The sequence below is a fragment of the Microbacterium sufflavum genome (assembly GCF_023091155.1).
Lineage (GTDB): Bacteria > Actinomycetota > Actinomycetes > Actinomycetales > Microbacteriaceae > Microbacterium > Microbacterium sufflavum.
This window is the reverse complement of record NZ_JAHWXK010000001.1, coordinates 1,112,560-1,564,022: the sequence shown is the minus strand read 5'-3', so window position 1 is coordinate 1,564,022 and position 451,463 is coordinate 1,112,560. Positions and strand designations below refer to the sequence as shown.

The following is a 451,463-nucleotide window of genomic DNA, read 5'->3' as shown; positions in this document are numbered from 1 at the left end:
CATCCGCCGCACCGCCCCGACGCTCACCGGCTGATCGATCCCGTCCACCTGCGCCGACCCCGACCCCGCCTCCAGATCCCCCAGACCCACCCGCACCACCACCGTCGCCCCGGCCAGCGGCAACCGCGACGCACACCCGAGCACGTGCCCCGCGAACGCCGACAACGCATCCGCCTGGATCATCGGCACCGTACGACGGTCCGCATCCGGAGCCCCCGCATCCGGCGCCTCGTGACGCGCCGCGAACGCTGCCGACACGAACCCCCGGATCGCCGCCACCACCGGCGCCGCCGTCTCCGCATCCAGCACCGCGTTCAGATGCACCATCCCGTCACGCTCGAACAGCGTCAACGACCGACGCGACCGCTGCTCCTCCGCCCGCGGCTCCGCCCCATCCGGATCGACCCACGCCTCCGCCCGCACCACCAACCGCCGCACCTCATCCACCGACAACCCCGCCGCCTGCTCCACCAGCACCCGCTCGGCCTCCGCCACCCGAGCAGCACCCACGGCCACGCGGCACCGGTCGAGCATCGCGACGATCAGCGCGGCCGCCGGCGCACCGAGCGCACCCGCAGCCAACGCCTCCCGCACGGACGGGCACTTCGCCGGCAGTCGCTGCCCCAGGAGGTCGGCGCGCGGGGCCGTGGCCTCGCCCACCGCCACCAGTCGCGCCGCCTCTCCCGTCGAGACTCCGGTCGTCGCGGCGATCAGCCTCGCCGGGTTCCGATAGCCCTGCTGCTTCGCCAGGCTGCCGGCACCGAGCTCAGGCCGCGACTCCCGCGCGATGCCCGCTCCCACCGACACGTGCACCGCGTCGAGGCGTCTCCGCAGCACGCCGATCGCGTCGTTCACCGCGATCAACTGCTCGCGGTTCAGGTCCATCGGATCGCCCGCGCCACCCCACGCGGCGTCGAGGCGGGACATCGCCTCGTGCAAACCGGAGAGTGTGGACATGCCCCGATTCTACCGTCGACGGCGGCGAGTTTCGTATCTTTGTTCGAATCGAGAACCGGGATATCGGGGGGCGTGAGGGCCACCGACGCCCTCCACGAACCGCACGGTGGCGCCCGACGGAACGAGCTCGCAGACCACGCCCTCGCGACCCGATCGTCCCCGCCGGAGCACCCATCGATAGCATCGGCGGCATGGACTGGCGTGACGACCGCATCCGCTCCGCCGCGCGGGGAGAGAACCCGACGCTGCTCGCCGAACTGCCCGGCGGCTACGCGGTGATCGGCGATGTGCAGTTCCTCCCCGGCTACTGCGTGCTGCTCGGCACGGATCCGGAGGCCACCGCGCTGGCGGACCTGCCGCGGGAGGAACGGGTACGGTTCCTCGCCGCCGTCGACCTCCTCGCCACGGCCGTGGAGCACGCCTGCAGAGAGGTCGATCCGGCGTTCCGTCGCATCAACATCGACATCCTCGGCAACAACGACGCCTTCGTCCACGCCCACATCTGGCCCCGCTACGAGTGGGAAGCGCCCGACCTGAGGTCCTGGCCCGTCTGGCGCTACGACCCCTCGAACTGGCACGACGCCGCCACCCGCCTCGGCCCGCAGCACGACGATCTCCGGGCCCGCATCACGGCCCACCTCCGACGCCTCGCCGCCGCCGACTCGATCTCGATCGCGCGCCGCCCCGCCCCCTGACGCGATCCATCCCCCGCTCCGCCCCTGTCGCGGCCTCACAGACGCACCCCGGACCACCTCGCCCGGCACGTCTCCGACCCCGCACACGGGCCGCACCGAACCACTCGGGCTACTTCACACTCCCCTGCGTCAGCCCGCCGACGAGCCACTTCTGCAGGAACAGCGCGAGCAGGTAGATCGGGATGAGGCCGGCGAGGCTGGCGGCGGCCATCTGCCCGAACATCACCTCGCGGCCGCCCTGCATGAGCGCGATGCCGACCGGGAGGGTCTGCGAGTCGATGCTCTGCGTGAGCAGCAGCGGGATGAGGAAGTCGTTGTACGCGAGGATGAACACGATGATCGACACGGCCACGATGCCGGGCGCGGTGAGCGGGAGGATGACCGCCCACAGGGTGCGCAGCGGTCCGCAGCCGTCGATCTGCGCGGCCTCGTCGACCTCGAACGGGATCGCGCGGAAGAACCCGTCCAGCAGCCACACGGCGACCGGGGTGAGCAGCAGGCCCTCCACGATGCCGAGCCCGATCACGGAGTCCATCAGCCCGGCGGTGCGCACCAGCACGAACAACGGGATGATCGCGACGATCGGCGGGGCGACGTAGGCGGAGACGATCAGCCCGAGGGTCTGCTTCCCGCCCGCGCGGAGCCGCGCCATGGCGTAGTTGGCGGGGATCGAGACGACGAGCGACACCAGCACCGCCACGAGCGCGGCACCGAGGGAGTTGCGCAGGTAGGTGAGGATGGGCCAGTTCTCGAACGCGCCGACCCAGTTCTCGAACGCGAGCCGCGAGGGCAGGATGCGGGTGGACAGGATGTCGTCCGGGCTCTTGAACGACATGCCCACCATGTACAGCACGGGCAGCAGGGCGAGCACGATCGCGACGAGGATCACGACCCACTTCACGACGGTGACGAGCACGGACGGGCGACCGGGGCGCGAGATGCTCGAGGTGCGGCTGCGGCGACGACGGCGGCGCGCGTCCGGCACGACCAGCGTGACGGTCGCGCTGTCGGAGGCGTGGTCGGAGGTGCGGAGTGTGAGCGACATGTCAGCTCTCCCTGTGCAGGCGCTGCCGGACGGCGTTGAGCGGCAGGATGACGATGGTGACCAGCACCAGGAACGCGATGGTCTGCGCGGCGGCAGCCCCCACGTCGAAGGTCTGCAACCCGGTGCGGTAGATCTCGAAGCTGCTGACGGTGGTGTCGAAGCCGGGTCCGCCGCCGGTCATGATGAACACCAGGTCGAACACCTTGAACGACACCACGAGCTTGAGCAGCAGCACGGTGACCAGGCTCGGCAGCACGAGCGGGAACGTGATGCGCCAGAACGTCTGCCACACCCCGGCGCCGTCGACCTGTGAGGCCTCGTAGACCTCGGTCGGCAGGGTCTGCAGCGCGGCGAACACGAGCAGCACGCAGAAGGGCGTCCACTGCCACGCGTCGACCACGATCAGCGAGACCATCGCCGCCGGGCTCGAGCCGAGGAACAGGAACGGCTCGGCGCCCGGGCTGAACGACTGACCGATGTTGTTGAGCAGCCCGCCGGTGGGGGCGAGCATGAGCTTCCAGATCACGCCCGCCATCACGGGCGGCGTCATCAGCGGCAGCAGGAGCAGCACCCGGATGATCCGTCCGCCCTTGACGGCCGCGTCGAGTGACAGGGCCACCACGAGACCGGCGACGAGGGCGATCAGGGCGGACGGGATCGCGAAGAGCAGCGACCTGCCGAGGGACGGGAGGGTGACCCCGTCCCCCAGCAGTGCCGCGAAGTTGTCGAACCCGACCCAGTCCGCGAACGGACGCCCCAGCGACGAGTCGGAGAACGACGCGGCGACGATGTAGGCGAGCGGGTAGATCGCGATGATCACGATCGCGAGGATGGCGGGCGCCAGCAGGGCGCGGCCCGTCCACGACGCGCGTCGGGCGCGGCGCCGGGAGGTGACGGGTTGCGACATGAGCTGTCCTTTCGGGTTCGACGAGGCGATCAGTCGGCCAGGGACTGCCAGGTGTCCCAGGTCTGCTGCATCGCCTCTTCCGCGGTCAGGCTGCCCTGCAGCATGAGCGCGAGGTTGTCGCTGAGCGACTGGATCATCTCGGGGGCCTGCGGCGAGGTCGGCCAGGACTGCGCGTTGGGCAGCACCTGGGCGGCGACGGCCGACACCTCCGGCGCGAACTCGATGTACTCCGGGCTCTCCAGGGTGGAGGTGCGCGTGGGGTCGACACCGGAACCGGTCGTGGTGATCAGCTTCTCGTTCGTCTCCTTCGACGAGGCGAACGCGACGAACTGCTTCGCGAGGTCCTCGTCGCTGGCGTTCGGGCTGATGCCCATCGCCCAGCCGGCGTTCAGCGCTCCGGAGACCTTGCCCTCGGGTCCGACCGGCAGCGGCGCGACGCCCCAGCCGTCGACGATCTTCGACTGCTCCGGGTCCTGCGCGAACACGCCCAGGTCGGTCCAGAACTCGATCATGCCGACGGAGCCGGAGAGGAACTGCGGCAGCGCCTGCTCGAACCCGATCTCCAGCGGGCTGGGCAGCGCCGAACCGGAGGCATCGAGCATCGACTGTGCCGCGGCCACCGCGTACTCGGTGTCGAGCTGCGGCATCTGCGGGTCGATCGGGTCGGGCGACATGGTGGCGAGACGGTTGAAGAAGGTCGAGCCGATGTTGAACGCGCTCTTCGAGCCGAGCAGCGCGTTGCCGTACACGCCGTTCGCCTTCTCGGCGTCGGTGATCTTCTGCGACACCTCGACGTACTCGTCCCACGTGGTCGGGACCTCGACGCCGTTCCGTTCGAAGATCGCCTTGTTGTAGAAGAGCACGTGCGTGTCGCCGTCGATCGGCAGCCCGTAGGTCGCGTCCTCGTACTGCGAGTAGGGGCCGAAGATCGCCTCGATGAAGTCGCCCGAGTCGATGTCCTCGTCGGACTCCACCCAGTCGGTGATGTCGGCGAGCGCCCCGGCGTCGGCGAGCGCGCCGACCGACGTGTACCAGTACTGGATGACGTCGTAGTTGTTGGTGCCGGACTGCGCGTCGAGGATCGCCTTGGTCTGGATCTGGTCGTAGGGCACGACCTCGACCTCGACCTCGACGCCGGTGGAGGCCTCGAAGTCCTCCTCGAGGATCTTGCCCGCGCCCTCCTGCGGGGCGGCGATGAGGACCTTGAGGGTCTTGTCGCCGCCGTCGCCGCCGGAGCCCCCCGCGTCGCCGGAGCAGCCGGCGAGCACGAGGCCCGCGACGGACGCCAGGGCGATGACGGGCAGGGCACGGCGCGTCAGCCGCGCGGGGGATGAGGAGCGTCGTTGCACACTCATGGTGCTGTCCTTTCGATGATCTTTCTCGGGTGAGGGGTTCGTGCTCGGGTGAGGGTGATGCGGGTTCAGGGCGCTCAGGCGTCGGGCGTCCAGGGGCGGTCGACCTTGTCGCCGTCGACCCAGGGGGTCTTCACGAACACGGCGCGGAAGGTCTCGTCGAACGGGTTCCGCACGAAGTGCTCCTCGTGCGGCGCGGCGCGCAGCACGTCGCCGGTCTCGACGACGCGACGGGTGTCGCGGTCGAGCCAGATCTCGGCGCGCCCCTCGATCACCACGAACGACTCGGTGTGGTGCTCGTGGAGGTGGTTGGCGAACTCGTCGCCGGGCCGCAGCACGACCACGCCGAACGCCGCGTCGTCGCCCTGCGCGAGGTAGCCGGGGCCCCAGTCGCCGAACCGGAGGGCGGCCTCGGCGCTGCGCAGCACGTCGGCGCTCATGCGAGCACCCGCGTCTCGGTGGCCTCGCGGAACAGCTCGTAGGCGTCGGCGGGGTCGGTGTCGTCGTGCACCACGGCCCGCACGGCCTGCATCATGGCCGCGGGGTGGGCGCTCTGGAAGATGTTGCGGCCCATGTCCACTCCGGCGGCCCCCGCGCGCACGGCGTTCGAGGCCATCGTGAGGGCGTCCAGCTCGGGCAGCTTCTTGCCTCCGGCCATGATGACGGGCACCGGGCACCCCGCGACCACGTCCTCGAAGCCCTCCTCGCAGTAGTACGTCTTCACGAGCTGGGCGCCGAGCTCCGCGATGATGCGGGTCGCGAGACCGAGGTAGCGGGCGTCGCGCACGAGCTCCTTGCCGACCGCGGTCACGCCGAGCACCGGGATGCCCGCGTCGTAGCCCTGGTCGACGAGCGTGGTGAGGTTGCGGATGCTGCGGCTCTCGTGCTCGCCGCCGACGAACACCTGCACGGCCACGGCGTCGGCGTGGAGGCGCACCGCATCCTGCATCGCCATCGCGGTGTACTCGTCGGAGAGGTCCTTGAGGATCGACGGGCCGCCCGAGGCGCGCAGCACGAGTCCGGCCCTGGTCGCCGGCGGGATGGAGGTGCGCAGGGCTCCGCGGGTGCCCATGAGGGCGTCGGCGTGCGCGGCCAGCGGCGCGATGTTCAGGTCGATGCGCTCCAGCCCCGAGGTGGGTCCCTGGAAGTAGCCGTGGTCGAACGCGAGCATCACGGTGCGCCCGGTCTGCGGGTCGAGGATGCGGGACAGGCGGTTCTGCATGCCCCAGTCGAGGTTCGCCGCTCCCCGGATGTTTTGCGTGAAGCGGACGGCGGGCTGGTCGGCGTGGAACTGCTTCGCGGAGGCGTTGCCTTCGAGGTCTGCCATGGGGTGTCTCCTTCGGTGTCGGGTGGTCGTCGTGGTCGTCAGCCGGCGTGACCGGCGGTCGAGAGTCGGGCGGGGGGCGGGTCGAGGGGGCCGCGGGCGGCGCCGGGCGGCGTGAACAGCGGGGGCAGGTCAGAGCCCGAGATCGACATCACGTCGCGGTAGACGCGGTGCCAGCGGGCGGTCACGGCGCGGTACCGCTCGTGCTCGGCGGGGTCGACGCGCTCGATGCGGTCGGGCTCGCCCATCGGCGGGAGTTCTGCGCCGACACCTCGGGCGGCCAGCCGGGCGGCACCGTACGAGGTGGCCTCGGGTGCGGGTGTGACGCGGGTGTCGAGCCCGGTGACGCCCGCGATGACACGCGGCCACAGGGCGCCCGCGCTGGATCCCCCGGTGAACGTGACGGCGCCCTCGGCGACCGCACGCCCGGCGGTGAGCGACGACAGGATCTCGAGGTGCGCGCTGGCGACGATCGCCGCGGACTCCTCGATCGCCCGGATGAACGCGCCGCGCGAGGAGCGTGCCGCGTCGTTGATGTCGAAGCCGACGAACGCGGGGGCCGCGTGGTGCCAGGCGTCGGCCTGCATCACGTTCGCCATGGTCGCGACGACGCCGTTCGCCCCCGCGGGGACCTCGGCCGCCCACTGCTCCATCACGGCGAATGCGGAGGTGCCGGACGCGCGACCGAGCTCGGCGGCGTCGGGGCACATCGCGTCGCGGAACCACCGCATCGCGAGGCCGGAGAGGAAGCCGATGCCCTCGACCATCCAGGTGCCCGGATCGACGTGGCACAGGGTGCGCAGGCGCCGCTCCGGGTCGATCAGCGGCTCCGTGGTCACGGCCGTGGTCTGCCAGAAGGTGCCGGCGACGATCGTCGGCAGCCCCTCGCGCGCCGCGATGCCGTGCAGCGCGAGCTGCGTGTCGGCGCCGCCCGCGACCACCGGCGTCCCCGCGGGCAGCCCGGTCGCGGCCGAGGCCTCCGCGGTCACGGCACCGACGACCTGCCCGCACTCGACCACGGGCGGCAGGATGCGACGGTCGATGCCGACGAGTCCGGCGAGCTCGTCCGACCAGTCGCGCGCCCGCAGGTCGAACAGGGCCGAGCTGGAACCGCTGGTGGGCTCGGTCACGAACGCCCCGGTGAGCCGCGTGGTGACCCAGTCGCTGAGCATCCCGAAGTGGCGGGCGGCGGCGAGCACGTCGGGCTGGTGGCGGGCGATCCACCGCAGCCGGGCGGGGGCCGTGATCGACACCCAGTCGCCCGCGGTGCGGTACACCTCGTCGGCCACGCCCTCGGCCACCAGCTCCTCGGCCTCGGCGCGCGCCCGGCCGTCGGTGTTGGGGCACGCCCACAGCTCGCGCCCCTCGGCGTCGGACAGCACGAAGCCCTCGCGCATGCTCGACGCGGCGACCGCGGCCACGCGTCGCTCGCCCAGCCGCGCGACCACCTCGGACACGGCGCCCGCGATGGCCGTCCAGCCGCCATCGGTGTCGAACACGGTGCCGCCGGGGTGACCGGGCACGGCGACGTGGGTCCACTCGCGGGCGGCCTGAGTGACCAGGCGACCCTCGATGTCGAAGGCGAGGGCACGCGCGGAACCGGTGCCCGCGTCGATCGCGAGGAAGACGTCGCTCAGCGCTCCCATCGCAGCTCACCTCCCGCGAGGAACCGCTCGATCTCGGCGGCGAGCATGTCGGCGCCGCGGGCGAGGGTCTGGTGAGTGGCGCCGGCGAGGTGCGGGGTGAGGATGAGGTTCGGCTGGGCGACCAGGTCGCGCCACGGACCGTCGGGCTCGTTCACGTCGAGCGCGACCCCGGCGAGGTGTCCGCTGCGCAGCCCGTCGAGCAGCGCCTGTTCGTCGACGAGCGACTCCCGGGCCGTGTTGATCAGGAACGACCCCTGCGGCATGCGGGCGATCTGCTCGGCGCCGATCAGGTGGCGGTTGTCGGCGGTCGCCCTGGCGTGCACGCTCACGACGTCGCTGCCGGCGAGCAGCGCGTCCAGGTCGGACACGATGGTCGCATCGGTCACCGTCGCCGGATCGACGTAGGGGTCGTACGCCGCGATGGTGGCGCCGAGCGCCCTGGCCCGCGCGGCGACGAGCCGGGCGACGTTGCCGTAGCCGATCAGCCCGAGGCGCAGGCCCTTCACCTCGCGCCCGAACCACCTGGCGCCCTCGAACGTCGACTCCGCGAGCGGCCGCCCCTCGGCCACGCGCTCGTCGACGTCGCGCAGCGATGCGGGCACGTTCCGCACGATCGAGATGAGGAACCCGATCGTGAGGTCGGCCACGGCGTCGGCGTTCTTGCCCGGCGTGGTGGTCACGCGCACGCCGCGCTCGCTGGCCGCGGTGAGGTCGACGTTGACGGGTCCGCCGCGCGCGCAGCCGAGCAGCCGCAGCCCGGGGAGCGCGGCGAGCACGTCGGCTGTGAACGGCGCGGCATGGAAGGCGACCACGTCGTATCCCTGCGCGAGCCGCGCGACCTCGGCCGGGTCGCCCTCGAACTCGTGGATCGACGACGCGTCCCACGTCGGCTCCGCGATCGTCATGGTGGCCGTGTGCACGGGGATCCCCCGCTGCGCGAACGCGCGGGTGAACACCTCGGCGGTCATGTAGCTGTCGCCGATGACGAGGATGCGGTGGTCGGTCATGTGCGGGTCTCCCGGTGGGGTCGGTGGGGCGGGTGCGGGTCAGCGGAGGGCGGCGGGGTAGCGGCCGGACGCGGTCTCGTTCGAGATGCCGGCGGCGTCGAACCCGGTGTCGACGCTCACGCGCAGACGGTCGGTGCGCACGGATGCGCGGGAGAAGTCGATGGGCTGTCCGCCCTGGTCGTACGCGACGGCCTCGACGACGACGATCGGGTGTCCCGGCTCCACTTCGAGCAGCCCGGCCAGCATGCGGTCGGCGGACACGGCCTCGATCGTGCGGTGCATGCGCGCGATGCGCACCCCGGTGACCCGGGTGATGGCGGCGTACAGGCTCGCGCGCGGGTCCCGCAGGTCGGGCAGCACCCCGGCGAACCGCGTCGGGAGGTAGTTGATCACGTGCACGGCCGTGCGAGCGCCGACGGCACGCACGCGCTCCAGCACGAAGCCCATGCCGTCGGCGGAGTCGCGTCCGACGACCGCGGCCGCCCACGACGGCAGCGGCTCGATGCCCGCGCGGAGGATCTCCGAGCTCAGGGCGCTGCGGCCGTCTTCGCTGTATTCGCCCAGCAGGCTGGGGGCCGAGGGCAGCGTCCAGGCGGAGGGGCCCTGCGCGCGCTCGACGAAGGCACCCTTGCCCTGCTGGCGGGAGATGATCCCGGCGGTCTCCAGTCGCGACAGCGCGTCGCGGACCGAGGTGCGGGAGGCGGCGAAGTGGGCGCGCAGCTCGTTCTCGCTGGGCAGGCGGTCGCCCGGACCCCAGGTGCCGTCGGCGATCTGCGCCTCGACGGCGCGCATGATCTGGAACCAGATGGGTGCCGTCGACGTGCGGTCGAGCGGCGGCAGGGTGAGCGGGGACATTCCGGCCTCTTCGGTGAGCGGGTGCGGAGACCTCGGCGTCTCCGAGCCGGACGACTCCTGTCCGGACATGTATCGATCATCGCGGAGCACATGTCTCCTCTGAAGAGACAAGTCAGAACTTCGCCGCCGCGATCCCCTCCCGGCTCTTTATACGGGCGCGATCAGGCTTTTCCTCGCGTCATCCGCCATCGACGACCGCGCTCGTCCCGCCCGGCCCCGCCCACTCGACCCTCCCCGTCGATACAAGTCCTCCCCCGTCCGCGTCTCGTCACCCCTCAGGGACCCCCGCCCCCTCCCGTGCGGCGGGGTGAGATCAGAGCGCGAGGTGAAGTCGCAGCGCCTCGTCGAGCGCGCCCATCAGCTCCGCAGGCACCCAGCCGACGGGGCGCACGATGCGGGCCACGGCGATGGTGCGCACCTGCTCGGCCTGCGCCTTGCTGTCTCGGTCGAGGCCCGTCGCGGCAGCGGGCAGCAGGACCTGGAAGGGCCACTCGCGCTCCGTCGCCGTGGTGAGCGGCACCACGGTGACCGTGGCGCCCGGGCGACGGATCGCCACCGCGTTGGCGGTGTTGTTGCTCACCACGACCGCCGGCCGCGTCTTGCGCGCCTCGGAACCGATGCCCGGGTCGAACGAGGCGAGGACGATCTGTCCGCGGCGGAGCAGCGCGACCGCGGTGTCACTCACGCCGAAGCCAGGCCATCGTCGGCGGCGGAGTCCCACTCCTCGTCGTACCCCTCGCCGTAGGCCTCGGCATAGGCGTCGGCGAGCCGGCTCTCGCGGAGGAGCCGAACCGCGTCCTGGATCGCCGCCGACCGGGACGGGTAGCGCCCTTCGAGCGTCTGCGCGTCGAGGAAGGCGAGGTCGCCGTCCGGCAGACTCAGGCTGATCTTCGCGGTGCTCACGCGGCCATCCTACCCCGGTAGCACCACGGGTACCACCGCCCCCATGCCCGGTGCGGGACGGAAAACGCACCCCCCGGCGCCTTCCGGGGCGCACTTTCGATCCCGGACGCGCACCCCCGGCCCGCCGCCCGGATGCGGGACGGAAAACGCACCCCCGAATGGCTCCGGAGGTGCGTTTTCGATCCCGCGCGGGGGCGCAGGCGGGCCGGGGGTGGGGTCAGCGCTTGCCGGCGATCTGACGGCCGACGATCTCGCGCATGATCTCGTTCGTCCCGCCGTAGATGCGGTGCACGCGCGCGTCGAGGAACGCCCGCGCGATGGGGTACTCGGTGATGTAGCCGTAGCCGCCGTGCAGCTGCACCCCGGCGTCGAGCACCTCCCACTCGCGCTCGGTCGCCCAGAACTTGACCTTCGCGGCCTCCTCGGCCGACAGCTTGCCGTCCTTGTAGGCCAGTAGCGCGCGGTCGATGTAGGCCCACAGCGCGTCGACCGTGGTGGCCATGTCGGCGATCTGGAAGCGGCTGTTCTGGAAGTCGATGATCCGCTCGCCGAACGCCTCGCGGTCGCGGGTGTACGCCACGGTCCAGTCGAGGGCGGCCTGCGCGGCCGCGGCACCGGCGACCCCGATCGACAGGCGCTCGAGCGGCAGGTTCATCATCAGCTGGATGAAGCCCTTGCCCTCGACGCCGCCGATGAGGTTCTCCTCCGGCACGAACACGTCGCTGAACGACAGCTCGGCGGTGTCGTGCCCGTGGAAGCCCATCTTGCTGAGCTTCTTGCCGTGCTCGAAGCCCTCCATGCCGTCTTCGATCAGCACGAGACTGAAGGCGTCGGGGCGGTTGCCCTCGCCGGTCTTGACGAACGTGACGACCAGGTCGGCCGTGGCGCCGGACGAGATGAACGTCTTCGCGCCGTTCACGAGGTACCCGCCGTCAACCTTCTTGGCGGTGGTCTTGATGCCGCGCAGGTCGGAGCCGGCGCCCGGCTCGGTCATGGCGAGCGCACCGACGACCTCGCCGGTGGCCATGCGCGGCAGCCACTTCTGCTTCTGCTCCTGCGTGCCCATGTGCACGAGGTACGGCACGGCCAGGTCGTCCTGGATGCCGAAGGCTCCCGCGAGCGAGCCGGCGCCGGCGGCGATGACCTCTTCGTTCACGATCGCGCGGAAGCGGTAGTCCTGCAGCATGCCCGCGCCGCCGAACTCCTCGGGGACCGACAGGCCGATGATGCCCGCCTCACCCGCGGCGCGCATGGTGTCGCGGTCGACCTCTCCCGCGGCGTCCCACTTCTCGATCGCCTCGCCCGTCACGTGGCGCTTGACGAAATCCTTGACGAGGTCCCGGAAAGCCTCGTGGTCCTCTTCGTAGATGTCGCGTTCCATGCCGTCCTCCCGAACGTGTCGTGCCTCATTGCTCCGGCGATTCTACGGCCGACGGCGGGCCCGGCAGGGGACATTGTGAGAATGCATCCCACGGATCGTGACACTCGGTACCGGGGTTGTGGGAAGCCTCAATCGGCTCATCGACGGCGCGCCGGGACGCGGCGGGATCGCCGGCCGGGAGACTCGGGGCATGCAGGAAGTCTGGCCGTACATCACCGCCCTGTGGTTCACCGTCGCGCTCCTCGCCGGAGGATTCGCCCGCACGCGGGGGCGCTCGGCGTGGGTGTGGTTCCTGCTGACGCTGTTCACCGGACCGATCGCGGCGTTCCTCCTCGTCGTCTGGCCATCCGTCGAGACGCGCAGCCCGCGCTGAGGGCAGCCGGGCGTCAGTGCGCGTAGTCGGGCGCCGCGGGAAGCCCGAAGAACTCCTCGAGCGTGTGATACCCGCCCTCGTGGTACGCCGCCGCGAGGTCGACGCCGACGTACCGCAGGTGCCACGGCTCGGGTGCGTAGCCGGTCACGGGCGTGCCAACCTCTTCGTAGCGCACGATGAAGCCGAACTCCCAGGCGTGCGCGGCGACCCAGTCGCTCTGGCCCGTGCCGCCGAACCCGTCGAGGCCGCCGCAGCCCGCATCGCACGCCACCACATCCAGCGCCAGGCCGGTCTGGTGCTCGCTGTGCCCGGGGCGCGCCGAGCCGGCGTCGGCCTCGGCCTGCCCCTGGGCACGGACGTGCGAGTCGTAGGTCGAGACCTGGAGCCCGTACGAGCGGTAGCCGTTGTTCGCGCCCAGCCGCCCGACGCCTGCCGTCTGAGCGGCATCGGCCATCGCGCCAACGGCGGCGGCCACGTCGGGGCGCACGAGGCCGGAGGGCGTGGTCATCTGCAGGGGCACGGCGTCGAGGAGCGCCGGCTCGTAGTCGGCCGGGGTCAGCGGAAGACCCTTGTTCACGACGACCCAGACGCGGGCGGGGTCGGTCAGCGAGATGCACGGCGCGTTGCCGGCGACCACCGCCTCGCGGAACGCCGCACCGCCACCGAACCCGGCGATCGTCGCCGCGTCGTCACCGTTCGCGATGGCCTGCTGCACCCCGGGCTCGGCGCACGGGTCGGCCGCGGGGATCGCCGCCGTCCGCACCGCCGGCACCTGCGCGACCGCGACGGGCCGCGGCATCGCGTCGGCCGCCGACGAGGGGAGCACGGGCGTCGAGGCGATCGAGAACAGCACGCCGAGCGCGGCGACGGCCAGCCCCACGGGCAGCGCGGGACCGGAGATCGGGGAGCGCGGAGCCGCATGCTGGGCAAGCGGCGGAACGGTCATTGCCTCATTCTCTCATTCGAAGATCTCTGCGATGCCCGCTTGTGCTTTCTTCGTCTTTCTGTTCGAATGAGGGGATGCGGTGGCAGGGGCAGAAGCTGGGCGACGTCGACGAGGCGGCGCTGCCCGGGCTGGAGGAGCGCCGCGGCGTGCTGCGCACCGTGAAGACCCCGGCGTTCGAGGGCATGACCTTCCATGAGGTGCTGTCGAAGTCGGCTCTCAACCACGTGCCCGGCGCCTCGCGCATGCCGTTCGCCTGGACCATCAACCCCTACCGCGGCTGCTCTCATGCCTGCACTTACTGTTTCGCCCGCGGCACGCACGAGTACCTCGACCTCGACGGCGGCGCCGACTTCGACTCGCAGATCGTGGTCAAGGTCAACGTGGTCGAGGTGCTGGAGCGAGAGCTGCGGCGGGGCAGCTGGAACCACGAGACCGTGGCGCTCGGCACGAACACCGATCCGTACCAGCGCGCGGAGGGCCGCTACGCTCTCATGCCCGGCATCATCCAGGCGCTCGCGACCTCGGGCACGCCGATCTCGATCCTCACCAAGGGCACGCTGATCCGCCGCGACATCCCCCTGCTGGTGAAGGCGGCCGAGCGGGTGCCGGTCGACGTGCAGATGTCGATCGCGATGTACGACGACGCCCTGCAGAAGGCGATCGAGCCGGGAGCACCCACCACCCAGGCGCGGCTCGACACGGTGCGCGCCCTGGCCGATGCCGGGTTCCCCGTGACCGTGTTCCTCATGCCGATCCTGCCGCACCTCACCGACTCGGTGGAGGCGATCGACACCGGCCTCCGCCGCATCAAGGAGTCGGGGGCACGCACCGTCATCTACGGGGCGCTGCATCTGCGGCCGGGGGTCAAGCCGTGGTTCTTCGAGTGGCTCGAGCGCACGCGCCCCGACCTCGTGTCGTCGTACCGCGGGCTGTATCCCGGCGCATCGGTCGAAGCCCCCAAGCCGTACCGCCAGTGGCTGGCACGGCGGGTGCGACCGCTCATCCGCCTGCACGGCCTCGACGCCCGGCACGAAGACGATTACCCCCGCCGCGGGTTGCGGCCGGGGCAGGGGCACACCGCGTCGAGCACGCCACCGGCCGGCACGGTCGCCTTCCGACAGACCGGGCCCGCCGCGACACCCCCGCAGCCGATGCTGTTCTGAGCCGTCCGGTCGGGAGGGCCTCCGGGGCCGCGTAGGCTCGGGGGTCATGGCGATCGGTTCCACCCTCCACACGTTCGACGTGCAGCTCGCCGACACCGATCGCGGGGTCTACAACGACTACTCGCTGCGGGTGGCGCGGCACCCCTCCGAGACCGACGCCTACATGCTCACGCGGGTGCTGGCGTACGGGCTCGAGTTCGGCGAGGGCATCGCGTTCGGCGGCAGCGTGTCCGACACCGAGGAGCCCGCGGTGCTCGTGCGCGACCTCACCGGGCGGATCGTCACCTGGATCGAGGTCGGCGCGCCCGACGCGGAGCGCCTGCACCACGCCAGCCGTCTCGCCGAGCGCACCGTGGTGTACACGCACCGCGACCCCGCGAAGGTGATGGCGCCGTGGGCGGACAAACGCATCCACCGCGCCGAGGACATCCGCGTCCACAGCTTCGACCCCGGGTTCATCGACACCGCGACGCCGCACCTGGAGCGCCGCAACACCCTGACCCTCACCGTGACGGAGCGCGTGCTCTACCTCGACCTCAACGGCACGAGCCTGGCGACCGCGCTGCACGAGCACGAGCTCGGCTGACACCCCGGGTGATACCGGGCTGCGAAGCGCGGAAAGGCCCCGGAGACCGAGGTCTCCGGGGCCTTTCCGATCCGAAGGCGATCAGGCGGTGAGGTCGGCCGTCGACGGCTGACGCCCGGCGATCTCCTCGATCACGTCGTCGTCCAGGCGGGCGTTCTCGAACGGCGCCTCGATCTCGGCACGCTCCAGCAGCTCGTTCATGCGACGCTGGCGCTGACGCGTGATCAGCGTCACCACGCGACCCGAGCGACCGGCGCGGCCCGTGCGACCCGACCGGTGCAGGTAGGTCTTGTACTCGTCGGGGGCGTCGGCCTGCACGACCAGGTCGATGTCGTCGACGTGGATGCCGCGCGCCGCGACGTCGGTCGCCACGAGCACGTTCACGCGACCCGAGGTGAGCTTCTCCAGGTTGCGCGTGCGCTTGGCCTGGTTCAGGTCGCCGTGCAGCGACACCGCGGGGATGCCGGCGTCGTCGAACTGCTCCGCCAGCATCTCGGCGTAGGCGCGGGTGCGGGCGAACACGAGCGTCTTGCCCTCGCGGTCGACGAGCGACGTGAGGATGTCGGCCTTGTCGCGGTGCTCGATCACCAGCACCCGGTGCTCGATCGTGCTCGACTCCTGGTCCTCCCCGGCGACCTCGTACACGGCCGGGTCCACGAGGAACTCGTCGACGAGCGCGGCGACCTCGCGGTCGAGCGTCGCGGAGAACAGCAGCTTCTGGCTGCCCTCGGCGGTGCGGCGGAGGATGCGCTGCACGGGCTCGACGAACCCGAGCTCGCACATGTGGTCGGCCTCGTCCAGCACCGCGATGCGGCAGTCGGACAGGTCGAGCTTGCCCTGGTTCATCAGATCCTCGACGCGTCCGGGCGTGCCGATCACGATGTCGACGCCCTTCTTGAGCGCACCCACCTGGCGGCCCTGCGGCACGCCGCCGTAGATCTGCGTGGTGAACAGTCCGACGCTGCGGGCGATCGGCTGGATCGTGCGGTCGATCTGCAGCGCGAGCTCGCGCGTAGGGGCGAGGATGATCGCGCGCGGGGCACGACCGAACTCGCGGCGCTTGCCCGCCTGCGACTGGAGCACGCGCTCCACGAGCGGCGCGCCGAACGCGATGGTCTTGCCGGAGCCGGTGCGACCGCGGGCGAGCACGTCGCGCCCCTCCAGCACGGCCGGGATGCTGGCCGCCTGGATCGGGAAGGGCGTCTCGGCGCCGAGGTTCTTCAGCGTCTCGGTGATGTTCGAGCCGAGCCCGAGGTCGGCGAAGGTCACGTTCTCGACCTCGACGGCCTGCACGGCCTGCGCTTCGAGGCGCTCGTGCACCACGTCGGCGCCCGGGGTGAAGGCGTCCTTGGGCTTGGCGTTCCAGTCGCTGCGGCTGGGGCGCTCCTCCCGGCGCGGACGCTCGGTGCGGTAGGCGCCACCGGTCGAGGCGCGGGGACGCTCCCGCTCCCCGTCGAACGCGCGCTGCGTGCGGTCGCGGTCGAAGGCCCGGCGGGCGCGGTCGGCGTCGTACGAGCGCTCGGGGCGCGAGGGACCGCGGTCGTTCGAGCGGCCCCGGTCGTCGCGGTCGTCGCGGCGCGGACGCTCGTCGCGGTCGAACCGCGCGCGGTCCGCACCCCGGTCGGCGTAGCGCGGACGGTCGCCGCGACGGTCGTCGAACCGCCCGGCGCCGCGGTCGTCACGGCGGTCGGTCGAGCGGGCCCGGTCGTCGCGGTCGTACCGGGGACGGTCGCCGCGGTCGGTCGAGCGGGCCCGGTCGTCGCGGTCGTACCGAGGACGGTCGCCGCGGCGGTCGTCGAACCGCGGGCGCCCGCCGTCACGGTGGTCGTTGTCGCGGAAGCCCTGACGCTGCTGGCCGCCGCGGTCGTCACGGCGGTCGTCGAAGCGGCCCGCACCGCGGTCGTCGCGGTAGGTGCCGGGACCGGTGGGGCGCTGGCCGCCGCGGTCGTCACGGCGATGCGGCGCCTCGCGGCGACCGGACTCGGCGCGGTTGCGGATTCCGCGGGCCTCGTCGCGGCCCGCGCGCTCCTGCGAGGTCCAGCGGCGCTTGGGCGCGCCCGACTCGGTCTCCTCCGGGCGGTAGCCGCGGTGGTTGGGGCTGCGGCTGCCGGGACGACGGTCGTAGCCGGCGGTCGAGCGGCGGTCGCTCGCGTCGGCCCTGGTACCGCGCTCGTCGCGCGCACCGTCACGCGCGGGCGCACCGCGGTGCCGCTCGTGGAAGGAGGTCTTCTTGGCGCCGTAGCGCGGCTCGAAGTTGGCGGCGGCGCGGCCGCCCTTGGGCTTCTTGTTCTTGGGCATGCGGGGGGGTGTCCTTCTGCGTTCTCGCACGAGAACAGCGCTGCGCACGCGCGCAAGCACTCCGACGGATGCGGAGTTCCGGACGATCTGCGGCCGGGGCCATTCCTGTGATGGTTGATTCACGTCGATCGACGTTCACCATCGGCCCCTGGACTCACACTTCACACACTGAAAAACGTCCGCGCCCTGCGCGGGTGTCCGAAGCCGACCATGCCAGTGTACCGGCCGACCCTGGGAGCGACCCGCGCCCCACTACGATGACGGGGTGACCCCCGTCTCCCCCACCGGCCTCCAGGTGCACCTCGGACTCGGCGAGGTGACAGCGCAGATCGCCCAGGTCGGCGCGTCGCTGCGCTCCCTCCGCATCGGCGAGGTCGACCTCGTGCCCCCGTACCCGCTCGACGCCCCCACCCCGTCGTGCTCCGGCGTCGTGCTCGTCCCCTGGCCCAACCGCATCCGCGACGGCCGCTGGGACGACGAGGGCACGGTCCGCCAGCTCACGGTCTCCGAGCCCAAGACGGCCAATGCCAGCCACGGCCTGCTCCGCTTCACGCCGTACGCGGTCGAGCAGACCGACGCCGCGGCGACCCTGCGCGCCACGGTGTATCCGCAGACGGGTTACCCGTATCTGCTCGAGACCTCGGTCGCCTACGTGCTCACCGCCGACGGCATCGAGGTCACGCACACCATCACGAACTGGTCGGAGTCCGCGGCGCCGGTCGCGCTCGGCACGCACCCGTTCGTCACGATCGGCGACGTCGACCCGCACGAGCTGGTGCTGCGGGTTCCCGCGCAGACCGCCTTCGAGACCGACGACCGCCTGCTGCCGGTCGGCACCCGGCCCGCCGATCCGGCGCTGCGCACGGGGCTGCGCCTGGGCGATGCGACGCTCGACACCGGGCTGACCGATCTCGACCGCGACGCCGACGGCCGCGTGCGCCACACCCTCACCGCGCCCGACGGCCGCACCGTCACGCTGTGGCAGGGCGAGGGCTTCGACGTCGCCCAGGTGTACACGGCGCGGAACTACCCCGGCACGCCGCTCGCCGTCGCGATCGAACCGATGACGGCCCCCGCCGACGCGTTCAACAGCGGGATCGGGCTGCGCCGCCTGGCTCAGGGCGAGACCTGGACGCTGGAGTGGGGCATCACGTTCGGCTGAGGCCGACGCACCTCCTCCGATCCGCGCGCGAAGGGCCCCGATCCCCATCGTCTGATGTGCATCGGGGCCCCTTCCGCGGAGTCGTGGCGCGCTCTACTCGCCGTGGTGGTCGCGCAGCTCCCGGCGACTGACCGGCGTGCCGTCCGCGTGGACCGTGGCTCCCGAGATGACGGGCTGCGCGGCCGCTCCGGTGGGCGCGACGGGTGACGCCGGGGCGTCCGGGCCGGAACCGTCGTCGCCCGTGCCGCCGTCGCCCCGCCGTGCGCGGCGCCGCTCCTTCGCGCCCTCGACGAGGTTGTACAGCGTCGGCAGCACGATGAGCGTGAGCACGGTCGAGGAGATGAGTCCGCCGATCACGACGATCGCGAGCGGCTGCGAGATGAACCCGCCGTGACCCGTGATGCCGAGCGCCATCGGCGTCAGCGCGAGGATCGTGGCGAGCGCGGTCATCAGGATGGGGCGCAGACGCTTCTCGCCTCCCGCCATCACCGCGTCAGCGGTCGACAGCCCCTTCTCTCGGTACTGGTTGACGAGGTCGACCAGCACGATCGCGTTCGTGACCACGATGCCGATCAGCATCAGCACGCCGATCAGCGAGGCCACGCCCAGGGGCACGCCCGTCACGATCTGCAGCAGGATGGCGCCGGTCGCCGCGAACGGCACCGACACGAGCAGCAGCAGCGGCTGGCGCAGCGACTTGAAGGTCGCGACCATCACCACGTACACGATCAGGATGGCCGCGAGCATCGCGAGACCCAGCTGCGAGAACGAGTCGGCCTGCTGCGAGGCGACACCGCCGACCTCGGCCGAAGCACCGTCGGGCAGGTCGACCGCGGCGATGGCGGCGCTCACCGACTGCGTGGCCACCGCGAGGTTGTCCGACGCGGGCGGGACCGTGACCGTCGCGGTCCGGCGGCCCTGCTCGGTCGTGATCGAGGTGGGGCCGTTGCGCTGCTCGACCGTCGCGATGTCCTGCAGGGGCACGATGCCCGCGGCGGTCGGGATGGCGAGCTGCTGCAGCGCCGCCACGGTCGTCGGCGGCGCGGGGTTCACGAGGTACACCGTGAGAGCGGTGTCGTCGATCTCGACCGACCCGATCTGCTGCGGGCGCATGGTGTTCGACACGATCGAGCCCACCGCGACCTCCGACAGCCCGACCTGGGCCGCGGCCTCCCGGTCGACCACGACCGCGATGTAGGGCAGCGCCTCGGCGAGGTTGTCGGTCACCTGGCCGATGCCGTCGCGCCCGTCGAGCTCCTCCACCAGCGCGGAGGTGGCGGTGGCGAGGTCGTCGCCGTTCGAGGCGGTGACGGTGATCTCGATGTCGCTGGAGCCGAAGCCGGCGGAGGAGGCCACGGTGACGTCTCCGACCTCGTCCCCGAGGCCGTCGATCGCGTCCTGCACCTCGGCGCGCAGCTTCTCCTGGTCGGCGTCGCCGTCGGTGAGCACCGAGTAGGTGATGCCGGCGCCGCCGGAGAAGGCGTCGCGCAGGGCGGAGCCGCTCGACCCGATCGAGGCCTGCACGTGCTCGATGCCGTCGATGTCGAGCAGCGCCTCCTCCACGGGCGCTGCCGCGTCGGACTTCGCCTCCAGGCTCGCGGTCGGCCCGAGATCCTGCGTCACCGTCATGGTGTTCTGCCCGGAGTCGCTGAGGAAGTTCACCTTCATGAGCGGGGCCGCGGCCAGCGTCGCGCCGAGCACGACCACCGCGAGGACCACCGTGAGTCCGGAATGCTTCAGCGTCCAGCCGAGGATCGGCCGGTAGCCGCGCTGCAGCGCCGTCGGCGGCGCGTCGGGGTGCTCGGGGTCGATCGCGTTCCCGTGCTCGTCGAGCAGCGGCTTGCCGGGCTTGAGGAACCAGTACGCGAGCACCGGCACGATCGTGAGCGCGACGAGCAGCGACGCCACCATCGCGATCGTCACGGTCATCGCGAACGGCCGGAACAGCTCGCCGACCATGTCGCCGACGAACACGATCGGCAGGAACACCGCCACGGTCGTGATCGTCGACGCGGTGATCGCCGCGGCGACCTCCCGCACCGCGAGCCGGATCGCATCGCCCTTGTCGGCGTCGCCGACGTAGTGCCTCTTGATGTTCTCGATCACCACGATCGAGTCGTCGACCACACGGCCGATCGCGATCGTCAGCGCCCCGAGGGTCAGCACGTTGAGCGAGTAGCCGAACGCCTGCAGCCCGATGAACGTGATGAGCACGGAGGTCGGGATCGAGATCGCCGTGACCAGGGTCGAGCGCACCGAGAGCAGGAACACGAGGATCACGAGCACGGCCATCACGAGGCCGAGCAGGCCCTCGGTGGCGAGCGTGTCGATGGACTGCACGATGAACGGCGCCTGGTCGAACACGACCGTGAACTCCGCGTCGGGCAGTGCCTTGCCGATCTCGTCGAGCGCGGCGATCACGCCCTGCGACACCTCGACCGTGTTGGCGGCGGGCAGCTTGGTGATCGAGATCGACAGCGCATCCTTCCCGTCCACGCGGGAGATCGAGGTGACCGGGTCGGACGCCTGGGTGACGGTCGCGACGTCGCCGATCGTGAGGGAGGTGCCGACGAGGGGCAGCGCGGCGATCTCGTCGACCGAGGTGATCTTGGCCCCGGTCTGCACGGTCAGCGTCTCGCCGTTCTCGGTGATGTCACCACCGGGGAACAGCGTGCCGTTCTGCTGCAGGGCCGAGCTGATCGCCTGCGTGCTCTGCCCCTCCGCGGCCAGGCGGCCCACGTCGGGTGTGATGGTGATGCGCTGGCCGACCCCGCCGACGATCTCGGCCGCGTTGACGCCGTCCACGTCCTCCAGGTCGGGGATGGCGACGCTCTCGAGCTGGGCCTGCGCGTTGTCGGCGTCGTCGAAGCCGGTCACGGCCACCTGGATCACCGGGAAGTCGTCGATCGACACCGACAGCACCTGCGGCGTGACGTCCTCCGGCAGCTGCGAGGAGATGCGGTTGATCGCCTGCTGGATCTTCTGTTCGGCCGTGGCGAGGTTCGTCCCGTACGCGAACATCGCCTGCACGATCGACGCATTGGTCGTGCTGGTCGCGGTGGTCGACTCCAGGTCGGGCACGCCCTGGATCGCGGACTCGATCGGGGTGGAGACGTCGTTCTCGACCACCTCGGGCGAGGCGCCGGGGTACGTCGTCATGACCACGAGCGCGGGCAGCTCGAGCGAGGGGATCAGCTCCTGCTTGAGGTTGGTGAGCGCGAGCCCGCCGAACACGGCCGCGACGATCGTCACGAGCGCGATGAGGGCGCGGTTCTTCAGGCTGAGGATGGCGAGTTTCGACAAGGCGTGTTCCTCGGTGTCAGGGGGTGGCTGTCGCAGCGGAGGGGGTGGAGAGGGGATCTCCGAGGATCCGCGCCAGTGCGGTCTCGAGGAAGGACTGATCGAGGCGGTCGTCGCGGATGTGCGTGCTCCACATGACCCCGTCGATGAAGATCATCGCCGCTTTGGCGCGGTCGGCGCCATAGGTCGGCTCGAGCAGGTCGACCAGGCGGTCCGACAGGTGGCGGGCGAGTTCGCGCAGTCGCGGGTCGTGCACGGCCGCGGTGACCACGGCGCGGTCGGCCTGCACGGCGTGGCCGTCTTCGGCGCTCCGGCACACGAGGGCCGCGATCACCCCGGGCCCCGCTCCCTGCTCGGCGAGGGTCTGCCGCACGCCGTCGAGCCGGGACTCGATCTCGTCGGCGAGGGCGCGGAACGCGGCGCCGCGGAGGTCGTCGAGCGTGGCGAAGTACTGCGTCGTGGCGCCGAGCGGCACCCCCGCCCTGGCGGCGACCATGCGGTGCGTGATGGCCTCGGCGCCGACCTCGACGATCAGCTCGGCTGCGGCGGTCACGATCTCCCGGCGGCGCGCTTCGGGGTCGCGCCGTCGACGCCCGGTCTCCGCCATCCCGCACCTCCCGCACACCCGTACATGTACGTTTGTACATTCGCTCCGGTGTGAGGAGCCTGAGAGCCGCGGCTCCGCGTCGGCTCAGGCCGCGGCGGTCTCGACCTGTCCGCGCTCGAAGTAGGCCACGAGGTCGGGGTCGAGCGGCGGCACCGCGATCGCCGAGCCGTCTCCGCGCAGCGACGCGGTCGCGAGGATCCCGGCCGCCACGGCCTCGCGCGCTGCAACCGGCGAGGTCGCGGTGAGCCCGCCGTGTCGCACGAACCGGAGGAACTCGGCGACGAGCAGGGCGTCCGCCCCGTCGTGGCCCGCGTCCGGCACCTCCGGCACGATGAAGGTCTCGTCGGCCGGGGCCGCTCCCGCGTGCCGCCGGTTCCACAGCCGCACCTCGCTGCCGGCCACGTCGCCGAGGTTCTCGATGCGGCCCTCGGTGCCGATCACCGTGTAGTTGCGCCAGTAGTCCGGCGTGAAGTGGCACTGCTGGTACGACGCGAGGATCCCGCCCTCGAGCTGCAGGTTCACCATCGAGATGTCCTCCACGTCGACCACGGGGTGCAGCCCGGTGAGCGCCGTGGGCGGCCAGTTGTCCATGCTGAACCAGTCGGGCATCCGCTCCCCCGTGCGGTCACGGCGGTCGGCGATGTCGCCGTACACGCTCAGCCCGCCCATCGCCGCGACCCGCTCCGTGTAGGCGCCGGCGAGCCAGTGGATGATGTCGAGGTCGTGGGCGCCCTTCTGCAGCAGCAGCCCGGTGGTGCGGCTGCGGTCGGCGTGCCAGTCCTTGAAGTAGAAGTCCCCGCCGTGGCCGACGAAGTGCCGCACCCACACGGCCTTGACCTGGCCGATGCGCCCCTGCCGGATCAGGTCGCGCATCAGGGTGATCACGGGCATGTGACGCATGTTGTGCCCGATGTAGAGACGGGTGCCGGTGCGCCGCGCGGTGGCGAGCATGCGGTCGGCGTCGGCGAGGTCGATCGCGAGCGGCTTCTCGCAGAACACGGGCACCCCGGCCTCCAGCGCCCGGATCGTCAGGGCGGCGTGGGTGTCGTCCGGCGTGAGCACCATGACCGCGTCGACGCCCGAGGCGAGCAGGTCGTCGAGCGAGTCGGTGATGAGGGCGTCGGGCACGAGCGCGCGGGCGTCGTCCCTGGCGCGGGGCGAGAGGTCGCACACCGCTGTGATGCGGGAGCCGTGACCCGGGCGGTGCACCTCCTCGTGGAGGGTGGAGCGCGCGCCGAAGCCGATGATGCCGATGTGGAGGTCCAACAGAAGTCCTTCGTGAAAGTCGATGCAGAGAGGGGTCGCGGTTCAGCGGGCGCGCGGGGCGGGGGCGTCGAGGTCGGTCGAGCCGCCGGGGACGAGCGACCACGGGAACTCGTGCAGGGTTCCCGGCGACGGATCGCTCTCGAGGGCGCGGTCGACGATGATGCGCGCCTGCCGCTCGTAGAAGTCGGTGGGGCCGACCGTGGTCAGCGTCGGGGCGATGAGCCGGGCGTCGGGGGTGTTGCCGACGCCGATCACCGCGACGTCGTGCGGCACCCGCAGCCCGAGCATGTGGGCGGCGTTGATCGCGGCGATCGCGGCGAAGTCGGTCGTGGCGTAGACGGCGTCCGGGCGATCGTCCCGCGACAGCAGCTCGATGGCCGCGGTGAACGCGCTCGCCTGGGTCTCCGCGTAGGTCACGGTCCACTCCGGCGTGCGCTCGATCCCGGCCGCCGCGAGCTTCTCGACGTAGGGCGTGTACCGCGTCACCTGCGTCCCCGCGAGGCGCACGGCTCCCTCCGCGGCGATGCAGCCGATGGCGGTGTGCCGTTCCAGGAGGTGGTCCATCGCGAGCTCGCACCCGGGGATCGCGTCGGAGCGGATCACGTCGAAGCCGTCCGGCTCCAGGTGCTCCGAGAACACGACGAGCCGCTGTCCGCGCTTGACGAGGTCGCCCAGCCGCCGGGCGTCCTCCTCGTCCAGGCCCACCCCGTCGAGGTAGGCCACGTCGCTCTCCACGCGGTCGAGCGCGGCGTGCCAGTCGCCGTCCGCGAGGATCAGCGTGGTCAGGCCGTGCTTGTTGGCCTCGGCGTTCACGGCGTCGGCCACCGCGAGCGACCACGGGTCGCTGAGCATGTGCAGGGAGAGCTGCACCATGCCGCTGCGCCCGGTGCGGATGGCCCGCGCCGCGGTGTTCGGGCGGTAGTTCAGCTCCTCCGCCGCGGCGAGCACCCGGGCGGCCGTGGCCTCGGCGACACCGGCGCCGCTGGCACCCGCCCGTCCGGAGAACACGTACGACACGGTCGCGGTCGACACCCCGGCGCGCTCGGCGACCATCCGCAGGGTCGGGCGGCGGGCCGGGACGTGTTCACGCTGTGCCATGACTCAGCCCTTCGTCCCGCTGAACGCGATGCCCTGGATGAACTGCCGCTGCAGGATCATGAAGGTCACCAGCATGGGCAGCGTCGCGAGCAGGGCGCCCGCCATCAGCACCGGGTAGTCGGTGCCGTGGATGCCGACGAGCTGGGAGAGCCCCACCGACAGCGGCATCTTCGCGGGGTCGGTGGTCACGATCAGCGGCCACAGCAGATCGTTCCAGGACCACAGCACGGTGAACACCACAAGTGCGATGATGCCAGGCTTCGCGAGCGGAACCATGATCCGCCAGAAGGTCTGCCACGGATTCGCGCCGTCGATGCGCGCCGCCTCCTCCAGCTCGGCGGGCATCGACAGGAAGAACTGCCGCATCAGGAAGGTGCCGAAGGCGCTGAAGATGCCGGGCACGATGAGCGCCTGGAGCGTGTTGAGCCAGCCGAGCGACTGGATGATCTCGTACTGCGGCAGCAGGTAGAGCTGCGACGGCACCATCAGCACCGACAGGAACACGACGAACAGCGCGTTGCGGCCGGGGAACGGGATGCGCGCGAAGGCGTAGCCGGCCATGGTGCACAGCGCGACCTGCCCCACGGTGCGGCCGACCGTCAGCAGCACCGAGTTGAGGAACATCTGGCCGAACGGGATCGAGTCGAACACCTCGGCGAAGTTCGTGAAGACCCACTCGCGCGGCAGGAACGAGGGCGGCACCTGCACCGAGTCGGACAGCGTCTTGAACGACGTCAGCAGCTGCCAGACGAACGGGAACACCATGAGCACGGCGCCGAGGATCAGCACCACGTGCACGATCCACAGCCCGCGGTTGCGGGGGCGTCCGGCGCCGCGCGAGCGCGTGGACGGGGCGCCGACCACGGCCCGGGTGTCGAGGGAGACGTCACTCATAGTGCACCCACTTCTTCTGGAGCCGGAACTGCACGATGGTCAGCACGAGGATGATGAGCAGCAGCAGGAACGCGACGGCGGCCGCGTAGCCGCGGTCGTTGTCGAGGAATCCCGCTTCGTAGAACAGGTAGACGACCGTGCGGGTGTTCGGCATCGCGGGGTTGCTGCGGCCGAGCATCATGTAGACGAGGTCGAACACCTGGAGCGCGCCGATCACGCTGATCACGCTCACGAAGAAGATCGACGGCGACAGCAGCGGGATGGTGATCGAGAAGAACTTCCGCACGGGTCCGGCGCCGTCGAGGTCGGCCGCCTCCATGATCGTGTCGGGGATGCCCTGCAGCCCGGCGAGGAAGATGACGATGTTGGTTCCGAGTCCGGCCCAGATGCCGACCACGGCGATCGCGACGAGCGCGGTGTTCGGGTCGGTCAGCCAGCTGCGTCCCTCGATGCCCACCGCGGCGAGCGCGGCGTTGAGCACGCCATAGTCGCCGTTGTAGATCATGCGCCACACCAGCGCGATGGCGGCGGGCATGGTCACGACGGGGATGAAGTAGAGCGTGCGGTAGGCGCTGCGTCCCTTCAGGCCGGTGGTGTTGAGCAGGGCGGCGATGCCGACGGCGATCGGGATGCCGATCAGGGCGATCACGGTGTAGACGGCGGTGTTGCGCAGCGCGCCGAGCAGCTCGGGGTCCTGGAGGAGTCGCGCGTAGTTGTCGAAGCCGATCCACTCGGAGCCGCCGAACGGGCCCGACTTGGTGAACGAGATGATGAGCGTGCGCACGGTCGGCCACAGATAGAACACGGCCAGGCCGAGGGCGGTGGGGCCGAGGAACACCAGGGCCCACCAGGGCGAGGCGCCGGGGGTGCGGCGCCGGCGGCGGACACCGGAGGGGCGGGCCTCCGGCGTCCGCTCGGCCGTCGGCGCGACCGCGCGGGGCGCGATGACGGTCATGCGCTCACTCCTGCTCGGCGTCCAGCGCGGTCTGCATCTGTGCGGCGAGGTCCTTCAGGCCGTCCTTCGGGGTGACGGCACCCGACCACACCTGCGACAGCACCTCGCTCTCGATGCTGGTCCACGCCGAGGTGTTCTTCGACACGGGGTAGGGCACGGCGGTGTCGAGCGCGTCGATGTACACCTGGAGGTCGTACTGCGGGAGGGCGTCGACCCAGGCCTGCTGGGTGCCGTTGAACGCGGGGATCACGGTGCCGGTCTCGGCCTGGATCTTCGCGGCCTGCTCCCCGCTGGCGAAGGCGGCGAAGTCCTGGGCGGCGGCGAGGTGCGGGCTCTTGGCGTTGGCGACGTTGCCGACGCCGTGGATCACGCTCTGGTTGCCCTCGGGCCCGGCCGGCAGCGGGGCGACGTCGACCGTGCCGCCGATGTCGGCGTTGTCGGCGTAGGCGATGGCGGCCCAGGAGCCGTTCTGGAACATGGCGACCTTGCCGGAGAGGAAGAAGTCCTCCGGGTTGGTGTCGGTCATCTGCTGCGCGGTGGGTGAGGACCCGTCCGCGATGAGGTTCGTCCACAGCTCGATGCCCTCCAGCGCCTCGGGCGAGCCGTAGCCGCTCTCGGTCCCGTCGGCGGAGATGACCTCGCCGCCGGCCTGGGCGATCGAGTTGTAGAAGTTCTCCTGGCCATACTGGCTGGCGGCGATGCCGTACTGGCCCGTGGCGGGGTCGGTGAGCTTCGCGGCCGCGGCGGTGAAGTCGTCCCACGTCCAGCCGGCGCTCGGGTACTCCACGCCCGCGGCGTCGAAGAGCGCCTTGTTGTACCAGAGGGCGACGGTGTCGAAGTCCTTCGGGGCGCCGTAGAGCTTTCCGTCGTAGGTGTACAGGTCGACGAGACCCTGCGGGTAGTCGGAGGCGTCGACGCCGTCGAGCGGCGCGAGCTGGCCGTTGGAGGCGTAGAGCTGGAAGTTGGGGCCGTTCATCCAGAAGACGTCGGCGGCGGATCCTCCGGTGACGGCGGTCTGGAGCTTGGTGAAGTACTCCTTGTAGGGCGTGACCTGGATCTCGATCGAGACGTTCGGATGCTCCTCGGTGTAGGCGGCGGCGATGTCCTCCATGGCCGGCTTCTGGTTCTCGTCCCAGATGGCGTAGCTGAGGGTGATGTCGCCGTCGGACGACTCCCCGGTGGCGGAGGAGGAGCAGGCCGACAGCGCGAGGACGGCGGCCGCCGAGGCGGCGATGGCGCCGAGGGCGCGACGGGTGGTGCGGGGCATCGAGGTCTCCTTTGACGGGTGCACGAGCGGGTGGAAAGCAGTGTTAACCGTTTAGCGTTAAACGATTAGCACGAGAGTAGCGGCGCCCACCGACACTCCGCAAGGGCGGATCAGAGAAGCGCGCCGAGGCCCAGGCCGAGCACGGCCGCGAGCAGCCCGAGCAGCAGCATGCCGACCGCGTCGAACACCGCCGCGGGCTTCGCGCCGTCGCGCCACAGGGCCACCGCGTCGAGCATGGCCGTGCTGAACGTGGTGTAGCCGCCCAGCAGCCCCGCCCCCAGCACGAACGCCTGCTCGGGCAGCGCGGCCGTCACGAGGCCGAGCGCGAACGACCCGCTCAGATTCACCGCCAGGATGCCCCACGGGAAGCGGCGCCCCGCGAGCCGTGCCACCCCGAGGTCGAGCAGGTAGCGCAGCACCGCGCCGACGCCGCCCGCAAGCGCCGCCGCGAGGAACAGCAGCGGGCTCACGACGCCCCTCCCCGCCGGGGCCGTCCGAGCCGCAGGCCGAGCGCGGCAGCAGCGAGCCCGAGCACCAGGCTCCCGGCGGCGTAGGCGGCCGCGAGCAGCGGGGCCGTGTCCCACAGCGCGACCGTCCCGGTCATGAAGGCGCTGTAGGTCGTGAAGCCGCCCAGCACCCCGGTGCCGAGCAGCAGCCGCAGGTCGGCCGAGGCGGGGAGCCGTGCCGCCACCACCCCGATCAGCAGCGCCCCGAGGAGATTGGCGAGCAGCACCGCGAGTGGGAATCCCCCGGGGTCGGGCAGCGCGAGGCCGAGCGCCAGCCGCGCCGCCGTGCCGACCGTGCCGCCCAGGGCGACGAGCAGCACGCGGCGGAGGTTCACGTTGGCCACTGTACTGCCGCATGACAGCGCGACCGTCCGTTGTCAAGCCGCTGGGAGCCCGGCCGCCGCCGTCGTTCACTGGTCGCATGATGCCTCTCTGGAAGGTCGACCAGGCCGCGCCCCTCGGCACCCCCTTCGACCCGGGTGCACGGCACGACGTGATCATCGTCGGCGCGGGACTCACCGGGCTCTCCACCGCGGTCATGCTCACGCGCGCCGGTCTCGATGTCGCGGTGCTCGAGTCGGGCGCGATCGCCGAACTGGCGTCCGGCGGGAACACCGGCAAGCTGTCGCTGCTGCAGGGGAAACAGCTCGCCACGATCCGGCAGCGCCACAGCGCCTCGCTCGTGCAGGCCTACGTCGACGCGAACCGCGCCGGCATGGACTGGCTCACGGGCTTCGCCGACAGCGCCGGGGTGTCGTACACGCAGCGCACCGACCACACGTACGCGCAGAGCGCCGAGGGCATGGAGTCGGTACGCGACCAGCACGCCGCAGCGCGCGAGGCCGGGCTGCCGACGCGGCTGCTCACACCGCACGAGCTGTCGACGCCGTTCCCGGTCGCGGGCGCGGTCGCTCTCGATCACCAGGTCACGATCGACCCGGTCGCCGTGGCCGACGCCCTGGCGAAGGAGTTCGTGGCGAACGGCGGCACCCTCCACACGGGCGTCCGGGTCACCGGGGCGCATGCCCTCCCCGACCCGCGGGTCGAGACCGCCGCCGGGCCGATGTTCGCGGAGCACATCGTCCTCGCCACCGGAACCCCGATCCTGGACCGCGGTCTGTACTTCTCCAAGGTGGCCGGGATGCGCTCGTACTGCGTGTCGTTCCGGGTCTCCGGGGGCGTGCCGGAGGGCACGTTCATCTCGGCGGACAGTCCCACGCGGTCGATCCGGCCGGTATCGCACGCCGACGGCCCCGGGGACACGGCGCAGCTCGTCGTGGGCGGCAACGGCCACCCGGTGGGGCGCTCGCACGGCGAGACCGCGGCCATCGACGACCTCGTGTCGTGGACGCGGCTGCACTTCCCCGACGCGGAGGAGACGCATCGCTGGTCGGCGCAGGACTACCAGTCGCACAACCTCATCCCGTTCGTGGGGGCGCTGCCCCGCGGACTCGGCCGCATCCGGTTCGCGACGGGGTACGCCAAGTGGGGGCTGTCGAACGCCCCGGCCGCAGCGCTGCGGCTCACCGAGGAGGTCATCGGCACGAAGCGCAGCGAGCGCCCGTCGTGGATGATCCGCATCGGCACGCGGCTGACCGTTCCCGCCGACCTGGCGCGGGGCGCGGTCGAGGGCGCCAAGGTGGCCGCGGCGGCGACCAAGGGCTGGGTGGATGCGGAGGCCACGCCCGTGCCGGTGCCGCAGCCGGCGGAGGGCGAGGGCGTCGTGGCGAACCGGGGCGGGCGACCCGTGGCGATCTCGACGGTCGACGGCGTCACCCGTGCAGTGAGCGCCGTGTGCACGCACCTCGGCGGGGTGCTCGACTGGAACGACGCGGAGTGCACGTGGGACTGCCCGCTGCACGCCTCCCGCTTCGCCGCGGACGGCACGCGCATCGAGGGGCCGGCGCTGGAGGACCTGCGGTCGTTCCCGCGCACGACAGAGCCCTGAGCGTCAGCGCAGCGAACTTCTCCCCTCGTCGCCTCGCACCCGCGAATGGCATCAGGCGTGAGCCACGGGTCGTAACGCCCATCGGCTTGTGGCTGGTGCACCGTCTCCACGCGACGAAGAACCGCCGAAAACGGTGCTGCCATCCTTCCGGCGCGATTCGGTTTCGGCAGGGGGTTTCGGCGGAACATTCTTGCGTGTCGTGCACCTGGTCGTCGACGTCGATGAGGCTGCCGGAAACGATCGTTTACGGCAGGCCGATCGAGCGGGATTCCGAGGCCTCAGGCCGAGTCAATACGTCGCTCTAGAGTTGGCCCAGCAACTGCACGAACTCATCGGCCATGGCGAGCTGTTCCGTGAGCTTCTGACGGCGCTGGTCGGCGCCGTCGCGGATGTCGTCGATCCGGGCGCGCAGCGCGATATCGCTCGGGGCAATGGTGAGTGCGTCGACAACGTCGAGGAGTTCGCGCATCTCGTCGAGGGTGTAACCCAACGGTTTCATTCTGCGGATGATGAGGATGCGTTCGACGTCTTTCTCGGTGTACAGCCGAAACCCGCCCTCCGTGCGTGCGGACGGCTGCACGAGCCCCACGTCGTCCCAGTGTCGAAGTGAGCGGAATGAGAGCGCCGTACGCTCGGCCACCTCGCCGATCCGCATCGTTTCGACGGTCACGTGTTCGTCTTCCACTGATTTCCCCACAACACTCACGTTACGTTAGAGTCTAGATCGGCGCGGCTCTCGCGCCCGCTCCCTCATCTTCCCGTGTCGGCCTGACCGACGCCTGCGCGCCGCTGCGCTCCCATTCGTTTCCCGTGCTCTCACGAGAGAGCCCAACACCCGGAGGGCACATGACTGCCGTCACTCCCACCCGCGACTCCGCGTCGCGCTACCGCATCGAACCCACCGTCATGCAGGCGCTGCGCAGCCCGCGCCTGCTCACTCGTGAAGTCCTCGCCGGCCTCGTCGTCGCACTTGCCCTGATCCCGGAGGCCATCGCGTTCTCGATCATCGCGGGCGTGGACCCCCGGGTCGGGCTGTTCTCGTCCTTCATCATGGCCGTCGCGATCGCCTTCCTCGGCGGACGGCCTGCCATGATCACCGCGGCCACCGGAGCAATCGCGCTCGTCATCGCGCCCGTCGCTCGCGAGTACGGCATGGACTACTTCATCGCCACGGTCCTGCTCGGCGGACTCATCCAGATCGTCCTCTCGTTGCTCGGTGTCGCCAAGCTGATGCGGTTCATCCCGCGGTCGGTGATGGTCGGCTTCGTGAACGCCCTGGCGATCTTGATCTTCACTTCGCAGTTCCCTCAGCTCATCGGCGTTCCCTGGTTGGTCTACCCGCTCGTCGCGGGCGGCCTGCTGGTGATGTATCTGATGCCGCGGATCACGAAGGTGATCCCGGCACCACTCGTCGCGATCGTGCTGCTCACCGCGGCAGTCGTGGTCTTCGCATGGAACGTGCCGAACGTCGGCGATCAGGGAGAGCTCCCCGAGAGCTTGCCAGCGCTGTTCATTCCGAACGTGCCGCTCACCTTCGAGACGCTGCAGATCATCGCTCCCTACGCGCTGGCTATGGCCGTGGTCGGCCTACTCGAGTCGCTCATGACCGCGAAGCTCGTCGACGACATCACCGACACCCACTCCCGCAAGACCCGCGAGGCGCTCGGCCAGGGCGCCGCGAACGTCCTCTCTGGCGCGTTCGGCGGCATGGGTGGCTGCGCGATGATCGGCCAGACGATGATCAACGTCAAAGCCTCCGGTGCGCGCACCCGGATCTCGACCTTCCTCGCCGGTGTCTTCCTGCTGATCCTCGTGCTTGCACTCGGCGACGTGGTCGCGATCATCCCCATGGCAGCACTCGTCGCCGTGATGATCCTCGTCTCGATCGCGACCTTCGATTGGCACAGCATCCGCTGGAGCACACTCAAGCGCATGCCGAAGAGTGAGACGGCGGTCATGCTCATCACCGTCATCGCCACCGTCTGGACCCACAACCTCGCAGTCGGCGTCATCCTCGGCGTCATTGCCGCGATGATCATGTTCGCCCGCCGCGTCGCGCACTTCGTCAGCGTCACCCGCTCCGTCAACGCTGATACCGCCACAGCGCACTACGCCGTCGACGGAGAACTCTTCTTCGCCTCCAGCAACGACCTCACCACCCAGTTCGAGTACGCCGACGACCCCGACACCGTGATCATCGACATGAGCCACTCCCACGTCTGGGATGCCTCCACCGTCGCTGCCCTCGATGCCATCGTCACCAAGTACGAAAACCATGGCAAGACCGTCACCATCGAGGGCCTGAACGACACCGCGGCAGCGTTCCACGGTCGCCTCACCGGCAACCTTGGCGCCGGGCACTAGCACCAATAGAGAAGAGGTAGGGAGCGCGGTGAGCGCTGGCTCCTACCTCTTCTTCCCTGCGTCAGTGGCGATCAGGTGAGTTCGCTCACCAGTTGCGCGATGCGGGCGCGGATGTCGTCACGGATCGGACGGACGGCCTCGATGCCCTGCCCGGCCGGGTCGTCGAGCTTCCAGTCCTCGTACCGCTTGCCTGGGAAGAACGGGCACGCGTCGCCGCAGCCCATCGTGATCACCACGTCGGATGCCTGCACCGCTTCGGACGTGAGTACCTTGGGCTGCTCGGCGGTGATATCGATACCGAGCTCACCCATCGCCTCGACCGCCGTCGGGTTGATCTGATCGGCGGGCATTGAGCCGGCCGAGCGGACCTCGATGCGGTCGCCCGCGATGTCGCGCAGGAATCCGGCGGCCATCTGGGAGCGTCCGGCGTTGTGCACGCAGACGAAGAGGACGGAGGGCTTGGTGATCGTGTCGGTCATGGTTGCTCCTGAGAGTGAGATGTCGGTCAGTTGAGGAGGTCGTCGACGAGGGCCCGCACACGTTCGGCGATGTCGTCACGGATGGCTTCGACGCCTTCGCGTGAGGCGAGGGCCGGGTCTCCGACGGCCCAGTCGTCGTAGCGCACGCCGGGGATGATCGGGCAGACGTCGCCGCAGCCCATCGTGATGACAATGTCGGCCGCGCGCACGGCGTCGTCGGTGAGCGGCTTCGGGAAGCGCTCTGCTGCCTGATTGCCTTCGATCTCGGCGAGGATCGAGCGCACATGCGGATGGATGACGTCCGCCGGAGTGGATCCTGCCGAGCGAGCGACAACCTTGCCGGCGGCGAGCTTGTTGACGAGCGCTGCGGCGAGCTGCGAACGCCCAGCGTTCGCGACGCAGACGAACAGCACCTGAGGCACCGACGCGTCACGGTCACGGGTGAGGTCGGCGAGACGTTGACGGGCAAAGCGCTCGGTGAGAGGCACCAGAGCCGAGGTGACGCGGGCCGACCGGGCAAGCGACGTGTACGACTCGCGGACGATCGACAGCACGACATCCTCATCGAGTTCAGGAACCTCACCTGCCAGCTCCTCAGCGAGACGCGTCACCCGCGCATCGAAGTCGGGGCGAAGCTCCTCGTCCCCCGCGTCAGTGCCGTCCGGATGGGCGATGGACGCGGGAGCGAAGGAGTCCAGGAGTGCGGTTACCGCGGCGCGGCGGTTCGGATTGATCCGGTACCAGACCCATGTTCCCCGTCGCTCGGAGGTGAGCACATCGACGTCCTTGAGCACCTTGAGGTGGTGAGACACCGTCGGCTGGGCAACGTCGGCGAGCTCGGCGAGATCGCACACGCACGACTCGCCGCGCGGGTCGGACGCGATGGCCGACAGCATCCGCAGCCGTAGCGGATCCGACAGAGCCTTCAACGTCGCCGCCACCGCGGAAGCTGCTTCCAGCCCGATCGCATGAGTGGCGACGGGACTGCAGGTGTCGTCTGCGGTTGCCAGGGTGACGTTCATGACGAAATCCTCTCAGCGGTGTACGGGTCGGTGTGGAACCAGCGGCGGGCCGCCCAGAGTGAGACGTAGACGAGCCCGACCAGGACCGGCACCTCGATCAGGGGGCCGACGACTCCGGCGAGGGCCTGACCGGACGTCGCACCGAAGGTGCCGATGGCGACGGCAATGGCGAGTTCGAAGTTGTTGCCGGCGGCAGTGAATGCCAGTGTCGACGATCGTGCGTATCCGAGCCCAAGGGCCTTGCCGGTGAAGAGGCCTATGAACCACATGACGCCGAAGTACACCAGCAACGGGAGCGCGATCCGGGCGACATCCCACGGTCGGCTCGTGACCTGCTCACCCTGCAGGGCGAACAGCAGCACGATCGTGAACAGCAGACCGTAGAGCGCCCAGGGGCCGATCTTCGACAGGAAGCTGTCTTCGTACCAGTCGCGTCCCTTGGCGCGTTCACCGATGAAGCGGGAGGCGAATCCCGCGACGAGGGGGATCCCGAGGAAGATCAGCACGTTCAACGCGATCTGCCAGACCGAGATATCGAGGCCCTGGGAATCGAGGCCGAGCCAGCCAGGGAGGACCGTGAGGTAGAACCAGCCGAGCAGCGAGAAGGCGATGACCTGGAAGACGGAGTTGATGGCCACGAGCACCGCTGCGGCTTCGCGGTCGCCGCAGGCGAGATCGTTCCAGATGACGACCATGGCGATGCAGCGCGCGAGCCCCACGATGATGAGGCCGGTGCGGTACTCGGGCAGGTCGGGTAGGAACGCCCACGCGAGGGCAAACATCAGCGCCGGCCCGACGAGCCAGTTGAGGACCAGCGACGAGATCAGGAGTCTCTTATCGCCGGTGACGGCGGCGACCTTGTCGTAGCGGACCTTCGCGAGGACCGGGTACATCATCACCAGTAGGCCGAGGGCGATCGGGATCGATACCCCGCCGACCTCGAGGCTGGCCAGGACGCCGGAGACACCGGGGATGAAGCGGCCGATGACGATGCCGCCGACCATAGCCAGGCCGATCCAGAGTGGCAGCCAGCGGTCGAGGGTCGACAGGCGGCGCGTGGCCGGGGCTGTGGTGGGTACGGTTGCGGTGCTCATGCGAGAAGCGCATCCATCTTCTCGGCGATGGCGGGCTTCGGGTGGGCGCCGATGAGCATGTCCACTCGTTCGCCTCCCGTGTAGAAGCCGAGGGTGGGGATGGAGGTGACGCCGATTGCGGTGACGGTCTCGGGGTTCTGGTCGGCGTCGAGCTTGACGATCTTCACGCGGCCGTCGTATTCGACGGCGAGTTGGTCCAGGATGGGCGCGACCTGCTTGCAGGGCCCACACCAGGTGGCCCAGATATCGACGACGACGGGGATCTCGGAATTGAGGACCTCGGCCTGGAAGGTGGCGTCGGTGGCGGTGATGGGTGCGCTCATGCGTAGACCTCCTCAGTCTCGATTGATACTGGTGCGGTCTCGTCGAGCGCAGCGAGGTAGTGCTGGGCGTCTTGTGCTGCGGCGCATCCAGTACCGGCGGCGGTGATTGCCTGGCGGTACGTGTGGTCGACGAGATCGCCGGCAGCGAAGACGCCCGCCAGGTTCGTGCGGGTTGAAGGGTGCTCAACGAGCACGTAGCCATCGGCATCCGTCTCGACGAGCCCGGTGACGATCTCGGACCGCGGATCATGACCGATCGCGACGAAGACTCCTGTGGCCGGCAGCTGCCGCTCGGCGCCGGCGACGGTATCGCGCAGTGTGACCGCCTCCACCTTCTCCGCGCCGATGAGGCCCACGACCTCGCTGTTCCAGACGACCTCGATCTTGGGATGGTCGAGCACCCGCTGCGCCATGATTTTCGAGGCCCGGAACTCACCGCGATGGTGCACCACGGTGACTTTCGATGCGAAGCGGGTCAGGAACAGTGCCTCTTCCATCGCGGAGTCCCCACCGCCGACGACGACGATCTCTTGGTCGCGGAAGAAGAACCCGTCGCAGGTGGCGCACCAGGAGATGCCGCGGCCGGTGAGTCTCTCCTCATCGGGAATACCGAGCTTGCGGTAGGCGGACCCCATCGTCAGGATCACCGCGCGGGCAAGGAAAGTCTCACCAGAGCCTGTCTCGATCGTCTTAATGGAGCCGTCAAGGTCGACGCGGACGGCGTCGTCGAGGAGAATACGGGCACCGAAGCGTTCGGCCTGCGCGCGCATGGCCTCCATGAGCTCGGGGCCCTGCACGCCCTCGACGAAACCAGGGAAGTTCTCCACCTCGGTCGTGGTCATCAGTGCGCCGCCAGCAGTCACCGAACCGGCAATCACTACCGGAGCGAGACCAGCACGCGCGGCATAGACGGCCGCCGTGTACCCCGCAGGGCCGGAACCGACGATGACTAGCTCAACCTCTTGTATCGACATGCGTCTATATTGACGCACCTCGATATGAAAGGGCAAGCCGCGGCGCGGTTGTTCACCGATGTGTCATGAGAGCGATCGCCCCGACAGGGACACACGTCAGCGATGCCCCGCACCTCGATCACCGACACCGCCGGCAACTCCCGCCAGAAACGTCCGCCGGATCCGCGTTTCGGTAAGCCTTTGCGGCAGGACAAATCTGCTCACTTCGCAAAGCTGCCGCAAACGATCGTTTCCGGCAAGCCCGCTTAGAGCCCGGAGAGGAACGCGTCGACTGTGTCGGCGAAGCCTGAATGATCCTGCGGTCTGTGATTCGTGCCGGAGAGCTGAACGTGTCTCGCACCCTCTCCTACCAAAACGCCCGCTATCGCCTCGTACTCCGCGTTCCATCCTCCCGTGATGACAAGGGTGGGCACTCCGTTGATCGCGGAGCTTGTCACTCCGAATCCCCACGGGGGCTGCTTCGCTTCAAATCTCGCGGCGACCTCCCGCTCCGCGTCCCAGCGAGAACGGTCGGCGGGGCCTCCGAACATGAGCGGCCGGACGATGGACCAGTAACCGAACAGGTCGCCTCTGCGAGAGAGGGTTCTGGCGCGAGTCATCGCGTCGATGTGGCGTTCGATCGCCGCATCGCCCCTGGCGACGTCATACAGTCCAGGCTCCAGCAGAACGAGTGCGCATGGAGCAATCTGATGCGCCTGCAGAGCGAGGAACACGGGCACGGCGCCGGCGGAGTGCGCAAGAACGACCGCATCGCGCGGTGTGAGCGCAGAGAGAGAAGCAACGTTCGCGTCCATCGGTCCAGTGAAGTCAAGACACGCGAACTGCGACCCCTGGGTGGGGATTGAAGGCCAGGCATCAGTGCCCTGGCGACCCGCGCCGTGTACATACACTCGCATCCGCCCAGGGTACTCGCGGCCTCCGAACATCCCTGCCACAACCGGCTTACGGCAATCGGTAGTGGTGCGCCAACCAGGCGCATGGGAGCTCTACGCCCGAAACGAGCGTTTTCGGAAACCGGCTTCTCGAGCCGCGTGCAGGCTCGGTCTCGGGCCACCGACTGGGTAGCCCCTGGCCACCTTCGATCAAGCCCTGTTTGTTTCCCCTACGAGACGACTCTCGGTCGCCATTGCGGCTCGCGCCGCATCTTCACGCCGCGCGGCCATGCTTTGACCCTGCGGCCGGGGCCGGGGGCCGGGAACGTCACTGTCGTCCGGGGCGCGTTCGGCCTTGACGGCCACCGTGCCGATGAGGATCGTCCATCCAGAGAACAAGCGGATGCCTACCCCGCTTTGGCGTCGCGCAGCGGCTCGTCCCACCCCTGCTGCGGGGTGTCGCAGCTCTCGCGGAACACGTACTGCGACGCGAGCTTGCGCTGGCTGCTCGACCAGTCGATCGCCGGGCGCCGCTGCTCGGGCGGCAGGTACCCCAGCCGGTACACGGCCATGAGCTCCAGGTCGTCGGGCACGCGCAGCAGTGACACGATCTCGTCCCAGCGCCCGGGCACCTCCATCGGGAAGGAGATGAACTGGATGCCCATCCCGAGCTCGACCGTGGTGAGCCACACGTTCTCCATCGCGGCCCCCATGCTGAACACGGAGTAGAACGACGACAGCTGTCCCGGCCGGTATTCGCTGCGGTCGAGCATTACCCCGAGCAGCAGCGGCGACCCTGCCACGAGCTTGCGGTTCTCCGAGCCGAGCGTCTTCGGCACCCCGAACGTGTTCATGAGCGTCTGGCCCCGCTTCGTGAACACCTGCGAGGTGAACGGCCGCAGCGGAGCGGGGAGCTTGTCGAACAGCATCCCGCTGCGCTTCTGCTCCATCTCCTCCTCGCTGAACCGGAAGTACGGCTTGTAGCGCTCGAAGAAGGTGCCGTTCGACATCGCCTCGGTCATGCTCTCGCCCGAGATGCGCGCGATCTGCTCGATGGTGTCGCGGTTCTCGATCACCACGAAGCGCCACGGCTGGCTGTTCAGCTGCGACGGCGCCCGCCCTGCCGCCTCCAGCAGGATGCGCTGGTGCTCCTCCGACACGGGGTCGGGCAGGAACGGGCCGTTGGTGGTCTTGCGGCGGCGGATGGCGTCGAGGAGTTCCATGCGTTCACTTCCGGTCGGCGGAGCGGGAGAGCAGCAGTCCCGCGAGGACGAAGGGCGCGGCGGCCAGCGCCACGAGCGGGTGGCGGCGCGTGTGCGTGCCGAGGTACGGGATCGCGGCGAGCGGCGCGGCCGCGGGGAGCAGGGCGAGGGCGGCGCGGCGGCTGGGGCGACGCGGCTCGCCCCACAGCCCGGCGCTGGCGGCGAGCGCCGCGGTCGCGCAGGTGGCGATGTAGAGCGCGTGGTGCAGCCACCGGAAGTTCCGGGTGTCGACCAGGCGGAGGGCGACCGAGGCGCCGAGGGCGCAGTTCGCCGTGTAGGCGGCGGCCGCGGCGACGAACAGCGGCGCGGCGTTCGAGCGCCGACGTCGGTGGACCATGACCCGACCCTACGCCCGGGCGTCGCCGCGGAGCGCCCCCTTGCGCGCCGCCGTCCGGATTCGGTACGGCGGCCGCCCTCGACCGCGCGGTAGCCTGGGATCCCGTGCCCGAGGCGAGGAGGTGGTGTCCGTGTTCACAACGACGTCGGTGCTCCTCCGAGGAGTCGCGGTCGGGCGATAGGTCGCCCGGGAGTGCCGCAGTTCTGCCGCATTCCCGAAAGGTACGACCATGACCATGCACTTCACCTCGGCGCCGCATCTCAGCGACGGCGTCATCGAACGGGAGTTCGTCCTCGGGGGCGTCCCCGGCGTGCTCTGGACCCCCGTCTCCGCCTCTCCCGACACCCCCGTTCCGCTCGTCCTGCTGGGCCAGCCCGGCGGCTTCGGCCTGCAGCGAATGCGCTCCCGTCTCGCCGGCCGGGCGCGGGCGTGTGCCGCGCAGGGGTTCGCCGCCGTCGCGATCGAGCTTCCCGGTGCGGGCGAGCGCACACCGCTCGCCGGTGCCGCCGAGGCCCGCGCAGACCTGGTCCGCGCACTCGACGAAGCGCGCGCGCCAGGCGACGAGCTGATCGATCGGCTGATCCTGCCGCTCGTCGACGCGGCGGTGCCCGAGTGGCAGCGGACCATGGACGCGGTGCTCGCGCTGCCGGAGATCGGCGAGCGCGTCGGGATCTCGGGCGGGGTGATCGCGGTCGCGACGCGCCTGGCCGCTGTCGACCCGCGGATCGTCGCCGCGGGCCTGTTCGCCGGGAGCTACGTGCCGCGCGCGACCTTCGCCGAGGCCCGACGGATCACGATCCCGGTGCACGTGCTGCTGCAGTGGGACGACGAGGGTAACGACCGCGCGATGGCGCTCGAGCTGTTCGACGCGTTCGCCTCCTCGGAGAAGACGCTGCAGGCCAACCTGGGCGGCCACACCGGGGTGCCGGCCTTCGCTGCGGACGACGCCGCTCGCTTCTTCGCCCGTCACCTCGGCGCGGCGTCCGGCTGAGCCTGTGCCCGGCGCCCCGCTCCCGGTGACAGGAGCGGGGCGACGGGCCGGACCCGCTAGAGGTTGCCGTCCGCGTAGATGCGGAGGGCGTCGCGCACGAACTCGGCGCCGCGGGTGCCGCCGTCCGAGGTCGCGTAGTTCGCGCCGAAGCGCGGGTCGGCGACGTACATCTCGCCGAGCCCGGTCACGTACGCCTTCACGTCGCCGCCGGGCGCCGCGGCGGGTGTGCCGGGGATGCCCGTGAGCCACTCGACGTGACGTCGCGCGAGCTCCTGCGCCTCGGGGGACTCGGGGTCGGCACCGCTCTCGGCCGTGGCGACCCAGTCGCGTCCGAGGTCGGACACGCGCTGCTGCCAGTCGGCGCGCTCGGCGTCGGTCATCCCGCGCCACCAGCGGTCGCTGTCGGCGTAGGCCTGACGACCCCAGCGCTCCTCGACCTCCTCCTTGTACTGGGTGTGGTCGAAGCCGTCGAACATGTTCTCTGCCATGAGGTTCTCACCTCCTCTCAATGCCGTGATGGTGGATTCGACCGACGCGATCTGCCGCGCCAGCCGGTTCTGCTCCGCGCGCAGCAGCGCGAGGTGGGTCTCGAGGGCTGCGGCCTCGGTCGGTGCGGCGTCGGCGCGCAGCACGTCGGCGATCTGCGGCAGTCCGAGTCCGAGCTCGCGCAGCAGCAGGATGCGCTGCAGCCGCACGAGCGCCTCGCCGTCGTAGTGCCGGTAGCCGTTCGCGGCGATGCGCGAGGGCGGGAGCAGGCCGATGTCGTCGTAGTGACGCAGCGTCCTGCTCGTGGTGCCCGCGAGCCGTGCGATCTCCTGGATCGACCAGTCCGCCTTCGTCATGTCTCCTCCTCTCGGTGTGATGTCTCCACGGTAGAAGTTGACGCAACGTCAATGTCAAGCGGTCGTGGCGGTCACCCTTGACACATCGAGATATATCGTGTTCACTGAGGGACACACGATATATCGTGATTCCGACTCAAGGAGAAGCACATGACCGAGAAGTGGCTCATCGCCCCCGGCGAGGAACGCGTCATCGACATCGAGTCGGCCACCCGGCTCAAGATCGGCCTGGTCGGCGGACAGGTCGACGTCATCGCCCACGACGAACCGGGCATCCGCATCGAGGTGCACGGCGTCACCACGAAGGACCTCCGCATCGAGTCCCACGACGGCGAGGTCGAGATCGACCACCCGCAGCTCGGCTGGGACAACTTCCTCGAGGTGTTCCGCAACTTCGGCTCGGGCGGCCCGCGCGCCGAGGTCAGCGTCGCCGTCCCCCGGTCGATCGCCCTCACCCTCGGCGTCGTCAGCGCCGGCGCCCTCGTCTCCGGCATCCGCAACGACGCCCGCCTCAACACCGTCTCGGGCGACATCATCGTCGACACCCTCATCGGCGACCTCAGCGTCAACTCCGTCTCCGGCGACGTGCAGGTGCGCGGCCTCACCGGCTCCATCAACGCCAACAGCGTCTCGGGCGACGTCGCGGTGACCGGCACCGTGCGCAAGGCGGTCGTCGACATCGTCTCCGGCTCCACGACGATCGACGCCGCGGGCGACGTGAACACCATCACCGTCAACTCGGTGTCGGGCGGCACCACCGTGCGCCTCGACGAGTCGCTCGCCGCGAACTACGTGATCCGCTCGCTCAGCGGCCGCCTCCTGATCGACGGCGTCGAGCGCAGCTCGTCCGGTCCGAGCAACTACACCGGCACCACGGGCGAGCTCGCCGGGCGCTTCGTCGACCTGCGCGCCAACTCCGTCTCCGGCGGGGTCACGGTGCTGCGCCGCACTCCGGCCTCGATCGCCGACGACCCCGAATGGGAGGAAGCATGACTCCCGCGGTCTTCTCGCACGGCGACCTGCGGCTGTACCTGCTGTCACTGCTGGCCGAGTCGCCGCAGCACGGCTACGGCATCATCCAGTCGCTCACCGATCGCACGGGCGGCACCTATACGCCCAGCGCCGGGACCATCTACCCGCGCCTCGCGAAGCTGGAGGAGGAGGGCCTCGTGACCAAGTCCGTCGACGGCCGCACCACGATCTACGCGATCACCGAGGCCGGACGCGCCGAGCTCGCCTCGCGCGAGGCCGACCTCGCGGGTATCGAGGCGGGCATCACCGACTCGGTGCGCCTGATCGCCAACGAGGTGCGCCAGAGCGTGCAGGAGGCGATGAAGAGCCTGCGGGCCGACCTCGCGACCGCGGCGAAGGACGACAGGGCCGCGGCGAAGAGCCGCCCCCGGACGGAGACCGACGACGCGCGCCTCACGAGCCGCGACGAGCTCCACCGCGCGGATGCGATCATCAACGCGTTCCGGGCACGCGTCCGCACCGACCTGCGCACGCACGTGGCGAAGGGCGGGCTGCTCCCCGCGACGATCGTCACCGAGCTCGAGAACGCCCTCGACGAGGCCGCGCGCGGCGTCACCGCGGGCCTGAGCCGGTCGGGATCGTGAACACCCCGCCGCCGGTGGACCCGCCCGCGCGTCCGACACCGGCGGCGGATCGGTCCGCTCCGCAGCTCCCGGCGCCCACGACCGCGGCAACGGCATCCCCGCCGGAGCGCCCCCTCGCACCGGCACGCGGCATCGTCATCCACACGGGCTGACGCGAGAGGGCCCCGTCGACAACGGTCGACGGGGCCCTCTCGCGTCTGTCCGACTACTCGGGCCAGATCTCCTTCTGGTCGTCGGGCACGAGCTCGCCCAGCGGCACCACGAGCACCGAGCGATGCTGGCGATGCGTGAGACGTGCCGCCACCGAGCCGGTGAAGAACTCCCGGATGGACTCGCCGAGGCCGCGCTTGCGCGTGCCGACCACGATCAACTGCGCATCGAGCTTGTTCGCGAGCTGCTTGATCGCCAGCGCCGGATCGCCGACGAGCTGACGGGCGGTCCAGGTGATGCCGCGGTCGCGCAGCTGGGTGGCAGCGGCAGCCTCGACCGCTTCGAACTCCGCCGCTCCCGCGTCGAAGTTGATGTCGATCGGCGCCGAGTGCACGTAGCCGTCGGGGTCCTCGTAGGTCACGAAGCGGGTGACGTCGACGTGCGCGACCACCAGCGGCGCGTTCAGCAGGCGGGCGAAGCGGACGGCCTCGTCGAGCACGCGCGGATCCTGATCCACCTGGATGCCCACGATCACCGCCTTCTGCAGCGCTGCGTTCTGCGTGGCCTCATCGGAGGGGTTCGAGGTGCTGTCGGTCATGAAGATCGCTCCCTTCGGCGGCCCGGCACCGGCCAGGGCGTGTTCCCCGCATGCTATTCTGAATGCTACTCTTACCGGCCGCGAGCCGGTGTCGTGAATGACTCGGGCGCCCGTCTGCCCGCAGCTTAACTCGTGAGGGGGTCTCAGGCATGGGCCGTGGCCGTCAGAAGGCGAAACACACAAAGATCGCCCGCGAACTCAAGGCGTACAGTCCGTCGGTGAACTACTCGGCGCTGGAGCGCGAGCTCGGGCATTCGAGCGACTCCGACGAAGACGCCTACGTCGACAAGTGGGCCGATGAGTACGCGGACGAAGACGAAGACGAACTAGAGAAGGCCTAGCCTCCCGGTTCGAAACACCCGCACCTCGTGCGGGTGTTTCGTCGTGTCCGGGCGGTTACGGGTGCAGGAGTGCGGTCAACGTGCCGGTGAGCACGAGCACCGCCAGCAGCAGGACCCAGCCGAACAGCACGACGAGGTTGAGCGCGATGCCCCACGCCGCGATCGCGTGCCCCCGTGGCTCGCGCTGCCGACCGAGGAGCCCGGCGATCACACCGACCAGTGGCGGGAACAGCGCGAAGCCGCACACGAGCGAGACGACCGCGATGACGACGCTGGAGATGCCGAGGAAGCGCTCACCGGGTTCGTCCGGCTGCGGGGTCGCCGCACCGGTCCTGACTCGGGATGGTGATGTCATGTCCATCGGGCACACTGCTTTCCGGCGGCCACAGACCGCGCTGCACAACGAGAGGTAACACGTTAGGTTACCCCTTCGCCCCGCTCCTCCGCTTCCCAGTGCTGACGCCGGTTCGCGCAGACCAGCCGACGCGTCAGAGCCCCGCGGTTTTCCCAGGGCGGGGACGAGGACTCACGAGCAGTAAAGTTTTACATCATGGAGCGCGCGCGATTGCACTGGTGGATCTTGGCCTTGGCGGCGGCTGGCGCTCTTCTCGGCCTCTTCAGCCCCTGGGCCTTTCTCATCGAAGGCGCCTTGCTCATCCTGGTGATCCATCGCCTCACACGGCGGCCGCCTCGATCAGAAGCGGTCGTCCTCATCGCAGCCGGCGTCATTCTCGCCCTCGTCCTGGTGACGTTCGCGGCGATCGGCATCGCTACCTACTTCTACGAGGGGGTCTCCCACGGGACCTCGGTGCCGATCCGCTAGCGGCGTCACCAGTGGCCGTGCCGGCGCTCCCACTCGTCTTCGATCGTGCGGCGGCGACCGGCGACGATGCCCGCGGGGATCGACACCACGAGCACCGCGGCGACGACCAGCAGCGGCACCTGCCACCCGCCGGTCGTCTCGTGCAGCAGCCCCACCAGCAGCGGGAAGACAGCCGCGATCGCATAGCCGATGCTCTGCACGAACCCGCTCAGCGCGACGGCGCTCTCCGGCGTGCGGGCACGGATGCTCAGCAGCACCAGACTCAGCGGGAACATGATGGCCGTGAGGCCGAAGATCGCCACCCACAGCGGCAGCGCCACGGTCGGCAGGAGCAGCAGCCCGAGCAGCCCCACCAGTCCCGCCGCGACCGCCACCAGGAACAGCGGCCGCGTCGCCTGGAACCGCACCACGAGCACGGGCACCAGCATCGAGCAGGGCAGCCCGACCAGAGCGAACAGCGACAGCAGGAAGCCCGCGGTAGCCGGGCTGACGCCACCCAGGTCGACCAGGATCGTCGGCAGCCACGCGAACGCCACGTACGCCATGGTCGACGAGGTGCCGAACACGAGCGCGAGGGCCCACGCCAGCGGCAGCCGCCAGAGCCGCCCGAACACGCGCGGGCTCGCCGACTGGGTCGTGATCGGTCCGGTCGAGGCGGCGACCGCGTCACGCACATCGTCCACGCCGTCGGTCGGGTCGGGCGTCAGGAGCTCGGTGGGCATCGGACGATCGCGCTCCCCGCGCGTGCGCACCAGCAGCGTGACCCAGGGCACCAGCGCCAGCGCCGCCACCACGCCCCACATGCCGAGGGAGATGCGCCAGCCGAGCGAGTCGGCCACGGGCACCGCGACCAGCGGCGGCAGGAACGTGGAGACCGCGAGCGTGGTCGAGTACGCGGTCATCATGACGCCGAGACGGTCGGCGAAGTACTTCTTCACCAGCGGCGGCAGCAGCACGTTGCCCGAACCGACGCCCGCGAACACCACGGCCGTCGCCGCGAGCAGGCTCCACGAGTCCGGGGCCAGACCACGCAGCAGCATCCCGGCCGCCATCAGCACGATCGCCACGACGGCCATCCGCTCCAGGCCGAACCGACGCTCGAACAGCGGCGTCAGCAGGCCGAACAGCGCGAAGCACACCGGCGGCGCCGCCCCGATCAGCCCCACGATCACGGACGAGACCGGGAAGTCCTCCGCGACGTGGTCGAGCACGGGAGACAGCGAGGCGACCGCGGACCGCAGCGAGAACGCGACCAGCACGATCCCGACCAGCGCGAGAGCCCGACCCTGCCAGAGCGGCCGCGCGCTCGGCGCCGTCATGAGGTCTGCGACCCCTCCACCCAGGCGAGGTATTCGTCGGTGACGGTGCCGGTGACGTATCGGCCGTCGAAGCAGCTCATGTCGAGATCCTCCAGCACGGAGCCCTCGGTGATCGCGGCCTTCAGGTCGTCGACCTCCTGGTACACCAGGTGGTCGCAGCCCAGCTCCTCCGCGATCTCGGGGATCGTGCGGCCGTGCGCGATCAGCTCGTGCCGCGACGGCATGTTGATGCCGTACACGTGCGGGTGCCGCACGGGCGGGGCCGCCGAGGCGAAGGTCACCGAGGAGGCGCCGGCGTCGCGGGCCATCTGGATGATCTCCTTCGACGTGGTGCCGCGCACGATCGAGTCGTCGATCAGCAGCACGTTCTTGCCCTGGAACTCGGCCGACATCGCGTTGAGCTTCTGGCGCACGCTCTTCTTGCGCACCGCCTGCCCCGGCATGATGAACGTGCGGCCCACATAGCGGTTCTTGTAGAAGCCCTCGCGGTACTCGATGCCGAGCTTGCGGGCCACCTCCATCGCGGCCGGGCGCGAGGAGTCGGGGATGGGCATGACCACGTCGATCTTGTCCATCGGCACGTGCTTGGCGATCGTGTCGGCCAGCTTGTCGCCCATGCGCAGGCGCGACTCGTAGACCGAGATGCCGTTCATGATCGAGTCGGGGCGGGCGAGGTACACGTACTCGAACGCGCACGGCGCGAGATGCGTCTCCGTGGCGCACTGCCGCGTGAACAGCTCGCCGTCGTTCGTGATGAACACGGCCTCGCCGGGCTCGACCTCGCGCACGACCTCGTAGTCGGCGTTCTCCAGCACCAGCGACTCGCTCGCGACGACCCACTCGTCGCGTCCCTCCGCGCCGGGCACGGTCGACGGACGGCGGCCCAGGATCAGCGGCCGGATGCCGAACGGGTCGCGGAACGCCAGCAGACCGTAGCCCGCGATCACCGCGATCACCGCATACGCGCCCTCGATGCGCTCGTGGGTGCGGGCGACCGCCTCGAAGATGCGCTCCGGGTCGAGGTCGACCGTCGACGTGGTGGCCTGCAGCTCGCCCGCGAGCACATTGAGCAGCAGCTCGGTGTCGCTCGACGAGTTCAGGTGACGGCGGTCGCGCTTCGCCATCTCCGCCGTGAGCTCACGGGTGTTCGTGAGGTTGCCGTTGTGGATGAGGATGATGCCGTACGGCGCGTTCACGTAGAACGGCTGCATCTCCTCCTCGCTCGACGCGGTGCCCTTGGTGGCGTAGCGCACGTGGCCGAGGCCGACGTTGCCGAGCAGCGCGCGCATGTCGCGGGTGCGGAACGCCTCGCGCACCATGCCCTGCGCCTTCGCGTTGTGCATCACGCCGTTGGCCTCCGCCGTGGCGATGCCCGTCGCGTCCTGCCCGCGATGCTGCAGCAGCAGGAGCGCGTCGTAGATGTCCTGATTGACCGGGGCTGTCCCCACCATTCCGACGATGCCGCACATGGGGTGTTACTTCGCTCCGTCCGCGTAGGCGCCCATCAGGCGCACCGCTCCACCGTCGACGCCCTTGGCGCCCTGCTCGAACTCGCCGGTCGGCCGCGGGCCGAAGCCGACGGTGCCGACCTGCCACGCGGGCATGCCCTCGGCGTCCAGCGCCGCGATCGCCGCGTCTTTCTTGTCGCCGGCGACCACCGCGAGGAAGCCGACGCCCAGGTTCCAGGTGCCCTCGGCCGACTCCAGCGTCGACCCGGCGATGTCGCTCAGCACGCGGAACACCGGGCTGGGCGACCACGTGCCGCGGTCGACCTCGGCCCAGCTGCCCTGCGGGAGCACGCGCGCGAGGTTCGCCGCGATGCCGCCGCCGGTCACGTGACTCAGGGCGTGCACGCCGCCCGCGAGCTGCTCGATCAGGCGCAGCAGCGGCAGCGTGTACAGGCGGGTGGGCTCCAGCAGGGCCTCGCCCCACGTGGTGCCGAAGTCGGCGGCGGTGTCGGCGTACGAGATGCCGGCGCCCGTGATGATGTGACGCACGAGCGAGTAGCCATTGGAGTGCAGGCCGCTGGAGGCGACCGCGATCACCGCATCGCCGTCCTGCACGCGCTCGGCGCCGAGGATCGCATCCGCCTCGACCACGCCGGTCGCGGCTCCCGCCACGTCGTAGTCGCGCGGTCCGAGAAGTCCGGGGTGCTCGGCCGTCTCGCCACCGACCAGCGCGGTGCCGGTGGCCGCGCACGCCCCGGCGATGCCGCGGACGATGTCGGCGATGCGCTCGGGCACGACCTTGCCGCACGCGATGTAGTCGGTCATGAAGAGGGGCTTCGCACCCACCACGACGATGTCGTCGACGACCATGCCGACCAGGTCCTGCCCGATCGTGTCGTGCTTGTCGATCGCCTGGGCGATCGCGACCTTGGTGCCGACGCCGTCGGTGCTGGTCGCCAGCAGCGGACGCCGGAAGTCGCGCAGCGCGCTCGCGTCGAAGAGGCCGGCGAAACCGCCGACGCCGCCGAGCACTTCGGGTCCGTGCGTCGCGCGCACGGACGACTTCATCAGCTCGACCGCGAGATCGCCGGCAGCAGTATCGACACCGGCTTCGGAATAGGGGTTGGTGGGGGAGGCAGCCACTCGAACAGCCTACCGCCCGCAGCCCTACCGGATCTCCAGAGCCTCGGCCCGCTGCGCGGCCTGCCGCACGCGGAACCACATCGTGAGCTCCATGAGCGCCCGGCCGATCATGTCGTGGTCGCCGACGCGCAGATCGTCGAACGAGTCGCGGTACCCCTCGGCCAGGCGCGGCTCGGCGGCCACCATCGGCTGATACCCCATCGTCCAGTCCGCGAACCGGCGCTCGTGCAGCGGTTCGCGCAGGAGCACCCGCACGTCGTGGTGACGCGGATCCTCGGCGATGCGGGTCATGAGCGCCTCGACCACGCCCTCCTCGCCCTCGAGGATCTGCACGAACTCGCCCTCGCGGTACAGGAGGAGACCGGTGATCTCGCGCGCCTGGTTCGCCGCGCGGCTCGAGGCGAGCAGGGCCTCGAGCTCGTCGTCGTCGAACGCGCGGGTGGCGGTGCTGCAGTAGACGAGCGAGAGCAGCGCGTGGTCGGTCGTCATCCGAGGTGTCCCCCTGCGGCGGTGTCGTCCGTCATGGCCTCGGTCACCGCGGCGATGGCCGTGTGATGGTCGGTGAAGTCGCCGATGATCTGTGAGGCGGAGTCGAAGGCGCGCCACAGGCCCCCGGGCTGGCGGTCGACGTAGCCGAGGAAGGTCCCGGCGTGGCTGCCCACGTAGAACCCGTCCGCGACCGACGCCCACAGCGCCTTCGACGGTGTGTGCGCGGCGCCCTCCTCGGGCACGTCGAGCGTCTGCGGATGCGACACGTCAGACTCCGCGGTCCAGGTCGAGGTCGATCGCCGGCAGTCCGTCGTCGTCGACATCCCCGTCCTCGGCCGTCGGCTTCGGGTAGAAACGGTGCTCGCGCAGGGCTGCCGCGTCCGCGGAGAAGTCCGGGTCGTCGCCGTTCGACGACTGCGGACCGACCAGGAGGTCGTTCCCGACGCCGACGATCAGGTCGGCGCTGTCCTTCTCCCCGTCCACGTGGATCGGGATCTGCACGGCCGCGGACTCGCCCTCGCTGGCGAGGGAGGCGGCCAGGGTGACCAGGGCGTCCGCCACGTCGTCCGTCGTGACGACCTGCTGCCCGGCGTAGGAGACGAGTTTCATGATCATGACCCTGTCATGAGGGAGCCGGTCGGAGAACGGGCTTGCGCCCGGAGCCCCCGACCGGCTACAGAGCCCGGGGGTCCGGTGCCGTGCCGCGGCATCGGACCCCGGGGGAGCGCTCGCCGATCAGCTTCCGGTGACGGTGTCGCGGGCGTCCTGCGCACTGCCCTTGACCTCGTCCACCGCGTGGGTCGCGTCATCGCGGATGTGCTCGGCGGCACCGGCGGCCTCGTCTTTCACGGCCGCGAACGCCTCCTGCGCCGGCTCCTTGAGATCCTCGCCCACGGTCTTCGCGACCTCGGTGACCTCGTCGACCAGCGGCTGGGCCTTCTCCTTCAGCTCGCCCGCCAGCTCCTTCTCCTTCGTGGAGGACGGGATGACGGCGGCGACGACGAGCCCGGCGGCGAAGGCCATGAGCCCCACCGCGAGCGGGTTGCCCTGCGCCTTCCCCACGGCGTGCCGGCCGGCATCCGCCACCGAGGACGACGCGTCGCCCACGTGACCGCCCGCGTCGTCGGCCACGCCCATGACGCGGTCGACCACGGAGCGCGCGGCACCCTTCATCTTCTGCGTCTGCCGGTGCACGACCTTCGAGGGGGTGACCTTGTCGGCGAGCGCGTCGACGTCCCTGCCGAACTCCGCCCTGGTCCGCTCGATGTCCGCGCGGATCGCGTCGGGTGAATCGCTCATTTGTTCTCCTCATTCCTCTTCACGGCATCGGGGATCCGCTTGAGGCTGTCCACCGTGCGCGGCGCCCCCTCGATGCTCTTCAACTGCGTGCGTCCCGCCAGGAACAGGACCAGGGCGACCAGCGCCCAGATGACCGCGACGATCACGGCCGACCAGCCGAGACCGGTCACGTAGTAGCCGAGACCCCACCACAGCGCGACGGAGAGGAAGAAGACGGCCATCATCGCGCCGTAGCCCGCCCCGCCGAGCATGCCCGCTCCGCGGCCGGCCCGCGTCGCGGACTGCTTGAGTTCCGCCTTCGCGAGTTCCAGCTCCTGTCGCATCAGCGTGGACAGGTCGCTCGTGACCTCGCTGAGCAGGTCGCCCAGCGAGGTGGTCTCCGCCTTCTGCTCCGAAGGCGTCGGGGTGGCGTCGGTCATGGTCGCTCCTCGTCACCCGGTGCGCGGTTGGCCGCGTCCGTCCTGTCGTAGAGCGGGGTGTCGCCGCGGTCCTCGTCACGGGTCACACCCCAGGGCGCGGTACCCGCATCGATGCCGCTCATCCCATCGGGGGCACCCGGCACGGTGCCGTCGGTCGGCAGTGGCGGCTGGCCGAGCGTGGTGCTGCCGCCCGTGTCCGAGGCTCCGGCCGCACCGACACCGGCACCCGCGCCCGCGCTCGTCGCGGAACCGGGAACCGTCGCCGGCGTCGTCGCCGCGGGGTCGAGGTTCGGGGTGGCTCCCGCTCCCGAGAGGCCAGAGGCGGTCGCCCCCGGCACCGCGGTGGTGGAGGCGGCGCCGGCGGTCGGCGTCGACGTGTCGGAACCCGACTCCGCCGCCCCCTCGGACAGCGCCCGGGTCAGGCGTCCCACGACGAGTCCGGCCACGGCGGCGACCGCGATGAACGTGCCCGGCTTGGCCCGCGCGTACGACTTCACCTCGGTCAGCAGCGACCCAGGGTCACGGTCGCCGATCCAGCCGGCGATGCCCTGGATGCGGGTGGAGGCCTGACGGACCAGATCCGCCGCGACCCCGCCCTCGGCGTTCTGCGCCATCGAGCCGAGCTCTCCGCCGACCGACCGCAGCCCGTCCGCGACGCGACGCTGCTGGATCGCCGCCTGCTCCGACAGCTCGGCCGTGGTCTGGTGGTACAGGTCGCGGATCTGGTCCTTCGCCTCGTGCGCGACAGCGCCGGCCTCGGCCTTCGCGGTCTCGACGACCCCCGCCGCCTCGTCCTTCGCGGTACCGGCGACCCCGGCCGCCTCGTGCGCGGCGGTCTTCACGGTCCCCGGCGACTCGTCCGTGCCGCCGCCGGCGACACCCTGTGCATTGCTCTGCGACATCGTTCTTCCTCTCGACTCCGCGCCGACGGCCGCCGACGTGCAGGCAGGTCTACTCCCCCCTCCGGGTATCACGGCGAGGGTTGACGCGGCTCGTCCAGGGGTTTACCTTGCGAGGACGCCGAGCCCGGTGCACCGCCCCCTACGATGGGCGCATGGCCGACAAGCCGCAGTGGCTCATCCGCGAGGACGCGAGCGTCCCCGTGCTGGTCGCGCTCGCCCTGCGGCAGCTGCTGGGCATCCGCGCGCCGGAGGACCTGCCCACCCTCCGGGAGCTCCCCGTGCGAGCGCCGGATGCCGTGGACGCCTCGCCCGCCATCGAGGCGCAGTGGCGCGACTACTGGGACATGACGGTCGAGCCGCGGGCGCATCACTCCGGGGTGCCGCTCGAGCTCATCGACGGGTTCGAGACGCTCGTCGCGCTGCCCGCGACCGGGGCCGACGAGCTCGCCGCGGCGATCCGGCCGCACGCCGCGACCGCCCTGCGCTTCGCCCACGCGGCGCACGACCGCTACGTCGGCGCCATGACCAGCCACACGGGCGGCGACGCGTACCGCGCCTATGCGAGCGCGATCGCGGAGTTCGAGCGGGAGATCGGCCGGCGCGCCCACTCGTTCGAGCTGAACGTGCAGGTGCTCCCGCTGTCACAGCGGGGCATCTGGTGGATCGGGGCACTGTCGGTCGCGGTGACCGACGGCCTGCGGCGTGACGTGGTGGCGTTCGACGCGGCCATCCGGCCCGTGATCGCCGAGCTGGCCTGAGCTCAGTCCTCGCCGTCGACGACGGTCTCGCGGTCGACCTTCACCACGCGGTCGTGGCGCCGCGCGACCCGCTCCAGCACGAGCCCAGCGACCCCGCCGAGCGCGAGACCGATCGGCACGGTCCACAGCAGCAGGAACCCGAACACCTGACCGGGGGGATACACCACGTCGAGCGCCTGCGACTCGTCGTAGCTGCCCATCATCGTGAGGATGCCCGCGACGACGACCCCGAGCACGACCCCGATGCCCATGAGCACGCCGTACCGCGGCACACGGCGCACGGTCACTTCGACGGTCTGGTGGGAATCCTGGGGGGCCATGTCTCCATTGTCCCACCGTCCGGGCGGGTCGGGCACCCGGCCCCCTGCGCTCCCGCCCTCCCCCGGTCGTCCGGGAGAGGGCGGGTGCGTCCGCGGCTCAGCCCTCGGTGGTCTCCGGCGCGGCCTGTGCCGTGCGGCTGCGGCGGGCGATCAGCACGCCTCCCCCGGCGGCGAGCGCCACGACGACGAGGCCGCCGACGATCCACGGCCAGACCGGTGCACCCTCCGTGTCGGCCGGCTCCGTCACCGCGGTGACCGCCGCGCTCGCCTCCGCGTCCGCCTCCGGCTCCTCCGCCACGGCCGTGCCGCACGCGGTGTCGACGGGGATCACGGCGGTCACCGGGTCGAGCTGCTCCCCCGCCTGATACGTGCCGAAGGCCGCGGCCCCCGCCTCGGTGAGCGTCGTGGCCACCGCGTCCAGCCGGAGCGCGCCGTCGACGACCGCGGCGTCCGCGAGCGGGAACTCCGCGAGTCGCACGCCCTGCTGGTCGACGCTCTCCCCGGCCTGCGTGGTGCCGGTCACGTCGAACACCAGGTAGCCGGTGTCGCCCGCGAGCTCGACCCTGGCGTTCCCGAGCGTCGTGTTCAGCGCACCGTCGTGACCCGTGAACGCGATGCTGCCGCCGTAGGTGACGAGCCCGGTGAGCGCGGTGCCGTCGAGCGAGCCCGCACCGTTCTCCCACACGAAGTCGGGGTAACGGTACGCCACGTCGGTCAGGGTCCAGCCACCCTTCGCAATGCCCTCGATGTAGGTGCGGAACGACTCCTTGTACCCCCAGTTCAGCGTCGCCGCCTCGACCGTGCACGCGCCGATGGCGGCGGTCGCGCGAGCGAGGGTGAACGCGAGACCGCGGTCGACCGACCCCTGGAACGTGAGCGTGTGCGCGCCGTCCTCGAGCGCGGCGGGCAGGGCGCCCGACCAGGTCGCGACACCCGAGGCATCGGCGGTCACGGTGTCGAGCAGCACGGGCGTGGAGTACACCACGACCTTGATGCCCTCCTCGTTGGGGCGGAACCCGGAGGCGGTGACGGTGGCCGGCTGCCCGGACGCGAGCGCGGCGAGGTTCTGCTCGTCGACGTCGATGCCCTCGCTCGCCGGCGGGGTCGCGGGGAGCGCTGCCCGCTTCACGACCGCGGCGGCGGCGACGGTGCCGGTCGACCCCGAGGGTGCCGCGGCGGCCGAGCCGATCGTGAACGTGACCGGGTCGAGCGTGGTGGAGTAGCCCGAGAGCACGCGGTCACGACCGGCAGCCGTCAGCGTGGCGGGGGCGCCCGAGTAGGTCACGGCTCCGTTCGCCGTGATCCGGGCCGCGCGCGTCAGGTCGAGCGTCGCGAACGGCACCTGCGCGCCGCCGCTGCTCACGTACACCGTCGCTGCTCCCGCCGAGGTCGCCCGCACCACGGGGTCGGAGACCGTGACGTCGAGCACGCCGTGGTGACCGGTGAAGCGCACGGCGCCGCGGTAGACCACGCTGCCGAGGCCGGTGCTCGCGTCGTAGTCGCCGCCGACGGTCTGCCCGAACTGGAACTGTCCGCCGGAGCGCGTCGCGCCGCCGGACACCTGGATGGCGCCCTGCGCGATGGGACCGGCGACGTAGTTCGCGAACGACGTGGAGATGGCCCAGCGCAGCGAGCCGCCCGGCACGCTCACCGGCGGCGTCGTCGGCGTCACGGGCGGCTTCGGCTCCGCCGGCTCCTCCGGCTCGTCGCCGAGCAGCGCCGTCCACTGCGCGTCGGTGATCGTGACCGCGGCGCGCGCGTGGATCGTGGCGTCGTTCGGCATCGTGTGCTGCTTCCACACGATCACCTCGTAGGTCTGGGTGCGGTCGAGGTTCTTCGCGGCGGTGTTCAGGTCGACCGTGAACGCACCGGCGTCGATGTTCCGCACGTACTGCATCGCGAGGAAGCCGCCGCCGGCCGTGACGTCGGCCTCGGTCCCCGCCTCGATGAGCGCCACGTAGGCGCCGGTGACCGCGCCGAGCTTCGCCGCGGCTGCCGTGACGGTCAGGCCGTCCTTCGCGGTGGCGGACTCCACCGACGCGGTGAGCGTGGGGGCGATGCGGTAGTCCAGGGCGACGCTGCGCTCCTGGTCGGCGTTGCGCACACCGCCTGCCGCATAGGTGTAGACGCCGTAGGAGCCGGGGGTCGCGGGCGTGTCCTTCAGGGTGAGCGTCACCTGGAACGAGCCGTCGGTGGAGATGTCGACCCACTGCGCACGGATCGCGCCCTGATACTGCGCGGGCACCTGGTCCAGCACACCCTCGGCGAGCGCCCAGGCCTGGGCACCGACGGAGCGTGTCGACGATGCGGCGCCCGTGGACGGCTGCCAGTCCGCACCGAAGTTGCCGAACACCACGTAGGTGCCCTGCGGCAGGTGCGCGGGGATGGGCACGCCGCGCCCGCCGACGTTCGCGGTCGGGTCGTAGCCGCTGCCCTTCACGACGATCCGGTCACCGGCCCTGAGCGCGACGCCGGTCGCGGGGGTCACGCCGTCGGCGAGGAACACCTCGATCGCCGCGGACGGCTCGCCCTCTCCGGGATCGGTACCCGGATCGGTACCCGGATCCGTCTCGCCCGGGTCGGTCTCGCCCGGGTCGGTCTCCCCGGGATCGGTGCCCGGGTCGGTCTCACCGGGGTCCGTCTCTCCCGGGTCGGTCTCACCGGGATCGGTGCCCGGGTCGGTCTCCCCGGGATCGGTGCCCGGGTCGGTCTCGCCGGGATCGGTCGGCGTGGTGCCGAACAGGGCATCCCACTGTGCCGCCGAGATCGCCACGTCGCCGCGGCCGTAGATGGTCGTCTCGTTCGGGTTGGAGTGCTGCTGCCATACGAGCACCTCGTACGCCTTCGTGCGGTCGAGCGATCCCACGGCGGCGGTGAGGGCGAAGCTGCTCGCGCCGCCCTCCACGCGCGGGAACGGCAGCGCGAACGCGGCGTAGCCGCCGGACCCGGTCAGACCGCTCTCGGTGCCCTTCACGATGAGCGCGGCGTAGGCGCCGGTCACGTCGGGCAGACCGCTCGCCTGCACCTGCACGGTGAGACCGGCGGTGTCTGCGGAGGTGACGGTGGGGGTCACGGTTCCGCCGGCGGCGTGCGCGGGTGGGACGATCACCGCCCCGGCGGCGATGAGGAGGACGGAGATCAGGGCGGCGAGCAGGGCGCGCAGGCGCGGGCTCCCGGGGGATGCGATGGCTGTGTCGTTCACGATTCTCCACGGCCGCCGGGCGCTCGGGAGCGCTCCGGCGAGGCCGCACGGGCAGTCGGGCGAGGATGGGATGTTGGTTAGGCTCAGCTAAGTAAGCCGTCGATCCCGAGCGTAGGGCGCTCGCCACGACAGCGTCAAGTTTTAGGATAGCCTTGCCTAATGCGACGCCTCTCCGCCCTCGTCCTGGCTGCCGCTCTCGCCGTCGGACTCGCCGCCTGCGCCGACCCCGACGCCACCGCCGCGGCCCCGCCCGCCGTCGACGACACCTGCCCTCAGGCCTCGGTCCCCCTCACCGAGCTCGACCTCGTGGACGACGTCCGCACCGCCACGGGTCCCGCGACCGCCTGCCTCGCCAGCCACGCGATCACCCCGGTCGACGACCGCACCGCGCCCCAGCTGCCCGTGACGGTGACCGACAGCGAGGGTCGGACGGTCGAGGTGACCGACGTCGACCGCATCCTCCCGATCGACATCTCCGGCACGATCGCGTCCACGGTGTTCGCGCTCGGCCTCGGCGACCAGGTGGTCGGCCGTGACTCCTCGACGCTGTTCCCCGGCACCGAGGAGCTGCCCGTGGTCACGAAGACCGGCCACACGCTCAACCCCGAGGCGATCCTCGGGCTCGCTCCCACCGTCATCCTCACCGACACCACGATCGGCCCGAAGGAAGTCCGCCAGCAGCTCCGGGACGCCGGGATCGCGGTCGTCGTCATCTCGGGCGACCGTCGCCTCGACACCACCGATGCGCTCGTCACCGAGATCGCCGCCGCGCTCGGGGTGCCCAGCCGCGGCGCCGAGCTGATCGAGCGCCTCGATGCGCGGGTGGCGTCCGTGCTCGGCGAGATCGCGCAGGTGACCCCGGCCACACCGGAGGACCGCGCCCGCATGCTGTTCCTCTACGTGCGCGGCAGCGCCAACGTCTACTACATCTTCGGCGCGGACTCGGGGGCGGACTCGCTCATCGATGCGGTCGGCGGTGTCGACGTCGCCTCCGAGATCGGCTGGGAGGGCATGAAGCCGATGACCGCGGAGGCCCTGGTCGCCGCGCAGCCGGACGTGCTCGTCATGATGACCGACGGCCTGGAGTCCGTGGGAGGCATCGACGGGCTGATCGAACGGATCCCCGCCGTGGGACAGACCCCCGCCGGGGCGAACCGCCGGGTGATCGACATGGCCGACGCGGAGATCCTGAGCTTCGGTCCCCGGTCGGCCGACGTGATCGGCGCCCTCGCCCGCGCGCTGTACACCGCCGAGCCGCCCCAGTGAGCGGCGAGGTCGTCACCCCTACGCCGGCGCGGCACCGCGGACTGCGCTTCGGGCTGGTCGTCACGGGGCTCCTCGTCGCCCTCGCCGTCACGTGCGTCGTCTCGATCACCAGCGGTCAGTACGACCTGTCGCCCACGGCGTTGCTGGGCGTGCTGCTGCGGGGCCTCGGCATCGACACCGCCTGGGTGCCGGACGCCGCCACGGACTACGGCGTGATCTACACGCTGCGACTGCCGCGCCTGGTGCTCGGCCTGCTCGTGGGCGCCGCGCTCGCGGTGTCCGGCGTGCTCATGCAGGCGGTCTTCGGCAACCCCCTCGCCGACGCGGGCGTGGTGGGCGTCTCGTCGGGCGCGGCGCTCGGTGCGGCGGCCAGCATCACGTTCGGCCTCGCCACGTTCGGCATGTGGACCACCCCCGCGTTCGCGTTCCTGGGCGGGCTGGTCGCGGTCTTCTCCGTGTACCTCCTCAGCCGCTCGGGCGGCCGCACCGAGGTCGTGACCCTGCTGCTCACCGGCATCGCCATCAACGCGATCGCCGGGGCGGGCATGGCGTTCTTCACCTTCCTCGGCACCACGTCGACGCGCGAGCAGATCGTGTTCTGGCAGCTCGGGTCGCTCAACGGGGCCCTCTGGTCGAACATCCAGCTCGTGGCGCCGCTCGTCGCGATCGGCGTCGTGGTCGCCCTGATCGTCGCGCCGAGCCTCGACCTCTTCGCCCTCGGCGAGCGCACCGCCCGGCACCTCGGCGTGCGCGTGGAGCTGCTGCGCCTCGTGGTCATCGTGACCGTCGCACTGCTGGTGTGCGCCGCGGTCGCATTCGCCGGGATCATCGGTTTCGCCGGCCTCGTCGTGCCGCACCTCATGCGCATGATGATCGGACCCGCACACCTGCCCCTCGTGATCGCCTCGGCCCTCGGCGGCGCGCTGCTCATCGCGGTCGCCGACCTCGTCGCCCGCACGGCCGTCCCCCTGGCCGACCTCCCGATCGGCATGATCACCTCCCTCGTGGGCGGGCCGTTCTTCCTCTGGCTGCTGGTGCGCACGCGCCGTCGCTCGGGAGGGTGGGCATGATGCCGCGGCTGCAGGGCACCGGGCTCACGGTGCGCGTGGGCGAGGGACGCACCATCCTCCACGACGCCTCGATCGACGTGCACGCGGGCGAGGTGCACGCGCTCGTCGGACCGAACGGCGCGGGCAAGTCCACCCTGTTCGGCGTGCTGGCGGGCGACGTCGCCCCGGCCTCCGGGGTGGTGCTCCTCGACGGCCGCCCGCTGCGAGACCTGCGGCCGCGTGCCCTCGCGCAGCAGCGGGCCGTGCTGCTGCAGGAGAACACGGTCACCTTTCCGTTCACCGCGGAACAGGTCGTGCGCATGGGCCGCACCCCGTGGGCACGCACCCCCGCGGCCGACGACGACGACCGGATCGTCGCGGACGCCATGACGCAGACCGAGGTCACGGCGCTCGGGCCCCGCGCGGTGCCCTCCCTCTCCGGCGGCGAGCGCGCCCGCGTGGCCCTGGCCCGGGTGATCGCCCAGAGCACCGGCGTGCTGCTGCTGGACGAGCCCACCGCGGCCCTCGACCTCAAGCACCACGAAGACGTCATGCGGCTCCTCCGCGCCCGCGCCGCCGAGGGGGCCGCGGTGGCCATCGTGCTGCACGACCTGAATGCCGCGCTCGCGCACGCCGACCGCGTGACCCTGCTCGCGGACGGCCGCGTCACCGCCAGCGGAGCCCCGGCCGAGGTGCTCACGGCCTCCCGGATCGAGCGGATCTACGGGCAACCCGTCGACGTGTTCCCCCACCCGGCCACGGGCGTGCCCCTCGTGGTCGCGCGACGCTAGGGCCGCAGCGGCAGCACCCCGGCGAGGTCGGCCCTGGTGCCGGAGGCGTGCACCCGACCGGACTCGGCCGCGGCGGTCCAGGCCTCGGCCCCCGTGGCGACCGCGATCCAGGTCGCCGCGTCCATCTCCACGACGTTCGGCGGGGTGCCCCTGGTGTGCCGCGGGCCCTGGATCACCTGCACGGCCCCGAACGGCGGCACCCGCACCTCGACGCTGTTGCCCGGTGCCTTCTCGTCGAGCAGCTGCAGCAGATACCGCACCGCGGTCGCGAGCGACGTGCGCGGGGGCCTCTCGCCCGCCGCCTCCGCCGCCCGGACGGCGTCGAGCGCCGCACGACCGTCGATGATGTCGATCTTCCTCGCCATGGCTCCACCCTAGAACCGCGGCCCCCGCACCCGGCCGCGGCCTAAGCTCGGGGTATGAGCATGCACCCCCAGGGCGCGCGCGCCGAGCTGCTCGCCGCCGCCACGGATCACACCTGGGGCGTGCCGATCCCGCCGCTCGCCGACCCGCGCACCGCGCACGACGCCGCCGTGCTCATCCTGTTCGGCGTGCTCGACCGCACCCCGGCCCCCGCCGCCGACGCCGCCGTCTCGCGCGACCTCGACGTGCTGCTGCAGCGCCGCGCCCCCACGCTGTCGTCGCACCCCGGGCAGGTATCGTTCCCCGGTGGTCGCGTCGAGCCGACCGACGCGGATGCCGTGGCCACCGCGCTGCGCGAGGCCGAGGAGGAGACGGGACTCGACCCCGCGGGGGTCGAGGTGCTGTCGACCCTCCCGGTCATCCCGCTCGCCGCGAGCAACCACCTCGTCACGCCCGTGCTCGCGTGGTGGCAGTCGCCGTCGCGGGTCGTCGCCGTCGATCATGCGGAGACCGTCGAGGTGTTCCGCGTGCCGGTGGCCCAGCTGCTCGACCCCGCGACCCGGTTCACCTCGACGCTGTCGCGGATGGGCCGCACGTTCCGCGGCCCGGCGTTCGACGTGGACGGCACCATCGTGTGGGGGTTTACGGCCATGGTGCTCGATGCCCTGTTCGACGCCACCGGCTGGACGGTGCCGTGGGATGCGACCGTGGAGCGGCCCATCGAGCTGTGACGCGCGGGCGGCCGAAACCCGCCGTACCGGCCTCGGTAGGCTGGACGGGTGAAGATCCTCGTCCTCGGTTCCGGTGCCCGTGAGCACGCGATCATCCTCGCCCTGCGCGCAGAGGAGGTGGAGCACGAGATCGTCGTCGCCCCGGGCAACGCCGGCATCGCGCACGACGCGACGCCCGTGTCGGTCGACCCGCTCGACGCGGCCGCGGTCACGGCGTTCGCGAACGAGCACGCGGTCGACCTCGTCGTGATCGGGCCGGAGGCTCCACTGGTCGCCGGTGTCGCCGACGAGCTCCGCGAGCGCGGCATCCCCGTGTTCGGACCGGGCAGGGCCGCGGCGCAGCTGGAGGGGTCGAAGTCGTTCGCCAAGCGGGTCATGGACGCCGCGGGCGTGCCGACCGGGCGGGCCGTGCGTGCGGCGACGACCGCTGAGGTCGAGGCCGCGTTCGACGACCTGGGCGCCCCGTACGTGGTCAAGGCCGACGGGCTCGCCGCGGGCAAGGGCGTGATCGTGACGGACGACCGCGCCGAGGCGCTCGCGCACGCCGCGCAGTATCTTCCCGCCGGGCCCGTGCTCGTGGAGGAGTTCCTGTCCGGTCCCGAGGTGTCGCTGTTCTTCCTGAGCGACGGCGACACCGTGCGGGCGCTCAGCCCCGCGCAGGACTTCAAGCGGGCGTACGACGGCGACGCCGGTCCCAACACGGGCGGCATGGGCGCGTACTCCCCGCTGCCGTGGCTCGCGGAGCAGTTCGGCAGCGAGCAGGCCTTCGTCGAGGAGGTCACGCGCGACGTGGCGCTCCCCGTGGTCCGGCAGCTCGACGCGGAGGGCACGCCGTTCATCGGGCTGCTGTACGCCGGGCTCATCCTCACCCCGAACGGCGTGCGGGTGATCGAGTTCAACGCGCGCTTCGGCGACCCCGAGACGCAGGTCGTGCTGCCGCGGCTGCAGACCCCGCTGTCGCAGTTGCTGTTCGCCGCGGCCTCGGGCACGCTCGAGGATCAGCCGGAGCCGGAGTTCCGTGACGACGCCGCCATCACCGTGGTGCTCGCGAGCGAGGGCTACCCGGAGTCGCCGCAGACCGGCCGTCCGATCGAGGGCCTGGACGCGGCGGCCGAGGTCGAGGGTGTGCGCCTGGTGCACGCCGCGACCGCAAGCCCCGACGCGCCCGGAGGCTCCCTCATCGCCACGGGCGGCCGCGTGCTGAACGTGGTCGCCGTCGCCCCGGACTTCCGCACGGCGCGCGACCGCGCGTACGACGCGATCGCGCGCATCCGACTCGAGGGCGCGCACTTCCGCAGCGACATCGCCGCCCGCGTCGCCGAGTAGCGCGCGGCCCCGCGGGAGGGAGCGTTCGCGACAGGGGTCGCGCGAATCCTGCCGTTCTGCGGGGACCGGCTTGACACCGCCGACTTTCTTCAAGAAAGTGACGGCATGCCCCTCCGTTCCGACTGGTCGTCCGCGACGTGCCCGATCGCCCGCTCGGCCGACGTGCTCGCCGACCCCTGGGTCCTCCTTCTTCTTCGAGAGCTGTTCTCCGGCCGCACCCGCTTCGACGAGCTGCGCGCGGCCACGGGTGCCGCCGACTCCGTGCTGTCGCGCCGGCTCACCGCCATGCACGACGCCGGGCTCCTGACCCGCGAAGACCCGAGCGAGGCTCGCAGCGGCTACCGCCTGACCGACGCCGGACTCGCGACGCTGCCGATCCTCCACGCGTACGCCCGCTTCAGCCGCACGACCGATCCGGACGGCCCCTGGGGGCTCGAGGTCTCGTGCGCGCGCTGCGGTGACACCGCCGTCTCCGTGGACTGGTGCGCGCACTGCGGCGCCCCGCTCGACGCGCACAGCACCCGGTGGGCCCGGCGCAGCATGGGCGGCCAGCCGTTCGCGCTGCACACCGGGGCGAACGCATGACCGCCGAGTCCGTCGACGAGCCCGTACAGGACCCACCTGCACGCCGTCGCCGCCTCCACCCCGCCTGGACGGTCGCGCTCGTCGCCCTCATCGCCCTGATCGGCGCCGCGGGGTTCCGGGCGGCGCCGGGCGTGCTCATGGTGCCGCTGGAGGAGGAGTTCGGCTGGACGACGGCCGAGCTGTCGCTCGCGGTCTCCGTCAACCTGCTGCTGTACGGGCTGATCGCCCCCTTCGCGGCCGCGCTCATGCAACGCTTCGGCATCCGCGCGGTCACCGTCACCGCCCTGTTCGTGATCGGTGCGGGCGCCGCCCTGAGCGTGCTCGTCGCCACCCCCGCGCAGCTCATCCTCACGTGGGGCGTGCTGATCGGACTCGGCACCGGGTCGATGGCGCTCGTGTTCGCTGCGACCATCACCGACACCTGGTTCGCGACGCGCCGCGGTCTCGTGTCCGGCGTGCTCACCGCGGGCAGCGCCACCGGACAGCTGATCTTCCTGCCGGTCATCGCGGCCGCGGCGGAGGACATCGGCTGGCGAGGGGCGTCGTTCATCATCGCGGGCGGCGCGCTCGCGGTCGCGCCCCTGGTGTGGATCTTCGTGCGCAACCGCCCGAGCGACCTCGGCGTCGGACGGTACGGCGAGCCCGCGCCCGCCTCCCCACCGGCACCCCTGCCCCGAGGCAACGCCTGGGGTGCCGCCGCCCTCGCCCTCCGCACGCTCCGCGAGGCCGCCCGCACCAAGACGTTCTGGGCCCTCGCGATCGGCTTCGCGATCTGCGGCGCGACCACCAACGGCCTGATCGGCACGCACTTCATCCCCAGCGCGCACGACCACGGCATGCCGACCACGACCGCCGCCGGACTCCTGGCCGTGGTCGGGATCTTCGACATCGCGGGCACCGTGTTCTCCGGCTGGCTGACCGACCGCGTCAACCCGCGCATCCTGCTCGCCGCGTACTACGCCCTGCGCGGGGTGAGCCTGCTGTTCCTGCCCAGCCTGCTGTCGGCCGAGGTGCAGCCCAGCATCATCGTGTTCATCGTGATCTACGGCCTCGACTGGGTCGCCACGGTGCCGCCGACGATCGCGCTGTGCCGCGAGGTGTTCGGCGACCGCGGCCCGCTGGTGTTCGGCTGGGTGTTCGCCGCCCATCAGATCGGTGCGGGCATCGCCTCGATCCTCGCGGGGCTCGTGCGCGACCACACCGGTCAGTACACGGTCGCGTGGTTCGCCGCGGCCGGCCTCTGCGCCGTCGCGGCGCTGGTCAGCGCGACCATCCGTCGCCACCCCGCACCCGTCCGCGAGTAGCCCGCTCCTTTCGCGGAACGACGCGGATGCGTACGGTCAGAGCACCTTCGACAGGAAGTCCTGCAGGCGCTCGTTCTTGGGGGAGCCGAACAGCTCGGCCGGCGCAGCCTCCTCGACCACGACCCCGCCGTCCATGAACACCGTGCGGTCGGACACCTCGCGCGCGAAGCCCATCTCGTGCGTCACGAGCACCATGGTCATGCCGCCCTCGGCGAGGTCGCGGATCACCTGCAGCACCTCGCCGACCATCTCCGGGTCGAGCGCGCTGGTGGCCTCGTCGAACAGCATGATCTCGGGGTCCATCGCGAGCGCACGGGCGATGGCGACCCGCTGCTTCTGGCCGCCGGAGAGCGATGCGGGCTTGGCGTCCGCCTTCTCCGACAGCCCGACGCGCTCCAGCAGCGACAGCGCCCGCTCGCACGCCTGGGCCTTGGTCATGCGGCCGAGCTCGACCGGCGCGAGGGTGATGTTCTCCAGCACGGTCATGTGCGGGAACAGGTTGAAGTGCTGGAAGACCATGCCGATGCGCTGGCGCACCTCGTCGAGCTTGACGCTCTTGTCGGTGAGGTCGACGCCGTCGATGACGACGTGCCCCGAGGTCGGCTCCTCGAGCTTGTTGAGGCAGCGCAGCAGCGTGGACTTGCCCGAGCCGGAGGGCCCGATCACCGCGACGACCTCGCCGTCGTCGACCGTGAGGTCGATGCCCTTCAGGACCTCGTTGTCGCCGAACGACTTGTGCAGGTTCCTGACGTCGATCTTGCTCATGCGTTGAGCGTCCTCTCCAGGCGGTTCGCGAGCAGCGTCAGCAGCGTGATCACGACGAAGTAGATGATGGCGACGATGGTGAGCACCTGCGCCGACAGGTAGGTGGAGGCGATGATCTGGCGCGACACGAAGGTCAGCTCCGCGAGGCCGATCACGCTGATGAGCGAGGTGTCCTTGAGGGTGATGATGCCCTGGTTCACGAACGAGGGGATCATGATGCGGAACGCCTGCGGCAGCACGACCTTGCGCATCGTCTTCCAGTGGCTCAGGCCCAGCGAACGCGAGGCCTCGGCCTGACCGGGGTCGACCGCCTGGATGCCGCCGCGGATGATCTCGGTCATGTACGCACCGGTGTTGAGCGACAGGGTGATCGCGCCGGCCACGAACGGGTCGAACTTCAGGTCGGGGATCAGCTGCGGGATCGCGAAGAAGACGAAGAACGCCTGGATCAGGATCGGGGTGCCGCGGAAGACGTACACGTAGGCCGTGGCGACCCAGCGGAACGGCGCGAACTTCGAGATGCGCCCGAAGCCGAAGATGATGCCGAGGATGAAGGCCGCGACCACCGCGACGATCGTGGCGAGGATCGTGAGCCACAGACCCTGCATGAGCGCGGGCCAGTACTTCACCGCGACGGAGATGATGTCGGTGGGCTGCGCGCTCGGCTCGCCCTCACCCGAGGCGAGGTACGTGTCGACGATCTCGTCGTACTCGCCCGAGTCCTGGAGGTTCGCGAGCCCCGCGTTGAACATCTTCAGCAGCTCGGCGTTCTGCCCCTTGTTGACCGCGAAGCCGTACTCGCCGCCGAGCTCCGGGTCGCCGATCAGCCGGAAGCCCGACCCCTGCTGGATGCCGTACGCGAGCACCGGGAAGTCCTCGAAGTAGCCGACGGCCTGCCCGGCCTTCACGGCGTCGACCATGTCGGTCGTGTCCTGGTACGGCGTGATGCGGAAGCCGTACTTCTCCTGGTTCTCCTCGGCGAAGGTCTGGCCCTGCGTGCCGGTCTTGACCGCGACCGCCTTGCCGTCGAGGTCGTCGAGCGACTCGATGTCGCTGGACTCCAGCACCCCCAGCTGCACCCCGCTGGTGAAGTACGGGTCGCTGAAGTCGAACGTCTGCTGGCGCTCCTCGGTGATCGACATGCCGGCCATCACCGCGTCGACCTGGTTGGACTGGAGGGCCTGCACGGCGGCGTCGAAGCCCAGCTGGCGGATCTCGACCTCGAAGCCCTGGTCCTTCGCGATCGCGCGCAGCAGGTCCATGTCGATGCCGACGAGCTCGCCGTTCGCGTCCGTGAACTCGAACGGGGCGAACGTGGTGTCGGTGCCGATCACGTAGGTCTCGCCCTCGGCCGCGGCGGGCGCGGCTCCGGCGAGGAGCGCCCCGGCGGCGACGAGCGCGGCGAGCGCGGAGGCGGTCGCCGTCCGGGCGAAGCGGCGCAGGCGGCGCGCCGTGGAGGATGGATTTCGGCTCACGTCGAGTGCTCCTCGGAGGTTCGGATGGGGCGACCCGGCGGCCGCCGACCATCCACCCTAACCCTGTGAACCCGCTGAACCGGAACGCGGGAGTCCGTGGAACCCGCGCGAGGAACCGGCTCACGACACGGCGAGGCGCCTCCCGGTCTCGGGGTCGAAGCAGTGCAGGCGCGCGCGGGTCAGGTCGACCACCACCGCGTCGCCGACGCCGTAGGAGCCGAACCCGGGGACGCGCACGAGGAACTCGACGTCGCCCATCGTGAGGTGCACGTCGGAGACGTTGCCGAGCGGCTCCACCGCGACGACGGTGCCGTGCGGCTGCTCACCGGCCAGCGGTCGCCGCAGGTCGCACTCCTCCGGGCGCAGTCCGACGCGGATCTCCTCGGGCAGCGCACCCGACTCCACGCCGAACGCGGTCCCCGGGAGCACGTGCCTGCCACGCTCGCCCCGCTTCGCCGTGAACAGGTTCATGCGCGGTTTGCCCACGAACGACGCCACGAACTCGGTCGCCGGCTCGTGGTACACCTCGTACGGGCTGCCGTACTGCTCCAGCCGTCCGCGGCTCATCACGGCGATCCGGTCGGAGAGCGTCATGGCCTCCTCCTGGTCGTGCGTGACGTAGACGCTGGTCGCGCCGAGCTCGCGGTGCAGCACCTTGAGCTCGCTGCGGGTCTGGTCGCGCAGCAGCGCGTCGAGGTTCGACAGCGGCTCGTCGAACAGGAACACCGCGGGGCGCCGGGCAATGGCGCGGGCGAGGGCGACGCGCTGCCGCTGTCCACCCGACAGGCTCTTGGGCTTCACGTCGAGCACGTGGGCGATGTCGAGCCGTCGGGCGGCGTCGCGCACCCGACGGTCGATCTCGTCCTTGGCGACCTTGCGCATGCGCAGCCCGAACGCGATGTTCTCGTAGACGCTCATGTGCGGATACAGCGCGTAGTCCTGGAACACGAACGCCAGGTCGCGCTTGTCGGGGTCGAGGTCGTCGACCCGCCGCCCGTCGATGAGGATCTCCCCGCCCGAGATGTCCTCCAGTCCGGCGATCATGTCGAGCGTGGTGGTCTTGCCGCAGCCGGAGGGACCGAGCAGCGAGACGAAGTGCCCGTCCTCGATCACGTAGCTGAGGTCGGAGACCGCCTTGCGGGCCTCGTGCCCGCGCCTCGGGCGTCCGTACGACTTCTCGACGCCCACCAGTTCGATCTGTGCCATGATCAGCCTTTCACCGCACCCTCGGTCATACCGCGGATGATCCATTTCTGTGCCACGAGGGTGAGGATCAGGACCGGGATGGCCGTGATCACTCCCGCCGTCGCCGCGGACGTGTAGTCCATCGCGAACAGCCCCTGGAACGCCGCGGTCTTCACCGGCAGGGTCACGGCGTTGTTCGACGTCAGCACCTTCGCCAGGAAGAAGTCGCTCCAGCTGGTGATGAACGCCAGGATCGCGGTCGCCGCCATGCCGGGCGCGGCGAGCGGGAAGGCGATCCGGTACATGATCTGGAACCGGTTGCACCCGTCGATGCGGGCGGCGCGTTCCAGGCTCGGCGGGATGTCCTCGAAGAACCCGACCAGCATCCAGATCACGAGCGGCAGGATGAACGCCGTGTACGTCGCGATCAGCCCGAGCAGCTGGTCGTAGAGGCCGACCGAGCGCAGCAGGATGAACAGGGGCACCGCGAGCACGATCACGGGGATCGCCTGCACGGTCATCATGCTCAGCAGCAGCGGCTGGCGACCGCGGAACTTGAAGCGGGCGATCGCGTAGGCGCAGGCCGCGCCCACGGTCATGCAGATGATCGTGGTGGAGATGCCGACGATCGCGGAGTTCGCCATCGGGGTGAGGAAGCTGCCGTCCGACAGCAGGCGCACGTAGGACTCCACGGTCAGCAGGGACGGCGACAGGTCGGGGGTACGGCCCTGCAGCGCGCTCGACGGATACACGCTGAACACGAACATCCACAGGAACGGCGCCAGGAAGAACGCCATCACGAGCACGAGCAGCACCGCGCACACGACGGCCGTGAGGCGGCGGCGTCCGCGTCGCGACACCCGGCGCCCGCGCGGGCGGGCGGTGGTGACGAGGGCGGTGGTGGTCAGGTCAGGCATGCGCCTCTCCCCTCTTGCGACGGAACCCGCCGAACAGCAGGATCCAGAACACGGCCACCACGAGCACGAGGATCATGATCCCGACCGCCATCGCCGAGCCGTAGCCGCGGTCCAGGTTGCTGAAGTTCACCAGGTACGCGAGGAAGTTGATGGTGGTGGTGCCCTCGGCCGGGCCGCCGGAGCCGCCCGTGAGCACGTAGATGGTGTCGAACACCTTGAGCGACCACATCGACTGCACGATCAGCGCGAACATCAGGGCGCCACGCATGTTGGGCACGGTGATGCGCCAGAAGGCCCGCCACGGTCCCGCGCCGTCGATCGCCGCCGCCCGGTACAGGTTCGACGGGATGCCCTGCAGCGCCGCGAGCATCAGCAGGCACAGGAACGGCAGCAGCTTCCACATCTCCGCGAACACCAGGATGTTCATCGCGAGCGCGGGGTCGGACAGCCACTGCACGTTCTCCTCCGTGAGACCGAGTCCGCGCAGGATCGTGTTGGCGATGCCGGTGCTGCCGTCGAAGATCAGCTTCCACATGATGCCGTTCACGACGGGCGGCACGGCCCACGGCACGAGCAGCAGCACCCGGGCGAGCGTGCGTCCGCGGAACTCCCGGTTCAGCAGCACCGCAATCGCCACGGCCAGCGCGACCCCGCCGATCACGGTGATCACCGAGAAGTACGCCGTGCGCTCCATCGCCCGGTGCACCGCGGGGTCGGTCAGCAGCTGCCCGTAGTTCTCCAGCCCGATGAAGGGGTGCTCCATGCCCAGCTTGTCGTTCCACTGGTGGAACGACATGAACACGGCGTAGCCCATCGGGTAGCCGAGCAGCATCGCGATGATCAGCACCGCCGGCGCGATCAGCAGGAGGCCGAAACGCAGATCCCGCCGGCGGCTCCTCTCCAGGAGGTTGACGCCCATTCCCCGAGCCCTACTTCAGGTACTTCTTCACGAGGTCCTCCGCCGTCTTCTGCGCCGACTCCAGCGCCTCCTTGGGGGAGGTCTTGCCGTTCATGGCGTTGATGAGCTGCACGGAGAGCGCCTGGTCGAGCTCGTTCGACCAGGGCGTGCCGTAGCGCTTGGTGACGTACTCGGTGGACTGCTCGTAGGTGGACAGGATGGGCAGCGCCTCCCGCGCGGCGGGCTCGGCCAGCACCGTCTGCGAGACGGGGAACCAGCCCTCCTTCTCGACGATGTCGGTCTGCACCTTCCCGGTGGTGACGAACTGCAGCCACGCCAGGGCCGCTTCCTTGTTCTTCGAGAACTTGCTGATCGCGAAGCCCTCGGAGCCGTCGATCGACGCCGACCGCACCGACATGCCGGGGAGCAGGCCGTTGCCCACCGTCGCGGCCGAGGTCGCGGCGCCGGCGGCCGTGGCGACCGCGTACTGGAACGGCCAGTTGAACACCATGCCGGTGCTGCCGCGGGCGAAGAGGTCGGCGAGGTCGGACGCGTTGGTGATCTGCAGCGAGGAGGGGTCCATCACCTTGTGCACCTGCAGCAGCTCGACCATCTTCGACAGCGCCTCGACGCCCGCATCACTCGCGAAGGTGGGCTTGTAGTCGGCGTCGTAGAACTCCCCGCCGTTGAGCAGCAGCGCGCGCAGGAAGTTCTGGTACGCGCCGGCGGGGTTGCCCATGTCGCACGCGTAGCCGTACTGCCCGCCGCCGGTGAGGGCCTTGGCCGCCGCGACGAACTCGTCCCAGTTCGCCGGGCCCGTCTCGGGGTCGAGCCCGGCCCCCGCGAACAGGTCCTTGTTCCAGAACATGGTCTGCGCGCTGACGAACTTCGGCAGGCCGTACACCTTGCCCCGCCACGACACCGCGTCGAGCGCCGGCTGGATGAGGTCGTCCGGCACAGCGGAGGGGTCGAGCTCCTCCAGCCATCCGGCCTGCCCGAACTCGGCCGACCAGCCGGCCCACGTCATCACGACGTCGAACGACGAGTCCTGCGCCGCGAACATCGTGGCCATCTTGTCGTGCAGGTCGTTGAAGTTGCCCTGCTGGTAGGTGACGACCTTGATGCCGGTCTGCTTCTCGAACTCGGCGATGGCCCAGTCCTTGAAGATGCTGTTGGTGTTGTCGTCGAGGATGCTGATCTGGCCGGAGGGCTTCCCGGAGCCGGCCGTGAGCGGTCCGGTGCTCTGCTGCCCTCCGCCTCCGGGGGTGCAGCTCGCCAGGGCCATGGCCCCGACGGCGAGGCCACCGAGCTGGAAGATCTGACGCCGGGAGAAGCCCCGGCTCATCGACGGTGATGCGTTCATTTCCTTGCTCCTTCGTGCAGTTCCGGACGGGTGTCGCGTGGTTTCGGGTCTCGCGGTGGTGCAGGTGAAGCGGGGTCAGACGGAGATGGAGACGACGTCGCCGGTCTCGAGGGCGGTGTGCACCGCCTCGATCGCGGCGGTGATGAGGAGGCCGTCGCGGGCGTCCGGCACGTCGACGGGCTCCCCGCGGAGGAGGCGGACGAAGTCGCCGACCATGTCGATGGGCACCCCGTGGATGCGGCCGGCGCGCTCATGCACAGCCGACTGCACGAGCTGCCCGCGCTGCGCGTCGTAGACGATCACACCGTCGTCGGCGCCGTCGATGTGCACGACCTGACCGGCGGACTGGATCTCGTAGCGGAAGTCGAACACCGACGGCATCGACTCGGGCAGCACCCACGACGAGTTGAGCGCGACGTGCGAGCCGTCGGCCATCGTGAACACGGCGTTGACGCGGTCCCACGTGTCGATGCCGGCTTCGGTGAGGCGGTCGCGCGCGCCGACCGCGTACACCGACACCGGGTGCGTGCGGCCGATCCAGCACGCGAGGTCGAGCGAGTGCGGCATGAGGAACCACGCGGGCGAGCTCTTCGAGGACCACGACAGCATCTCGGTCGGCACGAAGATCGTGTCGTTGAGGTTGATGATCTGGGCGCTGATCCTCGGGTCTCCGTCGGCGCCGAGACGGGTGCGCACCGCCGAGTACCGCACGTTCCAGCGGTTCTCGAAGCCGACCATGACGCGCACCCCGGCGGCGTCGGCGGCCTCGAGGATCGCCCGCGCGTCGTCGACCTCGGTGGCCAGCGGCTTCTCGATCATCAGGTCGAGACCGGCCTGGGCGCAGAGCACCGCCGCCTCGCGGTGGGCGAAGTCGGGGGTCGCGATCACGACGCCGTCGAGGTCGGGGTGGGCGGCGAGCAGCTCCTCGGTGCTCGCATAGCCCGGAACGCCCAGCTGCGCGACCATCGCGGACAGCACGCCGGGGCTGCGGTCGCAGATCGCGACGAGCTCGGACTGGGGGTTCTCCTGCAGCGCCCTGGCGAACATGCCGCCGCGGATCCCGCCGCCGATGACTCCGACTCGTGCCGACCTGCTGTGGTTCACTGCCAACCCCACTTCGTCATGGATGCCCGCGCGCCGCGAGGTATGTATGACACTAAACCATACATTCTTCCTTGTAAACTGATCCGCAGACGGAGCCATCGCCGCCACCCGTCGCGACCGGAAAGGCAGGTGCCATGGCACCGTCAGGCAAACCGCAGGCCGACCTGGTGTTCTCCGACCAGAGCTCGCGCCGTCCGCTCATCACCACGAGCGCGATCGGAGCCGCGAACCGCCGCCGCGTGCTGGAGACCCTGCACCGCCTCGGCCCCTCCAGCCGCGCGCAGCTGGCCCGCTCGCTCGGCGTGAACCGAGCCACGATCGCCACGATCCTGCAGCCCCTGCTCGACTCCGCCACCCTCGTCGAAGGCGACCCCGTCGCGCCGTCCGAGGCCGGAGGCAAGCCGGCCCGACCGCTCTGGTTCCGCGGCGACGGCCCGTGGCTCGGCGCCGTGCACCTCTCCCCCGACTTCGTCGTGGCCGCCCGCATCGCCTTCGACGGCACGATCCACGAGATGCACCACGCGGCGTACAGCCGCGACGCGTCGACCGACGAGATCACCGCGTGCCTGCACCAGGTGACCGACGGCTGCTTCGCGGGAGAAGCCCTCGTCGGCATCGGCGTCGCCGCGGCGGGCATGGTCGACACCAGCACGGGCAGCGTCATCTCGATGCACCTCACCCCTGGGCTCAACGGCCTCCCGGTCGTCGCGCTGCTGGAGAAGCGCTTCGGCGCCACCACCCTCGTCGACCACCACCCGCGCGTCCAGGCACTGGGCGACCGGTGGTTCGGGCTGGGGCGGGAGATCCAGGACTTCGCATCCGTGTACACCGGTGAGGCGCTGGGCTTCGGGATCGTGCACGGCGGCGAGGTGCTCCGCGGCGAGAACGGTGCCGGGGGCGAGTCCGGCCACACCATCGTGCAGCTCGACGGCGACGAGTGCCGGTGCGGACGGCGCGGCTGCTGGGAGACGGTCGCCACGCTGGGCTGGCTGCGCGACCGGGCCGCGGCCGTCGGCCTCCCGCACGCCGACACCCTCGACTCCCGCAGCCTCGCCGCCCTCGTGGCGGACGGCTCGGACGACGCCGCGGCGCTGCTCGACCTGTACGCCCGCAACCTCGCGATCGGCATCGCGAACAACGAGCAGATCCTCGCGCCAGGGCACTACATCATGCACGGCGACGCCTGCACGGGCGGCGAGGCGCTGCGCACGGCCCTGCAGACCTGGGTCACCCGGCTGGCACCCGAGCGCGGACAGCCGCCGACGGTGTTCTTCGCGGAGGACCCGGACCAGATCACGCTGCTCGGGGGCGCCGGGCTCGTGCTGTCCTCGGTCTTCAGCACCCAGGCCTGACCCCGGGGCGCAGCCGGAACGGGGGAGGGCGCGACCCTCCCCCGGCTCACGCGGGAGGGGCGGGGGCCGCGGTGGCCGGAGCCGCCGCGTCGTCACGGTCGTAGCGACCGAGGAACAGCGCGGCCACGAGCGCGACGACGATCACGGCCGCGGGCAGCAGCAGCGCCTGCGCCATACCTGCCGCGAAGCCCTCCGCCACCTGCGGCGGCAGCGACCCGCCCCCGCTGATGCCCGCCGGCGCGTCCGACAGTCCGGGCAGGTTCGCCTCCAGCCGCGACTGCATGAACGCGGCGATCGACGCCGAACCGATCACCGAGCCGATCGTCCTGGTCGTGTTGTAGATGCCCGCGCCGGCACCGGCCTGCCGCGGCGGCAGCTTGCGCGTGGCCGTGGTCGCGAGCGGACCCCACATGCCCGCGTTGCCGATGCCCATCAGGGCCGACGGCAGCAGGAACATCAGGATCGGGGTGTCCATGGTCGTCAGCGCCGAGTACCAGAGCAGCGCCCCACCCACGCAGAGCAGTCCGGGGATGAGGATCACCCGGGGGTCGACGCGGTCGAGGATCTTGCCGGCCACGGGAGCCAGCACTCCCGACAGCACCGCCATCGGGATGAGCAGCATGGCCGCCTCGGTCGGGGTGAGCCCACGGGCCGTCTGCAGGAAGAACATCATCGGCAGCGACATGCTGGTGACCGTGAAGCCGACCGCGGCGATCGCGACGTTCGCGCCCGAGAAGTTGCGGTCGCGGAACAGCCCGAGCGGCACGAGCGGCTCACTCCGGGTGCGGGCCTGCTGCACGATGAACAGCGCCAGCACCACGACGCCGGCGATGATCAGGCTCCACACCGAGATCGGACCCCAGATCACACCCCAGTCGAACTTCTCGCCCTCCTGCAGCCCGAACACGATCAGGAACAGGGCCACGGCGCTCAGCACGACACCGACGAGGTCGAAGCGGTGCGGGTGCGTCTTCAGCCTCGGCACCAGGATCCACGCGAGCACGAACGCCACGACACCCACGGGCAGGTTCACGAAGAAGATCCACTCCCAGCCGAGGCCGTCCACCAGCAGGCCGCCCGCGAGCGGACCGACGAGCGTGGCCACGCCGGCGGTCGCCCCCCACAGCCCCATCGCCGCACCGCGCCGCTCCGGCGGGAAGGTGCGCGTGATGACGGCCATGGTCTGCGGCGTCATGAAAGCGGCGCCGAGGCCCTGCACGGCACGCGCCGCGATCAGGCCCTCGAGGGTGGTGGACAGCCCGCACCACAGCGACGCGAGCGTGAACACCGCGAGCCCGATCAGGTAGATGTTCTTCGGGCCGAAGCGGTCACCGAGGCGTCCGGTGATCAGCAGCGGCACCGCGTAGGCCAGCAGGTAGGCGCTGGTGACCCACACGACGTTGTCGAGGTTGTTGGTCTGCGGGTCGAGCGCGGCCTTGATGGCCGGGTTCGCGACCGACACGATCGTGGTGTCGACGAGGATCATGAAGAAGCCGATGACGAGCGCCCACAGGGCGGGCCACGGGCTCTTCGGCGCGTGACCGGCCGCGAACGGGCCGGTCTGAGGCCCTGCGGCCTGGCGGGATTCGGTCATTGCTGTGCAGCCTTTCGCTGAGCGCGGTAGCGGTCGGAGTCGTCGAAGGCGTCCGGCCCCCAGGGGAGATCGTCGCCGTCGAGGCGGGTGAGCAGGGAGTCGAGCCAGCGCAGCTCCGCGTCGAGCAGCGCCTCCTGTCGCTCGATCTCGACGAGGACCTGGGCGGGGACACCCTTGGTGCGGGCGCCGCGGAGCCCGTCATGGTGCAGCGCGTGCGAGTCCCGGAGGGCGGCGCGGCGGTCGTGGAGCAGCGCGACGACATCGGTGCGTTCGAGGTTGTGGGCCTCGGCGAGCGCGACCCGGGCGTCGACCTCGCGATCGATGCGGGGCAGGGCGCGACGCACCCAGGAGACCACCGTCTCGCGCCCCGCGTCGGTGAGCGTGTAGGTCGTGCGCTCCGGCCGCTTTCCGTCGCGGTCGGTCCCGACCTCGGCGAGCAGCCCCGCCCGCTGCAGCCGGGCGACCGTGTGGTACAGCGTGCCGTTGGTGACGGTGATGAGCCGATCGTCGTGCCGAGCGCGCAGCAGCCGGACCATCTCGTAGGGGTGCATGTCGCTCTCGCGCAGCAGCGCGAGCACCATCACGCCGAGCGGCGTGAGCGCGTCCACCGGGTCCTTCGCCATGTCCCCACCTCGATTAGTCCATGTGGACTATACGCCCGATCAGGCTCCCGTGCCACGTCGTGCGCGGCGATACCGGTTCCGGGTGTCTCACCCCAGCCGACGCAGAGCGGAGCCCTTGTGCGCCGCACGATCGCCGCTCTTCTCCGACTCCACGAGATACGCCGGCTCCTCGTCCGAGGCGGTGAAGTGCTGCCCCGCGAACGTGAAGTCCTTCGTCCGCTTCTCGACCACCGTGCCGCGCGTGCGCCCCTGCGACGTGTTCCAGCTCACCCGATCGCCTTTCGCGAGATCCTTCGTCATACCCGCTCCCTTCGATGCGGCGATCCTCGCCCCGGGAGCACGCGGCCCGCGCTCCCCTTGACTTCTGTGCGGGCGCCGCCACGGGAGACCGGGATAATGGGCGGGTGAGCACACCCACGGCAGGCACCGCGCAGAGCATCCCCGGTTGGCGACACCTCTACTCCGGCAAGGTCCGCGACCTCTACGCCTCGGAGGACCCGGCCGACACCCGCATCCTCGTCGTCGCCTCCGACCGGGTGAGCGCCTTCGACGTGGTGCTGTCGCCCGGCATCACCGACAAGGGGGCCCTGCTCACCCGCCTCAGCCGCTGGTGGTTCGCCCAGCTCGACGTGCCGAACCACCTGGCCCCGGGCGAGCTGCCCGAGGAGGTCGCCGACCGCGCGATGCTCGCCCAGTCGCTGGAGATGCTCCCGATCGAGTGCGTCGTGCGCGGCTACATCACCGGCTCCGGCTGGGCCGAGTATCAGGAGCACGGCACGGTGTGCGGCATCACCCTCCCGGACGGCCTGCACAACGGCGACCGGCTGCCCGAACCGCTGTTCACCCCCGCGTACAAGGCGCCGATGGGCGAGCACGACGAGAACATCACGTTCGACCGCGTCGTCGAGCTGGTCGGTGCCGAGCGAGCGGCCGAGCTGCGCGACACCTCCCTGGCCGTGTACGCGAAGGCGGCGGCGATCGCCGAGGAGCGGGGCCTGATCCTGGCCGACACCAAGTTCGAGTTCGGCACCGATGCCGACGGCACCCTGCGCCTCGCCGACGAGGTGCTCACCAGCGACTCCTCGCGGTACTGGGACGCCGAGGCCTGGCGCACCGGCACCACCCCGGCCGAGCGGATGGCGAGCTTCGACAAGCAGATCGTGCGCGACTGGCTCGCCGCGAACTGGGACAAGCAGGGCGAGCCGCCCGCGCTGCCCGACGAGGTCGTCGCCCGGACGACCGCGCGCTACCGCGAACTCATCGACCGCCTGGGCGCCTGAGCCGGACTACTCCACACGTCGCACGTCGGTGGGGCTGACGTCGTCACCCGCGTAGAGGAGCGGCTGGCCGATCGGCGCTCAGGCAACACTCAGGAATCGGTAGTGTTTCTTCAGCACTCCCGCCACCCCCGAACCCTGAGGAGCCCGCATGGCCCTGTGGAAGCTGCACGGAAACGGACGCACGGTCGAGGCCGGCGCGGTCGTCCGTCCCGACGAGCGCCTGAGCTGGTCCGCCACCGTCGCGATCGGACTCCAGCACGTCGTCGCGATGTTCGGCGCCACCTTCCTCGTGCCGACGCTGACGGGCTTCCCGGTCTCGACGACCCTGCTGTTCAGCGGCCTCGGCACCCTCATCTTCCTGCTCATCACGAAGAACCAGCTGCCCAGCTACCTCGGCTCCTCGTTCGCGTTCATCGCCCCGATCACGGCCGCCGTCGCCGCGGGTGGCACCGGCTCGGCGCTCGCGGGCGTCGTCGCGGTCGGCGTGCTCCTCGCCGTCGTCGGGCTCGTCGTGCAGTTCGCCGGGCTGCGATGGGTCGACGCGCTCATGCCCCCGGTGGTCGCAGGGGCCATCGTCGCCCTGATCGGCTTCAACCTCGCCCCCACCGCGTGGAGCAACTTCCAGCTCGACCCGGTGACCGCGACCATCACCCTCGTCGCGATCATCCTGTTCGCGGTGCTGTTCCGCGGCTTCCTCGGCCGCATCTCGATCTTCCTCGGCGTCGCGGTCGGCTTCATCTGGGCCGCGTTCACCGGCTCGTTCGACGTGCCCAACGCCCTCCGCGGCGGCAAGACACCGGCCGAGCTCATCGCCGAGGCACCCTGGGTCGGCCTGCCGCACTTCCAGCTCCCCGACTTCGTCGAGCCGGGCACGTGGTCGACCATCGCGATGTTCCTGCCGGTCGTGCTCGTGCTCATCGCCGAGAACGTCGGCCACGTGCGCGGCGTCGCGACCATGACCGAGGACCCGTCGATCAACAAGCACACCGGCCGCGCACTGATCGCCGACGGCGTCGCGACCACGATCGCGGGCGGCTTCGGCGGCTCGGGCACCACGACCTACGGCGAGAACATCGGCGTGATGGCCGCGACCCGCGTGTACTCGACCGCCGTCTACTGGGTGGCCGGCCTCTTCGCGATCCTGCTCGCGTTCTCCCCCAAGGTCGGCGAGGTGTTCAACTCGATCCCCGCCGGCGTGCTGGGCGGCGCGACCACGGCCCTGTACGGCCTGATCGGCATCATCGGCATCAAGATCTGGGTCGACAGCCGCGTGGACTTCTCGCGCCCGGTCAACCAGTACACGGCCGCGGTGTCGCTCGTGATCGGCATCGCCGGGTTCTCGATGCAGCTCGGCGACTTCGCGTTCGGCGGCATCGTCCTCGGCACCGTCGCGGCGCTGCTCATCTACCACCTGGGCAACCTGATCGCCCGCGCCCGCAAGACCGGCGCCGACGACCCGAAGCCCCTTGAGCCCGTCGGCCCCCTGGGCGGCGACCCCGCGTAACGCCCGGGGTCCCGTCCCGTCCCGTCCACTGTCGGGATCGAAAACGCACCTCCCACGCACGTCGGAGGTGCGTTTTCGCACTCCCACGCGCCGGTCGGGCGGGGGCGGGGCGGGCGGGGGCGGGAGGACGGGGGACGGGAGGGCGGGGGACGGGAGGACGGGGGTCAGGCGATCGTGGCGAGGACGGCGTCGGGCGCGACGGTCGCGCCGGTCTCCGCGCGGCGGGTGAGAGTGCCGGGGCGGTGCGCGGTGACCGTCGTCTCCATCTTCATCGCGTCGAGCACGGCCACCGGGTCGCCCGCCGCGACCTCCGCGCCGTCGTCGAGCAGCCACCGCACGAGCGTGCCCGGCGCGGGAGTCCGGAGCTCGGACGCGTCCGCCGCAGGCTCCGGTGCCGCCTCCGTCGCCGGACGGCCGATCCCCGCCAGCAGCTCCGCGGGCAGCCCGAGCACGACCCGGCGGCCATCGACCTCCACGGGGAACCGCTGCAGCCCGGACACCGGTGCGACCGCCGGTCGCGGCTGCGCGTCGAGCGCGGGCAGCAGCACCGTCTCGATCCACTGCGTGTGCACCCCGAAGGTGTCGGTCGCGAACGCGGGGTCGTCGATCGCGCGGAGGTCGAACGGGATCACGGTCGCCGGGCCGTCGACGGCGAGCTCGCGCAGCGCCCGGCGTGCTCGCACGAGGGCGGCCTCCCGGGTGTCCGCGTGCACGATGAGCTTGGCGATCAGGGAGTCGAACGCGGGCTGCACCACGTCGCCCGCCTCGATGCCGCTGTCCCATCGCACGCCGGGGCCGCCGGGGATGCGCAGCGCCTCGACCCGCCCCGGGCTGGGAAGGAACCCGCGACCGGGGTCTTCCGCGTTGATGCGGAACTCGAACGCGTGACCCGACGGCCGCGGGGTCTCGGTGAACGACGGCCCCTCGCCGAACGCGATGCGGAACTGCTCGCGCACGAGGTCGGTGCCCGTGACCTCCTCCGTCACCGGATGCTCGACCTGGAGGCGCGTGTTGACCTCGAGGAACGAGATCGTGCCGTCGGCCGCGAGCAGGAACTCCACGGTGCCCGCCCCGCGGTACTGCACCTCGGCGCAGATCGCCCGCGCCGCCTCGTGGATCGCCGACCGCTGCTCCGGAGCGAGTGCGGGTGCCGGTGCCTCCTCGATCAGCTTCTGGTTGCGCCGCTGCATCGAGCAGTCGCGGTCGCCCACCACGACCACGCCGCCGCGGCCGTCTCCCAGCACCTGCACCTCGATGTGCCGGGGGCGCTCCAGGAACCGCTCCACGAAGCACTCGCCGCGACCGAACGCGGCCACGGCCTCCCGCGTCGCCGCCTCGAACGCCGCCGCCACCTCGGACAGCTCCCGCACGACCTTGAGGCCGCGGCCGCCCCCGCCGAACGCGGCCTTGATGGCGATCGGCAGCCCGTGCTCCTCGGCGAAGGCCACGGCCTCCTCCGGGCCGGAGAGCGGCTCGTCGGTGCCGGCCGCGAGGGGTGCGCCGACCCGCTGGGCGATGCGCCGCGCGGTCATCTTGTCGCCGAGGGCGTCGATGCTCTCCGGCGACGGGCCGATCCACACCAGCCCCGCGCCCTCGACAGCCCGCGCGAACGCCGCGCTCTCGGAGAGGAAGCCGTAGCCGGGGTGCACCGCGTCGGCCCCGCTGCGGCGCGCGGCGTCGATCAGCGCCTCGACCGATAGGTAGGTGCTCGCGGCCGTGTCACCGCCCAGGCCGACGGCCTCGTCGGCGAGCCGCACGTGCAGCGCATCCGCATCCTGATCGGCGTACACGGCGACCGACGTGTATCCGGCCTCGGCGCAGGCGCGGATCACGCGCACCGCGATCTCGCCGCGGTTGGCGATGAGCACACGGGTCATGGGGTCTCCTTCACGATGAAGCGCACGTGCACCCCCGGCGGGAGCTGCGCGGCGAGGTCGAGGCTGCGGTCGGTGAGTGCGCCGATGATGGGGTAGCCGCCCGTGAGCGGATGATCGGGGAGGAACAGCACGGGCTGACCGTCCGGCGGCACCTGGATCGCGCCGGTCACCGCGCCCTCGCTGGGCAGCTCCCCGCCCACGGCGCGCTCCAGCGGCACCTCGCCGTGCAGCCGGATGCCGACGCGGTCGGAGCGCGGCGTCACCGTCCACTCCTGACCGGTGAGCGCGGCGACCCCGGCCGCGGTGAACCAGTCGTCGCGCGGGCCGAGCGTGATCTCGAGCGCCACGGTGTCGCCCGGGGCGGGAAGGTCGCGCGGCAGGACGACCGGATCCACCGAGCTCACCGGGGCCGTGCCGATCGGCACGACATCGCCCGCCGCGAGGGGCCGCGGGCCGAGCCCGGCGAGGGTGTCGCTGGCGCGGCTGTCGAGCGCCGGGGCGACGTCGATCCCGCCGCGCACGGCGATCACGAAGCGCAGCCCGCGCTCGGGGTGACCGAGGGTGAGCTCGTCGCCGTCGACCGTGGCGAACGGTGCCCCGGGGGCCATGTCGCGCGGCACGCCGACGGCGTCCGTGAGGGTGAGGACCCCGGTCGCTCCGGCCACCGCGGCCACCCCGGCTCCGTGGAACCGCAGCACCGCACCGCCCACGCACTCCAGGACGGCAGCGGCGGAGGGGTTGCCGACCGCGCGGTTGGCGTCGCGCAGGGCCACCCGGTCCGCGATGCCGGAGGCCGAGACGCCCAGGGCGGCATAGCCCGCGCGACCCTCGTCCTGCACGAGCAGCTGCAGCGACGAGCGCACGACCTCCACCGCGGGGGCCCCGGGAGCGCGCGCCCCCTGGGTCGCGGAGGCTTCTCCGCCGCGCGGATCCGCGCCGCCGGCGCTCTCGGCCGACGCGACGACCGCGGCCCGCTCAGCCCGCACGAACCGCACCCGCCGCCCGGGTGCGAACAGTGCGGGAGGGTCGCGGTCGATGTCCCACATGGCCAGGTCGGTGCGGCCGATCAGCTGCCAGCCGCCGGGGCTCTCGCGGGGGTACACGCCGCTGAAGGCTCCGGCGAGCGCGACCGAGCCCGCGGGCACGCGCGTGCGCGGCGACGAGCGGCGCGGCACGTCGAACAGCGCGTCGTCGCTCACCGCATAGCCGAAGCCGGGCGCGAAGCCCGAGAACGCGACCCGCCAGTCGGCCGCGAGGTGACGCGCGACGAGCTCTTCCGCCGACACCCCGAGCAGCGTCGCCGTCTCGTCGAGGTCTTCCCCGTCGTAGCGCACCGGCACCTCGACCTCGCCCGCATCGGGGAGCTCGGCGGCGTCGACCTCGGTCGCGGCGAGCACCCCGGCGAGCGCGGCGGCCGTGGTGCGCAGCGGGTCGTAGCGCACCAGCACCGTGCGCGCGCCGGGGATGCGCTCGACCACGCCGGGCACGCCGTCCCACGCGAGGTTGAGTCGCATGGCCTGTTCGAGGTCGTCCGCCTCGACCAGGAGCGCGCCGTCGGAGGCCGTGAGGATGCGCATCAGACCCGGTACTCCGCATCCGGCACGTCGGTCACGAACATGTAACCGGGAGCGTGTGTCACGGCGAACGGCGGCTTCGACGCCATGATCGCCGCCTGCGGGGTCACACCGCAGGCCCAGAACACGGGGATCTCGCCGTCGCGCAGCTCGGGGGCGTCGCCGAAGTCCGGGGTCGACAGGTCGGTGATGCCCAGCGAGGCCGGGTCGCCGATGTGCACGGGTGCGCCGTGCACGGCCGGCGTGCGGGCGGAGATCTGCACGGCGTCGGCCACGCGGTCCGCGGGGATCGGGCGCATCGACACGACCATCTCGCCGCGCAGCCGTCCGGCCGGCGCGCAGTCCACGGCCGTGCGGTACATCGGCACGTTGCGCCCGAGCTCCTGGTGACGGATGGGGATGCCCGCCTCGACGAGACCGGTCTCGAACGTGAAGCTGCAGCCGATGAGGAACGCGACGAGGTCGGGCTGCTCGGCCCACGCGGCCGTCGCGTCGGTCACCTCCTCCGCGAGCTCGCCGTCGCGCCAGATGCGGTAACGGCCGATGTCGGTGCGGATGTCGCTGCCCGGCGCCAGCCGTGACTCCACCTGGCCCTGCTCGATCACCTCGAGCACGGGGCAGGGCTTCGGGTTGCGCTGCGCGTACAGCAGCGTCTCGAACGCCCAGTCGGCCGGCACGGCGATGAGGTTCGCCTGCGTCAGTCCCGGCGCGACGCCGCTGGTGGGCGCGGAGTGTCCCGCCCGGTGCGCGGCGCGGGCGGCGCGCGCAGCGGTGAGCTGGTCGGGGGTCGCGAGCACGGCCATGTCAGACTCCGGCGAACGGGGCGATCGTGATGCCCTCGGCCTGCAGCAGGCGCTTCGTCTCGGCGGCCATCGCGACCGAGCCGGGGCTGTCGCCGTGCACGCAGATGGACTGGGCGGACACCGCGACGTCGGTGCCGTCGATCGCCCGGATCACGCCGTCGGCGGCGAGGCGCACCATGCGCTCGGCGACCGCGGTCGGGTCGTGCAGCACGGCGCCCTCCTCGGTGCGCGACACGAGCTGTCCGTCCGGCTGGTAGGCGCGGTCGGCGAAGGCCTCAGCGGCCACCGCGAGCCCCGCCCGCTGTGCGACGTCGAGCACCACGCCTCCCGCGAGCCCGAGCAGCACGAGCGAGGGGTCGACCGCACGGATCGCCGCCACCACGTCTTTCGACTGCCGCTCGTCGCGGGCGATCGTGTTGTAGAGCGCGCCGTGGGGTTTGACGTACGAGACCCGACCGCCCACCGCGGCCGCGAGCCCCAGGAGTGCGCCGAGCTGGTACTCGACGTGGGCCTGGAGCGTCGCGGAGTCGATGTCGACCTTCGTGCGCCCGAAGTTCTCGTAGTCGCGGTAGCCGGGGTGCGCGCCGATCACGACGCCTCCCGCCACGGCCGCAGCGAGCGTCTCGCGGATGCCCTCGGGGCTGCCGGCGTGGAAACCGCACGACACGTTCGCACTCGTGACGATGCGCAGCATGCTGGCGTCGTCGCTGACGATCCGGTCGGGGACGTTCTCGCCGAGGTCCGAGTTCAGGTCGATGGTCGCCATCGTCACGCTCCGATTCCGAGGAAGGCGAAGATGGGGCCGATCGAGACGGCACCCATGTACCAGGTGAGGGCGGTCACGACGGTACCGGCGATCAGCAGCCACATCGGGTACTTCCGGTCGCCGAGCAGGTCGCGCCGGAACCAGCCGATGTACATGAACACCGTGAGGCCGATCGGCAGGATCAGGCCGTTGAAGCCGCCGACGAACACGAGGATCGCCGCGGGGGCCGTGCCGATCGCGAGGTAGACCCCGAGCGAGACGACGATGAAGGCGACGGTCGCGAGCTGCAGGGGCCAGCCGCCGTGCAGCTTCGCGGTGAACGTCGACAGGAACGTGGCCGAGGTGTAGGCGGCGCCGATCACGGAGCTGATTGCGGCGGCCCAGAAGATCGCGCCGAAGATGCGCAGACCCGCGTCGCCCAGCACGGCGCCGAACGCCTGCCCGGCCGGGTTCGCGGCCTGCGACGAGAGGTCGAGTGCCACACCGGAGGCGACGACCCCGAGGATGGCGAGGAACAGCACGTACCGCATGATGCCGGTGACGAGGATGCCGTTGGCCGCGGCGCGCATGACGGGCTTCGCGTACTGCGGGCCGACGTGGCCGGAGTCGAGGTAGCGGTGCGCACCGGAGTAGGTGATGTAGCCGCCGACGGTGCCGCCGACGATGGTGGTGATGGTGGCGAAGTTGAGCTGGTCGGGCACGAACGTCTGCCGCAGCGCGTCGCCGATGGGCGGCTGGGCGATCAGGGCGACGACCACGGTCATCACGATCATGCCGATGCCGAGGACGATGAGCACGACGTCCATCACCTTGCCGGCCTTCTTCACCAGGAAGATGATGATCGCGAGCGCCGCGGTGAGTGCGCCGCCGATCTTCGGGTCGATGCCGAGCAGGGCGTTGAGACCGAGGCCACCCCCGGCGATGTTGCCGATGTTGAACGCGAGGCCGCCGATCACCACGAGCACGGCGATGACGTGCCCGGAGAACGGGATGGCGCTGTTGGCGAGCTCGCCGGCGCGCTTGCCCGAGGAGGTGATCATGCGCCAGATGTTCAGCTGCACCGCGATGTCGACCAGGATCGACACCAGGATCGCGAACGCGAACGCGGCCCCCATCTGCGCCGTGAAGGTGGCGGTCTGCGTGATGAAGCCGGGCCCGATGGCGCTCGTGGCCATGAGGAAGATGGCGCCGATGACGGCACTGCGTCCCGCGCGCTTCTTCGCGTGGGCGGCGCGGGCCTCGTCCTCCGGGGAGAGGGCGGCGGTGGACTGCTCGGACATAGGGGGGTCCCATCGTCGTTGGTGGGTGTCGGATCGATACCCAGTGTAGAACGGACAGACACCGATTGTTCAACAATCATGTTTCCGTCGTGCTACAGCGCGATTGCCGTCGTGTGATTCCCGCCGAGACCCGATCCCGGCCCGCCGCCCGCCCCGCACCTACGATGAAGGCATGAACCAGCAGGGCCCGCTCGCCGACGTGCTCCGTCAGCTCATCATCGACGGCGACGTCGCCCCCGGCTCCCGCCTGTCGGAGTCCGCCCTCGCCGAGCGCTTCGACGTGTCGCGCAACACGCTCCGCGAGGCGTTCCGGGTGCTCGCGGAGCAGGGCCTGGTCGAGCACGTCCCGCACCGTGGGGTCTCCGTGGCTTCCCCGTCGATCGCCGACGTGATCGACATCTATCGCGCCCGCCGCATCATCGAGTGCACGGCCCTGCGCCAGTCCGAGCCGGAGCACCCCGCCGTGCAGCGCATGAGGGAGGCGGTCGCGGCCGCCGAGGCCGCCGTGGCCGACGTCTCCCGCGACGACGCCGCCGCGTGGCGCACGGTCGGCAGCGCGAACATGGCGTTCCACGTGGCGCTGGTCGACCTCGCCGACAGTCCGCGCCTGGCTCGCACGTACCGCAACGTCGCGGCCGAGCTGCGTCTGGCCTTCTTGAAGATCGACGACCCGCGGGCGCTGCACGAGCCGTTCGTGCGCAAGAACCGCGCCGTGCTCGACACCTTCCTCAGCAGGGGCGCCGAGGCGGGCGCCGCCGAGCTCGAGCGCTACCTGGTGCAGTCCGAACGGGTGGTGCTCGGCGCGTTCGCACGCATGCACCTGGACTGACGCACCGGGCGCCGAGGTCAGGCGTTCGGGTCGGGCCGGAGCGCCCAGGTGGCCCGGGGCCGGGGCTCGCCGGTCCCCGGCGGCACGTCGAGGGGCATCGGGGCCGCCGGTTCCGGCAGTCCGTAGCGCCGGTGCAGCCAGCGCCGCGCCTCCTCCAGCGGATACGTGTCTCCGAAGACGCAGTACTTCACGAACACGCCCTCGAGGGTGCTGCGGAGCATGACCTCCTCCAGCGCGGGGTCGTCGGCTCCGCGCGCGCGGAACACCTCGCGCACAGCGTCCTCCGCCGCGGTCGCCGCCTCGGCGTGACGCTGCTCCGATTCCGCGAAGAGCCGGTGCGTGGAGGGCTGCTGCTGCATCGCGAGCACGGCGCGCTGGAGCGGCATCGCGAACGCGGTGGCCATGAGGGCGCCGTCGATGATCGCGGCCAGCATCTCGTCTGGGGTGCCGTCCACCCGCGCGAGCCCGAGCACGGTCTCGAACCAGCGGTCGATCACCGCGGCGACCAGCTGCTCCTTGCCGCCGAAGTGGTAGTTGACCAGGCCCTGGGCGACGCCGGCTCGCGAGGTGATCTGGGCGATGCTGGCACCGGCGACTCCGCGCTCGCTGAAGACCGCGATCGCCGCCTGCAGGATGTTCTCGCGGGCGCGCTCGCGCGCCTGGCGGTTCTGCTCGTCGGTTCGGGCCATGCGGCGACCACCTCCCGGGGTCACAAGAATATCGCCGCTCCGTGTAGCGTGTACGTTGAACGTCTGTTCAGTTCATGCGTTCGCGGGGTTCGCCCCCACCCGACGCACGGGTGCATCCCTGGCCATGAGGGGGCGTCAGGGCCGCACCCGTGCGCGCGTCAGGCCGAGCCGCGCACCACGAGCTCGGTGGGCAGGATCGTCGTCTGCGGCGGGTCCTCCCCCGCCAGCCGCGACAGCAGCACGCGGGCCATGGTCTCGCCCTGCGCATACATCGGCTGGCGCACCGTGGTGAGGGCCGGATCGGTGCTGACCGCCACCGAGGAGTCGTCGAAGCCGACCAGGGCGATGTCCTCCGGCACCCGCACCCCCGCCGCGCGCAGCGCCGTGAGCGCTCCGCGTGCCATCAGGTCGCTCGCCACGAAGATCGCGTCGGGACGACCGGACGCGAGCAGCCGACGAGCCGCCTCCGCACCACTCGCCTCACTGTAGTCGCCCTCCTCCTCGGCGCACGGCGCGAGACCCGCATCCACGAGCGCATCCCGGAAGCCCTGCACGCGGTCGGTCGAGGAGATCATCGACAGCGGACCGGAGATCGTGGCGATCCTGGAACGCCCGATGTCGATGAGCCGCTGCGTGGCCACGCGCGCCCCGGCCACGTTGTCGACATCGACCACGTAGTCGCCCGCGCTGCGGCGCACCGGCCGCCCGCCGAACACGACCGGGACCGCATCGGCGATCCGGTCAACAAAGCCGTCGCTCGCATGGTGCGACACGATGAGGGCGCCGTCGACGCCACCGTTGCGCACGAAGCTCGTCATCTTGTCGCCGGGGTCATCGCTCGCGATCAACAGGTTGAGCAGGTAGTCGGAGCTGCCGAGCGCGCCGGTGATCCCGGCGACGATGGCCGCGAAGAACGGGTCGCCGAAGAACCGCGTCGTGTCTTCCGGCACGATCAGCGCGATCGCGTGCGTCTGTCGCGAGGCGAGAGAGCGGGCCGCCCGGTTGGGCACGTAGTTGAGGTCGTCGATCGCGGCGCGCACGGCCGCGAGGGCCTCGGGGCTCACCGCCGTCGAGCCGTTCACGACCCGCGACACGGTCGAGCGGGAGACACCCGCCGCGGCCGCGACCTCTTCGATGGTCGCCCTGGGCGACATCACCGCACGCTCTCTTCCATGGCCCTATTGTCGACCACGCGATGCCCCGCCGGAGACCACGGATCGCCGGGCGACGCCGCGCCGCCCGCCCCGATCAGGCCCTGGCCGGCTCACCGGGGACGGGCACCAGCTCCCTGGCCGCGATGATGCGACGGTACTCGTGGGCCGAGTCCTTCAGCGTGCGCTCCTGGGTGTCGTAGTCGACGCGCACGATGCCGAACCTCTTGTCGTAGCCCCACGCCCACTCGAAGTTGTCGAACAGCGACCAGTAGAAGTAGCCGCGCACATCCACGCCCGCCTCGACCGCATCGAGCACCGCGTCCAGGTGCAGGCGCAGGAACTCGGTGCGGTCGGCATCGTGCACGCGCGTCTCACCGTCCTCCACCACGGGCTCGTCGTCGTAGGCGGCGCCGTTCTCCGTGACGTACAGCACGACCCCGGCGGGATCGGCGTACTCGGCCCACACGCGCTGCAGCAGTCGCGTGAGCCCCTCCGGCTGCACCTCCCAGTGCTGCGCCGTGCGGGGCAGCCCGCGCTCGACCGCGTGGATACCGTCGCTCGACGGGTACGGGCTGCGCGTGGGCCGGGAGGTCGCCGGGCCGCCCTCCTCGGCGGTCGCGGTCGTCGCGGGCACCGTGCCGGAGACGAGGTCGCCGTGGTAGTAGTTCACGCCCTGCGTGTCGATGGGCTGCGCGATGGTCTCGAGGTCGCCGTCGCGCACCGCGGCCTCGAACCGCGCGACCGCCTCGGGGTCGACCGCGCGGATGTCCTCGACGACGTCCGCCGGGTAGGAGCCGCGGTAGATCGGGTCGAGGAACCAGCGGTTGAACTGCCCGTCCAGGCGCCGGGCGGCATCCACGTCGGCGGGGTTCTGCGGGTCGGCGGGGTCGGCGACGGTGTGGTTCAGCGTGATGCCGAGGTTGAGCGACGAGTCGCGCCCGCGCAGCTCCTTCACCGTGGCGCCGTGGGCGAGCAGCAGGTGGTGCGACGCGAGCAGCCCCTCCGCGATGCTGGTGTGCCCCGGCGCGTGCTCGCCGCCCGTATAGGAGAGGAACGACGAGCACCACGGCTCGTTCAGCGTCGTCCACACGTTCACGCGGTCGCCCAGCGCGTCGTGCACGGTGCCCGCGTACTCCAGGAAGCGGTCGACGACGTCGCGGTTCGTCCAGCCCCCGCCCTCCTGCAGCGCCTGCGGCAGGTCCCAGTGGTACAGCGTGAGCCAGGGCAGGATGTCGGCCGCGAGCAGCTCGTCGACCAGGCGGCTGTAGAAGTCGACGCCCGCCCGGTTCACGGCCCCGCCGTCGGGCCGCACGCGCGACCACGACGTGGAGAACCGGTACGTCTGCAACCCGAGGTCCTTCATGAGCGCGACGTCCTGCGGGTACCGGTGGTAGTGGTCGCACGCCACATCCCCGTTGTCGCCGCCGACCACCGCGCCGGGCTCGCGCGCGAACGCATCCCAGATGGAGGCGGTGCGTCCGTCCTCGAAGGCGGCGCCCTCGATCTGGTAGGCCGCCGTCGCCGCGCCGAAGAGGAAGTCCGAGGGGAAGGCACGCGTCATAGGGGTCATCCTTTCACCGCGCCCGCCATGATGCCACTGACCAGCTGCCGCCCCGCCGCCACGAAGAGCACGAGGAGCGGGAGGGTCGCGAGCACCGCACCGGCGAGCACGATCGAGTAGTCGATGTAGTAGCCCGACTGCAGCTGGCTGAGGGCCGTCTGCAGCGTGGGGTTCTGGGGGGAGAGCACGATCAGGGGCCACAGGTAGTCGGTCCACGCGGTCATGAACGTGAACAGGCCGAGGATCGCCATGGCCGGACGGGCGGCGGGCACCCCGACCGTCAGGAACGTGCGGAACTGTCCGGCGCCGTCCATGCGGGCCGCCTCGATGAGCTCGTCCGGGATCACGTCCACCAGGTACTGCCGCATGAAGAACACCCCGAACGCGGTCACCAGGGTCGGCACGATCACCGCGCCGATGGACCCGGTCCACCCGAGCTCGCGCATCAGCATGAACAGGGGGATGATGCCGAGCTGCGTCGGGATCGCCATGGTCGCGATCACGAACACCATCAGCCCGTCGCGTCCCCGGAACCGCAGCTTCGCGAAGGCGTAGCCGGCGAGGGTGGAGAAGGTGACGACCGAGAGCGTGATGATCGAGGAGATCAGGACCGAGTTGCCCAGCGCGAGCCAGAACGGGATCGCGTCGAACACCTTGGCCGCGTTGGCGAGGAAGTTCCCGCCCGGGATCAGCGGCAGCGTCTCCCCCCTGGTCGCGTTGGTGCCGCTGGCGACCACGAACGACCACCACAGGGGGTAGGCGCTGCCGAGCACGAAGGCCGCGAGCAGCCCGTAGGTGAGGAATCCCGGGCGGCTGCCGATGCCGGCGGTGCCGGATGCGGCGCCCCGACGGCGGCGGATGCGCTCCGGGACGCTGAGGGCCTGCGTGGCGGTCATCGCGCCTCCTCCTTGCTGGTGCGGGCGCGACGGCGGGCCGCGCGGTTCTTCGGGGCGTCGCCGGTGGAGATGCGCCGCGAGACGAGGAAGTTGATCAGGCCGATGCCCACGATGAGCAGGAACAGCAGGATCGCGACCGCGGAGGCCTCGCCCAGGTTGCGCCGGAAGAAGGCCAGCTCCCACAGGAACAGCACCGTGGTCTGGAACTGCCGGTCGCTGCCGCCGATGCCGCCCGCGGTGGAGACGTCGAACAGCCGCGGTTCCGCGAAGATCTGCAGGCCGCCGATCGTGGCCGTGATGATCACGAAGATGAGGGTGGGGCGGATGGTCGGGATCGTGATGGAGAAGAAGCGCCGCGCAGATCCGGCGCCGTCGAGCGCGGCCGACTCGTACAGGTCCCGCGGCACGGCCTGCATCGCGGCGAGGAGGATGAGGGCGTTGTAGCCGGTCCACCGGAAGTTCACCATCACCGCGATCGCGATGTGCGACAGGACCGTGTCGTGCTTCCACTGCTGATCCGCGATGCCGATCAGGTTCAGCAGGTTGTTGGCCAGGCCGTCCGCCTCGTTGAAGATGCTCGAGAAGATGATGGCCACGGCGACCGGGGTCACCACGAACGGGATGAGCACGCTCATGCGCCAGAACGTCGGGGCGCGCAGACCGCGGTCCAGCAGGTAGGCGATCAGCAGGGCGACCGCGAGCTGCGGGATCGCGGAGAGCAGGAAGATGCTGAGCGTGTTGCGGATCGAGTTCCAGAACATGCCGTCGCCGAGGATCTCGACGAAGTTGCCGAGCCCGACGAAGTCGCCCTCGCCCTTCAGCAGGTCCCACTCGTGCACGGCCACCCACACCGTGTACAGCAGGGGGAAGAGGCCGACCAGTCCGAACAGCAGGAAGAACGGCGAGATGTAGAAGTACGGCGACGCGTTCTGGTCGAAGCGGGAGAGGCGGTGCCGCCAGGGCCGCTTCGCACCGGTGTCGGCGGGCGGACGCTGCGACGACGCGGGCACCGTGTCGGGGCGGTCGTGCGTGAGTGTCATGGGGTGTCCTCGTTCGGTGGGGGCGCCCTTCGTCTCGCTCGGCTCGCTCAGGAACCGGAGGCACCGGTTCCTGAGCGAGGAGCGCCGGCGACGAGACGAAGGACGCCCCGGGTGATCAGCCGACCAGCTCGTTCAGCAGGCCGATGGCCTGGTCCCACGCGCCCTGGGTGTCGGTCTCGCCGCGGTCGAGGCTGCTGAGCGCCGGACCGAACACGTTCTCCTGGATCACGGAGTCGTCGGCGCCCTTGAACTGCGCGACGACGCCCTTGGCACGCTCGGCGAGGATCGCCCCGGTCGGCGCGTCGTTGAAGAACGCGTTGGGGGTGGCGTCTGCGGCGAGGGTCTCCTGCGCCTTCACGGTCGAGGGGAAGTTGCCCGCGGCGGCGGACTGCTTCACCTGCTGCTCGGGCTGCGTGAGCCAGTCGGCGAGCTCGGCCGCCGCCTTCTTGTGCTGCGAGGTCTCCGGGATGGAGAGGAACGCACCACCCCAGTTGGCCGCGCCACCGGGGAACACGTCGGCGAAGTCCCAGCCGGTCGAGGCGTCGCCGCCGCCGGCCTCGATCTGCCCCTGCACCACGCCGAGCATCCAGCCCGGGCACACGAACGTCGCGAAGGTGCCGTCGACGAACGACTTGCCGCCGTTCCAATCCCACGCGGTCTGCGCGGCGGACTGGCCGCCCTCGGTCGCGGCGCCCAGCAGCTCGAAGCGCTTCTTCAGCTCGTCGTTGCCCTCCACGTTGAGCTCGCCGTCGGCGGTGTAGTAGCCCTCGTCGAGCTGGTTGACCATGGCGTTCCACACGAAGCCGGAGTGGTCGTACCAGGCCTTGCCGGTCTTGGCCGTGTAGTCGGCGCCCACCTGGAAGTAGTTGTCCCAGTCGCCGTTCAGCAGCTCGGCGACGGACTCGCGGTCGCTCGGCAGACCAGCGGCCTCGAACGCGGCACCGTTGTAGCAGATGCCGCTCGGGCCGATGTCGGTGCCGTAGCCGATGACGCGGCCCTCGGCGTCGGTGGCCTGGCCGTACTTCCAGTCCACCCAGTCGTCCTTGCGGTCCTCGATGCCGTAGTCGCGCAGGTCGACGAACGTGTCGGACACGTCCATGATCGCGCCGAGCCAGCCCTCCTCGATCGCCACGATGTCGCTGAGGCCGGAGCCGGCGGCGATCTTGGTGAACGCGTCGGTGCGGGCGTTGCCGCCGGTGTCGATGTTGGTGGCCTCGATCTTCACGTTCGGGTGCGCCTTCTCGTACTCGTCGTAGAGGTCGTCGTAGCCGAAGGTGCCGAACGTGGTGACGGTCAGCGTGATCTCCTCGTCGGCGCTGCCGGCGTCACCGCCGCCGTTGCCGCCGGAGCAGCCGGCGAGGGCGAGGGCGGCGACGGATGCCAGGGCGACGGGCGCCAGGATCCGGGTGCGGGCACGTGTGTTCACAGTTCACTCCTTTGTGGGTGGTCGTGCGGTGTGGTGCATCGGGATGGCATGGGAGCGCTCCCACGGCCATGGTGTGCAACCATATGGGAGCGCTCCCACAGTGTCAAGCGCGGAAGCACCCGGGAAGGCGGCGTACCCTTGACCGGTGCCCGAAGCCACGCTCTCCCCTGCCCTCATCCGCGCCGAGTCGCTCATCCGCAGCATCCCCGACTACCCCGAGCCCGGGATCGTCTTCCGCGACATCACCCCCCTCCTGGCCGACGCCGAGGCACTGCGGGTCACGACCGAGGCGATCATCGAGCCCTTCGCCGGGCAGTTCGACGTGGTCGCGGGCATCGAGGCGCGCGGCTTCATCCTCGCCGGCGCCGCCGCCATCGCCGCCGGGGTCGGGCTCATCCCCATCCGCAAGGCCGGCAAGCTCCCGCGTCCCGCCGCCTCGGTCGACTACGCCCTGGAGTACGGCACCGCCACGATCGAGATGCACGACGACCTCCCGGCGGGCTCCCGCGTGCTGCTCATCGACGACGTGCTCGCCACCGGAGGCACCCTCGCCGCGGGCCGACAGCTCGTCGAGCGTCTGGGCAGCCACGTCGCCGGGATCTCCGTGCTGTTCGAGATCGACGGCCTCGGCGGCCGCGACGCGATCGGCGACCTGCACACCGTCTTCCACTCCGCCTGACCCCGCGGGGAGCGCCGGTGCGAGGGCAGTAGACTGGGGACGCCCGTCCACCCGCGACTCCTGGAGCCGTCATGCCCACCATCGTCGTCGACGTCATGCCCAAGCCCGAACTGCTCGACCCCCAGGGGAAGGCCGTCTCCGGCGCTTTCGCCCGCCTGGGCGTGGACGGCTTCACCGACGTGCGCATCGGCAAGCGCTTCGAGCTCACCGTCGATGGCGAGGTCACCGAGGAGGTGCTCGCCGAGGCGAAGCGCCTCGCCGACGAGGTGCTCTCCAACGCCGTGATCGAAGACGTCGTCGGCATCGAGGTGGCCGAGTGACCACGCGCATCGGGGTCGTCACCTTCCCCGGCTCGCTCGACGACGTCGACGCACAGCGCGCCGTCCGCCTCGCGGGCGCCGAACCCGTCGCCCTGTGGCACGGCGCACACGACCTCGAGGGCGTCGACGCCCTCGTGCTGCCGGGCGGTTTCAGCTACGGCGACTACCTGCGCGCCGGGGCCATCGCCGCCCTCTCCCCGATCATGACCGAGGTCAAGGAGGCCGCCGCGAAGGGCCTGCCCGTGCTCGGCATCTGCAACGGCTTCCAGATGCTGGTCGAGGCGCACCTGCTGCCCGGCGGACTGATCCGCAACAACCACCAGCATTTCGTGCGCCGCGACCAGCGCCTCACGGTCGAGAACGCCGACACCGCGTGGACGAACGCCTTCCGCACCGGCCAGGAGATCGTCATCCCGCTGAAGAACGCCGACGGCGGCTACATCGCCGACGAGCAGACGCTCGACCGCATCGAGGGCGAGGGCCTGGTGGCGTTCCGCTATGCGGGCGTGAACCCGAACGGCTCGCTGCGCGACATCGCCGGGCTCACCAACGAGGCGGGCAACGTCGTGGGGCTCATGCCGCACCCCGAGCACGCCACCGAGCCGGGCTTCGGCCCCGACACGACCGCGGCCATGCGCAGCGGCGTCGACGGCCTAGGCTTCTTCGCGAGCGCGATCGCCGCGGTCGCCCGCGTCGCCGCCTGACGCACGGGCGCACGCCGAAGCCTCAGCCGCGCGACCTCTGACGCACGGGCGCCCCGCAGGTCGGCCGCGGTGTCACTCGCCCGAGGACGCGGCGGCCGCGGGAAGCGCGAACGGGTTGTCGGCGGCTGCCGCCAGCAGGTACCACGCGGTCGTGCCCGTGTGCAGGCTCGCGTAGTAGAGGTCGCCGAAGCCGGAGTCGAGTCCGTCGGTCGAGGTCGCCACGATGCCCTTGCCGTCGCCGTTCACCGCATCGCGCTGCGCCAGGCGGATGTCCGCGAGCAGCTCGTCGGCCTGGGCGGCGTCACCCGCGGCATCGCGCATCCGGAGTGCCAGGGCCAGGTGCCCGCTGCCCTCGAACCACGCCTTGGACACGTCCACATCGCTGATCGAGGGGCCGCGGTACGGGCCGTCCGTGGCCATCAGGTGCCCGAGCGTCCAGTCCAGGGCGGCACCGTAGCGGGCGTCCCCCGTGCCGAGCGCGCTCCAGGTCTGCGCATCGAGCGGGACGGGACGGGTGTTGACCGTGCTGCCGTCGAGCAGGGTGCCGGTGTCGACGTGGCCGTCCGCGCTCTGCATCGCGGCGACGAATCCGGCGGCGACGGCCGAGCGCTGCGCCCACACGGCGTCGCCCGTGAGCTGGGCGAGCTGGGCGAAGAACCCGGCGACGTCGGTGTTGTGCTCCGTCGACTTCCACTCCAGGGAGGCCCCGGTGTCGGTCTGGCCTCCCGTGTAGCCGTACGGCGCCCTGGTCATGTCAGCGGTGTTGTCCTGGATCCAGTTCGCGGTGCGCAGCGCGCCGTCGAGGTACCGCTGCTCGCCCGTCGCGTGGAAGAGGCGCGCGAGGGCCATGCCCACCCAGGCCTGGTTGCCGGTGAAGCTGCCGGGCCCGGTGATCTCGACGCGCCCCTGACGGATGCCGTGGGGCTCGTAGGAGGCGCGCGTGCGCCCGTCGCCGATCGGGTCCTCCTCCTGCACGAACAGCAGGGTGTCGCCGATCGCGCGGGCGCGGCGCAGGTCGTCCGGCAGGCCGCGGGCCGTGTAGGCGATCACGACCAGCGCGTCGTCGTACACGAAGGAGGGGGTGAAGTCCCACGTCGGGGTGGTGAAGAAGCCGCCCTGATAGCTGCGCGGGAGGCAGTGGCCCGCGCCGTCGCAGAACTCGTCCACCCGGGCGTCGAGGAACTCGTAGGCGAGTGCGACGGATGCCGCGGGGTCGGCCGTCACGTCGGTTCCGGTCTCGGCGCGCGGCGCACGACTGTCCGACATCGCGGGTGCGGCGCCGAGCAGGACCACGGCGGCGACGAGCGCGGCGACGGCGCTGATCGGGGCGGAGCGGCGCACGGCGACCAGGGGCGACACGACACGAGCGGTGCCCGGTCGGCGCGGGGGACGGGACGGAGCGGGGGGCACGGTACCGAATGTGCCAGATCGCGACACGCCGCTGAAGAGCCTTTCGTCCACATCTCCCGTGCGATATGGCGAGGGCCCGCGCGTGTAGCAAAGCCGGCCCGGGCGTGCAAGGCGTTTGCGGCCTCTCGGTACCGATCCGACGATGGGAGCCAGTCCACGATCCCCCGGAAAGGACGACCATGTCCCGCGACCAGTACACCTTCACGAACCCCGCCGAGCTCTACGCCGACATCCAGCCGCAGAAGCAGCACATGCCGGAGCCGGGCCTCGACGCCGACCTGACCCCGAAGGCCGACCTCGGCGAGGACACCTACCGCGGCACGGGGCGTCTCACCGGACGCAAGGCCCTGATCACCGGGGGCGACTCCGGCATCGGCGCCGCCACCGCGATCGCGTTCGCCAGGGAGGGCGCCGACGTGGCGATCTCCTACCTGCCCGAGGAGGAGGCGGACGCGAGCCGCATCGCCGGACTCCTCCGCGACGCCGGAGCGACGGTCGCCACGATCCCCGGCGACCTGCGCGACCCGGAGTACTGCCGCACGCTCGTGGCCGAGGCCGTGGCGGCCCTGGGCGGGCTCGACATCCTCGTCAACAACGGCGGCAAGCAGGTGTACCGCGAGTCGCTGACCGACCTGACCGACGAGCAGTTCGACGACACGTTCAAGACCAACGTGTACGCCATGTTCTGGATCACGAAGGCCGCGCTCCCGCACCTGCCCGCCGGGTCGACCATCATCAACACCACGTCCATCCAGGCGTACTCGCCGTCGGACATCCTGGTCGACTACGCCTCCACGAAGTCCACGATCAACGCGTTCACGAAGGGTCTCGCCCAGCAGCTCGCGCCGAAGGGCATCCGCGTGAACGCGGTGGCGCCGGGCCCGATCTGGACGCCGCTGCAGCCCAGCGACGGACAGCCCCAGGAGAAGATCGAGAAGTTCGGCGAGGACACGCCCCTCGGCCGCATGGGGCAGCCGGCCGAGCTCGCGCCGGCATATGTGTTCCTCGCGTCGCCGGAGTCGAGCTACGTGATCGGCGAGACGCTGAACGTGAACGGCGGCATGCCCACGCCGTGACCGTGCCCCCATCGCCCGGCCACTGTCGGCGACGGGAGCCGCCGGGCGATGGAAACAGCACGCCACCGACCGGGTACGCGGACTGCTCCGAACCGATTCGATCCGCGTGGTGGTGAGAGTGTAAGCGTTTGCAGTAGCCTGTTCGCATGGCACAGCTCGAACAGTTCGCAGCCCCCGGTACCGAGTGGTGGCGCAGCGCCGTCATCTACCAGATCTACCCCCGCTCCTTCGCGGACGCGTCGGGCGACGGCATCGGCGACCTGCCGGGGATCACGCGCCGGCTCGACTCCCTGCAGGAGCTCGGCGTCGATGCGATCTGGCTCAGCCCGTTCATGACGAGCCCGCAGCGCGACGCCGGCTACGACGTGGCCGACTACCGCGACGTCGACCCGCTGTTCGGCACCCTCTCCGACTTCGACGACATGCTCGCCGCCGCACACGACCGCGGCATCCGCGTGATCGTCGACCTGGTGCCCAACCACTCGTCCGACCAGCACCCGTGGTTCCAGGCGGCCCTCGCCGCGGGACCGGGCAGCCCGGAGCGCGCGCGCTACATCTTCCGCGACGGCAGGGGCGAGAACGGCGAGCTGCCGCCCAACAACTGGGAGTCGGTCTTCGGCGGCGGCATGTGGCAGCGCGTGACCGAGGCCGACGGCACGCCCGGCCAGTGGTACCTGCACATCTTCGACGCCACGCAGCCCGACTTCGACTGGAACAACGAGGAGGTGCAGGAGGAGTTCCGCTCCATCCTGCGCTTCTGGCTCGACCGTGGGGTCGACGGCTTCCGGGTCGACGTGGCCCACGGCATGATCAAGACCGAGGGGCTGCCCGACTACACGCCCCCCACCGACGCCGACTCCATGGGCGGCGGCGAGTCGAACGTGCCGTACTGGGGCCAGGACGGCGTGCACGAGATCTACCGCGACTGGCACCGCGTGCTGGCCGAGTACGACGGCGACCGCGCGCTGTGCGGCGAGGCCTGGATGCCGACGCTCAAGGAGACCGCGCTGTGGGTGCGGCCCGACGAGATGCACCAGACCTTCAACTTCCCGTACCTCATGACCGAGTGGGACGCGAAGGCCCTGGGCGATGTGATCCGCGAGTCGCTCGACGAGTTCGGCGCGGTCGGCGCCCCCAGCACCTGGGTGCTGTCGAACCACGACGTCGTGCGCCACGCCTCGCGCCTGGCCCTCACGTCCGAGAACCCGCAGGGCGAGGGCATCGGGCCGAACACGCCCGACAAGCCCGACACCGCGATCGGCCTGGCGCGCGCCCGCGCCGCCACGACCCTGATGCTGGCCCTCCCCGGCTCGGCGTACCTGTACCAGGGCGAGGAGCTCGGGCTGCCCGAGGCCATGGAGATCCCGGACGAGTTCCGGCAGGATCCCACGTGGTTCCGCACCAACGGCGAGCGCTACGGCCGCGACGGCTGCCGCGTGCCGCTGCCCTGGGAGGCCGAGGCCCCCGCGTTCGGCTTCAACGACACCGGGCTGTCGTGGCTCCCGCAGCCCGCGGACTGGGCGGCCCATGCGCGCGACGTGGAGGAGGTCGACCCCGCGTCGACCCTCGCCCTGTACAAGCGCCTGCTCGCCGGGCGCCGCGAACACGGCTTCGGCACCGGCTCCCTCGTGTGGGAGGACGCGGGGCCCGACGCGGTCGCGTTCCGCCGCGGCGAGGTGCACGTGCTCGCCAACCTCGGTACCGCCGCGCTCCCCCTGCCGGACGGCGCCCTGATCGTGCTGCGCAGCCAGCCCTTCGACGGCCCCGACCTGCCGGTCGACACCGCCGTCTGGTACACCACCGCGGCCTGACCCGCCCGTTCCCGTCGCGGTCGCAGACGCTGCCCGCAGCGCGCGACCGCGACGGAACAGGAACCCCAGGAGGACCCATGGCGAGCATCGACGAGGTCGCCCGGCTCGCCGGCGTCTCCACCGCGACCGTCTCCCGCGCGCTGAGCGGACGAGGGCAGGTCTCGGAGTCGGCGCGCGAGCGCGTGCGCGCGGCCGCGCAGTCGCTCGGCTACGTGGTGTCGTCGCGGGCCTCGAGCCTCGCCTCGGGTCGCACGCGCAACATCGGCGTGGTGGTGCCGTTCCTCGACCGGTGGTTCTTCAGCACGGTGCTGTCGGGGGTGTCCGCCGCACTGATGCGCGCCGGCTACGACATCACGCTCTACAACATCACCGCCGACGAGGACGTGCGCCGTGACGTGTTCGGCACATTCCTGCGACGGCAGCGCGTGGACGCGGTGATCGCCGTGTCGATCGAGCTCGACGAGGACGAGACGCAGCAGCTGCTCGACCTCGGGCTGCCCGTGATCGCGATCGGCGGCCCGAACCCGAAGCTCGACACGCTCACGGTCGACGACGTCGCGGTCGCGCAGCTCGCCACGGAGCACCTCATCGGACTCGGCCACACCCAGATCGCGCACATCGGCGCGAACCCCGAGTTCGACCTCGACTTCCACATCCCCACCAACCGCCGACTCGGGTTCGAGCGGGCCCTCGCGACGGCCGGGATCCCGCTGCAGCCGGCGTTCCTGGAGCCGGCCGACTTCACGGTCGAGGGCGGCTACCGGGCCGCGAAGCAGCTGCTGGGCCGCCCCGGCCCGCGCCCGACCGCGGTGTTCGCCGCCTCGGACGAGATGGCGATCGGGGCGCTCCTCGCCGCCCGCGACCTCGGGTTCCGCGTGCCGGAGGACCTGTCGATCGTGGGCATCGACGGCCACGAGCTCGGCGAGTTCTTCCGCCTCACCACGGTCGACCAGTTCCCCCTCGGGCAGGGCGAACGCGCGGCGGACGCCGTCCTGGCGAAGCTCGCCGATCCCGAGGCCGTACGGCCCCCGGCCGCGCTGCCGTACGAGCTCAACGTGCGCGGCACGACCGCCCGCCTGGTCTGACCCGCTGCGGCCACGACGGCCCCCGCGGGAATCACCCTGGTGATCCTGCGAGAGCCACCTGTCCCCCCCCTTTGCGCCCTCGATACCGTGCCGAGCAGACACGTGTTCCGACCGGAGGGAGACATCATGGCTCGGGAGTTCCAGGGGAAGATCGAACTCGACATCCGCGACTCGACGCCTGACTGGGGGGCGTACGAGCTCACCAAGGCGCCGGAGGGTGCGCCGAACGTGCTGGTGATCCTGTTCGACGACACGGGTCTCGCGGCGTGGGAGCCGTACGGCGGGCGCATCCACATGCCCACGCTCCAGCGCCTCGCCGACAACGGCCTCACCTATTCGCAGTGGCACACGACCGCCCTGTGCTCGCCCACCCGGTCGACGTTCCTCACCGGACGCACGCACCACCAGAACGGCTACGCCACGATCTCCGAGACCTCGACGGGGTTCCCTGGCTACAACGGGCACATCCCGAAGTCGAACGCGCCGCTCGCGCGCATCCTCCGCGACAACGGCTGGTCCACGTACTGGGTCGGCAAGAACCACAACGTGCCGATCAACGCGATCTCCAGCGGCTCGGACCGCAGCGAATGGCCGCTCGGGCACGGCTTCGACCGGTTCTACGGCTTCATCGGCGGCGAGACCAACCAGTGGTACCCCGATCTGGCCGTCGACAACCACTACATCGACCAGCCCTCCCAGCCCGAGGACGGGTATCACCTGTCCAAGGACCTCGCGGATCAGGCGATCCGGATGCTGCGCGACACGAAGCAGTCGAACCCGGACAAGCCGTGGTACCTGTGGTTCTGCCCCGGCGCGAACCACGCCCCGCACCACGCCCCGCAGGAGTACATCGACAAGTACCGGGGCATGTTCGACGACGGCTACGAGGCGTACCGCGAGTGGGTGCTGCCGCGCATGATCGAGCGCGGCATCCTGCCGGAGGGCACGCAGCTGACCGACATGAACCCGATGACGCCCGGCACGTTCGCCGAGGTCGACAGCGTGCGTCCGTGGGCGGAGCTGACCGACGAGGAGAAGGCGCTGTTCTCGCGGACCGCGGAGGTGTACGCGGGGTTCAGCGAATACACCGATGCGCAGGTCGGCCGCATCATCGAGCACCTGGAGAAGTCGGGACAGCTCGACAACACGCTCATCATCTACGCGGCAGACAACGGCGCCTCCGGCGAGGGCAGCCCGAACGGCTCGATCAACGAGAACCTGTTCTTCAACGGCTACCCCGAAGACGTCGCACGCAACCTGACGATGATCGACAAGCTCGGCGGGCCCGACGCCTACAACCACTACCCGACCGGCTGGGCGATGGCGTTCTCCACGCCGTTCCGCATGTTCAAGCGCTACTCCTACGCGGGCGGCTCGGCGGACCCGCTGATCATCCACTGGCCCGCGGGGATCACGGCGCGCGGCGAGGTGCGCAGCCAGTACCACCACTGCACCGACATCGTGCCGACGATCCTGGAGGCGTGCGGCGTCGAGGCGCCGACCGTCGTGGACGGCGTGGAGCAGACGCCGATGCCCGGGGTGCCGATGAACTACTCCTTCGACGCCGCGGACGCCCCCACCACCAAGCAGACGCAGTACTACGAGATGCTCGGCACGCGCGGTATCTGGAGCAAGGGGTGGAAGGCCGTCGCCGAGCACGGCCCCGTCCCGATCGGCCTGGGGCACTTCGACGAGGACCGCTGGCAGCTGTTCCACGTCGACGAGGACAGGGCGGAGGCCGTGGACCTCGCCGAGCAGTACCCCGAGAAGCTGGAGGAGCTCACGGCGCTCTGGCTCGAAGAGGCCAAGAAGTACGACGTGCTGCCCCTGAACGACCTGGGCGTCGCCGACTTCATCAAATACGAGTACCACCTGCCGGTGCCCGCCGACGGCCGCTTCACCTACTACCCGGAGACGACCGAGGTGCAGGAGCAGCTCGCCGCGCGCACGCAGCAGGTGTCGTTCAAGATCCTCGCCGACGTGGACTTCACCGCGGCGACCGAGGGCGTGATCGTCGCCCAGGGCTCGCGCTTCGGCGGCTACAGCCTGTACGTGCAGGACGGCACGCTGTCGTTCGTGTACAACTTCCTCGGCATCCCGCCCGAGCAGCGGGTCGGCACCGCCGCGCCGACCGAGGGCCGCCACATCGTCGGCGTCGGCTTCGAGAAGGAGGGCAGCGGCGACCACGGCGAAGCGCTCGGCACGCTCACGCTCTACGTCGACGACGAGGCCGTCGAGTCGATCCCGATCCGCACCCAGCTCGGCCGCTACGCCCTCACGGGCGAGGGACTGAGCGTCGGCTACGACTCGGGCGACACCGTGACCACCGCCTACCCCAACCGCTTCGCCTTCACGGGCGGTGAGATCCACCAGGTGGTCTACGACGTGGCCGACGACCACTACGTCGACGTGGAACGGGAGTTCGCCGCGAAGCTCGCCAGCGACTGAGGCCCCGCGACTCCGGCGCGCTACCGCACCGTGCCGTCACGCCAGGTGCGGTAGCCGCCGTCGAGGTTGCGCACGTCGCGTCCGTGCTGCCGCAGCAGCCGCGTCGCGATGTGACCGCGGAGCCCCACCTGGCAGTGGACGACCAGCGGCCCCGCCGGCAGCTCGTCGAGGCGGTCGCGCAACTCGTCCAGCGGGACGTTGAGCGCGCCGGGGATCGCGCCGGCCGCGTGCTCCGCGGGGGAGCGCACATCGATGAGCACGGCCCCCGCGCGCACGGCGTCGTCGAGCCCGTGCCACTGCACGGTGGGGGTGGTGCCGGTGCGCGTGTTCTCGGCCACGTAGCCGAGCATGTTGACCGGGTCCTTCGCCGAGCCGAACTGCGGCGCATAGGCGAGCTCGAGCCGGGCGAGACCCGCGGCCGTGACGCCCGCCTGCATCGCGGTGGCGATCACGTCGATGCGCTTGTCGACCCCGTCGCGACCCACCACCTGCGCGCCGAGGATGCGGTCGCTCGCCGGGTCGGCCAGCAGCTTCATCGACAGCGTCTCCGCACCGGGGTAGTAGCCCGCGTGCGAGCCCGGGTGCACGTGCACGACGTAGAACTCACGACCGGCGGCGCGGAGCTGCCGTTCGCTCCAGCCGGTCTTGGCGAGCGCGAGCCCGAACACGCCCACGATGCCGGTGCCGACGGCCGGTGACGCAGCCTCGACCCGGCCCGCGATGACGTCGGCCACCATCCGGCCATGCCGATTCGCGAGTCCCGCCATCGTGATGAGTGCGGGGCCGCCGCCCACCAGGTCGCTCTTCTCGACACCGTCGCCCACCGCGAACACGTCGGGGGCGCTGGTGCGGCAGGCGTCGTCCACCGCGATCCCGCCCGTCTCGCCGATCCGGATGCCCGCGTCCCGCGCGAGCCCGACCTCGGGCACCACTCCCGACGCGTCCACCACGAACTCGGCGGCCACGACGGTCCCGTCGCTCAGGGTCACGGCACCCGGCGCGGACGCGGTGATCTCGACGCCGAGCCGTACGTCCACCCCGCGCACCCGCAGCTCCTCGGCGAGCGGTGCGACCATCTCGGGGTCGAGCGGGGAGAGCAGCTGGGGCCCGCGCTGCACGAGCGTGACCGCGGCGCCACGGGCGACGAGGTTCTCGACGGCCTCCAGCCCCGTGTAACCGCCGCCGACCACGACCACGGGCAGCCCGGATCGTGCCGCGGCGTGGATCGCGTCGGCATCGTCGACCGTGCGCAGGCTGCGCACGGGCGGTCCCGCGTCGGGCTCGTCGCGGCGCGGGCGGGCTCCGGTGGCGAGCACGAGGCGATCGTACGGCTGGCGCATCCGCTGCCCGTCGGGCCCTTCGACCTCGACGACGCGGCGGTCGGTGTCGATGTGCACGACCTCGTGGCGCACGCGCACGTCGAGCCGGAAGCGGCGGTGCAGCGACTCGGGGGTCTGCAGCAGCAGCGCCTCGCGGTCCTGGATCACCCCGCCCACGTAGTACGGGAGGCCGCAGTTGGCGTAGGACACCTCGGGTCCGCGCTCGAAGACGACGATGTGCGCGGACTCGTCCAGTCGGCGCAGTCGGGTGGCGGCGGACATCCCGCCCGCGACCCCGCCGACGATCACGACCGTGAGGGGCGCGGCGCTCATCGGCCGAACAACCGCGACAGGAAGCCGCCGGTGGGCTGCTCGTCGGCGTGCCCGCCGCACCAGTCCGACCTCGGTACGGTCTGGCGGACGGCGTCGACGTGCTGACCACATCCCGCCCAGGTGGTCTTTCCGCAGGTTCGGCAACGGACGGCTCGGCACATGGGTGACTCCTCTCGATACCCCGGTGGGTATCCATCACTATACCCCCGGGGGTATGATGGAGTTCTCAGCCGACGATCAGGGAGCCGCCATGTCCACCACCGATGCCGAGACGCAACGCAAGATCGCCAACCGCCTCAAGCGCGCACAGGGTCAGCTCGGCGCCGTGATCGCGGCCGTCGAGGCCGGCAGCGACTGCCGAGCGGTCGTCACGCAGCTCTCCGCCGTCACCTCCGCGCTCGACAAGGCGGGCTTCCAGATCATCGCCACCGCGATGAGGGACTGCCTCGACGGCCCGGAAGAGGAGGACGGCGTCTCCCTGCCCGAGCTCGAGAAGCTGTTCCTCTCGCTCGCCTGACGGCAGGCCGGACCGCCGCCGGGCGGTCGGGGTCAGACGGCGGGGACGTGCGGCAGGGCGTGGAACCGGCGGTCCACGTACACCAGCGGGCGGGCGGGTCGCCCCGGCAGCACCTCCAGGACCTCCGCGATCACGACCGTCGAGGAGCCGACGGGCACGGTGTGCAGCGGGCGGCAGCGCAGCGCGACCCTCGCCTCCGGGAGGTGCGGCTCGCCGGTCGGCAGCGTCGTCCAGCCCTGCTGCGACGTGAACCGCTCGGCACCGCTCACGGCGAAGCTCTGCGCGAGGTCGGAGTGCTCGTCGTCGATAAGGTGCACCACGAAGCTCGGCGCGGACAGGATCGCCCCGGCGCTCCCGGTCGCCCGCGTGACGGAGAACATGATCGCGGCGGGATCGACCGCCACGGACGACACGCTGGAGGCGGTGAGGCCCACCGGACCGTCGGGGCCCTGGGCCGTGATGATCGCGACACCGGCGGGGTGCGCGCGGAACGCGGCCTTGAGTCCCTCGCCGACGGCGGACGGGACGGGGGCGGCGGGGTGGGGGCGGGGGTCGATGGTCATGCGGGGAACTTCCGGGTCACCCTTCCACCGTAAGACCTCAAGCGCGCTTGAGCTCAAATCGAGCGAACTCGTCCGTCCACCCTCCGCCCCACCGCCTCAGCCGATGCGGAACCCCGCCGCCCGCAGCACCTCCTCGCGCGAGCTCGGGCCGACCAGCAGCGTGAACGCGCCGGGCTCCACCCGGCGCAGCCCCGCGGCGTCGACGATCGTGCACTCGGCCGCCGGCACCTCCACCCGCACCCGCACGGACTCCCCCGGCGACACGTCGACCTGGCGATACGCCTTGAGCTCCCGATCGGTCCAGCTCACGCTCGTGACCTCGTCGCGCACGTACACCTGCACGGTCTCGCGCGCGGGCCGGGCTCCCGTGTTCGTCACGGTCACGTGACCCACGACCGTGTCGTCCGGGGTGAGAGCCTCCGCCTCCAGCTCCAGGTCGGAGTACTCGACCGTGGTGTACGAGCGCCCCTCGCCGAACGCCCAGGCGGGCGACTGCGTGAGGTCGGCGTACCGGTCGCCGTGCTGTCCGCGGATCTGGTTGTAGTAGGTCGGCTGCTGTCCCACGTGGCGCGCGAACGAGATCGGCAGTCGGCCGGACGGCTCGACCAGGCCCGCCATGACCTCGGCGAGCGCGCGACCACCCTGCATCCCGGGGTTGGCCGCCCAGATCACGGCCGCCGCGCGCTGCGCCGACGCCGGGAGCACGAGCGGCTTGGACGCGAGCAGCACGATCACGACCGGCGTGCCGGTGTCGATCAGCGCGTCCAGCAGCGCGTTCTGGCCGCCGATGAGCTCGAGCGTGGCCGTCGAGCGGCCCTCACCCACGAGCTCGATCCGGTCGCCGACCACCGCGACCACGACGTCGGCGGCCTCGGCGTCGGCCACGGCCTCCGCGATCAGCGCCGCGTCGGGCGCGCACGACCGCACCACCGGCGGCCGCGGCTGCTTGTCGGGGAAGTGCGTGCCCCGCGGGTCGTCCTCGAGGGTGAGGATGTCGGCGCCGCGCGTGTGCGTCACGCGCCAGCCGTCCACCGCGCGCAGCCCGTCGAGCACGGTCGTGATCATGTCGCGCGGCTGCCCGTCGAGCCACCCCGCCTGACCCGAACCTCCCGCCCAGTCGCCCAGCTGCGTCTGTGCGTCGTCGGCCAGGGGTCCCGTCACGGCGATGCGCAGCGGGGCGGCGGGGTCGAGCGGCAGCACGCCGTCGTTCTCCAGCAGCACGAGGGAGCGTCGCGCCGTCTCCAGGTTCAGCTCGGCGTGCGCGGCGCTGCCCACCACGGACGACAGGTCTGCGCGCGGCAGTCGCGGATCCTCGAACAGCCCGAGCTCGAACTTGAGCGTGAGGATGCGGGCGACCGCGTCGTCGAACGCGTCGTCGGGCAGCAGCCCCTGCGCCACCGCGTCGAGCGCGCCCTCGAAGAACCCGGGCGTGGTCATGACCATGTCGTTGCCCGCGCGCACCGCGGCCGCGGCCGCCTGGGTCAGGTCGGGCTGGATGCGCTGCTCCCACACCATGCGCCCGACGTTGTCCCAGTCGGTGATGAGGGTGCCGGTGTAGCCCCACTCGTCGCGCAGCACGTCGCTGAGCAGCCAGTCGTTCAGGGTGATCGGCACGCCGTCGGTGGTCTGGTAGCCGAGCATGAACGTGCGGCAGCCCTCGCGGGCCACGCGCTCGAACGGCGGCAGGAACCAGGAGCGCAGCTTGCGGCGCGAGATGTCGGCCTCGCTCGCGTCCCGTCCGCCCTGCGTCTCGGAGTACCCCGCGAAGTGCTTGGCGGTCGCGAGGATCGCGGTCGGGTCGTCGAGCCCGTCGCCCTGGTAGCCGCGCACCATGGCGCTCGCGAGCTCGCCGATCAGGAACGGGTCCTCGCCGAACGTCTCGTTGATCCGGCCCCACCGCAGGTCGCGCGCGATGCACAGCACGGGAGAGAAGGTCCAGTGGATGCCGGTGACCGCGACCTCCTCCGCGGTGGCCCGCGCGACACGCTCCAGCAGCCCGGCGTCCCACGTCGCGGCCATGCCCAGCTGGGTGGGGTAGATCGTCGCACCCGGCCAGAACGAGTGGCCGTGGATGCAGTCCTCGCCCACGAGCAGGGGGATGCGCAGGCGGGTCTGCGCCGTGAGCTCGTTCGCCCGCACGATGCGCTCGGGAGACGTGTGCAGGATCGAGCCGACGTGACGCCGCAGCACGTGGTCGTCGAGGTCGTCACGGGCGTCGAGCTGCAGCATCTGCCCGACCTTCTCCTCCACGCTCATGCGGGAGAGGAGGTCGGCGACGCGCTCGGGGATCGGCAGGGAGGGGTTCTGGTACGGGAGGGTGGTCGTCGGGAGCAGAGAGGTCATCACTTCGTGTTCTGTGTCGTCGTATCGGTGGTGTCGGTCGTCGGCAGGGGGACGGAGCGCACGGCCGTGACCGGCGCGTTCACGTCGAGCCCCTTCTTCTTCATGGCCCGTGCGCGCTCTCCGGCGGAACGCAGCCGCGGGTTCACATACTCGTCGATCCCGAAGTTGATCAGCGACAGGGCCACGCCGATGATGGCGATGCAGAGCCCCGCGGGCACGTACCACCACCACAACCGGGGGAAGGCGCCGTTCTGCTGCGCCCAGAACAGGATCGTGCCCCAGTTGAGGTTGCTCACCGGGATCACCCCGATGAACGCGAGCGTCGTGAGGCCGAGGATCGCGGCGGTCACGGTGCCGACGAAGCTCGACGCGATGAGCGCCATCAGGTTCGGCAGCATCTCGACCGTGATGATGCGGCGCAGCGGCTCGCCGTTGGCGCGGGCGGCCTGGATGAAGTCGCGGTTGCGCAGCGACATGGTCTGCGCCCGGAGCACGCGCGCACCCCACGCCCACCCGGTGAGCCCGAGCACGGCGGCGATCACGATCAGCGGCGGGTTGTCGAACTGCGACGCGATGATGATGATCAGCGGGATGCCGGGGATCACGAGGAAGACGTTCGTCAGCGCCGACAGCGACTCGCTCTTCCAGCCGCGCACGTACCCGGCGATCACGCCGACCGTGATGGCGATGATGGTGGCGATGAACGCGGCGAGGAAGCCGACGACGATCACCCCGCGCGTGCCGTAGATGATCTGGCTCAGCACGTCCTCCCCCATGTGCGTCGTCCCGAGCCAGTGCTCCCACGACGGCGGCTGGCGGAGCGCGGTGCGGTCCTTCTGGGTGGGTCCGTACGGGGCGATCCACGGTGCCAGGATCGCGACGAGCACGAAGATCCCGAGGATGATGAGCCCGGCCAGGGACTTCGGGTTGCGGAACATCGCGAACGCCTGGCCGAGCTGCGACCGGAACGTCGCGCGGTGCGGGTCGCCCGACGGCGCGGTGCGCAGGGTCGCGGTCTCCGGCATGCCCGAGGCGACCGGCGAGCCGTCGGGGGCGGTGCCTGCGGCGGTGGTGGGAACGGTCATGTCAGGCCTCCGTCTGGCGGGTGCGCGGGTCGAGGTAGGCGTAGACCACGTCGGCGAGGATGTTGGCCACGAGCACCGACAGCGTGATCACCAGGAACACGCCCTGCATGAGCGCGAAGTCCTTGGCGTTGGTGGCGTCGAGCAGCAGCTTGCCGACACCGGGATAGCTGAACACCATCTCCATGACGATGGTGCCGCCCACGATGAAGCCGATCGACAGCGCGAAGCTCTGGATCTGCGGGAGCACGGCGTTGCGGGCGGCGTAGGCCCACAGCACGCGCCGGTTCGGCATGCCCTTCGCCTGCGCGACCGTGATGTAGTCGTCGTCGAGCACGGTCAGCATCATGTTGCGCATGCCGAGCACCCAGCCACCCAGCGAAGCCACCACGATGGTGAGCGCGGGCAGGGTGCCGTGCATGATCACCTGCCCGATGAAGTCCAGGCTCCACTCCGGCGACTGCCCCTTGTCGTAGGCGTGCGACGACGGGAACCACTTGAGCGTCGACGAGAAGACGGCGATCGCGATGAGCCCGAGCCAGAAGTACGGGATCGTGTTGAAGAAGGTGGTCACCGGGATGATCGCGTCGAGCTTGCTGCCCCGCTTCCATCCCACGATGGCCCCGGCGACCGTGCCGATCGCGAACGAGATGATCGTCGCGATGCCGACCAGCCCGAGCGTCCACGGGAGGGCGGAGGCGAGCACCTCGGCGACCGGACGCAGACCGTGCAGCGTGGAGATGCCCAGGTCGCCGCGCAGCAGCATGCCCCAGTACTCGACGTACTGCTGCCACACCGATTTGTCGGAGTCGATGCCGAGCAGGATGCGCAGGGCGTCGGCGGCCTCCGGGCTCACGTTGGGGTTGCGCGCGAGGTACGAGCTCACCGCGTCGCCCTTCATGAGCCGGGGCAGGAAGAAGTTGATCGTGATCGCCGCCCACAGGGTGAAGAGGTAGAAGCCCGCGCGCCCGGCGAAGAAGCGCCACGGCACGCGACGCCGGCCAGGGTCGACCGCCGTCGCGGTGGTGCCGACCTCGAGGGCGTCGCGCGCGACGAGGTCGTTGTCGTCCAGCTGGGGGAAGGCGGTACTCACCGCACACCTCCGTTCGTGGTGGCGGCGAAGTGCTTCTCCGGGTCGGGAGAGGCGGCGCGCAGCTCGCGGGTGTAGGGGTTCTGCGGGTTCAAGATGACGTCGTCGGCGGTGCCGTACTCGACCACGCGGCCCTGGTTGAGCACCATGATCTCGTCGCTGAAGTGGCGGGCGGTGGCCAGGTCGTGCGTGATGTAGAGCACGCCGAGTCCCTCGTCACGCTGCAGCTCGGCGAGCAGGCTCAGCACGCCGAGACGGATCGACACGTCGAGCATCGACACGGGCTCGTCCGCCACGAGCAGCGACGGGCGGGAGGCGAGGGCGCGGGCGATGGCCACACGCTGCCGCTGGCCGCCCGACAGTTCGTGCGGGCGGCGGTCGATCACGGCGTCGGCGTCGAGCCGCACGCGCGCGAGCAGGCGCCGCACCTCGGCATCGGTGTCCTTCTTCGGCACGACGTCGTCGAGGCGGATGGGCCGCTCCAGGTGGTAGCGGATGGAGTGGGAGGGGTTGAGCGAGGCGAACGGATCCTGGAACACCATGCGCAGCTGCTGGCGGTAGCTCCGCAGACCTCTGCCGCGCCGTGGGATCGGGGTGCCGTCGAGCAGCACCTCCCCGCTGGTGGGGGTCTCGAGCTGGGTGAGGATCTTCGCGATCGTGGACTTGCCGCTGCCGGACTGCCCGACGAGTCCGATCGTGCGGCCGGACTCGAGGGTGAAGCTCACGTCGTCGAGGGCCTTGATCTGGCCGGCGCCGCGCACGGTGTAGCTCTTGGTGACGTGTCGGAACTCGAGCGTGGTCATCGCACCAGCACCCCTCTCTCGCCGGTCAGCCGGGGGAACGACGACAGCAGCCGCCGCGTGTACTCGTGCTGCGGCGCGTTCCAGATGCGCTCGGCCGTGTCGAGCTCGACGATCTCGCCCTCGCGCATGATCGCGATGCGGTCGCTGATCTCGAGCAGCAGCGGCAGGTCGTGGGTGATGAAGACGACCGAGAACCCGAACTCGCGCCGCAGCTGCGAGATCTGCTTCAGGATCTCGCGCTGCACCAGCACGTCGAGCGCCGTGGTGGGCTCGTCCATCACCATCAGCTGCGGACGCAGGGCGAGCGCCATCGCGATCATCACGCGCTGGCGCATGCCGCCCGACAGCTCGTGCGGGAAGGACCGGTGGCGCTGGCGGCCGACCTTCACGATCTCGAGCAGCTCCTCCGCCTCGGCCCTGCGCTGACGCCGATTCATGTCGGGCCGGTGGATCTCGAACACGTCTTCCAGTTGCGAGCCGACCGTGGCAACCGGGTTGAGGGCGTTCATCGCGCCCTGGAACACCATCGACACCTTGTCCCAGCGGAATCGCTGCATCGCGTCGACGTCGAGCGCGTTGATGTCGATGTCCGCTCCGGAGGCATCGTGGAAGGTCACACTGCCCCCGGTGATGACGGCGGGAGCACGCAGCAGCCGCTGCACGCCGTAGGCGAGCGTGGTCTTGCCGCAGCCGCTCTCCCCGGCGAGCCCGAGGATCTCGCCGCGCTGGAGTTCGAGGGTCACGTCCTTCACCGCCGCGACGGGCGGATCGACGTCGTACACGACCGAGAAGTCGCGCACGGTGAGCAGGGGGTCTGGCATGGGGTGTCCTTCGTGGGAGGCGTCCGTCGTCTCGTCGCTCCGCTTCTCGCTCAGGAACCGGTCGCCGAGGGCGAACCGGTCCCTGAGCGGTCGGAGCGAGACGACGGGTCTACTCGGCGGGCTTCAGCTTCGTGAGGATCTGCACGATGTTCGGCTGCGTGGGGTCGGCCGACGCGTACGTGTCGGTCTCCGACGGCCAGCCGACGTAGTTGCGCGTGTTGAACTCGCCCAGCAGCGGGTGGGCGCCCAGCGGGATGGCCGGCACCTGCTCCGAGAAGATCGTCTGCAGCGTGTCGATCGCGGCGGTGCGCTCCTCGTCGGACGAAGCGTTCGCGTACGTGTTCAGCGCCGTCGTCGCGGCGGGGTCGTCGAAGCGGCCGAAGTTGAAGCCGGCCTTGCCCTCGGGGGAGATCCACCGCGGGTCCATGGTCGAGGTGTACAGGCCGTAGGCGGTGCCGCTGTCCTCCAGCCAGTGGATGATCGCGGAGAAGGTGCCGTTGTCGCGGGGGTCGGCCCAGCCGCCCCAGTCGGGCATGTCGATCTTGACCTCGGCGCCGATGCCGTCCTTCACGTCTTCGGCGATGAGCTCCTGCGCGGTGTTCCAGTCGCTCCAGCCGGACGGGACGGAGAGCGTGAACGACACGGGCGTGCCGTCCGGGTCGATCAGGGCGTCGTCCTTCCAGGTGTACCCGGCGGTCTCGAGCAGGTCGCGCGCCTTGTCGGCGTCGACCTTGTAGTCCACGCCCTGGAACTCGGGCTGGATCTCGTCCTCGAGGATCGACGACAGGCCGGTGACCGACCAGACGGGCTCACTGGCGCCTTCGCGGGCGATGTCGACGTAGGCGTCGCGGTCGATCACCCAGGCGAGCGCCTGCCGGAAGGCCGGGTCGTCGAACGGCTTCTGCTGCAGGTTCATGAACAGCGTGGCGGAGCCGGTGGTCGGGGAGGCGAGGAACTGGTTGTGCTCGGGGTCGGCCGAGAGGAACTGCTCCTCGATCTGCGGGATGAACGCCTGGGCCCAGTCGGCGTCGCCATTGGCGAGAGCCGTGGTGAGGGCGGTGTTGTCGCCGTAGGAGACGTAGTGCAGCTCGGGCACGGCGAGGTCGCCGGCCCAGTAGTCGTCGCGGGCGTCGAGCGTGACCGACTCGGTCGACCAGTTCGCCATCGCGTAGGGGCCGGTGCCGACGAGGTCGTCGCCCTTGACGGGGTCGGTGGCCGGGTCGTCGAACTTCTCCCAGATGTGCTTGGGGACGATGGGCACGTGCAGCACGCGCGCCTGGTTGACGTACTTGGAGTCGCCGAAGCTCAGCACGACCGTGTCGCCGTCGACCTCGGCTCCCTCGTACTTGAGGCCGGCGGTGTCGAGCGCGGGGATCGAGGCGGTCTCGAAGGAGAAGACGATGTCGTCGGCGGTGAACGGCTCGCCGTCGCTCCAGGTGACGCCCTCGCGGGGGACGACCGTGAGCTGCGTGTAGTCGTCGTTCCACTCGAGGCTCTCGGCGAGCCACGGCGTGGTACCGCGGTCTCCCGTCTGGTTCACCAGGGCCAGGGTCTCGAACACGACCTTGGCGTAGCCGTACTTCGACGCGGCGGAGTCGCCGACGAACGGGTTGTTCGACTCGGTGGTGATGGCGCCGTCCGGCTTGGCGATGGTGAGGGCGGCGCCGCCGGCTGCGGTGTCGTCCGACCCTCCGGACGAGCATCCGGCGAGGGCCGAGACCCCGAGTGCGGTGATCGCGGTGGCGGCGATCAGAGACGTTCTGAGCTTCATTGCTTCTCCTTGGGCACGGTCGTTGTGCGGCGGCGGTTTGCTTACTGTCGAGAAAGTAAGCTGAGGTGAGGTTACCGAGGAGTAAGTTGGTTGGCAAGCGGGGCCGGTTGAGGAGAGGACGACGCATGTCGGAGAGCGATCACGCCGTGCGGGTGCGCCCGGCGACGCGGGAGAAGCGCGAGCAGATCCTCAAGGCGGCCATCGAGATCTTCGGCAACAAGGGCTCGACCAACGGCACCCTCGCCGACGTCGCCGAGCAGGTCGGCATCACGCACGCCGGGGTGCTGCACCACTTCGGCTCGAAGCAGAAGCTGCTGCTCGAGGTGCTGGCCTACCGCGACCAGGACGACGTCGCCGGGCTCGCCCAGAAGCACATCCCCGACGGTCCCGAGCTGTTCCTGCACCTCGTGCGCACGGCCCTCACGAACGAGAAGCGCCCAGGCATCGTGCAGGCGTACACCGTGCTCTCGGCGGAATCGGTGACCGACGACCACCCCTCCCGCCCCTACTTCGAGGACCGCTACACGACCCTCCGCCGCGAGGTCGCCGCCGCCTTCGGCGAGCTCTGCGCGCAGGAGGGCGTGACCGAGCCCGACACGATCGCGGCGGCGTCGGCCGCGATCCTCGCCGTGATGGACGGCCTGCAGCTGCAGTGGCTGCTGCACCCGGACGCGGTCGACCTGGCCGACGCCAGCGCCTTCGCGATCCGCGCGATCGTGAACGGCGTGCTCCACCCCGGGCCGGAACTCGAGTCCTACGCCCGGCCCTGACCGCGGGCTAGGCTCGGCCCATGGCCATCGATCTCGAAGCGCTCTACATCGACCTCCACCAGCACCCCGAGCTCTCGTTCCAGGAGACGCGCACCGCGGGCATCGCCGCCCAGCACCTGCGTGACCTCGGGCTCGACGTGGAGGAGGGCGTCGGCGTGACCGGCGTCGTCGGCGTGCTGCGCAACGGCGACGGCCCCGTGGTGTGGGTGCGCGCCGACATGGACGCCCTGCCCGTGGAGGAGCAGACCGGCCGCGCGTACGCGAGCACCGCCAAGGGCGTCGACCCGTCCGGCACCACCGTGCCCGTCATGCACGCGTGCGGCCACGACATGCACGTGACCGCGATGATCGGCGCGGTCGAGAAGCTGGTGGCGGAGCGCGAGGACTGGTCGGGCACGCTCGTGGTGCTCATCCAGCCCGCGGAGGAATACGGTGCCGGCGCCAGGGCCATGCTCGACGACGGCCTGCTCGCCCGGTACCCGAAGCCCGACGTGGTGCTCGGCCAGCACGTGACCCCGCTCCCCGCGGGCGTGATCGGGGTGCGCAGCGGCACGCAGATGGCCGCGTCGGACGGCCTCACCGTCACCCTCCACGGCCGCGGCGGCCACGGCTCCCGGCCGCACGCCACGATCGACCCCGTCGTGATGGCGGCCGCCACGGTGATGCGCTTGCAGACCATCGTGTCGCGCGAGATCGACCCGCAGGGGGTGGCCGTGGTCACGGTCGGATCGATCCACGCCGGCCTCAAGAACAACATCATCCCGGCCGAGGCGAAGCTCGAGCTCAGCCTCCGCTACCCGAACGACCAGGTGCGCGAGAAGGTGCTCGCGAGCGTGGAGCGCATCGTGCGCGCCGAAGCCACCGCATCCGGCGCCGAGCGGGAGCCCGAGATCCGCACCGACCACACCCTGCCCGCCACGATCAACGACGAGGAGGCGACCGAGCGCGTCACGACGGCACTCCAGCGTGCGCTCGGCGAGACCGCCGTGATCGACCCCGGCATGTTCACCGGCAGCGAGGACGTCTCCTGGTTCGCGCGGGACGCGGGCGTGCCGCTCGTGTTCTGGTTCTGGGGTGGCGTGGATCCCGCACGGTTCGCCGAGGCCCTCGCCGCCGGCCGCCTGGAGCAGGACATCCCCACCAACCACTCGCCGTTCTTCGCCCCCGAGATCCACCCCACGATCGAGGTCGGCGTCACGGCCATGTCGGCCGCCGCGCGCGAGTTCCTGGGCGCGTAGCGGGGCGACACCCGAGCTGGGTGGCTCCGGAGCGGGGCAGCTCGTTCACCGACGCGCGGGGGCTGCGACGCACGGCGACGCGGATCAGTGGCCGCGGATCAGATCCCGCGCACCGTGACGCGCTCGCGGCCGAGCTGGCTGCTGCGGTTGTTGAGGCACCGCGTGCACAGCAGCTCCACGCGGCGCGGGTGGCCGCCACCGCAGACGCACTCGGTCGTCACCCGCCACGCGGCCGCCCTGCCGCACGGCACCGGGGCGTCGCGACCGGTGTCGACGGCGGTGTGAGGGGTGTCGGACCCGGTGTGCGGACACTCGCAGCGCGGACCCTCGTCGAGGTCGGGCAGGAGCGCCGGGTCGGTGTGCGGACGGTCGTCCGTCGCGGGCGACGTGCGGGCGGGCGAGGCGGCGGAGGTCATCGCCGTCATGCTCCCACGATCCGCGGCACGGCGCGACGGGTGCCCGGGTCACACGCCCACGATGCGCGGAGCCGGCGGGGGCGGCGGGGCGAGCTGCCGGCGCGGGACGCCGTGCGCCTCGCGGTGCAGGCGCTCCATGCGGCTGTCGAGCTCGGCGGCCGCATCCGCCGCATCGGTCAGGCTCTGCACGAGGTGCGAGGGCACCTGGTTGGAGAACTTGTAGTAGATCTTGTGCTCCAGGCTCGCCCAGAAGTCCATCGCGATCGTGCGGAACTGCACCTCCACCGGCACCGAGAGCGCGCCGGTCGACAGGAACACGGGCACCTCGATGATCGCGTGCAGGCTCTTGTAGCCGTTCGCCTTCGGCTGCGCGATGTAGTCCTTCACGGTGCGCACGGTCACGTCGTCCTGCGCGGTGAGCAGGTCGAACAGCCGGTACACGTCGGCGACGAAACTGCACGTGACCCGCACCCCGGCGATGTCGGTGATCTCGGCGCGGATGCGCTCGAAGTCGGGCTCGTCGATCCCCTTGCGCGCGAGCTTCTCCACGATGCTGTCCGGCGACTTCAGGCGGCTCTTCACGTGCTCGATCGGGTTGTAGGCGTGGTCGTGCGTGAACTCGTCGCGCAGGATCGAGATCTTCGTCTCCACCTCCCGCATGCCGAACTCGTACTCGCGCAGGAAGCGCTGCAGCTGATCGCGCAGCTCCTTGGCCTCGCTGATCATGGCTTCGTCGACCGGGATCACGCTCATGGGATCGACGTTATCGATCCGTGATCGGAAAGCGCTGTGGATTATCACGGTCACGCGGGAGCGTCCGGCGCGTCCCGACCGAGCCCGGCCTCCCTCGCACGCACGATCAGCGCGCTGCGATCGGGCACCGCGAGCTTCGCGAGGATGCCGGACAGGTAGTTGCGCACGGTCTTCGACGACAGCACGAGCCGCCGGGCCACCGCCTGGTTGTCGAGGCCGCGGGCGATGAGGTCGAGCACCTCGCGCTCGCGGTGCGTCAGCTCGGGGAACACCACGGGCCCGGTCGTGCGCGCGCCCGACAGCAGGTCGATCGCGCGGCGCCCCACCTCGGCCGTGAGCAGCACGTCACCCGACGCCACGGCGCGCAGCCCCCGCTCGATCTCGTCCGGCAGCGCGCTCTTGAGCAGGTAGCCCCTGGCTCCGGCGCGGAGGGCGGCGAACACCGAGTCGTCATCGCCGAGCATCGTCACGATGAGCACGCCGATGCCCGGGGCCACCCGCACGATGCGCCGCGTCGCCTCGATGCCGGATCCCGCCCCGAGATCCACGTCCATGAGCACCACGTCGGGCTGCGCGGCCAGCACACCGTCGACCGCCTCGTCCTCGGTGCCGGCCCTGCCCACGACCCGGAACCCCTCGATCGACTCCAGGAAGCTCGACATGCCGAAGGCGAAGACCGGGTGGTCGTCCACCACGAAGATGCGCACGGCACTGTCCGCCGCGTCCACCGCGCTGGACTCCTCTGGCATGCCGCTCACGCTAGCGCTCCCGCCCCGCGGCGCACCACCGCGGGCCCACGCTGCTCCGGGGGGCGACGTGCGGGGAGGGACACCCGGCGGGAGCAGCCCCCGCTCCCGCCGAGTCCGCCGTGCGAGCCCGCAGCCCGCCGGCGGTCGCCTCGCCCGCACCGGTCCCCATGATCCCGCTGCGGCGACCGCGACCCGGTCCCCTCGTGCGCTCGTCGACCCGATCGACCGCGCATGGTCCCCTCCTCCTGCCGACCCGCGTCGGCACGGTGTCCTCCACCGCCACCGACGCTAGGGGTCCCTGCGTCCCGGCTCCGAGGGCACCGTGTCCCGACCGCCCGGGAGATCCGCCCCGGGACGCCCCGCGACCCTGGTCAGGCCGCGCCCCCTCCGGCACACTGAGGCTCGGAGAGGAGCGCCGATGAGCGGAGCCGCCGCCCCCACGGCGCGAGCGCACGGACCCTCGCGCGTGCTCGGAGTGGCGACGACGGCTGCGCTCCTGCTGGCGTCGTGGGGTCCCGCGCTGATCGGTGCGCTGCTGTGCCTGCACTCGTCCGGCGGCATCGAGGCCGTCGGCACGCTCAGCGCCGCCCTGGCGTTCGGCGGTGCGGCCGCACTCCTGCCCGTCCGCGGCGGTCACGGCGGTCGCGGCGGCCCCCTGCTCCCGCTCACCCTCGCCACGACGGGGGTGGGCGGTGGGGCGGCCACGCTTGCGGCGGGACTGCGCGCGGCCGGGGTCGACGGCGGGCTGTGGCTCGACCTGCTGGGCGTGGCGTGGATGCCCGGTGGTCTCACGGTCGCCGGGGCGCTGGGGGCGGCGGTGCTGCTCCACGCCCGTACGCTGCTCGCGGCGGGCGCCGCACTGTCCACGGCCCTCGCGGTGTCGAGCGCCGTGGAGCTGGACCGCGGGACGCCGCTTCCGTTCACGGCCGCCCTGTGGATCGTCTGGCTGGCGCTGGCGCTGTGGTCGGGTGCGACGATCCTGTGGGTCGCCCGGCGACGCTCCTCCCCCGACCGGGAGGCGGCCGTATGGCTCGCGATCGCCCACTTCGCCCTGCTGCTGTGCGGCGTGGGCGGCTTCACGGTCGCGACGGACGGCGGCGGCTCCCTGCTCGGCACCGCGTTCGCCGCGGCCGTGCTGCCCGCGTGCGTGCTGTTCGCTGCGGCCTCGTTCGTGCTCACCGCGATCGCCCGCGCCCCCGACGCCGTGGAGCCGGCGCGGGCCCGGTTCGCGGTCGGAGTGCTCCTGGTGTCCGCCCTGCTGGCCGCCTACGGTGCGGTCGCCGCGACGATCGCGCAGCTCGCGCCACTGCCGCCCACGAGCGCGGGCATGGTCGCCGTCGTGCTGATCGCGGTCGGCGCGGAGCCCGTGCGCCGCGGCGTGCAGCGCGCCGTTGACCAGCTGCTGTACGGCCGCTCCGCCGAGCCGCGTGCACTGCTGCGCACCGTGAGCACGGAGGCGGGCGGCGGCAGCGGCCGCGCGTCGCTGGAGGTGCTGGCCGAAGCGCTGCGCCGGTCGCTCCGCCTCGGCGGGGTCGCGATCGCCTCCTCCGGCCCCGAGCACTCCCACGGACAGGCCGGCACGCTCGATCCCGCAACGCGGGAGGTGGTCGCCCTGCTCGCGGCCGGCGGCGCGTGCGGGACGGTGGAGGTGAGCGGCACCTCCGGTCGGCGCGTGGAGCCGCGCAGCCTCGCCGCGCTGCGCCGCATCGGCGGCGTGCTGAGCGTGGCGGTGCTGCTGGCCGACGCCGACGAGGGTCTGCGCGTGGCCAGAGACGGCGCGCGGCGGATCGCGGCCAGCGAGCGGCGGTTCGCGCGGGCCGAGATCGAGGCAGGACTCGAGCCCGTGCTCGCCCGGGTGCGCCGGGCCCTGCGCGCGCTCCCGGACTCTCCGCGACCCGACCTCGTGCTGCGTGATGCCTCGGCCGCACTGCAGGCGGCGACCACCGAGGTGCGCGACCTCGCCCGCACCCTGCTGCCCGGGGCGCTCGACGCCGGCGACCTGACCGGCGCGCTGAGCGAACTCGCCGCGCGCTTTCCGGAGCCGGCGCTGCACGCCGAGGTGCGGCGGGCGCCCGAACACCCCGAGCACCTGTACCACCTGGTCGCTGAGGCGATGCTGCGTGCCCGCCGGGAGGGCGGGGTCGAGCGGATCGAGGTCACGGTGGGCCCCGCCGACCGCGCGGTGCTGCGGGTGGTAGGGGCCGCGGTGCGGGTCGACCCGATCGTGCGGGCGCTGCACGCCAGGGTCGCCGAGCGCGTGCCCGGGGAGGAGCCGACCGGGCGCCGCGCGGTCACGGTGACGGCGGTGCCCGCATGACAGGCGGCGGTGCTCGGCGCCTCGCGGGGGTCGCGGTGCTCGCGAGCGCCTGGGGTCTGGCGGCCGCGTCGATCCTGCTGGCGTGGCGGTTCGAGCTCCCGGCGGCCCCCGTCGCCGGCACCTTCCTCTCTCCGGCCCCGCCGGCCGCGCAGGCCCGGTTCGACGACATCGGCCTCACGGTCGCGGCGGTGTACGCGCCCCTGGCCGCGGTGCTCCTGGTGCGTCGTCCGCAGCCGGTCGCCGTGCTGCTCGCGGTGCACGCCGTGGGCTCGGGGCTCGCCGCGTTCGGCGTGCAGTACGGCCTCTTGGCGGTGGAGAGCGGCGGGCTGCCCGGGGGCGCACTGCTCGCCTACGCGGGCGGCTGGGCGTTCGTCCCCGGCACCTTCCTGACCGCGGTCGTGCCGCTGCTGCTGCTCCCCGGCCGGCGCGCCGCCCTCGACCGTGGGCTGCTGTGTCTCGTGGTGACGGCGGCCGGCGTGGCCACCGTCGCGTCCCTCACCCAGCAGGGCGCCGGACCGCTCGACAACCCGCTCGCCCCGGACTGGCCGTGGTACCAGGCGATGCTGCCCGGCGCCTACGGGGCCGCGGCCGCCGTGACGCTGTGCGCCTCGACCGCGGTCGCCGTGATCGTGCTGAAGCGGGCACTCCGGTCACCGCGGTCGCAGCGGTACGCCCTGATCTGGCTGCTGGTCGGGCATGTGTTCCTGACTGCCTCCTACGTGGTCACGGTGCTGCCCGCCTCGCTCCAGCTCGCAGCCCCGCTGTGGGTGTTCGGCACCATCGCGCCCATCGTCGGGCAGATCTTCTATCCATCGGCGGTGCTCGTGATGGGTCTGCAGCATCGGCTGCGCGGCGTCGACGTGACAGTGAGCACGGTGCTCACGACCAGCATCCTGGCGGTGCTCGCCGCGACGGGCTACCTGCTGATCGTGACAGCGATGGAGACGGTCGGCCCTCCGACGCCACTGGCCGTGTTCGCCACCGCGGCGCTGGTCGCGATCGGGCTGCTGCCGATGCGGCGCCTCATCCGCCGGCGGGTCGACCGCCTCGTGTACGGCGACGCCGGGGCGCCCGAGCGGCTCGTGGACACGCTGGGGGCGGAGGTGGGCGAGATCGCCACCGGCGCGGACGGCCTGCGCGCCCTGGCGACGGCGCTGCGGGCCACGCTGCGCCTCGGTTCGGTGCGCCTCCGGGTCGCGGCGGACGACGCGGGCGGTGACGGCGAGCACCTCGGCACCACGGACGTCGTGGTGGGGGATCCCCGCGGCACGACCACGGCCTTCGCGGTGGACGGCGACCCCGGTGTCGTGCTGGAGGTGACCGGGGAGGTCGACGGGGTGCCCGTCGGGCGCAGGACCACCGAGGCGATCGCGGATCTGGGCCCGGTGATCGGCGTGGTCGTGCGGCTCGCGGAGGCATCGACCGCCCTCGCCGAGGCACGGCGGACGGCGGCGGAGGCGCAGCACGCGGAACGACGGGCGCTGCGCCGGGAGCTGCACGACGGGCTCGGGCCCGCGCTGTCCGGAGCGGGGTTCTCGCTCGCCGCGGCCACCAACCTGCTCGCACGGGGTGACCGGGCGGCGGCGGAGGAGACGGCCGCCCGCGTCGCCGAGCTGCTGGAGGCGCAGACGGCGACCCTCGCCCGGCTCGCCCGCGGCGGCACGACCCCGGTGCACGACCTCGACGGCGAGCTGCGGCGCCTGGTGTCCGCACTGGGCGCGGCGGGGGCGGCCGTGCGTCTCGTTCCGGGTGCCGACCCCGATCTCGACCCCGCCCGTGCGGGCATCCTGCTGCGCATCGCCGCGGAGGCACTGCTCAACGCCGTGCGGCACGCCGGCGCGCGCGAGGTGGTGGTCACGCTCGGCGGCCCCGGCGAGCGGCTGCTGTGCGTGCAGGACGACGGCCGCGGGCTCCCCGATCGTCGAGGGGCCGGCGTGGGGCTCGCGTCGATGCGGGAGTGGGCGGACGAGGCGGGGTTCCGCGTGGGCTGGGACCGACCGCCGGGCGGCGGCACCCGGGTGAGCGTGCACGCCGCCGCGGTCAGCCCCGGCTGAGGCCCGCCGTCACGACCTGCCGGGCAGCGGGGTGCCGGTGGCAGCCGCCCGGTCCGTCGCGGTGTCCCCGGACGAGACCCCGCGGCGCCCCAGCAGCATCCACAGCGAGGCGAACGCGAGCCCGAGGCCACCGACCGGCCCGGCGAGCCCCGGGACGCCGGTGAGGATGTACCCCGCCGCGATCAGCAGCACCAGGGCACCCAACAGCGTCCCGAGGACCCGCGAGGCCGATCGCTCGAACCAGGCCATGGCGGCGAGCGCGGCCAGTGACACGAGCACACCGAACCACGGGATGAACGCGCCGAAGTCGGTGAGCGCGTAGAACACCAGCAGACCCTCGTCGCCGAAGCTGCCGAACTCCGGGCCGCCGTGGCCATACAGCCCGAGCGTCCCCTTCCACGCGTAGCCGAACGTGAGCCCGGCGGCCGAGGTCACGAGTCCCGCGGAGAACACGCGCGCCGCGACCGAGGTGGATCCCCGTTCCACTCGCACGCGCCAGGCTCCGTGCAGCACCAGGAGGCACGCCACGGCTGCGAAGCCGAGCAGAAAGCCGATCTTGTTGCCCACGGGGTCGAGCGCCGGCATGTCTTCGGCCGCCGCGGAGAGGATGCCGCCGCGGGCGTAGTCGGCCTCCGACCACGGTCGCACGTCGAACACCACGGTGGCGGTGACCCCGAGCAGGCCGGCGGCCACACCCCAGAGCAGCCACAGTCGGCCGCCGCGGCGGGTGGGTGGTCGGTGTCCGCGGGGGCGGGTGGCGGTGTCGGTCATGGGTGGCTCCTGTTCGCTCAAGGCGCCCGGACGGACGCACCGTCACTCTGCGCCGTCCCGCGTCCCGGGAACGAGGGTCGTCGATCACGGATCCGCGGGCGATCGACCGGGCGGCGGGGAGGGCGACCGGTCAGGCCGACGCGGCGGGCGCCGACGCCTGCCGCTCCCGCGCGTCCTCCACGTCCTGCCCGGAGAGGAGCCCGGGGAGCCCGCGGCCGCGACGCGTGGTGAACAGCAGCACGACCGCGACCGGGTAGAGCACCGAAGAGATCAGGTCGAACGGGAAGCCGAGCAGGGCGAGCGCGCCGATGCCGCCGATGCCGCCCGCCCACCGCAGCAGGCGCGCGAGCATCATCGGCAGGCGCGAGCCGGTGTAGCGCAGCTGCACCGCGACATCGCCGACCGAGCGACCGGTGACGAGGATCAGAACGAGCCACAGGCCCGAGGCGGCCACCGTGCTCACCAGCTCCGACGCAGCGCCGTCGAGCACCGCCGCCCGGTCGTCCACGACGTACGCGAGCCAGAGCTGCACGGTCACGGCGACGACAGCGCTCACGAAGAAGTACGCCAGACCGTCGCACAGCATCGCCAGGGCCCGGCGTCCGCGCGTGACCGCGCGCGGCTGATCCGCATCCGCGGCGGCGCGCGAGCCGCGCAGGGCGCGCGGCACGACGAGTGCGAGCGTGCAGCCCACGACCGCGCCGATCGTGTTGGTCATCAGGTCGCCGACGTCGAAGAACCGGTACGCGCACGGGTACAGTCCCCACACGCCGGTCAGCTGCGTGGTCTCGACCAGCAGCGAGAGCCCGAGACCGGCGAGCAGGGCGACCACGACCCCGCGGCCGGCCAGCACCCGCACGAACGTCCCGAGCGGGAGGAACAGCAGCACGTTGAAGGCGAGCTGCAGGAACGCCGGGTGACGCAACGGCTGGGGAGACGCGAACGCGCGCTGCAGATCGTGCACGACCGACATCGGGTCGATGATCGCGCCGACGCAGCGGATCGCGTCGGGGTCGGGCAGAGGCAGCAGCGTGTACGTCCAGATCGCCCAGAAGTAGATCAGGGCGGCGAGCCACAGCATCGTCCGTCCGAAGCTGAGCCTCCCGCGGCGGCGGTAGCTGATCGCGACGAACGGCACGAACAGCACGATGCCGACGGCCATTCCGATCGCGATCGCGATGACACCCAGAACGACCTGCTCCCCCATGGAGAACAAGGCTACGCGGTGCCCGTAAGGATTCCGTCAGGGTGCGGAATGCGACCGTAGGGATTCCGTAAGGATCTTGTGAGGGCGCCGCGCGCGGGCGTAGTGTCGCCGGACGTGTCAGAAGAAACCCGACTCGGCGCGGACGCGCCGCCGCGAGCGAAGCGCATCCTCATCGGCGACCCGCTGACGAGCGAGCAGGTCGACGAGCAGCTGCTCCCCAAGCGCATGGCGCTGCCGATCTTCGCCTCCGACGCACTGAGCTCGGTGGCCTACGCGCCGCAGGAGCTCGTGATGATCCTGCTGATCGGCGGGCTCACGTTCCTGTCGTTCACGCCGCTCGTCGCGATCGCCGTCGTGGTGCTGCTGCTCGTGGTGGTGCTCAGCTACCGTCAGCTCATCAAGGCCTACCCCTCGGGCGGCGGCGACTACGAGGTCGCGTCGAAGAACCTCGGCGAGATCCCCGGCGTGATCGTCGCGGCGGCACTCCTGGTCGACTACGTGCTGACCGTCGCGGTGTCGGTCGCCTCGGGCGTGGACAACATCATCTCGGCCGTGCCGGGGCTCGACCCCTTCCGCGTCGAGCTCGCGGTGGGCTTCGTGATCCTCATCATCATCGTGAACCTGCGCGGCGTGCGCGAGGCGTCGCTGGTGTTCGCGATCCCGACGTACGTGTTCATCGGCTCGGTCGGCATCATGATCGTCACGGGCCTGATCCGCACGGTCTTCGGCGACGCCCCCGTCGCGTCCAGCGCGGACTTCAGCGTGCAGGCGGAGAGCCTGAGCCAGGCGGCCGTCATCCTCCTCATCCTGCGCGCGTTCTCGAGCGGATGCTCCGCGCTCACCGGCGTCGAGGCCGTGTCGAACGGCGTGCCCGCGTTCCGGGCGCCCAAGGTGCGCAACGCCCAGTCCACGCTCGTGCTCATGGGCACCATCGCGATCTGCCTGTTCTCCGGCCTCACCGCCCTCGCGCTCATCACGGGCGTGCACTACGCCGAGAACCCGTGCGACCTGATCGGCTTCGACTGCACCACGCCGCAGCCGAGCCTGATGGCGCAGATCGCGGCCGCGACGTTCGGCGGCGGCAGCATCCCCTTCTTCATCGTGCAGGCGGCGACCGCGTGCGTGCTGCTGCTCGCGGCGAACACGGCCTTCAACGGCTTCCCGCTGCTGGGCGCGGTGCTCGCGCGCGACGGCTACGCCCCCAAGTCGCTCAACACCCGCGGCGACCGCCTGGTGTTCTCGAACGGCATGATCCTGCTCGGCATCGCGGCGATCGCGGTGCTGGTGGTGTTCCAGGCCCGGCTGACGACACTGATCCAGCTGTACATCATCGGCGTGTTCGTGTCGTTCTCGCTCGGGCAGATCGGCATGGTGCGCCACTGGCGACGCGTGCTGCGAGAACCGGCCGCGGGACCGCGAGACGGCGCAGCGGCGACCGACCGCCGCTCGGCGAAGGTGGGCCTGCTGATCAACTCGGCCGGGGCGACCCTCACGGTGCTGGTGCTGGTCATCGTGACCATCACCAAGTTCACGCACGGCGCCTACCTGGTGTTCTTCGCGATCCCGGTGCTCGCGTTCCTCATGATCGGCGTGAAGCGGTACTACCGCGACGTGGAGCACGAGATCGCGATCGACGACACCACCCGCTTCGGGGCGTCGGGCGACGTCGCGATCGTGCTCGTGAACCACCTGCAGAAGCCTGTCATGAAGGCCATCGACTACGCGATCGCCGCGAAGCACGACAAGACCCTCGCGGTGCACGTGGCGGTGTCGGCCGACGACGCGGCGGCGCTGCAGCGCGAGTGGGCGGAGCGCCTCGTGCCGGTGCCCCTCGTGATCGTCGAGTCGCCGTACCGTTCGTTCGCGCAGCCGGTGACGCAGTTCATCCGCCAGTACCGCGAGAAGCACGGCTCTTCGGTCGTGACCGTCTATCTTCCGCAGTACATCGTGGGCCACTGGTGGGAGTCGTTCCTGCACAATCGGCGGGCCCGACGCCTGGCCAACCAGCTCATGCTGGTGCACGGCGTCTCGATCACCCTGGTGCCGTGGCTGCTCGACTCGTCCGAGCTCATCTACGGTCGCCGCTCCCGCCCGCTTCCCGGCCAGGAGCGCGCCGGCCGCCCGGTCGTGGTGTCGGGCCGCCGCGCCCACCGCCCCGCCGGTCCCCCCTCGACGGACTGAGTCCGGCGGGTTCCGCGCGCGCCGGCTCAACCGAGAGCGCCGGGTCGAGGCCGCACCTACCATGCTCCATGGCAGTCATTTCGGATCACACTGTCGTCATATGAGGTAGTCTGGAGGGGTGAAATGAGCGCGCGCACTGCCCACGGGAGAAGAACGATGTATCTCGTGCTGGCTCTCGCCGTGATCAGCGCCGCCGGGAACGCGGTGGTCTACGAGTTCCTCTCCGGGGAGAATCCGATCTTCCTGCTCAACGTCGCGATCTCCCTGCTCGTCGCGGTCGCCCTGCTGTTCCCCGCGCTGCGCCGGAAGCTCTGGCCGCGGAAGTGAGGAGTCAGGACCCGTCGACGACGGCGCCGAGGATGCCCGCGGCCTCGGCGTACCGGGAGGGATCGGCGTTCGCGTAGGTGAGTCGCACGTACGCGCCAGCGGGCTCCGCCGGGAACCACTCTCCGCCCGGGGCGATGAGCAGGCCGCGGAGCTCGCACTCCCGCACGACCCGGCCGACGTCCGTCCCCTCCGGCAGCCGCGCCCACAGGTTCAGGCCGCCCGCCGGCACGTTCTCCACCGTCACCGCGGGCGCGTGCGCTGCGAGGCTCGACACCAGCAGGTCACGGCGCGTGCGCAGCTGTTCGCGGAATCCGCGCAGGTGCGTGCGCCAGGCCGGCTGCGTCACCACGTCGAGCGCCGCGGCCTGCAGCAGCCCGCTCACGTACATGCCCTCGGCAGCCCGGTCCACGAGGATCCGCTCGCGCGCCGGGCCGCGGGCGATCACCGCCGCCACGCGCAGCGCGGGCGAGACGCTCTTGGTGAGCGAGCGCACGTACACCACGTGACCGTCGTCGTCCGCCGCGGCGAGGGGACGCGCGCCGGCGTCGATGCCGAGGTCGTGCGCCCAGTCGTCCTCGATGAGGAACGCCCCGTGCCGCCGCACGATCTCGAGCACCGCCTCACCCGTCGCGGCCGACCAGCGCGCGCCGCTCGGATTCGCGAACGTCGGCTGGGCGTAGAACGCCCGCGCTCCCGTCCGCGCGAACGCCCGCTCCACCTCGTCCGGGTCGGGGCCGGCGGGTCCGGAAGAGATCGGCACCAGTGCGACCCCCGCTTGCTCCGCCGCGAGCAGCGCACCCCAATACGTGGGCGACTCGATGAGCAGCGGCCGCCCGGTTCCCACGACGGCCCGGAAGATCGAGCTGAGACCGCTCTGGCTGCCGGCCACGACCAGCGCGTCCCTGGGTGAGGGTGCGGCGATGCCGGAGGGGACGGTCGCCGCCAGCTCCGCGGCGAACCATGCCTGGAGCTCGGGGAGACCGGCGGCCGGGGAGCGCGTCACCGCGGCGGGGGTGCGCGACGCCCGGACGAGCGCCTGCCGGACCAGGCGCTCCGGCAACAGCTCGGGCGAGGGATAGCCCGAGTGCAGGCCGATGACGTCCGGGGCGGCGGTGCGCTGCGTCGCGGAGAGGCCAGAGGAGCGCATGGGGGCGGTGCCGAGCGCGGCGGTCTGCCAGCTGTGGTCCAGCGCTCTGGGGGCCCGCGCGGCCCGGACGAACGTGCCGACCCCCGGCCGCGTGTCGATCAGACCGCTGCGCGCGAGCTGCTGCACGGCGCGCTGCACCGTGACCGGGCTCGCCCCGTACTCGGCGACGAGCGCGCGACTGGACGGGAGTCGGGCACCGGGTGCGGCCGACGCCACCCAGGCCCGCAGTCCACGGACGATGCGCTCGGTGCTATCCTGACCCATGAAAGAACAGAGTAGCGCTACTGCCCTTCGTTCGACAGCGCTATCCAGATATGCGGGACCGGGCTGGGGGCTCCTGGGCGTGATCGCCTTCTCCTTCACGCTGCCCTTCACCCGCGTCGCGGTCGCCGGACTCTCCCCCCTGTTCATCGGGTCGGCGCGCGCCGTGGTCGCGGCCGCCCTCGCCGCGGGCGTGCTCACTCTCGCGCGGTCCCGCACACCCACGGCCCGACAGTGGGCACGCCTCGCGGTCGTCGCGGGCGGCGTGGTCGTCGGCTTCCCGATCCTCACCTCCTTCGCCCTCACCACGACGCCCGGAAGTCACGCCGCGGTCGTGATAGGCCTGCTCCCCGCCGCCACCGCCGTCGCCGTCGTGGTGCGCACGGGAGAGAGGCCGGCGCGGTCGTTCTGGGTCTTCGCGGCCGCCGGCGCCGCGTGTGCCGTCGTGTTCGCCGTGGCACAGGGCGGGGGACTCGGCACTCTCCACATCGCGGACCTGCTGCTCTTCGGGGCCGTGCTCGCCGCGGCCGTCGGCTACGCGGAGGGCGGCCTGCTCGCGCGCGAGCTCGGGTCGTGGCAGACGATCTCCTGGGCGCTCGTGCTCGCCGCTCCCCCGATGGCCGCGCTCGCTGTCGTCGCCGCGGTCGCGCAGCCGCCCGCCGCGACACCCGTGCAGTGGCTCGCGTTCGCCTATCTCGCCGCGGTCAGCATGTTCCTCGGCTTCTTCGCCTGGTATCGAGGACTCGCGATCGGGCCGATGGCGCAGGTGAGCCAGATCCAGCTCGTGCAGCCGGTGATGGGTATCGCGTGGGCGGGGTTGCTGCTGCACGAGCAGATCGGCTGGCCCACGGTCGCGGGAGGACTGGCCGTGATCGCCTGCGCGGCCCTCGCCGTACGCACCCGGCAGTCCGGGGTCGCGCGGCGCGGAGCCCACCCTAGGCTGAGGGCATGACCGAAGGCGTTCCCTGGCCCGTCCGTACCCCCCGACTGCAGCTGCGTCCGTGCACACCCGACGATCTCGACGCGATGTGGGAGTGGCGACGCCTGCCCGAGGTGAACCGCTGGTTGGGCCTCGCGCCCGACACGATCGAGGCGTTCCGCGAGCGCCACCTCGAGCCCGCCCGACTGGCGTCGCTGTACCTGATCGAGCGCCTGCCCGAGCACGAGGGTGACGCCCCCACCCCCATCGGCGACCTCATGATCCGCATCGAGGACGCCTGGGCGCAGCTCGAGGTCGCCGAGCGCGCGAAGGGCGTGGAGGCCGAGCTCGGCTGGGTGCTCGACCCCGCCTCCACGGGCCGCGGCTATGCGACCGAGGCGGTGCGGGCGGCGATCGAGGTGTGCTTCGGCCCGCTCGGCCTGCGCCGCGTGCACGCCGGCTGCTTCGCCGACAACGAGCCCTCCTGGCGGCTCATGGAGCGGCTCGGCATGCGCCGCGAGGAGCACAGCCGCAAGACCGCCCTGCACCGCTCGGGCGAATGGCTCGACGGCATGAACTACGGTCTGCTCGCCGAGGAGTGGCCGGTAGGGAGCTGACCCCCGGCACTAGCCGGCGACGAGGGCCAGCACGGCGACCGCGGCGATCACCGTGGGCACCGCCGCCACCGTCCCCCACGCCATGAAGCGGCTCCAGCGGATCTCCACGCCGAGCGCGGTGATGCGGTGGTGCCACAGCAGCGTCGCGAGCGAGGCCCAGGGCGTGATCAGCGGGCCGAGGTTCACGCCGATCAGCAGCGCCATGAGCGCGACGGGGTCGCCCGCCGCGGGCTCGAGCACGAGGTAGGCGGGAAGGTTGTTGATGGCGTTGGCGCTCACGGCACCGAGCGCCGCGAGCCGCAGGAGGTCACCGAACCCGTCGCCCGCGATCGGCGCGGTGAGCACGTCGAGCACACCCCGCGCGTGCAGCGTCTCCACCAGCACGAACAGCGCGGCGGCCAGCGCGACCGCCTGCCAGGGCACCAGTCCCCACCGCAGAGCCCTGCGCCGCCGCACCGCGAACACCGCCACGAGCGCGACCGCGGCGACCGTCGCCGGGATCCACACGTCGTGGCTCAGGGCGAGCGCGGGCATGAGCACCACGAGCACGCCCGTCGCGGTCCAGAACAGCACCGGATCGGCGGGGCGCCGGGGCGGGGGCGTGCGGTAGCGCGAGAACACGGTGCGCCGGTGCACGAGGGTGAGCAGCAGCACGGGGACGAGGATGCCGACGAGGGTCGGCGCCCAGCTCAGCGCGACGAACGCGGCGGGCCCGTCGCCGATCTGCCGCGCCGCGAGCAGGTTCGTGAGGTTCGACACCGGGAGTGCCAGCGAGGCCGTGTTCGCGAGCCAGACGGTCGCCAGCGCGAACGGGATCGGCGGGACACCGATGCTCTGCGCGAGCACCACCACCACGGGCGTGACGATCACGGCCGTCGTGTCGAGCGACAGGAAGACCGTGCTCACCACGGCGAGCGCGATCACCAGCAGCCACAGCAGCGCCACCCTGCCCCGACCCCACCGGGCGAGCCGCTGCGAGACCACGTCGAACACCGCCGCGTCCCGCGCGAGCTCCGCGACGATCGTGATCGCGACGACGAAGCCCAGCACCGGAGCGGTCCGCAGCCCGAGCGCCTCGGCGTCGTCGCTCGGCAGGAACCCGGTGACGACGCAGACCGCCGCGACCGCGACGAGGGCGAGCACCAGCACGGCCCCTGGCCTGATCCGGTGCGCGCGCGTCCCCACCTCGCGAGCATAGGGCCGGGCGTGAGAAAGCCGCATGCATCGGCGGACGTGGCGTAGGGGAACCGTGAGGATCGACGGAGGCGGCGACGCCCGGGAGTTGGATCGGGGTCGTGCTCGACATCATCTACCTCGCGCTGACCCTCGCGCTGTTCGCCCTCGTGTCCCTCGTCGCGAAGGCGGTGGACCGCGCATGATCGTGTTCGAGATCATCGCCGCGGTGCTGGCCGTCGCCGCGATCGTCTACCTCGTCGTCGCCCTGGTCGCCCCGGAGCGGTTCTGATGGACGCGACGATCATGTTCGGGGTGCTCCAGGTCGCGGCCGTCGTGGTCGTGCTCGTGCTGCTCTACCGCCCCCTCGGCGACTACATCGCCCACGTCTACACCTCCGCGAAGGACCTGCGGGTGGAGCGCGGACTGTACCGCGTGATCGGGGTCGACCCGCGCTCGGAGCAGACCTGGCGCGCGTACGCCCGGAGCGTGCTGCTGTTCTCGCTCGTGGGGCTCGTGCTCGTCTACGCGCTGCAGCGACTGCAGGCGTTCCTCCCGGAGTCGCTCGGTCTGCCCGCCGTGCCCGAGGGCCTCGCGTTCAACACGGCCGCGTCGTTCGTCGCGAACACGAACTGGCAGTCGTACTCGCCCGAGCAGACGATGGGCTACACCGTGCAGCTGGCCGGCCTCACGGTGCAGAACTTCGTGTCGGCGGCGGTCGGCCTCACGGTCGCGATCGCGCTGGTGCGGGGTCTGTCCCGCCGCGGCTCCGCGACGATCGGCAACTTCTGGGTCGACCTGACCCGCGGGCTCGGGCGGCTGCTGCTGCCGCTCGCCCTGATCGGCGCGGTCGCCCTGCTGGTCGGCGGCGTGATCCAGAACTTCGCGGGCTTCACCGACGTGACCACGGTGTCCGGGGGCGCGCAGACGATCCCCGGCGGACCCGTCGCGTCGCAGGAGGCCATCAAGCTGCTCGGCACGAACGGCGGCGGCTTCTTCAACGCGAACTCCGCCCACCCGTTCGAGAACCCCACCGGGTGGACGAACCTGATCGAGGTGCTGCTGATCCTGGTGATCCCGTTCGCGCTGCCGCGCACCTACGGCCGCCTGGTGGGCGACCACCGCCAGGGCTACGCGATCGTCGCCGTGATGGGCACGATCTTCCTCGCCTCGACGGTCGCCCTCTCGGCACTGGAGCTCGCCGGCCGGGGCGCCGCACCCGAGCTCGCGGGAGCCGCGATGGAGGGCAAGGAGCAGCGCTTCGGGATCCTCGGTTCGACGCTGTTCGGCAGTGCCAGCACGCTCACCTCGACGGGCGCCATCAACTCGATGCACGACTCGTACACGGCGCTCGGCGGCATGATGCCGATGCTGAACATGATGCTCGGCGAGGTCGCCCCCGGCGGGGTGGGCTCGGGGCTGTACGGCATGCTGGTGCTCGCGATCGTCGCGGTCTTCGTGGGCGGGCTGCTGGTCGGCCGCACGCCGGAGTGGCTCGGCAAGCGCATCGGCCCGCGGGAGATGACGCTCGCGAGCCTGTACATCCTCGTGGTCCCGGCGCTCGTCCTCGGCGGCACGGCCCTGAGCTTCGCGATCCCCGGCATCCGGGACGACGTGGAGTCCACGAGCATCCTCAACCCGGGCGTGCACGGCATGAGCGAGGTGCTGTACGCCTTCACCTCGGCCGCGAACAACAACGGCTCCGCCTTCGCCGGGCTCACCGCGAACACCCCGTGGTTCAACACGGCCCTGGGCGTGGCGATGCTGCTCGGCCGCTTCCTGCCGATCGTGCTGGTGCTCGCGCTCGCCGGGTCGTTCGCGGCGCAGGAGCGCATCCCCGCCACGACCGGGACCCTGCCCACCCACCGGCCGCAGTTCGTCGGCCTGCTCCTCACGGTGACCGTCGTGGTCACCGCCCTCACCTACTTCCCCGTGCTCGCACTGGGACCGCTCGCCGAAGGACTCTGACATGACCCTCCTCACCACGCCGTCCGCGCCCGAGAGCGCCACGGCCCCCGCCCCCGCTGCGACACCGCGGTCGTTCGGCTGGTCGCAGCTCGTGCAGGCGCTGCCCGGCGCCGTCCGCAAGCTCAACCCCGCCACGCTCGTGCGCAACCCCGTGATGCTGCTGGTCTGGGTGGGCGCGGCCTTCACGACCGTGCTCGCGATCGCGGAGCCCTTCCTGGGCGGACCGGCCGACTCCGGTGGCTCGCCCGTTCCCCTCGCGTTCACGTGGGGCATCGCGGTGTGGCTGTGGCTCACGGTGCTGTTCGCGAACGTGGCCGAGTCGGTCGCGGAGGGCCGGGGCAAGGCGCAGGCCGCGAGCCTGCGCAAGACCCGCACCAGCACGATGGCCCGCCGCGTGGTGCGCCACGATCCCGCGGCGGATCCTGCGGCCGAGCGCGCCGAGACCGTGGAGGTGTCGTCGGCGGAGCTGCAGCGCGACGACGTCGTGATCGTGACCGCGGGCGAGCTGATCCCGGGCGACGGCGACATCGTGGCGGGGATCGCGACCGTCGACGAGTCGGCGATCACGGGCGAGAGCGCCCCGGTCATCCGCGAGTCCGGCGGCGACCGCAGCGCCGTCACCGGCGGCACCCGGGTGCTGTCCGACCGCATCGTGGTGCGCATCACGTCGAAGCCCGGCGAGACCTTCGTCGACCGGATGATCGCGCTGGTCGAGGGCGCGAGCCGTCAGCGCACCCCGAACGAGATCGCGTTGAACATCCTCCTCGCGAGCCTGTCGATCGTGTTCGTCGTGGTGGTGCTGGCGCTGAACCCGATCGCCTCGTACGCCGCCTCCCCGGTGAGCATCCCGGTGCTGATCGCTCTGCTCGTCTGCCTCATCCCGACCACCATCGGCGCGCTACTGTCGGCCATCGGCATCGCCGGGATGGACCGCCTCGTGCAGCGCAACGTGCTGGCGATGTCGGGCCGCGCGGTCGAGGCCGCGGGAGACGTGACCACGCTGCTGCTCGACAAGACGGGCACGATCACGTACGGCAACCGGCGCGCGCACGAGGTGCTGCCGCTGACGGGCGTCGACGCGGAGGAGCTGCTGCGGGTCGCCGCCCTGTCGTCCCTGGCCGACCCCACGCCCGAGGGCGCCTCGATCGTCGAACTGGCCACCGCGCGCGGCCTCCGGGTGGAGGCGCCGGAGGACGCCGTGGTCGTGCCGTTCACCGCGCAGACCCGCATGAGCGGACTCGACCTCTCCGACGGCACCGAGATCCGCAAGGGGGCCGGCTCCGCGGTGTCGGCCTGGCTGGGCCGCGGGACCGACGCCGAGCTGACCTCCCTCACCGACGGTGTCGCGAGAAGCGGCGGCACACCCCTGGTCGTGGCGGTGCGCGCCACCGGCGAGGACGGGCGCGTGCTGGGCGTCGTGCACCTCAAGGACATCGTGAAGGACGGCCTGCGCGAGCGCTTCGACGAGCTGCGCAGCATGGGCATCCGCACGGTCATGATCACCGGAGACAACCCGCTCACCGCGCAGGCCATCGCCGCGGAGGCCGGGGTCGACGACTTCCTCGCCGAGGCCACCCCCGAGGACAAGCTCGATCTCATCCGCCGCGAGCAGCAGGGCGGGCGGCTGGTCGCGATGACCGGCGACGGCACCAACGACGCCCCCGCGCTGGCACAGGCCGACGTGGGCGTGGCGATGAACACGGGCACGTCGGCAGCGAAGGAGGCGGGGAACATGGTCGACCTGGACTCCGACCCGACCAAGCTCATCGACATCGTGCGGATCGGCAAGCAGCTCCTCATCACGCGCGGCGCGCTGACCACATTCTCGCTCGCGAACGACATCGCCAAGTACTTCGCGATCATCCCGGCGATGTTCATGGGAGTGTTCCCGGGGCTCGCGGCGCTCAACATCATGCAGCTGCACTCGCCCGCGTCTGCGGTCACGAGCGCGATCATCTTCAACGCGATCGTGATCGTCTTCCTCATCCCGCTCGCCCTGCGCGGGGTGGCATACCGCCCCGCGAGCGCCTCGCAGATCCTGCAGCGCAACCTGCTCGTCTACGGCCTCGGCGGCGTGATCGCGCCGTTCCTCGGCATCAAGCTCATCGACCTCGTCGTGAGCCTCCTCCCCGGCTTCTGACCCCCGCGCGAAAGGCACACCTTGTCCTCCACCACCCGCACCACGATGCGCACCGCCGGGGTCGCCGTCCGCGCGATGCTCGTGCTCACCCTCGTCCTCGGCGTCGGCTACACCCTGCTCGTCACCGGCATCGGTCAGCTGCTGCTCCCCGCACAGGCGAACGGCTCGATGCTGCCCGACGACCGCGGCAGCGCCCTGATCGGACAGTCCTTCACCGACGCCGACGGCGAGGCCCTGCCGCAGTACTTCCAGTCGCGCCCGTCCGCGGCGGGCGACGGCTACGACGGCACCGCCTCGGGCGGCAGCAACCTCGGACCGGAGAACCCCGACCTGGTCGCGTCGATCGCCGAGCGCACGGCCGAGGTCGCGGAGCGCGAGGGTGTCGACCCGTCCCTGGTGCCCGCCGACGCCGTGACCGCCTCCGGCTCCGGTCTCGACCCGCACATCAGCGTCGCCTATGCCCTGCTGCAGGTGCCGCGGGTGGCCGCCGCGCGCGACCTGCCCGAGGACGAGGTGCGTGCGCTCGTGGAGTCTAGGATTCAAGGGCGGGACCTGGGGTTCCTCGGCGAGGAGCGGATCAACGTCGCCGAACTCAACCTCGCACTGGACGACCGGGAGGGTGAATGAGCGCAGCGCGCACGGATCGCCCGCCGGAGCACCAGCGCCGGGGGCGCCTGCGCGTGCTCCTGGGCGCCGCCCCCGGGGTGGGCAAGACGTTCGAGATGCTCGCGGAGGGGCGGCGCCTGTTCGACGAGGGCCGCGACGTGGTGATCGCGGTCGTGGAGACCCACGGCCGGGCGGCCACCGCGGCCCTCACCGCCGGGCTCCCCGAGGTGCCGCGACGCGTGGACGAGCACCGCGGGGTGGTGCTGACCGAGCTCGACCTGGACACCGTGCTCGACCGCGCACCGGAGATCGCCCTGGTCGACGAGCTCGCGCACACGAACATCCCCGGTTCGCGCCACCCCAAGCGCTGGCAGGACGTGGAGGAGCTGCTGCGGGCGGGCATCGACGTGGTGACCACCGTCAACGTGCAGCACATCGAGTCGCTGAACGCCGTGGTGGAGAAGATCACCGGCATCGCGCAGCAGGAGACCATCCCGGATGCCGTGGTGCGTGCAGCCGACGAGGTCGAGGTGGTCGACCTCGCCCCGCAGACCCTGCGCGACCGGCTGTCGGCGGGCCTGGTGTATCCCGCGGAGCGGATCGACGCGGCACTGTCGAACTACTTCCGTCTGGGCAACCTCACCGCGCTGCGCGAACTCGCACTGTTGTGGCTCGCCGACGAGGTCGACAGCGCGCTGCGCAGCTACCGCGCCGAGCAGGGCATCGAGGGCTCCTGGCAGGCGCGCGAGCGGGTGGTCGTCGCGCTGACCGGGGGCCCGGAGGGCGAGACGCTGCTGCGCCGCGGAGCCCGCATCGCCGCACGGTCGGCCGGGGGCGAGCTGCTCGCGGTGCACGTGACCGCCCAGGACGGCCTGCGCGGCGAGACCCCGGGCGCCCTGGCCGCACAGCGCGCGCTCGTGGAGTCCCTCGGCGGCACGTACCACCAGGTGGTCGGCGACGACATCCCCGGCACGCTCGTGGAGTTCGCGCAGGGTGCCGACGCCACGCAGCTCGTGATCGGCGTGAGCCGCCGCGGCCGCCTGACGGCCGCGCTGACCGGACCGGGCATCGGCTCCGAGGTGATCCGGCGTTCGGGCGACATCGACGTGCACATCGTGACCCACGCGGCCGCGGGCGGGCGACTCGCGCTGCCGCGCATCACCGGCGGGGCGCTGGGGTGGCGGCGCCAGGCGCTCGGTTTCGGCGTCGCGCTCGTGTTCGGCCCCCTGCTGTCGTGGCTCATGTTCACCTTCCGCAGCCCGGAGTCGATCACCGCCGAGGTGCTCGCGTATCAGCTGCTCGTGGTCGTGGTGGCGCTGATCGGCGGCATCCGGCCCGCGGTGTTCGCCGCCGTGCTGTCGGGCATCACGCTCGACTTCCTGTTCGTGGCACCGCTGTTCACGATCACGATCGCGCATCCGCTGCACGCCCTCGCGCTCTCGCTCTACGTGGTCATCGCGATCCTGGTGAGCATCATCGTGGATCAGGCCGCCCGCCGGGCGAGGACGGCGCAGCGCGCGACGGCCGAGGCGGAGCTGCTGGCGGCGGTCGCGGGCAACGTGCTCCGCGGCGACAACGCCGTGCTGGCGCTCGTGAGCCGCACACGGGAGGCCTTCGGGCTCAGCGGCGTCCGGTTGCTCACGCCCGACGGGCAGGTGCTCGCCAGCGACGGCGAGCCGGTGCCGGACGGCCGCGCCACGACCATCCCCGTGGGTGCGGCCGGCGGCGGGCCCCGCGCCCTGCTGGAGCTGAACGGCGAGCCCCTCGCGGGTCCGGAGCGCCGGCTGCTCGACGCGATCGTGGCGCAGCTCGCCGCGGCGATCGAGCACACCGACCTGCGGGCGACCGCGCGCGAGGCGGAGGCGCTGGCCGAGACCGACCAGGTGCGCAGCGCCCTGCTCTCGGCGGTGAGCCACGACCTGCGCCGGCCCCTGGCGTCGGCGGTCGCGGCGATCGGCGGTCTCCGCGCCGCGCAGGGCCTGTCGGCGACCGACCGCGCGGAGCTCCTCGCCACCGCCGACGAGAGCCTCGCGACCCTGTCGACTCTGGTGACCGACCTGCTCGACGTGAGCCGGGTGGAGGCGGGCGTGCTCGCGGTCTCGGCCTCGCGCGTGGACGCGGCCGGTCCCGTGCTCGCGGCGGTCGACGAGCTCGGTCTCGGTCCGTCCGAGGTCGACCTCGCGCTCGACCCCGCCCTGCCCGCGCTGTTCGCCGACCCGGTGCTGCTGCAGCGCGTGCTGGTGAACGTGATCGCGAACGCCCACCGTCACGCCCCCGAGGGCAGCCGGGTGCTGGTCACCACCAGCCGTCTGGGTGAGCGCGCGGAGATCCGCATCGTCGACCGGGGCGCGGGCGTGGCGCCCGAGCGCCGCGACCGCATCTTCCAGCCGTTCCAGCGCTTCGGCGACACCGACAACACGACCGGCCTCGGCCTCGGGCTCGCGCTGTCGCGCGGGTTCACCGAGGGCATGGGCGGTACCCTGACACCCGAGGACACGCCGGGTGGCGGACTCACGATGGTCATCTCCCTGCCGCTCGCCGCAGGGCCTGCCGACACGGAGGACACGGAGTGAAGCTCCTCATCGCCGACGACGACCCCCAGATGGTGCGGGCGCTGCGCATCACGCTCGCCGCGCACGGCTACGAGGTGGTCGTCGCCGCGGACGGCGCCGCCGCGATCGCCGCCGCGGCGCAGTCGCACCCCGACCTCATCATGCTCGACCTCGGGATGCCGCGGCTCGACGGCATCGAGGTGATCCAGGCGCTGCGGGGGTGGACGACCGTGCCGATCATCGTCGTCTCCGGTCGCACGGGTTCCGCCGACAAGGTCGAGGCGCTCGACGCCGGGGCCGACGACTTCGTCACCAAGCCGTTCCAGGTGGACGAGCTGCTGGCGCGACTGCGCGCGCTCTCCCGCCGCGCGGTGGCCGCCAACGGCGAGTCGGTCGTGGCCTTCGGCGACGTGGTGGTGGATCTGGCGACCAAGACGGTCACCCGCTCCGGTACCCGCGTGCACCTGACGCCGACCGAGTGGCGCATGCTGGAGCACCTGGCACGGCACCCGGGGGCGCTAGTCACCCGGCAGGATCTGCTGAAGGAGATCTGGGGCAGCGCGCAGGTGTCCGACTCCGGCTACCTGCGCCTGTACATGTCGCAGTTGCGCAAGAAGCTCGAGAGCGAGCCCTCCTCGCCCGTGCACCTGCTGACCGAGGCGGGCATGGGCTACCGGCTGGTGCTCTGAGGCGCGAGGGTCGCCGGGGTCGCTCGACGCCGGCGCACGACGGCCACGACCCCCACGAGCACCAGGACCGCGGCCACCACGATCGCGGCGATGGCGGTCGGCGTGCTCTGCGGCTCGCCGGTCAGACGACCGACCGCGAGCCAGGCGAGCCCCCACGCGGTGGCGAGGGCGGGCGCGAGACGCCCGGTGAACCACGCGCTCGCGGCACCGATGAGCAGCACCACGGCGAGCACCGCGATGGCCCACACCTCCGCCTGCTGCTCCGCGCTCTCCGGGACGGTCTGCGTGAGCCAGGCGGCGGTGTTGGCGACGGTGGCGATCGTGACCCAGCCGAAGTGGAGCCCGTTGGCGCCGTCGGTGAGCACGCGGTCGACGGCGCTGCGGGCGGGCAATCGTCCCAGCAGCACGATCACACGCGCGAGCACGGCGAGCAGCAGCGCGATCACGAGCACCGTGAGCCACAGCGTGAGGTAGCGGGCGGTCACGAGCCACAGGCCGTTGAGCACCATCGACAGGGCGATCCAGCCGCCGACGGCCTCCTGCCGGGGGTCCTGGCGGCGGGCGGGGAGGGCCTGCCACGCCGTGTAGGCGAGCAGGCCGAGGTAGATGAGCGACCAGATCGAGAACGCCGGTCCGGCGGGCGCGAGATACGAGCCCTGAGCGGACAGCGCACCGTTCTGCAGTTCGTCGACCGAGGTGCCGCCGAATGCGCCGGCACCGATGGCGGCGGCGATCAGCATGAACACGGCCGCCGCGATCACCAGGCTCTGGCGGAGGATGCCTTTCGTCGAAGTCTCCATGCCGCGACTCTAGGGTGACGGCACCGCCGCCGCAGTGCCCTTGACAGCCCCGCCGCCGATCGCTAACCAGGTAAGAGACTTGTGCCACCCCGCGTCATTCACCCGGCGGGTAAGATGTTACGTTTGACAGCACTCTGTTCCGCACGACCTGGGGGTGACCGCCGTGAGGATCGCACTCGTCTGCGACTACGCACTCGACCGCATCGGAGATGCGCAGGCCGTCGTCCTGCGCGAGGCGGAGCTGCTGCGCTCCGCGGGCGACGAGGTGGTGGTCATCGGCGCCGCGCAGCCGGGGAGCGCGCCACGCCCCGTGCCGCCGGGGGAAGCACCGATCCTGATGGCCGCCGCGTGGGTCATCCCCGGCGTCGAGATGCCGGCGATCCGCAACAGTCGTGCCCTGCGAGCGCGGCTGCGGCGCCTGTTCCGGGAGCGGTCGATCGACGTGGTGCACGTGCACTCGGAGTTCGGCCTCACCGCCGCGGCGATCCGGGTGGCCCAGGAGCAGGGCATCCCCGTCGTCCACACGGTGCACACCTTCTTCTGGCAGGGACCGGACCTGCGACGATTCGACCGGGTCGCGGCGGCGGCCGTCCGCGGACTGGCCCGCGTGCTGCGCGGACGCCCTCCTCGCACCGCCCTCGCCGACACCCCGCGCGCGATCGATGCCGCGGTGCGCAGCGTCACGCTCGACGCCGCACTGGAGGCCGACGCCGTGATCTCGCCCTCGGCGCATCAGGCCGAGGCGCTGCGGATCGCCGGGCTGCCGGAGGTGGAGGTGGTGCCGAACCCGATGCCACCGCGCGCGATCCCCGGGGTGCCGCTCCAGGCGGTCGAGCTGCCGCTGCAGGTGCTGTGGGTGGGCCGGCTCACCCTCGAGTCGGGGATCCTGGAGTTCGTGCGCGCGGTGCGACGGGCCGGGGAGGACCTGCCGCCGGGGTCGCTCGTGGCGCGGATCGCGGGAGACGGACCGCTGTACGCCGAGGCGCGCGAGGTCGCGGGGACCGCGGCGCCAGACAGCGGCAGCAGCATCCAGTTCCTCGGTCGCGTCGAGCCGGAGAGCATCCAGCCCCTTCTGCGTGACTCGCACCTGCTGGCCGTCACGTCGTTCGGGCTCGACCCGCAGCCGGTCGTGGTCGCGGAGGCGTTCCGGGCGGCGCGGAGCGTGCTGTACGTCGACCCTCGGCTGCGGGAGGGCCTGGCCGAGGCGGGGATCCTGTGCGGCTCACCCGATGCGAAGGGCATGGCGGCGATGCTGCGCGAGCTCGTGCACCACCCCGGGATCGTGGTCGAGCGCTCGCTGCGCACCGTGACGGCGTCGCACCCGTTCCAGCCGGAGCAGCACCTGCGGGGCGTGCGCGAGGCCTGGGATACGGCGGCTCGGCGGGCGGCCGACGACGACACCTGACGAGAGGTGCCGAAGCTCAGGCGGTGGCGAACGCCGCGTCGATGAGCACCTCGGCTGCCCGGCGCGCGTGCACCGCCGCCTGCGGGTCGGCCGAGATCGCCGCGGTGCTCTGCGCCCCCTCGGCGAGGATCGAGAGCTGGGCGGCCAACGCGGCCGGGGCACCGGTGTCCGCGACCAGCGCGGCCATGTACTCCTGGAACGAGGCCTTGTGCGCGCGGACGATGGAGGCGACCTCGGGGTTCGTCCCGCCGAGCTCGCCGAATGCGTTGATGAACGCGCAGCCGCGGAAGCCGTCGCTGCAGAACCAGTCCTCCAGGTAGCCGTAGACGGCGAGCAGCCGCGCGCGGGGCCCGTCGCCCGCGGCGGCGACAGCGGCGGAGAGACCCGACTCCCATTCGGTGTGCCTGCGGGCGAGGACCGCCGAGACGATATCGGTCTTGGCAGGGAAGAGCGAGTAGAGGCGACGCAGCGACACGCCGGCGGCCGTGCGCAGCTCGTCCATGCCGACGGCCGCGTATCCCTTGCGGTAGTAGAGCTCCTCCGCGGCGGAGAGGATGCGCTCGCGAGCGTCGTCTTCGGTCATGTGCAGAAGTCTACTTGACATGAGAACGCTCGTTCTCTAGATTGGACACATCGAGCGAGAACGATCGTTCTCACCGGAACCGAAAGGACCAGGATCATGGGCTACATCACCGTCGGGAACGAGAACAGCACCCCGATCGAGCTGTACTACGAGGACCAGGGATCCGGGCAGCCCGTCGTGCTGATCCACGGCTACCCGCTCAACGGGCACAGCTGGGAGCGCCAGACGCGTGAGCTGCTCGCCCAGGGCTACCGCGTGATCACGTACGACCGCCGCGGCTTCGGTCAGTCCTCCAAGGTGGGCAGCGGTTACGACTACGACACCTTCGCCGCCGACCTCAACACCGTGCTCGAGACCCTCGACCTGCGCGACGTCGTGCTCGTCGGCTTCTCGATGGGCACCGGCGAGCTCGCCCGCTACGTCGGCCGCTACGGGCACGAGCGCGTCGCCAAGCTCGCCTTCCTCGCCTCGCTCGAGCCGTTCCTCGTGCAGCGCGACGACAACCCCGAGGGCGTGCCGCAGGACGTGTTCGACGGGATCGAGGCCGCCGCCAAGGGCGACCGCTACGCCTGGTTCACCGAGTTCTACAAGAACTTCTACAACCTCGACGAGAACCTCGGCACCCGCATCAGCCAGCAGGTCGTCGACGCCAACTGGAACCTCTCGGTCACCAGCGCCCCGGTCGCCGCCTACGCGGTCGTGCCGACGTGGATCGAGGACTTCCGCGGCGACGTCGAGGCCGTGCGCGCGGCCGGCAAGCCCACGCTCATCCTGCACGGCACGAAGGACAACATCCTGCCGATCGACGCGACCGCCCGCCGCTTCCACCAGGCCGTCCCCGAGGCGACGTACATCGAGGTCGAGGGCGCGCCGCACGGCCTGCTCTGGACCCACGCCGACGAGGTCAACGCCGCCCTGAACGACTTCCTCGCGAAGTAAACCCCCTCCCCCCCTCCTCCACCCACCCACCCCGGCTCGGGGATCGAGAACGCACCTCCGGACACCCCCGGGGGTGCGTTTTCGTTCCCGCCTCCGACCGAACGCGGGGGCGGGCGGAGGCGGGATCAGAAACGCGCCCCCGAACCGGCCCGAGGGTGCGTTTTCGATCCCGCCACGGGACGAACGGACAGGGCGGGCCGGGGAGCGGGGTCAGGCGTCGCGCGAGCGCCAGAGCAGCCAGACGAAGTACGGGGCGCCGATCAGCGCGACCACCAGGCCGGCCGGCAGCTGCGCGGGCGCGATGACCGTGCGACCGATCGTGTCGGCCACCGCGACCAGCAGCCCGCCCAGCAGCACGGCGACCGGGATCACCCGCGCATGCCGCGCCCCCACCAGCGCCCGGGCGGCGTGCGGCGCGACGAGCCCCACGAAGCCGATCACCCCGATCGCCGTGACGCTCAGCGCGGCGAGCACGGCCGCCACCGCGAGCAGCAGCAGGCGCACCGGCTCCAGCCGGATGCCCACCAGCCGCGGCGTGTCCTCGTCGAGCGACAGGACGTCGAGCTCGCGGCGGCTCGACACCACGAACGGCAGTGCGATGACCAGCACGATCACCAGCGGGAGGATCTGCTCCCACGCGCGACCGTACGTCGTGCCGGACAGCCACGTGTAGATCCGCGGGGTGTCCCACGGGTTCGACCGCAGCAGGAAGAACGTCGTGAGCGAGACCGTGAGGTACGACACCCCGATACCCACGAGCAGGAACCGGTCCGCGCTCAGACCTCCTCGCCACGACAGGAGGTAGACCAGGGCGAACGCGAGCAGCGAGCCCGTCACGGCACCCGCGATCATGCCGCCCGTCGACGACGCCGCGCTCGTGATCACCAGCACGGCCCCCAGCCCGCCGCCACCGGTGACCCCGAGGATGCTGGGGTCGGCGAGCGGGTTGCGGCTCACCCCCTGGATCAGCGTGCCGGAGAGGGCGAGCGCGCCTCCCGCCACGACCGCGGCCACGACCCGCGGGGCCCGCTCGTCCAGCGCGAACGCGATCGGCGGGGCCGCCTGCCCCTGCAGCCACAGGGCGATGTCGCCCGTCAGCAGCCACGTGTGACCGGCGAGCAGCCCGAGCAGCAGCACCCCGGCAACCCCGAGCGCCACGACCACCAGGGTCACGCGGAAGCGCACGCGGCTGCGCACACCGAAGCGCACGCGCGGCGGCTCGCGGGTGGGGCCGGCGTCGCGCAGCCGTCGGGCCATGAGCACCAGCACGATCGCGCCCAGCAGCGTCGTCGCGACCCCCGTCGGGATGAGGATCGCGGCCTCGGCGCCGATCAGCGCCCGCAGCAGGGCGTCGGCCAGGATCACCACGATCGCGCCGAGCAGCCCCGCGGCTGGGATCAGCAGCAGGTGCCGGTTCAGGCTGGGCACCACGCGGGACAGCAGCCGCGCGAGCACCGGCGCGCACAGTCCGACGAAGCCCATCGGTCCCGCGAGCGTGACCGACACGGCCGTCAGCGTGACCGCGAGGAGGATGCTGATCGCCCGCGTGGAACGGATCGGCACCCCGAGCGACGAGGCCGTGTCATCGCCGAGCGCCAGGATGTCGAGGCGTCGGGCGAGCACCAGGGCCAGCACGGTGACGACCACCACGACCGGGGCCGCCTGGAGGAACGCGGTCAGCCCGAGCTGCGACAGGCTCCCGCTCCCCCACGCGAGCAGCCCGGTGGTCTCCTCGTCGAACAGGATCAGCAGGGTCGAGGTGCCCGCCTGGAAGGCCAGCGCCAGGGCCGTGCCGGCGAGGATGAGGCGCGTGGTGGACGAGCCGGCACCGCCCGCGAGCCCGAGCACGATCCCGGCCGCCACGAGCCCGCCCGCGAACGCCACCGCTCCGGACGCCCACACGGGCACGGCGATCCCGAACGCGGCGAGCGCCGTGACCGCCAGGTACGCTCCCGCGGTCACCCCCAGCGTGTCGGGCGAGGCGAGCGCGTTGCGGGCGAGCGACTGCAGCAGGATCCCCGCCACGCCCAGGGCGACCCCGACCGCGACGCCCGCGGCCAGGCGCGGGATCCGCGAGCCCCACAGCACGTCGGCCGGGGGCAGCACGGCCCCGCTCGTGCCCTGCGTGAGATGCCAGCCGGCGACCGCGACCAGCAGCACCGCGAGCAGGACGAGCACCCCGACCCCCGTCAGGAGGGCCTTCGGCCCGCGGCCCTCCGCCTCGACGGAGACGGCGGTCGCGCGACGCTCCGGCGCCGCGGGATCCGTCGTGTCGTCGAGGCGGAGGGTCTCGGTCACTTCGAGAGCACCTCGACGAAGCCGTCGACGATCTGCGCGGTCGAGCGGGGGCCGCCGAACGTCCAGATGCCCGCGGGGAACGCGGTCAGGCGGCCGTCGGCCACGGCGGGCAGCGAGGTCCAGGCCGGGTTGTCGGCGAGGGCGTCCATGATGTTCTCCGAGTCGGGGTCTTCCGTACCCGTGTAGAACAGGCTGGCGTCGCCGACGGTGGTCATGCCCTCCACGTCGGTCTGCCCCAGGCCGTACACCGGGTCGACCGTCCCGGTCCAGGCGTTCACGAGTCCGAGCTGCTCGCCGACCTCGCCGACGAGCGAGCCCTGGCCGAACGGCCGCAGGGCGACGTTGCCGCCGTCGACCCAGCCGTCGAAGAACACGAAGTCGCGTGTCGCGAGCTCGCGGTCCGCCAGCTCGGCCTTCGCGTCGTCGAGGTGCTGCTGGAACTCCGCGGTCACGTCGTCGGCGCGCTCCTCACGACCCGTGACCTGCGCGATCAGGTCGAGCGTGTTCAGCATCTTCGCGATGGGGTCCTTCGCATCGGCGCCCACCGTCGCGAGCACCGGCACGTCGTACTCCTCGAGCTGGGCCACGATCGGGTCGTCCGTCCCGCGCACCTCGACGATCACCAGGTCGGGGTCGGTGCCGAACAGGGTCTCCAGGTTCGGCTCCTGCCGCGTGCCCACATCCACCACGTCGTCCGGCAGCTCCTCCGCCGACACCCACGTGGAGTAGCCCTCGGCGTCGGCGACGGCGACCGGGGCCACGCACAGCGTCAGCGCGTCCTCGATCTGCTGCCACTCCAGCACCGCGATGCGCTCGGCCGGCCGGTCGAGCTCGACCGTGCGGCCCAGGTCGTCCGTCACCGAGACGGCACCGGTCGAGGTCGAGGTCGCGTCGTCCGCGCAGCCCTCGCTGGTCGAGACGGGCGCTGCGGCGTCCGAGGCGGACGGCGTCTGCGTGGTGCCGCACCCGGCGAGCGCGAGGGTCAGTGCACCACCGAGGGCGAGCACGGCCAGGGGGGTCTTCTTCATCGGGTGTTCCTCCAGGGGTGGGGGTGGATCAGAGTGCGGTGCCGGCGCGATGCCGGGCGTGATGGCGGCCGCGCGGTCGCACGCGCACCAGCCCGGTCTCGTCGTCGACGACGGTGTCGATGCGCAGCCCGTAGACCTCCGACAGGTTCTCGCCCGTGAGCACCTCGACGGGGGTCCCGGCGGCGTGCACGCGCCCGCGATGCAGCAGCACCACGTCGTCGGCCACCGAGGCCGCGTGGTCGAGGTCGTGCAGCACCACGCCGAGGGCGGTGCCGTGGTCGTCGGCGAGCTCGCGCACCAGGTCGAGCGTCTCCACCTGGTAGCGCAGGTCGAGGTGGTTGGTCGGCTCGTCGAGCAGCAGCACCCCGGTGTCCTGGGCCAGCGCGGTCGCCAGCCACACGCGCTGCAGCTCTCCGCCCGACAACTGGTCGACCGGGCGGGCGGCCATGTCGGACAGCCCGGTGAGCGCGAGCGCGCGGGCCACGGCTGCCCGGTCGGCCTCGGTGATGCCGGCGAAGCGACCGCGGTGGGGGTGCCGCCCGTACGCGACCACGTCGGACACCTCGATGCCGGACGGGTGGGGACGCGACTGCGACAGCATCGCCACGGTCTTCGCGAACTCCTTCGCCGACAGGGCGGCCGCATCCCGCGGCTCGTCCCCGCCGACGCGCACCGTGCCGCCGTCGATGCGGTGCAGGCGGGCGAGGGCGCGCAGCACGGTCGACTTGCCGCTGCCGTTCGGACCGATCAGCGCCGTCACCCGCCCGGGGGCGAGGCGCAGCGACACGTCGTGCACCACGCGGGAGCGGCCGTAGCCGAGCACCAGGGAGTCGCCCTGCAGGGCGGGCCGCCCGTCGGTCGCGGTCACGTCAGCCCCGCATCGCCACGCCGCGGCGCCAGTAGCCCATGAACGCGACCTGGCGGCGGTCGATGCCGAGGTCCTTCACCAGGTGCCGGCGCAGGGTCGTGACCACGCCGCTCTCCCCCGCGATCCAGAAGTAGCGCTCCACCGGGGTCGCGGTCGCGGGGTCGATGTCCTCGCCGAGACCCGAGTACTCCGGCGTCTCCCACAGCAGGTCTTCCGTCTCGACGTCCTTCACCCGGATCTCGTCGGTCGCGTCGGCGTCTCCGAGGTAGCCGAGCACCGCGGGGATGAGCCGGAGGCCGTGCGGCTCACCCACGTCGCGGGGCAGCCAGTGCACCTCCACCCCGGCGGGCGGGTCGATGCGCAGCACGTCGGCCGGCGACGGCACCTCGATGAACGCGACGCCGCGGAGGTCGCGCGGCGCGTCCTCCAGGATGCGGGCGATCGCGGGGGCGGCCGTCTCGTCGCCCGCCAGCACCACGGAGTCGGCGCGACCGGGGCGGTACTCGGCACCGCCGTGCGGAACGACCCCGCGCCGCGGACCGACGAGCCACAGCTCCTGCCCCACGGCGGCCGTGCTCGCCCACCGCGATGCGGGCCCGGTGAGCCCCGGCTCCAGGTGCAGCACGAAGTCCACGTCCACCTCGGTCGTGTCGTCGGCGGCCACCCGCAGCTCGCGCACCGAGTACGTGCGCATCGCGCCGCGCTCGGCCTCGGGCACCGCGAGGTAGGAGCCCCACCAGTCGTCCGTAGTGCGGTCGATCTCGGGCAGCACCCCGGAGGCGGGCGGGAACACGAGCTTGATGCGACTGTCGAACACGGCGCCGGGGGTGCCCAGTTCACGCAGGTCGTCCCCGCCGAGGGTCACCCGCACGAACGAGGGCGACACGCGTTCCACGGCGCGCACCTCGGCGCGGGTGAGGAGGTAGGTCGGGCGTTCGGTCGTGGTCGTCTCAGCGGACATGATGCCTTCCGATGGGGGTGACCATCGGCTTCCCGGAGACCGGGTCGACGGTGATCTGGTTGGGCAGCCCGAAGACCTCTTCCACGAGCTCGGCGGTCACCACGTCCTGCGGCGACCCCGTGGCGTACACGCGGCCGTCCTTCATGGCGACGAGCTCGTCGGCGTAGCGGGCGGCGAGGTTGAGGTCGTGCAGCACCATCACGATCGTGGTGCCGCGGGCGACGCTCAGGTCGGTGAGCAGGTCGAGCACCTCGACCTGGTGGGCGACGTCGAGGAACGTGGTCGGCTCGTCGAGCAGCAGGATGTCGGTCTCCTGCGCGAGGGCCATCGCGATCCACACGCGCTGACGCTGTCCGCCGGAGAGCTCGTCGACGCTGCGGTCGGCGAGATCGCTGATGCCCGTGGCGTCGAGCGCATCGGCGACGACCTCGTAGTCGTGCGCACTCCAGCGCGACAGCGCCCGCTGGTGCGGGTGGCGTCCGCGCCCGACGAGGTCGGCCACCGCGATGCCCTCCGGGGCCACCGGCGACTGCGGCAGCAGCCCGAGGATGCGCGCGACCTCCCTGGTGGGGCGGGTGTGCACGGACGTGCCGTCGAGCACCACCTGGCCGGCCACGGGCGACAGCAGCCGGGCGAGGGCGCGCAGCAGGGTGGACTTGCCGCAGCCGTTCGCGCCGACGATGGTCGTGATCTTGCCCGGGGCGATCTGCAGGTCGAGCCCCTCGACCACGGTGCGGTCGCCGTAGGAGAGCGTCACGCCCTCGGCGGACAGGGTGTGGGCGGCGGTCACAGGGAGCCTCCGGTGCGGTTGGTGCGGATGAGGAGGTAGATCAGGTACGGCGCGCCGACGACGCCGGTGACGACGCCGACGGGGTAGCGCGTGCCGAGCGCGAACTGGCCGATGAGGTCGCCCGCCAGCACCAGCACCGCGCCGACGAGACCGCTGGGCAGCAGGAGGGTCGCGCCCGGTCCGGTGAGCCGGGCGGCGATCGGTCCCGCCATGAACGCGACGAACGCGATGGGGCCGGTGGCGGCGGTCGCGACGGCGAGCAGCGCGACGGCACCGAGGATGAACACCACGCGGGTGACGCCGACGCGCACGCCGAGGCCGGCCGCGGAGTCGTCGCCCAGCTGGAGCGCGCCCAGGGCCCGCCCCTGCGTCAGCAGCAGCGGCACCAGCACGACCGCGGCGATCGCCATCGGCAGCACCCGCTCCCACGAGGCGTTGTTGAGGCTGCCGGTGATCCACTGCATGGCGGTCTGGATGTCCCAGTTCGCGGCGCGGGAGAGCAGGTAGGCGATGACGCTCTGCAGCATCGCCGCGACCCCGATCCCGATCAGGATCAGTCGGGCGCCGGCGAAGCCGCCCTTGATCGCGAGCAGGTAGATCGCGAGCGCGGTGACGAGGGCGCCGGCGAGTGCGAGCAGCGACACCATCGGGCCGTTGAGCGAGAGCACGACGATCCCGAAGACCGCGGCCGCCCCGGCGCCGTGCGAGATCCCGATGATGTCGGGGGAGGCGAGCGGGTTGCGCAGCATGGTCTGGAAGGTGACGCCGGCCATGCCGAACGCGAGCCCCGCGAGGATGGCGAGGATCGCCCGCGGCAACCGCAGGTCGCCCACGGTGAACGACGCCCCCGGCACGGTCTCGCCCAGGATCACGCGGATCACCTCGTCGAGCGGATAGAACGTGTTGCCCACCATGAGCGCGACCGTGAACAGGGCGAGCACGACCACGGCCAGCGCGACCGTGACGAGCGCGTGCCGGCGGTGACGGGCCCGGCGTCCGGCGATCACCCTGGCCGTGCGGGCGGCCGCGGACTCCTCCGCGCGGACGAGCGTGTGCTCCGTGGCGCTCACAGCTCCCTCACCCTCTGTCGGCGGACGATCCAGATGAAGAACGGCGCCCCGATGATCGCGGTGATGATGCCGACCTGGATCTCGTCCGACGACGGCGAGATCACCCGGCCGACGATGTCGCTCGCGGTCAGCAGGGCCGCTCCCGCGAGGGCCGAGAAGGGCAGCAGCCAGCGGTGGTCGGTGCCCACGAGCAGGCGGCACAGGTGCGGCACGATGAGCCCGACGAAGCCGATGGGCCCGGCGATCGCGGTCGCGGCTCCGGCCAGGATCACCGAGCCGAGCGCCGAGACCGCGCGCGTGCGCGCCACGCGCTCGCCGAGCCCCGTGGCCATGTCGTCGCCGAGTGCGAGGGAGTTCATGCCGCGGGCGGTCAGGAAGCACAGCAGCGCGCCGACCGCGAGCACGGGGGCGGTGATCGCGATGCGCGGCCACTCGGCTCCCCCGACCCCGCCGATCTGCCACGACTGGAAGGTCTGCAGCAGGTCGACCCGCGGCAGCATGACCGCGCTGATGAGCGAGGCGAACGCGGCCGAGGTCGCCGCGCCCGCCAGGGCGAGCTTGAGCGGGGTGGCGCCGCCGCGGCCGAGCGACCCGACGGCGTAGACGAACACCGCGGCGGCCGCGGCGCCGGCGATCGCGAACGCCATCTGGCCGTACGGGTTGCTCAGCCCGAAGAACGCGATGCCGAGCACGACCGCGAACGACGCCCCGTTCGAGATGCCGAGGATGCCGGGCTCGGCGATGGGGTTGCGGGTCACGGCCTGCATGGTCGCCCCGGCAAGCGCGAGCGCGGCGCCCACGAGCAGCGCGAGCACCGTGCGCGGGAGGCGCTTGATAACCGCGGCCTGCCCGATCGTGTCGGACTGTCCGCCCAGGGCGGCGAGGATGTCGTCGAGGGAGACCGCGCGTGCCCCGAACGACACCGAGAGCACCGCCAGCACCAGCAGCACCACGACCCCGGCGCACAGCCAGAGGGTGCGCGCCAGCACCGGGCGCCGCAGGGCGGCGGCGTCCGGTGCGAGCACGGGTGCGGAGATCACGGTGACTCTCGGCGGTGGTGCGACGCGGTTACGGCGCGAGCGGTGCGGCCAGGATCGCCAGGTAGTCGTCGAGGCCCCACGGGATGGACAGCGGCGACGGGTTCGCCGAGGCGGCGATGGGCGTGGCGTTGGGCAGGATCGCGACGCGGCCCTCGGCGATCGCGGGGATCTTCGACAGCAGCGGGTCGGCCTGCAGCGTGGCGAGGGTCGTGTCGTCGCCGTAGGTGACCAGCACGTCGACGTCGTCGAACTTCTGCGCCTCCTCGGCGCTCACCTCGAGGTTGAACTTGTCGCTGCCCACGCTCTCCTCCACGATCGCGGGGAACGGCAGGCCGAGGGAGTGGAGGTACCCGGGGCGCGTGTCCGCGGCCGTGTAGTAGCCGATGGTGCTGAGGTCGCTCGGGTCGAAGTACGCGAACAGCACCTTCTTGTCCTTCAGCACGCTGTGGGCCTCGAGCGCGGTGTCGGCGTCGGCGTGCAGCTCATCGATCAGTGCCTCGCCCTCGTCCTTCAGCCCGAGCGCGGTGGCGTTCATCTCGATCATGTCGTCGACCGACGTGCCCCATTGGACCTCGGGGTAGGCCACGACCGGCGCGATCTTGGAGAGCGTGTCGTACTCCTCCTGCGTCAGGCCGGAGTAGGCCGCCAGGATCACGTCGGGCTCGGTGTCGGCCACGGCCTCGTAGTCGATGCCGTCGGTCTCGTCGAACAGCGCCGGGCTGTCGCCGCCGAGTTCGTCGAGCTTCTCCTCGACCCAGGGGAGGATGCCGTTGTCGTCGTCGTCTCCCCAGGTGGCCTTGCTCATGCCGACCGGGACGATGCCGAGCGCGAGCGGGACCTCGTGGTTGGCCCAGGCGACCGTGGCCACGCGCTCGGGCTTCTCGGTGATCGTGGTCTCGCCGAAGGCGTGCTCGATCGTGACGGGGAACGCGTCGTCGGAGGCGGGGTTGCCGCCCGAGGAGGAGGTCGACTCGGGGGCCGAGGACGAGCAGGCGGCGAGCGACACGGCGAGCGCGGCGGCCGCGCCGATGGCGAGCAGGCGAGAGATGCGCACAGGCGTTCCCTTCGGGATGGGAGGAGGGGTGGCGGCACGAGAACGCGCCCGGCCTTTGGTAAGCCTCGCCTAATCTAACCCGAAGTTAGGTCATCCTCAATTCGATGACACCGCACGGAGGTCCGGAGGGATGCGAAAAGCCGGTCGGATCCGATGGATCCGACCGGCTTCAGGAAGTCAGCGCACGCTCAGAGAGCGCGGATGTTCGCCGCCTGCATGCCCTTGGGGCCACGCTCAGCGTCGAATTCGACCTTCTGGTTCTCGCGGAGCTCCTTGAAACCGGAGCCGGCGATAGCCGAGTAGTGGGCGAAGAGGTCTTCCGTGCCGTCATCAGGAGCGATGAAGCCGAAGCCCTTCTCCGCGTTGAACCATTTCACAGTGCCAGTGGCCATGTGTTTTCTACTTTCTGTTAAGCCGGCCGCTGACGCGGCCTGCACCGCACCGGAAGATCCGACACGCGTGCTCGGTCACGCTACCACGGCGGACCTGCCCGACGTCGGGTCGAGGGCCTGCCGTGTGAGCGCCGCCTCCGTGCGCGTGCTGACCCCGAGCTTGCGCAGCACCGCCGACACGTGCACGCTCACCGTCTTCACGCTGATGAACAGGCGCTCCCCGATCTGACGGTTGCTGAGCCCCTCCGCGATGAGGTCGAGCACCTGCTGCTCCCTGGCGGTCAGCAGTTCCGCGTCGGCGGGCGCTGCTCCGGCACGCAGGCCCGCGGCGTCGGCGAATCGTGCGATGGCGGCCCGCAGCGGGGCATGGTCCCACTCCTCCGCGAGCGCGACGGCCTCGGCGACCACGGCGGAGGCGGCCGCGCGCTCGCCGTCTCGCACGTGCACCTGCGCGCGCTCCAGGCGGAGCACCGCGCGGAAGGTCACCGGCACGTCGTCGCCGTCAGCGCGGCGCAGCGCCTCCTCCACCTTCTCCGGTCGCGGGTCGAGCAGGGCATCGAGAATCAGCCCCCAGGCGTCGTGCTGCAGCTGGTCGGGCTGCGCCAGCCAGGCGTCGCGGATCGTGGCCGAGGCCGCCTCGACGTCGACCCCCCGGGACCGCAGCTCCGCGATGATCGCCCCGCCCTCCAGCAGCAGCCGACGCTGATGCAGCAGCGCCGGCTTCTCGTCGTGCACCATCGCGAGGATCGCGTCGAGCGCACCGGTGAGGTCGCCCTCGCTCTGCGCCACCGCGACCGTCATCGTCACGAGGTCGTACCAGATCTGGCGCTCAGAGCCGCCGGTCTCCTCGAACGCCGGCCGCCACTCGCGCAGCATCTCCGCCGCCTCGGTCGACCGGCCGCGCCACGCCAGCACCCGCACGCGCGTCATGCTCATGTACATGCGGAACACCCGCAGCGTGCCCTGCACGAAGTCGCGCGACAGCATCTCCTCGACGCGGTCGATCTCGCCGAGCTCGAGCAGCGGGACGATCATGTTCTGCGCCATGATCGTGCCCGACGTGCGCTCGACGCGCAGCTCCCGCGCGCGGCGCAGCCCCGCTTCGGCCACCGCGACCGCCTCCCGGTACCGGCCGAGCAGCGTCAACAGGTCGGAGTAGTTCACGCGGTAGCGCATCTCGGCGGTCGAGCCGTCTGCCAGCACCCTCGCCCGTTCGAACTCCCGCACGCCCGCCTCGACGGCGCCGAGGTGCGCCAGTGAGCCGCCGCGCATGTTCGCTGCGATCGACTGCTGGTCGCGCGACCCCGCGGCCGCGGCCCGGCGCTCGGCCTCGTCGGCGAGCCGGATCGCATCCTCCCGGTCGCCCGCGATCATCAGGCGACCGGCGAGCTGGTTGAGCAGCTCGGCGCGGAACGCCTCATCGGGCACGTGCTCCTCTGCGATGGCCAGCGCCTCGCGGAGCAGCGGCACGGCCCCGAGCCGCCCCAGGTTCACCAGGAACAGCGCCTTGTTGCGCAGCAGACGGGCGTGCAGTCGCGGGTCGACCGTCGTCGCATCGACCTCGGCGAGCGCGACGTTGGCCACCGCGAGAGCGCGCTCCCCGTCGCCCGCGTTGCGCAGCACCGACCCGAGCACGTGCAGCAGTTCCAGGCGCCCGAACCCCGTCGCGGCGGCGGCGTCCGGCACGAGCGGCCACAGCTCGAGCACGAGCTCGCCGAAGCGCGCAGCACTCGCGAAGGCATACTGCGCCTTGGCCTGCCGCATGGCCTCAGCGGCGGCCGTGATCGCGCGACGGTCGTCTTGCGCGAGCTGCCAGTGATACGCGAGCGCGGCGGCATCGCCCCGGTCGGCGGCCCCCTCGCTCTGCTCCTCCAGCGCCTCGGCGTAGGCGCGGTGCAGGCGGGCGCGCTCCCCCGGGAGCAGATCGTCGTGCACGGCCTCACGCAGCAGCGCGTGCCGGAACCGGTAGTCGTCGTCTTCCACCACGATGATGCCGCTGCGGGCGGCCTCGCGCAGGGCCTCGTCGAGACGCTCCTCGGGCAGCCCGGCCAGGCGCGTGACGAGCGGGTGGCTCAGGGGACGCTCGGCGCCGGAGATGACCCGCACCACACGCCCTGCGTCGTCGCCGAGACGGTCGAAGCGTGCCAGCAGCAGGTCGCGCAGGCTGTCCGGCAGCGGGCCCTGGGAGCACCCGGCGATCTCCTCCACGAAGAACGGCACGCCTTCGGCCCGCACCTGCAGCCGCTCGAGCGCGGACGGCGACGGAGCGCGCCCGGTGATCTGCTCGACCAGCTCGCGGACGGCCTCGTCTTCCAGGCGCGACACCGTCAGCCGCTCCAGCAGCCGCGCCCTCGTGGCCTCGCCGATGAAACGGCTCACCGCGTCGCCGCGACGCACGTCGTCGGTGCGGCAGGTGATGAGCAGCAGGATGCGACCGCGGTTCCACGCCCGCAGCAGGAACGACAGGATGGCCAGGGTCGAGTCGTCGGCCCAGTGCAGGTCTTCCACCACGAGCACCTGCGGCGACTCCTCCGCCGCGGCCTCGACCAGTGACGCCACGGCGTCGCGCAGACGCTCCGGGCTCGTGCGCTCGCGGTCGGCGGGGGCGTCGACGAGCTCGGGCAGCAGCATCCCGAGCGCCTCGATGCCCACGCCGACGACCGCTCGCACGCGCTCGACGCCCATCCGCGCCACGATCGAGCGGAGGATGCCGGTGAGAGGGCCGAACGGCATGCGCGACGCGCCCAGGTCGAGGCACCATCCGACATGCACGTCGGCGGCGTTCGCGACCTCGGCGCCGAACTCGCGCGCCAGGCGGGACTTGCCGATCCCGGCCTCGCCCTCCACCAGCACGGCCGCGGGCACGCCGTCGCGCGCTCCGTCGAACAGACGGCGCACCTCGGCGAGCTCGGCGTCTCGCCCGACCATCGCGGCACTGGGGGCTGGGGCCATGCCTCCATCGTCCCACCCACCGCCGACATCGGGGTCGCGGTGCGGGAACGGCAGCAGGACCGCGTCGGTCACCGGGCGACCGCGGGCTCGCACGGTCGGCACTCGCGCTCCGCGACAGCCGTGCGCGAGACGACCCCGCGCTGCACGAGGCGACGCAGCAGCCGCCGCACGGGCCCGTCCGCCCGCGGCACGATCTGGTCCGCGTGCTCGATCAGGCGGCGGCGCTGCTCGACGGCCGTCGCGATGCGCTCCTGCTCGTGAGCGGTCACCTGCTGGGTCAGATAGGGGTGCTCGAACATGATCTCTCCTCGGCGGTTCGGTGTATCCCTACACTCCGCTCTGAGGCCCCACCGCCACATCGGACGGATGCCCTATCTTCCGCACACCCCGGCGCGACACCCGCCTAGGGAGTGGCGACGACGGAGGCGGTCCGCGCGACGGGCATGCCGTCGAAGGGAGAACTCATGCGGCGGGCGGCCCGCTCATGACCGCGTGGACGGCGAGACGCAGGGTCTCCTTCTCGGCATGGACGCGCACCGTCTCGGAGGGCAGCGCGCGTTCCGTCGCGATGCCCGACGTCACGGTGGCGAGGAACCGCGCGCGCTCCTCGATCCCACCCGCAGCGATCGCACCCTCGTCGACCAGGGTCGTCAGCCACTGCTCGATGCGGTGGCGCCCCATCCGTTCGAGCGCGAGGTAGGTCGCGGCTTGGTCCTCGGAAGGAGGCGTGGCGACGTACGCCTCGTAGAGCGCTCCCCACTGCTGCCTGGCGCGTTCGCCCACGCCCACGTGGGAAAGAAGCAACTGCAGGCACGCGGTCAGGCGCTCTTCGGGCGTGAGGGAGCGATCGTCGATGGGGTCGTCGGGAATCTCCACGTCGTACATCCCCGCGACCACCGTCTCGATGAGCTCCCGCTGGGTGGGGAAGAAGTGCCGCAGCGAGCCGGTGCTCACCTGGGCACGCGCGGCCACGCCCCGCACGCTCAGTCGAGCCGTGGGGTTCTCGCCGAGCATCGTCGCCGCCGCGATGAGGATCTTCGAGCGGGTCCCCGGCTCCTTCGATTCAGCGCCCATGCCCGCCTTCCGCAAACCATCGATCTATCACAGTGTGATAGCTTAGCCCCTCGTTCACTAGCACGCTGTACTAATCGAGACGAGGACCGCGACGATGGGAATCGCGAACTGGCGCAACCGCCGCGTCCGCCACGGGTCAGGAGAACCACTGCGGCGGTACCGCTGGTGGCAGATGTTCAGCCGATCGCTGCGCTCGATCACCCTGGCGTCACCGGACGGCACGGCATCCATCTACACCGTCGACGTGCGCCACGGGGGTGACATGAGCGACGGGCAGGTCCGCGCCCGCCTCTACGTCGACGGCGCACTCCGGTCGTACGCGAAGATGCCCACCCGCTTCGCGGTGCCCGGCGGCCACATCGAGGTCGCGATCACCGGCTTCGGGCTCAAGCGGTGCCACTACGTGCGCCCAGACGGCACCGAAGAACAGCTGTCACCCGATCCGCGATCGGCCGAGGGGCGCCGCGCCCGCCTGCACCACCGGCATCCCCGGGCGAGCCGTGCGATCGGCCTCATCTCCCTCACCCTCGTCGTCGTCGGACTCTGCGTCGAGGTTCCCCAGATCATCGAGGCTCTTTCGCAGATACCGCTGATCGCCGCATCGGTGGGCACCTTCACGTCCCCCATCCAGCTCCCCCTGCACATCAATCTGCTCATCGGGCTCGCGGCCGTCGCCGGCAGCACGGAGCGGGCCCTGCGGATGCGATCGAGCTGGATCGATGAACTCGCCAGTTGAGACCCCACGAAAGGAAACACCATGAGGAACCGCTCGCCGATCCGCAGCCGACGGAGGAACGATCATCGACGGCGATGGGTGGCACCGGTCGCCGCTGTCACCGCGGTCGCATCGCTGCTGCTGGCCGGCTGCACCGCCGCGACGCAGGACGACCGGGACGCCGCGCCCGAATCGGAAGCCGTGCAGGACTCGGACCTCGAGCGGTACAGGGGGCAGGAGCTCGACTTCGGGGCCTGCGACCCCGCGCTCGTGAGGTCGCAACCCGCCGTCCCTCAGGTCATCGATGCGGCGGAGAGCGCCGAGTGCGCGATGCTCACGGTGCCCCTGGACTACGAGGACCCCGCAGGTGAGACCATCGAGTTGGCGGTGGCCCGCATCGCAGCCACCGGCGAGGACCGCATCGGCTCGGTCGTGCTGAATCCCGGCGGACCAGGCGCGGCGGCGACGACGTTCGCCCCTCTGGTGGCCGCCCTGTGGTCGGGCGGGCCGCTCACCGACCGCTTCGACATCGTGGGCTTCGACACCCGGGGGGTCGGCCTCAGCCGCCCCGCCGTCGATTGCTACACCGACGACGAGCGAGACGCCGACGCTCCCCTCGCGGCACTCGGAGAGTGGACGGACGATTCCGCCCGCGAGATCGTCGAGAAGTGCGCTGATGGCACGGGCCGAGGCGACGTGCTCGCGCACCTCGGAACCCGCGATACCGCTCGCGACATGGACATCCTCCGAGCCGCGCTCGGCGACGAGAAGCTCACCTTCGCGGGTGTGAGCTACGGCACGCGCCTCGGAGCGGTCTATGCCGAGATGTTCCCGCAGAACGTCCGCGCCCTCGTCCTCGACGGCGCGGTCGACCCGCTCAAGAACACCCGGGAGCGTCGGATCCACCTCAGCGAGGGGCTGCAGGCGTCCTTCCAGCGCTTCGCCGACTTCTGTGCGGCCCAGGCCGATTGCCCTCTCGGCGCCGATCCCGCACGGGCGACGAGCGAGGCGCAGCGGCTCCTGCGGCCGCTTGTCGATGAGCCGCTGATCGCCGCCGACGGCCGCGAGGTCGGCTTCCTCGCCGCCGGCGAAGGCATCGTCGCCGGGCTGTACTCCGAGGCGAGTTGGCCCGCGATCGTGGCAGGGCTGGCGGAGCTGAAGGCAGGTCGGCCGGATGCCCTGCTCGCGCTGCGCGACGGGTCATACGGCCGCTCCGAGAGCGGCGAGTACACGAACTCGTACGAGGCGCTCTTCGCGATCAACTGCCTGGACGAAGAACGCTTCACCGCCGAGGAGATGGCGAGGCTCGGCGAAGACCTCAACGATGCCGTGCCGTTCCTCGACCCGGGGACCGCTCCCCCCACCCAGGACGGCTGCGAGTACTGGCCGTCCGAACCGACACTCGGCTACCCCTACGCGACGGACATCGACGGGCTTCCCGAGGTGCTCGTGGTGTCGGCCACGGGAGATCCGGTGACCCCTCACGACGGAGGCATCAGCCTCGCCGACACCCTCGGCGCCCGACTGCTCACCGTCGACGGCAACCAGCACGGCACCATCGTCTCCCGCAACGAGTGCATCGACGGGATCGTCGCCGACTACCTCGTCGACCTCGAACTCCCCGAGGACGGAGCGCGCTGCGCGCTGTGATCTCCTCCCTGGCGACGCCTGGTCCCTCGCCTGCTGCTCGCGCACGGCGAGGGACACGGGCACACCTCTCACCTGCTGTCGATGTGACCGATCGGATGGCCGCAGTCCGTGAACGCGGCGCGAGCAGCGGGCCAGCTGGTGTCGTCGACGTGCAGAGCGGTCCGCAGGTAGGCGGTGCTCATCCGCTGGATGACGGCGACCCGCTCGGGGTGCTCGTCGGTGGTCTCGGCGACGTCGTACCCCACGATGCCGCCGAGGGAGTGCTCGGCACCGTGGAGCGTGAGGAGATCCGTCGCACCGGGGCTGTGCGTAAAGGCATCGGTGAACCAGTCCGGTCCGCGGCTGGACATCGCGGACTGGTCGTGGTCTCCGGCGACGACGAGGGTCGGCGTGCGAAGCTCCCCGAAGGACGGACGCATGAAGGGGAAGTTCGTCCGTGCGAAAGGGTGAAGGTGGTCGCCGCCGACACCGGTCGCCGCGAACAGGATGCCTGCGGTGACGCGTCGGTCGGACATGTCGTCGCCGACCGTGCCCGAGTCGTCGAGGATCCGCGCCCCGAGCACGGACTGCGCGGTCTGTCCGCCCCAGGAATGACCGGTCGCGGCGACGCGCGTGCGATCGATGCGGCCGGAGAGACCGGGAACGGCGGCCTCGATGGTGTCGAGCTGGTCGAGGATGCGAGTGAGATCCGTGATCCGTTCGGTCCAGATCGTGGGGAACACCGGGTGATCGAACCCGAACCCGTTGCGGCGCGAGTCCAGATGCGTCGGCTGGATCACGACGAACCCGCGGGAGGCCCAGAACGCGGTGAGCGGCGCATACCCATCGAGGTTCCAGCCGTTGCCGTGGGAGAACAGCACGACGGGAAGGTTCGATCCCGTCGCGGGAGCGGACACCCGCACGTCGAGGGGAACCGCTCGGCCGGGCGCGGACACCGCCACGGGAGCGACGGAGACGACCGCGCCTCCGGCACCGATGATGCCGTCCAGCGTGTCGACGATGGATGAGGTCACGGCGAGTTCCTTTCCGAGGGTGCAGCGCTCTGCGATAGTGGATATCGGAGCGCTGTTCCGCAACATTACGGAACAATGCTCCGTAATGCAAGCGAGCGCCGTCGAGGGAACCGGAGCAGGACATGAGCGAGGTCGAGAGCGAGCCGTCGCACGATGCGCGGCCGCAGCGAGCGGGCCGCCCGCGCCGGAGCGAGCAGGCTCTGCTCGAGGCGGCGGCAGCAGTGTTCGTGACGTCCGGGGTCGATGCTCCGGTCCGAGAGATCGCAGCGAAGGCGGGAGTCGGCGTCGGGACGATCTATCGTCACTTTCCGACGCGTTCCGAGCTGGTGGTCGCGGTGTACCGGCACCAGGTCGAAGCGTGCGCCGACGCCGGTCCCCGCCTTCTTGCGGAGAGCGCGACCCCCGAAGCCGCCTTGCGGGCGTGGGTCGCCCTGTTCGTGGAGTTCCTGGTCACCAAGCATGGCCTGCCCGGCGCACTGCAGGGCGACAGCGCCGGATCCGACGCCCTGCACACCTCCTTCGTCGACCGTCTCGTCCCGGTGTGCGCCTCGCTCCTGGAGGCAGCGCGCGGGTCCGCGGAGGGGACGCCCGCGATCGATGCGTACACCGTGCTCCGAGGCATCGGGAACCTCTGCATCGGCGCGACCGGCGACGCGCGGTACCGGGCTGCCGACCTGGTGCAACTGCTCATCTCCGGGGTGCTCGCACCCGAAGCTCGCTGACCCCCTCGTCGAGCCGGCGTCAGCCCGCGCGCAGCGGCGAGCGCCGGGCCGAGGGACGCGACGCCTCCGGCACCAGGATCGCCAGCACGCGCACGAGCGTCGTCAGCCACAGCAGCCCCAGCCCGACCACGATCGCCTCGAGCGCCGTGACCGCGTACAGCCCGAACGGCAGCCACAGCACGACCGCCACCACCACGAGCACGCCCACCGCGATCGACGTCGCCACGAGCGCCGTCGGTCGCCCCGGTACCGCGACCGTGGTCAGTGCCGCGGCGGCCAGGAACAGCACGAGCGCCGCGAAGGCCGCGATGTCGTGCGGCAGGGGTGCCCGGTACAGGGGCAGCAGCCCCACGGCGGCGAGCGCCGCACCCGCGGCCGCCCACAGGCCCACGATCACGGCGATGCGCGGCAGGGCGTCGTCGCCCCGCAGGCGGTGCAGATCACGGCCGATGTACGCGCCGACCGTGGCGACGAGCAGCCCGGCGACCACGAGCGTGCCGTTGAACGCCCACCCCACGCCGAGCTGCGAGAAGTTCTCCTCCCACCACCGCGGGTCGACCGCCGTCACCATCGCGAACAGCGTGCCGATCACCAGGAAGCCGAACAGGAGCCCGGCGAGGTCGGCCGTGCGCAGCCCGACCCCGGCCCCGAACGCGAACCGGCCACCCACGGCCGCCGCGACCCCGGCGAGCAGACCGCCGCCCACCGCCCCGAGCTCGAGCCCGCGCAGCCCGACGGCCAGCACCTCCGCTGTGAGCAGCACGCCCATCACGGTCACGGCGCCGAACGCGAGCGTGAGTGCGCCTGCCGAGAGGTGCGACACGATCACCTGCCAGCGCGGCATCCCGGTGGTCTCGCCGCGACGGTGCCGCAGTGTGCTCACCGCGAAGGCCCCCGCGGCGATCACCCCGGCGACCACGGCGACCGGCATCGCCAGCCCCGTCTCGCCGGTCAGCGGCCTGGACGCCCCGCGCAGCACGACGAGTCCCGCGCCGACGCCGAGCACGAAGCACACGGCGGTCGCCGCGACCGCTGCAGCCTCGGCGCGCAGCCTCCGGTCCCTCTCCATGCGCTCATGCAAGCACGGGGCGCCGACGTGCGCACCCCCGACTCCGCGCACGCCGGACACGCGACGAGGCCCGGAACCCCGCGTGCTGCGGTGCTCCGGGCCTCGTCGATCTCCGGTCGCGCGCCCTCCGGTCGCCTGCGGATCAGGCGTCGACGTCGCCGCGCCAGGCGCCCGTCTCGACGCCGCGCCCCTCGATGAACTCCTTGAAGTTCTTGAGGTCTTTCTTCACGGCGTGCGAGCCGGCGCCGACGAGCGCGCCCACCTTCTCCAGCAGCCCCTCCGGCTCCCAGTCGAGCTGCACCGTGACGCGGGTCGACGTGTCGTCGAGCTTGTGGAAGGTCACCACGCCCGCGTGCTCGGTCTCGCCGCCGACGCTGTTCCAGGCGACGCGCTCATCCGGGTGCTGCTCGGTGATCTCGGCGTCGAACTCGCGCTCCGCTCCACCCACGTTCACCTTCCAGTGCGTGTGGGTGTCGTCGGTCTGCGTGATGGACACGACCTCGTCGAGGAACTTCGGGAAGCTCTCGAACTGCGTCCACTGGTTGTATGCCGTGCGGACGGGAACGTCGACGTCGATGGTCTCGATGATCTGCACCATGGGATGCTCCTCTGCTGTTCGTCGTTCGTGTGCTTCCATTCAGGCGTCACGAGCCGGTATCGGCCACGGGGTTGACATCGCAGCGCGGATCGACGACTCTCCTCAGCTCGACGTCATCCGGCCGAAGGTCGCCTCGATGTCGGCCATCTCCATCTCGGCGGTGGCCTGGATGAGCGCCTGCAGTTCGGCGTCGGCACCCGGCGCGAACTCCTCGGGGCGCTCGGGCGCGATGACGGACGGCACGCCCTCCGGCGCCTGCTGGTCGGCGATCAGCTCGGTGCCGTCGCCCGACGGCGACATCCCCCGGAAGATGCGCCCGGCCTCGGAACGGTCGTCCAGGTCGAACGAGTACTGCTTGCTCTGCAGACCGAGGTCGAGCAGCCGCTTCACCTCGGGGAAGCTCTCGGCGTTCGTCTTGGGGATCGGCAGGCTCGTGCGCCAGTTCACCCCCAGGGTCTCGAGCGCCTTCGCATAGGCGTTCTCGTGCGCCTGGTCGCGCACGATGAGGTACGAGATCGTGGAGCGCGCCGTCTTGTTCGCCGTCATCTCGTACAGGCGGCACTTCTGCAGCCTGCCGGTCGACTCGAGCATGAGGTTGTAGAGCAGGTCGAGCACGAGGTTGCCGGAGTTGTACACGTAGCTGCCCATCCACGGGTTCCCCGCCGCGTCCACCGGCAGGGCGCCCTGCGCGCCGACCAGGTAGTGGTGGATGTTGCTGTGGTCGAGCGCGATCTCGAGCGGCACCGCACCGCCGGCTCCCGGGGCATCCACGGGGGCGTCCTTCTTGCCCTGGTACGCCGGGGAGCCGTCGAGCAGCCGGGAGATCGTGGTGCCGATCAGCTCGACGTGGCTGATCTCCTCGGTGCCGATGCCCTGGATGAGGTCGCGGTACGGCTTGCCGGCGGGACCACGGAAGTTGATGCTCTGGAACAGGTACTGCATCATCGTGCGCATCTCGCCGAACTGACCGCCCAGACCCTCCTGCAGCGCATTGGCCGCCGCGGGGTCCGGTTCGTCGACCTCGATGTCGTTGATGAGCTGCTGCAGGTGGAAGTACATGTCGGCCTCCTCGCCGGGTCGCTTGTCGCTGGGGTGGCCCACTCTCCGCCTGGCCGGCGGATCGGTCACCCCGATGGACGGGTCCGCAGTCGGCGCGTATCATCCCGCGCCCGCGGGCGCACTAGCGTGGAGGCCATGCGCATCCCCGCCGCGATCCGCGCCTCCCAGCGGTCACCGCTGCTGCAGGTCGTGAAGTCGGCCGCGGCCACGATCGCGGCCTGGCTGATCGCGGGCTGGGCCTTCCCGGGGCAGCTGCCCGTGTTCGCGGCGATCGCGGCCCTGCTGGTGGTGCAGCCGAGCGTCAACCAGTCGCTGTCCAAGGCGCTGGAGCGCAGCATCGGCGTGATCGTGGGGGTGGTGATCGCGGTCGCGCTGGGGCTCCTCCTCGGCTCACCGAGCTGGATCGTGCTGCTCGCGATCGTGGTGGCGATGCTCGTCGCCTGGATCTTCCGGGCCTCGCCGGGCACCGGCAACCAGGTCGCGATCTCGGCGATGCTCGTGCTGGCCCTGGGGTCGTCGAGCCCGGAGTATGCGATCGCCCGCATCGCCGAGACGCTGATCGGCGTGGTGATCGGCATCGTGGTGAACGCCCTGATCGTGCCGCCCGTGCTCGTCGAGCCGGCACGGCGCGATGTCGGGCTCCTCGGGCGCGAGCTCGCGGCGAGCCTGGACCGCCTCGCCGATGCCCTCCCCGAGCCGCAGACCCCCGCGCGACTCCAGGAGCTCATGCTCGAGGTGCGGCTGCTCCGCCCGATGAAGGATGCCGCCGAGGCCGCGATCGCCGCCGGGGAGGAGTCGCTCACCCTCAACCCGCGCCGCTCGACCCACCGGGCCGACCTGGCGGAACTGCGGCAGCTGCTCGACCGCCTGTCCCCCATCGTCACGCAGACCATCGGGATGACCCGCGCCTACTTCGACCACTACGACGACCGCCTCGGCGAGGAGCCGGCGGTGGCCGCGATCGCGGAGCAGCTGCGCCGGGCCGGGCACGACGTGCGGCTCGCGGTGCAGTCGTCCGCCCCGGCGCCCGAGCCCGAGGCGCTGACCTCGGCGATCCCGGCCCTCACGGCGCCGCTGGTCATCCGTCCGCCGTCGTCGCAGCACTGGATCCTCGTCGGGTCGCTCATGGAGGACCTGCGGCGGATCCGCGGGGAGCTGCTCGACGAGGAGTGACCGCGCGTACCCTGTGAGCATGGCCGGTATGACCGTGGACGCCGCCGTGGCCGAGCTCGCGGCGCTCGAAGACCCGAAGCAGCGCGCGGCGAACGAGAAGCGCGGCGACGACCACGGCATCAACCTCAGCCGGATGCGCGCCCTGGCCAAGCGGATCGGGACCGACCAGGCGCTCGCGACCGCGCTGTGGGCGACCGGCGACACCGCCGCCCGGCTCTTGGCGATCCTGATCTGCCGGCCGCGGGACTTCACCGCCGACGAGCTCGACGCCCTGCTGCGCGACACGCGTCCGCCGAAGGTCAACGACTGGTTCGTGAACTACGTCGTGAAGAAGTCGCCGCTCACGGAGGAGCTCCGCACCCGCTGGTTCGACGACCCGGATCCCACCGTGGCCGCGGCCGCCTGGTCGCTCACGACCGTGCGCGTCGCGAAAGACCCCGACGGGCTCGATCTCGACGCGCTGCTCGACCGCATCGAGCGCGACCTCGCCGACGCGCCGCCGCGCTTGCAGTGGGCGATGAACGAGACGCTCGCGACGATCGGCATCTTCCACCGGGAGCACCGCGCCAGGGCCATCGACATCGGCGAGCGCCTGCGGGTGCTGGCGGACTACCCCACCGCTCCCGGCTGTACCTCGCCGTTCGCTCCGCTGTGGATCGCCGAGATCGTGCGGCGCCGCGAGGGCTGACGCTCTGGCGCGGCGTGGCGGGACCCGGTTCGCGCAGTGGCGGGTAACGTTATACACTTTTCTGATCGCGTGCACTCTGGGGGTGACCGCACTGGGCGGTCTCTGGTGCGCGCGGTGAAAACCACACACTGGGGAGAACCATGGCCACGCAGGATGAGCTGAACCAGCTGATCGACGACATCGCCCACGACATCAACGGCTTCATCGGCGCATCGATCGTCGACCTGGAGTCGGGGCTGCCGATCACGTCGAGCTCGACCCGACCGGACTTCGATCTCGATGTCGCGAGCGCCTTCAACGCCGAGATCGTGAAGAACAAGAACCGCACGATCGAGGCGCTCGGCCTCGACGCCCACCTGGAGGACATGCTGCTCACGCTCGACACGCAGCTGCACCTCCTCAAGCTCATCGACGGCGGCATGTTCCTGTACATCGCGGCCGATCGGCAGGCGACGAACCTGGCGATGCTGCGCTCGTCGGTGAACCGCCACGTCACGGCGCTCGCCGCTTGACCGAGGAGGCCGTCGGGAGCGGCCTCGGAAGCTCGCGGCCACGCAGGGCACACTCCTCGGAGAAGCCGCTGAGGCGCTCTCGTTGGCGACGAGCAGACATGCCGACCCGATATCGCATGATCTTCGCGGGGCTCGTCGGCGCCGGCAAGACCACCGCGGTGCGCGCTCTGAGCGACGTGCCGCCGGTCGACACCGACGTGCCGATGAGCGCCACCGCGGCCCAGGGCGAGGACAAGACGACGACCACGGTCGGGCTCGACTTCGGCACGTGGCGGCCGACACCCGAGGTCTCTGTCGCGCTCATCGGCGTACCGGGGCAGCGCCGGTTCGCCGCAGCACGACCGAACGTGTCGCTGCCCGGCACCCGCATCCTGCTCTGGGTGCGGGGCGATCAGCCCACCATGACCTCCGACACGGCGGAGTGGTTGCGACTGTTCCCCGCCGAGCTGCATCGGCTGATCATCGTCGTCAGCCACAGCGACCACCGATCGATCGGCTCGATCCGTCGGGCTCTCGCCGACGTGCTGCAGCAGTACGCGGTGCCACCCTCGCGTGTGCTCGCGGCCGACGCCCGCGACCGCGACAGCGTGATGCGCGTCGCCAGCGCTGCGCTCGACCTTCCGGAGGAGAACTGATGAGACCACACGGTGACGCGGAGGCCGCTCCGCACGACCCGTCACGCATGCACCCCGACATCGCCGGCAACTGGGCGCTCTGGTCGGGCATCGTGAACCAGTCCGCCATCACCCGGCTGGAGCAGCTGAAGAGCCGCTTCCCCGAGCTGACCTCGGCCGTCCTCGGCACCGCCGACGGCCTGCACATCGCGTCGATCGGACTCGACCCGCAGTCGGGCGAGCACCTCGCGGCCATGAACGGTTCGCTGTTCGGCGTGGCCCGTGCCGAGGCGGAGATCATCTCGGGCGGTACCGAACCCACGCTGTCCGCGATCGTGTCGCTGTCGGTGGAAGACAGCCAGATGGCGCTGCTGAGCTTCATCCTCGCACCGTACGGGCAGCTGCTGCTGTCGGTGTCGGCCGCGGAATCGCAGCTCGGCGCGGTCATCGTGCACGCGCGGTCCACGGCCTACGAGCTGCTGACCGCACTGGGCGTGACGGGAACGGGAGTCTGATGCAGATGCGATGATCGAGGGACCATGACTTCCCCGCCGCGGCTCGAGCCCGCCACCGTTCCCGACGCGGCCGATCCGGACGCCGTGTACCTGACGTTCGTGGAGTGGGTGGAGTCGACGGGCATCCGGCTCTACCCCGCCCAGGACGAGGCGCTCATCGAGATCGTCTCGGGGAACAACCTGATCCTCTCGACGCCCACCGGAACCGGCAAGTCGCTGGTTGCGGTGGGGGCGCACTTCGCCGCGCTCGTCGGCGACCGTCGGAGCTTCTACACGGCGCCGATCAAGGCGCTCGTGAGCGAGAAGTTCTTCGCCCTGGTCGACGTCTTCGGCGCCGAGAACGTCGGCATGATCACGGGTGACTCCTCGGTCAACGCGGACGCTCCGATCATCTGCTGCACCGCCGAGATCCTCGCCAACCTCGCCCTGCGGCACGGCAGCGACGCCGACGTGGGGCTGGTCGTGATGGATGAGTTCCATTTCTACGCCGACCCGGAGCGCGGGTGGGCGTGGCAGGTGCCGTTGCTGGAGCTGCCGCAGGCGCAGTTCGTGCTCATGTCGGCGACCCTCGGCGACGTGACCGCGCTCGCTGCCGACCTGACCCGGCGCACGGGCAGGGAGACCTCGACGGTCACGGGTGTCGAGCGCCCGGTGCCGCTGCACTTCTTCTACGAGACGACGCCCATCCACGAGACGATCGACGACCTGCTCGCCACCGGGCAGGCGCCGGTCTACATCGTGCACTTCTCGCAGTCGGCGGCCATGGAGCGCGCCCAGGCGCTGTCGAGCACGAAGGTCGCGTCGCGCGAGCAGCGCGACGAGATCGCGGCCCTGATCGCCGAGTTCCGCTTCACCACGGCGTTCGGCAAGACGCTGTCGCGGTTCCTGCGCGCCGGGATCGGCGTGCATCACGCGGGCATGCTCCCGAAGTACCGCCGCCTGGTCGAGCAACTCGCCCAGCGCGGACTATTGCGGGTGATCTGCGGCACCGACACGCTGGGGGTCGGCATCAACGTGCCCATCCGCACGGTGCTGCTGACGGCGCTGACGAAGTTCGACGGCACGCGAATGCGGCAGCTCAACGCGCGCGAGTTCCACCAGATCGCCGGGCGGGCAGGGCGGGCGGGTTTCGACACCGCGGGCACCGTCGTGGCCCAGGCCCCGGAGCACGAGACCGAGAACCTCGCCGCGATCCGCAAGGCCGGAGACGACCCGAAGAAGAAGCGGAAGATCATCCGCAAGAAGGCACCCGACGGGTTCGTGTCGTGGGGCGAGCCGTCGTTCCGCAAGCTCATCGACGCGACACCCGAGACGCTGACCTCGCACATGCAGATCACCAGCGCCATGATGCTCAACGTGATCGCGCGCGGCGGCGACGTGTTCGCCCACATGCGCCGCCTGGTCTACGACAACCACGAGACCCGCGTCCGACAGCGGGAGCTGGCGCTCCGGGCGATCGGCATCTTCCGCACGCTGCGGGAGTCGGGAGTCGTGCAGCGCACTGCCGACGGCGACATCCGCCTCACGGTCGACCTGCCGCCGAACTTCGCCCTCAACCAGCCGCTGTCGCCGTTCGCCCTCGCCGCGTTCGACCTGCTCGACCCCGACCCGTCCGCGGGGACCGGCACGGGCTCGTACGCGCTCGACATGATCTCGATCGTGGAGTCGACGCTCGACGACCCGCGCGCCGTGCTCAGCCAGCAGGAGTTCCTTGCCCGCGGCGAGGCGGTCGCGGCGATGAAGGCGGAGGGGATCGAGTACGACGAGCGGATGGAGCTGCTGGAGCAGATCACCTACCCGCGCCCGCTCGACGAGCTGTTGGACGCCGCGTTCGAGACGTTCAGCGCCGCGCAGCCGTGGATCCGCGACTTCTCCCTCCGCCCCAAGTCGGTCGTGCGCGACATGTACGAGCGGGCCATGTCGTTCGGGGAATACGTCGCGTTCTACAAGATCGCCCGGTCGGAGGGCGTGGTGCTGCGCTACCTGTCCGACGCCTACCGCGCGGCATCGCAGACGATCCCCGAGGAGCGCAAGGACGAGGACCTCCGCGACCTCATCGCGTGGCTGGGCGAGCTCGTGCGCCAGATCGACTCCAGCCTGCTCGACGAGTGGACCGAGCTCGCGACGGGCACCGACAACGGCCGCTTCGACCCGCACGCGCCGGACGAGCCGATCGTGCCGCCCGCCCCGAAGCGCCTCACCGCCAACACCCGGGCGTTCCGCATCCTGGTGCGCAACGAGCTGTTCCGTCGCGTGCAGCTGGCCGCGCGGGAGGACGTGGCGGCGCTCGCCGAGCTCGACCCCGGCTTCGGCGCCGACGCCTGGTCGGACGCGCTCGACGGCTACTTCGCCGAGCACGACGAGATCCTGACCGGTGCCGACGCCCGCAGCTCCCGGCTGCTGCTGCTCACCGAGGGCCCGACGGCCTGGACCGCGCGGCAGATCCTCGACGACCCCGCGGGCGACCACGACTGGGGCATCAGCGCCACGATCGACCTCGCCGCCTCAGACGAGGCCGGCGAGGCGGTCGTCACCGTGACCGCGGTCGACCGGCTCTGAGCCGGCGCGGGACCGACGGGCGTCAGGCCTGCATCACCGCGAGCACGTTGCCCGCCGGGTCGCGGAACCACGCGATGTCGGGCCCGCGTCCGTCGCCGCGCACGATCCCGCGGTCGTCCGAGGGGAACACGTCGTCGGGGTAGATCTTCGTCTCGACCCCCTTGGCGCGCAGCTCGTCGACCGCGGCATCCACATCCGCCACCGGGAAGTTCAGGATCGTGAAGCTCGCCGGCTCGTGGTTCGGTTTGTCGTACACGAGGATGCTGCCGCCGCTGGCGAGCCGCAGCTCGAGGAAGCCCATTGCATTCCGGGCGACCTCGAGCCCGAGGGTCTCGCCGTAGAACCGTTGCGCCGCGTCGAGGTCGTCGACACTGAAACCGCTGAACGCATCCTGCACCGTGAACGCCGTCATGTTCCCAGGATCCGCCGTCGCAGGACCCCTGTCGACCCCCTTCACGACGCAGCCCGCACCAGTCGCGTCACGAGATCGACGTAGGGCACGCCCGCGGCGGCGAACATGCGCGGCACCTGTGACGCCGCGGTCATGCCCGGCATGGTGTTGACCTCGTTCAGCACGGGCCCCCGCTCCGTGAGGAAGAAGTCCATGCGGGCCACCCCGTCGCAGCCGAGGGCGTCGAACACGGCCACCGCCGCCCGCTGCAGGGCGCTCGTCTGCGCGGCATCCAGCTGCGCGGGAACCGTGAAGCGGGCCGAGCCGTCGTACTTGGTCGCGGTGTCGAACAGTCCTGGCGCGTGGATCTCCAGGGGCGGGGCCGCCCACCGCACGCCGCCTCTCTCGCGGATCACGGCCACGTCCACCTCCCGGCCGCGCACGACCTCCTCGACGAGGATCCGCCGGTCGAAGCGCGCGGCCTCCCGCAGCGCCCCCAGCAGCTCGCCCTCCGCCGACACCAGGCTCACACCGTGACTCGACCCGGCCGAGACAGGTTTCACCACCACGGGCTCGTCGAACTCCGCGTCGCCGATGTCGGCCGCCCCCACCAGTCGCCCCCGCGCGGTGCCGATGCCGACCGCCTGGGCCACGAGCTTCGTGGTCCACTTGTCCATGCCGATCGCGCCCGCCCGCAGCCCGGAGCCGACCACGCGCACCCCGGCGAGTGCGCACAGGGCCGCGAGCGCACCGTCCTCCCCGAGCACCCCGTGCACGGCGGGGAACACGACGTCGACCGTGGCCAGGAGCCCGAGCGCCTGCTGCAGCGACTCCGCCGCGCTCCCGGCCGTGGGCAGCGCGTCGGACCGCCACACGCCGTCGCAGCCGATGGTCGCGCACACCACCTCGTGGTCGCCGAGTCGCAGCGCTGCGGCGACCGCGGCCGCCGACGCCAGCGACACGTCGTGCTCGGAGTTCTGCCCCCCGCCGATCACCAGCACCCTGGTCGTCATGCGATCCCCCTCTCCACGCGCGGGCCGATGCCGGTGACGATGGTGTGCGGGATGGTGCCCGCCCACCTCGCCCAGTCCTGCACCGACGGCACCGCGCCGCCCTCCGGTCCGAACACGGTCGCGACGGCCCCGCGGGGCACCGCGGTCGCTCCCGTGTCGATCACGATCTGGTCCATCGACACCCGCCCGACGACGGGGTGCCTGCCGCCGTCGAGCTCCACGCCAGCACCGGGCGCGAGCTCGCGCGGGATGCCGTCGGCGTATCCGACGCCCACGACCGCGAGGTGGGTCGCCCGATCCGTCACGTGCGCGCCGCCGTACCCGACCGCGGTGCCCGCCGGCACGAACGCGCTGTGCACCACCGCGGCGGTGAACCGCGCCGCGCCGGTCAGCACGGTGGTGAGCGATGGATCGATGCCGACGAGCCCGGCCCCCACGCGCACCAGGTCGAAGTGCGTCGCCGGATCGGTCAGCGCGCCGGAGGTCGCGGCGAGGTGCACGAGCACCGGACCGAAGCCGGCGCGGAGCACCGCGTCGCGGCCGTGCCGCATCCGCAGCACCGCCGCGGCGTTGGCGGCCGGATCGGCCTCATCCGCGCGCGGCAGATGCCCCATCACCCCGACCACCTCGACGCGGCCGCGCGCCGCCCTGGCCAGCCGCAGCAGCTCCGGCCAGTCGGCGAGCGGGCAGCCCCCTCGCGCCATCCCGGTGTCGAGGTGCAGGTGCACCCGCACCGGGGCGACCGCGTCCGCGATCAGCGCCCGCAGCTCGTCGACGGAGCCCACCGCCACGTCGATCCGGTCGAGCGCGGCCGCGACCGCGTCGATCCCGCCCGGGTTCAGCCACGACAGGATCGGGACGGCCAGGCCGGCCGCTCGCAGCGCACGGCCCTCGGCGACGTCGGTCACCCCGAGCCACGTCGCACCCGCGGCGACGGCAGCCTCGGCGACCGCGACCGCCCCGTGCCCGTAGCCGTCGGCCTTGACCACGGCCATGATCTGCGCGGACGTCGACTGCCGCACGCGCGACACGTTCTGCGCCACGGCCTCCGGGAGCGTACACAACCGCGGGCGCGAGAGGCGGGACGGCGGCGTGGAACGGACACCGGAGGGGACGGAGACGGGCGCGGCATCGCGCCTGGGCCGGGCAGGCGCAGGGCGGACGGGCGCGGGATGGGCGGGCGCAGGAACGGCCGGCGCGGATGCGACAGACGCGGACGCGACAGACGCGGACGCGACAGACGCGGGCGCGACCGACGCCGGCCCGACCGACGCCGGCCCGACCGACGCGGGCGCGGAAGCAGGGGCGACGGCGGAGTCGCGCACGCCCCGGGCCGTCACCCGGGTCACGAGCGCATCCTCGGGTCTTCGGTGGGATCGGCATACATCTGCGGGCAGCCGTCCGCCGCAGCGTCGGGGCGCAGCTCGTAGTGCCAGGACTCGTTCGCATAGGTCTGGCACAGGCCGTAGCGCCAGCCGCGCTGCGCCAGCCAGTCGAGTGCGGGCAGCGGTCCCAGGTCGACCGCGTCACCGGACACGTGCGCGGAGGTCTGCGGCGTGGCGACCCAGCGGCGCGCCTCCGCCTCCGAGCCGTACTCGGCGATCGCGTCCTGCAGCATCCGCTCCTGCAGCTCGGCGGAACGCCAGCCGCTGTTCACGCGGAACCCGACGCCGTCGACCTCGGCATCGCTCGCGGCCCGCTGCAGGGCGGCGAGCAGATCGGGGTCGAGGTTGCCGACGCTCGGCCGCTCCACGTCGAACACGGTCGGCTGGTCACCGTCGGCGATCGTGCCGTCCGCATCGCCGTGGTCGGTCCCCGCGCCGCCGGAAGACAGATCGGGGAACGGGGTCGGCGCCGGAGACGGGACGGTCCGTCCGGCGTCGGCGGAGGCGGCGGCCAGCGACTGCTGCACCGCGAGCGCGCCGAGGACGACGAGGGCCAGCGCCAGCAGCGCCGCACCGAGACGACGGCGACGCGACCGCGGTGGTCGGGGGTTCGTGCGGGTGTTCATGGTTCCAGTGAAGGAAGCGCGCGGTTGCGAAGGCGTATGCGCTTTTGCATACGTTCGCGATATACCGCGGTGCGTAGGATCACAGCCATGCGTGTGCTGATCGTCGAGGACGAGCCCTACCTCGCCGAGGCCGTCCGCGACGGGCTGCGCCTGGAGGCCATCGCGGCCGACATCGCGGGCGACGGCGACACCGCTCTGGAACTGTTGAGCATCAACTCGTACGACATCGCCGTGCTCGACCGCGACGTGCCCGGCCCCTCCGGCGACGACATCGCGCGGTGGATCGTCGCGTCCGACAGCGGCATCCCGATCCTCATGCTCACCGCCGCCGACCGGCTCGACGACAAGGCCACCGGGTTCGAGATCGGCGCGGACGACTACCTCACCAAGCCGTTCGAGCTGCGGGAGCTGGTGCTGCGCCTGCGGGCCCTCGACCGCCGCCGCCAGCGCTCCCGGCCGCCCGTGCTCGAGGTCGCTGGTCTCCGGCTCGACCCGTTCCGCCGCGAGGTGTACCGCGACGACCGGTACGTGGCCCTCACCCGCAAGCAGTTCGCGGTGCTCGAGGTGCTCGTCGACGCACAGGGCGGCGTGGTCAGCGCCGAGGAGCTGCTGGAGCGCGCGTGGGACGAGAACGCGGACCCGTTCACGAACGCCGTGCGCATCACGGTGTCGTCGCTGCGCAAGCGTCTGGGCGAGCCGGGCATCATCCGCACCGTTCCCGGCGTGGGGTACCGGATCGAGGCAGACGCTGATGCCTAGGCGCCGGGGGATGAGCGCCCGGCTGAAGCTGACCCTCAGCTACGCCGGGATCGTCGTGGTGTCCGGGGTGCTGCTGCTCGCGGCCGTCGCGCTGTACCTGCTGCGGTACATCCCCGACGTGCAGATCATCGCCGACATCCGCGTGCCCAATCGCTCCGACCTCATCCGCGCGTTCGTGCCGGTGGCGATCGCGGTCATGGTCGCCCTGCTCGCGATCGGGCTCGGCGGCGGCTGGCTGCTCGCCGGACGCATGCTGGCGCCCCTCGAACGCATCAGCGACGCCGCCCGCCTCGCCGCCCAGGGGTCGCTGTCGCATCGGGTGCGCCTGGAGGGGCCGCGCGACGAGTTCCGCGACCTCGCCGACGTGTTCGACGGCATGCTCGAGCAGCTCGAGGCGCACGTGGCCGAGCAGCAGCGGTTCGCGGCGAACGCCTCGCACGAACTGCGCACGCCCCTCGCGATCTCGCAGACGCTGCTCGAGGTCGCCCGCGACGACCCCGACCGCGACGCGGAGGAGCTGATCGCCCGCCTGCGCGAGGTGAACACGCGCGCGATCGCGCTGACCGAGGCGCTGCTGCTGCTCAGCCGTGCGGAGCAGCGCACGTTCCCGCGGCAGCTGGTCGACCTGTCGCTGCTGGCCGAGGAGGCGGTGGAGGCGCTGCTGCCCCTGGCCGACCGCCGCGGGGTCGCGGTCGAGGTGGGTGGGGCCGCCGCGCCGATGCTCGGGTCGTCCGCCCTGCTGCCCCAGCTCGTCACGAACCTGGTGCTCAACGCGATCGTGCACAACCTGCCCAGCGGCGGGGCGGTGGCCGTGCGCACGCACATGATGCCGCAGGCCGTCGCGCTCGTCGTGGAGAACACGGGCGAGCGCCTGTCGGAGCACCGGATCGCGACGCTGGTGGAGCCGTTCCAGCGCGGGTCCGAGCGCACGCGCGACGACCACGCCGGTGCGGGGCTCGGGCTGGCGATCGTGCAGCGCATCACCGAGACGCACGGCGGCACCCTGGTGCTGACGCCGCGCGCGGAGGGCGGCCTCGTCGTGACGGTGTGGTTCCCCCTCCCGTACCCGCGCTGACCGCCGGGCCGCGGCGGTCTCGCTGCACCGCGTCTGCGCGATAGTGTTTCGCCATGATGCCCGAAAAGCCGCGCGAACGCGGTGCTCTCTCCCGCCGCACGATCGTCCACGCGGCGTGGATCGCACCGGTCATCGCGTTCTCTGCCGCTGCTCCCGCCGCAGCCGCCTCGCTCGGCACCCCGGAGCTGACGCTCAGCGCCTTCGCCCTCGACGCGAACTACGCCTGGGGCACGGTCACCCTCTCCCGCCCCGGCACCGCCGATCTGACGCAGACGTTCGACTTCCAGGGCGACGGAGCCTCCGGCTGGGAAACGATCTACACGGGACAGTCGACGAACTCGTCGGGCTACTACGCCAGCACGCTCCCGCGGTCCGTGATCGGCGCGTACACGCAGCTCCGCGCGGTCGCCAGCGTCACCGGGTACGGCCCGGTCTCGAGCGCCCCCGTCGCCCTCTCCGACATCTGGGCCTGAGCCGTCCGGAGGGTCACCAGGGGCTGGGCTCGTAGTCCTTCAGGAAGACGCCGTGGATGTCCTCGCCCGCCTCGCCGCGCACGATCGGGTCGTACACGCGGGCGGCGCCGTCGACCAGGTCGAGCGGCGCGTGGAAGCCCTCTTCGGCCAGCCGGACCTTCGTGTAATGCGGACGCTCGTCGGTGATCCAGCCGGTGTCGACGGCGGTCATGAGGATGCCGTCCTTCTCGAGCATCTCCCCCGCGCTGGTGCGGGTGAGCATGTTCAGCGCGGCCTTCGCCATGTTCGTGTGCGGATGGCCCGGTCCCTTGTAGCGGCGGGAGAACTGCCCCTCCATCGCCGACACGTTCACCACGTACTTCCGGTGCGCGGACGACGCGGCCATCGAAGCGCGCAGACGGCTGATCAGCAGGAACGGCGCCGTCGTGTTGGCGAGCTGCACCTCCAGCATCTCCAGCGGATCCACCTGGTCGACCGACTGCACCCAGCTGTTGACGCGGTTCACGTCGGGCACGAGCCCGCCCGCGTCGATCGCCGTGCCGTCCGCATGCTTCTCCAGCGACGACGAGCCGGGGGCCATCGCGAGCCGGGCGAGGTCTTCGGCCGTGAGCGCCTGCCCGCCCTGCTCCGCGACCGTGCCGCCGAGCGCCGCGACCGACAGCAGCGGGTGCGCATCCACCGATGCCTGCAGCGCCTGCGGATGCGGATCGGCGGTGTGGCCGAAGGTCTCCATCTCCGGCAGCGGCCCGTCGGGCAGGGGCTGCAGCTCCGCGTCGGCGAGCAGCGAGTACGCGCCCGGTGAGCGGCGCACGGTCTGCGCGGCGTTGTTGATGAGGATGTCGAGCGGGCCCTGAGCGGCGACCGAGTCGGCGAGCCCGATCACCTGGGCGGGGTCGCGCAGGTCGATGCCGACCACGCGCAGGCGGTGCAGCCAGTCGCTCGCGTCGGGCAGGGCCGAGAAGCGGCGCACGGCATCGCGCGGGAACCGGGTCGTGATGGTCGTGTGCGCCCCGTCGCGCAGCAGCCGCAGCGCGATGTGCATGCCGATCTTGGCGCGACCGCCCGTGAGCAGGGCGCGCTTGCCGGTGAGGTCGGTGCGGGCGTTGCGCTTGCCGTGGCTGAAGCGCGCACAATCCGGGCACAGCTGGTGGTAGAACGCGTCGACCAGCGTGTACGGCTGCTTGCAGATGTAGCAGTTGCGCGGCTTGAGCAGCTCCCCCGCGATCGGGGCGTCGACCACGCTCGACGCCAGGTCGTTGCCGCGGGTCTCGTCGTCGATGCGGTCGGGCGCGCCCGTGGCGGTGCGGGCGACCACGGCCTTGTCGGCCTCGGCGATCGCATCGCGGATCTGCTTGCGGCGCACGCGCTTGACGTCTTTGAACATCGCGGCGGTCGCCTGGCGCACGGCGATGAAGTCGGGGTGCTCGTTGTCGATCGTGTGCAGCTCGCGGAGCACCCGCAGCGTCGTGGCGAGGTCGTCGGGGTCGATGCCGGGGCCCAGGTCGGGGGTGGCGTCGGGGGCATCGGTCATTGTGCCGATTTTACGCGAGTGTCCTGGGCGTCCACCTCCGTGAGGTCGGCCGTGAGGATCCACCTCTTGATATGCAAGTGAGGGCTTGCCTATTATGACGGCATGAGCGATCTGTTCCACGCCCTCGACGACGAGACGAGGCGTCGCATCCTCGACGAACTCTCGGCGCGCGACGGACAGACCCTCTTCGAGATCTGCACCACCCTGGCGATGCGACACGGCGTGACGTCGACGCGTCAGGCCGTCTCGCAGCACCTCGCCGTCCTCGAGTCCGCCGGGCTCGTCTCCACCGCACGGCGCGGTCGTTCCAAGTTCCACTACTTCCACCCCGAGCCCCTCGCCCGCATCGCCGAGCGGTGGCCGCAGAAACGGAGCACCCCATGAGAATCGAACTGACCAGCATCTTCGTCGACGACCAGCGCGCGGCCCTCGCGTTCTACACGAACGTGCTCGGCTTCACGAAGAAGCACGACATCCCGCTCGGCGACGCCGCGTGGCTCACGGTCACCTCACCCGAGGTCCCGGACGGGCCCGAGCTGCTGCTCGAGCCCTCCGGCCACCCCGCCGTGAAGCCCTACCGGGACGCCCTCGTGGACGACGGCATCCCGCTCGCGCAGTTCGCCGTGGACGACCTCGCGGCGGAGCACGAGCGGCTGACCCGACACGGCGTCGTGTTCACCCAGCCCCCGACCGACATCGGCACCGCCTGGGTCGCGGTCCTCGACGACACCTGCGGCAACCTCATCCAGCTGGTGCAGCTGAAGGCCGCCTGAGCGCCTAGGCGATGCCGCCGCCGTCGACCACGAGGGCTGCGCCCGTGACGTAGGAGGAGTCGTCGCTCGCGAGCCACACCACGGCCTGCGCGACCTCCTCTGGCTCGCCCATGCGGCGCAGCGGGCGGTCGGCGGCCTCGGCCAGGAAGGAGTCTGCGTCCTGCGCGAGCTGGCGCGCCTCATCCCGCAGCATGCCCGTGTTCACGTCGCCCGGGTTGACCGAGTTCACGCGGATGCCGGCAGGCCCGTGGTCGATCGCGAGCGCACGGGTCATGTTCACCACGGCGCCCTTGGACGCGCAGTACGACAGGGCGCGGCCGCCGCCCTTCAGACCCCAGCCCGAACCGGTGTTGACGATCGAGCCGCCGCCCGCGGCCTCCATGATCGGCACGACGTGCTTGCACATGAGGAAGATGGCGCGCACGTTCACGCCGAACACGAGGTCCCACTCGTCGACCTCGATCTCGACCGCGGTCTGGCGGCGGATGATGCCGGCGTTGTTGAACACCACGTCGACCCCGCCGAACTCCTGCACGGCGGTCGCGACGACCCGCTCGATGTCGGGCTCGCGGGACACGTCGGCGGCGACCGCGACCGCCGTGCCACCGGCATCGCGGATCTCGGCGGCCACGGCCTCGGCCGCCTCGGCGTTCAGGTCGACCACGGCGACGGCGGCACCCTCCGCCGCGAGCGCGAGGCAGGTGGCACGGCCGATGCCGCCCGCGCCGCCGGTGACGATGGCCTTCTTGTTCTGGAGTCGCATGGGGGTCCTTTCGGGGGTCAGACGGGGGAGAGTTCGGGTGCGGTCACAGGGTAGAGACTGCTCGTGCCGACGCCGGTGACGACGCGGATGTGCCCGGCGAGCCGGGCGTCCAGCACGGGATCGCCCGTGTCGACGAGCAGGGGCCGGCCGTGCAGGTCGACGAGCTTCTGCTCGGGCGCGACGACCAGCAGGGGGTCGTCGCCGAGCGCACGGAGCACGGCCGCGGAGAGCTGCTGGTTGCCCCGGCCGAGCAGGAACCCCTGTCCGCCGATCACGGTCACCACGGCCTGCGCGGCGCCGAGCGCGAGTTCGTCCCGCAGCTGCCGTTCGCTCGCGCCGCGGACGAGGAGCCGCCCGTCGAGCACGACGTCGACCCCGAGGGGCGTGCCGTCGAGGCCGAGCTGCCGCGCGATCTCGGCCGTGGTGCCGCCGGGGCCGAGCAGGTAGCGCACGCCGGGCTGCATCCGGGCGACCGCGCCGCGGGCTGCGGCCTCGACGGCGGCGGCCTCGGTCGCGGGGGTCGGGGCCTTGCGCGCCTGCGTGCGACCGGCGTGCACGGGCACCCGCACGAGTCCGTACAGCGTCGGCTCGACCCTGGCCCGGCGCATCGCGGCCTCGTCGATGTCGAGCACCTCGCGCTCCGCCGTCGGGAGCCCGCCGTGGTCGATCCAGTCGGCCGCGAGGGCTCCGGCCGCGCGCGGGCTCACCGCGAACACGGGCGAGTACATCTTCACGCCCGCGGGCACCCCGAGCACGGCCGGGGTGCCCGCGCGACTGCGGAGTTCGGTCGAGGTCCGGCCGGGAGCGGGAGCCACGGTCGCGCGACCGTCGGGTTTCTCCGGAGTTGTGAGCGCCGCCGCGAGGTCGAGCCCCGCGACCGCATCGCGCAGTGTGCCGTCACCCCCGACGACGAGGATCAGCTCGACCCCGTCCGCCGCGAGGGCCGCGACCGCCCGGGACGTGTCGGCGGCCTCGGTCCGGACGGCCTCCGCGGGGGTGGAGAGCACGCGGGGCCGGAGCCCGGCGGCGCGCACCGCGTCGGCACCCAGGACTCCTGCGGCCGTGGCCACCTCGAGCCCCGGGTGCCGCGCGGCCAGGGTCGTCAACGCCGAGGCCGCGCGCTCCTGCACACGCGAGCGCGCTCCGCGCTCGACGGCGAGGCGCTGCACCTCCGGGCCGTCGGAGCCCGCGAGACCCGCGGGTCCGCCGACGCCGGCGACGGGGTTGACGACGAGACCGATCACGACGCGGCGGCCTCCGCGGCGAAGTACTTGCGGCGGTACGCGCGCCACGTGACGGCCCAGCGCTCCGGGTCGTCGAGGTCGTCGTGGTGCGTGTGGTGCACGGTCTGGTTGTGCGGGGCGGTGCGCACGACCTCGGGGTTCTCCCTGGCCTCGCGCGCGACCTCGGCCAGCGTCGCGGCGTACTCGTCGAGCTCGCTCATGGAGTACGACTCGGTGGGCTCGAGCGTGAACGGCTGCGGCACCACGTAGGGGTGGTGGCTCGTCCAGTAGTGCATGCCGAAGTCGGTCATGCGCACGCCGATCTCCTCGGACGACACACCGGTCTCCCGGTAGAGCTCCTCCCACGAGTACCGCACCTGCTCGATGCGGCGGCGGCCGGTCGCGTACGGCGCCGAGGCCCCGGGGATCGCGAGCACCTTCGCCATCAGGTAGTTGTTGTTGAGCACCGCGGTCTCGGCGGCGGCGAGCAGCCCGTCCGCGCCGAGCGCCATGATCCACGAGTAGGCCTTCACGAGCGCGGGGATCACGCCGAAGAAGGGCCCGACCGCGCCGATGGACCGCTCGCCCGCCTCGGCGACCGCGAACGTCCCGTCGTCCTCGCGCACCACGCGGGGGCCCGGGAGGAACGGGGCGAGGGCCGCGCTCACGGCGTTGGCGCCCGAGCCGGGGCCGCCGCAGCCGTGCGGGGTGCCGAACGTCTTGTGCAGGTTGAAGTGGCACACGTCGAACCCGGCGTCGCGAGCCCGGGTGATGCCGAGGATGCCGTTCGCGTTCGCCTGGTCGTACGAGGCGAGGGCGCCCACGGCGTGCGCGGCGTCGACCCACTCGCGGATCGCGGGGTTGTAGATGCCCGTGTCCTCGGGGTTCGTGACCATGATGGCCGCCGTGCGCGGGGACAGCGCCGCCTTGAGCGCGTCGAGCGACGGGTAGCCGTCGGCGTCGGGATACACCGTGATGACCTCGTAGCCCGCAGCCTTCGCGGCTGCCGCGTTCGAGGGGTGGCTGAAGATCGTGGTGATGACCTCCCGGCGCTGCTCCGCCTCGCCGTTCGCCTCGTGGTAGGCGCGGATCATCGCGATGTTCGACCAGATCGCCGCGGAGCCGCCCTGCGTGTGCAGCGAGACCTCGTCCATGCCGGAGATCTCGGCGAGCATCCGCTCCAGCCGCCACACGATCTCCAGCACGCCCTGCGCGTCGGCCGGGTCCTGGTGCGGGTGCATCGCGGTCAGCTGCGGGGTGCCGGCGAGCTGGTCGTTGATCTTGGGCGCGTACTTCATGGTGCAGGTGCCCTGACCGATGTCGACGTTGAAGTCGGCGCCGAGGTTCTCCTGCGACAGGCGCAGGTAGTGCTTGAGCACGCGCATCTGCCCCATCTCGGGCAGCGCGGGAGCGGCGGGGCGGCGCAGGGCGGGCGGCAGGTCGGCGACCACGTCGCCCACGGCGCTGCGCACCTCGGGCTCCACGGCCGAGACGAGCACGCCGCGCTCGCCCGGGGTGGAGAGCTCGAAGACGATCGGCTCGTCCCATCGGGCCTGCTGGAAGCGGCGGAGTGCCGGCTTGGGGGCGACGGGGAGGCTCATCGGTTCTGCTCCTCTGCGAGCTCGGGGGCGACGACCGCGGCGAGCGCGGACGCGAGACGGTCGATGTCGGACTGGGACGTGAGCTCGGTCACGCAGACGAGAAGGCGGTGCTCGTCCACGACCACGCCGGGCTCGATGCCCTGGGCACGGAGGGCGGACACGACCTCGGCGGCCGGCACGGGCAGCGTGACGGTGAACTCACGCAGGTGCACGGCGTCGTCGTCGAGCGTGACCCCGGGCAGCGCGGCCAGAGACTGCTGCGCGTAGCGGGTGCGGGCGAGCAGTACCTCCCCCAGCTCGGCCATCCCGGCGGGTCCCATCAGCGACAGGTACACCCCGGCGGCGATGCCCCAGAGCGCGGCGGCCGTGCCGACCCACTCCTTCCCCTCCTCGCGGTGCGCGAACGAGGTGCGGTCGTAGGCGACGTCGCCGAACCCGTACTCTCCGGGCACGTCGGTGGTGGCGAGACCGAACAGGCGCGACGGCATCTCCATCACGAACCGGGGGTCGTCGTGCACCGCGATGAAGCCGCCGTGGGCTCCGCCGAACCACTGGTGCAGGCCGAGCGACTGGATGTCGCCCGTGACGATGTCGGCTCCGGCGAGCGCGGGCGGCGCGAGCACGCCGTAGCCGATGGGGTCGGTGCCCACCACGAGCACGGCGCCCGCAGCGTGCGCGGCGTCGGCGATCTCGCGGAGCGCGGCCTCGACCGCGCCCGTGGCACTGGGAGTCTCGACCCAGACCGCGGCCACGTCGTCGCCGAGGGCCGCGCGGACGGCGGCCACGTCGGCGGTGCCGTTCACGGTGGGGAGGTGGTCGAGGGTCAGGTGCGCCCGGATGTAGTCGTGCACCTTCGAGGTCTTCGCGGGCAGCACGTCGCTGGCGACCAGCACGCGCGGGCGTCCCGTGAGGCGTCCGGCCATGGCGAGCCCGGTCGCGGTGGCCTGGTAGCCGTCGTAGGTCGGCACGTTCACGACGTCCATCTCCAGCAGCTCCGCCATGAGCGACTGGAACTGGAACAGCGCCTGGAAGCGGCCGTGGTCCTCGTACGGCTCTCCGGCGTAGGCGGTCAGGAACTCGCTGCGGCCGATCACCTCGTCCACGACCGCGGGCACGTAGTGGTTGTAGGTGCCCGCGCCGAGGAAGCTCAGGCGCTCCTGCGTGGAGCGGTTCTTCGCCAGGAGCCCCCGGACGTGCCGCGCGAGATCCTGCTCGGCGGCGAACGGCGCCGGCAGGTCGAGCGGGCGGCCGAGCCGCAGCGCCTCCGGCACGTCGGCGTAGAACTCGTCGACGGTCTCGGCGCCGACGGCCGCGAGCATCGCGGCGCGCGACTCGGGTGCGGTGTTGGGGATGTACGGATGCACGAACGGGGCGGTCATGCGTCCTCCTTCACGGGGATGGGGGTGGCGGTCGGGATGGTGTCGGCGCGGGGCGAGGCGAGCACGGCGACGCCGTAGCGGTCGAGGTCGAGCCGGTCGCTGTGCCGGGCGCCGGTGAGCAGGTCGACCCCGGGGCCGGGCAGCTCGACGGCGACGGGCGCGCGTCCGTGGTTGAGGTAGAAGGTGTAGTCGGTGGTGTCGTCCGCGCGGGTGACGACCTCCACGTCGAGGTCGACGTGGTCGCGCGCCGGAAGACCCGCGGTGCGCAGCACGTCACGGAACAGCGGCAGCATGCCGTCGTGGTCGATCATGGCGCTGACGTACCAGGCGGAGCCGCGGCCGACCGGGCGACGGGTCACGGCGGGGAGCCCCGCGAGCTCTCCGCTCGCGTACGTGCCCCGGACCTGCACGTCGTCGTCGGCCTCGATCCACTCGCTCCAGCTCGGGACGGTCAGGGTCTCGCCCGCGTAGGCGATCTGCTCCGTCTCACCGTCCGCGAGCGGCCACTGCTCGTCCACCTCGATGCCGAGCAGCGTCCGCAGTGGGCCGGGCGCACCGCCGTCGTGCACCTTCTCGGTCGCGTCGACCACCCCGGAGAACGGCCCGACGACGAGGTGGCCGCCGCGCTCCACGAAGGCCGCGAGCGCGTCGGCGTGCTCCTGTTCCGCGATGTACAGGTTCGGCACCACGACCACGTCGTAGCGGTCGAACGGACCGGCGGCACGCACCGCGTCGACGGGCTGGCCGAGGGCGTACAGGGCCCGGTGCCAGGCGCGGGCCTGCTGCGCCCACTGCAGCCGCTGCGAGGGGAGCGACTCCGCGGCGCTCGATCCCCACCAGGAGTCCCAGTCGACGACGAGGCCGACGCGGGAGCGCACCCGGGTGCCGCGCACGGCCTCCAGCTTCTGCAGTTCGAGGCCGAGGGCCTTGGTCTCGCGGAAGCTGCGCGATCTCTCGCCGCGGTGGCCGAGCATCGAGGAGTGGAACTTCTCCTGGCCATACTTGGCCTGCCGCCACTGGAAGAACATCACGGCGTCGGAGCCGTGGGCCACGGCCTGCAGGCTCTCCACGCGGATCTTGCCGGGGGCCTTGGGCACGTTCACGTCGCGCCAGCTGGTGGCGCTCGCCGACGACTCCAGCAGCAGCCACGGCTGCCCGTCCTTGAGCGCCCGCATGAGGCCGTAGTTGAGGGCCGCACCCACGTGCGAGGTGGGGTCGGCGGGGTCGGGGTAGGCGTCGTCGGTCACGACGTCTTCCACCGCGGCGAAGTCCCAGTAGTCGAGGTCGCGGAACATGCTCATGAAGTTCGTGGTCACGGCGATTTCGGGGGTGACCTCGCGCAGCACGTCGATCTCGATCTGGAACAGCTCCAGCAGCGCGCCGGAGGAGAACCGTTCGAAGTCGAGCAGCTTGGTGGGGTTCACCGGTCCCGGCGCGCGCTTGGGGGTCTCGATGTGCTCCCACGACGTGTAGCGCTGGCCCCACACGTTCACGCCCCACGCCTCGTTGAGGCCGTCGAGGTCTCCGTAGCGCTCCTGCAGCCAGCGCCGGAAGTGGCGGGCCGACTCGGGGCACCAGCACCGCGAGGTGTGGTCGCCGTATTCGTTGGAGATGTGCCACATCGCCAGGCCGGGGTGCTCGCCGTAGCGTTCGGCCATGGCGCGGGCCATGCGGGCGACGTTCTCGCGCCAGATGGGCGACGAGGGGCAGTAGGTCTGGCGGGACCCGAACTCGAGGCGGTGTCCGTCGGCGTCCCACGGCGCCATCTCCGGGTGGGCACGCAGCAGCCACGAGGGCGGGGTGGCGGTCGCGGTGGCGAGGTCGATCGCGATGCCCGCGTCCCACAGCAGGTCGATGATGCGGTCGAGCCACGCCCAGTCGTACACGCCGGGCTCGGGCTCGAGCTGCGGCCAGCTGAAGATCGGGAGGCTCACCATGTTCACGCCCGCTTCGCGCATCAGGCGGATGTCCTCGTGCCAGGTCTCCTCCGACCACTGGTCGGGGTTGTAGTCGCCGCCGAACGCGAGCGCATCCAGGCGCACGCGGCGGAGCGGCTGGTCGGCGCGGGGTCCGGACACGGAGGCTCCTCTCTGAGTCACGGGCCGCCGTGTCGGCGCTCTGGCGCATTCCGACGTCCCGCTGTATTCTGTATACAACACACTAGGTCGCCGTCCGGCCGGGCGTCAACCCATAGGCTGACGGGCAGGCGGCAGAAGGGGAAGGTCATGGCGATCGAACGCAAGAACCTGCGCTCGCAGGTGCGCGAGGAGCTGCTGACCCGTATGCGCGCCGGACTCGTGCAGCCGGGCGAGGGCATCAACGAGGTGCAGCTCGCGACCGAGCTCGGAGTCAGCCGCACACCGCTGCGCGAAGCCCTCATCGCCCTCGAGTCCGAGGGGCAGATCGAGAGCGAGAACGGCAAGGGCTTCCGGTTCGTGCCGCTCAGCGCGTCGGAGTTCCGCGACCTCGCACCCGTCATGGCCGCCCTCGAGAGCCTCGCGCTCGAGCTGAGCCCGCCCGACGAGCTGCGGACGATCGGCGCCCGGCTCAAGGAGATGGCCGACGCCTTCGCCGACGAACTGGTCGAGCACCAGCTCGTCATCACGAAGGACGACGAGTGGCACAGCCTGATGCTCTCGGCGTGCCCCAACACCCGGCTCCTCGCGGTGATCGACAGCGTGCGCAGCTCGTTCCACCGCTACGAGTCGCTGCTCGTGCCGGAGGATGTGAAGGTCGAGCGCGTCGCCGCCGAGCACGCCGAGATCGCCCGGCACCTCGCGGCGGGCGACGTGCCCGCCGCCGTCCAGGCCCTCAAGCTGAACTGGACGAACGGCATGCAGCGCATCCTCGACAACGCCACCAGCAGCTACTTCACCGCCTGACCCGGCCACGGCTCACCGCGACAGCGTCACGGCGAGGTCGATGAACAGCGCCGCCGACCAGCCGAACGCGGTCGTGGCCGTGCGTGCCTTCTGACCCGTGCGCGGGTGGAAATACTCGTGCGGGCCGCCGCCGTGGATCACGAGCGCCACGGTCTGCTCCCGCAGCTGCCGTGCGCGCTCGGCGAAGCCGGACGCCTCCAGGCCCTCCGCCACGAGAGCGGCCGTGTTGACCCACACCGGGCCGCGCCACATCCGCTCCTCCGAGAAGTCGGGGTCGGATGCGGCGACCGTCGGCAGGCCCCACGGCAGCGCGAACCGCTCCGGGTCGTCCACCGCGGCACGCAGCGCACCGGCGATCTGCTCCGGCAGGGTTCCGGTGAGCAGCGGCATCAGGCCCACGACGGTGTCGCTCGTGAGCGTCTCGCCGCCGCCGAACGCGAGGAAGCGTCCGCTCTCGGGGTCCCACATGCGCAGCAGCAGCTCCTGCGTCGCCTCGGCGCGCTCGCGGAACCGGCTCACGTCGGCGCCGGGCTCGTATCGGGAGAGCAGGTCGGCGAGCTCGCGGTCCTGCCGCACGAGGTAGGCGCCCAGGTCGGGGGCGGCCGTGGGGAGCGGGCCGTCGAAGATCGGGCTGTCGTCGAGCCCCGAGGAATAGGGGTGTCCGTACTCGGGCATGCCGTCGTGGTCGAGATCGCTGCCCGCGAACCACCAGTCCTGCGAGCGGACGACCGTGGCGAGCTGGCGCCGTGCCCACTCCGGCGCGTCCTCCACCTCCAGCACCGCGCGCAGCGCCCATGCGGCGAGCGGCGGCTTGGTCAGCGGCACGGGCGCCGTGGGGTCGGCGATCTGCGAGCCCGCGCGGCGCAGGTTCGCGCGGTCGCTCTCGGGCAGGTCGTCGCTCGTGGCGAGCACGCCCTCCTCGTGCACGACGTCGGGGAGCTGTCCGTCTGGCTGCGGGAACCGGAACGCGATGTCGAGCTGCTCGCGCGCGAGCGCGGGGTCGCCGTGGCGGAGGCCGACGGCGATGAAGTACGCGTCCCACTGCCACAGTCCCACGTAGCCGATCTTCGACGGCACGATCGCTCTGGCGTCGCCGAGGGAGGGCAGCTCGACGATGTTCGCGCCGAGCACCCACCAGCAGAAGGCGGTCATCTCCTGCAGGTCGTCGCGCACGCGCGGACACCGGGCGAACCAGTCGTCCCAGACGTGGGCCGTGGCGGCGAGGGCGGCCCGGTGATCGCCGGACTCGACCGTGACCGAGCGGTCGGGAGCGACGCGGAGGCGCAGTCCCTCTCCGAGCGCATGCTCCTCGCTCCGGCCGTCCGGGCGCGTGAGCCGCACGCGCAGGCCGGGGTCGCCGCCGATGCTCAGCGTCGCCGGGTCGGCGAAGGTGAGCGTGGCACGCTGCGTCTCCGCACCCGCCCCCGGTTCGTGAGCGGGCGTAGCGAGACGAGGGGCCCCGAACGCGATCCTCTCGGGTCGCACGTCGGCCACCGGCAGCACGGCGCCGTCCGCGTCGAGCACCTCCACGAGGTCGAGCACGCGGCACTCCGACAGCCGCCGCTCGTACTCCGAGGTGTGCACGCGCACGCCGTCGACCTCGCCGAACACGAGCACCCGCGACCGGGGCAGCGTGAACGGCGCGGTGATCAGGTCGAGGTGCCGGCCGGCGAGCCCGGCGAGGTCGAGGTCGTCGGCCATCATCGCCCGCCCAGGCCCGACGCGGCCATGCTGTTGAGGATCTTCCGCTGTCCGATCACGAACACGATCAGCATCGGCACGGTCGCGATGGCCGAGGCCGCCATGACCAGCCCGTAGTTGATCGAGCCGAACTGCCCCTGGAACGAGGTGAGCAGCAGCGGCACCGTGAACAGGTCGGGGGTGTTGAGCAGCACGAGCGGGAACAGGAACGCGTTCCACACGCCGAGCGCCGTGATGATGCTGAGCGCGGCGAGCCCCGGCTTGAGGTTGGGCAGCACGATGCTCCAGAAGATGCGCCACCGGCCCGCGCCGTCGACCAGCGCCGCCTCCTCCAGCTCGCGCGGCAGGGCGAGCACGAACTGCCGCATCAGGAACACCGCGAACGGGTTCGCGATCATGCCGGGCACGATCAGCGCCAGGTGCGAGTCCACCCACCCGATCTGCGACATCAGCAGGTAGAAGGGGATGAGCGTGACCTGCGCGGGGATCATCTGTGTCGCCAGGAACACGATGAACAGCACCTTGCTGCCGCGGAAGCGGATGCGCGCGAACGCGTAGCCAGCCATCGATGCGGTCAGCAGCGTGCCCACCACGACCAGCACCGCGATGTAGGCGCTGTTCAGATACGCCTGCCCGAACGGCACCGCGTTCCAGGCGTCGGCGTAGTTCTCCACCGTCCACGGGTTGGGGAGGAACTCGAGCGGGTTCTTCAGCAGCTGCGGCAGCGTCTTGAACGACGTCAGCAGCATCCACACGAACGGGAACACCATCGAGATGCCGGCGATCGTGAGCACCACGTGGAGCGCGGTGGCTCCGAGGCGACGGCGGGCGCGGTCGGCGCCGGGCCCTCCGCGGCCGCGGCGACGGTAGCCGGGGGCCGTGAGGGCGACGGTCGAGTCGGTCGCGGGGGCGGCCGGCTCGATGAGCGAGGGCGTCTGGAGGGTCATGCCGGGTCATCCTCGTAGTGGACGAACTTCTTCTGCGCGCCGAACTGGATCGCGGTGATGACGAGGGTCAGCACGAGCAGGATCACGCTCGCGGCGCTCGACGGACCGAACTCGAACCGCCCGAAGCCCAGATCGAAGATGTGGTAGACGATCGTGCGGGTGGCGTTGTCCGGGCCGCCGCCGGAGACGAGCACGTAGACCGTGTCGAACGTCTGCAGCGACGAGATGAACGCGATCACCGACGAGAAGAACACGATCGGGGAGAGCAGCGGCAGGCGGATGCCGGTGAACAGTCGCCAGGCGCCGGCGCCGTCGATGCGGGCGGCCTCGATGACCGAGGGCGAGATGTTCTGGAGCCCGGCGAGGAAGATCACCACGTTCAAGCCCATCGACGACCAGATCGTGACGATGCAGACCGCGAGCAGCGCGAGCTTGGGGTCCTGCAGCCAGTCGGGCGGGGTGATGCCGAACACGTTGGCGATGGTGGTGGACAGCAGGCCGTCCGCGCGGAACATCTGCTGCCAGATCATGGCGACCGCGACCGTCGACGTCACGACGGGCGCGAAGAACAGGATGAGGTAGAGCGTGCGGGTCTTGAGCCTCTCCAGCGCGACCGCGACGATCACGGCGAGCGTGAGGCCGATCGGCACGGTGATGACCGCGATCAGCAGGGTGTTGAGGATGGCGCGGCCGAGGAGCGGGTCGGTGAGCTGCTCGGCGAAGTTCGCGAAGCCCACCCACTCCAGGTCGCTCAGCCCGTCCCACTCCGCGAAGGCCAGCACCAGGCTGGCCCCGAACGGCAGGATGACGAACAGGGCCATGCCGAGCAGCTGCGGGGCGACGAACACGTAGCCCCAGCGGCGGTCGCGGCGGCGCCACGCGGCCTCGGGGCGCAGGGGCGGGGCGGATGCCGCAGGCTCGGCCTGCGGCATCCGTCCGTTCTCGGTGATCGCGGTCACCGGTCTACTTCTCCGACCGTTCCGCGACCACGTCGGCGATCGTGTCGAGCGTGGTCTGCGCGTCGACCTTGCCCTCGTAGAGCTTCTGGAACTCCTCCGCGATGGCGACGGGCAGCCCGGGGATGCGTGCCTCGGCGGGGTAGTCCTCGAAGCCGATGTCGCGCATGTCGAGGAAGGTCTGCGCGTGCGCGGGGTAGTCACCCTCCAGCACGACCTCGTCGGCACCCTTGATGGACGGGACCGCGTTGCCGCCGCCCTCGAGGCGGAAGGTCTGCCCCTCGGCGGACAGGAACTCGGTCCAGAACGTGAACGCGGCGTCCTTCACCTTGGTCTTGCCGTTGATCGCGAGGAACGACGTGGCGACGCCGGTCGGGGCTTCCGCACCGTCGGGGGTGGGCCAGCGCACGATGTCGTAGCTGTCCTGCTCGCCCGCCGCGCTCACGGTGCCGATCGTGTAGCGGCCCTGCACGAAGAACCCGGCCTTGTGCGTCACGAACACGCTGTCGGCACCGGCGCCGTCGGGGAGGGTGTCGGCGACCACGAAGGTGCCGTCCTGGAAGAGGTCGCCGAACTGCTGCATGGCCTCGACCGTGTCGGCGTCCTCGTTGGCGACGAACGTCCCCTTGTCGTCGTACGGGGCGTCGAGGCCCTGCGACGACAGCCAGCTCCAGTGGGTGGCCCAGTAGTTCCAGTACATGGTGCCGGTGAGGCCCGCGTCGTGCAGGGCCGCGTTCATCTCGAGGAACTTGTCGGTGGTCCACTCGCCGTTCTCGGCCAGGGTCGCGGGGTCTTCGGTGATGCCGGCCGCGGCGAGCGCCTGCTTGTCGTACCAGAACACGTCGGGGTTGGAGTCGTTGGGCGCCGCGTAGACCTCGTCGTCCTTCTCGGCCGCACCGAACAGGCCGGGGAAGAAGTCGTCGTAGGCGGTCTTGCTGTCCTTCGAGTCCATCAGCTCGCGCAGCGGCATGAGCCGGTTCGAGTCGACGAACTGCCCGATCATGTCGTCGCCCACGTAGAACACGTCGGGCGCGGTGTTGCTGGTCAGCTGGGCGAGCAGCTTGGAGTGGTAGTCGCCGTAGCCGGCCACGGGCTGCAGTTTGACGGTGATGTCGGGGTGGCGCTCCATGAAGTCCTTGTTGAACTCCTCGTAGCGGGTGAGCTCCTCCGGAGTGCCCCAGGTGGACCACACGACGGTGGCCTTGCCGTCGGCGTCGACGCTGCCGCCCCCGCCGCCACCGCTGCACGCGGCGAGTCCGAGTGCGAGCGCTCCGGCGGCGCCCAGGGCCAGATACCGTGTCGCAGCACGTGCCATCTCGCTACCTCTTTCATCGTTGAAGTTCGGGTCGGATCACCCCGCGGGGCTCTCCAGTATTCTGTATACAGAACGCAATCCTGTCAAGGGTGAGCCATCGCCGCACGACGAAGGGGCGGACCCACCCGGATCCGCCCCTCCTGTCCCGTGGCGGTCAGTGCCCGGCGGCACCCACCACCACGAACTCGTTGGGGACCACGTCGAGCGTGGCCTCGGCCGCGACCTCTCCCGTGTGCAGGTCGACCGCGACGATGCGCTTCTTCGCCGGCTCGGTCACATAGGCGATGTCGCCCACCACCCGCAGGCCCGGGTGCGGGTCCTGCCACTCGGCCGGGCTCTCCCACGCGTCGATGACCGACCAGGAGTCCTGCACCGCACCGGACTCGTCGAGCACGGCGAGGCTGCCGTCGGCGCCCAGCACCACGATGTCGTCGTGGGCGCTGCGCCCCACACCGCGCCACGTGTACTCGGCCGGGGCATCGACCACCGAGAGGCTCGCGGCCGCGGTGTCGACCAGCACCAGCTGCGACAGGAAGTAGCCCTCCTGGTCGGGATCCGTCTTGTAATCGCCGACCGCGACGGCGCTGGTGTCGGTCACGTAGGCGTTGCCGGTGCGCCCGAACTCGTCCGGGGCGTCGAGCTTGGTGAAGGCGCCGTCCGCGAAGAGCAGCACACCGTCCTCGCAGCCGAACATCACGACCTCCCCCTTCAGCGCGCCCTCCCCGTGCACGCTCGGGCACCGCTCGTCGCGCGCGAGCTCGGTGCCGTCCGCCGCCAGGTGCCGCACGCCGCTGCGGGCCTCGGCCGTGCCGATCGTGGACAGGACGGTGCCGTCGGACAGCTCGATGGCCACGCCGTGGTGCGCCGCCTCCGACGCGATGGTGTCGAACTCCGGCAGGGTGCCCGTGCCGACCGCGTCGGTGTCGAACACGAGCACCTCTCCGGTGCCGTCGTCGAACAGCGCGGTGCGGCCGGCGTGCGGGGTCGCGTGTCCGGCGGCCACCGCCTCGAACACCTCCCCGGTGAACTCGACGGCCCCGGAGGCGAGACCGGTGTCGAGCACGTGGAAGCCGTCCTCGGCCGTGACGAACACATGGCCGTCGTGGTCGCCCGCGCCGTTCACGCGCAGGAATCCGTCGAGCTCGGCCTCGCCGACGGTCTCGAGGGTGTCGCCGTCGAGCACGACCACGCCACCGTCGTAGGTGAGGGCGACGCGGGTGTCCGCCTCGTGATGGTCGTGCTGCTCCGGCGCGGCACCGGTGGTGTTCTCGGACGCCGGGGGAGCTCCGGCGCATCCGGCGAGGGCCACGGCGGCGATCGCGCCGAGGGCGCCCAGCGCGAGGCGGCTGCGGGGTCGGGACATGGGTTCGTCTCTCTTTCTTCTCAGGGTGCGCGGATGCGCGGCGGCGCGGGGGCGCCGAGGACTCTGGGTCAGCCGACGAGCTGGAGGAACGCGGCCTCGAGGTCGCTGAAGGTACGGGTGATGCGCGCGTCGCCGTTGTCGATCTCGTAGATCGTTCCCGCGGCGGGATCGGCGACGTAGACGCGTCGTGCGGACACCCGCAGCTCCACGCGGTCTCGCAGCGCCGGGTCTGCGATGGTCGCCGCGAGCAGGGGCTCGGTGCGGGCCAGCACGGATCCGTCCGGCGCCAGCACGCGGAGCCGTCCCTCCGCGTCGACCGCGACCGTGCGACCGGCGTCGTCTCCGAGGGCGACGGCGCGGATGAGCGGGACGTCGGAGGGGATCAGCGTCCAGGTGCGCTGACGGACGTCGAGCAGCCACGCACCGTCGTCACCGGCGACGCCGGCGAGGTCCGGCCGGTCGGCGCGACCGTCGAGCCGCGTCGCCGCGGGGGCTCCGGCCGGATACGGGATCGCCTCGCCGACGATCTCTCCGCCCACCTGCCGGGTGAAGAGCACCGTCCCTTCCGCGCACGCGAAGACCGCGCCGACGCGGGTGAGGTCGGCGTCGGAGACCGCGCCGCACGGTATCTCGGCCGCGGCGGCAGGGGCGCCCTCGCCGTCGACGATCCGGATGGTGCCGGAGGCGGTGGGCACGAGGAGCCGGTCGGCGAACGGGAGGACCGGGCCCGCGTGCGTCAGGTCGAGCCGGGCGGTGTCGAGTCCGCCGGCGAGGTCGTCGTGCGGGAGCACGACGACCTCCGCGCCGCCGAAGCCGATCGCCGTGCTCTGACCGGCCCCGCTCACCCGCACCTCTCCGTGGCCGTCCAGCGAGCCGACCTGCCGCGGCTCGCCTTGGAACGAGTGCGTGTGGTCGCCGTGCGGCACGGTCCAGCGCCCGGTATCGACCACGTCCACGGTCGCCTCGTCGCCGTCGGTGCGGGCGAGGAACACGAGGCGCCCATCGCCCGACACCGCGGCCCTCCCGGCCCCGGCGTCAGTGAGGACGACGCGCTCTTCGCTGTCGAGATCGAGAAGGGTGAGGGCGCCCCGCTCGTCCGCGACGGCGAGGGCGAGGGCGGGCGCAGCGACCTCCGCGGCGCCGCCCGAGTCGATGCCGTGCGCACCGGGATCCGCCGTCGCAGCGGGCGCGACCGGGGAGGCGCACCCGGCGGCGAGGAGGACGAGGAGGGCGGAGGGGGCGAGGGCTGCCCGCCGGAGGAGTGCGAGGTTCATGACTCTGTCACCTTATTGAGAACGATTCTCAATCTCAAGTCAGCAGGTCAGGGAGCGGGCCTGCGGCCCGTCCGGTGCGACGAGCGAGCGGACGAACGTCCGAGGCGGGGCGTAGGGTCGCACCATGAGCAGCGCAGAACCCCTCCCGCGGCACGGCGTCATCCCCTCCTACCTGCTCGCGCGCCTCGCCGAGTCCGGCCGCTTCCCCAAGGCGGCAGCCGCCGCCCGGCAGACCCTCACGGCCGGTCGTCCACCGTTCCGCGTACGCATCGACCTCTCGATCGACGAGAACGGCGACCTCGTCGCCCAGCTGTCCGACGCGCCGAACCGCACGATCAGCGACGCCGGCAACACGCAGCAGCTGCCGGGCGCCGTGGTCCGCGGCGAAGACGACGCGCCGGTCGACGACCCCGCCGTGAACGAGGCCTTCGATGGCCTCGGCGCCACGTTCGAGATGCTGCTGGCCGCCTTCCAGCGCAACTCGCTCGACGACGCGGGGGCGCCGCTCGACGCGACCGTGCACTACGGCGTCGACTACGACAACGCGTTCTGGGACGGCGAGCGCATGGTGTTCGGCGACGGCGACGGCGAGGTGTTCCGCGGCTTCACCGGCTCGCTCACCGTGATCGGGCACGAGCTCGCACACGGGGTCGTGCAGCACACCGCGAACCTGGAGTACCAGGGCCAGCCCGGCGCCCTGAACGAATCGATCGCCGACGTCTTCGGCGCGCTCACCGAGCAGTACGCGCAGGGCCAGACCGCGGCGCAGGCGAGCTGGCTCATCGGCGCCGAGATCTTCACCGAGGCCGTGCAGGGCTCGGCGCTGCGGTCGATGATCGCCCCCGGCACGGCCTACGACGACGATGAGCTCGGCAAAGACCCGCAGCCCGACCACATGAGCGGCTTCGTCCGCACGACCGAGGACAACGGCGGCGTGCACATCAACTCGGGCATCCCCAACCGCGCGTTCGCCCTGTTCGCGCGCGACCTCGGCGGCAACGCCTGGGAGCGCGCGGGAACCGTCTGGTACCGGGCGCTCACGGGCGGGCTGTCGAGCACGGCCACGTTCACGGAGTTCGCCGACGCCACGGTGGCCGCGGCCGTCGCGGTCGACGAGGAGACGGCGGCCGCGGCTCGACGGGCGTGGAGCGCCGTGGGAGTCTATGAGCATGAGCGAGGACCCGGCACCTCCGAGTGACGCCCCCGTCGTGATCGCCGTCGTGCGATCGGGCGGCATCGCGGGCATCCGTCGCCAGTGGCGTGTGGAGGCGGAGCCGTCCGACGCGGACGAGTGGATCACGCTCATCGACCTCTGCCCGTGGGACCAGGACGCCGACGCGTCACCCGGGGCCGACCGCTTCATGTGGAGCATCCGCGCGCGCACGCCCTCCGAGCGCCGGGAGCGCGAGCTGCCCGACTCCGCGCTCGAGGGCCCCTGGCGGACGCTCGTCGAGGCCGTGCGCGCCGCCTCGACCCGCGACCCCGCCTGAGCCCGGCCCGCGGGCAAGCGATCAATCCCGTGTGAATGCGACCGCGGGTCGTGCGGCCGGGGTCATGATGGACTCCATGGGACTCTTCCAGCAGCGACCCGAAGAAGAAGAGCAGCAGTGGGCTCTGCCGTCCGAGCCGCTCGAACGCTCCGACGCCGACCTCCTCGACACGGCCCCCGCGGTGGACCCTCTCACGCTCGGCCTCGGCGCCCCGGCGTCGGTGAGCTCGATCGTGTTCCCGGTCGCGCCGCCCGCGCCCGAGGCCGCCACGGTCGAGAACAGCGACCCCGAGGACTGACCGCGCTGCCCTCTCGCGCGGCCGCGTCGGCCCCCACCGATACGGTGGAAGGATGACCATCACCGCCGCCGCAGACGGCTCCGCCCTGGGCAACCCCGGCCCGAACGGCTGGGCCTGGTACATCGATGACGCCAACTGGGCGGCCGGTGGTTCCCCGCACGGCACCAACAACCAGGGCGAGCTGCGGGCCGTGCTCGAGCTCCTCCGCGCGACCGCCGGCACCGACGAGAAGCTGCTGATCGAGTGCGACAGCCGCTACGTGATCGACTCCGTGACGAAGTGGATGCCGGGGTGGAAGCGCCGCGGATGGCGCAAGTCCGACGGCGGCCCCGTGCTCAACCGCGACCTGCTGGAGGGCATCGACGAGGCGATCCGCGGACGGGACGTGGAGTTCTCGTGGGTCAAGGGCCACGCGGGGCACCCCTTGAACGAGGCAGCGGACGAGCGCGCGAACGCGGCGGCGAAGGCGTACCAGCAGGGGCAGGAACCGCGCCGGGGCCCGGGCTTCACCCTCGCGACCGACGCCGGTGCCGCGGTCGCCGCCTCCGCCCCCGTCGCCGCGCACGCCGCGACCACCTCTTCCCCGGCGGCCGCCTCTCCCGAGAGGACAGCCCCGGCCGCGAAGACCAGCTCCGTCGCGACGGCGACCTCCGCTCCGGCCGCGGGTTCCGACCGCATCACCGGGGCGCCCACCGCCTCCGGCCCCGCCGCCACCCCCGTCTCCGAGTCGTACGCGGAACCGCTGTGGGCGGAGCCCTCCGACCTGCTCGACGGCCTCGACCGCCCCGACGACGACCCGATCGAACTGCGGATCCCGCTGTCGTCCGATGAGCACGCGCGCCTCCGCGACCGCGCCGAGGCGCAGGGCGTCTCGCTCGAAGAGGCCCTGCGTCGGCTGATCTGAGCGCACGGCGCAGCCACCCGCGACGCGGCGAGCGCTCGGGTGGACTCCGTAGACTCGGCGGATGATGGTGGGGACGGTGACGCGGCGGTGAGGACCCGTACGGTCTTCGGCCTGCTCCGTCTGAGCGCAGCCGCCATCTGCCTCGTCGCCCTCATCCACCGCATGGCCTGGGGCCTGGCGTCGCACACCATCGCGAGCCAGAACTTCTTCGCCTACCTGACGAACCAGTCCAACCTCGCGTTCGTGGTGCTGCTCTCGATCGCGGGGGTGCTCGCCCTGCGGCGTGCGCGAGACCCGCGTTGGCTAACGGTGGCGCTGGCGCTCGTGCTGACGTGGACGATCACGGCCGGCCTGGTGTTCGCGATCCTGGTGTGGCAGGCGGGCGTGCGCGGCATCCGCATCGACGTGCCGTGGTCGGATCAGGTGCTGCACTTCTACCTGCCGGCGGTCACGGTCGCGGCCTGGGCGCTGGCTCCGGGGCATCGGGCCGTGCCGTGGCGTGTGGTTCCGATCACCCTCGTGTATCCGGTGCTGTGGGGTGTCGCGACGCTCATCCGTGGCCCGCTGATCGGCTGGTATCCGTACTACTTCCTCGACCCGCGGCAGGTGAGCGGTCCGCCCGAGTTCGTGATCTCGTGCGCGGTGGCCCTGGCATCGTTCAGCATCGTCGCGACCGCCCTGGTGCTGATCAGCCGGATGCCGTTGCCGCGGCGGTTGCGCACCGACGCGGATCCCGGGCCCGACGATCCCCCGGACGACGACCGCGGCAGCCCGGCCGGTGCGGTCGATGCGCGCGAGCGGGTCGGCGCGTCGGCTCAGACGTAGACGGTCAGCGACGCCAGCGCCGCGTCGAACGCGTCGTCGTCGCTGAGCTCCGCGAACTCCGCGGCGGCCGCACCCCCGACGATGCCCACCAGCACGTTCTCGCCCGTGACGGGGCGCAGATTGATCCAGGTGGGGATGACCGCGTCGGTGCCGACCGCGTGCCACACGGCCTCGTCGTTCTCCCAGAACGCCTCGTCCCACCGCAGCCACACGGTCTCGATGGCCCCCATGCCGAGCGCCGAGATGGCGCCGCGGTTGGCGAAGGGCAACGGCGGGTCGAACTCGATGCTGCGGTCCTGCAGCACCCCGAGCGGCACCGTCACCACCACCCGGTCGAACGAGAGGGCCTCCCCGGTGCCGAGGCGCACGCTCACCCCGGTGTCGTCGTAGGCCAGGCGGGCAACCGGGGAGTTCAGGCCGACCTGCACTCCGTCGAGCGCGTGCTCCACGAACGGCACGAGGCTGTCGCGGGTGGCGGCCGGGTCGCCCGTGGGCAGCGGCGGCGCGAACCAGCTGGAGAGCTCGTCGGCTGCGGCACCCGTGCGCGCGGCGAGGATGTCGAGCAGGGCGGCGGTCGAGGGATCCGCGGGGTCGATGCCCGCGGCGGTCAGCGCGTCAGTGACCGAGACGTCTTCCGGGGCGGCCTGGGCGGCGGCGATGGCGGTGGTGACGGGCACGGGGTCGACGGGTTCGATGTCGCCGTCGGGGGTGCGCCACAGCGAGCCGGTGAGGTCGACGGTTCCCACGTCGCCGGCGCGCAGCCGGTCGAGCACCTCGGCGTCGTCCTCGCCGAACAGCCAGGCGCCGAGCTGCACGGGCACCGGCCAGGAGTCGTCGCTGCGGGTGAAGACGCGCCCGCCGACGCGGTCGCGCGCCTCGAACACGGTCACCTGCAGGCCCCGGTCGGCGAGGAGGGCGGCGGCAGTGGCTCCCGCGAGGCCCGCGCCGATCACGGCGACGCGCTCCCCCGATCCCGCGGCATCCATCAGCTCGTCGACCACGCGCTCCCCCGAGGCGATGGCTCCGCGCACAGTGCCGGGGGCGTCTTCGTCGGTGGCCTCACCCGCGAAGAAGAGGCGATCGTCGACCGGGCGGCCGAGGGCGGCGCGGGCGTCGGCGAGCACTCCGACGGGGGTGAAGCTGGCAGCTCCCAGGGCGAACGGGTCGGTGGTCCAGGTGCTGCGGATGCTGCCGGCAGGGGCCGGGACGCCGGGCGGCGGCTCGGGCTCACGCGTGCGGGTGGGCGTCGGCGTGGGCTTCGGCTCCGGCGTGCAGGAGGCGAGAAGCACCGAGACGGCACCGGCTCCGGCGCCGAGGAGCAGGGTGCGGCGCGTGATCCTCATCGTGCCGCCACTTTATCCCGCTCCACCCCGGTCCGCCGCCGCACCTCCGCGACGGGCGGTCCACAACTCCCCGGAAACGGCGAGCAGGGACGCGGAATCGGCCGGATCCACGAGGGACCCGGCCGATTCCGAGGAGTCGTGGACGACGCGGCGGTCAGACCGCCAGCAGTTCGCGTTCCAGGCGGGCGAACGAGGCCTCCATGCCGTCGGCCATGCCGGTGGCGAGGATCATGTCGCGCGTCTCCTTGTCGGGGTACTCGATGAGCACCGTGACGAGCGTGGCGCCGTCCTCCTCGTAGAGGCTCAGGTCGTTGACGGTCTCGGTGGGCATGCCCTGCATGCGTTCGGTGGTGACGGCGCGGCGCGGGGCGTCGATCAGCAGCGCCTCACCCTCGAACCCGAACGGCTCGCCCTCGGTGTCGCCGACCGGCGCCCATGAGTTGCGGTACGACTGGCCGACCTCGGTGGCCGCGATGCATTCGGTCATCTCCCACCCGTCCGGGCCGAGCATCCACTGGCGGATGAGGTCGGGCTCGAAGTGCGCGCGCCACACCAGCTCGCGCGGACCCTCGACGAGCCGGGTGATGCGCACGTGGGTGTCGTCGAGCAGCTCCACCCGGGTGCCCTTGCCCTGCGCGTAGTCGCGGAGGTCCTGCAGCACGGCGTCGAGCTGGCCCATCGCCATCTTGATGCCCTCGACCTGACCCATCTCGACGACCTGTTCGAGCGCGTCGACCGAGTCGAAGTGGCTCGTGGTGACCATGCGGGTGCCCTCGGGCGTGGAATCGAACGTGAAGCTCATGCGCTGCGCGGGGAAGCCGTCGAGGGGCTTTCCGTGCTCGTCGGCGAAGGAGTCGAGCACCTCGAAGCGGTGCGGTTCCTCGATGGCGAGGAACTCCCAGACGCCCGTCGACTTCTCGCCGCGCGGTCCGTTCATCGTGTAGACCGCGCGGCCGCCGACCGTGTGGTCCCACGCGGTGAAGGTGGCGGGCCAGCCGGGAGGACCCCAGAAGCGTTCGAGCTGGCGCGGATCGCTGTACGCGTTCCAGACCCGCTCGATGGGGGCGGGGAAGTCGGCCGTGACGGTCATCGTGAGGTCGTCGGCATCGGTGGTGACGTCGGTGGCGGGCATGTCAGTCTCCTGGGTTCTCTCGTGCGTTGTCGGTGGTGTCGTTGTCGGGGCGACCGGCGGGCGTCTCGGCCAGCAGGTCGTCGAGCCGGGCGATGCGCGACCGCCACAGCTCTTCGTAACGGGCGAGGAGCGCCCTGGCGCGGGCGATCATCTCGGGGTTCGCGCGGACGAGCCGCTCGCGTCCCTCGGCGCGCTTGACGATGAGGTTCGCGGCCTCGAGCACGGCCACGTGCTTCTGGACAGCCGCGAACGACATCTCGTATTCGGCGGCGAGGGTCGAGACGGACTGCTCCCGCTCGATCGTCCGGCGCAGGATGTCGCGCCGGGTCGACGTCGCCAGTGCGTGGAACACACGGTCGACCTCCGCTTCGCTCAGTTCTGTTCGTGCAACCATTTGGTTGTACGTTATGCCTGGCGTGCGGGCGTGTCAAGAGGTATGTGTGGCGACGTCGCCCCGGGTCGTCGTCGTCGGTGAGGCGACGCTAGGATCGAGCCATGGAAATCGACGAGGTCGACAGAGCGTAGGCGCCGGCCATCTGGCCACATCCCGCTGCGCCCCCTTCCCTCCCGCGACGAGCCGGGCCATCGCCCGGTCGTCGACCACAGCATCCGCCGCTGACGCGCATTCCGTTCGCGAGCACGGATGGGCATCGAACGTCCGCGTCGCGCGCCGTTCGGTCGCACGGGGCCGCATCCCGCTGAATCCTCAGCGCGCCCATTTCCGACCCCGCTGACCCCGTCAGCAGCCCGCACCGGGCAGAACACGAGAGATCCTCATGTCGACCTCATCCGTCATCACCCTTCAGAACGTCTCCTTCGAGTGGCCGGACGGCACGCTCGCGCTCGACGACGTGACCGGCAGCTTCACAGCGGGCCGAACCGGCCTCATCGGCAGGAACGGCGCCGGAAAGTCCACCCTCCTCCGCCTCATCGCCGGCGATCTGACGCCGTCGCGCGGTCGCATCCACACCGCCGGCGACGTCGGCTATCTCCCGCAGATGCTGACGCTGGGACACGACGCGACCATCGCCGAGCTCCTCGGGGTGCACGACATCCTCGCTGCGATCCGCGCCATCGAGGGCGGCGACGTCGACGTGCGCCACTTCGACACCATCGGCGACGACTGGGACATCGAGCCGCGCGCGAACGAGGCCCTGAGCCAGCTGGGGTTCGCCGACACCGCACTGGATCGGCGCGTCGGAGAACTGTCCGGCGGCGAAGCGATGTTGATCGCCATCTCAGGACTGCGTGTGCGACGTACGGCGATCACCCTGCTTGACGAGCCGACGAACAACCTCGACCGTCGGACCCGCGGGCGGTTGGCGGAACTCGTCGACCAGTGGCCGGGAACGCTCATCGTGGTGAGCCATGATGTGGAACTGCTCGAGCACATGGACGCGACCGCGGAGCTGCACGCCGGGAACCTCTCGGTCTTCGGCGGCCCGTACAGCGAGTTCACCGCGCACCTGGAGCTGGAGCAGGCGGCCGCGAGCCAGGCCGCACGGACCGCGCAGCAGGCGTTGAAGGTGGAGAAGAAGCAGCGCATCGAAGCGGAGACGAAGCTCGCCAGGCGTGAGCGCACCGGCAAGAAGACGCAGGCCAGCGGCGGCATCCCGAAGATCATGGCCGGCAACAGGGCGAGCAAGGCGCAAGCCGCCGCCGGATCGATGCGGACGACCCTGGACGACAAGGTGCGCAGCGCTCAGGCTGCCGTCGACGCGGCCGACGCGCGCGTTCGCGCCGAGGAGCACATCCATCTCACCCTGCCTGACCCCGATGTTCCGCGTGCGCGCCGTATCGCCGAGCTCACCGACGGCGAGACGACGATCGTCATCCAGGGACCAGAGCGCGTCGCGCTCGTCGGGCCGAACGGAGCCGGCAAGTCGACGCTGCTGGAACGCCTTCTCCGCGGTGAGCCCGTCTCGGCGGGGCGCCCGTCCGGGTCGCTGCTGACGGACCGGGTCGGCTACCTCCCGCAGCGACTCGACGGACTCGACGATGCGCAGTCCGCGTTCGCGATCATTCAGCGCGCCGCTCCCGCCTCCGCGCCGGATACCGTGCGCAACCAGCTCGCGCGCCTCCTCATCCGTGGCGCGGCCGCCGACAGACCCGTCGGAACCCTGTCGGGCGGTGAGCGCTTCCGTGTCAGCCTCGCCCAGCTGCTCCTCGTCGAACCGCCGGCTCAGCTGCTCATCCTCGACGAGCCGACGAACAATCTCGATATCACGAGCGTGGATCAGCTCATCGAAGCGCTCGGAAGCTACCGCGGCGCCCTCCTGGTCGTGAGCCACGACGCCGACTTCCTGAGACGTCTCGGCATCGAGCTGCTGATCGAGATCGACGAGCAGGGCCGACTCCGTCGAGCGTCCGTGTGAAGCTCAGGCGGACGCGCTCGCGGGGGCGTCGCGGTGACGAGCCCGGAACTGTGCGGCCTTGACGCGGTTGCCACAGGTGCGCATCGAGCACCATTCCCGGCGACCGCCCCGCGAACGGTCGACGTACACCTGCGTGCAGCCCGGCCGCCCGCACTCGCGGAGCAGCGCGGCGTCGTCACCGCCGAAGAGCTCGACGGCGTTGCGCGCCACCGTCGCGAGCCCGTTCGCGGCCGATCCCTCTCGCCGGGTGGAGGCGTCGTCGAGCATCAGCCGCACGGGGGCGGAGCCGGCCCAGCGGTTGAGCACGCCGACGGCCACACTCGGCAGTCCGTGCCCCTGCAGTCGTGCGAGAGCGCAGTCGTAGATGGCTTCGCGCAGCTCGATCGCGCGCTCCAACTCCGTCCGGCTGGCCGCGGGCGCCTCGCCGATGACGCCCGCTTCGACGAACCAGGCGTCGAGCGCGGGCCCGTCGGCGAGCATCTCGCGCGGCTCCGGATCGCGGCGCGCGCGAAGCGTGCCCACGAAATCGAGAGCGAGAGTCCCACAGGGGAAGGCGTGCATCACGTAACCACTCTAACGGGTATCGAGCGGATCGGGGTAACCAGCTTGACAGGTTACTCGGGCACTGTCAGAGTGTAACCATTCCAAACGGTTACTCTCCGAAAGGCCCCCGATGTCCGTCACCCGTTTCCAGGTGTCCTCGCCGCTCTCCCCCACGGCCGCCATGGCCGTCCTCACCGACTTCAGCCCCGCTCGCACCGATGCCTGGTCGGGCATCGAGCCCGAGCACTTCCACGTGCACGACCGCGGAGCGAACTGGGCCGAGGTGACCGAAGGCAACGACGCCGCCTGGGAGCGCGGACGCTACGAGTGGGACACCGCCGCGGGCTCCGCGACGATGGTCACCCACGACTCCAAGCTGTTCGGCGCCGGCGGCGGCTGGGACTTCCGCTTCACCCCCGCGAGCGGCGGCACGCTCATCGACGTCACGCTGACCAGAACCCCTGCCGCCTTCGGCCCCCGGGTGCTCGCCGCGCTCCTGCCCCTCCTCGGCACCCCCGGCCTCAAGAAGTCGTTCACCTCCGCCTTCAGCGCCCGCTGACCGCGCCCACCCGCAAGAACAGGAACAAGCACCATGGAACTCGCCCTCGAGATCGTCGTCCTCCCCGTCTCCGACGTCGACCGCGCCAAGGATTTCTACACCAGAATCGGTTTCCGCGAGGACGCCGACTTCGCCACCGATCGCGGACTGCGCGTCGTGCAGTTCACCCCACCAGGATCGAGCGCCTCGATCATCTTCGGCGAGCAGCTCACGTCGGCTCGGCCCGGCAGCGCGCGCGGGCTGCATCTGGTGACCTCCGACCTCGCGGGTGCCCGGCAGGAACTCGCCGACCGCGGGATCGACATCACCCCCATCTGGCACGACGCCGACGGCGTCTTCCACTGGGCCGACGGCCACAACCGCGTCGACGGGCCGAACGAGGAGCACGACAGCTACGCGTCGTACGCCTCGTTCGACGACCCCGACGGCAACGAGTGGATCATCCAGCAGGTGATCGACCGACTCCCCGGGCGCTGATCGATGGCCGAGTCGATCGACACCGAACGCGCAGCGGGCGTTCTCGAGGAACTGCTCCGCACGACCGCTGCGGCCCACGGCATCTACGAGCGCGAACAGCTCGGCGGCGTCTACGACGAGCAGTGGCCCACCTGGTACGCGTCGTTCCTCGCGCGGGCGCTCGCGGAACACGGATACGCCCTGACGAGGTAACCAGGAGGACTGGAGCCTGTCTCGCCGGAGGTGTCGAAATGCGCGGGTGCCGTTCGTGGTGTGAGTATCCGGAGTCCTCGGGCTCCCCTCACCCCGGAAGGCGGCACCCGTGCATACTGATCCGATGATGGCGCTGCTGCTCCACGACACGGCAACGCACCAGGGGTCCGTCGCGTGGCAGAGACGAGCGGCCCTCGCCGATCGCCGGATCGCCGTCCCGCCCGCGCCTCGCGGGAGCGGTGCACGACTCGCTCCGATCCGGCGCGTCTTCGCGGCCCTGTCGACGCGGAGGGCATCGTGACGCCGACGCCCTCCCACGCGGGGGCGGCCAGGACGGCCATCACGCGGACGCATCGGGAGGAATGGACCCGGATCGTCGCCGGACTGGCGCGCCGCTTCGGCGACCTCGATCTGGCCGAGGAGATGGCCGCGGAGGCGTTCGCGGCAGCCGTGGAGCACTGGCCGGCGCACGGCATCCCGCCGAACCCGGCCGGCTGGGTGACGACCACCGCGAACCGCCGTGCGATCGATCGGCTCCGTCGCGAGGCACGTCGCGACGAGAAGCACCGGGAGGCGATGATGCTGCACGACACAGACCCGCCGGCATCCGCGGGCGTGGTGGAAGACGATCGGCTGCGCCTGCTCTTCATCTGCTGCCACCCGACGCTGCCGCTGGAGGCCCGCGTCGCCCTGACGCTGCGCATGGTCGGCGGCCTCAGCGTCGCGGAGATCGCCCACGCGTTCCTCGTGCAGGACACCACGATGGGCCAGCGCATCTCCCGGGCGAAGGCGAAGATCAAGGCCGCCCGGATCCCGTTCACGATCCCGCGCGCGGAGGACCTCCCCGCCCGCACCGACGCCGTCCTGACCGTGCTGTATCTCGTGTTCAACGAGGGGTATCTCGCGTCAGGCCCGGACTCGCCCCCGCTCCGGCGGGACCTGACCGCCGAGGCGATCCGCCTCACGAGACTCGCCCACGACCTCCTCCCCGACGACCCGGAGGTGACCGGGCTTCTCGCCCTCATGCTGCTCACTGAGGCGCGAGCCGCCGCACGCGTGTCCCGCGACGGCGAGCTCGTGCGGCTGGACGAACAGGACAGGACAGCGTGGGACCGGTCCGCCATCACGGAGGGCCTGCAGCTCCTGCACTCCCGCGCCGACGAGCGGGAGGCCGGGCGTCCGGGACGGTATCTGCTGCTGGCCGCGATCAACGCAGTGCACGTCACCGCCGCCGACGCGCGGGACACCGACTGGGATCGGATCGTGTCGCTGTACACGCGGCTCGAGCAGATCGATCCGAGCCCCGTCATCACCCTCAACAAGGCGATCGCGGTCTCCGAGTTCGACTCCTCGCAGGTCGCCCTCGCGATGATCGAGCCGCTCGCCGAGACGCTCGACGGCCACCACGCCTTCCACGTCGCGCGTGCCGAGCTGCTGCGTGCGCTCGGCCGACCGGCCGAGGCCCGCTCCGCCTACGACCGCGCGATCGCCCTCGGCGGCAACACCGCCGAGACCGCGCACCTCATCCGCCGCCGCACTCACCTCACAAGAAACGGAGACACCCCATGAGCAGCACGTACCTCGTCATCCACATGTCCGATTCCACCGGGACCCCGCTGGCCCGCGCGGAGGATCAGGAGATCCTCGAACGCTGGGCGACCGAGGGCGACGCGGCGGGGCGCCTCGGAGACGGCGGCCCGGTCGCCGGACCCGAACAGGCGAAATCCGTCGCGGTCCGCGACGGGAAGACGATCATCACCGACGGCCCGTTCCCGGAGTTCAAGGAGTGGTTCGCGGGTTACGACCTCGTCACCGCCGACTCGATCGACGAGGCCGCCGCCTTCATGGCGAAGCATCCCGTCGCGATCGCGGGCCGGATCTACATCCTGCCGCTGGTGAAGCTCCCCTGGGACGAGTCCTGACGTGCCCCGGTTCGCGATCCTGATCTACGCCGGCGACTCCCGACACGCCCCCACGGCGACCCCGGAGGAGCTGCAGGAGTGCGATGAGCACTTCGACTCCCTGGTCGCGTCCGGCCGCATGCGGGCCGCGTACGCGCTGACCCCTCGGTCGATGGCGCGCACGCTGCGGGCGGACGGCCCGACCGACGGGCCCTACGGGTCGGGGGACGTCGTCGCCGGGTTCTACATCCTGGATGCCGCCGACATCGACGAGGCCATCCATCTCGCTCGGACGGACCCGTCGTTGCTGTCCGGCGGGGGCGTCGAGGTGCGTCCGGTGCACACCGGCGGTTCCGTCACGCCCCCGGCGTGATCTCCGTTCACGGGCCCCCTCCCTTCCCGAGCGACGCCAGGGCGACCGGGGCGACGAGCGGGGCGATCACTCAGCCGCCGCGGGCCGCGCCGCGTGGCGCGCGGCGATCGTGCGCGCGGCCTCCTCGACGACCCGTCGCTGCTCGGCGCCCGTGATCGACCAGGTGCCGTGCACGAGGCGCGGCCAGAAGACCTCGGAGGCGATCATCCCGAGGAACTGCGCCGAGGTGCGGTCCGGTTCGGGGATGTCCGCTGTGCCCGCCGCGTGCGATGCCCGAAGGAAGCGCCCCAGCGCCTCCAGCACGGGGAGCGTGCCGAAGTCGAAGGTCCGCTCCCGCACCTCGGGGAACTTCGGCGACTCGGCGATGACGGTCCGCATCAGGTCGACCATCTGCGCACGGGTCACCAGTTCCGCGTAGGCGTGCCCGAGCGCCACGAGCCCCTCCTCGAAGTCGTCCGTCGACACCTCCACGGGGTCTGGGTCGCGCGCTCCTCCGGCCGCGAGCACCGCCGCCTCGAACAGCGCCGCCTTGGTCGGGAACTGCTTGAACAGCGTGGCGGTGGAGACCCCTGCTCGCTCGGCGACGCGAGCCAGCGACGTGCGGTCATATCCGGATTCGAGGAACAGCGGTGTCGCGGCGGCGAGGATCGCCTCCCGGTTCGTCGCCGCCAGCGCTCGGTGATAGGAGGAGTCGCCGCGAGTCATGCCTCCAGTATCCCATAGTAGTGAGCGCATTGACTTCCCTCTCCACTCCACATACGGTTTGAGGCAAGTCACTCAACTCATCTCTTCGAAGGAGCACTCATGGCCACGGTGATCGTCCATGCCACCGTCACACTCGACGGATTCCTCGCCGATGCGGACGGCGGTGTCGACTGGATGTTCGGTCGACCATCCGCCCCCGAAGACGACACCGTCGTCGAGCGCGTCACGAGCCGCATCGGAGCCATCGTCGGCGGCGCGAACAGGACGCAGACGATCGACGACGGAGAGATCCCCTACGGCGGCATGCTCCGAGTGCCGGTCTTCCTCATGACGCACCACCCCCACGAGCCGATCGAGCGCGACGGCATCACCTACACGTTCGTCGTGGACGACATCGCCGAGGCCGTCGAGCGCGCCTCGCAGGCCGCCGGCGACGGGTGGGTGAGCCTGCTCGGCGGAAGCATCTCGCGCCAGTGCCTTCGCCTCGGGCTGGTCGACGAGATCCATCTCGACGTGGCACCGGTACTGCTCGGCGACGGCATCTCCCTGTTCGCGGGCCTCGGGCAGCGCATCGAGCTGGAGAGGCTGGAGACGTCGGCGTTCGCGAGCGAGGCTCATCTGCGCTACCGAGTCCTCCGCTGACTTCCATTCACGTGAATCCACCTCCGATATTCCGGCGTAGGCTGGAGGGAAGGACGGACCGTCCGAGAAGATCTCCCGGCACCGCGCCCGCCCGGAAGAGGAGTCTCTCGTGGCTCAGTACGACGTCTCGAACCGCTCGGCGATCGTGACGGGAGCAGGCAGCGGCATCGGCCGCTCGGTCGCGCTGCTGCTGGCGCAGAACGGCGCGTCGGTGGTCGTGAACGACCTGAACGCGGAGCACGCGCAGGCCGCGGTCGACGAGATCCGCGCCGCGGGCGGCACCGCCGAGGCCTCGGTCGGCGACGCGACCGACCCCGCCTGGATCGCCTCGTCGGTCGAGCTCGCGAACTCCCTCGCGCCCCTGCGCATCGGCGTCAACAACGCCGGCATCGGCGGCGCCACCGCCCCGACGGCCGACTACGAGGAGGACGCGTGGGACAAGGTCATCGCGATCAACCTCAACGCCGTGTTCCGCAACATGAAGGCGCAGATCCCGTCGATCCTCGCGAACGGCGGCGGCTCGGTCGTGAACATCGCCTCGATCCTCGGCAGCGTCGGCTTCGCGGGATCGCCCGCCTACGTCACGGCCAAGCACGGCGTGGTCGGCATGACCAAGACGGCCGCACTGGAGTACTCGGCGCAGGGCGTGCGCGTGAACTCGGTGGGCCCCGGCTTCATCGACACCCCGCTGCTGGCGAACATGGGCGACGAAGCGAAGGAGTTCCTCGTGTCGAAGCACCCGATCGGTCGGCTCGGGCAGGCCGACGAGGTCGCGAACCTCGTGGTGTTCCTCGCGAGCGACGCCGCGAGCTTCATCACCGGCAGCTACCACCTGGTCGACGGCGGCTACACCGCCCTGTGACAGACGGAGCGGCATCCGGCGGCCGGGAACCCGAATCCCAGGCGGCCGGATGCCGCTCGATGGCGAGGCGGAGCCCCCGCTCCGTTCTCGCCGAGGCCATCACCGCACGTGGTCCGAGAGCCCTTCGAGAGGACCACGATGGACGGTGAGGCTGGCTTGCATCCTCCGTTTTCAGGCGGTCATCGCGTGCAGCTCACGCGATGCCAGCTCGAGCGACAGCTCGGCGTCGGTGAGGTCGAGGCCTCCGGTGGAGCTCGCGGCCTGCATCAGGCGCGCCAGGAGCGGTCGGTGCAGCTCGACCGTGGAGTCGAGGGCGAAGCGCACCGGGATGGACGCGTGCATCCACAGCGTCTCCGACTGTCCGTCTCCCGTGGGCACGGTGAGAGCGAACGGCTCATTGCGGCGGAGCTTGGTGACGGTTGCGGCTCGGAGATGCGCGAGCACCTCGTCGTCGATCTCGATCGGAGCGGTGGCATTCGCGTACGTCAGGGTTCCCATGATCTCTCCTCGTGCAGAAAGCTGGACGAGGATAGTTTACTAGTTTAACTAGTTAAATCAAGTCGGGTCAGGGGAGGTCGCCGAGCTCGTCGGTCAGGCGGCGCAGGAACCGCGAGATCGCAGCCGCCTCCTGCTCGGTGAACTCGCCGGCGAGCGCCGCCACCCGCACCGACAGCTCGTCGCCCTGCGAGTGGAGGTCCCGCAGGGAGGGACGCAGCACCTTGGACCGGGCATCCAGCGGATGCGGCGCGACCACGATCTGCCCACGCTCCGACAGGCGGCGGATCACGCTCGTCACCGCCGCAGTGCTGATGCCGAGGAAGCCGGCGAGGTCGCGGGGGGTGAGGGGACGCTCGGCCGGCGCGGTGCCGATAAAGTGCATCGCGGCCCGGTCGGTGTCGTTGGGCTCGCGACGGGCGGCGAGGCGGCGGTTGAGCTGGGCGTCGGCGCGACGGAAGTCGTCCACATCGCGCGCGAGCGACGACGTCGCCACATCCGTGCTGGTCTTCCCCATGCCGAGTACTCCTTCCCCGCAGCCCATGGTACCTCGACAGTCTGACAACGAGGCAGACTAGCGATTATTCCGCGCGATCGGGCACTTCCGGGATGCGATGATGGAGACATCGCCCCCGAAAGGATGCCATGCCCGAGCGATTCAGTCTCGAGGAGGCGTCGTACATCAGCTACGCCGATCTGCTCGAACGCCTGGAGGAGCGCTTCCCCTCCGTCACGCGACGCCGGATCGAGCAGATCATCGGCGCCGAGACCGACGCCATCACGGGCGGCCTCCTGCGCATCGTCCCGGCCGAGGTCGAGACGGGCGCGATGGAGATGCTCGAGCGGGAGGCCGGGTCGAGCGACGAGGGGGAGGTCGCGTGACCGACAGCAGAGGCGAGTTCCACGCCTCCGGATACTGGTACCCCGAGAGCGACACCGCCTCCACCGTCGACGTGCTGAACATGCTGCGCCGCTACCGCAGTGCCGAGACCGCCATGCGCGCCCGCACCCGCGCCTCGATGGGCATGAACGAGACCGACCTCGTGGCCCTGCGCTTCCTGCTCCGCGAACAGCGGGCCGGGCGCATCGTACGACCGATCGACATCGCCCGGATGCTCGACATCTCCACGGCATCGACCACCACGCTGATCGACCGCCTGGAGCGCGGAGGTCACGCGCGCCGCGAGCCGCATCCGACCGACCGTCGCGCGGGCATCGTCGTCCCCACCGTCAGCAGCGATGAAGAGGTGCGCGCGACGCTCGGCGCCATGCACCGCCGGATGCTGAGCCTCGTCGATGAGCTGTCCGACGCCGAACGCGGCACCGTGATGCGCTTCCTGGTCGGCATGACGGCCGCGATCGAAGAGGCTGCGGAGACCGACGGGGAGCATGGCGACGCCGAGGCCGCGAAGGAGATGGCCTAGAGCCCTTCCGCGATCTGCTTGATCGCGGCGAGGCGTCGGTCCCACTCGCGGCCGATCGCGTCCAGCGCGGTGGCGGTGGCCGACAGCTCGGCGCCGATCACGCGGAACCGCACCTCGCGGCCGACGCGCACCGGCTCGACCAGCCCGACTTCCTGCAGCACGCCGAGGTGCTTCGCGATGGCCTGCCGCGAGACGGGCAGCCGCCCGGCGAGGGCGGACGCGGAGGCGTCGCCCTCACCGAGCGCGGTCAGGATGCTCCACCGCGTCTCGTCGGCGAGGGCCGAGAGCACGGGCAGAAGGGTCGGCGCCGTCACGTGCGGTCCTCGACCAGTGCGACGAGCTTGTCGAGCTCGAGCTCCCAGCCGGTGCGGTGCGACTCCAGGTTCGCGCGCGGGTCGGACGTGCGGTCGAACCCGCTCTCCACGACCGTGAGCTGCGTGCCGCCGTCGACCTCGTCGAGCGTGAAGGTGAAGACGGTGGAGGTCGCCTCGTCGATCCGCTCGGGCAGGCTGCCGAGCGCGTCGTCGTTGTTCCACCGGTAGGTGATGCGGCGCGGGGCGTCGAACTCCTCCACGCGCAGCGGGATCACGTCGTAGTCGGGGAACGTCATCGTCCCGGTCGCGCCCACCCCGGAGCCCGCGAGCTCTGTGCGACCGAACCAGCGCGACACGTGCTCCGGCTCGGCCACCGCCTGCCAGACCTTGCCGATGGGGGCGTCGATGCGGATGGTCCGACGGACGGAGAAGGCTTCCTCGTCGACCACCGCTGCGTCACTGCGAGTCATGTCCACCATGATGGTTCCTTTCTCGGGTCGGCGTCGGAATGACGACGACTGCAACTCTAGCGTTGCACAGCGCCCTCTCTCTTGCAACCCTTGTATTGCAGATCAGTCGCGCGGTCGCCGCCCGTCGAGGAAGCCCGACAGCAGCACCGCGAGCAGGGCCGCCGCCGGGGCGACGATCAGCCCGGCCGCCAGGCTCTGCGTCTCCGCGAGATATCCCACGAACGGCGGCGACAGCAGGAAGCCCAGGCGCAGCAGCCATGACACGAGCGTCAGCCCCACCCCCGGACGCAGTCCCGGCAGCTCGTCGGCGGCGTGCATCGCGGCCGGGATGAGCGTGGCGATCCCGAACCCCACGGCGGCGAACCCCAGGATCGTGCCGGGAACGCTCGGGAAGGCGAGCGCGAGCGTCATCCCGACCGCCGCGATCAGGCCACCGACCGCCGCCACCGCGCGCTGCCCGAACCGATCGGTCAGGGGGTCGCCCAGCAGCCGCCCGATGAACTGCGCACCGACGAGGGCGATGAAGCCGAGCGGGGCGATCGCGGCGGCAGCCCCCAGCGAGTCGCCCAGGTACAGCGTGGCCCACGAGTTGCCCGCATCCTCCGCGACCGCTCCCGCCATCGCGATGAGGGTCAGCGCCACGATCGCGACGATCGTCCGCGGCGGCACACCTCGGCGCACCTGCCCCGCCAGCTCGCCCGGCTCGGCCGCGGCCTCCTCCGCGTCGTCGTCGCGACCAGGGAGGCAGAAGCCCAGCGCCACGAGCGCGACCGCGGCGAACAGCGCCGTCGAGATCCCCAGGTGCACGGCGAGCGGCAGGTGCAGCGCGATCGCCCCGGCGGCCATGACCCCGCCCAGCACGGCACCGATCGACCAGATCGCGTGGAAGCCGTTGATGATCGAGCGGCCGTAGCGCTTCTGCACGCGGAGGCCGTGCGCGTTCTGGGCGACATCGGTGATCGCGTCGGAGGCTCCGCCCAGCAGCAGCGCCAGGGCGAACAGCACTCCCGACGGCGCGAGGGCGGCCGACAGCAGCCCGAGGCTCGTGAGCACCGTGCCGATCACGGCGACGCGGGCCGAGCCGAACCGCCGGATCAGGACGGCCGCGAGCAGCCCTGCCGCGATGGCTCCCGCGGGGAAGGCCGCGATCGCGACGCCGTAGCCGAGGTTGTCCAGGCCGAGGGCCGACTTGATCTCCGGGTAGCGCGGGAGGATGTTTGCGAACAGGGCGCCGTTGGTGAGGAACAGCGCCGAGACGGCGATCCTGGCGCGGCGCGTCTGCCGGTCGGGCCGCGTGCGTCGAATCGATTCGATGGAAGTCACGAGTACGACCGTACCCCGTCTGGCGCCCCCTCGGCGACCGCCCGCGATCGAGGCCGCGAGCCGGACGATTATCCGCGCATCGCGACCGCCGCAAGCCCGTTCCGATCGTCCGCTCCCCCGCCTACGCTCGGACCATGAGCGAGCTCACCCAGCCCACCGGGCGCGAAGAGATGCTGCGGGCCGTCCCCCGCGCCGACGGTTCCGCTCCCCGCGCCCTCGTCCTCGGCGCCACCGGCTACATCGGCGGCCGCCTCACCCCCCGCCTGCTCAACGCCGGCTACCGCGTGCGGGTGCTCGCCCGAGACGCCGCGCGCGCCGCGTCGTTCACCTGGGGGGACGACTGCGAGATCGTCGAGGGATCCGCCGACGACGCCGACGCCGTCGCCCGCGCGATGGACGACGTGGACGTCGTGTACTACCTGATCCACTCGATGTCCGCGGGCAAGGGCTTCGAGGAGAGCGACGAGCGGGCCGCGCACACGGTCGCCCGCGCCGCCGCCGCGGCGGGAGTGCGGCGCATCGTCTACCTCGGCGGACTGCACCCCGACGACGTGACGCTCTCCCCCCACCTGCGCTCCCGGGTGCGCGTCGGCGAGATCCTGCTCGACTCCGGCGTGCCGACCCTCGTGCTCCAGGCCGGGGTCGTGATCGGCTCCGGCTCCGCATCCTTCGAGATGATCCGCCACCTCACCGACGTGCTGCCCTACATGCCCGCGCCGAAGTGGGTGCGCAACCGCATCCAGCCGATCTCCGTGCGCGACGTGCTGCACTACCTGCTCGGTGCCGCCCGCCTCGACCCCGACGTGAACCGCGCGGTCGACATCGGCGGCCCCGACGTGCTGCGCTACGGACAGATGATGAACGGCTACGCGGTCGAGGCGGGGCTCCGTCAGCGTGCGATCGCCGCGCTGCCCGTGCTCACGCCCGAGCTGGCCTCGCACTGGGTGAACCTCGTGACGCCGGTGCCGCGATCGATCGCCCGACCGCTCGTGGCATCCCTGCAGAACGAGTGCATCATGAAGGACCACGCGATCGACGAGCTGATCCCGCGGCCGGACGGCGGCCTCACCCCGTACCGCCGCGCCGTCGCGCTCGCCCTCGGCCGCGTCGACGCCGACGCCATCGAGACCAGCTGGCAAGATGCGGAGGTGTCCGGCGCGCCCAGCGACCCGCTGCCGAGCGACCCCGACTGGGCCGGACGCACCGTGTTCACCGACGCCCGCTCGGTGCGCACGCACGCCTCCGTCGCGGAACTTTGGCGCGTGATCCTGGGCATCGGCGGCGAGAACGGCTGGTACTCCTCGCCGCTGCTGTGGGCCGTGCGTGGCTGGATGGACCGCGTGGTGGGCGGCGTTGGTCTGCGCCGCGGCCGCCGCAGCCGCACCGCCGCTCGGGTGGGCGACGCGATCGACTTCTGGCGCGTCGAGGCCGTGGAGCAGACCGACGCCGGGCACCTGCTGCGGCTGCGCGCCGAGATGAAGGTGCCGGGGGAGGCGTGGCTCGAGCTGCGGGCGGTGCCAGACGGCGCGGGTGCGCGGTATGAGCAGCGGGCGATCTTCTTCCCGCGCGGCCTCACCGGACGGCTGTACTGGCTGGCCGTGCTGCCGTTCCACGGCCTGATCTTCTCGGGCATGGCCGCCCGCATCACCGCCGCCGCAGAGACCCCGGCGGCCGCGGAGACCCCGGCCGACGCGGAGACACAGGCGGACGCGGAGACCCCGGCGGACGCGGACACCCCGGCGGACGCGGAGACCCCGGCGGACGCGGAGACACAGGCGGACGCGCCGCATCAGGCGTCCTGAGCCACGGCCGCCCTCACCCGCGCGGTCGCCTGAGCCGAGGGACCCGGGTGCCGTCGCGCGCCCGGGCCCTCCGCGGCGTCAGCGGACGGGCGGACCCTCGGCCCCGGGCTGCGCGGCCTCGTCGGGCTGATTCAGGGTCTCGTCCATCGCGGCGTCCACTGCGGCTTCGACGTCGGCCGGCGGGACGATGTCGATCGCCTCGGTCGCCGCCTCGTACACCTCGGCGAGGGTGTCGTCGACCGTGTCCTCGTCGATCCATGCCAGGTCGTCCTCCGAGTGGTCGTACTCGACGGGCACGAGCGCGAAGTCGTCGCCGTACTCCTCCAGTCCGGCCATCACGCTGTGCCGCACGGCGGCGCGGGCGTAGCGGTCGCGCAGGATCATCGGGTCGCGCCGCAGATCCTTCATGAACGCGATCATCATGAACGCCATGATGATGGCGAACGGCAGGGCCGCGATGATCGTCGCGTTCTGCAGCGACTGCAGGCCGCTGCCCTCCGCGCCGCTCACGAGCAGCACCGCGGCGATCACGCCGACCAGCACACCCCAGACCACCGCGACCCAGCGCGACGGCTCTGGGCGCCCCTGCTGGGAGAGCGTGCCCATCACGAGCGAGGCGGAGTCGGCGCCGGTGATGAAGAAAATCGCGATGAGCAGGATGAGCACGATGCTCGTGACGAGGGGGAACGGCAGGTTCTCCAGCACGCCGAACAGCACCTCCTCGGGCGGGTCGACCACGAGCCCGGCGCCGTTCATCTGCTGCTGGATCGCGGTGGTGCCGAAGATCGCGAACCACACGAGCGAGATCGCCGACGGCACGACGATGACCACCGACACGAACTGGCGCAGCGTGCGCCCGCGCGAGATCTTCGCGATGAACATGCCGACGAAGGGCGACCACGAGATCCACCACGCCCAGTAGAAGATCGTCCAGCTCGACAGGAACGCCTCCGCGGCCTCACCCTGCGAGGCCGAGCGGCCGATCATGGTCGGCAGGTCGCCGAGGAACTGCACCGCGACCGACGGGATGACGTTGAGGATGAGCAGCGTCGGCCCGACGAAGAACACGAAGAACGCCAGCAGGATCGCGACGACCGCGTTGATGTTCGACAGCGCGCGGATGCCCTTCGAGACCCCGGAGACGGCCGACGCGATGAAGCACGCCGTCAGCACGGCGATGACGGCGATCAGGATGCCGTTGCCGAGCGGGCCGATGCCGCTCACCAGCTCGACGCCGTGGCCGATCTGCAGCGCACCGAGCCCGAGAGACGCGGCCGTGCCGAACAGCGTCACGATGATGGAGAAGATGTCGATCGTTCGGCCGACCGGGCCCGTCGTGCGGTGCTCGCCGAGCAGCGGCGCGAAGATCGACGAGATCAGCGGGGTGCGACCGCGGCGGTAGGCGCCGTAGGCGATGGCCCCGCCGACGAGCGCATAGAACGCCCAGGCCTGCGGGCCCCAGTGGTAGAGCACCTGCGTCTGCGCGGTGTGCATAGCCTCGAGCGTGTTCGCCTCGACCGTTCCGGGTGGCGGGTTCTCGAAGAACGTCAGCGGCTCCGCGGCGCCCCAGAACACCAGCCCGATGCCCATGCCGGCCGCGAAGAGCATCGAGATCCACGAGAACATCGAGAACTCGGGCTCCTCGTCGTCACGACCCAGAGGAATGCGCCCGTAGCGGCTGAAGCCGACGAACAGCATGAACACGAGGATGATCGTCGCGATCGTGGTGAAGAAGAAGCCGAAGTACTCCACGACCCACGCGAGCACGGTGCTGGTGGTGCCTGCGAGGTTGTCGCCCGCGAACACGCCCCACGCGATGAACCCGAGGGCGAACGCCGCCGCCACACCGAACACGAGCGGGTCGGTGCGGTAGGTGCGACCGGTCTCCTCGACCGAGACGCCCGGCACGAGCGCGGGGTGCACGCTGCGCGGCGGAACCGTGGTGATGTCGCGCACGATCTTGCGCGCGGCCTCTCCCGCGGTGCGGTGGGTGCCGGTGGGGGTCTGCGGACCGTCGGAGGGGGAATGCTTCTCGACCGGGTTGTCCATGAGAACCCATCCTCCCATGCGGGCCGCCTCGGCCAGGGCCGCCTCCGCCGGAGCCGCCGCGTTCTCCTGCGGCCGGGCGGGTCTAGCGGCCGCGGCGCCCCGCGAAGAGCGCCCCGAGCAGAGGCAGCACGGAGACGCACAGCAGCGTGATCCCGAGCGGGGGCACCGGGGCGACCAGCAGCGCGCCGCCCACGAGCATCGCGGCGAACAGCACCCCGGAGGCGATGCGGCGCGCGATACCCTCCAGCCGATCGAGGCGCCGCTCCAGTCGCGAGGTGTCGAACGACACGGTGCCGTCGTCGATGCGGGTGATGATGCGGTCGATGCGCCCAGGGAGGCGCCACGTGGTCGCGGCGTTCTCCATCGCCTGCTGGGCCATGTCCTGCATCAGGTTGCCGGACTCGTCGCGCAGCAGCCGAGCGGCGTAGGGCTCCGCCGCATCCCACACGTTGAACGCGGGGTCGAGGCCGCTGCACATGCCCGAGGTGAGCGACACCGCCCGGATCAGCAGCAGCAGGTCTTCCGGCAGCTGGAGCGGGAGGCGGCGCACCATGTCGCCGAACTCGTCTGCGAAGTCGGTGAACTCGCGCGGGTCGACGCGGCTCAGCTCCGCGAAGCCCATGCCGCCGAAGCGGGCGAACAGGGCCGTCAGGGCGCGCTCGAGCTCGGCGGTGTCGGCGGTGGGCAGCAGCACCCCGATCTCCTTCGCGGCGGCCACGAGTCCGCGACTGTCGCGCGCGGTGACCGCGATCAGGAGCATCCGCAGCCCCTCGCGGAGGTTGTCGGGGACCTCGGCCATCATGCCGAAGTCGATGAACGTCAGACGGAAGCCCCCGTCCGTGGGAACCGGGGTGACGAAGATGTTGCCGGGATGCGGGTCGGCGTGCACGAAGCGATGCGTGAACACCTGGTCGAACATGACCTCGGCGAACGCGTCGGCGACGGCCCGCGGTTCGATGCCGGCCGCCCGCAGCGCCTCGGTGTCGTTGATCTTGATGGCGGTCACGTCGGACAGCGTCAGCACGCGGCGGGTCGTGCGCTCCCACACGATCTCGGGCGCCGCGACCCGGGGGTCGTCGGCGAAGTTCTCGCGGAACCGCTCGGCGCTGCGGGCCTCGTGCAGGTAGTCGATCTCCTCCAGGCTCGTGACGGCGAACTCCTCCACGAGGGCGGGCGCATCCACCCGGTCGGCGACGATGCGCACCCGCGTGAGCCAGCGGGCGACCCGGCGGAGGGCAGCGAGGTCGACCGCGACGATCTCGTCGATGCCGGGGCGCTGCACCTTGACCACGACCTCGTCGAGCCCGGTGTCCTCCGCGTCGAGGGCCGAGAGCCGCGCGCGGTGCACCTGACCGAGCGAGGCCGCGGCGACGGGGGTGTCGTCGAACCAGGCGTAGGCGCGCTCCAGGGGGATGCCGAGCTCGGCCTCCGCGAGCGCCCGGATCTGCGGCGTGGGCACCGCGGGCACCTCGTCCTGCAGTCCCTCCAGCTCCTTCGTGATCTCGGGCGGGAGCACGTCGAGGCGCGACGACATGAACTGCCCGACCTTGATCATGAGTCCGCCGAGCTCGACCGCGAGGGTGTGGAAGCGCCGGGCGAAGCGCTGCATCCGGCGCGGGCGGGTGCGCTCCGCGACCGCGGCGAGCCCGAAGCGCGGAAGCACCAGCTCGAACCACCAGATCTTCACGAACTCGCGGCTCGCGAACGACAGGATGCGGCGGTACCTGGCGCGATGGACGCCCTGGGCTACCGCTTCCGTCATCGCGTCATCCTTCCGCCGTTCCGCGCCGGATGCCGCACGACGCGGTCAGTCCTGGGCAAGGATCGTGTACAGCCTACGGCGGGCGTCGTCGAGCACCTCGATCGCCTGCTGCACCTGCTCCGCCGAACCGCTGCGACCGACCTGCGCGGCCGCGGCGGCCAGGTCGACGCCGGCCTTGGGCAGCGCGCTGTAGCGGGGGTCGCGTCCGCGGTCCTTGTCGGAGGTGGACACCCACGGCGCCGGGGTCTCGGTGGTCTCGTCGGCGACGGCGCGACCGGCCTCGGTGAGCGCATAGGTCTTGCGGCCGTTCTGCTCCTCCGCCTCGATCAGCCCTTCGTCGGCGAGCAGCTGGAGCGTGGGGTACACGGAACCGGCGCTGGGCTTCCAGGTGCCGCCGCTGCGCTCGGCGATCTCGTTGATGATCTGATAGCCGTGCATGGGGCGCTCGGCGAGGAGCGTGAGCACGGCGGTGCGGACGTCGCCGCGCGCCATGCGGGAGCCGCCGGACGGGCGCGAGTCGAACGACTTGCGGAGCTGGTCCATCGCCTCGAAGAGCGCGCCGGCCGGACCGTGGGGTCCGCCGAAGAGGTTGCCGAGGCCGGACGCGAAGTCACCGGCACCGCTGCCGCCGGTGTTCCCGGTTCCGCCGAACGGGTTGGAGGGGAATGCGTTGCTCATGATGACCTCCCAGTCGTGAACGATAGTTAACGATATATCGCTCACGCTGGGCGTGGGGTGGGAGTTTCGACCGGCGCGAGCAGGGCCGCGCCGGTCGCCGTCGCGTCCACCCCGAACTCGGCCGGAAGGACGCGGGCCCGCGCCGGGCCCGGCATCGCCACGGCCCGATAGGCCCGCGCCACCTCGTCCAGATACCGCTCACCGATGCCCGCGACACCCCCGCCCACCGCCACCGCCTCGACGTCGAGCAGCGCGTTGGCCGCGGCGAGAGCGCGCCCGAGGAACTGCGCCCCCTGCGCGATCACCTCCGCCGCCGTCCGGTCGCCCGCACGGGCCAGGGCATCCACCTCGCGCAACGGGAGCGGTGTCCCGGTGCGCTCCCGGTACGTCCGTTCGAGTCCGGGCCCCGACGCCACGGCCTCGACGTGCCCGGGCGCCCCGCAGCCGCAGCGCCTCCCGGCGAGCTCGGCCGGCAGCGCCAGCTCGGTGTGCCCGACCGATCCCGCGGTGCCGGTCGCCCCGGCGCGGAGCCCGTCCGGGAGGACCACGGCCCCGCCGATGCCCGTGCCCACCGCGACCATCAGCAGCCCGCCCGCTCCGCGACCCGCTCCCTGGGCGGCCTCCGCGACCGCCGCCGCGTGCACGTCGTTCACGACCGCGACCGCAACCCCCGTGGCGCGCTCGAGTGCCGAGCGCAGCGGGAACCCCGCCCACCCCCGGATCGCGTCCGTGGCCGAGGTGATGGATCCGTCGGGGGCGACCACGCCGGCCGTGCCGACACCGACCGCCGTCACGGGTTCGCCGTCGGCGACCGCGCGGACCGCCTCGACGACCGCCCGCACGATCGCGTCCCCGCCCTCGCGCGCCGGCGTCGCACAGCTGCGCACGGGCGTCACCCGGCGACGGCCGCCCGCGGGATCGGGCTCGAATCCGGCGACCGCGATCTTGGTGCCGCCGATGTCGACCCCGACGATCACACCCGCTCCCCGGCTTTCGGGGTCGCCGCGACGAACCGGCGCGTGAGCGCGATCGGGTCGGTGATCGCCCCGCCGACGACCACGGCGAAGGCCCCCGCGTCGAAGGCCGCGCGCACCTGCTCCGGTGTCTGGTAGCGGCCCTCCGCGATGGTCGGGATGCCGGCCGCGGCGAGCGCGGCGACGAGATCGAGGTCGGGTCCGTCCTGCCGCGGCGAGTGCGGCGTGTAGCCGGAGAGGGTGGTGCCGACCACGGCGGCGCCCGCCTCCCACGCCCTCCTGCCCTCCTCCGCGGTGGAGACGTCGGCCATCACCGGGAGCCCGGTGGCCTGCGCGATCCGGCCGAGCAGGCCGAAGTCCGTGCCGAGCTGCTCGGTCGTGGCGTCCACCGCGATGACGTCGGCCCCCGCCGCGGCGAGGCCCTCCGCAAGAGCGACGTCGGGCGTGATCACGTTGCGCACGCCGTTCCACACCTTGTGCAGTCCGATCAGCGGCACCGCCGTCGCCGACCGCACCCGGCGGAGGTCCTCCGGTCCGTTCAACCGCAGCCCGCTGGCACCGCCGAGCAGCGCCGACTCCGCGAGCGCACCGATCACGTGGGTGTCGCGGGCCGGGGTGCCCGCTGACGCCTGGACCGAGGCGACGAGGCTGTCACGGAGCAGTTCGAGGGTGTCGTGTGTCACTTGATCGCTCCTGCGCTGACGCCGCCGATGAAGAACTTCTGGCCGATGAGGAAGATCACCACGGCCGGCAGCGTGAACATCACGCATGCCGCCATGAGCGGCCCCCACGCCACGTCGTTCTCCCCGAAGAAGGCGTACAGACCGATCGACAGCGTGTACGTCGACTGGTCGTTGAGATAGATGAGGGGATTGAGGAAGTCGGTCCACGCCCACACGAACTGGAAGATCGCCGCGGTGACGATGGCCGGGCGGGCCAGGGGCAGCACGATCGTCGCGTAGGTGCGGAACTCGGAGGCGCCGTCGAGGCGCGCGGCCTCGATCAGCTCGTCGGGCACCGCGAGCAGGAACTGCCGGATCATGAAGATGAAGAACGGCGTGCCCAGGAAGGCCGGCACGATCAGCGGCAGGTAGGTGTTCGTCGCCTCGAGCCCGTTCCACACCAGGAACAGCGGGATGAGGGTCACCTGGGGCGGCAGCATCATCGTGGCCAGCACGAGGATGAGCAGCGGGCGGGCGCCGCGCCATTTCACCTTCGCCAGCGCATAGGCCACCAGCGGGCACGAGATGACCGTGCCCAGGATGCTCATGCCCGACACGAACAGCGTGTTGCCGAGGTAACGCCACACGGGGATCTGCGCGAACGCCTCGGCGAAGTTGTCCATGGTCCACTCGGCCGGAAGCAGCGTGGGCGGCGAGGAGAACACGTCGCCCGGCGTCTTGAACGCGGTCGACAGCATCACCAGCAGCGGGAAGAGGAACAGCAGGGCGAGCAGCGCCACCGACACCTGCTGCCGGACGCGGCGCAGCGTGCGGCGCGTGCGGCGGGGCCGGCGGGCGGGGGCGGAGATCTCAGCGTGTGCCATCGTGCACCCACTTCTTCGACGACGCGAGCACGATGAGGCTCACGATGAGCGTGACGATGAACAGCGTCCAGGCCATGGCCGAGGCGTAGCCCATCTTCAGGAACACGAACGCGTTCTGGTACAGGTACATCGCGTAGGAGAGCATCGACTGCCCGGGCCCGGAGCCGGCCTGATTGAGCCGCTCCTGCGACAGGATGTAGGGCTGCGTGAAGATCTGCAGGAAACCGATGATGCTCACGATCACCTGGAACAGGGTCACCGGAGACACCGTCGGCCAGGTGACGCTCGTGAACCGGCGCCAGACTCCCGCACCGTCGAGCTCGGCCGCCTCGTACAGCTCCTTCGGCACCTCCTGGAGGGCCGCGAGGTAGATGATCATGGTGCCGCCGACGGTCCACAGCGACATCATGATGATCGCGGGCTTGGTCCATTCCGGCTGCTGCAGCCACGCCGGCCCTTCGATGCCGAACCACGACAGGAAGTGGTTGATGAAGCCGTACTGGGCGTTGAGCAGCCAGCGCCACAGGTAGCCGCCGACCACCACGGGCACGATCGAGGGCAGGTACACCAGCGCGCGGTACAGCGGCTGGCCGCGGACGGGGGTGTTGAGCAGGTGGGCTCCGGCGAGCGCGATGCCGATCGCGAGCGGCACCCCGAACACGGTGAGCACGGCGGTGTTGGCGAGCGACTTCCAGAACACCCCGTCCGCGAACATCTGGGTGTAGTTGTCCAGGCCCACCCACTCGGGCGCCTGGAAGAGGTTGAAGTCGGTGAAGCTGTAGTACGCCGAGGCCACGATCGGGTAGGCGAACAGGAACAGGAAGCCGACGATGAACGGCGCGGCGAAGGCGAGGCCGATCAGCGTCGTGCGGCGGCTGCGGCGCCGCCGGACGGGGGCGCCGGGCCCGGCGGGAGTCGTCTCCCGCCGGACCCGGGGTGTGGTGGCCGTGGTCACGGAGCGCCGCTCACTTCGAGGAGTAGGAGGACATCCGCTCCTCGACGGTCGCGATCGCCTCCTCCGGGGTGGCCGTCAGCCGCACGACCTCGTCGAACGCGGTGGCCAGGTCGGTCGCGTACTCCGCGCTGTACGGGCGGCTCGCGAGGGACTTGGCGTTCGGCGAGGAGGCCGCCTCGGCCCAGACGCCGAAGTCCTCCAGCTCGTCGAAGGCCGCGCTGCCGGCGAGGGAGGAGCGGCCGGGGAGGTTGCCCAGCGCGACGGCGAACTTCTCCATCGGCTCGTCGCTGACGAGGTAGGCGAGGAACGTCGCCGCCTCTTCCTTGTGCTTCGAGTTGGCGGGGATGAACAGGGTGCTCGCGGTCACCTGCGTGCTGTTCTCCAGCTCGGGGGTGGCGGCGGGGATGGCGGTGACGCCCCATTCGAAGTCGGGGGCGATCTTGGCCGCGCTGGCCGAACGCCACTCGCCGTCGATGATCATGGCGACCTGGCCGCTGAAGAACGGGTCCTGCGCCGAGAGGTACTCGCCCTGACCGGAGACGAACGTGGCCATGGCGTCGGCGCCCACCGGCTCGATCACGTTGTCCTGGTACCACTGCAGCGCTTCGAGGTTGCCGTCCTCCGCCGGAGTCGGGCCGTCCTCTCCGTCCCAGCTGCCGCCGAACGCGTAGCCGAGAGTGGTGAGCGTGGTGCTGTCGTTGGCGGAGCCCAGGCCGAGCTGGGTGATCTTGCCCGAGGCGTCCTTCTTGGTGAGCTTGGGGATGGCGGCGGCGAGCTCGTCCATGGTGGTGGGCGGGGTCACGCCCGCCTCCGCGAGCAGCTGGGGGTTGTAGAGCAGCTGGAAGCTGTGGATGGCGATGGGCAGCGAGTAGATCTTGCCGTCGTAAGTCATCTGCTCCATCGCGCTGGGCACGAAGTCGTCGACGTCGATGTCCTCCGCGGCGATCGCGTCGTCGAGCGGGGCGAGGATGCCCTTCGAGGCCCAGGCGCCGACGGTGTTCCCGAAGTTGTCGGAGATGTCGAACGAGCCGTTGGACGACGACATCGAGGTGAGCTGCTTCTGGGTGTCGGGGCTGGAGACGCCCTTGACGACGATGTCGTCCTGGCTGGCGTTGAAGTCGGCGATGATCGCCTCCAGGGCCTTGGCCTCCTCCCCTCCCCACAGGTACGAGAACGTGATCTCGGTGGGGCCGTCGGCGTCGCTGCCGCCTCCCGCGCATCCGCTGAGGGCCACGACCGTCGCTGTGGTCAGTCCGGCGGCGACCAGGGCGCGCCGGCGCATGTGCTGCTTCATGTGCATGGGGAGTTCTCCGCTCATCGTTGACCTTGCAAAAGGATTGGAATAGACCAATTCGGAACCGCTGAGAACAGACATTGACACACCTGGGGGCGGTCGTCAAGATTGGGTTAGTCCAAATGAGGGGGAAGCCATGACGATCGAAGGTGTGACGAAGCACGAGCGGGTGCGCCGGCATCTCGAGGAGGTCATCCAGCAGGGCCTGGCGCCGCACGAGAAGCTGCCGACCGAACGCGATCTCGCCGAGTCGCTCGAGGTCAACCGGCAGACGGTGCGCCGGGCGCTCGACGAGCTGGAGCGCGACGGGCTGGTCTACCGGCTCCAGGGCGCCGGCACCTTCGTCAGCGCCTCGCGCATCAGCAAGGCGTTCGAGCTCACGTCGTTCTCCGAGGACATGCTCGCCCGCAACATGCGGCCAGGATCGCTGTCGGTCGACGTGTCCACCGCCGCGGCGGGGCAGACCACCGGCTACGCCTTGAACCTCAGCCCGCAGTCGCCGGTGGTGCGGATCCGCCGCGTGCGCACCGCCGACGACATCCCCATCTGCCTGGAGGTGTGCTCGATCGCGGCCGACGCCGTGCCGGGGCTGGAGGAGGGCATCGTGGGCGACTCGCTCTACGAGGATCTGCGCACCCGGTTCGGCATCTCGGCGGTGCGCGCCGACCAGGAGATCCACGCGGTCGTGCTCGACGAGGAGCAGGCCGCGGCCCTGCAGACGCCCCCGTTCTCGCCCGCGTTCCTCGTCAAGCGCACCACCTACGACGCCCGCAGCCGGCCGCTGGAGTACGCCGAATCGGTGTATCGGGGCGACCGCTACTCCTACCTCCTCTCGATCTCCCGCCCCTGAGCGTTCGCGCTCCCGACCGGCAATCCCTTCACCGACGAAAGGCTCCTCGTGTCCGACCCGACCCTCCGCCCGCGCATCGCCCTGCTCCCCCTCGACGATCGGCCGGTGAACGTGAAGCTGCCCGGCGACGTCGCCGCGGTCGCGGGCGTGACGCTCGACGTGCCGCCCGCCGAGATCCTCCCCGCATACCGGACGGCGGGCGACGCGGACGCGCTCGGCGCCTGGCTGCGGGAGCGCGCGGCCGACCCGGCGACCGTGCACCTCGTGGTGTCGGTCGACATGCTGCTCTACGGCGGACTCATCGCGAGCCGGACGAGCCACGACACGACGCGTGACGTGCTGGCGCGTCTCGACGTGCTGCGCGAGGTGCGGCGGATGCGCCCCGAGCTGCCGATCTCGGCCGTCTCCCTGGTCACGCGCGCCAGCAACTCGTACTCCGCGGCCGAGGAGCCGGAGTACTGGACGGCGCACGGCAAGGAGATCCACGCCCTCGGGGGCGACGCCCACCGGCTGCTCGGCGAGACCGACGTGCTGCCGCTGGAGGATCTGACACCCGTGCCGGCCGATGTCGTGTCGGACTACGCGACGCGGCGCCTGCGCAACCACATCGTCAACCTCTCGACCCTCGGGCTGGTCGAGGACGAGACGCTCGACTTCCTCGCCATCACCGCCGACGACACCGCGCCGTTCGCGGCGGGAAGCGCCGAGCAGGTGTGGCTGCGGCACTGGATGCGGATGCTGCCGTCGGGCCGTCGCGTGCTCATGTACCCGGGCGCCGACGAGGTGGGGGCGGCGCTCGTCGCCCGAGCTCTCGCGGGGAACGCCGGGGTGACGGTGTCGTTCGCGGTGGCGTGCGCCGACGCCGCGGGGATGGAGCGGATCCCGCCGTACGAGAACATGTCGCTGGCGGCCTCGGCGAGCCGGCAGATCCGCGCGGCCGGTGCCGTCGAGGTGGCGGCGGACGCCGACGTGACCCTGGTGCTGCACGCCCCCGACCCCGACCGGCACGACATGTTCCGCGGGCGGCCCGATGTGGTCGACACCGCGGCCGTCGCCGGCACCGTCGCCCTGGTGCGGGAGCGGCTGGAGGCGGGCGAGCGGGTCGCGCTGGCCGACGTGCGGTATCCGAACGGGGCGGACGAGGCGCTGGTGCGCGCGCTCGCCGACGCCGACCTGCTCGGGCGGCTGGAGGCGTTCGGCGGCTGGAACACGGCGGGGAACACGCTCGGCAGTGTGGTCGCGGTCGCGGCCGCCGCAGTGGTCGGCCGGGCCACGGGGTCGTTCGACGAGCGGGCGGCGCGGATCGCCCTGCTGACCCGGCTGCTGGACGACTTCGCGTATCAGGCCGTCGTGCGCACGGACTCCGGGCCGTCGCTGTTCCCCGACATCTACCCGATGGCGGACGACGCGCGGGTGGCCGAGGCGTCGCGGGTGATCCATGCGGAGCTGACGGCGCTGCTGGAGTCGATGCTCCCCGCCGACGGCGTGCGCATCGACGAGCTGACCCTGCCGTGGCGGCGGTCGTTCGAGATCGGCCTCGTGCTGCGGTAGCTCCGGGCGGCCGGCGTTCGCGCTTGCCTCATCGAACGATTAACGATAGATTTCTGTTGTTTCTCGACGGGAGGTGTCGCATGGCCAAGGGAACGACGATCGCGCTGCAGGTGGTGATCGCCCTCGCCCTGCTCGGGTCGCTGGTGGTGCAGACGGTGATCGCGCCGCTCGTGTACGCCGACCTGGAGGGGGAGGCGACGTGGGCGCGCATCACGCTGGTCGCGATCCTGGTGCTGGGCGTCGCGACGATGCAGGTGTTCGGGGTGTGCGTGTGGATCCTGCTCCGCAAGGTGCGGCGGGGATCCCTCTTCTCGACATCCTCGTTCCGCTTCGTCGACACGATCATCGGGGCGATCCTGGCGGCGGCGGTGCTCGCGTGGGTGCTCGCGGCCCTGCTCGCCCCGGGCGAGATGGCACCCGGAGTCGTCGCGCTGATCGGCGGTGCGGGAGTGGTGCTCGCCGGGATGGCGTTGCTCGTCGTGGTGATGAAGGCGCTGCTGCGGCAGGCGATCGACCGCGACGCGGAGGCACGGGCTCTGCGGTCCGAGCTCGACGACGAGGTGATCTGATGCCGGTGGTCGTCGACATCGACGTGATGATGGCGCGCCGGAAGATCGGTGTCGGCGAGCTGGCGGAGCGCATCGGGATCACCCCCACCAACCTCGCGGTGCTGAAGAACGGCCGCGCGAAGGCGGTGCGGTTCACGACGCTCGATGCGCTGTGCGTGGCGCTGGACTGCCAGCCGGGCGACCTGCTGCGGTGGGTGCCGGACGACGGGGCGCCCGCGGACTAGCCCGGCAGTACGGAGTCGAGCAGCCCGGGGAAGCGGGCGTCGAGGTCGTCGCGGCGGAGGGTGAGGGTACGGCGCCGCCCGTTGGGCTCGTTGCGGATGACGCCGGCCTCGCGCAGCACCTTCATGAAGTGCGACTTGGTGGACTTCGGCAGGTTCGGGTCAGTCGCGTGGCAGGAGGCCATGTCGAGGGGACCGTCGGCGAGCTGGCGCGCGATGGCCAGTCGCTCGGGGTCGCTGAGCGCGAAGAGCACCTCGGTCAGCTGGATCTCGGAGCGCTCCGGGTGGGGCAGGTCGCCAGGCATGGTTCGAGAATAGTTGAACAATGGTGCGAGGGCGAGTACGCTCCGAGAGTTCGATGATTCTCGAACTGTCAAGGAGCCGCGCATGACCACCACCGAGCCCATCGTCACCGCCCCGCCCGCCGCGCCCCGGCACCCCCGCCCGACCGCGACGCGCACCCGGCTCGGGTTCGTGCTCGTCGTGGTCGCGCAGATCCTGATGATGGCGGGAGCGAGCGCACCCTCGCCGTTCTACCCCGTGCTCGCGCACGACATCGGGTTCGCGCCGGTCGTGATCAGCGCGGTGTTCGCGGTGTACGCGGTCGCACTGCTCCTGACGCTCCTCACCGCCGGGTCGCTGTCGGACCACGTGGGGCGGCGACCGGTCGCGGTCGTGGGGTTCCTGCTGCTCGCGGGGAGCATGTTCCTGTTCTGGCACGCCGACGCCGTGTGGGTGCTGTTCGTGGCGCGGATCCTCCAGGGCGTCGCGAGCGGGGCACTGATCTCGGCGCTGTCGGCGACGGTGCTCGACTTCGCCCCCGGGGGTCGAGCGAAGACGGCCGCGCTGTGGAACGCGCTGAGCCCCGGCATCGGACTCGCGCTCGGCGCGCTCGTGTCGGCGGTCATGCTCGACCTCACCCGGGAGGCGCTGCTCGACGTGTTCGCCCCGCTCACCACGGTGTACGTGCTGCTCGCAGCGCTGTTCCTCGTCGTTCCGGAGACAGCTCCGCGGCGGCCGGGCGCGTGGGCGTCGCTGAGCTTCCGCCTGTCGATCCCCGCCGCGATCCGGGGCGACTTCTGGCGCGGAGCCCCGGCCGTCGTGGCGGGGTGGGCCACGGGCGGGCTGTTCCTGTCGCTCGGCGCGAACATCGTGGCGCGTGAGCTCGGCGGCGTCGCGCACCTGTGGCAGGGCCTCGGCGTGGTGCTGCTCGCCGGGGTCGGGGCGGTCACGGCGTTCGCGATGCGCGGGCGCTCGGCGCACACGAGCGTGCTGTTCGGCACCGCCGCGCTCGGCCTCGGCACGCTGCTGTCGCTCCTCGCGCTCGGGGTCGGCTCCCTCCCCTTCTACCTGGGCGCGGCCGCGGTCACGGGCATGGGCTTCGGCACGGCGTTCTCCGGTGTGGTCGCGTCGCTCGCACCGCGCATTCCCGCGACCGAACGCGCCGACACCTTCGCGGTGCTGTACGTGCTCGCCTATCTCGCGTTCGGCGTGCCCGCCGTGGTCGCCGGGTCACTCGTCGGCGTGGTCGGGCTGGAGGCGGTGTGCGTCGGGTACGGGGTGGTGGTGATCGGGCTCGCCGCGGTGGCGTTCACCCTGCGGGTGCGGGCGGGGCGGTAGCTCCGGGCGGTCAGGGGGTCGTCATCGGGGTGGTCGACACGTCGATGATCCCGAGCGGGAAGGGGCTCACGACGGACCAGGACCCCGAGGTGAACTGCTCGAGATCGATCGACTGGAACCACACCTGCGACACCACGACGGCGATCACGACGAGCACGCCGGCTCCGTACATCGCGCGCTCCAGCGTCCGCAGTGCCGCACGCTCGTCGGCAGCCTTCGTCACGCGACCGAGCGCGATCAGGAAGATCGCTGCGAGGGCGACGTAGACCAGCACGTTGGACTGAAGCGCCATCGAGACGCAGACGGGGGCCTGGTCGACCGACCGACCCTCGGAATCGACGAAGCCGCCGCTGCCGTCGTAACCGCCCGGGCAGTAGCTCTTGCTACCCGTCATGAAGGCGGAGTAGACGACGCCCGCGACCACCATCCAGATCAGAGTTCGTCGAATGCCCGCGATCACCACGGCGCCCGGGAGCGCAGAGGCGGCGGTCTCGATGTGCTGCGACGGTGGCGGCGTGAGCGACACGGGGTCTCCTTCGCGGTCGGTCCCCTTCATCATGTCGGAGGTGGCGGCGGAGAGGAAGGGTCCAGGTGCGCACGCAGCGGCCCCGCGCGCCCGGAGGCGACGCGCGGGGCCGACTGCCGCACCTCAGCGGCGGCGCCAGACCGCGACGGTTCCCGCGCCGATCACGGCGAGCGCGGCGGCGCCGAGGAAGAGCCAGGAGAAGCCGCCCGTCATCGCCTCGGCGGCAGGGACACCGGCGGCATCGAGCGCCGAGGTGCGCAGTCCCGCGATCGTTCCGAGGACCGCGAGGCCGACCGCACCCCCGATCTGCTGGCTGGTGTTGATGAGTCCGCCCGCCAGTCCCGCCTCTCCCCCGTCGACCCCGTCGACCGCGAGCTGGGTCGTGGCGACGAACGCGCCCCCGAGTCCGATGCCGATCAGCAGCGTCGGGCCGAGCAGGTGGACGAGGAAGACCGCGTCAGACGGAGCGAGCGCGAGCCACACGAGCCCACCGGCGAGCACGAGGAGCGAGGCGGCGAGCACGCGTCGAGCGCCGGCACGACCGATCAGCGCCGGGACGACGCCCGCGACGACGACCAGGGCACCGGCGAGCGGCAGCTGGGTGAGGCCGGTCGTGAGGGCGTCGTACCCGAGCACGGCCTGCATGAACACGGAGAGCGCGAAGAACAGCGCGACCATGGCGGCGCCGCCGAGCAGCATCACGACGTTGCCGAGGGCGAGGTCGCGGTTGCGGAACACCGCCAGCGGGAGGAGCGGCTCCGGCGCGCGACGCTCGATCAGGAGGAACACGGCGCCGAGCACGAGCGCGACGGCGAAGAGCCCGAGGGGCAGAGGGTGGACGAAGCCGAGCTGCTCGACCGCGCTGAACGCCCCGACGAGGGCGACGAGTGCCGCGGTCACGCTGATCGCACCGGCCGCGTCGAGGCGACCGGAGGCGCGGACCGTGTCGCGGGTGATGAGGAGCGGGACGGCGATGAGCACGACCGCCCCGACCGGGACGTTCACGAAGAACACCGACTGCCACCCGAGGGTCGCGGTGAGCACGCCGCCGAGGAGTACGCCGGCCGCGGAGCCGATGCCCGCGACGGCACCCCAGACGCCGAGCGCTCTGGTGCGTTCGGCGTCGTCGGGGAAGAGGTGCGTGAGCAGGGCGAGGGCCGCGGGGGCGAGCAGCGCGGCGGATGCCCCCTGGAGTGCGCGCGCGGCGAGGAGCATCTCGGGCACGACCGAGAACCCCGCGAGCGCCGAGGCGACGACGAACCCCGCGGTGCCGAGCAGGAACACGCGGCGGTGGCCGTAGCGGTCGGCGAGCCGCCCGCCGAGGAGCAGGAGGCCGCCGAACGCGAGCACGTAGGCGGTGATGACCCATGCGAGCGCGGCCGTGTCCATGCCGAGCTGCTGCCCGAGCACCGGAAGGGCGATGTTGACGATGGAGGCGTCGAGCACCACGAGGAACTGCGCGAGCGCGAGCACGCTCAGGGCGAGCCAACGGCGGGTGCTGCGCAGAGGGGCCGCGGCGGAGGTGAGCGGAGTGAGGGTGGTCATGGTTCTCTCTTCTCTGTCGTGTCGGTCGATTGTCGGGTTCGTGGAGAGTGATTGCTCACTCACTCCTGTAGGCATGCGAAAGGGCGCGCCCTGCGGGGGCTCACTCGGGGTGGGTGATGCCCGCGGTCAGGAGGGCAACCCAGTCCTCGGGTCGGCCGTCGAGCTGCGTGGTGACGATGAGATGGCAGAGCTGCCCGTAGGCGATGAAGCGCTGCACGTCCTCGTCGCTGCCGCCGGAGCGGGACTGGACGTAGGTGGTGATGCGCCCCAGTCCGGCGCGCAGCGCTTCACCGATCACCTCGATGTCGGCCACGGACTGCGCGTGCACCTGGAGCATGAGCAGCGTGCGGTCGGAGATGAGGTGCGCGTAGGCATCGCCCATCGCCTCGAGCACGGTGGCGGGCTTCTGGTCCTTCGCGGCGTCGGCACCCTCCTCGAGGGCGACGAGGATCGCGTCGAAGCACGCGTCGAGCGCCGCGACGAAGAGCGCCTCCTTGCCGGAGTACAGCTTGAACACGTAGGCCGGGGAGATCTTCGCCTCGCCCGCGACATCGGCCACCGTCGTGCCGTGAAACCCCCGGCGCGCGAACGCACGCAGAGCCGCGGCAGCCACGAGCGGGCGGCGTGCGTCGGCCGTGGAGAGGACGGAGCTTCGGGTGGCGGGCATGAGAGTGACTGTACACTCACTCTTGCGGGCGGGGCAAGAGGTGTCGTGGTTGCGCGGGGCTGAAGCGGCAGGGCGATGGGACTTCCCAGTCGGTGTGTCCGCATAGGCTGGATCGTCTGCCTCTTCCTCTGAGGCACCTTCCCCCTGGAGCCCCCATTGTCTGCAACGACGGCCATCGACCGCGCCCGCTATCGCGACCACCCGTCGGTGCTCACGGCGCTGAAGAACCCGCGGATGCTGACGCGCGAGGTGCTCGCCGGGCTCGTCGTGGGGCTCGCGCTGATCCCGGAGGCGATCGCGTTCTCGGTGATCGCGGGGGTGGACCCGAAGGTGGGACTGTTCTCGTCGTTCATCATGGCCGTGTCGATCGCGTTCCTCGGCGGGCGCCCGGCGATGGTGACCGCGGCGACCGGGGCCGTGGCGCTCGTGATCGCGCCGGTCGCGCCGACGTACGGGCTGGACTACTTCATCGCGACGGTCATCCTCGCCGGGATCTTCCAGGTCGTGCTCGGAGTGCTTGGGGTCGCGAAGCTCATGCGATTCATCCCCCGCAGCGTGATGGTCGGGTTCGTGAACGCGCTGGCGATCTTCGTGTTCAGCTCGCAGTTCCCCCAGCTGATCGACGTGCCATGGCTCGTGTATCCGCTCGTGGCGCTCGGGATCGTCGTGATGCTGGTCATGCCGAAGCTCACGAAGGTCGTGCCGGCGCCGCTCGTGTCGGTGATCATCGTCACCGGGGTGGTGCTCGCGTTCGGCATCACGGTGCCCACGGTCGGCGATCAGGGCGAACTGCCGCGCAGCCTGCCGGAGCTCTTCATCCCGAACGTGCCGCTCACGTGGGAGACGTTCACGATCATCGCGCCGTTCGCCCTCGGGGTGGCGCTGGTCGGACTGATGGAGTCGCTGCTCACCGCGAAGCTCGTCGACGAGATCACCGACACCCACTCGAACAAGACGCGCGAGTCGTGGGCGCAGGGCGTCGCGAACGTGCTGTCGGGGATCTTCGGCGGCATGGGCGGCTGCGCCGTGATCGGGCAGACCATGATCAACGTGAAGGCCTCGGGCGCCAGGACCCGCATCTCCACGTTCTGCGCCGGGGTGTTCCTGTTCCTGCTGGTGGTGGTGTTCGGCGACTTCGTCGGGACCATTCCGATGGCGGCACTCGTGGCCGTGATGGTGATGGTGGCGATCGGCGCGTTCGACTGGCACTCGATCAAGCCGTCGACGCTGAAGCGGATGCCGAAGAGCGAGACGTTCGTGATGCTCGCGACCGTTCTGTTGGTCTTGGTGACGCACAACCTCGCGGTCGGGGTTGTGGGTGGCGTGCTGGTCGCGTCGGTGCTGTTCGTCCGGCGGGTGGCGCACTTCGTATCGGTGACGCGTTCGGTTGCGGGCGACGTGGTGACGTATGTCGTGGATGGGGAGCTGTTCTTCGCGTCGAGCAACGACTTGACGACGCTGTTCTCCTACACGGACGACCCATCCCGCGTTGTTGTTGATCTGTCGGGATCGCACGTGTGGGATGCGTCGACCGTCGCCGCGTTGGACGCGATCGAGACGAAGTACGCGGCGTTGGGGAAGACGGTGGAGATCGTCGGGATGAACGACTCGAGCGGAACCATGCACGGGCGGCTGACGGGCGGGTTCGAGTAGAGGCCCCCGGGTGACGGAGCGCTGCTAACGTCAAGCAGCTGTGGCTGCATACGTACGTCCCCGGTTTAGGCCATCATCGTGAGTGGTCCATCAGCGGGCCGACGACGAACGGGGCATGAGGATGGACGACGGGGACCTGTCCGAGATTGAGTTGGTCATCGATGGGGATGGAATCTCCCTGATCGGCCGGCGCGAACTTGTCGAGGAGTTTATTGAGGCCAACAAATTACGGTCTCGCGAGCTGGATCTGTCCAAGCTCAAGACCGCATTCGGAGCCGGGGCGGCTGTCATGAAGGCCGGCTCCGAAATAGCGGCGAACTCGGGGCGCTGGATGAAGCTAACCGAAGAGTCGTGGGCCGCCGCGCAGGCCCTTCCCAAGGTCACAAACTCGACGAGCAAACAGCTGCATGCAACTCTTCGGGCACCTAATGGTCAGTTCGCGAAGAACCTGCAGTTCCTCAAGACACCAGGGTCGATCCTCACAAACCCTGCGATGCTCGCTGGTGTCGCCGGAATCATGGCACAGGTTGCGATGCAACAGACCATGGACGAGATCACTGACTACCTCGCCGCAATCGATCAGAAGGTCGATGACGTACTGCGCGCGCAGAAGGACGCCGTGCTTGCGGACATCATCGGCGTGGACATGATGCTCGAAGAGGCACTCACGATCCGCAAGGAGGTCGGCGGCATCTCCGAGGTGACCTGGTCGAAAGTGCAAGCGTCCTCGATGACGATCGCCCGCACGCAGGCATACGCCTTAAGGCAGATCGAGGCGTTAGCGGGGAAGCTCCAAAGCAAGTCTGTCAACGAACTCGCTGACTCGTCCAAAAAGATCGACGGCGAGGTACAGGAATGGCTCGCCGTCCTCGCACAGTGCTTCTATCTGCAGGAGGCGATGGGAGTGATCGAACTCGACCGGGTCCTCCAGACATCCCCCGAGGAACTGGAGCAACACCGAGTTGGCCTGCAGAGAGCTCGCATGAACCGTGCGGAACTGATCACTCGGACCACGCGACAGCTACTCGACCGGGTCGACGAGGCCGCAACTCTGGCGAACTCGAAAGTCCTGTTCAACCCGATCGAGTCTCCGGCCATCGTGCGCTCCAGAAACAAGGTGAGCGACTCTGTCGGCACCTTCCACGAGCGACTCGGGATCGAGGCGTCAGCGGAGGTGCGAGAGTCGCGACGCTGGTCGTCAGCGGCCACGGACACTCGCGACGACCTACTCAAGGCCGGCGCGGATGGATTGGACGCCGCGTGGCGCATTGGCGCGGAGAGCATCCAGGTCGCCGGGCGGGTCGGCGCCGAAAGCGTGGACAAAGCAAAGGAGATCGCTGGGTCCTTCGCAGACCTTGCTGGACGCACTTTTCGTCGGCGTTCACCGAAAGACACGGCGGGCGAGTGAGTGACCAGGCGGGGCACGGGACTGGAGAATTGATCTCAAAGACCTTCCTCAGCACGTTCGCGATGCCGAAGCCCGTGCGGATCACGGGTCGGAGTTCGAGCATCACGAACTCGTTCGTGAACGGCATCATCCCTGTGGTCGCGCCAACCGAGGCAGAGGTTCGCGCAGCCCTCGAGATTCTCGGCATGCTCGATCGTGTGAGCTGCAGCTACTGCGGCGACACGAGCACGGAATGGGACCATCTTCGTCCTCTGGTGAGCAACCAGCGGCCGACGGGATACATCTCCGAGATACACAATCTCGTACCCGCCTGCGGCAAGTGCAACCAGAGCAAAGGCAATAAGGACTGGCTGACCTGGATGCGCAGCTCGGCCCCGCTCTCTCCGAGATCTCGCGGTGTCGCCGACATTGAAGATCGCATCGCTCGCTTACAGGAATACGAGCGCCAAGCATCCCCGACCCGAGTCGACTTCGAAGCGGCCGTCGGCCCCGACCTTTGGCAGCGGCACTGGGCGCACCACAAGCACCTGCTGGAGCTGATGCGCGTGGCCGATCAGGACGCGCAGGAGATCAGAACCCGCGTGCGGGAAGCCCATGAGGCCAAGAGACAGACGGCGACCTGATGGCGTCCGTGATCACGTGGCTCGACGTGTCGGCAGACGAGCAGCGACGGATGCGAGAACTCGCGGCGATGTTCACGCAACGAGACAGCCGGGACGAGCTGGGCATCGGGCAGCTCCGCGACGGCATCGGCGACGCGCTGTTCCCCGGCACGTCGACCCTGCACACCCGCGCGCGCTACCTGCTGTTCGTGCCGTGGTGCTTCCAGCACGCCGCGCAGTCGAGGTCGCGGGTGAAGGGCGGCACACGCCAACCCGACGCGACCGAGCTTGACCTCATCGACGCCCTACGGTCGTCGCGCGATGCGGATGGGCTGCTCGGCGAGCGGGCGGGCCGCGACCTGCGGAACCTGCCGTCTTCGGTGTACTGGTCGATGCTGCAGCGGTACGGCATCCTCACCCGACCTGCAAGTCGTGCGGAGGCGTTCGAGGCGTCGACCGCGCACGTGCATGTCGACGACGACGGTCTGACGACGACGAGCTCCCTGTGGTCGGCCCCGCCGATTCCGAAGGACTTCCCCGAGGAGGTGGCAGCCGGCTTCGCACTCACCGCGGAGGAGGCCAGCTGGCTACGGGATCGCGTGCTCGAACACGCCCCCGGAACGATGCTGGCTCACCTGGTGCAGCATCGACCGGACGACAGCACGGCCCCGTGGCGCGATGCGGCTGCCACCCGTGCACCGCAGCGCGCGGCGACGGTGCTGCACCACGCGCAGCACTTCGCGACGATCCTCCACGGCGCGCAGCTGCTCTACAATCTGCTCCTGGCCGAAGAGGCGGACCGGGCAGAGCTCCGCGACGACTACCGTGATCGCCTCGCCCGGTGGCCCGCGGAGCTTGCGGCAGGTTACGACGAGTGGCGCCTCGACGACTTGCTCGGCGTTCTCCGTGAAGAGCGAGGCAGTCGACTCCCGGTCGCACCGGCCGCGCAGCGGTTCGTGCAGAACTGGACGACGCTCGTGCAGCGCAGCGATCCGAACTCGCTCGCCGATCTGCCGGAAGCACGAGCGATGATCCGGGAGCGGGAGAAGATCAAGGGTGCGAAGACGCGGCTCGGCAACCCGCGACGGCTCGAGACGTGGAAGGGGGCGTCGGGCACTGCGCTGCTGACGTTCCGTTGGGCGACCGTCCGACAGTTCACCCGCGACATCCATGAGGGGCTGGCCCGTGCTTGAACCCGACTCCCGCTCGCTGCTGTCCGAGCTGCTGCGCCCTCCGGCCGGATTCCATCTGTCGCACGCGGTGGGCACGAGCTTCACGATGACGCTCGAAGCGGCCCTCTCGATCCCTCTGGCGTTCGCGGGTGCGGTGGAGGTCGACGACGAGGTCGGCATCCTCGGGGCCGTTCGGCGGGCCACGCAGCGCATCGACCTGTTCGCGCAGGCCGGATGCTTGGGACTCGGCACGGCGAGCGAGCTCGTCACGGTCCTCGAGCCGATGGTGCACCCGGTGCGGATGCCGGGGAGCCGCCTGTTCCACCCGAAGGTGTGGTTCCTGGAGTTCGAGCGGGAGGGGGAGCGCCGCTACCGCTTCATCTGCAGCAGCCGGAACCTCACGAACGACCGCACGTGGGATGCCGTCGTCTCCCTCGACGGCGTACCCGACGAGGATCTCGATGCGGAGACCGTCCGTTCGAACCACGCGATGGCCGCCGTGCTGCGCTGGCTGATCGACGACGGTCGTACGGCACCGGCGCTCGCGCCCGCGCGTGCGGCCCGCATCGCACGGCTGGCCGAGGCGTGGGCCGGCATCCGCTGGGAGCACCCGGACCACGTGCGGGCGCTTCGGGTGCACGCCTTCGGGATCGGGCTGCCGTCGAGCGACGCGGAACCGCGTCTCAGCGGCATCCGCACCGCCATCGTCTCCCCGTTCGTCACCGATGAGGGCGTGCGGATCCTTCGGGCCCGGCCAGGCGGCGAGACGACTCTGCTCAGCCGTCCCGAGGCGCTGGACCGGCTGCACCCCGAGACGCTGCAGGGACTCTCGCTGCGGGTGCTCGACGAGATGGTGGATCTGGCGCTCGCCGACGCCGAGACCTCGGCTGTGTCTGCCGGAGAACTGCGCGGGCTGCACGCGAAGGTGGTGGTGCACGACCACGCCCACAAGCAGTCGACGGTGCTCGTGGGGTCGGCGAATGCCACCGGGCCGGCCTGGTCGAACAACGTCGAGGTGATGGTCGAGGCCGAGGGGCCGAAGTCGCACTTCGGCGTCGAGGCAGTGCTCGGGTCGCTCGCCCCGCTGATGGAGGAGTACGCGACCGCGGGCGGCGCCGAGAGCAGCCAGGAGGAGGAGGAGGAGGAGGCCGACCGTCGGCTGGAGAACGCCCTGCGGGAGGTCGCCCGCGCCCGCCTCGCGCTTCGGGTGAACGCGGAGGGCGAGTACACGGTTACCGTCTGGGCGGAGGCCGCACCGACCGCGGACGACCGGTACACGCTGACCTGGCGGATGCTGTCGCAGCCGGAGCCGATCCCCGGACCTCTGCCGACCGCCGACGACCCCTACGAGTCCCCGGCTCTCCGCCTGGAGCAGATCACTCCGTTCGTGGCGATCGCGCTCACGGATGGTGACGGCCGCCGGCGCGAGACCCTGGTGGTCGCCGACCTGCTCGACGACGTACCTGGTCGGGGCGACGCGATCGTCGCCGCCCACCTCAGCGAGCCGACGGCAGTGGCGCGTTTCATCCGGCTCATGCTGCAGGACGGCAGCCTCACATCGATCGGGACCGGCGGCGGTGGCGCGTTCTCTTCGGCGTTCGGCGCGGGGGTCGCGGATAGCGGCGCAGGACTGCTGGAGCTTCTCGTGCGCGCGTCGGCCACGAATCGGTCGGGGCTCGTGGACGTGGAGCGGGTGCTGCGGCATGTGCCGGAGGATGCGCGCGGCAGCGCCCTGCCGCCGGGGTTCGCCGAGGTGTGGGCGGCTGTGACGGAAGCGGCGGGTGTGGAGCGATGACGGGTCTCGACGTCGAGGCGGTGATGCGCGGGCTCAAGGGCTTCCAGCAGGACGCAGTGGAGCATGTGATCGACCGTTTCTACGGGTCAGGGCGTGTCGACGGCAGCGGGCGGTTCCTCGTCGCGGACGAGACCGGGTTGGGCAAGAGCGTGATCGCGCGGGGGATCATCGCCAGGGCGATCCAGGAGTTGAACGAGGTCGACGCCGTGAAGCGCATCGACATCGTGTACATCTGCAGCAACGCCGACCTCGCCAACCAGAACCTGCAGCGTCTGAACGTCACCGGCGACAAGCACCTCGCGATGGCAACGCGGCTCACGCTGTTGGCGCGCGAGAGCCGCAAGCTCGCAGCCGCCGACGACACGAGCCGCAAGAAGGTGAACCTCGTCTCGTTCACCCCGGGCACCTCGTTCAAGGAGGGCGGCTGGCGCTCGGGCAACGGCGACGAGCGGGCGCTGCTGTGCGTACTGGCGGAGGATGTGCTCGGTGTGGACGAGGACGAGCCGACGCGCTGGCTCTTCCAGGGAGCGGTGCAGTCGGCGAGGAACTTCGCGGGGCGTGTGCAGTGGACGCGAGACCGTCTGGGCGAGGAGGGCGCCGATCACGAGATCGCCGGGCGCTACCAGGAGGCCATCGTCAAGGACGAGCTGTGGGCGCGGTTCCTCGAGCTCCGCGAGGAGGTCCGGACCCTGGGCGAACGCCCGACCCGCGGTCGACTGTGGCACGAGGTGATGGAGCTCGTCGCGAAGCTACGTCGGCATCTGGCGCGGGCGGGGGTGGACGCCCTCGAGCCCGACCTCATCATCCTCGACGAGTTCCAGCGTTTCCGCCCGCTCCTCGATCCGACGACCGAGGGCGGTGAGCTCGCCCACGACCTGTTCAACGCCGATGGCGCCAAGGTCCTGCTCCTCTCGGCGACGCCGTTCAAGCCCTATACGACACAGGCCGAGGCTGGCGAGGACCACCATGCCGATTTCCTCAAGCTCATCGAGTTCCTCACCGACGAGGACGACGCGCGTGTCAGAGCGGTCAAGGATGCGCTCGACGCGCACCGGCTCGCCATGATCACCGACGGCGATGCCGAAGCTTCCGCGCGCCGGGTGCGGGAGGTGCTGCTTCCGTATCTGTCGCGGTCGGAGCGGCCGCCGCTGGCGCGCAATCAGGACATGGTGATCGACCGTCCGCTCGACGGCGGGGTGCCGACCGCGGCGGAGATCGCCGACTGGTCGGCGCTGCATCGGCTCGGCACCCACATCGGGGCGCGGGTGGATCTGGAGCAGTGGAAGTCGATCCCGCACTTCGCCTCGTTCATGGACACGTACAAGTCGGGGAGCAGTGTTCGGGACGCGCTCGGCCGGGACGATGTCGCCGTCCGCGAACTGTTGGCGGCAACCCGAGGGCTGACGCGGGACGACGTGAGTGCGCGGGAGGAGCTCGATCTCGGCAACGGACTGCTGCGCGCGTTGGCCGCCGACACGATCGGGGGCGGCTGGTGGAAGCTGCTCTGGATGCCGCCGTCGATGCCGTATCTGCGGCCGGGCCCCGTGTTCTCGAGCGTGGGGGATGTCACGAAGCACGTCGTGTTCTCGGCGTGGAACGGGGTGCCGACCGCAGTCGCTGGTCTGCTCAGTCACGAGGCTGCTCGCCGCGCGTATGCGGGTTCGGACCGGTCGACGGATTCGTCGAGCAGTCGGTTGACGTGGGCGATGAGCGAGGCGGGGCGACCATCGCAGATGAACTCGCTGGCGTTGTTCTGGCCGCATCCGACACTGGCACAGTCGTGGGATCCGCTGCGGGCGGCGCGTGCGGCTGGCGGGCTCGTCGATGCGGAGGCGTTCACGGCGAGCACGGCCGCCGAGGACGACGCTGCCGAGCCCTCGCACGCCTTCTTCGCGACAGCCGGTGCCGTGCCGGCGGGCGTGAACGCATCGTCGGTGCTGCGGGTGCTCGACGCGCGGTCTGGCCGTTTCGCGGACTATGTGCGGGCGGCGGTCGACGCGATGGATGAGGACCCCGGCGTGCACCGCGACCTGGCCCGGTTCGGCGCGCATGCTCCGGGGTCGATCGCGTATCGAGCGTTGCGCGGTGCCGCGTCGGCGGATGCAACGGAGGCGGGTGTGTGGCATGCGGCGTGGGTGCTGTCGCTCGGTCTGCGTTCGCTTTTCGCCCGGCCGGACACCGCGGCACTTCTCGACACCGTGGGCGACCCGGGCGCGCACTACTGGAGCGCCGTGCTGGACTACTGCGCGGACGGGAACCTGCAGGCGGTCATCGACGAGTACGTCCACCAGTTGCGCAGTGACCTCGGTGGGGGGCTGCTCGATGACGACGGGCTGTGGAAGGTCGCGACGAGTGCGGCATCAGCGGTGCGGACGAACGCGGCGACGCTGCGCGGGCACGAGGCGACTGCTGAGCGTGCACAGATCCCGTTCGCGACGAGGTTCGCGGTGCGGTACGGCGGCGCGGGCACGGACGCCGACGAGAAGGTCGCGGCGCGTCAGAGCGAAGTGCGAGCCGCGTTCAACAGCCCGTTCGCCCCGTTCGTGCTGGCGTCGACGAGCATCGGCCAGGAGGGGATCGACTTTCACTGGTGGAGCCATGCCGTCGTGCACTGGAACCTGCCGTCGAACCCCGTCGACTTCGAGCAGCGCGAAGGCCGGGTGCACCGGTTCATGGGCCACGCCGTGCGCAAGAACGTGGCCGCCGCGCACTGGGAGGACGTGCTGTCCTCGACGGAGGGGGCGTGGGACGCCGCGTTCACCGCCGCGCTCGCATCACCCGACACCGAACGGCTCGGCGAATTCGCGCCGTGGTGGGTCTACGAGGGGGACGCCCGGATCCACCGGCGGATCGCCTCGTTCACGTTGAGCCGCGACCACGACAAGTACGAGCGGCTGCTGGACGCCTTGACCCTGTACCGCCTCACCCTCGGGCAACCCCGACAGGAGGACATGCTGCGGCTGATGCAGCAGGGTGGCGTGGACCGGGACCTTGAGGCCGGGGCACTCGATCTTCGGCCACCAGGGAACGGGTGACAACCATCGACGGTTCGGCCGCCCCTTCTCCACCCGGGTAGATCAGTCGTCCCTTCGGATCGCATGGTGCGGGGGCTACCACACCCGACGCATGAGGAAGCGTTCAGGGGACGTCGACAGCATCTGTTTCGGATTGGTTGGTGGCGCCCGCGACTGCCCGCGCAACCACCGCCTTGGTCAGCAAGTCACTCTTCGCCACGCGATCGACCTGCCAAGAGTTCTTGTCGGCGATGCGTTGGATCTCTTCGCTGACGACAGCAAGTCCAGCCTTTACGTCGTCGGCGTCTATGGAGAGCGGTGCCTGCGAAAGGGTCTTTAGCTGGCTCGGGTTGTAGATCTGCGCGCCCAGCGCCTTCGTCACGAGATAGCTGCTGATGTAGAAGCGGGTGTTCGTCCTAGTCGGCGCATCGGCGACGCCCTCAGTCAGAAGGAGCGAATCGACGCGCCGCTGGACAGCAGCAATCCAGAGGTAGACATCCAGGCTCAATGACACGCTGAACACCGCGGCATAGTCCGCTTCATTGTTGAGCAGCGTTGAGGGACGCGCGCGCGCATCATCCGGACGGCTGAGACCGATCGCCATGACCGCCTGGCCCAGGGTGGGGATGCTGATGATCTTGTCCGCGGGCTTGCCGGCGTTCTTGTAGAAGTTCTTCCGTCGGTCGTAGTACCAGCCTCTTGCGGCGAAGTGCGACTCGATCTGCCGATGGAGATCCTCGGTCGCGTGAAGCGATGCGTCAGGAACCTTCGTCTGGCTGTTTGTAGCCCTGATGACGTCATCACGCGTCGCCTCGTCCAGGGTTTTGATCACGCGGACCTGTACAGATCGGCGCTTGTGCCGATCAAGGTCCGCACCCGTGGCCGTGAGCACGTCATGAATCGCGTGCGACGTCTGCATCCCGTTGACGATCTGGACGCCCGAGAGAGTGAACGTCTTCTCACCACCGATATTGACTGCCGAACAGAGGATCGTGACTCCATTATTGAGCCACCAGAAGTCCCTGTCGTCATCAGCTTCCAGCGTCGCCTTCATCTGCCTGTTCACGGTAACTGCGCCTTGGAAGTCTCGAACGTTCCAGTCGAAGAGATGCCCCCGCAGCGCCCCATTGTCATCTGACAGGAACCGAAAGTACTCCGGCAGCGCGACTAGGCCCGCGTAGGAGTCCCCTTCCGAGATGTAGTCCCTGAATCGGAGCTGAAGATCGTATTCCGGCGTCGCGCTCGCCATCGCCCAAAGCTCCTTGGCGCCCACGACGCGAACATCAACTTCAGCACCTGGGACCAAAGCGCCGAGTTCCGTGCGTACATCGACCATCTTCTGCGCCACGCCACCAGAGACGCTCGCCGTATCGCCGCGTGAAACGTACGCGAACGTAATCGAGATACGCGGAGACCGGATACTCAGCAAAGTCCACGCCCGAGTGAAGATGCGCACGCGCTCGATTACATCAGCCGAGTAGATCCCAACGAGCTGCTCGTCAGTGAAGTTCAGGTCGAGCAGCTTCTTCATACTCGCCCCGGCCTTATCAAAGGCGTCTTCTCCGAACCCCTCGGACCGTTTTGCTTGGATCAACCAAAGTGAGAGCTCAGCACCCTTCCGAATCTCACTCGGCTTGAACCCATCCTCGAAGATCTCCGCGTCTTCGCTGAGGAGACGGCCATCGAGGAAGGTGTACACGGCGTCCAGCCCACCGTCTAGACCACCTCCAATGCGCCCCGCCTCTACTTCCTCGTCACTCATGTTGTTGCCACTGAGCACCGTCGCTGCAGCGAACAGCTCGAACGCAACGTCGTCTGGCAACGGCGCATCCCGACTGTCCTGCGCGGCCTTGATGAACTGATCGACAAGCACAACCTCATTGCTCATTGCCGTCGACGACCTTTCTGCTTCTTGCTTCGGCGACGAGAAGGACGCGCTCAACAGCGAGAACGCGATGAGAATCAAGTTCTCTGGAAACGAGCCGGAGACGCAACGTCACCCTACCTCTCACGACGCGCCTCCTTGGGTCTCCGTCGCCTTCGTCCCTTCGACCGCCATCCAAGCGATGAGGCGCACGTCGTCGAGCGCGATGGGCGGAAGCGGTTCGACTTTCTCTGCGGGCTGGATGCCGAACCCGTCGAGCACCTGGATGATCGCGTCGACAACAGCCTCGGGCTTGCCGGGGGTCCGAAGTGCGGCCCGCATGGCCTTCCTCGCCTTGGCGGTAGGCACAGTGTTGAGGCGCTTGATGGTCTGGAGCTGTGCGGCGCCGAGGTAGCCGCCCTTGTTCAGGATGACCTCTCGCGCGTCGCGGAAGGCTGCCGGGATCTCGGCGGCGAGGGCGTTCGGGTCGGTGGAGCGCATCCACTCGTCGTGCGCATCCTCCTGTGCGAGCGCCCATGCCTCGTAGGCAGCGCGGAACGCCTCGTCGGGCAGAGAGCGCGGCCTGTCAGGCCTGCCGGGGTCAGCCGTGACGAGCGAGATCAAGGTGTCGTCGACCACGATCCGACCATCCTCGTCGGCGACGGGCTGCCAGGCGTTGTCGGCATTCACGTTGCGGAACCAGATGTGGCCGCTGTCGCCCATCTTCATGCAGAACACGAAGGAGCGGCCGGAGACTGCTGGGTTCACGAACCCGCTGCCGATACCGTACGGCAGGTCCTCGAGCCGTCCGCGGAGCGCCTGGTCGGCGTCGAGCGCGTTGGCGAGGCGTCTCCGGTACTCCTCCCCCGATCCCGCTGCCGAGCCGCCGCCCTGCTCGATGAGTTCCTCGATCTCGCCGACAATCGCGTCGGGGTCGTAGTGCTCCTGCGGCGGGTAGTGCGAGACGCCGGGGAGCACCTTGCCCGCGCCGATGGCCGCGTCCGCCTGCCGGAGCTTGCGGATCAGGGTCTGCTCCAGCCCGAGGAACTCGTCGAGATGCTCGGCGGGGAAGAACACGTCGAGTTCGATGGACTTGTGCTGGCTGCCGATGCGGTCGACGCGGCCGTGGCGCTGCACGATGCGCATCGGGTTCCACGGCAGGTCGTAGTTGACGATGTGCGCGGCCTGCTGGAGGTTCACGCCCTCGGCGAGCACGTCGGTCGTCAGCAGGATGTCGTAGAGGTCCGCCTCGATGGGAGTGCCGTCGTCGCGGAGCTGGCCGGCGGTGCGGGGCGCGAAATTGGCGACCGCCTTCGCACGGGTTGGCTGGTCGATGCCGCCGCGCTTGCCCGAGGCGAACTCGCCGATCACCGCGGGCGCGACGCGGCCACGGTAGGCCGCGAGCGGCGAGCCGTCGGGCACCGCCTCCAGCGCAGCGATGAGCCGCTCGTGTAGGTCGCGGATGGTGTCGGCGTACGTGGAGAAGACGATGACCTTTCTCCGGTCGCCGCTCGGCGCGTTCGTCACGGCGGGCTTCTCGGCCTCGGCCGCGATGCGCTCCAGCTCGGCGAGCAGTGCCGCGACCTTCGGCTCGCCGTCGTGCGCCGCCGCCTCGGCGAGTGCCTGGAGATGACGGATCAGCAAGAGGTCCCGCTCGACATCCGATGCCAGCAGCTCCGCGTCGTACAGCTCTGCGGCAGTGGCCTGATGCTCGGTGTCCTCGTCGAGCCCGGCGACGATCTCGTCAAGATCCTCCGACTCGGAGTTGACATAGTCGCGCAGCGCACCGCCGACGAGCACGGTGCCCTTGCCGAGGGCGGAGAGGAACGCCTCGTGCGTCTGGATGAGCACGCCGAGCGTGCCGGCCAGTGCGGTCGGCGAGGATTCGAGGCGCTTGAGCAGCGCGGAGCGCAGCAGCCCCATGTTCGAGACCTCCGTCTTGTTCAGGTCCTCGGTCCTCAGATACCGGCTCGGGACGTACCGCGCGAGCAGCAGACGGCCTGGGTCGCTTCGGCGCACACTGAACGACGCGACGTGTGCCTCGTTATCCGGGATGTCGAGCGCGTAGGTGACCGCATCGACCAGCACTTCGCCGGGCTCGTCGAGCTGATAGTCCACGCGACGCACGTCGGCGTCGGGGAACTCGACCGGGATCTTCTTGCCGCCCGGCCCGGCGATCGTCTCGCCGCGGTAGTTGTCCTTGACGAACTTCCTGGTGCGCCGCACCGCGACCTGATCCATCAGGTCGAACAGGTGCGCGGGCGTCAGCGCCTCCGGGTCGAGCGCCTGTGCATCGCGGATGTACTTCCGGATCGACGGGATGCCGATGGAGGCGAAGCGCGCATCGTCGCGGATGAAGTACTTGACCAGGGTCTCCAGGTCGATGAGCGAGTTGTTCACCGGCGTAGCGGTCAGCAGCACGACCTTCTTCGGGTGCCGCCCCGCGAGGATGATCCGATCCAGCGCCTCCGAGCGCGCAGCTCCCGCGTTCCGCAGGTTGTGCGCCTCATCCACGATCACCAGCGCAGCGTCCTCGGCACGCTCGTAGAACCCGAGGTGCTCCGGGTGCCCCGGGTCCATGCGGCTGCGAATCTCCTCATAGGAGTGCACCGAGACGCGGCGAGAGATGTCATACCGCTCCAGCACCGGGTCCCACACCGATGCCTTCAGCGCTGCGGGAGCTGCGACAAGCACGCGCTGACGCTGCTGCTCCGTGGCCGCTGCGATCACTTCGAGCGCAAGGAAAGTCTTACCAAGACCCACTTCGTCGGCCACCAGCACGCCGCCGATCTCCTCCAACAGCCGCCGCATCCGCTTCACGCCGTCGGCCTGGAACCGGGTCAGCTCGAAGCGCGTCGGACCAGCCTGCTCATCGTCGAGGTGCTCGCCGTAGCGGGCCAGCAACATGCGGAGGAAGACGCTCCACGGGGTGTGCTCGGCCCACAGCGGCTCGTACAGACCCGCCAGGTCGAAGACTTCGGAGTCGGCCCAGCACTCCTCGAACCAGTCGATCACCTGCGGCGTCGACCCGTGCTGCCCAGACGCGCCGACGTTCAGCTCGGCGTTGCGCGTGAGCCCAGCGTAGGTCAGGTTCGACGACCCCGCGAGATACGCGGGATGCGTCGGGTGGTGGCTGATGAATGCTTTGCCGTGCAGGAACCCGCCCGTATAGCGGCGGATCTCCACAATCGGCTCACCGCGCTCGTCGGCGGCACGCAGCCACGCCACGAGCCGCTGCGCCGACTGGGTAGCCCGAAGCTCGAACCCGAGCGCGTCGCGCTCCGCCTTCAGCCAGCGCACATGGTCGGTCAGCGCCGCATCGAGTCGCTTCTGGAGCGTCGCGTCGGCATCCACCGGCAGCAGCGGATCGGGCACCGGGTCGGCCCCGAGCAGGATGCGGATGCGCGGCAGCTTCTCCAACTCATCAGCGAGCAACAGGAACCCTGCCGGGTTGATGTAGGCCGTCGCAATCGCGGCGCTCGGCGGCACCGCAAGCGCCTCCCGGTTGACCCGGAACAGCCGACGCACCTCCTCGCGCACCGTCATCGGCGGCGCGATCCGGTTCGTCGCAAAGACCGGAAGCTGGTCGGTCATGCCGCGTCCTTCCACTGCTCGTAGTACGCGAGCACCCGTTCCAGCCGCGCGGCGTAGTCCCAGCCACGATGGAACGTGGCAAAGACGTGCTCCACCTGCTCCGGCGTCAGCCCGTAGAGGATCGACACGAGTGCGTCTAGTTCCGCGATGAGCTCCGACTTGACAGGTTCGGTGTTAGCGGTGCCGACCTCAACGCCGACCTCAACGGCCCATGCCTGGTAGCGCTCGTCGACCGCGGCAAGACGACCTGAGATCTCGATTATCCGCCTACGCAAGGGGGAGTTGTCGTCCGGCCGCGGTACAGGAGATCCAAGTAGGAACTCCACTGTGGCATGGGTCTCCACCATCTGACGCGCATACCAGTCGAACGGTAGGGATGAGAGCACACCCAGCACATAGGCCTCATCGCGGGAGGTTCCTCGCCGGAAGAAGAGGTAGTACGCCTGGTGCACCATGACGATCCGCGGCGGGACCATCGCCGCAATGAGGGTGCGTTGATTCGTGCGGTTGGTCGTGTCGCGCCAGGCGATTCGCGGACGATGCATCGGCAGAGTTTCTGAGTCGGACGCCCATGTATCCGGCATGCCAAAGAAAGCTGACCGCCGAATACGCACCTGATTCGCGCGACGCTCCTGGAGCTCTCGGTTCATACGGTCGGGGTCCGCCCATGCATAGACAGAGCCCGTGCTCGGATTCCAAAGATCGAAGGAGTCACCTTTATAGACGGGGATGAAATCGGCCGGCTTCGCGCCGAGGGTGAACCGGTGCTTGTCGTCAGTGGCGTTCCATTCACGGAGCCCTCGGACGCTAAACATGTCGTCTTCGTGATCGAGACGCGGCTGCGAGCGTAGTGCGAAGAAGACCTCGGAGCTTGCCGCATTCGGCAACAGCGGAAATACGCCTCCGGGCGACCATGAAAGCAATGCAGCCACGTCGACGGGAGCCGTCTCGTGGAGCGCACTCTCAGTGAATGCCTGAGCTGAAGTGAAGGGCCCACGGATGACGGCCGACTTCGCGCTTTGCGTATGGTCCGCGAGGATCGATATGGCGGCAACGGTCAGCCGTTGATCGATTCCGGGGAAGACCCAGCCCCCCGTGTTCGCGAGCACCGACACGTCCGTGAACGTCCCGTGCTTAAGCATGGCCAGCCGCCAATCCTTCATCCCCGATGCTTCAAGCGCCTTCCGCGGGAGAACGATGCCAACCCGCCCATCGGTACGCGCCAACTGCCAGAATCGCCAGGCGAACGCCTTGTACAGGTCCGGCCTACCGGATGTCATCCCTGGAAACGGTCCTCGTGCGAGCACCGTCTGCACGCTCTTCATGGACGTTGTGGCGAGGTCATATGCTGACACCAGATCTGGACGCTCAGCACGAATCTTCTGGACAAGTGTCTCGGCGTCCTCTTGTGCCAGTCCCCGGAGCCCAGGGTAGGTAAGCGCATACAAGGAGTGCTCCTCGACCTGAAGCTTCTCCCACGGCGGATTCCCGACCAGCACATCGAAGCCGGGCCGCTCACGAAGGAACACCTCGGGGAAGAGATAAGGCATGTGCGCAGGCTGGAGCGGATCGACGGCTTCGCGCACCTCGCGCATCGCCGCGAGAGCTACGAACTGCTCGGCGTCCCACGCCTCGTCAATCGTCACGCCAAGGCGCTTGGCGACGGCCACGTCGAAGATCGCCTTCGCCGGGGTCGCTGCCTCGCGTGCCTTCGCCAGCGTCTCGGCACCGGCCGCGACCTCCGATTTGTCGGCCTCTGAGGCGTTCGCGTAGTCGATGAGGAGGTCGCGTGCGGACGTCAGCGGCTCGCGGATGATCTGCTCGAACAGGCCGTCGGCTTTCAGCGCGACCATCGCCTCGTCGATGGTGCCGATGCCAGTGAGGGAGTTGGCGAGGACGAGTCCATGGTCGAGGCTCGACATCGGCAGGCCGGGCACGAAGGTGTGAATCCAGAGCGCGAGCTGTGACAGCTCGACGGCCAGCGGGTTGATGTCGAGGCCATAGATACAGCGACGTGCCACCTGACGGCGAAGGAGCTGGCCGTCCGTGATCGCCTTCGCGCCGTCCGTGTCCTGTCCGAGCGCCTCACGCGCCTTCTCCGCGAGGCGTGCGAGTTCGGCACGCACGCCCGGCACCTCGGTGGCGGTGAGGAAGTCGCGCATACCGCGCTCGATCTTGTCTACGGCGGCGACGAGGAAATGGGCGGATCCCATCGCCAGGTCGGCGACGCGGAAGTCGAAGAAGGCGTCAGAAGCTTGGCGTTCCTTGCCCTCGTCCATGAGGGTCTTGATCCGGTCGAGGTGGGCCTTCAGCGCGGGCTCGACCGACCGCTCAATGAGGTGATCCACGACGATCTTCGGCGTGTAGTACGAACCGGTCGCCTTGCGCTCCCCCGAGGCGGAGTGGAAGTACGGGCGACCCGCGGGCGCGACGACCTCATCGCCATCCTTCGCGGGAACGTATGCGCCGTTCCGGTCGACGGTGAGGTTCTGCTCGGCGAGCGAGAGGCTGGATTCCAGCAGACCCTCGTAGATGGTGCCGAACTCGCGCACCTGGAGGCTGCGGAAGTCGACCGGCCCCCAGGTCCGGTCGACGGTCTCCTCGCTAAGGAGTTCCTGGAGGGCCGGGCCGATCACGCTGTCGGTGAGCTTGACGCGCGACAGCAGCGCGCCCTCTTCGGTAGCCGGGTCGAACAGGCTGCCGCCGTAGGCGGGCACCTCCCAGCGGGAGTTGCCATGGAAGATGACCTCCCACACCTGCGTGAGATCCGACCAGATCGCTGCCGACTCAGTGGAGAACTGGTCGGGGCCGGTGCCGATCTCGCGGGTGATGAACGCTTGGAGCGAGTTGGCGTCGTAGTGATCGTTGCGACCCGCGGGCAGCAGCTCGGTCGCCTCCCCGTACGCCTGGAAGAGCAGCCGGAACAGGATGCGCATCGTCAGGCGGTACGCCATCTGAAGACCCTGAGCGTCGAGCGCGAGCCCGAGCGACGGGAGCTGATCGGCGATGGCGAGCGCGACCCGAGGCACCACGCCTTCGTACACACGGTCGCGCAGGCGCGTGCCGAGGTCGGCGGCATACTTGCCAGAACCATCGAGGATCTGCTGCGCGGAGCCGCCCGCGTCGAGCGCCTCGGCGGAGAAGATCAGTGTGAGCAATGCAGCCTGCTCGGGCGCGAGCAGATCGAGATCCAGCTCGAAGTAGGTCTCGGACTGCCCGCGCTGGCCGACGCCGACACCGTCGCGTCCTGGGTAGAGCCGCAGGGTGGACTTGCGCAGCGCGATCACCCACGGCACGTCCTCGCGGCCAGCGATTTCGAGCGCCTTGGCGACGGGTGTGAGCTGGTACGTCGTGGACTTCTGATTGAAGTGCTCGTCGTCACGCAGAAGCACCGCGACGGCGCGGCGTGGGCCGCTGGAGGTGCGCAGGACGAGCAGCCGCTCCGACCCCGCGGGCTCGGTGTCGAACCCGAGCGCGGTGACCAGCTCGATTCCGCGCTTGGGCAGGATCGGCGTCGCCTTCTTGCCCGCCGACTCCCAATCCGGGCGGCGAGGCACATCGCGGTTCAGGTGGTAGGTGGCGAACAGGAAGTGGTTGGAGAAGCCGTCCGTGCCCGCCGAGGACATCGCCTCCTGGATGGCACGAATACGCCCGTGGGCGGCGAGCCCGTTCCCTTCCTCCAGCACAGACTGAAGCTGTCTCTCCGCCTGACCGACCGTGATGGGGCCGATGGGCGGGGCGTCCGCGGACGGGTAGTGAATCCATACGCCCTCCGGCGTGACGGCTGCGACGATGAAACCCATCGGAGCCCGCGTGCCGCGCGACTTCCACAGGTCATCGAGCACGCCCTTCGTCGGCCGCGTGGCCAGGCGGGCGATACCCACCTGGATCGCTCCTGCCCCGGCGTCATCCCGGCCGAGGACGACGATGGCGTCGGCCGCGCCCGCTGGCGCATCCGCCCACGCGACCGTGCTCGACCCGTCAAGCTGCAATGCCGACACGTTCCCTACTCTCTCCACGCTCATCCGAGATGTCCCGGAAACCACTCGGCAGCCGTCACCGTCGCCACCCGCTGCAGACCGTCTGCGTCCCCGACGACCAGGACATCCCCATACGTCGTGACCCGAAGCATCGCGCCGTCCGCGAGCCCCTGGGCGAACGGCGCCTTGCGGCGTTCACCCGAGTCGAGGGCGGCGATCTCGTCGCCGTCGACGGCATAGAAGTGTGGCGTGAAGAACCCGCGGGCGATATCGCCGTCCGGGTCGGGGCCGAGGTAGCCAAGCAGCCGCGGGGTAGCCCCGATGAACCCGCCCACGGCCCCGTCGCGGTCGATCCACAGTTCGCGGCCCCTCGGCTCGACAGCAGTCCAGGCACGCACCTTGCCTGCGAAGTCTCCGACAACCCCGGAACGCACGGACTCCATCGTGTCGGGATGCACGACGTCGCCCGCACGAGTCATGCGATAGCGCAGCTCGGGGATGGGACCGATCCAGGTGCCGCCGATGCTCGGCCGGGGCAAGTCGTCTGGCGCGTCGAACGGTTCAGGCTCGGCGACGGTAGGAACCGTCGCAGGCACACTCGACGCGGCATCCGCGGAATAGCGCCCCGTGCGCAGGTCGCTCAGGCGCTCGATCAGCGCGTCGATACGTCCGGCGATATGCATGTCGCTGGACTGCACGAATCCGCGCACGACCTTCGCCGTCTCTTCGAGCTGGGCGGTCGTCGGATCGTCGCCGAAGTGGAACCACATGTTCCTCGTGGCGAGGATCTTCTTCGCGGCGGTCTGCTTCTGGAACTGTCCGCCGAACACGCTCAGATACGGCGAGTCCTGCTCGTGGATGTAGTCGCGGAGGATCACACCGGGGTCCTGCGGCTCGAAGCGATGGTTGGGTCGCCAGTTCTTCGGGTCCGAGTCCTTCAGTTCGCTGATCCGGGCCGCGAACCACTGCGGCCCCAACGACTCGCGTAGCGCGAAGTGGCTCGTGACGTAGAGATCCCACCCGAATGCGCGCATAAGGGTGAAGTAACCCTTGATGAGTTCGCCAGGCGTCTCGTCCTCGGGCAGCGCGATGGAGACGTCGACGCCACTCATGCGTTCGGGCCTTCCACCGATTCCTTGCCATAGCCAGTCATGATCGGCACGACACGCGTGAGCGCGTAGGCCGCGAACAACGCCGTCGGATCGGAGATGGCCACCTCGATGGCCGGCTCGGTCTTGAAGCGTGTCGCGCTCGGCAGCAGGACGCCATACGCGCCCGTGCGCGTCGCGCCAAGGTCGGCAAGCATCACCTGCGCATCGCCGCCCGCCCAATCGCTGATCTGCGCCCACTCGACCGCAGCGCCGGTTGCTCGCCCGGTCTTCCCATATCGCAGCGCACGAATCCGCGCGACCAGCTTGTCGCCCACGAGCTTCGGCGAGATCGCCCCTGCATCCTCCAACCGCTCATAGTCCGACGGGCCAGCGAGCAGCTCGGCGAAGCCGAGCGAAATCTCGTCGCTGTCGTCCCAGCGAACCAGCGAGACCTGTGCGCGAAGACCGTCGTCGGCCTTGAGGTTGGCGAGGACGGCGTGGGCGGGGCGCTCCTGCCTATCGCCATGCCACTGGCTGGGCGGGACGACCGCAATTGCATGCTCGCCATTGAGCACTTCGACGCTCACCGGCCCAATCGTGAACTTACTCACGCTTGTTCCCCGCCTCCTGTTAATGCACCGCTCCCGACTCGCGGGAAAGTCTCTCAAACTATTGCAGACCTCGGACATTTGAAAGTGCCAACTCCCACGACGGTTCCAGGGGAGCATCGTGTTCGGACGTGATCACCTAAAGCGATGCCCGCTGCATGGATCGCGGGCGGGGCGCGGCGACGGTTTCATTTGTGCGGTGGGAACACCGGACCGACTCATGCTTAGGGTGCGATCCGATTCTGATTAAACCGCTCCCCCGAGCTCACCTGCTGCGCCACGCGCCGTAGCGCCAACAGCAGCGGCTCCACCAGCACCGACCCCAACACCACGTACCGCACCGCCGCCTCCGCGGACTCCCCCGGCACCCCTGCGATCTCGGCATCCGCGATGCGCCGCGCCGACCGCAGGTACTCGCGCATCACGGCCTTCGGCACGACGAAGCCCGCGCGCTCCAAGCCATCCAACGCCCGGGCGACCGCGTGCAGCACCGCCTCGTCGCACATCCCCGGCTTCCACCCGAGCCCCTCGACCAGGGCTTCAGCCTCCGCCAGATCCACAGACTCCTCCACCGACGGGGTGATCGCGGCGTGCGCGGTCCCCAGTAGCTCGTGCGGATTCGCGGGCGGGTCGTCCAGCGCGCCGAGCACCCGGCGCGTCTCGGCGATGCTCACGCCGGCGTCGAGCAGCGCCCGGATCACCCGCAGCCGCTCCACGTGCTTCTCGCCGTACGCGGCCTGGGTCGGCGAAGACCGCTCGCCCTCGGGGAGCAGCCCCTCGCGCAGGTAGTACTTGATCGTCGGCACGGTCACGCCGGTCTGCGCCGACAGTTCGGAAATCCTCATGGCCACCTCTTGACATCGATAGTAGCGCTATCCAGTATGGATAGTGAAGCTATCCAATCGAAGGAGGCACCATGTCCCAGGTCGTCACGGGTCGCATGACCCACCACCACGACGGCGAGCTCGTCGTGTTCCACATCGGGATGCAGATCAACCGCTGGTGGCGGCCCGACCTGTGGCTGCCCGCGTTCGTCGCGATGCCCCGGATGCTCCGCGAGCTCAGCACGGACCCCGACTCCGGGCTGCTCGGCTACCAGCTGCTCCTCGGATCGGGCGGCCCCTACGTCGTGCAGTTCTGGTCGTCGGTCGAGAAGCTCTACGCCTACGCCTCGAACCCGAACCAGGAGCACCGCCCCGCCTGGACCGCCTTCAACCGCGCCGCCCGCAAGGCCCCCGGCGCCGTCGGGGTGTGGCACGAGACGTTCCTGGTCGACACCGCCGAGAGCGTCTACGTCTCCACCAAGCGCATGGGACTCGCCGCCGCCACGCAGCACGTCGAGGTGCCCCGCCGCCACGACCGCGCCCAGGCGCGCTTCACCGACGGACGGACGGAGGCGACGAAGCCGCTGCCGTTGGAGAATTAGACGCCCGCTTGCACGCCAGACCCGTCACCCACCGACGGAGTGCCGGTCAGCTGTTCCAGACCGCGCTCCGGAGTCCAGCACCAGGCCTGTTTCATCGGATCCTCGAATGTGATGCTGGTCACCGCGTATCGCTCCGCGTAGAGAAGCGGTTCGTAGGCGAGAGCCGATCGCGCAACCTCCGGTTCCGCCCACGGTTTCGGCGAACCCGCGTCCGTACTCCTCAGCACGTACGACCCCGGCGGCAACGAGGTGAAGGTGATCGCGCCGCCGGCTCCCCTGGCGTTCGAGTTGCCGCGTGTCTCGATCCGCACGCCCCGGAAGACCGTCGCACCCTGCCCAGCGTTGGTCACGTACACCCCGAAGCACTTCTTCCTACCCTCGTGCCAGACGACCCACCAGGCCTGCAGCTGCCGCGCGATGCTCGCGTGCTCTCGCGACTCCTCGCGCACTCGAGCTTCGTCGGCGAAGGTCCTGGCATCCCTCCGCGCCTGATCGGCCGTGGCGTTGGCAGCTCGAGCTGTCCTCAAGGCGCCGAGGCTGACCCCCGCCGCGACGATCGCCCCGACCGCGCCGAGTCCTTCGAACCAGCTACCGAAAGGGATGCCTGCGAAATCCAACATCCACCGACGATAGGACGTTCACTTCGTCGATCGAGCGAGCGACCCGATATGGAGGGTGTGGCCGCCTCGAAGCACACACCGACCGGCGCCGCAACGTATATTGCCGCCCGCCGTCGGCGCGGGTAGCGTGCCACTGGTCCCCTCGGCAGACAGGCGCTCCACCCGGCGCCGCCCCCGGCCGCGGACGACCCCGCGCGTGCACCCGCGTGCGGCACAGGACCTCGCGCAGCACCCTGCGCGAGCCCGACCGGAAGGCGATGATGCCCGACACCTCGAAGACCCCGTCCCGCTCGGTCTGGCGGCGCAAGCCCGTCAGCGACATGACGGAGGAGGCCGCGCGCAGCGGCCTGCACAAGTCGCTCGGCCTGTGGCAGCTCACGGCGATCGGCGTCGGCGGCATCATCGGCGTCGGGATCTTCTCGCTCGCCGGACTCGTCGCACACGGCGACGCCGCCAACCCGGGTGTGGGACCGGCCGTGCTCATCTCGTTCCTCATCGCCGGGCTCGCCTCCGCGGCCGCCGCCCTGTCGTACGCCGAGTTCGCCGGCATGATCCCCCGCGCCGGCTCCGCCTACAGCTACGGGTACGTCGCGCTCGGCGAAGTCGTCGGCTGGTTCATCGGCTGGGACCTCCTGCTCGAATACGTCGCCATCGTCGCGGTGGTCGCCATCGGCATCTCCGGCTACCTCGACGCGTTCCTCTCCGGGTTCGGCATCCACCTGCCGCTCTCCGTCACCGAGACCGCCGACGTGCCGGGCGGCGCCATCAACGTGCCCGCGATCGTGATCTGCCTGCTCGTGACGTTCCTCCTCAGCCGCGGCACCCAGACGTTCGGACGCTTCGAGCTCGTCGCCGTCGCCATCAAGATCACGCTGATCCTCGGCATCGTCGGCCTCGGCATCTTCTACATCAACACCGAGAACTACGACCCCTTCATGCCCAGCGGCTTCGGCCCCGTCTTCACCGGCGCCGCCACCGTGTTCTTCGCTGTGTTCGGCTACGACGCCATGAGCACCGCCGCCGAAGAGGCCAAGGACGGCCGCAAGCACATGCCGAAGGCCATCATCCTGTCGCTCATCATCGCGATGCTGCTGTACGTCGCCGCGACCCTCGTGCTCACCGGCATGCAGAACTACACCGAGATCGACCCCAAGGCCGGCTTCGCCTCCGCGTTCACCGGCGTGGGCCTGCCCGTCGTCGCCGCCATCATCTCCGTGTTCGCGGTGCTGTCGATCCTCACCGTCATGCTCACCTTCCTCCTCGGCGCGACCCGCGTCTGGTTCTCGATGAGCCGCGACGGACTCCTCCCCGGCTGGTTCAGCAAGGTCGACCGCCGGGGCGTGCCGCAGCGCGTCACCTGGATCGCCGGCATCGCCTCCGCCTTCTTCGCCGGCGTCTTCCCCATCCGCGCGGTCGCCGACCTGACGAACATCGGCATCCTCGCCGCGTTCGTCGTGGTGTGCGTCGCGGTGATCGTGTTCCGCTACACGAAGCCCGACGCCCCGCGCACCTTCCGCCTGCCCTTCATGCCGGTGGTCCCGATCATCGGCGTCGGCTTCTCCCTGTTCCTCATCTCCCAGCTGCACTGGGAGACCTGGCTGCGCTTCGCCGTCTGGCTCTTGATCGGCCTGATCATCTACTTCCTCTACGGCCGCCGCCACTCCCTCATGAACCCCGACAGCCCCCGGCACCGCGCGGAGAAGAAGTCGTGAGCGGGAGCCCGACCCGCGGAACCGCCCGGGAGCGGGGAACGGTCGTCGCGCTGGTGCTGCTCGGCACGGCGCTTCCGACGGTCGCGACCCTCCCGCTGTTCCACGACGTCGCGTGGGTCCTCTGGCTCGCTGCTCTGATACTTCTCGGAGTCGCGTTGGCTGTGGTGGGAAAGGTGCTCCGCAGACGCGGCTAGCCAGAAGCGATCACTCGTTCGTCTCCGAACCGCGGCCGCTATTCCGTCCCGGACGCGGATCCCATCCTGATCGCCGAGTTCACGTACAACCCCGCCACGAGAACCAGCACGACACCTCCCACGAAGACGAGTGGCGGATTCGGGAACTGCCCCGCAGCGATCGACGCGCACGCTCCCTGCGCGAAGAAGAACAGAGCAAGCGCGATGCTCATGCGGCGGGCGTACGTCATCCTCCACCACGGTCTCCTGGCGTCCGACTCTGCCGGCCCGCGAAATGTTCGCGCCGACACGATCGCCGCGGAAACGAGCGCCACGACGGCCCAGATGACGCCGAGCTCGAAGCTGACGACGCTCAGAGGGACAAGGACAAGCGGAATTCCGATCACGACGACGAGGACATATCCGACCTGCCCCGAGGGCTCCTTGATGCGCATTGCTGTCTCCCTTCCCCCGACCGCGGTGAAGGGCGTGCTCGCGAAATCTGACGCGACGCATCCCCGCACAGCCCCCGCGATCGATTCGTCATGAACGCTGGCACAGGGGTCGATGCGGAGTCCAGAAAAGTGCACACCCTCCGGCCGTTGTATATCGGTGGTGGTGGCTCAGCCCTGGGCAATCCCGCGGAGGAGCAGGAGCACCGTCTCCTCCACGCGCTCGGCGCTCAGGGGCTGACCGATCAGTGCGGCGTACGAGGCCATCGCGATGAACTGATCCGCGATCGCGGCGGCATCAACGTCCGCCCGCACGTCTCCGTCCGCCCGTCCACGCGACATCCGCTCCGACACCCACTCGCGGATCGGCGCCGCGAGCTTCTCGTTCAACACCAGCCCGAGGTCGGGGTCGGCCGCGGTCACCTCGATCAGCGCCCGCGCGAGCGCCACCCCCTGCGGCCGGGCGAGCCCCGCGGACACCGCCGTGAACCAGGCCCGCAGATCCGCGCCGAGGTCGTCGGTCATCGGTACCGCCACATCCGACCCGGGCAGGGTGCCCTCGAGCAGCGCCTCGCCGAGGATCGCGGCCTTCGTCTTCCACCAGCGGTAGATGGTCTGCTTCGACACCCCGGCCGCCTCCGCCAGACCCTCGATCGTCACGGCCTCGTAGCCGTCCTCGGCGAGCGCGCGACGCATCGCGTCCAGCACGGACTGGCGGGCTTTCTCGCTGCGAGGACGGGGCACCCATCGAGCGTACAGAGGCGTACACTGGAACATAAGTAGACGCACCGTTGCGAAACCCGAGCAAGGAGAAAGAGCATGGCCCTCACCGCACACTCCACCATCGGCGACTGGATGAACGACCCGACCGGCGGCCCGCTCATCCGGGGCCTCTTCGAGCAGACGGGCGCCGACCCCGAGCTCCTCACCCCCGTGCTCGGCCTGCCCCTGCAGCAGCTCGTCGCCATGAGCCAGGGCCAGCTCCCGCAGTCGGTCGTCGACGACCTGGTGCGCGCCGCCAACAACGGCGAGATCCCCGAAGACGACGCCTCCGAGGGGTGGACCGAGAAGGTCACCGCGGGCCGCTTCGCCGGCAAGACCGTGATCGTCACGGGCGCCGCCTCCGGCATCGGCAAGGCCACCGCCTCCCGCATCGCCCGCGAGGGCGGCCGCGTGATCGCGAGCGACATCGCCGCCGAGAAGCTCGACGCCCTCACGGCCGAGCTCCCGGAGGCCGACATCGTCACGGTCGCGGGCGACCTCACGAAGCAGGAGGCCATCGACGCGGTGCTCGCCGCCGCGGGCGACCGCATCGACGGCCTCGCCAACGTCGCCGGCATCAACGACGACTTCTCCCCCGCGGGCGAGACCCCCGACGCGGTCTGGGACCGCGTCATCGCGATCAACCTCACCGCCCCGTTCAAGCTCATGCGCGCGGTCATCCCCGTGATGGAGAAGGCCGGACACGGCGCGATCCTCAACGTCTCGAGCGAGGCCGGCCTCCGCGGCAACGCCTCGGGCAACGCCTACACCGCCAGCAAGCACGGCATCATCGGCGTCACCAAGTCGGCCGCCTTCATGTACGGGCCGAAGGGCATCCGCGTGAACTCCGTCGCCCCCGGCGGTGTCGCCACCGGCATCCCGATGCCCCCGCACATGTCGGAGTACGGCTCCGGGCGCCTCGCCCCGTTCCAGCAGGCCATCCCCACCGTCGCGACCGCCGAGCACCTGGCCGCGTCGATCACGTTCCTGCTGTCGGACGACGCCGTGAACATCAACGGCGCCATCCTCGCCTCGGACGGCGGCTGGTCCGTCCAGTAACGCGACTGCGTGAGACCGACGCCCCCGCCGACCCGAACGGCGGGGGCGTTACTCGTGTGCGGGCGCGGGTCTGATGCGGCGGGTGAGAGCGGCCTGCGCCCGGGTCGAGGTGCACTGTCGTTACGATGCCCGGATGACGTACCTCGACCTGTGTGAGCGCTTCATCGAGCGGGAGTTCCCGGCGGCGGAGATCGCGGTGATCGGCGGCAGCACGGCCCGCGGCGACCGGACGGCCTCCAGCGACATCGACCTCCTCGTGATCGGCGACGCGCTGTTTCCGAACGGCGGGACGAGCCTGGCCGCGACCTACCGCTTCGAGGGAGAGATCTTCGAGGTGTTCGCGTACACGCACGACGGCTACCGGGAATGGGCGCGCGGCGGGATCGATCAGCACCGGCCCGTCATCGTCCACATGCTCGTCGAAGGCGAAGAGGTGCGCGGCGGCCAGGCCCTCACCGCCCTCCGCGAGGAGTGGGGCGCGCGACTCGCAGACGGCCCGACCATGGACGAGCATGAGCTCGCGCTGCGGCGCTACATGATCACCGACCTGCTCGACGATCTGCGCGACGCCACCGACGAGCTGGAGCGGAACGTCATCGCCTGGACGCTGTTCTCCCGGGTCGCGGAGCTCGTGCTGCTCACCGAACGGCACTGGATCGGAACGGGCAAGTACCTCCCGCGGCGGCTCCGCGACCTGGACCCCGCCCGCGCGGAGCGCCTCGCCGCACCCCTGCTCCACGGCGACCTCACCGCGTTCGCGGCACGCGCGGACGAGGAGCTCGCCCGTGCCGGGGGTCGGGTGCAGGACGGCTTCGTGCGCTGACGGCTACACCACCCCCACGAGCTCGTCCCGCACCCAGGACCGCAGGGTCGTGGGGGTCGTGGTCACGAGCGAGCGCGGTTGCTCCGGGGTGAAGTCGTCGCGCAGCCCGGTGGACATGCCCAACACGGCCTCCGCCATCGCCTCCGGCATGCCCGCAGCCTGCAGGCCCTGACGCAGGTCGTCGTCGGCGATGCGCTCCACCGTGACCTCGCGGCCGAGCTCGTGCGTGAGGATGCCGGCGACCTGCGCCCAGCTCAGATCCTCCGGCCCGTGCACCGCCTGCACCCGCCGCCCGCTCCACTCGCGGTTGAGCAGGGTGAGCGCGGCGACCTCGGCGATGTCGCGCGGCGCCACCCACGGCATCGTCGAATCGAGCGGCAGCACCGTCGACAGCCGCCCGGCCCGCAGCGACTCCGCGTCGAGCAGCAGGTTGCTGAAGAAGTAGCCGCAGCGCAGATGGGTCACAGCGATGCCCAGAGCGTCGAGCGCCACCTCGGTCGCGGCGAGCCCGTCGATCTCGCCCGCGCCGTGACGCTTCTCGGCACCGACGCTGCTCTGGAACACCACCCGCCCGATGCCGTTCCGCGCGACCGCGCCCACCAGGGCGTCCGTCGCCCGCGCGTAGTCGGCGAGCGGATCCTCCGACATCACCGACGGATCCACCCAGTACAGGGCGTCCACGCCCCGGGTCGCGGCGCTCACCTCCTCCGCGTTCTGCGAGTCGGCGCGGGCGATCTCGACGTGCGGCCGCAGCTCCGCCGCGATGCGATCGGGGGTGCGCGTGAGCAGGAGCGGACGGACGCCGGCGCGCACCAGCATCCGCGTCAGGTGACGGCCGACATGGCCGTTCGGGGTCGTGACAGCGATGCGCATGAGGGATCCTCTCGTTCGATGTCCGCCTACGTTAGAACCAGATACGGCCTGATCCTGGCCGTATCTCGTTGGATCATGGAGGCGTGGACACTCCGTCGAACCGCACGCTCCGTCTCCTGTCCCTCCTGCAGACCGGCGGCGAGTGGAGCGTGCCCGAGCTCGCCGCACGCCTGGAGGTGAGTGCCCGGACCGTCCGCCGCGATGCGCAACGCCTCCGCGACCTCGGCTACGACGTGCACTCCCGACCCGGACCCGGCGCCGCCTACCGCCTGCGCCCCGGCACCCGCATCCCTCCGCTGCTGCTCGACGCGGACGAGGTCACCACGATCATCACGGCTCTGCTCGTGCTCGAGACCGGAGACCCCGCCGACCCCGCGCCCGCGGTCGCCCGCGCCAAACTCGAACAGACCCTGCCGCCCGCGCTGCGCCGCCGAGCCGCCGCCACCGCCCTGTCGACGCAGATCCTCCAGCCGGAGACGGCCGCCGTGGACTGGGCACTCGTCGGCACCCTCGCCGACGCGGTCGCCCAGGGCTCGCGCCTCACCTTCGACTACACCGACCAGCACGGCACCGCCTCCGCGCGGACCATCGAGCCGCACCGCCACGTGCGGCGGACGTCGCGGTGGTACGTCGTGGCATTCGACCTCGATCGCGACGACTGGCGGCTGTTCCGCCTCGACCGGATGCGGCACGCGCGGATCCTTCCGGGCACGCACACCCCGCGCGACTTCCCCTTCGCGTCGGTGGAGGCGTGGCTCACGAGCGACTTCGGGCGGACGGACGCGACGGTGGCGGGATCCGCAGGAGTGATGTGAGTTGTGGTGAGCCGCGGTGCGCGGGTGCGGGGTGCGGGCTACGGGGTGAGAAGGCGGAGTCTCGCGCGCAGACGCGCACGCCGCCCGGGTCCGCGGAGCGCACCCGCATCGGTCCGCAAGGCCCTGTCCCTCCCTCCCGAGCTGCCCGTACACTCCCGGGCATGCTGAAGATCGTGTCGATCGTGATCCGCGTGAACGACCTCCCGGCCCAGGCCGCGTTCTGGAAAGCCGCCCTCGACTATGTGGAGCGCGACCCCGCCGAGGACGACTGGCTCGTGCTGAAACCGCGCGATGCCGAGACGCCGTGCATCGCGCTCGACGCCCACCACTCCGAGCGGGTGCTGCCGCCGCGCATCCACCTCGACATCTACGCCGAAGACCAGGCCGCCGAGGTCCGGCGACTGGCCGGGCTCGGGGCGCGCGAGGTGCACTGGGACGGCCGACCCGACGACGCGGACTACATCATCATGGAAGACCCCGAGGGCAACCGCTTCTGCATCGTCGACCGTCCGGACTGGCGCGGCTGGGAGGCCTGAACCGCCACCGGGCGCGGGGTCACGCCCCGGCGCCGCGGGCGCGAGCCGCCCGGACGAGGGCGGCGTTGCCGGGGGCATCGGTGCCGTCGGGAAGCAGCAGCACGTCCTCCAGGCCGATCCGCGTGTCGAGGCCGAGCTCCACGGCGAGGTCGAGCGCGGCCCAAGCCGACCGCTCCTCCCCGTGCAGCAGGATCGGCAGGTCGGGCTCCTCCTTGGCCACGTGCGCGACCAGGCCCTCCGCGTGCGCACGCACCACCTCGGCCGCCTCGTCGGGCAGCTCGACGAGCACCCGCACACAGTCGCCGCGCACCGGCGAGTGCCGCCACACCTCCAGGCCCGCCGCGTCCCAGATCCCCGCCTCCACGCCGATCCCGCGACGCCGCAGCAGGGCGGCCACCTCATCGGCCCCCGCCTCGTGCCAGTTCACCGAGGCGTAGTCGGGCAGCTCGGTCCACGACTCGATCGCGGCGAGCCGTCGCGACACGTCGGGCTCCGCCCACGCGCCGGTCGTCACGCCCACGGGCACACCGGGGCATGCCGCGCGGACGGCCCCGAGCCACCGCTGCACGTCCCGCGAGTCGAGCGAATCGCGGCCCGACGCATCCTTCGGGTGCACGTGCACCTCCACCGCACCGGCCTCGAGCGCCGCCGCGGCGTCTTGCGCGACCACCGTCTCGTCGGCGCTCAGCCAGGGATGCGACGCCACCTCGCGCGCGCCGTTCGCGCACACCTGCAGCAGCATCGGCGCGTTCACCACATCAGGTCTCGCGGGTGCGCCTCGTTCGGAGCGACATCCTCGGACGGCCCTTCCTCGGTGCGCACGAAGTGCTGCACCTGTCGCGCGACCGCCGCCCCGCGACCGACCTTCACCGCCTCGTCCATCGACTCGAAGCTGCTCCCGAGCGTGTGCGACTCGCCCTGGATGCGGTTGAACCAGATCCCGTTGCGCGAGAAGGTCTCGATGTCACCTGCGGCCATGCCCCTGCCTTTCGTCGTCCTTCCTTTCTACGTGGGGCGACCGACAGCGAAGAGGGCCTTGACACCGTGTTTCCGCCCACGGCGCCGGCCGCATCCGCGCACAACTCCTCCGATCCACGGCGGACCTCGCGCACCCTGACCGCCGCCCCGCGGCTTCGCTGATAACGTTCCCTTCAGATCGCGGACACCACGGCTCGGAGGCAGGAATGAGCGAGAGGGCGCACCGGCCGACCGTGAAGGAGGTCGCCCAGCGCGCGGGCGTCAGCCCCATGACGGTGTCACGCACGCTGTCCGGCGGCGTGAACGTGAAGCCCGAGGTGCAGCAGCGGGTGCTCGCCGCGGTCGCCGAGCTCGGGTATCACCGCAACGAGAACGCCCGCAGCATCCGCCCGGGTCACAGCAGCGGACTCATCGGCGTCGCGATCACCAACATCGCCAACCCGTACTACAGCACCTTCGCACTCGGCGTGGAGGAGGAGGCCGCCCTCACCGGACGCCGCATCCTGCTCGGCAACACCTCGGAGGACGCCGCCCGCGAGGCCGAGCTCGTCGGCGACTTCCTCGGGCGTCGCGTCGACGGACTCATCGTGGTGCCCGCGAGCACCACCTCCACGCACCTCGCGCACTCGCAGAACCAGGGCGTGCCGGTGGTGCTGGCCTCGCGCCGCATCGACGGGCTCGCGGCCGACAGCGTGGTGCTCGCCGACGAAGACGGAGCGTTCCGCGGCACGACGGCCCTGATCGACGGCGGTCACACCCGCATCGGCTATCTCGGCAACGCCCTGTCGATCTTCACCGGCGAGCGCCGCCATGCCGGGTTCGTGCGGGCGATGGAGACGCGCGGCGTCCGGGTCGACCCGCACCTGGTCGCCACGAACCAGCAGACCGTCGAGCAGGCGCGCGATGCCACCCGCGCGCTGCTGCGGGCCAAGAACCCGCCGACGGCGATCTTCTGCGCCAACAACCGCAACGCGATCGGCGCGCTCAAGGAGATCAGCACACAGCTCGCCACGGGGCTTCGTGCTCCGGCCGACTTCCCCGAGCTGCTGAGCTTCGACGACTTCGAGCTCGCCGAGCTGTCGCCCGTGCCCATCAGCGTGATCGACCACGACCCGCGAGAGCTCGGTCGCACGGCCGCCCGCCTGCTGCTCGACCGTCTCGACGGCGGCGATCGCGAGGCGCCCGCCCGCGAGGTCGAGCTGCCGGTGTCGCTCCGCGGCGTGCGCTGAACCACCCCTCGCCGCGGATGGTTGACACTCCTCAGCCGCGTTGATAACGTTACCAATCATCGACGAGGAGGCCGGATGGAGCTGTGCATCGATTTCGGGGGAACCGAGATCAAGCTGGCCGTCATCGACGGCGACCGCGTCCTCGCGTCGAACCTGCTCCCCGTGCGCGGCACCGCCGCCGACCTCGCCGACGCGGCCCTCGACGCCCGCCGTCTCCTGAGCGAACTCGGCGCCGAGGCCGACGCCGTGGGCATCGCCGTCCCCGGCGTGGTCGACCCCGCGACCGGGCGCATGCGGCACGCGAACGCCAAGTACGACTTCCTCCGCGACTTCGACCTCGGCACCTGGGCCCGCGCCGAGTTCGGGCTGCCCGCCGTGGTGGAGAACGACGCCCGCGCGGCGCTGATCGGCGAGACCTCCGCGGGCAGCGCCCTCGGCGAGCGCGACGCCGTGCTGGTCACACTGGGCACGGGCATCGGCACGGCCGCCCTCCTTGACGGGGTCGCGCTCCGCGGCCGCACGGGTCACGCAGGCATCCTCGGCGGACACCTCACGGTCGACCTCGACGGCCCCACCTGCCCGTGCGGCAACATCGGCTGCGGTGAGGCGCTCGCCAGCACCCGCGCCCTGCCGGCGGGCGTGAGCATGACCGAGGTCTTCACGACCGACGCGCACCCCGAGCTCCGTGACCGCTTCCTGCACGTCTGGGGCGCGGTCGTCACGAGCCTCGTGCACTCCTACGACCCGGCCGTGGTGATCCTCTCCGGGGGCATCCTCCGCGCGGGCGCCGCGATCAGCACGCCCGTCGACGAGTACCTGCGCGCACACCTGTGGCCGTCGCTCACGCCCCCGCGCCTCGTCGTGCCGCCCGAGCCGGAGCTCTCGGTCGCCCGCGGCCTCAGCGTCCTCGCCCGCGACGCCGCGACGGCCAGCCGGACCGCCGCCCCACCCGCACCCTCGAACCCCTCGTCGCGCCCGGCCCCATCGGGGACCCCGGAGCCGACGACCGCACCCCGCACCGCACCACCGCAGGAGGACCAGTGACCGCGCCGATCAGCGACATGCACGAAGGGCACACCACCCGGGGTCGCTACGACACCCAGCCGACCGTGGCGCTGCCGCCGGGCGAGCGCATCCTGCGCGGTGCCGAGGCGTGGGCCGCCGCCGCCGAGCTCGCCGAGGCCCGCGCCCGCGTGACCGGCACGGCGCCCGTGCTGCTGGTGGACACCTACCCCGGCGTCGACGTGCCCGCGCTCGCCGCCCAGGTGGAGGCCGCCCTTCCCGCCTGGACCCTCACCGACGTGGAGACCGCGGCGCGTCCGGTCGCCGAGGTCGAGCGGCTGATCGCCCCGAACCTCACCGACGACCGGGTCTTCGGCGTCATGAGCCACTTCACCCTGGACGACTTCTACGACGCCGAGCGCCTCGACGCCCTCGCGGCCGCGATCACCGGAACCCCGACGGTCGTGGTCGGCTGGGGCGCGGCGCTGCTCGAGGACCGTCTGGCCGGAGCCTCCGCGACCGTGCTGGTCGACATGGCCCGCTGGGAGATCCAGCTGCGGCAGCGCCAGGGGGCCACGAACTGGCGCGCCGACAACCCCGGCGAGGACAACCTGCGCAAGTACAAGCGCGGTTTCTTCGTGGAGTGGCGGGTGGCCGACCGCCACAAGCGCACGCTGTTCGACACGCTCGACTTCGTGCTCGACGGCAACGCGATCGCCCCGGCCGAACCGCACCCCGACTCCCCCGACGCGGGCATGATCACGGGCACCGCCTTCCGGCAGGCCCTGAAGGATGCGGCGCACCGCCCGTTCCGCGTCGTGCCGTTCTTCGACCCCGGCGTGTGGGGCGGGCAGTGGATGAAGAACCTCATCGGGCTCGACCCCTCGAAGGACAACTACGCGTGGTGCTTCGACTGCGTGCCCGAGGAGAACTCGCTGCTGCTGGAGGGCGACGGCGGCGTGATCGAGCTGCCCGCGCTCGACCTGGTGTTCAGCCGCCCGGTCGATCTGCTCGGCGCCAAGACGTTCGCGCGCTTCGGGGCCGAGTTCCCCATCCGCTTCGACTTCCTCGACACGATGGACGGCGGCAACCTCAGCCTGCAGGTGCATCCGCTGACGGACTACATCCAGAACACGTTCGGCATGCACTACACGCAGGACGAGAGCTACTACATGCTCGACGTCGGCGACGACGCGGTCGTGTACCTGGGCACCAAGGAGGGCATCGACCCCGCCGAGATGCTGCAGGATCTGGCGACCGCGCAGGACGGCGAGCACCCGTTCCCCGCCGAGAAGTACGTCAACTCGTTCCCCGCCCGCAAGCACGACCACTTCCTGATCCCCGCGGGCACCGTGCACGCATCGGGATCGAATTCGATGGTGCTGGAGATCTCGGCGACGCCGTTCATCTTCACGTTCAAGCTGTGGGACTGGGGCCGCGTGGGCCTCGACGGCATCCCCCGCCCCGTGCACCTCGACCACGGCGCCCGCAACATCCAGTGGGACCGCGACACCACCTGGGTGATGGAGAACCTGGTCGACCGCGTCGAGACCGTGCACACCGATGACGAGGTCACCGAGGAGCGCACGGGACTGCACGAGCTGGAGTTCATCGAGGTGCGCCGGCACTGGTTCGCGCAGGGCGCCGATCACGACACCGAGGGCACGGTCAACGTGCTCAACCTGGTGGAGGGCGACGAGGTGCGGGTGGTCAGCCCGACCGCATCGTTCGAGCCCTTCGTGATCCACTACGCCGAGACCTTCATCGTGCCGGCCGCGGTGGGCGCGTACCGGATCGAGCGCACCGAGAACTCGCGGAGCCCGCGCTTCGCGACCGTCAAGGCCTCCGTGCGCGGCACGCGCACGGGTGACAACTGAACACCGACACCCGACACGAACATCGACACCCGACACACAGCACGAGACATCACCGCGAGGATCCCACCCGGGAATCCCTTGCACCGCCGTCATCACCTCGGTATCGTGAGACCAGATTTCTGGTAACGATACCAACACGAACAAGGGAGTTCTGAATGATTTCGCGACGCACGATCGCCGCCGCCGCGGCCGGTCTCCTCCTCGGCACCCTGGCTCTCGCCGGCTGCTCCGGCGACTCCGGAGGCGGAGGCGCCGAGGGCGGAGAGGTCACCGGCACGCTCAACTTCTACACCGACAAGGCGGCGTGGAAGCCCGACTTCGAGTCGCTCAACGAGGTCAGCGGCGACGCCGTCGACATCACCCTCAAGACCACCGGCTACTCCGACGCCAACCAGTACGACGCCTTCATCAAGCAGTCGTTCCGCACCGACAAGTCGCCCGGCCTGTTCACGTGGCACACCGGCGACTCGCTCAAGCAGCTGGTCGACGAGGGCCTGGTGGCCGAGACCACCGACATCTGGAGCAAGGCCGTCGACGAGGGCTGGGTGAGCGAAGACCTGCGCGACAGCTACACGTTCGACGGCAAGCAGTACTGCGTGCCCATGAACATCGCCTACTGGATCATGTTCTACAACAAGGCCGCCTTCGCCGACAACGGCATCGAGGTGCCCACCACGTGGGACGAGCTGAACACCGCCGCCGAGACCCTGAAGGACGCCGGGGTCACCCCGTACTACCAGACCAGCGTGCTGTTCACCTTCCAGTGGTTCCAGCACCTCGTCGCCTCCACCGACCCCGACCTGTACGCCGGGCTCACCACGGGCGACGTGAAGTACACCGACCCCGAGATCGTCGACGTCATGAACGTGTGGCTCGAGGAGCAGGAGAACGGCTGGTTCAGCGACGCGGGCAGCACCACCGACCCCGCGGTCGGGCTCAAGCAGGGCGACTACGCCATGATCAACTTCGGCACGTTCTTCGCCGGCAACCTCGAAGGCGCCGGCATGACCACCGACGACTACGGCATGTTCGCGATCCCCGCGGTGAACGGCGACCTCGACACCACCCCGGTGGCCGTCGAGTCCGGCCCGATCTGCACGGCCGAGAACTCGAAGCAGCGCGACCTCGGACTCGCCTACGCCGAGTGGTGGATGTCGCCCGAGGCGCAGACCGCGTGGAACGACGCCCACGGCGACGTGGCGTTCAACCCGAAGGCCGAGGTCGCCGACCCCGCCCTGGCCGAGCTCGGCGAGCAGATCGCCGGCGACGACTACTCCCTCTACGACCGGTTCTTCGAGGCCATGCCCACCGAGATCGTGACCACCGCGATCGAGCAGTTCGGCGCCTTCAACGCCAACCCGGGCGACCCGATGCCGTTCCTGGAGAAGATCCAGGCGACGGCTGACAAGTACTGGGCAGAGCAGGAGTAAGCGAGCGGATGGCGCATCAGAAGACGCCGTACCAGTGGTCCGCCCGGGGCTTCGTCGCCCCGGGCGTGATCCTGGTGGCGGTCCTGCTCTACCTCCCGCTGCTGTGGACGGTGTTCCTCAGCTTCACGTCGTACAACGGCCTCGGCAGCCCCGACTGGATCGGGCTCGACAACTACGTCGAGATGTTCACCGACGCCGACTTCGTGGGCTCCGCGATGAACACCGTGCTCTGGGTGATCGGCACCCTGATCATCCCGGTCGGCATCGGCCTGGCGATCGCGCTGCTCACCTGGAACCTCGGCGGGGGCATCTGGCTGCGCCTCCCGTTCCTCATCCCCTACGCCCTCTCCGGCATCGGCGTCGGCGTGGTGTGGTCGTTCATCCTCTCCTCGGGCGGCGCGCTCGACCAGGCCCTCGCGGCGTTCGGGATCACCGACCCGCCCCGGTGGCTGCTCGACGCCCCGCTCAACACCGTCGTGATGATCATCGCCTCGTCGTGGCAGGGCGTCGGCGTGAACGCGCTGCTGTTCACGATCGGGCTCCAGGCCATCCCGAAGGAGCCCCTGGAGGCCGCGCGCATCGACGGCGCCGGCGGCGTCCGGCTCTTCACGAGCATCCTGTGGCCCATGCTGCGCCCGCTCACCGCCGTGGTCGTCGGGCTCTCGATCGTCGCGAGCCTCAAGACCTTCGACATCGTGTGGGGCATGACCAAGGGCGGACCCGGCACCGTCTCCGAGACCCTCGCGCTGACGATGTACAAGGAGACGTTCGTGAACAGCGACTACGGCCTCGGCTCCGCGATCGCGGTGTTCCTGACCGTGATCACCCTCGTCGCGTCGGTGCTGTACCTGCGCCAGCAGCTCTCCCCGAAGAAGGAGATGTGATGTCGAAGATCATCCGCACCGCCGTGCTCGTCGTCCTCGGGATCGTGTGGCTGCTGCCCGCGTACCTGCTGGTCGTGAATGCCATGAAGGACCCGACCACCTTCACGTCGAAGGAGTCGTGGATCCCCACCGACTTCCACCTGTTCGAGAACTTCGGCCAAGCGCTCGAGCTCTCCGGCATCGGCGACAGCATCGTCAGCACCCTCATCTACTCGATCGTGTCGCCCACCATCGCCGTGCTCGTGGGGGCGGCGGCCGGCTTCGCGATCGTGGCCCTGCGCCTCAAGCGCGGCTTCCTGTGGTTCGTCGTGATCTTCGGCGGCACGGTGTTCCCGCTGCAGATGGTGCTGCTGCCCCTGTTCGACGCCTACTCCCGCACCGGGCTCTTCGACACCCGGCTCGGCATGATCATGATCTACACCGTGATCTCGGTGCCGTTCTCGGCGTTCGTGATGCGCAACTTCTTCACCGGCGTCGCGCACAACGTGTTCGAGGCCGCGGTGCTCGACGGCGCCACCACCTGGCGCATCTTCACCCGGATGTACCTGCCGATGGCGTCGAGCGCGCTGGTCGCGATCTTCATCCTGCAGGCCACGTTCGTGTGGAACGACCTGCTGCTCGGCCTCACGCTCAGCCAGTCCGACGACATCCGCCCCATCATCACCACGCTGTCGGGCATGCAGAGCACCTACGGCGGCGCGCAGATGTCGGTCGTGCTCGCCGCGGCCGTGCTGGTGTCGCTGCCCACCGTCATCCTGTTCCTCTGCACCCAGCGGTTCTTCGCCAAGGGCCTCGCGCTCGGCCAGTACTGATCCCCCTCCGCCTCGAAAGGCATCATGAATCCCCTCATCCCCACCGTCGAGGATCTGGTCGCCGATGCGGTCACGCATCACTACGACGACATGATCGCGCCCACGGGCCTGACGAACATGCTCGGCACGGTGCGCGTCGATCACGACCTCACCGCACTCAGCGCCGTGCAGTTCCCGCCCGTGTCGCAGGGGCTCACGCAGACCGCGGTGCTGTTCGTCGACGGCCGGCTGTTCGCGTCGTACGGCGTCGCCGTCACGCACGAGTGGCGGCCCGACCGGGTGGTGCGGCGGGCGACCGTGGGCGAGCTCGAGATCGAGACGACGACCGTGTGCGTGCCGGGGCGGACGGCGGTGGCGATCGACATCGCGGTGCGCAACACCGGAGCGACCGACCGCGAGGTGCGCATCGGGCTCTCGGCCGCGGCACGCGTGACCCGCTCCGCCGACGCCTGGCTCGACGCCGAGTCGCCCTCCGAGCGCGACACCGCCACGGTCGACGGCGAGTGCCTCGTCTTCGCCTCCGCCGATGCCGCGGCGTGGAGCGTGCAGGGCCTCACCGGAGGATCCGCGGCGCTGAGCGGCGTGGCCGAGCTGCCCGACGCGTTCGACACGGGCATCGGCGGCAACGGTCGCGGCGGCGAGCTGTCGGCCGTGCTCACCGTGCCGGCGGGCGCCGTCTCCCGCACGGCCTACGTGCAGGCGCTCGGCCTCTCGCGCGACGACGCCGCCCGCACGTACGCGCTCGTGTCGGCCGACGTGCCCGCGGCCCTGACCGCCGCGCAGGAGTTCTGGAACCGGCAGATGCGGGCCGCGTTCGACTCCGCCGACACCGAGTTCTCGGGCGCCCTGCCGCTGCTCGACACCGCGTCCGAGCCGCTGCGGCGCCTGTACTGGTGGGCGGTGCTCGGGGTGATCTGGTTCCGCCGCGACTTCGCCGGCAACGTGCTCGGGCGGTCGTACGACACGCTGATGCCGAACTACTGGGGCACCACCACGTTCATCTGGGACTACAGCCTCAGCTCCGTCAGCCACGCCCTGCTCGACCCCGACGAGATGCGGGCGCAGGTGCGGCACTGGATCTCCCTCGACATCCACTCGCACTTCGGCACCTCCTCGCTCACGGGCGGCCCCGTCGGCCGCTGGTACTCGGTGAACGACTACGCCATGACCCGGCTCGTGCACGACTACGTGCGGTTCACCGGCGACGTGGCCTTCCTCGACGAGATCGTGGGGGATCAGACGGTCGCCCGGTCGGTGCGGGAGTGGGCGACGAACTGGAAGGAGTTACGGCGCGACACCGCGCTGGCCGACTACGGCGAGATCGACAACCTGCTGGAGTGCGTCAGCTCCTACACGCACGAGGTCGCGAGCCTCAACGCCGCGAACGTGTGGAGCATGCGCACGGCCGCCGACCTCGCCGCACTGCAGGGAGACGAGACCGCCGCGGCCGAGCTGCGCGCCGAGGCCGAGGCGCTGCTGCCCGCGGTGATCGAGCGGTATCTCCCCGGGACCGGTATCTTCGCCGCCGGGCAACCCGACGGCACGCTGCTGCCGGTGCGCCACTGCTACGACTTCAGCATCGTCGGCACCACCATCGCCGACGACCTGACCCCGGGCGTGCGCGACGACATGGTCGCGTTCTTCCAGCGGGAGCTGCAGACCGACAACTGGATGCGGGCGCTCTCGCCCTGGGACCCCGACGCCAGCTACAGCCCGCGCCCCGACCACCAGTGGAACGGCGCCTACCCCGCCTGGCCCGCCGACGCCGGACGCGCGCTCGCCGCCCTCGGAGCACCCGAGGTGCTGACGGCCTGGGTCGAGGGGCTCTCCCGCACCGCGAACCAGGGCCCGATGGGCCAGGCGCACTTCGTCGACGAGGCGGTGCCCGGCATCAACGGCGGCGCCCGCAAGGCCCCACCCCAGCTGCCGTACATCATCGACTGGGCGTGCTCGTCGTCGGGCGCCTGGATCGAGCTCGTGATCGAGGCGCTGTTCGGGGTGTCGGTCGCCGCGGACGGCACGGTGCGCGCGGCCGGCTGCGTGGCCGCCCTCGACCCGCACGCCGTGCTGCGCGGCCTGCGCGTCGGCGAGCGCGCGTACGACATCGACGCGGCCGGAGGGATCACCCGCACCCCTGGCCGATGACGCCCTTCCTCGCGCTCCGCTCTCTTGAGAGCCCGCGCCGCCGACGAGACGACGGGCCCCCAGACGCACCACCCCCGCACCACCCGAACACGAAGGAGTGATCGATATGAGAAGACGCACGATCGCGGCAGGCCTCGCCGCCGCAGCCCTCGGCGCCGGAGCGCTGTTCGCCGCACCCGCGACGGCCGCCGTGCCCGCCGGCGGAGGACACGGCAGCGGCCCCGGCCAGTGCTCCCTGGTGGACAAGACGCTCACCGCCACCGCGAGCGTGAACCAGGGCCTCACCGACACGTTCACCACCTACGGCAACACGGGAGGCGAATGGACCGGTGGCGACAGCACCTACTCCCTGCCGCTCGGCAAGGGGAAGACCGGATGGTTCTTCTCCGACACGTTCCTCGGCACCGTGAACCCCGACGGCTCGCGGCCCACCGACTCCCCCTTCGTGAACAACTCCGTGGTGGTGCAGGACCGCCGGGGGAACCTGACCACGATAACCGGCGGCACCCCCGACGACCCGGCCGGCATCATCCCGCCCGAGCCCGACGGCAAGTGGTACTGGATCGGCGACCCGACCCCCGGCCGCGACGGGACCGTGCAGGTGCCGCTGCTGCAGTTCGCGCGCACCGGCACCGGCCAGTGGGACTTCGCGTGGACCGCGAACCGGCTGGCCACGCTCGACGGGCAGACGCTGCAGCTCGAGTCGATCGTCGACCTCCCCTCCGCGACGGGCATCAACTGGGGCTCGTGGACGCTGGAGGAGCGCGGCACGACGTACGTCTACGGCATCGCCGACCCGGGTGGAGTGCGCTCCGCCTACGTCGCCCGCGTGCAGGACCGCGACGGCCTCACGGGCACCTGGACGTACTGGAACGGCACCGGATGGTCGGCCGCCGAGACCGACGCGGTGCCCGTGGTGCCGTACGTCGCGAACGAGTTCAGCGTCGCGCCCTACCGCGACGGCTACCTGCTCGTGACGCAGGACACCTCGGAGCTGTTCAGCACCCGCATCGTCGCGCGCACCTCGTGCTCGCCGATCGGCCCGTTCACCGACCCGGTCGAGCTGTACCGCACGCCCGAGACCGGAGCGCTGGGCAGCTACGGCGACCCCGACGTGTTCACCTACAACGCGCACGAGCACCCGAACCTGCGCCAGGGCAACCGCATCCTGGTGTCGTACAACGTGAACACGTTCGACAACGTGGGCGACGTGTACGACGACGCCTCGATCTACCGCCCGCGGTTCATCGACGTGCAGCTCAAGGTCACCGGATGACGGACGACCGCACGGCGCTCCGGGGGCTCCTGGCCTCCGGGGCGCCGGTCACCTGGGTGTGCACGGGCGACTCGATCACGCACGGCCTCATCCACACCCGCGGCGCCAGGAACTACGTCGAGCACCTGCACGAGCTGATCCGGGGCGACCGCGGGCGCGTGCAGGACACCGTGATCAACACGGCCATCACCGGCTGGCGCGCCGACCTGATCCTCGACGACTTCGAGCGCCGCGTGGCCCACTGGCGGCCCGACGTGGTGACGCTCATGATCGGCACGAACGACTGCACCACGCAGTGGCTCGACCCCGTGATCGAGGTGTCCGCGTTCGCACGGTCGATCGCGGAGTTCGTACGACGCGTGCGCGACCTCGGCGCCGTGCCGGTGCTGCAGACCCCGCCCGCGGTCGACCTGCTCCATGCGCCCGACCGCGCCCGCATCGGCGACTTCGCGCAGGCGATCCGCGACGTCGCAGGGGCCGAGGGCGTGATCCTGGTCGACCAGCACGCCGCCTTCACCGCGTTCTCCGCGGGCACCGGTCCGGGCAACGAGGACATGCCGTGGGGACTGCTCGACGACGCGTTCCACCCGAGCGCCGCCGGGCACGCCCTGCTCGCGCTCGGCCTCGCCGACGCCCTGGGCCTGTCCGACGCGGACGCCGCCGCGGGCACGGGCTCCCCGGTGCTCGCGGACCTCTCCGCCCGCGTGGCCGTGGCCCGCCACCCGCAGTGGCCCCCGGTCTGACGCGGCAAATGGAAGTCGGGCGGGTGGCGTACGCCGGAGGGCCGACGGTCGACGGATCAGCAACGCACTTGTCCGCGAGCCGGTGCTAGTAGTCCCCAACCTCGTCGAAGGAGTCCCCGCGCAGCGACTGAAACGACGTGCGGTCGATGAACACCGTGTCGTTCACGCGCATGGTGGCGCCCGCCGTCGCGGTCGGATCGACTTCTTCTTAGCCGGGATGTCCTGCTCCGCTCGCCGGGCCGGCCCGTCCAGCCGTCCGAACACGCTGTCGTCGAAGTCGGGCATATCCCTCGGGCAGGCTGAACTGGCGGCACGTCGCGGCGGTGGCTCCGCCTCCGAACGCGTCGCGGTAGATGTCGAGCGCTACCAGACCGTGCCAGGGCAGTTGAGGCGACGGGACGTGGGGATAGTCATGAGCGGTCCTTCGTTCTGCTGCCCGCTGCCCGCGGACCGCCGTGGAATCCACGATTCACACGAGTGGGCGTCGATTTCCACTTTGCTCGGTGCAGACTTCGGGTGCCGCGCACGGACGGGCCGCCGCCTCGCCGATCGGCGGGGGCATCAAATCTGCATACGCCTGCGTCGACAGCGGATAGTCTGACGCCATGAGCTTCAGTGTCGATTCCACGCCTGCACCGAAACCGTCAGCTAAGAAACTCCACGGGGTGCGGCGCGTATGGGGTCGCCGCGTGCTGGGCGAATTTGACTACGAGATCGACTTCGACTCTCCCACCACGCCAGAAAGCCGACTTCGGGTTATCTACGCCGAAAACGGTATGGGAAAAACGAACTTCCTACGTGCGCTCTACTATCTGCTCGACGCACGTATCGAGCACTTTCAAGCCCTAGCTGAGATCCCGATCCAGGTGGTTGGAGCTGAACTGCGCTCTGGGTGGGCGATCGAAATGTCCAATAGTGCAGAGGCGGCGGTATTCGGGCTCACGTTCCGCATCACTCCACCCCCCGGGGCCCCTGACCAAGGCGTTGAGATTACCCTGGGTGCAGAAGAGCTCGATGGCCGGTACGCACTCCGGTCGTGGCAACGCCGCCCGGCATACGGGGCATTCCAGGAGCTAGTGGCGCGGCTGGACCTTGCGACTCTATTCGTAGGAGATGACCGGGCGGTACTGTCGAGCCTGGAGGCTCCTAGAGTCACGAGCGAGCCCCAGACCCTCCGAGAGCAGCGCGATCACGCCGCTCGATTGCACCGACGAATGAGTGTTCGGGAGTCCCTCGACAACCTCGAGAGTGCGTTTACTCGTCTGGCGATAGCCGGGATCTCCAGAGACCAGAGCGAAGCGTCTCCTCAGGGCGTCTATCTCGACATAACTAATCGTGTTCTCGCCGGAACCTCCAGCCCTCCCCTCGCGGCCGAAGCGCGCGTGGATCTCATCACCCGTTGCAGCGACATAATCGATAGGGGAACTGCATACGAGAAGTACGGCCTTCTTTCACTCCGGCAGGTTCACGGCATATACGAAGCCCTGACGGCCACCCGCACAAATGACACGCGATTGCGCCAACTGCACACCGTAATCGACCCATATCTTACCAGCGTCGATGATGAAATTGCCCGACTCGCCGCCACCCAGAAGTTGATCGATACCTTTGTACAGTCGGTCAATGGTTTTCTCACTCGCAAAGAGCTCCGGTTCAGCGCGCTTCGCGGCATCTCACTGGTCGATCAGAACGGCCAGGTCTTGAACCCCGAGAGCCTCTCAAGCGGGGAAAAGCACTTGCTTCTTCTGATGAGCAATGCCACCTTAGCGCGCTTTTCCGGCGCACTAGTAATCATAGATGAACCCGAGCTTTCACTGGGTTTGCGATGGCAACGAGTCCTGCTCCGAGAGCTACTCCGTTGCACCGAGGGAAGCTCGGTGCAGTTTGTGGTTGCTTCCCACTCCGTACAGATACTGGGAGATATTGACGACATCTCAAGCCCGGTACCGTCATGAACGCGGCTCCGCGCGCCAAGGTTAACGAACTCGCTAAGGAGAGTTCTCTCACTGGTCGGCGCTTCTTGTTTGTTGAGGGACCCACGGACAAGATATTCTTCACACGATGGATGGAAGCCAAAGACTCCGCACTCATCTCGGATCTCACCATAATTACCGCGGATAGCGTCGAGGCCAGCTGGCAAGATCTGGAGTCCCGAGGGCTTACCGAAGGAGCCCGCCAGCGCGTTGTGTGGATTTCCGAAGAGTTTCCGCATAGTCGATCGCAGATTCGCTGCGTCGCTGACCTCGACTGCGGAGAATTAGCAGCCTCACATGCCAACGATGTTCTATGGTGGACGGACTATCCAGCAGTCGAAAGTTATGGGTTCAGCGCGCGAGTCCTCGACGTCCTGAATGAGAGTTTCCTTCGCAACCATCTCCCCCCCGGTACCGCCGTGGTGGACGCCTTACAGGAGGCAGTCATCGACCTCTATAGAGTTAGGTTTCATAATCCGGGGATCGAGCATCCTTCTGCTGCCAGCGGGTTCAGAGGTGGTGAGTGGGATCCGACGCGGACCATTTCGGGCGAAATTGCCGCAGGATTTGCGTCGTTTGATTCGCCCACGTTCGATGACGCCAGACAATATGCTTATGGGCACGATATCGCCCTGCTACTCATCGGCCGATTTGGTAATGAGATCAAGAACAAAGCGAAGGTGCGTGACCCGCAATTACTCGAGGACTTATTAAGGGCGTCAATTCTTCAAAGTGGCATCTTTAACGAGTCTCGACTAGCAAGCGACCTCGATGAGTGGTTGCAGGTCGCTATCAGCCAGGGGTAGCGGTCGGTTTCTGTCGTCAACCTCCCGACCAATGAAGGCAGGCGGTCGTGATCGCGATGGCACTGCAGGGCGCGAGCGCGAGCGGCGTCGATGTGACGGAGGCCGCAGAGCACGCCCTCGCGACCGCTTCCCGCGGAGGATGCCGCGACCACCTGGCGGCGCGGGCGAAGGGCTCGACCACGGAGGACCGCTGGCCGCGCATCGGCGAGGTCGTGATCGCGCTTCCGGCGCGGGAGGTGGTGCCGTGGGTGGGCGACGGCGAGGTCGAGGAGCGGCCGGATGGGCGCTGCCGCGTGACGGTGGGTTCGTGGTCGTGGGTGGGCGTGCTCGCCGCGGTCGCCCGGTTCGATGCGCCCTTCACGGTGGTCGGACCGGAACCCCTGCGCGAGGCGGCGGAGACGCTCGCGGCCCGGTTCGCCACGGCAGCGGACCCGCCCTCCTGATCCAGACGTTCTCGCGAGTTCTCCCCCTTCTCTGTCGGTGCCCCGCGGCACGACGGAATCGCCGTCGATCATGAGCTTCCCTGGTGTCATGACAAACTTTGCCATCAGCACTAGCGTGGGGGTATGGCCACGATGAACATCTCTCTTCCGGACGCACTGAAGGATTTCGTCGAGATGCAGGTGGCCGCGCGCGGCTACAGCAACAGCAGTGAATTCATGCGTGAACTGATCCGCCATGAGCAGGCCCGCGAGCAGTTGCGATCCCTGGTCGTCGACGGGATGACATCCGGACCGGGCTCCGAGGTTGACCAGGCATACTTCGATCGCCTTCGAGCCCGCGTCCACACAGACGCCGCCGACGCGTGATCGTGGGGCGGGTTGTCACCACCAGGCGGGCCGATGAGGACATCGACGACGCAGTCACGTACTACCTCGGCGAAGCAGGGCCTCTCGTCGCGACCGCGTTCATCGACGACCTCGAGCAGACGATGAGCCGGCTGGCTGCGCATCGCGCGCTCGGATCGACGCGCTTCGAGCTGGTGACCGAGATTCCCGACATTCGCGCCTTCCCTCTTCGAAGCCATCCTTATCTCGTCGTGTACACGGACGATCCGGATACCGTGCGAGTCCATCGCGTGCTCCACACGAAGAGAGACATCGCTTCCGTCCTCACCGCCCGCATCTGACGCCCAACCCTCGCGGGAGAGCCGCCTCACCCGCGCCGGTAGACTGAAGACGCCCCGCCGGCCCCTTCCCTTGGAGTGCGCGTGACCACCCCCTCTGCACCTTCCCCCCAGCACGTCCCCGACTCGGTCGAGAACGCGATCGCGACGCCCGAGAAGGAGCAGCCGTACGGCGCGCTCGGGCTCAAGGACGACGAGTACGCGCGCATCAAGGAGATCCTCGGCCGCCGCCCCACCTCGGGCGAGCTGGCGATGTACTCGGTGATGTGGTCGGAGCACTGCTCCTACAAGTCGAGCAAGAACTACCTGCGCCGCTTCGGCCAGAAGGTCTCCGACGAGATGAAGGAACGCCTCATGGTCGGCATGGGGCAGAACGCGGGCGTCATCGACGTCGGCGAGGGCTGGGCCGTCACCTTCAAGGCGGAGTCGCACAACCACCCGAGCTTCATCGAGCCGTTCCAGGGTGCGGCCACCGGCGTCGGCGGCATCGTGCGCGACATCATCTCGATGGGCGCCCGCCCGGTCGCGGTCATGGACGCGCTGCGCTTCGGCGCGATCGACCACCCCGACACCGCCCGCGTGGTGCACGGCGTCACGAGCGGCATCAGCTTCTACGGCAACTGCCTCGGCCTGCCGAACATCGGCGGCGAGACCGTCTTCGACTCGGTGTACCAGGCGAACCCGCTCGTGAACGCGCTCGCCGTGGGCGTGCTGCGCCACGAAGACCTCAAGCTCGCCAACGCGACCGGCGTGGGCAACAAGGTCGTGCTGTTCGGCGCCCGCACGGGTGGCGACGGCATCGGCGGGGCGAGCATCCTCGCCTCCGACTCGTTCGACTCCACGGGCCCCACCAAGCGCCCCGCGGTGCAGGTGGGCGACCCGTTCGCCGAGAAGGTGCTCATCGAGTGCTGCCTGGAGCTGTACCGCGGCGAGCTGGTCGAGGCGATCCAGGACCTCGGCGCCGCCGGCATCTCCTGCGCGACCAGCGAGCTCGCGGCCAACGGCAACAGCGGCATGCACGTCTCGCTCGACAACGTGCTGCTGCGCGACCCCACGCTCACGGCCGAGGAGATCCTCATGTCGGAGTCGCAGGAGCGCATGATGGCGATCGTCGCGCCCGAGAAGCTCGACGCGTTCATGAAGGTCGTCGACAAGTGGGAGGTCGAGACCTCCGTGCTGGGCGAGGTCACCGGCGACGGGCGTCTCATCATCGACTGGCAGGGCGAGCGCATCGTCGACGTCGACCCGTCCACGGTCGCCGTCGACGGCCCCGTGTACGACCGCCCGGTCGCGTACCCCACCTGGATCGACGCCCTGCAGGCCGACGCCGCCGAGAACCTGCCGCGCGCCAACGACCCGGAGACGCTGCGCGAGCAGTTCCTGTCGCTCGTCGCGAGCCCGAACCTCGCCGACACCCGCTGGATCACCAACCAGTACGACTACTACGTGCTCGGCAACACCGCCCTCAGCTTCCCCGACGACGCGGGCATGATCCGGGTCGACGAGGAGTCGGGCCTCGGGTTCTCCATCGCGACCGACGCCAACGGCCGCTACTGCCAGCTCGACCCGTACGCGGGGGCGCAGCTCGCGCTCGCGGAGGCCTACCGCAACGTGGCCGTGACGGGCGCCACGCCCACCGCGATCACCGACTGCCTCAACTTCGGCTCCCCCGAGAACCCCGAGGTCATGTGGCAGTTCGGGCAGACGGTCGACGGTCTGGCCGACGGCTGCTACGAGCTGGGCACCCCGGTCACCGGCGGCAACGTCTCGTTCTACAACCAGACCGGCGACGTGCCGATCCACCCGACCCCGCTCGTCGGCGTGCTCGGCATCATCGACGACGTGTCCCGCCGCATCCCGTCGGGGTGGCAGGACGAGGGGCAGAACATCTACCTGCTCGGCACCACGCAGACCGAGCTGTCGGGCTCCGCGTGGGCCGAGGTCGTGCACCAGCACCTCGGCGGTCGCCCGCCGAAGGTCGACCTCGCGGGTGAGAAGCGCCTCGCGGGCCTGCTCGCTGCGGCCCGCGACGAGTGGCTGATCTCGTCCGCGCACGACCTGTCCGAGGGCGGCCTGGCGCAGGCGCTCGCGGAGGGCGTGATGCGCTTCGGCGTCGGCGCCCGCGTGTGGCTCACCGAGATCATGGACCGCGACGAGGTGGACGCCGCCACCGCGCTGTTCTCCGAGTCGACCGGTCGCGTGATCGTGACCGTGCCCCGCGAGGACGACGTGAAGTTCCGCGGGCTGTGCGAGGGCCGCGGCTACCCGGTGATGCGCATCGGTGTGACCGACAGCGAGCCGCAGCTCGAGGTGCAGGACGTGTTCACCGTGTCGGCCGCCGAGCTGCGCGAGCGCTCGCAGGCCACGCTGCCGTCGTACTTCGGCCCGACCGTGACGGAGCCGGTGGACGCATGAGCGACAACCTCAGCGAGGACTACGGCGACCTCGGCGAGAAGCGCAACCGGCGCATCCGCATCGTGGCGTGGACGGTCATCGTGGCGCTGATCCTCGGTGGCGGCGGCGCGACCGTGCTCACGATCCTCCTCGGCTGAGCCTTCATCTCACTGGCGCTCGCTCAGGAACCACGCCGGCGACAAGGCGACGGGCGTCAGCGGAAGAGGAAGCGCGTCAGGGCGACGACCGAGCCCGGGTCGTGGGCTTCGCGGCCGAGCGCCTCGACGATGATCGCCCCGAGGATGGCGCGACCGAGCTGCTCGACCGGGGCGTCGTCGGCGAGCTGCCCATCCCGGATGCCGCCGCGCAGCCGCTCGACGAGGTACTTCTCCACGCCGAGGCTCTCGCCCAGGTGCGCGCCGACCGAGGCGTCTTCGGTGGCGGCGGCGACGAGGGATCGCAGCAGCACCCCGCCCTGCGGCTCCTCCAGGATCGCGAGGACGCTGCGCAGCCACGTCTCGACGTCGGCGGAGAGGTCTCCCGTGTCGGGCACGACGAAGTCGACCGGAACCAGGAGCCCTTCGGCCAGGCACTCGCCGATGAGAGCCCCCCGCGATGGCCACCAGCGGTAGATGGTCTGCTTGCCGACTCCGGCCTCTTTCGCGATGCCCTCGATCGTGAGCCGGTCGTAGCCCTGGTTGTGGAAGAGCCGAGCCGTGGCGGCGAGGATCGCCTCGCGGGCCGCGGTGCTGCGCACAGGGCCGCTGCGATGCACGTTCACCATGCGTTCAGGATAGCCACAGAACCCTAGACGAGACGTGCCGTATGATCTTTTCGTCTGAAGGAGATCACGTGGCCTCACTGCTGTTCCGTCTGGGTTCTTTCGCTGCGCGCAGGGCGTGGACGGTGATCGTCTCGTGGGTCGTGATCCTCGGCATCGGCGTCGGCGCCTTCCTCACCCTCGGCGGCACGCTGAGCAACAGCTTCGACATCCCCGGCACCGCGTCGGGCGCGGTCACCGACCAGCTCGCGAAGAAGCTGCCCGACACCGCGGGCGGCACCGGCACGGTCGTGTACCGCACCGACGACGGCGAGCCCTTCACCGACGAGCAGAAGCAGGCGATCTCCGACCTCGCCGCGAGCGCGGAAGACCTCGACGGCGTCGCCTCGGTGGTCGACCCGTTCGACGCCCAGCAGCAGCAGGCCGCCCAGGCGCAGCAGCTCACCGACGGGCAGGCGCAGCTCGACAGCGGACGCGCCCAGCTCGACGCCGGACAGGCGCAGCTCGACGCAGGTCGCACCCAGCTCCAGGGCGGACTCGATCAGCTCACCGCGGCGCGGGCACAGGCCGAAGCCGCCGGAGCGCCCGCGGAGCAGCTCGCCGCCCTCGACGCGCAGCTCGCCGCCCTCAACGCGCAGCTCGCACAGCTGGAGGCGCAGCAGGCGACGATCGACGCGAACCGCACCGAGCTCGACGCGAACGCGGAACAGGTCGAACTCGGCTCCCGCCTGCTCGACCTGACGGACGGCATCGGCGTCGTCTCGGAAGACGGCTCCACCGCGATCGTCAACGTGTCGTTCACCGACCCGCGCCTGGAGCTGTCCGAAGAGGTCAAGCAGGCCACCATCGCGCACTTCCAGGACGAGAAGATCGACGGGGTCACGGTCGACTTCGGCACCGACATCGCGCAGGGCGTGCCCGAGATCTTCGGCGTGGGCGAGGCCATCGGGCTCGCGTTCGCCGCGGTCGTGCTCATCGTGATGCTCGGCTCGCTGATCGGCGCCGCGCTGCCCATCGTCACGGCGGTCGTGGGCGTCGGGGTCGGCGTCACCGCCTCGCTCGCCTTCTCCGGCGTGGTCGACATGGCCTCGGTCACCCCCGTGCTCGGTGTGATGCTGGGTCTCGCGGTCGGCATCGACTACTCGCTCTTCATCGTCAACAGGCATCGCAAGCAGCTGCTCGCCGGGTCGCCCGTGCGCGAGTCGATCGGGCTCGCCACGGGCACCTCGGGCACGGCGGTCGTGTTCGCCGGTACGACCGTGATCGTCGCGCTGCTCGCGCTCAACGTCACCGGAGTGCCGTTCCTCGGGCTCATGGGCACGGTCGGCGCGGTGTGCGTCGCGGTCGCGGTCCTCGTGGCCATCACGCTCGCCCCCGCGATCCTCGGCCTCGTCGGCACGCGACTGCTGAGCCGCAAGGCCCGCGCGACGATCGGGCAGGAGCACGCGGCGGGCAAGCCCGTGCGCCGCATGTCGACCCTGCGCGCCGTGGTCACCGCGGTCGTCAGCATCGTCGCGCTGCTCATCATCGCGATCCCGTCGATGTCGATGCGCCTGGGGCTGCCGGACGGGTCGAGCGAACCGTCCGACTCCACCAGCTACCGCGCGTTCCAGGCGGTCGAGGAGCAGTTCGGCGAGGGCGCGAACGGTCCCCTCCTGGTGACCGCGACGCTGGACGACGCCGTGAGCGACGACGACCTGCTCGCCACCCAGGTGACGGTGGCGGAGAAGATCGCGGAGCAGGACGACGTGGCCGCCGTGGCACCCATCGCCACCTCCGACGACAACACGCTCCTCGCCTTCCAGGTGCTGCCGGAGGAGGGGCCGAACAGCGCCTCGACCGAGAAGCTCGTGCAGGACCTGCGTGCGCTGCCCGCGATCGACGGCGACATCACGCTCGGCGTCGCCGGTCAGGCCGCCATCAACATCGACATCTCCGAGGCCCTGGCGGCGGTGCTGCCGCTGTACCTCGTGGTGGTGGTCGGGTTGTCGCTGCTCATCATGATCGTGGTGTTCCGCTCGCTGCTCGTGCCGCTGATCGCGACCGGCGGCTTCGTGCTGTCGCTGTTCGCGACGTACGGCCTGATCGTCGCGGTGTTCCAGTGGGGCTGGGGCGCCGACCTGATCGGCCTGCACAGCACCGGGCCGATCCTGAGCTTCCTGCCGGTGATCCTCGTCGGCATCCTGTTCGGGCTCGCGATGGACTACCAGCTGTTCCTCGCCTCGGGCATGCGCGAGGCGTACGTGCACGGCGCCTCCGCACGAGACGCCGTCGCCCAGGGCTTCCGCGCCGGCCGCTCGGTCGTGATCGCCGCGGCGCTCATCATGGTGTCGGTGTTCGGCGGGTTCATCTTCTCCGAGTCGACCATCATCCGCTCGATCGGGTTCGGGCTCGCGTTCGGCGTGCTGCTCGACGCCTTCGTGGTGCGGATGCTGCTGATGCCCGCGCTCATGCATCTGCTCGGCCGTTCGGCGTGGTGGCTGCCGCGGTGGCTCGACCGTCTCATCCCGAACGTCGACATGGAGGGCGCGGCGCTGGAGCGCGACCACCCCGCCGTGCACACCGACTCCATCCCCGCGGTGCAGCCCCCGCGCACCCGGGCGGAGCGCCGCGCGCACGAGTGAGCCACGCGGCAGGCGCGCGCCGGTGTCGGAAGGCGCGCCTAGAGTGGGCGGATGAGTGAGGATCCGCGCGTGCTGCTGGAACGACTGCGCGCCGAGGCGGAAGGGCGGGTGCGCGCGACCGCGGCCACGCTCGACGAGCTCATGCACGACCGCGAGGGCTCGAACGACGACGACGAGCACGACCCCGAGGGTGTGACGCTGTCGTCGGAGTGGTCACGGCTCACCGGGCTGGCCGAGGCTGCGGCGGTGGAGCTGCAGCAGGTGGACGACGCGCTGGCCCGTCTCGATGCGGGCACCTACGGCGTCTGCGCGAACTGCGGGAAACCCATCCCCGCCGGGCGGCTGGAAGTGCGACCGTTCGCCGAGTACTGCGTCGCCTGCGCGGAGAAGCTCGGCCGCTGACACCACGACACGGCACGGCGTAGCATCGCGGCATGCCCATCCACCTGGAGAACGTCGGGATCGCCGTGCGCGACCTGGAAGCCACGATCGCCTTCTTCACCGACCTCGGGCTGGAGGTGGTCGGGCGCGACGAGGTGAGCGGCGAGTGGGCGTCGACCGCGGTGGGGCTCGACGGCAACCACGCGAGGATCGCCGTGCTGCAGACGCCCGACGGCCAGGGGCAGCTCGAACTGTTCGAGTACCTCCACCCCGCCGCGATCGAGACCGAACCCACACTGCCGAACGAGATCGGCATGCACCGCGTCGCCTTCTCCGTGGACGACATCGACGCGTCACTGGCCATCGCCGCCCGGCACGGCTGCCACCCGCTGCGCGGCGTCGCCACCTACCGGGACGTGTACAAGCTGACGTATCTACGCGGCCCGAGCGGCATCATCGTGATGCTCGCGCAAGACCTCACGAGGAGCTGAGCTCGGCCGCGTGGTCACCGGTGCGGGCGTTCGATATCTGGCGCCCGAGGAGTCGCGCGGAGGAACGTCCCCCACCTCCGCGACGCCGGAGCATCAGAGCGCGCGCGTGATCTGCTCCAGCACCGCGATGGGCTCGCGCAGCTGGGCGACCGGGACCGGGGTCTCGCCGGTGAGCAGCAGCCGCACGAACGCGTCGACTCCGGGCCGTACGTAGTCGGGGCCGACCTCGATGTCGCGCTCGACCGTGCCGCCCGTACCGACCGCCGTCACGTGGAACGGCACGGCCGCGTCGCCCTCGGGCCGCACGAAGTCCAGCACCACCGGCACGCCGCCGACGCGGTAGCGCGCGACGACACGGCCGTCGGCCCGCTCGACCTCCACGCCCTCCGCCGCGCCGGGCAGCAGGTGCTGGGCGACGTCGGCGTGGTGGATGCCGTAGAAGAAGAGACCGCCGTGCGGGCTGTCGGCGTCGGCCGGGCCCGAGACGGTGAGCGACTGGAGCGCGCCGACCCCGGCCACGGCGTCGGCGATCGCCGCGGTGTCGTCGAGCCAGCGGAGCGCCGAGGAGGAGGTGACGGTCGTGCCGCCACGCTCGGCCGCGGCGAGGATCGCGTCGGCGTCGTCGAGCGTCGTGGCCAGCGGCTTGTCGACCCAGACGGGAGTGCCGGCCTCGAGGAACGGCACGGCGAGCGCGCGGTGGAGCGCCCCGTCACGGCTGGTCACGATGAGCGCGTCGACCGCGCCGTTGAGCTCAGACACCTCGGGGGCGATGCGGGTGATGGCTCCGAGCTCGGCGAGCTCCCTGGTGCGCTCCACCTCGCCCGCGACGAGGGCCGAGACCCGCACCGGGAGGTCGGCTGCCTCCTCCCCGTTGAGGTGGCGGACGATCTCGGTGGCATGACTGTTCTCGATGCCGACGATCGCGACGTTCTTCGTCTCCATGCTGTCCTCCTCCACGGCGACCGGCGGAGGACGACGATGCCGCGCCCCGCCCGGCCGGCTCTGCGCCCACCCTAGCCGCGGTCTGCCTCGCGGCGCGGGTCCACCACCGCGGACGCTGCCGATCCGAGCCGACGGACGGCCGCCGGCGCCCGGCCCCTGCGCAGTAGGCTGAACCCATCATGGACGAGTTCATCCAGGGCTTCTGGACCTTCGCGGGGCACTACTGGTGGCTCGTCTTCCCGCTCATGGGCATGGCCGGAGGCGTGGCGAAGGCGTGGGAGCGCAGCTCGAAGCGCCGTCACGAACGCCGCCTGGAGACGCTGCGCATGAAGGCGCAGCTGAAGACCGCCGAGATCGAGGCCCGCGCCCTGGGCCGCGAGGCGAAGCGCCGCGGCCCGTCGGTGGTCGACACCACGGCCCCCGTGTCGACCGACGACCTGCTGACGCGGCTGTTCGCCGAGCACGACGAGATCACGGCCCGCTGGCTCGACTACGAGCTCGACGTGGCGAAGCTGATCGCCTTCCCCGCGATGAGCGACGGACGGCAACCGCTCACCGCCGCGTTCCTGCGCGCCAAGAAGACCGCCGACGCGCTGCGCCCCGCCTCGGCCGGCGCGACGCTGTCGGAGCACCAGATCGCGGAGTACCTGCAGGCCGTTGGCGACTACGCGGTGGCGTTCGAGATCGCCGAGAAGGATGCCCGCCGGCTGCGCGACTCCACCTTCACGGAGGCGGAGCGCAAGCGCCTCGACCGCGCGCAGCAGCTGCTGAAGGTCGCGGTCGCCGAGTCGGCGACGCAGGCCGAGCGCAACGTGGCCTACAAGCGCGTGCGCGAAGAGCTCGACGGCCTGATCCTGCTGTCGGACGAGGCCGTGACGGTGCTGGAGAAGCAGGTCGCCCGCGAGCTCCCCGCCACTCCCGCCGCCCCCGCCGCGACGCCCGAGGCCCAGGCCGAGCCGGAGCCCGAGCGCATCCCGGTCGCCGACCCCCTGCACCGCACCCCGCCGCAGCCGCCGCGCGACCTCGCCTGACCTCGCACACCCCCGACGGCCTCTGGCCGCGGCACGGCGCACTCAGCGAAAGGAGCCGTGCCGCGGACACAGGCCGCCGGGGTCGCGTCAGCTCAGGTGCACGCGCTCGGTCCGCTGCCGCTGCTGCCCGAGCCCCTCGATCTCGATCGTCATCTCATCGCCGTCCTGCAGATAGGGGAAGCGTCCGGAGAGCGCGACGCCCTGCGGGGTACCGGTGTTGATCACGTCGCCCGGCTCCAGCACCAGGTAGTGACTGAGCTCGTGCACCAGTTGCAGCACCGGGAAGATCATGTCGGCCGTGGAGGAGTCCTGCCGCGGCTCGCCGTTCACGAAGGAGCGGAGGCGCAGCGCCTGCGGGTCGACCTCGTCGGCGGGCACGAGCGCGGGGCCGAGGGGGTTGAACGTCTCGGAGCACTTCCCCTTCGACCACTGCCCGCCCGAGACGTCGAGCTGGTACGCCCGCTCCGACACGTCGTTGGAGATGGTGTACCCGGCGATCACGTCGCGGGCGGCCTCGGGCGACGGGAGGTAGCGGGCGGTCCTGCCGATCACCACCGCGAGCTCCACCTCCCAGTCGACCTTCTCCGCACCGGGCGGCAGCAGCACCACGTCGTTCGGGCCGACCACGGTGTTGGGGTGCTTGAAGAAGAGCACCGGGTGCGCGGGCGGCTCCGCGCCGGACTCGGCCGCGTGCGCGGCGTAGTTCTGGCCGATACACAGGACCGCGGTCGGGCGGGCGACGGGAGCGCCGAGGCGGAGGCCGTCGACGTGGGCGACGGGCAGCTCGTCGCGGCGCAGGGCCTCGCGGGTGCGGGCGATGCCGTCGGCGGCGAGGAACGCCCCGTCGATCTCGGCCGTGAGGGGCGCGAGGTCGCGGATCACCCCGGCGTCGTCGCGGACGTAGGGGCGTTCGTGGCCGGCGGGGCCGAGGCGCAGGAGTTCCATGTCGGGCTTTCGGGTCAGCGGGCGGCGGCGAACGACGGGTTGACGATCGGCACGGACTCGCCCGCGAACGACCGGATGATGTTCTGGGCCGCGTGCACCGGCAGGTCGGCGAGGGCCTCGGGGGAGTACCAGGCGGCGTGCGGGGTGAGCAGCACCTGATCGAGGTCGCGGAGCGGGGAGTCGGCGGCGAGCGGTTCCCCCGCGAAGACGTCGAGCGCGGCGCCGCCGAGGTGTTCGTCGCGGAGGGAGGCGGCGAGCGCGTCCTCGTCGATGAGCGGTCCGCGGCAGGTGTTCACGATCACGGCGCCCTGCTTCATGGTGGCGAGGGCGGCCGCGTCGATCAGGTGCCGGGTGGCGTCGGTGAGGGGCACGTGGAGGGTGAGGATGTCGGCGCGGGCGATGGCGTCGGGGATCTCGACGGGCTCGCAGCCCGCCTCGCGCACGGCATCGGCGGGGGCGTACGGGTCGGCGACAAGCACCCGGAAGCCGAGGCCGCGGAGGCCGCGGGCGACCAGTGAGCCGATGCGACCGAAGCCCAGCACGGACACGGTGGTGGTGGAGGGGCGCACGGCGAGCGGTCGGGCGTCCACGGCCTTCCAGGTGCCGGCGCGCACGGCGCGGTCGTAGGCGGGGAGTCCGCGCGCCTGGGTCATGATCATGGCCACGGTGTGCGCGGCGACCTCTTCGATGCAGTAGCTGGGGGTGTTGGCGACGGCGATGCCCCGGGCGGTGGCGGCGTCGACGTCGATCATGTCGTACCCGATGCCGACGCGGCTGATGAGGCGCAGGTTGGGCATCCGGTCCATGAGGTCGCCGTCGATGCGTGCCCACTGCACCACGAGTCCCTCGGCCTCGGCGCCGAGCGCGGCGATGTCGTCGGGGCTGCCGGAGGCGGCGCGATCGGCGCGCAGGCCCGCGCCGCGGAGGGTGTCTTCGATGACGGTCCCCGGGAGGTCGCAGTCGGTGACGAGGATGAGCGGCGCAGTCATGGGAGCGATGCTATAGCATCTAGCAAAGCGGTGTACAGCGGCTGACAGCGACCGGTTCTTGCTATAGCGTTTAGGCATGACTGTTCGCCGCGCACTCATCACCGGCGCGAGTTCCGGCATCGGAACCGCCGCCGCCCTCGAACTCGCCCGCGAGGGCGCCGCCCTCTGGATCACCTACACCGGGCGCGAGGCCGAGGCCGAGCGCGTCGCCGAGGAGTGCCGGGCGGCCGGTGCCGCCGAGGTGCTGGTGTCACGGCTCGACCTGCGCGACCCCGAATCGATCGACGCGCTCACCGACCGCATCACCGTCACCTGGGGCGAGCTGCACGTGCTCATCAACAACGGCGGAGTCTGCCCCTACACGCCCTACCCCGACATCGACATCGAGGAGTGGGACTTCGTCCTCGAGACCAACGCCCGCGGCACCTTCCTGCTCACCCGGGCGGCACTCCCCCTGCTGCGCGCGGCCGAGGGCGACCGGTCGGTGGTCAACATCGCCTCGATCGCCGGACAGGTCGGCGCCCTGCAGACCGGCATCCACTACGCCGCCAGCAAGGGGGCGCTGCTCGCCATCACCCGCAGCTTCGCGCGACACCTGGCCTCCGAGGGCATCCGCGTCAACGCCGTCACCCCCGGCCCTGTCGCCAGCGCCATCACCGACCAGCTCCAGGGCGAGGGGCGCGCGAAGCTCGAAGCCGGCATCCCCCTCGGCGCGTTCGGCCAGCCCGAGGACGTCGCCTGGATCATCGCGTCGCTCGCCTCGGAGCGCGCCCGCTTCATCACCGGAGCCACCTACGACGTCAACGGAGGAGTTCGCATTGACTGACCGCACCGCCCTCGACCGTTCCGCGCACGACACCGTGCAGGCACAGCTCGACGCGTTCAACGCCCACGACCTCGACGCGTTCGTCGCCACCTACGCCGACGACGCCGTCATCACCGGTGTCGCGCCCGAACCCATCGTCGGCGCCGAAGCCATCCGCGCGTTCTACGAACCCCGGCTGCAGAACCCCGAGCTCTCGTGCGTCATCGAGTCGAGCGTGCTCTTCGGCGCGCGGTGGGTCGTGGCGCAGGAGCAGGTGATCAACGCGGGTGTCGCGACCGAGACCATCGCGACCTTCGACGTGGTGGACGGCCGCATCGCGCGGGCGTCGATGCTCAAGGCCTGAGGCGCGGAGGCGGGGTCACCTGCGGCGGTACCCGTCCGCACGGTGGGCTATGCGGCCGGTGGACGGCCGCACGGTGCGCAGGAGATCTCGCGTCATGAAGGAGCGGAGCTCCGGAGACCTCCTTCATCGCGTGAGATCTCCTTCGTTTCGAGGGGGCGTGCGGGCCACCGGCCTCTGTCAGTCCCAGTGCGGAGCGGGCGGGCGGTACGCATCACGGCGGTGCCGGGCGCGCACGACCACGATCGTCTCTCGCGCGCCGAGGAAGAACAACACTCGGTAGTCCCCACGGCGTGCAGAGCGCAGGCCCTCGAACTCGTCGACGAGCGGCTTGCTCATGCGTTCCGGATTCTCGGGCAGGGTGAGGACAGCGAACTCGACGATGGCCTGTGCGATCTTCTGCGGCAACCGATCGAGGTCGCGCCAGGCGGAGTCAGCGAAAGCGGTGATCCAGGTCACCGGGGCCGAACCCCGTAGCGCTCCATCGTCTCCTCCGCGCTGCGCAGCTCGCCGGCCTCAGCCTGTCGCCGCGCATCGTCGACATCCTGTCGCGTGCCCGGCTCCGACAGCCAATGCAGCGTCTCGTACAGAGACTCCAGGGCGTCCTTACTCATCAACACTGCCGCGCCCCGGCCGTGGCGAGTGATCTCGATCGTCTCGTGCTCGCGCTCGACCTGGTCCACCAGGCGCGAGAGGTGGTCCTTGGCCTCGCTCAGCGGTACAGTCTGCATGCCCTCAGTGTAGCCCGACTTCTAGCCAGAACGGGGGTGAAGTCTGGCCTTAACCATGGCAGCCCTCTTCCGGGGCCTCACTCGTGCTCGGGGAGGATCGGCGTGGACCAGCCGGGGTCGCGTCCGAGCTGTGCGGCGCGGGAGACGGAGGCCGCACCGTAGCGGTCGCGCAGGGTGTCGAGCACCGAGTCGAGTCGCGCCTCATCACCCCAGTCGATCGGGAGCTCCGGCTGCACGCGGTCGGCGCGGTCGAGCTGCGACAGGGAGAGGCCGAGCAGCGTGATGCCGCGGTCGGCGACCTCGGACTGCGCAGCGGCGAGCAGGGTGCGCGCCACCGTGAGGAGGATCGCGGTGCGGTCGGTCGGCGCGCCGAGCGTGCGGGAGCGGGTGGCCTTCGTGAAGTCGCCGAAGCGCAGTCGCAGCACCACCGTGCGGCACACGCGGTCGCCGTCGCGCAGCCGCCGGGCGAGCCGGTCGACGATCTGCGTGAGGATGAGGTCGAGCTCCTCCGCCGACCGCGGCCGCGAGCCGAGCGCGCGCTGCGAGCCGATCGACCCGCGCCGCCGCGTGGTGTCGACCGGGCGCGGATCCCGCAGTCGCGCGAGCGCGTGCACGTGCGCGCCCGTGGCCTTGCCGAGCATGCGCTCCGCCGTCGCCGCCTCCAGCTCCGCGAGCTGGCCGACCGTGCGCACGCCGTAGCGGTGCAGCTTCTCGGCCGTCACCGCGCCCACACCCCACAGCCGCTCGACCGGCAGCGGCAGGAGGAACTGCTCCTCGCGCTCGGGCTCCACGACCAGCAGACCGTCGGGTTTGCTCACGGCGCTGGCGACCTTCGCGAGGAACTTGGTGCGCGCGACCCCGACCGAGATCGCGAGCCCGACCTCGCGTCGCACACGCTCCCGCAGGCGCACGGCGATCTCCTCCGGCGTTCCCGCGATGCGCCGCAGCCCGCCGACCTCCAGGAACGCCTCGTCGATCGACAGCCCCTCGACCAGCGGCGTCGTGTCGCGGAAGATCGCGAAGACGTCTGTGCTCGCGGCGGAGTACGCCTCCATGCGCGGCGGCACCACGACGGCGTCGGGGCACAGCTCCCGCGCCTGGCGACCGCCCATCGCGGTGCGGACGCCGCGGGCCTTCGCCTCGTAGCTCGCCGCCAGCACGACCCCGCCGCCCACGATCACCGGTCGACCGCGCAGCTCGGGGGCGTCGCGCTGCTCGACCGACGCGTAGAAGGCGTCGAGGTCGGCGTGCAGCACGGTGGCTTCCCCACGCATCCGTTCTCCCGTCGACGAGCGGATCGTCGCACGGACCCCGGACATCGGTGCGGGCGCGTCGTTACGATCGCTCGGAAACCCCACCGGCGACGAGACGAACGGCGCTCAGACACCACGCCGGCGACGAGACGAACGGCGCTCAGGAATCGGCGGTGTCAGGCGTCGAAGCGGGCGCGCAGGGCGGGGTCGACGGTGATGTCGCCGAAGGACGCGCTCCAGGCGCCGTCGACCGCGATGGACTGACCGGAGAGGTACGGGGCCTCATCGGAGAGCAGGAATGCGGTGACCGCGGCGACCTCCTCCGCCCGGGCGATACGTCCCATCGGCGGGCCCTCCGCGAGCGCGCGCTCCTCCGCAGCGGGGTCGGCCGCTCGGGCGATCTGCGCCTCCAGGTGCGGGGTGCGCACGCCGCCCGGCGCCACGGTGTTCGCACGTATGCCGAGACCGCCATATGTCACCGCGACACTGCGCGTGAGCGCATCGATGCCGCCCTTCGTGAACTCGTAGGCGGCGTGATCCACGAAGCTCGCCCGCCCGTGGATCGAGCCGATGTTCACGATCGCCCCCGGCAGGCCCTGGTCCACGAATGCCGACACCGCGGTCGAGCAGCCCCACAGGTAGCCGAAGCCGTTGATGCCGATGATCTCCCGCACCGCGGTCTCGTCGAGCTCGTGCAGGGGAGTGCGCCGAGTGATGCCGGCGTTGTTCACCCACCCGCCCAGTGGTGCGCGCGCACGGGCCGCGGTCGCCGCGCGCGCGTGCGCCTCGCGGTCGGACGCATCGCCGAGCACGACCTCCGCCAGCACGCCCGCCTCGACCGTGCCGGAGCCCGGGGAACGTTCGAGCCCCACCACGATCCAGCCGTCGGCGGTGAGGCGCTCGGCGACCGCGCGGCCGATGCCCTTGCCGCTGCCGGTGACCACGACACTGCGCGGGGAGTCGGTCATGTCAGTCCCTCTCGAATCGGAACACGGCGGGGTCGAGCGCGAACCCGAGGCCCGGGGTATCGCTCGGTGTCACGGCGCCGTTGAACCGCGGGCCGCCCGTCACGAACGAGGGCGCGGGGTCGTACGGATTCACGCCGCGCGCGAAGGTCTCGACCTGGATGCCGAGATGTGCGGTCACCTCGGGGTAGACGTGGCCCGACACGGGTACGCCCCGCTCGGCCGCCCACGCGATCAGCTCCCGTGCGGGGGTGACTCCGCCGATCGCGACCACGTCGAGGCGCAGCGCATGGACCTCGCCGACCTCCACCAGCGCCTTCAGCACCGCGGGGTCGGTCACCTCGTCGCCCACCGCGACCGGCAGCCCCGACTCGCGGCGGATCCGCGCGACACCCGCCGCGTCCTCCGGCAGCAGGGGATCCTCGAGCCACGCCAGGCGCGGGTCGCCCCACTGCGCGATCTCGGCGAGGGCCGTGTCGGCGTCGGGCCAGCCGAAGCCCACGTCGACCACCAGCCCGGTCGTGTCGGGCAGTTCTGCGTTCAGCAGCGCCAGCAGCTCGCGCATGTATGCCGGATCGGGAATGCGGGAGATCTTCACCTGCGACCACCCCGGCGCCTGCACCAGGACCTCGTCCGCGACCTCCCGCGGTGTGCGCTGCGGTGACGGGTACGCGGCCACGAGCATCGCGTCGCGGGGAGCGTCGCCCGTGCCGAGCAGGCGCCACAGCGGCACCCCGGCCCGCCGCGCGGCGATGTCCCACAGCGCGATGTCGACGAGCCCGATGGCCCGGCGCACGAGCCCGACCCGTCCGACGATCGCGCTCCCCCGCAGCATCCGCTCCCACGTGCTCGCCGGGTCGTCCGCGTCGGTGCCGACCGCGTGCGAAGCGACGAGCCGCTCCACGATCTCGGCCATCGGCGCCTCGCGCGACAGGCAGTACGCGACGCCGGTGGTGCCGTCACCCGCGGTCGCCCGCACAGCGGTGTACTCGCGGCGCGTGACCGTCATGGCCCCGAGCTGCAGGGGCGCGGGCAGCGGCAGCACCACCGTGGCGGTGTCGACGCGGGCGATCGCGCTCATTCGGGCTTCTTCGCGAGGGGCACGCCGTAGTCCACCATGAACCCGCCGTCGACGTACAGCGTCTGGCCGTTCATGTAGCGCGACTGGTCGGAGACGAGGAAGCTGACCGCCGCGGCGATCTCGCTCGCGTCGGCCAGGCGCTTCGCGGGGATGCGCGACAGGATCGTGTCGAGGCTCAGCGTGCCCTGCTCGACCCCCTGCCGGAAGACGCCCGTGTCGACGTAGCCCGGGGCGACCGCGTTCACGCGCACGCCCCGCGCCGCCCACTCGGCCCCGGCGGTGGAGGTGAGCCCGATCACCGCGGCCTTGGTCGTGGCGTAGGGCGCCCGGCCCGCGGAACCGCGCGAGGAGATGGACGAGATGTTGACGATGCGCCCCTCGCCGCGGTCGAGCATGCGGCGCCCGGCGGCCTGGAGGGCGGAGAACACCCCGTGCAGATTCACGTCGACCACGGCCGACCACTCGTCCCACGTGAGGTCTTCGATGCCGCGGTGCCGCTGGATGCCCGCGTTGTTCACGAGAACCTCGATGGGCCCGAGCTCGGCCTCGATCTCGCCGAACACCCGGTCGACCGCGGCGTGATCGGTCACGTCGAGCTCGCGCCACAGGATGCCGGCGGGGTTGTCGCCCGCGGTGAGGCCGGGCACGCGGTCGGTCGCCACCACGCGGTACCCGTCGGCGGAGAGCCGCTGTCCGATCTCCCAGCCGATGCCGGCGGAGCCTCCGGTGACGATGGCGACGGGGCGCTGCGCGGTCATGTCTCTCCTCTACGACGGGGATTTGCTATAGCAAGTGTAGCGGCCGCAGGTCAGTCGTCGAGCAGGCTCGCGACGAGGGTCACCGCGTGCGCCTCGAGCAGCTCCAGGGCCCCGGCGGCCAGGGGGGTCTGCCAGGCCTGGTAGGCGCCGCGGTCGTAGGCCTCGCGCGTCGGGAGGTAGACGAAGCCCGGGCCGTTCGTCAGGTTCATCACCACGATGGGGGTCGCGGGGAACCGTGCCCGCAGCGTCGTCTGCAACCGGGAGTACGCCTCGCCGGGATGCCCCACGATCACCGCGTCGCCCCAGCGCCACGCCCACACCGGGTGCTGCACGGTGGGCCCGTCGATGTAGCCGTCGCGCAGGTTCCGCGCCCGGCCCAGACGCTCGTCGCGGGAGCGGGGGTCGATGTCCTTCCACTCCTCCGCCAGCTGGTCGAGCGTCGGCAGGTCGCGCAGGGGGAGCTCGACGGCCGCCACGACCCCGCGCGCCCCGTCTCCGCCGTCGACCGGCCGCCCCGCCCAGATCGCGAGCGGCGCCCCCGACTCGACCACACCGTCCAGCGTCAGCTCCTCACCGGGCAGCGGCAGGGCGTCGAGCGCGGCGAGGACCGCGTGTCCGAGCGAGCGTCCGTGCCGGTCGGCCACGGTCACGTCTCCCGTGTACTGCTCGCGCGGGGCCAGCTCGCCCGATGCCCCCTGCACGAACAGGCACGGCTCACCGGTCGCGGTCTCGACGATCTCGCGCATCGCCCCGACGTAGTCCGGCGACACCTCGCGGCTCTGCCAGGCGAGCGTGGTCGGGTGGCAGGCGTAGTTCACCAGGGTCGCCCGCACCCGGCCGTCGACGCTGATGCGACCGATGGTCACGGTGTCGTCGGCGGTGCCCTGCGGGTTGTAGCCCACGAGCGCCCGTCCGTCGAGGTCGAGCTCCCGTTCCGCGGCGAGGGTGCAGGTGCCCGTGGTCCACTCGATCAGTCCGGGGCGGGCGCCGTCGAGCGCTTCCCGTCCGGCCGCGACCCCGGCGGCGGACAGCGCCTCCAGGTAGCCGGGGATGAGCTCGCCCCCTGGCAGGTGCGCGTCGGCGGCGCACAGCACCGCGCCGGCGTGCGTGTGCGACAGCGACAGCATGAGCTGGTCGGGTTCCAGGCCGAGACCGTCAAGGATCGCGCCGCGCACCCCCTGCTCGTCGGCGACCCGGCGCCACCAGGTGCCATCGACCGCGAGCAGCACGCGGGGGCGCTCGTCGGCCCCGATCACCGCGAGCGCGGTCAGCTCGAACGGGCGATGCGCCCCCTCGGAGCGCTCCCAGTCGGCGGGACCCCAGTTCTTGGCGCGGATGCCCACCGGGGGCGTGATGTCGCGCCGGGCCACACCGATGCGGGCGCGCGTGCGCGGAACGCGGATGCGGTCGCCGAGGCGCGTGGCAGCTGCCGTGTCGTTCACTCCAGGTCCTCCCTGTCGTCCATCATGGCCGTCGCTCACACGCTCAGCACGTCGGCGATCAGCACCCGGTCCCCGGCCTCGGGCACCGTCGTCTCGACCCCGCGCTCCACGGAGTCGCTGTAGAGCAGCGTGGACGGCTCCGCGAACCCGTCGGCCAGCCGCAACCGTCCCCCGACGAACTGGGAGCCGGTGATGCGCGCGTGGTTCACGCCCGCGCCGATGTCGGCGTGCGCCGCACCGTTCGCGACCGTCGAGGTCACCCCGCTCAGACGCCAGGTGACGACGCCGTCGCCGGCCGCCCGCGACAGCAGGGCGACGTCGGCCCGCTCGGTGCCGAGCTCCACGCCCTCCACGGCGATGAGCTGGTCGCGTACGGCGGTCGCCGACAGCAGCACGTCGCGCACGGTGCCGCCGCGGATCGTGACCCGCGACGCGCCGAGCTCGAACGGCGCGCCGGAGGCCGGGCCGCTCAGCCGGCAGTCGACGAACTCGACCGGTCCCGAACCACGGGCCTTGGTCCCGTCGATGCCGCCGATGGTGCAGCGCACGAAGCTGACCGGGACCGTGACGGGCGTCTGCACGAGCACCTGGTCCTTCGGCAGCGCGAACGTGGAGTCCTCGATGGTCGTCGGCCGCGAGGACCGCGCCGACCGCTGCCCGATCGCCAGCAGCCCGGCGGTGCAGCCGCGCACCTGGGCCCCGTCGGCATTGATGGTCATGGTCGCCTGCGGGTCGAAGGTGGAGCGGCCGATCACCCGCACGTTCTCGAGCGTCAGGTCGCTGATCTTCGTGCCCGCGACGAACCACGAGCACACGTGGTCGCGCACCGTGATGCGCTTGGCGGCCGTGCCCCACTGCGCCCCGGAGTTGGCGATGTCCATCAGCCCGGAGTTGCCGATGAAGGTGAGGTCGTGCTCGTACTGGCCGTGCGTCGTGAACGGGTTGCCGCCCTGGTCGTCGCCGTCGCCGTGACAGTTCTCGACGATGCAGTACGCGCTCGCGGTGAGGTCGTTCAGGTGTCGCGCGTTCGACGACGTGCAGTCGGCGACCCGCCCGTAGAGGCTGTAGATCTGCTGCGTGAGGTACCCCGCGCCGCCGTAGAACACGGTGGGCGGGTTCTCGACCGAGCAGCGCTCGGTGGTGAAGTGGGTGTTCCACCGCCGCATGATCACGGGCCACCAGGTGCGGCTGGCGTGCACGTCGGCGACGTCGCAGTGGACGGCGTACTCGAAGGCGATCGGGTGCGACCCTGTGCGCTCGCGCGGATCGGGGAAGGACCCGTCGGTGGGTCCGTCGAACGGTCCGGCGCCGAGGAACCGCATGTTCGCGATGCGCACCCCGACGACCGGCTCCATCCGGCGCCAGGTGAGCCGGCGACCGGTGTCGAGCGGCCACCCGTTGAGGTAGTCGACGCGGATGTGCGTGGCGTCGAGCTGCTGCGTCACCTGCACGAACCGCTGCAGCTCGCGCTCGTCCCGCCCGCCACCGGCGACCTCGTCGCACTGCACCGCCCACCAGGTGTCGACGGCGAACGGGGTGGCGTCGGGCACCGCGACCGCGTCGGTCAGCTCCGCCCACGGCTCGGTCAGCCGGTGCTCGACGACCACGTCTGCCGCCGCCCCGGTGAAGAACATGACCGCGCCGAACGGGTTGTCGGCGGTGTTCGGCTCGATCCCCTCCGTGGTGACCAGGTGCCCGCCGAAGTCGATCTCGATGTGCGAGCGGGTGAAGACGTGCCGCCGCTGGAACAGCAGGTCGGTCTGGGCCTCGATGCGCCGGACGGCGGGGTCGTTCACCAGCGCGTCGAGCGCGTCGTCGGCCGCCGTCTCGGGTCCGGTGATGCCGAAGACCCGGAAGTCGACCGTGCCGTCGTGGAGCAGCACCCACTTCGTGTGGCGCTTGCCGGCGACGACCGTGCCGCCGTTGACCGCGGTGTCGGCCTCACCGGCCCCCACGTACACGAGCAGGCCGGCGTCGCCGGGCGCGTGATACCCGGCGACGATCGCCAGCTCGCCCTCGCGCGCCCGCAGCCCGGCCAGGTCGGCGACGGTCTCCGCCCTCGTGACGTCTTTCGAGCCCGCCGCGACGGGGGCCGCCTGCGCGGACGACGCGCCGACGACGGACCCGGCCGCACCGAGCGCGACGGCGCCGAGCCCGGTCATCAGGGCGCGACGCCCCGTCGAGCGCACACCATGTTCGGTGCCGGTGGTGGTGTCGGACATGACGACTCCTTCGTTATCGACGGCGGGTCGGGACGTGGTGTCCCGTCGGTGTCATCCGCGCGCTCCCGCGGCGGTGGGCGCCGGGACGACCGCGGTGACCGCCCCCTGCGCCTGCCAGAGCGCTGCGGCCTCGGCCCGCCGGCGCCGCTCGAGCACCGGATCGGCCACCGGGATCGCGGCCATGAGGCTGCGCGTGTACTCGTGCTGCGGGTTCGCGAACAGGGCGTCGCGCGCGCCGACCTCCACGATCCGCCCGTGCTGCATCACGGCCACGGTCGACGACATGTACCGGATCACGGCGAGGTCGTGGCTGATGAAGAGGTACGTCAGGCCGAGCTCGGTCTGCAGGTCGCGCAACAGGTTCAGCACCTGCGCCTGGATCGACACGTCGAGCGCCGACACCGACTCGTCCAGCACCAGGAACTCCGGCTCCAGCACGAGCGACCGCGCGATCGACACCCGCTGGCACTGGCCGCCCGACATCGAGCGCGGGAGCCGGTGCGCGAACTCCTCGTCCAGCCGCACCCGGTGCATCGCCTCGCGCACCTTCTCGGCCCTGGTCGCCCGGGTGCCGATGCCGTGGGCGAGCAGCGGCGCCTCGATGATCTGCGCCACGGTCTGCCGGCGGTTGAGCGCCGAGAACGGGTCCTGGAACACCATCTGCATGCGGCGGCGCAGCCTGCGCAGCTCCTCGCCGCGCAGGTCGTGCGGACGCTGCCCGTCGAACACCACCGCACCGCCGTCGATGCCGCCGAGCGCGAGCACCGCCTTCGACACGGTCGACTTGCCCGACCCCGACTCGCCGACGAGCCCCACGGTCTCACCGCGGCGGATCTGGAACGACACGTCGTCGACCGCGGTCACGCGGCGTCCGGAGCCCAGCGTGAACACCTTCGTCACGCCCTGCACGTCGACCAGCACGTCGCCCGACTCCCTGGCCCGGTCGACCGCGCTGATCGTGTCGGCGGCGCCCTTCGTCTCGTCGAAGCCCCCCTCGCTCACGGACCGGGGGTGGGATGGCCCCGCACCGTGCGGTTCCGGGGTGGGCGGTGCGAGGTGAAGGGCGTCCACAGTCGGGATGGGCTGGTGCACGTCCACCGTGAGGTCGACCACGGCCCCCAGCAGCGCCTGCGTGTACGGGTGCTCGGGCGCGGCGTAGATCCGGTCGACGGGGCCCTCCTCGACCACGCGCCCGTGCCGCATCACGTGGATCCGCTCGCAGAAGCCGGCCGCGACGCCGAGGTCGTGCGTGATGAGCACGACCGCGGTGCCGTGGTCCTCCGCGAGACGGTCGAGCAGGTCGATGATGCGCGACTGCGTGGTCACGTCGAGGGCGGTGGTGGGCTCGTCGGCGATCAGCACCGCGGGCCGCGACGACATGGCCATCGCGATCATGACGCGCTGCCGCATGCCGCCGGAGAACTCGTGCGGGTACTGGCTCAGGCGCTCCTCGGGCAGCGGCACGCCGACCTCGGTCAGCAGCTCGACGGCCCTGGCACGCGCGGCCTGCCGCGACACCCGCTCGTGCAGCCGGATCGCCTCGACGAGCTGGTGCCCGATGGTGCGCACCGGGTTCAGCGATGACATCGGGTCCTGGTAGACCATCGCGATCTCGCCGCCGCGCACCTTCGTCATCTCGCGCGTGCGGAGAGTCAGCAGCTCGCGGTCGCGCAGCCGGATGCTGCCGCCGAGCTTCGCGCCGTCGTTGAGGCGCATGATCGACAGCGCGGTGAGCGACTTGCCGGAGCCGGACTCGCCGACCAGGCCGATCCGCTCGCCGGGGCGCACCGCGAAGCTGATGCCCTTCACGGGCGTCACGTCGCCGTAGGAGACGGTGAGGTCCTGCACCCGCAGGACGGGAGCGGCGTCGGTCATCGGCCCTTCCCCTTCCGGTCGCCGCCGAACTGGTCGGCGAGCACGTTGAGCAGCCAGATGGTCACGAAGATGAACAGCGCGGGGAACAGCACGTACCCGATCGACTGGTACATCTTCTGGTAGCCCTGCTGCACGAGGGTGCCCCAGGTGGCCTCGGGCGGCGCGATGCCGAGCCCGACGAAGCTCATCGACGCCTCCAGCAGGATCGCGTTCGCGGCGTTGATCGCGGCCTGCACCACGATCGGTCCCTTGGCGTTGGGCAGCACCTCCGCGAACAGCAGGCGGCTGCGCTTCGAGCCGAAGGCCACGGCCGCGGTGAAGTAGTCCTCCTGCAGCTCGCTCAGCACCGACGACCGCACCAGCCGCGCGGTCGTGGGGGTGAGCAGGATGCCGATGATGACGGCGAGCTTCACGGGGTCGGCGCCGAACGCCGAGATGAACACCAGCGCGAACAGGATCTGCGGGATCGCCATCACGGTGTCGGCCAGGCGCATGAGCAGCTCGTCGGCCCAGCCGCGGGCAAACGCGGCGGCCATGCCCCAGGCGATGCCGAGCACCATCGCCACGAGCGTGGCACCGGCGGCGATGAACACGGTGAGCTGTCCGCCGTACAGCACGCGGCTGAACAGGTCGCGGCCGAGCTCGTCGGTGCCGAACAGGTGCACGGCCGAGGGCGCGGCGAAGCGGTCGGGCGACTGGGCCGCGGGGTCGAACGGCGCGATGACGGGCGCGAGCACGCAGGCCAGCACGATCAGGGCGAGCAGCGCGAGGGGGATCCACGAGGCGACGGCGAGCCGGCGGCGCGGACGGGTCGAGCGCAGGGCGAGGGTGAGGGTGTCAGCCACGGCTGCTCCTTGCACGAAGACGCGGGTCGAGCACGCCGTAGAGCAGGTCGACCACCAGCGTCGTGAGGATGAACATGGCGGAGATCAGCAGCACCACCGACTGCAGCACCGCGTAGTCGCGCTTGAACACGGCGTCGATCGCCAGCGAGCCGAGCCCGGGAACACCGAACACGTACTCCACGATCACGACACCGCCGAGCGTGTATCCGACGATGAGGCCGAGCATGGTGAGCCCCGGGATCAGGGCGTTGCGCAGCGCGTGCCCGAGGACCACCCCGCTCGCCGACTGCCCCTTGCCGCGGGCGGTGCGGATGTAGGGGGCGTCGAGCACCTCGACCATCGACGCCCGCAGGAACCGCATCAGCAGCGGCGCGGCGGCGAAGGCGAGGGTGAGGGCGGGCAGGATCATGCGCACGAGGTTGTCGGCCGGGTCGTCCGCGAACGGCGTGTAGCCGCGGGCGGGCAGCCACTTCAGCTGCACGGCGAACACCACGATCAGCACGATGCCGATGAGGAACTGCGGCAGCGCCATGCCCGCGGTGGAGATGGCCGTGAGCACGCGGTCGACCACGCCGAGCGGGCGCAGCGAGGCGATCACGGCGGCCGGGGTCGCGATGAGCACGGCCAGCAGGATGCCGATCAGCGTGAGCTCGAGCGTGGCGGGCAGGCGCTGCGCGATGAGCTCGGTCACCGAGAACTGGTTGAAGTACGACTGTCCGAAGTCGCCCGTGACGACGCCGCCGATCCAGCGCAGGTACTGCTCGATGACCGGGGCGTCGAGCCCGGCCTCCTCGCGCAGACGCTGGAGCATCTCGGCGTCCACGCCCGGCGTCGAGCCGAGACGGGTGATCACGGGGTCGCCCGGCAGCAGCCGGAGCACCACGAACACGAGGAGCGAGGTGGCGATCAGCATCGCGATGCTGATCGCCACCCGCCGCAGGACGGAGAGGAGCACGTCAGCCCTTCAGCTGCGCGTTCTCGAGGTGCAGCTGCCCGCCGCCCTCGACCCACACGCCGTCGACCTTCGTGCTGGTCGCGGTGACCACGGTGGACTGCAGCGGCACGATCAGCGGCACCTGCTGGTTGATGATCGTCTGCACGGTGCCCCACTTCTCGGCACGCGCGGCCTGGTCGGGCTCGGCGACGGCGGCGGCGAAGGCCGACTGGAACTCCGGGTCGACCCAGTTGCACTCGCAGCGGCCCTCCAGATAGAAATTCAGCGAGTAGGCGGGCTCGGGCGGCGTGGACTGGAAGTTCGGCACGATGTAGCCGGGGAAGCTCTTGCCCGCCGGGTAGAACGAGTCGACCCAGGTGCCGACGTCGTTGTTGTCGATCTTCAGGGTGATGCCGATCTCCTTGAGGCTGGCCTGCAGGATCTCGCCGCTGGTGTTCCACTCCGGGTACTGTCCGGCGACGCCCCACCAGGTGAGGGTGCTGCCCTCGGTCACGCCGGCCTCGGCGAACAGCTCCTTGGCCTTGTCGAGGTCGTAGGAGTAGTCGGTCAGGTCGCCGCCGTACCAGGGGTTCACCTCGCCGAGGGCGTTGTTGGTCGGGGAGACCGTGCCCTGGCCGTAGTACGCGGCGTCGAGGATCGCCTCGCGGTCGATCGCGTATGCGAGGGCCTGCCGCGCACGCACGTCGTTGAACGGCGGGGAGGTGGTGTCGACCTCCCACGACGGCCACTGGCTCGGGTTCTCCGGCTTCACGAGCGCGATGTCGCCGCCGGCCTCCAGGCCCTCGACGTCGCCCTGCGGCACCGACCACAGCACGTCGATGTCGCCCGAGCGCAGTCCGGTCACGGCAGCCGTGGACTCGGCGGCCTTCACGATCCTGATCTCGTCGAGCGCGGAGGCGTCGCCGAAGTACTCGGGGTTGGGCACGAGTGTGAGGCTGTCGTCGGGTGTGAAGGCGTCGACGATGTAGGGACCGGTGCCGATGGGCTCCTTGTCGATGGTGTCGAGCGCGTCGACGTCGAGCATCTTGACCCACACGATGCCGGCGTCGAACGTGGCGATCGGCTCGGAGAGCGTGATGACGACGGTCTTGTCGTCGGGGGCGGTGACGTCGGTCACCATGTCGATCTTGTTCTTCTCCTGCGTGGCGGTCTCGGGGTCGAGGTAGTACTCGAACGAGGCCACGGCGTCTTCCGCGGTGAACGGGTCGCCGTTGGAGAACGTGACGCCGTCGCGGAGCGTGAACGTCCACGTCTTCTGGTCGTCCGAGGTCTCCCAGCTCTCGGCGAGGTCGCCGACGATCTCGCCGGACTCGTCGGTGGTGGTGAGGCCGTTCCAGAGCAGCGGGAACAGCACCTCCTCCCACGCGAAGGTGCGGATGGCCGGGTTGAGCTGCGGGATGCCCTGGGCCGCGGCCACGGTGAGCGTGCCGCCGTCCTGGGCGGAGCCGTCGGGGGTGGATGAGGTGCTGCAGCCAGCGGTGATCAGCGCGGCGGTGAGCAGCGCTGCTCCGCCGAGAAGGACGCGACGACGCGACATGGGTGCCTCCAGGTGTCGGGTGGTGCTTCGGGTGATGCTTCGGGTAAGGGTGTTCGCTATAGCATGTAGCAAAAGCGCGAGGGCGTCTAGAGCGAACCGGATCGGCGGGGTTACGTTCTCGTTACGCCCGCCGATCCGGACGGCTCAGCGCGCGGCGGGCGCCGACTGCGGCGCCGGTGCGGGCGCCGCGGTGAAGTCGGCGCGACGGCTCAGCACGAACGCGATCGTCGCCCCGAGCAGGGTGAGCCCGGAGATGAGCAGCAGGCCCCACACGGCGGATCCCGTGGTCTGGCTGATCCAGCCGATCGCGTACGGACCGGCGAACCCGGCGAGATTGCCGACCGAGTTGATGAACGCCAGTCCCGCCGCTGCGGCCGTGCCCGTGAGCACCATGGGCGGCAGGCTCCAGAACAGCGGCGTGGTCGAGAACAGGGCGGACATCCCGACGCACAGCGCCGCGAGCGCGAGGATCGGAGTGCCCTGCGCCGCGACCGCTGCGATGAGCGACAGGGCCGTGATGCTCAGCGTGATGCCGATCTGGAGCGGGATGTTGCCCTGCTTCCGCGCGGCGCGCTCCCACGGCAGCATCACCAGCGCCGCGCAGAGGTTGGGCAACGCGACCAGCCATCCGGTCGTGGCGTTGGAGAAGTCGCCCATGCTCTTCACGATCGTCGGCAGCCACATGCCCAGACCGTACGCCCCGAACACGACGCCGAAGAACAGCACGATCAGCGTCCACAGACGCCCGTTGCGGAAGACCTCGCCCAGGCGGAGGCGGCCGTGGCGCTGCTCCGTGGCCTGCGTCTCGGCGGCGAGCGTGTCGGTGATCCACCGCTGCTCGGCCGGGTTCAGCCAGCGGGCGTCCTGCGGGCGATCGGGCAGCCAGAAGAACACGACGAACGCGAGCAGCACGGCGGGCACGCCCTGCAGGAGGAACACCAACTGCCAGCCGTCCAGACCCCACAGTCCGTGGAGCTCGAGCATCCAGCCCGACAGCGGTGCGGCGACGGCGTTGGCGATCGGGTTCGACAGCACGAACACGGCGAGCACCTGCGTGCGGTACTGCCGCGGGAACCAGAGCGTGAGGTAGAGCAGCACGCCGGGGAAGAACCCGGCCTCCGCGATGCCGAGGATGAAGCGCGCGATCGCGAACTGCGTCTCGTCCTGCACGAAGGCGGTGAGGGCGGCGACGATGCCCCACGAGATCATGATGCGCGCGATCCACTTGCGGGCGCCGAACTTCTCCAGCAGCAGGTTGCTGGGCACCTCGAAGAGGAGGTACCCGATGAAGAAGATGCCGGCCGCGAAGCCGAACGCCGCCTCGGTGATGTTCAGCGCGGCCGTCATCTCGAGCTTGGCGAAGCCCGCGTTGTTCCGGTCGATGTAGGCGACGAGGTAGAGCAGTCCGAGGAACGGGCCTAGCCGCCAGATCGCCTTCTTCATGGCCGCGGCTCCCACCGCGGCGTCGGCGGCGCGCTCCTGGGCGGCCGAGTCAGTGCCGGACATGACAACTCCTTCGTCATCGCTAGGTTTTGCTATAGCATCTAGCACCAGCGTCGTTCTGTCCAGTCCTGTCGCGGATGCCATAGCATCGAGCGAGCGAAGAGGCCCCGCGCGACGAGCACCGGGCCGCGCGAAACCGAGAAGGGCCCCGGATGCGCAGCGTGTCGGATCAGAACATCGCCGAACAGGTCACCGACGAGCTTCGGGCCGCCATCCACTCGGGCGAGCTCGCGCCGGGCGAACGGCTGGTGGAGCGCAAGCTCGCGGAGCGGCTCGGCGTGAGCCACATCCCGGTGCGCGAGGCGCTGACCCGCCTGGCCGAGGAGCGCCTGATCACACGCGAACCCCGCCGCGGCGCCCGCGTGGCCCAGCTCACCGCGCAGGACCTGGAGGAGATCTCGAGCCTGCGCATCGTGCTCGAGCAGTTCATGGCCATCCGCGTGCAGGAGCGGTGGAACGAGGAGTCGGCGGCACGCCTCGGCGCCATCATCCAGGCGATGTCCGATGCGGCGCCCGGCGACATCGCGGAGGTGCTGCGCCAGGACCGGCTGTTCCACGAGACGCTGGCCGACCTCGCCGAGCACCGGTTCCTCGACGAGCTCAGCGCCCAGCTGCGTGGTCGGATCGCCGGGTTCATCCAGGCCGCGAACGCCGCGCTCGACCCCGCCGAGCAGGAGGAGCACGTGCGCAGCCACCAGCAGATCATCGACGCCGTGGCCAGCGGCGACCCCGATCGCGCCCGCGCCGTGATCGCCGAGCACGTGACGCGCGCTGTCGAGCGCATCACCCCGACGGTCGAGGCGGAGGCCGAGTGACCGCGACCGGCCGCCGCACCATCGTCCTGACCGGTGCTTCCGACGGCATCGGCGCTGCCGCCGCGCGTCAGCTCGCCGACGCCGGGCATCGGCTGATCCTGGTCGGGCGCTCCCCGGAGAAGACCCGCGCCGTCGCGGAGGAGACCGGAGCCGAGCATCACGTGGCGGACTTCGCGCGGCTCGACGACGTCCGCTCCCTCGCGACCCGCATCGACGCGGCCGTGGGCGACGACGGCATCGATGTGCTGGCCAACAACGCCGGCGGCATCTTCGGCGACCGCACCCCCACGGTAGACGGCCACGAGAAGACGCTCCAGGTGAACCACCTGGCGCCGTTCCTGCTGACGAACCTGCTGCTGCCCCACCTGCTCCGGGCGCGCGGCGCCGTGATCAACACGTCGAGCGTGGGCCACCGGCTGTTCGGGCACCTCGACCTGGACGACCTCGACAACCATCGCCGCTTCAGCCCCAACAAGGCCTACGGCGACGCGAAGCTCGCCAACATCCTGTTCGCGAAGAGCCTGCACGAGAGGTTCCACGCGCGGGGCCTCAGCGCCGTGGCGTTCCACCCCGGCACGGTCCGCACGAACTTCGCGGCGGACTCGTCCAGCATCATGCGGCTGGTGTACCGGTCGCCGCTGCGGCACGTCCTCCTGATCGGGACCGACCGCGGAGGGGCGACCCTGCGGTGGTTCATCGACGGGACCCCGGGCGAGACCTGGACCTCCGGCGCCTACTACGACGAGCGCGTCCTCACCACCCGGGTGAATCCGCAGGCGAACGACCCCGTGCTCGCGGAGGCCCTGTGGCAGCGGAGCGCCGAGCTCGTCGGACTCCCCGCCGCCGAGGACTGATCCCGCGGACGCCGGTCGCGTCGCCTGATCCCGCGGACGCCGATCGCGCGTCGCCGGATCCCGCGGACGCCGATCGCCCGCGGTCGTGACACGAGGAGCGCCCCCTCGCGCACCGGTGTGTGAGGCACCGGCGCCCGAGGGGGCGCAGTCCTGTCGAGCGGAGCGGCTCGACGCGGGGTCAGTTCCCGCGTGTGTTCACGAACGGATCCAGACCCGCGTCCTTGAACGACTCGAGCATGCCGGGGCCGTTCTCGATCTGGAGCGTGCACTTCTCCCCCGTGCCCAGGGCACCGGGCGAGTTGAACCGCACGAGCGCCTTCAGGTTCGGGTAGTCCTTGAGCGCATCGGGGATGTCGCGGTGCCAGTCCTGCGCGAGCGCCGGGTCGGACGTGTTGTACGAGGTGCCGTACTCGGACAGGATCTGCGGCTTGGTGCCCAGGCTGCCCTGCGTGAAGAAGTGGTACTTCTGATCGATCTTGTCGGCGAACGTCGTCCACCCGGTGCCGTTGCACGTGTAGAAGTTGTACGGGTCGTAACCCACCCAGTCCACGTAGGAGTCTCCGGGGTAGCCCTGCATGATGCGGTCGTCGTTCCCGTCGCCGAGGTACCCCGTCGACACCCAGGCCCACGCGACGTTGGTCACGCCCTTGGCCTCGAAACGGTCATGGATGTGGCGGTAGGCGCTGGCGTAGTCCGCCATCGTGCCCTTCTCCTCGTTCGGGCCGTTGTCGAACTCGGGATCGAACGCGATCATGACCTGCTTGCCGAACGCCTTGACCCGGTCGGCGGCGGAATCGATGTACGAGTCCATCTCGCCCTTGGTGATGCGCGACCACGCGATCATGGTGTTGGTGTCGGAGACGCGCGACTGCCACGAGAACAGCAGCGTGCGGTCCTGACCCAGCGTCTGCTCCTCCGCGTCGGGGAACTGCCCCTGATGCACGTGGGTGGAGAAGTCGTGGTACCGCATGGTCATGTCGAACTTGCGCCCGACCTTGGCCTCGAGATCGGTGACCGAGGTCACGAGGTTCGATCCGCCCTCGGTGGCGTACACGCCCCACAGGGCGCCACACGACGGGGCCAGCATCGCCTGGGCACCGCAGGCGTCGGGGTCGCTCGTCGCCGACCCACTCCCGTCCGTCGCCGGCGCGGGCGCGGGAGCGGGGGCGGGGGCCGGCTCGGGTGCGGGAGCGGGCTCCTCGGCCGGAGGTTCCTGCTCGCTCGCCGGCGGCGCGACCTGCGTGGAGTCGTCCTCCGGAGCCGGAGCCGGGGCCGGAGCCGGGGCGGGCGCGGGAGCCACGGCCTGACCCGACGGGGTGTCTTCCCGCACGAGGTGTGCGTCGAAGCTCACATTGGGGGTCGCGTGGTAGTTGGCCAGCACCTGCACCGCGATGGTGTTCTCGCCCTCGTGGAGAAGGTTCACTGGGATCGAGAACGACACCGGGTTCGAGCGGGCGGAGGTGGTCGACGGCGCGGCGGTGGCGTAGCTCTTCGCCGTGATGTCGCCCGTCGGCGCGTTCTTGCGCCCGACCTCGGTGCCGTTGATCCACACCACGATGCCGTCGTCGGCCCAGGTGTTGAGCCACGACCACTCGGGGAGGTCCGAGGTGAGCGTGAAGCTCTTGGTGAAGAAGGTCGACAGCGGGCGGTCGGTCGACGACGGGATCTTCGTCGCGACGCGTCCGACCCGCGAACCGGCGCCGAACGGAGCCTTCGCGGTGTCCCACGACGACGAGCCGGTCTGCCAGTCGGACGAGGGCGCCGTGGTCGACCGGTAGTACGACCACTCCGACCCCCTCTCGATCACGGAGGCGATGGCGTTCGACGCCGCGTCTGCGGCGGAGGCCGAGGAGGGTGCCGCGATGGCACCGGAGCCGATCACCGCGACGGCGGCGAGAGAGGCGAGCAGGGTAGAGCGGACAGGGTGAATCGAATTACGTAGTGATCTCATCATTTCGAAGGGTCAGGAAGACCGCCCGGATCTCTCGGGATGTCACCGGGTTCTTCTGGTTCGGATGCGGGCCGAGCTTTCCCCCTCGTGCATCCTGCGAACAGATAGCGGTGTCCACCCTATGCGACAGAATGTAACGCGTTACCCATATTCCAGAGCGATACGATCCCGACGGCCGCGGGAGAGCCGACGAACGGTCCTCCCGCGGCGCACCCTCACACCAGCAGATTCGCGGTGTCGACCACGCGGTCGCCCGCGTCGGGGAAGGCCGTGCGAGTCACCCCGGCCTCGACGTTCCCGGTGTGCAGCAGCGTCGACTCGGCACCGAACGCGTCGGCCCCCAGCTCGAGCCTGCCGCCCTCGAACCGGTTCCCGACCGCGCGGTAGTGCGTCGCGCCCGAGGTGAGGGAGACGTGGGTCGTGCCGCCGTCGCCGCGGAAGGTGCTGTCGCTCAGGGTCACGTGCAGCTCGCCCGCGCCCGTCCGCCCGATCCCCGTGCCGCCCTTCGCCGCGACGTCCGCACCCGCGAACTCCAGCGTCTGCCGCTCGCCCCTGGCCGCCGCGATCCGCACGTTGCGCAGGGTCGCGCCCTCGAACCGCAGCCGCTCGGACGACGACGCGAGGGGGGCGGAGTCCTCCGCGGCGGTGAGGGTCGAGCCGCGGAACGTCACGGCGCCCGCCCCGCCGATCTTCACGCCGCCGACGTTCGTGAGCACGGTGTCGACGAAGGTGACCGGGGTCGTGACCGTCGCATTGGTGAGGTCGCCCGGAGCGACGAACGTGATGTGCGAGTCGGCGATCACGGTCGGGCGGGCGGAGTTGTCCGACGCCTGCGTGATGATCAGGGTGTCCGACGCGGTGCACCCGCGCAGCTGCGCGCCGTCGGCGTTGATCCACAGCATGCCGGAGCCCGACAGCGACGGCTTGCCGATCACCTGCACGTCCTCCAGCGTGAGGTCGGTGATGCGCACGCGCGCCACGAACCACGAGCACACGTGCTTGCGCACCGTGATGCGCTTGGCGGCCGAGCCCCACGCGGCACCCGAGTTCGCGAACGTCATCAGGCCGGAGTTGCCCGTGTAGGTCAGGTCGTGCTCGTACTGCCCGTGCGTCACGAACGGGCCCTGGTCGTCGCCGTCGCCGTGGCAGTTCTCCACCAGGCAGTAGGCGCTCGCCGTGAAGTCGTTGAGGTGCCGCGCGTTCGCGGTGTGGCAGTTGGCGACGTACCCGTACAGGCAGTAGATCTGCTGCGTCAGGTAGCCCGCGCCACCCCACGTGACGGAGGTCGGGTTCTTCAGCGTGCAGCTCTCGGTGCTGAAGTACGTGTTCCAGCGACGCTGGATGAGCGGCCAGAACGTGGCGGTGCCGTCGATGTGGTCGACGTCGCAGCGCACCGCGTACTCGAACGCCAGCGGGTGCGAGCCGGTGTACTCGTCGGTCCCTCCGCCCAGGAACTTCAGGTTCGACACCGTGATGTCCTGCACGGGCTTCACGTGCCGCCACGTCATGGTGCGGTCCTTGCCGAGCGGCCAGCCGTTCTTGTAGTTCACGCGGATGTGCGTGCCGTCGACGATCTGGGTCACCTGCACGAGCCGCTGCAGTTCGCGCTCCCAGCGACCCGAGAGCGCGTTCACCTCGGCCGCGTACCACTCGCCGACCGCGAAGAACGAGGAGTCGGCGACCGGGAAGACGTCGGCGAGGTCGGGCACGTTCTCGCCGAGCCGCGCCTCCTGCACCGCCTCGGTCACCTCGCCGCGGAAGAACATGACCGCGGCGAACGGGTCGTCCTTGCCGGCGTTCTCGATGCCCTGTGTGGTCATGAGGTGGTGGTGGAAGTCGAACGCCAGGTTGGAACGGGTGAACCGGTGCCGGCGCACGAAGTTGAGGTCGGAGTACGCCTCGATGCGGCGGACGCTCGCGTCGCCCACCAGCGCGTCCAGCGCGTCGTCGGCCGGGACGGAGGCGTCCATGATCCCGAACACCCGGAAGTCCACCGTGCCCTGGTGCACCAGCACCCAGACGCCGCCCTTCGGCCCCGCGAGCACCGTGCCGCCGTTGGCCGCAGGGCCGTCCTTCTTCACGAAGCGGTACAGGCCGGCGCCGCCGTCGCCGGGAGCCGCGTAGCCGCTCGTGCGCACCAGGTCGCCGTCCTTGCCCTTGCGAGCCGCGAGCGCCGCAGCCGTGCCGGCGTTCGCCACGGTCTTCGAGCCCGACGAGTCCTGTGGAGCCACGGGGCCGGCGGCCTGCGCGGCGCTCGGGGCGGCCGCCGCCGCGACACCGCCGAGCGCGGCGGCACCGAACCCGGCGAGCAGCATGCGCCTGCTGCGCAGCGCGGCGGTCTCGGTCATCTCCTGCTGGGTCATGCTCATCCTCCTTGCGGCGTCGTCGCCGCGGTCAGGCGTCCGGCCGTCCGGCCGAGCCGCGTCCTCCCTCGAGTCCCCCGACCCCAGCACCCCGGGCTCCCGCCCGGACGATCCACCCCGCGTCAGCCGGCGGGGTCGTCCCCGCGCGCGATCGCCGCGGTCATGCCATCCACGCCAGCGCGGCGCGATCCACCGTGTGGGCGAGCGGTCGGCCCTCGAAGAACGCCGCGACCTCGTCCGCCACGATCCGGCCCTGCCGCAGCCGCCCCTCGTGGGTGCCGGCGGCGCGATGCGGCGTCACGAGCACCCCGGGGAGGGTGCGGAACGGGCTGTCGGCGCCGAACGGCTCCTCGTCGAACACGTCCACCGCGGCGCTCAGGCGGCCCGTACGCACCTCGTCGATGAGCGCGGCCTCGTCCACCAGCCACGAGCGGGCCGTGTTCACCAGTCCCGCGCCGTCGGGCATCAGCGCGAGCTCCCGCCGACCGAGGAGGTGATGCGTCTCGGGCAGCGTCGGCGCGTGCACCGCGACGATGCGGGCGCGACGAAGCGCCTCGTCCAGCGGCACCAGCTCGGCACCGAGGGCGGCGGCCGCGGCGGCGTCGATCGTGGGATCCACCAGCAGCGGCTCCGCGCCCAGCGCCGAGATCAGCGGCAGGTACGCACGACCCGTCCGCGACGCGCCGATCACCGCGATGGGCGCCCCGAGGATCTCGTGCTGCGTGCCCACCGCGGCCGCGTCGTACCAGCCGCCCGCGCGCACCCCGTGCGACAGCTCGGGCAGCCGGTGCAGCAGCGCGAGCGTGAAGGCGAGCGACACCTCGGCGACCGGGCGGGCCATGGCGTCGCCCGCCTGGGTCACCGCGACGCCCCGGTCGAACAGCTCCCCGGTCGCGAACGCCTTGACGGACGCGCCCGTGTGCGCCACGAGCTCCAGCGCCGGAAGGCGCGCGAGCAGGGCGGGGTCGAACGGCGGGGCACCCCAGCTCGTGATCACGACCCGTGCCCCGCGCAGCTCGGCGGGGTCGAGGTCGTCGAGCGACTCGACCCGCACGAACCTCCCGCCCGCGGCGGCCGCGGCACGGTGCAGGCGCTCGAGGTCGGCGGGCGCGAAGAACTCCGCCGACAGCGCCTCCGGAACCGCCGCCACGACGACCGCGGGCGCCGCGGCGCTCATCGCAGCCAGTCCTCGAGGTGCGCGGCGATGAACGCGTCGTCGTTCAGGGCCGGGTAGGCACGGCGCACCCGGGCGATCTCCTCCGCCTGCCCTGGCGAGAGCCCCTCGGCCGGGTCGAGGCACCACGTGCCGTCGAGCAGGCCCTGCTGGCGCAGCATCTCGTGCACGCCCGCGATCACGCCGTGGAAGTCGTTGCCCGGGTCGAACACCGCCTGGTTCACGTCGACCATGTCGGAGGCCAGCAGCCCCAGCTCGCGGTACGCCTCGGCGTCGCCGTCCATCGCCTGCCGCGCCCGCTCCAGCAGCGCGACGGCCGCCCGCGTGCCCACGGCCCACTGGCCGAGCAGCCCGCCGACGAAGCGCAGCGTGCGCGGGCCGGACGGCGAGTCCACGTGGAACTCCGACAGCAGGTCGGCGACGATCGCGTCGTCGTTTCCGGTGTACAGGGCGATGTCGTCGGCGCGACCGGACGCCGCCACCCCGCGCACCAGCTCCAGCGTGCGGTAGCGGTCGAACGGCGCGGCCTTCACCGCGACCACGGAGGGGATCGACGCGAACTCGCGCCAGAAGTCACGGCCGAGCACGGGCCCGCCGATCGCGGTCTGCAGGTAGAAGCCCACCACGGGCAGCACCTCGCCGACGGCGCGGGCGCGTTCGAGCAGGGCACGCTCGTCGGCGCCCGCGACGCGGGGACTCACCAGCACGGCGTCGTACCCCAGCCCGCGCGCGAGCTCGGCCTCGGCCACCGCCTGCGCCGTGCCGCCCGCCACACCGGCGATGCGCACGACCTCGGCACCCGCGCGGGCGTCGAGCTCCTCCGCGGCGAGCGCGAGCACGGGCTCGAACAGGGCGTGCTCCGGGTCGCGGATCTCGAACTGGGTCGTGTGCACCCCCACCGCGACACCACCGGCGCCCGCGTCGAGGTAGTAGCGCGTGAGGGCGCGCTGACGGCGTTCGTCGAGCGTGCGGTCGGCCGTCAGCGCGAGCGGGTGCGCGGGGATCACGGCACCGCGCGCGAGCGTGGCCGCGGCCTCGGGTCGCAGCACCGGCACGGTCGCGGTGTCCGCGGACGACGACGACATCAGAACTTCCCGTCCCGCACGGCCCACTTGGTGGGCTTGGCGATCATCGGCAGGCCCGCGTCGATCCAGGAGGCCTGCATGCGGATCAGCTCCTCGGCCGACACGGACGGGTAGCCGAACAGGGCCATGCAGCGGCGGGCGTCGCTGAGCAGCGCGGTCGGCTGCGGCTCTTCGACGATCGTGACCTCGCGGTCGAACAGGGTGCCGAAGCCGCGGGCGACCGACTCCACGCTCAGCAGCTCCGGCCCGGTGAGGTTGATGACGAACGGGTCGGTCGACGCGTGCACGAGGCTGCGCAGCACCACCTCGTTCGCGTAGCCCTGCCAGATCACGTTGACGTTGGCGGTGGCGACCGACACGGGCTCGCCCGCGTGCACGGCCGTGCCGATGTCGGCCAGCACCCCGTAGCGCAGGTCGACCGCGTAGTTCAGGCGGATGATGGCGACCTTCGTGCCGCGCTCCTGCGCACCGAACTCGAACACCCGCTCCCGTCCGAGGCACGACTGGGCGTACTCGCCGATCGGCGCCGGGGTCACATCCTCCGACGCGCCGCCCGACGACGCGGGCACGAACGGGTACACGTTGCCGGTGGACAGCACGGCGATCGCGCTGTCGCGGTAGCGGCGGGCCACCCGGTCGGGCAGGGCGGCGTTGACCTCCCACGCCCACGACGCGTTGGTCGCCGCACCGAACTTCGCGCCGACCATGAACACCACGTGGGGGGCGTCGGGAAGGGCGGAGAAGTCGTCGTTCTCGATCAGGTCGAACGGCACGACGGTCACGCCCGCGGCCTCCAGGCGCTCGCGGATCGCGGCGTCGCCGAAGCGCGAGACCGCGTACACGGCGTCGTCCGTCCGGCCGGCCGCGTCCATCCCGCGGCGCGCGAGCATCGCGAGCGTCGGGCCCATCTTGCCGCCGGCGCCGAGGATCACGAGGTCGCCCGATCCGCGTGCCAGGTCGGCCACGAGCGCGTCGCTCGGCGTGGCCAGGGCCTCTTCGAGCTCGGCCTCGGAGGCGAAGCTGTGCTGAGCCATGTGGTGCTTTCCCTTCTTCTCAGCCCTTGATCCCGGTGCCGGTCACGCCCTCCTGCACGTACCGCTGGGCGATCAGGTACGCGAGGAAGATGGGCAGCAGCGCCACGACGGAGCCGGCGAGCATGGTGCTGAGCGGCACGTTCTGCTGCTGCAGCGACGAGATGCCCACGGTGAGGGTGAACATCGAGTTCGACTTGGCGATGATGAGCGGCCACAGGAAGTCGTTCCAGTGCCACAGGAACACGAAGATGCCGAGGGTGGCGAGGATCGGCTTGCACAGCGGCAGCACGATCCGCAGGAAGATGCGGAACTCCCCCGCACCGTCGATCCGTGCCGCCTCGAACAGCTCGTCGGGCAGCCCCTGGATGAACTGCCGCATCAGGAACACGGCCTGCGCGTTCGCGAGCGTCGGCAGGATCAGGCCCCAGTAGGTGTCGATGCCGCCGAGGTTCGCCATCAGGATGAACGTCGGGATCAGCGTCACGTGGAACGGCACCATGACCATCGCCAGGAACGACCAGAACATGACCTCCTTGCCGCGGAAGCGCTTCTTGGCGAAGGCGTATCCGGCGAGCGCGGAGAGGAACAGCACGGCCACGACCGACACGAGCGAGTAGACGAGCGTGTTGAACAGCCAGCCGAGGATGTTCTGACCGCCGAGCACCTGCGCGTAGGAGTCGAACGAGATGTCCGTCCAGGGCAGCAGCGAGCCGGGGAGCTCGACGACCATGCCGGGCTTCAGGCTCAGCACGACCATCGCATAGAACGGGAAGAAGCTGAGGATGCCCGCGAGGCTCAGCCAGATCCACCGCACGACCACGCCCCAGCCGGTGGGCTCCAGCGCGCGGAACGAGCGGCGCTTGCGGGGCGCGGGCTGCGGGGTCGGCGCGGCGGTCTGCGTCGGGGGCTGCAGGAGAGCGGTCATTTCTGCTTTCCGATCACGAGGCGCTGGATGAGGGCGACCACGAGGGTCATGACGAACAGGGCGACGCCGACGGCGGCCGCGTAGCCGTAGTCGAAGTAGCGGAAGCCCTGGTCGTACAGCAGGTAGACAAGCGAGTAGCTGGCGTTCGCCGGACCACCCTGGGTCATCACGTAGATCACGTCGAACACCTGGAAGGCCGCGGTGGTCTCGATGACCGCGAGGAAGAAGAACGTGGGGCGCAGGTGCGGGAGGATGATCCACCGGAACCGCTGCCAGGCGTTCGCGCCGTCGACCAGCGCGGCCTCCTCCAGCTCACGCGGCACGTCCTGCAGCGCCGCGATGAGGATCATCATCCCGTAGCCGAACCGCGACCACACGCCCACCACGACGATCGCGGGGATCACGAGCACGGTGCTGCCGAGCCACGAGCCGCCCAGCCCGAGCGGGGCCATCAGGGCCGACCAGGGGCCGTTCGCCGAGAAGATCCACACGAAGATCGAGCCGGCGAGCACCAGCGAGGTGATGACGGGCAGGAAGAAGATCGACCGGAAGAAGCGGGCGCCGCGGAAGGCCCGTCGCACGCCGAGGGCCATCACGGTCGACAGCACGAGCGCGATCGGCACCGCCAGCACCGTGTAGATGACGGTGGTCCCGAGCGCCCGCCAGAACAGCGGATCGGCGACCAGGCGCTGGAAGTGGTCGAGTCCGCGCCACGCGATCTCGCCGGAGATGTCGTAGTCGAAGAAGCTCAGCGCCACGCCCGCGATGCTCGGGCCGAAGCGGAAGGCGATGAACAGCAGGAAGGCGGGGAGCACGAACAGGAACGCGATGCGCGCTTCCCGCCGGGCGAGCACCCGGGCGACGCGCCCTGCGGGCTTGGGTGCCGTGGTGGCCGTCGTCATTGTCGTTTCCTCACGTCGGGGGCGGAGAGGAGGGGGCGTGCGGCGGGTGTCCGCACGCCCCCGTCGCCTCACTTCTGCAGCAGCGGGGCTGCGGCGGCCGCGGCGTCCTTCAGGGCGTCGGCGGGCGACTTCTGGCCGAGCAGGGCGGCCTGGATCTCGGGCGACAGCACACCCATCAGGGCGCGGGAGCTGGCGTCGAGCTGACCGACGGTGGTGTCGGGCACGTACTTCTCGACCTCGCCGAGCAGCGGGTCGTCGGCGTACAGCGGCTCGGTCGTGCTGAGCGCGGAGAAGTAGCCGGCGGCGGTCAGGTACGGCTCGACCACGTCGGCGCCGGTGGCGTACTCGGCGAACGCGGCGGCGGCGTCCTTCGCCTTCGAGCCCTTGAGCACCGAGAGCGAACCGACGGTGCCGTACGCGACGGACTCCTTGTCGCTGAGCGGCGCGAGCACCTTCACGTTCTCCTCGCCCCAGAACGGCGCGACCTCGGTGACCGCGTTGTTCCAGGTGCAGGCGACCTTGCCCTGCGCGATCGCGGTCTGCTCGAGCGGCACGTTGGTGGTGAGCGCCTCGGGGTCGAGCGCGCCCTCCTCGGCCAGGTCGGTGAGGAAGGTGAGCGCCTTCTCGCCGGCCTTGCTGTCGAAGCCGACCTCGCCGTCCTCGGTGTAGACCTCGCCGCCCGCCTGCCACAGCAGCGGGTAGTAGGTGAGGTTGAGGGTGTTCTCGGCGGAGGCCGGGTAGTTCAGGGCGTACATGCCCTTCTCCACGAACGCGGGTGCCATCTCGGCGACGTCGTCCCAGGTCTCGGGGTACTCGGTCACGCCGGCGGCCTCGAACGCGGCGGCGTTGCAGATGAGCGGCTGGGCGCTGGTGAGGATGGGGGCGCCGAGGATGTCGCCGCCGATCGTGACGGACTCCTTGACGTTGGGCAGCAGGTCGTCCTGACGCTCGGTGCTGAGCAGGTCGTTCAGCGGCGCGATCGACTTCTGGTAGGCGGCGAGCTGGTCGGGGATGAGGTAGACGACGTCGGGACCCTTGCCGGCCGCGATCGCGGTCTGGAGGGCCTCGTCGCGGTTGGCCCACGGGAAGATCTCGTAGGAGACGTTGACGTTCTCGTTCTCCTTCTCGAACGCCTCGATGGTCGAGTCCCAGAAGTCCTTGTGCACCGCCTCGTCGGCGATGACCGGGTAGAGCCAGACCGTGATGTCCTGCTCGCCCTCTGCGGTGGTGCCTCCGCCGGCCGAACATCCGGCCAACAGGGTGGCGGCCGCGACTCCCGCGACGACGCCGGTGATCTTGCTGACGCGCATGGTGCTCCTTTGCGTAAACCGTGCTGAGTACGGTTCATTATGACATTGGGCTGGGATAATTCGTCAAGTACAAGTTCTCAGACGCTTGTTTCCAGCGTGTTTCTCGATCGTCAACGACAAAACACGATGTGAGAACCGGGTGTGCTAATTTGATCGCACCAACGACGGGGACGAAGGAGGCACCGCACATGGGCGTGACGAGTCCGCTGTCGATCGTGGCGCGCTGCGCCCTCCAGCTGCGCGACACGGGACCGGCGACCGTGAGCGATCTGTCCCGCTCGCTGGAGGTCTCCCGCACCTCGGTCGAGAACGCCGTGACCGTGCTCAGCGACTCCGGGCTGCTGGTCGACGCGCCCGCGCAGAACGGCGGAGGGGCCGGACGACCCGCCCGCCGGTACGCGTTCCACGCCGCCGCCGGCACCGTCGTGGGCGTCGACATCGGCGTCGCGAGCGTGCGGGTCGTGCTGTCCGACCTCGCCGGAGCGGTCATCGCCCAGCGCACCTACCCCGGCGTCTCGGCGCAGACCGACGGGGCCGCCAAGCTCGCCGCCGTCATCTCCCACATCCGCGGAACCCTCGCCGACACCGGCATCCCCGCGTCGCAGGTGCGCGCCGTCGGCGTCTCCCTCCCCGGGCTCGTCGACGACGCCGGCCGCGTGACCACCTCGGTCGTCATCCCCGAGTGGTCGGGCATCGACATCGGATCGCAGCTGCGGCACGCGTTCGGGTGCCCGGTCGCCGTCGACAACGGCGTGCGTCTCGCCGCGGTCGCGGAACACCACCTCGGGGTCGCGCAGCTCGTCGACGACGTGATCTACCTGTCGGTCGGCAACCGCATCGCGATGGGCCTCATCCTCGGCGGACGCCCCCGCCGCGGCATCCACAACGCGGCGGGCGACATCGGACGCCTGGCCTTCCGCGGACTCAACAGCGAGACCGGGCAGATCCCCTGGCGCACGGCCCCCACCGCCGCAGAGGTGTTCGCCCTCGCGCGGGAGGGCGACCCCGGGGCACGCGAGGAGCTCGACGCGTTCATCGACGAGCTCGCGCACGGCATCGCCACGCTGATCCTCACGGTCGATCCCGCCATGGTCGTCATCGGCGGCGGACTCTCGGCGGCGCACGAGCAACTGCTCGACCCGCTGCGGGCCGCACTCCCCGGGCACCTCGGGCTGCCGTTCCAGGTGCCGGTCGCCGAGGCGCGACTGGGCGCGGAAGCCGCCGCGCACGGTGCGGTCGTGCACGCGTTCCAGCGGCACCCCGCCGAGATCTCCGGCATCGACGACATGCCCGCCCCGCCCATCACCCCCCTGCCGCACGAGCCGGTCACCGGCGACGACACCGAGGAGAAGCAGTGAGCACGTTGACAGTCGGACTCATCGGCGCGGGCGGCATCTCCCGCGTGCACGCCGACGCGTGGCGGGCGCTGGGCGTGCGGGGTTACGTGACCTCGCTCGACGGTGCCGAGGAGATCGCCGCGGAGTACGGCTTCGAGCTGGTCGCCGACGTCGACGCGCTGATCGAGCTGGTCGACCTGGTCGACATCGTCACGCCCAGCAGCACGCACGCCGACTTCGCGCTGCGCGCCATCGCCCGCGGTCGCGACGTGATCTGCGAGAAGCCGCTCGCCGCGACCGCCGAGGCCGCCGCAGAGGTGACCGCGGCCGCCGCTCGCGCCGGTGTCCGGCTGTTCCCCGCGCACGTCGTGCGGTACATGGGCGAGTACGCGCAGATCAAGGCGGGCATCGAGGCCGGGCACGTGGGCGAGCTCGCGGTGCAGCGGTTCAGCCGTGCGGGCTCCGCGCCGCAGACCGGGTGGTTCTTCTCCGAGCGGGCGGGCGGCGGCGTGATCCGCGACCTCATGATCCACGACATCGACCAGGCGCTGTGGTTCGCCGGACCGGTCGCCAGCGTCTACGCCGTGCAGAACCCGCCGACGGTGGACGACCGCGTGCCCGCGCCCGTGACCGCGCACGTCGTGCTTACCCACCGCAACGGGGTGCTCAGTCACCTGCACGCGAGCTGGGCGCAGCCCGGCATGCCGTTCCGCACGAGCGTCGAGGTCGCGGGATCGGCGGGCCGTCTGCGGTACGACAGCGCCGAGGACCACACCCTCCGCACCGACGCCGTGGTGCCCGAGGGCGACGCCGACTACCTGCCGCCGATGTCGCCCGAGGAGAGCCCGTACTACGCCGAGATCGCCGACTTCGTGGCCGCGATCCGCGAGGGCCGTGCGGCGCGCGTCGCCCCCGCCGACGGGATCGCCGCGGTCGCGGTCGCCGAGGCCGCCTACGCCTCCATCGCCTCGGGCTCCGCGGTCGCCCTCCCCGGGGAGGCCGCCGCGGCCGACTCCACCGCTCCCGATCCCGCCGCGCCCGCCACCGAGGAGGCCACCCGATGACCGCCCCCACCCCGCTGCGCATCGCCGTCCTGTCGTTCGCGCACACGCACGCCCTCAGCTATGTGCACGCGCTGAAGGAGATGCCCGGCGTCGAGCTCATCGCGACCGACCCCGACGGCGCGGCCGCGCCCGACGACGCTCCCCGCGGCGCCGAGCTCGCCGCCGAGCTGGGCGTGGCCTACGTCGACACGTACGACGAGGCCTTCGCGTGGAAGCCGGACGCCGTCGTGATCGCGGCCGAGAACTCCCGGCACCGCGCCCTCGTCGAGCGTGCTGCGGCGGCGGGCGTGCACGTGCTGTGCGAGAAGCCGCTGGCCACCACGGTCGAGGATGCGATCGCCATGCGCGACGCGTGCGAGACCGCGGGTGTGCTGCTCATGGTCGCCTATCCCGTGCGGTTCTCCCCCGCGGTGCGCGACGCGATCGCCGAACTGCGCAGCGGACGACTCGGGCGCATCCTCGGCGTGACCGGCATCAACAACGGCAAGCTCCCGCAGGACAGGGCCTGGTTCACCGACCCCGAGCTCGCGGGCGGCGGCGCGCTCGTCGACCACGTCGTCCACTGCGCCGACCTGCTCGACGAGCTGCTCGGCGAGCGAGCGGCGTCCGTGCGCGCCGTGTCGAACCGGGTGCTGCACGCGCAGCGCGAGCTGTCGGTGGAGACGGGCGGGCTCGTCACGATCCAGTACCCGGGCGGCGTGGTCGCCACGATCGACTGCTCCTGGAGCTGGCCGATGAGCTCGGCCACGTGGGGCGGCCTCACGCTGCAGGTCGTCGCCGAGCGCGGCACCGTCACCGTGAGTCCGTTCGCGAAGGGCGTCGCCGGGCACGACGCGCACGGTGAGACCTGGAGCCCGGTCGGCGCCGACCTCGACGCGCTGCTGCTGGAGGAGTTCGTGCGTGCCGTGCGCGACGGCCGTCAGCCGCAGCCTGATGCCGGGGTGGGCATCCGCACGGTCGAGATCGTGAAGGCCGCGCAGGCCTCCGCCGCCCGCGACGGCGAGGTCGTGCACCTCTAGCCGGCGCCCACCCGCTCGATGCGGGCTCAGAATCGCGCCTTCAGGGCACCGCACACGCACCTTTTCGACCCTGGCACCACCGCGGCGGACACACCCGCTCGACGCGGGATCGAAACCGTCCCCGCGGAGCCCGCCCCCGGCACCTTTTCGATCCCGGCACACGGCTCACGCCCGCGGCACCCGGCACCACGGCCCATGCCCGCGGCAGGAGGTACGCGGGCATGGATGGAGGCGCGGCGGTGTTGCAGCAGACAGCACCGACACGGAGGAGCAGCATGCGCATTGACCTGACCGGAAAGACCGCCCTCGTCACGGGCTCCACCCAGGGCATCGGCCGCGCCATCGCCACGGCCCTCGCCGACGCCGGGGCCCGCGTCGCCGTCAACGGCCGCAGCGCCGACACGGTCGCGGCGGTGGTCGCCGAGCTGCGGGAGGAGAATCCCGAGCGGAACCTCGTGCCCGCACCCGGCGACGTCACCACCGACGACGGCGCCGCGGCCGTGCTCGCCGCCACGGGCGACGTGGACGTGCTGGTGAACAACCTCGGGATCTTCGGCGCGACCCCGGCACTCGACATCTCCGACGACGAATGGCGCCGCTACTTCGACGTGAATGTGCTCGCCGCCGTGCGACTCATCCGGGCGACGCTGCCGGGCATGATGCAGCGCGGCTGGGGGCGGGTGCTCGACATCGCCAGCGACTCCGCCGTCGTGATCCCCGCGGAGATGATCCACTACGGCATGTCGAAGACGGCGCTGCTCGCGGTGTCGCGCGGCTTCGCGAAGGAGGCGGCGGGCACCGGCGTCACGGTGAACTCGGTGCTCGCGGGGCCCACCCACACGGGCGGCGTGGAGGACTTCGTGTACTCCCTCGTCGACCAGGACCTGCCGTGGGACGAGGCCCAGCGCGAGTTCATGCGCCTGCACCGCCCGCAGTCGTTGCTGCAGCGGCTGATCGAGCCGGAGGAGATCGCGAACATGGTCGCCTATCTCGCCTCGCCGCTCGCGTCGGCCACGACCGGCGCGGCGGTGCGGGTCGACGGCGGCTACATCGACGCGATCGTCCCCTGATCCGCCCGCCCTCTAGAGCGGAGTGGCGAGCACCTCGTCGAGCACACGCCGGCTGTCGCCCGCTCCCGGTCCGGACGCGCTCGACCGGGTGACCAGCGCTTTCCACAGGGCCCAGCCCCTGGCACGCCTCCACGTCGCGGCATCGAGCCCGGCGGCGTCGCGGAACGCGTCGCGCGCCTCCCCGTCGAAGAACGTCCACGCGATGACGAGGTCACACGCCGGATCACCGACCCCGCACGTGCCGAAGTCGATCATCGCCGACAGGCGGCCGTCGCTGACGAGGAGGTTGCCGACGGCGACGTCCCCGTGAAACCACACGGGCGCAGCGTCCCAGGCCGTGGTGGTCGCGGCGAGCCACACGCTCCGGCACCGTTCGACGTCCACGTCGCCGTGCAGGTGCGCGAGCGCGGTCTGGACCTCCTCGCTGTACGCACTCGGATGCGCCCCCCGGTAGAAGGAGTGCCGGCCGGCTGCCGTACCCGCGTCGACGGGGAGGGACCGCAGGACGCGAAGGACGCCGCCGAGATCCTCGGCGAGTCGGACGCGGTCCACCCCCGCTGCGTCGTCGAGGGTGTCGCCGGCCAGCCACCGGCGCACGGACCACGGAAACGGATAGCCGCGGCCCGGCTCGCCGAGCGCCAGGACGGAGGGGACGGAGACGGGGAGCCTTCCGTCGAGGACCTCGAGTGCTCTGCTCTCCTTCCGAACGGCCGCCGCATAGGGCTCGGCGCTCGGAAGCCGGACCGAGAGCTCCTCGCCGAGACGGAACGTCCTGTTGTCCCACCCCTGCCTCGCCACCGCGCGCACGGGCAGATCAGCCCAGCGGGGAAACTGCTGTTCGACGAGCTCCGCCACCAGGCGTGCGTCGATGTCGATCGGTTCGCTCACTTCCCCATGCTCGCAAACGATCCGCTCGAACCGCACCTGGCCGGCTCCGCCGCCGACTTCTCAGGCCCGAGGAGTATGCTGGCACGTCGGGTCGTGTGACCCCCGAGAGTCCGGAAGGCGGTGATGGCGATGTCCGACGATAGTAACGACGCCGCCCTCGCTGCGTCGCGACTCCCTGCGCTCTCGCGTTGACCTTCCGGTCCGCGTCCGCACGTCCTGTTCCGCAGCCGTCGGCGGCGTCTCCCGCCCCCTGACGAATCCGCGCACGGAGCCTCCGCTGCCGTGCGCTCGCGAGAACGGAGCCGCATCATGGCGCTCATCGACAACGGCGTATACGTCCACGGACGTCGCGTGGAGACCCCGAGGAACCTGGACGAGACCTACCGCATGCTCGACGCGGCGGGCGGCATCGCCTGGATCGGCCTCTACCGCCCCAGCCCGGCGGAGGTCGAGTCCGTCGCGCGCGAGTTCGACCTGCATCCCCTCGCCGTGGAGGACGCGCTCTCCGGGCATCAGCGCTCGAAGGTGGAGCGCTACGGCGACACCCTGTTCGCGGTGCTGCGCCCGGCCCGCTACCGCGACAAGGAGGAGTCGATCGAGTTCGGCGAGCTGCACCTGTTCGTCGGGCCCGACTTCGTGGTGACCATCCGGCACGCCGAGTCGCCCAACCTCGCCGCCGTGCGCTCCCGCATGGAGGCGAACCCGGAGCTGCTGGCGATGGGACCCGAGGCCGTGCTGTACGCGATCCTCGACGAGGTGGTCGACGGCTACGAGCCGATCGTCGCCGGTCTGCTCAACGACATCGACGAGATCGAGGACCAGCTGTTCGGCGACGGCGCGGACGACAGCGCACTGTCCCGCCGCATCTACGAGCTGTCCCGCGAGGTGATCAACTTCCAGCGCGCCGTGCACCCCCTCAGCGGGATGCTGGAGTGGCTCCGCCGAGGGTCGGAGAAGTACCGCATCGACGAGGAGCTGCAGCGGTCGCTGCGCGACGTGCTCGACCACACGATCCGCGTCAACGAGCGGGTGGACTCGTTCCGCGCGATCCTGGAGAACGCCCTCACGGTGCACTCGGCGCTGGTCGCGCGGCGGCAGACCGAGGCGGGCCTGGCGCAGAACGACGAGATCAAGAAGATCTCCTCCTGGGCGGCGATCATCTTCGCCCCCACGCTCGTCGGCACGGTGTACGGCATGAACTTCGACGTGATGCCCGAGCTGCACTGGGCGTTCGGGTACCCGATGGCGATCGGGGCGATGGCGGCGTTCGCGGTGGGCCTGTACGGGGTGTTCAAGTACAAGAAGTGGCTGTGACCGCCCCTGGTGGAACGTCCGTGACGGCACGTACGATCCACGGGGACGCGCGAAGGAGATCGACATGACGCAGCACACCCTGGAACTGCCCGACGTGGATCTCGTGTACGACGTGCACGGCCCGTTGCCCACGGCCGACGGGCGGCGTCCGCTGGTCATGATCGGCCAGCCGATGGACGCCAGCGGGTTCCAGGCCCAGGTGGCGCTCTTCCCCGACCGCACTGTCATCACGTACGACCCGCGCGGCCTGGGGCGCAGCGTGCGGCACGACGGGGGCGTCACCAACGAGCCGGAGACGCAGGCGGAAGACGTGCACGCGCTGATCGAGGCGCTCGGCGCCGGACCGGTCGACCTGTTCGCGAGCAGCGGCGGCGCGGTGACGGCGCTCGCCCTGGTCACCGCCCACCCGCACGACGTGGCCACCCTGGTCGCGCACGAGCCGCCGATCGATGCGGTGCTGCCCGACGCCGAGGCCGCCCGCCGCGCCAGGGCCGCCTACACCCGCGCGTATCAGGACCGCGGCTGGGGCGCCGGGATGGCGGGCTTCCTGGCGATGACCTCGTGGGAGGGCGAGTTCACCGAGGAGTTCCTCGCGCAGCCGCTGCCCGACCCCGCCGCGTTCGGGATGCCCGCCGACGACGACGGATCCCGCGACGATCCGCTGCTGTCGGAGCGGTCGTGGGCGGTCGTCGACTACACGCCCGACATCGCGGCGCTACAGGCGGCACCGACGCGGATCGTGGTGGCGGTGGGCGAGGAGTCGCTGACGGGGTACACCGGACGGACCGCGCTCGCGCTGGCCGAACGGCTGGGCCAGCAGGCGACCGTCTTCCCCAGCCACCACGGCGGCTTCCTGGGCGGGGAGTCCGGCTATGCGGGCCAGCCCGAGGCGTTCGCCGCCACGCTCCGTGAGGTGCTCGACGCGGAATGACGAGGGCGCTCAGTCCTCGTCGGAGCGGCTGATCTCGTCGAGGAGGTCGTCAAGGGTGTCGAACTCCACCGTCTCGGAGCCGTCGAGCGCACGCACCTCGACGCCGTCGACCTCCAACTCCTCGTCGAGCTGCACCAGGATGCGCGACTCCGGGAACTGCTTCGGAGCGACGAACGCGAGCAGCACGGCATCGGCGAACACCACGACCGACGTGGCCTCCAGGTCGTCGCGCAGATCGATCTGCTCGACCACGGGCTCGTCGTCCACCGCGTCGTCGATGTCCGACGCGACCTCGTCGACGATCGCCCGCCACCGCGACTCGTTCACCGACAGCACGCGCTCCAGCGTGGCGACCAGCGCGTCATCGTCGACCTCGTCGTGCTCGTCGAGCTCCGGATCGACGTTCACCGAGACCGTGGCGCCCGCCGCGTCGATCCCGGCGCGGCCGTACACCAGGCCGTTCTCCGCGACGGGGTCGTCGAGCAGACCGGAGTCGGCGATGCGGGCGAGGAGACGGTCGAGCGCAGACGAGGTCATCCGTCCAGTCTCCCGCATCCGGGGTCGCCGTGGTCGGCCGATAGGCTCGGAGCCGTGCCGAACGCCGAATCCCCCGCCCCCGCTTCCACCACCGCCGACCTCCAGCGCCTCACCGCCGCCCTGGCCGATCCGGCGCCGCTGAACTGGCTGATCACGGGCGACTCGATCACCCACGGGCTGGTGCACACGCAGGGCGGACGCAGCTACCCCGAGCACCTGCACGAGCTCATCCGCGGCGAGCTCGCCCGCGTGCGCGACATCGTCATCAACTCGGCGATCAGCGGCAACCGCATCGCCGACATCCTCGACGACTGGGACCGCCGCGTCGCCTCCTGGAACCCCGACGTGGTGACCCTCATGATCGGCACGAACGATGTGTCGACCGGCGGCGAGCGCCCCGTGCTCTCGGCCGCCGAGTATGCGGAGTCGCTGCGGGAGTTCGTGCGGCGTGCGCGCGACCTCGACGCGGTCGTGGTGCTGCAGACGCCGCCCGCGGTGGACGGCCTCAACGCCCCGGAGCGGTCGCGGATCGCCGAGTTCGCCGAGGCCGTGCGGCGCGTCGCCGCGGAGGAGGACGTGCTCCTGGTCGACCAGTACGCCCGCTACGCCGAGCTGGGGAACGGCGGGGTGCCGTGGGGCCTGATGGGCGACCCGTTCCACCCGAACGCGGCCGGGCACGCGGCGCTCGCACTCGAACTCGCGCGCACCCTCGGCCTGACGCCCGCGGGCAGCCGCACCCTGCCGCTGCTCGAGGCGCAGGTCGGCGCCGCCCGCCTCAACGCCTGAGTCCGCGCCCGCGGGCAGCCGCCCGAGCCACCGGGACCGCCGGCGCCCCGAGCTGCCCGAGCGCTGACCGCAACCGCGACTCAGCGCCGCGGCGGCAGCGGCTCGATCCAGATCGCGCCGGGCACCCGGGTCTCCGCGGCGACCTCGGCCGTGGGCACCCCGTCGCGCAGGCGCAGCGCCACGACCGCGCCGTCGGCGGAGTGCACCGCCAGCAGGTGCCGGCCGGTGAGCACGAGATGTTCCGGCCGGGAGCCGCCGCCGGGCACCTCGGACACGCGCACCAGGCGGTCGCCGTCGATCCGGGCGGTCAGGATCGTGTCGGCGCCGCGGTTCGCGACGTGCACCAGGCCGCGCACGGGATCGTGCACCACCGTGCTGGGCGCGTTCGACCCGCCGGAGCCGTGCGCGGTCGCAGGCAGCACGTCGAGCACGCGGCGCTCGGTGACCGAGGCCAGCACGAGCGTCGAGCCCAGCTCGCCCGAGAGCGCGACCCCTCCGCCGCCGAGGTCGGCCACGTGCCGGGGTCCCGTGCCCGCGGGGAGCTCCAGCGGCGCCCGCTCGGCGAGGGTCGTCGGGTCGAGGATGCGCAGCACGTCCGCGCCGAGGTCGGTCACGCCGATGCCGGCGGCGAGCGCGAGGGCGTCGTGGGCGTGCGGGCCGTCCTGTCGTTCGGGGTCGGGTCCACCGCCGGTGAACGCGGCCACTCGGGCGGCCCCGGCGAAGCCGCCGTCCCGGTCGAGGTCGACCACCCCGAGCGCCCCGTTCCCGTACCCGGGGATCAGCAGGCGCCGCGAAGCCGCGTCGAACCGCACCCGGCATGGCAGCTCCACCCCCGGCAGGGCGAGGCTCTGCCGCACGACCCAGTCGGCCGCGCCGTCGCCGGGCCCGCGCGTGAGCCGATGCACTGCGCCCTCGGGGGTGAGGCCGGCGGCGTACAGGGAGCCGGACGGGTGGGCGGCGAGCGCGAACGGCCGGTCGAGCGCGACCGCGGCGTCGCGCGCCTCCCACCGTTCGGTCTCGGGATGCCAGACCAGCGTCCACAGCGCCGGGCGCTCGGACATCGCGCACACCGCGAACTCGCTCGATGCCACCGTGGGCCCTCCCGCCGTCGTCGACACGTCCCCTCCCACTATGGCGTGCGCCGACGGCCGCACCGTCCCTCACGTCGAGCGGGTGAGGAGTGCTGGACGCGCCGGGTCCCTCACCACTATGTTGACGCCTGAGAGCAGCCGTCGAACCGGGGGGTCACCGATGTCACATGTTGTCGCAACCGGAGCCGGGAAGGCCATGATGGAGCGCCGGAACGATCCGACGCACGACTACATCCTGAGACTCACCGGCAAGGACAGACCGCGGGTGCTGTTCGTCGGCACCGCGACGGGCGACGACACCGCCTACATCGTGAGCTTCTACTCCACGTACGACTCCGACCGGTGCGCGCCGCACCACCTGCCGCTGTTCCACCGTGCGGTCGACGACCTCGCCGGGTTCGTGAAGGGCTTCGACGTGATCCACGTGGGCGGCGGCAACACCGCCAACATGCTCGACGTGTGGAAGCGGCAGGGACTCGACGAGATCATGCGCGAGATGTGGGAGGACCCGGCGTCGAACGTGGTGTTCACCGGCGGCAGCGCGGGCGGGATCTGCTGGTTCGAGGGCGGCACGACCGACAGCTACGGCCCCACGCTGCAGGTGCTGCCGGAGGGCCTGGGCTTCCTGCACGGCAGCTTCTGCCCGCACTACGACGCCGAGGACCAGCGCCGGCCGCTGTTCCACGCCTCCCTGCTCAGCGGGGAGCTGTCGACCGGCTACGCGGTGGGCAACCTCCAGTCGCTGCACTTCGAGAACTCCGAGTTCGTGACGGCGATCAGCCCGGTCGACGACCCCCTCGCCCTGCGGGTGGAAGCGGTGGACGGGCGGATCGTCGAGACCGAGCTGCCCGTGCAGGTGCTCACCGGTACCGGGCCCATCGCCACCGGACCCTCCTCCTGACCGGGCCATCCTGATGATCGGGGCATCGTCATGAACGACAACGTCTTCCTCCTCATCGCCCAGCTGATCGTCGTCGTCCTGGCGATCTTCATGGGCACCCGCACCAGCGGGATCGGCCTGGGCGTGTGGGGCCTCGTCGGCGTCGCCGTGCTGGTGTTCGTCTTCGGCGAGGCGCCGGGCAACGCCCCCGTCGACGCGGTGTTCATCGTCATCACCGTGATCACGGCCGCCTCGACCATGCAGGCCGCCGGAGGCATCGACTGGATGGTGTCCGTCGCGGCGAAGGTCATCCGCAAACGCCCCAAGTCGGTGGTGTTCCTCGCCCCCGCGATGTCGTTCCTGTTCACGGTCGGCGCGGGAACGGGCAACATCTTCTATCCGCTGCTGCCGGTGATCTACGACGTGTCGTACCAGCAGAAGATCCGTCCGGAGCGGGCGCTGGCGGTCTCGGCCGTGGCCTCGCAGGTCGGCATCCTGTGCTCCCCCGTGTCGGCTGCGACCGCCTCGATGGTGGTGCTGCTCGCGCCGCAGGGCGTGGACCTCGGCGGGCTGCTGCTCATCATGTGGCCGGCCTCCATCGCGGGACTCCTCGTCGCGGCGCTCGTGATGATGCGCCACGGCAAGGACCTGGAGGACGACCCGGAGTACCAGAAGCGCCTGGCGGACGGGCAGATCAAGCCGCCGGTCGTCGACGCGCACGAGAAGACGCTGCCGAAGACCGCGGTGCTCTCCGCATCGCTGTTCCTCGCGGGCGTCGCGGTGATCGTGTTCTTCGGCCTGTTCGAGAATCTGCGACCGGTGATCGGCACCGATGACGGTGGCGACCCCGTGCGTCTGAGCGTGACCGTCATCATCGAGGTCACCATGGGCATCATCGCCGCCCTCATCTTCGTGTTCTGCAAGGTGAAGGCGGCCGACGTGCCCAAGCAGCCCACGTTCCCCGCCGGCATCGTCGGCGCCATCGCCCTGTTCGGCATCGCGTGGCTGGCGAACACCTTCGTCGCCGCGAACCAGACGCTCATCGTCGATGGACTCGGCTCCGTGGTGTCGGGGTCGTCGGCGTTCCTGGGCGCGCTGCTGTTCGCGCTGGCGCTGTTCGCGGTCGCGATGCTCACCACGAGCCAGTCGAGCGCGACGAACGCGATCGTGCCGATCGGCATCACGATCGGGCTGCCCGCCCCGCTGCTGGTGGGCCTGTGGCCGGCGACCATGGGCATCTACACGCTGCCCGCCAACGGCAGCCAGGTCGCCACGGTCGCGTTCGACCAGACCGGCACGACCAAGATGGGCAAGTTCGTGGTCGACCACTCGTTCCAGCTGCCGAACCTGGTCTACGTCGGCACCGCGATCGTGGTCGGCGTCGCCCTGTCGTTCCTGTTCGCGTGACATGACCGCGGTGGGGTGACATGACCGACGTCGTCGACCGGTCGGCGCTGCGCCAGTTCCTGCTCGGGCTGGCGCAGGGGATGAACGCCTCGGCGGAGTCGGTCGACCGCATCCGCGACACGATCGCCGAGGTGGCGCGCGCGTCCGGCGGCGACGACACCGACTTCGTGGTGCTGCCGACGATCATCATCGTGGAGACGGGCGACGAGGAGGAGGAGCGCGTCGCCATCCGTTCCGCGACCAACGCGTCGTTCCGCTTCGACCAGATCGCGGCACTGTACGAGCTGATCGCGCAGGCCCGCACCGGCGCGGTCGCGCCGCGCGACGGCATCCGGCGGCTCAACGAGATCGGCGCGATGCGACCGCGCCTCGGCTGGTTCACGCGCACGCTCGGGCACGCGATCCTCACCACCGGGCTCGCCCTGCTGCTCGCCCCCACCTGGCAGGGCGCGACCGTCGCGTTCGTGCTCGGTTTCGGGATCGGGCTGCTCAAGCTCGTGCGCTCGCCCACGCTGCAGCTCATCATGCCGATCGCGGCGGCGTTCGTGTGCGCGACCGCGGTGTTCCTGCTCGCGGAGGCCGTGGAGGTCGGCGACCCGATCCGCGTGCTGATCGCCCCGCTGGTCACGTTCCTTCCGGGCGGGGTGCTGACCACCGCGACGGTCGAGCTCGCCGCCGGCCAGATGATCTCCGGGGCGTCGCGGCTGGTCTACGGGTTCGTGCAGCTCGCACTGCTGGCGTTCGGCATCCTCGCCGCGGGTGCCGTGGTGGGGGTGTCGTCCGACTCGTACGAGCCGCTCGACGCCTCCTCGTTCCTGCCGTGGTGGGTGCCGCTGCTGGGGATCCTCGTGTTCGCGCTGGGCAACTACCTCCATTTCTCGGCGCCGCCGTCGACCTTCGGATGGGTGCTGCTCGCGCTCGTTGTCGCCTACGTGGGCCAGTGGGCGGGCACCGAGTTCATCGATCCGGCCGTGGGCGGCTTCGTCGGCGCGCTCGCGGTGACCCCGGTGGTGTTCTGGATCGCGGGGCTGCGGCACGGGGCGCCCTCGCAGCTGACGTTCCTGCCGGCGTTCTGGCTGCTCGTGCCGGGGGCGGCCGGACTGGTCGGACTGACCGAGGCGTTCGCGACCGACAACGGCCTGGCCGACTTCGCCGCCGCCCTCGTGTCGGTCATGTCGATCGCGCTGGGCGTGCTGATCGGCACGGCCCTGTACCGCGTGGTGCACCACGGCGCCGAGGAGTTCGTGCAGTTCGCGGTGGCTCCGCCGCCCGCTCCCGACGACACCCCCGCGCCCACGCTGTGGCAGCGGCTCGCGCACCCGCTGCGACGGGTGGCGCGCCGCGTCGGGAGGACCGAGCGGACTCCGCCGCGCCCGGATCAGCGATAGCCCTCGCGGCGATGTCCGGCGGCGGGGGAAGGGGTGAGCCCCGCGCCGCGCGAGGGCGACGCGGGGCTCTCGGCGTCAGAGGCTCGCGAGGATGTCCTTCATCTCCGCGATCTCGGCCGTCTGGGCGTCGACGATGTCCTGCGCGAGCGCCACGGCATCGGCGTTCTCGCCGTCCGCGAGCTGCACCTCCGCCATCTCCACCGCGCCCTCGTGGTGCACGATCATCTGCTCCAGGAACAGCCGCGACGCCTCGGGCCCGGTCGCGGCCTCGAGCGCGGCGAGGTCGTCGTCGCTCATCATGCCGTCGCCGTGGTCCATGGCGCCGGCGTCGGCCGCGTCGACACCCCAGTCGTCGAGCCAGCCCTGCAGCTGCTCGATCTCGGGCCCCTGCGCGGCCGTGATGCGTTCGGCGAGGTCGACCACGCGCGGGTCGACGCCGTCCTTCGCGAGCACGATGTCGGACATCTCGACCGCCTGCTGGTGGTGCACGATCATCATCGACGCGAACATCGCATCCGCGTCGTTCGCCCCGGCGGCCGGGGCGTCACTCGGGGAGTGGTCCATGCCGGAGTGGCCGGCGGGGCCCGCGGGCTCGCTCGACGCGCAGCCGGCGAGCGCGAGCGACCCCGCGATCACGAGGGCGGCCGCGGTACGGATGGTTCGATTCTTCATGGGTCTCTCTTCTCGGTCTTCTCGATCGGATGGGCGAGCGCGGTCGCGGTCGCCCCGGGCGCACGACGGCGCCTCAGGTCCGGCTGATGCAGAGCACGTGAAGAGACGGAGGTCGCGGGATCGGCAGGGTGCCGCGCGCGCGGAGGACGACCGTGGCCGCCGGTGCCGCGAGGGCCGGGGACGCCCGGTGGCGCAGGAGCAGGAGGAGCCCGCCGAGCAGGGCCAGCACGCACGCGGCGGCGCCGTCCGCGCCGCCGGCCGACGGCGCGGCGAGGGCTGCGGCGAGGTCGTGCGACGGCGGGGTGCTGCCCTCGTGCGAGGCGAGCGGCGCGGCGCGGTCGCCGCGGTCGTGGGCCGCGGAGCCCGGGCGGTCGTGGGCGGCGTCGCCCTGGGACGCCGTCGCGACGACCGCGGCGTGACCGGGGCCGTGCGCCCCGGCGGTGCCGTGCAACCCGAGCGCGTGCATGCCGAGCAGCCCGAGCAGCACTCCGCCCGCGAGCACCACCGCGAGCAGTGCCCCGCGCAGCGCCCGTCGATCGGTCATGCCCCGATACTACCCGCACGGGGTATAGGTATTCGGGGCGTGTTCAGCGGACGACGCCCGCGCGGGCCAGCAGCCTCCGCACCGCGATCACGACCCCGGCGACCGCGACCTCCCCGACCACGCGCGCGGCCAGCGTCGCCACGAGCACCGCGGGCACCAGGTGCTCCGGCGAGAACACCGGCAGCGCGACCAGGAACAGCGCGATCCCCGCGACGGCCCCGGCCGCCAGGATCCGCCCTGCGCCCACCCGAGCGTCGCGCCGCAGCGGAAGCACGAGGTCGAGCACCAGACCGCCGAGCAGGAGCGGGACCAGCCCGAGTGGTCCGATCGGCGACACCGCGACCGTGAGCGCCCCGGCCACGAACGCCGTCAGCGTGGCGGCGCCCGGCGTGCGCGTGACCACGCGCGCCAGGAACGGCAGGGCCGTGTGCACGGCGGCGACCAGGGCGTAGGCCGGGGGCGAGGCGGCCGCGAGCACTCCGGTGACGGGAACGACCGCGAGGAACACGAGCGCCTGGATCGCACCGAGCGCCGCACTGACCAGCAGGGCGCTGGTCGGCACGCGTCGCACCGTCTTCGCCCGCCCGTCCGTCACGTCTCCGAGCCTAGAGGCCACGGCGGCCGGCCGATCACCGACGTCGCCGCGGCGTCATGTCACCCGCCCGATCGTCATTTCGGAATATTGTGGAGGCGGGGACCTGGGGAGGGGACATGACGGATTCCGTCGCGCGTGAGAGCAGGCATCTGCCGCGCGTCTCGACGAACGTGATCGGGCGACCGCGGCTCAACGCAGCCCTCGAGACGGACACCCCGCTCACGCTGCTCCGCGGGGCATCGGGCTCGGGCAAGACCACCGCGGTGGTCGGCTGGGCGTTCGTCACCTCGTCCCGCGTGGTCTGGCTCACCGTGACCCCCGGGCGTGAGAGCAGCTCCGACCTCGCGCTGGCCCTGCTGCGCGCCCTTCGCGAACAGGCGCCAGAGGGCAGGGCTTCCGCAGACCCCCCGACGGAGTCACCCGGGGAGCTGTGGGCCGCGGTCACCGAGCATCTGTGCCCGCTCACGGAGCCGCTGGTGATCGTGCTCGACGACGCCGCCGCGCTCGACCGCGAGAGCGTGTTCGACCTGTGTCGCACGATCGCCGCGCTCCCGCTCGTGCGACTCGTCGTCGCGACCAACCGGCCCAGTCCCTTCGACAGCGCCGGGCTTCGCCTGGTGATCGACACCGCGCTTCTCGGCCCGCAGGAGCTCATGTTCGACCACGACGAGATCCGCGCGATGCTCGACCCCGCCGTCGACGATGACACGGTCCAGGCGATCCAGGAGGCGACGGGCGGCTTCCCCGCGGCCGTCCGGGCGGCGGCCCTGCACGGGGGCGGGTCGGCCGTCGTCGAGGCGGCATCCGCGACGATCGAGGACTACCTCCGGGCTCGCATCGAGCGGGACGACTTCGCCGAGCGGACCCTGGACGATCTCGTCCGGCTCAGCATCACCGACGCCGTCGACACCCCCCTCGCTGCCGCACTGACGGGCAACCCCGACATCGTCCACGCCCTCGAGGAATCCGAGGTGTTCGGCTTCGGGCACTGGGAGCCCGGTGAGCCCCGCCTGTTCCGGCTGGCCCCGCACGCCCGCACCCTGCTGCGCCGCGAGCTCCGCCGCACACACCCGGCCGAGATCCCCCGGTTGCGGCGCCTCGCGGTGGAGGGCGCCGTGCGGCGGGGCGCTCCGTTCGAGGGGCTGCGTCTGGCCGTGGAGGAGGACGACCTCGCCCTCGCGGCACACGTGATCATGTCGGGATGGAGCCACCTGCTCGACCACGACGGCAGGGCGGTCGTGCGACTGCTCGGCGACCTCCCGATCGCACGCCTCAAGCAGGAGCCGCTCGTGGCGATGCTCCTCGGCATCTGCCTCAACGCCAACCGGCTGCGCCGCCTGCGCGGACTCCAGCTCCTGCGCCTGGCGGTCTCGGCAGCGAACGGGCGGAAGACCCGCCTCGCGGCGACCGAGCGCCTCTTCATCTGGACCGCCGAGAGCGCGGCCCTGCGGGTCATCGGCATGCCCGACCGGGCGGGACAGGTCGCGGCCCGTGCCCTCGCGCTGTTCACGGAGACCCCCGAGAGCGAGTGGCACCGCTACGCCCGGGAGATGCCGCTGCTGTGCACCCACCTCGCGCTGTCGCTGTACTACGGAGGCCGCCGCGAACAGGCGGTGGGGCTCTTGGAGGAGGCCGCGGCTCTCGCCGCTGCGCAGGGCACCGGCAACGGGTTCCACGCCATGAGCCTGCTCGCCGGGATCCACGCCAGGGCCGGAGACCTCCCCGAGGCGCGGCACTTCGTCGGCCTCCTCCGCGACGGCGGTCACAGCCAGGAGCTGCTCGACGGCTACCGCGGCACGTTCTACCGCGTGGCCGAGGCGATGCTCGCGGTCGAGGACGGCGACCTCCACGCCGCGAAACAGCACGTACGGGCGTTCCTCCCCCACCGGGCGACGAGCGAGCACTGGACGACCATGGCCGCCGTGGAGGCGTGGATCGCGCTGCACGACGGCGACGCCGCGGGCGGCCTCGAACGCCTGGAGTCCTTCGCCAGGATGCGGGGACGCGAGGGCGCAACACCCCACGCACGACAGGCCCTCAGCCGCCCGCGGATCCTGCTGCACCTCGCGCTCGGCGACGTCCGGGCCGCCCGCAGCATCAAGCAGCGCGACGCGCCGGGCGACCGCTTCGCGACGCTGCTGGAACGCGCCAGGGTGGCCCTGGTCGACGGTCGTGCGCCGGAGGCGGTGCGCATGCTGGCGCAGACGCGGCTCCAGCCGACCACGTCTCGCGAGCGCGCGGAGGCCGCGGCCGTGCAGAGCGCCGCCCTGCACCGCGTGACCCCGGCCGCCGCGCAGCCGACCACCGACGCGCTGGCCGCGCAGCTCGCCGACCGGGAGCTGCGGACCCCGATCGCCCTGCTCGGCGCCGAGGACTTCGCGGCCGTGCGCGCCGACCTGGCCCCCCTCGGCGGCGCGCCCCTGCCCACGCGTTCCGCGCTGCCGTCGTTCGCGACGCGGCCGCGACTGTCGTCCCGCGAGCAGGTCGTGCTGCACGCCCTCACCTCGGGGGCGGCGCTGCCGGACATCGCCGCCGAGCTGAGCGTGTCGCCGAACACCCTCAAGACGCAGCTGCGCAGCATCTACCGCAAGCTCGACGCGGCCAATCGCACCGAGGCGCTGGAACAGGCCGCCCGGCACGGACTGCTCCCCGACTGATCCCGAGGGCTCCCGGCCGCGCGTGGGGCGGCGGCCGGGAGCCGGCGGGGGGTCGTCAGGCCTGCATGCGACGCCGGCGCACGATCAGCAGCGCGGCTCCGGTGAGCAGCAGGGCGATCGCAAGCATCAGGACCCAGGGCGCCAGCTGTCCGCCGGTGACGGCGAGGGGCGTCAGCACCCGGTTCTCGGTCGTGCCGGCGGGCGGGGTGATCGTCTCCCCTCCGGGCGGCGTGGCCGAGGCGACGGCCACGTTCCGCAGCGAGGCGCCAGCCGCGTCGGCGTGCACGGTCACGGCGTAGGTGATCACGACGCTCTCCCCCTCCGCGAGACTGCCCGTCCAGCGCAGCGCCGTCCCGTCGATCACGGGGGCGGCCACCTCGCGGTCACCCACCGTGGCCGTCGCCGTGCCGCGCAGGTCGGCGTGCCGCAGCACTCCGGCCAGGTCGTCCCGCACGACCACCTCGTCCAGCCCGGTCTCGCCGGTGTTGGTGCCGGTGAGCGTGTAGGTCACGACGCTTCCCGTCGCCACGGCCGTGCCCGAACCGGGGTCCGAGGTCTTCGCGAACGTGAAGCCGGGGGTGCCGACCGGGTTCTCCGTGGTCGTCGGCGGGGGCGTGATCACCGCGCCACCCGGAGGCGTCGCCGTGCCCTCGACCGTGTTGGCGATGGTCGCACCGCCCGCGTCTGCGTGCACGGTCACCGAGTAGGTGATGGTGACGCGCTGGCCGACCGCGAGGTCGCCCGTCCACGTCAGCTCGTCGCCGGCCACGACCGGGGCGGGCGCGACGCCGTCGACCACGGTGGCCGTCACGTCGCCGTTGTAGTCGGCGTGCGCGAGCACGCCCGACAGGTCGTCGTCGATGCTCACGGGCGCCAGAGCCGTCTCACCCGTGTTCACGCCGGTCACGGTGTACGTGATGACGCTGCCCGGGTCGACGCGGGTGCCGTCCGCGGGGTCGGCGGTCTTGCGCAGCTCGAAGCCGGGCGCGTTGACCGGGTGCTCGGTCGTGGCGGGCGGCGTCTCGATCGGCGGCACGCCCCCGGGCGGGGTCGCGGAGCCGGAGGCCCGGTTCGCCAGCACGGTGCCGCCCGCGTCGGCCGCCACGGTCACGGAGTACGTGAGGGTGACGGTCGCACCCACCGGCAGTGCACCGCTCCACGACAACCGGTCGCCCGCCACGGTGGGAGCCGTGGCCGGGACGCCGTCGATCGTGGTGGTCGCATCGCCGTTGAACGCGGCGTGGGCGAGCACGTCGGACAGGTCGTCCGTGATCGCGACGGGGTCGAGCGCCGTCTCACCCGTGTTCACGCCGGTCACCGTGTAGGTGATGACCGCGCCGGGGTCGACCGCGGTGCCCGTCGCCGGGTCCGCGCTCTTCGACAGCGAGAAGCCCGGACGGTTCACCGGCGTGGTCGTGGTGCCGGGAGGCGGCGTGATGACGGAGCCGCCGGGCGGCGTGGCAGACGCGGTCGCCGCGTTCTCGATCACGGTGCCGACGCCTTCTGCGGTCACAGTCACGGAGTAGGTGACGGTCACGGTCTCCCCGACCGCGAGCGACCCGCTCCAGGCGAGTGTCGCGCCGTCCACGGTCACGGCACCCGCGGACGCGCCGCCGATGGTCGCGACAGCGTCGCCGTTGTACGCCGCCGAGGGCAGCACGCCGGACAGGTCGTCCGTGATCGCGACCGGGTCGAGCACGGTCTCGCCGGTGTTCGCGGCGGTCAGCGTGTAGGTCAGCACGGTGCCGGGGTCGACGGCGGTGCCCGTGGCGGGGTCGACCGTCTTCGCGAACGTGAAGCCGGGCTCGTTCACCGGGTGCTCCGTGGTGGCGGGCGGCGGCGTGATCGGCGTGCCAGGCGTGGTCGGGCTGTCGGGTTCGCTCGGATCCGTGGGGATGAGCGGGGTCGCGGCGCCGGTGGCGGTGTTGGCGATGAGCTCGCCGCCCGCGGTGGCGTCGACCGTGACCGAGTAGGTGATCACCACGTCCTGCCCCGGGAGCAGTCGGCCGCTCCAGTTCAGCTTTCCGTCGGCCACGCGGACGTCGCCGCGGGTCGCGGTCGCATCGTCGTTCGAGCTCGCGTGGGCCAGCACGTCGCGCAGGTCGTCCGTGATCGTCGCCGGGTCGAGCACGGTGTCGCCCGTGTTGGTGCCCGTGACGGTGTACGTGATCACGCTGCCCGGGTCGACGCGGGTGCCCGACGCGGGGTCGGCCGTCTTCGAGATCGTGAAGCCGGAGCCGAGCACGGGGTGCTCCGTGGTGGAGGTCGGCGGGACGATCGGCTCACCGGGCACCAGCGGCCCGGTCGGGTCGCCGGGGTCGGGCGTGACCGGGGTGCCGGAGCCCGCGACGGTGTTGCGGAGGATCTCGCCCGAGGCGTCCTCTCCCACGGTCACGGAGTAGGTCACGGTCACGGTCTGCCCGGGCTGGAGGGCCCCGGTCCAGGCGAGGGTGCTGCCGGTGAGGGTCGCGCCGCCCGTGGTGAGGGTCGTGCCGTCGATCGCGGTCGCGAGGTCGTCGTTGTACGCGGCGTGGGCGAGCACGCCGGAGAGGTCGTCCGTGAGCGAGGCGGGGTCGAGCGGAGTCGCGCCGGTGTTGGTGCCGGTCACGGTGTACTGGATGGTCTGGCCGGGCTCGACCGTGCTGCCCGAGGCGGGCGACGAGGTCTTGACGAGCTCGAAGCCGGCGACGGGGTGCTCGGTCGTGACGGCCGGGGGGACGATCGGGTCGAAGCCGCCGGGGGGCGTGCCCGACGCGGTGACGCTGTTGGCGATGCGCTCGCCCTCCGCGCCCTCGTCGACGATCACCGAGTAGGTCACGGTCAGCACCTGGCCGGGCTCGAGCGCACCGCTCCAGGCGAGCTCGTCGCCCGTGACGGTCGCGGCGCCCGAGGTCACCGGGTCGCCGTCGATCGCGGTCGCCACGTCGCCCTGGTAGGTCGCGAAGGCGCGCACGCCGGACAGGTCGTCGCTCACGGTGACCGGGTCGAGGCGCGTGTTGCCGGTGTTCTCCGCCTCGACCGTGTAGGTGACGCGCTGCCCCGCGGTCACGGCGGTGCCGTTCGCGGGATCCGAGGTCTTGCGCAGGGCCAGGCCGGGTGCGAGGCGCAGGTTCGTGTACGTGCAGGTGACGTCGGTGCCCAGCGGACCGGATGGCTGGGTGACCTGGCCGTCGGCGGTCACCGCGACCGGGGTCGTCGAGCCGTCGGGGTTGACCTGCACGCAGACCAGGGACGCGTCGTAGCGGGCCGGGTCGGTCGTGCCGGCGGGCGACTCGGAGAGCTGGAAGGCGTCGCCCTGGTTGGTGAACACCGGACCCGCGTAGTCGGGCTGCAGGCCGGGCTGCGCGCCACGCGTCGTGGCATCGGTCTGCGGCACCTGGTAGCCGGTGGGCGACTGCACGCGCAGCGCGAACTGGTCGGTGTCGGCCTGGCGCCCGTTCGGGAGGTCCTTCTTGAGCGTGAGGGTGTTGGGGAACGTGCAGCTGGCCATGTCGGTGGGCCCGAAGTTCCCCAGCGACGTGGTGTTCACGGTCGCCCCACGGGGCAGGTCCACCTCGATGATGCGGTTGCCGCCGCCGGACACCGACACGAAGATGTGCCCGAGGTTGCCGAACGCGATGCCGTTGCCCTGCACGCCCGCGCCCATGTCGTGCACCTGCTTGGCGTCGATCGTGGCGGTGCTCGGCTGCAGCGTGCTCGGCAGGTCGGACGAGTAGATGTAGTTGTCGGCCACGAGCACGAGCTGACCGGAGGCGCTGAAGGCCATGTCGCCGTTGGCGCCGAACGCGCTGCTGCCGGTGGTCGGGCGCAGCGTGCCGACCTGCACGTAGGTCTGCGGGGTGACGTTCTCGTTCCACGCGTACAGGTTGATGGCGCCGTTGATCGTGCCGCTGGCGAAGTAGTACACGCCGGTGACGGGGTGCACGGCGCCGCGCAGGACCGAGGAGTTGAGCGAGAACGAGGTGCGCGTGGTGGTGTCGGTCACGCGGTCGTGCTTCGCGAGCATCTTGCTGCCGGCGGCGTTCGTGACGGTGTACGCGTAGCGTCCGTTGGACGAGAGACCGAGCGCGTTGTTGGAGTGGTTCGCGCCGAGGTTGATGCTGCTGAGCGTGCCGCCGTCGCCGGGGGCGCCGCCCTGCTCGTTCACCGCGAACTCGCGCACCTCGGAGGTGCTCTGCACGTACACCGCTCCCGGCGTGCAGAGGAACGGCTCGGCTGCTGCGGCCGGCGCCGCGGTGAGCGTGCCGCCCACCACGATCATCGACGAGGCGACGAGCGCGGTGCTCACCACACCGCCGATCAGCTTCCTGGTCCGGCTCCAGCGGCTCGGCCGCTGCTCACGGGCATCACGGAATCCCACGACTTCACTCCCCATCCATCGCTGTCCGCGGCGCGTGCGCGCACACGGAAGCCCCGCCCCCTCAGGCGACCGCCGAGCACCATCGGGTATGGCGTACTCGGTCCGGGCCTCCGCCAGACTGCCCGGGTGCGCAGCTCCGTCCCGGCCGGACCGGGAGAATTCACCCCGCCTTTTCACCCCACCCGGCGGGCGGATCCCCCTCGCCCGATGCGGACGGGGACGCCCGCCGCGCGGACGCCCCCGTCACACCGCACTACTCGCGCGAACCGATCTCCTCGATCGGCCGACGCCGCAGCGCCGCGCCCGTCGCGACGCGGAGGGCGACCAGCGCCAGCGCCCCCATGCCGCCGATGATCGCGAGCGAGCCGAGGACCGGCATCGCGGGGACCGGCTGTCCGGAGATGCCGTAGCTCATCCCCATCAGCGGCGGGATCGCCACGAGCACGCCGAACACCATCGAGATCGCGGCGACGAGGATCGCCTCGACTCGCATGGTGGCGCGCACCTGGCCGCGGGTCGCCCCGACCAGCTGCAGCAGCGCCAGCTCGCGCGAGCGCTCACCGGTCGCCATCACGAGGGTGTTCACCACGGCGATCGCGATGTACCCGAGGATCACCAGCAGCGCGACGAGGTTCACCCAGCCCTGCTGCGAGACGGCATCCGCCCCGCTGGCCTTCTGCCCGGACGCGGGTGCGACGAGCAGCCCGCCCGCCGCGAGGGCATCGGCCGTCTGTGCCGCGTCGCCCTCCACGGACACGAGGGCGAACGCGTCGAGCCCCGCGGAGGTGTGGGCGCGCACGTGCGCGGCGTCCATGGTGAGGGCGCCGAAGCCGAGGCCCCGCTCGTAGACCGCGACGACGGTGGCGTCCAGCGCCGTGCCGTCGCCCATCGTCCCGGTGACCGTGTCGCCCAGGCCGACCCCGAGGGTGTGTGCGGTGTCGACGCTCACGGCGATGGCACGGCCGCCGTCGAGTGCCGCCAGCGCCCCCTCCTGCACCTGCAGGTCGAGCAGCCCGTCCACGGTCGCGGGGTCGACGCCCTGCAGCACGTACTCGGTGCGCTCGAGCTGGCCCTCGATGTCGCGCGAGTCGATCACGGCCGCGCTGAGCGCCACGCCCGAGGCCCCGGTCACCCCCGGTGCCTCCCGCAGCGCCTCGACCGTCGCGGGCGAGAGTCCCGCGGGCGCGGACACCCGCAGTTCCGCGGTGACGCCGTCGCGGGCCTGCTGCGCCGCCTCGTCCGCGACGATCGCCGGTCCGCCGATCTGCACCAGTCCCAGCCCGATGCCGAGCGCGATGGGGAGGATCGCGGCCGCCAGCCGTCGACTGCCCGCCGCCGTGTTGGCGGCGGCGAGGAAGCCCGCCGCCGAGAGCCGACGCAGCAGCGGGCCGACCAGCCGCACGCAGACCGCGACCAGCCACGGGCCGAGCAGCCCCAGCGCGACGATCAGCATCAGGGCGGCACCCGCCGAGGCGCCGACGGCCGCATCCCCGCGCACCACCAGCGGCACGGTCGAGACCGAGACCCCGGCGGCGGCGAACACGATCCCGGCGATGATGCGCGGCAGGCCGATGGGGCCCGGCCCGGTCGACGACTCGCGCAGCGCCTCGATGGGGTCAAGGCGCGCGGGGCGCCGAGCCGCGATCCGCGCCGCACCCCACGCCGCGCCGAGCACCAGCAGCAGAGCACCGGCCGCGGGGATCGGGCTCACGGCGAGCGCAAAGTCGCCCGGGATCACCCCTCCGGCCACGAACGCGGTCTGCAGCACCGTCGAGAGCAGGTAGCCCGGAGCCAGGCCGAGCACCGCGGCGACCGCGGCGACCGCGAGCACCTCGCGGGCGATCAGCGCGTGCACCTGCTGCGGTGTCGCGCCCACCGCCCGGAGCAGCGCATACTCCCGCCGTCGCGCCTGCACCGACAGCGACAGCGTGCCCGCCACGATGAACAGCGCCACGAGGATGCACGTGCCGACGAAGGCGCTGCCGATCGCGACGAGCATCGTGCGGGCGGCGCCGGAGTCGAGGAACTCCACGTCGCCGCGGGCGTCGCCGGTGCGGGCGACCACCCCGGGCAGGGCCTCGCCGATGGCGGTCGCCACGGCCTCCGCGTCCTTGCCCTCCACGAACACGCCGAGCACCTGCGGGGCGCCGCCGTGCGGGTCGAGCTCGGCGATGCGGTCGCCCGTGAGGAACACGGCCGCCCCGCGCTCGGGCGGCGCGGGCGCGGTCACCACGCCCACGACGCGGTAGTCCGCCGGCTCACCGCCGTGCGCGAGCGAGAGGGTGTCGCCCACCGCGTGCCCGGAGTCCGCGGTGACCACGACCTCCTCAGCCTCGGCGGGCTCGCGGCCGTCGCTGAGCGTGAAGCCCGTGAGCGCCGTCGCCGCCCAGGGGTGCGCCTCCACGACCGCCGTCGCATCCGGGGCTCCGGAGGCCGCGAGGGGTACGGTCACGTCGGCGACCACGGCCTCGACCCCGGGCAGCTCCGCGATCTCGCGGGCGGCGTCGGCGGGCAGCGGCGCACGCTCGCGCAGTGCCACGGGCAGGTCCTCCGGCACGTCGACCTGCTGCACGGCGCCCACCACGACCTCGGCTGCCGTGTAGCGCTGCGGGGCGAGGCCGCCGCGGATGCCCGACTCCACGAGCACGCCGAGCCCGGTGACCAGGGCGCTCGCGACGAAGATCGCCACGAACACTCCGGCGAGGCTGCGCCGGTGGTGGCGCAGGTCGGCGCGGACGAGCCGTCCGAGGCCGAGCGACGCGGCGGCCATCACCACTCCCCGAGCGTGCTCATGCGGGCGGTGATCTCCTGCGCGGTGGCGCCGTCGAGGTGTCCCGCGAACGCGCCGTCGGCGAGGAAGACCACCCGGTCCGCGTGCGAGGCGACGACGGGGTCGTGCGTGACGACGACCACGGTCTGGTGCAGTTCCCGCGCGGTGTGGGCGAGCAGGTCGAGCACCTGGGCACCCGTGCGCGAGTCGAGCGCGCCGGTCGGCTCGTCGCCGAACACCACGTGCGGGCGGGTGATGAGCGCGCGGGCGATGGCCACCCGCTGCTGCTGGCCGCCGGAGAGCTCGGCGGGTCGGCGGTGGCGTCGGTCCGCGAGCCCCACCGCGTCGAGCAGTGTCTCGAGCCACCGGTGGTCGATGGCGCGTCCGCCCAGCCGCAGCGGGAGGGTGATGTTGTCCTCCACGGTCAGCGCGGGCAGCAGGTTGTACGCCTGGAACACGAAGCCGACGTGGTCGCGGCGGAACGTCGTGAGCTGGCGCGCCTTCAGGGCGGAGATCTCGGTGCCGCCGAGGTGGACGGTGCCGCTGGTCGGACGATCGAGCCCCGCTGCACTGTGCAGCAGCGTGCTCTTGCCCGAGCCGGACGGCCCCATGATCGCCGTGAAGGAGCCCTTCGCGATGGCCAGGTTCACGCCGCGGAGAGCGGTGACGCGCGCGGCGCCGGAGCCGTACGTCTTGACGAGTCCGGAGAGGCGGAGCGCCTCGGTCGGTGCCGCCTCGACGAGCGGCGCAGGGGGTGTGGTGGTCATGCTTCGACGCTAGGAACACCGAGCGGGCGGCCCCATCCCGCCCGGTCCCCGATCGATGGTGGAGCTGGCTATACCGTGCCGCGCACTCTGCTCCGGCAGACTGGCAGGGTGAAGGACGGATGGGGGCGCCGGTGGCTGCGCGACGCCGGGTATCTGGGGGTCGAGCTCGGGGCGTCGGTCGTCTCCCTCGGGCTGTTCTGCGTGATCCTGGTGCTGTTGCCGCTCATGCTCATCACGGGCGGCGTGCTGCTGATGCCGCAGGCCGTGCAGGTGCTGCACCGGTGGAGCGACGTGAACCGGCGGCGCATCGGGCGGCGGCGGGGTGAGGAGCTTCCGCCGCTCGCGCGCACGCTGCCGCGCGGCTCGACGATCGATGAGCGGCTGCGCTTCGCCTTCTCGCGCGCCACGGCCCGCGACGCCCTGTGGCTCACGGTGCACGCGTTCCCCGTGATGTGGCTGTCGCTGCTCACGCTCGCGCTTCCCGTCTCGGCCGTGAACACCCTCGCCGTCACGTGGTACTGGCAGTTCGCGCCGGCCGACGACCCGGTGGGCTCGCCATATCCGGTCACGTCGTGGGAGCTCGCGTGGACGATGCCGCTGGTGGCCCTCGGCTACGCGATCGCCGCGGCGTTCCTGGTGCCGGCGGTCGCCCGCCTGGTCGCGTTCGTGTCGGCGAAGCTGCTGGCGACGCCCGCGCGGTCACGGCTGGCGGCCAGGGTGGACGCGCTGACGCTGAGCCGGGCGGCGGCGCTCGACGCGCACGCGGCCGAGCTGCGCCGCATCGAGCGCGACCTGCACGACGGGGCGCAGAACCGGCTGGTGAACGTGGTGATGATGCTGGGGATCGCGGAGCGTGCGCAGGAGACGGGCGGCGACGTCGGAGAACCGCTGCGGCGGGCGCAGGATGCCGCGGCCGACGCCCTCGCCGGTCTGCGGCGCACGGTGCACGACATCTATCCGCCGATCCTCGACGAGCTGGGCCTGGAGGGCGCGCTCGCGTCGCTCGCCGGGCGCAGCGTCGTGCCGTGCGCGCTGGAGACCGCCGGGGTGGGCCGGGTGCCGGCGGCGGTGGAGTCGGCGAGCTACTTCGTCGTGGCGGAGGCGCTGACCAACGTGAACAAGTACGCCACGGCGACGCGCGCCACGGTGCGGGTCGAGCGGGAGGGCGAGCTGCTGTTGATCGCGGTGGAGGACGACGGCGTCGGCGGGGCGGTCGAGCGGCCGGGTGGGGGTCTCGCCGGGATTCGTCGCCGGATCGAGGCCTTCGAGGGCACGCTCGACGTGACGAGCCCGGCCGGCGGGCCGACCGTGCTGAGGACGGAGCTGCCGTGCGGATCGTGATCGCGGAGGACGACACCCTGCTGCGGGAGGGGCTGGCACTGCTGCTGCGCAGCGAGGGCTTCGACGTGATCGGTGCCGTGCCCGACGCCGAGGGCTTCCTCGCGCTGCTCGACGATGCCGATGCGGCGGTGCTCGATGTGCGGATGCCGCCCACCTTCACGAGCGAGGGCCTCAAGGCGGCCGCCGAGGCGCGGGCCCGTCGTCCCGGCTTCCCGGTGCTGGTGCTGTCCGCCTACGTGGAGGATCGCTACGCGGGGGAACTGCTCGCCGCGGGAGCCGACGGTCTGGGCTACCTGCTGAAGGAGCGGGTGGGCAAGGTCGCGGCGTTCGTCGACGCCCTGCGCCGCGTGGCCGCCGGGGGCACCGTGATGGACCCCGAGGTGATCTCGCAGCTGCTCAGCCGCCGTCGCGCCGACGACCCCGTGCAGACCCTCACCCCGCGCGAGCGCGAGGTGCTGGGCCTCATGGCCGAGGGGCTCGACAACACCACGATCGCCGAGCGGCTGTTCGTCACGGAGACCGCCGTGAGCAAGCACATCGGCAACATCTTCGCCAAGCTCGGCCTCTCGTCGAGCGACAGCGGGCATCGCCGCGTCCTCGCCGTGCTCGCCTACCTGCGCAGCTGACCCCGTCGCACCTCTCCGAGGAAGTTCGGTATTCGGTGTTGCTAAGTACCGGTACTCAGTGTTACTTTGTACCGGTACCCAGCAACACTGAGTACTGAACCGAGAAGGAGAGGGGGACCACATGGGCAAGCAGATGACCGAGATGCTCAAGGGCACCCTGGAGGGCATCGTGCTGGCCCTCCTCGCCGAGCAGCCGGCCTACGGCTACGAGATCACCACGCGCCTGCGCGACCACGGCTTCACCGACACCGCCGAGGGCACCGTCTACGCCCTGCTGGTGCGCATCGAGCAGAAGAAGCTCGTCGACGTCGAGAAGGTGCCGAGCGAAAAGGGCCCGCCCCGCAAGGTGTACACCCTGAACGCCGCGGGCCGGCAGGAGCTGGAGGAGTTCTGGACCACCTGGAACTTCCTCACGACACACATCGAACGACTGAACACCACTCACACGAACACCCCCAGCGAGGAGAACTGACATGGCCGCCAAGTGGATCGAAGCGCTCACCGGATCGCTCGAGCAGAAGAAGCAGTACAAGCAGGCGAAGGCGCGGATCGAGGCTCTGCCCGAGCCGTACCGCACGGTCGCCAACGCCCAGCACCGCTACACGATGTACTACGGGGGGATCACCGACGGCGACACGCTCGTGCAGATCTTCCTCGACCTCGCCGACCTGTGGGAGCGCGCCGCGATCGACGGCACCCCGATCGACGACATCATCGGCGCCGACCCGGTCGAGTTCGCCGAGACCTACGCCGAGGCCTACGGGGGCACCCAGTGGGTCGACAAGGAGCGCGCTCGGCTGACCAAAGCCGTCGAGGACGCGAAGAAGAAGGAGCAGTCATGACGAACACCGCCCTCTCGGTGCGAGGCATCGAGAAGTCCTACAAAGACCTGCACGTGCTGCGCGGCGTCGACTTCGAGGTGGAGCGGGGATCGATCTTCGCCCTCCTCGGGTCGAACGGTGCCGGCAAGACCACGATGGTGCGGATCCTCTCCACGCTGCTGAAGGCCGACGCCGGCACGGCGACCGTGCAGGGCGTCGACGTCGCCGCGAACCCCCTCGGCGTCCGCGAGAAGATCAGCCTCACCGGGCAGTTCGCCGCGGTCGACGAGATCCTCACCGGGCGCGAGAACCTCGTGCTGGTCGCGAAGCTGCGGCACCTGTCCGACCCGGGCGGGGTCGCCGACCGCCTGCTGGCCACCTTCCGCCTGACGGACGCCGGTGGCCGCAAGGTCGGCACCTACTCGGGCGGCATGCGGCGGCGGCTCGACATCGCGATGAGCCTGGTCGGCGACCCCGAGGTGATCTACCTCGACGAGCCGACCACGGGCCTCGACCCCGAGGCGCGCATCGAGGTGTGGGACGTCGTGAAGCAGCTCGCGCACAGCGGCACCACGGTGCTGCTCACCACGCAGTACCTCGACGAGGCGGAGCAGCTGGCCGACCGGATCGCGATCCTGCACGAGGGCCGCATCATCGCGAACGACACCCTCGCCGGGCTGAAGCAGCTGCTCCCGCCCGCGCAGGTCGAGTACGTCGAGAAGCAGCCCACCCTCGAGGAGATCTTCCTCACCCTGATCGGACCCTCACGAAAGGACGCAGCATGAGCACGCACTTCGCCGCCGACACGGCGACCCTCACCGGGCGCTCCATGCGGCACATCTTCCGCAGTCCCGACACGATCATCACCACCGCGGTCACCCCGATCGCGCTGATGCTCCTGTTCGTGTACGTCTTCGGCGGCGCGCTCCAGCAGAGCACCGGCACCGACAACTACGTGAACTACCTGCTGCCGGGCATCCTGCTCATCGCGATCGCGTCGGGCATCGCCTACACCGCGTTCCGCCTGTTCACCGACATGCAGAGCGGCATCTTCGAGCGGTTCCACTCCATGCCGATCGCCCGATCGAGCGTGCTGTGGGCTCACGTGCTGACGTCGCTCACGGCGAACGCGATCACCCTCGCGATCATCTTCGGCGTCGGCTTCCTGATGGGCTTCCGCACCGGGGCGAGCGTGTGGGCCTGGCTCGGAGTGATCGGCATCCTGATGCTGTTCACCCTCGCGCTGACGTGGCTGGCGATCATCGCCGGCCTGAACGCCAAGACGGTCGACGGGGCGAGCGCGTTCTCGTATCCGCTGATCTTCCTGCCGTTCATCAGCTCGGCGTTCGTGCCGACCGACACCATGCCCGCACCCGTGCAGTGGTTCGCCGACAACCAGCCGGTCACCTCGATCGTCAACACCATCCAGGCGCTGTTCGCCGAGCGGCCCGTCGGCGATGACATCTGGATCGCCCTCGCCTGGTGCGTCGGCATCCTCGTGGTCGCCTACGTGTTCGCGATCATCTCCTACCGGAAGAAGGTCAGCTGATCGTCGCCAAGCGGACCGGAACGCTCCGTCCGGGGTCTCGCACCCCGGCCGGGGCGTTTCGCTGCGCTCGGCCGCACGGTATGGCAGGCAGAGATCTCCTTCACATCATGGGGAAACCGGGTACGCGGAGACCATGAGCACGGACGCGACAGTGATCACGGCAAGACTCAGACCGATCGCCACACCACCGATCACATGCGGCGAGGCCCTCTTGATGAGTGCGATGACGAGCATGGCCACCTCGATGAGCGTGATCACGAGGAGAGCCGCCTTCGTGCCGTCGATCACGACGTTGGCGACATCGTCTCTGCATGAGAACGCGCACCCGTCCCCTCGCATCGCAGTGAGAAAGACGAGAAGCACGCCGCCGCCGGCAACCACGATCTGAGCCGCCGCCCAGAGTCCCGCAGCGACGTACCGTCGCCGTGGGACGCGCGGGAACCGCGCCTGACTGCGGGGCTCGGTCACGAGAAGTCCGTCATCATGTGTTGGACGAACGCTCGCGGATCGGACATGTAGCTCTTATAGGAGCTATGGATCCGGCTGTCAATCGGCGCCCCCGCCTGGCATCTGGCGGCTTCGCGACCAGCCCGTCGGCGAGGACATCTGAATCGCCCGACTCCGGCCGCGCGGTCTGCAGGATCTCGCGCCCGGAAGGAGCCGAGCGCGCCGACGCTCGTTCAGGGCGGGAGGTCTCCTTCACGCCCCCGGAACGCGCCGTCCTCAGCGCAGGCCGAGCGGACCGAGGATCACACGGCGACCGCTGCGCACCCACACGGCACCGTCGGCGCGATGCTCCGCGCGGGTCGCGAAACGGTACCGGTACGACACCGCCCGCACCCATCGCGGCCGTTCACCGTGGAACGGGTCGACGCGCAGCATCCGCAGGGTCGGGCCGTCGGCCTCGAGCAGTCGCAGCAGGAACACCGTGAACCAGTCGTCCAGCGAGTGCCCGAGCGGCAGGAACCACATCAACCAGTCCAGCCGCAGGTGGTACGGGGCGAACTGCCGCGGCACGCGCCGCACGTCTCCGGGCTTGCCGCGGAACCCGTACTCCCGCCAGTGCACCCCCTCCTCGTCGTCCGACCCCTCCACCACGATCTCGATGCGTTCCCGCGTCACCGTGCCGAAGGCGCCGTAGGCGTTGGCGAGCTGCCACCGGTGGAAACTCGCGTTCATCAGCTGCCGCCGCGCGAACAGGTTCCGCACGGCCGGCACGCTCAGCACCACGAACAGCACGCCGACGGCCGAGGTCACCACGACCCACCACAGCGGCATCCCCGACACGGTCCAGGGCAGCGCCGTCTCGGGTGCCCGCTCGGCCGCGCCCACCCCCGGCAGCCCGATCGCCGAGAAGCCGAGCACGATCGTCGCCGCGTTCAGCCACGCGAAGTTGCCGGTGAGCACGAGCCACAGCTGGGTCGCGATCACGACACCGCCGGCGACCGCGCCGACGATCTGCGGCACCGGCCCCGGCACCCACAGCGACAGGACGGGAGCGAACAGGAAGAACGGCACGACCAGCTGCGCGACGTGGTTGCCGATGACCTCCAGCCTGTGGAACCACCGCGGCAGCAGGTGCGCCTGGCGGCTGAGCGGGCCCGGCATCGGCTGCGTCTCGTGGTGGAACGTCATGGCGGTGAGGTCGCGCCACTCGCGCCCGCCGCGGATCTTGATCATCCCGGCACCGAACTCCAGGCGGAACAGCAGCCACCAGAACAGCACGATCACCACGACCGGCGGCGGCTGGTCGTTCGACCCCAGGAACGCCGCCAGGAACCCGGCCTCGAGCAGCAGCATCTCCCACCCGAAGGAATAGAACGTCTGCCCGATGCTCACGACCGACATGTACCCGAACCACAGCGCGAGGAAGCACACCATCGGCAGCCACGGCGGCCCGAGCTGCGGCACCCCCGCGACCAGCAGCACGCCCACCGCGATCCCGGCCCACGACAGCGCCACGAGCCGCCGGTCGGTGTAGCGCCAGCGCGTGAACAGCGTGGGGTGCAGCAGCTTCCGTCGCTCGCTCTTCTGCGCGACCCAGTCGAGCAGGGCCGGGGCGGGCAGCAGTCCGTGCTCGCCGAGCAGGGCGCGGAACTGGTTGAGCGTGGAGACGAGCGCGACCACGTACAGCGCCGCGATGCCCCGCTGCAAGCCCTCGCGGGCGAACCCGAAGTCGACCGCCGCGAACCCGTCCACGGCCACAGGCTACGCCGGCCGCCGCACGCCGGTCAGGGGGTTGCGTCCGTCGTTCGAGGGCTGCGCTCCTCGCTCAGGCGGCCGCTGAGCGTGCGAATCGAGACGACGGGCCCGAGGCGCGTCAGTTCTGCATCGCGATCTGCTGCCCCTCGACGAGCGGGTGCACGGCGAGCGCGGTGCCGTCGAGGTCTTCACGGTGCATGTCGACCCCGGTGATCTGACTGTTCTCGTACGTCGTGTAGTAGTAGACGCCCCGGTCGGTGTTGCAGCAGGACGAGTAGATCGTGATCTCGTACTTCTCCTCGTCGCCCACCTGCACGCACCCGCGCTGCTGGGCGACGGAGCCGAGGATCTGGAAGAACTGGCTCAGCGACTCCGACTCGGTGGTGCCGCAGACCGAGTTCATGCGGGTGAACACCGCCTTGATGAAGCGCGACGACGACGACAGGTCGCCGGGCAGCCCGATCCCGCCCATGCCGCGGCTGTACAGGTCGAGCGACTGATCCGGCGCGAACGTGTTGTCGGGCTGGCGGCGCGTGAGGTGCCGGTAGTCGTTCAGGCGGAAGCTCTGGATGTCGAACGTGGGGTTGTTCGTGAGCACCCCCCACGGGTTGTCGTACACCTTCAGACCGTCCCGCACGCTCTCCACCACGATCGAGGCGGTCCGGTCGGCGATGATCCAGTGCAGCGGCGACAGCGGGAACTCCGCGCTGAAGGAGATGTCGACGAGGCTCACGGATCGCAGCGCGTCCTTCACCTGGGCGACGGTCTCGAACTGCCCGAGCACCCAGGGGATGAACTCGAACGGGGTGATCTCCGTGCCGCCCGCTCCCTCCGCGGGGTAGAAGGCGTTGTCGGGGAAGTTGAGTCCGGCCATGCTCAGGCCCTTCTCGTTCGTGCCGTCGTAGTACAGCGGGTAGCCGTCGGAGACGGTCGCGATGCCGATGATCGCGTGGTGGGTCGACAGGGGCGGGATCCGTCGGAACTCGAAGGGGAAGTTCCGTGGTGTCACGGTGACGGTCTCGTGGTACGAGAACTCCAGATCGAGGTTGCGCCCGAAGTAGTGGTCGGCGGTGGTGAAGCTCAGTCCTGTGCACATGGTTCCCTCTCCCGTTGCCGGGGCCCGGCCGGGTCCGCGAACGGTCATGGTCGCACCTTCCCCCGCGGAGCGTAAGGGGGGTGCCACCCGCGGCGGACGAGTGCTCTACGGTGTCGCGGTGCGCTCGTCGGCGTCGCGGATCACGAACGCGACGCCCACCAGCGCCACCACCACCGCGACGATCTCCAGCACAGGGCCCAGCCCGGCCAGCGGTCCTGCGGCGCCGTGCCCGACCGCGAACGTCGAGAAGTCCCAGAACCCGTGCAGCACCATGGCCCAGATCAGGCTGCCGGTCACGCGGCGCAGGACGTAGAAGATGGTGCCGGCGCCGAAGGCGAGGAACACCTGCTGCAGCGTGGGGACGAGGGGCTGCCCGCTGAGCGCGTTGATGAGGTGCATGAGTCCGAACAGCGCGGAGGTCAGCAGCCACACCCACACCTCGGACAGGCGGCTGCGCAGCCCGACCAGCAGCAGTCCGCGCGTGGTCAGCTCCTCGGTGAAGCCGACCAGCAGCAGGACGATCGACGCGGCGAAGAAGGCGCCGTCGTAGGAGGCCCAGTCGGTGGAGGCGAGGTTCACGCCCAGGGCCACCGCCATCAGCACCGGGGCGATGATCGGCCAGCGATGCGCGGCGCGCGTCCGCTCGAACAGGGCGGGACGCCACCACCCGAGCAGGCTCGTCGTGATCGCCAGGAGCACCGCTCCGACGATGAGGGACAGGCCGGCGCCCAGGAAGAGGTCGCGTCCGCTGTCGCCGAGGGAGGTGTAGGGAATGCCGGTCGCCTGCTGCACGGTGAAGACGACAGCGACGTACGCCAGGTAGATGACGAGGCCGATCCAGATCCGCGGCCGGACGCGGAGGGGTGTGGTGCTCTCGGTGGCCATCTCATCCTCGGGTGTCGCGTGCCGGGTGGGGTTCGGGTTCAGTGAAGCGCACGCCGACCCGCCACCGCAATCGCGAAGGCAAGCCCCGCCCGGGGGGAGACGTCGAAGGGAGGGCCCCCGGACGGGAGCCCTCCCTTCGTGCAGAGACGGGTCAGCTCAGCTGACAGTCCAGTCGAACTGGTCGCCGTACTTCTCCAGCCACGCGTCGACCGCGTCGGCTTCCTTGCCCTCGCCGTACTCGTTGACCACGAGGTCTTCGAGCGCACCGTACTGCTCGTCGTCGAGCTTGATCTTCTCGATCAGCTCGGCCGCCTCCGGGAACTCCCCGGCGAAGCCCTTGGTGCCGAGGAAGTGCAGGCCCTCGGCCTCGCCCATCGCGCCCTTCGGGTCTTCGAGGTCCTTCACGGGGAAGGCGTCGTTGGCCCAGAACGGACGCCACAGCGTGACGACGATGTCCTCCTGCTTGTCGGTCGCGGTCTTCAGCTCGGTCAGCATCGCCGCGGTCGACGAGGTCACCAGCTCGTACTCGCCGTCGAGCCCGTACTCGGGCATCATCTTCTGCGTCTGCGCGGTGAGGCCGGCGCCCGGCTCGATGCCGTAGATCTTGCCGTCGAAGTCCGCCCCCTTGCCCGCCAGGTCTTCGATCGAGGTGAGATCGGAGTACTCCGGCACCGCCAGGGTGAGCTTGGCGTTGTCGTAGTACGCGCCGAGGTCTTCGATGTCGTCGCCGTACTTCTTCATGTACTCGGCGTGCGTGAGCTCGGGCCAGGCCGACGGGTACATGTCGACATCGCCCTGCGCGAGACCCGTGTAGAGGGGACCCGCCTCGGTGAGCGTCTTCATCTCGACCGTGTAACCGATCTTCTCCAGCTGGTCCTGCAGGAGGTACGCGGTGCTGAGGCCGTCGGTCCAGGAGGGCAGGAAGCCGAGCGTGATGGTGCCCTTGTCGTCGGCGTCGCCGCCGCCCGCGCTGGTGCCACCGGCTCCGTCGCCGCTGCATCCGGCGAGGGTGAGCGCTGCTGCGGCGCCCAGAGCGGTGAGGGTCAGGATCTTCTTCTTCATGTGCTTCTCTCTCTTGCGTTCCGTATGTGATTTCAGGAGTGCGGACGAGCCGCGGGACAGCGGGTGGGCGGCGTGCGGGACGGAAAGCGGGCCGGAACCCGCCCCCGCAGGCCCCTTTCCGACCCCGCACCCGCGCGTGGGCGGGGGCGGGGCGGGACGTCGCGGTGGGGTGGGGTCAGGCGCGAGTGAGCTCGGGCTCGACGGCGTCGGACGACGCGGGGGTCGCGGCGGTGGAGGTCGCGGCGGCGGCGGGCGCAGCGCCCGAACCCGCGCCCGACCGGCGGCGCTTCCACAGGCCCCACAGCGACGAGCGGTTCTCGCCCGGAGCCCCCAGCGCGGCGGTGACCCGGTCGAGGAAGACCGCGATCAGCACGACGCCCAGACCGGCCTCGACGCCCTTCGGGATGTTGATCGTCGAGATCGCCTCGACCACCATCTTCCCGAGGCCGTCCGCTCCCGCCATACCGGCGATCACGGCCATCGACAGCGCGAGCATGATCACCTGGTTGACGCCGGCCATGATGGTCGGCATCGCCAGGGGCAGCTGGATGCCGCGGAGGATCTGGCCGGGGGTGGCGCCGAACGCATGCCCGGCCTCCACGGTCTCGGAGTCGACGCCGCGGATGCCCAGCTCGGTCAGGCGCACGCCGGGAGGCAGCGCGAAGATCACGGTCGCCACGAGTCCCGGCACCACGCCGATGCCGAAGAACACGATCGCGGGGATCAGGTACACGAACGCGGGCATGGTCTGCATGAAGTCGAGCACCGGCTTCAGGGCCGCCCGGACCGTGGCGTTGCGCGCCGACCAGATGCCCAGCGGCACCGCGATCAGCACCGCCACGATCGCCGCGACGAGCACCAGGGCGAGGGTCTGCATCGCGGGCACCCACAGGTCCATCGCCACGATCAGCAGGAACGACACGGCCGCGCCGATCGCGAGCTTCCACGACCGCACGACCCAGGCGAGCAGGGCGGCGATCACGATGATCACGGCGAAGTGCGGGGTGAGCAGCAGCCGGGTGAGGCCGTCCACGAGGAAGCTCACCACGAACGACACCACGTCGAGCAGACCGTCGAGGTTCGCGGTGATCCAGTCGACTCCGGCGGCGACCCAGTCGCCCAGGGGGATGCGGAATCCGTCCATCAGCGCACCTCCTCCGTCTCGGGTGTCGTGGGCAGCGGCTCGGCCGTCCACCCGTCGTCGAGCACCGCGTCGATCTCGGCCTGCGGCATGGGCGTCATCGGCAGCAGGATCTCCTCGGTCGAGCCGGGGCCGGGGCCGAGGGCGGCGAGCAGGGTCACGCGGGGGATCACGCCCGCCAGTCGCCCGTCGGCGTCGGTCACGGCCAGGGGCAGCGGCGACTCCACCGCGGGCACGAACAGGTTCATGAGCACGTCGTCCTCGCGCACGCTCTGCAGCACGGGCTTGATCACGGAGTCGAGTCGCGTCACCCCCTGCCGCACGAGCTTCACCGCATCGCGGTCGGTGACCACACCGAGCAGTTGGCGGTCCTTGCCGACCACGTAGGTGGCCGACATGTAGGCGTCGCGCATCTGGCGCAGGGCCGTGCGCGGGCCGGCGGTCTCGGCGACCACGGGGCGCGGGCGCTCCATGACGTTCGCGGCGGTGAGCACGCGGGCACGGTCCACGTCCTGCACGAACTGCTCGACGTAGTCGTTCGCGGGGTCCATCAGGATGTCCTCCGGCGTGCCGATCTGCACGATGCGCCCGTCGCGCATCACGGCGATCCGGTCGCCGAGGAACATGGCCTCGTTGAGGTCGTGCGTGATGAAGACGATGGTCTTGTGCAGCTTCTGCTGGAGCTCCAGCAGCTGCTCCTGCATCTCGCGGCGGATCAGCGGGTCGAGCGCGCTGAACGCCTCGTCCATCAGCAGGATGTCGCTGTCGGCGGCGAGCGCGCGGGCGATGCCGACGCGCTGCTGCATGCCGCCGGAGAGCTCGGACGGCAGCTTGTCGCCCTGGCCCTCGAGGCCCACGAGCGCGAGGATCTCCTCGGCCTTCGCCTGCCGCTCGGCCGCCGCGACGCCCTTGAGCTCGAGCGGGTAGGCCACGTTCGCGGCCACCGTGCGGTGCGGCAGCAGGGCGAAATGCTGGAAGACCATCGAGATGCGGTCGCGGCGGATCTCGCGCAGACGACCCGCGGGGATGCCCGTGATGGTGTCGCCGCCGACCGTGACGGTGCCGTCGGTGATGTCGTGCAGGCCGTTGAGCATGCGGATGATGGTGGACTTGCCCGATCCGGACAGGCCCATGATGACGAAGATCTCACCGCGGTTCACGGTGAAGCTGGCGTCGATGACGGCGGCGGTGCCCGCGTCGGCGACGGCCGCGCGGCTCTCACCCGCCTTCAGTCGGCGGACGGCGGCGTTCGGATTCCTCCCGAACACCTTGTACAGATGGCGCGCTTCGAGTGCGATGTCGGACACGTTTCCCCTGCGGCTCGGCCTCGGGTGGCTGAGCCTGCTTCGGTCACGTCCGGGTGATCCTCACGAGGCCGTTCGACATCATCGCTGTGGCGGCGCGGGCGGTGGATTTCGGATCCGCCGCAGAGAGGACCGACCGTACGCCCACGCCTCTTCGCAGCACAGCTCATCGAAAGAAGGACGTGGTCGCGGACTGGTCTTCGGGCCGTCAGGCCCACAGACCAACGTAACGAAATGGCCGGTCAGGGACAAATCCTGGGCCGGGAACGTGCCCGGGTTTCCGGTGCTGACCGGGGGATAGTACGAGCGTCTAGCAATCTCGGCGACGGGGGTTCACGGGCGTCGCACACTGCGCGTCACGGTGAACTTCGGGGTGCGTCGGAGCTGCTCCGTCCGCCCGATCAGCCGCGTCAGCTCGGGGCGGTACGCGAGGCCGGAGTTGTACACCGTGAACAGCTCGCCGCCCGGCCGGAGCAGTCGCGCGGCGGCCTCGAACAGCCGGGTCGCGGCCCCCGTGTGCACGCTGCTGCCGAGGTGGAACGGCGGGTTCAGCAGCACCACGTCGAACGCCCCGTCGGGCAGGTCGGATCCGGCGTCGTCGTGGGTCACGGTGACGCGGTCGGCGACGCCGTTCGCGGCCGCGGTCGCCCGGGTCGAGGCCACGGCCGCGGCCGAGCGATCGGTCGCGGTCACCGCGTCCCCGGGGTGCGCGAGGGCCCAGGACACCGCGAGCGCGCCCGTGCCGCAGCCGAGATCGAGCACCCGGCGCGGATCCTCGGCGTTCACGACTCCGGAGAAACCCTCGTTCTCCGGCAGCTCCGGCGGGGATGCAGCCCCGGGGCGAGCGGTTCTCCGGCGTTGTGAACCGTCGAGCGCGAGCGCCTCGAGCAGCACGCGCGTGCCGATGTCGAGGCGGGGTCCGGCGAACGCGCCGCCGTGCGCGACCAGGGCGAGGCCGTCGTGCGCGGCCCGCACGGGGAAGGGCGGCTGCGCGGGGACGGCCAGGGGCTGCGACGCCACGAGCAGCCGCGACTTGCGTTCGGCCCGCTGCGGCTGCACGTCCCCGAAGCTCCGCCGCAGCACCTCGTTCTGCGCCAGGGTCATGTGCTTGACGCGACCCCCGGCCACGAGCACCGCGTCGGGCGCGGCCCAGCGGGCGACCGCATCCGCGATCTGCTCCAGTTCCGCGAGCGCCTTGGGTAGCTGCAGCAGCACGAGCCGTGCCCCGCGCAGCAGCGTCTCGTCGAGCTCGTGCGTCGTGAAGCCCTCGAGTCCCAGCTCCGCCGCGTTGCGGGCGAGCGCGCGGCGCCCGGTCGCGAGGTCCTGGTGCACCCGGATCCCCCGGAGCCCGGACGCCACGAGCGGCAGGGTGATCGCGCCGTACTCGTCCCCGATCACGGCGGTCTCGGCACCGGTGATCCCGCTGTCGAGCGCCCGCGACGCGAGCAGCAGATCGGTGGCGTCGTGCGCCTGGAGGTTCTCGGCCTCGACGTCGGGCCAGCGGCGCAGGCGGGCGTAGGGGAACTCCGGCACCAGCCCACTGTACGCGGGCGCCGTAAGGATTCCGCATGCGTCCGCTTCACCGGATTCACAAGTTCGTGAAGCGGGCGTACGCTCCCGCGCATGAGCACCGTGATCGCCACCCAGAGCCTCACCAAGCACTACGGGCACGTGCACGCCCTCGACGGTCTCGACCTGAGCGTCGAGTCCGGTCAGGTGCACGGATTCCTCGGGCCGAACGGCGCCGGCAAGTCCACCACGATCCGCATCCTCCTGGGCCTCGCCCGCCGCACCGGGGGCGCGGTGACCGTGTTCGGCGAGGACCCGTGGCGTCGGGCCGTCGAGCTGCACCGGCGAATCGCCTCCGTTCCGGGCGACGTGAGCCTGTGGCCCAACCTCTCCGGGGGCGAGGCCATCGACCTGCTCGCCCGGCTGCGCGGAGCCCGCACGCACGACGCCGCCTACCGGCGCGAGAAGGCCCGGCTGCTGGAGGCCTTCCAGTTCGACCCGCGGAAGAAGGGCCGCGCGTACTCGAAGGGCAACCGCCAGAAGGTGGCGCTGATCGCGGCCTTCGCCGTGCCGGCCGACCTGCTCATCCTCGACGAGCCGACCAGCGGGCTCGACCCCCTCATGGCGGTGATCTTCCAGCGCGAGGTCGCGCGGGCCCACGAGAACGGCGCGACCGTGCTGCTGTCGAGCCACATCATGAGCGAGGTCGAGCAGCTGTGCGACCGCGTGTCGATCATCCGCGCCGGGCGCATCGTCGAGACCGGCACGCTCGCCGACCTGCGGCACCTCACCCGCAGCGACGTGTCGTTCACGGCCCCGGGTGTCCCGCTCGACCGCGTCGCCGCGATCCCCGAGGTGCACGACGCCACGGTGCACGACGACCGCTTCCGCCTCACCGTCGACAGCGACCGCACCGCCGCGGTGCTGCCCGCCCTCGCCACGCTCGGGATCTCCGACCTCCGCGTGGCTCCGCCCTCACTCGAAGAACTGTTCCTGCGGCACTACGGCGACGACCTCGCGACGCTCGAGGCGGCGGAGGACGGCGGGTCCGACGCGGAGCCGTCCACCCGGCGCTCCCGCCACGCGAAGGGTCGTGCGTGATGGACCGCTTCGGGGTGCTGCTGCGCCAGCGCATGCGCCGCGACCGGGTGCAGGTGCCGCTGTGGATCCTCGGCACAGCGCTGATGGCGTTCGCGGGGTATGCGGGCGTCACGCAGTCGTACTCGACCCTGGCCGACCGGCAGAACATCCTGGCCGCGGCGCTCGCGAACCCGGTGATCCTGATGTTCCGCGGCCTGCCGTCCGGCACCTCGGAGGGCGCGTTCCTCGCCTTCGAGATCCTGCCGTGGCTGGCGATGCTGGCGGCCCTCATGAGCACGTTCCTCGCGGTGCGGCACACCCGGGGTGACGAGGAGTCGGGGCGCGCCGAGCTCGTGTGGGCGACACCCGCCGGACGACACCTTCCCACCGTCGCGACGATCGTGCACGGCCTCCTCGCCAACGTCGTGCTGGGTGCGCTGACCGCGGTCGCCCTGCTCGCGACCGGGCTGCCCGTCGCCGGTTCGCTGCTCTCCGGCGCCGCGGCCGCCTCCTGCGGCGTCGCCTTCCTCGGGATCGCCCTGCTCGCGGCGCAGCTGCTGCGCACGTCGCGCGGCGCGAACTCCGCGGCTGTGTGGGTGCTCGTGGCCGCCTTCCTGCTCCGGGGCATCGGCAACGCCGCCGGGACCCCGAACGATGAGCTGACCGCGATCGCGAGCGCCTGGCCTGCGTGGCTGTCGCCGTTCGGCTGGGCGGAGCAGACGCGCCCGTACGACGTCGATGCGGCCTGGCCCGCGGTCCTGGGACTGGCGCTCGGCCTCGTCCTGGCCGCCGGGGCCCTGGCACTGCAGGGCCTGCGCGATGTGGACGCGGGCTTCGTGGCCGAACGCCCCGGCCGTTCCGCGGCGCGGCCCGCCCTCTCGTCGCCGCACGCGCTGGTGTGGCGACTCACCTCGGGCGCGGTCGTGGGGTGGGCGGTCGGCGGACTGCTCACCGGGCTGCTCGCCACGACCCTGGGCGGCGTGGTCGACCAGATCGCGGGCGAGAATCCCGCCGTGACCGACATCCTGGAGAAGATCGGCGGCGCGACCGGCGGGCTCGACGAGGTCGTGGTGACCGTGTTCTTCACGCTGCTGGGCATCCTCGCGGCCTGCTGCGCGGTGCAGACCGTGGTGCGCGCGCGGCAGGAGGAGGCGCGGGGCACGGTCGAGCTCGTGCTCTCGACCCCCACCGGACGGGTGCGCTGGCTGGCCGACCACGTGATCGTCGGCGTGGGCGCGGTGCTCATCGTGGTCGCCGCCGCCGTGCTGGGTGGCTGGCTCGGCGTGTGGTCGCGCGACGGCGACAGCGAGCTGTATCGCATCGTGGCCGTGGCGGGCGCGGGACAGGCGGTCGCGGCGGTGGTGTTCGTGGCGCTCACGGCCCTCGTGTTCGTGGTGCTGCCGCGCGCGACCATCCCCGTGGCGTGGATCCTGGTCCTGCTCGCGGCGCTGCTCGGCATGTTCGGCCCGCTGTTCGGGCTGCCGGACTGGACCGCGAACCTCTCCCCGTTCGCGGTGACCCCGGTGGTCGACGGCGACGGCGTCGACGTGCGCGGGCTGTGGTGGCTCGTGCTCGTGGTCGCCGGGGCCACGGCGGGCGCCCTGGCGCTCATGCGTCGGCGCGAGCTCGCGACGGGCGGGTAGTGCGATGACGCGGGCACCGGGCGGGGAGGCCGCGAACGCCGACGACGGGTCGGACGCGACGGCGGGCGATGCCGAGCAGCAGCGCGAGCACCGGGGCGTGGAACCGGCGGAGCAGGCGGCGGCGATGCTCACGGCGGCGGGGATGCCGCGGATGCCGGCGCGCGTGATGATGGCCCTGGTCGCGGCGCCCGAGGGCGGGTACACCGCGGCCGAGCTGGCCGAGCGGCTCGGCGTCTCCCCCGCGGCGGTGTCGGGGGCGGTGCGCTACCTGCAGCAGCTGCACTTCATCCAGCGGCGCCCGCGGCCGGGTGAGCGCCGTGACCGGTACGCGTTCGTGCACGATCCCTTCTACCGCTCGATCGTGGGCAACCTTCCCGTGTACGCGCGGCTCGCGGAGTACATCGACGACATCGCGGGCGCGCACGGCGACGATCCCGACGCGCAGACGCGGGCGGTCGAGCTGGCCGCATTCTTCCGGTTCCTGTCCGCGCGCATGCGGCAGATCGTGGAGGAGTGGCACGAGTCGCGGCACGACCGGAGCTGATCGTCGCGATCCCGAGGGTTGACACGCGCGTGGGTTACATGGTTACTTAGTCGAGTAAGTAACCCACCAACCCAGCGGAGGACTCGTGATCGAAGAAGGCAAGCCGCTCTTCCTCCAGATCGCCGAGCAGATCGAGGACTCGATCCTCGACGGCTCACTCGCCGAGGAGGCGCAGGCTCCTTCCACGAACGAGCTCGCCGCGTTCTACCGCATCAACCCCGCCACGGCGGCGAAGGGAGTCGCGATGCTCACCGAAAAGGGAGTGCTCCACAAGCGCCGAGGCATCGGCATGTTCGTCTCGGAAGGCGCCAGGGACCTGCTCCTCGGCGAGCGCCGCGCGGCCTTCGCCGACCGCTACATCGACCCGCTCCTCGCGGAAGCCCGCACGCTGGGCCTCGGCGCGGAAGACCTCGCGGACCTGCTCCGGCAGCGCGCCGCACACACCCCCACCCCAGAAGGGAAGAACCCCGCATGACCGCCGTCATCGAGGTGCAGAACCTCACCAAGCGCTACAAGGAGAAGAGGGCGCTCGACAACGTCTCGCTCGCCCTCGAAGGGGGCTCGATCTACGGGCTCCTCGGCCGCAACGGTGCCGGGAAGACGACCCTCATGTCGATCCTCACGGCCCAGAACTTCGAGTCGTCCGGCACCGTGAAGGTGTTCGGCGAGCACCCCTACGAGAACGCGCACGTGCTCGGCCGCATCTGCTTCGTGCGCGAGAGCCAGAAATACCCGGACGACGCCTACCCGAAGCACGCGTTCAAGGCCGCGAGCCTGTTCTTCCCGAACTGGGACCAGGCGTTCGCCGACGAGCTGATCGCGGAGTTCCAGCTGCCGATGAAGCAGACCATCAAGAAGCTGTCGCGTGGACAGCTCTCGGCGGTCGGCGTGATCATCGGACTCGCCTCGCGCGCCGAGATCACCTTCTTCGACGAGCCGTACCTCGGGCTCGACGCGGTCGCCCGGCAGATCTTCTACGACCGCCTGGTGGAGGACTACTCCGAGCACCCGCGCACCATCATCCTGTCCTCGCACCTGATCGACGAGGTGTCGAACCTCATCGAGAAGGTCATCGTGATCGACAACGGACGGATCCTGCTGAACGAGGACACCGATGCCGTGCGTGACCGCGCGGTGACCGTGGTGGGCGAGGCCGCGAAGGTCGACGCCTGGGCGGAGGGCCGCGAGATCCTGCACCGCGACGAGCTCGGCCGGGTGGCCTCGGTCACCGTCATGGGCCGGCTCTCGCCCGAGGAGCGCTCCGCGGTCGTCGCCGCGGGCCTCGACCTCACGCCGGTGTCGCTGCAGCAGCTCGTCGTCCGGCTCACCCAGAAGAACGACGCCGCCGCCGACCGAGCCGGTGCGGTGAAGGAGGAGGTCCGCTGATGCGCACGTTCAACGTCATCCGCCTGCAGCTGATCAACAAGGGCACCTTCATCTGGTACCCGCTCATGATCCTCGGCGCGGCCACGATCATCTCGATCCTGATCTACGCGATGATCCCCGTCGACACCCCCAAGTACGGCGGGGGCGGCCAGGCGCCGCTCTGGTACTTCTTCGCGGTGGGCATGTCGGCGATGACCCTCACGTTCCCGTTCTCGCAGGCGATGAGCATCACGCGCCGGGAGTTCTTCTTCGGCACGATGCTGACGGCCACCCTCGGCAGCGCGATCATGGGCGTGCTCTTCCTGATCGGCGGCGGCATCGAGATGCTCACCGACGGCTGGGGGGTCAACGGCTACCTGTTCTACCTGCCGTGGCTGTGGGACGCGGGACCCCTGGGCGCCTTCGTGGTGTTCTTCACGCTCGCCCTGTTCTTCTTCGTGGTCGGCTTCACCGGCGCGACGATCTACAAGAGCTGGGGTCAGCTGGTGCTGCTGATCGTGAGCATCGGCCTGGGGCTCATCCTGGTGGGGCTGGTGTTCCTCGCGACACGGCTCGACCTGTGGAACCACGTCGGCGCGACGATCATGGACCTCGGCGCCCTCGGCCTGGCCGTGTGGGGCCTGGTGATCACCGCCGTCCTGACCGGCGTCTCGTTCCTCGCCTTCCGGCGGACCATCCCCTGATCGGACCACCCGGCACGAGGGATGCCGCGGCCGCGCGCTCGGTGCGGGCCGCGGCATCCGTGCGTCCGGGCACTACCCGCAGACCGCAGCGGAGGCAACCCCACTCCTCCGCCGTCCGTTCGCGCGTAACGTCCAGGAGCAGAACCCGCCCGTCCGAGGAGAGAGGATGCCGTGACGCCCGAGGAACGCCGCCTCCGCGACCACCCGCGCCTGCGCCTGCGCGAACGCCGGTCGTACCTCTCGCGCACCCTGCGCGACGCCGTGCGACCGCCGCGGCTGCTGCTCGTGGCGAAGACGGCGCTCGCGGTCGGGCTCGCGTGGGCCGTCGCGCCGCACATGCCGGGCGTCACCGACGAGTATCCGTACTACGCGCCGCTCGGTGCTCTGGTGAGCATGTACCCGACGCTGATGGGCTCGATGCGCTCGAGCCTGCAGACGCTGTTCGGGCTCGCCGCGGGCATCGGCCTGGCCGCCCTGATCGTGCTCACCGTCGGTCCGACGTGGTGGACCATCCCGCTCGTGGTGGGTCTGGGCGTGCTGCTGTCGGGCACGGGATGGTTCGGCGCCGGGCGCGAGTACGTGCCGATGGCCGCGCTGTTCGTGCTGATCATCGGGGGACAGAACGCCGACGACTACTCGGTGGGGTACCTGGCGCAGATGGCCGTCGGCGTGGTGATCGGGCTCCTGGTGAACCTGCTGATCGCGCCCGCACCGCTCGCCGCGGCGGCTGCGTCGAGAGTGGAGTCCTTCCGCACGCAGCTGGGCGAGCACCTGCACGACATCGGGTACGCGGTGTCGGAGTCGTGGCCGCCGGAGACCGCACAGTGGGCGGAGGACGCGGCGTCCCTCGCCGAGACCACCGCCGATCTGCGGGCGGCGCTGGCCGAGGCCGACGAGAGCGTGCGGTACAACCCACGCGCGCGACGCCGGCACGTGGGGACAGCGCACATCCACGAGGACCTCTCGACGCTCGACCGCATCGCCCATCTGATCCGCGACATCGCCGATGCGACCGCCGACACCATCTGGGACCGGCCCGCCGCCATCCCGCTCGACCCCGCGCTGCCCGAGCCCCTGTCGGCGGCCTGTCACGCGGTGGCCGACGTGATCGCCGAACCCGATCCCGGCTCGAGCGAGGCGCACCGCCGGCGGGGTGAGGCCGCGCGGGCGACCCGCCTGCTGCTGGAGCGTGTGGACGACCGCACGTTCGACGCGCGCAGCACGATGGGTCCCGGCGTGCTGACGGCGATGCACCTGCGGCGGATCCTGATCCTCAGCGGCGAGCGCCCGGACGGCGACGCGTGAGTCACGGCGACGGGTGAGCCAGGGCGACGAGTGAGTCAGGGCGACGGGTGAGTCAGATGGTGTCGTCGGCGACGACGATGTCCAGCTGCCAGTAACGACCGTCGGGGTCTGTGGCGTCGTGCGCGTCGTCGGCCGCCGACAGCACGTCGTTGACCTGGCGCATCACGTCTTCGAACTCGGCCTCGGTCAGGCGGATCGTGCGCTGCACGAACGACGCGTGCACCTCGGTCGTGCGGCCGGCGACGTAGTCGGGGCTCCAGGCGAGCACGCGGCGCACCAGCTCGCCGTGCTCCTCCGCCAGGGCGGCGACCACCGCGCCGCCGAGCGCCTCATCGGCCACCGGGTTCTGCGGGTCGCCGAGGTTGAGGGCGCGCTTGCGTCCGGTCCAGACCCGGTCGCGGCGGTCGCGCGCGCGGTCGGGGGCCTCCTCGATGAGTCCGGCGTCGGCGAGCACCCGGAGGTGGAAGCTCGCGCTGTTCGCGGGAACGCCGAGCTCGGCGGCGATGTCGGCGGCCCGCAGGTGCTCGCGGCGCGCGATGAGGCGCAGGATCCGGCGGCGCAGCGGATGCGAGTAGGCCTTCAGCATCGCCGAGGTCATGAAGACGGCGTCGTCGCCCGCGCTCGTCCCCGCGTCGTCGGCCATACCCCGATCCTACCGGCGGACAATTGCACACCTCTAGTTGCGCAATTTATGTTGCGCATCTATGGTCGAGCCATGACCACCGCCACCACCCCCCACCGCCTGTGGCGCAACACCCGCTACCTCACCTGGCTCGTGAGCGACACCAGCAAGGGGCTCGCCGCCTCCCTGTTCGGCTTCGCCGTCCCGCTCCTGGCGCTCCTCATCACGAACGACCCCGCGCAGGCGGGCATCATCGGCGCCGCCGGACTCGTCGCCCGCGTGCTGCTCACGCTCGCCGGGGGCGTGCTCGCCGACCGCCACCGGCGCATCGTCCTCATGCTGCTCGGCTCCCTGCTGGGCATCGTCCTCGCGGGCGCCTTCACTCTGCTCGCGATCGGCGACGCCCTCACCTTCACGTCACTGCTCGTGATCGACGTGCTGCTCGCCGCCCGCAGCGGCCTGTTCGACGTGGCCGGCGAGAGCGCGCTCAAGGAAATCGTGCCCGACGAGGCGATGGGCCGCGCCCAGGCCGCGAACCAGGGCAGGGACGCGGCGCTCCAGCTCGCCGGCGGCCCGCTGGGCGGACTGCTCCTCGGCCTCGGCGGCTGGGTGGTCGGTGCGGTCATGACGCTGTGCCACGCCGTCGCCGCGGTGACCGCCTGGATGCTGCGCCGGCAGACGCGACGGGCGGGGATCGCCGACACCGGAGCCGAGGACGACGCGCCGGCGGACGAGCCGGCCCTGCGTCCCCACGCGGGGCGCGAGCTGCGGGAAGGCTTCACCTGGCTGCTCTCCCGCCGCGACCTCGGTGGCGTGATGATCATCCTCACCATCGTGAACCTCGGGTTCAACGCGGCCATCACGACCGTCGTGTACGCGCTGCAGCAGGCGGGACACTCCGAACTGCGGATCGGCACCCTGAGCGCGGTGATCGGCGCGGTCATGTTGGTCGGGGCCGTGCTGGCGCCGCTGCTCGTGCCGCGCGTCCCCGCGGGCATCCTCACGGTGGGCGGCCTCGCCGTGGTCGCGCTCGGCGCGGTCGCGCTCACCACGGTGCGCGAGCCCTGGGCGATCGCGGTGGTGCTCGGCGTGTCGGTCCTGCTGCTCCCCGCGCTGAACGCCGCCCTCCTCGGCTACTTCATGGTCGCGACACCCTCGCGGCTGCTCGGCCGCGCGAACAGTGCCATCGGGGTGCTCGCGATGGGGGCGATGCCCCTGGCCCCGCTGATCGCCGGGTTCGGGCTCTCCTGGCTCGGCCGCGAGGGCACGATCCTCGTGTGCGCCGGCCTGTGCCTGGTCGCGGCCGCGCTCGCGCTCGGCAATCGCGCGCTGCGTGCCCTCCCGGTCGAGGCGCGGTGGGCCGAGCACGCGGCCACCTTCGCGGCCGAGTAGCGCGAGGGCGGGCGGGAGTCAGGCGCCGATCAGTCGACTGACGGCCAAGCGGTTGAGCGACACGTGCTGCTCCGCCGCGTCGATCGCCAGCCGACGGTGCGCCTCCGGTGTGAGCCGAACCAGGAACTTGCCGGAGTAGGAGCGGTCGGAGATGGCCACGGGCGGCTCCTCCCCGTTCGCCGTCATGTCGTCGAGCACATCGGCGACGAGCTGTCGGATACCCCGGAACGCGTCGCCCTGGTCCTCCGACACCCAGGACAGCGAAGGCAACTCGGCAACCGTGCCGACATACGCGGCGTCCTCCGGGGACCATCGAACGCGGTATGCGTAGTGGTCAGGCTTCACTGTCGACATGTCCCGCTCCCTTCAGTCTGTCGATCGCCGCCAGGACCTGCCGGACCTGGTAGGCCTTCGCCGTTCCGTGATCGCTCTGGATGTTCACCCGCGGGTCTCCTGCCCGAGGCATTCGATACACGCGGTGGGAGGTGCCGCGCTGCCGCGGCTCTCCGAAGTGATGATCGCAAACCTTCACGAGGTCGGCGAATCGCACGCCTTTCGGTTGCGCCCGCATGCGTGCAACGAGGCCTTCCACAGATCCCATGATCGTGGATGGTATCAATAACGATACCATCCACGATCCGGCTGTGGAAAGCCCGCCCTCATGTATCACCGGACTCTTGCCGCGCTCCTGGTAGGTGTGATCACAATGGGCTTCATGATCGACGGTGCCTCCGGCGCCGCCCCCCTCGATCCTGCATCCGACGACGGCCGGGCACGGTGGGAACGTGCCGCTGACCTGTTCGGCGCATGGCGCGAAGGCGACGGCCGCGCGATGGATGAGCTCGTGCGACTGCTGTCGCCCGTGCTCTGGCACGTCGTCCGCGCCTACGGGCTCGAACGCACCCTCGCGGAAGACGTGGTGCAGACCACGTGGCTGCGGCTCGTCCGCGGTCAGGGCTCGATCGCCGACCCGCGCGCCGTGTCGGCCTGGCTCACCACGACCGCCCGCCGCGAGGCGTGGAAGGCCGCGAAGGCCAACGGCCGCATCGCCACGACCGAGGCCGACGACCTCGACACCCTCCTGCCCGAACAGGCCTCGGCCGAGGACCACGCGACGCTCGGCGACGAGAACCGCCGACTCTGGCTCGCCGTGCGCCGCCTGACCGAGCGGTGCCAGCGCCTGCTCCGCGTGATCGCCTTCGACGACCGTCCCGACTACGCCCGCCTCGCGACCGACCTCGGCATGCCCGTCGGCAGCATCGGGCCGACCCGCAGCCGGTGCCTCGCCAAGCTGCGCGACCTGCTCGACGCCCCGGCGCCGCACACCGGAGGGGGACGCTCATGAGCGATCACGACGACGCCCGCCTGTTCGCGCGCCTGCGCACCGTGTGGGACGAGATCGACCCGGTGCCGGCCGGACTGATCGACCGCATGGTCGCCGCGGTCGCCGCCGACGGGCTCAACCGCGAGTACGCGCTGCTGACCCTCGTGGAGGGGCAGCTCGGCGCCGTGCGGGGAGACGCCGACGCGCTCACGCTGCAGTTCAGCGACGGCACCACGAGCATCCTGCTGCACGTGACCACCACCGCGTCCGGACGGCGCCGCGTCGACGGCTGGGTCGACACCACCGCCGCGCGGATCGTGCTGGCCCAGGGCGACCGCACGCGCACCACGACGCCCGCGGAGACCGGGCGCTTCCAGTTCGACGACGTCCCGCCCGGGCTCAGCCGCGTGCGGCTGACCACGCTCGACGGCGACGAGGAACGCACGCTGGAGACCCCGCAGTTCGAGCTGTGACGGCGGGCGATGGAGCCCGCACGGAGAGGATGACCGATGGAGCAGCCCCAGGGATGGACGTGGCAGGACCGCGCGGAGGGATCGATCCGCCGCGGCACCGCTCTCGACCCGAGCACGGAACCCGTGGACGGCATCCGCGCCTTCCCTACCGCGTACCTGCCCGAACGCCTGCTGATCACGCGCACCGTCGGTGACCAGGAGGCATACGACCGCGAGGTGCGCACGCTGCGCGACGCCGCCGACACCTTCGGCTGGCGGCTCGAGATCGAATCGGCGGAGCGCGAGGCCGGCGGCGACGAGCTGGTACCGGGCGTCGCCGGGTTCCTGCGCGCGCGCCTGACCACGCCCGACGAGCCGGCCAGGGGCGAGTCGCCCGTGGCGCCGGACGCCTGGCGGGTGCTGCAGCGGGCACGGCGCCTGTCGCGGTCGACCATGCCGCGCACGAGCCTCGAGCACGTGCTGTCGATCGACCCCGTCGGCCTCAACCCCTTCACGCGCACGAACCCGTTCACACGCACCAACCCGTTCACCCGCACCAACCCCGTGCGCGGCGCGGGTGCGGGCACCGGCGGCAGCGACGACTATCTGGAGCCGGGCCGCGGGGCACGGCAGCCCGTCTCGTGGCTGGGGCCCGCGCCCGTGCGCGCTCCAGCGCCGAAGCGCGGACGACGCCCGGTCGTCGCGGTGCTCGACACGGGCTGCGGCGAGCACGCCTGGCTGCCGTCCGACATCGTCACGCGGCACATCGAGCTCGACGGCGTCCCGGTCGGGCTCACCGACGACGCCGACCCCGAACGCTACCCCGACCTGTACGGCCAGCTCGACGGCGAGATCGACGCGGTGGCCGGGCACGGCACGTTCATCTCCGGGATCGTGCGGCAGACCGCACCCGACGCCGACATCCTGTCGATCCGGGTGGCCGGCGCGCTCGGAGTGGTCGACGAGAGCACCCTGCTGGAGACCGTGGCGCAGGTGGTGGAGCTGCTGCGCCGGCACCGGGAGGACCCGAAGACGGGCTTCCCCATCGACGTGCTCAACCTGTCGCTCAGCTACTACCACGAGACCCCGACCGACGGGCTGTTCAGCCGCACGCTGTACGAGCTGCTGGCGAAGGCGCGCGAGCTCGGCTGCGTGGTCGTGTGCTCGGCCGGCAACGACGCGATCGACCGGCCGTCCTTCCCGGCGTCGCTGTGGCCGTGGCCGGGAGCCGACAACGGGCTGCCCGCCGACAAGGGCGCACCGCACGTGGCCGTCGGCGCCCTCAACCCGTCGTCGCGCTCGGTCGCGCTGTTCTCCAACGTCGGGCCCTGGGTGCACGTGTACGCCCCGGGCGCGGCGGTCGTCAGCACCTCGCCCGCGTTCGTCGGCGGTGCCCAGGCGGCGACCAGGGCCGACGTCGACGGCCTGGTGCGCGAGACGCTCGACCCCGACGACTACCGGGGCGGCTTCGCGGTCTGGAGCGGCACGTCGTTCGCAGCGCCGTACCTCGCCGGTCGCATCGCGGCGGAGCTCGGGGCCGTCCCGGTGGCGGGCGCGACCCCGGCCGCGGCGGCGAAGGCCGTGTCCGCCGTGCTCGCCGAGCTCCCCGACCCGCACGACCGCGGCTGACCCGCACTCTTCCCCACCGGGGTCGCGGCACGGCATCCTGGACGGATGCCCCTGTCCGCGAGCGAGCTGCATCGGCGCGGCGTCGACGCGGCGAACACGCGACGGTTCGCGCAGGCCCGCCGTGCCCTCGACGCCGCGGCCGCGCGCACCGACGACCCCGAGTTGCGCGCCCGGATCGACGGCACCCGCGCGTACGTGCTGACGCAGACCGGTGACCCCGCGGCCGCCGAGGAACTGTGCCGGGCGGCCCTCGCGCGCGCGGGACTGCAGCCCGAGACGGTGGCGCTGCTCGGCGGCCAGCTCGGCACCCTGCTCATGCACCGCGGACGACTGCCCGAGGCCGAGGCCGAGCTCTCCCGCGCCATCGACGCGCTCTCCGCCGCGGGGACCGAGAGCACCGAGCTCGCGAACTGCCTGATGAACCGCTCGGTCGTGCGCATGCAGCGCCACGAGCTCGACGCGTGCGTCGCCGACCTCCGCCGCGCCCTCGCCGTGTATCAGGCGCATGACGCCCGCGGCCCGGTCGCCGAGGCCACGCACAACCTGGGCTACGCGGCGCTGCTGGGCGGCGACCTCGTGGGCGCCCTCGCGCTCATGACCCGCTCCCGCCCCGCCCTGGCGGAGGCGAGCGACCTGGCCGCCGCGATCGCCGACCTCGATCGGGCCGAGGTGCTCCGCGACGCGGGCCTGACGACCGAGGCGGAGGTGCTGCTCGGGCGGGTGGCCGTGCAGTTCGGGGCGCAGCGCATGCGGCAGGCGCGCGGCGAGGCGGAGTTCCACCTGGCGCGGTCACTGCTGCGCCATGATCCCGCGGCCGCCGAACGCGCGGCACGTCTGGCCGCCCGACGGTTCACCGCCCTGGCGACACCGGGGTGGACGGCGCGGGCCGAGGCCGTGCGACTGGAGGCACGGCAGCGCGCCCACCCCGACCGGGCGATCCCGGCCGAGGAGTTCGAGCGTGTCGCCCGTGACCTCGACCGCAGCGGATTCCGCACCGAGGCGACGGCGCTGCGCCTGACCGCACGGCGCGAGGGAGCCGGGCGGCTGCCCCGCATCGCCGCGTCCGCCCCCACGCCCCTGCGGCTGCGCGTCCACGAGGTGCGGGCAGCGAGGGCCCTGCACCGAGGCCGCGACCGGGCGGCGCTGCGGGCCGCGGGCGAGGGCCTCGACCTGCTGTCGTCATGGCAGCAGTCGTTCGGCGCGCTCGACCTGCAGGCCTCGGTCGCGATGCACGCGAGCGACCTCGTGTTCACCGGGCTCACGGCGGCGGCGCGCCTCGGCGACCCGGAGACCCTGTTCGAGTGGTCGGAGCGGGCGCGTCACCTCAGCCAGCAGGTCGCGCCGGTGCGGCCCCCGCACGACGCGGACCTGGCGGCGGACCTGGCGGAGCTGCGGATGCTGCGGGCAGAGCTCGCGGGTGCCGACTGGACGACCGACGCGCGGGTGCGGATGCTGCGCGACCGGGTGCGCGAGAGGCAGTGGACGGCGACCGGCTCCGGCGCCGCGCGCGAGCGGCTCGGCCTGGCGGCGGCGTCTGCACTCCTCCCGCGCGACACCGCGGTGTTCTCCTACGTCTTCACCGGCTCCGAGCTGCACGCCGTGGCGGTGACCGAGGGCCGGGCGCGCATCGTGGAGCTGGACTGGCCGCGGGTGCGGGCGGCGCTCGACGGGCTGCGGGCCGACCTCGACATGGCCGCTCTCACCCGCGGCGGTGCGATGGGTGCGGTCACGCAGCGGTCCCTCGTCGCGCGGCTGGAGCTGCTCGACGCGGGGCTGCTCGCACCGCTGCGGCGGGCCGTGCCGCGGGCGTCGCGCGTGGCGATCACGGTGCCCGGCATCCTCGGGGGCGTGCCGTGGGCCATGCTGCCCGGCATGCGCGGGTTGCCGTTCACGCTCGTCACGTCGGTGTCGCGGTGGCTCGGAGCCGACCGGGCACCGCGCGCCGCGTCGCCCGTCGTGGGCTTCGCCGCCGGTCCTCGCGTGCGCCGCGCGGGCGAGGAGGTGCAGCGTGCGGCCTCGGCCTGGACGGACCGTGCCTCGACGCGCGTGTACGAGGGTGCGGAGGCGACGGTGGGTGCGGTGACGACCCTCGCGGGCGACGCGGAGCTGCTGCACATCGCGGCGCACGGACGGCACGCGGTCGACAACCCCCTGTTCTCCGGGTTCGAGCTGAGCGACGGCACGCTGTTCGGCTACGACGTGGACCTGATCCCGCGGGCGCCGCGCACCGTGATCCTGTCGGCGTGTGAGCTGGGGCGCTCGTCGGTGCGCTGGGGGGAGGAGGCGCTGGGCATGACGCGGGTGTGGTTGCACGCGGGCACCGAGTGCGTGATCGCGGCCCCCGTCGCGGTGCCCGACGACGATGCGTGCGAGCTGCTGGCGGCCGTGCACGCCGGGCTGACCGAGGGCGCTGCACCGGCGGACGCCCTGGCCTCCGCGGCCGTCACGACGGGCGTGATCGCGCCGTTCCAGTGCCACGGCGACGGATTCTGACCTTTTTCTCCAATCGGTGTATCAGAACCGCAGGCGGTGACTCCTGTTCTTCGGAAGGTGTCGCAGGCGAAGGGCCTCGAAGGAGGAGGCGCGAGGGAGGCGCCGTCGGATCTGGGGAAACAGCGCACTGGGGAGCGCGCACGACAGGGACACCAACTGCTCTGGGGAGCCGCGGATGCAGCCGCGACACCTCACAGGGCCTCGGCGATCTGGGGACGCCGGGGCCCTTGGGGTGCGCCCGCGCGGGCTCAGGCGAGGAGCACCGTCACAGGTCGAGGAAGTCTCCCAGCCACAGCCGGACGGAGGCGAGACAGTCCGCGGACACCCTCCCCGCGACGCCCGTGATCCGTTCCCGCGTGAGCGTGCGCGGCTGCTCGGTCATGACCCAGGACGGACGGTCCAGTCCGCTCGGCCCGTCGATGCGGATGTGATTGGGCCACCCACGGTCGGTCGTGGTGATCGGCAAGCCGATCACCAGGGTGGTGACGGCGTCCAGATACCCGGCGGAGGCGACGAGGAGGACGGGTCGGTGTCCACCCTGTTCGCGGCCGCGCACCGGTTCCAACGACACCCAGACGATCACTCCGGGGGCGAGATCAGGGTCTGCCATCAGGAGGCGTCTGCCGATTCGACCCGCTCCCACGCCGCCGTCTCGGCCGCATGCGAAGCGGCGTCCTCGGGAGAGGAGAGGGCGACCGCCGTGCGCAGCGACTCGAGGCGTCGGCGGCGATCCTCGGCGTCGGCGAGATGGGCGAGGTGAGCGCCCAGTGTCAGCCCGTCGCGAGCCGCCTGATCCTTCAGCCGATCGCGGAGCTCGTCACTCACCTTGATCGTCGTGGTCATACTTTCAGTATACCGAGCCCCCGCCGCGCGGGCTCAGGCGAGGAGCACGACGTACCCGGCGTTGCGCAGCGCCTCGACCAGCGCGGGCTCGGCCCCGCGGTCGGTGATGACGGTGTGGAACAGCTCGGGTCCGCCCACCGCGGAGAACGCCTCGACGCCGAGCTTGCTGCCGTCGGTCACCACGACCGCGCGCCGGGCACGCTCGGCCATCATGCGGTTCACGGCGGCCTCGCGCTCGTCCTGCGTGGTGGCACCCGCCGCGGCGTCCATGCCGTTCACGCCCAGGAACGCGATGTCGAGCCGCACCCCGCGCAGCAGCTGTTCCACGAACGGCCCCACGAGCTCGTACGTGCGGGAGTGGATGACGCCGCCGGTGACCACGACCTTGATGTCGGGCCGCGTGGCGAGCTGTGCCGCGATGTTGACCGCGTTCGTGACGACCGTGACGCCGCCGTCGGCGGCCAGGTCCTCCCTGGCGGCGAGGGCGGCCGCGATCGCGGTCGTCGTGGTGCCCCCGGAGAGACCCACCACCATGCCGGGCGACACCAGGTCGGCCGCGGCCTGGGCGATGCTCGCCTTCTCGTGCGTGCGCAGGTGGCTCTTGTAGCGGATGGGCAGCTCGTAGGCGACCGTCTGCGCCACCGCACCGCCGTGCGTGCGCGTGAGCAGGCGCTGCTCGGCCAGGGTGTCGAGGTCGCGGCGGGTGGTGGCCGGCGAGGCGCCGAACCGGTCGACGAGCTCGTCCACCGTGACCTCACCGCTGGCGGCGAGCAGGTCGAGGATCGCGTTCAGCCGTGCCGCCCGCTTCACCGCGTGCTCCCGGAGGAGTGCTGCGGCGGGAACCCGTGACCTCCGTGGTGACGGCCGACCGCGAGCGCCTGCGGCCCTGTCGCCGCCACGCTCATCCCGCGGCCGCCGTGTCGGTCTGCAGCGCGAACAGCCGCAGCATCCGCGCCGCCTCCTGCGCCAGCGCGTCGCGGGCGGGTGCGAGGTACTTCCGGGAGTCGACCAGCCGCTCGTCGCGGTCCAGCACATCGCGCACGGCCCGCGTGAAGAAGCCGTTCAGATGGGTCGAGACGTTGATCTTGGTCATGCCCGCCCGCACCGCGTCGGCGATCACGGCGTCGGCCACCCCGGACGAGCCGTGCAGCACGAGGGGCACGTCCGCCCCGGCCGCCCCGGCGCCGCGCAGTGCCGCCCGTAGCCGCGCGATGAGGTCGAGGTCGAGCGACGCCGTGCGGTCGGTCATGGCGTGCGACGAGCCGACCGCCACCGCGAGGGCGTCCACCCCGGTCGCGGCCACGAAGGCCCTGGCCTCGTCGGGGTCGGTGCGCACTCCGGGTGCGTGCGCGCCGTCCTTGCCGCCCACCTCGCCCAGCTCGCCCTCCACGAACACGCCAGCCCGGTGTGCGCGCGCGGCGACCTCGGCCGTCAGCGCGACGTTCTCGTCGTAGGGCAGCGCGCCGCCGTCGAACATGACGGAGCCGAAGCCGAGCGCGACGGCCTCGTCGACCAGCTCCGGTCGTTCGGCGTGGTCGAGGTGCACCGCGACCGGTGTCTCCGCCCGGCGGGCCAGCGCGAGCGAGGCGAGCGCGATGGGCTCCAGGCCGCCGTGATAGTCGGCGCAGTTCTGCGAGATCTGCAGGATCACCGGGAGTCCCGCGAGGGCGGCGGCGCGAACCAGGCCCTCCGCGGTCTCGAGGTGGATCACGTTGAACGCGCCGATGCCGGTTCCGGCGTCCGAGGCGGCGGTGACGAGTTCTCTGGCGGAGACGAGGGTCACGAGGGGTCCTTTCGAAACAGGGCGGGGTCGGGGCGGGTCACGCGCAGGTGCTGCGCGAGCGCGGTCCAGCGGGGCGAGATGTCGCCGGCGAGCGGCATGAGCACGGCCGCCGCCGACCAGGCCGTCGCGCGGCGGAGCACCGTCTCGGGGTCGCGCTCGCCCTCGGCGTACAGCACGGCGCAGGCGGCGACCCCGGCGTCGCCCGCACCGGTCGGGTTCCCCGCGAGGGGCTCGTCGAGTCGCGCGTGCACGAGCTCGTCGTCGGTCACCGCGAGCATGCCGTCGGCGCCCAGCGAGAGCAGCACGAGCTCGGCACCGCGCTCCAGCAGGGTGCGGGCGGCGTGCACCGGGTCGTCGATGCCGGTGGCTTCGGCGAGCTCGGCGGCGTTGGGCTTGAGCACGGTGGCCCCGGCGTCGGCGGCCCGCAGCAGCGCGGGGCCCGAGGTGTCGACGATCACGGGCACGCCGGCGTCACGCGCCACGGCGATCAGCATCGGCAGCAGCGCCTCGGGGGTGCCCGGCGGCACGCTGCCCGAGATCACGAGCACGCCCGCCGCGGCGAGCCGCTCGACCACCTCGGCCAGCACCGCCCCCCATTCCGCGTCGGAGGGGCTGACGCCGCGCTCGTTCACGATGGTGGTGTCGCCCGCGGACTCGTCGACGAGGGCGATGCTGCGCCGGGTCTCCGCCGCGACGGGCACGAGCACGTGCGGGACGCCGCTGGCGCTCAGCTCGTCCGCGAACTCGGCGCCCACGCGGCCGCCCGCGGTCGTGACGGCGAGCACGGGCGCGCCCTGCGCATGCGCGACCCTGGCCACGTTGAGGCCCTTGCCGCCCGCGCGCGCGGCCCCCGCGTCGGCGCGGTGGGTGCCGCCCTCCACGAGCCGGTCGACGCGCCAGGTCAGGTCGAGCGCGGGGTTGGGCGTGACGGTGAGGATCACGTCAGCTCCCTGGCCCGCAGGGCCGCACCGATCAGACCCGCGTTGCCGGAGAGCTCGGCGGGCACGAGCACCGGCAGCCGGTGGAAGCTGAGCCGCGCGGCCAGGCGGCGCCGCAGCTCGTCGAACAGTGCTCCTCCGGCGCGCGAGAGCCCGCCGCCGATCACCACGGCCTCGGGGGCGACCACCGCAGTGAGCTGCGCGAGCGACATCGTGAGCGCGTCGAGCGCGGAGTCCCAGATCACGGCGGCGACCTCGTCACCCGCGGCCGCCCTGGCGATCACGTCTTTCGCGCCGTCGGGCACGACCCCGGTGTCCTCCCGATAGCGCCGGGCGATCGCACCGGCGGAGGCGACGGCCTCCAGGCAGCCGCGCGCGCCGCACGGGCAGGCCGGGCCGTCGGCGATGGGCGAGTGGCCGATCTCGCCGGCGTAGCCGCCCGCGGTGTACGGCCGTCCGCCCACCAGGAGGGCGCCCGCGATGCCCGTGCCGATGACGAGGATCACGGCGTCGTCGTAGGCGCGTGCTCCGCCGAGGCGGTGCTCGGCCCAGCTGGCCGCGCGCACGTCGTGGTCGAACGCGACGGGCAGGCCGAGGCGTTCGCGGGCGAGGTCGCGCAGCGGGGCGTCGCGCCAGCCCATGTTGCTGGCGAACACCCCGATGCCCGCGTCGGCGTCGACGATGCCGGGCACCACGAGGCCGACCGCCTGCGGCACGACCTCGGGGTGTGCGTCGCGAAGCTCGGCGGCGAGCGCGTCCAGCCGGTCGAGGATCGCGTGCGTGCGGTCGCCGGCGACGACGGGCGTCGGGGTGCGCCGCAGCCCGAGCGCCGTGCCGTCGGCGTCGAAGAGGGCCGACTTGATGTCGGTGCCGCCCACGTCGAACGCGAGCGCCGGGGCACCGGGGCCGAGCGAGCGCACCGCGGCGAGGGTCTCGCCGGAGGCGTCCTTCTCGACGTCGGGGATCGCGTCCGCTCCGTCGATCGGCGTCATCGTTCGGCTCCGGTGCGTGCGCGGGTCATGCATCCAGGATGACGGATCGCGTGAGGTTGCGCGGCTGATCGGGGTCGAGTCCCCGCGCGAGGGCACGGTCGAGGGCCGTGCGGTGCAGGCGCACGAGGTCGGCGAGGGGGTCGATGGCGCGGTGCTCGAAGCGGGCGCCCGTGGCACGCACCTCGTCGGCGAGCCCGTCGGGGGCGTCGCCGAACTGCCAGGTGACACGGCCGGGGGCGGCGATCGCGATCGGGCCGTGGCGGTAGTCCATCGACGGGTAGGCCTCGGTCCACGACTGCGACGACTCGCGCAGCTTGAGGGCGGCCTCGTGCGCGAGCCCGATGGTCCAGCCCCGTCCGAGGAACGTGTACTGCTCCGCGTCACGCAGCTCGGCGTCGACCTCGGGCTCGGCGAGCACGGCGGTCGCGTCGGCGATCGCCCCGCTCAGGTCTTCCCCGAGCGAGGCGCGGAAGAGGGCGAGGGCCGTGGTGGCGAAGCGGGTCTGCACGACCGACTGCTCGTCGGCGAACGGCAGCAGCACGGCGTCGTCGACGAGCGAGACCAGCGGGGAGTCGGGGTCGCCGATGACGCCCACGGTGCGCACGCGTCCGCGCACGCGCTCGACCAGGTCGAGGACCTCGCTCGTGGTGCCGGACCGCGTGAGGGCGACGATGGCGTCGTAGCCGCGGTCGACGAAGGCCTCGGAGGCGGCGAACGCGTCGGTCTCCCCATGTCCCGTGGACTCGCGCAGCGCGGCGTAGGACTGCGCCATGAACCAGGAGGTGCCGCATCCGACGACCGCGACCCTGGCCCCGCGGGCGGGCAGCCGCCCCTGCTCGGCGGTGAGATCGGCGGCGCGCTGCCACATCTCCGGCTGCGAGAGGAGTTCTTCGCGCATGTGCGCGCCGGGCAGGTTTTCGGTCATCGGTCGACCCTTTCAGACGAGTAGTTGCGTATTTGTGATTCTTTCGGGTGCGTTTCGATCATAGTATGTCACCACCATCGAGCAAGATCGGGCGAATGCTTGATTTTGTTTGTTTGCCTGACAAATAATCTGTACGTCCACCCAAGCTTCGGCTTGACCCGAGAGGTCGCCCTCACCGCGATCGATCACCACGCACCGTCGCGTGAAGAGTGTTCTGCGACTGTGCACCACCCCCGCTCCGTCGGACGGCGGCTCGCCCGCCCACCGACCACGGCACACACAGTGAGGAATGCAATGCCCATGAAGAAGTCACTGCGGTTCGGGGCGGCTGCCGTCGCGGCCGTCGCCACGCTGTCGCTCGCCTCGTGCGGATTCGGCGGTTCGGGCGGCGACAGCGGCGGGGACGCCGACGGCAAGACCACGCTCGACCTGCTCGTCCCCAGCTACTCCGACGCGACGAAGGGGCTGTGGGAAGACGTGATCGACGGGTTCGAGAAGGAGAACCCCGACATCGACGTGAAGCTCGAAGTGCAGTCGTGGGACAACCTCGAGAAGGTCATCTCCACCAAGATCCAGGCGGGCGAGGCTCCCGACATCTACAACGGCGGGCCGTTCGCCGGGTTCGTCGGCGACGAGCTGCTCTACCCGGTCAAGGACGTCGTGTCGGACGAGGTCTACTCCGACTTCCAGGACTCCTTCATCAAGAACGCCGAGATCGACGGCACGGCCTACGCCCTGCCGCTCATCGCCTCCGCGCGCGCCCTCTTCGTCAACAACACCCTGCTGCAGCAGGCGGGCGTCGAGGCGCCCACCAACTGGGACGAGCTGCTCGACGCGGCCACCAAGGTCTCCGCGCTCGGCGGCGGGGTCGCCGGATACGGCATGCCCCTCGGCTCGGAAGAGGCACAGGCCGAGGCGGCCGTGTGGCTGTGGGGCGGCGGCGGCTCGTTCGGTGACGCGTCCGAGATCACGATCGACACCCCCGAGAACCTCGTCGGTGCCGAGCAGATCAAGAAGATGATCGACGCCGGTGCGACCCAGGCCGACCCGGGCTCCACGCAGCGCTCCCCGCTGATGGACATCTTCATCCAGGGCAAGATCGGCATGCAGGTCGGCCTGCCGCCCACGGTCGGGCAGATCGCCGACAGCAACCCCGAGCTGGACTACTCCATCGTCCCGATCCCGACCAAGGACGGCTCGCCGTTCACGCTCGGCGTCATGGACCAGCTGATGGCGTTCCAGAACGACGACGACAAGAAGGACGCGATCACCAAGTTCTTCGACTACTACTACGCTCCCGACGTGTACGTGCCGTGGGTGCAGGCCGAGGGCTTCCTGCCCGTCACCAAGTCCGGCGCCGAGAAGCTGTCCGGCGAGGAGGCGCTCAAGCCGTTCCTCGACGTGCTGCCCGACGCGCAGTTCTACCCGTCGACGAACCCGAAGTGGTCGGCCGCCGACGGTGCGTTCAAGTCGCTGTTCGGTCAGCTCCAGTCGAAGCCGGCACAGGACGTGCTGACCGAGATCCAGGCGCAGGTCGACGCGGGCTGACCCGCAGAACGGAGAGGTTCGGGTATCCCATGAGCCAGACCACAGAATCCTCGAACCTCGCGGGGGCGGCGACCGGCCGCCCCCGCACCCCCGACGCCGGGGCCGCCGGTCGCGGCCGCCCCGGCGGACGGGACCTCCTCCAGGCGCTGCCCTGGATCGCACCGGCACTGGTGCTCATCATCGGCGTGGTGCTGTTCCCCGCCGGCGTCATGTTCTTCAACTCGACGCGCGACATCTCCCTCTCCGGGCTCGACAAGGGCTCGGTCGGCGTCGACAACTTCGTCACCGTGTTCACGTTCGCGGAGTTCTGGCCCATCTTCTTCCGCACGATCGTGTGGGTCGTGTCGGTGGTCGCGCTCACCGTGGTGATCTCGCTCGGGCTCGCGCAGATCCTCAACAAGGCGTTCCCCGGGCGCCAGCTCGTGCGCATGGCCGTCATCGTGCCGTGGGCGGCCTCGGTCGTGATGACGACCATGGTGTTCTACTACAGCCTCGAGCCGTACTTCGGCATCTTCAACAAGTTCCTCTACGACATCGGGCTCTCCGACGACGCGGTCGGCTACGGGTGGACGAAGAACCCCGCGACCGCGTTCACCTGGTCGATCGTGATCGCCGTGTTCGTGTCGCTGCCGTTCACCACGTACACGATCCTCGCCGGGTTGCAGGCCGTGCCCGCCGACGCGATCGAGGCCGCGAAGATGGACGGCGCCGGTCCCGCCCGCACCTACTGGTCGATCGTGCTGCCGCAGCTGCGCAGCGCCCTCGCCGTGGCGATCCTCATCAACATCATCAACGTGTTCAACTCGCTGCCGATCCTCAAGGTGATGACCGGGTCGATCCCCGGCTACGGCGCCGACACGATCATGACCCTGATCTTCAAGTACATCGAGCTGCAGAAGAAGGTCGACGTCGCCAGCGCCCTGTCCGTCGTCGCCTTCCTCATCGTGATCGTGATCGTCGCGGCGTACGTGAAGATCGTCAAGCCCATGAAGGAGGTCTGATCATGACCGTGACCGAGACCGCCCTCGTGACCACCGCCGACTCCCGTGGTCGCCGCACCCCGCCGATCCCCGGCCGTCGGCGCCGCTACACCGCCGACCAGGTGTCGCTGCCGCGCGTGATCCTGCGCACGGCCGCGGGATTCCTCGTGCTGGCGATCTTCGTGCTGCCGTACCTCGTGATGTTCTTCGGCTCGGTGAAGACCAAGGCGCAGATCCGCTCGGTCGACCCGACCTACCTCCCGACCGAGTGGCACTGGGAGAACTACCTCACGATGTGGTCGACGCCCGAGACGCCGCTGCCGTACAACCTGGTGTCGACGATCGTCATCTCGGTGTTCGCGACGCTGCTCGTGCTGCTGGTGTCGCTCCCGGCCGCGTACTACACGGCCCGGTTCACGTTCCCCGGCCGCATGGTGTTCCTGTTCCTCGTGATCGTCACGCAGATGCTGCAGCCGGCCGTGCTCACGTCGGGTCTGTTCCGGCAGTTCACCACGCTCGGCCTCGGCGACACGTGGGCCGCGATGATCTTCATCAACGCCGCGTTCAACCTGTCGTTCGCGGTGTGGATCATGCACTCCTTCTTCGCGGGCATCCCCAAGGAGGTCGATGAGGCGGCACAGATCGACGGCGCAGGACGCCTGACGGTGCTCTTCCGCATCAACCTGCCGCTCGTGTGGCCGGGCATCGTCACCGCGATCGTGTTCACCTTCGTGGCCTGCTGGAACGAGTTCGCCGCGTCGCTCGTGATCCTGTCGACCGACAAGAACCAGCCGCTGTCGGTGGCGCTGACGAAGTTCGTGGGTCAGTACGAGACCAGCTGGCAGTACGTGTTCGGCGTCTCGATCGTCGCGATCCTGCCGGTGATCATCCTGTTCATGCTGATCGAGAAGCGCCTGGTCGGCGGCCTCACCGCGGGCAGCGTGAAGTAGCCCGCGCGGGCGGTTTCAGGGGCGAGGGGCGGCGGCGGCGCGCAGCTGCTGCGGACTCCAGCGCACCCCGAGCGCGGCGGTGAGCGCGGCCTGCGCGGCACCGGCGGAGAGCGGGACCCGGGGGTCGGCGTAGCGGATGGGCGGCTGCTGGGTGCCCCGCGCCGGATAGCCGGACTCCTCCCGCACGCGCTCCAGGAACCGGGGTCCCAGCTCGGTCGCCGGTCCGCCGATCACGACCTCGATCGGGTCAAGCAGCGCGCTGATCAGCTTGACCGCACGGGCGAGCGCACGGGCACCCTCGTCGATCTGCCCCTGGTCGGCGCGGGCGACGAGGGCGCGCACGGCCGGGAGGTCGAGCTCGTCGGTGAAGTCCTCGCCCAGCATGGGCCCGAGCGCGGCGGCGGACTCCAGGCACCCGCGCTGGCCGCACCGGCACGGGCGCGCGGCGTCTCCGAACACGACCTGCACGTGCCCGATCTCGCCCGCACGGTCGCGCGGCCCCGGGGCGAGCTCGCCGTCGAGGGTGACCGCCGCACCGACTCCGCCGCCGAGGTGCACGAACAGCCGGTAGCCCGACGGCGTCTCGTCCATCCCGGCCTCGGCGATGGCTTCCGCGTCGACGTCGTTGAGCAGCAGCACGGGCGCGCCCGCGATGGCCTCGAACCGCTCGGCCAGCGGCACGTCCTGCCACTCCAGCTGCACGCTCTCCAGCACGGTCCGCCCGTCGGTGGTGCCGGGCAGCTGCACGCCGACGGCGAGGAGCCGGGCGCCGAAGCGGGCCGCCGCCTCGGCCACCGTGTCGTCGAGCACGCGGTCGCGCGTCGCGGGGGTGTAGGCGACCGTGCGTGCGTCGAGCGCGGTCCCGTCGAGCGCGACGAGGGCGACGTGCGCGCTGGTGGGCTGCACGACGAGCACGAGGATCAGGTGGTGGGCGCCGTCGACGCTCAGGGTGGTGGCGCGTTTGCCGCCGGTGCTGACGGCCTGCTCGCCCTCGACCACCAGCCGGCTGTCGATCAGCTCGGCGACGAGCGAGGAGGAGGTGGCGGCGGTGAGCCCGGTCGCCCGGGCGATGCCGGCGCGGGTCTGGGTGCCAGACGCCTGGAACACGAGCTGCAGGGCTCGGCGCAGGTTCGCACGGCGGACGGCGGCCTGGGTGTCCAGCGCGTCGTCGGTGGTGAACATGCTCACGGTCCCCCGGGGGTGGGTGCGGTGATTGACAGCACGCACGGCGCTCCGTACGCTCGACCCAGTTAGTTTATTCATTAAACTTAGTCGTCCGGGCGGAGCGGGGAGGAACGACGTGCACTACCCCCAGATCCTAGAGCGCCCCGGCGACCGGGCACGAGTCTCGGCACCCACCCACGCGCGCGCCATCCGTGAACGCAACCGCGCCCTCGTGCTGCGCACCCTCATGGAGCACGCGGCGGCGAGCCGCGCCGACCTGTCCCGCCTCACCGGGCTCGCCCGGCCCACGATCTCCGAGGTCGTGCGCGACCTGCTCGACGACGGCGTGATCCGCGAGAGCGGCATGAGCCAGGACGCCCGTCCGGGGAAGCCGGCCGTCATGCTCGAGTTCGACCAGCGCGCCGTGCAGGTGATCGCCCTCGACCTCAGCACTCCCGGACGGATCACCGGCGCCCTCGCGACCCCCGACGGCCGCATCGACCACCGTGCCGACGTCGCGCTGGACGACGCGGATCCAGCCACCGCGATCGCCGCCCTCGCCGTCGACCTGGCCGGGCGTGCGAGCAGCGCCCCGCTCGGCATCGGCATCGGCGCCCCGTCCGGATCGCCCGCTCTCCTCGGCCTCGGGCCGCGTCTGGCCGACGACCTCGCCCTGCCCGTGCACGTGTTCGACGACGCCGACCTGGTCGCCGACGCGGAGCTGCGGTTCGGCGCGGTCGGCACCGACTTCCTGCTCGTGCGCCTCGGCGGTCGCATCGGCACCGCGATCCGGGTGGTGGGCGACGACGGCGCGCCCGTCGAGCGGTCGATCGGCGCCCGCGAGCTCGCCCACGTCGTCGCCGGCGGAGACCCCGGCGACCGCTGCCTGTGCGGACGCGACGGCTGCGTGCACGCGTGGGCGTCGACGCCCGCGCTGCGCCGCCGTCTCGACGAGCCCGGCGCAGACCGAGACGCGGTGCTCGCCGAGGCGGGGGCGCGACTGGGCACCTCGCTCTCCGTGATCGCCGCGGCCGTCGACCTTCCGTCGATCCTGCTGAGCGGACCGTCCGACATCGCCACACCCGCGTTCGTCGAGGCCACGGCGACCGCGGTCCGCGCGGCGTCGCACCCCTCGCTCGGGCCCGCGGTCGCCTCCAGCACGCTCGACGACGCGGTGCTGCGCGGGGCCGCCGCCCGCGTGGTCGCTGCAGCGTTCAGCCCCCGCTGACCCCGTCCCGCCGACACCCTGGCCCTCGCGGACCCTCCCGTCGCGAAGGGTGCAAGACTCGAGCGGTGCGCGTCTGCGCGCGGAAGCAAGAGACCCCACGGAGGCACCCATGAAGGCACTGGTGATCGGCGCGACCGGCAGCATCGGCGGCGTGGTGGCCGCGACCCTGGAGACCCGCGGCCACCAGGTGATCCGCGCTTCCCGCAGCGGCGATGAGCGCGTGGACGTGACCGACCCGTCGTCGATCCGGGAGCTGTTCGCGCGCATCGGACGCCTCGACGCGGTCGTGGTGGCCGTCGGCTCGGTGCCCTTCCGGCCGCTCAGCGACCTGAGCCGCGACGACTACCTCGCGGCGTTCACGGGCAAGACGCTCGCCCAGCTCGACGTGGTGCGCGAGGCCCTTCCCGTCGTCGCCGACGGCGGCTCGATCACGCTGACCAGCGGGGTGCTCGCCCGGGAGCCCCTCGCCACCGGGGCCGCCGCCGCGATGGCCAACGGCGCCCTGGAGTCGTTCGTGCTCACCGCCGCCGCCGAGGCACCGCGCGGCATCCGCATCAACGCGGTCTCCCCCGACGTGCTCGCCAACTCCCCCGGCTACTTCGACAGCTTCCCCGGCCACCGCCCCGTCACCGACGAGGAGGTGGGTCGCGCCTACGTGCGCGCCGTCGAGGGCGTGATCACCGGACGTGTGCTCCCGGTCTGACTCCCGTCAAGGGGGCCGCGCCGCCCGCGTCCGTGGCGCAGGATGAGAACATGACCGACCCCCGCCTCTCGACCCGACCCTGGCTCGCCGCGTACGCGGAGGGCGTCCCCGCCGAGATCGACGAGCCGACCCAGACGCTGCCGCAGATGATGGCGGCGAGCGTCCGACGGTACGGCCGCCGTCCCGCGCTGGAGTTCTTCGGCGCGGTGACGACCTACCGCGAGCTCGGCGCGCAGATCGACCACGCGGCGGAGGGACTGCGGCGCCTCGGGGTGAGCGCCGGCGACCGGGTCGCCCTCGTGCTGCCCAACTGCCCGCAGCACGTGGTCGCGTTCTACGCCGTGCTCCGCCTGGGCGCCATCGTCGTCGAGCACAACCCGCTCTACACCGCCAGGGAACTGCGCCACCAGTTCGAGGACCACGGCGCCCGCGTCGCGATCGTGTGGGACAAGGTCGCCGACACCATCGACGGCTTCCCCGACGACGTGCGCGTCGACCACGTCGTGAGCGTCGACATCACGGCTGCGATGCCGTGGTCGAAGCGCTTCCTCCTCCGGCTGCCCCTTCCGAAGGCCAGGGAGTCGCGGGCCAAGCTCACCGGCTCTCCGCGCTCACGCCACGTGCGGCCGTGGAAGGGGCTCCTGGGTCACGGCCGCATCTCCCGCCGCGTGCCGGCGCCCGCGCTCGGCGACACCGCGCTGCTGCAGTACACGAGCGGGACGACGGGCACGCCGAAGGGGGCGATCCTCAGCCACGCCAACCTCCGCGCGAACGCGATGCAGGGTCGCGCCTGGGTGCCGGGACTGCGCGACGGCGAGGAGACGTTCTACGCCGTGCTGCCGCTGTTCCACGCCTACGGCATGACGCTGTGCCTCACGTTCGCGCTCAGCATCGGCGCGACCGTGGTCCTGTTCCCCACGTTCGATCTGGGCCTGGTGACGACGGCCGCCCGCACGCGCCCGCCCACGTTCCTCCCGGCCGTGCCGCCCATCTACGACCAGCTCGCCCGGGCGGCCGGACGCGGCACCATCGACCTGTCCCGCGTGCGCTTCGCGATCTCCGGGGCGATGAGCCTGCCCGTCGCGACCGTGCGGCGCTGGGAGGACGCGACCGGAGGACTGCTCGTGGAGGGGTACGGCATGACCGAGGCGTCTCCCGTCGCGCTCGGCAACCCCATGGGACCCACGCGACGACCGGGCACCGTCGGCGTGCCGTTCCCCAGCACCGAGATCCGGCTCGTCGACCCCGACGACCCGGAGAAGGACGTCCCCGGCGGCGAGCGCGGGGAGCTCTTGATCCGCGGTCCCCAGGTGTTCCAGGGGTACTGGCAGCGCCCCGGCGAGACGGCCGAGGCGCTGCTCCCCGGCGGTTGGCTGCGCTCGGGCGACATCGCCGAGGTCTCGCCCGACGGGTTCGTGACGATCGTGGACCGCCGCAAGGAGCTCATCATCACGGGCGGCTTCAACGTGTCGCCCAGCGAGGTGGAGGATGCGCTCGACGCCCACCCCGATGTCGTGGCGGCCGCGGTCGTGGGCCTGCCGCGGTCGAGCGGCGGTGAGGAGGTCGCGGCGGCCGTGGTGTTCCGTGAGGGTGCGGTGCCGGACGTCGAGGCGCTGCGCGACTTCTGCCGCACCCGGCTGACCGCCTACAAGGTGCCGCGCCGGATCGTCGCGGTGGATGAGCTCCCGCGGTCCCTCATCGGCAAGGTGCTGCGGCGCGAGGTGCGCGACCGGATGCTGCGGGACCGCTGAGGTCAGCGGCTCTCGGCGGCCTCGGTGTGGTGGCGGATGACCTCGGCGACCACGAAGTTGAACCACTTCTCCGCGAACTCGGGGTCGAGGTGCGCCTCTTCGGCGAGCGCGCGCAGCCGGGCGACCTGCTGCTCCTCGCGCTTCGGGTCGGACGGGGGCATCGCGTGCTCGGCCTTGAGGTGCCCCACCTGCTGCGTGGCGCGGAACCGCTCGGCCAGCATGAAGATCAGCGCCGCATCGATGTTGTCGATGGTGGCGCGCAGACGGAGCAGCTCGGCCTTCGGATCCTCTACGGCGGTCATCCCCCCACTCTAGGGGCGAGGGGCACCCCTGACCGGCGGGGGTCCAGCGCTATCGTGTGCACATGAGCAACGACGAGTCGCCGGCCCCCGCCTCCCACGACGACGCGCTCCCGCAGCCCTCGGACGCGGCCCCGGCACCCGTTGATGCCGCGCTCCCCGGACCGCCCGACGCCGGGGCTCCCGCGACCACCGCGACCCCGCCGCGTCCGGTGGTGATCGAGCCGACCACACCCAGCCGCTCGTTCTGGACACGCATCGACCGGCCGTTCGTGTTCGGCTTCCTGGTCACCCTGGGCGGTCTCGGCGCGTTCGTGATCGGCCTCGCCCTGTGGAACCTGTCCACCGTGCTCATCTACATCGCGCTCGCCCTGTTCGGCGCGCTCGGCCTCGATCCGGCGGTGCGCTTCCTGGAACGGCGCGGCCTCTCCCGCGCCATCGCCGTCGTCATCACGATCGTCGCCCTCATCGTGGTCTTCGGTCTGGTGCTGTGGATGATCATCCCGATCGTCGTCGACCAGATCGCCGAGTTCGTCCGGTCCGTCCCCGGCATGGTCCAGGACTTCACCAGGACCGACCTCTACAAGACCCTCAACGACCAGTTCGGCGACCAGTTCCAAGACCTCGTCAGCGAGGTGCAGAGCTTCCTGTCCGACATCGGCAACCTCGCCACCATCGGCGGCGGAGCCCTCGCGGTGGGCGCCTCGATCGCCTCCGGCATCTCCGGCGCGATCGTGGTGCTGGTGCTGACGCTCTACTTCCTCGCGACGCTCCCGGCCATGAAGCAGGGTCTGCTGCGCCTGGCGCCCGCGCGCGACCGGGACCGCGCGAGCGACATCAGCGAGCAGATCACCGACTCCGTGGGCGGCTACGTGATGGGCATGGTCGTGCTGGCGTTCTGCAACGCGACCCTCGCCCTCATCCTGTACGCGGTGCTCGGCCTGCCGTTCCCGCCGCTCATGGCCGCGATCGCGTTCTGCGTGACGCTCATCCCCCTCGTCGGCTCTGTGCTCTTCTGGATCATCGGCACGGGACTCGCGCTGTTCACCAACCCGATCGCGGCGCTGATCTTCGCCGCGATCTACCTCGTCTACATGCAGATCGAGGCGTATGTGCTCACCCCGCGGGTCATGAACCGCGCCGTGGCCGTGCCCGGCTCGCTCGTGGTCATCGGGGCGCTGGCCGGCGGCACACTGCTCGGTCTGCTCGGCGCCCTGGTCGCTGTGCCCGTGACCGCGTCGATCCTCATCATCATCAAGCAGGTGCTGGTCCCCCGCCAGGACGCCCGCACCTAGCCTCGACACGCACACGGAAGCGCCCGGCCCCGCGAGGGACCGGGCGCTTCCGTCGAGCTCAGCTCAGGCGAGGTCGTTGTCGGCCAGCCACTGCTTCGCGATCTCCTCCGCCGACTTCTTGTCGACCGTGCTCTGCACGTTGAGGGCCACGAGCTCCTCGGCCGTCAGCTTTTCGCTGATGCCGTTGATCACGTCGGCGATCTCGTCGGCCACATCGCTCGACGCGATCGGCACGACGTTGGACGCCAGGATGATGTTCTCCGGGTCTTCCAGCGACACGATGTCCTCGGTCTGGAACGCCGGGTCGGCCGAGTAGATGTCGGCCACCTGGATCTCACCGGCCAGCAGCGACTCGAGCGTGGTCGGGCCCGTGGCCGAGAACGCCAGGTCCACGCCGTAGACCTCCTTGGCCTTCGCGGGGCCGTAGGGGCGCTGCTCGAACTCCGGCGCCGCGCCGATCGTGACCGGGGTGGTGACCTTCGACAGGTCGGCGATCGTGGTGAGGCCGTTCTCCTCCGCGAAGCTCTTCAGCACCGTGTAGGTGTCCTGATCGGTCGCCTCGGCGTAGTCGAGGGCGGTGAGGCCGTCGGGCAGGGTCTCCTGCAGTGCGGCGTAGACGTCTTCCGGGCTGGTGGCGGTGGCGTCCTTGTCGAGGTACTCGAGCAGGTTGCCCGTGTACTCCGGGAACAGGTCGATCGCGCCGGACTCCACGTCGGGCATGTAGGCGTCGCGCTGACCGATGCTGAACTTGCGCTCGACGGTGAAGTCGGCCGCCTCCAGCGCCTGGGCGTAGATCTCGGCGATGATCTCGTTCGAGTAGTACGCCTGCGAGCCGATGACGATGGTGTCGCTGCCACCCGAACCGGAGTCCTCCGTGGGGGTGTCGAGCGGGTTGCTGCTGGTGCAGCCGGCGAGGACGAGCGCTGCGGCGATCGCGGCGCCGCCGGCGAGGGCGAAGCGGGACGTGCGTGCGGTGAACATGGGACTTCCTCTTCTCTGGGACCTGCGGATGCTGTGGTTCGGACGGATGCTGTGGCCTCGGTGGCGCTGTGGTTCAGGCGGTCGCCGGAGCGGGCGCGGCGACGGGCGCCTTGGCCCGGCGACGCTGCGGACGGGTGCGCACGCCGCGCGGGACGGCGGCGTGCTGCGCGAGGGCGAGCAGGAGGTCGACGATGAGGGCGAGCACCGCGACGAGGATCGCGCCGCCGAGCACCTGATCGAAGCGGCGCAGGGGGATGCCCTGGATGATCGGCCAGCCGAGACCGCCCAGGTTCACGTAGGCGGCGATCGTGACCGTGGCGATGACCTGCAGGAGCGCCGAGCGCAGGCCGCCGACGAGCAGCGAGAGCCCGAGCGGCACCTCGACCTTCCAGAACACCTGCCACTCGGTCATGCCCATGGCCCGCGCCGCGTCGAGCACCCGGCGGTCGATGGCCTCGAGTCCGGTGTACGCGCCCGCCAGCAGCGACGGGATCGCGAGCAGCACGAACGTGATGATCGCCGCGAGCGGGGTGCGCAGCACGCCCAGCAGCAGCACCAGGAGCACCATGAGGCCGAACGACGGGATGGCGCGCGCCGCTCCGGAGACCGCGACGGCGATCTCCCGACCGCGACCCGTGTGCCCGATCAGCCACCCGAGCGGCACGGCGATGACCGCGGCGATCACCACCGAGACGACCGTGTAGAAGATGTGCTGCCCGAACAGCACCGGCAGCGAGTACGCGCCCTGCCAGCGGTCGGGCGAGAACAGCCACGCGAAGGCCTCCGCGAACAGGTTCATGCGGCCGATCCGATCGCCGCCGTGCGGCCGACCGCCGCCTTCGTCGCCGTCTTGGTGACCGCTCTCGTCCAGGGCATGAGCGCCCTGCCGACCAGGAGGAGCAGCAGGTCGACGATCAGGGCGATCACGACGACCGCGACCACGCCCGCGAAGACCTCCTCGATGATGCGGCGCTGCAGACCGTCGGTGAACAGGTACCCGAGGTTGCGCACGCCGATCAGGATGCCGACCGTAGCGAGCGAGATCGTGCTGACGGCCGTGACCCGCAGCCCCGCCAGGATCACCGGGCCGGCGAGCGGGAACTCGACAGCCCAGAAACGACGGAACGGTGCGAAACCGGTCGCGGTGGCGGCCTGCCGCACGTCGTCGTCCACCGAGTCGAGGCCGTCGGCGACCGCGCGCACCAGGATGGCGACCGCGTAGATCGTGAGGGCGATCACCAGGTTCGGCTCGCTGATCGCGGAGTAGCCCAGCACCGCGGGCAGGAGGATCAGCAGCGCGAGCGAGGGGATCGTGTACAGCAGGCCCGTGAGCGCGATGATCGGGCCGCGCACCAGGCGGTAGCGCCAGGCCACCCACCCGAGCGGCAGCGACAGCACGAAACCGAGCACGATCGGCACGACGCTCTGCCGCAGATGCGCGACGGTGAGGTCGAGGATCAGGCCGAGGTTGTCGACCGCCCAGTTCACGGGGCCGCCTTCGCCGCGGCCGCCTCGTCGACCACGTCGTCGGGGGCGTCGACGATCGCGCCCTGGGTGCGGCCCTCGGAGTCGACCACGACCGTGCCGCGCGGCGTCTGCTTGAGGTGCAGCGCCCGGCGGCCACGGTCGGCACCGATGAACGCGGAGACGAACTCGTCGGCCGGATTCTCGATGATCTCGCTCGGGCTGCCCACCTGCACGACCCTGGCGCCCTTGTCGAGGATGACCACCTGGTCGCCCAGCAGGAACGCCTCGTCGATGTCGTGCGTGACGAACACGACCGTCTTGTCGAGCTCGTGCTGAAGCCGCAGCGTCTCCTGCTGGAGGTCGGCGCGCACGATGGGATCGACCGCGCCGAAGGGCTCGTCCATCAGGAGGATGTTCGGGTCGGCGGCGAGACCGCGGGCCACGCCGACGCGCTGCTGCTGCCCGCCCGAGAGCTGGCTCGGGTAGCGGTCGGCCAGAGCGTGGTCGAGGCCGACCGTGGTCATCAGCTCGCGCGCCCGCTGGTTCGCCTCCTTGCGCTTCACGCCGTTCAGGCGCAGCACGGTGGAGACGTTGTCGATCACGCTGAAGTGCGGCATGAGGCCGGAGTTCTGCATGACGTAGCCGATGCGGCGGCGCAGGGCCACCGGGTCGCCGGCGAGCACGCTCTCCCCGTCGATCTCGACCTCGCCCGACGTGGGCTCGACCATGCGGTTGATCATGCGCAGCAGCGTGGTCTTGCCGCAGCCGGACGAACCGACGAACACGGTGGTCTTGCGCGACGGCAGCACCAGGCTGAAGTCGTTCACCGCGAGCGTCCCGTCGGGGAAGCGCTTGGTGACGTGGCGGAACTCGATCATGAGGGGTTCTCTCCGACGGTCGTGCGGGCGAGGGCGCGGCTCAGGCCGACACCTCGACGCCCGGGGCGAAGGCGACGTAGCCCGAGAAGTCTTTTCCGACGCGGTCGAACGCCGACGGGTACGGGTGCGGGTACGACCAGGCGAGATCCTTGTGCAGCTCTCCGTCGGCCTCGATGGAGTAGTACTGGCACTCGCCCTTCCACGGACACGTGTACGGCGTGGGGCTCTCGACGAGCACGTCGGGCGAGACGGATGCGGGCGGGAAGTACCAATTGCCCTCGATGCGGATGAGGTCGTCCTGTGCGGCCTCGGCGATCACGGTTCCTGCGAGTACAGCCTTCATGGTCCTGCCTCCTCGGATGTGGGTTCGAGCGTATAAGACGCGTCCGACATCGGGTGATGCCTTGCGCGCGGGGTCGTCAATATGAGAAACAATCCGGATCGTGTTCGGTGCGGTCGCGGGATCGGATTGCCCGGCTCACGCCGAGTCGCGCCCGTAGCCCTCCAAGAGTCGCAGCCAGATCTCGCTGATGGTCGGGTACGAGGGCACCGCGTGCCACAGGCGCGCGATGGGCACCTCGCCCACGATCGCGACGGTCGCGGCCTGCACGAGCTCCGCCACCTCCGGGCCGACAAAGGTCGCCCCGATCACGACGTCGCGGTCGGTGTCGATCACGAGTCGCGCCTGCCCGGCGAACCCGTCCTCGTACAGGCTCGCGCCGGCGACCCACCCGAGGTCGTAGTCCACGACCTGCACGGCCGTGCCCGCCTCGCGCGCCGCGGCCTCGGTGAGTCCGACGGAGCCGACCTCCGGGATGGAGAAGGTGACCTGGGGGACCGCGGCGTGATCGGCCGTCGCGGCGTGCCGGCCCCACGGGGCGTCGTCGACCTCGCCGCCGTTCGCCCTGGCTGCGATCACGTCGCCCGCCGCCCGCGCCTGGTACTTGCCCTGGTGGGTCAGCAGCACCCGCCCGTTCACGTCGCCGACCGCGTACAGCCAGTCCACCCCGGGCACCCGCAGCGTGTCGTCGGTCTCGATCCAGCGTCCGGGTTCGAGCCCCACGATCTCCAGGCCGATATCGGCGCTGCGCGGCGAACGGCCGGTCGCGACGAGCACCTCGGCGGCCGTGACCTCCTCGCCGCTGTCGAGCGTGATGGTCACACCGTCGTCGCCGCGGCGCACCGCCGTGGTGCCGGTGTTCGTGCGCACGTCGACACCGAGCTCTTCGAGGCCGGCCGTCACGCGCTGCCCCGCGAACGGCTCCATGCCGCCCAGCAGCCCGCTGCGCGCGAGCAGGGTCACGCGCGAGCCGAGGGCGGCGTACGCCGTGGCCATCTCGACCGCGACGACACCGCCGCCGATCACCGCGAGGCTCTCCGGCAGCTCTTCGGCGCTGGTGGCCTCGCGACTCGTCCACGGGGACGCCTCGCGGAGCCCGTCGATCGGCGGGATCACGGCGTCGGAGCCCGTGCTGATCGCGACCGCGTGCCGGGCCCGCAGCACCCGGGTGGCGCCGTCGGCGTCGGTCACGGTGACCTCGCGCTCGCCCGTGAGACGCCCGTGGCCGCGCGCCAGGTCGATGCCGGCCGACCGCAGCCACGACACCTGCCCGTCGTCCGACCAGTTGCTCGTGAAGCCGTCGCGGCGCTCGAACACTGCCCGCACGTCGAGCGTGCCGGTCACCGCCTGCGACGCCCCGGCCACGTGCTGCGCCGCCCGCAGCGCCTGCGCCGAGCGCAGCAGCGCCTTCGACGGCATGCACGCCCAGTAGGAGCACTCGCCGCCCACCAGTTCGCTCTCCACGATGATGGCGGTGAGCCCGCCCTGCACGGCCCGGTCGGCGACGTTCTCGCCCACCGGCCCCGCACCCACCACGATCAGGTCGTACTCGTCGGTCTTGTCGGCAGTCATGCGTCGCACCTCTCCGTCGCCCGTGTCAGGCAAGTCTTGCTCATGACGAACGTCGAGTCACGGGCGCGTTGTTCCCGCCGCGCCGAAACTGCCCGGAGCACTCCGGTCGCGTCGGCAGGCGACGGCGACCGGAGCGTCGGAGCGGGTGGCGGCGTCAGGCGACGGCGGCGCGCTCGCGCGTGTCCGCGAACGCCCGCGGGTACGCCCGGCGCAGCGCCACCACGATCAGCGTGGCCGCGGCGACCTTGATCAGATCGCCGGGGAGGAACGCGAGGGCCGACAGCGCGGTGAGGTCGAGCGGCACTCCCGTGACGAGGGCCTGCACGGGGATGCCGAACGCGTACACCACGAGCACCCCGCCGATGAGTGCGGAGAGCGCGACCCGCCACCACGCCGGGCGACCGGTGCGCAGGAGGAGCCCGATCACGACGACGCCCGCGATCCAGCCGAGCATGTACCCCGCGGTCGGCCCCACGAACACGCCGACGCCGCCGCGTCCGCCCGCGAGCACCGGCAGGCCGATCGCGGCGAGCGCGAGCACGACCAGGATCGACAGCGGGGCGACGCGCGGCCCGAGGACGAGTCCGGCGAGCATCACGCCGAGGGTCTGCGCGGTGATCGGCACCCCGCCGGGCAGCGGCACGACGACCGTGCCGAGCACGATGATGAGGGCGGCGAAGACGGCGATGCGGCCGAGCGTCGCACCGGTGTCGCGGGAGGTGGGGGTCATCGGGTGTCCTTCCTGAACGGTGTTCACCTGAACACCGTTCAACAGAGTAGGGAGGCCGATGCCCTCCGCGCAAATCACTCCGCGTCGGGAACGAGCACGACCTTCCCGCGCTGACGGCGATGCTGGATGGCGTCGTGCGCGGCGGCGGCATCGGTCAACCGGAACACGTCGGCGGGCGGGTCGACCCGCCCGTCGGCCACGGCCGCGAGGGCCGCCGTCTCGAGCGCCCGGAGGTCGGCGATGGCCCCGCCCAGCGGCACGGTCACGGTGAGCGAGTTCTGCACGATGTCGTCGCCGTCGACACGGAGGAGTTCGCCGCTCGACCATCCGATGATCACGACGCGGGAGCCGCGCCCGAGCGACTCGAGCGCCGCGCGTCCCGTCGGACCCCCGACCCCGTCCAGCAGGACCGTCGGCACCGCGCCGTCCAGGAGGCCGGTCAGACGATCCGGCCACGCGTCGTCGGTCGCATCGAGCGGCAGCAGGCGCGCGGCCGAGTGCTCGACCCGACGCCCGAGCTGCGCCACCACCGCGCGCTTCGCCTCGCCACCGTAGAGCGCGACCACGGTCGCCCCGACCGAGAGCGCGAGCTGCGCGACCTGGCTGCCCAGTCCGCCCGAGGCACCGGTGACCAGGACCACGTCGTCCGCGCCGATCTGCGCCGCCTGCCACACGAGCTGCGCCGTGCGCCCGCTGCCGATCGCCGCGACCGCCTGCGGGAACGGCACGTGCGCGGGCACCGGGTGGAGCGCAGCAGCCGCCGCGAGGGCGAACTGCGCATACCCGCCGCTGCGGAAGCCGACGTGCGCGACCACCCGCGCGCCGAGAAGGTCGGCGTCGACGCCCGCACCCACCGCATCGACGATCCCCGCGACCTCGCGCCCCGGGGTCATCGGCAGCACGGGGCGCGGCATCGACGGGGGCGCCGCGTCGCGCCGGATATCGAGGTCGACCGCGTGCACGCCTGCCGCCGCGACGCGGATGCGCACCTCGCCCTCGCCGGGCTCCGGTACCGGCACCCGTTCGATCCGCAGCACGTCGGACTCGCCGAACTCGCGCTGCACGATCGCCGCCATCGTCGCCACCGGCGCCGCGCCGTCTCCACCCCGCCGAGCGGCCGTCGTCTCCACACCCGTCACGTTCCCGCCCCTCACATCCGTGCCCGTCGTGCCCGTACCCGTCATGTCTGCACTCCTCCCGCTTCCGCCTGCCATCGCTTCTCCCGCTCTCCCCGATCCCGCGCTTCCCGGATCCGCCGTGCGGAGGATCCGGGTCGCCAGATCACGCGCGCGCCTCCGTGCTGGCACCCCCGGCGCGAACCCTCGGCGCGAGCACGGCGGCCGCCAGCGCGAGCAGCGCCGCCAGCGCGAACACACCGAGGAAGGGATCGGCGGCGGCCAGCGCGAGGAAGACCATGCTCGTCACCGCGAGGGCCAGCGCGCTGCCGAACGAGTCGGCCACCGTCATCGCACCGCTGTTGAACCCCTGCGTCTCCGGGGTCGACAGGGCGAGGGTGAGCGCGCTCGACCGCGGACTCATCAGGCCCATCCCCGCCCCCGCCACCACCCAGGCGGCCGCGATCAGCACCGCGTCCGCCTCGAACGCGGTGATCGCGACCGTCAGCAGGATCCCTCCGAGCACGAGAGCCGTCCCGAGGCGCACCGCGGTCACGCTCGACAGCCGCATGCCCATCCGCCCCTGCACGGTCGCGGCGAGCGACCATGCGAGGGCGCCGCCGGTGAGTGCGAGCCCGGCGACCGTCGGCGTCAGGGCGTAGCGGTCGGTGAGCAGATACGGCAGATAGATCTGCGCACCGAAGAACGCGGCAGCGGCGAGACCGCGCACCAGGATCACCGACGGCAGGCCGCGCACGGCCCGCAAGGTGCCGCGCGGGACCAGCGGTCGCACGGCGATGAGCGCCACGACGACCGCGACGACGGCCAGCGCCGGGCCGACGCCGGGCACGTCGCCCACCAGGTTCAGGGCGAGCACCGCGACCGCCGCCAGCACCGACCAGCCGAGCCGGGCGACCGCCCACGGCGTCGCCGCGTCACCCTCGTTCGACAGCCCCCGCAGCGCCGGCACGATCATCAGCAGCGCGACGAGCACCAGCACGACGACGCCGAGGAAGACCCAGTGCCAGCTCCACAGCTCGGTCACCGCGCCCGCGATCGTGGGACCGATCAGCGAGGGGATCACCCACGCGGCGGCGAACCCGGCGAAGATCGCGGGGTGCAGCGCCTGCGGGTAGACCCGGGCGACCACCACGTACAGCGCCACCATGAGCCCGCCGCTGCCCAGGCCCTGCGCGAACCGGCCCGCGACCAGCACCTCCATGCTCGGCGCGAGTCCCGCGATCAGGAGGCCGACCACGAACAGCACGATCGAGGAGTACAGCGGGGCGACCGGACCGCGTCGATCCGCCCAGTTGCCCGCCGCGACCATGCCGATCACGCTCGTGGCGAGCGGTCCGGCGAAGGCGAGCGCATACAGCCGCTCGCCGTCGAGGTCGGCGCTCACGGCGGGCATCACCGTCGTCACCGCCAGCGACTCGAACGCGCCGAGGAACACCAGGGCGCACGCGCCGATCGTGATCCACACGTACTCGCCGCCGAGGATGCGGGGGGTGGGTGGCGTGGGTGGCGTGGACGGCGCGGCGCGCCCGGTCTCGGTGGTCATGAGGTCGACCGTAGAACCTCAAGTTTCCTTGAGGTCAAGCGGATGACGCGCATCCGCGACGCATCGGCTCAGCGCAGCGGGAGGATGCTCGTGGGCGCCGGGGCCTGCGCCTCATGCCGCACGCCGAGCGGCGCACCCGTGCGCTCGTCGAGGTCGAGCAGCGTCACCGTGTCGGAGCGCTGCCCGGCGACGAGCAGCTTGCCCTGATACACGAGGTGATGGCGCGGCCAGTCGACTCCGGAATCGGCGAGCGCCACCGGCTCCAGCGCCTCCCCACTGCCGCGCACACGCAGCGCCGCGATCGTGTTGCTGCCGCGCAGCGCCGTGTACAGGAACTGCCCGTCGCGCGTGCGGGCGAGCTCGGCGGGGAAGTCACTGCCGACCTGCGCCACCGGGCTCGCGGTCGTCGCCGACACCACGCTCCAGGTGCCGTCGGCCGCCGCCGCCAGGGTGAACACCTCGCACGAGTACTCCGTGACCACGTGCAGGTGCCCGCTCGGATGCACGACCATATGACGCGGTCCCGTGCCCTGCGGCAGCACGACCTCCTGGTCGAGCGTCAGCCCGCTGCCGGTCAACCGCCAGAACCGCACCAGGTCGAAACCGAGATCGGTCGTGACCACGCGGCCGTCGGGCAGGAACGCGGCCGAGTGCGCGTGCGAGGCGCGGTCCGGTCCGCCGTAGGGGTCGGTCGCGGCCACACCGTCGCCCGCGGGGGTCGCGGGGGCGGCGTCGGGGTCGCCCTCGCCGAACAGCGCCGCGCGCAGTGCCGCCGCCGCATCCTCCTTCGCCGGCACGAGCCGTCCGTCCGCCGCGATGCCGAACCGCACCACGCGTCCGTCGCCGTAGCAGCTCGCGATGAGGGTCTGCCCGTTCGGAGACACCGCGACGTGGCACACGCCGTCGCCCGTCGCCACCGGATCACCCAGGGGCGCGAGGGCCGTGTCACCCGTGCGCGCGAACGCCTGCACGGCCGCATCACCCTCCAGCGCCGCGTACACCACGTCGAGACCCGGGTGCTGCGCGAGCCACGACGGCGACGGGGTCGCCGTCACCGCCCCGCGATACGCGAGAGTGCTCGCCTCGCGACCCTCGTCGCCCGCGAGCACGCCGATGCCCTCGGCGGAGCCGTCCATCGCGGGGCCGTAGCCGCCGAGCCAGAAGCGCGTCACGGTCGCCTCCCCTCGATCAGTCGAGCAGATCGTGGCGCACGATCACCTGGTCGCGCTCGGGGCCCACGCCGATCACCGAGATGCGCGTGTTGCTCATCTGCTCCAGCGCCAGCACGTAGTCCTGCGCCGTCTGCGGCAGGTCCTCGAAGGTGCGCGCGGTCGAGATGTCCTCGCTCCAGCCGGGGAAGTACTCCAGGATCGGCTTCGCGTGGTGGAAGTCGGTCTGGTTCACCGGAACCTCGTCGAAGCGCTCCCCGTCGACGTCGTAGGCGACGCACACCGGGATCTGCTCGAGCCCGGTGAGGATGTCGAGCTTGGTCAGCACGAGGTCGGTGATGCCGTTGATGCGCGTGGCGTAGCGGGTGATCGGCGCGTCGTACCAGCCGACGCGGCGCGGCCGCCCGGTCGTGGTGCCGAACTCGAAGCCCTGCTTGCGCAGCCACTCGCCCTGCTCGTCGAACAGCTCGGTCGGGAACGGGCCGGAGCCCACGCGCGTCGTGTACGCCTTGACGATGCCGACGATGCGGTCGAGCGCACCGGGACCGACACCGGAACCCGTCGAGGCCCCACCGGCCGTGGCCGACGACGACGTGACGAACGGGTAGGTGCCGTGGTCGATGTCGAGCATGGTGGCCTGGCCGCCCTCGAACACCACGACCTCGCCGCGGTTCAGGGCCTGGTCGATGAGGTAGCCGGTGTCGGCGACCATCGGGCGCAGCCGCTCGGCGTACGACAGCAGGTCGTCGACGATCTCGTCGCACGTGACGGCGCGGCGGTTGAAGACCTTCACCAGCAGGTGGTTCTTCTGGTCGAGCGCACCCTCCACCTTCTGGCGCAGGATGTTCTCGTCGAACAGGTCCTGCACCCGGATGCCGACGCGGTTGATCTTGTCGGCGTACGCGGGACCGATGCCGCGGCCCGTCGTGCCGATGTTGCGCTTGCCGAGGAAGCGCTCGGTGACCTTGTCGAGCGTGCGGTGATACTGCGTGATGATGTGCGCGTTCGCGCTGACCTTGAGGCGCGACACGTCGATGCCGCGGGCCGACAGGGCCTCGAGCTCCGAGAACAGCACCTCCAGGTCGATGACCACGCCGTTGCCGATGACCGGGGTGACCCCGGGCGACAGGATGCCGGAGGGCAGCAGGTGCAGCGCGTACTTCTCGTCGCCGACGACCACGGTGTGCCCGGCGTTGTTGCCGCCGTTGAACTTCACCACCCAGTCGGTGCGCTCACCGAGAAGATCGGTGGCCTTGCCCTTTCCTTCGTCGCCCCACTGCACGCCGACGATCACGATTCCTGGCATGGGTTCTCCCCTGCTTTCGCCGGGTTTGCACCGGCCGATGAGCTGGCCCTCTTCGGGCGTCCCCATCCTATCGGGCGGCCTCCGACACCCCTCCGGCGGTGGATGCGGCTGAGGGCGGCGTCACTCGACCTCACGACGGAAGCGCGCGAAGCACTCGATCGCGCTGTCGCGGCCATCCTCGCCGTCGAGGTCCGCGATGTCCTCGATCCGGGCGGTCATCGATCTGGCGAGATCGCGGATCCCCGACCCGTCGTTCTCGAACAGGGGCCCTCGCGCGGACAGCGACGACTGCGCGTCGACCAGCGACGACTCGCCCCGCTCGAGCCGCTGCATCGCGTGCGTCATCTCCGCGAGGACCGAGCGGTTGTAGTCCGACAGCATGGCTGGCCTTTCGGTGGGGATGGACGCTCAGCGCGTCCGTACGAGGCGGTTCGACGAGCGGAGCCGCTCCGGCATCACACGCGCCGTCGCCGTCGCCAGCCTGCGATCGTCGGGGTCGCCGAGAAGGGGCACGAAATCCTCGGGAAGCCAGGAATCCCGGTCCTCCGAAGGTTCCGGAGCCGGCGACGTGCGGGAGATGTGGAGGAGGCCGTTGGCGGACTCACGCAACTCGCCGTCGACGAGATGCGGGCGCACGAGTTCGGCGTAGTCGGGAGCGAACCAGCTCAACCAGGGCGCCTCGACGGGGAGCCCGGTCCACTCGCCCCACTTCGCGCCCGCCACCGGCGGCTGGTATCTCGACGGCCGCACGTCCGCGCACGCGTAGAAGCTGCCGCAGCGCGCGGCCAGGTCAACGAAGAACGCCTCGACGGCCGCGGCCGGACGTGGCTTCACCAGTGTCGTCGCGTCGAGCACCAGCCCGAGACGCTGGCGCTCCCCGATCTGCTGATGCGACCACTCCTCGAGGTACCCGTACTCCAGCGGCTTGCGTCCGGCGATCCGCATCCGGTCCGTGGCGCACTCCTCCCGGTAGAACCGGTCGAACCCCGCTGCGCCTTCCTTCGCGAACTTCAGCGTCGGCGACCAGTGGCCGAACGCCCGGGGCAGCGCCCGCGGGAACAACTCCTCGGCCGCCGCGACGTAGTGCGCGGCGAAGTCGGCACTGTGCTCGTCGATGACGCGGAACCACTCCAGGTGCAGGAACAGCTCAGGCTCCGCGGGACGTGCGGCGGGCGGGGGCGGATCCTCGGTCTGCGCGTCGACCACCACGCCGTCGACCCGTGTGGCCAGCCGCGCCGCGAACGCGAGGGCGAGGGCCGTGTTGGCCTCGACCTCCTCGTCGTACGCCACGGAGATGCTGTAGTGCACGCGTCGCCCGGCGAGGTCGGCCCGCCCCTCCGGCATCTCCGCGCGATCCCGGCGGCTCGGTCCGTCGACGAGGAAGCAGTGGGAGCCCCCCTGCGCGCGCACCACCGCCGAGATCCCCGCGGGTTCCGCGGTCACGTCGGCATGGAGCGCGGCGTCCTCCGTGATCACGGAGACCAGGTCACGCGGTCGCAGCGAGCGCTTCCCGTAAACCTCAACGTCGTACGACACCGTGCATCCCCTCCCGTGCGGGTCTCCCCATCCTGACGTACCCCCGTGCCGTCGCCGGAGCCGGGGGCGTCAGTGCCACCCCTCGGAGACCACTGTCGTCATCGGGTGCCGCCCTCACGCAGGGGGATGTCGGTGCGTGCGCCGGCTGCGACGCGGACGAAGCGGTCGATGCCCTCCGGATGCGCGTCACTGACGTTCAGCAGTGCATGGAACGGGGTCGGCGGCCGAGCGTGGACCGCAGGACCGTCCACCGGCTCCGACCAGGATTCACCTGCGAAGTGCAGCGTCCGCAAGAACGCTTCCAGGTCGAGCGGATCGTCGACCAGCACCTCTTCCGCGCGCTCGACGACGAGGACGTAGGCACTCGCCGGCAGCCATTCGTCCAGGGAGCGGAGGCAATCGCTCAGCGCCGGCCAGTTCTCGCCGAAGCCGTCGAAGAACTGGAGAGCGGCACCGAACTCGTTCATGAGTCCTTCGTAGGACCGCATCTTCCATCCGCGCAGGGTGCGCACGCACACGTCGTCCCGTCCTGGCTCCGCGTAGAACCACGAGGGGATCCATTTCTCGCGATCTGGCTCGCCGTGACCGACGTACACCCACGGGCCGCCCGTCGTCCAGAGGAAGTCCCGCGCGGTCGACGACGGACCTGCACCCGATTGTTCGAGCGTCATCGGCGTCCCTCCCCCGGCCGCGCGCCCGCCCTGGCTTGCACGTCGCGCGCCCGCGCATAGTGCGCCTCGATGCGCAGGGCCTGGGGCGAGCCCGCCGCGGGATAGCGCAGAGACGCCGGCATGACGGCGGCCGCCCTGCGGCATCGCTCGTCGACGGCGGGGTCGAACACTCCCCGGTAGTCGGCGGGAATCCAGGGGTCGCCGCTCAGTGCGCGCAACTCCTCCGCCTCGGCGGGGTGTTCGGTCCAGCGCAGCAGGGTTCCCCGCGCCGTGGCCGTCGTTCGCGCGGGGTCGAGGTGCGGCGCGACGAGCTCGGCGTACTCCGGCCCGAACCAGGTCAGCCACTGCGGGTCGGTCGGCAGCCCGCTCCACGGGTCGTCGAGCTTCACGTCCATGGACGGCTGCGCGGTCCCGTATCGGCTCGTGCTGAGCTCGGCGAAAGCGAAGAAGGATCCGGTGCGTTCGGCGAGGGCGACCACGAACGACTCGAGGGCGCCGAGAGCCTTGAGCTTCACGAGCCGATCGAGCTCGAACTTCAGCCCGATCGTCTGCGTGCGCCGGCTCAGGTCGTTGGTCCAGCCGTCGATGGTCCCGTGCTCGATCGGCTTGCCGGCCAGGATGAGGGTGCCGATGTAGCAGGACTCGCGGTACATCGTGTCGAACAGGGCGTCGTCGTCGCGGGGGAACCGCCCCTGGAATGGTTCGTGCGTGCCGAAACGCGAGGGTACCCCCGGCCGGAAGAACTCGCGAGCGGTGCGGAGATAGATCGCGGCGAGGTCCTGGTCATTCCGGTCGTCGAGCAGGCGATACCAGCGGAGGTGCAGGAAGCGCGGGCGCGGGGGCTCGGGTTCCGGCGCGGGCTCTGGTTCGCGCGGCTCGACGGTCTGCGAGTCGATCACCGTGCCGTCGATGCGCTCCGCCAGCCGCGCCGCGAAAGCCGTCGCCGCCGCCAGATCGCGCTCGTCGACACGGAACGAGAACCCTCCGTCGGACTGCACGGCATACGGCACGTGGATGCTGTAGAGCACCGTGGAGCCGGCCGCCTCCGTCCACTCCTCCGGGATGTCCTCCGGCTCCAGCAGATTGGGCCCGTCGAGCTCGAACGCCGCCGCACGGCCGCGCTTGTGCACGATGGAGGAGATCGTCTGCGCGCGCCGGTCGACCGTGGCCTTCAGCCCCCGCACCGACGACACCACCTTCGCGAGTTCCTTCGCCGTCAGCGAGACCTTTCCGTACACCTCGAGGTCGTACGACATCGAGCCACCCCCTCCGCATCGTCTGCCCCATCCTGTCGTACGCAACGGACACCGGGTGGCGGTGGGCAGGATTCCGTGCCGCTACAGTGTGCGACGGAGGTCGGTATGACACGGTGGTGGCCCTACGCGCGGCTCGCGGCATCGGCTCTCGCCGTGGCGGCCATCGTCGCCCAGCTCCTGCGCACGCTGGAGATCGCGCGCGACGCCGACACCGCGTGGGGCGGCCACCTCCCCACCGTGATCGCGAACTTCTTCAGCTTCTTCACGATCGAGTCGAACGTGCTCGCGGCGGTCGCCCTCGCCGCCGGGGCCGTGTGGGCGCTGCGCCACCGCGACACGACCGACCCCGAGCCGCGCTGGCTCGCGGTCCTGCTGATGTGCGCGAGCAGCTACATGATCGTGACCGGCGTCGTCTACAACACCCTCCTGCGCGGCATCGCCCTGCCGCAGGGTGCCACGGTCGCGTGGTCGAACGAGGTGCTGCACGTGGTGATCCCCCTGCTGATGCTGCTCGACGTGCTGGTCGCCCCGCGTCGACGCGCACTGCGGTGGAGCGCCGTCGCGGTCGCGGCGGTCTTCCCGATCGTCTGGGTCGTGTACACCCTGGTGCGCGCGAACCTCGTGGTCTCCCCGGGGACGGGCGAGCACTGGTGGTACCCCTACCCGTTCCTCAACCCGCACCAGCCGGGCGGCTACGGGACCGTGGCGCTGTATGTGCTGCTGATCGCCGCGATCATCCTCGCCACCGCCGCACTGGTCGTGTGGGTCGGCCGCCGACGGGGTGTCGTCCGCGCGCAGTGACGGCGCGGTCAGTCGAGCGCGCGTCCGCTGCGCGCGGCGGCCACGGCCAGCTGACGATCGAACGTCGCGAGACGGCACCCGTGATGCACGGCCGTGGCGAGCACACACGTGTCCGGCATCGTCAACCGGTGCTCGGCGCGCAACCGTGCAAGAGCCAGCGGCTCGTCAGGGCCGAGGGCCGCGACCTCGACGCCGATCTCTTTCAGGTCGTCCCAGGCCTGAGCCTCGCGACCGACCCTGGCCGGCCCGACCAGCACTTCGGCGAGCGTGAGCGGATGCACCAGGTACGGCGGCGGTGTGCGCTCGAGCATCTCCAGTGCCGCCCGGTGGTGCGCGTCGCGGTCGTCGAGCAGACCGATGAGCACACCCGCGTCGACGACGATCACTCGTCCCAGCCTTCGCGGACGCGCTCCAGGTAATCGTCGCCGTAGACACCCGAGTACCGACCGGCGAGAGAACGGAGTCGCTGCGCCCGCCGGGCATCACCCTCATCCGCGTGCTCTTCGACCGCGCGGGCGCCCTCTTCGAGAAGGAGGAGGATCAGGGCACTGTCGCGCTCCTCCTCCGGCCACCGCCGTCGTGCCACGTCAAGGGCGCGGGCGACCTGCGGCGTGTGCGTGATGTTGGTCCGCGGGTGCTTGGTCGGCATGCGTCAAGTGTAACACCAGCAGTCTGCGGTGTAACACCGACGTCGACGAAAGCGGACATCACCCGGGTGATCGCCCGCCGCTGATCTTGTGGAGCGCGTGACCCGGTGTCACGCTACCCCTGTCGCCACCGAACCGTTGGGTGCAGCGGACGGTGGCGTCGGGCTCCGCCCTTTACCCCGCCAAGGACGGCACCCGACGAGGTGCTCTCGCGCCGCCCAGGGGGCTGATCGTCGCGAGAGCACCCCGACGAATCCGATCAGGCGGGCAGCAACGCCTCGCGCTCGTCGTCGTCCGCCGCCGGGTCGCCGGTGAGCAGCGCCGCGCCACGGGCATCCGGGTCCACGTCGAGGTAGCGGTCGAGCGAGTCGTCGAGCTCCTCCAGCCAGGGCGTGTGATGCACGGCGGCGAGGGTGCCCGTCATGACCGAGGCGTACACGCGGTCGCGGTACCCCATGATGTCCGCCTTCTTGTCGCGCTTCCACGCCAGGAAGATCTCGACGACGCGGTCGAGGTCGAACGCCGGATAGTCGGTGCACTCCAGGAGGTCACGGATGTAGTCCGCCTGGAAGCGGATCTCGGTCGCCGCCGAGTCGATCCGGTCGAAGCGCTCCCGCCACTGCGCGATCGAGGCCGCCCGCTCCGCCTCGTCGGGGAGCTCGATGCGACCGAGGATCACGTCGCGCACGAACCACGCCTGCGCGTCGAACATGTTGAACGTGAACCACTGGTCCTGCGCGCCCAGGTACGCCAGCCGCGGGTTCTGCTGCCACAGCACACCGCGGTAGAGCCCGTCCGGGTAGACGTTGTTGGGCGACGACAGTGCGAGGTCGCCCGGGAGGAAGGGGTACCGGTGCAGGTAGCCGGTGCAGAGGATCACCGCATCCACGCGCATGGAGGTGCCGTCGGCGAAGTGCGCCACGCTGCCGTCGAACCGTTGCACGACCGGACGCTCCTCGAAGCCCTCCGGCCAGTCGTACCCCATGGGCGCGGAGCGGTAGCTGGCGGTGACGGAGCGGGCGCCCATCTTGAACGCCTGGCTGCCGATGTCCTCCGCGGAGTAGCTCGACCCGATCACGAGCACGTCGCGGCCGGCCAGCGCTTCGGCACCGCGGAAGTCGTGCGCGTGCGAGATCGATCCGGGGAAGGTCTCGATGCCGTCGACGTGCGGCACGTTCGGGAAGGAGAAGTGCCCGCTGGCCACCACCACGCGGTCGAACTCCTCCGTGGTCGTCGCTCCGGTGGGCAGGTGCTCGCTGGTGAGCGTGAACACCTCGCGCTCCTCGTCGAACTCCACCCAGCGCACGGCGGTCTGGAAGCGGATCAGGTCGCGCACCCGCGTCTTCGCGAGGCGTCCGGCGATGTAGTCCCACAGCACGGGGCGCGGCGGATACGACGAGATCGGACGGCCGAAGTGCTCGTCGAAGGTGTAGTCGGCGAACTCCAGCGCCTCCTTCGGGCCGTTCGACCACAGGTTGCGGTACATGCTGGAGTGCACGGGCTCGCCGAACTCGTCCAGTCCGGTGCGCCAGGTGTAGTTCCACTGGCCGCCCCAGTCGGCCTGCTTCTCGAAGCAGACCAGGTCGGGGATGTCCGCCCCCGCACGGGCCGCGGACTCGAAGGCCCGCAGCTGTGCCATCCCCGAGGGGCCGGCACCGATGATCGCTACTCGTTCACTGTTCGTCACGTATGGTCCTCACACTCGTCGTCATGTATCGGGCGCAGCCGTATCCGGGTGAGGAGGACAGTCCTTCTCCGGGGGGAGCGGAACGCTCGACCTGCCCGGACAGTGGCTGCTCTTCGACGTTAGCAGTGCCCCACCGGCGGCCTGGCGGGAAAGCGACGACGGCTGTCGCTCCCGAGGATCGCCCGCTGTCGGAGGCCGGTGGGAGGATCGGACGGTGCCGCACACCCCCACGCCAGAGCCCACGGTCGAGCAGCGCGCGCCCGGCCGCCGTCAGGGCGTGCTCGTCCTCCTCGCCGCCGTGGTCACGGTGGTGCTCTGGGCCTCGGCGTTCATCGGCATCCGCGGAGCGGGCCCGCACTACGACCCCGGTGCGCTCGCGCTGCTGCGCATGGCCGTCGGCACGCTCGCGCTGACGGTGATCGCGCTCCGCCACGGCATCCGCCTCCCCGACCGGCGGCAGTGGCTGCTCATCGTGCTGTGGGGCGTCGGATGGTTCTGCGTGTACAACCTGGCCCTGAACAGCGCGGAGCGCACGCTCGACGCGGGGACGGCGGCGATGGTGGTCAATCTGGCTCCGCTCATGGTGGTGGTGTTCAGCGGACTGTTCCTGCGGGAGGGCTTCCCTCGCCCGCTGATCATCGGCGCACCCATCGCGTTCCTCGGCGTGGTGCTGATCGGCATGAACTCCACGAGCAGCACCGGTCCGGACATCACCGGGCTCCTGCTCGCTCTGCTGGCCGCGGTCATGTACGCCGGATGCACGCTGCTGCAGAAGCACCTGCTGAGCGGGGGTGCCGACGCGACCACGCTCACGTGGCTCGGCGCGGCCGCGGGCACGATCGCCCTGCTGCCGTGGATCGGTCCGCTCGTGGCCGACGTGCAGTCCGCGCCCCTCGACGCGACCCTGTGGGTGGTGTACCTGGGCGTGTTCCCCACGGCGATCGCGTTCACCACCTGGGCGTACGTGCTGCAGCGCAGTACCGCGGGCAAGACCTCCGCCACGACCTACGTCGTCCCGGCGCTCGCGATCCTGATGTCGTGGATGATCCTGGGCGAGGTGCCGACGCCGCTCATGTTCGTCGGTGGCGCCCTGTGCCTGCTCGGGGTGCTCATCACGCGCCTGCGCTGGCGCCGCGCCCGCTGATCCGCGGGTTCCCCGAGGCCGACGCCGCCCTGTTCGGCGGGCGCGCGTCCCGTCGTTGCGATTACGCTGGTCGGCGGAGGGGCACGACGTGGTCCCGCGTGTGAACGAGGGAGACGAACCGACCGATGACCGAGCCCGACGCGCAGACTCCGCCGACGATCTCCGCACCGCCGCCCCCGCCCGCTCCCTCCGCCGCGACCTCGCCCGCCGCCACCCCGGCTCCGACGCCCGCGCCCGGCGAGAAGCCCGCACCCACCGAGGCCGAGATGGCCCGCGCCACCGGCGTGCTGAAGACCATCTCCGACGCGTACTCGGCGAAGATGGTCGGCCAGGAGCGCCTGCGCACCAGCCTGCTCGTCTCGCTCATCGCGGGCGGCCACATCCTGCTGGAGAGCGTGCCGGGTCTCGCGAAGACCACCGCCGCGAGCACCCTGGCCGACACCGTGAAGGCGCAGTTCAAGCGCATCCAGTGCACGCCCGACCTGCTGCCCAGCGACATCACGGGCAACCAGATCTACGACGCCGCGACCGGCACGTTCCGCACCGTGCTCGGCCCCGTGCACGCCAACTTCGTGCTGCTCGACGAGATCAACCGCTCCAGCGCCAAGACCCAGAGCGCGATGCTCGAGGCGATGCAGGAGCACCAGACCACGATCGGCGGCGAGATCCACCCGCTGCCGAAGCCGTTCCTGGTGATCGCGACGCAGAACCCCATCGAGCAGGAGGGCACCTACGAGCTGCCCGAGGCGCAGATGGACCGGTTCCTGCTGAAGGAGATCGTCGAGTACCCGAGCCCCGCCGACGAGTTCGAGATCCTCAGCCGCATCGACTCCGGCGTGCTCGACCCCGACCGGCACGTGTCCAGCGCCGTCACGCTCGACGACGTGCACCTGCTGCAAGACGTCGCGAGCCGCATCTACGTCGACCCCGCGATCCGCAACTACATCGTGTCGCTCGCCTACGTCACCCGGAATCCGGCGCCGTACATCGGCGAGGAGCGCGCCCGCTACATCAAGTACGGCGCCAGCCCCCGCGCGAGCATCGCGTTCCTGCAGGCGTCGCGAGCCCTCGCCCTCCTGAACGGACGCGCGCACGTGCTGCCGGAGGACATCCGCGCCCTCCGGCACCTCGTGCTGCGCCACCGCGTGCTGCTGACGTTCGAGGCCGACGCCGAGGGCATCCGCAGCGAGGAGATCATCGACCAGATCTTCGCCTCGGTCCCCACGCCCTGACGCACCGCCATGGCCAGCCTGATCACCCAGGTGAAGAGCAAGCTCTTCATCCACTCGTCGCGCAAATCCCTGCACGCGCTCGACGGCGCCTACGCGTCGCTGCTGCACGGACGGAGCCTCGACTTCGAGGACCTGCGCAAGTACGAGTACGGCGATCAGGTGCGCGACATCGACTGGCGCGCGACCGCCCGGCTGGGCACGCCGCTGGTGAAGCGGTCGCGGGCCACGCGCATGCACACCGTGATGTTCGTGGTGGACACCGGTCGCTCGATGGCCGCCCTGGCCGCCGACGAGCGCTCGAAGAAGGAGCTCGCGATCCTGGCCACCGGGGCCCTCGGCGTGCTCACGCTGCGCCACGGCGACGACTTCACCGTGGTCTACGGCGATGCGTCCAGGGTGCGCCGCCTGGCTCCCGGTCGCAGCGAGGGCGCCCTCGAGCACGCCCTGCGCACACTCGATCGCGCGGTGGACGACGCGGCGGCCCCGAGCGACCGCGACGCGCTGCTGTCGTTCGTCACCCGCACCGTCGCCCGCCGCATGATCGTGGTCGTGCTCACCGACGAGGCCCCGGTCACCTCCGAGACCGAGCGACTGCTGCGGAGGCTGCGCGTGCAGCACGACGTGCTGTGGCTCACGCTGCGCGACGCCGACCCCGTGCTCGACCACCGCACCGGGCGGCTGCGCGTCGACGTGGACAGCCGGTGGCAGGTGCCCGACTTCGTGCAGGGCGACCGCGGCATCGTGCAGGAGCTCACGGCGCAGCGCGATGCCGACGCCGCCCGCCTCGCCGACCTCCTCACCCGCATGGAGATCAGCCACGCCGCGCTCGACGGACAGGACGACGCCGTGTCGCAGCTGCTGCGGCTGCTGAACCGGAGGTCGAATGCCCGGCTCTGACGAGCTCTACCCGCCGGCGCAGTACGGCTGGGGCTGGATGCTGCTCGCGCTCGGCATCCTGGCGCTGCTGGTGCTCGGCGCGTGGCTGCTGATCGTGCTCACGCGACCCCCGCGCACCGCGGCCCCGGCCGCCACGGGCGCGACGCCCTCGACGCTCGACGTGCTGTCGGTGCTGCGCACGGAGTACCTCGACCGCATCCAGGCCGTGGAGAACGACTACCTCGGGCGCCGGCTGTCGGCGCGGCAGGCGAACCTCGAGCTCAGCCGCGTGGTGCGCGCGTTCGTGAACGAGTACAGCGGCCTGGAGGCGCCCGTGCTCGCGCTCGACGACCTGGTCGCCCGTGGCGTGAACCCGGCCCTGATCGACGCGATGGGCCGGCACTACTACCCGAGCATCTTCCGGCAGGGTCCGGCGATCGACCCCGTGGCGGGGGCCGCGGCCGCCAGGACGGTGGTGCGCGCATGGCACTAGCGAACGTGTGGATGCTGATCCTCGCCGCGGCCGTCGTGGTCGTGGCGGTCGCGGTCGGGCTCGTGCTGGGGTTGCGGCGGCGGGGCGGTCGTGCGGCCGGTGACACCGCGCGGGTCGCGCGAGCCGAACGGCTGCGCACGCTGCCGTCGTTCCGCCAGGCGCTGTCACGGCGCGTGCTCGCACTGTCGGGGATCCTGGCGCTCGGCGCGGTCGCGGCGCTCGTGGCCGGCGTGGTGGCCGCGCGACCCATGGCCGCGCAGACCATCCAGCCGGTCAACAGCAGCCGCGACATCATGCTGTGCCTCGACGTGTCGGGGTCGATGAGCGAGGTCGACGTCGAGGTGCTGTCGGTGTTCGAGGAGTTGCTGGACGGCTTCGAGGGCGAGCGCATCGGGCTGACGATCTTCAACAGCTCTCCCGTGCAGATCTTCCCCCTGACCGACGACTACGACTTCATCCGCGAGCACCTGACGAGCATGGTGTCGAGCTTCGACTACGTCGACCGCATCCCCGAGCACTGGGTCGGGACCCTCAACGGCGACGGCGCCTCGCTGATCGGCGACGGCCTGGCCGCGTGCGCGATGGGCTTCGACCATCCCGACGACGACCGGTCGCGGTCGGTGATCTTCGCGACGGACAACGAGGTGAACGGCGCCTCGATCGTGACGCTGCAGGAGGCGGCGGCGTACGCCGCGTCGAACGGCGTGCGGGTTTTCGCGATCAACCCGGTCGAGGGCAAGGACGCCGCGGTGAGCGCCGAGCTGACCGCCGCCGCCGAGGCCACCGGCGGCGCGGCCTTCGGTCTGCGCGACACCACGACCGTGTCGGACATCGTCGACCAGGTGCAGGAGCAGGACGCGACGGCGTTGCGCGGTGAGGCGCAGGTGGTGTGGACCGACGCCCCGAACCTGTGGATCGCGGTGCTGTCGGTCGTGGCGCTCGGCTTCGTGCTGCTGGCGTGGAGGGTGCGACTGTGATCTTCCAGCCCGTCCTCCCCCTGATCCTCGTGGTGCTGCTGTGCGGTGCCGTGGCCGCCGCCGCGGTGTGGATGCTGGTGCGCGCACCCCGGGCCGGCGGCGAGCGCGTGACCGACCGCCGTGCGATCGCCGCGCACCGCTCGCTATGGGCCCTGCGACTGCTGATGGTGCTCGCGTGCTTCGCGATGCTGCTGCGCCCGGGCATCCCCGGCGGCGCGACCCAGACCCTCGCGACCGACACCGACGTCGTGCTGGTGGTCGACACCACCGCCAGCATCGTCGCGGAGGACTGGGACGAGGGCTCTCCGCGGCTCGACGGGGTGCGCGCCGACGTGCGCGAGCTGGTCGCGCAGTACCCGGGCGCACGGTTCGCGATGATCACCTCCGACGCGTCCGCCCAGCTGCGGATGCCGCTGACCACCGACACCACCGCGCTGATCGGTTCGCTCGACGTGCTGCGCCCCGAGGTCACCAGCCAGTCGCGCGGCAGTTCGATCGGGGTCGCCGCCGGGCTGCTGGAGGACACGCTGCGCTCCGCCGCCGAGGCCTCGCCGGACCGGTCGCGCATGGTGTTCTACCTCGGCGACGGCGAGCAGACCACGGGCACCACGCCCGAGTCGTTCGACAAGAGCGCGAAGTACACGGATGCGGGGGCGGTGTTCGGCTACGGCACCGCGGAGGGCGGTCCGATGCGGGTGACGAGCGGTGGCGTGAGCGGCGGCGAGGGCGAGTACATCCAGTACGAGGGCTCGGACGCGCTGTCGGTGATCGACGAGCAGAACCTGCAGACCGTCGCCGAGCAACTGGGCGTGGAGTACCAGCACCGCACCGCCGACACCGAGCCCGTGCTGCCGGAGGCGCCGTCGACCACGACCAGCTACGCCGAATCGGGCGAGGTCGGCAACGTCACAGAGCTGTACTGGATCGCGGCGCTCGTGCTGCTCGCGCTCCTCGGGGTCGAGCTGCTGCGGGCGACCACGCTCATCGCGCGGCTCCGGGGACTCGCACCCGCCCGCCGCCGCGACTCCGTCGACCCCGCACCCGCGAGAGACGGAGGCGGCGCATGACCGCGCACGACGACACGGCCGCCGCGCTGCTGCGGTCCCACCGACGCCGCCGCCGCATCCGCCGCTGGGTGGCCATCGGCACGCTGCCGCTCACTCTCGCCGCACTGCTCGTGGTGGGCAAGATCCTGAGCATGTACGCGTTCGCGCACCAGTCGATCACGTCGTACGTGGTCGACGACTTCGCCGGGTCAGAGTCCGCCGCCCGCGGCCAGGAGTTCCTGAACTGGTTCGAGCCGTACAAGGCGCCGTACAACATCGGCACCGCCCTCGCCGGTGCGGAGGACCTGCCGGCGGCCAGAGCGGAGCTGGAGCGGGCGCTCGACCTCGCCACCGGACTGGAGGTGTGCGCGGTGCGCATCAACCTCGCGCTGGTCGTGGAGCGGATGGGCGATGCGGCCAGGGCGGACGGCGACGGTGCGGCGGCCGCGGAGCTCTACGGCGAGGCCCTCACCCTCACGGTGGAGACGCCGGAGGAGTGCCGCAGCGAGGAGGCGCAGCAGCAGTCGCCCGACCCGCAGCGCGACATGTCCGACACCCTCGACGGCGCGGAGGACCGGCTCAAGCAGAAGCAGCAGGAGCAGGAACAGGAGCAGCAGCCGCAGGAGCCCGAGGAGCAGGAGCAGGAGGAGCAGCCGCAGCCGTCCGACGACAAGCTGCAGGACCTCCAGGACAAGCTCAACCAGGGCACGCAGGAGCGCGACCAGCAGCAGGGCGACGATCCGGGCGGCTCGGGAACGGACAAGCCATGGTGAGCGACAACGAGCGTCAGCGCGCCCGCTATGTGGGCGGGGCCGAGGGTGCGCCGCCCGTCCCTCCCCCCGGCGGGTATGCGGGGGCCAAGCGGCGACAGCCCGACCTCACACCTCCGCCGCTGCCCGCGGCACCGGTCGACGAGAAGCGCACCCCGGGCTCCGCGTTCGGCTGGATCGCCCTCGTCGCGGCGATCCTGTTCTCCCTGACCCTGCTCGGGGTGCTGGCCGCCGGCGGCACCGACCTGCTGTACGGGGTCACGTTCCTCGCCCTGCAGCTGGTGGTGCTCGGCGTCGTGGTCGCGGCGCTGTTCTCCCCGGGTGCACGACGGCTCGGCGCGATCGCCCTGGTGGTGACGGTGCTGCTGAACGTGGCGACCGTCGGCGCGCTGAGCGCCCTGCGCACTTCCGCCTCGGGCGACTACGAGGGCGTGAAGACCGCGGAGCAGCGGCACGCGGAGGGGTATCCGGGCATCAAGGGCACCGACCCCCAGCAGGCGCTGTCGCAGCAGTCGCTGGAGGAGGTGCGGGCCACGGCCGACGAGCTGTTCGCGGATGTGCGCGCCCGGCTCACGGACGAGTTCGGCTACACGTGGACGCAGGTGGGCGCGGAAGACCTGCGGCCGGAGCGCAACGGCTACGGCGGCGAGTCGATGCTGTACGAGTTCACGACGGCCGCGTGGGCGACGAACGAGCCGGTGCAGGACTACGACCGCAAGCTCGAGGTCATGCGGGTGGTGAACGAGGTCGTGCTCGACCACGGGCTGTGGGATCTGTACGCGTTCAACGACCCGGCGAACTCGGGCATCGACCCGTCGATGATCGCGAAGCTCTACGGCAGCGACGACCCGCGCACGCAGACCACCTGGGAGTACTACACCGAGAACTACCCGGATCCGCTGCGGTTCTACGCCAACATCTACGACCTGTCGAACGACGTCGACGGCGGTTTCCGCACCTCGCGGGAGGCGCAGAGCGCCCGCACCGGCGAGCCACTGGAGGGTCTGCAGCTCGTGGTGATCGCGAGCGCCGTGCTGAGCGAGGCCGACCGTGCCGAGTTCCAGGAGAAGCTGCAGGACTACCCCGGCTTCGAGTGACCTCAGTCAGTCGCGCTGCCTACTCGTCGGTGTCCGCCTGGCGCCGGATGAACCTGTCCATGTTGGGCACCGTGAAGCTGACGTACCCCCGACGTTCGGCATAGATGATCCCCTTCTCGATGAGAGACTGCCGAACGGGACTCAAGGACGTCGCCGCGGTTCCGAGCTGCTCCGCGATCGCCGACGTGCTCGCCATGTCTCCCCCTCCCACGTCCACCATCGCGCGCAAGTACTGCCGCTCACCGGGAGTCGTGCGATCCCACCGAGCCGGGAAGAAGTTCTGATCGAGATCGGCGTTGCCTTCGGCGATTCCCGCGACGGCGATCTCACGATCGATGTTCCGATCGGGGGCGATGTCCCAGACGGCTTTCCCGAACGTCTGAAGGAAGAACGGGTACCCCTGCGCCTCGCCGAGGATCGCCTCCAACGCATCATCGGAGATCTTCGCTCCCAGCGCCGTCGCTGGGTTTCTGACCGCGGCTCTCGCTTCTTCGTCCGGCAGCGCCCCGACCTCGCGGATCGTGAACCGCTCCACGTAGGAGCGGGCCTCCGCGAGCGTGCGGCGAAGCGTCGACAGTCCCGCTCCGATGATGAAGAAAGGCCAATCCGACTGCACTGCGCGATGCTGAACGGCGAGGAGCGCCGTCAGCAGATCGACATCCAGGTCCTGCATCTCGTCGACGAAGATCGCCAACGCACTGTTGTTCTTCCTCAGCGGCTCAGCCAGGTCGGCCACGAGTTCTTCGAGATCGACTTCGAGGAGCCCGGAGTTCGCACGATGGTCGGAGCGGTCCACGCCGAGGTTCATCGACACGCCCGCGACGGTGAACGAGAACGCCGAGATCGTCGAGATCGCCGTCTTGACCTCCTCGACGGCGGAACGGAATCGAGCCATCTGCCGTCCTGCCATGGCGATGCCTCGTCCGAGCGATTGACGAACGGCCAGCCGCCCGGACTGACCCGGCCTGGCTTCGAGCTGGACCGTCACCCATCCGGCGCGGCCGACCAGCTGCTGTAACTCATTGAGGAGGACGGTTTTTCCCACTCCGCGGAGGCCGTACATGATGAGACCGCCGTCGTTGCGTCGCTGCGTGCTCTTGGCGATCATCAGGTTGACGAAGTCGACCTCGGATTGGCGGCCGACGAGCTCGGGAGGACGCACTCCGGCTCCACCTGGGCAATCTACATCTTTATTGATCTTTATTGCCGAACACGAATATTTCGAGTGACCTCAGTCCCCGAGGGCGAGCAGCATTCGCGCCGCCACGTATCGAGCCTGCCCGAGCGGAGTACGGGGATCGTAGCCCAGGGTCTCGATCAGTGCCGTGAGCCGCTCCTGCACGCTCGAGTGATGCCGTCCCAGACGCACGGCAGCGGCGCGCACGCTGTGCTCGTCCACGACCGCATCGAGCAGTTCGCGATTGCGGGCGTCGATGCGGCTGAGGGCCACCACGTCGGGATGCCGGGAATCGCCGTCCGCGGTCTGCGCGACCAGGAGCAGGACGCCCAGGTCGGTCGCGTCGACGAATGGTCGCTCATCGCTGGTCAGCCGGACGGCCACGAGCGCCGCCGACCAGGACGAAGGCAGGTTCTCTGCACGCGCGACCGTGCCCGCACCGAGCCGCACCGCGCCGGAGGCCTCCCATGCGGACGCCGGCTCGACGTCGGCGGGGAGAATCGTCGCGCGCGTGAGGCCGTGGCGAGTGGCGACGATCGCCGACGGGTGCGCGGGCGACGGCGACGGATCGGGCGGCGACGCCACCACCCGCAGTGCTCCCGGGGCGAGACGCAGTCGGGGCAGCACCGCCGCCCGCTCGTCGACGGCCGCGTAGGAGCTGATGGCGAGCTCGACGGCGCCGTCCTCGCCGACCCGTCGCCGAGCGCGGATGATGCCGAGCGCGAGAGCGAGGCGTTCCAGGATCATCGCGTCGTTCGTGTGCAGCTCACCCTCCCGCTCGATCCAGACCACCGCGTCCGGGCCGCTCTCGCGCGTCGGCCAGGTCGAGGACAGCACGACAGGATCGATGCGGACGCCGTCGGCGCGGACGCGCACGACCTGCGCACCATCCCTCTGGCCGACCGTCGCGCCGCTGAGCACGGCCGCACCCCTGAGCATGCTCTCCACGCCGACGGAGCGGGAGACCAGCGCGTCGAAGTACGTCACGACCTTCAGAGTCTCGCTGGCATCGGGATCGAGGGCGGTGATCCGCCCCAGCAGATCTTGCATGTCGGGCTCCATCGCGCGGGGGTTCCACCCTACTGCGGCCGTTCCCGTCGCCGTCTCCTCGCTCCCGGCGCTGGCGGGCGACGGAACGGGCGACGGGAGCGGGTCGAGCAGGGGCTCAGGCGAGCAGGCGATTCACCCAGTTGTCGCGGGCGGCCAGCATGGCCTGCGCGACGGCGGCGTGCGGGGCGAACATGTCGAAGCCGTGGAAGCCCCCGGCCCAGACGTGCAGCTCGGCGTGCACGCCCGCTTCCCAGAGCTTCGTGGCGTAGGCGACGTCCTCGTCGCGGAAGACCTCCGCGCTGCCGCAGTCGATGAACGCGGGCGGGAGACCGCTGAGGTCGGTGGCCCTGGCCGGTGCCGCGTAGATCGAGACGTCGTCGTCGCCCCGGCGGTCACCCAGGAGCGCCGTCCATCCGGTGAGGTTGGAGCCGCGGTCCCACACCCCGATGCCGTCGATCTGCCGCGTCGAGACGGTGGCGTCGCGGTCGTCGAGCATCGGGTAGATCAGCAGCTGCCCGATCAGCTCGGGGCCGCGCCGGTCTCGGGCGAGGAGCGCCGTGCCGGCCGCCAGGCCTCCGCCGGCGCTGCCTCCGCCGATCAGCAGGCGGGTCGGGTCGATGCCGAGCTCGTCCGCGTGGTGGGCCGCCCAGCGCAGCCCCGCGTAGCAGTCCTCCACCGGGTAGGGATCCGGGAACTCGGGAGCCAGCCGGTACTCGACGGTCACGATGACGCCGTTGTAACGCTCGGCCCAGTCCAGGAAGCCGACCACGCCGAGCCAGCGGTTCCCGATGATCATGCCGCCGCCGTGGGTGTGGAAGAAGCCGGGCCCGGTGCCGGTGCGGCCCTGCTTCTCGATCACCGACACCACGATCTCTCCGTCGTCGTGGCCGGTGATCGACACGTCGCGCCAGGTGAAGCCGCGCTCCGAGAGCACCGAGAAGATCTCGTCCTCGCCGCTGACGGGGCTCTCGCGCAGGAGCGGGATCATGTCGGCGGTGAGCGTGGGGGGCAGTTGGTCGGCGACCAGGGCGAGGGCCGCCTCCAGCTCGGGGTCGAACGGGGGACGGGCGAGCGTGTCGGTCATCAGAACTCCTTTGTCCTCGCCACCGACGCGGTGGCATGCCCCCAGGATCGTGCGGGCCGCACCCGAGGGTAACCCGCCACCTGCGGCGGATACGGGCCGATCACTCCGCCGTCCGTCGGGGTGCTGCGAGGATGGCGGGATGCGGCAGGGTGCGGTCGGGACGGTGCGACTGGTCGAGCGCGACGGGCGCCGGCTGGTCGAGAAGCGGTTGTCCGACCCGGCGCGTCACGACACCGAGGTGCGCGCGCTGCGTGCCCTCGCGGATTCGGGGCTGCCGGTGCCACAGGTCGTGGAGGAGCGCGCCGGAGTGATCCTGATGACCGAGCTGCCCGGCGCCCGGCTGGACGAGGGTGATGCGGACACGCGGCTCGCCGCACTGCGGGCGTCGGCCGTCATCCTCCGGCGGCTGCACGACCTCGTCGCCCCGGAGGACCTGCCGCCCGCGCCCGACGACGCCGCGATCATCGCCCGGTACCGCGCCGCCGACGGTCCTGCCCTTCCCCTGGCGATCCCGCCCTCGGCCGGCGTCGTCTTCTGCCACGGGGACTGGACCGACGGCAACGTGCTCGCGGCGGACGGCCGCATCACCGGTGTCGTGGACTGGGAGGCCGCGCACGCGGGCGATCCGGTGCGCGAGCTGTCCCGCGCGGCATGGGGCGCCGCGCGCAAGGATCCCCGCTCGGCCGATGCGCTGATCGAGGCTACGGTGCCGACCCCGCGGCGGTGCGGGCGTGGTTCCCGATCCACGCCGCGGAGCTCTGGCTGTGGTTCGCCGAGGCCGGTCCACCCGAGTACTTCGCGCAGCTCACGGCCGAGTTGCGCGCCTGGCCGGGCTGAACGAAGCCGGGCCGAACGAAGGAGCCTCGTCCGGTCCGGGCGATGGGCCCTCGAACATCCACCGGCCGCTGGCTACACTGGCGCCAGACGGAGGGAGCATCCGCATGATCCGAGAGCTCGAGCCCGATCAGTCCTACGAACTGCTGACCACCACCACGGTCGGCCGCATCGGCTTCCTGCACGACGGCCGCGTGCACATCCACCCGGTCAACTACGCCCTGTCCGGCCGCGACATCCTGTTGCGCACCTCGGCGGAGGGGCTGCTGGCCGCCGTGACGACGGTGCCGGCGGCGGTCGCGTTCGAGGTCGACTATCACGACCCGCTGGGCGCCACGGCGTGGAGCGTGCTGATGCACGGCACCCTGTCGCGCGCGCCCGAGGAGGATGCGGCCGGCATCTCGGCCCGCGTGCACCCGTGGGCCGGAGAGGACCGCGACCTGGCCCTGCTGCTGCACATCGAGACGATGTCGGGCCGCAGCGTGCAGCGCGACAGCCGCACCCCGAAGGTCTGACCCCGCGTCAGGACGCGAAGGCGAGCCCCGCGGCGAGCGCGAAGCCGAGCACGGTCGCGAGCCCCGTCGACTCCTTGGCCTTGGACTGCGCCTCGGGCACCATCGAGTCGACGAGCATGACCAGCAGCGCGCCGGCCGCGAAGCCGCTCGCCCCGGAGCGGAACACGTCGCCGGTCACACTGGCGAGGGCGAACCCGGCGACCGTGGCGGCGGCGCACGCCACCGCGACCCCCAGCCACAGCAGCAGCACGCGCGACTTCGCCATCCCGCCGTCGAGCAGGTCGGCGGCGGACCCGATCGACTCCGGCAGGTTCGACACCAGGATGGCGACCACGAGCGCGATGCTCACCGGCTCCCCCGAGGCCAGACCGATGCCGAGCACGAGCTGCTCGGGAATGCCGTCCAGCAGAGCGCCGACGGCGAGCTGCCCGCCCCCGGCCTGCCCCTTCGTGCGGGCGGCGCGGGCGTCGAGGATGCGGGCGGCGACGTAGTAGCTGAGCGCGCCGAGCGCGACACCGGCCACGAGGGGGAGCGGTCCGCCGCGGTCCAGCCCCTCCTCCCACAGCTCGAACGCGATGGAGGCCATGAGGGCGCCCGCGCCGAAGCCGAGCACGATGCCGAGCCAGCGCGGCGGCCAGGTGCGCAGCAGGGCCAGGACCGCACCGACGAACAGCGGCGCCGCGGCGACGGCTCCCCACAGGATCGCTCCACCCATACGCACCTCCGGCCCCACTCTGGCACGGGAAGAGGACTTCGGACGCCAAGCCCCGGCGTGGCCGTGCCACTGCCAGAGCGCGGCGCACGGCGATGCGCTCGACGTCACCCGCGGGCGGGTGCTGGGCACCTACGCGGCACTCGGCGTGCAGGTACGCCTGATCTGACGCACGGAAAGGCGACACGCCGCCCGCCGATAGACTGGAAGGCATGTCCAAGGTCCTCCAGTCCCTGCCCGTCGGCGAGCGCGTCGGCATCGCCTTCTCCGGAGGACTCGACACCTCCGTCGCCGTCGCCTGGATGCGCGACAAGGGTGCGGTGCCGTTCACCTACACGGGCGACCTGGGGCAGTACGACGAAGACGACATCGCATCGATCCCCGGCCGCGCGCTGGAGTACGGCGCCGAGGCCTCCCGGCTGATCGACTGCAAGACCGCGCTGGTCGAGGAGGGCTTCGTCGCGCTGTCGTGCGGCGCGTTCCACATCCGCTCCGGCGGCAAGACCTACTTCAACACCACGCCCCTGGGCCGCGCCGTGACGGGCACGCTCCTGGTGCGCGCGATGCGCGAGGACGGCGTCGACATCTGGGGCGACGGCTCCACCTACAAGGGCAACGACATCGAGCGGTTCTACCGCTACGGCCTGCTGGCCAACCCGCGTCTGCGCATCTACAAGCCGTGGCTCGACGCCGACTTCGTGACCGAGCTCGGCGGACGCAAGGAGATGAGCGACTGGCTCGTCGCCCACGACTTCCCGTACCGCGACTCCGCCGAGAAGGCGTACTCGACCGACGCGAACATCTGGGGCGCGACGCACGAGGCGAAGACGCTGGAGCACCTGGACGTGTCGCTGGAGACCGTCGACCCGATCATGGGCGTGAAGTTCTGGGACCCGTCCGTCGCGATCGAGTCCGAGGACGTGTCGGTCACGTTCGAGGGCGGCCGTCCCGTCGCGATCAACGGCGTCGAGTTCGCCGACCCGGTGGCGCTCGTGATGGAGGCGAACGCGATCGGCGGACGTCACGGCCTGGGCATGAGCGACCAGATCGAGAACCGCATCATCGAGGCGAAGTCGCGCGGCATCTACGAGGCCCCGGCCATGGCGCTGCTCTTCATCGCGTACGAGCGCCTGGTCAACGGCATCCTCAACGAGGACACGCTCGCGACCTACCACGAGCAGGGCCGCCGCCTCGGCCGCCTCATGTACGAGGGCCGCTGGCTCGAGCCGCAGTCGCTCATGCTGCGCGAGTCCATCCAGCGCTGGGTCGGCTCGACGATCTCCGGCACGGTCACGATCCGCCTGCGCCGCGGCGACGACTGGACGATCCTCGACACGGTGTCGCCGAACCTGTCGTACGGCCCGGAGAAGCTGTCGATGGAGCGCGTCGGCGACGCCGCGTTCGGTCCGGTCGACCGCATCGGTCAGCTCACGATGCGCAACCTCGACATCGCCGACTCGCGCGCACGCCTCGAGCAGTACGCGGGACTCGGCCTCGTCGGCGGCGCCACGGGCGAGCTCGTCGGTCGCGTGACCGCGGGCGAGTCCGCCGAGATCACGGGCGCCGTCGAGGGTTCGGTCTCCGAGGCCGACGAGACGCTGGCCGACGCGGTGGACACGGTATCGGAGCGCGCGGCCTTCGACTCCGGCACCGACTGAGCACGGTCACGACGAAGGGGCGCTCCACGTGGAGCGCCCCTTCGTCGTGTCAGGCGTCGGCCGGCGGCACGTCCACGTGGCGGCTGCGCTCCTCGGCGCGGTCGATGACCGCAGGGAGCACGGTGTCGAACAGGGTGATGAGAGCGGCGCGCGTGCCGACCGCGTCGCGCTGCGTCATGGCGAGACCGATCCCGGCGGTGGCCGAGCGGAGTGCCGCGAAGTCGAAGTCGCCTCTCGCCTGCGCGCTGAAGCGACGGATCTGCGGGCCGAGGAACTCGATCACGTTCGAGCGCGTGGCGTTTCCCTCGATGCGCGCGTACGCCACCGCGATCGTGCGCAGGGCGGCGCTGAACGCGGCGACGTCGGACGCATCCACGGCGGATGTCATGTCCTCCAGCAGCTCCGACAGATAGGTCACGTCGTCGTCACCCATGAGCGGGGTGGCGTGTCGCACCGAGCCGATCCAGACGTCGCCGAACAGGGCGATCGCGTCGCGCACGTCGTCGAGGTCGATCGGAGCGACCCGGGTGAAGCGATTGCGCTGCATGTCCACGAGGCCCAGCTCGGCAAGGCGGTCGAGCGCATGCCGCACGGGCGTCTTCGAGGTCCCGAGAGCGTCGGCGAGCTCGTGATCCCGCAGCCGCTCCCCCGGTCGCAGCTCGCCCGTCACGATCGCTTCGCGCAATCGGTCGTACACGTCGTCGCTCATCGTCCGCCGCTCCAGCGGACTGTCCATCCCAGGCACACCGCACCCCTCTCCGTCATGGCGGTTCCCCCCGCCTCCTCGGACACCGCTGCCGTCGGATTCGCTCCGATCCACAGGGCCCCCCTGAATCCGCGCCCGAGCGCAACGCGTAACATAACACAGTTGAAATGGGAAGGACCGACATGTCAGCGCGGCCGTAGCGACCAGCAATCCGAGAACTATCTTGCACAACCTTGTGCATGAAAAGTATCCTGGATGCATGACCACCCGTGCCCCCCGCCGCGACGCCGTGGAGAACCGCGCCGGCATCCTCGCCGCCGCCCGCGCCGCCCTCGCCCTGGACCCGCACGCCTCGATCGACGCCATCGCCCGTAGCGCCGGCCTGTCGCGCCGCACGCTCTACGGCCACTTCGACGACCGCGAGGCACTGATCCGCGAACTCGTCTCCAGCGGCGCGCAGCGCTTCAACGCCATCGCCGCCTCGGTCGACGACGCCGACCCCCGCGTCGCCCTCGCCCGCCTCGCCTCCCTGCTGTGGCGGGAGGCCGTGCACGTGCAGGTCGCCGCGGCCCTCGCCCTCGACGAGGCGCACGTCACCCACACGGCCGCGGCGCTCTCCCCGCTTCGCGACACCCTGGCGGCCCTGGTGCGGTCGGGGCAGGACGCCGGCAGCTTCCGCACCGACCTGAGCGGACCGACGCTGGCGCGGCTCATCGAAGAGATCGCCCGCACCGTCGTCTCGCGCACCGAGGCCGCCGACCCCGCCACGGGCGACCTCGCCGTGCGCGCGGTCCTGAGCATCGCCGGGCTGTCGTGGCGTGAGGTCGACGAGCTGCTCTCCGACCACCCGGAGCTCGCCGCGACCGGGCAGGAGGTCCGCGCATGAGAATCGCCCTGCACGAGGTGAGCAAGGGCCGCAACGGCCAGGCGCTCCCGGTCACGAGTCTGGAGTTCCACACGGGGGCCGTGCGCTACGCCCTCGCCGAGACCGAGCAACGGCCCACCGTGCTCGGCCTCATCGCGAGCGGGCGCATGCGCCCCGACAGCGGGCGGGTGAGCATCGACGGGGCGAGCGACGCCAAAGACCTGCGCCACCGCGTCGCCCTCGTCGACGCCCCCGACGTCAGCGACCCCCACCCCGACATCACGCTCGCGGGGGTCGTGGGCGAGGAGCTGATGTTCGCCGGGGCCGGTGCCACCCCGCTGCACGCGCGGCGCTGGCTCGCGCGACTCGGGTTCGAGGAGCTCGCGTCGGTCCCCATCGGGAACATCGACCCCGCCGCGCGCGTGCGCCTGCTGTGCGAGCTCGCAGTCCTGCGGCGCGGTGTGGAGGGCATCGTGCTGGTCGCCCCCGACCGCCACGGCGGAAGCCCGGACGGCTGGTGGCGCATCGCGGGCGAGTTCGCCGACCGCGGCTACGCGATGCTCGTGATCGTCGGAGGCTCGGCCGCCGTGGCCCTCGAGCGCATGCACGAGCTCGACGCCGTCAACGCCTCCGGCCCCGTCGAGCCGCTGGTCCTCGCCGCACCCGAGCCGGTACCCGCACCCGAGCACGCACCCGCGCCCCCGTCCGAGCCGGCGCCCGCGCCCGAGGCCGAGGCCGAAGAGAGAGGAGACGCGCGATGAAGGTCCCGTCCATGATCGCCGCCGAGCTCCGGCGTCTCACCGCCAGCCGGATGGGCATCCTCGCCCTGGTCGCCCTGGTCTGCGTGCCCATCCTCTACGGCGGCCTGTACCTGTGGGCCAACCAGGACCCGTACGCCAAGTTCCCCGAGGTGCCCGTGGCCCTCGTGGTCGACGACGAGGGCGCCCCCGCCCCCACGACGGGCACGGAGTCCGCGACCGGCGAGACCGTGAACTACGGCGAGGAGGTGGCCGAGAACCTCCTCGACGGCAACGCGTTCGACTGGCAGCGGATGACCGCCGACGAGGCCGCCGACGCACTGCGCCACGGCACGGTCGACTTCACCGTCACCATCCCGTCGGACTTCTCCGCCGCCCTCACCTCGGCCGCGGGCACCGACCCGCACCAGGCGCGCATCGAGCTGGAGACCAACGACGCCAACAACTACCTCGCTTCCTCCATGGGCACGCAGGCGGTCGAGAAGATCCGCAGCTCCGTCGCCGAGATGGTCGGCAGCGAGGCCGCCGAACGGCTGCTCACCGGGCTGAGCGACATCCGCGACAGCCTCGTGTCGGCGACCGACGGCGCGAGCCAGCTCGCCGACGGCGCAGGAACCGCCGCGTCGGGCAGCTCCGCCCTCGCCGACGGCACCGCCCAGCTCGCCGACGGCACGGCGCAGCTCGCGAGCGGCGCCCAGACCCTCGCGAACGGCGCGCAGCAGGTCAGCGCGGGCAACCGCCAGCTCGCCGACGTGGCCGACCGTGCGGGCGCCGCCGTGCAGGAGGCCACCGCCGCCCTGCCGCAGGTGCGCTCCGACATCGCCACGGCCCTCGCCGACCAGGGCCTCACCCCCGAGGAGATCGACCGGGTGCTGGCGCGGCTCGACCCGCTCGGCACCCGCCTGGAGGAGGGCAACGCGCAGGTGCAGGCCGCGGTCGGCAAGGTCGACCAGCTCGCGGCCGGCGCCGCCGCCCTCGCCTCCGGCGCCACCGACCTCGCGAGCGGCGCGGGGACGGTCGCGACCGGCGCCGCCTCCGCGAACGCCGGCGCCGCCCAGCTGCGCGACGGTCTCGCCACGCTCTCGTCCGGCACCGTCGAACTCCGCGACGGCCTCGCCGACGGGGTGCAGCAGATCCCGGAGTCCACCCCGGAGCTTCGCAGCCAGCAGGCCGACACCATCGCCGACCCCGTGAAGGTGTCGAGCGACAAGGTGGCGTCCGCGGAGGACTACGGCGCCGGACTGGCCCCCTTCTTCGCAGCACTGTCGGCCTGGATCGGCATCTACGCGCTGTTCCTCATCGTGAAGCCCATCTCGCGCCGCGCCGTCACCGCCCTGCACTCCCCCGTGCGCATCACGCTCGCCGGCTGGCTCACACCCGCCATGCTCGGCGCCGTGCAGATGCTCGGGCTCATGGGCATCCTGGCGCTCACGCTCGGCTTCACGTTCGACCACCCCCTCGGCACGCTCGGGGTGTTGATGTTCGCTTCTGCCACGTTCGCGGCGATCATCCTGGCGCTGAACGTCTGGCTGGGCTCGGTCGGACAGTTCCTCGGCCTCGTGCTCATGGTGCTGCAGCTGGTCACCGCGGGCGGCACGTTCCCCTGGCAGACGCTGCCCACCCCGCTCGCCGCACTGCACCACGTGCTGCCGCTCGGCTACGTGGTCGACGCGATGCGGCAGCTGATGTACGGAGGCGACTACGCCCGCGCCGGCTGGGATCTGGCCGTGCTCGCGCTGTGGCTCGTCGGCGCCCTGGTGTTCGCGGCGATCGGGGTGACGCGCATGACGCACCGCCGCACGCTGCGCGATCTGCAGCCCAGCCTGATCGGCTGACGCGGTCGCTCGCCGCGGGACGTGCCGCGGCGAGCGCGGGCGGGCTAGGATGCGAGAGCGCGGCCCTGAAACGCGCACCGGGGCTCGGTGGGACTGAGTCCCAACCGCGACCCGAAAGAGTTCTCGACGATGATGACCGATTCGCCGGTGTCACCCGCACCCTCCCGCCCGTCGCTCGGTGTCCGCATCGGGCGCATCGCGTTCCTCGTCGTCGCCGCGATCGTGGTGATCGCGGTGGCCGCGGCGTTCTTCGTGACATGGACCATCCAGCGCTCGTTCCCGCAGACCTCGGGCACCCTGCGGCTGGACGGCCTCGCCGCCGAGGTGACCGTGCAGCGCGACGCGAGCGGGATCCCGACCATCACCGCCGACTCCTCGGAAGACCTGTTCTTCGCGCAGGGGTTCGTGCACGCGCAGGACCGCTTCTTCGAGATGGACTTCCGCCGGCACGTGACGTCGGGCCGCGTGGCCGAGCTGTTCGGCGCGTCCCAGGCCGGCACCGATGCGTTCCTGCGCACGCTCGGGTGGCGCACGGTCGCCGAGGCCGAGGTCGAGGCGATGGACGACACGACCCGCGGCTACTACGAGGCGTACGCCGACGGTGTGAACGCCTACCTGTCGTCCCGGTCCGGAGCGGAGCTGTCGCTCGAGTACGCGGTGCTGGGCCTGCAGAACCCCGACTACGAACCGGAGCCGTGGGAGCCGGCCGACTCCGTCGCGTGGCTCAAGGCCATGGCCTGGGACCTCCGCACCAACGTCGAGGACGAGACGGAGCGCGCGCTGCTCGCGGGCGCCCTCGCCGACGGCGGCGACCCGGAGGACACGCACGCCCTGCTCGCGAAGCTGTACCCCTCCTACCCGTTCGACCGGAACCCGGTGATCGTGCCGCAGATCTCCACGGTGGAGCCGCTCGACACCACCGCAGACGCCGCCGCGTTCACCCTGCCGCCGAAGGACGGCGAGGTGCAGCAGGCCGTCACCACGATCGAGTGGCAGGAGACGGCGAACGTGATCGAAGCTGCGAGCGTCCTGGTCGGAGACGCCGGCGAGGGCATCGGCTCCAACTCCTGGGTCGTCTCGGGAGAGCTGACCGCGTCGGGCATGCCGCTGCTGGCGAACGACCCGCACCTCGGCGCCTCCCTGCCCTCGGTCTGGTACCAGGTGCAGCTGAAGTGCTCGACGGTGGACGCCGACTGCCCGTTCGACGTGGGGGGCTTCTCGTTCTCCGGTCTCCCGGGCATCGTGATCGGCCACAACCAGCGCGTCGCATGGGGCTTCACCAACCTCACCACCGACGTGACCGACCTGTACGTCGAGCGCATCGAGGGCGACGCGTACTGGCGCGACGGCGCGCTCGTGCCGCTCGAGGAGACCACCGAGACCATCGCGGTCGCTGGTGGCGACGACATCGAGCTCACGATCCGCTCCACCGTGCACGGCCCCATCATCTCCGGCCTCACCGACGACTTCACCGCGATCGCCGACGCGCCGGACCCCGCGCTCCGGGCCGAGGGCACCGCCCCCGCTCCACCGGGAAGCGACGCCGCCGAATACGCCCTGAGCCTGCGCTGGACGGCCCTCGACCCCGGCACCACCGCGACCGCGATCTTCGCCCTCTCCACCGCGCAGGACTTCGACGACTTCCGCGCCGCCGCCGCCCTGTTCGACGTTCCGGCGCAGAACCTCATCTACGCCGACGTCGACGGCAACATCGGCTACCAGACGCCGGGGCGGCTGCCCATCCGCGGGGCCGGCGACGGGTGGATGCCGCAGCCGGGGTGGGACAGCGGCTACGACTGGACCGGCTACATCCCGTTCGAGGAGCTGCCCGTGGCGTACAACCCCGCGTCCGACTACATCGTGACCGCGAACAACGCGATCGTCACCGACGACTACGAGTACTTCCTGTCGCGCGACTGGGACCAGGGGTACCGCGCTGCCCGCATCGCCCACCTGATCGAGCGCCGCGCGGCCGCCGCGCCGCTGACCGCGGAGGACCTGCGCGACATCCAGATGGACGGCGAGATGTGGATCGGCAAGCAGCTGGTCAGCGCCATGGGCGACGTCGAGGTCGACGGTACCGGACCGCGGACGGCCGTCGAGCTGCTCCGCACGTGGGACGCGCAGAACGACAAGACCTCCGCGGCCGCCGCGTACGCGAACGTGCTGTGGTCGCGCCTCGTGCAGAACCTCTTCGCCGAGCGCGCCGTGCCCCTGCCCACCGACGGCCAGGGACGGCTGTTCACCGTGGTCGGCGACCTGCTCGAAGACCCGTCCGACCCGCTGTGGCGCAACGACCGCATCGACGTCGACGGCATGCCCCAGATGCTGGCCCGGTCGGCCGAGGAGGCGTACGACGAGCTCGCCGCGCTGCAGGGCACCGACACGACGCGCTGGAACTGGGGCGACCTGCACGCCATCACGCTCCGCAGCGGCACGTTCGGCTCGTCCGGAATCGCCCCGATCGAGGCACTGTTCAACCGCGGACCCTACCCGGTCGGCGGCGGCGCATCGGTGGTGGACGCGACCGGCTGGACCATCGGCGAGTCGTACGCCACCACGACCGTGCCCTCCATGCGGATGGTGGTCGACCTCGACGACCTCGACGCCTCCACGTGGATCCACCTCACCGGCGCCTCCGGTCACGCCTACCACGAGCACTACGTCGACCAGACGGAGGACTGGGCCTCGGGCGTGCAGCGCCCCTGGGCGTTCACACCGGGCGCGGTCGAGCGGTCCGCGCGCGACACCCTGATCCTGGCCCCCGCCGGCTGAGAGACCCGCAGAGGTTCCTCGGCTAGCGTGGACCGGTGCCCTCCAGTTATCTCGCCCCGAAGGGGACGACCGCGACGCTGCTGGAGTTCGAGCACGGCGGCGCGACCCTCATCGCGGAGAGCTTCGGCGAGGGGCCGCACACCTACCTGCTGCTGCACGGCATCGGCATGGGCCGCAGCGTGTACCTCGACCTCACCCAGCGGCTGAACGGACGCGTGATCGCGCTCGACCTCCCCGGGTTCGGCGAAGCGCCCGAGCCCACGCGCACCCTCACCATGCAGCGCCACGCCGACCTGGTCGCCGCGTATCTGCGCCACGTCGACGCGGAACCCGTGGTGGTGATCGGGCACTCGATGGGCAGCCAGATCGCGGCCGAGCTCGCCGCCCGGCACCCCGAGCTCGTGGCCGGGGTGGTGCTCGCGGGACCGACGGTCGACAAGGCCGCGCGCAACATCGGGGCCCAGGCGCGCTACCTGCTGCAGGACCTCGTGGGCGAGCGGCCGCTCGTCATTTGGCGCGGCGCGCGCGAGTACCTCCGCGGCGGTCCGCACCTGATCCGCAAGATGCGGGCGACCATCGTGCATCAGCCCGAGAAGGCCTTCCGCCGCATCCACTGCCCCGTGCTCGTGCTGCGCGGGGAAGACGACCCGCTGGCCCCGATGAGCTGGTGTCAGGTCATCCTCGACGCCATCCCCGGCGCGGAGCTCTCCGTGATCCCCGACCACGGGCACGGCACCCTCATCAGCGACTCCGAACCCGCCGCACGCCTGATCGAGGCGTTCGCCGACCGCACCTGACGCGCGGGCGAGGTCAGCCCGCGGCGGGCGGCGTCTGCTTGGACTCGGCGAGCTCGTCCACCACGAGCCCGCGCTGCTCGATCGTGCCGTTGCGATACGCCTGCCGTCCGACCATGTGCGCGGACAGGGGCGCCGTGGCGAACTGCATCAGCACCACCGGGGCGACCAGCACCAGGCCGAACAGCACGCCGCCGATCGACCGCTGCGACAGCGCGATCGCCACGCAGATCACCAGCAGCCCGAGCACCTGCGGCTTGGTCGCGGCGTGCAACCGTGTCGGCACGTCGCGGAAGTGCAGCAGCCCCACCGCGGCGGAGAGGCACAGCAGCGCACCGATCAGGATCAGCACCAGCACCGCGACGTCGATCACGGCGTCGGGGATCATCAGGCCGAACACGTTCATGGCGTCGTGTTGTCCCTTCTCGCGACGAACCGGGCGACCGCGATCGACCCGAACACGCCGACGGCGGCGATGATCAGCAGCACCGGGATGTTGCGGGTGTGACCGTTGATCGCCATCTCCGCGCCCAGCACGCACATGACCTCGGTGAGCAGCACGTCGGCGGCGACCGCGCGATCGAGGATCGACGGACCGCGCACGATGCGGATGACGGCGAGGATCGCGGCGACACCGAACACCGCCATGATCACCAGGAGCAGCACGTTCATCGGGCACCCCCCACCCTGGCCGGATCGATGCGACCCGCGCGCTCGTCGGCCTTGAGGCGGCGGTACTGCGACGGGTCGCCCAGCGCGCGCACGACCCGCTTCTCCCAGCCGAGCACCCCCTGCCGCTGCTCCTCGACGTCTTCCTTGCTGCGCACGCCGATCACGTGCAGGTACAGGATGCGCCGGTCGCGGTCGGCCTCCACCACGAGCGAACCGGGGATCAGCGACGACACCACCGCGACGTGCGTCATGACGAGGTCGTCCGCGTACCGCAGCGGCACGGCGACGATCGCGGTGCCCGGCTGCCGGCGGAAGTCGAACACCTGCACCGTGACCGACAGGGCGCCGCGCAGCACTGCCCAGAGGAACTGCACGATGAACAGCGCGGCGTACCAGAGGTTCACGCGGCCGGACAGCTCGACCGTCGGCAGCCGGAACACGCGCGTCACGAAGATCGCGACCACGAGCCCGGTCAGGAACGAGAGCACGGTGAACTGCGCCCACAGCAGCATCCACAGCACGATCAGCCAGGCGAGGAACGGCAGCTGCATGCCGATGTCGCGCCACAGGCGCCGCGTCTCCGGCCTCATCCCTCCACCTCGTCTTCCAGTTGGACGAGGTTGACCGGCTGCAGCAGGCCAGCCCCGATGCGATCGCACAGAGCGTACAGCGGACCGGCGAAGATCGTCAGGGCCACCGTGACCGTGACCATGCCCGCGGTGGCGACCGTCATGATCTTCGGGATGCGCCTGGTCTCCTGCTGCTCGTCGGCCGCGGGTGCGCCCGTCAGGTAGGAGATGCGTCCCTCGGTCTCGGTGGAGTCCTCCTCCTCGCGCCAGAACGCCAGGTTCCACGCCCGCATGAGCGCGTACAGCGTGAGCAGCGAGGTGATGATGCCGCCGAAGATCAGCACGATCATCAGGGGCGTGCCCACGGAGGCGGCGGCCTCGAACAGCGCGAACTTGCCGATGAACCCGGAGAACGGGGGCAGACCGCCGAGGTTGATCGCGGGGATGAAGTACAGCACCGCGATCACGGGCGCGATCTTGAGCAGCCCCTTCACCCGCAGGATCGAGGTGCTTCCCGCCCGACGCTCGATGAGTCCCACGGCGAGGAAGAGGGTGGTCTGCACCACGATGTGGTGCACGATGTAGTACACGGTGGCGCCGATCGCCGCGGGCGTCGCGATCGCCAGGCCGAAGATCATGTAGCCCACGTGGCTCACGAGGGTGAACGACAGGATCCGTTTCAGCTCCGCCTGCGCCACGGCACCCAGCACCCCGACGACCATGGTCGCCAGCGCGATGATGAGCAGCAGCGTGTCGATGCTGTTGGAGGCGAAGAGCTGCGTCTCGGTGCGGATCAGCGCGTACACGCCGACCTTCGTCAGCAGTCCGGCGAACACCGCCGTGACCGGGGCCGGCGCGGTCGGGTAGGAGTCGGGCAGCCAGAAGGAGACGGGGAAGATGGCGGCCTTGATGCCGAAGGCGACCACGAGCATCAGGTGCAGCACGAGCTGCGTGTCCTGCGGCAGCTCCGACATGCGCTCGGCGATCTGCGCCATGTTCACGGTGCCGAGGGCGCCGTAGATCATCGCGATCGAGGCGAGGAACAGGATCGACGACACGAGCGAGACGACGATGTACACCGCACCCGTGCGGATGCGCGACTCGGTGCTGCCCAGCGTGATCAGCACGTACGACGCGACGAGCAGGATCTCGAAGCCGACGTAGAGGTTGAACAGGTCGCCCGCGATGAAGGCGTTGAAGATGCCGGCCGCGAGGATCAGGTAGGAGGGGTTGAAGATCGAGATCGGGGTCTCGTCCGCGCCGTCTGCGACGCCCTGACCGATCGAGAAGAGGAGGACCGCGAGCAGCACGACGCTCGACACGAGCACGAGCAGCGCGGCGAGCCGGTCGACGTAGAGCACGATGCCGAACGGCACCGGCCACCCGCCGACCGAGACCGCGAGCGGGGATCCCGCATCGACCACGACCAGCAGCACCGCGGCGATGACCGAGACGATCGCGAGGGTGGCGACCGTGACGAGCACCTGGAGCCGGGCATTGCGCCCGAACACGAGGGTGACCGCGGCGCCCAGCAGCGGCAGGGCGACCAGGAGCGGGACGAGCGTGGTCATGACCTGCCCTCCCCGTCTGTCGTGTGGTCTGGATCCTCGTCGGCCTCGGGTTCGGGTTCGTCCTCCCGCTGCGCGCTGTACGGCGAGTCGTAGGGGGCGTCGTCGTGGATGTCGGGGTGGTCCCGCATGTGCAGCACCGTGATGGGCGCGGTCTGCACGCCGACGAAGTCGGTGGTCGCCTCGTCGTCGTCGGTCTCCGACTCGTCGTCCATGAGGTCTTCGTCGGCGTCGGTGCGCTCGCGCAGGGCGATGTCGGCCTCGTCGTCCTCGACCGTGTCGGCCTGGCCGAGCTGCCAGGAGCGGTAGATGAGGGCGAGCAGGAACGCCGACACCGCGAAGGTGATCACGATGGCGGTGAGGGTCAGCGCCTGCGGGAGCGGATCGCTGAGGTCGCCGTTCGTGCCGAAGAAGGGGGCGTTGCCCGGCACGCCCATCACGATCAGCAGCAGCAGGTTCGTGGCGTTGCCGAGCAGCAGGAAGCCGATCAGCACCCGGGTCAGGCTGCGCTCGAGCATCGCGTAGACGCCGCACGCGAAGAGCACGGCCATGATCGCGATGAGGGCCAGGGAGACGTCCATCAGCCGTTCCCCCCTGTCCGTGAGGTGAAGTCGATCGCGGTGCTCTGACCGGGGCGGAGCGCGGACTGCCGGTCCACCTCGGCGCCGAGGCTGCGCAGCACGTCGAGCACGAGCCCGATCACCACGAGGTACACACCCACGTCGAAGATCGTCGAGGTGACGAACTCCATGTGACCGATGCCCGGGATCTCCCACTCCCAGAAGGTGCTGGTGAGCGGGGCCATCCCGAAGAACAGCGGCACCACGGCCGTGCCGACCGCGAGGATGAGGCCCGCCCCGAGCAGGCGTCCGGCGTCGGTGGGTGCGGCGGCACCGAGCTCCCAGCGGCCGCCGGCGATGTAGCGCATCACGAGCGCCATTCCCGCGACGAGTCCGCCGGCGAAGCCGCCGCCCGGCAGGTTGTGACCCGCGAACAGCAGGAAGATCGACACCACGATGATGGTGTGGAACAGGATGCGCACGATGACCTCGAGCAGGATCGACCTGTTCTCCGGCTTCATCTTCTGTCCGCCGACCAGCCAGGCGCGCGGGGCGCTGCGGTTCTCGGACGTCTGGAAGCGCACGCCGTCGGTGGTCTCGACGAGCGGACGGCTGCGGGCGGCCTTGCGCACGGAGCGCGGCAGGGTCTTGGTCGCGGCGAGCAGATCGGCGCGGTGGGTCACGAAGACGAGGGAGGCGACACCGGTCGCCGCGAGCACGAGAACCGACAGCTCGCCCATCGTGTCCCAGCCGCGTAGGTCGACCAGGGCCACGTTCACCACGTTCTTGCCGTGGCCGATCTCGTAGGCGATCTGCGGGAAGATCTCCGAGATCGGGTCGGCGACGCGCGACTGGGTGGCCACGATCGCGACGAACGCCATGGTGAGGCCGACGCCGATGCCGAGCAGCGCCCGGGGGATGCGGCTGACCGAGGCGTTGTGCTCGCCCATCCGCGCGGGGAGCCGCCGCAGCACCAGGGCGAACGTGACCATGGTGACCGTCTCGACGAGGATCTGCGTGAGCGCGAGGTCGGGTGCGCCGCTGGTCGCGAAGAGCACGACCATGCCGAGACCCGTGACCGAGGCGAGCACGACGCCGGTGTACCGCTTCCTGGCGCGCACCGCCACCACGCCCGCGACGGCCATGATCGGCGCGACCGCGAGCTGTGCCGGGGTGTGCCAGAGCGACAGCTGGTAGCGGTCGATGTCGCTCGCGATGAGCGCGGTGACCTCGGCCGCGACGAACACCACGAAGATCGTGCCGACGTAGACGGGCAGCGAGCCGCGCTGCGTGAGGGTGGTGCTGAGCACGGACAGCCGGTCGATGCCGCGCATCACGAGGTAGTAGGCGTCGGCGGCGGTGAAGGGCAGCAGGCGCGGGCGACGGTCCCAGCCGCTGCGTCGCGTGAGCAGGAACAGCCCGATGCCCAGCAGGACCGTGAGGATCGAGATCCCGAGCGCTGGTTCGAACCCGTGCCAGAGCGCGAGGTGACCGGGGCCTTCGACGGCGGCGCCCTCGTGGTCGAGGCCGGGGTTCGCGGTGAGCGCGTAGGGCTGCAGGGCGATGTCGAGCGCGGGGGCGCCGATGCCCGCCGCGAGGGTGACCCCGGCGAGGATGATCGGCGCGGAGAGGAAGCCGACGGGCGGGTCGGGCCACGCGGTGTCGGGCCGCCGGTCGCCGCGGTCGTCGCGTTTGGTCCAGAACGCTCCCCACAGGAAGCGCACGCCATATGCCGCGGTGAGCATGGAACCGAGGACGACGCCGATCAGCGCCACGAGTCCCCAGATCGAGCCGCCCTGCGCGTCATCCAGGAGCGCCGTGAGCGTGGACTCCTTGGCGACGAAGCCGATGGTGGGCGCGATGCCCGCCATCGACGCGACCGAGATGAAGGCCGCGGTCGCCATGACCGGCGCCTGCCGTCCGACCCCGGAGAGCTCGGTGATGTCACGCGTGGAGAGCTGCCGGTCGATCACGCCGACGATCAGGAACAGCGCCGACTTGAACAGGGCGTGCCCGATCACGAGCGCGAGTCCGGCGAGGGCGGCGGCCTGCGTGCCGTAGCCGACCACGACGGCGAAGAACCCCAGCTGGCTGACGGTGCCGAAGGCGAGCACGCGCTTGAGGTCGGTCTCGCGCAGCGCCTGGATCCCGCCGAGCAGCATGGTGAGGCTGCCGAGGCTGATGATGATCGGTCGCCAGGTGGCGCTCAGCGCGAAGATCGGGGCGAAGCGCGCGATGAGGTAGATGCCGGCCTTCACCATCGCGGCGGCGTGCAGGTAGGCGCTGACCGGCGTGGGGGCGGCCATCGCACCAGGGAGCCAGAAGTGGAACGGGAACAGCGCCGACTTGCTGATGGCGCCGATCAGCAGCATCACGATGGCGGCGTCGATCAGGGGCCCGGTGGGGGCGAGCGCGAGGATCTCGCGGATGCTCGACGTGCCGGCGTCTACGACGAGCAGCACGACGCCGACGAACATCACCAGGCCGCCGAGGGTCGTCACCAGCAGAGCCTGCAGCGCGGCTCGACGGCTGGCGGCGCGGCGGCGGTAGTGCCCGATCAGGAGGTACGAGAGGATGCTCGTCACCTCCCAGAACATCACGAGCATCACCAGATCGTCGGTGAGCACGAGGCCGTACATCGCGCCGGCGAAGCCGAGCAGCACCCCGGCGAACTGGCCGATGCCGGCCGCGTCGTCGTGGAAGTACCAGCGGCAGTAGAGCAGCACGAGCGCGCCGACGCCGGTCACGATCAGGGTGAGGACCCACCCGAGCACGTCCATGTTCATGGAGAGCGAGAGCCCGAGCTGCGGGATCCACGGCACGGACTCGAACGGCACAGGGCCGTCGAGCACCTGCGGCGTGAGCACCAGCGCGTGCACGAACGCGGCGGCGGGGACGAGCGCGGCGACGGCGAAAGCCTGTGCTCCCAGCCAGCGCACCAGAACGGGCAACAGCAGCGACCCGAGGAGGAACACGGCGAGGAGCATCAGCATATACGCGGCTCCTCGGGGCTCGTCGGCCTTGCGGCTCAGGCGGGCGGTGTCCGTCCAGTTTACCGGGATGATGGGGCCGGGCGGTTCGCGGGTCTGCGCGACGTGCCAGAGTGTTCGCATGCACGGGGGCGCACGGAGGGAGCTGGCGGGGTGGCTCACGGCCCTCGCGATCGCCCTCGTCGCGGCGGGTCAGCTCGCCGCATCGCCCCGTTCCTCGCTGCTCTTCCGCGACGGGGATTCCCTGGTCGTGGGACTGATCTCGCGCGCGGTCCTCGACGGCGGCGGGGTCGGCGAGTGGGCGCTGTCGAGCGTGCTGTTCCTTCCGGAGTCCGCCGTGCACGTCGCCCTCGGCGCGCTGCTGCCGCTCGACGTCGATGGCCTGCTCGCGGTGAACGCGGTGGTCAACCTGCTCGGGTTCTACGGCGTGGCGCGGCTCGTCGCCGGTCGTCGCCGCGCGGGTGCCGCCCCGGTCGCGTGGTCGCTCGCGGCGCTCGGGGTGTTCGCGCTTCTCGTGTTCACCGAGGCGTCGCCGTCGCGCGATGCCCTCGAGCTCGCGTCGCTCTCGCTCACGACCACCTACTACGCCGCGACCACGATCGGAGCGGTCGCCGCGGTCGGTCTGGCCCGGCGCTTCCTCGACCGCCCGGGCGGCGGGGTCGTGCTGCTCTGGGCGCTCGGCGCGACGGCCGCCGTGTCCACGCTGACCAATCCGCTGTTCGCGGCCTGGGCCACGGTGCCGCTGCTGGCCGTGCTGGTCGTGCTCGGGTTCTCCGTCCGGAGCCGGCGGTCCGCGCTGCTGCTCGGCGCTGCCCTGCTCGGTGGCACGCTGCTCGGCTTCCTCTGTCGCATTCCGTTCTCGGCATGGATCGCGAACACGGGCGCCGGTTACGTGCAGCCGTGGCGCTGGCGGGAGTCCCTCGAGCTGTACGCCGGGCTGTTCGCGGCCCGGCTCTCGACGCCGCCTGGGGTGCTCGCGCTGGTCGTGGTCGCCACCCTCCTCGCCCTCGCGGTGGTGCGCATGCGGCGGACATCGGCGCCCGGCGCGCGGCTCGTCGCCGCGGTCGCGTGGGTTGCTCCCGCCCTGGTGCTGCTCGGGGCGGTGGCGCTCGGCACCCAGGCCGCGCGATACCTCCAGCCGCTGGCGTTCGCGCCGGTCCTGGCCCTGGTCGCCGATCCGCGTGCCGTGCTGCCGTCGTCTCGGCTCGTGCGCGGTGCGGTCGCGGCGCTGGGTGCCCTGCTGCTCCTCGCCGCCGGACTGAGCGGGCCGCGACTGGCGGCCGCCGCGCAGGCACCCGACGCCGACCTGACGTGCGTCACCGACTGGGTCGACGCATCGGGGCGCACGGGTGCCGGGCAGTTCTGGACCGTGCGGCTGCCCAAGCTGCACCTCGACGACCCGTCACGCCTGGTGCAGGTCGACCACGCGCTGAACGGCTACGCCTGGCTGGTCGACCGGCGGGACTTCGCGGCGGGGGAGGTGTCGTTCCTGGTGGAGGACGCGCAGACCGTGCCGTGGCAGCTGCCCGCCGGGGTCGAACCGGTGGCGACGATCGAGTGCGGGCGGTACCGCGTCCTGGACTTCGGCGAGACGGCGCTGCGCCTCGGTCCCGCGCATTCCTGAGGGCAGGCGGCTCAGCGCGCGGGAGGCGGCGCGGTCGTGGTGCCCGCGCGGAAGCGGCACGAGAGGTCCTGCGTCTCGCCCGGCTCCCCGCGGAGCATGCGCGCCACCTGCTCCCCCGCCGCGCGCCCCTTCTCGACCGCGGGCTGCACGCTCGTGGTGAGCGTGAGGTCGCCCAGGCCGTCCAGCGCGATGCCGTCGAACCCCGCCACCGACAGGTCCTCCGGCACGCGCAGCCCGAGCTCCTCCGCCGCGCGGATCACGCCGACCGCGAGCAGGTCGCTCTGCGCGAGCACGGCCGTCGGACGCTTCTCCGGGTCGGACAGCAGCATGCGGCCCACCAGGATGCCCTCGTCGATCAGGCTGCCCGACGCCGAGATCGCCGGGGCGTCGGGGAAGATCTCGCGCATGCCCCGGAGCCGGTCGACCGTGACGTCGACGGTCGCGGTGGCGAGTCGCTCCGGCGTGATGAGGGTGCGCTCGCGGTCGGCGTCGAGCGCGAGCGTGACCAGTGCGACGTCGCGGTGCCCGAGGTCGCGGACGTGCCGGGCGACGTCGGCGGAGGCGGCCACGTTGTCGAGCGTGATGCGCGGCACGTCGAGCCCGGCGTCGCCCTCGATCACGACCACGGGGAGGCCGCGCCCCCGCACGATCTCGAGTGAGGCCCGCGTGCGCCCGGAGCACCCGATCAGCACGACCGCGTCGACCGGGGCGCTCGCGATCGCGGACCCGTCCTCGCCCGGCTCGTCGCGCATCAGCAGGATCCCGGCGCTGAGGTCGGCGAGTCCATCGGTGAGACCGTCCATCATCGCGGTCGTCACCGGGTCGAGGAACGCGGCGCGCAGGTGGCCCTCCAGCACGACCGCGACGATGCCGCTGCGGCCGCGACGGAGCGAGGCGGCGCGGGGGTCGGGTCCGGTGTAGCCGAGCTCGGTCGCCGCGGCGAGAACGCGGTCGCGCGTGGCGGGGGCGACCTTGGCCTTGCCGCTGAAGACCACGGACGCGGTGGAGGTCGCGACCCCCGCCTCGCGCGCGACATCCGCGATCGTGGGTCGGCGCGGGGTCTCCCTGCTGCTCATACTCCGAGGATAGCCGGGATCTGCACTCCGGCGTCGAATCGATTCGATATAGGCTGTGGGTCATGGACACCGCCCTCACCCGCTCGCAGTTCGTGCGCTGGCGCACCGCGATCTTCGCCATCTTCCTGGCCAGCGGCCTCTCGATCGCGACCTGGGCATCGCGCGTGCCGGGTATCAAGGAGGCTCTCGGTCTCGACAACGCGCAGGTCGGACTGATCCTGCTCGGCATGGGCATCGCCTCCATCCTCGGCATCTCCACGAGCCCCGCGGTCATGGCGCGTACGGGTGCGCGTCGCGGCATGCTCCTGTCGATGCTCACGTTCGCCGCCGGCATCGCGCTCGTCGGACTCGGAGCCACCGTGTTCGCCTCGGTCCCCCTGGTGCTGGTCGGCATGGTGCTGTTCGGCTTCGGCAACGGCTGCGTCGACGTGATGATGAACGTCGAGGCCACCGCGATCGAACAGCAGATGGGCCGCACGATCCTCCCCGTCTTCCACGCGTTCTTCAGCTTCGGCACCGTCCTGGGCGCCGGTATCGGTGCGCTCGCGGCGCACCTTCGCATCGACGTCGGCACGCACGCGATCTCCGTCGGGGTCTTGATCGCCGTGATCGCGGTGATCTGCTTCTTCCAGGTGCCGGTGCGAGAGGCGGCCCTCGACCCGGAGGAGCACGAGAAGCCGCCGTTCCGCCAGCGCCTGCACACCGCGCTGGAGGCGTGGCGCGAACCGCGCACCTACCTGCTCGGCACCGTCATGCTCGGCATGTCGTTCGCCGAGGGCGGCGCGAACGACTGGATCGCTCTCGGCACCGAGCAGGGACACGGTCTCGCCGAGGGTTCCGGTGCCGTCGCCCTCGCCGTGTTCTCGACCGGCATGACCGTCGTGCGCCTGTTCGGCGGCCCCCTGGTCGACCGCTTCGGCCGGGTGCTGGTGCTGCGCATCCTCGCCGCGACGGCCGCCAGCGGCATCCTGCTGTTCATCCTCGCGCCGACGTTGCCGCTCGTGCTGCTCGGCGCCGCGCTCTGGGGTGTCGGCGCCTCGCTCGGGTTCCCGCTCGGAATGTCGGCCGCGGCCGACGACCCGGCCAAGGCCGCCGCCCGCGTGAGCGCCGCAGCCACGATCGGCTACGTCGCGTTCCTCGGCGGCCCGCCCGTGCTCGGCGTGATCAGCGAGCACATCGGCCTGCTCAACACGCTGTTCATCCTGGTCGCGCTGGTCGTGGTCTCCGGGCTGTTCTCCGGGGCCGCCCGCCCGCTGCGCGACGACGAGAAGACCCCCGCCACGACCGCCGCCCGGAGCTGAGGCTCAGCCGCCGCGCGCCCGGACGAGTGCCGCCGCGTGCGAGCGGCTGCGCGCGCCCAGCTTCGCGAGCACGTTCGACACGTGCGTCTTCACCGTGGGCACCGAGATGCGCATCCGGGCGGCGAGCTGCGCGTTCGACCAGCCCTGCAGGATCCCGTCGAGCACCTCCTGCTCCCGCGCGGTGAGCTCGCCCAGGGTGGGGGTGACGGCGGCGGTGGGCGGGCCGTCGACCACGGACTCCGCCACCGCGGCGAGCGCACGCCTGGTCACGCGCGGGTCGAGGGCGCCCTCGCCCGCCGCGACGCCGCGCACCGCCTGCACCAGCGTCGGCGCATCCACCGTCTTCAGCAGGAACCCCACGGCCCCGGCGCGGATCGCCGCGAGCACGAGCTCGTCCTCATCGAAGCTGGTGAGCACCAGCACGTCCGCCAGGTCCCGGTCGACGATCTCCTTCGTGGCCGAGACGCCGTCGCGCCCCGGCATGCGCAGATCCATCAGCACCACGTCTGGACGCAGGGCCGCGGCGTTGCGCACGGCCACCTCGCCGTCGGCTGCTTCGCCCGCCACCACGATGTCGTGCGTCTCGAGCATGATGCGCAGTCCGGCGCGGATCGCCCCGTGGTCGTCCGCGAGCAGCACCGTCGGGGCGCTCACGACCGCGCTCCCGCCGGCAGCCGCGCCTCCACGGTCCAGCCGTCGCCGTCGGGTCCCGCCTGGAACGCGCCCCCCAGCGCCACCACCCGCTCCCGCAGCATCTGCAACCCCCACCCCTCCCCGTCGTGTCGCCGCGACGGGGCGACCGCGGCCGCCCCACCCGACGACCGCACCTGCACCAGCGCCTCGTCGCCGGAGCGTGTGATCCGCACCTCGACCTGCGCACCCCGCGAGTGCCGCACGCAGTTGCCGAGCGCCTCCCGCACCACCCGCACGACCGCCTGCTCGCCGCCCCCGCCGAGATCGCCGAGTTCCGGGAGCTCCACCGCGTCGAGGCGGACCGACAGTCCCGACCGCCGCGCCTCCTGCACGATGCCGTCGAGGTCGGCCCAGCTCGGCGTGGGCATGAGCGGGCCACCGCCGCGGCGCAGCACCGAGATCATCGACCGCAGCGCACCGTGCGCGTCGAGGCCCGCGTCGCGCACGGCCCGCAGCGCCGCCCGGTCGTCGGAGCGCTCCGGACGGGTCGCGAGCGCCGCCTCGGCCCGGATCGCCATCGCCAGCACGTGGCCGGCCACCACGTCGTGCAACTCTCGCGCCATGGCCTCCCGCTCCCGCTGCACGGCCTCGGTGCGGTCGCGTTCGGCGGCGGCCGCGGCGTCCTCGGCGCGCTGTCGGTGCAGCTCCGCCAGCTCGTGCGCCTGTGAGACCGCGACCGCCCACCAGTAGTCGGTGCCGAAGATGGCCCCGAACTGCACGCCGAACAGCACGGCCACCGGCACGTCGACGCCGGCGAACAACAGTGCGGCGAAGAACAGCGCCGCGGTCGCCGTGCCCAGAGAGATCAGGAGCACGCGGCGGCCGCGCGGTCCGGCGCGGAACGCCGCCATCCACAGCACGTCCAGCAGCACAACCAGGGTGCCGACGCCCCCCACGGTGAGCAGATCGGCGAGGAACAGCACCGCCACCAGCACCAGCACCGTCCACGGCCGTCGTGCCTTGCCGAGCGAGAGCACGCATGCCGGAACCGCGAGCGCCAGCGCCCACCACGGCGACACGTCGTCCGACAGCAGCGAGAACGGGCCCCAGAGCCCGTGGAAGCCGAAAGAGGCCATGACCACGGAGAGCACCAGCGCACCGAGCGGATCCGCCCACCAGCGGTGGCGCCGATACCAAGCGCCGAGACCGCCCTCGCCCGGTTCGTGCATGACCTCATGCAACCACGGTGCCCGCGGGGTCGCATCCGACGAAGGGATGAGGGTCGTGCGGCAGACGGTACTTTCGCCCGATCCGCCCGGCCGCGCCGGCCACGACGGTGGAGGCATGGAACTCTTCGGCGGACTCCCCCTCCCCCTGTCGCTCGCGGTACTGGCGCTCATCGACGGGCTCAGCGTGGGCACCCTGCTGATCCCCGTCTTCCTGCTGCTGCACCCGGGGCGCGTGCGCGCCGGTCGCATCGTGCTGTATCTGGTGACGATCGCGGGGTTCTACCTGGCGGTCGGGCTGCTGTTCCTGTGGGGACTGGTGAACCTGGCGGACGTCGCCTCCGACTTCCTCGCGTCCCCGGCGGGGATGATCACGCGGCTGCTGGTGGGCGTCGCGCTGCTGATCACCGCGTTCGCGATGCCCACCTCGAAGCCCGCAGCGGTCGGCGATGGGGAGCGGCAGCCTCCGCGGGTGTCGCCGTGGACCGGCAGGCCGTCCGCCTCCGGTCGCGCCTCCGCGGCGACACCCGACCCGGCCCCGCTGTTTCGAGCGGCCGCCTCCGACCCGGAGCCCGAACCGAGATGGACCGGCGCGTCGTCCGATTCGCCCGTCGCCGCCACGGGTTCCGCTCTCGAACGCCTCGAGTCCGCGACCACGGGGCACGCACCCGCGCGCCCTGGACGCCTCCTGCGGTGGCGCGAACGCCTGCTCGACCCGCGCACGCGAGGGTTCGCAGTGATGGCGGTCGCGATCGCCGCGGGGCTCGTCGAGGTCGCCACGATGCTCCCCTACCTCGTGGCCATGGCGATGCTCGCCGACGCGGGTGTCGACACCCCGTTCCGCGTGCTCGCGCTGGTCGGCTATTGCGCGCTCATGATCGCGCCCGCCCTCGTCCTCCTGGTGCTGCGGCTCGTGGCGGCGCCGCTCGTGCAGCGCCCGCTGGAGCGCTTCGCGGCGTGGATGGAGCGCACGGGCGCCGAGAACACGGCATGGATCATCGGCATCATCGGGTTCCTGATCGCGCGGTCGGCCGCCACCGAGCTCGGGCTGTTCGACGCGCTCGGCGCGATCCTCTGAGCCGGTCGGCGCAGCGTCGGCGACGAAGTAGGCTCGTCGGGTGCGTCTCGTCATCGCCCGCTGCTCGGTGGACTACTCCGGCCGGCTCAACGCCCATCTCCCGCTCGCCACGCGCCTGCTCGTGCACAAGGGCGACGGGAGCCTGCTCGTGCACTCCGATGGGGGAAGCTACAAGCCCCTCAACTGGATGAGCCCGCCCTGCTCCCTCGCCACGGAGGTCCCGGGCGAGGAGGAGGCGACCGCCGGCGTCGTCGAGGTGTGGCGCGTCACGCACAAGAAGACGGGCGATGCGCTGCGTGTGCAGATCTACGAGATCATCCACGACTCGCAGCACGAACTGGGCATCGACCCCGGGCTGCAGAAGGACGGCGTCGAGGCCGACCTGCAGCGCCTGCTGGCCGAGCAGGTCGAGCTCATCGCCGAGGGCGCGACCCTGGTGCGCCGGGAGTATCCGACCGCCATCGGTCCGGTCGACCTGCTGGTGCGTGACGCGGAGGGCGCTGCGATCGCCGTGGAGGTCAAGCGCCGGGGCGACATCGACGGCGTGGAGCAGCTGACGCGCTACCTGGAGCTGCTGGGCCGCGACCCCCACCTCTCCCCCGTGCAGGGCGTCTTCGCCGCGCAGGAGATCAAGCCGCAAGCCCGCGTGCTCGCCGAAGACCGCGGCATCCGCTGCCTGGTGCTCGACTACGACGACATGAAGGGCATCGAGTCGGGCATCCCCCGGCTGTTCTGACGCCGCTCGCCGCGGTCAGCGCACGGAGATCAGCCGTCGCGGTGGCCCTTCCAGCCGGGCGACCGCGATCCTGACCTCGGTCACCTCGTGCTCGATCCCCGTCAGCCGTTCCTCCAGGGCCCCGAAACGCGCGTCCATGCCGGAGAATCGCTCCTCCACCATCGCGAACCGCGCATCCGACGCCGCGAACCGCGCATCCATCCGCTCTTCCATGCTCGAGAACCGCCCCTCGACCATCGCGAACCGCTCAGCCATCCGCGCATCCGACGCCGCGAACCGCGCATCCATCCGCTCTTCCATGCCCGAGAACCGCCCGTCGACCATCGCGAACCGCTCATCCATCCGCGCATCCGACGCCGCAAATCGCGCATCCATGCGCGTGACGAGCCAGCCGAAGCCGCTTGCCATCGCGACGATGATCGTCACCGTCGACCCCAGGATGGTGATCACTTCCATCGACACGAACATCTCCCCAGTCTCACTCGCGTTCCCGCCGCTGTCACGACCCTACGGTGCAGCATTCCGCCGTTCGCGCCGCGGCCACGCGATCCGGGGAGCACGCGTGAGATTGCACACCCGTGCAGCAGGACCGGGCAGGCGTCCGCGGACCCATAGGCTGGAGAGATGGCCCCCTCCCCTTACACCTGCGTGCTCTGGGACGTCGACGGCACGATCGTCGACGCCTCGGTCGGCATCCTCCGTCGGCTGCACGTCGCCCTCACGCACTTCGGCCGTCCCGCCCCGACGCGGGAGGAACTGGTGCACTGGATCGGGCCGCCCATGTTCCAGTCGTTCCAGGACCAGGCTGGCATGACGCCCGCGGAGTCCGCCGAGGCCGTGGCGTTCTACCGCACGCTGGGCAAGGCCGACGGTTACACCACGGACGTGCGCACGTATCCCGGTGTCGCCGAGCTCATCCACGACCTGCATGCCGCGGGAGTGCCGCAGGCGACCGCGAGCTCCAAGCCGGAGAACCAGGTCGATGCGCTGGTCGACCACTTCGGTCTCCGGCCCGCCTTCCTCACGACCGTCGGCGCGACTCCGGACGAGGCGACGCTCGCGTCGAAGACCGACATCGTCGCCGAGGCCCTGCGCCGCCTGGGCGCGCTCGGCGTCGACACGTCACGCCCCGTCCTCGTCGGCGACCGCCATCATGATGTCGAGGGCGGCAAGGCCAACGGCGTCCCCGTGATCTTCGTCGAGTGGGGCTTCAGCGACCCGCACGAGGGAGACGACGCGGCGTTCCGCGTCGCCTCGGTCGACGAACTGCGGGCCCTGCTGCTCGGCTGAGCCTGTCACCACTGACGCAGAAAACGGAACTCCCCGTCGAAAGGACGCTCGAGTGCGTTCTTCAGACGGGGAGTCCCGGTGTCGTCCGCGTCAGAGCGGGCGGATGTTCTCTGCCTGCAGGCCCTTCGGACCCTGCGCCACATCGAACTCGACTCGCTGGTTCTCGTCGAGAGACCGGTAGCCGGATGACTGGATGGCGGAGTAGTGCGCGAAGACGTCAGCGCCTCCGTCGTCGGGGGAGATGAAGCCGAAGCCCTTCTCCGAGTTGAACCACTTGACCGTGCCCTGGGTGCTCATGTACTGCCTGTTCTGCTGATCTAGAAGCCGACGCAGGGGTGCACCGACATCGCTAACGCTAGTGGAGGCGACCCCGGCGGCAATAGGAGAGGCAAGAAGGTAATCCAAATGTTGCATGAGCGTCATGCGACCAGCGCGGCGGGGCTCTCGATCCGCTCCCGGAAAATGGTGTGGCCCTCACCGCGGGGGGAGCGATGAGGGCCGAAGACGACCGGAGGGTGCGTCAGAGACAGCCTAACCCCTTTCGGACCTCCTTGTCCCCCTTTTGGGGGACAAATCCGAAAATTGGTGGGAGAATGAACGAGAGCGGCCCCCTCGAGTAGCCCATTGGGGACTGAACTACTCGAGAGGGCCCAATCGCATACACGGATCGTCGTGCCCCTGGGGTGGGCCGTCCGTCTCCTGGGGAGAGACGGAGACGATCAATCCCCTGTGCATGCACCTTCACCATAGGGGAGGACGAACGTTCCCGCCACGGATCCTCGCCGCCGGTAGCCTGAGGCGGTGACGATGCTGAACAAGGACATGACGCTGTGCATCTCGCTGTCCGCGCGACCCAGCAACAACGGAACCCGCTTCCACAACCACCTCTACGAGGCACTGGGGCTCAACTGGATCTACAAGGCCTTCGCGCCGACCGATCTGGCCCAGGCGATCGCCGGTGTCCGCGGACTCGGCATCCGCGGATGCGCGATCTCCATGCCCTATAAGGAGGATGTCATCGCCCTCGTCGATCGGATGGACGCCTCCGCGCGCGCGATCGACTCCGTCAACACCATCGTGAACGACGACGGGGTACTGACCGCCTACAACACCGACTACTCGGCGATCGCGACCCTGATCGCCCGCAACGGCATCGACCCGCGGTCGTCTGTGCTGCTGCGGGGTTCGGGCGGCATGGCGAAGGCGACCGCTGCGGCCTTCCGCGACGGGGGCTTCACCGACCTCACGATCGTCGCCCGCAACGAAGCCCGCGGGCGTGCCCTCGCGGACCAGTACGGATTCGACTGGCGTCCGGAGCCCGGCGACGCGACAGCGGACGTGCTCGTCAACGTCACGCCGATCGGCATGGCGGGCGGGGCCGAGGAGCACGCGCTCTCGTTCAGCGAGCAGGCGATCGCGGCATCGACGGTGGTGTTCGATGTGGTCGCGCTGCCGGCGGAGACCCCCGTGGTGGCTGCGGGGCGTGCGGCGGGCGCCACGGTCATCACCGGCGCCGAGGTCGCGACCCTCCAGGCGCTCGAGCAGTTCGTGCTCTACACCGGTGTGCGCCCGACACCGGCCCAGGTCCAGGCCGCCGAAGACTATATGCGATCCGGGGCATGAATCCCCGCGCAACCGATCACCCGGCACGCCCTTCGGCCAGATAGGCCAGCCGGTGCAGCGTCTCGGCGTTGCGCCACCGCAGGATCGGTGCGGTCAGGAAGCGGGGGAGCAGGGTCGCGGGGCCCTTCACGGGTTCCTCGTCGATGCGCACCTGGCAGCCGGTCGCCGTCGACCTCGCCCGCAGGGTGACCTGCGCCTCGCCGACCGGCCAGCCGCGCGCGCGCAGCACCGCCCGGTGCGGCGGATGCCACTGCAGCAGTTCGGTCGTATCGTCGAGCAGCGCGGGCCACACGCCGACCGAATGGTGCAGCTGCGCGCCCGGAGCGGGCCAGGCCGCGTCGACATCGCGCATGCGCGACGCTCCGACGACCCAGGCGGGGTACAGCCAGCCGTCCGCCAGCACACGGAACACGTCCTCGGTGGTGCACGCCAGGTCTCGGGTGTTCGTCGCCATGGTTCCTCCGTTCCGCCGCCAGTGTGACGGGCGCGCACACCGCCTGCACAGGCGCTTGACAAGCGTCGTCCCCTCACCGCTAGCACAGTCCATCGCCGAACGCTCCCCCCTGGAGGACCGGTCCCAGCGCTGCGAGGGTCGAGTCATGCTCCACAGACTCACCGGCCGGATCTCGCACGGCGTCGAGACGATCGTGCGCGACGACTCCCCGTTCCTCCTGACCCGCGGCTACGACTTCGGAGCCCGCATCTGGCGGCGTGCACGACCGGGCGCCCGGTCTGCCCCGATGCGCCTGCTCGGCGACGAGGGCGCCCTCGTCCGCGGCGCCGAGGGCATCGACCTGTTCTACGACGAGAGTCGCATCGCCCGGCACGGCGCGATGCCCGCGATCGTGCAGGAGACGCTGTTCGGGCACGGCTCCGTGCACAGCCTCGACGGCGACGCCCACCGTCACCGCAAAGCGACGTTCGTCGCGGTCGCCTACGAGGACGAGCAGGTCGCGCGGCTCACGCCCTGGCTCGAGCGGGAGTGGGCGCGGGAGCGCGACGCCTGGCTCGACGGCGGCACCCGCAGCGCCTATGACGCGGCCGTCGGGGCGTTCGGACGCGCGATCATGGGCTGGGCGGGCCTTCCGGGGACGCCCGCCGCGAAGACGCGCTGGGCCGCTCGGCTGGCCCAGATCGTCGACGGGTTCGGCGCGCCGTACTCGCCCGCCTACCTCGCCGCGACCGCGAACCGGATGTGGTCCGACCGGCACGCTCAGCGCCTCATCGAGGCCGTCCGCGCCGGAACGCTCGCGGCTCACGAGGGCACCGCGCTCGCGCTGTGGGCCGCGCACCGCAGCGCCGACGGCACCCTGCTTCCCGCCAGGACCGCGGGCATCGAACTGCAGAACAGCATCCGGCCGATGATCGCCGCCGCCCGGTTCGTGGCGTTCGCGGCGAAGCAGCTCCACGACCACCCGGAGTGGCGCGCCCGCATCGCGGCCGAGACCGCGGAACGGCAGGCTCTCGTGGGCGGCGCTCTCGCCACCCGGTTCGCGCAGGAGGTGCGGCGCACGGGACTGTTCGTGCCGATGCTCCCGGGGCGTGCGCTCACCGACATCGAGATCGACGGCGTGCGGGTGCCGAAGGGCGGTCGCGTGGTGCTCGACATCCTCGGCACCGACACCGACGAGCAGTCGTGGGCGCACGCGCACCGCTTCGCCCCGGAGCGCTTCACCGACGTGACCGACCACGAAGAGGTGAAGACGTTCATCCCGCAGGGCGGGGCCGACGTCGCCTCGGGACACCGCTGCCCCGGCGAGAAGCTCGTGGTCGCGGGACTCACGGCTGCGATCGCGGTGCTCAGCGACCCGCGGCTGCGCGTGCTCGACGAGGGCCTCGCGGTGAACCGACGACGGCTGCCCACCAAGCCCGCGTCCGGCGGACGGGTGCGCGCGGCCGGCTCCGGCCGCGGCTGCCCCTTCCACTGAGCGCGGGATCGCATGCGCCACGGCACCTGTCAACCGGGTGTTCACACCGGCCGGCGACGCGGAGCCTGGGACGACCACAGTCGACCGGAGCAGAGGACATCATGAAGGCACTGACCTGGCAGGGCAAGCGCACGGTGACGGTCGAGGAGGTCCCCGACCCGCAGATCCAGCAGCCGGAGGACGCGATCATCCGCGTCACCTCATCGGCGATCTGCGGCTCCGACCTGCATCTGTACGAGCTGCTCGGTCCATTCCTGGATCGCGGCGACATCCTCGGGCACGAGCCCATGGGTGTGGTGGTCGAGGTGGGCGCGAACGTCACCTCGCTGCAGCCCGGAGACCGGGTCGTCATCCCGTTCAACATCGCGTGCGGGGAGTGCCTCTTCTGCCGTCGCGGCCTGCAGTCGCAGTGCGAGACCACGCAGGTGCGCGAGTACGGCAGCGGAGCAGCCCTGTTCGGCTACACCAAGCTCTACGGCCAGGTGCCGGGCGGACAGGCGGAGTACCTGCGGGTGCCGCTTGCGGACTACAACCACATCAAGGTCGCGCCCGACCTTCCCGACGAGCGCTACCTGTTCCTCAGCGACATCCTCCCCACCGCGTGGCAGGGCGTGGAGTACGCGCAGGTGCCGGAGGGCGGCACCCTCGCCGTGATGGGCCTCGGCCCGGTCGGGCAGTTCGTCGCCAGGGTGGGCCGTCACCGCGGGCACCGCGTCATCGCCGTCGACCCGGTGCCCGAGCGGCGGGCCATGGCCGAACGGCACGGCACCGAGACGCTCGACCTCACCGACACCGTCGTCGCCGAGATCCGCGACACCACCGAGGGCCGCGGGGCCGACTCCGTGGTCGACGCGGTGGGGCTCGAAGCCCACGGGAACAGCGGCATCGAGTTCGTGCAGAAGGCCGTCGGGCTGCTGCCCGATCCCGCCGCGCGACAGCTGCTCGACAAGGCGGGGATCGACCGCCTCGCCGCGGTCTACGCCTCGATCGACGCGGTGCGACGGGGCGGGACCGTGTCGCTGAGCGGCGTCTATGCGGGTGACGCCGACATCCTGCCGATGAAGACGATGTTCGACAAGCAGGTCACGCTGCGGATGGGGCAGTGCAACGTCAAGAACTGGATCGACGACCTGCTGCCGCTCGTGGAGGACGCCGCCGATCCGCTCGGCGTGATGGACCTCACCACGCATCACGCCCCGCTCGACGACGCACCCGACCTGTACCGCACGTTCCAGCAGAAGGAGGACGGCTGCATCAAGGTCGTGCTGCATCCGTCCACGGTGTGACCGTGGGGTGATCAGTCCTCCGCGCGACGAGTGCCGATGCCGGGCTCGTCGTTGTGCTCGGACTCGTCCGGTACCGAGGCGTCGGATGACGGATCCACGCGGGCGGCCTGCCCGGCGCCCGCGTCGGCCCCCGCACCGCCCGCCGGCACGTTCTCGATGAGGTCGGCGTCGTCCCCGCCCCGCTCGGCGAGGTGCTCCGAGATCGGACCGGCACCGGGTCGGGCGGACCCGGCATCGGGGGACGGATACGTGGGGTCGGTGGGCTCCGCGCCGGACTCGACCCTGTCCTCCTCCTCCGGCTGCATGCGCTCCGGATCGTTCAGGTGGCCCTCGTCGTGCGTCATGGCGTGCTCCTCTCGTCGGATGAGACGTCCAGGGTGCGCCGGATGCCGCACGAGGGGAGGGCCGTTGACAGCACCTCGTCGCGCGGGTATCCGGCGCACCTCTCGGACGCGCATCCGCAGCGTCCGCCGCGATGCCGCCGTCCGGGGAGTCCTCAGCCCTTCGCGCCCTTGCGGGGCTTGAGGAACTCGTCTGGAGCGTTCTTGGCCTTCTTGGCGGCCCGCTTCTCCTTGAGTGAGAGCTGCGGGGCCTTCTTGCTCGCTCGACCCTGGGTGGACTTTCCGGACATGTGCGCTTCCCCTTTTCGTGGCTGGCGTAACCCCTGACCATACCCGGAACGGCATAGAAGTCAAATTTCCTGCTGAGCGGTAAAAAAACCGTCGCCCCCAGCCGGTCGGGAACGGCGTCTCGCGAGGGAGCGGTCGGGGTGATGGCACGGCCGCCGGAAGCGATCGAGGCGCTAGCGTGTGCGCTCATGAGCGTCTACCGCGACCTGGGACTTCGACCGCTGATCAACGCGTGGGGCACGGTGACCGCGGTCGGCGGCTCGCTCCTGGCGCCCGAGGTGCTCGACGCGATGCGCGAGGCCGCCGGGGCCTACGTCGACCTGCACGCCCTGCAAGCTCGGGCGGGGGAACGCATCGCCGCCGCGCTCGATGTGGAGGCCGCCTGTGTCACCGCGGGAGCGGCCGCGGGGCTCACGGTCGCCACGGCCGCCGCGATGACCCGCGACCACCCGGAGCTGCGCGCCCGGCTGCCGCGCGCCTCCGGACTGCCGGACGAGTGCCTGATGCTGCGCGGCCATCGCAACCGCTACGACACGGCGGTGGCGGTCGCGGGTGCCCGCGTGGTCGAGGTGGAGGACGCGACGGGGGCGAGCGTGGAGGAGCTGCGCCGTGCCCTCAGCGACCGGACCGCGCTCCTGCTGTGGATGGCGGAGGCCCGGTCGCTGCCCGGCTCGCCGCCGCTCGCGGAGGTCGCCGCGGTGCTGCACGAGCACGGCATCCCGCTGGTGGTGGACGCCGCCGCCGAGGTGCCGCCGCGGGCGCTGGTGCGGCAGATGCTCGACGAGGGTGCCGACCTCGTGGTGCTCAGCGGTGGCAAGGAGGTCCGCGGACCGCAGTCGTCGGGGATGATCCTCGGTCGGCGCGAGCTGGTGGCCGCGTGCGCCGCCGTCGCCTATCCGCACCACGGTGTCGCCCGGGGGATGAAGACCGACAAGGAGACGATCGTGGGGCTGGTGGCGGCGGTCGAGCTGTTCGCTCGGCGGGACGAGGCCGTGGAGCAGGCCGCGCGGGAGCGGATGGTGTCGGAGCTGGTCGCGGGGCTCGCGGGGTGCGCGGATCTGCGCGTGCGGCGCCACGTGCTGGAGCGCCCCGGCATCCAGCCCGCCTCGATCCCGCGCGCCTACGTACGGCCGCGGCACGCGACGGCCGCGGCGGTTGCGGAGCGTCTGCGCTCCGGCGATCCCGCGGTCGTGGTGGGCGTGGACGGCGACGAAATCGCACTGAATCCGCAGTGCCTCACGCCGGAGCAGGTGCCGGTGGTGGCGCAGGCGGTCATCCGGGCGTGCGTGCTGGTGTCATGAATTTTCATTGACGGTCGTGCGTTCGTAGTTTAGTTTCGTCGTGAACAGGCCGCCCTCGACCGAGAGATGCTCATGCCCGCGCCGCGCGACCCCGCCCTGAGCCGCCTCGCCCACAGCCTGCTGTGGCCCGGATTCGCCGGGCGCACCGCCCCCGACTGGCTCCGGCGAGCGCTCGACCACGGTCTCGCCGGCGTCGTGTACTTCGCGCAGAACCTCGATCCCGCCGACCCGGATCAGCCGCGCGCGCTCTCGGCGGAGATCCACGGACGACATCCCGGAGCGCTGATCGGCGTCGACGAGGAGGGCGGTATCGTCACCCGCCTGGAAGCGGCCGCGGGCTCATCGACGCCCGGCAACGCGGTGCTCGGCCGCCTCGACGACATCGACCTCACCGAGCGCGTCGCCGCCTGGACCGGCCGGCTCGTGGCCTCCGCGGGCATCGACGTCGACCTGGCGCCGACCGTCGACGTCAACGCCGACCCGCGCAACCCCGTGATCGGCGTCCGCTCGTTCGGCGCCGACCCCGACGTCGTCGCCCGCCATGCCGCCGCGGCCGTCCGGGGGATCCAGTCCGCCGGGGTCGCCGCGTGCCCCAAGCACTTCCCCGGTCACGGCGACACCGTCACCGACTCGCACCTGGCGCCGGCGACCGCCGATGTGACGCTCGAACAGCTGCACGCCGTGCATCTGCCGCCGTTCCGCGCCGCGATCGAGGCGGGCGCGAAGACCCTCATGACGGCGCACATCCGCGTGCCCGCGCTCGGCGACGCACCGGCGACCCTCAACCCGACGAGCCTGCGCCTGGCCCGCGACCTGGGCTTCGACGGGGTGCTCATCACCGACGCGGTCGACATGGCGGCGATCCGCGGCACGGTCGGCTCGGGGCCCGGCGCGGTCGGGGCCCTCGCCGCGGGCGCAGACCTCGTGTGCATCGGCAACCCCGCCCTCAACCCGCAGGTCGGCGGCGAGCGCACCGACCAGGTCGAGTTCGAGGAGGTGCTGCACGCCGTGTACGAGGCGCTGCGGTCGGGCGCGTTGCCTGTCGCGCGCGCGGAGGAGGCGGCGGCGCGGCTCGCCGAGCTCTCGGCCTGGCGCCGCGACCACGGGGACGACGCCGAGCGCCCGGCGGCCTTCGAGGGCGCAGACCTCGTCGCCCGGGCGGCCACGGTGGTCGGTGATGTGCGCCTCGGCAGTGCGTCGGCGACGGTGGTCGACGCCCGCACGAAGCGCAGCGTCGCGGTGGGGGAGGCGTCGGACTTCTTCACCGTGGCGCTGCGCGAGCGGATGCCGGTGGAGCGCGCATCGCTCGCCGGACTCGATGCGACGGCGGCTGCCGCACGGGCGGCCGCGGTCGCCGCGAACCGGACGGAGGACGTGGTGCTGCTGGTGAATCAGCCGCAGAGCAGTCCGTTCGAGGCGGCCGTGCAGGATGCGGTGCTCGCCGTGCGCCCCGACGCCGTGGTCGTGTATGCGGGGTGGCCCGCAGAGGGTGATGTGCGCGCGGGGCGGGCGGTGCTGGCGCTCGGGGCGTCGCGTGCGTCGGCGGTGTACGTCGCTCGGGTGCTGTCCGGAAGCGCCTGAGACGACACACCGCTCGGTATCCGTTGTTTTGAATGACTCAAAACAACGTGCTACGGTCGGAGGGAACCGGACGGCCAGACCGAGGCTCCCGCGCCGCACTCGACGGTGATCAGGGGAGCACCGCGGGCCGCAGAACCGCACGACCGCACAGGGGGCGAGACCCCCGCTCCGGCGTGCGCGCCGCCAGGGGCCGCCGGCCCCTCCGCGCGAGCCTGCCCTCCGGACGAGAGAGGAACACGCATGAAAGAGTCACGACCCGCCGCCCGGCCCGGCATCCGCTTCACCTCGATGCCGCACGCTCTGGGACGCGGCGCCCGCGAGGACATCGTCTGGGAGGCGCTCGAGCGCATCGACGGCAAGCCGACCCCGGACGTCGGCACGATGCAGGCCGCGATGGGCAACGAGGCTGAGATCCGGCTCGTGCACGACACGGTGCGCGCCTACCTCGACGCCCGTGGCGTGCGGGACACGGCCGCCTGGGCTGCGCGCATCGGAGCGGCGGAGTGAGGCCGCTGGGCCCGCGCGCCGCCGGCGCAGCGGTGCTGCAGGTGCGCGGCGAGTACGCACTGCCGGTGACCCCGATGGATCTGCACACGACACCTCCGCGACCGAACGACGGCGGGATCGTGGTGCAACTGCGGTCGTCGGGTCTCGGCGGCAGCTCCTACGTGGTGGCTCCCGCCGGTGCTGTGCCGAGCGCGATCGTGCTGGAGTACGGCGACGGCCGGGAGCGGCACTGGCGTCGTGGACGCGGGAGCTCCGCTGATGTGGTGCCGTATGTGCTGGTGGACGACTCGGGCTCGACCGGGTACGTGACGGAGAACAGTTGCCTCAAGCAACAAAAGTCGTAGACTGAGGGCATGGCGAACGCCCAGAGCATCGCCGACATCCACGTCGCCCTCGTGAACGTGGTGTCGGCGTGGAGCGAGAGCGACGTGCAGGCCCAGGTGGCCGAGAGCGTCGGCGTCGCCCTCGACCCCACCGCCATCCGCGCGGTGTACCTGCTCGGGCTGCACGGGGGAGCGCTGGGGTTCGGTGCCCTCGCCGAGCACGCCTCGATGTCGCGCCCGACCACGTCGAAGCTCGTCGCCCGCATGGCCGCGCAGGGCGTGGTCGACCCGATCCGCACCGGCCGCACGGTCGAGGTGCGCCTCGCACCCGCCGGCGAGCAGGCCTACGCACGCCTGGTCGACGCCGGTCACCGCCTGGTGGCAGACGCCCTCGCCGGCTGGGACGCGGACGAGATCTCCGCGTTCCGGCACCAGCTCACGCGCTTCGTCTTCGCCCTCGCCGGCACGCCGTCGGCACCGTCCATCCAGGAGGAATCATCATGACCCGCACCTACGTCGTCACCGGCTCGGCATCCGGAATCGGAGCCGCCACCACCTCGCTGCTGCGCGCCCAGGGGCACACCGTCATCGGTGTGGACCTCGCCGGCGCCGAAGTGGCGGGCGACCTCTCCACGCACGACGGCCGCATCGCCGCCGCGGAAGCCGCGATCGAAGCCGCGGATGGCAGCATCGACGCCGTGATCGCGTGCGCCGGCATCGCCGCCCCCATCGCGAAGACCATGGCGATCAACTTCTTCGGCGTGACCGAGTTCCTGGAGGCCCTGCGCCCCACGCTCAGCCTGGCCGACACTCCGCGTGCGGCCGTGGTGTCGTCGATGGCGTCGCTGCAGCCGGTGTCCGCCGAGCTCGTCGACGCCGCCCTGGCTGGTGACGAGGCCCGCGCGCTGGAGATCGGCGACCGGCTCGCCGCGACCCCCGAGGGCGGGTTCCTCAACTACTCGTCGAGCAAGCGCGCGGTGTCGCGGTGGGTGCGCCGCGAGTCGGTGACGCCCGCGTGGGCCGGAGCCGGCATCCCCCTCAACGCCGTCGCCCCCGGCACCGTGATCACCGCCATGACCGCCGGTCTGCTCGGGTCGCCCGAGGGCCTGGCGCAGGTGGACGCCGCCGTGCCGATGCCGCTCAACTACCACCAGCCGGCGTCGTCCATCGCAGAACTGCTGGTGTGGCTGACCAGCCCGGCGAACACGCACATGGCCGGTCAGACGATCTACTGCGACGGCGGGGCCGACGCGGTGCTGCGCGGCGACGACATCTGGTCGTGGAACGACGCCCCGCAGAGCTGACGCGACACCGCCGGCGGGAGCCGCGGCCTGACCTAGACTGACCGCATGGGGGAGTTGTGGCGCCGGATGTCGCCGCGCTCCTGGGGTCGACTGTTCTTCGGAGCGCAGGCCCTCGCCGGCGCCGCGTGGTGGATCGCGGTGTTCGTGTGGCCCGGCATCCGCACCGCGACCCTCGGCTCTCTCGACGCGCCGCTCGTCGCGCTGCTCGACATCCCGCTGTTCGTGCTCGGGTCGGCCCTCGCGGCGGCGGGACTGCGCGCCGCGGTGTGGTCGACCACCGGCTGGACGACCCTGGTCGCGGCCGGCATGGCGCTGTACGCCACCGTCACGGGCGCGGCCGGATGGGGCGCGCTGCTCATGGCGGCCGCGGCGCTGGGGTCGATCGGCGCCGCCGTGCTCGTGCTCACCGGCCGGGTTCCGTCCGAGTGGCTGCTGCGGGGGCCGTTCCGGTTCCGGCTCGCGGCGACCGCCCGGCCCGTGGCGCATCTGTCCCGCACGGCCGTGCAGATCCTCGTGTTCTCCGCCGTGTTCCTGGTGGCACTGCCCGCCGTGATCGTCGTCGCCGAGCATCGGTGGGGGCTGCACGTGCCGTTCCCCGTGGCCGTGCGCATCGCCGGTGCGGTGCTGTTCGCGCTCGCGTTCGCGCTGTCGATGTGGTCGGCGGCGTCCATGTCGGTGCAGGGCGAGGGCACACCCCTGCCCTCGGCGATGCCCCGGCGGCTGGTGGTCGCGGGGCCCTACCGCTTCGTGCGCAACCCGATGGCGGTCGGCGGCATCGCGCAGGGCGTGGCGGTCGGCCTGATGGCGGGCTCGTGGCTCGTGGTGCTGTACGCCCTGTGCGGGTCGCTGGTGTGGAACGCGCTCGTGCGACCACTGGAGGAAGCCGACCTTGAGGCGCGGTTCGGTGCCGACTTCCGCGCCTACCGCGACCGCGTGGCCTGCTGGATCCCGCGGCGTCCGCGCATCACCGTCTGACCGATCCCGCGGGGGAACCTCCCGCCCGGGAGCCATGCAGCAACCCGTACGCGCCGAGCACCGGCGAGCGCACTGTGCGGTCGGGGTCGAGCGGCCACGCCTGCTCCGGCACCGCGAGCAGCAGCACCCACCCCGTCCGCTCGGCGGCCGCACCCCACCCGCCCGGCACGGCCCCCCGGCGCATCGCCTCGGCGTAGGCGGGCCCGGGCACCCCGAGGTCGCGCAGCCGCAGGCCGTCGTCGCCGCGGAACTCCACGCCCACCCGCCGCACCGGTGCGACCGGACCGTTGACGGGCGGCTCCAGGGTGCTCCACCCGTGCGCACGCAGCACCTCCGCCACGGTCTCGTCCGCGTCGGGCGGCAGAGACAGCAGCAGGCACGGGGCGCCGTCGCCGCCGACATCGACCACGGCGAACGTGAACGTCAGGCGGGGTAGTCGCTCCGGGCGGCGCCGGGCACGGCGGACCGCGCCGAACCCGACCACGACGGCGAACGCCCCCAGGGCCGCCGGTGTTCCAGCGACGAGGAACGCGACCACGACCACCCCCACGCCGAGGGCCACCCGCACCCCGCGGAGCCTGCCTGCGTCAACGGTCGGTCTGTGCGCCATGCTCCGGGCCGTCTCCCGCGGTGCCGTCCGTGTCCGGAGCCTCCACCGCCGCGTGCGACCCGTGGGCGCTGTCGGCCGCGTGCACCTCAGCCCTGGTGAGCGGCAGCAGCCTGTCCTCGAAGAACCACCGCGACACCGCGGCGCGCAGGTTCTGATGCCACGGAATGCGCCCCTTCGCGTTCGGCCGCACGACCAGCGGCTGATACGACTCCACGTCGATGAGTTTCCAGCGCTCGTACTCGTCGACGGGCTGGTGCACCTCGACGAACTCGCCGCCGGGCAGTCGCACGATGCGACCCGTCTCGAAGCCGTGCAGCACGATCTCGCGGTCCTTCTTCTGCAGCGCCAGGCAGATCCGCTTCGTCAGGACGTACCCGAGCACGGGACCGAGGATCAGCAGCGCCTGGAGTGTGTGGATCACGCCCTCCATCGTGAGCATGAAGTGCGTGGCGATGAGGTCGGACGACGCCGCCGCCCACAGCACCGCATAGAAGAGGACGCCCGCGACACCGATGGCCGTGCGCGTGGCCGCGTTGCGCGGTCGTTCGGCGATGTGGTGCTCGCGCTTGTCGCCCGTGACCCACGCCTCGATGAACGGATAGAACAGCACGGTGAGGATGAACAGCCCCATCACGGCCACCGGCACGATGATGCCGAACGACCAGGTGCGGTCGAACAGCACCACGTCCCAGTTCGGCGGGGCGAGGCGCAGCGCACCGTCCGCGAAGCCGATGTACCAGTCCGGCTGCGTGCCCGCCGAGATGGGCGAGGGGTCGTACGGCCCATACACCCAGAACGGCAGGATCTGGAAGAAGGTGCCCAGCAGCGCGATCACGCCGAACACGAGGAAGAAGAACCCGCCCATCTTCGCCGCGTAGACCGGCATGATCGGGTAGCCCACGACGTTGTCGTTCGTGCGGCCGGGGCCGGCGAACTGCGTGTGCTTGTTCACGATCATCAGGATCAGGTGAAGGGCGATCAGCGCGATGACGAGCATCGGCAGGATCAAGATGTGCAGCGTGTAGAGCCGTCCGATGATGTCGGTGCCGGGGAACTCGCCGCCGAAGAGGAGGAACGAGGTCCAGGTGCCGATCAGGGGCAGGCCCTTGATCATGCCGTCGATGATGCGCAGACCGTTGCCCGAGAGCAGGTCGTCGGGCAGGGAATAACCGGTGAAGCCCTCGGCCATCGCCAGGATGAACAGCACGAAGCCGATCACCCAGTTCAGCTCGCGCGGCTTGCGGAACGCACCGGTGAAGAACACCCGCAGCATGTGCAGGCCGATCCCGGCGACGAACACCAACGCCGCCCAGTGGTGCATCTGCCGCACGAGCAGCCCACCGCGGATGTCGAACGAGATCCGCAGGGCCGAGTCGAACGCGGCCGTCATCTCCATGCCGCGCATCGGGGCGTACGCACCGGTGTAGTGCGTGGGGACCATCGACGCCTGGAAGAAGAACGTGAGGAACGTGCCCGTGATGAACACCACGACGAACGCCCACAGGGCGATCTCGCCCAGCATGAACGACCAGTGGTCGGGGAACACCTTGCGCCCCAGCTCCTTCATCAGTCCGGAGATGCTGGTGCGCTCGTCGAGGTAGTTGGCGGCGGAACCGACGAAACGGCCTCCGAGGGGTCGTCGGGAGGTGTCGTGGTCTGCCTGGTCGCGAGTGCGCGTCGTGGCCATGGGGTCCTCTT

Annotated in this window: 434 protein-coding genes and 1 pseudogene (1 of these 435 running past the window's edge); 190 read left to right on the top strand and 245 right to left on the bottom strand. The window is 71.2% G+C overall.

Annotated features, from left to right (window positions below; all coding sequences use genetic code 11):
* Positions 1–957 carry the 5' portion of an HNH endonuclease signature motif containing protein gene (locus KZC56_RS07685; protein ID WP_247638281.1) on the bottom strand. It extends 414 nt beyond the left edge of the window, so only the first 957 of its 1,371 coding nucleotides appear in the window; the start codon lies at positions 955–957; its stop codon lies beyond the left edge, outside the window.
* Between the two features lie 191 nt (positions 958–1,148).
* Here KZC56_RS07685 and KZC56_RS07680 point away from each other — a divergent pair, with 191 nt between their 5' ends.
* Entirely contained in the window at positions 1,149–1,652 is a 504-nt protein-coding gene (locus tag KZC56_RS07680; RefSeq protein WP_247638280.1) for an HIT family protein, read from the top strand.
* A gap of 109 nt (positions 1,653–1,761) precedes the next feature.
* On the opposite strand, the gene KZC56_RS07675 is transcribed toward KZC56_RS07680, so the two are convergent.
* The 11 genes from KZC56_RS07675 to KZC56_RS07625 all read right to left on the bottom strand — a co-directional run bounded on the left by KZC56_RS07675 (position 1,762) and on the right by KZC56_RS07625 (position 12,072).
* On the bottom strand, positions 1,762–2,697 hold the full coding sequence (locus KZC56_RS07675) for a carbohydrate ABC transporter permease (RefSeq protein ID WP_136036765.1): 936 nt from the start codon (positions 2,695–2,697) through the stop codon (positions 1,762–1,764).
* Position 2,698: 1 nt separating this feature from the next.
* Positions 2,699–3,604, bottom strand: a complete 906-nt coding sequence (locus KZC56_RS07670; protein ID WP_136033990.1) for a carbohydrate ABC transporter permease — start codon at positions 3,602–3,604, stop codon at positions 2,699–2,701.
* Positions 3,605–3,633: 29 nt separating this feature from the next.
* Complete coding sequence (locus KZC56_RS07665; RefSeq protein ID WP_136033993.1) at positions 3,634–4,959, bottom strand: ABC transporter substrate-binding protein; 1,326 nt, start codon at positions 4,957–4,959, stop codon at positions 3,634–3,636.
* A 74-nt stretch (positions 4,960–5,033) separates the two neighbouring features.
* A complete protein-coding gene (locus KZC56_RS07660; protein WP_136033995.1) occupies positions 5,034–5,396 on the bottom strand; it encodes a cupin domain-containing protein in 363 nt (120 codons plus the stop codon).
* Entirely contained in the window at positions 5,393–6,283 is an 891-nt protein-coding gene (gene lsrF / locus KZC56_RS07655) for a 3-hydroxy-5-phosphonooxypentane-2,4-dione thiolase (RefSeq protein WP_136033997.1), read from the bottom strand. The genes KZC56_RS07660 and lsrF overlap by 4 nt, the downstream gene beginning before the upstream one ends.
* Positions 6,284–6,321: 38 nt before the next feature.
* On the bottom strand, positions 6,322–7,926 hold the full coding sequence (locus tag KZC56_RS07650; protein WP_247638279.1) for an FGGY family carbohydrate kinase: 1,605 nt from the start codon (positions 7,924–7,926) through the stop codon (positions 6,322–6,324).
* A complete protein-coding gene (locus tag KZC56_RS07645) occupies positions 7,914–8,933 on the bottom strand; it encodes an NAD(P)-dependent oxidoreductase (protein WP_247638278.1) in 1,020 nt (339 codons plus the stop codon). The genes KZC56_RS07650 and KZC56_RS07645 overlap by 13 nt, the downstream gene beginning before the upstream one ends.
* Positions 8,934–8,972: 39 nt before the next feature.
* The gene (locus KZC56_RS07640; protein WP_168442883.1) at positions 8,973–9,788 is read right to left on the bottom strand and encodes a GntR family transcriptional regulator; all 816 of its coding nucleotides are present in this window, start codon (positions 9,786–9,788) and stop codon (positions 8,973–8,975) included.
* A gap of 313 nt (positions 9,789–10,101) precedes the next feature.
* On the bottom strand, positions 10,102–10,473 hold the full coding sequence (locus KZC56_RS07635; protein ID WP_247638277.1) for a type II toxin-antitoxin system PemK/MazF family toxin: 372 nt from the start codon (positions 10,471–10,473) through the stop codon (positions 10,102–10,104).
* Positions 10,470–10,691 carry a ribbon-helix-helix domain-containing protein gene (locus KZC56_RS07630; protein ID WP_136034005.1) on the bottom strand — a complete coding sequence of 74 codons (222 nt, stop codon included), beginning with the start codon at positions 10,689–10,691 and terminating at the stop codon, positions 10,470–10,472. Before KZC56_RS07630 ends, KZC56_RS07635 begins: the two co-directional genes overlap by 4 nt.
* A gap of 217 nt (positions 10,692–10,908) precedes the next feature.
* Positions 10,909–12,072 carry an acyl-CoA dehydrogenase family protein gene (locus KZC56_RS07625; protein ID WP_136036768.1) on the bottom strand — a complete coding sequence of 388 codons (1,164 nt, stop codon included), beginning with the start codon at positions 12,070–12,072 and terminating at the stop codon, positions 10,909–10,911.
* Between the two features lie 190 nt (positions 12,073–12,262).
* Between KZC56_RS07625 and KZC56_RS07620 the strand changes: the two genes are divergently transcribed.
* Positions 12,263–12,445 (top strand): hypothetical protein, encoded by a 183-nt coding sequence (locus tag KZC56_RS07620; RefSeq protein ID WP_136034009.1) that lies wholly within the window; start codon positions 12,263–12,265, stop codon positions 12,443–12,445.
* A gap of 13 nt (positions 12,446–12,458) precedes the next feature.
* Here KZC56_RS07620 and KZC56_RS07615 read toward each other — a convergent pair whose 3' ends face one another.
* On the bottom strand, positions 12,459–13,391 hold the full coding sequence (locus KZC56_RS07615; RefSeq protein ID WP_247638276.1) for a M15 family metallopeptidase: 933 nt from the start codon (positions 13,389–13,391) through the stop codon (positions 12,459–12,461).
* A 74-nt stretch (positions 13,392–13,465) separates the two neighbouring features.
* Between KZC56_RS07615 and KZC56_RS07610 the strand changes: the two genes are divergently transcribed.
* Entirely contained in the window at positions 13,466–14,554 is a 1,089-nt protein-coding gene (locus KZC56_RS07610; RefSeq protein ID WP_247638275.1) for an Rv2578c family radical SAM protein, read from the top strand.
* 46 nt (positions 14,555–14,600) lie between these two features.
* The gene (locus KZC56_RS07605) at positions 14,601–15,140 is read left to right on the top strand and encodes a YaeQ family protein (protein WP_247638274.1); all 540 of its coding nucleotides are present in this window, start codon (positions 14,601–14,603) and stop codon (positions 15,138–15,140) included.
* An 81-nt stretch (positions 15,141–15,221) separates the two neighbouring features.
* On the opposite strand, the gene KZC56_RS07600 is transcribed toward KZC56_RS07605, so the two are convergent.
* Positions 15,222–17,438 (bottom strand): DEAD/DEAH box helicase, encoded by a 2,217-nt coding sequence (locus tag KZC56_RS07600; protein WP_247638273.1) that lies wholly within the window; start codon positions 17,436–17,438, stop codon positions 15,222–15,224.
* A gap of 265 nt (positions 17,439–17,703) precedes the next feature.
* On the opposite strand from KZC56_RS07600, the gene KZC56_RS07595 reads away from it, so the two are divergent.
* Positions 17,704–18,600, top strand: coding sequence for an aldose 1-epimerase family protein (locus tag KZC56_RS07595; RefSeq protein WP_247638272.1), 897 nt, complete (start codon positions 17,704–17,706; stop codon positions 18,598–18,600).
* 93 nt (positions 18,601–18,693) lie between these two features.
* On the opposite strand, the gene KZC56_RS07590 is transcribed toward KZC56_RS07595, so the two are convergent.
* The 9 genes from KZC56_RS07590 to KZC56_RS07550 form a co-directional block, all read right to left on the bottom strand.
* A complete protein-coding gene (locus tag KZC56_RS07590; protein ID WP_247638271.1) occupies positions 18,694–21,903 on the bottom strand; it encodes an efflux RND transporter permease subunit in 3,210 nt (1,069 codons plus the stop codon).
* A gap of 16 nt (positions 21,904–21,919) precedes the next feature.
* A complete protein-coding gene (locus KZC56_RS07585; protein WP_247638270.1) occupies positions 21,920–22,507 on the bottom strand; it encodes a TetR/AcrR family transcriptional regulator in 588 nt (195 codons plus the stop codon).
* A gap of 84 nt (positions 22,508–22,591) precedes the next feature.
* A complete protein-coding gene (locus KZC56_RS07580; protein ID WP_205828259.1) occupies positions 22,592–23,773 on the bottom strand; it encodes a Gfo/Idh/MocA family protein in 1,182 nt (393 codons plus the stop codon).
* 42 nt (positions 23,774–23,815) lie between these two features.
* Positions 23,816–24,871, bottom strand: a complete 1,056-nt coding sequence (locus tag KZC56_RS07575; protein ID WP_136031394.1) for a LacI family DNA-binding transcriptional regulator — start codon at positions 24,869–24,871, stop codon at positions 23,816–23,818.
* Positions 24,872–24,874: 3 nt separating this feature from the next.
* Positions 24,875–25,765 (bottom strand): carbohydrate ABC transporter permease, encoded by an 891-nt coding sequence (locus KZC56_RS07570; RefSeq protein WP_247638269.1) that lies wholly within the window; start codon positions 25,763–25,765, stop codon positions 24,875–24,877.
* Positions 25,758–26,720, bottom strand: coding sequence for a carbohydrate ABC transporter permease (locus tag KZC56_RS07565; protein ID WP_136031392.1), 963 nt, complete (start codon positions 26,718–26,720; stop codon positions 25,758–25,760). Before KZC56_RS07565 ends, KZC56_RS07570 begins: the two co-directional genes overlap by 8 nt.
* Positions 26,721–26,724: 4 nt before the next feature.
* Complete coding sequence (locus tag KZC56_RS07560) at positions 26,725–27,987, bottom strand: ABC transporter substrate-binding protein (protein ID WP_247638268.1); 1,263 nt, start codon at positions 27,985–27,987, stop codon at positions 26,725–26,727.
* Between the two features lie 110 nt (positions 27,988–28,097).
* Positions 28,098–28,457, bottom strand: coding sequence for a fluoride efflux transporter FluC (locus tag KZC56_RS07555; RefSeq protein ID WP_247638267.1), 360 nt, complete (start codon positions 28,455–28,457; stop codon positions 28,098–28,100).
* Positions 28,454–28,828, bottom strand: a complete 375-nt coding sequence (locus tag KZC56_RS07550; protein ID WP_247638266.1) for a CrcB family protein — start codon at positions 28,826–28,828, stop codon at positions 28,454–28,456. Before KZC56_RS07550 ends, KZC56_RS07555 begins: the two co-directional genes overlap by 4 nt.
* A gap of 86 nt (positions 28,829–28,914) precedes the next feature.
* On the opposite strand from KZC56_RS07550, the gene KZC56_RS07545 reads away from it, so the two are divergent.
* On the top strand, positions 28,915–30,441 hold the full coding sequence (locus KZC56_RS07545) for an FAD-dependent oxidoreductase (protein WP_247638265.1): 1,527 nt from the start codon (positions 28,915–28,917) through the stop codon (positions 30,439–30,441).
* 301 nt (positions 30,442–30,742) lie between these two features.
* Here the strand turns inward: KZC56_RS07545 and KZC56_RS07540 are convergent, their stop codons facing one another.
* The gene (locus tag KZC56_RS07540; protein ID WP_247638264.1) at positions 30,743–31,111 is read right to left on the bottom strand and encodes a MerR family transcriptional regulator; all 369 of its coding nucleotides are present in this window, start codon (positions 31,109–31,111) and stop codon (positions 30,743–30,745) included.
* A gap of 176 nt (positions 31,112–31,287) precedes the next feature.
* On the opposite strand from KZC56_RS07540, the gene KZC56_RS07535 reads away from it, so the two are divergent.
* On the top strand, positions 31,288–32,805 hold the full coding sequence (locus KZC56_RS07535) for a SulP family inorganic anion transporter (protein ID WP_247638263.1): 1,518 nt from the start codon (positions 31,288–31,290) through the stop codon (positions 32,803–32,805).
* A 71-nt stretch (positions 32,806–32,876) separates the two neighbouring features.
* Here the strand turns inward: KZC56_RS07535 and KZC56_RS07530 are convergent, their stop codons facing one another.
* The 8 genes from KZC56_RS07530 to KZC56_RS07495 form a co-directional block, all read right to left on the bottom strand.
* Complete coding sequence (locus KZC56_RS07530) at positions 32,877–33,284, bottom strand: arsenate reductase ArsC (RefSeq protein WP_247638262.1); 408 nt, start codon at positions 33,282–33,284, stop codon at positions 32,877–32,879.
* A gap of 26 nt (positions 33,285–33,310) precedes the next feature.
* Positions 33,311–34,306 (bottom strand): metalloregulator ArsR/SmtB family transcription factor, encoded by a 996-nt coding sequence (locus KZC56_RS07525; RefSeq protein WP_247638261.1) that lies wholly within the window; start codon positions 34,304–34,306, stop codon positions 33,311–33,313.
* Positions 34,303–35,400: an ACR3 family arsenite efflux transporter gene (gene arsB, locus KZC56_RS07520; protein ID WP_247638260.1), complete on the bottom strand. Its 1,098-nt coding sequence runs from the start codon at positions 35,398–35,400 to the stop codon at positions 34,303–34,305. Before arsB ends, KZC56_RS07525 begins: the two co-directional genes overlap by 4 nt.
* Positions 35,397–35,723 (bottom strand): thioredoxin, encoded by a 327-nt coding sequence (trxA, locus tag KZC56_RS07515; protein WP_247638259.1) that lies wholly within the window; start codon positions 35,721–35,723, stop codon positions 35,397–35,399. The genes arsB and trxA overlap by 4 nt, the downstream gene beginning before the upstream one ends.
* Entirely contained in the window at positions 35,720–36,697 is a 978-nt protein-coding gene (trxB, locus tag KZC56_RS07510) for a thioredoxin-disulfide reductase (RefSeq protein WP_247638258.1), read from the bottom strand. The genes trxA and trxB overlap by 4 nt, the downstream gene beginning before the upstream one ends.
* Positions 36,698–36,942: 245 nt before the next feature.
* Complete coding sequence (locus KZC56_RS07505; protein ID WP_247638257.1) at positions 36,943–37,593, bottom strand: alpha/beta fold hydrolase; 651 nt, start codon at positions 37,591–37,593, stop codon at positions 36,943–36,945.
* A 383-nt stretch (positions 37,594–37,976) separates the two neighbouring features.
* On the bottom strand, positions 37,977–38,792 hold the full coding sequence (locus tag KZC56_RS07500) for a nitroreductase family protein (protein WP_247638256.1): 816 nt from the start codon (positions 38,790–38,792) through the stop codon (positions 37,977–37,979).
* Between the two features lie 4 nt (positions 38,793–38,796).
* The gene (locus KZC56_RS07495) at positions 38,797–39,168 is read right to left on the bottom strand and encodes a hypothetical protein (protein WP_247638255.1); all 372 of its coding nucleotides are present in this window, start codon (positions 39,166–39,168) and stop codon (positions 38,797–38,799) included.
* 229 nt (positions 39,169–39,397) lie between these two features.
* On the opposite strand from KZC56_RS07495, the gene KZC56_RS07490 reads away from it, so the two are divergent.
* Positions 39,398–40,159, top strand: coding sequence for a dienelactone hydrolase family protein (locus tag KZC56_RS07490; RefSeq protein WP_247638254.1), 762 nt, complete (start codon positions 39,398–39,400; stop codon positions 40,157–40,159).
* A gap of 56 nt (positions 40,160–40,215) precedes the next feature.
* Here KZC56_RS07490 and KZC56_RS07485 read toward each other — a convergent pair whose 3' ends face one another.
* Positions 40,216–41,001 (bottom strand): MerR family transcriptional regulator, encoded by a 786-nt coding sequence (locus tag KZC56_RS07485; RefSeq protein WP_247638253.1) that lies wholly within the window; start codon positions 40,999–41,001, stop codon positions 40,216–40,218.
* 150 nt (positions 41,002–41,151) lie between these two features.
* Between KZC56_RS07485 and KZC56_RS07480 the strand changes: the two genes are divergently transcribed.
* Positions 41,152–41,994 (top strand): DUF4097 family beta strand repeat-containing protein, encoded by an 843-nt coding sequence (locus tag KZC56_RS07480; RefSeq protein WP_136029189.1) that lies wholly within the window; start codon positions 41,152–41,154, stop codon positions 41,992–41,994.
* Positions 41,991–42,617 carry a PadR family transcriptional regulator gene (locus tag KZC56_RS07475; RefSeq protein ID WP_206251892.1) on the top strand — a complete coding sequence of 209 codons (627 nt, stop codon included), beginning with the start codon at positions 41,991–41,993 and terminating at the stop codon, positions 42,615–42,617. Before KZC56_RS07480 ends, KZC56_RS07475 begins: the two co-directional genes overlap by 4 nt.
* A gap of 205 nt (positions 42,618–42,822) precedes the next feature.
* Here KZC56_RS07475 and KZC56_RS07470 read toward each other — a convergent pair whose 3' ends face one another.
* The gene (locus tag KZC56_RS07470) at positions 42,823–43,365 is read right to left on the bottom strand and encodes a universal stress protein (RefSeq protein ID WP_136029185.1); all 543 of its coding nucleotides are present in this window, start codon (positions 43,363–43,365) and stop codon (positions 42,823–42,825) included.
* A gap of 149 nt (positions 43,366–43,514) precedes the next feature.
* Here KZC56_RS07470 and KZC56_RS07465 point away from each other — a divergent pair, with 149 nt between their 5' ends.
* On the top strand, positions 43,515–43,706 hold the full coding sequence (locus KZC56_RS07465) for a DUF3073 domain-containing protein (protein ID WP_136029183.1): 192 nt from the start codon (positions 43,515–43,517) through the stop codon (positions 43,704–43,706).
* Between the two features lie 55 nt (positions 43,707–43,761).
* Here the strand turns inward: KZC56_RS07465 and KZC56_RS07460 are convergent, their stop codons facing one another.
* Positions 43,762–44,061, bottom strand: coding sequence for a hypothetical protein (locus KZC56_RS07460; RefSeq protein WP_247638252.1), 300 nt, complete (start codon positions 44,059–44,061; stop codon positions 43,762–43,764).
* Between the two features lie 195 nt (positions 44,062–44,256).
* On the opposite strand from KZC56_RS07460, the gene KZC56_RS07455 reads away from it, so the two are divergent.
* The gene (locus tag KZC56_RS07455) at positions 44,257–44,529 is read left to right on the top strand and encodes a hypothetical protein (RefSeq protein ID WP_136036063.1); all 273 of its coding nucleotides are present in this window, start codon (positions 44,257–44,259) and stop codon (positions 44,527–44,529) included.
* Between the two features lie 5 nt (positions 44,530–44,534).
* Here KZC56_RS07455 and KZC56_RS07450 read toward each other — a convergent pair whose 3' ends face one another.
* From KZC56_RS07450 to KZC56_RS07410, 9 genes are all read right to left on the bottom strand, one after another.
* Complete coding sequence (locus KZC56_RS07450) at positions 44,535–45,848, bottom strand: MFS transporter (RefSeq protein ID WP_206251895.1); 1,314 nt, start codon at positions 45,846–45,848, stop codon at positions 44,535–44,537.
* Positions 45,845–47,317 (bottom strand): amidophosphoribosyltransferase, encoded by a 1,473-nt coding sequence (gene purF / locus KZC56_RS07445; RefSeq protein WP_136029176.1) that lies wholly within the window; start codon positions 47,315–47,317, stop codon positions 45,845–45,847. Before purF ends, KZC56_RS07450 begins: the two co-directional genes overlap by 4 nt.
* Positions 47,318–47,323: 6 nt before the next feature.
* A complete protein-coding gene (purM, locus tag KZC56_RS07440) occupies positions 47,324–48,439 on the bottom strand; it encodes a phosphoribosylformylglycinamidine cyclo-ligase (RefSeq protein WP_247638251.1) in 1,116 nt (371 codons plus the stop codon).
* Positions 48,440–48,463: 24 nt separating this feature from the next.
* Positions 48,464–48,928 (bottom strand): BLUF domain-containing protein, encoded by a 465-nt coding sequence (locus tag KZC56_RS07435; RefSeq protein ID WP_247638250.1) that lies wholly within the window; start codon positions 48,926–48,928, stop codon positions 48,464–48,466.
* A complete protein-coding gene (locus KZC56_RS07430) occupies positions 48,925–49,194 on the bottom strand; it encodes a hypothetical protein (protein WP_136036060.1) in 270 nt (89 codons plus the stop codon). Before KZC56_RS07430 ends, KZC56_RS07435 begins: the two co-directional genes overlap by 4 nt.
* Position 49,195: 1 nt before the next feature.
* The gene (locus tag KZC56_RS07425; protein ID WP_136029170.1) at positions 49,196–49,537 is read right to left on the bottom strand and encodes a hypothetical protein; all 342 of its coding nucleotides are present in this window, start codon (positions 49,535–49,537) and stop codon (positions 49,196–49,198) included.
* A 126-nt stretch (positions 49,538–49,663) separates the two neighbouring features.
* Positions 49,664–50,227 carry a DUF3618 domain-containing protein gene (locus KZC56_RS07420; protein WP_247638249.1) on the bottom strand — a complete coding sequence of 188 codons (564 nt, stop codon included), beginning with the start codon at positions 50,225–50,227 and terminating at the stop codon, positions 49,664–49,666.
* Complete coding sequence (locus KZC56_RS07415; protein WP_136029164.1) at positions 50,224–50,646, bottom strand: phage holin family protein; 423 nt, start codon at positions 50,644–50,646, stop codon at positions 50,224–50,226. The genes KZC56_RS07420 and KZC56_RS07415 overlap by 4 nt, the downstream gene beginning before the upstream one ends.
* On the bottom strand, positions 50,643–51,548 hold the full coding sequence (locus KZC56_RS07410) for a hypothetical protein (protein ID WP_247638248.1): 906 nt from the start codon (positions 51,546–51,548) through the stop codon (positions 50,643–50,645). Before KZC56_RS07410 ends, KZC56_RS07415 begins: the two co-directional genes overlap by 4 nt.
* A gap of 152 nt (positions 51,549–51,700) precedes the next feature.
* On the opposite strand from KZC56_RS07410, the gene KZC56_RS07405 reads away from it, so the two are divergent.
* Complete coding sequence (locus KZC56_RS07405; protein ID WP_136045920.1) at positions 51,701–52,306, top strand: zinc-binding alcohol dehydrogenase; 606 nt, start codon at positions 51,701–51,703, stop codon at positions 52,304–52,306.
* Positions 52,307–52,308: 2 nt separating this feature from the next.
* Here KZC56_RS07405 and KZC56_RS07400 read toward each other — a convergent pair whose 3' ends face one another.
* Both KZC56_RS07400 and KZC56_RS17785 read right to left on the bottom strand, forming a co-directional pair.
* Complete coding sequence (locus tag KZC56_RS07400; protein WP_247638247.1) at positions 52,309–52,626, bottom strand: potassium transporter Trk; 318 nt, start codon at positions 52,624–52,626, stop codon at positions 52,309–52,311.
* Between the two features lie 97 nt (positions 52,627–52,723).
* Positions 52,724–55,828: an HtaA domain-containing protein gene (locus KZC56_RS17785; RefSeq protein ID WP_247638246.1), complete on the bottom strand. Its 3,105-nt coding sequence runs from the start codon at positions 55,826–55,828 to the stop codon at positions 52,724–52,726.
* Between the two features lie 159 nt (positions 55,829–55,987).
* Between KZC56_RS17785 and KZC56_RS07390 the strand changes: the two genes are divergently transcribed.
* The 3 genes from KZC56_RS07390 to KZC56_RS07380 are packed head-to-tail and all read left to right on the top strand — an operon-like array spanning position 55,988 to position 58,934.
* Positions 55,988–57,094 carry a heme/hemin ABC transporter substrate-binding protein gene (locus KZC56_RS07390; RefSeq protein ID WP_206251901.1) on the top strand — a complete coding sequence of 369 codons (1,107 nt, stop codon included), beginning with the start codon at positions 55,988–55,990 and terminating at the stop codon, positions 57,092–57,094.
* Positions 57,091–58,164, top strand: coding sequence for a FecCD family ABC transporter permease (locus KZC56_RS07385; protein WP_247638245.1), 1,074 nt, complete (start codon positions 57,091–57,093; stop codon positions 58,162–58,164). The genes KZC56_RS07390 and KZC56_RS07385 overlap by 4 nt, the downstream gene beginning before the upstream one ends.
* The gene (locus tag KZC56_RS07380) at positions 58,161–58,934 is read left to right on the top strand and encodes a heme ABC transporter ATP-binding protein (protein WP_247638244.1); all 774 of its coding nucleotides are present in this window, start codon (positions 58,161–58,163) and stop codon (positions 58,932–58,934) included. The genes KZC56_RS07385 and KZC56_RS07380 overlap by 4 nt, the downstream gene beginning before the upstream one ends.
* Here the strand turns inward: KZC56_RS07380 and KZC56_RS07375 are convergent.
* Positions 58,931–59,299 (bottom strand): sterol carrier family protein, encoded by a 369-nt coding sequence (locus KZC56_RS07375; RefSeq protein ID WP_136032839.1) that lies wholly within the window; start codon positions 59,297–59,299, stop codon positions 58,931–58,933. The two genes, KZC56_RS07380 and KZC56_RS07375, sit on opposite strands and share 4 nt — an antisense overlap.
* Before the next feature lie 54 nt (positions 59,300–59,353).
* Between KZC56_RS07375 and KZC56_RS07370 the strand changes: the two genes are divergently transcribed.
* The 4 genes from KZC56_RS07370 to KZC56_RS07355 all read left to right on the top strand — a co-directional run bounded on the left by KZC56_RS07370 (position 59,354) and on the right by KZC56_RS07355 (position 63,243).
* A complete protein-coding gene (locus KZC56_RS07370) occupies positions 59,354–60,028 on the top strand; it encodes an NUDIX hydrolase (protein ID WP_136037306.1) in 675 nt (224 codons plus the stop codon).
* Between the two features lie 48 nt (positions 60,029–60,076).
* Complete coding sequence (gene purD / locus KZC56_RS07365) at positions 60,077–61,354, top strand: phosphoribosylamine--glycine ligase (protein ID WP_247638243.1); 1,278 nt, start codon at positions 60,077–60,079, stop codon at positions 61,352–61,354.
* 105 nt (positions 61,355–61,459) lie between these two features.
* Complete coding sequence (locus KZC56_RS07360; RefSeq protein ID WP_247638242.1) at positions 61,460–61,939, top strand: winged helix-turn-helix transcriptional regulator; 480 nt, start codon at positions 61,460–61,462, stop codon at positions 61,937–61,939.
* Positions 61,936–63,243, top strand: a complete 1,308-nt coding sequence (locus tag KZC56_RS07355) for an MFS transporter (protein ID WP_247638241.1) — start codon at positions 61,936–61,938, stop codon at positions 63,241–63,243. Before KZC56_RS07360 ends, KZC56_RS07355 begins: the two co-directional genes overlap by 4 nt.
* Before the next feature lie 36 nt (positions 63,244–63,279).
* Here the strand turns inward: KZC56_RS07355 and KZC56_RS07350 are convergent, their stop codons facing one another.
* From KZC56_RS07350 to KZC56_RS07320, 7 genes are all read right to left on the bottom strand, one after another.
* On the bottom strand, positions 63,280–64,008 hold the full coding sequence (locus tag KZC56_RS07350) for an amino acid ABC transporter ATP-binding protein (RefSeq protein WP_247638240.1): 729 nt from the start codon (positions 64,006–64,008) through the stop codon (positions 63,280–63,282).
* The gene (locus KZC56_RS07345) at positions 64,005–65,483 is read right to left on the bottom strand and encodes an amino acid ABC transporter substrate-binding protein/permease (RefSeq protein WP_247638239.1); all 1,479 of its coding nucleotides are present in this window, start codon (positions 65,481–65,483) and stop codon (positions 64,005–64,007) included. Before KZC56_RS07345 ends, KZC56_RS07350 begins: the two co-directional genes overlap by 4 nt.
* 120 nt (positions 65,484–65,603) lie before the next feature.
* The gene (locus tag KZC56_RS07340; protein ID WP_247638238.1) at positions 65,604–66,689 is read right to left on the bottom strand and encodes an ABC transporter ATP-binding protein; all 1,086 of its coding nucleotides are present in this window, start codon (positions 66,687–66,689) and stop codon (positions 65,604–65,606) included.
* A 2-nt stretch (positions 66,690–66,691) separates the two neighbouring features.
* Positions 66,692–67,585 (bottom strand): carbohydrate ABC transporter permease, encoded by an 894-nt coding sequence (locus KZC56_RS07335; protein ID WP_136037310.1) that lies wholly within the window; start codon positions 67,583–67,585, stop codon positions 66,692–66,694.
* Entirely contained in the window at positions 67,578–68,504 is a 927-nt protein-coding gene (locus KZC56_RS07330) for a carbohydrate ABC transporter permease (protein ID WP_247638237.1), read from the bottom strand. The genes KZC56_RS07335 and KZC56_RS07330 overlap by 8 nt, the downstream gene beginning before the upstream one ends.
* 10 nt (positions 68,505–68,514) lie before the next feature.
* Positions 68,515–69,846, bottom strand: coding sequence for an ABC transporter substrate-binding protein (locus KZC56_RS07325; protein WP_206251909.1), 1,332 nt, complete (start codon positions 69,844–69,846; stop codon positions 68,515–68,517).
* Positions 69,847–69,921: 75 nt separating this feature from the next.
* Positions 69,922–70,950: a Gfo/Idh/MocA family protein gene (locus KZC56_RS07320; RefSeq protein ID WP_247638236.1), complete on the bottom strand. Its 1,029-nt coding sequence runs from the start codon at positions 70,948–70,950 to the stop codon at positions 69,922–69,924.
* Between the two features lie 134 nt (positions 70,951–71,084).
* Between KZC56_RS07320 and KZC56_RS07315 the strand changes: the two genes are divergently transcribed.
* Positions 71,085–72,302: an ROK family protein gene (locus KZC56_RS07315; protein WP_136037314.1), complete on the top strand. Its 1,218-nt coding sequence runs from the start codon at positions 71,085–71,087 to the stop codon at positions 72,300–72,302.
* 46 nt (positions 72,303–72,348) lie between these two features.
* Here KZC56_RS07315 and KZC56_RS07310 read toward each other — a convergent pair whose 3' ends face one another.
* From KZC56_RS07310 to KZC56_RS07300, 3 genes are all read right to left on the bottom strand, one after another.
* The gene (locus tag KZC56_RS07310) at positions 72,349–73,896 is read right to left on the bottom strand and encodes a DHA2 family efflux MFS transporter permease subunit (protein WP_136032822.1); all 1,548 of its coding nucleotides are present in this window, start codon (positions 73,894–73,896) and stop codon (positions 72,349–72,351) included.
* Positions 73,893–74,519 carry a PadR family transcriptional regulator gene (locus tag KZC56_RS07305; protein ID WP_136036709.1) on the bottom strand — a complete coding sequence of 209 codons (627 nt, stop codon included), beginning with the start codon at positions 74,517–74,519 and terminating at the stop codon, positions 73,893–73,895. Before KZC56_RS07305 ends, KZC56_RS07310 begins: the two co-directional genes overlap by 4 nt.
* Before the next feature lie 87 nt (positions 74,520–74,606).
* A complete protein-coding gene (locus KZC56_RS07300) occupies positions 74,607–74,819 on the bottom strand; it encodes a hypervirulence associated TUDOR domain-containing protein (protein ID WP_136032818.1) in 213 nt (70 codons plus the stop codon).
* A 104-nt stretch (positions 74,820–74,923) separates the two neighbouring features.
* On the opposite strand from KZC56_RS07300, the gene KZC56_RS07295 reads away from it, so the two are divergent.
* Both KZC56_RS07295 and KZC56_RS07290 read left to right on the top strand, forming a co-directional pair.
* Entirely contained in the window at positions 74,924–75,799 is an 876-nt protein-coding gene (locus KZC56_RS07295; RefSeq protein ID WP_247638235.1) for a phosphoribosylaminoimidazolesuccinocarboxamide synthase, read from the top strand.
* 148 nt (positions 75,800–75,947) lie between these two features.
* Positions 75,948–77,303: a uracil-xanthine permease family protein gene (locus KZC56_RS07290; protein ID WP_136032815.1), complete on the top strand. Its 1,356-nt coding sequence runs from the start codon at positions 75,948–75,950 to the stop codon at positions 77,301–77,303.
* Between the two features lie 164 nt (positions 77,304–77,467).
* On the opposite strand, the gene KZC56_RS07285 is transcribed toward KZC56_RS07290, so the two are convergent.
* Genes KZC56_RS07285 through KZC56_RS07265 form a run of 5 tightly spaced genes read right to left on the bottom strand, consistent with a single transcriptional unit; the run spans position 77,468 to position 83,603 of the window.
* Positions 77,468–79,180, bottom strand: coding sequence for an acetyl/propionyl/methylcrotonyl-CoA carboxylase subunit alpha (locus KZC56_RS07285; RefSeq protein ID WP_247638234.1), 1,713 nt, complete (start codon positions 79,178–79,180; stop codon positions 77,468–77,470).
* Positions 79,177–80,757 (bottom strand): 5-oxoprolinase subunit B/C family protein, encoded by a 1,581-nt coding sequence (locus tag KZC56_RS07280; RefSeq protein ID WP_247638233.1) that lies wholly within the window; start codon positions 80,755–80,757, stop codon positions 79,177–79,179. Before KZC56_RS07280 ends, KZC56_RS07285 begins: the two co-directional genes overlap by 4 nt.
* Positions 80,757–81,557, bottom strand: coding sequence for a putative hydro-lyase (locus KZC56_RS07275; protein WP_136032808.1), 801 nt, complete (start codon positions 81,555–81,557; stop codon positions 80,757–80,759). The genes KZC56_RS07280 and KZC56_RS07275 overlap by 1 nt, the downstream gene beginning before the upstream one ends.
* A gap of 1 nt (position 81,558) precedes the next feature.
* Complete coding sequence (locus KZC56_RS07270) at positions 81,559–82,323, bottom strand: LamB/YcsF family protein (protein WP_136032807.1); 765 nt, start codon at positions 82,321–82,323, stop codon at positions 81,559–81,561.
* Positions 82,324–82,325: 2 nt separating this feature from the next.
* On the bottom strand, positions 82,326–83,603 hold the full coding sequence (locus KZC56_RS07265; RefSeq protein WP_136036121.1) for an NRAMP family divalent metal transporter: 1,278 nt from the start codon (positions 83,601–83,603) through the stop codon (positions 82,326–82,328).
* A gap of 172 nt (positions 83,604–83,775) precedes the next feature.
* Between KZC56_RS07265 and KZC56_RS07260 the strand changes: the two genes are divergently transcribed.
* Positions 83,776–84,432: a GntR family transcriptional regulator gene (locus KZC56_RS07260; protein ID WP_247638232.1), complete on the top strand. Its 657-nt coding sequence runs from the start codon at positions 83,776–83,778 to the stop codon at positions 84,430–84,432.
* 17 nt (positions 84,433–84,449) lie between these two features.
* Here KZC56_RS07260 and KZC56_RS07255 read toward each other — a convergent pair whose 3' ends face one another.
* The 6 genes from KZC56_RS07255 to KZC56_RS07230 form a co-directional block, all read right to left on the bottom strand.
* Positions 84,450–85,121 (bottom strand): TetR/AcrR family transcriptional regulator, encoded by a 672-nt coding sequence (locus tag KZC56_RS07255; RefSeq protein ID WP_247638231.1) that lies wholly within the window; start codon positions 85,119–85,121, stop codon positions 84,450–84,452.
* 158 nt (positions 85,122–85,279) lie between these two features.
* Positions 85,280–86,278 (bottom strand): LacI family DNA-binding transcriptional regulator, encoded by a 999-nt coding sequence (locus KZC56_RS07250; RefSeq protein WP_308194340.1) that lies wholly within the window; start codon positions 86,276–86,278, stop codon positions 85,280–85,282.
* Between the two features lie 91 nt (positions 86,279–86,369).
* Positions 86,370–87,836: a GH1 family beta-glucosidase gene (locus KZC56_RS07245; protein ID WP_247638229.1), complete on the bottom strand. Its 1,467-nt coding sequence runs from the start codon at positions 87,834–87,836 to the stop codon at positions 86,370–86,372.
* Between the two features lie 5 nt (positions 87,837–87,841).
* On the bottom strand, positions 87,842–88,732 hold the full coding sequence (locus KZC56_RS07240; protein ID WP_136032796.1) for a carbohydrate ABC transporter permease: 891 nt from the start codon (positions 88,730–88,732) through the stop codon (positions 87,842–87,844).
* Entirely contained in the window at positions 88,729–89,772 is a 1,044-nt protein-coding gene (locus KZC56_RS07235) for a carbohydrate ABC transporter permease (RefSeq protein WP_136036124.1), read from the bottom strand. Before KZC56_RS07235 ends, KZC56_RS07240 begins: the two co-directional genes overlap by 4 nt.
* Before the next feature lie 115 nt (positions 89,773–89,887).
* On the bottom strand, positions 89,888–91,198 hold the full coding sequence (locus KZC56_RS07230) for an ABC transporter substrate-binding protein (protein ID WP_247638228.1): 1,311 nt from the start codon (positions 91,196–91,198) through the stop codon (positions 89,888–89,890).
* A gap of 145 nt (positions 91,199–91,343) precedes the next feature.
* On the opposite strand from KZC56_RS07230, the gene KZC56_RS07225 reads away from it, so the two are divergent.
* From KZC56_RS07225 to purQ, 3 genes are all read left to right on the top strand, one after another.
* A complete protein-coding gene (locus KZC56_RS07225; protein ID WP_136032790.1) occupies positions 91,344–91,877 on the top strand; it encodes an adenine phosphoribosyltransferase in 534 nt (177 codons plus the stop codon).
* A gap of 71 nt (positions 91,878–91,948) precedes the next feature.
* Entirely contained in the window at positions 91,949–92,197 is a 249-nt protein-coding gene (purS, locus tag KZC56_RS07220; RefSeq protein ID WP_136045686.1) for a phosphoribosylformylglycinamidine synthase subunit PurS, read from the top strand.
* A complete protein-coding gene (gene purQ, locus KZC56_RS07215; RefSeq protein WP_136032786.1) occupies positions 92,194–92,901 on the top strand; it encodes a phosphoribosylformylglycinamidine synthase subunit PurQ in 708 nt (235 codons plus the stop codon). The genes purS and purQ overlap by 4 nt, the downstream gene beginning before the upstream one ends.
* Before the next feature lie 72 nt (positions 92,902–92,973).
* Here purQ and KZC56_RS07210 read toward each other — a convergent pair whose 3' ends face one another.
* Positions 92,974–94,260: a YyaL domain-containing protein gene (locus KZC56_RS07210; protein WP_247638227.1), complete on the bottom strand. Its 1,287-nt coding sequence runs from the start codon at positions 94,258–94,260 to the stop codon at positions 92,974–92,976.
* Between the two features lie 230 nt (positions 94,261–94,490).
* Between KZC56_RS07210 and KZC56_RS07205 the strand changes: the two genes are divergently transcribed.
* The 4 genes from KZC56_RS07205 to KZC56_RS07190 all read left to right on the top strand — a co-directional run bounded on the left by KZC56_RS07205 (position 94,491) and on the right by KZC56_RS07190 (position 100,731).
* Positions 94,491–95,387, top strand: coding sequence for an SDR family oxidoreductase (locus tag KZC56_RS07205; protein WP_136032784.1), 897 nt, complete (start codon positions 94,491–94,493; stop codon positions 95,385–95,387).
* Positions 95,388–95,533: 146 nt separating this feature from the next.
* Positions 95,534–97,198, top strand: a complete 1,665-nt coding sequence (locus KZC56_RS07200; protein WP_136036125.1) for a glycoside hydrolase family 13 protein — start codon at positions 95,534–95,536, stop codon at positions 97,196–97,198.
* Between the two features lie 77 nt (positions 97,199–97,275).
* Positions 97,276–98,283, top strand: coding sequence for a LacI family DNA-binding transcriptional regulator (locus tag KZC56_RS07195; RefSeq protein WP_247638226.1), 1,008 nt, complete (start codon positions 97,276–97,278; stop codon positions 98,281–98,283).
* Between the two features lie 126 nt (positions 98,284–98,409).
* Positions 98,410–100,731 carry an arylsulfatase gene (locus tag KZC56_RS07190; protein WP_247638225.1) on the top strand — a complete coding sequence of 774 codons (2,322 nt, stop codon included), beginning with the start codon at positions 98,410–98,412 and terminating at the stop codon, positions 100,729–100,731.
* A 20-nt stretch (positions 100,732–100,751) separates the two neighbouring features.
* On the opposite strand, the gene KZC56_RS07185 is transcribed toward KZC56_RS07190, so the two are convergent.
* Both KZC56_RS07185 and KZC56_RS17880 read right to left on the bottom strand, forming a co-directional pair.
* Positions 100,752–102,383, bottom strand: coding sequence for an FAD-dependent oxidoreductase (locus KZC56_RS07185; RefSeq protein ID WP_247638224.1), 1,632 nt, complete (start codon positions 102,381–102,383; stop codon positions 100,752–100,754).
* Complete coding sequence (locus KZC56_RS17880) at positions 102,380–102,544, bottom strand: DUF8730 family Cys-rich protein (protein WP_504919221.1); 165 nt, start codon at positions 102,542–102,544, stop codon at positions 102,380–102,382. Before KZC56_RS17880 ends, KZC56_RS07185 begins: the two co-directional genes overlap by 4 nt.
* Before the next feature lie 89 nt (positions 102,545–102,633).
* Between KZC56_RS17880 and KZC56_RS07180 the strand changes: the two genes are divergently transcribed.
* Complete coding sequence (locus KZC56_RS07180) at positions 102,634–102,900, top strand: metal-sensitive transcriptional regulator (RefSeq protein WP_136036129.1); 267 nt, start codon at positions 102,634–102,636, stop codon at positions 102,898–102,900.
* A gap of 32 nt (positions 102,901–102,932) precedes the next feature.
* Here the strand turns inward: KZC56_RS07180 and KZC56_RS07175 are convergent, their stop codons facing one another.
* The 7 genes from KZC56_RS07175 to KZC56_RS07145 all read right to left on the bottom strand — a co-directional run bounded on the left by KZC56_RS07175 (position 102,933) and on the right by KZC56_RS07145 (position 111,373).
* Positions 102,933–103,463, bottom strand: a complete 531-nt coding sequence (locus KZC56_RS07175) for a flavin reductase family protein (RefSeq protein ID WP_136032772.1) — start codon at positions 103,461–103,463, stop codon at positions 102,933–102,935.
* A gap of 96 nt (positions 103,464–103,559) precedes the next feature.
* A complete protein-coding gene (locus KZC56_RS07170) occupies positions 103,560–105,806 on the bottom strand; it encodes an exo-beta-d-1,3/1,6-glucosidase (protein WP_247638223.1) in 2,247 nt (748 codons plus the stop codon).
* Complete coding sequence (locus KZC56_RS07165) at positions 105,806–106,891, bottom strand: ABC transporter permease (RefSeq protein WP_205814343.1); 1,086 nt, start codon at positions 106,889–106,891, stop codon at positions 105,806–105,808. The genes KZC56_RS07170 and KZC56_RS07165 overlap by 1 nt, the downstream gene beginning before the upstream one ends.
* Position 106,892: 1 nt before the next feature.
* Positions 106,893–107,981: an ABC transporter permease gene (locus KZC56_RS07160; RefSeq protein WP_247638222.1), complete on the bottom strand. Its 1,089-nt coding sequence runs from the start codon at positions 107,979–107,981 to the stop codon at positions 106,893–106,895.
* Complete coding sequence (locus tag KZC56_RS07155) at positions 107,978–108,781, bottom strand: ABC transporter ATP-binding protein (RefSeq protein ID WP_247638221.1); 804 nt, start codon at positions 108,779–108,781, stop codon at positions 107,978–107,980. Before KZC56_RS07155 ends, KZC56_RS07160 begins: the two co-directional genes overlap by 4 nt.
* Positions 108,778–109,602, bottom strand: coding sequence for an ABC transporter ATP-binding protein (locus KZC56_RS07150; protein ID WP_136032764.1), 825 nt, complete (start codon positions 109,600–109,602; stop codon positions 108,778–108,780). The genes KZC56_RS07155 and KZC56_RS07150 overlap by 4 nt, the downstream gene beginning before the upstream one ends.
* Positions 109,603–109,711: 109 nt before the next feature.
* A complete protein-coding gene (locus KZC56_RS07145) occupies positions 109,712–111,373 on the bottom strand; it encodes an ABC transporter substrate-binding protein (protein ID WP_247638220.1) in 1,662 nt (553 codons plus the stop codon).
* A gap of 125 nt (positions 111,374–111,498) precedes the next feature.
* Here KZC56_RS07145 and KZC56_RS07140 point away from each other — a divergent pair, with 125 nt between their 5' ends.
* On the top strand, positions 111,499–112,143 hold the full coding sequence (locus KZC56_RS07140) for a TetR/AcrR family transcriptional regulator (protein ID WP_136045515.1): 645 nt from the start codon (positions 111,499–111,501) through the stop codon (positions 112,141–112,143).
* 20 nt (positions 112,144–112,163) lie between these two features.
* Positions 112,164–113,381: an amidohydrolase gene (locus KZC56_RS07135; RefSeq protein WP_136032758.1), complete on the top strand. Its 1,218-nt coding sequence runs from the start codon at positions 112,164–112,166 to the stop codon at positions 113,379–113,381.
* 98 nt (positions 113,382–113,479) lie between these two features.
* On the opposite strand, the gene KZC56_RS07130 is transcribed toward KZC56_RS07135, so the two are convergent.
* Genes KZC56_RS07130 through KZC56_RS07120 form a run of 3 tightly spaced genes read right to left on the bottom strand, consistent with a single transcriptional unit; the run spans position 113,480 to position 115,299 of the window.
* Complete coding sequence (locus KZC56_RS07130) at positions 113,480–113,806, bottom strand: hypothetical protein (RefSeq protein WP_247638219.1); 327 nt, start codon at positions 113,804–113,806, stop codon at positions 113,480–113,482.
* A gap of 39 nt (positions 113,807–113,845) precedes the next feature.
* On the bottom strand, positions 113,846–114,550 hold the full coding sequence (locus KZC56_RS07125) for a GTP pyrophosphokinase (protein WP_247638218.1): 705 nt from the start codon (positions 114,548–114,550) through the stop codon (positions 113,846–113,848).
* A 50-nt stretch (positions 114,551–114,600) separates the two neighbouring features.
* Positions 114,601–115,299, bottom strand: coding sequence for a response regulator transcription factor (locus tag KZC56_RS07120; RefSeq protein WP_247638217.1), 699 nt, complete (start codon positions 115,297–115,299; stop codon positions 114,601–114,603).
* A 418-nt stretch (positions 115,300–115,717) separates the two neighbouring features.
* On the opposite strand from KZC56_RS07120, the gene KZC56_RS07115 reads away from it, so the two are divergent.
* Entirely contained in the window at positions 115,718–117,616 is a 1,899-nt protein-coding gene (locus tag KZC56_RS07115; protein WP_247638216.1) for a sensor histidine kinase, read from the top strand.
* Complete coding sequence (locus KZC56_RS07110; protein WP_247638215.1) at positions 117,613–119,670, top strand: ATP-binding protein; 2,058 nt, start codon at positions 117,613–117,615, stop codon at positions 119,668–119,670. The genes KZC56_RS07115 and KZC56_RS07110 overlap by 4 nt, the downstream gene beginning before the upstream one ends.
* A gap of 9 nt (positions 119,671–119,679) precedes the next feature.
* Here KZC56_RS07110 and KZC56_RS07105 read toward each other — a convergent pair whose 3' ends face one another.
* Both KZC56_RS07105 and KZC56_RS07100 read right to left on the bottom strand, forming a co-directional pair.
* Positions 119,680–120,441 (bottom strand): hypothetical protein, encoded by a 762-nt coding sequence (locus tag KZC56_RS07105; protein WP_247638214.1) that lies wholly within the window; start codon positions 120,439–120,441, stop codon positions 119,680–119,682.
* Positions 120,442–120,571: 130 nt separating this feature from the next.
* Complete coding sequence (locus KZC56_RS07100; RefSeq protein WP_247638213.1) at positions 120,572–121,648, bottom strand: VanZ family protein; 1,077 nt, start codon at positions 121,646–121,648, stop codon at positions 120,572–120,574.
* A 225-nt stretch (positions 121,649–121,873) separates the two neighbouring features.
* Between KZC56_RS07100 and KZC56_RS07095 the strand changes: the two genes are divergently transcribed.
* Both KZC56_RS07095 and KZC56_RS07090 read left to right on the top strand, forming a co-directional pair.
* Entirely contained in the window at positions 121,874–123,829 is a 1,956-nt protein-coding gene (locus tag KZC56_RS07095; protein ID WP_281733372.1) for an APC family permease, read from the top strand.
* A gap of 156 nt (positions 123,830–123,985) precedes the next feature.
* The gene (locus tag KZC56_RS07090; protein WP_168443057.1) at positions 123,986–124,156 is read left to right on the top strand and encodes a hypothetical protein; all 171 of its coding nucleotides are present in this window, start codon (positions 123,986–123,988) and stop codon (positions 124,154–124,156) included.
* 4 nt (positions 124,157–124,160) lie between these two features.
* Here KZC56_RS07090 and KZC56_RS07085 read toward each other — a convergent pair whose 3' ends face one another.
* Complete coding sequence (locus KZC56_RS07085; protein WP_247638212.1) at positions 124,161–125,567, bottom strand: aminotransferase-like domain-containing protein; 1,407 nt, start codon at positions 125,565–125,567, stop codon at positions 124,161–124,163.
* Between KZC56_RS07085 and KZC56_RS07080 the strand changes: the two genes are divergently transcribed.
* Both KZC56_RS07080 and KZC56_RS07075 read left to right on the top strand, forming a co-directional pair.
* Positions 125,566–126,516, top strand: coding sequence for a DMT family transporter (locus KZC56_RS07080; protein WP_281733195.1), 951 nt, complete (start codon positions 125,566–125,568; stop codon positions 126,514–126,516). The two genes, KZC56_RS07085 and KZC56_RS07080, sit on opposite strands and share 2 nt — an antisense overlap.
* Positions 126,513–127,100 (top strand): GNAT family N-acetyltransferase, encoded by a 588-nt coding sequence (locus KZC56_RS07075; protein ID WP_136035462.1) that lies wholly within the window; start codon positions 126,513–126,515, stop codon positions 127,098–127,100. Before KZC56_RS07080 ends, KZC56_RS07075 begins: the two co-directional genes overlap by 4 nt.
* Positions 127,101–127,109: 9 nt before the next feature.
* On the opposite strand, the gene KZC56_RS07070 is transcribed toward KZC56_RS07075, so the two are convergent.
* Complete coding sequence (locus tag KZC56_RS07070) at positions 127,110–128,285, bottom strand: SLC13 family permease (RefSeq protein ID WP_247638210.1); 1,176 nt, start codon at positions 128,283–128,285, stop codon at positions 127,110–127,112.
* Positions 128,286–128,475: 190 nt separating this feature from the next.
* Here KZC56_RS07070 and KZC56_RS07065 point away from each other — a divergent pair, with 190 nt between their 5' ends.
* Genes KZC56_RS07065 through KZC56_RS07040 form a run of 6 tightly spaced genes read left to right on the top strand, consistent with a single transcriptional unit; the run spans position 128,476 to position 136,228 of the window.
* A complete protein-coding gene (locus tag KZC56_RS07065; protein ID WP_136032743.1) occupies positions 128,476–128,565 on the top strand; it encodes a potassium-transporting ATPase subunit F in 90 nt (29 codons plus the stop codon).
* Positions 128,565–130,241: a potassium-transporting ATPase subunit KdpA gene (gene kdpA, locus KZC56_RS07060; RefSeq protein ID WP_241115059.1), complete on the top strand. Its 1,677-nt coding sequence runs from the start codon at positions 128,565–128,567 to the stop codon at positions 130,239–130,241. The genes KZC56_RS07065 and kdpA overlap by 1 nt, the downstream gene beginning before the upstream one ends.
* A 1-nt stretch (position 130,242) precedes the next feature.
* Positions 130,243–132,381, top strand: coding sequence for a potassium-transporting ATPase subunit KdpB (gene kdpB / locus KZC56_RS07055; protein WP_247638209.1), 2,139 nt, complete (start codon positions 130,243–130,245; stop codon positions 132,379–132,381).
* 45 nt (positions 132,382–132,426) lie between these two features.
* Complete coding sequence (gene kdpC / locus KZC56_RS07050) at positions 132,427–133,008, top strand: potassium-transporting ATPase subunit KdpC (protein ID WP_247638867.1); 582 nt, start codon at positions 132,427–132,429, stop codon at positions 133,006–133,008.
* Positions 133,005–135,560 carry an ATP-binding protein gene (locus KZC56_RS07045; RefSeq protein ID WP_247638208.1) on the top strand — a complete coding sequence of 852 codons (2,556 nt, stop codon included), beginning with the start codon at positions 133,005–133,007 and terminating at the stop codon, positions 135,558–135,560. The genes kdpC and KZC56_RS07045 overlap by 4 nt, the downstream gene beginning before the upstream one ends.
* Positions 135,557–136,228, top strand: a complete 672-nt coding sequence (locus tag KZC56_RS07040; RefSeq protein ID WP_136032732.1) for a response regulator — start codon at positions 135,557–135,559, stop codon at positions 136,226–136,228. The genes KZC56_RS07045 and KZC56_RS07040 overlap by 4 nt, the downstream gene beginning before the upstream one ends.
* Here the strand turns inward: KZC56_RS07040 and KZC56_RS07035 are convergent.
* On the bottom strand, positions 136,210–137,028 hold the full coding sequence (locus KZC56_RS07035) for a TspO-related membrane protein (protein WP_247638207.1): 819 nt from the start codon (positions 137,026–137,028) through the stop codon (positions 136,210–136,212). The genes KZC56_RS07040 and KZC56_RS07035 overlap by 19 nt on opposite strands.
* A gap of 163 nt (positions 137,029–137,191) precedes the next feature.
* Between KZC56_RS07035 and KZC56_RS07030 the strand changes: the two genes are divergently transcribed.
* Positions 137,192–138,433, top strand: a complete 1,242-nt coding sequence (locus KZC56_RS07030; protein WP_247638206.1) for a glycosyltransferase family 4 protein — start codon at positions 137,192–137,194, stop codon at positions 138,431–138,433.
* Positions 138,434–138,449: 16 nt separating this feature from the next.
* On the opposite strand, the gene KZC56_RS07025 is transcribed toward KZC56_RS07030, so the two are convergent.
* The gene (locus tag KZC56_RS07025; RefSeq protein WP_136032725.1) at positions 138,450–139,016 is read right to left on the bottom strand and encodes a TetR/AcrR family transcriptional regulator; all 567 of its coding nucleotides are present in this window, start codon (positions 139,014–139,016) and stop codon (positions 138,450–138,452) included.
* A gap of 96 nt (positions 139,017–139,112) precedes the next feature.
* Here KZC56_RS07025 and KZC56_RS07020 point away from each other — a divergent pair, with 96 nt between their 5' ends.
* Positions 139,113–139,955: an alpha/beta fold hydrolase gene (locus KZC56_RS07020; RefSeq protein WP_247638205.1), complete on the top strand. Its 843-nt coding sequence runs from the start codon at positions 139,113–139,115 to the stop codon at positions 139,953–139,955.
* A 210-nt stretch (positions 139,956–140,165) separates the two neighbouring features.
* Here KZC56_RS07020 and KZC56_RS07015 read toward each other — a convergent pair whose 3' ends face one another.
* From KZC56_RS07015 to KZC56_RS06960, 12 genes are all read right to left on the bottom strand, one after another.
* Entirely contained in the window at positions 140,166–142,253 is a 2,088-nt protein-coding gene (locus tag KZC56_RS07015; RefSeq protein WP_247638204.1) for an iron ABC transporter permease, read from the bottom strand.
* Positions 142,250–143,281 carry an ABC transporter substrate-binding protein gene (locus KZC56_RS07010; protein WP_247638203.1) on the bottom strand — a complete coding sequence of 344 codons (1,032 nt, stop codon included), beginning with the start codon at positions 143,279–143,281 and terminating at the stop codon, positions 142,250–142,252. The genes KZC56_RS07015 and KZC56_RS07010 overlap by 4 nt, the downstream gene beginning before the upstream one ends.
* A gap of 28 nt (positions 143,282–143,309) precedes the next feature.
* Positions 143,310–144,149 (bottom strand): ABC transporter ATP-binding protein, encoded by an 840-nt coding sequence (locus KZC56_RS07005; RefSeq protein ID WP_136032718.1) that lies wholly within the window; start codon positions 144,147–144,149, stop codon positions 143,310–143,312.
* A gap of 1 nt (position 144,150) precedes the next feature.
* Positions 144,151–145,110, bottom strand: a complete 960-nt coding sequence (locus KZC56_RS07000; protein WP_247638202.1) for a siderophore-interacting protein — start codon at positions 145,108–145,110, stop codon at positions 144,151–144,153.
* The gene (locus KZC56_RS06995; protein ID WP_247638201.1) at positions 145,100–145,900 is read right to left on the bottom strand and encodes an ABC transporter ATP-binding protein; all 801 of its coding nucleotides are present in this window, start codon (positions 145,898–145,900) and stop codon (positions 145,100–145,102) included. Before KZC56_RS06995 ends, KZC56_RS07000 begins: the two co-directional genes overlap by 11 nt.
* Positions 145,897–146,970, bottom strand: a complete 1,074-nt coding sequence (locus KZC56_RS06990; RefSeq protein ID WP_136032712.1) for a FecCD family ABC transporter permease — start codon at positions 146,968–146,970, stop codon at positions 145,897–145,899. Before KZC56_RS06990 ends, KZC56_RS06995 begins: the two co-directional genes overlap by 4 nt.
* Positions 146,967–148,010: a FecCD family ABC transporter permease gene (locus KZC56_RS06985; RefSeq protein ID WP_247638200.1), complete on the bottom strand. Its 1,044-nt coding sequence runs from the start codon at positions 148,008–148,010 to the stop codon at positions 146,967–146,969. The genes KZC56_RS06990 and KZC56_RS06985 overlap by 4 nt, the downstream gene beginning before the upstream one ends.
* A 28-nt stretch (positions 148,011–148,038) precedes the next feature.
* Positions 148,039–149,064, bottom strand: coding sequence for an iron-siderophore ABC transporter substrate-binding protein (locus KZC56_RS06980; RefSeq protein WP_136036261.1), 1,026 nt, complete (start codon positions 149,062–149,064; stop codon positions 148,039–148,041).
* 188 nt (positions 149,065–149,252) lie between these two features.
* Complete coding sequence (locus KZC56_RS06975; protein ID WP_025104028.1) at positions 149,253–149,456, bottom strand: cold-shock protein; 204 nt, start codon at positions 149,454–149,456, stop codon at positions 149,253–149,255.
* Between the two features lie 75 nt (positions 149,457–149,531).
* The gene (locus tag KZC56_RS06970; protein ID WP_247638199.1) at positions 149,532–152,408 is read right to left on the bottom strand and encodes a helix-turn-helix transcriptional regulator; all 2,877 of its coding nucleotides are present in this window, start codon (positions 152,406–152,408) and stop codon (positions 149,532–149,534) included.
* A gap of 68 nt (positions 152,409–152,476) precedes the next feature.
* Positions 152,477–152,707: a hypothetical protein gene (locus KZC56_RS06965; protein WP_136045203.1), complete on the bottom strand. Its 231-nt coding sequence runs from the start codon at positions 152,705–152,707 to the stop codon at positions 152,477–152,479.
* 163 nt (positions 152,708–152,870) lie between these two features.
* Positions 152,871–153,482 (bottom strand): TetR/AcrR family transcriptional regulator, encoded by a 612-nt coding sequence (locus tag KZC56_RS06960; protein WP_247638198.1) that lies wholly within the window; start codon positions 153,480–153,482, stop codon positions 152,871–152,873.
* A 94-nt stretch (positions 153,483–153,576) separates the two neighbouring features.
* Here KZC56_RS06960 and KZC56_RS06955 point away from each other — a divergent pair, with 94 nt between their 5' ends.
* Both KZC56_RS06955 and KZC56_RS06950 read left to right on the top strand, forming a co-directional pair.
* Positions 153,577–154,218: a hypothetical protein gene (locus KZC56_RS06955; RefSeq protein WP_247638197.1), complete on the top strand. Its 642-nt coding sequence runs from the start codon at positions 153,577–153,579 to the stop codon at positions 154,216–154,218.
* Between the two features lie 21 nt (positions 154,219–154,239).
* Entirely contained in the window at positions 154,240–155,847 is a 1,608-nt protein-coding gene (locus KZC56_RS06950) for an alpha/beta hydrolase (RefSeq protein WP_247638196.1), read from the top strand.
* Between the two features lie 68 nt (positions 155,848–155,915).
* Here KZC56_RS06950 and KZC56_RS06945 read toward each other — a convergent pair whose 3' ends face one another.
* Positions 155,916–156,860, bottom strand: a complete 945-nt coding sequence (locus KZC56_RS06945; RefSeq protein ID WP_247638195.1) for an alpha/beta hydrolase family protein — start codon at positions 156,858–156,860, stop codon at positions 155,916–155,918.
* A gap of 122 nt (positions 156,861–156,982) precedes the next feature.
* Between KZC56_RS06945 and KZC56_RS06940 the strand changes: the two genes are divergently transcribed.
* Positions 156,983–157,582, top strand: a complete 600-nt coding sequence (locus KZC56_RS06940) for a TetR/AcrR family transcriptional regulator (protein ID WP_247638194.1) — start codon at positions 156,983–156,985, stop codon at positions 157,580–157,582.
* A 19-nt stretch (positions 157,583–157,601) separates the two neighbouring features.
* On the opposite strand, the gene KZC56_RS06935 is transcribed toward KZC56_RS06940, so the two are convergent.
* From KZC56_RS06935 to KZC56_RS06925, 3 genes are all read right to left on the bottom strand, one after another.
* The gene (locus KZC56_RS06935; protein ID WP_240745391.1) at positions 157,602–158,651 is read right to left on the bottom strand and encodes a DUF998 domain-containing protein; all 1,050 of its coding nucleotides are present in this window, start codon (positions 158,649–158,651) and stop codon (positions 157,602–157,604) included.
* A gap of 142 nt (positions 158,652–158,793) precedes the next feature.
* The gene (locus tag KZC56_RS06930) at positions 158,794–159,249 is read right to left on the bottom strand and encodes an SRPBCC family protein (protein WP_136036678.1); all 456 of its coding nucleotides are present in this window, start codon (positions 159,247–159,249) and stop codon (positions 158,794–158,796) included.
* A 102-nt stretch (positions 159,250–159,351) separates the two neighbouring features.
* The gene (locus KZC56_RS06925; protein WP_247638193.1) at positions 159,352–160,308 is read right to left on the bottom strand and encodes a manganese catalase family protein; all 957 of its coding nucleotides are present in this window, start codon (positions 160,306–160,308) and stop codon (positions 159,352–159,354) included.
* 135 nt (positions 160,309–160,443) lie between these two features.
* On the opposite strand from KZC56_RS06925, the gene KZC56_RS06920 reads away from it, so the two are divergent.
* The 6 genes from KZC56_RS06920 to KZC56_RS06895 all read left to right on the top strand — a co-directional run bounded on the left by KZC56_RS06920 (position 160,444) and on the right by KZC56_RS06895 (position 166,369).
* Positions 160,444–161,481, top strand: coding sequence for an FUSC family protein (locus KZC56_RS06920; protein WP_247638192.1), 1,038 nt, complete (start codon positions 160,444–160,446; stop codon positions 161,479–161,481).
* A gap of 19 nt (positions 161,482–161,500) precedes the next feature.
* Complete coding sequence (locus tag KZC56_RS06915; protein WP_136036680.1) at positions 161,501–162,169, top strand: DNA alkylation repair protein; 669 nt, start codon at positions 161,501–161,503, stop codon at positions 162,167–162,169.
* A 140-nt stretch (positions 162,170–162,309) separates the two neighbouring features.
* Positions 162,310–162,681, top strand: coding sequence for a roadblock/LC7 domain-containing protein (locus tag KZC56_RS06910; RefSeq protein ID WP_136045494.1), 372 nt, complete (start codon positions 162,310–162,312; stop codon positions 162,679–162,681).
* Positions 162,682–162,779: 98 nt separating this feature from the next.
* Positions 162,780–163,316 (top strand): hypothetical protein, encoded by a 537-nt coding sequence (locus KZC56_RS06905; protein WP_247638191.1) that lies wholly within the window; start codon positions 162,780–162,782, stop codon positions 163,314–163,316.
* Positions 163,316–163,810, top strand: a complete 495-nt coding sequence (locus KZC56_RS06900; RefSeq protein WP_136036683.1) for a roadblock/LC7 domain-containing protein — start codon at positions 163,316–163,318, stop codon at positions 163,808–163,810. The genes KZC56_RS06905 and KZC56_RS06900 overlap by 1 nt, the downstream gene beginning before the upstream one ends.
* Before the next feature lie 24 nt (positions 163,811–163,834).
* A complete protein-coding gene (locus KZC56_RS06895) occupies positions 163,835–166,369 on the top strand; it encodes a DEAD/DEAH box helicase (protein ID WP_247638190.1) in 2,535 nt (844 codons plus the stop codon).
* Positions 166,370–166,391: 22 nt separating this feature from the next.
* On the opposite strand, the gene KZC56_RS06890 is transcribed toward KZC56_RS06895, so the two are convergent.
* The 4 genes from KZC56_RS06890 to KZC56_RS06875 all read right to left on the bottom strand — a co-directional run bounded on the left by KZC56_RS06890 (position 166,392) and on the right by KZC56_RS06875 (position 169,784).
* The gene (locus KZC56_RS06890) at positions 166,392–166,781 is read right to left on the bottom strand and encodes a VOC family protein (RefSeq protein WP_136036685.1); all 390 of its coding nucleotides are present in this window, start codon (positions 166,779–166,781) and stop codon (positions 166,392–166,394) included.
* Between the two features lie 41 nt (positions 166,782–166,822).
* Positions 166,823–167,773 (bottom strand): D-alanine--D-alanine ligase family protein, encoded by a 951-nt coding sequence (locus tag KZC56_RS06885; protein WP_247638189.1) that lies wholly within the window; start codon positions 167,771–167,773, stop codon positions 166,823–166,825.
* Positions 167,770–168,816, bottom strand: coding sequence for an alanine racemase (gene alr / locus KZC56_RS06880; RefSeq protein WP_247638188.1), 1,047 nt, complete (start codon positions 168,814–168,816; stop codon positions 167,770–167,772). The genes KZC56_RS06885 and alr overlap by 4 nt, the downstream gene beginning before the upstream one ends.
* A 302-nt stretch (positions 168,817–169,118) precedes the next feature.
* Positions 169,119–169,784, bottom strand: coding sequence for a M15 family metallopeptidase (locus tag KZC56_RS06875; protein WP_136045217.1), 666 nt, complete (start codon positions 169,782–169,784; stop codon positions 169,119–169,121).
* Positions 169,785–169,871: 87 nt separating this feature from the next.
* On the opposite strand from KZC56_RS06875, the gene KZC56_RS06870 reads away from it, so the two are divergent.
* From KZC56_RS06870 to KZC56_RS06860, 3 genes are read left to right on the top strand one after another with little or no spacing between them, the layout of a single operon-like run.
* Positions 169,872–170,543: a response regulator transcription factor gene (locus KZC56_RS06870; protein ID WP_136035238.1), complete on the top strand. Its 672-nt coding sequence runs from the start codon at positions 169,872–169,874 to the stop codon at positions 170,541–170,543.
* Between the two features lie 10 nt (positions 170,544–170,553).
* Positions 170,554–171,618 carry a sensor histidine kinase gene (locus tag KZC56_RS06865; RefSeq protein WP_136033940.1) on the top strand — a complete coding sequence of 355 codons (1,065 nt, stop codon included), beginning with the start codon at positions 170,554–170,556 and terminating at the stop codon, positions 171,616–171,618.
* Between the two features lie 53 nt (positions 171,619–171,671).
* Positions 171,672–172,091 carry a hypothetical protein gene (locus KZC56_RS06860; protein ID WP_136035237.1) on the top strand — a complete coding sequence of 140 codons (420 nt, stop codon included), beginning with the start codon at positions 171,672–171,674 and terminating at the stop codon, positions 172,089–172,091.
* Positions 172,092–172,104: 13 nt separating this feature from the next.
* Here the strand turns inward: KZC56_RS06860 and KZC56_RS06855 are convergent, their stop codons facing one another.
* Positions 172,105–173,622, bottom strand: coding sequence for an SDR family NAD(P)-dependent oxidoreductase (locus KZC56_RS06855; protein WP_136033936.1), 1,518 nt, complete (start codon positions 173,620–173,622; stop codon positions 172,105–172,107).
* Positions 173,623–173,724: 102 nt separating this feature from the next.
* On the opposite strand from KZC56_RS06855, the gene KZC56_RS06850 reads away from it, so the two are divergent.
* Positions 173,725–174,006: an ArsR/SmtB family transcription factor gene (locus tag KZC56_RS06850; protein WP_247638187.1), complete on the top strand. Its 282-nt coding sequence runs from the start codon at positions 173,725–173,727 to the stop codon at positions 174,004–174,006.
* The gene (locus tag KZC56_RS06845) at positions 174,003–174,395 is read left to right on the top strand and encodes a VOC family protein (RefSeq protein WP_247638186.1); all 393 of its coding nucleotides are present in this window, start codon (positions 174,003–174,005) and stop codon (positions 174,393–174,395) included. Before KZC56_RS06850 ends, KZC56_RS06845 begins: the two co-directional genes overlap by 4 nt.
* A 4-nt stretch (positions 174,396–174,399) precedes the next feature.
* On the opposite strand, the gene KZC56_RS06840 is transcribed toward KZC56_RS06845, so the two are convergent.
* Genes KZC56_RS06840 through KZC56_RS06820 form a run of 5 tightly spaced genes read right to left on the bottom strand, consistent with a single transcriptional unit; the run spans position 174,400 to position 181,439 of the window.
* Positions 174,400–175,158, bottom strand: a complete 759-nt coding sequence (locus tag KZC56_RS06840; protein ID WP_136033934.1) for an SDR family NAD(P)-dependent oxidoreductase — start codon at positions 175,156–175,158, stop codon at positions 174,400–174,402.
* Between the two features lie 17 nt (positions 175,159–175,175).
* Entirely contained in the window at positions 175,176–176,402 is a 1,227-nt protein-coding gene (locus KZC56_RS06835) for an ATP-NAD kinase family protein (protein WP_247638185.1), read from the bottom strand.
* Entirely contained in the window at positions 176,399–177,982 is a 1,584-nt protein-coding gene (gcvPB, locus tag KZC56_RS06830; protein WP_247638184.1) for an aminomethyl-transferring glycine dehydrogenase subunit GcvPB, read from the bottom strand. The genes KZC56_RS06835 and gcvPB overlap by 4 nt, the downstream gene beginning before the upstream one ends.
* Complete coding sequence (gene gcvPA, locus KZC56_RS06825) at positions 177,979–179,361, bottom strand: aminomethyl-transferring glycine dehydrogenase subunit GcvPA (RefSeq protein WP_247638183.1); 1,383 nt, start codon at positions 179,359–179,361, stop codon at positions 177,979–177,981. Before gcvPA ends, gcvPB begins: the two co-directional genes overlap by 4 nt.
* Positions 179,358–181,439: a beta-galactosidase gene (locus KZC56_RS06820; RefSeq protein WP_247638182.1), complete on the bottom strand. Its 2,082-nt coding sequence runs from the start codon at positions 181,437–181,439 to the stop codon at positions 179,358–179,360. The genes gcvPA and KZC56_RS06820 overlap by 4 nt, the downstream gene beginning before the upstream one ends.
* A 147-nt stretch (positions 181,440–181,586) precedes the next feature.
* Here KZC56_RS06820 and KZC56_RS06815 point away from each other — a divergent pair, with 147 nt between their 5' ends.
* A complete protein-coding gene (locus KZC56_RS06815; RefSeq protein WP_136036827.1) occupies positions 181,587–182,243 on the top strand; it encodes a GntR family transcriptional regulator in 657 nt (218 codons plus the stop codon).
* 12 nt (positions 182,244–182,255) lie between these two features.
* Here the strand turns inward: KZC56_RS06815 and KZC56_RS06810 are convergent, their stop codons facing one another.
* From KZC56_RS06810 to KZC56_RS06785, 6 genes are all read right to left on the bottom strand, one after another.
* Complete coding sequence (locus tag KZC56_RS06810; RefSeq protein ID WP_247638181.1) at positions 182,256–183,947, bottom strand: amylo-alpha-1,6-glucosidase; 1,692 nt, start codon at positions 183,945–183,947, stop codon at positions 182,256–182,258.
* Entirely contained in the window at positions 183,944–184,891 is a 948-nt protein-coding gene (locus KZC56_RS06805) for a carbohydrate ABC transporter permease (protein WP_136036829.1), read from the bottom strand. The genes KZC56_RS06810 and KZC56_RS06805 overlap by 4 nt, the downstream gene beginning before the upstream one ends.
* Entirely contained in the window at positions 184,888–185,850 is a 963-nt protein-coding gene (locus KZC56_RS06800; protein ID WP_206251972.1) for a carbohydrate ABC transporter permease, read from the bottom strand. The genes KZC56_RS06805 and KZC56_RS06800 overlap by 4 nt, the downstream gene beginning before the upstream one ends.
* Before the next feature lie 4 nt (positions 185,851–185,854).
* A complete protein-coding gene (locus tag KZC56_RS06795) occupies positions 185,855–187,162 on the bottom strand; it encodes an ABC transporter substrate-binding protein (protein ID WP_136032976.1) in 1,308 nt (435 codons plus the stop codon).
* 154 nt (positions 187,163–187,316) lie between these two features.
* Positions 187,317–188,525, bottom strand: coding sequence for a hypothetical protein (locus KZC56_RS06790; RefSeq protein ID WP_247638180.1), 1,209 nt, complete (start codon positions 188,523–188,525; stop codon positions 187,317–187,319).
* 68 nt (positions 188,526–188,593) lie between these two features.
* The gene (locus KZC56_RS06785) at positions 188,594–189,799 is read right to left on the bottom strand and encodes a hypothetical protein (RefSeq protein WP_247638179.1); all 1,206 of its coding nucleotides are present in this window, start codon (positions 189,797–189,799) and stop codon (positions 188,594–188,596) included.
* Positions 189,800–189,923: 124 nt separating this feature from the next.
* Between KZC56_RS06785 and KZC56_RS06780 the strand changes: the two genes are divergently transcribed.
* The 5 genes from KZC56_RS06780 (at position 189,924) to KZC56_RS06760 (ending at position 193,316) form a co-directional block, all read left to right on the top strand.
* Positions 189,924–190,997 (top strand): M4 family metallopeptidase, encoded by a 1,074-nt coding sequence (locus tag KZC56_RS06780; protein ID WP_247638178.1) that lies wholly within the window; start codon positions 189,924–189,926, stop codon positions 190,995–190,997.
* On the top strand, positions 190,969–191,289 hold the full coding sequence (locus KZC56_RS06775; protein ID WP_206251976.1) for a protealysin inhibitor emfourin: 321 nt from the start codon (positions 190,969–190,971) through the stop codon (positions 191,287–191,289). The genes KZC56_RS06780 and KZC56_RS06775 overlap by 29 nt, the downstream gene beginning before the upstream one ends.
* A gap of 76 nt (positions 191,290–191,365) precedes the next feature.
* Complete coding sequence (locus KZC56_RS06770) at positions 191,366–191,587, top strand: hypothetical protein (RefSeq protein ID WP_136046119.1); 222 nt, start codon at positions 191,366–191,368, stop codon at positions 191,585–191,587.
* A 52-nt stretch (positions 191,588–191,639) separates the two neighbouring features.
* A complete protein-coding gene (locus KZC56_RS06765; protein ID WP_247638177.1) occupies positions 191,640–192,491 on the top strand; it encodes a ribonuclease H family protein in 852 nt (283 codons plus the stop codon).
* Between the two features lie 87 nt (positions 192,492–192,578).
* Positions 192,579–193,316 (top strand): Pr6Pr family membrane protein, encoded by a 738-nt coding sequence (locus tag KZC56_RS06760; protein ID WP_240744618.1) that lies wholly within the window; start codon positions 192,579–192,581, stop codon positions 193,314–193,316.
* Here the strand turns inward: KZC56_RS06760 and KZC56_RS06755 are convergent.
* The 3 genes from KZC56_RS06755 to KZC56_RS06745 all read right to left on the bottom strand — a co-directional run bounded on the left by KZC56_RS06755 (position 193,307) and on the right by KZC56_RS06745 (position 196,185).
* Positions 193,307–194,659: a flavin monoamine oxidase family protein gene (locus tag KZC56_RS06755; RefSeq protein ID WP_136032963.1), complete on the bottom strand. Its 1,353-nt coding sequence runs from the start codon at positions 194,657–194,659 to the stop codon at positions 193,307–193,309. The genes KZC56_RS06760 and KZC56_RS06755 overlap by 10 nt on opposite strands.
* 154 nt (positions 194,660–194,813) lie before the next feature.
* Positions 194,814–195,791, bottom strand: coding sequence for an SRPBCC family protein (locus tag KZC56_RS06750; protein WP_247638176.1), 978 nt, complete (start codon positions 195,789–195,791; stop codon positions 194,814–194,816).
* A 1-nt stretch (position 195,792) separates the two neighbouring features.
* The gene (locus KZC56_RS06745) at positions 195,793–196,185 is read right to left on the bottom strand and encodes an ArsR/SmtB family transcription factor (protein WP_136032959.1); all 393 of its coding nucleotides are present in this window, start codon (positions 196,183–196,185) and stop codon (positions 195,793–195,795) included.
* Between the two features lie 382 nt (positions 196,186–196,567).
* On the opposite strand from KZC56_RS06745, the gene KZC56_RS06740 reads away from it, so the two are divergent.
* Positions 196,568–198,166 (top strand): ABC-F family ATP-binding cassette domain-containing protein, encoded by a 1,599-nt coding sequence (locus KZC56_RS06740; RefSeq protein WP_247638175.1) that lies wholly within the window; start codon positions 196,568–196,570, stop codon positions 198,164–198,166.
* 3 nt (positions 198,167–198,169) lie between these two features.
* On the opposite strand, the gene KZC56_RS06735 is transcribed toward KZC56_RS06740, so the two are convergent.
* Entirely contained in the window at positions 198,170–198,727 is a 558-nt protein-coding gene (locus tag KZC56_RS06735; RefSeq protein WP_281733363.1) for a CGNR zinc finger domain-containing protein, read from the bottom strand.
* Between the two features lie 112 nt (positions 198,728–198,839).
* On the opposite strand from KZC56_RS06735, the gene KZC56_RS06730 reads away from it, so the two are divergent.
* From KZC56_RS06730 to KZC56_RS06705, 6 genes are all read left to right on the top strand, one after another.
* Positions 198,840–199,268 carry an SRPBCC family protein gene (locus tag KZC56_RS06730; RefSeq protein WP_247638173.1) on the top strand — a complete coding sequence of 143 codons (429 nt, stop codon included), beginning with the start codon at positions 198,840–198,842 and terminating at the stop codon, positions 199,266–199,268.
* Between the two features lie 33 nt (positions 199,269–199,301).
* Entirely contained in the window at positions 199,302–199,745 is a 444-nt protein-coding gene (locus tag KZC56_RS06725; RefSeq protein ID WP_206251988.1) for a VOC family protein, read from the top strand.
* A 3-nt stretch (positions 199,746–199,748) separates the two neighbouring features.
* Positions 199,749–199,937 carry a hypothetical protein gene (locus KZC56_RS06720; protein ID WP_206251989.1) on the top strand — a complete coding sequence of 63 codons (189 nt, stop codon included), beginning with the start codon at positions 199,749–199,751 and terminating at the stop codon, positions 199,935–199,937.
* A 297-nt stretch (positions 199,938–200,234) separates the two neighbouring features.
* Positions 200,235–201,506, top strand: a complete 1,272-nt coding sequence (locus KZC56_RS06715; protein ID WP_247638172.1) for an RNA polymerase sigma factor — start codon at positions 200,235–200,237, stop codon at positions 201,504–201,506.
* Complete coding sequence (locus tag KZC56_RS06710; RefSeq protein ID WP_136036844.1) at positions 201,503–201,859, top strand: YciI family protein; 357 nt, start codon at positions 201,503–201,505, stop codon at positions 201,857–201,859. The genes KZC56_RS06715 and KZC56_RS06710 overlap by 4 nt, the downstream gene beginning before the upstream one ends.
* 1 nt (position 201,860) lies before the next feature.
* On the top strand, positions 201,861–202,211 hold the full coding sequence (locus KZC56_RS06705) for a YciI family protein (protein ID WP_247638171.1): 351 nt from the start codon (positions 201,861–201,863) through the stop codon (positions 202,209–202,211).
* Positions 202,212–202,277: 66 nt separating this feature from the next.
* Here KZC56_RS06705 and KZC56_RS06700 read toward each other — a convergent pair whose 3' ends face one another.
* On the bottom strand, positions 202,278–202,916 hold the full coding sequence (locus KZC56_RS06700; protein ID WP_136036846.1) for a TetR/AcrR family transcriptional regulator: 639 nt from the start codon (positions 202,914–202,916) through the stop codon (positions 202,278–202,280).
* A 99-nt stretch (positions 202,917–203,015) separates the two neighbouring features.
* Between KZC56_RS06700 and KZC56_RS06695 the strand changes: the two genes are divergently transcribed.
* The gene (locus KZC56_RS06695) at positions 203,016–203,558 is read left to right on the top strand and encodes a dihydrofolate reductase family protein (protein WP_247638170.1); all 543 of its coding nucleotides are present in this window, start codon (positions 203,016–203,018) and stop codon (positions 203,556–203,558) included.
* Between the two features lie 109 nt (positions 203,559–203,667).
* Positions 203,668–204,420, top strand: coding sequence for an SDR family NAD(P)-dependent oxidoreductase (locus tag KZC56_RS06690; RefSeq protein WP_247638169.1), 753 nt, complete (start codon positions 203,668–203,670; stop codon positions 204,418–204,420).
* A gap of 171 nt (positions 204,421–204,591) precedes the next feature.
* Here KZC56_RS06690 and KZC56_RS06685 read toward each other — a convergent pair whose 3' ends face one another.
* Positions 204,592–204,918, bottom strand: a complete 327-nt coding sequence (locus tag KZC56_RS06685; RefSeq protein ID WP_136046103.1) for a DUF7882 family protein — start codon at positions 204,916–204,918, stop codon at positions 204,592–204,594.
* A gap of 67 nt (positions 204,919–204,985) precedes the next feature.
* Positions 204,986–205,432, bottom strand: coding sequence for a MarR family winged helix-turn-helix transcriptional regulator (locus tag KZC56_RS06680; RefSeq protein WP_247638168.1), 447 nt, complete (start codon positions 205,430–205,432; stop codon positions 204,986–204,988).
* A gap of 128 nt (positions 205,433–205,560) precedes the next feature.
* On the opposite strand from KZC56_RS06680, the gene KZC56_RS06675 reads away from it, so the two are divergent.
* Both KZC56_RS06675 and KZC56_RS06670 read left to right on the top strand, forming a co-directional pair.
* Positions 205,561–205,797: a hypothetical protein gene (locus KZC56_RS06675; RefSeq protein WP_136032935.1), complete on the top strand. Its 237-nt coding sequence runs from the start codon at positions 205,561–205,563 to the stop codon at positions 205,795–205,797.
* Positions 205,794–206,339: a MarR family winged helix-turn-helix transcriptional regulator gene (locus KZC56_RS06670; protein WP_247638167.1), complete on the top strand. Its 546-nt coding sequence runs from the start codon at positions 205,794–205,796 to the stop codon at positions 206,337–206,339. The genes KZC56_RS06675 and KZC56_RS06670 overlap by 4 nt, the downstream gene beginning before the upstream one ends.
* Here the strand turns inward: KZC56_RS06670 and KZC56_RS06665 are convergent.
* The 3 genes from KZC56_RS06665 to KZC56_RS06655 form a co-directional block, all read right to left on the bottom strand.
* On the bottom strand, positions 206,336–206,653 hold the full coding sequence (locus KZC56_RS06665; protein ID WP_168442859.1) for an ArsR/SmtB family transcription factor: 318 nt from the start codon (positions 206,651–206,653) through the stop codon (positions 206,336–206,338). The genes KZC56_RS06670 and KZC56_RS06665 overlap by 4 nt on opposite strands.
* Positions 206,650–207,123, bottom strand: coding sequence for an SRPBCC domain-containing protein (locus KZC56_RS06660; RefSeq protein WP_240744617.1), 474 nt, complete (start codon positions 207,121–207,123; stop codon positions 206,650–206,652). Before KZC56_RS06660 ends, KZC56_RS06665 begins: the two co-directional genes overlap by 4 nt.
* 102 nt (positions 207,124–207,225) lie before the next feature.
* Positions 207,226–208,437 (bottom strand): MFS transporter, encoded by a 1,212-nt coding sequence (locus tag KZC56_RS06655; RefSeq protein WP_247638866.1) that lies wholly within the window; start codon positions 208,435–208,437, stop codon positions 207,226–207,228.
* A gap of 143 nt (positions 208,438–208,580) precedes the next feature.
* Here KZC56_RS06655 and KZC56_RS06650 point away from each other — a divergent pair, with 143 nt between their 5' ends.
* Positions 208,581–210,248, top strand: a complete 1,668-nt coding sequence (locus KZC56_RS06650) for an SDR family oxidoreductase (protein WP_247638166.1) — start codon at positions 208,581–208,583, stop codon at positions 210,246–210,248.
* Positions 210,249–210,326: 78 nt separating this feature from the next.
* Here KZC56_RS06650 and KZC56_RS06645 read toward each other — a convergent pair whose 3' ends face one another.
* From KZC56_RS06645 to KZC56_RS06610, 8 genes are all read right to left on the bottom strand, one after another.
* Entirely contained in the window at positions 210,327–212,297 is a 1,971-nt protein-coding gene (locus KZC56_RS06645; protein ID WP_372490604.1) for a BCCT family transporter, read from the bottom strand.
* 82 nt (positions 212,298–212,379) lie between these two features.
* Positions 212,380–214,059: an ABC1 kinase family protein gene (locus tag KZC56_RS06640; RefSeq protein ID WP_136045210.1), complete on the bottom strand. Its 1,680-nt coding sequence runs from the start codon at positions 214,057–214,059 to the stop codon at positions 212,380–212,382.
* A gap of 45 nt (positions 214,060–214,104) precedes the next feature.
* A complete protein-coding gene (locus KZC56_RS06635) occupies positions 214,105–214,737 on the bottom strand; it encodes a PadR family transcriptional regulator (protein ID WP_247638164.1) in 633 nt (210 codons plus the stop codon).
* A 41-nt stretch (positions 214,738–214,778) separates the two neighbouring features.
* Entirely contained in the window at positions 214,779–215,714 is a 936-nt protein-coding gene (locus KZC56_RS06630; RefSeq protein WP_247638163.1) for an ROK family protein, read from the bottom strand.
* A complete protein-coding gene (locus tag KZC56_RS06625; protein ID WP_205814397.1) occupies positions 215,711–216,394 on the bottom strand; it encodes an N-acetylmannosamine-6-phosphate 2-epimerase in 684 nt (227 codons plus the stop codon). Before KZC56_RS06625 ends, KZC56_RS06630 begins: the two co-directional genes overlap by 4 nt.
* On the bottom strand, positions 216,391–217,257 hold the full coding sequence (locus tag KZC56_RS06620) for a carbohydrate ABC transporter permease (RefSeq protein ID WP_136036855.1): 867 nt from the start codon (positions 217,255–217,257) through the stop codon (positions 216,391–216,393). The genes KZC56_RS06625 and KZC56_RS06620 overlap by 4 nt, the downstream gene beginning before the upstream one ends.
* On the bottom strand, positions 217,244–218,212 hold the full coding sequence (locus tag KZC56_RS06615; protein WP_247638162.1) for a carbohydrate ABC transporter permease: 969 nt from the start codon (positions 218,210–218,212) through the stop codon (positions 217,244–217,246). Before KZC56_RS06615 ends, KZC56_RS06620 begins: the two co-directional genes overlap by 14 nt.
* A gap of 10 nt (positions 218,213–218,222) precedes the next feature.
* Positions 218,223–219,512, bottom strand: a complete 1,290-nt coding sequence (locus KZC56_RS06610) for an ABC transporter substrate-binding protein (RefSeq protein ID WP_247638161.1) — start codon at positions 219,510–219,512, stop codon at positions 218,223–218,225.
* A 130-nt stretch (positions 219,513–219,642) separates the two neighbouring features.
* Between KZC56_RS06610 and KZC56_RS06605 the strand changes: the two genes are divergently transcribed.
* The 4 genes from KZC56_RS06605 to KZC56_RS06590 all read left to right on the top strand — a co-directional run bounded on the left by KZC56_RS06605 (position 219,643) and on the right by KZC56_RS06590 (position 222,700).
* On the top strand, positions 219,643–220,356 hold the full coding sequence (locus tag KZC56_RS06605) for a GntR family transcriptional regulator (protein WP_136034445.1): 714 nt from the start codon (positions 219,643–219,645) through the stop codon (positions 220,354–220,356).
* Between the two features lie 48 nt (positions 220,357–220,404).
* A complete protein-coding gene (locus KZC56_RS06600; RefSeq protein WP_247638160.1) occupies positions 220,405–221,907 on the top strand; it encodes a DUF4127 family protein in 1,503 nt (500 codons plus the stop codon).
* Between the two features lie 80 nt (positions 221,908–221,987).
* A complete protein-coding gene (locus KZC56_RS06595; RefSeq protein WP_136034449.1) occupies positions 221,988–222,476 on the top strand; it encodes a DUF2975 domain-containing protein in 489 nt (162 codons plus the stop codon).
* Positions 222,476–222,700 (top strand): helix-turn-helix domain-containing protein, encoded by a 225-nt coding sequence (locus KZC56_RS06590; RefSeq protein ID WP_206252005.1) that lies wholly within the window; start codon positions 222,476–222,478, stop codon positions 222,698–222,700. The genes KZC56_RS06595 and KZC56_RS06590 overlap by 1 nt, the downstream gene beginning before the upstream one ends.
* On the opposite strand, the gene KZC56_RS06585 is transcribed toward KZC56_RS06590, so the two are convergent.
* Complete coding sequence (locus KZC56_RS06585) at positions 222,697–223,002, bottom strand: ArsR/SmtB family transcription factor (RefSeq protein ID WP_247638159.1); 306 nt, start codon at positions 223,000–223,002, stop codon at positions 222,697–222,699. The genes KZC56_RS06590 and KZC56_RS06585 overlap by 4 nt on opposite strands.
* 82 nt (positions 223,003–223,084) lie before the next feature.
* Here KZC56_RS06585 and KZC56_RS06580 point away from each other — a divergent pair, with 82 nt between their 5' ends.
* Positions 223,085–224,317, top strand: a complete 1,233-nt coding sequence (locus KZC56_RS06580; protein WP_247638158.1) for an MFS transporter — start codon at positions 223,085–223,087, stop codon at positions 224,315–224,317.
* 10 nt (positions 224,318–224,327) lie between these two features.
* Here KZC56_RS06580 and KZC56_RS06575 read toward each other — a convergent pair whose 3' ends face one another.
* The 3 genes from KZC56_RS06575 to KZC56_RS06565 all read right to left on the bottom strand — a co-directional run bounded on the left by KZC56_RS06575 (position 224,328) and on the right by KZC56_RS06565 (position 227,055).
* The gene (locus KZC56_RS06575) at positions 224,328–224,843 is read right to left on the bottom strand and encodes a hypothetical protein (RefSeq protein WP_247638157.1); all 516 of its coding nucleotides are present in this window, start codon (positions 224,841–224,843) and stop codon (positions 224,328–224,330) included.
* 123 nt (positions 224,844–224,966) lie between these two features.
* Positions 224,967–226,388 carry an MFS transporter gene (locus KZC56_RS06570; protein WP_247638156.1) on the bottom strand — a complete coding sequence of 474 codons (1,422 nt, stop codon included), beginning with the start codon at positions 226,386–226,388 and terminating at the stop codon, positions 224,967–224,969.
* Positions 226,389–226,488: 100 nt separating this feature from the next.
* Positions 226,489–227,055, bottom strand: coding sequence for a TetR/AcrR family transcriptional regulator (locus tag KZC56_RS06565; protein WP_247638155.1), 567 nt, complete (start codon positions 227,053–227,055; stop codon positions 226,489–226,491).
* 156 nt (positions 227,056–227,211) lie between these two features.
* On the opposite strand from KZC56_RS06565, the gene KZC56_RS06560 reads away from it, so the two are divergent.
* From KZC56_RS06560 to KZC56_RS06535, 6 genes are all read left to right on the top strand, one after another.
* Positions 227,212–228,708, top strand: a complete 1,497-nt coding sequence (locus KZC56_RS06560) for a SulP family inorganic anion transporter (protein WP_247638154.1) — start codon at positions 227,212–227,214, stop codon at positions 228,706–228,708.
* Positions 228,709–228,823: 115 nt separating this feature from the next.
* The gene (locus KZC56_RS06555) at positions 228,824–230,116 is read left to right on the top strand and encodes a hypothetical protein (protein ID WP_247638153.1); all 1,293 of its coding nucleotides are present in this window, start codon (positions 228,824–228,826) and stop codon (positions 230,114–230,116) included.
* 116 nt (positions 230,117–230,232) lie between these two features.
* Complete coding sequence (locus tag KZC56_RS06550) at positions 230,233–230,739, top strand: HNH endonuclease signature motif containing protein (RefSeq protein ID WP_247638152.1); 507 nt, start codon at positions 230,233–230,235, stop codon at positions 230,737–230,739.
* The gene (locus KZC56_RS06545) at positions 230,739–231,911 is read left to right on the top strand and encodes a DUF6361 family protein (RefSeq protein WP_247638151.1); all 1,173 of its coding nucleotides are present in this window, start codon (positions 230,739–230,741) and stop codon (positions 231,909–231,911) included. Before KZC56_RS06550 ends, KZC56_RS06545 begins: the two co-directional genes overlap by 1 nt.
* Positions 231,904–233,685: a phospholipase D family protein gene (locus tag KZC56_RS06540; RefSeq protein ID WP_247638150.1), complete on the top strand. Its 1,782-nt coding sequence runs from the start codon at positions 231,904–231,906 to the stop codon at positions 233,683–233,685. Before KZC56_RS06545 ends, KZC56_RS06540 begins: the two co-directional genes overlap by 8 nt.
* On the top strand, positions 233,682–236,720 hold the full coding sequence (locus KZC56_RS06535; protein WP_247638149.1) for a DEAD/DEAH box helicase: 3,039 nt from the start codon (positions 233,682–233,684) through the stop codon (positions 236,718–236,720). Before KZC56_RS06540 ends, KZC56_RS06535 begins: the two co-directional genes overlap by 4 nt.
* 103 nt (positions 236,721–236,823) lie before the next feature.
* On the opposite strand, the gene KZC56_RS06530 is transcribed toward KZC56_RS06535, so the two are convergent.
* From KZC56_RS06530 to KZC56_RS06505, 6 genes are all read right to left on the bottom strand, one after another.
* On the bottom strand, positions 236,824–238,665 hold the full coding sequence (locus KZC56_RS06530) for an AIPR family protein (RefSeq protein WP_247638148.1): 1,842 nt from the start codon (positions 238,663–238,665) through the stop codon (positions 236,824–236,826).
* Between the two features lie 42 nt (positions 238,666–238,707).
* Positions 238,708–242,157, bottom strand: coding sequence for an SNF2-related protein (locus KZC56_RS06525; RefSeq protein WP_247638147.1), 3,450 nt, complete (start codon positions 242,155–242,157; stop codon positions 238,708–238,710).
* A complete protein-coding gene (locus KZC56_RS06520) occupies positions 242,154–246,158 on the bottom strand; it encodes an Eco57I restriction-modification methylase domain-containing protein (protein WP_247638146.1) in 4,005 nt (1,334 codons plus the stop codon). The genes KZC56_RS06525 and KZC56_RS06520 overlap by 4 nt, the downstream gene beginning before the upstream one ends.
* A gap of 20 nt (positions 246,159–246,178) precedes the next feature.
* Positions 246,179–247,249 (bottom strand): hypothetical protein, encoded by a 1,071-nt coding sequence (locus KZC56_RS06515; protein WP_247638145.1) that lies wholly within the window; start codon positions 247,247–247,249, stop codon positions 246,179–246,181.
* The gene (locus KZC56_RS06510; RefSeq protein WP_247638144.1) at positions 247,246–247,839 is read right to left on the bottom strand and encodes a hypothetical protein; all 594 of its coding nucleotides are present in this window, start codon (positions 247,837–247,839) and stop codon (positions 247,246–247,248) included. The genes KZC56_RS06515 and KZC56_RS06510 overlap by 4 nt, the downstream gene beginning before the upstream one ends.
* 221 nt (positions 247,840–248,060) lie before the next feature.
* Positions 248,061–248,681, bottom strand: coding sequence for a MerR family transcriptional regulator (locus tag KZC56_RS06505; protein WP_247638143.1), 621 nt, complete (start codon positions 248,679–248,681; stop codon positions 248,061–248,063).
* A gap of 71 nt (positions 248,682–248,752) precedes the next feature.
* Here KZC56_RS06505 and KZC56_RS06500 point away from each other — a divergent pair, with 71 nt between their 5' ends.
* Entirely contained in the window at positions 248,753–249,262 is a 510-nt protein-coding gene (locus KZC56_RS06500) for a DUF4188 domain-containing protein (protein WP_247638142.1), read from the top strand.
* Here KZC56_RS06500 and KZC56_RS06495 read toward each other — a convergent pair.
* Positions 249,259–249,882 carry a hypothetical protein gene (locus tag KZC56_RS06495; RefSeq protein ID WP_136037215.1) on the bottom strand — a complete coding sequence of 208 codons (624 nt, stop codon included), beginning with the start codon at positions 249,880–249,882 and terminating at the stop codon, positions 249,259–249,261. The two genes, KZC56_RS06500 and KZC56_RS06495, sit on opposite strands and share 4 nt — an antisense overlap.
* Before the next feature lie 260 nt (positions 249,883–250,142).
* Between KZC56_RS06495 and KZC56_RS06490 the strand changes: the two genes are divergently transcribed.
* Both KZC56_RS06490 and KZC56_RS06485 read left to right on the top strand, forming a co-directional pair.
* Positions 250,143–251,594: an APC family permease gene (locus tag KZC56_RS06490; protein ID WP_247638865.1), complete on the top strand. Its 1,452-nt coding sequence runs from the start codon at positions 250,143–250,145 to the stop codon at positions 251,592–251,594.
* Positions 251,591–251,788: a hypothetical protein gene (locus KZC56_RS06485; RefSeq protein WP_136034472.1), complete on the top strand. Its 198-nt coding sequence runs from the start codon at positions 251,591–251,593 to the stop codon at positions 251,786–251,788. Before KZC56_RS06490 ends, KZC56_RS06485 begins: the two co-directional genes overlap by 4 nt.
* A gap of 38 nt (positions 251,789–251,826) precedes the next feature.
* Here KZC56_RS06485 and KZC56_RS06480 read toward each other — a convergent pair whose 3' ends face one another.
* Positions 251,827–252,222, bottom strand: coding sequence for a hypothetical protein (locus KZC56_RS06480; RefSeq protein WP_136037216.1), 396 nt, complete (start codon positions 252,220–252,222; stop codon positions 251,827–251,829).
* A 168-nt stretch (positions 252,223–252,390) separates the two neighbouring features.
* Positions 252,391–252,963, bottom strand: coding sequence for a TetR/AcrR family transcriptional regulator (locus KZC56_RS06475; protein ID WP_247638141.1), 573 nt, complete (start codon positions 252,961–252,963; stop codon positions 252,391–252,393).
* Between the two features lie 75 nt (positions 252,964–253,038).
* Between KZC56_RS06475 and KZC56_RS06470 the strand changes: the two genes are divergently transcribed.
* Both KZC56_RS06470 and KZC56_RS06465 read left to right on the top strand, forming a co-directional pair.
* Positions 253,039–254,040 carry an SDR family NAD(P)-dependent oxidoreductase gene (locus KZC56_RS06470; RefSeq protein ID WP_136045469.1) on the top strand — a complete coding sequence of 334 codons (1,002 nt, stop codon included), beginning with the start codon at positions 253,039–253,041 and terminating at the stop codon, positions 254,038–254,040.
* 133 nt (positions 254,041–254,173) lie between these two features.
* Positions 254,174–254,863: a nucleotidyltransferase domain-containing protein gene (locus KZC56_RS06465; RefSeq protein WP_168442894.1), complete on the top strand. Its 690-nt coding sequence runs from the start codon at positions 254,174–254,176 to the stop codon at positions 254,861–254,863.
* 3 nt (positions 254,864–254,866) lie between these two features.
* Here the strand turns inward: KZC56_RS06465 and KZC56_RS06460 are convergent, their stop codons facing one another.
* On the bottom strand, positions 254,867–255,736 hold the full coding sequence (locus KZC56_RS06460) for an NmrA family NAD(P)-binding protein (RefSeq protein ID WP_136037219.1): 870 nt from the start codon (positions 255,734–255,736) through the stop codon (positions 254,867–254,869).
* Positions 255,737–255,819: 83 nt separating this feature from the next.
* Between KZC56_RS06460 and KZC56_RS06455 the strand changes: the two genes are divergently transcribed.
* Together KZC56_RS06455 and KZC56_RS06450 are read left to right on the top strand one after the other, a co-directional pair.
* Positions 255,820–256,551, top strand: coding sequence for a helix-turn-helix transcriptional regulator (locus tag KZC56_RS06455; protein WP_247638140.1), 732 nt, complete (start codon positions 255,820–255,822; stop codon positions 256,549–256,551).
* A 161-nt stretch (positions 256,552–256,712) separates the two neighbouring features.
* The gene (locus KZC56_RS06450; protein WP_136034484.1) at positions 256,713–257,087 is read left to right on the top strand and encodes a VOC family protein; all 375 of its coding nucleotides are present in this window, start codon (positions 256,713–256,715) and stop codon (positions 257,085–257,087) included.
* 19 nt (positions 257,088–257,106) lie between these two features.
* Here the strand turns inward: KZC56_RS06450 and KZC56_RS06445 are convergent, their stop codons facing one another.
* Together KZC56_RS06445 and KZC56_RS06440 are read right to left on the bottom strand one after the other, a co-directional pair.
* Entirely contained in the window at positions 257,107–257,841 is a 735-nt protein-coding gene (locus KZC56_RS06445; protein ID WP_247638139.1) for a 3-keto-5-aminohexanoate cleavage protein, read from the bottom strand.
* Positions 257,838–258,065: a hypothetical protein gene (locus KZC56_RS06440; RefSeq protein WP_136034486.1), complete on the bottom strand. Its 228-nt coding sequence runs from the start codon at positions 258,063–258,065 to the stop codon at positions 257,838–257,840. Before KZC56_RS06440 ends, KZC56_RS06445 begins: the two co-directional genes overlap by 4 nt.
* 206 nt (positions 258,066–258,271) lie before the next feature.
* Between KZC56_RS06440 and KZC56_RS06435 the strand changes: the two genes are divergently transcribed.
* The 16 genes from KZC56_RS06435 to KZC56_RS06360 all read left to right on the top strand — a co-directional run bounded on the left by KZC56_RS06435 (position 258,272) and on the right by KZC56_RS06360 (position 275,920).
* Positions 258,272–259,294, top strand: a complete 1,023-nt coding sequence (locus KZC56_RS06435) for a LacI family DNA-binding transcriptional regulator (RefSeq protein ID WP_136045474.1) — start codon at positions 258,272–258,274, stop codon at positions 259,292–259,294.
* 75 nt (positions 259,295–259,369) lie between these two features.
* Positions 259,370–260,338: an ROK family protein gene (locus tag KZC56_RS06430; RefSeq protein ID WP_247638138.1), complete on the top strand. Its 969-nt coding sequence runs from the start codon at positions 259,370–259,372 to the stop codon at positions 260,336–260,338.
* Complete coding sequence (locus KZC56_RS06425) at positions 260,335–262,173, top strand: class I mannose-6-phosphate isomerase (RefSeq protein ID WP_136035855.1); 1,839 nt, start codon at positions 260,335–260,337, stop codon at positions 262,171–262,173. Before KZC56_RS06430 ends, KZC56_RS06425 begins: the two co-directional genes overlap by 4 nt.
* 155 nt (positions 262,174–262,328) lie before the next feature.
* Positions 262,329–263,603 (top strand): ABC transporter substrate-binding protein, encoded by a 1,275-nt coding sequence (locus KZC56_RS06420; RefSeq protein ID WP_136031438.1) that lies wholly within the window; start codon positions 262,329–262,331, stop codon positions 263,601–263,603.
* Positions 263,604–263,611: 8 nt separating this feature from the next.
* Positions 263,612–264,487: a carbohydrate ABC transporter permease gene (locus KZC56_RS06415; RefSeq protein ID WP_136031436.1), complete on the top strand. Its 876-nt coding sequence runs from the start codon at positions 263,612–263,614 to the stop codon at positions 264,485–264,487.
* Positions 264,487–265,299 carry a carbohydrate ABC transporter permease gene (locus KZC56_RS06410; protein ID WP_136031434.1) on the top strand — a complete coding sequence of 271 codons (813 nt, stop codon included), beginning with the start codon at positions 264,487–264,489 and terminating at the stop codon, positions 265,297–265,299. The genes KZC56_RS06415 and KZC56_RS06410 overlap by 1 nt, the downstream gene beginning before the upstream one ends.
* Positions 265,300–265,323: 24 nt before the next feature.
* Positions 265,324–267,444 (top strand): hypothetical protein, encoded by a 2,121-nt coding sequence (locus tag KZC56_RS06405; protein WP_247638137.1) that lies wholly within the window; start codon positions 265,324–265,326, stop codon positions 267,442–267,444.
* A 106-nt stretch (positions 267,445–267,550) separates the two neighbouring features.
* Positions 267,551–268,720: a DUF5005 domain-containing protein gene (locus KZC56_RS06400; RefSeq protein WP_168442824.1), complete on the top strand. Its 1,170-nt coding sequence runs from the start codon at positions 267,551–267,553 to the stop codon at positions 268,718–268,720.
* Positions 268,717–269,463, top strand: coding sequence for an SGNH/GDSL hydrolase family protein (locus tag KZC56_RS06395; protein ID WP_247638136.1), 747 nt, complete (start codon positions 268,717–268,719; stop codon positions 269,461–269,463). The genes KZC56_RS06400 and KZC56_RS06395 overlap by 4 nt, the downstream gene beginning before the upstream one ends.
* A gap of 605 nt (positions 269,464–270,068) precedes the next feature.
* Positions 270,069–271,418: an AAA family ATPase gene (locus tag KZC56_RS06390; protein WP_247638135.1), complete on the top strand. Its 1,350-nt coding sequence runs from the start codon at positions 270,069–270,071 to the stop codon at positions 271,416–271,418.
* A 110-nt stretch (positions 271,419–271,528) separates the two neighbouring features.
* Positions 271,529–272,242, top strand: coding sequence for a hypothetical protein (locus tag KZC56_RS06385; RefSeq protein ID WP_247638134.1), 714 nt, complete (start codon positions 271,529–271,531; stop codon positions 272,240–272,242).
* 56 nt (positions 272,243–272,298) lie between these two features.
* A complete protein-coding gene (locus KZC56_RS06380; RefSeq protein WP_372490603.1) occupies positions 272,299–272,685 on the top strand; it encodes a WCX domain-containing protein in 387 nt (128 codons plus the stop codon).
* 123 nt (positions 272,686–272,808) lie between these two features.
* On the top strand, positions 272,809–273,051 hold the full coding sequence (locus KZC56_RS06375; protein ID WP_247638132.1) for a ribbon-helix-helix domain-containing protein: 243 nt from the start codon (positions 272,809–272,811) through the stop codon (positions 273,049–273,051).
* A 2-nt stretch (positions 273,052–273,053) separates the two neighbouring features.
* Positions 273,054–273,371, top strand: a complete 318-nt coding sequence (locus tag KZC56_RS06370) for a type II toxin-antitoxin system RelE/ParE family toxin (RefSeq protein ID WP_247638131.1) — start codon at positions 273,054–273,056, stop codon at positions 273,369–273,371.
* Between the two features lie 81 nt (positions 273,372–273,452).
* The gene (gene purL, locus KZC56_RS06365) at positions 273,453–275,783 is read left to right on the top strand and encodes a phosphoribosylformylglycinamidine synthase subunit PurL (RefSeq protein WP_247638130.1); all 2,331 of its coding nucleotides are present in this window, start codon (positions 273,453–273,455) and stop codon (positions 275,781–275,783) included.
* Positions 275,780–275,920, top strand: coding sequence for a hypothetical protein (locus KZC56_RS06360; protein ID WP_168387183.1), 141 nt, complete (start codon positions 275,780–275,782; stop codon positions 275,918–275,920). The genes purL and KZC56_RS06360 overlap by 4 nt, the downstream gene beginning before the upstream one ends.
* Positions 275,921–275,976: 56 nt before the next feature.
* Here KZC56_RS06360 and KZC56_RS06355 read toward each other — a convergent pair whose 3' ends face one another.
* On the bottom strand, positions 275,977–276,546 hold the full coding sequence (locus KZC56_RS06355; RefSeq protein WP_136031414.1) for a TetR/AcrR family transcriptional regulator: 570 nt from the start codon (positions 276,544–276,546) through the stop codon (positions 275,977–275,979).
* A 68-nt stretch (positions 276,547–276,614) separates the two neighbouring features.
* On the opposite strand from KZC56_RS06355, the gene KZC56_RS06350 reads away from it, so the two are divergent.
* Genes KZC56_RS06350 through KZC56_RS06340 form a run of 3 tightly spaced genes read left to right on the top strand, consistent with a single transcriptional unit; the run spans position 276,615 to position 280,039 of the window.
* Complete coding sequence (locus KZC56_RS06350; RefSeq protein WP_247638129.1) at positions 276,615–279,167, top strand: MMPL family transporter; 2,553 nt, start codon at positions 276,615–276,617, stop codon at positions 279,165–279,167.
* Positions 279,168–279,218: 51 nt separating this feature from the next.
* Complete coding sequence (locus KZC56_RS06345) at positions 279,219–279,569, top strand: TraR/DksA family transcriptional regulator (RefSeq protein WP_136031410.1); 351 nt, start codon at positions 279,219–279,221, stop codon at positions 279,567–279,569.
* A 32-nt stretch (positions 279,570–279,601) separates the two neighbouring features.
* On the top strand, positions 279,602–280,039 hold the full coding sequence (locus KZC56_RS06340; protein WP_206252034.1) for a VOC family protein: 438 nt from the start codon (positions 279,602–279,604) through the stop codon (positions 280,037–280,039).
* Between the two features lie 93 nt (positions 280,040–280,132).
* On the opposite strand, the gene KZC56_RS06335 is transcribed toward KZC56_RS06340, so the two are convergent.
* On the bottom strand, positions 280,133–280,981 hold the full coding sequence (locus KZC56_RS06335) for a Gfo/Idh/MocA family oxidoreductase (protein ID WP_247638128.1): 849 nt from the start codon (positions 280,979–280,981) through the stop codon (positions 280,133–280,135).
* 179 nt (positions 280,982–281,160) lie between these two features.
* Between KZC56_RS06335 and KZC56_RS06330 the strand changes: the two genes are divergently transcribed.
* Positions 281,161–282,012 carry a hypothetical protein gene (locus tag KZC56_RS06330; RefSeq protein ID WP_247638127.1) on the top strand — a complete coding sequence of 284 codons (852 nt, stop codon included), beginning with the start codon at positions 281,161–281,163 and terminating at the stop codon, positions 282,010–282,012.
* Positions 282,013–282,099: 87 nt separating this feature from the next.
* Here the strand turns inward: KZC56_RS06330 and KZC56_RS06325 are convergent, their stop codons facing one another.
* Positions 282,100–282,957 carry a fumarylacetoacetate hydrolase family protein gene (locus KZC56_RS06325; RefSeq protein ID WP_247638126.1) on the bottom strand — a complete coding sequence of 286 codons (858 nt, stop codon included), beginning with the start codon at positions 282,955–282,957 and terminating at the stop codon, positions 282,100–282,102.
* Positions 282,958–282,971: 14 nt separating this feature from the next.
* Positions 282,972–283,946, bottom strand: coding sequence for a C-terminal binding protein (locus tag KZC56_RS06320; RefSeq protein ID WP_247638125.1), 975 nt, complete (start codon positions 283,944–283,946; stop codon positions 282,972–282,974).
* A gap of 76 nt (positions 283,947–284,022) precedes the next feature.
* Between KZC56_RS06320 and KZC56_RS06315 the strand changes: the two genes are divergently transcribed.
* A complete protein-coding gene (locus KZC56_RS06315) occupies positions 284,023–284,772 on the top strand; it encodes an SDR family NAD(P)-dependent oxidoreductase (protein WP_136030038.1) in 750 nt (249 codons plus the stop codon).
* Positions 284,765–285,115 (top strand): nuclear transport factor 2 family protein, encoded by a 351-nt coding sequence (locus tag KZC56_RS06310; protein WP_136030040.1) that lies wholly within the window; start codon positions 284,765–284,767, stop codon positions 285,113–285,115. The genes KZC56_RS06315 and KZC56_RS06310 overlap by 8 nt, the downstream gene beginning before the upstream one ends.
* Before the next feature lie 177 nt (positions 285,116–285,292).
* On the opposite strand, the gene KZC56_RS06305 is transcribed toward KZC56_RS06310, so the two are convergent.
* The 13 genes from KZC56_RS06305 to KZC56_RS06245 form a co-directional block, all read right to left on the bottom strand.
* On the bottom strand, positions 285,293–285,571 hold the full coding sequence (locus KZC56_RS06305) for a type II toxin-antitoxin system RelE family toxin (protein WP_247638124.1): 279 nt from the start codon (positions 285,569–285,571) through the stop codon (positions 285,293–285,295).
* Complete coding sequence (locus KZC56_RS06300; protein WP_247638123.1) at positions 285,568–285,843, bottom strand: type II toxin-antitoxin system Phd/YefM family antitoxin; 276 nt, start codon at positions 285,841–285,843, stop codon at positions 285,568–285,570. Before KZC56_RS06300 ends, KZC56_RS06305 begins: the two co-directional genes overlap by 4 nt.
* 77 nt (positions 285,844–285,920) lie before the next feature.
* A complete protein-coding gene (dinB, locus tag KZC56_RS06295; RefSeq protein ID WP_136030044.1) occupies positions 285,921–287,117 on the bottom strand; it encodes a DNA polymerase IV in 1,197 nt (398 codons plus the stop codon).
* A gap of 155 nt (positions 287,118–287,272) precedes the next feature.
* Positions 287,273–288,064, bottom strand: coding sequence for an SDR family NAD(P)-dependent oxidoreductase (locus tag KZC56_RS06290; protein WP_247638122.1), 792 nt, complete (start codon positions 288,062–288,064; stop codon positions 287,273–287,275).
* 1 nt (position 288,065) lies between these two features.
* The gene (locus KZC56_RS06285; protein WP_247638121.1) at positions 288,066–289,142 is read right to left on the bottom strand and encodes a mandelate racemase/muconate lactonizing enzyme family protein; all 1,077 of its coding nucleotides are present in this window, start codon (positions 289,140–289,142) and stop codon (positions 288,066–288,068) included.
* The gene (locus tag KZC56_RS06280) at positions 289,139–289,900 is read right to left on the bottom strand and encodes an SDR family NAD(P)-dependent oxidoreductase (RefSeq protein WP_136035568.1); all 762 of its coding nucleotides are present in this window, start codon (positions 289,898–289,900) and stop codon (positions 289,139–289,141) included. The genes KZC56_RS06285 and KZC56_RS06280 overlap by 4 nt, the downstream gene beginning before the upstream one ends.
* Before the next feature lie 50 nt (positions 289,901–289,950).
* Positions 289,951–291,342: a hypothetical protein gene (locus KZC56_RS06275; protein WP_247638120.1), complete on the bottom strand. Its 1,392-nt coding sequence runs from the start codon at positions 291,340–291,342 to the stop codon at positions 289,951–289,953.
* A 35-nt stretch (positions 291,343–291,377) separates the two neighbouring features.
* Positions 291,378–293,564 carry a DUF4148 domain-containing protein gene (locus KZC56_RS06270; protein WP_247638119.1) on the bottom strand — a complete coding sequence of 729 codons (2,187 nt, stop codon included), beginning with the start codon at positions 293,562–293,564 and terminating at the stop codon, positions 291,378–291,380.
* A gap of 51 nt (positions 293,565–293,615) precedes the next feature.
* Positions 293,616–295,439, bottom strand: a complete 1,824-nt coding sequence (locus KZC56_RS06265) for a dipeptide ABC transporter ATP-binding protein (RefSeq protein ID WP_247638118.1) — start codon at positions 295,437–295,439, stop codon at positions 293,616–293,618.
* Complete coding sequence (locus tag KZC56_RS06260; RefSeq protein ID WP_247638117.1) at positions 295,436–296,284, bottom strand: ABC transporter permease; 849 nt, start codon at positions 296,282–296,284, stop codon at positions 295,436–295,438. Before KZC56_RS06260 ends, KZC56_RS06265 begins: the two co-directional genes overlap by 4 nt.
* Positions 296,277–297,239, bottom strand: coding sequence for an ABC transporter permease (locus KZC56_RS06255; RefSeq protein ID WP_136035265.1), 963 nt, complete (start codon positions 297,237–297,239; stop codon positions 296,277–296,279). The genes KZC56_RS06260 and KZC56_RS06255 overlap by 8 nt, the downstream gene beginning before the upstream one ends.
* 1 nt (position 297,240) lies before the next feature.
* A complete protein-coding gene (locus KZC56_RS06250) occupies positions 297,241–298,776 on the bottom strand; it encodes an ABC transporter substrate-binding protein (protein WP_247638116.1) in 1,536 nt (511 codons plus the stop codon).
* 144 nt (positions 298,777–298,920) lie between these two features.
* Entirely contained in the window at positions 298,921–300,282 is a 1,362-nt protein-coding gene (locus KZC56_RS06245) for an MFS transporter (RefSeq protein ID WP_247638115.1), read from the bottom strand.
* A gap of 149 nt (positions 300,283–300,431) precedes the next feature.
* Between KZC56_RS06245 and KZC56_RS06240 the strand changes: the two genes are divergently transcribed.
* On the top strand, positions 300,432–301,094 hold the full coding sequence (locus KZC56_RS06240; RefSeq protein ID WP_136030065.1) for a GntR family transcriptional regulator: 663 nt from the start codon (positions 300,432–300,434) through the stop codon (positions 301,092–301,094).
* Positions 301,091–301,948 (top strand): SDR family NAD(P)-dependent oxidoreductase, encoded by an 858-nt coding sequence (locus KZC56_RS06235; protein ID WP_247638114.1) that lies wholly within the window; start codon positions 301,091–301,093, stop codon positions 301,946–301,948. The genes KZC56_RS06240 and KZC56_RS06235 overlap by 4 nt, the downstream gene beginning before the upstream one ends.
* Before the next feature lie 178 nt (positions 301,949–302,126).
* Here the strand turns inward: KZC56_RS06235 and KZC56_RS06230 are convergent, their stop codons facing one another.
* From KZC56_RS06230 to KZC56_RS06195, 8 genes are all read right to left on the bottom strand, one after another.
* Positions 302,127–303,830, bottom strand: coding sequence for a glycoside hydrolase family 26 protein (locus KZC56_RS06230; RefSeq protein WP_247638113.1), 1,704 nt, complete (start codon positions 303,828–303,830; stop codon positions 302,127–302,129).
* 284 nt (positions 303,831–304,114) lie between these two features.
* A complete protein-coding gene (locus tag KZC56_RS06225; protein ID WP_247638112.1) occupies positions 304,115–306,262 on the bottom strand; it encodes a peptidase C14 in 2,148 nt (715 codons plus the stop codon).
* A gap of 160 nt (positions 306,263–306,422) precedes the next feature.
* Positions 306,423–307,439: a hydroxyacid dehydrogenase gene (locus tag KZC56_RS06220; protein ID WP_136030481.1), complete on the bottom strand. Its 1,017-nt coding sequence runs from the start codon at positions 307,437–307,439 to the stop codon at positions 306,423–306,425.
* Positions 307,436–308,521 carry a dihydrodipicolinate synthase family protein gene (locus KZC56_RS06215; RefSeq protein WP_247638111.1) on the bottom strand — a complete coding sequence of 362 codons (1,086 nt, stop codon included), beginning with the start codon at positions 308,519–308,521 and terminating at the stop codon, positions 307,436–307,438. Before KZC56_RS06215 ends, KZC56_RS06220 begins: the two co-directional genes overlap by 4 nt.
* Entirely contained in the window at positions 308,521–309,555 is a 1,035-nt protein-coding gene (locus tag KZC56_RS06210) for an NAD-dependent epimerase/dehydratase family protein (protein ID WP_247638110.1), read from the bottom strand. The genes KZC56_RS06215 and KZC56_RS06210 overlap by 1 nt, the downstream gene beginning before the upstream one ends.
* Positions 309,556–309,574: 19 nt before the next feature.
* Entirely contained in the window at positions 309,575–310,480 is a 906-nt protein-coding gene (locus KZC56_RS06205) for a carbohydrate ABC transporter permease (RefSeq protein ID WP_136030487.1), read from the bottom strand.
* Entirely contained in the window at positions 310,477–311,382 is a 906-nt protein-coding gene (locus KZC56_RS06200; RefSeq protein ID WP_136030489.1) for a carbohydrate ABC transporter permease, read from the bottom strand. The genes KZC56_RS06205 and KZC56_RS06200 overlap by 4 nt, the downstream gene beginning before the upstream one ends.
* Before the next feature lie 68 nt (positions 311,383–311,450).
* A complete protein-coding gene (locus KZC56_RS06195) occupies positions 311,451–312,692 on the bottom strand; it encodes an ABC transporter substrate-binding protein (protein WP_136030491.1) in 1,242 nt (413 codons plus the stop codon).
* Between the two features lie 188 nt (positions 312,693–312,880).
* Between KZC56_RS06195 and KZC56_RS06190 the strand changes: the two genes are divergently transcribed.
* From KZC56_RS06190 to KZC56_RS06175, 4 genes are all read left to right on the top strand, one after another.
* Positions 312,881–314,050 carry an ROK family transcriptional regulator gene (locus tag KZC56_RS06190; protein ID WP_136036148.1) on the top strand — a complete coding sequence of 390 codons (1,170 nt, stop codon included), beginning with the start codon at positions 312,881–312,883 and terminating at the stop codon, positions 314,048–314,050.
* Positions 314,047–315,093, top strand: coding sequence for a Gfo/Idh/MocA family protein (locus KZC56_RS06185; protein WP_136036147.1), 1,047 nt, complete (start codon positions 314,047–314,049; stop codon positions 315,091–315,093). The genes KZC56_RS06190 and KZC56_RS06185 overlap by 4 nt, the downstream gene beginning before the upstream one ends.
* Complete coding sequence (locus KZC56_RS06180) at positions 315,090–316,112, top strand: Gfo/Idh/MocA family protein (RefSeq protein WP_247638109.1); 1,023 nt, start codon at positions 315,090–315,092, stop codon at positions 316,110–316,112. Before KZC56_RS06185 ends, KZC56_RS06180 begins: the two co-directional genes overlap by 4 nt.
* A 275-nt stretch (positions 316,113–316,387) precedes the next feature.
* A complete protein-coding gene (locus KZC56_RS06175) occupies positions 316,388–317,182 on the top strand; it encodes an SDR family NAD(P)-dependent oxidoreductase (RefSeq protein WP_247638108.1) in 795 nt (264 codons plus the stop codon).
* Between the two features lie 12 nt (positions 317,183–317,194).
* Here the strand turns inward: KZC56_RS06175 and KZC56_RS06170 are convergent, their stop codons facing one another.
* Positions 317,195–318,070 carry an aminoglycoside phosphotransferase family protein gene (locus KZC56_RS06170; RefSeq protein WP_206252050.1) on the bottom strand — a complete coding sequence of 292 codons (876 nt, stop codon included), beginning with the start codon at positions 318,068–318,070 and terminating at the stop codon, positions 317,195–317,197.
* Between the two features lie 309 nt (positions 318,071–318,379).
* On the opposite strand from KZC56_RS06170, the gene KZC56_RS06165 reads away from it, so the two are divergent.
* The gene (locus KZC56_RS06165) at positions 318,380–319,384 is read left to right on the top strand and encodes a magnesium and cobalt transport protein CorA (RefSeq protein ID WP_136030501.1); all 1,005 of its coding nucleotides are present in this window, start codon (positions 318,380–318,382) and stop codon (positions 319,382–319,384) included.
* Between the two features lie 64 nt (positions 319,385–319,448).
* On the top strand, positions 319,449–320,315 hold the full coding sequence (locus KZC56_RS06160; protein ID WP_136030503.1) for an alpha/beta fold hydrolase: 867 nt from the start codon (positions 319,449–319,451) through the stop codon (positions 320,313–320,315).
* A 9-nt stretch (positions 320,316–320,324) separates the two neighbouring features.
* On the opposite strand, the gene KZC56_RS06155 is transcribed toward KZC56_RS06160, so the two are convergent.
* Positions 320,325–320,852 (bottom strand): hypothetical protein, encoded by a 528-nt coding sequence (locus tag KZC56_RS06155; RefSeq protein WP_206252051.1) that lies wholly within the window; start codon positions 320,850–320,852, stop codon positions 320,325–320,327.
* A gap of 54 nt (positions 320,853–320,906) precedes the next feature.
* On the opposite strand from KZC56_RS06155, the gene KZC56_RS06150 reads away from it, so the two are divergent.
* Positions 320,907–321,638, top strand: a complete 732-nt coding sequence (locus tag KZC56_RS06150; protein ID WP_247638107.1) for an SGNH/GDSL hydrolase family protein — start codon at positions 320,907–320,909, stop codon at positions 321,636–321,638.
* A gap of 80 nt (positions 321,639–321,718) precedes the next feature.
* Here KZC56_RS06150 and KZC56_RS06145 read toward each other — a convergent pair whose 3' ends face one another.
* Positions 321,719–322,756 carry a lactonase family protein gene (locus tag KZC56_RS06145; protein WP_247638106.1) on the bottom strand — a complete coding sequence of 346 codons (1,038 nt, stop codon included), beginning with the start codon at positions 322,754–322,756 and terminating at the stop codon, positions 321,719–321,721.
* 133 nt (positions 322,757–322,889) lie between these two features.
* Here KZC56_RS06145 and KZC56_RS06140 point away from each other — a divergent pair, with 133 nt between their 5' ends.
* From KZC56_RS06140 to KZC56_RS06130, 3 genes are read left to right on the top strand one after another with little or no spacing between them, the layout of a single operon-like run.
* A complete protein-coding gene (locus KZC56_RS06140) occupies positions 322,890–323,630 on the top strand; it encodes a Type 1 glutamine amidotransferase-like domain-containing protein (protein ID WP_136037204.1) in 741 nt (246 codons plus the stop codon).
* A 30-nt stretch (positions 323,631–323,660) separates the two neighbouring features.
* On the top strand, positions 323,661–325,016 hold the full coding sequence (locus KZC56_RS06135) for an anaerobic C4-dicarboxylate transporter family protein (protein WP_136030513.1): 1,356 nt from the start codon (positions 323,661–323,663) through the stop codon (positions 325,014–325,016).
* 20 nt (positions 325,017–325,036) lie between these two features.
* Positions 325,037–326,404, top strand: coding sequence for a threonine/serine exporter family protein (locus KZC56_RS06130; RefSeq protein WP_136037205.1), 1,368 nt, complete (start codon positions 325,037–325,039; stop codon positions 326,402–326,404).
* 75 nt (positions 326,405–326,479) lie between these two features.
* Here the strand turns inward: KZC56_RS06130 and KZC56_RS06125 are convergent, their stop codons facing one another.
* From KZC56_RS06125 to KZC56_RS06115, 3 genes are all read right to left on the bottom strand, one after another.
* Entirely contained in the window at positions 326,480–327,076 is a 597-nt protein-coding gene (locus KZC56_RS06125; protein ID WP_247638105.1) for a DUF305 domain-containing protein, read from the bottom strand.
* A gap of 73 nt (positions 327,077–327,149) precedes the next feature.
* The gene (locus tag KZC56_RS06120) at positions 327,150–327,620 is read right to left on the bottom strand and encodes a hypothetical protein (RefSeq protein WP_247638104.1); all 471 of its coding nucleotides are present in this window, start codon (positions 327,618–327,620) and stop codon (positions 327,150–327,152) included.
* A gap of 43 nt (positions 327,621–327,663) precedes the next feature.
* Complete coding sequence (locus KZC56_RS06115) at positions 327,664–328,215, bottom strand: ECF transporter S component (RefSeq protein WP_168442881.1); 552 nt, start codon at positions 328,213–328,215, stop codon at positions 327,664–327,666.
* Positions 328,216–328,331: 116 nt separating this feature from the next.
* Here KZC56_RS06115 and KZC56_RS06110 point away from each other — a divergent pair, with 116 nt between their 5' ends.
* Positions 328,332–330,872: a LuxR C-terminal-related transcriptional regulator gene (locus KZC56_RS06110; RefSeq protein ID WP_247638103.1), complete on the top strand. Its 2,541-nt coding sequence runs from the start codon at positions 328,332–328,334 to the stop codon at positions 330,870–330,872.
* 55 nt (positions 330,873–330,927) lie between these two features.
* Here KZC56_RS06110 and KZC56_RS06105 read toward each other — a convergent pair whose 3' ends face one another.
* The 3 genes from KZC56_RS06105 to KZC56_RS06095 all read right to left on the bottom strand — a co-directional run bounded on the left by KZC56_RS06105 (position 330,928) and on the right by KZC56_RS06095 (position 338,769).
* Positions 330,928–335,232: a DUF7927 domain-containing protein gene (locus KZC56_RS06105; RefSeq protein WP_247638102.1), complete on the bottom strand. Its 4,305-nt coding sequence runs from the start codon at positions 335,230–335,232 to the stop codon at positions 330,928–330,930.
* A gap of 253 nt (positions 335,233–335,485) precedes the next feature.
* Positions 335,486–338,002 (bottom strand): FtsX-like permease family protein, encoded by a 2,517-nt coding sequence (locus KZC56_RS06100; RefSeq protein WP_247638101.1) that lies wholly within the window; start codon positions 338,000–338,002, stop codon positions 335,486–335,488.
* On the bottom strand, positions 338,002–338,769 hold the full coding sequence (locus tag KZC56_RS06095) for an ABC transporter ATP-binding protein (RefSeq protein WP_247638100.1): 768 nt from the start codon (positions 338,767–338,769) through the stop codon (positions 338,002–338,004). Before KZC56_RS06095 ends, KZC56_RS06100 begins: the two co-directional genes overlap by 1 nt.
* A gap of 108 nt (positions 338,770–338,877) precedes the next feature.
* On the opposite strand from KZC56_RS06095, the gene KZC56_RS06090 reads away from it, so the two are divergent.
* The 6 genes from KZC56_RS06090 (at position 338,878) to KZC56_RS06065 (ending at position 343,106) form a co-directional block, all read left to right on the top strand.
* Positions 338,878–340,110, top strand: a complete 1,233-nt coding sequence (locus KZC56_RS06090; protein ID WP_136032201.1) for a sensor histidine kinase — start codon at positions 338,878–338,880, stop codon at positions 340,108–340,110.
* Entirely contained in the window at positions 340,098–340,736 is a 639-nt protein-coding gene (locus tag KZC56_RS06085) for a LuxR C-terminal-related transcriptional regulator (RefSeq protein ID WP_136032203.1), read from the top strand. The genes KZC56_RS06090 and KZC56_RS06085 overlap by 13 nt, the downstream gene beginning before the upstream one ends.
* A 121-nt stretch (positions 340,737–340,857) precedes the next feature.
* Positions 340,858–341,208 (top strand): PadR family transcriptional regulator, encoded by a 351-nt coding sequence (locus KZC56_RS06080; protein WP_136032205.1) that lies wholly within the window; start codon positions 340,858–340,860, stop codon positions 341,206–341,208.
* Between the two features lies 1 nt (position 341,209).
* Complete coding sequence (locus tag KZC56_RS06075; protein WP_136032206.1) at positions 341,210–341,578, top strand: DUF1048 domain-containing protein; 369 nt, start codon at positions 341,210–341,212, stop codon at positions 341,576–341,578.
* Positions 341,575–342,342, top strand: coding sequence for an ABC transporter ATP-binding protein (locus KZC56_RS06070; protein ID WP_136035319.1), 768 nt, complete (start codon positions 341,575–341,577; stop codon positions 342,340–342,342). The genes KZC56_RS06075 and KZC56_RS06070 overlap by 4 nt, the downstream gene beginning before the upstream one ends.
* On the top strand, positions 342,339–343,106 hold the full coding sequence (locus KZC56_RS06065) for an ABC transporter permease (RefSeq protein ID WP_136035320.1): 768 nt from the start codon (positions 342,339–342,341) through the stop codon (positions 343,104–343,106). Before KZC56_RS06070 ends, KZC56_RS06065 begins: the two co-directional genes overlap by 4 nt.
* A gap of 105 nt (positions 343,107–343,211) precedes the next feature.
* Here the strand turns inward: KZC56_RS06065 and KZC56_RS06060 are convergent, their stop codons facing one another.
* From KZC56_RS06060 to KZC56_RS06025, 8 genes are all read right to left on the bottom strand, one after another.
* Entirely contained in the window at positions 343,212–343,574 is a 363-nt protein-coding gene (locus KZC56_RS06060) for a hypothetical protein (protein ID WP_136035321.1), read from the bottom strand.
* 255 nt (positions 343,575–343,829) lie between these two features.
* Positions 343,830–345,305 carry a lipase maturation factor family protein gene (locus tag KZC56_RS06055; protein WP_247638099.1) on the bottom strand — a complete coding sequence of 492 codons (1,476 nt, stop codon included), beginning with the start codon at positions 345,303–345,305 and terminating at the stop codon, positions 343,830–343,832.
* A 121-nt stretch (positions 345,306–345,426) separates the two neighbouring features.
* Complete coding sequence (bsh, locus tag KZC56_RS06050; RefSeq protein WP_136032217.1) at positions 345,427–346,404, bottom strand: choloylglycine hydrolase; 978 nt, start codon at positions 346,402–346,404, stop codon at positions 345,427–345,429.
* Between the two features lie 105 nt (positions 346,405–346,509).
* Positions 346,510–347,289 (bottom strand): CPBP family intramembrane glutamic endopeptidase, encoded by a 780-nt coding sequence (locus tag KZC56_RS06045; RefSeq protein ID WP_247638098.1) that lies wholly within the window; start codon positions 347,287–347,289, stop codon positions 346,510–346,512.
* A gap of 156 nt (positions 347,290–347,445) precedes the next feature.
* Positions 347,446–348,351: a glycine betaine ABC transporter substrate-binding protein gene (locus KZC56_RS06040; RefSeq protein ID WP_247638097.1), complete on the bottom strand. Its 906-nt coding sequence runs from the start codon at positions 348,349–348,351 to the stop codon at positions 347,446–347,448.
* A 175-nt stretch (positions 348,352–348,526) separates the two neighbouring features.
* Positions 348,527–349,495 carry an ABC transporter permease gene (locus tag KZC56_RS06035; protein WP_247638096.1) on the bottom strand — a complete coding sequence of 323 codons (969 nt, stop codon included), beginning with the start codon at positions 349,493–349,495 and terminating at the stop codon, positions 348,527–348,529.
* Positions 349,495–350,799 carry a quaternary amine ABC transporter ATP-binding protein gene (locus KZC56_RS06030; RefSeq protein WP_136032223.1) on the bottom strand — a complete coding sequence of 435 codons (1,305 nt, stop codon included), beginning with the start codon at positions 350,797–350,799 and terminating at the stop codon, positions 349,495–349,497. The genes KZC56_RS06035 and KZC56_RS06030 overlap by 1 nt, the downstream gene beginning before the upstream one ends.
* A gap of 330 nt (positions 350,800–351,129) precedes the next feature.
* Entirely contained in the window at positions 351,130–352,329 is a 1,200-nt protein-coding gene (locus tag KZC56_RS06025; protein ID WP_247638095.1) for a class I SAM-dependent methyltransferase, read from the bottom strand.
* A gap of 90 nt (positions 352,330–352,419) precedes the next feature.
* On the opposite strand from KZC56_RS06025, the gene KZC56_RS06020 reads away from it, so the two are divergent.
* The 7 genes from KZC56_RS06020 to KZC56_RS05990 all read left to right on the top strand — a co-directional run bounded on the left by KZC56_RS06020 (position 352,420) and on the right by KZC56_RS05990 (position 358,946).
* Positions 352,420–353,406, top strand: a complete 987-nt coding sequence (locus KZC56_RS06020; protein ID WP_206252069.1) for an ABC transporter ATP-binding protein — start codon at positions 352,420–352,422, stop codon at positions 353,404–353,406.
* Positions 353,406–355,028, top strand: coding sequence for an ABC transporter permease (locus KZC56_RS06015; protein WP_247638864.1), 1,623 nt, complete (start codon positions 353,406–353,408; stop codon positions 355,026–355,028). The genes KZC56_RS06020 and KZC56_RS06015 overlap by 1 nt, the downstream gene beginning before the upstream one ends.
* Before the next feature lie 4 nt (positions 355,029–355,032).
* The gene (locus KZC56_RS06010; RefSeq protein ID WP_247638094.1) at positions 355,033–355,572 is read left to right on the top strand and encodes a GbsR/MarR family transcriptional regulator; all 540 of its coding nucleotides are present in this window, start codon (positions 355,033–355,035) and stop codon (positions 355,570–355,572) included.
* Between the two features lie 85 nt (positions 355,573–355,657).
* Entirely contained in the window at positions 355,658–356,047 is a 390-nt protein-coding gene (locus tag KZC56_RS06005) for a GntR family transcriptional regulator (protein WP_136032229.1), read from the top strand.
* On the top strand, positions 356,044–356,958 hold the full coding sequence (locus tag KZC56_RS06000) for an ABC transporter ATP-binding protein (RefSeq protein ID WP_136045128.1): 915 nt from the start codon (positions 356,044–356,046) through the stop codon (positions 356,956–356,958). Before KZC56_RS06005 ends, KZC56_RS06000 begins: the two co-directional genes overlap by 4 nt.
* Entirely contained in the window at positions 356,958–357,641 is a 684-nt protein-coding gene (locus KZC56_RS05995; RefSeq protein WP_247638093.1) for a hypothetical protein, read from the top strand. Before KZC56_RS06000 ends, KZC56_RS05995 begins: the two co-directional genes overlap by 1 nt.
* A 171-nt stretch (positions 357,642–357,812) precedes the next feature.
* Positions 357,813–358,946 (top strand): FUSC family protein, encoded by a 1,134-nt coding sequence (locus tag KZC56_RS05990; protein ID WP_247638092.1) that lies wholly within the window; start codon positions 357,813–357,815, stop codon positions 358,944–358,946.
* Between the two features lie 52 nt (positions 358,947–358,998).
* Here KZC56_RS05990 and KZC56_RS05985 read toward each other — a convergent pair whose 3' ends face one another.
* The gene (locus tag KZC56_RS05985; RefSeq protein WP_136032234.1) at positions 358,999–359,589 is read right to left on the bottom strand and encodes a winged helix-turn-helix domain-containing protein; all 591 of its coding nucleotides are present in this window, start codon (positions 359,587–359,589) and stop codon (positions 358,999–359,001) included.
* Positions 359,590–359,661: 72 nt separating this feature from the next.
* Between KZC56_RS05985 and KZC56_RS05980 the strand changes: the two genes are divergently transcribed.
* Positions 359,662–360,960, top strand: a complete 1,299-nt coding sequence (locus KZC56_RS05980) for an MFS transporter (protein ID WP_247638091.1) — start codon at positions 359,662–359,664, stop codon at positions 360,958–360,960.
* A gap of 18 nt (positions 360,961–360,978) precedes the next feature.
* Here the strand turns inward: KZC56_RS05980 and KZC56_RS05975 are convergent, their stop codons facing one another.
* Entirely contained in the window at positions 360,979–361,314 is a 336-nt protein-coding gene (locus KZC56_RS05975; protein WP_136032239.1) for a type II toxin-antitoxin system HicB family antitoxin, read from the bottom strand.
* Positions 361,315–361,675: 361 nt separating this feature from the next.
* On the opposite strand from KZC56_RS05975, the gene KZC56_RS05970 reads away from it, so the two are divergent.
* From KZC56_RS05970 to KZC56_RS05955, 4 genes are read left to right on the top strand one after another with little or no spacing between them, the layout of a single operon-like run.
* Positions 361,676–362,305 (top strand): RNA polymerase sigma factor, encoded by a 630-nt coding sequence (locus tag KZC56_RS05970; RefSeq protein ID WP_247638090.1) that lies wholly within the window; start codon positions 361,676–361,678, stop codon positions 362,303–362,305.
* On the top strand, positions 362,302–362,757 hold the full coding sequence (locus KZC56_RS05965) for a hypothetical protein (protein ID WP_136032244.1): 456 nt from the start codon (positions 362,302–362,304) through the stop codon (positions 362,755–362,757). Before KZC56_RS05970 ends, KZC56_RS05965 begins: the two co-directional genes overlap by 4 nt.
* Positions 362,758–362,793: 36 nt before the next feature.
* Complete coding sequence (locus tag KZC56_RS05960) at positions 362,794–364,365, top strand: S8 family peptidase (RefSeq protein WP_247638089.1); 1,572 nt, start codon at positions 362,794–362,796, stop codon at positions 364,363–364,365.
* A 45-nt stretch (positions 364,366–364,410) separates the two neighbouring features.
* Complete coding sequence (locus KZC56_RS05955) at positions 364,411–366,858, top strand: CHAT domain-containing protein (protein ID WP_247638088.1); 2,448 nt, start codon at positions 364,411–364,413, stop codon at positions 366,856–366,858.
* 265 nt (positions 366,859–367,123) lie between these two features.
* On the opposite strand, the gene KZC56_RS05950 is transcribed toward KZC56_RS05955, so the two are convergent.
* The 7 genes from KZC56_RS05950 to KZC56_RS05920 all read right to left on the bottom strand — a co-directional run bounded on the left by KZC56_RS05950 (position 367,124) and on the right by KZC56_RS05920 (position 372,339).
* Entirely contained in the window at positions 367,124–367,468 is a 345-nt protein-coding gene (locus KZC56_RS05950; RefSeq protein ID WP_136032251.1) for a type II toxin-antitoxin system PemK/MazF family toxin, read from the bottom strand.
* Positions 367,468–367,701, bottom strand: coding sequence for a ribbon-helix-helix protein (locus KZC56_RS05945; protein WP_136032253.1), 234 nt, complete (start codon positions 367,699–367,701; stop codon positions 367,468–367,470). The genes KZC56_RS05950 and KZC56_RS05945 overlap by 1 nt, the downstream gene beginning before the upstream one ends.
* A gap of 33 nt (positions 367,702–367,734) precedes the next feature.
* The gene (locus KZC56_RS05940; protein ID WP_247638087.1) at positions 367,735–368,511 is read right to left on the bottom strand and encodes a DeoR/GlpR family DNA-binding transcription regulator; all 777 of its coding nucleotides are present in this window, start codon (positions 368,509–368,511) and stop codon (positions 367,735–367,737) included.
* A gap of 91 nt (positions 368,512–368,602) precedes the next feature.
* The gene (locus KZC56_RS05935) at positions 368,603–369,484 is read right to left on the bottom strand and encodes a class II fructose-bisphosphate aldolase (RefSeq protein WP_136036351.1); all 882 of its coding nucleotides are present in this window, start codon (positions 369,482–369,484) and stop codon (positions 368,603–368,605) included.
* Positions 369,481–370,425: a 1-phosphofructokinase family hexose kinase gene (locus tag KZC56_RS05930; protein WP_247638086.1), complete on the bottom strand. Its 945-nt coding sequence runs from the start codon at positions 370,423–370,425 to the stop codon at positions 369,481–369,483. The genes KZC56_RS05935 and KZC56_RS05930 overlap by 4 nt, the downstream gene beginning before the upstream one ends.
* Positions 370,422–371,414, bottom strand: a complete 993-nt coding sequence (locus KZC56_RS05925) for an ROK family protein (RefSeq protein ID WP_247638085.1) — start codon at positions 371,412–371,414, stop codon at positions 370,422–370,424. The genes KZC56_RS05930 and KZC56_RS05925 overlap by 4 nt, the downstream gene beginning before the upstream one ends.
* Before the next feature lie 25 nt (positions 371,415–371,439).
* Entirely contained in the window at positions 371,440–372,339 is a 900-nt protein-coding gene (locus KZC56_RS05920; RefSeq protein ID WP_136036140.1) for an SIS domain-containing protein, read from the bottom strand.
* Between the two features lie 300 nt (positions 372,340–372,639).
* On the opposite strand from KZC56_RS05920, the gene KZC56_RS05915 reads away from it, so the two are divergent.
* Genes KZC56_RS05915 through KZC56_RS05905 form a run of 3 tightly spaced genes read left to right on the top strand, consistent with a single transcriptional unit; the run spans position 372,640 to position 375,817 of the window.
* Positions 372,640–373,887 (top strand): extracellular solute-binding protein, encoded by a 1,248-nt coding sequence (locus KZC56_RS05915; protein ID WP_136033332.1) that lies wholly within the window; start codon positions 372,640–372,642, stop codon positions 373,885–373,887.
* 29 nt (positions 373,888–373,916) lie between these two features.
* Complete coding sequence (locus KZC56_RS05910; protein ID WP_136033330.1) at positions 373,917–374,888, top strand: carbohydrate ABC transporter permease; 972 nt, start codon at positions 373,917–373,919, stop codon at positions 374,886–374,888.
* Between the two features lie 2 nt (positions 374,889–374,890).
* Positions 374,891–375,817, top strand: a complete 927-nt coding sequence (locus tag KZC56_RS05905) for a carbohydrate ABC transporter permease (RefSeq protein ID WP_205814344.1) — start codon at positions 374,891–374,893, stop codon at positions 375,815–375,817.
* Positions 375,818–375,832: 15 nt separating this feature from the next.
* Here the strand turns inward: KZC56_RS05905 and KZC56_RS05900 are convergent, their stop codons facing one another.
* Complete coding sequence (locus tag KZC56_RS05900) at positions 375,833–376,999, bottom strand: ROK family protein (protein WP_247638084.1); 1,167 nt, start codon at positions 376,997–376,999, stop codon at positions 375,833–375,835.
* A 118-nt stretch (positions 377,000–377,117) separates the two neighbouring features.
* Between KZC56_RS05900 and KZC56_RS05895 the strand changes: the two genes are divergently transcribed.
* The 3 genes from KZC56_RS05895 (at position 377,118) to KZC56_RS05885 (ending at position 380,663) form a co-directional block, all read left to right on the top strand.
* Positions 377,118–378,209, top strand: a complete 1,092-nt coding sequence (locus KZC56_RS05895; protein WP_247638083.1) for an ROK family transcriptional regulator — start codon at positions 377,118–377,120, stop codon at positions 378,207–378,209.
* A 109-nt stretch (positions 378,210–378,318) separates the two neighbouring features.
* Positions 378,319–378,912: a short chain dehydrogenase gene (locus tag KZC56_RS05890; protein WP_247638082.1), complete on the top strand. Its 594-nt coding sequence runs from the start codon at positions 378,319–378,321 to the stop codon at positions 378,910–378,912.
* 50 nt (positions 378,913–378,962) lie between these two features.
* Complete coding sequence (locus KZC56_RS05885; RefSeq protein WP_247638081.1) at positions 378,963–380,663, top strand: long-chain-fatty-acid--CoA ligase; 1,701 nt, start codon at positions 378,963–378,965, stop codon at positions 380,661–380,663.
* A gap of 2 nt (positions 380,664–380,665) precedes the next feature.
* Here KZC56_RS05885 and KZC56_RS05880 read toward each other — a convergent pair whose 3' ends face one another.
* Entirely contained in the window at positions 380,666–380,965 is a 300-nt protein-coding gene (locus tag KZC56_RS05880) for a chorismate mutase (RefSeq protein WP_136033320.1), read from the bottom strand.
* Between the two features lie 62 nt (positions 380,966–381,027).
* Here KZC56_RS05880 and KZC56_RS05875 point away from each other — a divergent pair, with 62 nt between their 5' ends.
* The gene (locus KZC56_RS05875) at positions 381,028–382,257 is read left to right on the top strand and encodes an AI-2E family transporter (protein ID WP_247638080.1); all 1,230 of its coding nucleotides are present in this window, start codon (positions 381,028–381,030) and stop codon (positions 382,255–382,257) included.
* A 63-nt stretch (positions 382,258–382,320) separates the two neighbouring features.
* Here the strand turns inward: KZC56_RS05875 and KZC56_RS05870 are convergent, their stop codons facing one another.
* The 15 genes from KZC56_RS05870 to KZC56_RS05800 form a co-directional block, all read right to left on the bottom strand.
* Positions 382,321–383,238: an ABC transporter substrate-binding protein gene (locus KZC56_RS05870; protein ID WP_136033312.1), complete on the bottom strand. Its 918-nt coding sequence runs from the start codon at positions 383,236–383,238 to the stop codon at positions 382,321–382,323.
* A 73-nt stretch (positions 383,239–383,311) separates the two neighbouring features.
* Positions 383,312–384,037, bottom strand: coding sequence for an ABC transporter permease (locus KZC56_RS05865; RefSeq protein ID WP_136033310.1), 726 nt, complete (start codon positions 384,035–384,037; stop codon positions 383,312–383,314).
* Positions 384,034–384,726, bottom strand: a complete 693-nt coding sequence (locus tag KZC56_RS05860) for an ABC transporter permease (protein ID WP_136033308.1) — start codon at positions 384,724–384,726, stop codon at positions 384,034–384,036. The genes KZC56_RS05865 and KZC56_RS05860 overlap by 4 nt, the downstream gene beginning before the upstream one ends.
* Entirely contained in the window at positions 384,723–385,583 is an 861-nt protein-coding gene (locus KZC56_RS05855; RefSeq protein ID WP_136037446.1) for an ABC transporter ATP-binding protein, read from the bottom strand. The genes KZC56_RS05860 and KZC56_RS05855 overlap by 4 nt, the downstream gene beginning before the upstream one ends.
* A 40-nt stretch (positions 385,584–385,623) precedes the next feature.
* The gene (locus KZC56_RS05850; protein ID WP_136033303.1) at positions 385,624–385,926 is read right to left on the bottom strand and encodes a DUF427 domain-containing protein; all 303 of its coding nucleotides are present in this window, start codon (positions 385,924–385,926) and stop codon (positions 385,624–385,626) included.
* A gap of 135 nt (positions 385,927–386,061) precedes the next feature.
* Positions 386,062–387,495, bottom strand: a complete 1,434-nt coding sequence (locus tag KZC56_RS05845) for a dihydrolipoyl dehydrogenase family protein (RefSeq protein WP_247638079.1) — start codon at positions 387,493–387,495, stop codon at positions 386,062–386,064.
* Positions 387,496–387,649: 154 nt separating this feature from the next.
* The gene (locus tag KZC56_RS05840; RefSeq protein ID WP_247638078.1) at positions 387,650–388,225 is read right to left on the bottom strand and encodes a biotin transporter BioY; all 576 of its coding nucleotides are present in this window, start codon (positions 388,223–388,225) and stop codon (positions 387,650–387,652) included.
* A 74-nt stretch (positions 388,226–388,299) separates the two neighbouring features.
* Complete coding sequence (locus KZC56_RS05835; protein WP_247638077.1) at positions 388,300–389,409, bottom strand: SDR family NAD(P)-dependent oxidoreductase; 1,110 nt, start codon at positions 389,407–389,409, stop codon at positions 388,300–388,302.
* Positions 389,410–389,506: 97 nt separating this feature from the next.
* Positions 389,507–390,904, bottom strand: coding sequence for an MFS transporter (locus KZC56_RS05830; RefSeq protein ID WP_136037449.1), 1,398 nt, complete (start codon positions 390,902–390,904; stop codon positions 389,507–389,509).
* 68 nt (positions 390,905–390,972) lie between these two features.
* Positions 390,973–392,076 carry a lactonase family protein gene (locus KZC56_RS05825; RefSeq protein ID WP_247638076.1) on the bottom strand — a complete coding sequence of 368 codons (1,104 nt, stop codon included), beginning with the start codon at positions 392,074–392,076 and terminating at the stop codon, positions 390,973–390,975.
* Between the two features lie 16 nt (positions 392,077–392,092).
* A complete protein-coding gene (locus KZC56_RS05820; protein WP_136030841.1) occupies positions 392,093–393,379 on the bottom strand; it encodes an adenylosuccinate synthase in 1,287 nt (428 codons plus the stop codon).
* A gap of 120 nt (positions 393,380–393,499) precedes the next feature.
* Positions 393,500–393,760 (bottom strand): hypothetical protein, encoded by a 261-nt coding sequence (locus KZC56_RS05815; RefSeq protein ID WP_136030839.1) that lies wholly within the window; start codon positions 393,758–393,760, stop codon positions 393,500–393,502.
* Between the two features lie 27 nt (positions 393,761–393,787).
* A complete protein-coding gene (locus KZC56_RS05810) occupies positions 393,788–394,915 on the bottom strand; it encodes a hypothetical protein (protein ID WP_136030837.1) in 1,128 nt (375 codons plus the stop codon).
* Between the two features lie 98 nt (positions 394,916–395,013).
* Positions 395,014–395,427 (bottom strand): barstar family protein, encoded by a 414-nt coding sequence (locus KZC56_RS05805; protein WP_247638075.1) that lies wholly within the window; start codon positions 395,425–395,427, stop codon positions 395,014–395,016.
* Positions 395,428–395,582: 155 nt separating this feature from the next.
* Positions 395,583–396,842 (bottom strand): hypothetical protein, encoded by a 1,260-nt coding sequence (locus KZC56_RS05800; RefSeq protein ID WP_247638074.1) that lies wholly within the window; start codon positions 396,840–396,842, stop codon positions 395,583–395,585.
* A 105-nt stretch (positions 396,843–396,947) separates the two neighbouring features.
* Between KZC56_RS05800 and KZC56_RS05795 the strand changes: the two genes are divergently transcribed.
* Positions 396,948–397,643 carry a Pr6Pr family membrane protein gene (locus KZC56_RS05795; RefSeq protein ID WP_136030835.1) on the top strand — a complete coding sequence of 232 codons (696 nt, stop codon included), beginning with the start codon at positions 396,948–396,950 and terminating at the stop codon, positions 397,641–397,643.
* A gap of 8 nt (positions 397,644–397,651) precedes the next feature.
* Here the strand turns inward: KZC56_RS05795 and KZC56_RS05790 are convergent, their stop codons facing one another.
* The 3 genes from KZC56_RS05790 to KZC56_RS05780 form a co-directional block, all read right to left on the bottom strand.
* Positions 397,652–398,029 carry a type II toxin-antitoxin system VapC family toxin gene (locus tag KZC56_RS05790; RefSeq protein WP_247638073.1) on the bottom strand — a complete coding sequence of 126 codons (378 nt, stop codon included), beginning with the start codon at positions 398,027–398,029 and terminating at the stop codon, positions 397,652–397,654.
* Complete coding sequence (locus KZC56_RS05785) at positions 398,026–398,292, bottom strand: hypothetical protein (RefSeq protein ID WP_136045860.1); 267 nt, start codon at positions 398,290–398,292, stop codon at positions 398,026–398,028. Before KZC56_RS05785 ends, KZC56_RS05790 begins: the two co-directional genes overlap by 4 nt.
* A 257-nt stretch (positions 398,293–398,549) precedes the next feature.
* Positions 398,550–399,977 (bottom strand): trimethylamine monooxygenase, encoded by a 1,428-nt coding sequence (locus KZC56_RS05780; protein ID WP_308194337.1) that lies wholly within the window; start codon positions 399,975–399,977, stop codon positions 398,550–398,552.
* Positions 399,978–400,191: 214 nt separating this feature from the next.
* On the opposite strand from KZC56_RS05780, the gene KZC56_RS05775 reads away from it, so the two are divergent.
* From KZC56_RS05775 to KZC56_RS05740, 8 genes are all read left to right on the top strand, one after another.
* On the top strand, positions 400,192–401,121 hold the full coding sequence (locus tag KZC56_RS05775; protein ID WP_247638072.1) for a DMT family transporter: 930 nt from the start codon (positions 400,192–400,194) through the stop codon (positions 401,119–401,121).
* Between the two features lie 125 nt (positions 401,122–401,246).
* Entirely contained in the window at positions 401,247–402,353 is a 1,107-nt protein-coding gene (locus tag KZC56_RS05770; RefSeq protein ID WP_205812810.1) for an AAA family ATPase, read from the top strand.
* A gap of 9 nt (positions 402,354–402,362) precedes the next feature.
* Positions 402,363–403,250, top strand: a complete 888-nt coding sequence (locus KZC56_RS05765; protein ID WP_247638071.1) for a DUF58 domain-containing protein — start codon at positions 402,363–402,365, stop codon at positions 403,248–403,250.
* Entirely contained in the window at positions 403,237–403,722 is a 486-nt protein-coding gene (locus KZC56_RS05760) for a hypothetical protein (protein ID WP_136030821.1), read from the top strand. Before KZC56_RS05765 ends, KZC56_RS05760 begins: the two co-directional genes overlap by 14 nt.
* Positions 403,713–404,699, top strand: a complete 987-nt coding sequence (locus KZC56_RS05755; RefSeq protein ID WP_206252094.1) for a VWA domain-containing protein — start codon at positions 403,713–403,715, stop codon at positions 404,697–404,699. Before KZC56_RS05760 ends, KZC56_RS05755 begins: the two co-directional genes overlap by 10 nt.
* Positions 404,696–405,766: a VWA domain-containing protein gene (locus KZC56_RS05750; protein WP_136044726.1), complete on the top strand. Its 1,071-nt coding sequence runs from the start codon at positions 404,696–404,698 to the stop codon at positions 405,764–405,766. The genes KZC56_RS05755 and KZC56_RS05750 overlap by 4 nt, the downstream gene beginning before the upstream one ends.
* Entirely contained in the window at positions 405,763–406,518 is a 756-nt protein-coding gene (locus tag KZC56_RS05745) for a hypothetical protein (RefSeq protein WP_247638070.1), read from the top strand. Before KZC56_RS05750 ends, KZC56_RS05745 begins: the two co-directional genes overlap by 4 nt.
* Positions 406,512–407,612, top strand: a complete 1,101-nt coding sequence (locus KZC56_RS05740) for a hypothetical protein (protein ID WP_247638069.1) — start codon at positions 406,512–406,514, stop codon at positions 407,610–407,612. Before KZC56_RS05745 ends, KZC56_RS05740 begins: the two co-directional genes overlap by 7 nt.
* A gap of 19 nt (positions 407,613–407,631) precedes the next feature.
* Here the strand turns inward: KZC56_RS05740 and KZC56_RS05735 are convergent, their stop codons facing one another.
* The 3 genes from KZC56_RS05735 to KZC56_RS05725 all read right to left on the bottom strand — a co-directional run bounded on the left by KZC56_RS05735 (position 407,632) and on the right by KZC56_RS05725 (position 410,923).
* The gene (locus tag KZC56_RS05735; RefSeq protein ID WP_247638068.1) at positions 407,632–408,774 is read right to left on the bottom strand and encodes an ATP-binding protein; all 1,143 of its coding nucleotides are present in this window, start codon (positions 408,772–408,774) and stop codon (positions 407,632–407,634) included.
* A gap of 69 nt (positions 408,775–408,843) precedes the next feature.
* A complete protein-coding gene (locus tag KZC56_RS05730; protein WP_247638067.1) occupies positions 408,844–409,839 on the bottom strand; it encodes a hypothetical protein in 996 nt (331 codons plus the stop codon).
* A 115-nt stretch (positions 409,840–409,954) separates the two neighbouring features.
* Positions 409,955–410,923 (bottom strand): alpha/beta hydrolase, encoded by a 969-nt coding sequence (locus KZC56_RS05725; RefSeq protein ID WP_247638066.1) that lies wholly within the window; start codon positions 410,921–410,923, stop codon positions 409,955–409,957.
* On the opposite strand from KZC56_RS05725, the pseudogene KZC56_RS17855 reads away from it, so the two are divergent.
* Positions 410,826–411,587, top strand: a pseudogene (locus KZC56_RS17855) (phosphotransferase family protein); the annotation flags it as partial. The gene KZC56_RS05725 and the pseudogene KZC56_RS17855 sit on opposite strands and share 98 nt — an antisense overlap.
* Positions 411,588–411,864: 277 nt before the next feature.
* Entirely contained in the window at positions 411,865–412,272 is a 408-nt protein-coding gene (locus KZC56_RS05715) for a pyridoxamine 5'-phosphate oxidase family protein (protein WP_136029637.1), read from the top strand.
* A 7-nt stretch (positions 412,273–412,279) separates the two neighbouring features.
* Here KZC56_RS05715 and KZC56_RS05710 read toward each other — a convergent pair whose 3' ends face one another.
* On the bottom strand, positions 412,280–412,987 hold the full coding sequence (locus KZC56_RS05710) for a ZIP family metal transporter (protein ID WP_136029639.1): 708 nt from the start codon (positions 412,985–412,987) through the stop codon (positions 412,280–412,282).
* 209 nt (positions 412,988–413,196) lie between these two features.
* Between KZC56_RS05710 and argG the strand changes: the two genes are divergently transcribed.
* Complete coding sequence (gene argG / locus KZC56_RS05705; RefSeq protein WP_247638064.1) at positions 413,197–414,642, top strand: argininosuccinate synthase; 1,446 nt, start codon at positions 413,197–413,199, stop codon at positions 414,640–414,642.
* Between the two features lie 49 nt (positions 414,643–414,691).
* Here argG and KZC56_RS05700 read toward each other — a convergent pair whose 3' ends face one another.
* Positions 414,692–415,351, bottom strand: a complete 660-nt coding sequence (locus KZC56_RS05700) for a GntR family transcriptional regulator (protein ID WP_136029643.1) — start codon at positions 415,349–415,351, stop codon at positions 414,692–414,694.
* A gap of 256 nt (positions 415,352–415,607) precedes the next feature.
* Here KZC56_RS05700 and KZC56_RS05695 point away from each other — a divergent pair, with 256 nt between their 5' ends.
* The 5 genes from KZC56_RS05695 (at position 415,608) to KZC56_RS05675 (ending at position 422,378) form a co-directional block, all read left to right on the top strand.
* Complete coding sequence (locus tag KZC56_RS05695; protein ID WP_136029645.1) at positions 415,608–416,234, top strand: TetR/AcrR family transcriptional regulator; 627 nt, start codon at positions 415,608–415,610, stop codon at positions 416,232–416,234.
* The gene (locus KZC56_RS05690; RefSeq protein WP_247638063.1) at positions 416,231–416,974 is read left to right on the top strand and encodes a hypothetical protein; all 744 of its coding nucleotides are present in this window, start codon (positions 416,231–416,233) and stop codon (positions 416,972–416,974) included. The genes KZC56_RS05695 and KZC56_RS05690 overlap by 4 nt, the downstream gene beginning before the upstream one ends.
* A complete protein-coding gene (locus KZC56_RS05685; protein ID WP_247638062.1) occupies positions 416,971–418,806 on the top strand; it encodes a YhgE/Pip family protein in 1,836 nt (611 codons plus the stop codon). The genes KZC56_RS05690 and KZC56_RS05685 overlap by 4 nt, the downstream gene beginning before the upstream one ends.
* A gap of 132 nt (positions 418,807–418,938) precedes the next feature.
* Positions 418,939–421,581 carry a penicillin acylase family protein gene (locus tag KZC56_RS05680; protein ID WP_372490601.1) on the top strand — a complete coding sequence of 881 codons (2,643 nt, stop codon included), beginning with the start codon at positions 418,939–418,941 and terminating at the stop codon, positions 421,579–421,581.
* 35 nt (positions 421,582–421,616) lie between these two features.
* Positions 421,617–422,378: an alpha/beta fold hydrolase gene (locus KZC56_RS05675; RefSeq protein WP_136033106.1), complete on the top strand. Its 762-nt coding sequence runs from the start codon at positions 421,617–421,619 to the stop codon at positions 422,376–422,378.
* 13 nt (positions 422,379–422,391) lie between these two features.
* Here the strand turns inward: KZC56_RS05675 and mnhG are convergent, their stop codons facing one another.
* Genes mnhG through KZC56_RS05645 form a run of 6 tightly spaced genes read right to left on the bottom strand, consistent with a single transcriptional unit; the run spans position 422,392 to position 428,737 of the window.
* The gene (gene mnhG, locus KZC56_RS05670) at positions 422,392–422,781 is read right to left on the bottom strand and encodes a monovalent cation/H(+) antiporter subunit G (RefSeq protein WP_136036515.1); all 390 of its coding nucleotides are present in this window, start codon (positions 422,779–422,781) and stop codon (positions 422,392–422,394) included.
* Complete coding sequence (locus tag KZC56_RS05665) at positions 422,778–423,047, bottom strand: MrpF/PhaF family protein (RefSeq protein ID WP_136033102.1); 270 nt, start codon at positions 423,045–423,047, stop codon at positions 422,778–422,780. Before KZC56_RS05665 ends, mnhG begins: the two co-directional genes overlap by 4 nt.
* On the bottom strand, positions 423,044–423,637 hold the full coding sequence (locus tag KZC56_RS05660; RefSeq protein WP_136033099.1) for a Na+/H+ antiporter subunit E: 594 nt from the start codon (positions 423,635–423,637) through the stop codon (positions 423,044–423,046). Before KZC56_RS05660 ends, KZC56_RS05665 begins: the two co-directional genes overlap by 4 nt.
* Entirely contained in the window at positions 423,634–425,187 is a 1,554-nt protein-coding gene (locus tag KZC56_RS05655; protein ID WP_136033097.1) for a Na+/H+ antiporter subunit D, read from the bottom strand. Before KZC56_RS05655 ends, KZC56_RS05660 begins: the two co-directional genes overlap by 4 nt.
* Positions 425,184–425,765 (bottom strand): Na(+)/H(+) antiporter subunit C, encoded by a 582-nt coding sequence (locus KZC56_RS05650; RefSeq protein WP_136033094.1) that lies wholly within the window; start codon positions 425,763–425,765, stop codon positions 425,184–425,186. Before KZC56_RS05650 ends, KZC56_RS05655 begins: the two co-directional genes overlap by 4 nt.
* Positions 425,765–428,737, bottom strand: a complete 2,973-nt coding sequence (locus KZC56_RS05645) for a Na+/H+ antiporter subunit A (protein ID WP_247638862.1) — start codon at positions 428,735–428,737, stop codon at positions 425,765–425,767. Before KZC56_RS05645 ends, KZC56_RS05650 begins: the two co-directional genes overlap by 1 nt.
* 118 nt (positions 428,738–428,855) lie before the next feature.
* Here KZC56_RS05645 and KZC56_RS05640 point away from each other — a divergent pair, with 118 nt between their 5' ends.
* Positions 428,856–430,358 carry a hypothetical protein gene (locus KZC56_RS05640; RefSeq protein WP_247638060.1) on the top strand — a complete coding sequence of 501 codons (1,503 nt, stop codon included), beginning with the start codon at positions 428,856–428,858 and terminating at the stop codon, positions 430,356–430,358.
* 11 nt (positions 430,359–430,369) lie between these two features.
* Here KZC56_RS05640 and KZC56_RS05635 read toward each other — a convergent pair whose 3' ends face one another.
* Positions 430,370–431,434 (bottom strand): LacI family DNA-binding transcriptional regulator, encoded by a 1,065-nt coding sequence (locus KZC56_RS05635; protein ID WP_136033091.1) that lies wholly within the window; start codon positions 431,432–431,434, stop codon positions 430,370–430,372.
* Positions 431,435–431,496: 62 nt separating this feature from the next.
* Here KZC56_RS05635 and KZC56_RS05630 point away from each other — a divergent pair, with 62 nt between their 5' ends.
* Positions 431,497–432,735, top strand: a complete 1,239-nt coding sequence (locus KZC56_RS05630; RefSeq protein ID WP_136036518.1) for an MFS transporter — start codon at positions 431,497–431,499, stop codon at positions 432,733–432,735.
* 3 nt (positions 432,736–432,738) lie between these two features.
* On the opposite strand, the gene KZC56_RS05625 is transcribed toward KZC56_RS05630, so the two are convergent.
* Positions 432,739–433,389: a response regulator gene (locus tag KZC56_RS05625; protein WP_247638059.1), complete on the bottom strand. Its 651-nt coding sequence runs from the start codon at positions 433,387–433,389 to the stop codon at positions 432,739–432,741.
* Entirely contained in the window at positions 433,386–434,597 is a 1,212-nt protein-coding gene (locus tag KZC56_RS05620; RefSeq protein ID WP_247638058.1) for a sensor histidine kinase, read from the bottom strand. Before KZC56_RS05620 ends, KZC56_RS05625 begins: the two co-directional genes overlap by 4 nt.
* Positions 434,598–434,712: 115 nt before the next feature.
* Between KZC56_RS05620 and KZC56_RS05615 the strand changes: the two genes are divergently transcribed.
* Positions 434,713–435,672: a GAP family protein gene (locus KZC56_RS05615; protein ID WP_247638057.1), complete on the top strand. Its 960-nt coding sequence runs from the start codon at positions 434,713–434,715 to the stop codon at positions 435,670–435,672.
* A 40-nt stretch (positions 435,673–435,712) separates the two neighbouring features.
* On the top strand, positions 435,713–436,408 hold the full coding sequence (gene nucS / locus KZC56_RS05610) for an endonuclease NucS (protein ID WP_136030957.1): 696 nt from the start codon (positions 435,713–435,715) through the stop codon (positions 436,406–436,408).
* Between the two features lie 15 nt (positions 436,409–436,423).
* Here the strand turns inward: nucS and KZC56_RS05605 are convergent, their stop codons facing one another.
* Positions 436,424–436,864, bottom strand: coding sequence for a response regulator (locus KZC56_RS05605; protein ID WP_247638861.1), 441 nt, complete (start codon positions 436,862–436,864; stop codon positions 436,424–436,426).
* A gap of 168 nt (positions 436,865–437,032) precedes the next feature.
* Here KZC56_RS05605 and KZC56_RS05600 point away from each other — a divergent pair, with 168 nt between their 5' ends.
* Positions 437,033–437,698 carry an HAD hydrolase-like protein gene (locus KZC56_RS05600; protein WP_136034353.1) on the top strand — a complete coding sequence of 222 codons (666 nt, stop codon included), beginning with the start codon at positions 437,033–437,035 and terminating at the stop codon, positions 437,696–437,698.
* 90 nt (positions 437,699–437,788) lie between these two features.
* Here KZC56_RS05600 and KZC56_RS05595 read toward each other — a convergent pair whose 3' ends face one another.
* Positions 437,789–437,995, bottom strand: coding sequence for a cold-shock protein (locus KZC56_RS05595; protein ID WP_136034351.1), 207 nt, complete (start codon positions 437,993–437,995; stop codon positions 437,789–437,791).
* Positions 437,996–438,499: 504 nt separating this feature from the next.
* Here KZC56_RS05595 and KZC56_RS05590 point away from each other — a divergent pair.
* Positions 438,500–439,321, top strand: a complete 822-nt coding sequence (locus KZC56_RS05590; protein WP_308194336.1) for a shikimate 5-dehydrogenase — start codon at positions 438,500–438,502, stop codon at positions 439,319–439,321.
* 16 nt (positions 439,322–439,337) lie between these two features.
* On the opposite strand, the gene KZC56_RS05585 is transcribed toward KZC56_RS05590, so the two are convergent.
* Complete coding sequence (locus tag KZC56_RS05585) at positions 439,338–439,775, bottom strand: SRPBCC family protein (protein ID WP_136036882.1); 438 nt, start codon at positions 439,773–439,775, stop codon at positions 439,338–439,340.
* A 145-nt stretch (positions 439,776–439,920) separates the two neighbouring features.
* On the opposite strand from KZC56_RS05585, the gene KZC56_RS05580 reads away from it, so the two are divergent.
* Both KZC56_RS05580 and KZC56_RS05575 read left to right on the top strand, forming a co-directional pair.
* On the top strand, positions 439,921–441,249 hold the full coding sequence (locus tag KZC56_RS05580; protein ID WP_247638056.1) for a cytochrome P450: 1,329 nt from the start codon (positions 439,921–439,923) through the stop codon (positions 441,247–441,249).
* A 101-nt stretch (positions 441,250–441,350) separates the two neighbouring features.
* Complete coding sequence (locus KZC56_RS05575) at positions 441,351–442,535, top strand: zinc-dependent alcohol dehydrogenase (protein WP_247638055.1); 1,185 nt, start codon at positions 441,351–441,353, stop codon at positions 442,533–442,535.
* Positions 442,536–442,546: 11 nt separating this feature from the next.
* Here KZC56_RS05575 and KZC56_RS05570 read toward each other — a convergent pair whose 3' ends face one another.
* Together KZC56_RS05570 and KZC56_RS17650 are read right to left on the bottom strand one after the other, a co-directional pair.
* Positions 442,547–442,879 (bottom strand): hypothetical protein, encoded by a 333-nt coding sequence (locus tag KZC56_RS05570; protein WP_136034343.1) that lies wholly within the window; start codon positions 442,877–442,879, stop codon positions 442,547–442,549.
* Positions 442,880–443,031: 152 nt separating this feature from the next.
* Positions 443,032–443,166, bottom strand: a complete 135-nt coding sequence (locus tag KZC56_RS17650; RefSeq protein WP_275089379.1) for a hypothetical protein — start codon at positions 443,164–443,166, stop codon at positions 443,032–443,034.
* A gap of 186 nt (positions 443,167–443,352) precedes the next feature.
* Between KZC56_RS17650 and KZC56_RS05565 the strand changes: the two genes are divergently transcribed.
* The 7 genes from KZC56_RS05565 (at position 443,353) to KZC56_RS05535 (ending at position 449,155) form a co-directional block, all read left to right on the top strand.
* Positions 443,353–444,465: an aminotransferase class V-fold PLP-dependent enzyme gene (locus KZC56_RS05565; RefSeq protein ID WP_247638054.1), complete on the top strand. Its 1,113-nt coding sequence runs from the start codon at positions 443,353–443,355 to the stop codon at positions 444,463–444,465.
* Positions 444,466–444,537: 72 nt separating this feature from the next.
* Positions 444,538–446,046 carry a glycoside hydrolase family 3 N-terminal domain-containing protein gene (locus KZC56_RS05560; RefSeq protein WP_247638053.1) on the top strand — a complete coding sequence of 503 codons (1,509 nt, stop codon included), beginning with the start codon at positions 444,538–444,540 and terminating at the stop codon, positions 446,044–446,046.
* Positions 446,047–446,286: 240 nt separating this feature from the next.
* Complete coding sequence (locus tag KZC56_RS05555) at positions 446,287–446,553, top strand: hypothetical protein (protein ID WP_136036216.1); 267 nt, start codon at positions 446,287–446,289, stop codon at positions 446,551–446,553.
* Positions 446,550–446,897 (top strand): hypothetical protein, encoded by a 348-nt coding sequence (locus KZC56_RS05550; RefSeq protein WP_247638052.1) that lies wholly within the window; start codon positions 446,550–446,552, stop codon positions 446,895–446,897. The genes KZC56_RS05555 and KZC56_RS05550 overlap by 4 nt, the downstream gene beginning before the upstream one ends.
* Before the next feature lie 9 nt (positions 446,898–446,906).
* The gene (locus KZC56_RS05545; protein ID WP_136036218.1) at positions 446,907–447,380 is read left to right on the top strand and encodes a MarR family winged helix-turn-helix transcriptional regulator; all 474 of its coding nucleotides are present in this window, start codon (positions 446,907–446,909) and stop codon (positions 447,378–447,380) included.
* A complete protein-coding gene (locus KZC56_RS05540) occupies positions 447,377–448,180 on the top strand; it encodes an SDR family oxidoreductase (protein WP_136044313.1) in 804 nt (267 codons plus the stop codon). The genes KZC56_RS05545 and KZC56_RS05540 overlap by 4 nt, the downstream gene beginning before the upstream one ends.
* A gap of 45 nt (positions 448,181–448,225) precedes the next feature.
* Positions 448,226–449,155 (top strand): methyltransferase family protein, encoded by a 930-nt coding sequence (locus KZC56_RS05535; protein WP_247638051.1) that lies wholly within the window; start codon positions 448,226–448,228, stop codon positions 449,153–449,155.
* On the opposite strand, the gene KZC56_RS05530 is transcribed toward KZC56_RS05535, so the two are convergent.
* Both KZC56_RS05530 and qcrB read right to left on the bottom strand, forming a co-directional pair.
* The gene (locus KZC56_RS05530; RefSeq protein ID WP_247638050.1) at positions 449,145–449,723 is read right to left on the bottom strand and encodes a hypothetical protein; all 579 of its coding nucleotides are present in this window, start codon (positions 449,721–449,723) and stop codon (positions 449,145–449,147) included. The two genes, KZC56_RS05535 and KZC56_RS05530, sit on opposite strands and share 11 nt — an antisense overlap.
* Positions 449,724–449,742: 19 nt before the next feature.
* Positions 449,743–451,452, bottom strand: a complete 1,710-nt coding sequence (gene qcrB / locus KZC56_RS05525; RefSeq protein ID WP_247638049.1) for a cytochrome bc1 complex cytochrome b subunit — start codon at positions 451,450–451,452, stop codon at positions 449,743–449,745.
* Positions 451,453–451,463: the final 11 nt, after the last annotated feature.

Bases quoted from the DNA above. Each gene is read 5' to 3' on its own strand.
- KZC56_RS07380 (WP_247638244.1), top strand. From the start codon at position 58,161: ATGATGCCGCGGCTGCAGGGCACCGGGCTCACGGTGCGCGTGGGCGAG.
- KZC56_RS06250 (WP_247638116.1), bottom strand. From the start codon at position 298,776: ATGTCGCGTCGTCGCGTCCTTCTCGGCGGAGCAGCGCTGCTCACCGCC.
- KZC56_RS06955 (WP_247638197.1), top strand. From the start codon at position 153,577: ATGGGAATCGCGAACTGGCGCAACCGCCGCGTCCGCCACGGGTCAGGA.
- KZC56_RS07000 (WP_247638202.1), bottom strand. From the start codon at position 145,110: ATGTCCGCTGAGACGACCACGACCGAACGCCCGACCTACCTCCTCACC.
- KZC56_RS07350 (WP_247638240.1), bottom strand. From the start codon at position 64,008: ATGAGCAAGATCGACGTCAGGAACCTGCACAAGTCGTTCGGCGACAAC.
- KZC56_RS06640 (WP_136045210.1), bottom strand. From the start codon at position 214,059: ATGACGGAAGCGGTAGCCCAGGGCGTCCATCGCGCCAGGTACCGCCGC.
- KZC56_RS06725 (WP_206251988.1), top strand. From the start codon at position 199,302: ATGGAACTCGCCCTCGAGATCGTCGTCCTCCCCGTCTCCGACGTCGAC.
- KZC56_RS06450 (WP_136034484.1), top strand. From the start codon at position 256,713: ATGCTGAAGATCGTGTCGATCGTGATCCGCGTGAACGACCTCCCGGCC.
- mnhG (WP_136036515.1), bottom strand. From the start codon at position 422,781: ATGAACGTGTTCGGCCTGATGATCCCCGACGCCGTGATCGACGTCGCG.
- gcvPB (WP_247638184.1), bottom strand. From the start codon at position 177,982: ATGAGCCTCCCCGTCGCCCCCAAGCCGGCACTCCGCCGCTTCCAGCAG.
- KZC56_RS06680 (WP_247638168.1), bottom strand. From the start codon at position 205,432: ATGGGGAAGACCAGCACGGATGTGGCGACGTCGTCGCTCGCGCGCGAT.
- KZC56_RS17650 (WP_275089379.1), bottom strand. From the start codon at position 443,166: ATGTCCGGAAAGTCCACCCAGGGTCGAGCGAGCAAGAAGGCCCCGCAG.
- KZC56_RS06360 (WP_168387183.1), top strand. From the start codon at position 275,780: ATGAGCGACAACCTCAGCGAGGACTACGGCGACCTCGGCGAGAAGCGC.
- KZC56_RS06675 (WP_136032935.1), top strand. From the start codon at position 205,561: ATGCCCGAGCGATTCAGTCTCGAGGAGGCGTCGTACATCAGCTACGCC.
- KZC56_RS07280 (WP_247638233.1), bottom strand. From the start codon at position 80,757: ATGCGCATCCTCACGGCCTCCGACGGCGCGCTCCTGGTCGAGGCGGAC.
- KZC56_RS05965 (WP_136032244.1), top strand. From the start codon at position 362,302: ATGAGCGATCACGACGACGCCCGCCTGTTCGCGCGCCTGCGCACCGTG.
- KZC56_RS05685 (WP_247638062.1), top strand. From the start codon at position 416,971: ATGAAGGTCCCGTCCATGATCGCCGCCGAGCTCCGGCGTCTCACCGCC.
- KZC56_RS06095 (WP_247638100.1), bottom strand. From the start codon at position 338,769: ATGACCACCACACCCCCTGCGCCGCTCGTCGAGGCGGCACCGACCGAG.
- KZC56_RS06335 (WP_247638128.1), bottom strand. From the start codon at position 280,981: ATGGAGACGAAGAACGTCGCGATCGTCGGCATCGAGAACAGTCATGCC.
- KZC56_RS07470 (WP_136029185.1), bottom strand. From the start codon at position 43,365: ATGACCGACAGCACCTCGAACCCCTCCGATGAGGCCACGCAGAACGCA.
- KZC56_RS07270 (WP_136032807.1), bottom strand. From the start codon at position 82,323: ATGGCGACCATCGACCTGAACTCGGACCTCGGCGAGAACGTCCCCGAC.
- KZC56_RS06790 (WP_247638180.1), bottom strand. From the start codon at position 188,525: ATGTCCCGACCCCGCAGCCGCCTCGCGCTGGGCGCCCTCGGCGCGATC.
- KZC56_RS06545 (WP_247638151.1), top strand. From the start codon at position 230,739: ATGGCGTCCGTGATCACGTGGCTCGACGTGTCGGCAGACGAGCAGCGA.
- KZC56_RS05680 (WP_372490601.1), top strand. From the start codon at position 418,939: ATGACCGATTCGCCGGTGTCACCCGCACCCTCCCGCCCGTCGCTCGGT.
- KZC56_RS05630 (WP_136036518.1), top strand. From the start codon at position 431,497: ATGGACACCGCCCTCACCCGCTCGCAGTTCGTGCGCTGGCGCACCGCG.
- KZC56_RS07665 (WP_136033993.1), bottom strand. From the start codon at position 4,959: ATGAGTGTGCAACGACGCTCCTCATCCCCCGCGCGGCTGACGCGCCGT.
- KZC56_RS06070 (WP_136035319.1), top strand. From the start codon at position 341,575: ATGACGAACACCGCCCTCTCGGTGCGAGGCATCGAGAAGTCCTACAAA.
- KZC56_RS05560 (WP_247638053.1), top strand. From the start codon at position 444,538: ATGCCCGCGCCGCGCGACCCCGCCCTGAGCCGCCTCGCCCACAGCCTG.
- KZC56_RS06135 (WP_136030513.1), top strand. From the start codon at position 323,661: ATGAACGACAACGTCTTCCTCCTCATCGCCCAGCTGATCGTCGTCGTC.
- KZC56_RS07460 (WP_247638252.1), bottom strand. From the start codon at position 44,061: ATGACATCACCATCCCGAGTCAGGACCGGTGCGGCGACCCCGCAGCCG.
- KZC56_RS06815 (WP_136036827.1), top strand. From the start codon at position 181,587: ATGGCGATCGAACGCAAGAACCTGCGCTCGCAGGTGCGCGAGGAGCTG.
- KZC56_RS06320 (WP_247638125.1), bottom strand. From the start codon at position 283,946: ATGACTGCGCCGCTCATCCTCGTCACCGACTGCGACCTCCCGGGGACC.
- KZC56_RS05800 (WP_247638074.1), bottom strand. From the start codon at position 396,842: ATGTCGTACGACCTCGAGGTGTACGGAAAGGTCTCGCTGACGGCGAAG.
- KZC56_RS07110 (WP_247638215.1), top strand. From the start codon at position 117,613: ATGACAGGCGGCGGTGCTCGGCGCCTCGCGGGGGTCGCGGTGCTCGCG.
- KZC56_RS05725 (WP_247638066.1), bottom strand. From the start codon at position 410,923: ATGACCGACACGCTCGCCCGTCCCCCGTTCGACCCCGAGCTGGAGGCG.
- KZC56_RS06195 (WP_136030491.1), bottom strand. From the start codon at position 312,692: ATGCGCGTCAGCAAGATCACCGGCGTCGTCGCGGGAGTCGCGGCCGCC.
- KZC56_RS07105 (WP_247638214.1), bottom strand. From the start codon at position 120,441: ATGACCGACACCGCCACCCGCCCCCGCGGACACCGACCACCCACCCGC.
- KZC56_RS07410 (WP_247638248.1), bottom strand. From the start codon at position 51,548: ATGTCGCAGAGCAATGCACAGGGTGTCGCCGGCGGCGGCACGGACGAG.
- KZC56_RS06685 (WP_136046103.1), bottom strand. From the start codon at position 204,918: ATGGGAACCCTGACGTACGCGAATGCCACCGCTCCGATCGAGATCGAC.
- KZC56_RS06265 (WP_247638118.1), bottom strand. From the start codon at position 295,439: ATGACCGACGCCGCTCCCGTCCTGCGGGTGCAGGACCTCACCGTCTCC.
- KZC56_RS07450 (WP_206251895.1), bottom strand. From the start codon at position 45,848: ATGACGGCGCCGAGCGCGCGGCCGCTCTGGCAGGGTCGGGCTCTCGCG.
- KZC56_RS07285 (WP_247638234.1), bottom strand. From the start codon at position 79,180: ATGACCCGTGTGCTCATCGCCAACCGCGGCGAGATCGCGGTGCGCGTG.
- trxA (WP_247638259.1), bottom strand. From the start codon at position 35,723: ATGAGCGCACCCATCACCGCCACCGACGCCACCTTCCAGGCCGAGGTC.
- KZC56_RS07360 (WP_247638242.1), top strand. From the start codon at position 61,460: ATGCCCCTCCGTTCCGACTGGTCGTCCGCGACGTGCCCGATCGCCCGC.
- KZC56_RS06010 (WP_247638094.1), top strand. From the start codon at position 355,033: ATGACGCGGGCACCGGGCGGGGAGGCCGCGAACGCCGACGACGGGTCG.
- KZC56_RS07025 (WP_136032725.1), bottom strand. From the start codon at position 139,016: ATGACCGAAGACGACGCTCGCGAGCGCATCCTCTCCGCCGCGGAGGAG.
- KZC56_RS07035 (WP_247638207.1), bottom strand. From the start codon at position 137,028: ATGGAGACTTCGACGAAAGGCATCCTCCGCCAGAGCCTGGTGATCGCG.
- KZC56_RS05980 (WP_247638091.1), top strand. From the start codon at position 359,662: ATGACCACCGCCACCACCCCCCACCGCCTGTGGCGCAACACCCGCTAC.
- KZC56_RS07625 (WP_136036768.1), bottom strand. From the start codon at position 12,072: ATGGAACGCGACATCTACGAAGAGGACCACGAGGCTTTCCGGGACCTC.
- KZC56_RS06330 (WP_247638127.1), top strand. From the start codon at position 281,161: ATGGACGAGTTCATCCAGGGCTTCTGGACCTTCGCGGGGCACTACTGG.
- KZC56_RS06970 (WP_247638199.1), bottom strand. From the start codon at position 152,408: ATGGCCCCAGCCCCCAGTGCCGCGATGGTCGGGCGAGACGCCGAGCTC.
- KZC56_RS06695 (WP_247638170.1), top strand. From the start codon at position 203,016: ATGGCCACGGTGATCGTCCATGCCACCGTCACACTCGACGGATTCCTC.
- KZC56_RS06650 (WP_247638166.1), top strand. From the start codon at position 208,581: ATGAGCGAGCTCACCCAGCCCACCGGGCGCGAAGAGATGCTGCGGGCC.
- KZC56_RS05645 (WP_247638862.1), bottom strand. From the start codon at position 428,737: ATGCTGATGCTCCTCGCCGTGTTCCTCCTCGGGTCGCTGCTGTTGCCC.
- KZC56_RS06935 (WP_240745391.1), bottom strand. From the start codon at position 158,651: ATGGAGAGGGACCGGAGGCTGCGCGCCGAGGCTGCAGCGGTCGCGGCG.
- KZC56_RS06845 (WP_247638186.1), top strand. From the start codon at position 174,003: ATGAGAATCGAACTGACCAGCATCTTCGTCGACGACCAGCGCGCGGCC.
- KZC56_RS07650 (WP_247638279.1), bottom strand. From the start codon at position 7,926: ATGGGAGCGCTGAGCGACGTCTTCCTCGCGATCGACGCGGGCACCGGT.
- KZC56_RS07615 (WP_247638276.1), bottom strand. From the start codon at position 13,391: ATGACCGTTCCGCCGCTTGCCCAGCATGCGGCTCCGCGCTCCCCGATC.
- KZC56_RS06555 (WP_247638153.1), top strand. From the start codon at position 228,824: ATGAGGATGGACGACGGGGACCTGTCCGAGATTGAGTTGGTCATCGAT.
- KZC56_RS07435 (WP_247638250.1), bottom strand. From the start codon at position 48,928: ATGACGACCGACCACGCGCTGCTCTCGCTCGTCTACTGCAGCACCGCC.
- KZC56_RS07300 (WP_136032818.1), bottom strand. From the start codon at position 74,819: ATGACGAAGGATCTCGCGAAAGGCGATCGGGTGAGCTGGAACACGTCG.
- KZC56_RS06785 (WP_247638179.1), bottom strand. From the start codon at position 189,799: ATGAACCTCGCACTCCTCCGGCGGGCAGCCCTCGCCCCCTCCGCCCTC.
- KZC56_RS06595 (WP_136034449.1), top strand. From the start codon at position 221,988: ATGGCCAAGGGAACGACGATCGCGCTGCAGGTGGTGATCGCCCTCGCC.
- KZC56_RS07195 (WP_247638226.1), top strand. From the start codon at position 97,276: ATGGCGAGCATCGACGAGGTCGCCCGGCTCGCCGGCGTCTCCACCGCG.
- KZC56_RS07200 (WP_136036125.1), top strand. From the start codon at position 95,534: ATGGCACAGCTCGAACAGTTCGCAGCCCCCGGTACCGAGTGGTGGCGC.
- KZC56_RS05660 (WP_136033099.1), bottom strand. From the start codon at position 423,637: ATGAGGCCGGAGACGCGGCGCCTGTGGCGCGACATCGGCATGCAGCTG.
- KZC56_RS07155 (WP_247638221.1), bottom strand. From the start codon at position 108,781: ATGACCACGCTCGAGTTCCGACACGTCACCAAGAGCTACACCGTGCGC.
- KZC56_RS07335 (WP_136037310.1), bottom strand. From the start codon at position 67,585: ATGCCTGACCTGACCACCACCGCCCTCGTCACCACCGCCCGCCCGCGC.
- KZC56_RS07305 (WP_136036709.1), bottom strand. From the start codon at position 74,519: ATGGCGAAGGACCCGGTGGACGCGCTCACGCCGCTCGGCGTGATGGTG.
- KZC56_RS06430 (WP_247638138.1), top strand. From the start codon at position 259,370: ATGGAGCTGTGCATCGATTTCGGGGGAACCGAGATCAAGCTGGCCGTC.
- KZC56_RS05850 (WP_136033303.1), bottom strand. From the start codon at position 385,926: ATGAAGGCTGTACTCGCAGGAACCGTGATCGCCGAGGCCGCACAGGAC.
- KZC56_RS07240 (WP_136032796.1), bottom strand. From the start codon at position 88,732: ATGACCGCCACGCAGGCCCTCAGCGTCCCGGAGCGCATCCGCCGCCGT.
- KZC56_RS05655 (WP_136033097.1), bottom strand. From the start codon at position 425,187: ATGACCACGCTCGTCCCGCTCCTGGTCGCCCTGCCGCTGCTGGGCGCC.
- KZC56_RS06870 (WP_136035238.1), top strand. From the start codon at position 169,872: ATGCGTGTGCTGATCGTCGAGGACGAGCCCTACCTCGCCGAGGCCGTC.
- KZC56_RS07480 (WP_136029189.1), top strand. From the start codon at position 41,152: ATGACCGAGAAGTGGCTCATCGCCCCCGGCGAGGAACGCGTCATCGAC.
- KZC56_RS07125 (WP_247638218.1), bottom strand. From the start codon at position 114,550: ATGAGCGTGATCCCGGTCGACGAAGCCATGATCAGCGAGGCCAAGGAG.
- KZC56_RS06140 (WP_136037204.1), top strand. From the start codon at position 322,890: ATGTCACATGTTGTCGCAACCGGAGCCGGGAAGGCCATGATGGAGCGC.
- KZC56_RS06080 (WP_136032205.1), top strand. From the start codon at position 340,858: ATGGGCAAGCAGATGACCGAGATGCTCAAGGGCACCCTGGAGGGCATC.
- KZC56_RS05765 (WP_247638071.1), top strand. From the start codon at position 402,363: ATGGCCAGCCTGATCACCCAGGTGAAGAGCAAGCTCTTCATCCACTCG.
- KZC56_RS06740 (WP_247638175.1), top strand. From the start codon at position 196,568: ATGTCGACCTCATCCGTCATCACCCTTCAGAACGTCTCCTTCGAGTGG.
- KZC56_RS06810 (WP_247638181.1), bottom strand. From the start codon at position 183,947: ATGATGGCCGACGACCTCGACCTCGCCGGGCTCGCCGGCCGGCACCTC.
- KZC56_RS07100 (WP_247638213.1), bottom strand. From the start codon at position 121,648: ATGGGGGAGCAGGTCGTTCTGGGTGTCATCGCGATCGCGATCGGAATG.
- KZC56_RS06580 (WP_247638158.1), top strand. From the start codon at position 223,085: ATGACCACCACCGAGCCCATCGTCACCGCCCCGCCCGCCGCGCCCCGG.
- KZC56_RS06610 (WP_247638161.1), bottom strand. From the start codon at position 219,512: ATGCACATGAAGCAGCACATGCGCCGGCGCGCCCTGGTCGCCGCCGGA.
- KZC56_RS06130 (WP_136037205.1), top strand. From the start codon at position 325,037: ATGACCGACGTCGTCGACCGGTCGGCGCTGCGCCAGTTCCTGCTCGGG.
- KZC56_RS07405 (WP_136045920.1), top strand. From the start codon at position 51,701: ATGGCCGACAAGCCGCAGTGGCTCATCCGCGAGGACGCGAGCGTCCCC.
- KZC56_RS07190 (WP_247638225.1), top strand. From the start codon at position 98,410: ATGGCTCGGGAGTTCCAGGGGAAGATCGAACTCGACATCCGCGACTCG.
- KZC56_RS06565 (WP_247638155.1), bottom strand. From the start codon at position 227,055: ATGCCCGCCACCCGAAGCTCCGTCCTCTCCACGGCCGACGCACGCCGC.
- KZC56_RS07330 (WP_247638237.1), bottom strand. From the start codon at position 68,504: ATGGGCGTCAACCTCCTGGAGAGGAGCCGCCGGCGGGATCTGCGTTTC.
- KZC56_RS06020 (WP_206252069.1), top strand. From the start codon at position 352,420: ATGAGCACCGTGATCGCCACCCAGAGCCTCACCAAGCACTACGGGCAC.
- KZC56_RS06860 (WP_136035237.1), top strand. From the start codon at position 171,672: ATGATGCCCGAAAAGCCGCGCGAACGCGGTGCTCTCTCCCGCCGCACG.
- KZC56_RS06495 (WP_136037215.1), bottom strand. From the start codon at position 249,882: ATGTTGGATTTCGCAGGCATCCCTTTCGGTAGCTGGTTCGAAGGACTC.
- KZC56_RS06930 (WP_136036678.1), bottom strand. From the start codon at position 159,249: ATGGTGCAGATCATCGAGACCATCGACGTCGACGTTCCCGTCCGCACG.
- KZC56_RS06720 (WP_206251989.1), top strand. From the start codon at position 199,749: ATGGCCGAGTCGATCGACACCGAACGCGCAGCGGGCGTTCTCGAGGAA.
- KZC56_RS07045 (WP_247638208.1), top strand. From the start codon at position 133,005: ATGAGCGCAGCGCGCACGGATCGCCCGCCGGAGCACCAGCGCCGGGGG.
- KZC56_RS05695 (WP_136029645.1), top strand. From the start codon at position 415,608: ATGACCACCCGTGCCCCCCGCCGCGACGCCGTGGAGAACCGCGCCGGC.
- KZC56_RS05815 (WP_136030839.1), bottom strand. From the start codon at position 393,760: ATGCTGTCGGACTACAACCGCTCGGTCCTCGCGGAGATGACGCACGCG.
- KZC56_RS07560 (WP_247638268.1), bottom strand. From the start codon at position 27,987: ATGCCCCGCACCACCCGTCGCGCCCTCGGCGCCATCGCCGCCTCGGCG.
- KZC56_RS06175 (WP_247638108.1), top strand. From the start codon at position 316,388: ATGCGCATTGACCTGACCGGAAAGACCGCCCTCGTCACGGGCTCCACC.
- KZC56_RS07485 (WP_247638253.1), bottom strand. From the start codon at position 41,001: ATGACGAAGGCGGACTGGTCGATCCAGGAGATCGCACGGCTCGCGGGC.
- KZC56_RS06385 (WP_247638134.1), top strand. From the start codon at position 271,529: ATGGAAGCCAAAGACTCCGCACTCATCTCGGATCTCACCATAATTACC.
- KZC56_RS06465 (WP_168442894.1), top strand. From the start codon at position 254,174: ATGACGTACCTCGACCTGTGTGAGCGCTTCATCGAGCGGGAGTTCCCG.
- KZC56_RS06040 (WP_247638097.1), bottom strand. From the start codon at position 348,351: ATGAAGAAGAAGATCCTGACCCTCACCGCTCTGGGCGCCGCAGCAGCG.
- KZC56_RS06045 (WP_247638098.1), bottom strand. From the start codon at position 347,289: ATGGCCACCGAGAGCACCACACCCCTCCGCGTCCGGCCGCGGATCTGG.
- KZC56_RS07375 (WP_136032839.1), bottom strand. From the start codon at position 59,299: ATGGCGAGGAAGATCGACATCATCGACGGTCGTGCGGCGCTCGACGCC.
- KZC56_RS06515 (WP_247638145.1), bottom strand. From the start codon at position 247,249: ATGAGTGGCGTCGACGTCTCCATCGCGCTGCCCGAGGACGAGACGCCT.
- KZC56_RS05880 (WP_136033320.1), bottom strand. From the start codon at position 380,965: ATGACCGCCGTAGAGGATCCGAAGGCCGAGCTGCTCCGTCTGCGCGCC.
- KZC56_RS05960 (WP_247638089.1), top strand. From the start codon at position 362,794: ATGGAGCAGCCCCAGGGATGGACGTGGCAGGACCGCGCGGAGGGATCG.
- KZC56_RS06395 (WP_247638136.1), top strand. From the start codon at position 268,717: ATGACGGACGACCGCACGGCGCTCCGGGGGCTCCTGGCCTCCGGGGCG.
- KZC56_RS07565 (WP_136031392.1), bottom strand. From the start codon at position 26,720: ATGACCGTCATCGCGCCCCGCGCGGTCGCGCCGACGGCCGAGCGGACG.
- KZC56_RS07465 (WP_136029183.1), top strand. From the start codon at position 43,515: ATGGGCCGTGGCCGTCAGAAGGCGAAACACACAAAGATCGCCCGCGAA.
- KZC56_RS07490 (WP_247638254.1), top strand. From the start codon at position 39,398: ATGACCATGCACTTCACCTCGGCGCCGCATCTCAGCGACGGCGTCATC.
- KZC56_RS07425 (WP_136029170.1), bottom strand. From the start codon at position 49,537: ATGAAACTCGTCTCCTACGCCGGGCAGCAGGTCGTCACGACGGACGAC.
- KZC56_RS05905 (WP_205814344.1), top strand. From the start codon at position 374,891: ATGACCGTGACCGAGACCGCCCTCGTGACCACCGCCGACTCCCGTGGT.
- KZC56_RS07620 (WP_136034009.1), top strand. From the start codon at position 12,263: ATGCAGGAAGTCTGGCCGTACATCACCGCCCTGTGGTTCACCGTCGCG.
- KZC56_RS05785 (WP_136045860.1), bottom strand. From the start codon at position 398,292: ATGCCGACCAAGCACCCGCGGACCAACATCACGCACACGCCGCAGGTC.
- KZC56_RS06750 (WP_247638176.1), bottom strand. From the start codon at position 195,791: ATGCCCGCCACCGACGTCACCACCGATGCCGACGACCTCACGATGACC.
- KZC56_RS05710 (WP_136029639.1), bottom strand. From the start codon at position 412,987: ATGGGTGGAGCGATCCTGTGGGGAGCCGTCGCCGCGGCGCCGCTGTTC.
- KZC56_RS06405 (WP_247638137.1), top strand. From the start codon at position 265,324: ATGAATCCCCTCATCCCCACCGTCGAGGATCTGGTCGCCGATGCGGTC.
- KZC56_RS05915 (WP_136033332.1), top strand. From the start codon at position 372,640: ATGAAGAAGTCACTGCGGTTCGGGGCGGCTGCCGTCGCGGCCGTCGCC.
- KZC56_RS07275 (WP_136032808.1), bottom strand. From the start codon at position 81,557: ATGGCCGTGCTCGCGACCCCCGACCAGCTCACCGCTGCGCGCGCCGCC.
- KZC56_RS07645 (WP_247638278.1), bottom strand. From the start codon at position 8,933: ATGACCGACCACCGCATCCTCGTCATCGGCGACAGCTACATGACCGCC.
- KZC56_RS07020 (WP_247638205.1), top strand. From the start codon at position 139,113: ATGGGCTACATCACCGTCGGGAACGAGAACAGCACCCCGATCGAGCTG.
- KZC56_RS06400 (WP_168442824.1), top strand. From the start codon at position 267,551: ATGAGAAGACGCACGATCGCGGCAGGCCTCGCCGCCGCAGCCCTCGGC.
- KZC56_RS06325 (WP_247638126.1), bottom strand. From the start codon at position 282,957: ATGGAACTCCTGCGCCTCGGCCCCGCCGGCCACGAACGCCCCTACGTC.
- KZC56_RS07120 (WP_247638217.1), bottom strand. From the start codon at position 115,299: ATGCCAGAGGAGTCCAGCGCGGTGGACGCGGCGGACAGTGCCGTGCGC.
- bsh (WP_136032217.1), bottom strand. From the start codon at position 346,404: ATGTGCACAGGACTGAGCTTCACCACCGCCGACCACTACTTCGGGCGC.
- KZC56_RS05605 (WP_247638861.1), bottom strand. From the start codon at position 436,864: ATGGAAGTGATCACCATCCTGGGGTCGACGGTGACGATCATCGTCGCG.
- kdpB (WP_247638209.1), top strand. From the start codon at position 130,243: ATGACCCTCCTCACCACGCCGTCCGCGCCCGAGAGCGCCACGGCCCCC.
- KZC56_RS05955 (WP_247638088.1), top strand. From the start codon at position 364,411: ATGCCCCTGTCCGCGAGCGAGCTGCATCGGCGCGGCGTCGACGCGGCG.
- kdpC (WP_247638867.1), top strand. From the start codon at position 132,427: ATGCGCACCGCCGGGGTCGCCGTCCGCGCGATGCTCGTGCTCACCCTC.
- KZC56_RS07090 (WP_168443057.1), top strand. From the start codon at position 123,986: ATGTATCTCGTGCTGGCTCTCGCCGTGATCAGCGCCGCCGGGAACGCG.
- KZC56_RS05745 (WP_247638070.1), top strand. From the start codon at position 405,763: ATGACCGCGCACGACGACACGGCCGCCGCGCTGCTGCGGTCCCACCGA.
- KZC56_RS07135 (WP_136032758.1), top strand. From the start codon at position 112,164: ATGGCCATCGATCTCGAAGCGCTCTACATCGACCTCCACCAGCACCCC.
- argG (WP_247638064.1), top strand. From the start codon at position 413,197: ATGTCCAAGGTCCTCCAGTCCCTGCCCGTCGGCGAGCGCGTCGGCATC.
- purS (WP_136045686.1), top strand. From the start codon at position 91,949: ATGCCCACCATCGTCGTCGACGTCATGCCCAAGCCCGAACTGCTCGAC.
- KZC56_RS06015 (WP_247638864.1), top strand. From the start codon at position 353,406: ATGGACCGCTTCGGGGTGCTGCTGCGCCAGCGCATGCGCCGCGACCGG.
- KZC56_RS07570 (WP_247638269.1), bottom strand. From the start codon at position 25,765: ATGAGTGACGTCTCCCTCGACACCCGGGCCGTGGTCGGCGCCCCGTCC.
- KZC56_RS07680 (WP_247638280.1), top strand. From the start codon at position 1,149: ATGGACTGGCGTGACGACCGCATCCGCTCCGCCGCGCGGGGAGAGAAC.
- KZC56_RS05985 (WP_136032234.1), bottom strand. From the start codon at position 359,589: ATGGCCGACGACGCGGGGACGAGCGCGGGCGACGACGCCGTCTTCATG.
- KZC56_RS06890 (WP_136036685.1), bottom strand. From the start codon at position 166,781: ATGACGGCGTTCACGGTGCAGGATGCGTTCAGCGGTTTCAGTGTCGAC.
- KZC56_RS05575 (WP_247638055.1), top strand. From the start codon at position 441,351: ATGAAGGCACTGACCTGGCAGGGCAAGCGCACGGTGACGGTCGAGGAG.
- KZC56_RS07010 (WP_247638203.1), bottom strand. From the start codon at position 143,281: ATGAAGAAGACCCCCCTGGCCGTGCTCGCCCTCGGTGGTGCACTGACC.
- KZC56_RS05975 (WP_136032239.1), bottom strand. From the start codon at position 361,314: ATGTCGACAGTGAAGCCTGACCACTACGCATACCGCGTTCGATGGTCC.
- lsrF (WP_136033997.1), bottom strand. From the start codon at position 6,283: ATGGCAGACCTCGAAGGCAACGCCTCCGCGAAGCAGTTCCACGCCGAC.
- KZC56_RS07600 (WP_247638273.1), bottom strand. From the start codon at position 17,438: ATGCCCAAGAACAAGAAGCCCAAGGGCGGCCGCGCCGCCGCCAACTTC.
- KZC56_RS06065 (WP_136035320.1), top strand. From the start codon at position 342,339: ATGAGCACGCACTTCGCCGCCGACACGGCGACCCTCACCGGGCGCTCC.
- KZC56_RS06950 (WP_247638196.1), top strand. From the start codon at position 154,240: ATGAGGAACCGCTCGCCGATCCGCAGCCGACGGAGGAACGATCATCGA.
- KZC56_RS05885 (WP_247638081.1), top strand. From the start codon at position 378,963: ATGACCGACCCCCGCCTCTCGACCCGACCCTGGCTCGCCGCGTACGCG.
- KZC56_RS05650 (WP_136033094.1), bottom strand. From the start codon at position 425,765: ATGGACGTCTCCCTGGCCCTCATCGCGATCATGGCCGTGCTCTTCGCG.
- KZC56_RS06215 (WP_247638111.1), bottom strand. From the start codon at position 308,521: ATGTCGTCGTCGTCCGCGGACACCGCGACCGTGCCGGTGCTGCGACCC.
- KZC56_RS07500 (WP_247638256.1), bottom strand. From the start codon at position 38,792: ATGGAACTCCTCGACGCCATCCGCCGCCGCAAGACCACCAACGGCCCG.
- KZC56_RS06245 (WP_247638115.1), bottom strand. From the start codon at position 300,282: ATGTCCGGCACTGACTCGGCCGCCCAGGAGCGCGCCGCCGACGCCGCG.
- KZC56_RS07115 (WP_247638216.1), top strand. From the start codon at position 115,718: ATGAGCGGAGCCGCCGCCCCCACGGCGCGAGCGCACGGACCCTCGCGC.
- KZC56_RS07415 (WP_136029164.1), bottom strand. From the start codon at position 50,646: ATGACCGACGCCACCCCGACGCCTTCGGAGCAGAAGGCGGAGACCACC.
- KZC56_RS06285 (WP_247638121.1), bottom strand. From the start codon at position 289,142: ATGAGCGCGATCGCCCGCGTCGACACCGCCACGGTGGTGCTGCCGCTG.
- KZC56_RS06180 (WP_247638109.1), top strand. From the start codon at position 315,090: ATGACCGCCCCCACCCCGCTGCGCATCGCCGTCCTGTCGTTCGCGCAC.
- KZC56_RS06375 (WP_247638132.1), top strand. From the start codon at position 272,809: ATGGCCACGATGAACATCTCTCTTCCGGACGCACTGAAGGATTTCGTC.
- KZC56_RS06280 (WP_136035568.1), bottom strand. From the start codon at position 289,900: ATGACCGCGCAGCGCCCCGTCGCCATCGTCACCGGAGGCTCCGCCGGC.
- KZC56_RS07245 (WP_247638229.1), bottom strand. From the start codon at position 87,836: ATGACGCGTGCCTTCCCCTCGGACTTCCTCTTCGGCGCGGCGACGGCG.
- KZC56_RS06200 (WP_136030489.1), bottom strand. From the start codon at position 311,382: ATGACGACGGCCACCACGGCACCCAAGCCCGCAGGGCGCGTCGCCCGG.
- KZC56_RS06240 (WP_136030065.1), top strand. From the start codon at position 300,432: ATGCGCAGCGTGTCGGATCAGAACATCGCCGAACAGGTCACCGACGAG.
- KZC56_RS05600 (WP_136034353.1), top strand. From the start codon at position 437,033: ATGGCCCCCTCCCCTTACACCTGCGTGCTCTGGGACGTCGACGGCACG.
- KZC56_RS06075 (WP_136032206.1), top strand. From the start codon at position 341,210: ATGGCCGCCAAGTGGATCGAAGCGCTCACCGGATCGCTCGAGCAGAAG.
- KZC56_RS07085 (WP_247638212.1), bottom strand. From the start codon at position 125,567: ATGGGTCAGGATAGCACCGAGCGCATCGTCCGTGGACTGCGGGCCTGG.
- KZC56_RS05545 (WP_136036218.1), top strand. From the start codon at position 446,907: ATGGCGAACGCCCAGAGCATCGCCGACATCCACGTCGCCCTCGTGAAC.
- KZC56_RS06895 (WP_247638190.1), top strand. From the start codon at position 163,835: ATGACTTCCCCGCCGCGGCTCGAGCCCGCCACCGTTCCCGACGCGGCC.
- KZC56_RS07310 (WP_136032822.1), bottom strand. From the start codon at position 73,896: ATGACCGAATCCCGCCAGGCCGCAGGGCCTCAGACCGGCCCGTTCGCG.
- KZC56_RS07400 (WP_247638247.1), bottom strand. From the start codon at position 52,626: ATGGCCCCCCAGGATTCCCACCAGACCGTCGAAGTGACCGTGCGCCGT.
- KZC56_RS06905 (WP_247638191.1), top strand. From the start codon at position 162,780: ATGCCGACCCGATATCGCATGATCTTCGCGGGGCTCGTCGGCGCCGGC.
- KZC56_RS06920 (WP_247638192.1), top strand. From the start codon at position 160,444: ATGCGCATCCCCGCCGCGATCCGCGCCTCCCAGCGGTCACCGCTGCTG.
- KZC56_RS06775 (WP_206251976.1), top strand. From the start codon at position 190,969: ATGAGCGAGGACCCGGCACCTCCGAGTGACGCCCCCGTCGTGATCGCC.
- KZC56_RS06700 (WP_136036846.1), bottom strand. From the start codon at position 202,916: ATGACTCGCGGCGACTCCTCCTATCACCGAGCGCTGGCGGCGACGAAC.
- KZC56_RS07290 (WP_136032815.1), top strand. From the start codon at position 75,948: ATGGCCCTGTGGAAGCTGCACGGAAACGGACGCACGGTCGAGGCCGGC.
- KZC56_RS06925 (WP_247638193.1), bottom strand. From the start codon at position 160,308: ATGTACTTCCACCTGCAGCAGCTCATCAACGACATCGAGGTCGACGAA.
- KZC56_RS07235 (WP_136036124.1), bottom strand. From the start codon at position 89,772: ATGACACTCACGCACGACCGCCCCGACACGGTGCCCGCGTCGTCGCAG.
- KZC56_RS05535 (WP_247638051.1), top strand. From the start codon at position 448,226: ATGGGGGAGTTGTGGCGCCGGATGTCGCCGCGCTCCTGGGGTCGACTG.
- KZC56_RS06855 (WP_136033936.1), bottom strand. From the start codon at position 173,622: ATGACCGATGCCCCCGACGCCACCCCCGACCTGGGCCCCGGCATCGAC.
- KZC56_RS06590 (WP_206252005.1), top strand. From the start codon at position 222,476: ATGCCGGTGGTCGTCGACATCGACGTGATGATGGCGCGCCGGAAGATC.
- KZC56_RS06865 (WP_136033940.1), top strand. From the start codon at position 170,554: ATGAGCGCCCGGCTGAAGCTGACCCTCAGCTACGCCGGGATCGTCGTG.
- KZC56_RS07265 (WP_136036121.1), bottom strand. From the start codon at position 83,603: ATGTCCGAGCAGTCCACCGCCGCCCTCTCCCCGGAGGACGAGGCCCGC.
- KZC56_RS07675 (WP_136036765.1), bottom strand. From the start codon at position 2,697: ATGTCGCTCACACTCCGCACCTCCGACCACGCCTCCGACAGCGCGACC.
- KZC56_RS06875 (WP_136045217.1), bottom strand. From the start codon at position 169,784: ATGAACACCCGCACGAACCCCCGACCACCGCGGTCGCGTCGCCGTCGT.
- KZC56_RS05755 (WP_206252094.1), top strand. From the start codon at position 403,713: ATGGCACTAGCGAACGTGTGGATGCTGATCCTCGCCGCGGCCGTCGTG.
- KZC56_RS05540 (WP_136044313.1), top strand. From the start codon at position 447,377: ATGACCCGCACCTACGTCGTCACCGGCTCGGCATCCGGAATCGGAGCC.
- KZC56_RS05920 (WP_136036140.1), bottom strand. From the start codon at position 372,339: ATGACCGAAAACCTGCCCGGCGCGCACATGCGCGAAGAACTCCTCTCG.
- KZC56_RS06500 (WP_247638142.1), top strand. From the start codon at position 248,753: ATGTCCCAGGTCGTCACGGGTCGCATGACCCACCACCACGACGGCGAG.
- KZC56_RS05730 (WP_247638067.1), bottom strand. From the start codon at position 409,839: ATGCAAGATCTGCTGGGGCGGATCACCGCCCTCGATCCCGATGCCAGC.
- KZC56_RS05840 (WP_247638078.1), bottom strand. From the start codon at position 388,225: ATGACCCCCACCTCCCGCGACACCGGTGCGACGCTCGGCCGCATCGCC.
- KZC56_RS07180 (WP_136036129.1), top strand. From the start codon at position 102,634: ATGTCCACCACCGATGCCGAGACGCAACGCAAGATCGCCAACCGCCTC.
- KZC56_RS06915 (WP_136036680.1), top strand. From the start codon at position 161,501: ATGGCCGGTATGACCGTGGACGCCGCCGTGGCCGAGCTCGCGGCGCTC.
- KZC56_RS06730 (WP_247638173.1), top strand. From the start codon at position 198,840: ATGTCCGTCACCCGTTTCCAGGTGTCCTCGCCGCTCTCCCCCACGGCC.
- KZC56_RS07185 (WP_247638224.1), bottom strand. From the start codon at position 102,383: ATGAGCGCCGCGCCCCTCACGGTCGTGATCGTCGGCGGGGTCGCGGGC.
- KZC56_RS05555 (WP_136036216.1), top strand. From the start codon at position 446,287: ATGAAAGAGTCACGACCCGCCGCCCGGCCCGGCATCCGCTTCACCTCG.
- KZC56_RS06355 (WP_136031414.1), bottom strand. From the start codon at position 276,546: ATGGTGAACGTGCATCGCAGCGGCCCTGTGCGCAGCACCGCGGCCCGC.
- KZC56_RS06035 (WP_247638096.1), bottom strand. From the start codon at position 349,495: ATGGACGGATTCCGCATCCCCCTGGGCGACTGGGTCGCCGCCGGAGTC.
- KZC56_RS06210 (WP_247638110.1), bottom strand. From the start codon at position 309,555: ATGGCTCAGCACAGCTTCGCCTCCGAGGCCGAGCTCGAAGAGGCCCTG.
- KZC56_RS06840 (WP_136033934.1), bottom strand. From the start codon at position 175,158: ATGCGACTCCAGAACAAGAAGGCCATCGTCACCGGCGGCGCGGGCGGC.
- trxB (WP_247638258.1), bottom strand. From the start codon at position 36,697: ATGTCGATACAAGAGGTTGAGCTAGTCATCGTCGGTTCCGGCCCTGCG.
- KZC56_RS05740 (WP_247638069.1), top strand. From the start codon at position 406,512: ATGGTGAGCGACAACGAGCGTCAGCGCGCCCGCTATGTGGGCGGGGCC.
- KZC56_RS06535 (WP_247638149.1), top strand. From the start codon at position 233,682: ATGACGGGTCTCGACGTCGAGGCGGTGATGCGCGGGCTCAAGGGCTTC.
- KZC56_RS05585 (WP_136036882.1), bottom strand. From the start codon at position 439,775: ATGGCGACGAACACCCGAGACCTGGCGTGCACCACCGAGGACGTGTTC.
- KZC56_RS06380 (WP_372490603.1), top strand. From the start codon at position 272,299: ATGGCACTGCAGGGCGCGAGCGCGAGCGGCGTCGATGTGACGGAGGCC.
- KZC56_RS07390 (WP_206251901.1), top strand. From the start codon at position 55,988: ATGCGACGCCTCTCCGCCCTCGTCCTGGCTGCCGCTCTCGCCGTCGGA.
- KZC56_RS06390 (WP_247638135.1), top strand. From the start codon at position 270,069: ATGAGCTTCAGTGTCGATTCCACGCCTGCACCGAAACCGTCAGCTAAG.
- KZC56_RS07530 (WP_247638262.1), bottom strand. From the start codon at position 33,284: ATGACCGACACGATCACCAAGCCCTCCGTCCTCTTCGTCTGCGTGCAC.
- KZC56_RS07150 (WP_136032764.1), bottom strand. From the start codon at position 109,602: ATGCCAGACCCCCTGCTCACCGTGCGCGACTTCTCGGTCGTGTACGAC.
- KZC56_RS05945 (WP_136032253.1), bottom strand. From the start codon at position 367,701: ATGACCACGACGATCAAGGTGAGTGACGAGCTCCGCGATCGGCTGAAG.
- KZC56_RS07075 (WP_136035462.1), top strand. From the start codon at position 126,513: ATGACCGAAGGCGTTCCCTGGCCCGTCCGTACCCCCCGACTGCAGCTG.
- KZC56_RS06100 (WP_247638101.1), bottom strand. From the start codon at position 338,002: ATGGCCGCCGCGTCGCTCGGCCTCGGACGGCTCGTCCGCGCCGACCTG.
- KZC56_RS07080 (WP_281733195.1), top strand. From the start codon at position 125,566: ATGAAAGAACAGAGTAGCGCTACTGCCCTTCGTTCGACAGCGCTATCC.
- KZC56_RS07255 (WP_247638231.1), bottom strand. From the start codon at position 85,121: ATGGCCCGAACCGACGAGCAGAACCGCCAGGCGCGCGAGCGCGCCCGC.
- KZC56_RS06960 (WP_247638198.1), bottom strand. From the start codon at position 153,482: ATGGGCGCTGAATCGAAGGAGCCGGGGACCCGCTCGAAGATCCTCATC.
- KZC56_RS05690 (WP_247638063.1), top strand. From the start codon at position 416,231: ATGAGAATCGCCCTGCACGAGGTGAGCAAGGGCCGCAACGGCCAGGCG.
- KZC56_RS05830 (WP_136037449.1), bottom strand. From the start codon at position 390,904: ATGACCACCGAGACCGGGCGCGCCGCGCCGTCCACGCCACCCACGCCA.
- KZC56_RS05870 (WP_136033312.1), bottom strand. From the start codon at position 383,238: ATGTTCACCGCACGCACGTCCCGCTTCGCCCTCGCCGGCGGCGCCGCG.
- KZC56_RS06000 (WP_136045128.1), top strand. From the start codon at position 356,044: ATGACCGCCGTCATCGAGGTGCAGAACCTCACCAAGCGCTACAAGGAG.
- KZC56_RS06965 (WP_136045203.1), bottom strand. From the start codon at position 152,707: ATGTTCGAGCACCCCTATCTGACCCAGCAGGTGACCGCTCACGAGCAG.
- KZC56_RS05700 (WP_136029643.1), bottom strand. From the start codon at position 415,351: ATGAGCGACGACGTGTACGACCGATTGCGCGAAGCGATCGTGACGGGC.
- KZC56_RS05970 (WP_247638090.1), top strand. From the start codon at position 361,676: ATGATCGACGGTGCCTCCGGCGCCGCCCCCCTCGATCCTGCATCCGAC.
- KZC56_RS05995 (WP_247638093.1), top strand. From the start codon at position 356,958: ATGCGCACGTTCAACGTCATCCGCCTGCAGCTGATCAACAAGGGCACC.
- KZC56_RS06910 (WP_136045494.1), top strand. From the start codon at position 162,310: ATGGCCACGCAGGATGAGCTGAACCAGCTGATCGACGACATCGCCCAC.
- KZC56_RS06345 (WP_136031410.1), top strand. From the start codon at position 279,219: ATGAGTGAGGATCCGCGCGTGCTGCTGGAACGACTGCGCGCCGAGGCG.
- KZC56_RS06190 (WP_136036148.1), top strand. From the start codon at position 312,881: ATGGGCGTGACGAGTCCGCTGTCGATCGTGGCGCGCTGCGCCCTCCAG.
- KZC56_RS06765 (WP_247638177.1), top strand. From the start codon at position 191,640: ATGACCATCACCGCCGCCGCAGACGGCTCCGCCCTGGGCAACCCCGGC.
- qcrB (WP_247638049.1), bottom strand. From the start codon at position 451,452: ATGGCCACGACGCGCACTCGCGACCAGGCAGACCACGACACCTCCCGA.
- KZC56_RS06300 (WP_247638123.1), bottom strand. From the start codon at position 285,843: ATGCAGACTGTACCGCTGAGCGAGGCCAAGGACCACCTCTCGCGCCTG.
- KZC56_RS07525 (WP_247638261.1), bottom strand. From the start codon at position 34,306: ATGAACGTCACCCTGGCAACCGCAGACGACACCTGCAGTCCCGTCGCC.
- KZC56_RS06585 (WP_247638159.1), bottom strand. From the start codon at position 223,002: ATGCCTGGCGACCTGCCCCACCCGGAGCGCTCCGAGATCCAGCTGACC.
- KZC56_RS05595 (WP_136034351.1), bottom strand. From the start codon at position 437,995: ATGAGCACCCAGGGCACGGTCAAGTGGTTCAACTCGGAGAAGGGCTTC.
- KZC56_RS05665 (WP_136033102.1), bottom strand. From the start codon at position 423,047: ATGAACGTGCTGCTCCTGGTGATCATGGCGGTGTTCGGTGTCGCCGCG.
- KZC56_RS07670 (WP_136033990.1), bottom strand. From the start codon at position 3,604: ATGTCGCAACCCGTCACCTCCCGGCGCCGCGCCCGACGCGCGTCGTGG.
- KZC56_RS06940 (WP_247638194.1), top strand. From the start codon at position 156,983: ATGAGCGAGGTCGAGAGCGAGCCGTCGCACGATGCGCGGCCGCAGCGA.
- KZC56_RS07420 (WP_247638249.1), bottom strand. From the start codon at position 50,227: ATGAGCGATTCACCCGACGCGATCCGCGCGGACATCGAGCGGACCAGG.
- KZC56_RS05910 (WP_136033330.1), top strand. From the start codon at position 373,917: ATGAGCCAGACCACAGAATCCTCGAACCTCGCGGGGGCGGCGACCGGC.
- KZC56_RS05715 (WP_136029637.1), top strand. From the start codon at position 411,865: ATGATCCGAGAGCTCGAGCCCGATCAGTCCTACGAACTGCTGACCACC.
- KZC56_RS06900 (WP_136036683.1), top strand. From the start codon at position 163,316: ATGAGACCACACGGTGACGCGGAGGCCGCTCCGCACGACCCGTCACGC.
- KZC56_RS05770 (WP_205812810.1), top strand. From the start codon at position 401,247: ATGACCGAGCCCGACGCGCAGACTCCGCCGACGATCTCCGCACCGCCG.
- KZC56_RS05635 (WP_136033091.1), bottom strand. From the start codon at position 431,434: ATGAGCAGCAGGGAGACCCCGCGCCGACCCACGATCGCGGATGTCGCG.
- KZC56_RS05855 (WP_136037446.1), bottom strand. From the start codon at position 385,583: ATGATCGAGTTCCGCCACGTCACCAAGCGCTTCCCCGACGGGACGCTC.
- KZC56_RS06270 (WP_247638119.1), bottom strand. From the start codon at position 293,564: ATGTCCGACACCACCACCGGCACCGAACATGGTGTGCGCTCGACGGGG.
- KZC56_RS07315 (WP_136037314.1), top strand. From the start codon at position 71,085: ATGGCACCGTCAGGCAAACCGCAGGCCGACCTGGTGTTCTCCGACCAG.
- KZC56_RS05925 (WP_247638085.1), bottom strand. From the start codon at position 371,414: ATGACGCCGATCGACGGAGCGGACGCGATCCCCGACGTCGAGAAGGAC.
- KZC56_RS06470 (WP_136045469.1), top strand. From the start codon at position 253,039: ATGGCCCTCACCGCACACTCCACCATCGGCGACTGGATGAACGACCCG.
- KZC56_RS06795 (WP_136032976.1), bottom strand. From the start codon at position 187,162: ATGGCACGTGCTGCGACACGGTATCTGGCCCTGGGCGCCGCCGGAGCG.
- KZC56_RS17880 (WP_504919221.1), bottom strand. From the start codon at position 102,544: ATGTGCCGAGCCGTCCGTTGCCGAACCTGCGGAAAGACCACCTGGGCG.
- KZC56_RS05580 (WP_247638056.1), top strand. From the start codon at position 439,921: ATGCTCCACAGACTCACCGGCCGGATCTCGCACGGCGTCGAGACGATC.
- KZC56_RS06125 (WP_247638105.1), bottom strand. From the start codon at position 327,076: ATGAAGAATCGAACCATCCGTACCGCGGCCGCCCTCGTGATCGCGGGG.
- KZC56_RS06755 (WP_136032963.1), bottom strand. From the start codon at position 194,659: ATGAGGATCACGCGCCGCACCCTGCTCCTCGGCGCCGGAGCCGGTGCC.
- KZC56_RS07610 (WP_247638275.1), top strand. From the start codon at position 13,466: ATGCGGTGGCAGGGGCAGAAGCTGGGCGACGTCGACGAGGCGGCGCTG.
- KZC56_RS06205 (WP_136030487.1), bottom strand. From the start codon at position 310,480: ATGACCGCTCTCCTGCAGCCCCCGACGCAGACCGCCGCGCCGACCCCG.
- KZC56_RS06780 (WP_247638178.1), top strand. From the start codon at position 189,924: ATGAGCAGCGCAGAACCCCTCCCGCGGCACGGCGTCATCCCCTCCTAC.
- KZC56_RS06110 (WP_247638103.1), top strand. From the start codon at position 328,332: ATGACGGATTCCGTCGCGCGTGAGAGCAGGCATCTGCCGCGCGTCTCG.
- KZC56_RS07165 (WP_205814343.1), bottom strand. From the start codon at position 106,891: ATGACCGTTCCCACCACCGCCGCAGGCACCGCCCCCGACGGCTCGCCG.
- KZC56_RS06975 (WP_025104028.1), bottom strand. From the start codon at position 149,456: ATGGCCACTGGCACTGTGAAATGGTTCAACGCGGAGAAGGGCTTCGGC.
- KZC56_RS07140 (WP_136045515.1), top strand. From the start codon at position 111,499: ATGTCGGAGAGCGATCACGCCGTGCGGGTGCGCCCGGCGACGCGGGAG.
- KZC56_RS07535 (WP_247638263.1), top strand. From the start codon at position 31,288: ATGACTGCCGTCACTCCCACCCGCGACTCCGCGTCGCGCTACCGCATC.
- KZC56_RS05835 (WP_247638077.1), bottom strand. From the start codon at position 389,409: ATGACGGGTACGGGCACGACGGGCACGGATGTGAGGGGCGGGAACGTG.
- KZC56_RS06120 (WP_247638104.1), bottom strand. From the start codon at position 327,620: ATGACCGATCGACGGGCGCTGCGCGGGGCACTGCTCGCGGTGGTGCTC.
- KZC56_RS06525 (WP_247638147.1), bottom strand. From the start codon at position 242,157: ATGACCGACCAGCTTCCGGTCTTTGCGACGAACCGGATCGCGCCGCCG.
- KZC56_RS06805 (WP_136036829.1), bottom strand. From the start codon at position 184,891: ATGACCCTCCAGACGCCCTCGCTCATCGAGCCGGCCGCCCCCGCGACC.
- KZC56_RS07170 (WP_247638223.1), bottom strand. From the start codon at position 105,806: ATGACCTCTCTGCTCCCGACGACCACCCTCCCGTACCAGAACCCCTCC.
- KZC56_RS06290 (WP_247638122.1), bottom strand. From the start codon at position 288,064: ATGACCGACTCCCCGCGCAGTGTCGTGGTCACCGGCAGCGGCAAGGGC.
- KZC56_RS06420 (WP_136031438.1), top strand. From the start codon at position 262,329: ATGATTTCGCGACGCACGATCGCCGCCGCCGCGGCCGGTCTCCTCCTC.
- KZC56_RS07355 (WP_247638241.1), top strand. From the start codon at position 61,936: ATGACCGCCGAGTCCGTCGACGAGCCCGTACAGGACCCACCTGCACGC.
- KZC56_RS06570 (WP_247638156.1), bottom strand. From the start codon at position 226,388: ATGACCACCCTCACTCCGCTCACCTCCGCCGCGGCCCCTCTGCGCAGC.
- gcvPA (WP_247638183.1), bottom strand. From the start codon at position 179,361: ATGACCGCCCCGTTCGTGCATCCGTACATCCCCAACACCGCACCCGAG.
- KZC56_RS06440 (WP_136034486.1), bottom strand. From the start codon at position 258,065: ATGGCCGCAGGTGACATCGAGACCTTCTCGCGCAACGGGATCTGGTTC.
- KZC56_RS06885 (WP_247638189.1), bottom strand. From the start codon at position 167,773: ATGACGACCAGGGTGCTGGTGATCGGCGGGGGGCAGAACTCCGAGCAC.
- dinB (WP_136030044.1), bottom strand. From the start codon at position 287,117: ATGCGTGGGGAAGCCACCGTGCTGCACGCCGACCTCGACGCCTTCTAC.
- KZC56_RS07130 (WP_247638219.1), bottom strand. From the start codon at position 113,806: ATGACGGCGATGACCTCCGCCGCCTCGCCCGCCCGCACGTCGCCCGCG.
- KZC56_RS07325 (WP_206251909.1), bottom strand. From the start codon at position 69,846: ATGAACGCATCACCGTCGATGAGCCGGGGCTTCTCCCGGCGTCAGATC.
- KZC56_RS06735 (WP_281733363.1), bottom strand. From the start codon at position 198,727: ATGCACGCCTTCCCCTGTGGGACTCTCGCTCTCGATTTCGTGGGCACG.
- KZC56_RS06645 (WP_372490604.1), bottom strand. From the start codon at position 212,297: ATGGACAACCCGGTCGAGAAGCATTCCCCCTCCGACGGTCCGCAGACC.
- KZC56_RS07455 (WP_136036063.1), top strand. From the start codon at position 44,257: ATGGAGCGCGCGCGATTGCACTGGTGGATCTTGGCCTTGGCGGCGGCT.
- KZC56_RS07585 (WP_247638270.1), bottom strand. From the start codon at position 22,507: ATGGCGGAGACCGGGCGTCGACGGCGCGACCCCGAAGCGCGCCGCCGG.
- KZC56_RS05875 (WP_247638080.1), top strand. From the start codon at position 381,028: ATGAGCAACGACGAGTCGCCGGCCCCCGCCTCCCACGACGACGCGCTC.
- arsB (WP_247638260.1), bottom strand. From the start codon at position 35,400: ATGAGCACCGCAACCGTACCCACCACAGCCCCGGCCACGCGCCGCCTG.
- KZC56_RS05845 (WP_247638079.1), bottom strand. From the start codon at position 387,495: ATGACTGCCGACAAGACCGACGAGTACGACCTGATCGTGGTGGGTGCG.
- KZC56_RS05620 (WP_247638058.1), bottom strand. From the start codon at position 434,597: ATGCACGAACCGGGCGAGGGCGGTCTCGGCGCTTGGTATCGGCGCCAC.
- KZC56_RS07495 (WP_247638255.1), bottom strand. From the start codon at position 39,168: ATGGTCCACCGACGTCGGCGCTCGAACGCCGCGCCGCTGTTCGTCGCC.
- KZC56_RS07605 (WP_247638274.1), top strand. From the start codon at position 14,601: ATGGCGATCGGTTCCACCCTCCACACGTTCGACGTGCAGCTCGCCGAC.
- purF (WP_136029176.1), bottom strand. From the start codon at position 47,317: ATGTGCGGCATCGTCGGAATGGTGGGGACAGCCCCGGTCAATCAGGAC.
- KZC56_RS06225 (WP_247638112.1), bottom strand. From the start codon at position 306,262: ATGACCCAGCAGGAGATGACCGAGACCGCCGCGCTGCGCAGCAGGCGC.
- KZC56_RS07475 (WP_206251892.1), top strand. From the start codon at position 41,991: ATGACTCCCGCGGTCTTCTCGCACGGCGACCTGCGGCTGTACCTGCTG.
- KZC56_RS06635 (WP_247638164.1), bottom strand. From the start codon at position 214,737: ATGAGCAACGCATTCCCCTCCAACCCGTTCGGCGGAACCGGGAACACC.
- KZC56_RS06315 (WP_136030038.1), top strand. From the start codon at position 284,023: ATGACTGTTCGCCGCGCACTCATCACCGGCGCGAGTTCCGGCATCGGA.
- KZC56_RS05950 (WP_136032251.1), bottom strand. From the start codon at position 367,468: ATGGCAGACCCTGATCTCGCCCCCGGAGTGATCGTCTGGGTGTCGTTG.
- KZC56_RS05820 (WP_136030841.1), bottom strand. From the start codon at position 393,379: ATGCCAGGAATCGTGATCGTCGGCGTGCAGTGGGGCGACGAAGGAAAG.
- KZC56_RS07505 (WP_247638257.1), bottom strand. From the start codon at position 37,593: ATGCGAGTGTATGTACACGGCGCGGGTCGCCAGGGCACTGATGCCTGG.
- KZC56_RS07545 (WP_247638265.1), top strand. From the start codon at position 28,915: ATGATGCCTCTCTGGAAGGTCGACCAGGCCGCGCCCCTCGGCACCCCC.
- KZC56_RS06770 (WP_136046119.1), top strand. From the start codon at position 191,366: ATGGGACTCTTCCAGCAGCGACCCGAAGAAGAAGAGCAGCAGTGGGCT.
- KZC56_RS06745 (WP_136032959.1), bottom strand. From the start codon at position 196,185: ATGGTTGCACGAACAGAACTGAGCGAAGCGGAGGTCGACCGTGTGTTC.
- KZC56_RS06340 (WP_206252034.1), top strand. From the start codon at position 279,602: ATGCCCATCCACCTGGAGAACGTCGGGATCGCCGTGCGCGACCTGGAA.
- KZC56_RS06605 (WP_136034445.1), top strand. From the start codon at position 219,643: ATGACGATCGAAGGTGTGACGAAGCACGAGCGGGTGCGCCGGCATCTC.
- KZC56_RS05760 (WP_136030821.1), top strand. From the start codon at position 403,237: ATGCCCGGCTCTGACGAGCTCTACCCGCCGGCGCAGTACGGCTGGGGC.
- KZC56_RS07340 (WP_247638238.1), bottom strand. From the start codon at position 66,689: ATGGCACAGATCGAACTGGTGGGCGTCGAGAAGTCGTACGGACGCCCG.
- KZC56_RS06505 (WP_247638143.1), bottom strand. From the start codon at position 248,681: ATGAGGATTTCCGAACTGTCGGCGCAGACCGGCGTGACCGTGCCGACG.
- KZC56_RS07260 (WP_247638232.1), top strand. From the start codon at position 83,776: ATGAACCAGCAGGGCCCGCTCGCCGACGTGCTCCGTCAGCTCATCATC.
- KZC56_RS05565 (WP_247638054.1), top strand. From the start codon at position 443,353: ATGAGCGTCTACCGCGACCTGGGACTTCGACCGCTGATCAACGCGTGG.
- KZC56_RS07575 (WP_136031394.1), bottom strand. From the start codon at position 24,871: ATGGCACAGCGTGAACACGTCCCGGCCCGCCGCCCGACCCTGCGGATG.
- KZC56_RS06165 (WP_136030501.1), top strand. From the start codon at position 318,380: ATGGCGCTCATCGACAACGGCGTATACGTCCACGGACGTCGCGTGGAG.
- KZC56_RS06410 (WP_136031434.1), top strand. From the start codon at position 264,487: ATGTCGAAGATCATCCGCACCGCCGTGCTCGTCGTCCTCGGGATCGTG.
- KZC56_RS05570 (WP_136034343.1), bottom strand. From the start codon at position 442,879: ATGACGCACGACGAGGGCCACCTGAACGATCCGGAGCGCATGCAGCCG.
- KZC56_RS06480 (WP_136037216.1), bottom strand. From the start codon at position 252,222: ATGCGCATCAAGGAGCCCTCGGGGCAGGTCGGATATGTCCTCGTCGTC.
- KZC56_RS07145 (WP_247638220.1), bottom strand. From the start codon at position 111,373: ATGAAGCTCAGAACGTCTCTGATCGCCGCCACCGCGATCACCGCACTC.
- KZC56_RS07095 (WP_281733372.1), top strand. From the start codon at position 121,874: ATGGCGCTGCCGATCTTCGCCTCCGACGCACTGAGCTCGGTGGCCTAC.
- KZC56_RS06620 (WP_136036855.1), bottom strand. From the start codon at position 217,257: ATGGCACACGCTGAGATCTCCGCCCCCGCCCGCCGGCCCCGCCGCACG.
- KZC56_RS07370 (WP_136037306.1), top strand. From the start codon at position 59,354: ATGAGCATGCACCCCCAGGGCGCGCGCGCCGAGCTGCTCGCCGCCGCC.
- KZC56_RS05615 (WP_247638057.1), top strand. From the start codon at position 434,713: ATGGAACTCTTCGGCGGACTCCCCCTCCCCCTGTCGCTCGCGGTACTG.
- kdpA (WP_241115059.1), top strand. From the start codon at position 128,565: ATGGACGCGACGATCATGTTCGGGGTGCTCCAGGTCGCGGCCGTCGTG.
- KZC56_RS07065 (WP_136032743.1), top strand. From the start codon at position 128,476: ATGATCGTGTTCGAGATCATCGCCGCGGTGCTGGCCGTCGCCGCGATC.
- KZC56_RS05865 (WP_136033310.1), bottom strand. From the start codon at position 384,037: ATGAACCTGTTCGCGGAGGCCTTCGCGTGGCTGTTCTCGCCCGACCGC.
- KZC56_RS06155 (WP_206252051.1), bottom strand. From the start codon at position 320,852: ATGACCTCGTCTGCGCTCGACCGTCTCCTCGCCCGCATCGCCGACTCC.
- KZC56_RS07640 (WP_168442883.1), bottom strand. From the start codon at position 9,788: ATGTCCCCGCTCACCCTGCCGCCGCTCGACCGCACGTCGACGGCACCC.
- KZC56_RS06435 (WP_136045474.1), top strand. From the start codon at position 258,272: ATGAGCGAGAGGGCGCACCGGCCGACCGTGAAGGAGGTCGCCCAGCGC.
- KZC56_RS05795 (WP_136030835.1), top strand. From the start codon at position 396,948: ATGACACGGTGGTGGCCCTACGCGCGGCTCGCGGCATCGGCTCTCGCC.
- KZC56_RS06460 (WP_136037219.1), bottom strand. From the start codon at position 255,736: ATGCGCATCGCTGTCACGACCCCGAACGGCCATGTCGGCCGTCACCTG.
- KZC56_RS07660 (WP_136033995.1), bottom strand. From the start codon at position 5,396: ATGAGCGCCGACGTGCTGCGCAGCGCCGAGGCCGCCCTCCGGTTCGGC.
- KZC56_RS05640 (WP_247638060.1), top strand. From the start codon at position 428,856: ATGCACGGGGGCGCACGGAGGGAGCTGGCGGGGTGGCTCACGGCCCTC.
- KZC56_RS05890 (WP_247638082.1), top strand. From the start codon at position 378,319: ATGAAGGCACTGGTGATCGGCGCGACCGGCAGCATCGGCGGCGTGGTG.
- KZC56_RS06710 (WP_136036844.1), top strand. From the start codon at position 201,503: ATGAGCAGCACGTACCTCGTCATCCACATGTCCGATTCCACCGGGACC.
- KZC56_RS06220 (WP_136030481.1), bottom strand. From the start codon at position 307,439: ATGAGCGCCGCGGCGCCCGCGGTCGTCGTGGCGGCGGTTCCGGAGGCG.
- KZC56_RS07175 (WP_136032772.1), bottom strand. From the start codon at position 103,463: ATGACCATCGACCCCCGCCCCCACCCCGCCGCCCCCGTCCCGTCCGCC.
- KZC56_RS06660 (WP_240744617.1), bottom strand. From the start codon at position 207,123: ATGACTCGCAGTGACGCAGCGGTGGTCGACGAGGAAGCCTTCTCCGTC.
- KZC56_RS06160 (WP_136030503.1), top strand. From the start codon at position 319,449: ATGACGCAGCACACCCTGGAACTGCCCGACGTGGATCTCGTGTACGAC.
- KZC56_RS06415 (WP_136031436.1), top strand. From the start codon at position 263,612: ATGGCGCATCAGAAGACGCCGTACCAGTGGTCCGCCCGGGGCTTCGTC.
- KZC56_RS05900 (WP_247638084.1), bottom strand. From the start codon at position 376,999: ATGTTCACCACCGACGACGCGCTGGACACCCAGGCCGCCGTCCGCCGT.
- KZC56_RS06490 (WP_247638865.1), top strand. From the start codon at position 250,143: ATGCCCGACACCTCGAAGACCCCGTCCCGCTCGGTCTGGCGGCGCAAG.
- KZC56_RS06850 (WP_247638187.1), top strand. From the start codon at position 173,725: ATGAGCGATCTGTTCCACGCCCTCGACGACGAGACGAGGCGTCGCATC.
- KZC56_RS07205 (WP_136032784.1), top strand. From the start codon at position 94,491: ATGTCCCGCGACCAGTACACCTTCACGAACCCCGCCGAGCTCTACGCC.